This window comes from Psychrobacter sp. P2G3, from assembly GCF_001593285.1.
Classification (GTDB): domain Bacteria; phylum Pseudomonadota; class Gammaproteobacteria; order Pseudomonadales; family Moraxellaceae; genus Psychrobacter.
In genome coordinates, this window is record NZ_CP012529.1 from 2997086 (window position 1) to 3321751 (window position 324666).

Sequence of the window (324666 nt, forward strand, 5' to 3'; positions counted from 1 at the left end):
AAAAAATAGAAGTAGATCAAGATCGCGTTGAAACCTTCATTAAAGAAGCAGCAGAAAACTACGAAGATCCAGCAGAAGTAATTGAGTACTACACGACTGATAAGCAACAACGTGCAAACATTGAGTCTGTGGTTCTAGAAGACCAAGTGGTTGATTATCTAATCGAGCAAGGTAAAGTAACTGACAAAGAAGTTAGCTACCAAGACCTACTTGCTGCTCAGCAACAACAGCAACAAGCTATGTAATTTAGCGTTTTAGCGCTATTGGTTTAGAATGTATTATGAATGCCCTGACAACTTGTTAGGGCATTTTTATTCGTGGTTTATGGGCTAGCCCCTTGATAATTGTGCACAGACACCCTATCAATAGGGGACAATTCTTCATATAGTGGTTTAAGTAGTTATTGTGAACGTAGCTATTATGAAAGCACAGTTATTGAGCATTATTATTAAAGTTAACTGAAATTAGATACAGCCCAATAATTAAACCAGTTATCATAGTTCCAGTTGTTGTAATGAATCATAATTATTGTTGATTACAGCAAATTCATGTTGAGCAGAGTTTAATATTTTATAACACTTAAACACGATTATTATTCGATACGCTATTTAACGTACAGCTATTACACCGTATCATTGCAAAATCCTTAGCTCATTCTATATAACTATTTTATGCAATTATTTATTTATAGGACATTTTATGACAGATTATGAACGCATCACTGCTAACCCTCATTTCGATATGCTAATGAGTGCACACACTAATGTGCAAAGCGCTCAAAATACTCAAGGTGCTTTAGTACCGATGGTCGTTGAGCAATCGTCACGCGGTGAACGCTCTTTTGATATTTTCTCGCGTCTATTACGTGAGCGCGTTATCTTCTTGACGGGTCAAGTCGAAGACCATATGGCTAACCTTATCGTAGCGCAGCTATTATTCTTAGAAGCTGAAAACCCTGATAAAGACATTCATTTATATATCAATTCACCAGGCGGCTCAGTAAGTGCTGGTTTGGCTATCTTTGATACCATGAACTTTATCAAGCCTGAAGTATCTACCATTTGTATGGGCGGTGCTTATAGCATGGGTTCTTTCCTGTTGGCCGCTGGTCAAAAAGGCAAACGTTATGCGCTAGCTAATTCTCGCGTTATGATTCACCAGCCTTCAGGCGGTGCACAAGGTCAGGCAACAGATATCGAGATTAATGCTCGTGAGATTCTAAAAACTCGTGCGCGCTTAAACGAGATTTTGGCTGAGCGTACTGGTCAACCAGTAGAGAAAATCGAAAAAGACGTTGAGCGTGACTTTTGGTTAGATGCCAAAGAAGCAAAAGAATACGGTCTGGTTGATGAAGTATTAGAACGCCGCCCTGCTTCGTTGTAATAGAAGCATCTGCTTTGCAGCTATATAATATGAAGTTAACGATAATACCTTTTCCAAAAACTAAAGATAACGCGGAAGATGAGCGTAAGTACTACGCCTGTAGACTTCGCGAGTCTGACCAGTTTTAATGACTGAGTGTCTGCTTGTTTTTTGGGAATGGTATGAGTTTTAAATTTTAGGAGTGCCTGTATATGGCAGAAGATAACAACCCGCATTGCTCGTTTTGTGGTAAAGCCAAAAGCGAAGTTAAGCAGCTAATTGCCGCTGATGATGCCAATATCTGTAACGAATGCATTGAATTATGTACCGATTTAATCGCTGATAGTGCTACTGATGATGATTCTGATGGCGAGATTGATACCTCATGGGTCAATAAAAAACTGCCAACGCCTAAAGAGTTGCGTGCCAAGCTTGATGAGTACGTTATCGGTCAAGACGCTGCTAAAAAGGCGTTAGCTGTTGCCGTTTATAACCATTATAAGCGTCTAAAAGTCAGCCAAACCTTAGCTAATGACAGTAAAAAATCTAAGATTGGCGCTGACGATGCGATGGTTGAGTTGGCTAAGAGTAATATTTTGCTGATTGGTCCAACCGGTTCTGGTAAGACATTACTGGCGCAAACATTGGCGCGTCTATTAGATGTACCTTTTGCGATGGCGGATGCTACTACTTTGACCGAAGCAGGTTATGTCGGTGAAGACGTTGAAAACATCGTGCAAAAACTATTGCAAGCGTCTGACTATGATGTGAGTAAAGCTGAGCAAGGTATCATCTATATTGATGAGATTGATAAAATCAGTAAAAAAGGCGATAACCCGTCTATCACTCGTGATGTGTCAGGCGAAGGCGTACAACAAGCCTTGCTAAAGCTCATCGAAGGTACGGTAGCTGCTATCCCGCCACACGGTGGACGTAAGCATCCACAGCAAGAGCTAATTCAAGTAGATACCAGCAATATCCTCATCATCGTTGGTGGTGCATTTGCAGGTCTTGATCAAGTGATTCAGCAGCGTACTGAAAAAGGCGGTATTGGCTTTAATGCTGATGTGAGCTCAAAAGATGACAGCCGTCGCAGTTCAGACTTACTACAACAAGTTGAGCCAGAAGATTTAATCAAATTTGGTCTTATTCCAGAATTGATTGGTCGTCTACCTGTACTAGCTGCATTACAAGAGCTGGATGAAGAAGCCCTTAAACAGATTTTGACAGAGCCTAAGAATGCTCTAGTTAAGCAGTACAAATATCTGTTCGATATGGAAGGTGCTGATATTAGCTTTACCGATGAAGCGCTTGCTGCTATCGCCAAAAAAGCCATGGAGCGTAAAACGGGTGCGCGTGGTCTGCGCTCTATCGTTGAAAATGCCTTACTTGAAACCATGTATGAGCTACCATCAATGAAGAACGCAAAAACAGTAATGGTTGATGAGCAGGTTATCAACGAAGGTAAAACACCTAAAATTGCTTAATTTATTGTTCAATTAAGCCAGTTAATTATCATTAACTGGCTATCACTGTAGAAAAAGCGTCTAGCATATCGTGCTAAGACGCTTTTTTTATGTCTGTTTATTTGTCTTCACTGAATCCTCAAAATGTCCATTACACCGAAAATGACAGCTGCGTCTATTAATGATAAGTAGATAAAATTAAAATCATGCTAAGGTAGATGTTCTGTTTAAATTCTTATATTTAGCTTATGTATTCTAGCGTAAATTGCACGTTTGAATACCTACTATAGTCGATTCGCTTTAGAACCGATACAGTGCTGCTGGGATATATTTTGCGCAGCCTCTGTCAGCGTAGACACAGCAAGCAAGTAAAATTTATACCAGTAGCACGACAATATTGACGTATCGATTTTATTTCGAACTGACTACACCTATGATACAAAGGACTGTATATTATGCTTCGTAACCTGACCTCTATGGCGAGCTCATTACGCCAACACTTGCCTTTTTCATCCAATCAAGACCATGACATTGCTCCCTATTATCGCGATCATGTCGGGGCTATCACTGGTGCCGGCTCTGGCATGGGGCGCGAGATTGCCATTCATTTAGCGCAAATGGGCTGTCATGTCGCGCTATCCGATATCAATGCTGAGCAGTTGACACAAACCAAGGATTTACTCGTTGGTTACGATATAAAAGTGACCACCACAATACTCGATGTCTCAGACAATAAAGCGGTTGAAGCTTGGGCAGATGAGGTCATGAGCAATCATGGCAAAGTAAATTTTATCTTTAATAATGCAGGCGTGGCACTCTACTCTACCGTAGAGGGCAGTAGCATTAGCGAGCTTGAATGGGTAATGGATATCAACTTTTGGGGTGTGGTTTATGGCACTAAGGCGTTTTTGCCACTGATTAAAAACAGTGTGAAACAAAGCGAAATTGATTACAGTAATGGCAAAAAAAGCAAATCACGCCAGTTTAATGAGCATGGTCATATCGTAAATATCTCAAGCTTATTTGGTTTGACTGCTCAGCCTTCACAATCTGCTTATAACGCCAGCAAATTCGCTGTACGCGGCTTTACCGAAAGCCTGCGCCAAGAGTTAGATATCCAGCGCTGCGGCGTGTCAGCAACTTGTATCCATCCAGGTGGTATCAAAACCAATATCGCCAACAGTGCACGCGGTAATGACAGCATAAACGACATTGGCATGCGTACTGGCCCCAAAGCTATTAGAAGTTTTAATAAGTTTTTGAAATTTGATGCCAGCGAGGCCGCTTGGATTATCTTGCATGCTACCGCGACCAATCAGCCACGCTGTTTGATTGGTAATGATGCCAAGATGATAGATGCTGTACAGCGCGTATTTCCAGCGAGTTATAGTCAAATGTTAAACGATGTTAATAAGTTGTCTCGCAAGCTAAAACCGCGTCGCAATAAAAAACCAAGCATGGACAAATAATCTATTCTAGAAGTTATTACTCGTAAAAAAGCGCTTAAACACTAGCAATGTTTAAGCGCTTTTTTTATCAATAGAATAATAGAAAGGTTCTTATATTTAATAAAATTAAATTAACATTTATCTTAAATATAAAAACACTTTACGTTTTTATATACTTTACATATTTATATTTGATACAATAATGTTACTGGCAACTCACAGATTGATTACTTATTCAATCGTTTCCACGAAATTTAAGTTTATTATTGTCATCATGCAGATTAAGTTATCACGAAAATACGGATTTACATATTATTTTTTATAATAAGGATATTCCAATGAAAATAATTTTACGAACCAACTTAAGGGTCAAGCCTTCCCTTTCCATCCTCATGGCTGCTATCCTTACTATTGGTACTGCGAGCATGACAGCTTGTAGTGAAACTGATACCAAAGCTGTTGACCGTGTCGAAGAAGCTGAAGCCTTAGCACGAGTAAAATCACTTGAAGCACGTGCAGCAGAAATTAGAGAGGACATGATCGCAAAGCCAAGTGCCAAACTAACCATTAGCATGCCAGATGAGTCTACTATTCCAAATGATGAATTTGGCGCAGCGGTACGCCGTGGCCTACAAATTGCCAATCATACTTATAAAGAATTGCCAGATAACGTGGGCAACCAGCTTAACTGTACCAGCTGTCACTTGGGCAACGGTTCAGAAGCCTACGCTGCACCTTGGAACGGTATGCCAGGTATTTATCCTATTTATCGCACACGTGCTGGTCGTGTCAATACCATTCAAGAGAGGATCAATGGTTGTTTTGAGCGCTCAATGAATGGCAAGGCGCTTGATTTAGGTTCAGATGATATGAACGCAATGGTGTCTTATATGAGCTGGTTGTCGCAAGACTTACCTTACGGCGTCTCACCTGAAGGCCGTGGCTTTGTTAAGGTAGATAAAACCTTAGAGCCAAACAGTGATAATGGCAAAAAACTATTTGCTGAAAAATGTAGCGTTTGTCATGGAGAGAATGGAGAAGGTCAGTATAACGATGATGGCACCTATGTTTATCCAGCTGTTGCCGGAGACAAGTCCTTTAACGATGGCGCAGGTATGGCACGAACTTATACCGCTGCATCCTTTATCAAAGGTAAAATGCCATTTGGGCAAGGCAACTCGCTAAGTGATCAAGAAGCGGTCGATATTGCTGGCTACTTTACTCATTTACCACGCCCTGTAAAAGCTAATAAAGATAAAGATTGGCCAAACGGTGATGCCCCCAAGGATGTTCGTCGTTAAAAAGGCGCTTAAGATATAGCCAAAATTTCCCGTATAAAAAGCCCAGTTAATTTAGATAGCTGGGCTTTTCTATTTTAGAAATCATTAAAGATATTCAAACTTATAAAGCTTAAGGCAGCTTCATATCACCAGCAACTAACCAGCCCATACGGCGCATCACATAAGCGACTGTTCCAGCAATCACAGCTGGTAATATAAACATTAATAAAATAATCGCTGTCCATAACTCCGTTGTGCTCATAATACCTTGCGACGCTTCAATAACGCCAAACACGCCAACCAGTCCCGCAGTTCCCATACCAGCGCCTGTAGCCGTACAGGCTAGTCCAAAGCCTACCGTCGCGATAGGACCGACGATGGCGCTAGCGATAACTGCTGGTAATAGTATTAGCGGCTTTCTTAATACATTAGGAATTTGTAGCATACTCGTGCCGAGACCTTGAGATACTACACCACTCACACCGTTATCTTTGAAACTGGCAACGGCAAAGCCAATCATATGTGCTGCGCAGCCAACGACAGCTGCCCCACCAGCCAAACCACCAAGCCCAATGGCAATACAAATCGCCGCGCTTGAAGTTGGCAGTGTCAATAAAATACCAACCACCACTGCAATGACAATACCCATTAATAATGGTTGTAGCTCAGTGGCCGCTTGGATACCTTGTCCAATGGCATCGACAGCAGCGACGATAGGTGGATTGAGTAGCGCACAGACCAATAGAGCAACACCACATACTAATAACGGCACCAACAAAATATCGAGCTTAGTCTTACCCGCGACCCAAGTACCAGCACGATAAGCAAATACTGATGCCAAATACGCCCCTATCGGATTACCAGGTAAAGCCACAAAGGTTGCAGGTCCGCCCACTTGCGACGTGAAAAGCGTCCCTGCCATTAGTGCTTCAGAATGTGCCCCAAGCATGCCTGCTACCAAGCAACTGAGCATGACTAACGTTGGTGCTTTAAGGTAATAAGCAATACCCACTCCGATACCAGCGCCCATCAAAATCGAACCCAGCTTGCCGACAGCGACCAATGCGGGCAAGTCTAACCAGCCACCGATTTGTGAGATGATAAGACCAGCAATCAGGGTGACAAACAGACCTAGAGCCATACCTGTAAAGGCATCGATAAAATACTTTTGAAAAAATGTTTTAATCATGCCAGTAGATGCTGTTGCGGAGTTAGATACAGTCATAGCTATACTCTTCGTGGATGTTTGATAAGCAAGGTACAATAAAACAGCTGAGTAAAAATAAGAGATAAAAAAAACGTCATTACGACGCTTTTTTTATCATGAACAGATGACTAAAACTATTATAGATAGTTAAAACTAACGACGCTGCTCAACGATAATAGAGTCGATCCCATTATTTTGTAAGCGCTGCTGTGCAGTGGTCACTGCTTGACGGCTATTCATCGGGCGCGAAATGACTTGATAAATTGGCAGACCATTACCCGTCGTATTTTTCACAACTCTAGCGTCTACACCAGCCATCAGTACTTGCGCACGGCGGCGATCGGCTTCATCCGCATCACCGAAGCTATTGATTTGCAAAATATAAGTGGCAGCAGGTTTAGCTTGTTGGATGCTTGCAGTACCCGCACCTGTGTTATTTGCTCGGTTTGCCGTATTTCCAGCAGGCGCTGACCCATCATAGGTTGCATCTTCTTCGACAATAACAATATCATCGCCACTATTGTTAGTTGCCGCACTATTACCACGATTAGGCTCAATAACGGTGCTTTCAGAGATACCGAAGTTACCTGTATCATCATTGCGACTGGTAGAGTTATTTTCAGGCTGAGTGACAACCACATCTGGCTCAAAAGCACCCATATCACCTACTTGACCATCACCTGTCTCACCAATATCTTCATCAGGAATAGTGGCCATTTCTTGATTGGGCAAAATATCATAGAACTCATAATCGCTATTATCAGTATCGGTCTCAACACGTTGTTGTACCTGACGATCAGGGTCTGTCCCAGCAGTGCTATCAGCAGGACTAAAGTTAAATAATGGTGAGAGGTATAAAAATACCCCGATCATAAGGGTTAATATGGCCCCGACAAACATCCATAATAAGCCTGATACGCTACTTGATTTGCGCTTTTCAGTCGCACCTTTAGGTTTTTTGGCTAGCATGGATCTCTTTCTCCCTACTGAATCTATCTATCATAATCAAATTATTGCTATCAGTCGCCTGTATCTGTACTACATGCTAGACGGTGCAGACAACCCTAATAAACTAAGCCCGTTGGCCAATACTTGACGTACGGCTTTAGACAAACGTAGACGCGCTTGCATCAAATCAACTTCTTCCTGACTTGGCGTCTCACCTGAGGTCAAGCTTACAGGCAAAATACGATTGGTGTCATACCAACCATGAAATAACGCGGCTAAATCTTTTAGATAATTGGTCAATACATGCGGCTCGTAACCTGTCGCGGCTCGTAGTAATGTCGCCGGATAACCTGCTAGTAGTTTAATCAGCTCATCTTCATTAGGGGCAGTGAGCAAGTTTTGATGCTCAAGACCAATCGCATCGTTCACAACAAGACCGCTTTTTTGCAGCTTCTCTAACACGCGGCAAACACGCGCATGTGCGTACTGGATATAATAAACTTGATTATCTTTGCTTTGTGATTTGGCAAGCTCTAAATCAAAATCAACATGTACCTCTGGTTTGCGTGCCACATAATAGAAACGCGCCGCATCATTACCCACTTCGTGACGCAGCTCACGTAAGGTGACAAACTTGCCCGAACGTGACGACATTTGCACTTTTTCACTACCGCGCCATAATGCCACAAACTGTACCAATACCACATCAAGACGTTCAGCATCGATACCAAGCGCTAATAGTGCCGCTTTTACCCGTGGTACATAACCATGATGGTCTGCGCCCCAGACGTTAATGACTTTATCAAAACCGCGATCAAACTTGTTTTTATGATAAGCAATATCAGAAGCAAAATAGGTCGTCTGACCGTTAGCACGGCGTACAACACGATCTTTTTCGTCACCGAAATCAGTCGATTTGAACCAAATATTACCGTCTTTTTCGTATAGATAGCCTTTTTTATCTAACACTTGCAGGGCAGGTTCAATCTCGCTATCAATAGATCTTTCACTGAACCAGCATTCATAGCGTACGCCAAAGTCGTTTAAGTCGTCTTTGATATCGGCTAAAATACTACTTAATGCCGCATTTAAAAACAGCTCATAGCTATCGCCAAGCAAGGCTTTGCTGTTGAAAATAAGCCCATCGATGTGCGCTTCTTTATCGCCTGACAGCAATGTCTTTTCGCCATCAGCGTTTATCTCAAACTGAGCATCTTCTGGCACATCTTCAGCAATTTCTGCAAAGCTATGTACATAGCTATTACCATGTTGCATTTTTAATGTCTGGGCAATATCACTGACATAGTCACCTTGATAACCATTGACTGGGAATACTATTTGCTCACCATTGGTCTCTAGATAACGTAAATAAGTACTGGTCGCCAAGATATCCATTTGACGACCGGCATCGTTGACATAATACTCACGCGTAACGTCATAACCGATTGCTTCAAGCAGGTTTGCCACGCTCATACCGAATGCGGCACCGCGTCCGTGACCAACATGTAGGCTAGACGTTGGATTGGCAGAAACGAACTCAACTTGTACTTTTTGTCCTTCAAACTGATCGCTTAAACCAAAACGCTCCTGCAACTTAAAAATATCGTCCAATACGGCAAATTTAGCTTCGGCATTTAAGAATACATTAATGAACCCCGGGCCTGCGATTTCTACTTGGCGAATATTTTGGTTTTCAGGTAACGCGCTGACAATCTTTTCAGCAAGCTGACGTGGGTTGGTCTTAGCTGCTTTGGCGGCCGTGAGCGCGATATTACTAGCAAAATCACCATGACTAAGGTCTTTAGTACGAGTAATTTGGCTATTATTCTGCCAATCAGCTGGTAGCTCACCATCAGCTTGTAGGGTGCGAATAGCATCATTAAATAGGGATGCTAGCGTATCAATTTGGGCTTGTGACATAGGGATTTGAACTCAATTAAATAAACAACAAAAAAACAGTATGAAATGTAGTGAATGCGCGCAGTCGATAACTGCTTATTATAATATAGTTGATTCAATTTAAAAGAGGGTCAAGGCAACCGAGTGCAGATGTATAAGTAATACTTCAAGCGAGGTTAATGCTGTAACTCTTTTATAGTGGATTGACTATAGCGACTGACTTTGTAGGGGAGAAATTAGTATAAAAAGATAAGTAACCTGTAAATATAACAATCTTTACGCTTTATTGCACTATTTGAACCAAAATTAGCGCTAAAATCCTACTGTTATGATAGCTGGCACTAATAATTAATATAGATAACAGACTTGTCAGCCTTTTAATTTAATTTAGGCCAAATCAATACGGTATGAATAGGATGGTATTGCTAATTGGTGATGATAAACTTGCCATGCTAATTGTAGCGTTCCTGTTGCCTCACTAATAGCGACAGTTTATACCAACTCACTTCCGCGTTATAATGACGGTTTGTATTGTACTCCTCTATTTACTGCTCGTTTTTTTTATTTATCATTGCTTATTTTATAAGTGGTGACACGCTTTCTTTGTTAGGGCGATTGCTATAAAAAGAAGCTATAGAATAATAGATATAAATAGAGGACACGTTACTACTTTATAGGATTATGCCATGTTTGCTATTGCTGCTAGTACCGTTACCAGTTGGGGACTGTACGTATTGCTACCCATATTTATTGCGTTTCTATTCTTTATTGTTTGGGATATTTCTAAAAAATCCGAAGCCGGTCGTGCTGGTACTTTTTGGATATTTTTAGCTTTGGGAGCAGGTTTTGTGGGCTTCTTGCTCAAGCTGCTATTAGAAGTCGCCTTTAGAAAGTGGCTGATCTAAGCCTTTATCGTTGACGAATGCATAATACGCTCTAATACATAATAGGCAATCATACCGATAAGCACACCCCAAAATACCGAGCTCAACCCTAGAAACTGCATACCAGATGCAGTGGCTAAAAAAGTAATCAAGGCCGACTCTCTTTGACTGTCATTTTTCATCGCAATATGAATATTAGCTGAAATAGCGCTAATTAGTGCAAGTCCTGCCAGCGCTGCAATCAACTCTTTAGGTAGCAGGCTAAATACCGCCACAATACTACCAGCGAACAAGCCTCCTAAGATATAAAAGATACCGTTGGCGATACCAGCAATATAGCGCCTGTCTTTACATTCATGTGCATCTTTTCCGGTACATAGAGCGGCAGTAATAGCGCCCAACGCAATGGTAATGCCACCGACGCAAGCGACTGCGATAGAAGCAACGCTAAAAACACTTACAATAGGTTTCGCTGGCGTGTCATAGCCACTCAATCTTAGGATAGCCATACCGGGTAAAAACTGTCCGCTTAAGCTGACAAGAATAAGCGGAAGCGCAAGGTTAAATACCGAGCGCCACGTCCATTCTGGCGATATGAATTTAGGTATGGTTATTGTCAAGTTAATATCGACAGGATTCATTTTGCCAAATAAAACACTCAATATAACGCCGCATGACAACACCCAAATCATGGTATATCGTGGTGAGAAACGCTTGGCCAACAAATAGCATGCCAGCATACTAAAGACAATGACTGGCATCGTATCTGTTGCAACAAACAAATCCAAGCCGAACTGAAATAAAATGCCCGCCATCATACCGGCAGCAATGCCGTTTGGAATCCATTTTAAGATTTTGTCAAAGGATCCAGTGATACCGACTAAAAAGATAACAATGGCGGAGATAATGTAAGCAGCGACCGCTTCATTGATGCTCATCTCTGGAAATAAAGTAACCAATAACGCCGTACCGGGCGCTGACCAACCAGCCACAATAGGTGTTTTATATTTGATGGATAAATAAATACCAGGTATGGCAGCACCGATAGAGATACCCCAAATCCAAGAAGCCATCATCGCATCGGATACTTGCGCTGCTTGCGCCGCCTGAAAAAATATCACCAACGGCCCTGCATAAGCGATAAGCACGGCTAAAAAACCTGCTACCGATGCTGATAACGACCAGTCATTTTTCAAAGTTTTTATTAAACTTGCCATATTGCGTCCTTGCAACTCAGCAGTAATCAGTCAGGGCGGTTATAGAAAAAGATATTGTATTGAGTATTAACGATCTGTCAGCAGCGACTTCTAATCAAATTTATTTCTTGGCAATGATGGTCGCACGCATCGGTGCAGGATAGCCTTCAACGGTCTTTGTAGAATCATTGGGATCCAAAAAATCTGCTAACGAGTGATAAGTCATCCATTCAGTTTTGCGCTGCTCCTCAGTCGAGGTCACTGCCACATCTACGCAACGCACGTCAGTGAACCCTGCTTTTTCCAACCAGCCGATTAAGGCCGCAACTGACGGTAAAAAAAATACATTATTCATCTGTGCATAACGGTCATGCGGCACCAGTACGGTATTGGCATCGCCTTCAATGACTAAGGTCTCAAGCACCAACTCACCGCCTTTTACCAGTTGCCCTTTGAGCTGTTGCAAATGCTCAAACGGTGACTGACGATGATAAAGCACACCCATACTAAATACGGTATCAAATAGCTGACTGTGCTCAGGCAAAGCTTCAAGCGGTACAGGAATATAATGGGTACGGTAGCGGCCTGTCTCATGAGCATCTGCCGTACCAACAAAATGACGAATCGCCATAAACTGATGGTAAAACAAGCAAGACGGATCAATGATAATAACCGTATCCGCGCCTGCCCCTGCCATACGCCAACCATGATAACCAGAGCCGCCACCCACATCGAGTACACGCCGACCTTTTAATGTGCCCAAATGCGGTGCGACTCGCTGCCATTTCCAATCACTATGCCATTCGGTATCGATCTTAATACCTGACTCATCATCGCCAAACTTACCACCAATTTGAAACGGCCCTTTACGCCACGGCATTAGCTGCTTGAGCAGTGCTGTCGTTTGTTTGCGCTGAGACTCATTAAGACTTGCCTCAATCGTTAACGTATCGCTGTTGAGATCGACAGTATTAACGGTTAGTTCTGGCAAACGCGCCACCGACGCTTGGTAAGCAGGCGCATGCGCATAGTTGGCTTTGTCTTTTATATCACCTAGCCATTTCGGCAATTGCGCCAGCCACTCATAAGCGCTTGGCTGCTGCTGCGCTAATGCGAGCAAGGTTAAATACAGTTCACGTTCGGCGTGGAGAATAGTGTCGTTAAGCATAAAAGCGGATTACCATGTTGATCGAAGGATATTATAAAAGACTATATTGCCAAGAATAGTTTTTATTTAAACGCCACAATAGAGACAAAGTTTAAGAACTGAAACCACGTAAGATGACGCTCAAAACCAACCTGTGTTAAACGCGCATGATGCTCGTCTAAGGTATCGGTAATAAGGACGTTTTCTAGCGCATTACGCTTGCCGCTGATTTCCATTTCGGTATAGCCATTGGCGCGTTTAAAATCATAATAACGCTCAACCAACCACGCATCGTATTGTTCATCAAAAGCATGGGTCTTTTCAGTCAGCACCAATATGCCGCCCTCGCTCAAGGCGTTATAGATATTCTCTAATACCGCCACCCTATCAGCAGCTGGTAAAAACTGTAAGGTTAAGTTTAAGATGACCATATCACATGGTTCAAGCTTGACATCACGAATGTCAGCAGTGATGACTTCAATGTCGTGCTCAGGATAATTATCACTCAGTAAAGTAGTCGCTTCAGTCGTCATCGCTGGTGAGATATCAATCGCTTTAATCTGCAGATCTTGCGGCTCAAACTCGCCTGCCAACGTCATGCTTGCTGCACCAAGTGAGCAGCCCAAATCATAAATACGACTGACACGCTGACCGCTATCATCTTGTTGACGATATTTACAATGACGACGGGCAAATATGGGCAGCATCGCCAGCACTTGTCCATAACCAGGCACACTGCGGCGAATCATATCAGGGAAACAAGCCACCACTTGCTCATCGAAAGAAAAGCGCGCTGCCTTATCGAGTGGCGTGGTGAATAGGGTGTCGTGTTTGATAGCAGGCTTGGCTTGGCTCATGGTGCGACTCGTTTTTGATTTTTGGTTTCCATAATGGAACTTTGGTTGGGAAGTGTTCAGAAGATTCGATTGATACCATTAGCCCAGAGCAGACCAAGGTAGCAAAAGCCCATTATAACATTACTGTTTGTTACTTATCGCGTTTGGCTCGCCTGCTAAGCTGATTAGCAAGCGCTGAGGCTAAAAAATTATTGTAAGCAATAAGTTATCAAAGGTAATCTATCATTGAAAAATGAAAGTATTACAACCAAATAAAGACCTTAGCTCACCTTTATAACAACAGATATAATAATAGGAAAAATTATGCAAACCATTATATTAGGCGGTGGCTGTTTTTGGTGCACCGAATCAGTATTTTTATCAGTAAAAGGCGTACAATCTGTCGTGTCAGGCTACATGGGCGGCGATGCGGTATCTGCCAACTATGAAGCGGTCTGCGGTGGCGATACCGGACACGTTGAAGTTATCAAAGTTGAGTTTGATGAATCTATCGTACCGTTAGAAGTAATACTCGATGTGTTTTTTGCCACCCATGATCCCACTACAATGGATCGTCAAGGCAATGACGTTGGTAGCCAGTACCGCAGCGTGGTGTTCTATACCGACGAGGACCAAAAACCAACCGTTGACCGTACCATTAACAAACTGCGTGATATGGGCGTCAATGTGGTCACAGAAGTACATCCTGCTGTTGAATTCTATCAAGCAGAAGAAACGCATCAAGACTTCTTCAACAGAAACCCAGGACAGGCCTATTGCAACTTTGCAATACCGCCAAAACTTGCCAAATTACGTAAAGAATTTAGTAAATACATGGTGAGCTAAACGACATTTTGAATAAGAAGTTATTCATTCATAACAAATTTCTAGCAAGTATTTAATTAAGGCCAAACGCTTATTATATAAGTGTTTGGCTTTTTAATACCTTTAGCATTATCACTTAAAAGGTTATTATAAAAATAACTAATAATATAAACCTTAATGAATAAAGGCGAACGTATGAACCCTGAATTTTGGCAAACACGCTGGCAGGATAAACGAATCGGTTTTAATCAGTCTGAGGTTAACCCGTTATTAACAAAGCACTTTAACCATTTAAACTTGCCTGCTGGTAGCCGCATCTTTGTGCCTTTATGTGGTAAGTCGATTGATATGGTTTGGCTAGCAGCACAGGGCTATGATGTAATTGGCGTTGAATTGGTTGAGACAGCCGTACAAGAATTTTTTGCTGAGCAAAATATCTCCCCCACGGTACATCAGCATGCGGATAATCCAGCTGTTAAATATTATCAGGGTCAGCTTGCAGAACAAACCATCACGCTATGGGTCGCTGATATTTTTGCGTTGACAGCTGCGGATATCGGTGACGTTGATGCGGTATATGACAAAGCCGCATTAATTGCTCTGCCGGTCGATATGCGTGCGCAATATAGTGAGCAAATACGAGAGCTAAGTAGTAATACTTCACAGATTTTGCTAACGTTAAATTATGATCAAAGTAAAAAGGATGGACCGCCATTTTCAATTAGTAGCGCACAATTGCAGCAGTATTACGGTAGCCATTATCAAATCATTGAGCTTGAAAGCATCGTTACAAGTATAAATTCAGCGCCAGAACTGGCAGTAACAGAGCATATTTGGCTGTTGAATAATGAACAAGATTAATTAGCGCCATGACTAAGCAATAATCAAATAATGGTTAAGCAGTGATTCAATCATAACGGAGAAATCTAATGAAAATTCTAGTTAGTCTCGTAAGCTTAATCGCCTTTTTGCTGGTCGCATTACCAGGTCCGCTTTATAAATTTGGTATTCTTGACTTAGGTACTGCATTTACAGGGTTCAAATTTGGCGTGTTTGCTGGTATCGCGGCACTTGTACTACTAGGCATACAAGTATTATTTAAGCGTGACACAGTCAGGCTTAGTAGCGCATTGACAGCAGTGATACTCTCTGCGATTGCTATCATTATTCCGCTTAGCATGATGAATACTGCTCAAAGTGTACCGCCTATCCATGATATTTCGACAGATTTAATTAACCCACCTGAATTTGTGGCTATTGCCCCACTACGCGCTGACGCACCAAATCCTGCCGCATACGATGGCATTGAGACTGCAGAGCAACAACGTGATGCCTATCCTGAACTGCAAACACTAACCTATACGCAACCAAAGTCTGAACTAATGGAAGCTACCGAAAAAGCCGTTGATAATTTGGGCTGGGAGCTCGTAAATAATGATGCGAGCGTAGGTATCATTGAGGCCACAGATACTACAACATGGTTTGGTTTCAAAGACGACGTTGTCATACGTGTGACTGACAAAGGTAGCGAACGTCTGGTCGATATTCGCAGTAAATCACGGGTTGGCGGTAGCGATTTGGGCAAAAATGCTGAGCGCATTCGTACCTTTATTGAAGAGTTGAATGTAGTTTTGGGAAAGTAGTTGGTTTTAAATATGAATAGCATTTTATTGACTCCAAACTATGTTTGGGGTTGATGTTAAAAACTATAACTATGTTCTATCCAAAACCTTTTCCTAATCTGACACCTACATCAATCTATAGTAATTATTTATAGCCTTAGTACTTCGATACCTTTTCTTTATCGCTAATATTGGTTACTCTAAAGCACTATTGTCATACTATATTTTTGAGCACTTTACTTAGTCTGTCACACTTTACGTTTATAGGATATTTTCATGCGTTTGACTACACTGTCTACTTTATCTTTATTGGCTACTGCTATCGGCCTCAGTTTAGCCAGCACGGCTCAAGCTGCCCGACCAGAAGCACCAAATTTATCCAATGCTGAATTTCAGCAATGTCTAGATGGCTTAAAAAACTCGAGTAAATTCCGCGGTGTTAATAGCTCTACCTTTGATAATTATCGTCCTACTCAGCCTGACCCTAGCGTCATTCAGTCGTTAAACTATCAACCAGAGTTTCAAAAGGACGTCTGGGATTATCTATCAGTATTAGTAGATAAAGAGCGCGTAGAAGATGGTATCCGTGCCAAGCGCCAATGGGCAGATACTTTGCGCAGTATTGAATCACGTTATGGTGTGAAAGCAGAACACGTACTGGGCGTATGGGGTGTAGAGTCGAACTTTGGACAGACACTAGGTAAAAAGCCATTGTTCGAATCGTTGGCTACCTTGTCTTGTTTTGATCGTCGTCAGAGCTACTTTCAAGGTGAATATGCCAACGCGCTCAAAATCGTACAAAATGGTGATATCGCACCAAGTGATATGACTGGCTCGTGGGCAGGTGCTTTTGGGCAGACGCAGTTTATGCCAAGCACGTTTTTAGAGTTGGCCGTCGATTTTGATGGTGACGGTCGTCGCGACTTAGTCAATAACGTGCCCGATGCGCTAGCATCTACCGCGAACTTCTTAGATAAACGCGGCTACCGCACCGGTGAGCCTTGGGGCTACGAAGTCAAATTGCCTAACGGATTTTGGGCAGCATCCAATCGTAAAGATAAAAAATCGATGAGCCACTGGCGCAATCAAGGTTTAACGCTTGCTAATGGCAACTCGTTACCTTCTGATCTTAGCAGTGCTGGTTTGTTACTTCCTGCTGGTATTGAGGGTCCTGCATTTTTAGTCGGTAAAAACTTCGATACTTTTTATTCGTATAATGCTTCAGAAAACTACGCGCTTGCCATTGCCCATCTATCTGATTTGATTGCTAGCGAAAACAGCAGTAAAACTGACTTTATAACGGCATGGCCAACGGATGACCCAGGTATCAGCCGCCAGCAAGCTAAAGATATCCAACAAGCCTTATTAAATGCTGGTTATGATATTGGCGGTGTCGACGGCATCATTGGGGATAATACTCGTACCGCTATACAGCAGTATCAATCTAGCCGTGGTATTTTCCCAGCTGATGGACGTGCAGGGCAAAAGTTCCATCGCCAAATCATGCAAGGTCATGTTCAACCAGGAAGCTCTCGACCTTCTATGCCAGCACCCGCTGATCGTATGGGTCAGCTGATTCAACAGCAGACGACGATTACCCCAAGTAATCCTTCATATGCATCACCGAGCCAGCCTGCAACCTCAAGTAATGTCCGCTATCGTCGTGTAGTCGGTATTGATGGCGTAACGCGCTTAGTCAGAGTCGATGAAGGCTCATAATTGCAAATAGTAGATTAATATTATTTTCGTTTAATTATTCAGTTTAGTCACAAAAAAGCCACGCTAATGATAGCGTGGCTTTTTTATATTTTTTGGTTGCTAGGAGACTTGTGCAAAGATACCTACCTAATAATGTTGATACTTAAGCAACGTTTAAACGATAGGTGGTGGATTCGGTTTGCCGTTGTCGCCATCCCAGTTGTCGCGAGCTTTTTCATCTAAGTCAGCTGGCGTTTTTGGCTCCCACTTACCATTTTCTTTCCAAGTTGCATCGCCCCAATCATTATCTTCCTCTTTTCTATCCAAGTCCTTATAGGCTTGACTAGGATCAATGCCGCGACGTTTCATGTCTGCCACTTGCTCTTCTAATGTACGAAACTGATCGGCATCATGCATAGCTTTTTCTAGGCCATCAATTTCATGATTTAGCTCATCATGTTTAGAGTTAGTCATTACGCTCTCCTTTAATAGTTTAAAATATTTGGTTCAATATGCAAAATTCCACAAAATCATTTTTTATAGATATATTATAAAAACGCTTTTTTATAAGTTTGCTTTATTTATAAAGGTTATTCGCGTCGATCAATCTGTTTGCTAACAGATTAACCTTATCTACTACCCTATTATCGCCAGTGTATAATAGATTAACAACCGCTGACACGTATGCTTTGTATTACAAAACGTAGTCTGTCATTATCTATCATAGACAACAATAGCGCTTACTGATTTTGTCGGCTAAATACTATGAAAGGTAAACATCAATAATGCATTTATATGAATAATTTAACGTACAGAGTAGATTAGTAGATTTACTTACTGTTGGTTCTCTTCAAATAGCTTTTTGGCATAGAAAGTTAGCTTCCATAATTCTTGCGACGTTCTTGCACCTGAAGCTGTCAATTGAATCCAATTCGCAGCAATTAATAGGTTCTGTAATTTGTTTAAGTCATCTTGAGCAATTTGACAGCGCGAGACTGCATGAACATTGGGCATCTTTTTTTTGATATCTTTATCTGCCTTAACAGCGATTAAGCGATTTAGACAGCCTTGTAAACCGTGGCTGGAAAAAGCCCCAGGCATTCGTACCAGCGCATGTAACACTTGTTCCCAAGTCAGACTCGTTGTCATTCTAATATCGCTTAAGTTACCACCCTCATAAGCTTGAGCACTGTACTTCATATCGAATTTTTCTAATAGATTAATTGATTGCGTTACGTTATCCGTCACATCATCGCTTTCAGTTGGCGGGCTAATGAGATTGTCGGTAGGATTATAGGATTTACGAATTACGTCAGTAGGAGTACCCGTTTCTAGCGTAGAGCCTTGCTGAGTTAAATTACTCTGTATGAGAGGCTCTTTAATATCATCTGCTTTTACCCAGCTTGGTCTCAGATTCCATTTAGCAGCTACATTGTTATAAGCGGTCTTGAGAAGCTCATCGATATTAGTATTGTCATCATAATAATAGACATCTTCTACTTGTTGCTCGACCAGACGGGTAAAATCATGCAGTTGACGACCCGTGTCAATATCGTGACTTTGAGATTTAATAAAAATGAGCATGGGTTTGAGCTTCGCTTTAGCACTCAAATAGCTCAGATGCATTTGGCTGACCCCTAAATTCTGTGTCGTGCCATAGCTGTCACCTACAATAACGACCGTATGATCGCAAGAGTCAATACATTGCCGCCCATATAAAGAGGCTTGCGGCAGTCTAGGCGAAATATCATAAGTTAAAAACGCGCGCGATTGAAAAAACACTGCCAAACCGTCTAATATTAACGGCTGCTCATGGGCTACGCATATTATATGAACGTGATAGCGACGACTTTGCAATATAACCTCTACAACGACAATGATAGTAATGACAGTCAAAAGCGCCTAAACAACTTATTTTTACAAACTTTAACCTAGCACAATCTTAGCAAAATACAGGCAGTTTGTGAGTGCTTTATGTCAATTATTCTAATAGTGAATTATTCTGATAATGATAGTATGGTGAACTGCTATAAATTAATGTACGAAGACTCAGCCTAACAATCAAAGCATATACTGGATTTGTGTTTGCACCCCTAAAAGACGCGTTATCAGCCTATCCAGCTTATCATCATGTTTAGTTGCATAAAAAATCAGTGGCGGTCTTTCGTTATTATGAGTCGTTACTGAAACCTTGGCTTGAGCTAATAGGTTTTTTTCAGCAAGCAAAGACTGTACACGTGCGGCGATGGCCTGTCCTGAGTCTACCACTTGTATGGCTAATTGCTGCGCTTTAATCTCATTAATCAAAAACTCTTTAAAAAAAGGATAATGAGTACACCCTAACACTAGGTAATCGACCCCAACATGCGCAAAACATTGTACTTGTTGTCGTAAACGTTGCGCGACCTCAGATGTCTCTGGCATTCCAGACTCTACCCACGGCACCAGCTGCGGATCAAAGTATTTGGTTACTTGAGTACCATTGGGCATCGCAATATTAGTAATAACTTGATTGAGCAATGTTCCATCTAAAGTAGCTTTGGTAGCCAGTACTGCCACATGACCACTATTGCTAGCTATTACAGCAGGCTTGAGTGCTGGTACTAAACCAACAATAGGAAGGTTTGGATAATGGCGACGTGCCGCTTCTAGCCCATGAGCAGAAGCACTGTTACAAGCAATAACGATGAGTTTACAGCCTCTTTGGTATAGCCATTCTACTGCTACTAGTGTCAGTTTTTCAATATCTTGGCTATCACGATTGCCATACGGTACGTGCAGAGTATCAGCATAATAAATATAACGTTCAGCAGGCAGCTGCTGTGCTAAATGCAGATAAACAGAAAGACCACCTATCCCTGAGTCAAATAGACCAATCGGTGCCGAGCTAGTTTTACTGTTAGCTATATTCGCTGACCTGCCTTTGCTAACCAAAAGACTGTCATCAACAAAGGGTTTATTGATAAATGCTCTATCATTAGCAGAGAGTCCATACGTTATTGAAGGCGAGACGGAATCGGCAGTACTCATAGGATAGTACTGCCATTATGGTATATTTTATAATTGAGATATTGCCTAGTAGGCTGGATATATTGGTTCACAGTGTATTGCCATGCAATTTAGTAAAGGAGGACTATAAAACATACCTATTTTAAAACATGCTAGCGTTTAGCACACAGTTTTGTACATTAATTCATGCTACAAAAAGTGAAGAATTAGCTATCAGGCATTAATAGTTGATAAGACTTGCCACCACTTTCTAAAGTGAGTATCACTTCATCGTTCTGCTCTGTCAACTTACCAATTTCTGTTAAGTGATAAAACGTATTACGACCGATGAGGGCCGTTAAGTCGTTACGAACAAGCATATAAGGACGCACTTGCTCTTTTGCAATATCTTCTTGAGCTACGGTTGGCTTATAAGAGCGCAGTTCAATAGGGTGCTCGTTATCTAGACGTACCACATCACCAGTCGTGGTTGTAAACTCTAACCAGCTTACTCCATTCTCAGTGACAATGCCCACATCATTAATCAATAGCGGTACATCTTCAACTTGAATGCGCAGCTTTTGCACTGGAGTTTTTAAAAAATACTCACAAGTACCATTACTCTCTTCTTTCCACAGAATAGTCGCAAATAGACTCACCAATGACTGACGGGTCACCAAGCCACCTTCGTGCCACCATTCGCCATTGGCCTTAATGACCAAATCCATATCAGCAACCTGCTCTGGATGCCACTCATCAAGAGGTGGTATAGAACGTCCTTGACGCGTACCGGCTGAAGACTTTAAGTAGTTACTAAGGGAATCTAAATTGCTCAAATCTTGGGTGGTTCCACTATTATTTACGTTGTCAGCTATAGAACTACTTGCTAAATTGCCAGTTTCAACACCATCATTTATATTACTACTCATAGCGTTATTTCCTAATATTAGTCAGAGTTTGGCAACGACAGCATTACTATTAATTTTAGTTTCGGGTATGATAAAACGATTAGACTTTGTATGCTCATCGTATTAGTCTTACCTTAACACCGATATCTATAAATGCGTATCGTGTTTGTAGGACTTTTCTTTTATAATGAGTAACGATTTTTTATTAAAATGATGATAGGTATGTCGTTTTAATCATCCCTTACTATGTTGTTCATTAATATGATCTCAATGACGATATTGTCGATTAATGCCGCAAAGACAGTTTTTATCGGGCAGCCACATGTCTGAGAGGTAACCGTGTCGCAAGCCATATTATTTAATTGCGCCCCCAATGATACCCATAGACAAGCCACTATAGAGTTTAGGAGTAGGTATGCAAGAGCAAGATAAACAAACGCCAGTCGTTGATGCTGATATCGTCAATACTGACACGCCAGCAACTGTAGACACGACCGAACCAGATACATCGAATTCAGATATGACAAAACCAGAGTCCACAGAAGCGACTCAAGAAGTTGTTGAAAATACTCTCGCTGAAGAGATTCCAGCCGAAACTGTTGTAGCTGAAGAAGCGGTTGAAGAAGAAGCCGTCGAACACAACCCAGTTGACAAAGCACCTGCTGAAACAGCCCCTGAGCCTGCTCCAGTAGAGCCTGAAATTGAGCGCGAATCAATGGAATTTGACGTAATTGTCGTAGGTGGCGGACCTTCTGGTCTATCAGCGGCTATTCGTTTAAAGCAGTTGGCTATCGAAGCGGGCAACGACGAGTTTATGGTATGTGTCGTCGAAAAAGGCTCTGAGTTTGGGGCGCATATTTTATCTGGTGCTGTTATTGAGCCACGCGCCTTGGATGAGTTAATACCTGACTGGAAAGCCAAAGGCGCGCCTTTAAATGTGCCAGCGATTGAAGATCGTGTCTATATGCTTGGTTCTGCGACCAAAAGTACCAAACTTATGGATTCAATCATCCCAGCTAGTATGCACAATGAAGGCAACTATATCGTCTCGCTAGCTAATGTCGTACGCTGGCTCGCTGAGCAGGCCGAGGAGCTAGAAGTCATGATGTTCCCAGGCTTCCCTGCTTCTGACATCTTATATAATGATGATGGCTCAGTAAAAGGCATATTGACGGGCGATATGGGCGTTGCAGCTGATGGTGAAGCCAAGTCTAGTTTTGAGCCTGGCTATGAGTTACTGGCCAAATATACTATTTTTGCTGAAGGCTGCCGTGGTCACCTTGGTAAGCGCTTAATCAGCCGATTTGGTCTTGATAAAGATTCTGACCCACAGCACTATGGTATTGGTCTAAAAGAGCTATGGGAAGTGACGCCAGATAAGCATGAGCAAGGTGTGGTCATGCATGGCTCAGGTTGGCCATTAACTGATACTGGTTCTACTGGCGGCTGGTGGTTGTACTTTGATGAAAACAACCAAGTCAGCTTTGGTATGGTCATCGATCTGTCCTACTCCAACCCATATATGTCACCGTTTGATGAAATGCAGCGCCTCAAACTGCATCCGCTCATTCGCAACGTTTTAGAAGGTGGTAAGCGTATCTCTTATGGGGCACGCGCTTTAACCAAAGGTGGCCTTAACTCTTTACCGAAATTCACTTTCCCAGGTGGTGTACTTGTCGGTGATGATGCTGGCTTCTTGAATCCTGCGAAGATTAAAGGTACACATACCTCTATGAAGTCAGGCATGCTCGCTGCTGAAGCTATTTTCGAAGCATTAAAGGCCGACCGTCAGCATGATGATGTAGTCGCCTACAGCACTATGTATAGAGAGTCATGGCTGTATCAAGATAACTATGAAGCACGTAACTTTGCTCCTGCCATGCACCGTATGGGTCAATGGATGGGTGGGGCCTTTAACTTTATCGACCAAAATATTCTACGTGGCAAGATGCCATTGACTATTCATGATAACTTAAAGGATTACGATCAGCTAGAGCGTGCGGCCCATGCCTATCAGCCAGTTTATCCTAAGCCTGATGGTAAGCTGGTGTTTGATAAATTATCGTCAGTATTTATCTCTAACACTAACCATGCAGAGAACCAGCCAACGCATTTAAAGTTAACGGATCCTACTGTACCTGTTTCTATTAATCTACCTTTGTATGCTGAGCCAGCGCGTTTATACTGTCCAGCTGGTGTCTATGAAGTGGTAAAAGATGCTGAAGGCGCTAAGTTTGTCATCAATGCGCAAAACTGTGTACATTGCAAAACTTGCGATATCAAAGATCCTTCACAAAACATCACATGGGTAACGCCAGAAGGCGGCGGCGGTCCTAACTATCCAAACATGTAAACCATCATTGATATAGATATAGCTTAATAAAAAACCGCTCTTAATAATAAGGGCGGTTTTTTTAATGCTCATACATTCATTTGATAACTTAATGACAAAGGCTAATCGGTCCAAGCATCGCGATTAGCTTCGTCTTTTAACTTCACAAAGTCATCAGGATTGAATTTGATCTGATCACCCGTTTTGCCTTCTTTGACTTGACGCTCATAGTCGCGCAATATTCTTAGTGCCACAGGTGACAAAATTAGAATAGCTATTAAGTTGGTCAAGGCCATAAGACCCATTGATAAGTCAGCGAAGTTCCATATCGCTGGTAGGCTAGCAATTGCACCAACGAACACCATACCTAAGACCATGAAGCGGAATATCATAATCATCACTTTGGCATTTTTGGCGCCAGAGATGAATTCAAGATTTGACTCGCCGTAGCTATAATTGGCGATAATTGACGTAAATGAGAAAAAGAAAATAGCAATCGCGACGAATATAACACCCAAATCACCAACATACTGAGATAGTGCCAACTGAGTCAGCTGGATACCTTCTTGCTCAACATTAGGATCGACCACGCCAGATAGGATAATGATTGACGCAGTTGCAGTACAAATTATTAACGTGTCCATAAAGACACCCAACATTTGCATAAACCCTTGTACTGCTGGATGGTCAGGATGGCTTTTCGCAGTCGCCGCAGCGTTAGGTGCTGAACCCATACCTGCTTCGTTAGAGAACAAACCACGCTTGATACCGTTAATCATAGCCTGAGCAATACCATAACCAATCACCCCACCTGCTGCTTGCTCAAAACCAAATGCTGACTTCACAATCAAGGCAATCGCTGCTGGGAATTGGCTAAAGTTAGTAACGATAATAAATAGTGCTAATAAGATATACAAGATAGCCATTACTGGTACGATTTTACCCGCGATACGCGCAACCGAACGTAAGCCACCGAATACTACTGGTGCTACCAATACTACCAATACGATACCCGTCATCCACGTTGGAATACCGAAAGCTTCATTAGTTGCCTGTGCGATGGTGTTTGACTGCACACCATTAAAAGCTAAACCGAAGGCGACTAGCAAACATAACGAGAAAAATATCGCCAGCCAGCGCTTACCTAAGCCTTTCTCAATATAATAAGCGGGTCCACCGCGATAAACATTGTCATTATGTGGTACTTTATATGCTTGCGCTAGGGTTGACTCGATGAAGCTGGTCGACATCCCGACGATCGCAGTCATCCACATCCAAAACACAGCCCCTGGCCCACCAAGATAGATAGCAATCGCTACCCCTGCCAAGTTACCAGTACCAACACGCGCTGCAAGAGACGTCATTAAGGCCTCAAAGGAGCTGATACCACCATCTTTGCGTCCTTGGTTAGAGACACGTAACAACTTCCACATGTGTCCAAAGTGTCGAAACTGAATAAAGCGTGTGGCAATAGTAAAATAAAGACCAGCACCAATTAGTACGAACATTAACAGCCCATACCAAGGGTTATTAACAATCAACCAATCATTGTTACCCCAAATTATACTAACACCATAATTTACGATGCTATTAAACAGACCTGCTATCCCTTCACCCATTTTTTCACCTTCATTTCATATATTAGTGATGCTTTGAATCACATCGTAAACTTGTATTTTCTACCTACTGATTCTGTACTTATTATTTCCACACCAAAATCTATAGAGCAACTACATGAACAACCAGTAATACGAAGGTTATTTTCGATCACTTTTCAAAGCGTCTCATATCCTTACATACACAATAACTGCACATAGCACTTCTGTATTTGTATTTTAACTTACTATGATGGTTTTAGCTCTTTTACTCTGTTCAGCCAAAAGATGATGGATCTAAACTAGAATAAGATTTCTTAGCTATTCAATGAATTTCTTTAGATTGTCAGTGTTTAAAGGCCTACTATCAATCTGTATTATATTTTTCAATTTTTTATTTATAATATAAATGGCATATAATGAATATAATCATTAATATATTTATGGAATTTTAAGACTTTTAACCTAAAACGATAGATTGACAATCACTATCAGCGTTATTTTTGGTGTAGATTGAGTTAAATTTCTGTTAAATAAACATTTAGTTACAATAAGTAATTTAAATTTACTTATTGTTAATTACACAAATTTTGTATATATTCCTAATAAGTTTATGACTATCCAGTTTAGTACTAGGTCAACGTCTATGTTTGTTTGACTGGTATAGCCAATATAATACCCTTATTTATTTAAGATAATTCGTATATACATATCCACTTATTGTAATAAACATTAACTGCACATACAAAATTTAATTGGCTCAAATGATTAGATTTAATAATTAAACTTAACAATAAAAACAATATTTATCTTAGGGCAATAAACCCCTATAGAACTTAGTTTGAATTCTTATCTTTAGATATTTTAGACTTAGATTGAAAGATTTCTTACAAATAACGTCGTCAGGAAGACGAAATAAAGAAAACAGCGGAACGTTATACCACATATACCTTCCTCTATGAATACAACCAACTTATTTATAATGTTACTCAGTATCTACAATATTAAATTTAGTACCTTACAATCTATTTTCAGTGGTATCGAGCCAGTTGCTATTATTTCTTACAAGTCTTTAGTCTTATAAAAGATAGTGTAAAACTTGCTCATGTTGTTAGTAACTTTTGATTATTGATACTAGTTGATCATTCTGTTTTAGTTGTTTATGCCGTATGGCTTTATAATTACGATATAAACAATACTGCCTTAGATGGTATACGCTAAACCAAAGTGACTTGTTAGGCTCCAATCAATAATCTTGTATTTATGTCAGGCAAAAGGAGTTGTCCTATGGAGAACCACAACGATCCATCCGGTTATTGGCGCGCCAATATTCGTCTTATCTTAGGTAGCCTATTTATTTGGGCACTATGTTCTTATGGTTTTGCTATTCTTTTACGTCCTCTCTTAGCAGGTATCAAAATTGGTGGTACTGATTTAGGCTTTTGGTTCGCTCAACAGGGGTCTATTGGGGTATTTATCATCTTAATTTTCTTTTACGCTTGGCGTATGAATAAGTTAGATAAACAATATGGCGTAGACGAGGAATAGAGCATGAGTCAATTTACGATTAATATTATTTTTGTAGGTCTATCCTTCGCTTTATACTTCGGTATTGCTATCTGGGCGCGCGCAGGTTCAACTAGTGAATTTTATGTTGCTGGCGGTGGCGTACATCCGGTCGTTAACGGTATGGCAACAGCTGCTGACTGGATGAGTGCTGCGTCATTCATTTCAATGGCAGGTCTTATTGCTGCTAGTGGTTATGGCGCTTCTACCTATTTGATGGGTTGGACAGGTGGTTACGTTCTATTGGCCATGCTCTTAGCACCTTATCTACGTAAGTTCGGTAAATTTACCGTCCCTGACTTCATCGGTGACCGCTTTTATTCGAAGACTGCTGCCATGATTGCAGTCGTTTGCTTGATTGTCGCATCAACCACTTACGTTATTGGTCAGATGACTGGTGCTGGCGTTGCTTTCTCACGCTTCTTAGAAGTTGAAAACACAACTGGTCTGATCATTGCGGCAATCGTTGTATTCTTCTATGCCGTATTAGGTGGTATGAAAGGGATTACATACACGCAGGTTGCGCAATATGTGGTTCTAATGATTGCTTATACCATCCCTGCGGTGTTTATCTCACTTGAATTGACGGGTAACCCGATTCCAGGCCTTGGTTTGTTCTCAAACCATGTCGAATCAGGCATCCCTATTTTGACTAAGCTTAACCAAGTCGTTACCGACTTAGGATTTGCCTCTTATACGGCTGATGTTCCTAACAAATTGAATATGGTACTGTTTACTTTATCTCTAATGATAGGTACAGCAGGTCTACCACACGTTATCATTCGCTTTTTCACTGTACCTAAAGTGGCTGATGCACGTTGGACAGCAGGTTGGACACTAGTATTCATCTCGTTATTGTACTTTACTGCTCCAGCAGTAGGTGCTATGGCACGTCTAAATTTGATCGATACAGTTTATCCACAAGGTGTGGCTGAAGCGCCTTTAGAATATGATCAACGTCCAGATTGGATGAGAACGTGGGAAGATACGGGTCTCATTAAATACAACGATCTGAACAATGACGGTCGTATCCAGCTATATAGCGATAGTGGACTTGGTGCAGCTCAACTAGCATTGAACACTGCCGAAGCTGAGGGTGGCGATGTTGCAGCAGCAACTACAGCCGTTGCAGAAGCACAAGCAGCACATGATCTAGAAGTCGATGGTCGCTTTGCAAATGCAGGTTGGGCTGGTAACGAGCTTGATGTAAATGCTGATATCTTAGTACTCGCTAACCCAGAAATCGCGAATCTTCCACCATGGGTTATCGGTCTTATCGCTGCAGGTGGTCTAGCAGCAGCACTATCAACAGCAGCTGGACTACTACTTGCTATTTCATCAGCGATTAGTCATGACTTGATCAAACGTAACCTAAACCCAAATATCACTGATGCACAAGAGCTAAAATATGCTCGTATCACCATGGGTGTAGCGATCGTAGTAGCTACTTATCTGGGTATTAATCCACCAGGGTTTGCCGCACAGGTGGTGGCACTAGCCTTTGGTATTGCAGGCGCATCACTATTCCCTGTACTAATGATGGGTATTTTCTCTAAGCGTATTAACAATCTAGGCGCTATCGCTGGTATGTTGACAGGCTTAATTACTATCTTAGTGTATATCTTTGTCTTTAAAGGTTGGTTCTTCATTAGTGGTACTGCTAACTTCCCTGATACTGAAGAGTATTGGTTGTTTGGTATTTCACCATTATCATTTGGTGCGGTTGGCGCCTTACTTAACTTTATCGTAGCGTTCGCTGTATCTTACGCTACTGCGCCACCACCAGCCCATATCCAAGAGTTGGTTGAGAGCGTACGTTCTCCACGTGGCGCTGGCGGTGCTGTTGATCACTAATTGATTAATTAATAATCTTAGCTGCTAGACATATCGTTTATAGTTATATCTATCACTCACAGGCAGCAGCTGCTTGTGAGTGATTTTTTTATCTCATATTTATAATAAATAATTTTAGGTTTTTAATTTATTAAACGTGTTTAATTAAACGTGCCTATCGCATTAAGGAAGATTTTATGCTTTTTGAGTTTATCGCTACCATCGCTGCTGCATTTGGTATGGCTGGATTAGCACTAGTTATAACTCATCTCAGTAAACTGGCTGGCAAACGCGCACCAAAATGGCTGATTCCTTTATTTGCCGCTATTGGTATTTTTGGCTTTCAAATACATCAAGAGTATAACTGGTACGATCAACAAGTGAGTAAGCTACCTGCAGGTGTGAACGTTGTCAAAACAGCTGAAAGTACAGAATGGTTCCGTCCATGGTCTTATGCTAAACCACAGATATTACGCTTTATAGCAGCAGATACTGGTAATGCCAGCGTACAAGTAGATAATCCAAATGTATATTTGGTTAATTTATATCTGTTTGAAAGACGTAGAAGTGTGCAAAAGATTGCACAAGTCGTAGACTGCAACACTCCTGCACGTGCAGATTATGTGCTACCAGAGAAAGGTAGTAAGCTTACAATTGATGAGCATGTAAAAAAGACTACTGCATGGCGAGAATTGACGACAGATGATCCGTTATTTATTAGTTTGTGCTCAAATAAAGTCTAATAACGATCACTCATACTTGTATAAGCATGCTTTGAGTTCGCTCCTAGCAGTAAACCGGCGCATAAACCACCGAAGTGCGCCGCAAATGAGATACCAGATTGTGGCATTAAGCCTTGCTTGATAGTGAGCCAATAGCCTGTTCCCATGATAATGCATGCAAGCAAATATCCCCAACGCCGAGCAAATACTGCCCCTCCTATCATGTAACCAAGCATAGCGAAACAAAGCCCTGATGCGCCGATATGAATGGATAATGGTGAGCCAATGATCCAAGTCACTAACCCCGAAGCGACGATCAGCTTTAGAACCGTGCGATAGGCATTATTTTCAAATAGACCAAACAAAAACAAAATCTGTAATAACGTTAACGTATTGCCTAATAGATGGGCGAAATTTCCGTGCATTGTCCATGAGGCAAATACACCGATCATACTGCCTATATCTAATGCACGTGGCACGATACCGAAAATGTTCCACATACCAAATAGGGCAACTTTATTCAAAAAAAACATGCCCCATATCGGCACTAGTACAAACGCATATAAACCAACAACCTGCTTAAGCCGAACCATAACCAACGTTAATAATTGTCGCCAATTCATCTCTTATCTTTTCCTTTAGTCTTTATTGCTCTAGATTGAAACATTTTCATATTATTGGTCTACTAAAGAAGAAGGATGCTGCACAGGTGTAAAAGACAGCGATGAAGCATCTTTACTGGCCGTTAAATAGCTGTTAGCGTGTAATAACGACTCTGAATGATAAGGCACCAATGCTGTAGGCACAAAGCTACGCGCAGCATCGATATGCTGAATAGAATCATCAAAAAAGATATGGGGCGCAAAGGTTTTGAGTACTGCTGTCTTTTCAAGCCCTCCTAAAAAAAATGCCATATCGACATCTACTCCCCACTCACGTAGCGTCTTGATAGCTCGCAAGTCGGCAGGTGCATTACGTGCAGTGACTAGTGCAATCTTTATCGGACAATGATGTAGTCGTGCTGGTAGTCGTTCTTGTAAGCTTGAGAGCTTAATTAACAACTCAGCATATGGGCCTTTCTCAATAGGCAAATCATGCATTTGTGCTTCACGTTCATGAAAAGCACGTAACCCTTTTTGCTTATATAGTAACTCCCCTGAATCATCAAACAGCACTGCGTCACCATCAAAAGCAATACGCAGCTGTTCAGTGTCAAGCTCATAGGTATTTACAGGAGTCGCATCAAGTATTGCACAAGCACAGATATTAGCATCTGCAACTTGCTGGGCATCATCACGATTGGTTGTCAAAAACAAATCAACGTTGAAATCAGCAATATAGGGGGCGACTGGACTACCCGAAATAAAAGCTGAGCGCGATATATTTAATTTATATTCACGAATAGCGTTTAATACTTGAATACCAGTATCAGGGCTACTTTTAGAGACAATAACTACTTCAACTAGAGGTGCTTCAATGTCTAAATCTGTGTGTTGACGACTATATTGGTTTAGATTAAGCAATGCCTTAATGAGCGGATATCCTGCACCAATACTTAAATTGTCGTTCTCACGTGCTGCCATATAATCACGAAATTCTTTAACAGCAGTATTAGGTCGCTGCTGCAATAATTGTAATAAATGAGTTTCTGATTCTGATAGATCAAATAACGCGGTTGCAGAGATTGCAACTATCAGAGTATTACTAAAATCAACTGCCATGAGTGTCTCTACTTATAATGTTTTTATACATTCAAAACTCCAAGTATCCAGTTTACTACATCTTCTATGTTCTTATAATCATAAGAACTGATACGGCAATACAATGTAGTTAGTAAGTTTAAAGTAATAAATACGGTTAACTATCTGCTCTAACGTTTATTTTAATCTTATGCGGCATCAGCTGAGTAAATGACTTTATAGTGAATCCACAAAAAAGCCATATTGTTATTGCAACAATATGGCCGAAAAACACAATTTGATTCTAAAGGCTTATACTTACCTACTTATACTTATACTTATACTTATACTTATACTTATACTTATCTACTCAGTCTATCTGCGTCATTAATCTTTAATTCAACAACACCAAAGAGATAGCCGGGAAAGCGACCAGAATTACCAGTCGAATCACATCAGAGACAATGAATGGTGCCACCCCACGAAACATATCAGACAGCTTAATATGCGGCGCCATCGCCTTAATCACAAAGATATTCATTCCCATCGGTGGCGTAATGAGGCCAAGCTCCACCGTCAATACTGCAATGATACCGAACCAGACTGGATCATAGCCGAGCGCTAAAATAATCGGGAACACCACTGGAATGGTAATCACCAGCATTGCTAGGGCATCCATAAACAGCCCAAGTAAGAAGTACATAAATAAGATGCAGATGAGAACAATCATTGGACTAACTGCCAGTCCCCCAATCCACGTCGCTAACGAATAAGACAGGCGCGAGACTGAGACAAAGTAGCCGAGTGCTTCTGCCCCGAGCAGCATAAAGAACACCACTGCAGACAGTGCTAAGGTTTCAATCAATGACTGCTTGAGCCCCTGCATACGCATGCCTTTAGCTGCAGCATAGGCCCAAGAGACAAAGGCGCCGACTGCTGCCCCTTCGGTTGGGGTAAACAGACCAAAGAAAATACCGGCAATAATGACGATAAAGATAAAGCTAAAGGGGATCAAACCTGTCAGTGATAACAGTTTGGCTTTCCAAGAGGTTGGCTCTCCGCGACGGGCTAAATGCGGTTTCCAGCGCACCATAATCATGACAGTGATTGAGTACATCACCATGCCAAGCATGCCAGGCAGGAAGCCTGCGATAAACATGTCACCGACTGACTGCTGAGTTAAGATGGCATAGACCAGTAAGGCAATACTGGGCGGGATCATAATACCGAGGGTACCACCCGCCGCTAAGATGCCGCAGGCAAAGCCTGGCTGATAGCCGTACTTCTCCATTTGCGGCAGGGCCACTTTGGTCATGGTAGAGGCGGTAGCTAGGGATGATCCTGAGATGGAGGCAAAGATGCCGGAGGAGCCAATACCGGCAATCCCTAGGCTGCCTCTAACCCCGCCAAAGATGGTACGGGTGGCTTCAAAGAGTTTGCCTGCCATACCAGAATGGGTGGCAAAGACCCCCATTAAGATAAATAAAGGAATGGCACTAAAGTCATACTTTGCTAAGACGTCGACGGGGATGTCTTTGAGCATTTGCAAAGCGCCCCCTGTGGAGGTGACGGCGCCAAAGCCGACCAGGCCGACGCCTAACATGGCAAGGGCGACGGGGACACGAACCACCACCAATAAAATCATGACAAGTAAGCCGATGGCTCCGATAGTTTCTGGACTCATGCGCCTGTCTCCTCGGCGTCAAAGAACTCGCCCGTTTTAAAGATGTTGATGGATTCGATTAGTGAGCGTATGGCCAGCAGTAGACTTAAGAAGGCGCTGATGGCGTAGATGGGCATCATGGAGATGCGCAGGTCTTGGGTGACTTTGCCGTATTCTATGGCGTCAATGGCGCTTTCATACAGTCCCCAAGTGAAGACGATGCCGATAATAAAGAAGCCCATCATAAAGGTGCCCATCATGTAACCTTTCATGGCTTGGGACATTTTTTGGGTAAAGACGTCGACGATGATTTGTGAGCGTTCGACAAAGGCGGCAAAGGCGCCAAGGAGCGCAAACAACATGAAGTAGGAGACGATCTCGACGCTGCCTTTGACGGTAAAGCCAAACTCACCGCCCGTAAGCTTAAAGACATAGCGGGCAATGACGTCTAGCATGGTGGTTAAGACGATGATGACCAGACTGACGCCACCAATAAACTGGCACAGTCTGGAGATGAGGGTGCTGATTTTGATTAAAAATGCCATAAGGGGACTGCCTTTAATGGGTTAAACTTTGCAGGCGGCACTGGCGGCTTTGGCTTTTTCATAAACACCATCGGCATCCAAGCCTAAAGCATTGACATCAGCAAGATATTTCTGTGTTCCTTTTTCAAGCGGACCTTTCCAGTCAGGATCGTTAAGTGGATCAGGGATTTCGACAATTTCATCACCTTTATCTCTAGCCGCTTGTATTGCCATCTGATCATGCTTGTCAAATACTTCACCGACTTTATTGGCAAGTGCCATACCTGAGTTTTTATCAAGAACCTTTTTCAAATCATCTGGCAGACTTTCATATTTGTCCTTATTCATAGTGACCATAAGAGCTGAACTATAAAAAGGAATATTAGTATGATACTTCGTTATTTCATCAATTTTGAAAGCTGTGACTGCCTCCCAAGGGAAACTCAAACCATCAACAACACCACGTTGTAAAGAGGTATACATGTCATTAGCAGGTAACCCTACAGGTGAAGCGCCAGCACTTTCAATAATGTCACCAGCAACTGCAGAAGGACGACGGATACGCATACCCTTCATATCTGCTGGTGTACGAATCAACTTGTCTGTAGTATGCAGAGAGCCAGGTCCAGCACCATACATAAATAATAGATGCGAATCTTCATATTCACCAGCAAGCGTCCCATCATCATATAAGGTTTGTAACATACAGCCCATTTGAGTAGCTGAATTAGATAAACCAGGAAGCTCAGTAATCTGAGTTAGAGGGAAACGACCATTAGTATAGCCATGTGCTTGCGAACCAATGTCTATCGTACCTTTAGCAGCAGATTCATAAGTCACATCGGCTTTAGCAAGACCAGCTGATGGATACAACTCAACTTTTAGACGGCCATTAGAATCTGTTTCTATTTGTTTAGCCCAAGGCTCAAATACTTCTGTACTAATAGAAGATGTAGCTGGCCAAAAATGTGAAAAACGCAGAACAGTAGTTTCTTCAGAAGCAGCTGATGAAGTATCAGCATTATCAGACGTTTGATTAGAACAACCAATAAGACTCATGGCTGCCAATGCACCTATTGAAAAAAGAGGAGCTAACTTCATTATCAATTCCTTTTGATAATCACGTGAAAGGGAGTAAGACTTTATATTTAATAACCAATTAATTATAAAACTCTGTTTGTAACACTATTAAGAGTTTATTCGAAATCCATTACATAAACAATACTTTCCTATAACGTTACGAGATACTTGTTATAGCTTATAAATAAAAATACTCTTTAAAATTATCAGTTATAATGATATAAGTCAAATCATTTTAGCTGAATAATCGAAGTATCCCATAAAATTAAATAGACATAATCAGTTTATTTTTTTAAACTCGATATGTAATCATTGGATATAATGAGGTTTTTAAATAATAGAAGCTATTAATAAGCCAGACAAAGAAAACCCCCCGTCTAGATAACTAGTCGGGGGGTTTTCAGGAATAGAGAGCTGACGATGACCTACTCTCACATGGGCGGACCCACACTACCATTGGCGCAACGATGTTTCACTTCTGAGTTCGGGAAGGGATCAGGTGGGGCCATCGTGCTATTGTCGTCAGCAAAGGGGGTTAGATATGAGTCTGTTGTTGTTATTATGACTTCAATATTACTTGAGGCCTGTCAACATAAACCTAACTGAATCAAGGTTTAAGGTGATATCGAAATATTCTTACTTTATAAGCCACTACAGCTCATACAAGATAGATTAATTAGACTTGTATACAAACCACTTGGGTGTTGTATGGTCAAGCCAAACGAGCAATTAGTACAGGTTAGCTACACACATCGCTGTGCTTCCACACCCTGCCTATCAACGTCCTAGTCTTGAACGGCTCTTTAGGGAAATCTAATCTTGAGGTGGGCTTCCCGCTTAGATGCTTTCAGCGGTTATCCCATCCGAACGTAGCTACCGGGCAATGCCACTGGCGTGACAACCCGAACACCAGAGGTTCGTCCACTCTGGTCCTCTCGTACTAGGAGCAGATCCTCTCAAATTTCCAACGCCCACGGTAGATAGGGACCGAACTGTCTCACGACGTTCTAAACCCAGCTCGCGTACCTCTTTAAATGGCGAACAGCCATACCCTTAGGACCTGCTTCAGCCCTAGGATGAGATGAGCCGACATCGAGGTGCCAAACACCGCCGTCGATATGAACTCTTGGGCGGTATCAGCCTGTTATCCCCAGAGTACCTTTTATCCGTTGAGCGATGGCCCTTCCATACAGAACCACCGGATCACTAAGACCTACTTTCGTACCTGCTCGACTTGTGGGTCTCGCAGTTAAGCGCGCTTTTGCCTTTATACTCTACGACCGATTTCCGACCGGTCTGAGCGCACCTTCGTACTCCTCCGTTACTCTTTAGGAGGAGACCGCCCCAGTCAAACTACCCACCATACATTGTCCTCGGTATTGTTATACCTGAGTTAGAACCCCAACATGACCAGGGTGGTATTTCAAGATTGGCTCCACCGAGACTAGCGTCTCGGCTTCAAAGCCTCCCACCTATCCTGCACAAGTCAGGTCAAAGTTCAATGTAAAGCTGTAGTAAAGGTTCACGGGGTCTTTCCGTCTAGCCGCGGGTACACAGCATCTTCACTGCGATTTCGATTTCACTGAGTCTCTGCTGGAGACAGCGCTGCCATCATTATGCCATTCGTGCAGGTCGGAACTTACCCGACAAGGAATTTCGCTACCTTAGGACCGTTATAGTTACGGCCGCCGTTTACTGGGGCTTCGATCAAGAGCTTCGCTTACGCTAACCCCATCAATTAACCTTCCAGCACCGGGCAGGCATCACACCCTATACGTCCACTTTCGTGTTTGCAGAGTGCTGTGTTTTTAATAAACAGTTGCAGCAGCCTGGTATCTGCGACTGCCAACAGCTCAAGGAGCAAGTCCTATCACCATCAACAGCGTACCTTCTCCCGAAGTTACGGTACCATTTTGCCTAGTTCCTTCAGCAGAGTTCTCTCAAGCGCCTTGGTATTCTCTACCTGATCACCTGTGTCGGTTTAGGGTACGATTCGTTTATAACTATTGCTTAGAAGCTTTTCCTGGAAGCATGGTATTTGCCACTTCGCTGTACAAGTACAGCTTGCTATCAGATCTCGGTATGAAATAGCCCGGATTTACCTAAGCTATAAACCTACATCCTTTCACCTGGACAACCAACGCCAGGCTGACATAACCTTCTCCGTCCCTCCATCGCATTATAAACAAGTATCGGAATATTAACCGATTTCCCATCGACTACGCCTTTCGGCCTCGCCTTAGGGGTCGACTCACCCAGCCCCGATTAACGTTGGACTGGAACCCTTGATCTTCCGGCGTGCGAGCTTTTCACTCGCATTATCGTTACTCACGTCAGCATTCGCTCTTGTGATACCTCCAGCATACCTTACGATACACCTTCACAGGCTTACACAACGCTCCCCTACCACTTGAAAACAAATTCAAATCCGCAGCTTCGGCTCCTAGTTTGAGCCCCGTTACATCTTCCGCGCGGGCCGACTCGACTAGTGAGCTATTACGCTTTCTTTAAAGGATGGCTGCTTCTAAGCCAACCTCCTAGCTGTCTATGCCTTCCCACCTCGTTTCCCACTTAACTAGGAATTTGGGGCCTTAGCTGGCGGTCTGGGTTGTTTCCCTCTCCACAATGGACGTTAGCACCCACTGTGTGTCTCCCGGATATCACTCATCGGTATTCGGAGTTTGCATCGGTTTGGTAAGTCGGTATGACCCCCTAGCCGAAACAGTGCTCTACCCCCAATGGTGTTCGTCCGAGGCGCTACCTAAATAGCTTTCGGGGAGAACCAGCTATCACCGAGTTTGATTAGCCTTTCACCCCTATCCACAAGTCATCCCCTGGCTTTTCAACGACAGTGGGTTCGGTCCTCCGGTGCCTGTTACGGCACTTTCAACCTGCTCATGGATAGATCACTCGGTTTCGGGTCTATGCCCTGCAACTAAACGCCCTATTAAGACTCGGTTTCCCTACGGCTCCCCTAAACGGTTAACCTTGCTACAGAACATAAGTCGCTGACCCATTATACAAAAGGTACGCGGTCACCCTAATAAATTAAGGCTCCCACTGCTTGTACGCACACGGTTTCAGGTTCTATTTCACTCCCCTCACAGGGGTTCTTTTCGCCTTTCCCTCACGGTACTGGTTCACTATCGGTCAGTCAGGAGTATTTAGCCTTGGAGGATGGTCCCCCCATCTTCAAACAGGATTTCTCGTGTCCCGCTCTACTTAATATGTTAACGCTAATGTTTCGAATACAGGACTATCACCTACTACGGTCAGCTTTCCCACGCTGTTCTTCTACATTAGCACTAATCGGCTTCTCCCCGTTCGCTCGCCGCTACTTGGGGAATCTCATTTGATGTCTATTCCTAAGGGTACTGAGATGTTTCACTTCCCCTCGTTCGCTTCTTGTACAAGTACAAGATACCTACCTTATGGTAAGTGGGTTTCCCCATTCAGAAATCTCCGGATCACAGGATATTGCCGCCTCCCCGAAGCTTATCGCAGGCTGTCACGTCTTTCATCGCCTCTGACTGCCAAGGCATCCACCATGTGCGCTTCATTACTTGACCATACAACCCCAAGTAGTCTTTCTCTATAAATAGAGTTAGATTCCTAAGTGTTCTACAATCTAATTATGATAACGATATCACCTATGTTTATACGCTTGATTCAGTTCTCTTTACTTTTTTAATAATCAACCCCTGGGATAACAACTGATGTCGTTAAGAGGTCGATTATTAAGGTTAGGAACAACGCGTGAACACGTGTTCCTAACCCAGACTCATATCTATGTTTTTAAATAGTCTCTGTGCTCTCGTCGAGCCACAGATTCTGTATAAAACAGAAAGAAGTAATCAATACCTATTGGCTGAATCACTTGTTTCTATTTATACATCTACTTATTTATTTGCATACTAAAGAATAGTTTATTATATGGTGGAGCCAAACGGAGTCGAACCGTTGACCTCCTGCGTGCAAGGCAGGCGCTCTACCAACTGAGCTATGGCCCCTGAAATAATGGTAGGCCTGGGCAGACTTGAACTGCCGACCCCCGCGTTATCAACACGGTGCTCTAACCAGCTGAGCTACAGGCCTATAGAGCGCATATATATCACGCCTAGGCTTTAATAAACTAGCTTAAACTAAAGAACAACTTGTTGTGAATTCTTGCTGACCGAATGCCATCTATAAGGAGGTGATCCAGCCGCAGGTTCCCCTACGGCTACCTTGTTACGACTTCACCCCAGTCATCAACCACACCGTGGTGAACGCCTCCCCGAAGGTTAAGCTATCCACTTCTGGTGCAATCAACTCCCATGGTGTGACGGGCGGTGTGTACAAGGCCCGGGAACGTATTCACCGCGGCATTCTGATCCGCGATTACTAGCGATTCCTACTTCATGGAGTCGAGTTGCAGACTCCAATCTGGACTACGATAGGCTTTTTGAGATTCGCATCACATCGCTGTGTAGCTGCCCTCTGTACCTACCATTGTAGCACGTGTGTAGCCCTGGTCGTAAGGGCCATGATGACTTGACGTCGTCCCCGCCTTCCTCCAGTTTGTCACTGGCAGTATCCTTAGAGTTCCCGGCATAACCCGCTGGTAACTAAGGAAAAGGGTTGCGCTCGTTGCGGGACTTAACCCAACATCTCACGACACGAGCTGACGACAGCCATGCAGCACCTGTATTCTAATTCCCGAAGGCACTCCCGCATCTCTGCAGGATTCTAGATATGTCAAGACCAGGTAAGGTTCTTCGCGTTGCATCGAATTAAACCACATGCTCCACCGCTTGTGCGGGCCCCCGTCAATTCATTTGAGTTTTAACCTTGCGGCCGTACTCCCCAGGCGGTCTACTTATTGCGTTAGCTGCGTCACTAAGTCCTCAAGGGACCCAACGACTAGTAGACATCGTTTACGGCGTGGACTACCAGGGTATCTAATCCTGTTTGCTACCCACGCTTTCGAGCCTCAGTGTCAGTATGATGCCAGAAGGCTGCCTTCGCCATCGGTATTCCTCCAGATCTCTACGCATTTCACCGCTACACCTGGAATTCTACCTTCCTCTCACCTACTCTAGCCTAACAGTATCAGATGCAGTTCCCAGGTTAAGCCCGGGGATTTCACATCTGACTTATCAAGCCACCTACGCTCGCTTTACGCCCAGTAATTCCGATTAACGCTTGCACCCTCTGTATTACCGCGGCTGCTGGCACAGAGTTAGCCGGTGCTTATTCTGCAGCTAATGTCATCGTCCGTGGGTATTAACCACGGAGTCTTCTTCACTGCTTAAAGTGCTTTACAACCAAAAGGCCTTCTTCACACACGCGGCATGGCTGGATCAGGGTTGCCCCCATTGTCCAATATTCCCCACTGCTGCCTCCCGTAGGAGTCCGGACCGTGTCTCAGTTCCGGTGTGGCTGATCATCCTCTCAGACCAGCTACAGATCGTCGCCATGGTAGGCCTTTACCCCACCATCTAGCTAATCCGACTTAGGCTCATCTAATAGCGAGAGCAACAAGTTGCCCCCTTTCTCCCGTAGGTCGTATGCGGTATTAATTCGAGTTTCCCCGAGCTATCCCCCACTACTAGGTAGATTCCTAAGTATTACTCACCCGTCCGCCGCTCGTCATCTTCTAGCAAGCTAGAAATGTTACCGCTCGACTTGCATGTGTTAAGCCTGCCGCCAGCGTTCAATCTGAGCCATGATCAAACTCTTCAGTTTAATCTTGCTATGAAGTCCTTTAAAGAGACTTCTAAACTTGGCTCATTTAATCTGGCAAATCGCTAAAAATTATGTTCGTAATGAATTAACTTTGAGTTTTTCTGCTGTCTTAAATGATAATTTTTATAGTTAATAATCTTCCCGAAAAGAAAAGATAGTCAACTTTATTTTTTAGCATTCTGAATCAGCAAAAATCCACACAAGTTGTTCTTTAGTTATGCTTTTAAATAGTGTCAATCTACTGTCGTCCAGTAGTTGATATATAGGGTATTGCTTTCCACTTCATTGACTTAAACCATATGGGTTATGCCTTGAAGCGAGCTGACTATCATATCATAATGATTTGATCTGTCAAGCTTTTATTTTGTTTCGTTTCAATAAGTTAATTGGGTTATTGTTGTGTAATAATACACTGCAATCATTACCGTTTGTCTCATTGAGGGGCGTATTATAGACGCTTTTAACGAAGTGTCAAGCAGTAAATTATTTTATTTTAAACTGAATTAAAAGTAACTTACCTAGAAGCGTTCTTAATAAGTGGTGAACCACTTCTCAAACTACCTTCCCTTCCGACTGGGACGCATTATACGCGGTTTCAGCTGAGCGTCAAGGGGCTTTGTCTGCTATTTTAGAGATTATCTAGCCTTATTATTAATACTACTTGTTTATCAGTCAGTTAGCGTCAAAAATAGTTTTACCTTTATCATAACTGGCCTTTGTTTCTTAAAATCGCTCACCTCTTCTATATAAAAGCCTTCTATATATGACACTTTTTATAGCTTGCCAATCTTTTTAAAAAATTCTTTATAGGCAGCGACTTTTTTATCTAACGCTAAAGGATAGGCGCGCGAAGTTGAAGGCAACCTATATAAGGTAAGACTATTAATATCAGTTTTTTTATTATGGTCGTTTTGCCATTGGTAAGGATAATCCATACTTTGATTGGTCTTAGGATACTTCGACTTGGCAGGTGGCTTAGCTAATAAGTTAAGTAATACCTCTGTTGCCTTGCCTCCTGTCGTAAATAAGGTCTGCACCTTTGGTACTTGTAGCAAGATATTGTCTAAATCAACAGGCGTTACAACGGTTAAGTTCTTATCCGAGGCATTGCCCGTTTCACGAATAGCTTGTTTTACTGTCGGACAAGAAGCGATACCGCGCTCGAACATAAAGTCGCGAATACGCTCAGGATCAAAGCGTTTTTCATCGCCGACTCTAAAATAATTGGCATTATCAAAAAACACGCGCCCGTAAATACGCCACATATCATTATAAAAATTAGGATAATGAAAACTCATGGCCCATTTGTCAGCTGTCGGTGGAAAAGTTCCCATCATCATCACCGTGGCATTGGGTGGTAAAACAGGACCAAACGGATGGGTTTCTATTTTTGCTGCTGGTATCTCTAGCGTTACTGAGCTAGGAGCTGTTTCATTCTGGGTGCTTGATAGTTGTTTGGTCATAATATTCTTCATCAGAAAAGCGGTTTTTTTGGTATCATAGCAGGTCTAAACACTGCTTCACTTGTTATGGCGCTATGATAGTCAAATGTGGTCGACTTAAATAAAACTAACCTCGTTGTAAATGCATTTGGCCCGCTTTATTATTAGAGTATTAAGCTTACTATTTATGGGCTAAATATAGGGTTAATGTGCAGTAAGTGTTTGTATCTTTTATACTAATAGCAATCGCAGTTACTGCGCAAGCATCAGACCAAAAACCAAGAGAATACTTATGAGCGACTTAAAAATTACTGTAATTGAGCATCCGTTAGTCCGTCATAAACTCAGCCTCATGCGCGAAAAAGACTGTAGTACTTATAAGTTCCGTACGCTAACTAAAGAACTTGCACGTTTGATGGCTTATGAGGCAAGCCGCGATTTTGAAATTGAAACGTTCCCGATGGAAGGCTGGTGTGGTGAGATCACTGGTGAGCAAATTATCGGTAAGACGGCAACGATTGTACCTATTCTACGTGCTGGTATTGGCATGTTGGACGGGGTGCTCGATTTGATTCCTACTGCAAAAATCTCTGTCGTGGGTTTGCAGCGCGACGAAGAGACCTTGCAACCAGTACCATTTTTTGAAAAATTCGTCAGCCACATGGACAAACGTCCTGCTCTTATCATTGATCCAATGTTAGCAACGGGTGGTTCGATGGTAGCGACTATTGAGATGCTAAAGAAAAATGGCTGTACCAATATTAAAGCCTTAGTGTTAGTTGCTGCACCTGAGGGCGTACGCTTGGTGAATGAAGCGCATCCTGACGTGACCATTTATACCGCCGCACTAGACAGTCATTTAGATGAGCACGGTTACATCATTCCAGGTCTTGGCGATGCAGGTGATAAAATCTTTGGTAAGCAATTATCAAATAGGTAACTATCGATTGAACCGCAGTTAAGATAGCAACTATTAAGCCAAGACAGTTGGGCTAACAACATAAGCCAAAACAAATACTCGTCATAAAAATTATGCCACAAGCACACAGCATCAAAAGGATATGAAATGAACGTATTGATTACAGGAGCAAGCGCTGGTTTCGGTAAAGCACTGGCTGAACGTTTGGTTGCCAAAGGTCACCGTGTGATTGGCTGTGCCAGACGTATCGATAAACTTAATGCTTTGGCAGAAACTTTGGGCGATTTATTCTTACCCGTAGTGATGGACGTCAGTGATACTGCCTCTATTCCGCAAATTATCGCCGATTTGCCAGATGGCTTTAGTCAAATCGATGTCTTGGTTAACAATGCTGGGCTAGCACTGGGTACAGAGCCTGCCCAAAATGCCAGCCTTGATGACTGGATGCGTATGACAGATACCAATATCAAAGGTCTGATGGCGCTGACTCATGCCGTCTTGCCAGCGATGGTCGCTCGCGATAGTGGTTATATCATTAATGTTGGCTCGATTGCAGGCAGCTGGCCTTACTTTGGTGGTAACGTTTATGGCGCTACTAAAGCATTTGTAAAACAATTTAGCTTGAACTTGCGTGCGGATTTATTAGGTACGCAAGTGCGAGTGACCAATCTTGAACCGGGTAATGTTGCGGGTACTGAGTTTTCAAACGTCCGCTATCACGGTGATGAAGATAAAGCAGCTAAGGTTTATGATGGCTTTAAAACCATGACTGGAGAAGATATTGGCGATATTTTACTTTGGCTCATAGAATCTCCTGCTCACATTAACGTTAACCGCTTAGAAGTGATGCCAGTCGCGCAAACCTATAATGGATTAACGATTGCTAAGCAAGACAGCTAGACAGTAAGTTGAAAAGCCAGCCTATAATTTTTTGTAGATTTAAAATATCAACGCAACTCATAATAACGCAGCAATACGGCAGTGTCATTTGGCATCGCCGTATTAGTTAGCTTCTCACTACTTAAAACCTGCTCATTTACCAAACGTAAATCATGAAACTCTAATACCAATACTTCATTACGGGTGCGTTCGCTCGTGCGCTTATTATGACGTACTGGAAATCCAACGACTTGCTTGCCAACGACTTTTATCTGATTCACAATTAAGATTTGACTGTTTTCTCGTCCTGACTTTAGCGCATCCTGCTTAATTTTTTGAGCCCCTAAGACCGCAGTAGCAGGATTGACGGTGCTGGTAAATAATTTGTCGAAGCGTGCGCTTTTGGGCACATTTCCAGCGACAAATAATACTTGTCCTAATGGTAGATATTGAGCGTGACGCATTAGCTCGGCACGAAATAGCGCTGGCATATCCATATTAAAATTGTCTTCAGTCTGGCTATAAAAAGCTGCAAAACTACGCTGGATATAACGTCCGAATACGGAAGCATGAATCCAATCTTGATAAGTATCGTTTGCTAATAATTGCTTGGTAAAGTCTTTTGGGTCTAAAACAAGGCCACCTGTTAGTAGCGCCATCAATAAACTATGCGGATCCGTAAAGTTCTGCTGCATCCAGACCTGCGGATAAAGGCTACTATCAAGTTCTGATAATGTCGCTCTACTCATAAACCAATATCCCTTTTCATTATTAAGCCATCACTTTGACGACTCTTCACTGATAGACATTTTTTATGCTATGGTCAGCCTGACTGTTTTTACTATAACAGCCTATTATCAATAATATAAAGACGTTTTGTGCTAAGCATTTTGACATTAAAATAGTTTGATAACATTAAGATGAGATGAAGCCACTTCATGATAAAAAATCTGCTCACACTGCCGATGCAATACCAATTACAGACTATGAACGTCACTACTGCTAACAATATAACGCTCCCAGTCTCAGTCATCGGTAAAGGCAAACCTGTGCTCATGCTACATGCTTACGGCATGGATGCGCGTGAGTTTTTACCGTTTATCTTACCGCTCGCGGGCGAATATCAGTTCTATTTACCGCACTTTAGAGGTTTTGGAGAAGCGAAATCTATCAATTTGACGCAATTTGATTTTGTACGCCAGTATGCTGACGATATTAACGCAGTGATTGAGCAAGTTTGCCGTGAGCTAAGCATAGAGTCTCTACCTGTTGCCGCTATTTCAATGGGCGCTCAAGTGATGTGGGCATATTTTGAACGTTTTGGTATATCGCGGGTAAGTCACTATTTAAATATCGACCAAAGCCCTGCTATCCATAATCAGTCTGATTGGCAAGGTGGATTGTTCGGAGAGAAACAGCAAGAGGTGTTTGATATTTTTCATAACGTGGTCGATATGACGCTACCCTATGCCAAGATTGATAGCTTCACGCATCTGCCATTTGCTATCAAACGCCGAGTCACTGATGTCGAACGGCTATTCTCTTTACTATCAGTAAATCGCTCGCGCTCAAAAGCCATCATACAATTCTTGACTCATCAAAATGATCATCAGCTGGTGTTTTATAATCACAGTACATGGCAACACAAGATGCGCTGCTTGCAAGCTTACTTAGAGCTGCCCTACGACTTTCGGGCAGTCATAGAAAAAGTCACTATTCCAGTAGTGAACTTAATTGGTGGTCGCTCTAGATTATATGATCCCGAATGGCAGCAGAAAGTCACCTATATGCTACCTAATGCTATTGAAGTTGTTTTACCGAAGGCGGGTCATGCGGTACCAATGGACGAGCCGATTGGCTTTTATAAAGTGTTAAAGAGATTTTTGGAAGGTTAGGCACAACATTACGCTGTCACATAAAAACTCTATAATCGACACTATAACTTTACAACACGTCATAGTAATTGCTCCGATCTACTTTTATACTAAAAAGCTGACGTTTGCCTTCATTAACCAAAAACCAAATCAAAAAGGTGCGTCATTATAAAAACTTTATAATAATATCAAAAGGATCTGAGCATGCCATATGTGAAAGTTGCAACTCAAAACGAGCAACCTGTCGAACTATATTACGAAATCCAAGGTACTGGCAAACCTGTTGTGTTGATTCATGGTTGGCCATTAAGCGGACGGGCGTGGGAGTCACAACTCCCTGCACTGGTTGAGGCGGGTTATCAAGTGATTACGTATGACAGACGTGGTTTTGGGAAATCCTCCCAGCCATGGAACGGGTATGATTACGATACTTTGGCACAAGATCTAAAAGCCTTGATGGATGAGCTAGATTTAATAGATGCTACTATCGTCGGCTTCTCTATGGGCGGTGGCGAAGTGGCGCGTTATCTTGGGAAATATGGTTCAGAGCGTGTCAGTAAAGCAGTACTAGCCTCTGCTGTGCCGCCCTATTTATTTAAGGCGGATGATAATCCTGATGGTGGCTTAGAAGAGCAAGACATTCAGGAGTTTTTAGATGGTGTCAGCGGTGACCGTATTGCCTTCTTAAATGACTTTACTAAGAACTTTTTTACTCCAAAAGACGGCAAATTATTAGTTAGTAAACCATTACGTTTATATAACCGTGACATTGCTGCATTTGCCTCTGCCAAAGCTAGCTACGATTGTGTCAAAGCTTTTAGCTATACCGATTTCCGTGATGATTTAAAAGCATTTGACGTACCAACTTTGATCATTCATGGCGATGCGGATCAAATCGTACCGTTAGAAGTGAGTGGTCAGCGTTCTCACGATATGATTGCAAATATTCAACTTCATATCATTGAAGGTGGTCCGCACGGTATTAATGTGACTCATGCAAAAGAGTTTAATGAAGCCTTAATTGCCTTTTTAGACAGCTAACTACCCTTTCAATATGCATAAAAAAGCGACCTTAAATGGTCGCTTTCTTGTTTGGTTAATTAAATATAAGGATAATTTATAAGAAAGTTTAGAATTAATCAGCCAAAGCTTTAATCATCTCAAATCTAGGTATTTCTTTACCATCTACTATGACTGTCTCAGCAAACATCGCTAACGGTCGTACCCAGACACCATATTCGCCATACAAACAGCGATAAACGACTAACGCTTCTTCCGTTTCGGAATGCTGAGCGGTATGCAAAACTTGGTAAAGACTGCCTTTATAATGGCGGTAAATGCCTTGGGGAATAACAAAAACATCTTTTGGTAAAACACCATAGTTCTCAATGTTTTTAACTTTTTTAAGTCTAACTATTTCTGCAATAACATCTTCAATTTCAATAATAGCTCCAGTATAGGCATCAAAGTAGCTAGGATAGATAATATAACTTATCGCAAATAAGGCTTCTAAAGATAGCTTTTTCTTTCGTCTTACAGTTGGTTGTCTATCGTCAGTTAACCCCCAACCTGAATAGAAAGGAGCGCCAATTGTGGTTACTTTGATACCTCTTATCAAAGCTTCAAATCCTGACAAAGATGTCATAGTATAAACATGATCTATCGTCTCTAAAGCATCTGCAAGTGGTATATCCAACTCCAGTACTTGACATATATCTCTAACTAACAAGGGGCTGGATAAATAATCTCGGTGACCATTTAAAACGTCTGGATGTACTTTATATATAATCTGCGCATCTGGATTCTCAGCGGCGGCTATTTTTACTAGCTCGTTATTAGTCAGCTTTGATATACAGCCATGCTTTATCGAAGCATCGTCTTCTACCTGACCAATTACCAATATCCGCTTACCTTTTTTCTCTCCGTAAATACCTTGCACATCAACCTTTTTTGAATGATTATACTTACTAATTCTATGCGATTTAATGGTATCTATTAGATCTTTTGTTCTTAATAACAAGTCATCGTTACATTCATAAGAATTTAATAGATTCTCTAAATCTGTTGGTTTTCCCGCATCGAAATATGGACCAACGCTGTCTAAACAAAGAGATAAAGGAGGTTCTTTAGTTGCACCCAACCCAACCGAACGAATAAAACCATCTTCAACGAAGTACGTTTTTATATCGTTCTTTTGGATAAAATCAAATATAAAATCAGGTGCTTTATACCCCCAGATAAAGATTTGGCTTCTATCTATATTAACCATTATCTGCCAACGATATCGTCGATTAAACTGCTCTTTTGAAATAGATTTGTCGATAAATACTAAGTTATATTCTTTAAAATACTTCCTAATAAATTTTTTCCAAGTACTAAATCCTATAATATAGATAGTTGGTAGAGAGTTTGATTTTGAGTTTGAAACTAATTTAGAAAGCTCATCTGTTAACACCTCTTTATTGCGTTCAGATAGTGGTAAGCGCTTCATTAAAATATCATTAGTCGACTGGATAGGATATTTAATGAACTTTTTGATTTTTTTCATAGAAGAAAAGTCACTATTAGTTTGATAGACAGGAATTTACTTAAGATTCTTATTTATATTAACTACAAATTTTAGTGGTTGTTATTGTGTGTTGAACAGTCGACCAAAGCACTGATAAAGACTATTTTTAAATGTTTAATACGTCTTAAGCTTTTTCATCAATTCTGCTTTTACTTGTGGCCACTCAGACTTTACCAAACTATACATCGCTGTATCTGAAATAACGCCGTCACGGCAGACTCTATTGCCTCGAATGACCCCATCTTTTTTGGCGCCTAAGCGTTCAATCGCTTCTTGTGAGCGGCGATTGCCAATATCCGCGCGCCAGCCTACGGTTTGATATTCTAAGGTTTCAAATATATAGGTGAGCAGCATGAGCTTACAGGTCGTATTGACATGCGTGCGCCAATACGATTGAGCATACCAGGTATAGCCAATCTCTAAGCGTTTCGCAAAAGGCAAAATATCATGGAAGCTCGTTGAGCCAATCGCCTTACCGGTTGACTCATCAATGACGACAAAAGCTTTTCTATCGGGCATTGATTCTGCAGTATTGATGTAGTCGATGACTTTATCTGGCTCTGGTACAGAAGTCTCGTTTATTTTCCATAGTTCACCGTCTTGGCAAGCTTCGGCTAAGTCATTTGCATAACTTAATGTCAATGGCTTAAGGGTGATTCCGTTACTTGATAATGTAGGAAGGTCTAGCATATCTCTCTCCTCAAGCCATAATGAACTTATAAACTCTCTTTACCTAACTTGCCATCTTGATTAACCCACCGTCACTTTTGCATAAGCTTTTTTACCTGCTTGGATAACCGCTGTCTGCCCTGAGGTTAAGCTAAAGCTGGCGTCGACCACTTCGCCATCCACTTTTACTGCGCCACGTTTTACCATATCTTTAGCTGCTGAGTTGTTTTTGGCAAGTTCAGCTTGGTTCAGAATTTGGGTAATAAATAGTGCGTCTTGACCTTCTAAATCTAGCATTATCTCTGGTAAATCCACTGGTAATTCGCCATCAGCCAGTACGTTACCTGCAGATTTATGCGCATTGGCAGCAGCGTCCGCATCATGAAAACGCTCAATCAATTCTTCGGCTAAAATACGTTTGATTTCTTGTGGATTGCGACCATTTTCCATCTCTGCCATCAAGCTGTCGACTTCTTCCATCGGTTTAAAGCTTAAAAATTCAAAGTAGCGACGAATTAGGGTATCTGGCATGGATAGGATTTTTTGGTACATCGTGCCCGGTGCATCATAGATGCCGACATAGTTGTTCAGTGACTTAGACATTTTATTGACGCCGTCTAAGCCTTCTAAGATTGGCACCGTAATACAAACTTGCGGCTCTTGACCATAACGGCCTTGCAAAGTGCGACCCATCAAGATATTAAAGGTTTGATCGGTACCGCCAAGCTCGACGTCGGCTTTTAGCGCGATAGAGTCATAACCTTGCACCAATGGGTATAAAAACTCATGGATAGCAATTGGCGTTTGCGCCGCGTAGCGTTTAGAGAAATCATCGCGCTCAAGCATACGTGAAACGGTCAACTGGCTAGAAAGCTGAATCATATCACCCGCTGACATATCCTTGAACCATTCAGAGTTAAAGACAATCTTGGTTTTTTCTTTATCCAAAATCTTAAAGACTTGCTCAGCATAAGTTTGCGCATTGATTTGGATTTGCTCGTCGGTCAATGGTGGACGCGTAGAATTTTTACCAGAGGGATCGCCAATTTTGGCCGTATAATCACCAATTAAAAAATAAATCTCATGACCCAAATCTTGAAAGTGCTTAAGCTTATTAATCAATACCGTGTGACCTAAATGCAGATCAGGTGCGGTGGGATCAAAGCCTGCCTTAATACGTAGCGGACGGTTTAGTTTTAACTTAGCGACTAAATCTTCTTGCGATAGAATTTCTTGCGTACCGCGCTGAATAAGGGCAAGTTGTTCTTCTAAGGTGTATGAATGGTCTGTCATGATGATCTCTTTATTGTCTTTATTGAAAGATTAAATTGTTTGAACTATTTAGAATCTGATAGCCATCAAAAGATGTTAGAATTTGACAGATATACTAGCGTTTTTTAAGGGAAATTGCCATGACCAACCCCGCATCGATTGCTGATACTAATGATACTACTTATTCAAATATGAATTTTGATAATGGTTTAGACAATACTTTAGACAATGGTTTAGAAAGTATTGATGACTTAAATTATGCCACATTGACCGATGCGCTGGAGCAAACGGTGTTTGAAAGCTTCGATGATGGTTTATACATCGGTATGATGTCGGGCACTAGCTTAGATGGTATGGACGCTGTTCTTTGTCAATTTAATGACAATGTTAATAGTGATGATCTTAATAATGATGACGACACGCCGCAACCCATGCGTTTATTGGCGACTTGTAGCCAGAATTTTCCACCACGTCTCCGTGAAGTGTTATTGGCCTTATGTCAGCCTAATGGTGTCCAAGAATTAACGCCAACAGCTGATGAACCAAACAGCGAGTTAGACTGGTTCGGTTGGGCAAGCAAAGAGTACGGTGAGTTTGCAAGCGACGTGGTCAATACCTTGTTGCAGCAGTCAAATACAGATAGTGAGTCCGTGCTAGCGATTGGCTGTCATGGTCAAACCGTGCGCCATCGCCCGCAAATGGGCTTTACGTTGCAATTAGTCGATGCCAATATCATCGCTGAGCGTACTGGCATTAGCGTCGTGAGTGATTTTCGTCGCCGTGATATGGCGGTCGGTGGTCAAGGTGCGCCTTTGGTCCCTGCTTTTCATCAAGCATTATTTGCCACGCCTGACTGTACCCGCATTTTATTAAACTTGGGTGGTATTGCTAATATCACCGTCTTGCCAGCGCTTACTAGTGACCTTTCAAACAATCAACAAGCAGATAGCGTTGTTGGTTATGATACGGGCCCTGCTAACTTATTATTAGATGCGTGGACGGCATTGCATACCGATAATGATTATGATGCTGGCGGTGCATGGGCACAATCTGGACAAGTCGTTGAGCCGCTACTTAATCAGCTGATAGAGCATCCATTTTTTGCACGGTCTTACCCTAAGAGTACAGGTCGTGAAGATTTTAACTTAGCTTGGTTACAGGACGAACTACAAAAATTCGATCAGGCTTCTGCCCATATTCGTTATTCATCCGCTGATGTACAAGCAACCTTGACCGAGCTGACGGCCATTAGTGCTAGTGCGCAAATTAACATGTTTATACAAGCTCATGAAAATAGTTCGGTGTATGTCTGCGGTGGCGGTGCGCTGAATGATTATTTGATGACACGCTTACAAGCACATCTCCCCCATTGCATAGTAGAGACTACTGCAAGCCTAGGACTTAACCCCGCTTGGGTAGAGGCGGTTGCTTTTGCTTGGCTGGCAAGGCAGACACTCATAGGTGAAACAGGTAACTTGCCAGCCGTTACTGGCGCAAGTAAAGGCGTTGTTTTGGGACAAGTGTGTTTTGCTTAATCATTAACATTATTATTGAATTTGTATAGTATTTAAGCGTGCAATCAATAGCACTATAGTGGCATATTACTCTAGCGTCACTATTCTATGAACTATTAAGTTTACAGACGTGCACTTATGTGCTTTATAATGGCTGTCAAAATAGTAAGATAACGCTATAAATAATATAGAACTATTCCTCAATAGCCATACAATACAAGCAAGTCCATCCCTTTAGGACCGCAAGTACAGGATATATCTCATGAGCCAAAATAGCAGTTCATCGACACCGCAACATACCAATACTGCACCAAAACTGCGTCATAAACCACCTCATTATGAGCGTTCTGATGAGATGCGTGTCGTCGTCACGGGTATGGGTGCCGTTACCCCGCTAGGAGTGGATATCGAAAGCACATGGAAACGACTGCTCAACGGCGAAAGCGGCATTACCTCAATCTCACATTTCGATGCGACTGACTATCGCGCCCAAATCGCAGGCGTGATTAAAGACTTCGACACTAAGCAATATATGAGCCCCAAAGACGCACGCCGCTATGATGCATTTATGCACTATGGTGTAGCTGCTACTGCAATGGCACTTAAAGATGCAGGCTTCATTGAAGCAATCAGCGCAGAGGACACTCCGGTACAGAATGTCGACCAAGAGCGCTTCGGTGTCATCTTAGGATCAGGCATTGGTGGTATTCAAACTATTGAAGATAGCTGCGCCATGCTAAATGCAAGAGGTGCTAAAAAAGTATCACCATTTGTCGTTCCAGGCTCTATTGCCAATATGGCAGCTGGCCTAGTAGCTATCAAACACAAACTTAAAGGTCCCAATCTTGCGACTGCAACGGCATGTACTACAGGTACGCATGCTATCGGTTTGGCTGCACGCCTAATCGCTTATGGTGATGCTGATGTCATGATTGCAGGTGGTAGCGAGAGAGGCTCGAGCCCATTAGGTATGGCAGGCTTCGCGGCTATGCATGCGCTCTCTACCCGCAATGATGAGCCGACCAAAGCATCACGTCCATTCGATAAAGATCGTGATGGTTTTGTGATGGGTGACGGCGCAGGCGTATTGGTACTGGAAAGCCTTGCTCACGCCAAGGCACGCGGTGCAACCATACTAGCTGAAGTTGTCGGCTTTGGTATGAGTGACGATGCCAGCCATATCACGGCGCCACCTGAAGATGGTAATGGTGCTGCACGCGCTATGCAAAGTGCCCTTAATGACGCAGGTATTGATCCATCACGCGTTGGCTATGTCAACGCCCATGGTACTAGTACGCCTGCTGGAGATGTCGCTGAATCCATCGCGATTGAGACCGTATTTGCTTCAGTCAAAGACAGCATCTTGGTTAGCTCAACCAAATCTATGACTGGGCACTTATTAGGCGCAGCTGGTGGTGTTGAAGCTATCTTTACGATACTTGCTTTGCAGAATCAGCATGTACCGCCGACGATTAATCTAGACAATGTCGAGGACAACTGCAATTTAGACTATGTGGCCAATAAATCACGTAAAGTTGAAAATCTTGATTACGCTGTATCTAATAGCTTTGGTTTTGGCGGCACCAATGGTTCATTGATTTTTGCACGTTGGTCATAGTTATCATAGTTATTGAGCCTAAGTTGAATCATAATTAAGCTATAAAAGTGAATAATGCTATCAATGTAACGTTGGTAGCAGATTTGCTACGTTTGTCCCCTTGCAGCCCCTTATCATAGTTGCGTATGATAAGGGGTAATTTTTAGAAAATTTATGGAAGAGTCTATGTCAAGCTATTCGTTTTCGCATCAATTTTATCAGCGGTGGACCCGTGCGCCAGAGCAGATACGCGCTGCCATTGTCCAAGAATTAACGGATATTACTACTCTGCTGCAAACAGACACTCCTTTTGAAAGTTTTACCTTTAGTCTGCCTGATTTAGACGCGCACCTTGATGAGTTATATAGTGTGGATGAAGCAGAGCAAGCGGCTGCAAAAGAGCTTGCCGATAAGCAGGCGGAACAACGTGCCGCTGCTGAACAACAACGCTTAGCAGAAGAGAAAAAAGCCACAGAAGAAAAAGCACGTGCTGCAGCAAAAGTTGAGCGTGAAGAAGCTAAGCGCCAAGAAGAAAAGCTGCAGATAGATCGAGCGCAAAAAGAGCAAGCACAAAAGCAACAAGCGCAAAAAGAAGAGCGTGCAGCACAACTAGAAACCGATAAAAATAACCGTGCTAAAGTAGCGCAAGATACAAATGCAGCAGCTACTACCAATGATAATCCTGACACTGGTACTAATGTTAGCGTTACAGACAATGAGAAAAATAGCGCTGATGGTAGTATTCATCCTAACAACCATACAGAACATACTATTGTGAAGCCTAAAAAAGGTGCAGCAATTGATTTGTCATTTAAGGATCCAGAGTTAAGTGCTGCCCATGAGACCTTAATTCATGAGCTAGAGATGCACGTAGATGATTACCTCAGTGAGCAAATGATGCAAATGTCTGAGGACTTAAAATCATGGTTACGTGCCGAAGTTAGTCATCAACTAGCTGGTATTACAGAAAAAAACCAAGCTGTCGAAGATATTATTCAAAGAAACATTGCTAAGAAGAACTAGCTTTTGAAAGGGCTTAGCATTTATTGATTATTGTATTTATTACTGATTTTCTAAGTACCTTAAAAAGCTTTAACACAAAAAAATCCTCGTAAATAATTTACGGGGATTTTTCTATTTTAGGGCGGGATATGCATTCGTAGATACAAGCTTTTATTTTTAAATGGCTTGTGTACGCTCGGTCAACCATTCAAGTGCCGCGCCATCAACGCGATCTTTTAGCTCAGCAAAGACTTGGCTATGATAGTCGTTTAACCAATCTATCTCTACCTGATCCAACAATGAAGACTCAATCAAACGAGTATCAATTGGGCAGTAAGTGATGGTTTCAAAGTTTAAGAATTTACCAAACTCAGTTTCAGTCGGACTCGCAACTGACATATTTACCACCAAGTTTTCAATACGAATACCCCACTTACCTTCGCGGTATAGACCTGGTTCATTACTGGATATCATGCCTTCTTTCATCGCGCGCTCTTTTGGCGTACTGGCACTATAGGCGATGACTTGCGGGCCTTCATGGACGTTTAAGAAGTAACCAACGCCATGCCCTGTACCATGACCATAATCCATCTGTGCTTGCCATAATGGCGCACGACAAATCGCATCAATTAGTGGCGAGGCAATACCATCAGGGAAGCTTGCACGCGCTAAAGCAATATGGGCTTTGAGTACCGTGGTAAAGTCGCGTTTGTGCTCGCTGCTTACTTGGCCAATACCGACCACGCGAGTGATATCGGTGGTGCCGTTTTGATATTGAGCGCCTGAGTCAATCAGCAATAATCCACCTTCGCCCTCAACGACGTCAAGGTAGCTAAACTTTTCTGGTGTCGCACGGTAATGCGGCAACGCACCATTTTCATTAAATCCTGCAATGGTTGGAAAACTTGGCGATACATAATGTGGCTGCTGACTACGTACCTCAATCAGCATACTATCAACGTCCAGCTCACTTAAGCGTTCACCATCTGCTAAGCGCTTCTCAAATGTGGCAAAGAATTCACTTAATGCGGCTCCATCTTGACGCATGGCTTCACGTACATGATCGATATCTGAGTCAGATTTAACAGATTTTAGCAAAGTGCTCGGTGCCATTTGCTCGATAAAGCCTACATCGTCCGCCATTTTTGATAGCGTACCCACTGCGACTTTACTTGGATCTAACAATAGCAAGTCATCTGGCGTCAGCGCACTCAATGCATCTTGTACTGCATCATAATCAGCAAGCGTTATACCGCTATCTTTTAGGGCTTTTTCAATATCGCTACTGACTTTATTATTATCAACAAACAATGTCGCTTTGTCTGCACTAATCAGCATATGCGCTAAAAACACAGGATTATAATCGACGTCAGCGCCGCGTAAGTTGGTCAACCATGCAATGTCATCTAAGCTAGAAAGCAGGTGATACGTTGCGCTTGCATCGCCCATACTGGCACGCACGGCAGCAAGTTTTGAGGTAGCAGACTGGGCGAGAAACTGCTCATCGTGAGCATATAACTCTGCTGATGGTAGCGCTGGACGATCGCTCCATATGTCTGTCAATACATCACGCTCAGTGATTAAAGTAATGTCGTTGGCATCAAAAGCGTCTAGTAACTTATCTTGCTCAGCGATAGATAGCACATTACCATCGACTGCTACGCTATCACCTTCTTGCAAGTGCTCGGCGAGCCAATCGATATGATTTGGCTGGCCTGGAGCAAGCTTCTCTAAGCTGATACCTGTACCTTCTAGCTGATCAGCTGCGTGCACCCAATAGCGACTATCAGTCCATAGGCCGGCAAAATCAGCCGTAACGACGAGCGTACCGACTGAGCCTGTAAACCCTGACAACCACAAACGTGATTGCCAATATTCTGGTAAGTACTCAGATAAATGTGGATCAGCAGATGGCACAATAATCGCGGTAAGGTCTTGGGCAGCTAAGCTTTTACGTAAGCTATCGATACGATCATGAATGGTTTGTTTATTCATTAAATGCTTCCTTATTGGTTTTAGAGAAGTTTTATCGTGAGGCGGCTATGATTAGTCGTCTTATTCGAGCGGGTAAAGTTGCTTTAAAGTTTAATTAAATAATCAGTATTTGAATCAGCCACATTCAATATGTTTGAGAATTAAAATGTTGTAAAAAGTCAGATACCAAATATATGAGGCCAACTATTATTTCAGCAGAATAGTATTAAAGCAGAACATCATTAGATGTTTGGGCAGAAAGTAGGCTTTCAATAGCCTGAGGCAAATATCTCACCAAGTGAAACAATAAAACGTGCTACCAGTAATGGTAACACGTCTCATCATCTGTCATTGACTTGTGCGGTACACTTGCTCAACGACTTATTAAAAACCCTATTAATTAGCTGACTTTATCGGCACGCTCACTTTTTTGTAGCATGTTATTAATAGGCTTCGCTAATACCAATAATAAGGCAGCAGTAACAACCAATAAAATCGTCATCGTCGTAAATAGATCTGGTAAGCCTTCAATCTTATCAGCTGAAACGTTGCCACCGAAAAATGCGGCAACCAAATTACCCATGGCTAAAGAAGCAAAGAAAAGTCCCATCATCTGACCTTGCATGCCTTTTGGTGCAAGCTTAGTCATTGAAGACAGACCTACAGGACTAAGTGCCAGTTCGCCAAGCGTTAGTAACAGCAAACTACCTACCAACCATAAAGGTGATGCCAACCCGCTATCATTAGTCAAAATGCTTTTAGATGCCACAATCATTAAGCCAAAACCTGCGGCGGCAAGTAACATACCGAGAGCAAATTTCACCATACTACTAGGCTCAACGCCTCTATTACCAAGCTTAACCCATACAATACTAATAATTGGCGCTAAGAGAAGAATAAATAAAGGGTTGAGCGATTGAAACCAAATACTCGGTATCTCAAAACCTAAAACGTTGAGATCAGTATAGCGATCGGCAAACAAGTTAAAAGACGTCGGCTGCTGCTCAAAGCTTGACCAAAACAGCGTCGAGCCGATAATTAAAATAAAGCAAATTAACAGACGGAGCTTATCGGTTTTATCAAGCCTAGGTGAAATGAACATAATAGCAAAATAAAGTATCACCACACCTGCGATGATATAGGTCATATACTCAGCCACCATTTGAGGCTGAAACGGCATCATACCTGTAGAGACCAAAATGACGATTGTGGCTAGTAAAGCTAAGAATCCTGCGACCCAGCGACCGACGTTTTTATGGCGATCATTGGCATGTTCCCACTCAGCCGTGATACCTTTTGCTCGTGCATAGCGTGTTAAAGTTTTTTGGGCAGAAAAACGGTATATGAGCAATGATACTAGCATGCCCAGACCACCGACACCGAAACCAACATGCCACATGCCTTTTTCTTTGAACACCCCAACGATAAGCGCGGCTAATAATGCACCAATATTGATACCCATATAGAATAAAGTAAAGCCACTATCACGGCGTACATCACCCTTAGAATACAACGCACCGACCATCACTGAAATACAAGTTTTGAATAAGCCTGAGCCCAAAACAATACACATTAGACCGACGAAAAATAATGTCATACCAAACATAGCGGAAAGCGCAATACACAAGTGACCAAGGGCAATAATAATACTACCCCACCACAGGGCACGCTCTTGACCCAGCCAATTATCAGCTAGCCAGCCGCCTGGCACTGCTGCCAAGTATAAAGAGCCAGCAAAAATGCCGTAGATAGCAGAAGCGGTTACCTCATCAAAGCCAAAACCACCGCTGCCTACCGTTGCCACCATAAAAAGTACTAATAGCGGGCGAATACTATAATAAGAGAACCGTTCCCACATTTCAGTAAAGAACAATGGACGTAATGGCTGAGGGTGTCCCATAAATCCATTATCTAGTGCTTCTAGCTCAGCGGTATTAACCTCTGATTGTGTCTCCGTTCTCATAAATTTATTCCTTTAACACACTACTATAGAGATGACCAAGCCCTTCATTATTGAGACGGACGGTCGTAAATGCGCGTTATTGTTTCATTAGATTATCAGTATGTAAAGGGAAAGATTGTTTACTATTTGAACAAATGCCTACGAAAACTTGACAAAAAAAAGCACCAACCTATTAAAAATAATAGGTCGGTGCTTTTATACAAGCTTGATAATTAGAAGCTAATCGTGTTGCTTATACATACTATTAAGTAATGATATTCGCTTACTGTGCAGCTGCGGTGTCGTCAGCAGTACCAGCATCTAAATCACCATCAGCCTGTTCTGCTGTTAAATCAGTATCTTCGACTGCTGCTTGGCTAACTGTACCAGAAGCAGTTGCAGTACCAGCTTCAGCGCTAACCACTGCACCACTCGTATCTTCTGCAGGGGTCACTGTTGCATCAGCTGGCGTTTCAGTTGCTGTTGCAGCATCTGCTGAAGCAGCTGTCTCTGTCTCTGCGGTGTCAGCTGTTTCTGTATCTTCAGCAGCAATAGCTTCTGCTTCATCAGCCGCTGCCGAAGCCTCAGTAGTTTCAGCCGTGATGTGCTCTCCTGCTGGACGCAAGAATGCTGAAATACCAATAAGTAAGACAATACCTAAAAACAAGGCAATGCCACCTAGAGCATACATAAACTCTTTTTTTGGATTGTTGTTGACGATATCTTCTGACATACCTTATCCACCTTGCACAAAATATTTAAAATTTTAGCCTATTATATCGCAATTTATACCAATGTGTTCAAACCCTTAACTATTTAAAGGAATTATTATTTAGTACATGCCAATTAAGCTGTGATAATGACGCTCCTATTTACCAAGCTGAGCGCGAGTGGTTGAGCGCTTACCTAGATAGCTCAATAGTAATAACAGTGCCATGATAAACAAAATAGGATAATTACCAAGACTCATAAACGGGGTGTTACCAACCCGCGCCTGAATATCACCACGTAATACTGTGCGCTCAAACTGCGGCGCCCGCTCGACAATACGGCCTTTATGATCAATGATAGCGGTAACGCCAGTGTTAGTTGCGCGCATAAACCAGCGACCATTCTCAAGCGCGCGCATCTGTACCATTTGCAGATGTTGCAGTGGGCCTGCTGAAGTACCAAACCAAGCATCGTTTGAGATAGTTAATAAAAAGTCAGTACCGATTGCATTTTTACGAGTGGTATCAGGATAAGCAACTTCATAACAAACTGCTGCGCCTAAATTATGTCCACGTACACGTAACGGTGATTGCTGATCACTACCGCGACTATAGCTCATGATATCTTGGCTGCCAGCTAGATTGGGCAAGATATCTAGCAAGCCTTCAAAGGGAATATACTCACCAAATGGCACTAGACGCTGTTTTTTATACAAGCCTTCTGCCTCAGCACCCAAGGCAATAACACTATTATAGAATGGTGGATACTTATCGGTACTGGCATCAAATGCTGCTTCATCTTTATAAGGAATACCGGTCACCCATGTGGTATCAGTAGCATTAGCCATTTTTACCATTTCACTGATAAAGCCAACTGCCTCTGTCTGGAACATAGGGATTGAAGATTCAGGCCAGAGCACGATATCGCGCCCCCACTCAGTGCTGGTTAAGGTTGCATAAATCTTGAGAGTTTCCACTTGATACTCGGTCAACCATTTGAGGTCTTGTGGAATATTACCTTGAATTAATGATACGGATAAATCAGGCGTGCCTTTAGGCTTAGTCCACTGCGGATTGATTAGCCATAGTGCAGTGCTGATAACCAACAGTGCTACAGAGGCGATGGCATAACCTGCGCGGCGACGCAAAAGCTCCACTATACTGGCTGCTAATAATACTGCGACGAAAGAGACGGCAAATACGCCAGCGACGGGCGCGAGTGAAGACAACCAATACTGCTTAGTAAAGGCGTAGCCAACGAACAACCACGGAAAACCCGTGAACAGCCACGTTTTCATCCACTCTTGTAGTATCCAAAGAGCTGCAAAGGATAATGGCTGCTTACCAACCACCCGATTAAATATCAAGGCTAAAAAGCCATGAAATAACCCCATCCCTAGGCCCATCAGCGCAATCATAATTAACGCAAGCCATACAGGCGTCGCACCATAAACGTGAATAGAGGTATATAGCCAAAACGCACCAACACACCACAGCCCCGTACCATATGCTTGACCGATAATAAATGCGCGCTTGCCAGTCATATCCGGCAATAATAGTGCATACAAAATAGCAGGTGAAACCAGTGCTAGTGGCCAGATACCATAAGGCGCGAGTGCAAATATAAATATCGCACCTGCAAGCCAAGCAATCAAAATAGTTAACCCTAGCGATAGGCGTTTAGGCTTAGTAGGATTCAAACGCTTTTGTAAATCAACAGTAGACAGGCGCATAGCAATTATCCAGAATCTTATTATTCAAAACATTAAGTTTGAGGCTTCTTTTTTAACAGTAACCTTTTTTTGACAGATACTGTCTGACGGCCACTGGCAGTGCTGAAAATTAAATCCGCCCATGATACCAGCCTATACTAATTAATGGGTAAATTTGCGTAGCAAAAATAGTAAATGCCAAAAAGCAAAAAACACGACCATAGTCGTGTTCTTACCATAAAAGCTTAAACCTAATATATATGCGTACCTTACATACTTTAGATACTAAATCGGTAAATTAATAGTTGGCAGCCGAGTTCTGGACTGATAGCTGGAAAACTAGTGGCTACCTATTAACAGTCGCTGATCGGCAGTGATTTTGGTCAGCTCTAAATTTTGAATAAAGCGTCCTTCTGCGTCAATGACTTTAATTTCCCAATCATCTATCTGTACGCTCTCACCCTCTAAATCACCCACGTAGCCAAGCGTCTGCATTACAAGGCCACCCATGGTATCGACATCGGTATCATCAAAGTGACTACCTAACTCGTCATTACAGTCCTCAATCACTGTAGAGGCTTGCACGCGCCAAGTATTAGGCTTTTCTGGATGCACAACGATATTATTGATATCACTATCTTCATCAAAGTCATCATGCTCATCGACGATATCACCGACGATTTCTTCTAACAAATCTTCCATCGTGACCACCCCGCCGAAGTTACCAAACTCATCGACTACAATCGCCATGTGTACTTGGGTGCGCTGCAATGAGCGTAACAAGGTATCAGAACGCGCATTCTCATTAATATATAGCGGCTGACGTACCAAGTCTTTTAGACGTTTGCTGTCAATCTTGTCTTCTTGATCGCGCACCATATGCACTAAAATAGGAATCAAGTCTTTTGCGAGTAAGATACCAATAACCGCATCATCGTCTTGACTGTCAAATACAGGATAGCGTGAATGCGTGGTTTCAAGGATGATATCCATCACTTCAGCAAGGCTAGTACTTTCATGTAGACCTATCACCTGCGGGCGCGGCGTCATGATTTCACGTACTTGCGTGGCTGGCAAATCCAGTACACCTTCGAGCATGTCGACTGTATCTGGCTCTAAGAACTGGCGTGAATCTTGTACCAGACGAATCAATTCATCACGGGTTTCGGGGGCGGTCGATAGCCAGCGTTTTAAGCCGCGCATCGACCAACTACTCGGGCTTGGAACGTCGTCAGACATGGCGATGTGATTTAACCTCTTTAGTTAATGATAATTAATATGATAATAAAACGAGTAATGAAGATTAAAATAATAAATAAAGCTGGCTAACTTATCATTAGAGATAGATAGACCAGTCTAAATTAGCTTCACTTTATCGCAAGCCCACCAGACATTCAACGACAAATTTATCCAAATTGTATTGTCAGTGTGTTATAAACTTTGCTATCGTCAACAACTTCACTTATTTAGCTTACACTTATGTCGCTTCGTTCTGTTATTTCTCAGATTTTATCATCTCTTAAAGCTAACCCTAGCTTGTCGAACAATACGAGCGACAACGTACGCCAACCAAAAAATTGGCGGCATTATGTTGTACATTTTTTGATTGCACTGACGCTTATATTATCAGCACTCTGGCTATTAATGTTGCTTGGCTATCAGCTCGGTGCATACAGTCCGGTAACTTGGATAGCGACCATAGTGATTGTCGGTTTGCTAGCATCGGTATTGTCCGTAAAATATCGGCCAAAGCTAGCCAATAGGATTATAAATAAAACAACTAACAAAACCATTAATCAAAAAACAACCAGTAAATGGCTAACTGGAATATATATGGCGGTTTGGGTAGTCGGCCTTGGTTGGTTTTTCTCTATTGAACCCAAACAAAACCGTGACTGGATGCCCGAAGTCAGTCAAAGAGTCTCTTATGAGCGCGATGCCACCAACCCCGATTTGATTACGTTTACCAATGTGCGTAACTTTGATTGGCATACTGATGAGGATGCGACTGAGCACTGGGAGACGCGCACGATTGATATGTCTAAATTGTCCGGTATCGATGTGAGTAACTCTTACTGGATGGGACCGCTGATTGCGCATACTCTAGTAAGCTTTCGCTTCGAAGATGAGAGACCGCTTGCCTTCTCTTTTGAGATTCGTAAAGAAAACGGCGAGTCGTTTTCGGCACTGGCAGGATTTTTTAGACGTTATGAGCTCAGCCTCATTGCCGCTGAAGAGCGCGATATCATTTATACTCGCAGTAATGCGCGCGGTGAGCAAGTTTATTTGTTGCCTGTTAGCCATTTACAGCAGTCAGAAGTCAAATCATTGTTTGAGTCATACTTAACCGCTGCCGATGAGCTCAATGCAAAGCCCGCTTGGTATAACACCTTAACTAGCAACTGTACCAATATTATCTTTTATATGGCACGAATTGTCAGTGGTGAACGTCTGCCATGGGATTATCGGATTTGGGTATCTGGCTGGCTACCAAATTATCTTTACGACGTCGGAATGCTAGATGCTAATCCCGAGAACGGCGGTCAGCCATGGTCAATGGATATGTGGTATGAGCGTGCTCATATCAATCCAAAGGTAAGAGGTTTTGATAATCAGGCCAATTTAGATCTAGACGCTAGCGCTAATAGCAATGAGTTTTCTGCCCAAATTCGCCAAGGCATTCCTATCCCGCCGCTAGCTGATTCGCAGTTAGAGGCTGACGCAGAAGCGAAATCTGCTGCCCAAGCTTCTAGTGATTGAGGTTTTTAGTAACTAAGACTTTCGATAAATAAACCTTCAAGTTAACTAAGGCTTCACCCAATTAACGACTCGCGTCTCCATCTCTTCATCAGACATTCCACTCTCGGAGACGCAGCGCCCTGCCACCCCTATGTTAGCAGCGCGCATTTGCTGCTGCGTTACTACCGCATCTTGAGTTAATAGCAGATGCCAATCCGGTAATGCCTGACCTTTATATAAACGCTTATATGCACAATGGGCTGGCAGCCACATCATGTTCGGCAAATTCTCAATCGTTAATTGAATACAGTCTGGCACGTACTCTTGGCGTGCAGCATAATGCTTGCAATAGCCCGTCGCACAGTCCATTAGCTGGCAAGTCACATCCGTATACTCGACCAGTTCTTCGTCGTCATCATTGTCAATGTACTTAATTAAGCAGCAACTGCCGCAGCCATCACACAAGGCTTCCCACTCACTATGGTTTAATTCAGACAGCTTAAACTGGGTCCAAAACTGTGGACGTAGCGCCGCATCATTTGCCTCACCTGATTGTGTATCAGATGTTATATCAGATGCTTTCTCTGAAAATGAACTTGATTGATGTAACAAATTTAGCCTCATAGAATTACAGTAGCGTTTTATAGAGTCGCAGTATCATTTTGATAAACAGCGTTACAGTATTATAGCTGTTTTTGTTGGTCGCGGGCGTTAAGGTAGAACGAGTCAGACAATTGAAAACGTACAAATATAGTCGATCTACTAAAAAATACAGTGCTACTGGGTTAAATTTTGCGCAGCCTCTGTCTGCGTAGGCACAGCAAGCAAGGAAAAATTATCCGTGTAGCACACTATAATAATTGTACTTTTTTTATCTAAGATTAACTATACAACTAAATAAAACTCACAATATAAAAAAGGACAACAATATGTCAATTAAGACCTTTGAATTGATAAGTACCACTGAAAATGGCATTGAACTAATTAGCTATGTTGCGCTGCCAGAAGACGCCTCAGATGAAAATCCTGTCGCTGGCATTCTAGTCGCACCTGAATGGTGGGGCGTGGTCGATCATCCTAAAACAATCACTGAAAATCTGGCTAAAGCAGGTTATGCTGCCGTGGCAATGGATGTCTACGGCGAAGGTAAACTGACCTCTGATGCAGCTCAGGCTAATATGTGGATGGAGCAAGTGCTCGAAGATCAAGACATGCTGATGGCGCGTTGCCGCTTGATTCTTAACGACTTTAGCGACCAAATGGCAGTCAATGGCGATAATTTAGGCGCGATTGGCTATTGCTTCGGTGGTAAAGTTGTCCTCGATATGGCACGCGAAGGCATGCCATTAAAAGCAGTTGCAACCTTCCATGGCAACCCATCAGCAAAACAGCCAGCGGACGACAAATTCAAGGCTAAAGTATTGGTCGCCCACGGTCGCGATGATTCAATGGTATCAATGGACGCTATCGAAGGTCTGAAATCTGAGCTAGATGCTGCTGATGTTGATTATACTGTTGATGTATACGATAACGCCAAGCATGGCTTTACCAACCCGCATGCAGATGAGCGCGCAGCCAAGAATGATGTAGATCTTGGCTACAATGAAGCCGCTGCCAAGCAAAGCTGGGAAAATATGCTAGAGTTTATGAAAGCTAATTTAGGTTAATGCTTTAACAGTTTAAATTAACAAAGCCTTCTAGCTTAACAAGAACTTGAGTAAAAATTTAGCAGAGTATGCTGGTCATACTCTGCTTTTTTGTGCGAAAAATTATTATCGATAGTATAAAACTATATCTGACTTCGGCTTTTTTCAATTCAAAATTCCTATAGTAAGACGCTTGAGCAAATTAAAATAAAACGAGCAATCTACTTTAGGTGCATTCAACTTCTCATTGTGTAGTAAACTTAACCTCATCACAAAAGTAAAAACCTATTGTCTTACTTTTGGCACTCCATTTAAAGAAGGTTGTTATATCAATGAGTAATGCTAGTATCCAGTGGTTCCCTGGACATATGAATAAAGCCCGTAACGAGATTAAAGAAATTATGCCAGAGATGGATGTGGTCATCGAAGTCATTGATGCTCGCATTCCATACAGTAGTGAAAACCCTATGGTAGCAGCGCTACGTGGACAAAAACCTGTCATCAAAATCCTCAATAAAGCAGACCTTGCCGACTCCAATCAAACGCAAGCGTGGATTGAGTATTTAGAAAGTCAGGATCAAGTAAAAGCCATAGCCTGTGACGATAACAAGTCCAGCGAAGTGAAACGCATCGTACAGATATGTAAGCAGTTAATGCCTAACAAAGTAGGCACTGGTAGGCAAATTAAGGTGCTTATCATGGGCATACCAAACGTTGGTAAATCGACTTTGATTAACAGTCTAGCTGGACGTAGTATTGCCAAAACTGGCGATGAACCTGCCGTTACTAAGTCACAGCAGCTGATCAAAATCGATGATGACATCATGCTCTATGATACGCCTGGCATGCTATGGCCAAAAATTGAAAACCCAAATTCAGGCTATCGCTTGGCTGCCACGGGTGGCATTAAAGACACAGCTTTTGATTTTGCTGATGTGGCTGGGTACACCGCTGAATATTTAATTGGGGCATATCCTGAGCTGCTTAAAGAACGTTATAAAGTTGAAGATTTACCAAAGACTGATTGGGAGTTTTTCGAAGTTGCTGGACGTAACCGAGGATTGCTAAAAAGAGGCGGCATCGTTGATACTTACCGTATGTCTGAGATTTTAGTGAATGAGCTACGCAGTGGCACACTGGGACGCATTACGTTAGAGACGCCAAAAATGCGGGAAGCGGAGCTATTATTGGTAGAAGAGATACGCGCACAAGCGGAAGCCAAAAAAGAGGCTAAGTTAGAGGAAAAGCGTTTACGTAAAAAACGTGCGCGCAAGAATCGGAAGTAGAGCTGGTGTTCACTTAGAACTCATCAGTATTTTATAAAGAAATGAGCCAAACTTGGCTCATTTTAAAGTAATACTTACTTTTTATTATTGGAAATATTTCTTAAATGATATTTTCGAGCTATTTTTATCATAACCTATTCTCTTGCATCAACCCTTACCACACCCCATAAATCACCTTAATCATAAATTCTATATTCATTTTTTGATTTACAAGGAATACTCTTGCCTACTCATTTTTCTCAGTCATCTAATTCTCTCGACTCCTTCGCCCCACGCCTACTTGACTGGTTCGAAACGAACGGTCGCCACGATTTACCTTGGCAGCAGCACCAAACTGATACTCCCAATCCTTATGTCGTTTGGTTATCGGAAGTCATGCTACAACAGACGCAAGTAACGACTGTACTGCCCTACTTCGCGCGTTTTATGGACACCTTTCCGACAGTGCAAGATTTAGCGGAAGCAGAGTGGGATACAGTGGCGGAGCATTGGGCGGGTTTAGGCTATTATGCTCGCGCACGGAATTTGCATAAAGGCGCAAAGCAGTTGGTCGAGATAATTGATGAGACGGGCGACTTTCCGCAAACCTTAGCAGGTTGGGAAGCGATATCTGGTGTTGGGCCTTCTACCGCTGGCGCGATTATGGCGATGGGACTGCATCGTTATGGCGTCATCTGTGATGGTAACGTTAAACGAGTGCTGACGCGCTGGGCGGCGATTGACGGTGACATTACTAAGTCTGCCACCACTAAAGAGCTATGGGCATTGGCAGAGCGTTTAACCCCTAGAGAGAGTTCAGGGCTATTTGCGCAAGCCATGATGGATATGGGCGCAACCTTATGTACGCGTAGCAAGCCTGCTTGCCTATTGTGTCCACTACAGGATGATTGCTTGGCACATGCGCAAGGTCGCGAAACCGATTATCCAGTCAAAGCAAAAAAACAACCCAAACCAAGCAAGTTTAGCAATGCCCTACTTATTCAAAGTGTAGACGGTGGCATACTGTGGTTACAGCGCCCTGATAACGGCATTTGGGGTGGATTATGGAGTTTGCCGCTACAATTTGTAGAGAAAGTTGATGGCAAAGCTAGTGGCAAAATGACTGATAAAAAACAAGTTGCGAACGACGATAAGCTATTGGCTGTGCCAAGTGACGTACGTAGCAATGAGAAAATATATGAAGCGGAATTTACTACCGCTGAGCAAATTATCCATGAATGGCTAGCAAAGAACGAATTAGTAACAAAATCAATCAGTAACTCTTTATTGGATGACGCACCGATTAAGCATTCACTGACTCACTTTCATTGGTATTTGACACCGCGTCAGCTAGCAATCGATGCTACAAAAATAGTCGAGTTAAATGGCAAACTAAGCGCTGCAGAAATAGAATTTAAATGGCTAACTGCGCAGCAAGCTGAGGACAGCTTAGGTTTACCGCGCGCAATGGGAAAAATTATAGAAGGTTAGAATTTAGCGTAGAGCTAAGTTTAAGACTTTTTAAGACTTAGGCACTCGCAAGCGCATGAGCCCTTCTTGCTGTACGGTGGCGACCAGCTTGCCATCTTGCCAAAACTGACCATGATTGAGCCCCATAGCATTGGATGTCGTATCACTCCACATGTCATATAACAGCCAATCATTTATATCAAAACTGCGGTGGAAGTGCATTGAATGATCAATGCTAGCCGCTTGTAGACCGCTAGTCATAAAGCTGACGCCATGAGACATGAGCCCTGTTCCCACCAAATAAAAATCAGAGGAAAACGCCAAGAGCGCTTGCTGTATAGCAACTGGCTGCGTGCCCAATTCACGAATACGTAACCAGTTGGCTTGCTTAGGTTTCGTTGGCTCTGGATGTATAGGATCGCGTGGCTTGACAGGCTTAATCTCCACATGACGACGACGCATAAAACGAGCTTTAAGCGCATCTGGCACTTTGCCAACATAGCCTTCTTTTAAATCTTGCTCAGTCTGTAGATCTTCAGGTGGTGGATAAACGGGCATATTTTCTTGATACTCCAAACCGTCTTCCATCGGTGCAAATGAAGCAATCATCGAAAATATTACTTGTTCAACAGGTGGCTTACCACGTGCTTGCTTATATTGAATCGCTGTTACTTCACGTGCTGACAAGCTACGACCATCACGCAAACGTCTTACTTTGTAAATCACTGGCTGATTGATATCACCGCCACGCAAAAAATACCCATGTAACGAATGGCAAGGCTTATCCGTATCAAGTGTTTGGGCAGCAGCCATTATGGCTTGAGCCAGTACTTGCCCGCCAAATATACGTGCACCAACGTAATCATGGCTTTTGCCTTCAAATACATCAGGACTGACCTCGATAAGCGCTACCGTAGCGAGCAACTCATCAATCAATTGTGAATAATCAGACATGGCAGTAAGTTTCCTTATTTTTCAGCGACATTCATCGGCAAGCGAAGTTACTACGATACGGCTTAAAATAGCCTAAAACAGTACTTAGAAATGACATTTATCATTAAATTTTGATACGTAATAATAGTATGAGTAATAATGGTAAATAATAGAGCTTGCAGTAAATTACTATTTAATAATGCATTGGTCTTGCCATAATGAGCAATAATGTAACAGAGGAAACATCTTAACCAATATTGCAAGCTTTGACCAGTTGCTAAAAGCTTGCTACCTAGCATTAGCCTGACTGCCTAGGTTAGACTTTTATTACGCAAGTGTATCGAATTACCAGACATTATTCTAAATATAAATGATTAAATAAATGATTATGCAAAAAAGAGGCGCTATTGAGCACCTCTTTTCTTATACCATTTATAGTAGTTACGGCTTTACAGCAACTAATACACGGATAGAATCTGGCACCAACGATAAGTTCGCTAGCGCTTGTTCGCCTTGTGCTTGCAACTGCTCTAGGCGCTCAATTTCTTCGAGGCGCACATTAGGATTGATGGTTTGCAAATGCTTAAGGCGTTTAATCTCACGTGACCACTGCTGGCTAAAGCGTGCACTTGCTTGCTCTCCGATATCGGCTAGCTGCGCGCGTGCAATCTCTTCAGCCTCATAATAACGGCTCTCAATCACATCGCCACGCACCTTAACTACTTGACGCGCACGGGTTTTATCCAAGCGGTCGATATGCGGCATGATCATCTCGCTACTAATACGCTCGGATAAATCACTACCTTGCTCACTGATGAAGACGCGAATGTTCTGAGTCGGTAAGGTCGCTGGCAGGTTTAGCAGTTTTGGCGCAATCGCTTCAACTCTAAAATGCACCTCAAGCATAATCATACCTTGAGGAATAGCATTGCTCTTAAGCATTGCCACCGTCGTATTACCAAAGGTACTCGTACTAGCAAGCTCGTAAATCGCGCGCATCAGTGGATGCTCATGAGAAATAAACTCGATATCTTCACGTTGGAGCGCCAGTTCGCGCTCGAAGGTCAACGTCATACCTTCTTCTTCGTCACCCAGCGGCAAGCCTTCAATATACTCGCTAATCTCAGTACTATCGAGCGGTGCAAGTACCCAAGAACCATCACGCTGGACGCTGTAATCAACATTGGCTGATGCCAGAAAGCGCTCAATAAATTGCGGTAATACATTATGACCATCAAAGTCACGCATCGCATCAGCGATACGTCCCGCCACGCGTGGACGGCACGAGTTGTATTCGAGCAAACGATCACGCCCTGCTTGCAGCTGTGCTTCTAGAGCCAAACGCATTTGTAGCGCTTCTGCGATGAGAGCTTTTAAGGTATCGCGATTCTCAGCAGTATCTGCGCCTTCGAGCAACGGTTTGAGCATTTGAATATATTGCTCTTGCACGCTTTGAGCGGTCGGAGATATCTGATTGAACATATTTAGCGCGCTGTTATACCAATGATATAGACGCTCTTGAGCCGTCCCTTGTACATAAGGCACGTGTAAAGTTATTTGCTGCGTTTGCCCGATGCGATCTAGGCGACCGATACGCTGCTCTAAGGTATCTGGATTGGCAGGTAAATCCCATAGTATCAGCTGACTTGCAAACTGGAAGTTGCGTCCTTCAGAGCCAATTTCTGAACATAATAGTATCTGTGCGCCTTCACTATCAGCAAAGAATGCGGCCGCTTGGTCACGTTCAAGCAACGTCATCTGTTCGGTAAAGATGGCAGTCTTAATGCCAGCATGCAGACGTAGTACCGCCTCCAAGCTCTCAACTGTCGCGCCACTACGAGCAATCAACAATACTTTTTGGTGTTTCAACTCACCTTTTAAGATATCAATCAACCACGGTACACGTGGGTCATCTTCTAGCCAGCTGCCATCAGGTTGATTTTCTTCACCCCATAGCTGCTCACGTAGCTTACCTGTCGTCTGGTAGCTATCTTGCCATGCCTCAGGTAGCGGTAATGGATACGGCTGACTGCTACGACCATAAAACCCTTTGACACTCTCACGAGTATTACGGAATAACACACGCCCTGTACCATGACGATCTAACAGCTCATTCAGTGCATAAGTACGTAACTTTTCATCTTCATTAATCGTTGCGAGTTCATCTGCGCTTAAATCCAACAGACTTGTCAAGGCAGCGATTTGTCCATCATTTAACGGCTTATCTTCTATCAATACACCAGCCACAGCGGCAGTTTCCGCAAAGGCTTCTTGACCTGCAATGAATTCATCCAAATCATCAAAGCGATCAGAGTCAAGCAAACGCAAACGCGCAAAGTGACTTTGGACACCCAGTTGTTCAGGAGTAGCTGTTAGCAACATGACACCAGGCGTCTCTTCAGCGAAATCCGCGATTAAGTCATACTTTTCATTACCGCCTGCCGCTTCATCCCAATGTAGATGATGCGCTTCATCGACTACTAGCAAATCAAAACCTGCTTCCATCGCTTGGTCATACAAGTCAGGATGGTCAAGCAATAGATCCATACCAGCGATAATACATTGCTCAGTGGCAAATACATTTTGCTCAGGATCATGTTCTTTAATCGCAGCGGTACGGACTAAATCAAACAGCGCAAAGTTAAGATTAAAGCGTCGACGTAACTCGATCATCCATTGATACTGCAAACTATCAGGGACTAATATTAAAACGCGCTCAGCCTTACCAGTTAAAAGCTGCTGATGAATAATCAAACCTGCTTCGATGGTCTTACCAAGACCGACTTCATCGGCAAGCAATACACGCGGCGCGATACGTTTGCCAACTTCATGCGCAATATAAAGCTGATGCTCGATAATATCGACACGTGCACCCATCAAACCTTTAAGGGGATGACCCGCTAGTGCTGATTGCATACGTAGGATATCTTGGCGCAAATCGTACCAATCACCGCGTTCAATACGGCCCGCCAATAGACGCTCAAGTGGTTTTGCCAACGTGATATTTGCGGCAAGGCGGGTTTCCATAATGCCTTTGGCATGTTCATCGACACCGTATTTCAGGACACCCATTACCTCGTCAACAGCAGTCACGACATAGTTACGACCTTCTTGATCGCAAATATTATCACCGACTTTGAATACAACACGTGATAATGGCGCCGAGCTTTTTGCATAGACGCGGGTCTCTTCGCTTTGCGGAAATAAAATATGTACACAGCGGTCATCGACATCGATAACCACGCCCAAGCCAAGCTCGGACTCAGTATCAGATAAATGGCGTTGACCAACGGCGAATTCGGTACTGTGCAATGAAGCGGCAGAGATAGTCATAAGGCGATGTCTTTTGTACTCAGATGATAAGAAAATGGGCAGTAACAGCGACTACGCTAAACGTGAAGAAACACATTAGCATAGTAAAGTTGTCACTATATTAAGCAGGCATCATAGTTTAGAAGATGCATATGTATATTATCTGGTTAAGCTTTTATCTGGCCAAACCAGTAAGGCGCACCATTATATAACGTTACCGGCTAGATGCGTGCAATAAGTTGCTTTTTCAAGAGCATATTGATGAGGAATATAGATAATAGAGTGGTTCGCGTTTTATGAAACTTATAGTAATGACAATAGTGAGATACCTATATCTATAAATACGTCTAAAAATTATCAAAGCTAATATATTTAAGGCTATTATCTTACTTCCTATCGTATTTTTAATTTTTGCGCAAAGCATGCTACATTGAGCAGGTACTATCCTAAGTAGCAAATATTCTGCTAGACAGCAGAAGTTAATTATACTCTCTCACTAGAAAAATTATAACCGACTACCCCACTCCACACATTTTAATAAAAACAAGATAAGAAATCTTATAAATAAGGAACAATTATGCGAGCAGTTTTTTTAGATAAAGGAACATTTTCCGATGGCGTAAACTTGCCAGCACCAGCAGGCGTCACTGACTATATTACTTACGATGATACACCTGAAGATTCCGACCTCATTATTGAGCGTTGCCAAGATGCTGAGATTATCTTCACCAATAAAGTTCAGATTACTGCTGACGTGATTGCCAAGTTACCTAAACTTAAGCTCATTCAGCTGACTGCCACCGGTATGAACAACGTCGATCAAGAGGCTTGTGAAGAGCACAATGTTACTTTATATAATGTCGCAGGTTACGCGGTCAAGAGCGTTCCTGAACATACCTTTATGCTGATGCTCAATGCAATGCGTGCTGGCATTCATTATCATCAAAAAGTAGCAGATGGTACGTGGCGAGACAATGGTAATTTTTGTCTGCTTGATGTCCCGCTCGTCGATTTAGAAGATAAGATACTAGGTATCATTGGTGTAGGTACTATCGGTAAACGGGTAACCGAAATAGCGCGCGCTTTTGGCATGACCGTATTGTGGGCAGAACATCAAGGACGTACACTGCGCAATGATGACTATACGGCATTCGATGAGGTACTCGCTAATGCTGATGTCATTAGTCTACATTGCCCATTGAACGAGCATACCCAGCATTTAATCAACAAAGATACCTTGGCAAAAATGACCAAGCAGCCGCTACTCGTTAACGTCGCGCGCGGCGGTATCGTCGACAGTCAAGCACTCGCTGACGCTATACATAATGAACAAATCCTTGGCTATGGCAGTGATGTCTTTGAGCAAGAACCTATCACCACAGATGACCCGTTATTAAGTATTAGCGACCATCCGCGCGTTATATTTAGCCCGCATAACGCATGGGGTAGCAAAAGCGCGCAAGAGACTCTATGGCAAATGCTAAGCGAACAAGTCGCAGACTTTATCACTAATAATTAATAGAGTTTTAGCGTGTAAAACGTAGCCAATCATCTTCAACTTTACGATATTTGAGCATAATGCGGTCACTCAAATAGTTGTTCGTCACTTGCCATGGATAACGATCGCCTTGCTTGGGTAGCTCATCTTGTGCGCGGTGCACGTAACCTGCTGATAGCGCACCAAGTACCGTATCTGGTTGTATCTGTACCTGCTCTTGCTCCGTTATAGCCTGCGGAAAAACTACGCTATAACGGTGCTTTTTCATGTGCTTGAGTATCCTAACCACATACTGACAAGCCAGATCAATCTTTAATGTCCACGAAGCATTAGTATAACCAAACATTATCGCCATATTAGGCACACCCTCAAGCATCACCGCTTTATAAGTCATGCGCGCACCTACATCAATGGGCTGTCCATCGACATATAACGCTGCCCCGCCAAGCATTTGGAGTTTAAGCCCCGTTGCCGTCACGATCATATCTGCTTCTATATGATGGCCTGATTTTAGTGCAATCCCTGTCTTTGTAAAATGACTAATCTGATCGGTAATGACCGTTGCCCGCGTGCTATGCAATGCGGTAAATAAATCGCTATCGGGTACCGCACACAGGCGCTCATCCCACGGATTATAAGTAGGCATAAAGTGGGCGACATCGACACCACTGCCTTTAAGCTCTTTTTTGACGCCATGTTTTAATACTGCTTTCAAGACTTTAGGCGCATGGGTAGCCAATTGATACAGGCCTTGTTGCATCAGAACGTTACGCGTACGCAGTAAGGTATAAGCCTGAGGCTTTGATAAGGGTGAAAACTTACCCGATAGCCAATCAAGAGCGTAATCATCACCAGGCACACTTGCTACATACGTTGGCGAGCGCTGCAACATGGTTACATGGCGAGCGCACTGTTGACCATCAGGATCGACTAGTGCTGGCACTAAAGTCATCGCCGTCGCACCACTACCAATGACCACGATATTTTTATCGTTATAGTCCACATCATGCCAGTGCTGTGGATGCACGATATCACCTTGGAATTGCTCCTCACCTTCGAAATGCGGTCTATATCCTGCATCATAATCATAATAGCCAGTCGCACCGATGATAAAGTTTGCTGTGATCGTATACACCTCGCCACTGGCATTATTTTTGACCATCACTGTCCATTGCTTGGCGATACTTGACCAAGATATCTGCTGCACATCATGCTGATAACGAATCTGTTCTTCAACCCCAAACTCACGCGCCGTATCTGCTATATAGCTTTTGATATCGTCGCCCTTAGCTAGCATTTTGTGATCTAACCAAGGTCGAAAACTATAGCCAAAGGTCAAGGCATCAGAGTCTGAACGGATGCCAGGATAAGTAAACAAATCCCATGTACCACCTAAGTCTGCGCGCTTTTCCAGTATGATAAACGGCTCAGTAACTTTATTTTGGTTTTTGCGACGTTTACTCATTTTTTTGACTGTGGACTTACGATTAAATAGCTTGTGATGACTTTGCTGCAAACGACACGCCATACCAATCCCAGATATCCCCGCACCAATTATTAACACCTCATAATCTGCTAGTGTGTTCGATTGAGGTTTTGAGCGTGCTAGGCGACCTTTTGTCATATTTTTTATAGAATTAATACTGACCATAATCTTGTCCTACTCCAATATCTTCTTACCATCGACTCGCATCACTACAAACACTTAAGCCGTTTTAGCCATCTAGTTAGCGTTCTTACTTCGCTTGATTAAAACCTTAAATGTTCCACTGAGACCTTCAACTTAGCTTTTTATTTTCCGAGAGTGCTGCAAATTTAAAACGGTACTGAACTTTCCCAGTCCATCCAAGCACCAAGCACAGGATGTTTTAGGCGTAACTGCTGAGCATGTAAGTTCAAACGCGGCGCTATTTCTAACGCTAGGCCTTCTGCATAAATAGAATCACCGATAATGACATGGCCAGCATGTACCATATGGACGCGCAGTTGATGACTACGCCCTGTCACCGGTTTTAGCGCTACACGTGTTACCGCTTGACCGTTGCATTGTTCATGAGCGAGCACCTCGTATAGAGTCAAGGCGTTTTTGCTCCAGTCATGATCAACGATATGACGCGGTTTAGTGGTAGGCTCATAACGCACTGGCACCGATATTCTGCCAGTTGCACCAACGTCTTCCCATATGCCAAAAACGCGGGCTTGGTAGGTTTTTTGTGGCAATCTATCAATGAACTGCTTACTGATATTGGTTTGGGCAGCCGCATTTTTTGCGAATATAAGCAGCCCTGAGGTATCCATATCCAATCGATGAATAAGCTTCACATTGGGGTTAGCACGCTCAAGTCGAGCCAGCATACTTACCTTTAACGTTTTACCATCGACACTTAATAGCCCTGCAGGTTTATCTACTACCCAAATGTCATTATCTTCATAAACAGTAACTTGTTGCGCAAATGTTTGAAAAAACTCTAGCGGATACTGAGATTCTTGTAGATTCAGAGCGTTTATGGCGTCATCAGTAAAAGGCATAAAAAATGGCTGCTTATATAAGTTGGTTTAAATGGGTTAAAAAAACATAATTGAATTGTTAAATATGTCTTTATGAAGATAAAATTGTATGAGTAATCTGCTACAGATAATGTAGCATCTGTTAATTTGTGTTTCGATTTATTGTACTAATACTAGTTGTTAAGCATTTTAACTGCCCTCTATCTGTTAAGACTTGGCAAACATGCTAATATAATGGCACATTTTCACCTCCACTCAACCATTCTTAAATCATAAGTAGATGAGTAATCGGATAAACTTAGGTAATAAATAAGTACTTAAGCTTAATCTATCAAATTACTTTCATCTGCTATTGGTAAAAAAGATGATACAACAAGAGAGAATAATTATGTCAGACCTTATTGTTAACACTACCGATGCAAATTTTGATCAAGACGTATTGCAATCCGATGTGCCTGTGCTAGTAGACTTTTGGGCAACATGGTGCGGTCCTTGTAAGTCAATTGCCCCTATCCTAGAAGACTTGGCTAACGACTATCAAGGTAAAGTAAAAATTGTTAAAGTCGATGTCGATAATAACCCACAAGCAGCAAGTCGCTTTGGTATCCGCAATATCCCAACTTTATTTGTCTTTAAAGACGGTGAAAAAGTGGATTCAGTAATGGGTCTACAGCCAAAATCTGAGCTAGCTAAAGTACTTGATAAGCACTTATAAGTTGCCAATTGCTGATAGGCATCATGTAAATAAATAACCAAAACTGGCCATTATCTGTACAAGATGATGGCTTTTTTGTGTCTTTATCAGCAAAAAAGCGAATAATGCAAATTTTTTAACAAAAATAATTGACAAGTCTAACTTTAAAACCGTATAGTCTGCTGACAAGAGAAACATAATATTTTTCCTAAGCGTCTTGTCGCTGTTCTCCTCGTGTTTATCAACACAAAACACAGTTGTATTACTGAACAAAATTAACAAACATAATTATTGATATTGAGCTCTCATTGCAGGCTTCTATATCCTAGACTCTTATATAGCCCTCTTTGTATTCACATTTGTCATCCTGACACAATTTTGCGCAGCTGATGATAATCTGACACATAAAAATCAATGCTATATAAATCTCAACTCTGTGCACACATCCTATCGCTACACTATCGTTGTTTTAATCAATGTCGTGGGTTGTGCTGCTAATGGCAGTTCTCACCCGATAAATCGTTAATGACCTATCTATGAATTTAACTGAATTAAAGAAAAAATCAATCACTGAGCTTTTGGCTATCGCTAAAGAAATGGGTCTTGATAATATGGCACGTAGCCGTAAACAAGACATTATTTTTGCCATCCTAAAAACTCATGCTCGTAATGGTGAAGCTATTTACGGTGATGGTGTACTTGAAGTCCTACCGGATGGTTTTGGCTTTTTGCGCTCATCTGAAGGCTCTTATTTAGCAGGCCCTGATGATATTTATGTCAGCCCAAGCCAAATAAGACGTTTTAGCCTAAAGACAGGCGATAGTATCGCTGGCACCATTCGTCCACCGAAAGACTCTGAGCGTTATTTTGCGCTATTGAAAGTTGGCGAGATCAACTTTGATACCCCAGATCGTTCGCGCCATAAACTCATCTTTGAAAACTTGACTCCGCTATTTCCAACTGAGCAACTTAAGCTTGAGCTGGGTAACGGTACTACCGAGGACTTAACCGGACGTATCATCGATCTGATTGCTCCTATTGGTAAAGGTCAGCGTTCTATCATTGTTGCACCGCCAAAAGCTGGTAAGACGATGCTGCTACAGACCATCGCGCAATCGATTACCCGCAATAATCCAGAATGCTACCTAATCGTTCTACTTATTGATGAGCGTCCAGAAGAAGTGACGGAGATGGTGCGTACCGTACGCGGTGAAGTAGTCGCCTCGACATTCGATGAGCCGCCTCAACGTCATGTACAAGTTGCTGAAATGGTTATCGAAAAAGCCAAGCGTCTAGTCGAGCATAAGCAAGACGTTGTTATCCTACTGGATTCTATCACTCGTCTCGCTCGCGCTTATAACACGGTTATCCCTTCATCAGGTAAAGTATTGACTGGTGGTCTTGATGCCAACGCCCTTGAGCGTCCGAAACGCTTCTTTGGTGCTGCACGTAACGTTGAGGAAGGTGGCAGCCTAACTATTATTGCCAGTGCCCTTATTGATACTGGTAGTAAAATGGATAGTGTTATCTTTGAAGAATTTAAAGGTACTGGTAACCAAGAGATTACTCTGGAACGTGATTTAGCCGAAAAACGTGTCTTCCCAGCGATTAATATCAAAAAATCTGGCACACGCCGTGAAGAACGTCTGCTTGATGAAGATAAGCTGCGTAAAGTTTGGATATTACGTAAGCTATTACAACCGATGGATGGCGTTCAAGCGACCGAGTTTTTATTAGATCGTTTAAAAGAAGCTAAAACCAATGATGAGTTTTTTGAACAAATGAAACGTAAATCTCAAAACTAAATTCAGCTGAATATACTAATAAAATATCTGTTATTTGAATATTTTTGAGGATCATCGTTATTGTTAATTTTAATAAAAGAGACTGCGGATAAGCAGTCTCTTTTAGTTTCTTTAGAGCAAAACCAAAACCAGTTAGCTTATTAATTATATAAATACAAGAATACTAAGTGAAAGCACTACCAATGACACAGTGAGGCAACATAAATTACATGGTACTTGCAAAGTTTAGCGTTTCTACTACGACCGTCTAACGTTTAACAGTATAGTATTGACCGTAGTATAAATATGCTTTATAAAACATATTGTATTTATTTTAATTTTGATTATTTAACAGGTGATAATATGAAATTTGCTAAAACTATTGCAATGACAGCCCTTACTAGCTCTGCTCTTATTATGGGTGGCTGTGCAACTAATGGATATAATAGTGGTTTGAGTAACACAGCTAAAGGTGCTGCTGCTGGCGCTGCTGCTGGTGCTCTTATCAGAAGCGGTGGCGATAGCAAAGATATCGCTCGTGGTGCAATCGGCGGTGCGGCAGTTGGTGGCGCTGGTGCATACATTCTTAACAATAGTAGATAATAACTAAATAATTATCTGATATTACTTAGATAGTTTTTAGGTACGTTAAAAATTCAAAAAGCCTGCAATATTAATTGCAGGCTTTTTATTTGATTGTCTTTATCTATGACAATCAGATTGTTCTAGCAATGCTGATTATAGTGCCCCACTGAATGTATCACATGATTGTACGTTGCCACTTTCTAATCCACGTGTAAACCATTGTACGCGCTGTTGACTGGTGCCATGGGTAAAACTATCTGGCGTTACAGCACGGCCACTTGCTTGAGCAAGACGATCATCACCGATCTGGCTTGCAGCATTAATCGCTTCGTCTATATCACCTGGCTCTAAGAACTGCACTCGTTGTTGGTTGCGCTGTGCCCATACACCTGCAAAACAATCAGCTTGTAGCTCTTGTAGCACAGATAACTTATTAGCCTGTGCACGAGTCACCTGACGGCTCGCTTCATTGACCTGCTGGGTGATACCTAACAATGTCTGTACGTGATGTCCAACTTCATGAGAAATGACATAGGCTTGAGCAAAGTCGCCAGCTCTGCCTTTATTTTCGATATCACCTGAACCCTGCTGATCACCAGAAATGCCAAGATTTTGACGCATTTCCGCAAAAAATGAAGTGTCTAAATAGACGGTCTGGTCACCTGGGCAATAAAAAGGCCCTGTCGCAGCAGTAGCACTACCGCAGGCCGAACTAACTTGTCCATTAAATAAGATTAATGACGGCTCCTGATAAGTTTGTCCACCTTCATTAAACACTTGATGCCACACTGCCTCAGTATCGGCTAACACTACTTTAACAAACTGAGTATCACGGTCGTCACCTGTAGCTGGCTCAGTGGAGCTGTTATTTCCGCCACCTGCTACTACCTGACCAGTCTGCAATGCTGTCATTGGGTTTACCCCAAATACTAACCATAAAATACCAGCGATGATAATACCCCCGATACCACCACCAATCATTTTCCCACCGCCGCTACTCGTGCGTACGTTAGAACTGCCTCGTCTACCTTGCCATTTCATAATATATCCCCCTAAATTGATAGTGCGTATTTTTCAATCTCAATTATTAAACTTAGTAAGTTGAAGCAATACATTGATAGCAAACTTAATTTTTTTAATAACCAATATAGTTATGATTCTTATTAATGATTTAAATTCTAATTGAAAACGTTTCTCGTTATTGATAACTAGCCATTGTATTCTTTTAATATTTGTCTATATATTAAAAGAATCTTTTATCAACTTATAGATATATATCGTGCTAACTATTTATATTTTACTTTATCATTGTAGCCTTTTACGGTTCTCAAACCTTAGTTACAAAAGCCGTCTATTACTTATCTGTCGCTCTATGTTCCAATTGATTATACGGAAAACATCTCCGTAAGTTGTATTAAAACTTATATCAAAGCGATATCAATAAAGCCTATTCACTATTTTATTGTTACTTAATTGTACAAGCTCTTTTCATTTGAAAAGAAAACATATAGAATGCGTGAAAGCTGAGTAGCTGTAACTAGGATTAGTTGACTTTCGAAATAATTCGGATGCTCAACCCTTTGCCGTGGCTACTGCTCATTTCATTTTTCCGGAGAATACACTATGAATCTTAAATTACTTGCACTTGCTGGTATCATGACTGCTTCTATGGGCTTAACTGCTTGTGATAGCAATACAGAAAACGCTGCTGAAGATTTATCTGATGCACAAGAAGAAGTACAAGACGCTTCTGAAGAGCTAAACGAAGCTGATGCTGAAGGCGAAGTTGTTGCTGATGCTGAAGCTGCTGTTGTTGACGCTGAAGCTGACATCGCTGATGCACAAGCTGCAACTGCTACTGACGAAATGGACGCTGAAGTTCCTGTAGACGGTACTACTACTAGCGTAGACGTAGCTAGCGATACTGAAGCAGCTAATGCAGCTGACGAAGTTGTAGTTGTTGAAGAACCAGCTCAGTAATTTTCTTTGCTTATGCAATAGAAATATACTGTAGTTCAAAAAAAAGAGAGCCTATGCTCTCTTTTTTTATGCGTATTATTTATAAGTTTTAACAGTGGCTTGCTAGATTTAATAATCATTATTCAATCTAGCAAGCCACCAATCTTTCATTTTAAATTTATAAAAAATATTGGAACATCAAATCTAATGAATATTAGGATTTGTCTTATAAATAAAAAAGCAAGCATTACTGATCAAATAGACGTTCATCAACCTTCTGACGGAATTTTTGCCCAGTTTTAAACGTGACTACACGGCGCGCTGAAACAGCAACAGGCTCCCCTGTCTTAGGATTACGACCTGGACGACTATTTTTATCTTTAAGCTCGAAATTGCCAAAGCCTGAAAGCTTGACCTCTTTGCCATCAATCAAACTCTCTGACAGTTCATCAAAAAAATTCTCGACCAAGCAACGACCCTCTTGCCTTGTTAGGTTAAGATGACTCATCAAATGCTCAATCATGTCAGATTTGGTTAAGGTGCTCACAGTACGACTCCTATGCTATGTCGAGATATCGGGTATCATGGTTTAGCGGTATGACTGCTATATAAGAATAAGCGATTTATTGATTACGGCCATTAAATAACCGTACTTTTGAATCAAGTTTAGGCATTATAAAGTATTTTTACTCAATTTTTAACAAATCTTGAAATAAAACTCTTTATTAATAACCACTTAGCTAAATATAGTTAACTATCGCGTAGCTGGGCGCCATGCTGCGCAATCAATGTCTGAATCACTTTGTCAGTTGCAGTTTTTATCACTTCGTCAGATAAGGTTTGCGTGTTGTCCTGCCATATCAGTGCAAAAGCTAGCGAACGCTGACCAGTCGGTACATTATCGCCTTGATAGACATCAAATAACCATAAGTCAGTCAGTAGAGCACCTGCTGTATTGCGTATCGTTGACTCTAATGTCTGTAAGCTGATATCACTATTCACCAAGATTGCAATATCGCGGCGTACTTGTGGGAACTTACTTGGAGTGGTAATTGCGTTCTGTTCGCGAGCAAGCGTCAGCAACGGTGCCAGTGATAATTGAGCGACCCAAGTAGCAGGTAGATCTAATTGCTTAGCCGTATTAGGATGCAATTGTCCCAGCCAGCCGACATACTGATCATCGATATATAATTTTGCGCTTTGTCCAGGATGCAAAAAGCTCAAACTACTACGCTCATAGCGGATACGCGCACTATCAATCTGCGCAGGTATTAATTGCTCAATATCATACTTAAGATCATAAAAATCTAGCGCACGATTCTGATAAGCTTGCTCATTCAAAATATTGCCGACTGCTACCAAAGCAATACTTGGTGTCTGTACCAAATCACTAATACTGTGACCAACAAAGCTAAGGCCAGTCTCAAAGAAACGTACGCGTGGCTGCTGACGATTTAAGTTATATTGCACACAAGGCAATAAGCTTGATAGCAAAGTACGGCGCATCACCGCCAAGTCACTAGAGATAGGATTGGCCAGTGCCAACACTTCTCCTAGCGCTTCATCATCGAGCAAAGCTTCTATTTTTGCATCACTAAAGCTAAAGCTAATCGCTTCCATATAGCCGTTATCGACCAATGCCAGCTTCATCTCGTGAGTCAAGTCCGCCGTATCATCATAATCCATGCTGACTTGCAAGTGTGGCAAGACGCTTGGAATATTGTCATAGCCGTAAATACGCGCAATTTCTTCAATTAAGTCTTCTTTAATACTCATATCAAAGCGATAAGATGGCGGCGTACAAATAAGGCTATCCACTTGCTGCGCTACTTCGAACCCTAGCTGGGTCAAAATACGCACCATTACCGCTGGCTCAATCTCAATACCGATGACATCACGGACTTTAGCGATTGGCAAGGTGATTGGCGCACGCGATGGTAGATAATCGCTACTTTCCGCTTTTACTATTTGCCCAGCTTGACCACCAGTAATACTAGTCACTAAATCACAAGCACGTGCCAAAGCTAGCTCTGGTAACTCAAAGTCTACCCCGCGCTCAAAACGTTGTGAGGCATCAGTATGCAAGCCAAAACGGCGTGCGCGCGCAGCAATCGCCAATGGGCTAAAGAAGGCACTTTCTAAAACAATGTTAGTTGTACTATCGGTGACACTGCTACGCTGACCGCCCATAATACCGGCAAGTGCAAGTGCACCTTCATCATCAGCAATGACCAATTCATCACCCGTTAAGGTAATGGTTTGCTCACCCAGTAGGGTAATCGTCTCGGCAGGCTGTGCCAAACGTACAACAATATCCCCAACAATGGTATCGGCATCAAAAGCATGTAGCGGTTGACCTAATTCCATCAATACGTAATTGGTTACGTCAACCAAAAAGTTGTGTGAACGTAGTCCTGACTGGACTAGCGCATCTTGCATCCATTTTGGAGTGTTGATGCTACGATCAATATTACTGATTGACTGTAGTAAATAGCGTGGGCAAGCCTCAACTGCGCTCACTGTTACCGCAGGAGTTGCACCGTTCTCAGTAACTGCTACGTTGTTAGTAATCTCTGGCTGCTGCATCGGCAAATCGTTAATGACCGATATCTCGCGCGCAATACCACGTACACTAAAGCAATCACCACGGTTTGGGGTGATTGAGATATCTAGTATCTGGTTATCTAAGCCTAAGTATTCGCGGATATCTGTGCCAATTGGCGCATCAGCTGGCAGCTCAAGCAGACCATCAATATCGTCAACCAAATCAATTTCAGACGCACCGCAAAGCATACCGTTAGAGTCGACACCACGTAGGTTGCCATTTTTTATTTTAAAACCTTTTGCATCATCGCTTGGCAACACTGCACCAACGGTAGCAACTGGCGCTTTCATACCGACAGTCACATTGGGTGCACCGCAAACGATTTGTAACGGTTCAGCTGCACCAATATTCACCTGCGTGACACGTAATTTATCAGCATCTGGATGCTGCTCAACGCTTATTACTTCACCGATCACCACACCACTAAAGGCACGAGCAACTGTAAAGCGATCGTCAATCTCTAGCCCCGCCATGGTTAATTGTTCGGCCAATTGCTCACTGGTATTGTTGGGGTTTACCCATTGACGTAGCCACTGTTCGCTAATTTTCATAAATATCTCGGATCAGAATTTTATAATAAAGATTTTGAATTAAAGGTTGGACTATTAACCTGTCATATTAACAAGGAGCACTTTTTATATAAACAGAGAGCACTTTAGCCAAACTGCTTTAAGAAACGTACGTCATTTTGGAAAAATAAACGCAAGTCATCAATACCGTAATACAGCATCGCAAAGCGCTCAATACCCATACCAAAAGCAAAGCCAGTGTATTTTTCGGCATCAATACCGCAGTTGGTCAGCACTTGTGGATGTACCATACCGCAGCCCATAACCTCAAGCCATTTGCCATTGTCATCTAGGATATCTACTTCGGCAGAAGGCTCGGTGAATGGGAAAAATGAAGGGCGGAAACGGACGGTCAGCTCTTTGGCAAAGAACGCTTCTAAGAACTCACTAATCAAGCCTTTTAACTCTGCGAAGGTACTCGACTCGGTAACCATGAGCCCTTCTAACTGATGGAACATCGGCGAATGGGTTTGATCAGAGTCATTGCGATACACCCGACCTGGGCAGATAATACGAATCGGCGGTTCATTCTTTTCCATCGTGCGAATTTGCACTGGACTAGTATGTGTACGCAATAAATAATGTGCGTCAAAATAGAATGTATCGTGCATCGCACGAGCAGGATGATGCGACGGAATATTTAGTGCTTCAAAGTTATAGTAATCGCTCTCAACTTCAGGACCAGTGGCGACATTAAAACCTGCTTGCACAAAATATTGCTGCATACGCTGGGTAATCATCGTTACCGGATGCAAATGACCTTTCTGACCACCGCGCGCAGGCAAAGTAATATCAATATTTTCGGCTTCAAGCTTGGCATTTAATGCCGCCGTTTCTAACTGTTGCTGCTGGTCAGTCAGTGCTTGCTGAATGCGACTACGTACTTGATGCAACCAGCCACCATACGTTTTTTTGTCATCGCTACTGAGCTTACCCATCTGCTTTGACCAGCCAGTTAAAGGGCTTTTTTTACCAGTCAGTTGTATACGTAAGTCTTGTAGCGCACGCGCATCGGTTACTTGCAAGATTAAAGCTTCAGCGGAACTGGCAAATTCATTTAGTTGAGATTCGTTGAGCTCGTTGAGCTCCAAGGACAAAGTCGGTAGCGCCGACAAATCGGCAGTGGCAGCAGGGGTAGTCATAAGACGCATTATTCCTGATTTAAACGGACTATTAATTATAGTGATTGGTAATTGTAGGGGTTCGACCAAATATTGCAAACCATTTACCCAGTTGCTTTTATTTAAATACTTTCAAATAACAGAAAATAAAAGCTAGTTATATTAATGGCTTGAATATTTAGACGGTTAGAAATGAAGTTTTAAAAAACAGATAGTTAGCTCAAACATTATCAAAATAAACCGTAAAATAATTTAATATAAAAAAAGCCACCGACTAGCGGTAGCTTTTATTAATATTGTACTATTAATCAATATTATTCCTATCCTTTTACATACTCACTTAAATAAGTTGAATACCTAAAGGACGGTCAATATTTAGGCCAATTCCGCTTTAGCTTTTTCGACCAATGCTGTGAAAGTCGCTGCATCATGCATAGCGATGTCAGCAAGTACACGACGATCGATTGCGATGTTAGCTTTTTTCATACCATTGATAAAGCGGCTATAGCTCAAGCCGTTTAAGCGTGCACCAGCATTGATACGTGCAATCCAAAGACGACGGAAAGTACGTTTTTTGTTGCGACGGTCACGATAAGCATATTGACCAGCTTTGGTCACTGCTTGTACCGCTACGCGGTAAACACGTGAACGGGCACCGTAGTAGCCTTTTGCGCGCTTTAAGATTTTTTTGTGACGGCGATTTGCCTGTACACCACGTTTTACACGGGCCATAAATTACTCCAAGATTTCTTTAATCACTGTTAAACGAATCACGATGTCATTGAATGATAGACATCGCTATCAGATTGCAACGTCAAATATTTTAAACAAAATATAGATGACAATAGGCTATTAGATGTATGGGCACATACGACGAACTGCTGCTTCGTCAGACTTGTCCACCATCTTAAGACCGCGCAACTGGCGAATACGCTTAGCTGATTTCTTGGTCAAAATATGGCTTTTGAATGCTTGCTTACGCTTAAAGCCATTCGCTGTTTTTTTGAAGCGTTTAGCTGCACCGCTTCTGGTTTTCATCTTAACTTTCATGATGATGTGCCTCTTTTTCTGTGTTAGAACCTGGTCGTCAAATAGTTAATACTGATTAGTAGCGTTAAAAACAACCACTAAACCTCTATCTGCCTCGAGGTGGGAGGCGCTATTTTAGCAGAAGCACGAGGATTTTGCCAAGTAAAGTTTTAGATGAGACTATTTAGGCTTTTATAAAAATATATCTTGGATAGATTGACTAGCCCCTACCATTACTCACTTTATATGACAGCTTACTTGTTATTTTTTTAAAAATCGCTATTAAAAGCTATGATATTGATAATAGTAGATACTTTATATAAAAATAAAAACAGTCAGTGAAGTAATACTACCGCTTATTCCTAAATTGATTGAATGTCAGACTAAGCTATGTTTTATTGATAACAATGGCGTCTGAGACGTTCTGATAATTCATATAGGAGATGACGTTGACAGACCAAGAGTTAGAATTCAATGATGATGTTTTTGTCTTTGAGACAGTTATGCGTGTACGCAATACAGAGATTGATGTCGGCCAGCATTTGACGTTAGAATCTCTTATTACACTATTGGCTGAAGCACGGGCGCGTTTTTTATACTCTAAAGGTATAAAAGAGATCAATTCAGATTATCAAGGATTGATTATTAGTGATTTACAACTGAAGGTTGTTAGTCGCGTTCGCGCTCGTGAAGAGCTGTTATTTGAATTGGGCGTAGAGCAGATATCTGATAAGAGTGGCGATATGGCTATTAAAGTGACTCGTATGTATGATGGCTCACTAGTAGCAAAAGCGCGTAAACGCTTTATTCAATATGACTATCGATCGAATAAAGCTATATCATTTCATAATGATATCAAAGAGGCCTTGGAGCAGAAGCCATTTTAGCCATTATTGATCAATAGTGTTAGCTTCTTAGGCCTCATCTCTGCTACTTCTCTGCAACCTAACCTTTATAAGAAGACAGATTATGACCATACCTGCTTGGCTGACTACTGTAAGCTTTAACACCGATGGACTCATCCCTGCGATTGCACAAGATCATGAGACAGGACGCATTTTGATGATGGCATGGATGAATGCTGAGTCTCTACAACTAACCGCACAAACGCAAACAGCGGTCTATTTTTCACGCTCACGTAATCAGCTCTGGCATAAAGGCGAGACCTCAGGTCATACTCAACAGGTGCATGATATTCGTCTAGACTGTGATGCAGATGTGATAGTGCTAAGTGTTACTCAGATTGGCGGTATAGCCTGTCATACAGGGCGCGAATCTTGTTTCTATCAACGTTTAGATGTATCAGGCTCAGAGCCAGTCTGGCAAACAGTAGATCCAATACTAAAAGATCCGGCTGACATTTATAAATCCGATAAAAGTGATTTAGATTCTAGTTTACATAACAGTACGGACGAAAATAATGTAAATAGTTCTATTCGTCAAAAAGATCTTATCAACAGCAATAATCAAGCAAACAAAGATGTTAATACGACTATATTGCCACAGCTTGACCGTGTGTTGGCTGAGCGTAAACAGGCAGCAGCAGACAGCTCTTATGTGGCCAGTTTATATGCTCATGGTCTTAATAAAATTTTAGAAAAAGTAGGTGAAGAAGCTACCGAAAGTATCATTGCCGCCAAAGACTTTGCTAGCTGTAATGAGCTTACAGACAAGGCGCAGTACGATGCTGCACGTCATGAATTAATTTATGAGGTAGCGGATGTCTGGTTTCATACTTTAGTAGGATTAGCGTGGTTCGATATAGAGTCCGATGCGGTACTAAATGAGCTAGGACGACGTTTCGGGCTATCAGGTATTGATGAGAAAGCCGCAAGACAGCCGTAGATGAAATAAGCTTGTGTAATTATTGTTGTTTTCAACTTTTTGTCATCTGTGCGCGTTATAATGTAGCCTTAATGACTTAAATCTTACGTGTCCGAAACATTTTATCGTTCGGCTAGTAAGTTTCAAGTGATACCATATATATTGGTTTTATCAAGACATAAGGATACCGTTATGGGCAGTTTTTCCATTACCCATTGGCTGATTTTACTGGTTGTGGTGGTTGTCGTATTTGGCACCTCCAAACTCAGAAACGCTGGCAAAGATTTGGGCGGCGCAGTAAAAGGTTTTAAAGAAGCCGTTAAAGATGAAGAGACGGAACATGCGCGTAAGCGTCGCGTTCTTGATCATGATGCTAGTGTGTCTAAATCAGATACCGAATTGAATAATACTTCGGCAAATTCGCAGACCGGTACTAAGGTTGATGATATAGAAATCAGTCCTACTACCTCTAATGATAAGCATAAGGTATGATACGCGTCGTCTATAAATTACTTATAAACAGCGTCGTTGAATAGAATGTTGACGAATATATTTGACAGTTATGTTTGATATCGGATTTTCTGAATTACTCTTGTTTGGCGTCATTGCCTTAATTGTATTAGGTCCAGAAAAGCTGCCTCAGGCTGCACGGACTGCTGGGCAATGGTATGCCAAATTGCGTCGTACAGTCTCAACGCTGCAATCTGAAATAGAGGCTGAGCTTGACTTGGCTGAGACTCGCAAACAGATGCAAGACGAGCTTGCTAAAATCCGCCAAACTGAAGCAGATATGAAGCGCGAAATGGCAGAATTGCGCGGTAGTATGCAAGAGTTTGAATATTCGCAACATCAAAGTATGGATGCTATCAACAAACCAAAGAACTCTAATTCAAATCATTATCAGAGCCAAGACGCTCAGAAACAAAACACGATTGATAAGTTGGAGGCAGAAGCTTCTATAACATCAAGTACGCCAACAGAATTTGCTTATGATTATAATTATGAGCAGGATGAAGAGTTAAGAGACTTATCTAATATTTATGACGATGAAGATTTTGATGATTCAAATTTTGATGATCCCAAAAAATACGCCTCAGACCCTTTAGCTACTTCTAACAATATTCCGCATCGTTTTATCACTAGACCATGGGAAAATATGTGGTTCCGTCTTAGTGCTTATGATAAAGCGCACCGCCTACCTGCACCTCCATATCTGCCTAATTATAAAGCAGACACTCTATTGAATGATGGTTTTTCACATTCTAACTTTTCGCATCATGGCTTAGATGAAAAGATGGAGCCTATCGACGAAGAGCTGGAATCTATCCAAGCTGAACTCGAGCTATCAGAAAGCTATTCATCGGATAATACCTCTGATGATGATGTAGACCAAAATAAATTGACTATGCCCTCCTCGTTAATCAAACAGGAGACGCCTAAATGAGCTTATTTAAACGGCAAAAAAGTCGGCAAGAAAAAATAGCGGAGACTGAAGATAGCGCGCAGGAGCAAGCAGATGTCGCACCTGATAGCAGTTCTGATGACATGTTAAGTAAGCTAATCGATATGCCCATTACTGAGCACTTGATAGAGCTGCGTACCCATTTAATCAAAATCTGCGTAGCGATATTAATAATATTTTTAGCATTGGTAGGGTTCTCACGCGAGCTATATAACTTTTTATCAGATCCATTGGTCGCCCAGCTACCCGCTAATTCGACCATGATTGCGACAGATATTACCTCTAACTTTATGGCCCCGATACGTCTGACTGTATTTGTGGCCGCATTCGTAGCCATGCCCTATATTCTTTATCAAATTTGGTCATTTGTAGCGCCAGGTTTATATAAGAAAGAGAAAAAAATTGCCATACCTGTCCTGTCATCCTCTATCTTTTTATTTTATACCGGCGTAGCTTTTTCTTATTTTATCGTGCTCAAAGGGGTTTTGAAGTTCTTTATTATGTTCGCCCCGCAAAACGTACTGCCGATGACTGATATCGACAGTTATTTGAGTTTCGCTTTAAAGCTGTTCATGGTATTTGGATTGACGTTTGAGATTCCTGTTGTCACCTTACTATTGATATTGGTTGGCATCGTCTCCATTCAGGGTTTAGAAGATAAGCGACGCTATATTATCGTTGGCTGTTTTGCAGTGGCAGCGGTAGTAACACCACCTGATGGTGTGTCCATGCTGATGCTGGCGATTCCTATGTGGTTATTGTTTGAGTTGGGTTTATTATTAGCAAAAATATTAATTAAAGAAGATAAAAATGCAGCCTTATCATCTGACGATGACTAGTTTGCTAGTATTATTTTAACTATATCTATTGTAAATAACATGAAAATAATAAAAGATTATAAGTAGCAAGCTGCACAAATCTGATATTGTATTTAAGTCAGAATGAACTGACGATACATCAATTATCTACCCGCCTTTCATACATATCTCCATTCATTTGTTATCATAATTGAATTGCCAGCCAGCCATTGTTGATCCAGTGGCTTTTTTTACCCCAGTTGTTTTTAATCACTTTTTGTACTTTAGGTAGCTTTTTTATGTCCGCATCTATGCCAGCTTATATGAGCGATCCCACTGATGAACAGCTGAGCGCGCTTAATATGGCGATGGATCACAAGTCATTTAAAGTAGTCGCCTATGCAGGTGCCGGTAAAACAACGACGCTAAAACTTATTGGTGAGCGTCTGCGTGGACGTGGCTTGTATTTAGCATTCAATAAAACCATTGCCAACGATGCGCGGCAAAAGTTCCCACCGCATGTAGAGTGTCGTACCTTTCATTCGCTCGCTTATCGGCACGTTGCTCGTGATATTACGGCTAAGTTATCGTTACCACGCTTTTCACCTAAGCGCCTTGGTGATGATCTAGGCTTGCAACCCGTACAAGTACGCAGGCAAATGGATGGGATTAATAAATACATTACCCTCACGCCTGCCAGATTGGCGCGATTCGTTAGTGACGCAGTTAGCAATTTCTGTAGTACTCATGCCAGCTACCCTGCACCAAGACATATTTTGTTTCCAAGCTGGCTCGATGAATCCGACGCAGAGCAGCTGCGCGAAATGCTCTACCCTGCCGTTGAACAGCGCTGGTTGCAGTCTATTGATGCACGCCATCCGGCAGGTATCGGTCATGATATTTATCTAAAGTTATGGGCATTGTCTAAACCTAGCATTCCTGCGGACTTTATTCTATTTGATGAAGCGCAAGATGCCGACCCCTTAATGATGGGAATCTTGACTCAGCAGCCAAGGCAGGTCATCTATGTGGGTGATGCTCATCAGCAAATTTATGAGTGGCGCGGCGCCGTCAATGCGATGAAAAAGCTACCGTTGCCGCAAACTTTATTGACCCAATCCTTTCGCTTTGGTGAACCGATTGCAGAAGTTGCTAATACCCTGCTAAAAGCATTGCAAGAAGACGTCCCGCTTAAAGGAAATCCTCACAAGAAGTCCTCTACTGAAAAGGGTATGGTGCACAGTAAGAAAGACGCTATCCTTTGCCGCACCAATGCTGCTGCTATGGCGCAGCTACTAACTGGGCTTAAACTCGGTCACCGCGTGGCGCTACAAGCTGATACTGATCGCATGCTCAAGTTCTGCCAAGCAGCCGAAAACTTAAAAAATGGTAAATCGGCGTATGGCGTACCCGAACTGGCATACTTCTATAACTGGAGTGATGTGCAAGAGTATTCTGAAACCAATGAAGGTAGTGATCTAAAAACGCTGGTTAAACTGGTCGATGACCATGGGACCAATGTGCTCAGTCAAGCGGTGAATAGCCTGACCAGTATCGAAAATGCCGATTATGTCATCTCAACCGCTCACAAAGCGAAAGGGCTTGAATGGTCGCGCGTCCAGCTCGATGATGACTTTTATTATGATGTCACTACTAATGGCATAAAAATTAATCCTGAAGAATTGCGCTTATTGTATGTCGCTTGTACACGTGCTCAGGCCAATTTGGATATTCACAACATTCAAGACTTAATATCAGGATTACAAACGGGTAAAAAAGTGATTTATGGGACTTAATTGGCCTTACTAGATTTTAATATTTTTGCTCGACTTACTTCTAATAATGATTAATTGCCAATGAATAATGACAATAAACAGACTAATTTGTTAAATCAACACAACCATATGCAGCAACTGTTTGAACATCCGGTGCGCCTTCTGGCTCCAATGGAAGGCTTGAGCGATCCGCTAATGCGCCAAATTTTGACCCAAATTGCAGCAGACTTAGGCCGTCCTTATGATTGGTCAGTCAGCGAGTTTATTCGTGTTACCCAGCATGTCTTGCCAGCTCATGTGTTTTATAAATATGTGCCAGAACTTCATCATGATGCCAAGACCGAATCTGGCACACCTATTCACGTCCAGCTACTGGGTAGTGAAGCGCAGTTGATGGCCGAATGCGCAGCTTTTGCCTGTGAGCTTGGTGCGCCTGCTATCGATATCAATTTTGGTTGCCCTGCGAAGACTGTTAATAATCATCGAGGCGGCTCTGTGCTGTTGGATGAGCCAGAAGTCATGTATGAGATTATCAGTGCTGTGCGCAAAGCCGTGCCGGCTCATATTCCAGTATCTGCTAAAATTCGTTTGGGTTATACCAACACCAGTAAGATGGATGATATTAGGGGTGCTATCGCTGACAGCGGTGCAGATTGGTTAACTATTCATGCCCGTACCAAGACTCAAGGCTATAAGCCGCCTGCCTATTGGGATAAAATCGAAGCATTTAATAAGCTCAAGATTCCAGTGATTGCCAACGGTGAAATATGGACCGCTGAGCAAGCACAGTCTTGTATGCAGCAAGCGGGCACTTCACATCTCATGTTAGGGCGCGGCGCAGTCACACGTCCAGATTTGATTGCGCGTGTAGACGGATCTAAGAGTATCAATGATTTGGTAGACAGCTCTATGACAGATACTAAGACTTTGACTTGGCAGGCATTGATACCCCATCAAATTAAATTTTTAGAAGGGCAAGCCAAAAATGACATCGTATTAGTCGGTCGTTATAAGCAATGGCTTGGCATGCTCACTAAAGGGTACAGCGAAGCGCAAGTATTATGGGAAAGCATTAAAAGAGAAAAAAATAAAGCGACTATTATTACTGCCCTACAGACTAGTGCACAGCCATAAATAGCCACTTTTACTTTAAATAATTTTAAAGCTTCTTAAAACTGTAAAGTTGCTTAGATAGCTGCAAAACTAACAGCTACAAAACTAAGCACTAATCCGAATCGCCAAATAAAACAGCATCAAACAGCACACAATTGATAATACCCAAAGCACTGAACGAAACATCGATAAGTTGACAATGTAGGCCAACCCATAGCCAATACGAATCAGCACGTATAACCATGCCAGTGTATTGATAATCGATTGTGGGACAAAGAACAACATCGCAACTAATACCGCTGCCAAAAATACTGGCAAGGTTTCATAGCTATTTTGCTGGGCTGCATTAGCGCGTGCTGCTGCCCCTGTCGTACGTTGTAAAAAATCACGCGGATGTGCATTGTCAGCCAATCTAAAACCACCAATGGCTTTCGCTGTTAACGCCATGGCTAACGGTAGCAAACTTGCAACCACCATCGCCCAAATTGCGGCTGCAACGGTATCAGGAATTAATCCAAATAGTGCACTCATAATTATCTCTACCTTTACCCTGCAATGACTTCAAAATCATGAGTAACATTTACCCCGCCTTGTACCAACATGCGACTGGCTGAGCAGTATTTTTCTGCTGATAAATGAATAGCCTTTTCAACTTGTTTATCTTTGATGTCTTGCCCTGTCACTATGAAATGCATATGAATATCAGTATATACGGCTGGTACAGTCTCGGCGCGTTGTGCTGTCAACTCACAGCGCACGTCCGTCACTTCCTGACGCGACTTTTGCAAAATTGCTACAACGTCATAACTGGCACAACCACCAAGCCCCAACAATATCAACTCCATCGGGCTGGCACCTTTTTCTTTATCGGCATCAATCTGTACGTTATGCCCTGATGGTGACACGCCCATAAAGGCTTTATTTTCTTGCCACGTAACGCTCGCTTTTGACTCTGACATTGTTCATTGTCCTTTTATAAGTTTTGATTGAATCAATTAACTATTTTTATAGTGAGTAATATTAACAATACTTGGTTAGTGTAGCATAGGCCAAAACAAGGTTTTATAGACTATCTGTCACTCACATCAAACGCTTCTAGATAATAACTGATATGACAAAATAGCTAGGCTTCGTTGCTTCCCTATTTATCATTTTGATCTTTTCAGCTTGCTTCCAAAACAGCTTTTCTAAGTCGCTGATTTTAAACATTTAAATTCGTGAAACATTTTATAGCAAAATACTGTTACACATTTAGGCTGTTTCTTGGTTTAATGATGGTAATGAAGCTTATTTTATTAGTGTGAATATACCATTCACCCAATAATAATTATGATTGTCGTATTTTTATGCTATTCAGATAAGCTATTTTTAAACAATTTTAAGGGTTTGTTTATGATAGATGCAGACGGCTTTCGCGCCAATGTCGGCATCATCTTGGCAAATACACAGGGGCAAGTTCTGTGGGCGAAACGTATTGGTCACAACGCTTGGCAGTTCCCGCAAGGCGGTATCGACCGCGGGGAGACGCCGATGGATGCAATGTATCGGGAGCTCTGGGAAGAGGTCGGATTATATCCTCGTCACGTAGATTTATTGGCAGTTACGCAAGATTGGTTGCGTTACCGTTTGCCAAAACGCTACGTGCGCCATGGACAATATCCACTGTGTATTGGGCAAAAACAAAAATGGTTTTTGCTGCGCTTAGATGAGCCGAACGCGCAACATATTCGCTTTGATGCGGGTAAACCTGAATTTGATCACTGGCAATGGGTAAGCTATTGGTATCCACTTGGGCAGGTGATTCACTTTAAACGCGGGGTATATCGTCGTGCTTTGCAAGAGTTAGCACGCGAGTTACCCCTCAGACAAGAGCTAATTATTCCTGAACAAGATAACCATTTGTTGATGGAATAAATAAACAGCTTAATGCAAAACGCATTACGGATGCTTATATTAATATCTAGAAAATTTAGATACTAATATAAGCATTTTTTATTGCGTATTTGAATGATCATTAAATTCACAACTTATAATCTCAGCAGTAACTTTTGCATCTTTAATATCATTACGTAGCGTTAAAATACTTTGGGTGCGAGTGCCATAATTTGGTATTACTCCATCCTCAGGCCCTGTCAGATCTACAGGCTCAATATAGACAGATGATAGTCTTTGTTCAATCTCAACAGCAATACCAGTATCGGGTAGTTTGTCCGCTGGCGCTGGAATGTTGTCTGACAACACAGTGAAGGCAGCGTCTCGCCAGTACTCAAGCGAGTTATTTTCTGCAATTAGCGGCAGTACTTCTTGACGTAGCCGACCACGCAAACGGTCAGTCTTAAACCAGCTGTCTTCTGGCTGACCGTTAGAGAGGACATGCAATCCTGCATACAATGGGGTTGGTGCATGACCGCGATTATTGACAATGACAGCCTGCGTGGTATCACCAATAATAAGGTTAAAGCCCGCGTAGTCTTGCAAGCTGATTTGCCGTGCAAAATCCATTGGACTTATATTACTGGTCAAAAAATCAGTGACGAGTGCGCCACGTGAGCGTTCATCCAAACTCGCCTGCACACCATCGCGAAAGTTCAGTACGGCGGCCCAGCGTCCGTTTTGCTCATAAAAATCGGTATGCTGCTCTTGATGAATACCCAACCAAGTGCCACCACTTTGGCTATCGCGTCCAGCATAGATAGGTTTATCAGACCACTGATGCAGCTCTTCGGTTGGACGCTGCAAAAACTCATCGCGATTAGACAATAGTACTAGTGGCAATTCATCAAATAGCTGCCAAGCAATGGCGACGATGCACATAGAATTCCTTTATGTTTTAAGGTTTACAGTTGTCACGCGACTATCATTTAGCGCGATTGTTATTTTACATTTTTTTGATAACTAATTGGTGTTTAGCTTCTTATCGGCAGGGTAGCTAATTTGATAAGTAGACTGTACCACTTGTGATTGCTTACTCGGCAAATCAAACTCCCAAGCGACTATGCCTTTACTGTCATTCCAATCCTGCTTAGTAACAGGTGGAGTATGGGTTGCTATAACTTTAATACTGTCATCACGGCTGACAGGCTGAGCGCTTAAAACTTGCAAGCGCATGCCACGGTTGTGCTGATTGGTAAACTGATAAGCTTGTTTGGTCGTCAAAGTTTGCAAACGATTAAATACTCCTTTATCACCTTGTTTGTCTTCATCGGTCAACTGCTTCACTAGCATATTAGGATCAACCCCAAAACCAATGCCCTGTTCTTTTAGCGATTGATAGCTATAACGCGACTGTCCAACATAGTTATCATCGCGATATAACTGTAGTGAACCATCAACCCAAGCTGGAGTCAAAAACGGCGCTGATGCATACCAATAAGCCGTTTGCTCGACGCTTGGTGTACTGCGTAGCCAAAGCTTACTATTACCAGATTGCTCATCAATCACCGTCCGTACCCGTCTACCGTCACTTGGAATGCTGATGCGCTGCGGCAAACGATATTCGGTAATGCCGTTTTTATTTTGGCTATTAACAGTAAAGCTCGGCAGCGGTGCCGTATTTGTGGCAGACTCGCCGCCACTATAGCTATCTCTTGCAGAGACTACCACTGGAGTAGCCTCCATAGCAGCTGGCGTATATCTAACCAATTCATTTTGACGCTCTTCATATAAAGATAAGAGCGGTACTCTTGGCAGCTGACTAGTGGTGTTTTGATTGGGATTAATGGTACTCAAAGTAACAGGTACGTTGGTCCAATTCTCTCCCGTTTGTTGGGCGATGACGGCGGAGGCCGTGATACTAAGCTGCTTACTCTCAGTATTTAAGCGTGCTTGATAAGTTGGCTCCCAACCTGCGCCGCGTACTTGGTAATGCAACTTTACTGAGCTTGGCATGCGGCTGGCGGTACGCACACTTACTTGCGTCACACTATTACTTGTTGAGGTTAAGCTACCTGCCATCAGCTGATTAAGTATATCTTGCGCGCGAGCTTGGCGCTGCTGAATATTCAAAATTCTTTTATTAATGCTTGCCGCTTGCGTTTCTAAATCACGCGCATTGTTCGCCAATGTACCATCCGTACTTATTTGCGTGACTTTGGTCAGATTTTGCAAGTACGCTTTGGCTAAGCGTGCCGCTTCTAACTCAGCGTTGATATCGGCTAAGGTAGCCTGTTGCGCCTGCACTTTTGCATCACCTTGGTACTGACATTGTGCTGCTTGCTCACCGCTTAAAGCTTCAATACTGACTTCACCGACATTTACATTGCCAAGTACCTGCACGCTGACACTATCTTGATCAATAGACGGTGATAAACACGAAAATATCAGCGTCTGCTCACCCTTGCCACTGATTGGCAACGTACGAGTCACACTTGCTAAACCTTGATAAATGGTAACTTGTTCAACACTACTCATGACAGCTTGAGCAGGAGAGACACTTAAAGCTGCCAGGCTAACTAGACTTAGCGGTGTCATGAGCTGCTTTAATACCAACTTGCTCGTTTTTTTTGAATAATTTTTATCACTCGAAACTGGTGCTGTTAAAAAGTAAGCGCGCATAATAATTCCTTAAAAATAACATTAATCCATTAACATCGCTGGTTAGCGCAAGCCTACGTGATCTGACGCTATGTAAAAATGACTTATTTAATATACTTATTATTGTCATTAAATTATTGTTCTTAAAAAGTGCTCTTGTTCGATTGTTTTATGCAGTGTTTATTGTAAGCCTTATTCTAAACCCAGTTTTATATCTTAGCGGTTTTCTGTCTTTCTTTCTAGATGTTACCAGCGGCAGATAAGTTGTTACGATGAAACTAGGATGACGGTAATTTGGTATGCCTAAGTAGCTATTTTTGCTATTATGACCCTCATTCTATTATCAATAATTATGATGCCCTTATGAAGATTCATCCTCAGTATGATCCCGTGGCGCTGTCCTTGGGTCCAGTAGAAGTGCACTGGTATGGCCTAATGTATTTATTAGCATTTGCCGCGGCTTATGGTCTAGCTTGGTATCGCAGTACCAAACGTGACACTTGGTCAACCGATATGGTTTCTGACTTGGTATTTTACGGCGCGCTTGGTGTCATCTTAGGTGGCCGTGTCGGTTATGTATTGTTTTATCAATTTGGCGAGCTGTTGCAAAACCCAGCGTATCTTCTCAAAGTTTGGGAAGGTGGTATGTCATTCCACGGCGGCTTCATCGGCGTAATGCTCGGCATGTGGTTCTTTGCACGCAAATATAAAAAGAGCGCTTTTGAAGTATTCGACTTCGTGGTCCCTTGTGTCCCAACTGGCTTACTGTTTGGTCGCATCGGTAACTACATCAATGGTGAGCTATGGGGACGCGTCTCTGACGGCGGTTATAACTGGTTGACTTATTTCCCGCAAGCTGCCGCCTTTGATATGCAGCAACTACAGGACAATCCACAGTTACAAGAGCTGATGACTGAAGTTAATGGGCAATACTTATTACCGCGTCATCCGTCGCAGTTATACGAAGCTTTTGCAGAAGGACTGTTATTGTTTATATTCTTATGGTGGTATTCATCGAAGCCACGTCCGCGTATGGCCGCAACCGCTGTATTCTTGTTAGGCTATGGTATCAGTCGCTTTATCATTGAGTTCTTCCGTCAACCAGATGCAGATCAAGGGTTTGTGTTGTTAGGTTGGATGACTAAAGGACAAATATTAAGCGCACCAATGATTATCCTTGGCTTTATCCTACTGATTTATGCTTACAAGCGTGGCATCTATGATTGGGGTAAGCAAGCAGCTTATTAAGCACCATCTTGTATAAAGCAGCACTTTGCATCAAGCACTATGTTAAGAGCTATATTAAAAATACGTTTTGACAGCGTAGAAGAGCAATTTTATGAGCACTAGCAACTCCATTAGTAACAACAAACAGAGTAAAAACGAGCAAGCCTACTTGGATTTGCTGCGTCAGGTTATCAGTGAAGGTACTGAAAAAGGCGATCGTACTGGTACGGGTACGCTAAGCCACTTTGGCGCGCAGCTGCGTTTTGACTTAGCGTCAGGATTTCCATTATTGACCACCAAAAAAGTGCATTTCAAATCTATCGTCTATGAGCTATTATGGTTTTTAAGCGGTAGTACCCACGTCGATTACTTGCAAGAGAACGGTGTGCGTATTTGGAATGAATGGGCAACGGCAGAGCAAACGGCGCGCTTCAATCGTCCTGCTGGGGATTTAGGGCCAGTTTACGGTCATCAATGGCGTAACTATGGTGCTACTAAAAACGAAGATGGTCGCTATAATAACGACGGCTTCGATCAAATCACCCAAGTCGTTGAGCAAATAAAGACCAACCCCAATTCCAGACGCTTAATCGTCTCCGGTTGGAACCCAGGTGAAGCAGAGCAAGTCGCTTTGCCACCTTGCCACACGCTGTTCCAGTTCTTTGTCGCGGACAATAAGCTGTCATGCCAGCTTTATCAACGCTCAGCAGATCTATTCCTAGGTGTGCCGTTTAATATCGCTAGCTATGCGCTGTTGACTCATATGGTCGCGCAAGTTTGCGGACTAGAAGTTGGCGAATTTATCTGGACGGGTGGCGATTGTCATATTTATCAAAACCACCGTGAGCAAGTTGAACTGCAACTGACACGTGAGCTTTATACGCTGCCAACATTGACACTTAACCCTGATGTCGATGATATTTTCGCTTTCAAATATGAAGATATTAGCGTTAATGGTTATGAGTCCCATCCTGCTATTAAAGCAAAAGTAGCAGTATAAAAATCTGTTTTTTACTCCATTTTTCTGATGAGAATAATAAGGATATATTATGAGTTATGCCCATACTGAAGTTGCCCAAATCGTTGCTATCAGTAGCAATCGCTGTATCGGCAAAGATAATGAGCTACCGTGGCATATCTCAGCAGATTTGCAGCATTTTAAAAAGATGACGACTAAACCAAATGATGGCGATATTCAAGGTATTGTCATTATGGGTCGTAAGACTTTTGAGTCGATGAACAGCAAGCCATTGCCAAATCGTGTTAGCTTTATCATTACGACGCAGCTAGATTATGCCGAGAAAAAAGGCCTCAAAGGCCGTGATGACGCTTATGTCGTACATAATTTAGATGACGCATTAACGCAAGCAGCCAGTCTCGCACACGGTGCGCATCTTGATACGATTTGCGTGATTGGTGGCGAGCGCGTCTTTAGAGAAGCATTTATGTATACCGATCGTATTGAGCTGACTCATGTAGATACTGAAATTACTGATGGCGATGCCTTTTATCCTGAGCTGCCAAAAGACTTTGAAATGTCAGCAGAATCTGAGCAGATGCACGATGAGAAAAGTGGGTTAGATTTTAGATTTGCGACTTATAGAAAAAAAGAAGGCTAATGTCATTTGATGTGACGTTGATTATTTATTACTACAGAGGAGAAACCAAATATGCAAAATTAAAAAAGCTCAGCAAAATTAATTGCTGAGCTTAAAAAAACTTTTAGATTAGACAGCTATGGAGCTAGACTCCGTTGTTAGCATACTAATAAAGTTTATTTACCTTGCAGGGTTTATATATTTTATAGTAAATGCTGAGAATAGCAAATGCTAATAAATGTCTGTGCTTCATAGTTGTGAAATTATTATCATAATTATGGAGGTCATAATGACCATTCAATGCGGTTATCCTAAAGCTGTGCACGTACGTTGGTATCGGAGATATAGATTTAATCGATGGGAGCGCGTTTGTGAGCACTGCCGCAGTTATCCAAACCAACAGTTAAGTTTCGATTTTTAACGATTAGAAGCTTTTAATTGTTCATTATTAGTTTTGAAATGACAATAGTCTTAGGCTGTTGTCATTTTTCTATGGAAAACTCACTTATTCATGCAGCACTTTATAAACGGTTTTCGCTAATACCGGACCAATCCCTTGCACGCCTGCCAGCTCTTGTTGAGATGCGCCAAGCAACTGCTGCATACCGCCAAAATGATTCAGCAAGTCACGACGACGCTTTTCTCCCAACCCCGGTATAACTTCTAGCACCGACGATGAACGGCGCTTATCGCGCTTCTTACGGTGCGCAGTGATAGCAAAACGATGGGCCTCATCGCGAATATGCATCAATAAATGCAACGCCTTGCTATCCATTGGCAAATCAAGCGCCTCATGATCGATAAAGTGCAATACTTCAAGTCCGGCCTTACGACCCTCACCTTTTGCCACGCTGATGAGCAACGTATCATTAAGAATACCTAACTCTGTCAATACTTCTTTAGCGATTCCCAGCTGACCTTTACCACCATCAATAAGCAATAAGTCAGGTAATGGCTGTTTTTTATAGCGGCGTGTTAGCACTTGCTTCATCGCTGCGTAGTCATCCCCACCTTGGATATCATGGATGGCATACTGGCGGTAATCGCGTCGGCGTGAGCCACCTTGGTCAAAGACTACGCAGCTACCAATGGTCGCCTCACCCATGGTATGGGAAATATCAAAACACTCAATCCGATCAATGGTTCGGTCAGTAACATCGGCCAGCACGTCTTTGAGTGCGCCAAAGCGCGAATGTAATTCTAAATAATCACCCAGCTTAGTCTTAAGCGCATTGTTGGTATTCAGTTTGGCTAAGTCCATCCATTCTGAACGATGTTCACGTACACTGGTTTTAATGACGACTTTGCTACCAAAATGGCTGGCCAATGCTTCACTAACCGCAACCTGATCAGGTAGCTCATGACTCAATATAATCTCTACTGGTAAGTCATCGGTCACCTGAAAATAAAACGAGGTAATAAAGGCGGATAAATTATCAGCGAGCGGCTCGCTACTATCGACATCAGGGAAGTAATTTTTACCACCAAGTACGCGCCCACCGCGTACGGTCAACACGTTGACACAGGTCATACCTGCCTGACTAGCAATAGCAATCACATCGGCCTCACCCTGCACGGTATAAACCGCTTGCTTTGCCTGTACTTCGCGTAGCATAGACAGCTGGTCACGATAAAAAACTGCTTTTTCAAAGTCTAATTCCTCGGCTGCACCTTCCATTTTTTCAATCAAAGCGCTGTGAATGTCACTAGAGTCGCCTTTTAAAAAGCGAATGGTATTATTTACATCCTCTGCATATTCTTCTGGCGATACCAAGCCCACGCAAGGCGCACGGCAACGCTTAATTTGATACTCCAGACAAGGGCGCTTACGTTGCTTAAAAAACGTATTGGTACATTGGCGCATCTGAAACATCTTTTGCATCAAAACTAATGTCTCTTTTGCCGCGTGAGCAGAGGGGAAAGGCCCAAAGAAGCGACCCTTTTGGTGATTGCCTTTGCCGCGTCCATAAGCCAGTCTCGGATAAGGTTTATCCGCTGAAATGAACACATAGAGGTAAGATTTATCATCACGCAATAGTACGTTATAAGGCGGACGGTACTCTTTAATCAAGTTTTGCTCAAGCAGTAATGCCTCGGTCTCACTACGGGTAATAATGGTCTCAATGTTATGAATCCGCGCCACCAATGCCCGTGTCTTTGGGTGGTCAATCGTCTTAGCGAAGTAGCTGTTGACGCGGCTTTTAAGCGACTTGGCTTTACCCACATATAAAATATCACCATTTTTACCCAGCATTTTATAGACACCTGGCAAATTTGGCAGACGTTTAATTAGATGCTTAAGACGGGCTTTTTTATCATCGACGGGGCTTGTTTCTGAGACGTTAACCATAGAATTTATTGCTCTCAAGATACTGATATATAGCTGTTTATGGGGCGATAGCGAAAGTTTTGCAAGGTAACTATCAGTGTAACGTCAGACAGAAAAAAAGCCAGCACCTAGCCGACTTTTTCTAATGATTAAAATGTTGTTTGTGTAGCTTATATAGAATAAAACCCTATTAATGACGGAAGTTCGGTAGCAATGCTGGGATACCCGGCAACATACCTACAATAGCCATAACCCCAGTTAATATCACAAAAGTGACAACAGGGATAATCCAGCGGCTCATCTTCGACAGATTAGCACTACGCTCTTTAGACCCAATTAAGCCTAAGTTATCAAGTACAAGTGTAATCGACCACCCAAAAGCAGGATTCACCAGTGCCGATGCAAATACCACAATCGCTGCAGACTGCGTGGTTTTTCCTTCGCGTGTCATCTCCATGCCTGCCTCAAGTAGCGGAATAAAAACGCCGACAATTAGCGCCACACACATTACTGGCTCCCAAATGGCCAAATCCATCGGGTAGCCCCAGATACCTGTAATGAGACAGAACAACCCCGTTAATACAGCACCTGCTGGAATAGGACGCTTGGCAATCGCTGCTGGCACAATATATGTACCCCATGATGACGCAAAGTTTGCACCGCCCAATACTGAGCCTGCCACCTGACGAATGGAGGCACTGGTCATCGTATCATCGATATCCATCAGTACACGCTCAGTGCGTTTTGGATAGCTTATTTTTTGGAAGACTTGATGACCTAAGAAGTCTGGTGACCACATGGCTACTGCCAAAACCGCAAATGGTAGCACCACAACGAAGCTCTCAACCGTTGGCAGACCTAGCATCCAACCTGTATCTTCACCCCACCAATACATCGGATTCATATTTGGCAAGCCAGGTGCAGTTTCAAAGGCAAAGGGTGCACCCATAGCAAATGCCACGCCACCACCTAATAAGCAGCTAAGCGGCACAGCCAGCCAACGCTTTTGGAAATTCTCTAACACGGCATAAAGTATAATCGTCAATAGAATGACCACAAAGGCGATATGCGCCATGCCAATGCCTTCTGCCCAAGCAAACAGGTTTTTGACTTGTGAGATGGTGCCAATAAAGCCCAAATAAAGCAGCAACCCACCGCACACGCCTTTACTGGTCAAGTTTGCCAGCAAACTCCCCCCTTTACTGATTGCCAGCAATAAACCAAAGGCACCAATAAGTAGACCAAAGGCCATTGGATGACCACCAGCGGCAACAACAATAGGAATAAGTGGAATAAGCGGACCATGCGTACCAGCAAGGTTGGCAGTCGGTAGCAGGAAGCCTGAGAATAAGATGACAAAAAACGAGACAATTAACAGCTCATAACGGACGTTTTCTAGAACAAAAGCATCACTTAGACCAAGTGGTCCTGCAAAAGTTGCTGCAATAGCGCCGACCATAACGACTTTACCAATTGTCGCTGCCATTGCTGGAATAGTATCTTCATATTCAAAACGATAATCACGGAACGGTAAATTGGCACGCCAGCGCTTTGGCTGCATAATTTGTAGTTCATGATTTAGATAATCATCACGGCTATCAAAGCTTGAGTTCGGCTGATGCAAATCAGCATAGCTACCTTGCAATTCGTTATCGTAATGGGATGAATTTGACTGCTGCGGATTAGACCCTGAAGCGGGGATCTTGTTACTACTCATCACATCTCCTTATGCTGACTGAGGATTCGATTTTTTATAAATGACGACTTATTTGCCCGAAGTTGTACAAAAAATAAGCTGCCCAACACAAATTGGCAGCCATTGTATGCTATCAAGACAAAGATTGCGAGTTTCGGAGCTAAAACTGTCATACATTTATCAATATCTAACTCATAATTAAAACCATGCTGGGAGCATTCTTACGCTAATTAAAAGACTTTTACACATATTGAAAGTCAGTTAAACATTTAATAAAGTATTAATATTATTAAATGTTTAACACTCGTTACGCTTTAAGACTGGTGACGATTTTTATTTTTGATTATGATGGATATCTTTTCGTCAGCCAGTGCTCAATAGAATAGGAATAATAAGTATAGATGCGCCCACACTTGAAGATTGTTACAGATCTCACTAGATATTAATTCACCGTCTACTCTATTAGCATTCCGATTTATATATCAGGCTTGATTATCGAAAGACAGAAGGATAACAGTATGAGCTTCCTACCCAAGAATTTAGAGAACTTAAGACGCAAAACTAAAAAGAATATTATGCCCCTACTAACGCCGCATTTACTCAAGCTGCGTATTAATACTTATGCGCCTTATGTCGGTGCTGGTATTAAGGTCGAGCATGTCGATTTGGATCAAGGTTTGTGCGTAGTAAGTATGGGTCTTAACAGTCTGAATAAAAACATCGTTGGTACGCAATTCGGTGGTAGCTTGTATTCAATGGTCGACCCTTTTTATATGCTAATGCTTATGCATCAATTGGGCAGTACTTATGTGGTATGGGATAAAAGCTCATATATTGAGTTCATTGCACCCGGTAATAGTAAAGTTACTACCCGCATGAAAATTCCCAGTACAGAAATTGCCACTATTCAAGATTTAGCAAAAGATGGTGAACCAGTATTCCGCGAATATAAAACGGATATTGTTGATAGTCAGCAAAAAATTATTGCTACCGTTACTAAAACGATTTACATTCGTTTGCGTAAGCACAGCAAGTCTAAAGACCAAAGCAACCGTATAGATAACATTGACTTCTAAGTTTAAAACTTAAAGCTATACAAACAAAAACCCCAATCTGGCATCTGCACAGATTGGGGTTTTGTCTTTTTTGGTACGCCTACTTATTTATATGATAAACCTATGAATAAGGGCTTGTATCTACTTTTGCTTGGTTGCGTACCGTACTATAGACGGTTCATCAACTACAGCAAGCTTAAGCGCAATGCTTAAACTTAGATACCAGGTGCAGTCTCAACTGCACTAGGTACGCCTGCATCAGTTTTTTTCTGAGTTGGACGTGCAACCAGCTTTTCGCGGATACGTGCTGATTTACCAGAACGTTCACGTAAGTAGTATAGTTTCGCACGGCGAACAGCACCGCGGCGTTTCACTTCAATGCTATCGATGATTGGTGAATGCAATTGGAATGCACGCTCAACACCAACGCCGCTTGAAATTTTACGTACGGTAAACGCTGAGTTTAGACCACGGTTACGCTTAGCAATTACAACGCCTTCAAAAGCCTGTAAACGCTCACGTTCGCCTTCACGTACTTTTACTTGTACCACAACGGTATCGCCGGGTGCAAAGTTTGGGCGCTCAAGCAATTGAGCGTTTTCGATGACCTGAACCAATGGATGCTTGTTGCTCATGAGAGTTATCTCCTCACATTAGATAATAGAGGCTTAACGCATATCACCTGTTTGTAATAATTAATCGTGCCTATTATTAATAGTTTGTATTGATTTATATTAATAACAGACACAACATAAATGGGGTCTGAAAAACGGCCATTATCGTATGGCCTGTTTTATTATTGATCAAGATTCTCAGTATTAACTGTTTTTGAACTATTCTTTTTTGCTAGTGCTTTTAGCCATGCAGCTTGTTGCGCGCTTGGTGTAAACACTTGCCATAAGTCTGGTCGTCGCACTTTGGTACGTTCGACCTGTTGACTAAAGCGCCACTTAGCGATGTTAGCATGGTGGCCAGATAGCAATACCTCAGGTACTGCCATACCGGCAAACTCATGCGGCTTAGTATAGTGTGGACAATCAAGCAAACCATCGACAAACGAGTCTTGTTCAGCTGACTTGTCATCACCCATTGTATCGGGTAGACGACGTATTACACTATCCATTAATACCATCGCTGGCAGCTCGCCACCACTTAGCACATAGTCTCCAATCGACACTTCCATATCAACATACTGCGATAGTAGGCGCTCATCAATGCCTTCGTAACGACCACATAATAAAATCATGCCATCATACTCAGCCATACTGACCACACTACTCTCGCTCAGCGTTTGTCCTTGTGGCGACATATAAATCACCGGACAATGCGCTTTATCGATACGGCAGCCATGTTGACTAGCGCGCAATCGAGCATCTTCAATAGCTTGCGACAATGGCTCTGCCATCATCACCATACCAGGTCCACCGCCATAAGGACGTTCATCAATACGGCGGTAATTATCCGTGGTATAGTCGCGTGGATTAATGCATTCAATTGTGACCTGCTCCTGAGTCACTGCTCGTCCCGTAATACCAAAATCACGAATCGTAGCAAACATCTCAGGGAAAATACTAATCACAGCGAAATACATCTGACCTCTGCTTAAATAACGACTGTATGAATATATTGTTAATTCAATTCTATTAAGATTAAATCAATAATCGCTTGGCCATGCGACATAAACTGCTTTATCGGTCATATCGACCTTTATGACAGTTTGTGTATGCCATGGTATCAGGCGCTCTTCATTATCTAAGCTGTCTGATTTTGCCGCTACACGCATAATGTCATGAGCGCCGGTTTCAAACATCTCAGCAATATTACCAAGATACTCATCTTGCTCATTCAAAACTCTCAGCCCAACCAAATCCGACCAAAAAAACTCGTCTTCAGAAGCTTCAGGCAGTGAGTCTTTAGCGACCCAGATCGCAACACCGTTCATGGTTTCAGCAATATTACGGTCAGGAACTTGCTCGAACTGAGCCACAAGTCCTGTACCTTGCTGACGCCACTTGCTAACAGTCAACGGCTTCATACCAGTGGCAGTTTTAATCCACCACGGCTGCATGCCAAATATTGCCTCATGCTGATCAGTGTCACTAAACACCCATAGCCAGCCTTTAATACCGTAAGGCCTTTTAAGCTGGCCGATCTTCATAAGAGTGCTGACGTCTGGAACAGATGACATAACGGCTAACCTAACAATGAGTAAAACAGCGATTGTCGATATAAAAACAACCGAACTAAATAGTAAAAACAGTTAATGGCGTACACCAGTAAAAACCAGTTACGCTATGTATTCTAAAGTAGACTAAATAACGTAAAATACGCTATTAGTACTCAACAACCAAAACTTAAGCAGTTGCTTCAGTTTGAGCTGCAGACTTGTTGTAAGCTTTTACTAATGAAGCAACGCGATCTGAAGGTTGTGCACCTTTAGCGATCCACGCATTGTACGCTTCCATGTTTAGGCGTACTGCTTCTTCAGACTCTTTAGCGAGTGGGTTAAAAAAGCCGATGTTTTCAATATAGCGACCGTCACGCGCGCGGCGTTGATCAGCAACAACTACTTGATAAAATGGGCGTTTCTTGGCACCGCCCCGTGCTAAACGAATAACAACCATGTGAATTCTCTCTTTCGCAGGTATACCAAAAAGGGCATAATTATATCACAGTCTTGTTTTATTGAAAACATAAACTGTGTTTATTTAATCACTATTATTACAATAGCTTAAATACCATTTGCAATCCCATTATGTTAGGCATTATTCGTTGATAAAGTAGCCAATATCCAGCATTTAACGATAGTAATCCCATAGCACCTGAGTCATTATTGCACTATACTTTATTGCATTCTTGCAAGAGCTATAGATTCTTATGATCAATCCAACTCCTCGTTTGCGTCGAATTGCTTGGCTGCCCCATTCATACTCTAGTACTTGGCTGACGACTTTAATGGTCGCTTTCATAGTAATCATCAGTGTCGGTCTGTCAATTTGGTTTTTTTGGCGCAGTCTGTATCTGCCAGAGCTCAAAAACCACGCTCGCTACCTAACGAGTGAGCTGCGCTTAATGAATAGTGTCAGAGAAGATTGGCGAGATAACCCAAAAATGCAACAGTGGGTCTATAAGAATTCGCACGTAGTAGTGATTGATAATCCTAGTGATTTTCCGCAGGTTGAAGATAAAGCCTTTGTAGGAGTATTTACAGACGTTTTACAACGTGAAATTGGCGCACAATTAGGACGACCTGTCGAAGTTTATTTCAAATTTAAGCCCACACCTCAACTGTGGGTACAAGATAGCCGTAATCAAAGTTTTTGGATTCGTGAACCAGTCGTCTATTATTCGCAATACAGTCCAACATTGTTAGCCCTATTTTTATTAGGACTACCTATTTTGACCCTACTGACGATTATCTTATTAGCGCGTCAATTAAACCGTCCCCTTCGTCATTTACAACGTGCTGCAACCAATTATATCAGTCTTGGTCATGCGACTACCTTGCCCACGCGCGCAGGTCCTACCGAGATTCGACAAGTTAATATGGCATTTAATCGACTGTTTACCACACTTAATCAAGCGCAAAAAGAGCGGACTATCATGCTTGCTGGTATCTCACATGACCTGCGCACCCCGCTGACACGCATGCGCTTAACAGCCGAGATGCTGCCAGATGACTTTTTCCGTGAAGGGTTGATTTACGATATTGAAGATATGGATGCAATTTTGGAGCAGTTTATATCTTTTATGAAAGATGGCTCTGATGAGCCTGTGCACCTGACCAATCTAGACGCTATATTTAATGAGATTATGGTGCAGTTTGCGCCTATGAAGTTTGTTTACCAATCAGAACTTCAGAAAGCCGTACCGATACGGCCCCTGTCGATCAAACGCTTGGTTATTAACCTTGTGAACAATGCCAATCGTTATGGTAAACCGCCGATCTATCTATCAGCCACGGTCGTACCGACTTTTATAGAGGCAGTAGTTACAGAAGATACTGATATAGTCACGGAGAGCAAGGTTAATGAAGAAGCTCAAGAGCAATTGATGATATGTGTGCGCGACTGTGGTGATGGTGTCGCAGAAGATCAGTTAGAGCGTATTATGCAGCCATTTGAACGAGGTGAGACAGCACGTACTACTCAAGGTAGCGGGCTTGGTCTAGCTATTGTTAGTCGTATCGCACGCCTACATCATGGTACTGTAGAAGCCATCAATCATCCAGATGGTGGCCTACAAGTTTGTGTCCGCATCCCTCTTCTATCTAAAGTTGCTGGTGAAGAGACCGTCGCTAATAAGCTTCCTAAGCCAGACAATGCTGTTAATGGTGAGGACTACTGATGGTATTAGCTAAAGAAGACCATAGAAAAACTGTTTGAAGAGAGTATTATTCTTTAGTACCAATCAATGGTGGTATATGCTTAGCACTATTAGTAAATGTCATAGGGTGTGTCAGCTCAGCTTGCGCCGCTTGTAGACTTTCGGTAGCAGTTGGTTGTTGTACAAACAAGTAGTAACCAAGCATTAATGCATTCAATAGCACTAAACCACCAAATAAATAAGGCATCCTCAATCTCCTTTTAAACCTTGTATTCAAAATAATGATAAATATAGTATTACCGTAAATATGATTATTAGCTCATTACCGTATGACATATTGCTTCTATTAGTATCTCATGCGGTCAACTCAATCAACCATGCTAAATAGTACTTTTAATTAACAGCATTTTATTGTGTTGGCCATTTGCTAGTTAGCATAACTGCTAGGTCACTCATTATCAAAATCACGGTTGCTTTTTTCTTGAGTCAACTCATCAGCGGCTAGAACTTGTGTTAATGGCTTGATAGGCCATGTCATGACAAATCTTGCGCCACCCAGATCATCACTCTCATCTACTTTCATACTACCATTGAACCAAAACGCAATGCGCGACACGATAGACAGTCCTAGCCCATAACCACCTGATGCTCGGGTACGACTATCGTCTAAACGTGAAAATGGAATAAAGACCTTTTCGCGATCAGCTTCAGCAATGCCATGGCCATCATCTTCAACACTCACGAAAGCATTACCCTTTTTGACACCAGCACTGATAATTATAGTGGTTTCTGCATAGCGCAACGCATTACCAGCAAGGTTTTGAATAACACGGTGTAAATAACGTCGATCCGCTATCGCTGTCACTTTCGCACTAGGTGGCTGCCCAACGATTTCGATAGATTTACCTAAAGCGTTGGTTTCACGCACTACCTGTTCAATGAGTTCCTTAAGATTTACTGGCTCTAAATCTAACTTTGGCGAACCTTCCTCAAGCTTTGCATAAGTCAAAATCTCGTCAATTAGTCCGTTAAGTGCTTCGATATCTTCATCAATATAGTCACGCTGCATATGGCGTGAGTCTTCATCATCTGTATCAGCAAGCATATCTACAGCAAAGCGAATACGGGCAACGGGGGTACGTAATTCATGCGATACCGCGCGCGTCAACTCGCGCTGCGATTCAATCAAGCGTTTAATGTGTTCTGTCATGGCATTAAATGTCGCAGATAAACGCGCAATTTCATCTTGTCCAATGACCTGTACCTGAATATCAAGATTGCCTTGGCTGACTTCGTTAACCCCTACTTGAATCAGCTGCAACTTACGTTCAAGTGGGAAAATCAACGCATAAACACCTAGGCTAATCAAGAACATGCTGATCAGAACCATACTGATAATTAGATTTAATGGGAACCAGTTAAATAGAGGGACAGGACCCATTACAATAGCCATGTCATTGATTTCGGAAGGTACAATGATTCTAATGGCTGAGTTACCTCGGCTAGTGCTACTATCTTGAAATAATATAACCACTTCATCACGACGTAAACGCGCCATCTGATCATTATCTAAACCTAACGCATTGACACCTTTAAGCTCCAATGGAAAAGAAAATTTCTCTTCTAATTCTTTTAGACGTGTGCGCTTAGCCGACAATGTCGTATAGTAGGACAAGTCATCTAGTAAAAATACTGCCATGGCACGTACTTGTTGTTCTGTGACCTGCGATATTCTGACTGTTAATACGCTGTTGCCATCTGGCAGACGGTGATAGACATCGGCATAGGTAGGCTGATTAATATAGCGCACCACCGTGTCACCATTGTCAAAACGGCGCAGCTCGCTTGAGCTGAAGTCAATCTCATTTATAGGTACAATACGAAAAGTCGAACCAAACAGACTACTGGCATCTGATAACCAATACTCGCGTTGAGTCTCGCTTATTTGACGTCCTATGCCTTCACTGACCAAATAAAAAGCCCCTGTGGCCATATTTTCACGATATGACTGTACTCGTTCCTTATTGATAGTATCCATCAATAACTGGGCAAATAAGGCTACACAGAGGCAGACTATCAACAGTCCGGCATAAATTCGAACAAAAATACTGTGCTTTAGAGAAGAGACTAATGACATACGTGCCGTGACCAAACCGTTGAATAGTAACTGCTAATACCACTCTGTATTGTGAATGACATTAAGCACTGTTTAATAAGATAGAATCTTGAGTTATATATTTCACTGCTATATTTTAATGCGATAAACTACATGCGAAAACTGGCTAAAACCATATCTGTACAGTATATATTCAGCTAGCGTCCATAATTATCGCTTAATTAAACCACATAACGCTTCTCTTAAGTTTAAAAACTTAAAATTTAGCCACAAAAAAACCAGCAGAGCGCTGGTTTTTTATTAATCTGATCGCAACGACAAGTCATTGCCTAGATAAAAGTAAGCTTAGTTGCCTTCTTTAACGAACAGATAGCCTTTACTGCGTACCGTCTTAATACGTTTTGGATTTTCTGGATCATCACCAATTTTAGGACGAATACGTGAGATACGCACATCGATAGAGCGATCTTGACCATCATATTCGATACCACGCAGACGCTCAAAGATATCTTCGCGTGACAGAATGCGACCAGCATTAGACGCAAGTAACCATAATAGATCATATTCAGCACTGGTAAAGTCAACCAACTCATCACCTAGTGTCACAGAGCGACCACCATTATCGATGACCAATTCACCAAACTCAAGACGCTGTGGTACATCTTCTGATGGTGCATTTTCAGAGCGACGTAGCAAAGCACGGATACGTGCTAACAGCACACGTGGTTGAGCTGGCTTAGCAACGTAATCATCAGCACCCATCTCAAGACCTAACACCTGATCCATATCTTCTGTACGTGCCGTCAGCATCAGAATTGGGTTTTGATAATGTGGACGCACTTCACGACAAACGGTCAGACCATCACTACCAGGAAGCATGACATCAAGTACCACTAAATCTGGTTGTTCATTGACGATACGACGAATGGCGCGATTACCATCAGTTTCAATGGCTACTTCTAAACCATTCTTGACCAAATAATCTTGGGTCAACATAGCCAGACGCTCATCATCCTCAACAATCAAAATTCGGGGGGTGTTGTCTTCTTCAGTCATTGTCATTGTTGTATCCTCTAATGTATAAAAATTAATAGCAGGGAATTTAGTAGCACAATAAAATGGAACAATTGATGTTCTTATGGATGGTGCAAACGTGGTAGGACAGTATACTATCAAATAGTCAGCTTCCTATACTATAGCTTATTGTCGTTAACAAAACCTATAAAGAAGATATCCTAAAATTTTAGTCAACGTCCAGTAATTTTAAGTTTTTAATTACTACTATGATTAACTATAGCCCTAACTAGCTATAAATCAAATATTATAGAAAAATTGTTCAGTGACTATTAAAGCTCACTACTCATAATATAACTAAATATAACCATTACTGCTAGTGGCTTAGATGTAGCTAGTATATCGAACTTAATAAGTTCGTTAGTTACTTTGATAAAAGTAAACATTTAAGCTCTAAACAGTCTTTACGTTATTGCTGATTATAATCATTAGCACTTTTCTTGCAGCAAAAAAAACAGCCCTTAAAGGACTGTTTTTATAATACATTAATTAGCGTTAAAGTGAAGTATTTTCAAACAACCTTAAGCACGGTTTTTATATTTGCGGATAGTCTGTAACTGTGCAACTGACTCTGCTAATGAAGCTAATGCTGCATTGGTTTGGACAGTATCAGACTGGTTAACGAGCATCTGTTCAGCTTTCTTACGTGCTTCAACGATTTTACTTTCGTCAAGGTTATGTGCACGCATCGCTGTATCGGCTAACACCGTAACCATTTTTGGTTGTACTTCTAACACACCACCTGATACGTAAATGACTTCTTCTTCACCGTTAGGCGTTTGCACTCGCATCGGGCCAGGTTTTAGCAAAGTAATAAGTGGTGTGTGGCCTGGCAACACACCAATTTCGCCTTCGCTACCGCTAGCGATTAACATACTTATTTCGCCTGAATATAACTCTTCACGGGCACTTACGACGCGACATTGTAACGTTGCCATACCTAATTCCTTACGTTCAAAACACAATCAAAACTGCGATGCATTACTGACGAGTAGACATCATAATTATAATCTATCTACTCGTTAGCGACTACTGATACAAATTACGCTGCAGAAGATTTCATTTTTTCTGCTTTAGCAACTACTTCGTCGATGCCACCAGCCATATAGAATGCTTGTTCTGGTAGATCATCATACTCACCAGCAATAATTGCTTTAAAGCTAGCAATGGTATCGCGTAGTGGTACATATTTACCAGGAGCACCAGTAAAGACTTCGGCAACGTGGAATGGCTGTGATAAGAAGCGCTGAATCTTACGCGAACGATAAACGACTAGCTTATCTTCTTCTGATAACTCATCCATACCTAAGATGGCAATGATGTCTTTTAGCTCTCTATAGCGCTGCAAGATTTCCTGTACGCCACGAGCAACATTATAATGCTCTTCGCCAATTACTAATGGATCTAGCTGACGCGAGGTTGAATCCAATGGATCAACCGCAGGATAGATACCTTGTGAAGCGATATCACGGCTTAGTACAACAGTCGCATCCAAGTGAGCAAACGTCGTTGCTGGTGATGGATCCGTCAAATCATCCGCAGGAACATATACGGCTTGAACTGAAGTAATAGAACCTGACTGCGTTGAAGTAATACGCTCTTGTAGCATACCCATCTCTTCAGCGAGTGTTGGCTGATAACCAACTGCTGATGGCATACGACCTAACAATGCTGATACTTCAGTACCGGCTAGTGTATAGCGATAAATGTTATCAACGAATAATAGTACGTCACGACCTTTACCAGTTTCAGGATCTTTGGTATCACGGAAGTACTCAGCCATGGTCAAACCAGACAGTGCAACACGTAGACGGTTACCTGGTGGCTCATTCATCTGACCATATACCATCGCAACTTTAGATTTGCTAAAGTCTTCAGTATTTACAACGCCAGCTTCTTGCATTTCGTGATAGAAGTCATTCCCTTCACGCGTACGCTCACCAACGCCAGCAAATACTGACAGACCTTCATGTTTAAGGGCGATGTTATTGATCAATTCCATCATGTTGACGGTTTTACCAACACCAGCACCACCAAACAGACCAACTTTACCACCTTTCGCAAACGGGCAAAGTAGATCGATAACTTTAATACCAGTCTCTAACAGCTCAGTGCTGTTTGACTGATCCGCGTAGCTTGGTGCTTCACGGTGGATAGACCATTTTTCGTCAGCCTCTACAGGACCTTCTTCATCGATAGGACGACCAAGAACATCCATAATGCGACCAAGCGTACCGATACCAACAGGCACAGCAATAGGTGCACCAGTGTTGGTAACAGATAGGTTACGCTTTAGACCTTCGGTTGATCCCATGGCAATAGTACGTACAATGCCATCACCTAGCTGTTGCTGCACTTCTAGGGTGGTTTCGGTACCGTCTACTTGCAAGGCATCATAAATCTGAGGAACTTCGTTACGGTTGAACTCAACGTCAAGAACCGCGCCAATAATCTGTACAATACGACCGCTACTCATTGCGTTCTCCTTGAACTTCTATATATAGGTGTAGTCAATTATGAAACAGCAGCAGCACCGCCAACGATTTCCGAGATTTCTCGGGTAATCGCCGCTTGACGCAGCTTGTTATAAACCAACTGTAAATCGTTAATTAGGTCACCAGCATTATCTGTTGCCGCTTTCATAGCCACCATACGTGACGACTGTTCAGAGGCAATATTTTCCATTACCGCTTGGTACACAATCGATTCGATATAGCGCCCAAGTAAGTCATCAATCAAAGTTTTGATATCAGGCTCGTAGATATAATCCCAGCTAAGTTCCGTCTGCATACCGCTTTCTTCATCGCTAAATGAACCCTCTGGCAAAGGTACCAGTTGATTAACAGTTGGCTTTTGAGTCATGGCATTGACGAACTTGTTATATACGACATAGATACGGTCTATTTTACCGTTACTATAGTCATCAAGCATAGCTTGAACCGGTGAGTTTATTTGCTCAAAGGTCGGCTTATCGCCATAGTCAGTTACTGCAGAAGTTACTTTACCGCCAAAGCTCTTAAAAAAGCTAACACCTTTAGCACCAATAACGGCAAATTCAGCTTGAACTGACTGATCTTGATAGTTCTGAATACTTTTAGATAATGCTTTGAATAGGTTAATATTCAAACCACCCGCAAGTCCGCGATCGGATGTGATGACGATGTAGCCAACCTTATCTACTGGACGCGATACCATGTACGGATGTTTATAGTCTGATGAAGCATGCACCAAATGTGAAATAACCCGGCGCATACTATCAGCATACGGGCGACCCACTTCCATGCGCTCTTGAGCACGGCGCATTTTACTCGCCGCTACCATTTGCATGGCACGAGTAATTTTTTGGGTGCTTTTAATACTGGTGACTTTGGCACGTATCTCTTTTAAGCTTGCCATAATGATTCCAATATAAGAGGGTTAAAAAGCATTGGCGCATGCAACAATCAATTAATATAAAAAATTAAACTTGCAGAATAATGTTTTTCATTCTTGTAGCATTGCGCGATCTAATACCGTCAATGGTTAGAACAGTGGCGCAAATATCTATTCAGACAACGCGCCACTTTATCAAGCTATAAACTACAGCTATAACCAATTCGGCTTAACCCGTTAAATTAATAACTGTGATTTTGTTTAAAGGTCTCTAAAGCTGACTTTAAACGACCTGCGATGTCATCATTGTAGTTCGCAGTATCATCAATCTCACGCATCAATTCACTTTGCTCATCATGCATATAACGTAAGTAAGCTTCTTCAAAAGAACCAATTTTTTCAACTGGTACATCTGCTAAGAATCCTTCGTTTGAAGCATAGATAACAGCTGCTTGTTCAGCAACAGACATTGGCTGATACTGTTTTTGCTTCATAAGTTCAGTAACACGCTCACCATGATCAAGCTGTTCGCGAGTCGCATCATCAAGATCTGATGCAAACTGAGCAAAAGCGGCTAGTTCACGATACTGAGCTAGTGCAGTACGGATACCACCAGATAGCTTTTTGATAATCTTAGTCTGAGCAGCACCACCAACACGAGATACCGAAATACCAGCGTTTACTGCTGGACGAATACCTGAGTTAAATAAGCTAGATTCTAAGAAAATCTGACCATCAGTAATTGAAATTACGTTGGTTGGTACGAATGCAGATACGTCACCAGCTTGAGTTTCAATAATCGGTAATGCGGTTAACGAACCAGTTTTACCAACTACTTCACCGTTAGTGAATTTCTCTACATAAGCCGCGTTTACACGTGATGCACGCTCAAGTAGACGTGAATGTAAATAGAATACGTCCCCTGGATAAGCTTCACGACCTGGCGGACGACGTAACAATAGTGAAATCTGACGATAAGCGACGGCTTGTTTTGATAAATCATCAAATACAATTAGTGCGTCTTCACCGCGGTCACGGAAGTACTCGCCCATCGTACAACCTGAGTACGGTGCGATATACTGTAGTGCTGCTGGCTCTGAAGCTGAAGCAACTACTACCGTAGTGTATTCAAGTGCGCCAGTTTGCTCAAGCTTACGTACAACGTTAGCGATCGTAGAACGCTTCTGACCGATGGCCACGTATACACACTTAATACCAGATGATTTCTGTGCAATGATTGCATCGATAGCCATAGCGGTTTTACCCGTCTGACGATCACCAATGATAAGCTCACGCTGACCACGACCAATTGGGATCATGGTATCAACGGCTTTATAACCAGTCATTACTGGTTGATCTACTGATTGACGGTCGATAACGCCTGGAGCGATTTTTTCGACTTTGTCAGTCATCTTAGCATCGATAGGACCTTTACCATCAATAGGATTACCCAAGGCGTCAACAACACGGCCTAGCAGCTCAGGACCTACCGGTACTTCAAGAATACGACCAGTACAATAGGCTTTTTGACCTTCTTGCAGCTTTAGGTAATCACCAAGTACTACCGCGCCAACAGAATCACGCTCTAAGTTAAGAGCCATTCCGTAGATTTCGCCTTCAAACTCAATCATTTCGCCGTACATGGCATCTTCAAGACCATGAATCTGCACGATACCGTCAGATACTTTGACAATCGTGCCTTCATTCTTTGCAGTTGCACCCGCATCAAGGTCTTGAATACGCTGCTTAATCAGGTTACTGATTTCCGCTGGATTCAATTGTTGCATTGCCTTGTTTCCTTTAATTTATGATAACCCGCCCACTGACTTAAATGCTCTTATATCACGCAGTTTTTATTCAACTGCGCCGACGAATGGCATTAGGCAGTTAGCTGTGTTTTTAACTGTTGTAACTTGCCACGCATAGAATCATCGATGATTTTATCACCAATTTTGATCGTAGCGCCTGCCAAAAGACTAGGATCAACCGCTTCATGAATTACTACACTAGCATTTAGCGAGGCAGCAAGACGTGTTTCCAACAGCTCACGCTGTGCGTCGGTCAATGGATAGGCAGAAGTCACATATGCGTCAAGCTGCTTTAAGCTTAAAGCCTTGTGACGGCGATAATGCTCATAAACTTCAGGAAGCAGTGCCAGACGCTCTTGTTCTGATAACTGATTAACGAAGTTGCTAAGCGCTATTGATACTTTTGGATAGCTGGCGTTACTGTCATGGCGATGCCCTTGGGTCTCACCTAACAACTGCTTAAAAGCAGAATCACTAGCGCTAGCTACTTGTGTATCATAAAGATCGACCAAAGCAGCTGACTTATGCTCAGCAGAAACGGCTGGATTGTCTAGCAACGGTTGGAACGATTTGTCATTGACAATCGTACTGGCAATGAATAAGAAGTCTTCCCATTCATTGACCACTCCGTGTTCATTGGCATAGTCAAACGCGGCTTTAGCGTACGGTCGTGCTAAGGTTGATAAGTCAGCCATTATATCCTCACAATTACAGCTTCGCCGCCAGTTGGTCTAACATACTGGCATGTTTTTGCACATCGACTTTTTCTTGCAAAATCTTCTCTGCACCAAGTACAGCCAGTTCAGCAACTTGGGCACGCAATGATTCGCGCGCTTGATTGATTTCTTGGTCGATAGACGCTTGCGCTTGTTGACGAATGCGCTCGCCTTCCATTTGGGCTTGCGATTTAGCATCTTCGACGAGCTGATTGGCGCTTTTATTTGCTTGCTCGATCAAAGCCGCAGCTTTAGTCTTTGCAAGATCAAGCTCCTGCTGTACATCTTGCTCCGCGGTAGCCAAATCTGCTTTTGCTTTTTCTGCGGCATTCAAGCCTTCAGCAATTTTACGCTGACGCTCATTAATGGCACCGATAAGTGGTGGCCACACGAATTTCATGCAAAAAATCACAAATATTGCAAAAGCAATGGCTTGACCGATGAGGGTAGAATTGATATTCACGTGATCACCTCTTTGTTAATGAAAAATCAGTTTCATTGATCATGTTTGGCAGTCAAATTTTGACTATATTTGATAGAAAAACTCCGAATACCAAACATTTACAACTGAGCTTTCTGATTAACCTGCTAGAGGGTTTGCGAACAACAATAGCATAGCAATACCAACACCGATCATCGGAATAGCATCAAGTAGACCTGCTACGATGAACATACGAGTTTGCAATTGTGAGCCAAGCTCTGGCTGACGCGCAACACCTTCTAAGAACTTGCCGCCTAAAATAGCAAAACCAATACCTGTGCCAAGTGCGCCAAGACCGATAAGTAACGCTACTGCGATAACTGTGTAACCACCTAATACTGGATCCATTGATGTATCCTCATTTACCTATTGAATGTCTAATTAATGTTCAGTTGATGATGCAAGCGACATGTAAACTATCGTCAGCATCATAAATACGAACGCTTGAAGTGTAATAATCAAAATGTGGAAGATAGCCCACGGTACCGATAACGCCCATTGAATCCAAAACGGCATAAGAGCAATCAGTATGAAAATCAACTCCCCAGCATACATGTTACCAAATAGACGCAGACCTAGTGAAACAGGCTTTGCAATTAAGGTAACAGCTTCTAAGATAAAGTTGATGGGGATTAAAATAATTTGTAAGATAGGGTTTTTGGTACTAAACGGATGTAGTGTTAACTCACCGATAAAGCCGCCCAAACCTTTTTCTTTAATACTATAAAAGATAATCAACACAAAGACAGAGAACGACATGCCAAGCGTGATGTTAGGATCGGTTGTTGGAACAATCTTAAAGAACACATGATGTGGATCATGACCCATAGCGGCGCCAATCTGCCCAGCAAGACTTGGAATAAAGTCAATAGGCAATAAATCCATCAAGTTCATCAAGAAGATCCACACAAAAATGGTCAATGCCAAAGGTGCGATCAATTTTGAAGTACCACTGTACGAATCGCGGACGTTGTTATCAACAAACTCAACGATTAACTCAACCGCTGCCTGAGTTTTGCTTGGCACGCCTGAAGTAACTTTTTTGGCAACCATCCAAAAGATGGCACAAAATAAAATACCCAGACCAATTGACCATAGCATAGAATCAAGATGGATAGCCTTAAAGCCCATCAAACCCGCTTCTTCAGCAGTATAGGCGACTTTCCAACCTTCGCCCGGCAGATAGCCGTACGTCCAGTTCGTTAAGTGGTGAGAGATATATTCTGATGATGTTTGTTGCTCGGCTGCCATAATGTAAGCTTCTTATTAATCAACGATTTAATCAACTACCAAAGAATACGGTTGTTATCTGATAAGTATACTAATAACAATATTTGCTTAGATTTAACTGAATCCTTTAAATCGGCCAATAGCCCACTATAAATTCATCTTATCTGCAAATAAATTGCGTTCATATTCTCATGTAATCAACAACATCCAACCCATACTTCTCGTGCAAATACTGATTTTTGACCAACTTTAATAAAATTTAGTTATCAAAAAAGGGCTTGTGATGATTCATTACTAGCCCTTAGCATCTGCACTTAAACATAATTAAAGTTATAATATTAGTGTTTGCCGTTATCTTGTTCGCAAGATATGTGCTTAATACAGCACGTTTAAGCAAAATAATTAGCTGCCTATCTTAATGCAGCGTAGTATTCGTGTAAAGGCAATTATGTGTTTTTTGTCTACTGTGTAACTAAGGTAGCAGCTAGTAGCGTTTAACAATATAGGTTTGCGCCTATAATTAAATTGTAAAACATTATTTTCGCTTGATTATTATGCTTGGTAACTAAACATCTGCTTAAGCATCAGTTAACAGTTACCTCACGCAATTGATATTGCGACCTTTACCTTTACTCTTAATATGTTGAGCAACTATCTTTATAGTAATTTCACAGTATTCTAAAAACAAATTTATTATTAATTTTCGACTTAGTCGTAGAGAAGTTAGACGGCAGGATGACACTTTTCGTGCTATTAATAACGTTATGCTTGTATAGTTAGCATTGCTATCATATTAAACAAGTACAGGAGCTTGATAATTGTTTTGAGCAACTGTTTTTCTTGTCGTTAGCGTATGTGCCACAACATCCAACTGTGACTAATTTGCATTACCATAAAACCGATAAACAGCGCAGGCGCAGATAGGGGTTGTACGGTAATAAAAATTAGTGCGAAACCAAACACTGTCAGTAGCCATTTGGCTGCCTGACCTCGATATAGCTGGCTCACAATATTTCGGCGCGCGCGATATCCCGTGTGCCAAAAGATAAAAAAAGCAAATACAGCTTGAGTAGCAAAGCTTAATAGCGCACCAATGGCTGTACTCTTCGCTACGATAAGCTGACTTTGTAGCCAGCTAGTATCTAAAATCCAAGCGACAATGATTAGGATCAATAGTATCCATGTCTGACGCCTAAGGTAGATAGCGATTTTATCTCTTTGCGTGCGTTTGGCAGGTTTGGTCATTAGCTTACCTATAGCGTTGGAATAATAACCGCAGCATTTGGATCATAACAGCATATAGATGGCATGCCTAACTATGAACGGTTCACTATACAGCTGTAACCTTTTAACCAAAATAAAACGCCACTTATTATAAGGAGCAACTAATTATTTAGCAAGCTATATATAGCAAATATCAAGCCTTTAGCTGCTAATTTGCCAATTAATTAGCTATAAGTCCAGTAACCATTACTTAATATTCCAACTAAACCCTTTATAACCTTCAGAAATCTCCGAGTGCTATCAATTGCTAAGATATGCAATCTCGTATCTGCTGAGCCATATTAGTCCAGCCGCTGACGAAGTCTTTACTACCACTCATATCTTCAGCTTGTACGGTAGTATCCACTGGCTGAAGCTTGGCCAGCAAACCTTTAGCAGGACGGCTAGGACTAACCATACACATCCGTTTAGCAGGACGGTGCTCATTAAGCCAACGTAGCTGACTGGCTTTGGGCGCTAGATGATCATCCGTACTTAAGCTACCAATAAGCTCTAACTGCAAAGCTTTTTCAATATATTGATAAGCATCATGATAAGCCCAATAAGGATATGTTTTTTGACTATTTGACTTTGTCAAAGCTACTGCCCTATCGATATGTTGAGCAAATTTCTTTGCGTTGGCTTGATATAGATTTTTGTGTTGTGGATTCGCATGACTGTGAATGACGGCAAGCGCACGGGTAATTGCCTTAGCATTTTCTGGATCTAGCCAAATATGTGGATCCAACGTACCAGCGATAGGTTTGCCCTCGACATCACGCAACGGATGGCGATTAAAAGCATCAAAAGCAAATAAAGAGATGGCATTAGGAGCAGTATTCAAACTGGATGCTAGATTGTTTTCTAGGGGCTCGCCAAACCATACGACAAACTTACTATCTTGAATTGCCTTAATATCCCCAGGGCTAATGCTACCATGATGTCCAACCTCTCCTGCTTGTAATAATCTCTGCGCAGACGGCGCGCCCTCAGTCACTGCATTACTTAATAAAAATAATGGATAGTTGCTTACACTAACCGTTGCTGCTTGTGCAGTCATTATAAATGAGCTCAAGAACAATAAAGATACAGTTAACATCCGTTTGGGCTGACGTAATAATCGCCGTATTCCATCGAAAGATAAGCAACTGAGCTTATTGTGAGAATGCTTACTTCTTTTGACCATATTCACGAGATTTTGGTGATTAGGATGCATGTGACATTTGTCCTATGAGTATAATTTAGAAAATAGAACTTAGATGAATAGATTAGCAGTGTGGAGATTATAATCTTCTGCCGCTATTTTATTATGTTATACTATAACAATAAAAATGGCTAATATATTTGTCATTAATAACCTTTTGAATGTTTTAGCTTATACTGTCGGACGCTATATCATTGTTTTTTGGAGTCTATGCTATGTCTTCTACCTTATCCGCTTGTGAGCATTTGCATGATGTTCAGTATTTTACGCCGCGTGATGTCACTGAGCGTTTAGAAGCAGCTAAAGAACAATGCCGACTACGTGGCGTACGCTTTACTCCGCTTCGTCAGCAAATATATGCGCTGGTATTGCAAACTAATAAACCAGTAGGTGCTTATGATTTAATCACGAAGCTGCAGCAAATGCGTACTATAGCGACCGCGGCGGGTGATAAAGAGGAAGCGCAAAAAAACGTAGCCCCGCCAACCGTTTATCGAAGTTTAGAGTTTTTGTTAAGTGAAGGATTGATTCATCAACTGACTTCAATCAATGCCTATGTCCCTTGTTGTCATCCACGTGCGCAACATACCGCAGCATTTTTAATCTGTGAGCAGTGCCAGCGTGTGCAAGAATGTAGCAGCTTGCCGGTGCAAGAGATGATGAGCTTTGCGGAGCAAGACGCTGGGTTTATTATTACCCGTAGTGTCATTGAAATTAGCGGACGCTGCCAAGCTTGCCAATGAAGCCTTTATACAATTTTTAGATTTCCACTCCGTTTTTTAATTAATTTATCGGCTGTCACCCTATGAGCATTTTAGTGCAATCCTCTAATAAGAAACCCCTTCATATACGTACTGACACTCTATCTGCATCTAGTGCTGATAAAGGCGTACCATTACTTACCTTGAATGATATTAGCTATCATATTGGACAGCAACGATTGGTCCAAAATATTAATATCAATATTGCTGTCAATGAAACTGTTAGCCTGATCGGTCCAAATGGTGCAGGAAAGTCAACGTTGGTTAAACTTATTTTAGGGCTAATTACACCTACTGAAGGTAAGATTACCGATCATCAGCCGCTACAACTGGGTTACGTTCCGCAACGGTTTTCTGTACCTCCTATCTTGCCATTACGAGTACAAGACTTATTGGGACAAGCAGATAAAAAACGTTTAACGCCTGAGCAACGCCAGTTCATTTTCGATAACTTGTCTTTGAATCATTTATTATCACGGCAAATGCTCCATCTCTCTGGCGGTGAAACCCAACGCGTATTATTGGCACGAGCCTTATTAGATAAGCCTAATCTGTTGATTTTAGATGAACCAATGCAAGGGTTAGATCCCGACACTGAGATTTGGCTATATCAGTTTATTGATGAGTTACCAGATTTTTTACGTTGCGCGATGCTGGTAGTGTCTCATGATCTACATTGGGTTATGAAAGGCAGCCGACGGGTGATTTGTTTAAACAAGCATATTTGCTGCGAAGGCCAACCTAGCGAGCTTGCCATCACTGCTGAATTTCAAAAGTTGTTTGGTCATCATTATGAGCAGCCCTATGTGCATAAGCCGCATGCTTGTGAGCATCACGTAATGAATGATTTACAATAGACCAAACTAAACGTGCCAAAACTAAAAATAGTTTTTACGACTCCTTTCTTATGAAAAAAATTAACGGATATCAGTTATGACCGCCTGGTTAGCCATCATTGCCCCTGCTTGGATTGCCGGCAGTATTTTAGGTCTACTATCAGCACCGCTTGGCTGCTTGGTATTATGGCGACGCATGGCGTTTTTTGCCGACGCCTTGGCTCATGGGACACTATTGGGAGTTGCACTTGCCGTTTGGTGGCAGCTGCCAATGGGTATTGGTGTTGCCTTGGTCAGTGTCGTGGTAGTATTAGGACTGGTATTGATTGACGATGAACGTCTACCTACTGATGCGGTATTGGCAGTGGTAGCTGTATCGCTGTTGTGCTTAGGGCTATTAACCTTGACCCAGCTTACTGATCAACAAGCGAATGTATTAGGATTTTTGTTCGGTAATCTACTTGAGCTTGATTGGGCTGACTTACCACTAATCGCTGGCAGTGTGCTGGTAGGATTGGGTTTTTTAACATATATCTGGCCTGCTCAAATAAAACTAGCCACTCATGAAGCGCTTGCCCGAATTCAAGGAATTAATCCGACACGGCAGCGCCTATTTTTTATGGGTGTATTAGCAGGTTTCTGTGCGATTGCGTTGCAGGCAGTGGGTAGTTTATTGATAAGTGGTTTATTGGTGTTGCCCGCATTAACGGCACGTTTATGGTCGGCGGCGCCTAGACAGATGGTAATCTTTGCGCTGATCGTAGCACAAGTAGGCGTGACGCTAGGAGTTTGGGGTAGTATTTGGCTTGATATACAGACTGGACTTGCTATTGTATTAGTGTTGGCTATTTTGTTTTTTGGTGCACTGATCGTATCTAAAATTTGGACTCAGCCTCATTAAACATTTTACATATCAACTGCTAAGCTGGGTTAAATAATGAAATTGCTTGACAGGACCTGAAGAAAACCATCAACTTTATTTGGCATTTAAAGCTAGAGGTTTTATAACATTTGTGCTATAAATTCGCTTTAGCATCAGCTTCTACGGCAATTTTTCTTAATCTTTAATTGTCTTGATTTAATAAGGGAATGACCTTATGCCAAGCTATCCTGCTCGTAAAATCAGCAGCTCAGATGGTCAAATAAATGTATTACAGATTACAGATATGCACTTATCTACAGTAAAAGGTGTAATCGACAAAAATTTAACATCTAAATGTTGCTGCACACGTAGTTTCGAAGCTGTTTTAAAACAAGCGTTGAGTGAGGATATTCGCTGCGATTTAATTTTAGTGACAGGTGATTTGGTTAATGAAGTCAAACCTGATATTTACGATCATATATTTGAAGTATTACACGCTACCAATATTCCCTTTGCCTGTATCGCTGGCAATCATGATGTAACCGATGAGCTTGGGGGTGAGTTACCATATTTTCAGCGTCAATTAGTTCCTCAGCCTGCAGATGCGCGTTTGCTTAGCCGCCATATTATCAGTACTGATTATTGGCAAATCCTACTGCTAAATTCTGCGATTCCTGGCAAGGTTGCAGGTGAGGTTACTAATGCTGATATTGATTGGCTATGCGCGCAGCTAAGCGCTTGTGACAAGCCAGCACTTATTGCATTACATCACCATGTGATGCTTATGCATTCAGAATGGATAGATGCCCACATCGCGGACAATGTATCTGCTTGTTGGCAGCGGATGGCAGCATTTCCACATCTGCGCGTTATCATTAGTGGTCATACTCACCAAGATCAAGTGCGCTATCATAACGGTGTTACCGTCTATACTACCCCATCAACCTGCTATCAGTTTAAGCCTTACGAAGATGACTTTGCTTATGATAAAAGTGCACTACCTGGTTACCGTTGGTTGCAATTAGCCAACAATGGGCAGGTTGCAAGCTGGGTTAAAAGGTTGGATACTTGACGGCCAGTTTTATTGACCCAAATTGACTCAAATAGTATCGCTATGCAAAAGTTATCATTATCATAAGTATTCTAGTTACTTAAAGCGCTTGTTTATTACAGTAATGTTCAAGGCTTTTGTTAAATAACACTAGGCAATAATACTAGAATAGATGATACTGCGAGTATTAGCGGGACCTAATTAAGTTAAATGGAGCCAACCCAGATAGACATTACAAAATAAGATGGAAATAGGAGCGCCTAGCATCTCACGTTAGGCAGATTATAATGGCTAGGATAGCTAAGACGACCACCAGCCAAGTTTTCGCAATCGGCCATGTACTCATGAACATTATTATTTATACCTAGATGATAATGTTGATAATAGCAATGACAGGATGCGTACTCGTTCATAAATAAGGTTTTATACCCATTATTATGTTGAGACCACCGTACCATTAGATCAGCTGTGATACTTGCGTTACCATGTGGTAAAACGTTCTATAAAGGATAAGTGATAGCATCTGTTGACACCTATCTAAGTTTTATCTTTTAAAACGTCGTTTTATTGAATTAATTTGAAAAAGTAGGATACCCATATGAGCACCCTGACTAAGAACCCAAGTGATATTAAATTCACCCCTTATGTACCTGCTAAAGACGAAGAGTATATGTCTGATGCGCAGTTAGAGCACTTTAAAGCTATTTTATTGGACTGGAAGCATCAACTGATTGGCGAAGCTGATCGTACAAAGACTTATATTCAAGACGAGTCTAGTGCCATGCCAGATATCAATGATCGCGCGACTCAAGAAGAAGAGTTTGCACTAGCACTACGCACACGTGACCGTGAACGTAAATTGATTCGCAAAATTGACAAATCTATGGCAGAAATCGAGAACGATGATTATGGTTTTTGTGAGACTTGTGGTGTAGAGATTGGATTGCGTCGTCTAGAAGCACGTCCAACCGCGACTCAGTGTATCGACTGCAAAACTTTATCTGAGATGAAAGAGCGTCAAAACCAAGGTCATACCTAAACATTAAACTGACACTTTTATATTAGTACAGTAAATGCCACTAATTGATTATCTGATACTTACAATAATGAGCGACCAAATAATTGGTCGCTCATTGCATTTTGGTCGCTGAAGTTGTATTTATTAGCCGTTGGTTAACAAAATACATCAGTTTAATAAATATCTTTTTATCTTCATCTCTCTTACTCTACTCTCATTCCTTTATTTCAATAGCTGCCCATTTTGACATTTATTCATACTACTGAGATCCAAATGCTGATACCTTCTCAGCCACCATCACGCCCTATCGGACGCTTTGCACCATCGCCTACTGGTGAGCTGCATCTTGGCTCTTTGACTACGGCGCTGGCAAGTTATTGCCATATTAAATCTTTAAACGGTGATTGGCTTTTACGTATTGAAGATACCGATACTGAGCGCTGTGACCAGCAATTTAGTGAGCAAATACTAATAGATTTAGAAGCCTTAAGCTTGCATTGGGACGGTGATGTTGTCTACCAGTCTGAACGCATTGATATTTATAATGATTATCTATCTTCAACACTTTTGCCCCTAACTTATGGCTGTCAATGCTCACGCAAGAGTCTAGAGCAGTATTGGGAGCGCAAAGCTATTGTAGAAACTTCAAACTTGCAAAATGCAAACCAGAAACTGCTTAATAGACAACGCTATCCACGCTGCTGTGTAGATGCAAGCCTTAATAAAGATCAACATAAACTGCGCATACAGCTGCCAGACTATTCGATTGGTTTTAGAGATGGTATTCAAGGACTGCAATGGGATAATCCGCAGCAAACCTTAGGTGATATGGTCGTTCGTCGGCAAGATGGCATGATCAATTATATTTTGGCAGCAAGCCTTGATGATGGTTTGCAAGGCGTGACTCATATTATGCGTGGTCTAGATATTTTACCTATGACCACAGCGCAAATCAGTATCATGCAAGCCGCTCGCTTACCTGCTATTGAACAGTGGTATCACCTGCCACTAATATGTAACCCTAATGGCCAAAAGCTCTCTAAACAAAATCTTGCCCAACCGATTGATACCCGCGATCCGAGTAAGCTAATCACTCATGCTTTACAGCTGTTGCAACAGCCTCTAGTTGACATAGACACCCCAGCACGCATGTTAGAGCAAGCAGTTGCTCAATGGGACAATACGCTCTTACAAGGTAAAACCTCTCTAAATATCCCTAATTCTTATATTCCTAATCCTTAAAAAGCAAAAAGCGCCGCTTAATAGCGACGCTTTTATTACCTTAATTCTTATGGCTATCGCTAAACGGAACACGCTACCCTTACTTTTAAAATTAACGAGTTTTTGTTAGAAATAACGACATTGGCTTTTTTCTATCTCAGGGCTTTCTTTGTAGATTTTGAGTAGTAACGCGACCATCACCAAACTAATTAGCATTGATGAGCCACCATAACTAAAGAATGGCATCGTCAAACCTTTGGTCGGCATCGCACCCATATTCATAGCAGCATTAATAATCGTCTGCGCAATAAAGATAATCCCAATACCAAAAGCTGTATAACTCATACGCATTTGGCGACGTTTTAGAGCATTGTAGCTGATACGCATAGCACTACCGATGATAAGCGCTTCTAATAATAGAATCATAGTTACGCCAACAAAGCCGAGCTCTTCACCCGTAATAGCCAATAAAAAGTCTGTATGTGCTTCAGGTAGATGTGATAGCTTTTGCACGCTTTCACCATAGCCAACGCCTGTGAACTGCCCGCGACCAAAAGCAATCAAGCTACGTGCCAGCTGATAATCGGTATCTTGAATGTCGTCAAATGGGTCTAAAAACGATAAAACCCTTGTGAGTCGATACTGCACCATAGTAACTGCCAGCACACCAAGCACACCAACTACTGCTCCTAGTGCCACAAACTGCTTATAGGGCGCACCAGCGATATAAAATATCGCAAATACTGTCCCTACAATGACAACCAACGAACCAAAATCAGGCTGTAGCAATAGCAGGAAAGTCAGTAGGCCAATGACTAAGGAAATACGTAAAAATCCATCCCAGCCATTGCGTACCTCAAACGAGCGCCGTACTACAAAGTCAGCAACGAAGACAATCACTACCAGCTTTGCTAATTCTGCAACCTGAAAGTTGATAACGCCTAAATTTAACCAACGTTTTGAGCCGTTGATAGGCGCACCAAATAACGTTGCTATTAGCAGTGCACCAGTCACACCCAGCAAGATAAACTGCGTTTCGGTCTGATACAGCGTCCTTAATGGCACAAAGTAGTATGGTATCGCAGCAGCAATTAATCCAATACCCATGTATAGCAGCTGATGCTCAAAGAAATACAGCTCGGTCATCCCGCGACTCAGCGCGAAAGGAATAGAAGCCGAAGCCACCATGAGCAAGCTGAGCACCATCATACAACCGACGCTAGATAACAAAATAGCGCGCGCTGAGGGCAAAGATAAAACACCATCTGAACCAGAAGCCGATTCAGATTTTTGAGAAGAACGAGAAAGGAAAGAGAGTGCCATAATATTTAAATACGCTAACAAACAAAAAAAACACGACGTCTATTCGACGCCACCGTTTAAACTAAGTAAAAAATACGCCGAGTGACTGTTATAGCTAGTAGCTGTTATAACTTGTCGCTATACAGTCATTTATAATAGCAATTAATAAATGATAACTGGGTCTCATTAGAGAAAAATGACCCCATTAAACTAGAACTGGTTAACTGTGATTGACAGTAGCAGTAATTCATAAGCAAAACAATCATTTATCATCTAAATACTCGGATTAGACAGTCGTATCAGCAGCATCGGTATTTGTAACCAATTGTGCTACCAACTGGCTGAAATAATCACCGCGCGCCGCATAACCGCTAAACTGATCGAAGCTAGCACATGCTGGCGACAATAGTACTGCTTGTACTTGCGACAAACTACTCGCGGTGACTTGCTGAATACTTGCAAATGCACCTTCGAGGGTTTGACACTGATGTAGCACCACATCATCACTTAGCTTGGCAGCGCGCAGATGCTGTTCAATCTGCTGGCTATCCTCACCGATAAACAGAACTTGACTGACGTACTGGTTAATAAAAGGCGTCAACTCGCCAAATTGCTGACCTTTACCTTGGCCACCTAAGATTAATAGTAGCTTACCATCTTTGGGTGCATATACCGCGCCTAGCCCTTCAATAGCAGCGATGGTCGAGCCAATATTGGTTCCTTTGGAATCATTAAAATAATCAATTCCTGCAGCAGTTGCGACATATTGGCAGCGGTGATCAAGTCCTGTAAAGCGTTGTAAGGTAGCAAGCATGCTATCAATAGGTATTCCTGCAAGCTCACCGAGTGCTAGAGCTGCTTGAGCATTAAGCAAATTATGGCGACCTTTAATAATAAGTTTTTCTGCTGATAATAATCGCTCTGTACCGTGTGCCAGATGAATCTGTCCATCAGGATCAGTAATCAGGCCATACTGACCTTTATCAGGAGCATGAATACCAATGCTTAAACGTGGCAAATTATCTGCTACTAGTGGACGAGTCAACGCATCTTCACGGTTAATAACTACCGACTTGGCACCTTGAAAAATACGATGCTTGGCCTGATGATAACCAAGCATGTCGCCATGACGATCCAAATGATCAGGCGACATATTAAGGACTGTCGCTACTTGAGCACCCAAATTGGTCACGGTTTCTAATTGAAAGCTGGATAATTCAAGGACTGCCAAGGTCATGTCGCTATTAGATAAAAGATCTAATGCTGGCACGCCAATATTACCGCCGACACCAACATTGATACCTGCATCAGCGGCCATTTCACCAACCAAGGTGGTCACCGTACTTTTGGCATTAGAGCCAGTAATGGCGATGATTGGTACATCGCATGCTTCACAAAACAGCTGAATGTCGCTTACAACCGGAATATTAGCCTGTCGTGCTGCTGCGACAGCCTCAGTTTCAAGAGATATACCAGGGCTAATAATAATACGCGCCGCTTTCTGCAATAGCTCAGCATCAATAGCGCCAAACTGACGAATTTCAACAGCAGCAGGTAATTTATCTGCTAACACTGGTGCGGACTGTCCATCTGTTACTGCCACGCGGTAACCTTGTTCAGTCAGATAACGTGCTGCCGATAGCCCTGACTGTCCCAATCCGACTACCACTTGTAGGCCACCGCCTTTATGGATTAAGTTGTCTGTTGCAGCGAAGGTCGTCATATATTTTCCTTTTATGAGGCTATTTACTTGGCTATCAAAAACGATGGTTATTGATACTGCATCGGGCAAGTGCACGATATAAAATTTCTAATTACAATGATGGTGAGCATCATAACGGTATCGTTCATGTTTCGGTACTGCTTTTTTATCACTTTGTGGTATTATGCGGATGTTTTTATATTAAGTTGCTGAGGTCTTAACTGGTAATTTAATTTTGTATTCCGATTAAACAAGTTGTGACCTTTATTACGCTATTGTCACTTTGTCCTCAATAGCTACTCATACTGTCATTATGTTGTGGCAAACGCTTTTATTATAGCTGTTTTGCCATCTTACCTGACAATCTATCTGCTGTGATACATCATCATAGCCATTTGTGCATTATCTTAGGTTTTAATCATATTTTACTATTGGCAATACTGCAAACGACTCAGTGGCCATACTCTTTATTAAGCATTAATAACTTTTAAAATAGTGCAAGTGCAAGACCGCTTAGCAGCATTAGTCTGTTGGGCGACGCGGTAGCTTTCTTAGTGGCTGGTATTATCAATAGACCGTTATGGTTGACAGGTGGTATGACTACTAGGTAATGATTGCTTTTTTTGCCTCTAACTCTATGCAGTTTACTTATGACATCTTTTTTTGATAGCTTACGTGACGAATGGTTTTCTAATGTACGTGGCGATGTGTTATCCGGTATCGTCGTCGCATTGGCGCTGATTCCAGAAGCCATTGCTTTTTCTATTATCGCGGGCGTCGATCCAAAGGTTGGCTTATACGCCTCGTTTTGTATTGCGGTAGTGATTAGCTTCGTTGGTGGTCGTCCGGGAATGATTTCCGCTGCGACAGGAGCAATGGCTCTCGTCATGGTTGACCTCGTCGCTGATCATGGTTTGCAGTATTTACTTGCAGCAACGCTACTATGCGGTGGTATTCAAATCGTAATGGGTATCCTAAAGCTTGGTAACCTTATGCGCTTCGTCTCTCGCTCAGTGGTGATTGGCTTTGTCAATGCGCTTGCAATTTTGATATTTGCCGCCCAGATACCAGAGCTTAATCCGGCGACTGAACGTGTTGGCTTGACCGTTTATATTATGACGGCAGCAGGTTTGGCGATTATTTATCTGTTTCCGCTTATTCCCAAAATTGGGCGCATCATTCCTTCGCCACTCATCTGTATCGTTGGACTGACGGCAGTTGCCCTATATATGAATTTAGATATTCGTAACGTTGGCAGTATGGGCGACCTTCCCGACTCGCTTCCGGTATTTTTGCTACCTGATATTCCCCTTAATCTAGAGACTTTGTTTATTATTGCTCCTTACTCTATCGCCCTAGCTATCGTGGGTCTGCTTGAATCAATGATGACAGCGACGATTGTCGATGAGCTGACTGATACCCCAAGTAATAAAAACCGTGAGTGTCGTGGTCAAGGTATTGCCAACGTCGTTTCAGGTTTCTTTGGCGGTATGGCTGGTTGTGCGATGATTGGTCAGTCAATGATTAACGTAAAATCCGGTGGTCGTACGCGCTTATCGACGTTGATGGCTGGTGTTATCTTGTTAATTATGGTGGTTTTCCTAAGCGATTGGGTCAGTCAAATCCCAATGGCCGCTTTAGTCGCTGTTATGATTATGGTCTCAATCGGTACTTTTAACTGGCAATCTATTCGTGAATTCAAAACCCATCCAATGTCATTTAACATTGTGATGCTAGCGACTGTTTTGACCACTGTATTTACCCATAACTTAGCTTATGGTGTTGGGGTTGGCGTACTACTATCAGCCTTAGCCTTTGCTAATAAAATTGGTCAGTTCTTAACCATATTTAGTGATTATGATGATAGCAGCAATACCCGCTATTATTATGTCCAAGGACAAGTGTTCTTTGCCTCAACGACACAGTTCTTGCAAAGCTTCGATACCAAAGAAGCTTTGGACAATATTGAGATTGATGTGAGCCAAGCCCATTTTTGGGATATCAGTGCAGTCGATACTTTGGACAAGCTGGTCATGCGCTTGCAACGTGAAGGTATTGATGTCAAAGTAGTTGGTTTAAATAATGCCAGTCGTACCCTGATCGATCGTTTCTCTATTCACGATCGCCGCGATATCGGCCTATTGGATTAGACAGACAGGCACAAATTTCTAACTTTTTATCAGAGTCTACTTATCAGCAGCTATTTATTTTAGCTGCTGTGTCGCTCTGTTTCGCTTGACTGTCCTTTCTCCTTGAGATGATGTGATTGCCCTTATGAGTAACTTAAAACCAGATAGTGTTATTGCTTGTCTAGACTGTCCTGATCATGTACAAGCGGTGCTAGATGCTAGTATGTGGGCTTCTTCACGCCTGCAAGCGCCCGTAGGCTTGTTACATGCAGTGCCAAGCGTACAACAAAAGGCGGCCGTCAATTATTCAGGCTGCCTAAATATCGATGATGAAAATCATTTGCTTGATCAATTCACCAGCCACGAGCACTTGAGTAACTCAGAGCTTAAGGCCCAAGGTAAGCTCTTGCTGCATCAAGCAACGGCTTATTGTGATCAGAATTTACACAAGCGAAAAATATATACTTTGCATCGACATGAAACCCTAGGCGAGAGTATCGACTATGTTGATGAAAAGTCGCAATTGATAGTTATCGGTCATCACGTTACCTGTAAATCAACTTTAAGCCAGCTAATACGCTTAAGCCACTGCCCTATTTTGGTGACTCATGCACCATTTTTGCCCCCTACTACCGCGTTATTTGCTTTTGATAATCGTGCCACTTCACATAAAATGCTTAATTGGTTATGTAAAACACCCCTTGTTCGATCATTAACCATTCATATTGTGATGGTTGGTAAAGACACTTCCGAAAACTGCGATGCGCTGCGCGAAGCTTATGCGCGCCTCAAACAAGCAGGTATTAACTGTAAAAAATCCTTATTAGACAGTCGCGATGTTTGCTCCGCTTTGAACTACTATCAAAGTGAGCACAATATCGGCTTACTGATGTCTGGTGCCTTTGGGCAATCACGACTACGTGAGCTACTCAAAGGTAGCGAAACCAAGAAACTATTGGGCACTACCAAAACCCCTTATTTACTCTTTCCAAAAGCCTAAACCTCTTCATAGTTAACTCTATCATTCTTGAATCTCCATAAATATAGACGATATGTCCGCTGCTCTTAGCGCACGTATCGCCTTGCCTTGCGGCTTAATCTAGCGACTGATTAGCTGTCACTATAGTTGCGAAACTTACTCTACTTCTGTCTCTCTTAACTTATCAGTTGATTAATCTTAAATTGCTTAACTATCTATATCCTTATGATAGATATTTCTATGTTCATTCTATTTTAATATTTGCTCCTTGTTCTTTGTAATATTTTCGCAAATCATCACAGGATAGCCTCCCCGCAAAGCACCAAAGTTGGTTATAATAAAGTTCTCGTTGCACCTAACGTTACAGGCACTTCTGCTATATTCGTCCTAAATTTACTTTGTATTTATGCGGACTATTTCGTTTTTATTGCACCAAATACTATGACAATATAAAGCTTTTGCCTGTTATAGTGGCTATCGTTCTGGTATTGAATAAGTCTAAGCGTTCCTCCCCCTTGAGTGCGCTTGGCACAATTCTTGAACGACTTACCATAGGCATGGCGAAGGTATGATGCACTAAAAATTATGCAACGGCCTGCGACATCACTCATATAAGGAAATTTCTTATGAAGTTAATCACTGCGATTTTAAAACCATTCAAACTTGATGACGTGCGTGAAGCACTATCTGATATTGGCGTTAAAGGCGTCACAGTCACTGAAGTTAAAGGGTTTGGTCGCCAAAAAGGACATACTGAGTTATATCGCGGTGCAGAATACGTGGTGGACTTTTTACCAAAAGTAAAAGTTGAAGTAGCGGTTATCGATGAGATGGTTGAACCCGCTATCGAAGCTATTACTCGTATTGCCAGCACCGGTAAAATCGGCGATGGCAAGATATTTGTCACGGCACTTGAGCAGGTTATCCGTATTCGTACTGGTGAAACGGGGCCAGATGCTATTTAAAGCCTGTAGTTAAACAACGGATAAGCAGTCTTGCACATTATTGGTGCAAGTATATTTTTAATAAATATAGTCTTAAAGAGGATAACTGCACCGTAAAGTACATCTAGAAACAAGCCGATCTACCGCATTCACAATTCAAGGGGGAATTAAGATGCAAAGTCAGATTTTTGAGCTGCAATACGCACTCGACACGTTTTATTTTTTAGTGTGTGGGGCACTGGTCATGTGGATGGCCGCCGGTTTCACGATGTTAGAGGCCGGACTGGTTCGATCCAAAAATACCGTCGAAATCTTAACCAAAAATATCGCGCTATTTGCCACCGCTTGCACTATGTACATGATATGTGGCTATGCCATCATGTATGGTGGTGATTTATTTTTAAGTGGTATTGCAGGCGGTGAGACTTTAGTAGAAGATGCCTTAGCAGCCTCTGCCGAAAATGGCTTTTCTGGTGATTCTGTTTACTCTGCAGCATCCGACTTTTTCTTCCAAGTCGTTTTTGTAGCTACCTGTATGTCGATTGTCTCAGGTGCTGTTGCTGAGCGTATGAAACTTTGGGCTTTTTTGATGTTTACGGTAGTGATGACTGGTTTTATCTACCCATTAGAAGGCAGTTGGACGTGGGGCGGCAAAGATGTCCTTGGACTATTCAACTTAAATGACATGGGCTTTTCTGATTTTGCAGGCTCCGGTATTGTACATATGGCAGGAGCATCGGCAGCACTAGCTGGTGTATTGTTTTTAGGAGCACGTAAAGGTAAGTACGGATCTAATGGTGAGATACGGGCGATTCCTGGTGCTAACCTACCATTAGCAGCGCTGGGCACCCTTATATTGTGGATGGGCTGGTTTGGCTTTAATGGTGGCTCAGTACTCAAGCTAGGTGATATAGCCAGCGCTAACGCAGTGGCCATGGTGTTTTTAAATACCAATGCAGCAGCTGCGGGTGGTGCAATCGGTGCCTTGTTGTTAGCACGCCTTATTTTTGGTAAAGCTGATTTAACCATGCTCTTAAATGGTGCATTAGCAGGTTTGGTAGCGATTACTGCAGAACCCTCCACTCCATCTGCATTGCAAGCGACTCTTTTTGGTCTAATCGCAGGCGCCATTGTAGTGTTATCTATTCTGGCTTTAGATAAGATAAAAATTGATGATCCTGTTGGTGCTATCTCTGTTCATGGTGTCGTCGGCCTATTCGGTCTACTAATCGTCCCTATTACCAATCCTGCTGCTAGCTTAGTCGGACAAATTGCAGGCGCTGCGACTATTTTCGTTTGGGTATTTATTGCCAGCTCAGTAGTATGGGCAATTATCAAAGTGGTCATCGGTCTACGTATCTCTGAAGAAGATGAGTACGAAGGCGCTGATATTGCAGAATGTGGTATGGAAGCTTATCCTGAGTTTACTAAATAATACCGATATCATAAAAATATGATTAGCTATAAAAATAATAAAACCCGCATCACCAATTGGTCATGCGGGTTTTATTGTTTTGATTTAAAATATTAACTGAGCAGATATCTGTCATTATCAATTAGATAGATGAGAATAAATGCTTATTTCTTTTTCCACGTTTGACTGCGTGAAAATGGTCCTAAGTAACCTTTTAGATTAAGAGTATCACCGCTTAAATTCGCAGTCATACGATAAGTCTTGTTTTTCTCAGGATCAGTGATAGTACCACCACTGTACTTACCACCACCATCAGCTTTTAAATCAGAGATGATGGTCATACCAACGTGCTTTTTACCTTTTTCAGATACAGTGCTAATTAGCTTACCCGTCAATACGCCATTTGACTCTGTGATTTTGACTACACCTTTAGGCTTGCCGTCATCAAAAGTTTGCCAAGTAGTATTGGCTAATGGATCAGCGGCAAATGCCATAGTGGCCATACTGATACCAGCAACTGCTAAAATAGATTTTGTAAATAGTTTCATAGATCGACTCCATTCGTACGATGATTACTCAAAAACATTATGTTTTCGTGCTTATCCTATGCTATCAGTTGTTTGCTGTTAAATTCTATTAGTAACTTAAACTACTAATAATTTAAACTACGCAATCAACCTAAATAACATCTTCTGCACTCATTATAGACAAAATCCGAACTTTGCCTAGTAATTTTTTATAGATTATTGTTTCTATAAAATTAAAACTATATCAAATAGTTACAGAAAAGGATTGTCTATATTTTCATCTTGTCGGTCACTTTTTTCTTTTGACGTCAGCGTTTTTTTACTGTTTTCGGTAGAGTTTTCAAAAGCTTGTAATATCTTGGTCGTCAGTTCATGTAACTGCTTTGCTTGCTCATGACCTGAATCATTGAGATATAAATCAACATCACCATAGATGATAATTTTGTCTTCTTGATTTTCTATAGTCAGCTCACCAATCTGCATACTTTGGTGATTATTTGCAAATGGCTCAATCATTTTACTCTCCATATCTAAGTAACGCTTGGCAATATTTATTGATAAATAGCAGACATTGTTTAAGCTGGGACTGATCTAAGCTTGTAACTGTGCCACTAACCATTCAAGAATCGCCCATACAAACAACATCCAAGCAGGTTCTTCAATTGGCGCGTCATCTGATCTATCTATGTTTTCTCCAGCCTTCAATGGTAGCTCTAATGCTTGCGCTTTGGTTTTTAGGTCAGGTACTGGTAGGACATCGATACCAGTTTTGGCCGTTAACTCATCAATACTGATGACCTCTATACGCTCTGACTCGTCATTAGGGGCATAGTAAACACCTGCTTGATTGGTCGCTGGAACATAAACTGCCTTAAAAAAATGACTAGGTACTAGCACCCGCCCAGCAAGCTGTTTGGTTTTTTTATCGGTAAATGCGACACCTGTAACGGTATAAACCTCACCATATTGCTGAGTTAAATAGCGAGTAGCAGACTCTATATTACGCCAAATATAGCGATTATTACGCGGAGACTGCGGAGCAATATTGGCCAGACTAAAACTATCATATTGCTGGCTACGTGTTGCCATGTCAGCATTGGGGGCTAGATGCCCGCGATCATAGCCGGAGCCTGAATAATCGGACAATGAGGCACGCGCTGACTCAGGTACTCGGCTCTCTTCATGAAAGCTGTCTTCACGGTCGATTTCTTTGGCTTGCTGCAAGCGCTTACGAGTTAAGTGCTCTGCTGACCATAACGGTGTACGTGATACGCCAGAATACATCACAGCAAAACCGTCCATACATAAGGGTTGGGTCTTTGCACTTAGCTTATCATTGACAAATTCAGGATAGACACCGCCATAAAAAGATTGGCTACATTGAGTAAAGTCATCAGCATGAGCGGACGATATACTGACTATGATAGTAATTGCCGTCATTACTATGCTGTTTTTGAAACTATATATAGGTCTAACAAAACTTATCATTCAACTTTCAACCGTCTATGCTTACTGTTACGTATACGCTATCCTATCAGGGGTCTACAAATAAAGAAAGATGAGGCTCAAACCGTGACATTTTAAATCGTATCCGCTATACTAAGTCGTTCAAAAAACGGTGACGTGGGTGAGTGGCTGAAACCGCACGCCTGGAAAGTGTGTATACGTTCATAGCGTATCGAGAGTTCGAATCTCTCCGTCACCGCCAATCTTATTTTGCTTGATTAAAGCCTAGCTCTCTTTCCTATCTTGTCTTACCCTTCTTGTACTACCCTCTCTTATATCTACATATTTTTTATTAGCAAAGCTTATGGCTTTTATTTGGCTTGTTCCATTTTGCCAAATAATATTTTTAAAACCAATTATTGTATTGATATTGACACCATATAAAAAAAGAAGGACACGAATGCCCTTCTTTTTATACTGATTAGCTGTTGTTAGAAGATGCTACACTGAGAGCTACCACCGCCAGAAGAACTTGTCTTACTATGGCTGCCACCATTACTGTGCCCAGTGGCTCCTAACCCTAAAATTGCTGTGATCAACACTACTATTGCATAATTCATGATACCTCCTCTGGCCGGATACTGTGGATGATTAGTAATGATGGGACCGGTAGATGCACCATTACTAATATTTTTGTCTAAAGACACTTAAAAGCTGATATTAAAATGCCGTTGCCTAAAGATGCTCTCTAGCAAGGGGCATCAATAATATTAACTTGTGACTCATCACACTTTTCAGACCATAACAACCGCCACTACTTACAATCTATCTCTACCACTAAAAATATCTCAAGCGCAGAATCACTTGAGTTGACTAGGATAATGGTAGGTAGCAGTAGATGATTTGAGCGCTGAAAGTGAGAACATACAGAAATAATGTTTGGACTATATTACTCAAAGTGAATATATTAATCAATACAAAAATGAATAAAAGTTTGTTATTATTAATTTTTTTACTTTTGTTGATAGGTGATGTGGTGTAATAATAAACAATCTAGCCCTTAATGGTCATCAGTAGAGTAATAGTGGTGTAAAATCCCGAAATACTGTACGAATTGGCATTTATAGCACGCCAGATAATTTCTACATCCTGATGTTAAACAACTAATCCAATGTAGAACGTAACAATAAAATGGCTGCGTGATCTATTTATTATTGTTAAAGTAAATTATCGCTTATAAACAAGGAGCTCTTATGACTTTTTTGATAAAGAATAAATTTGATTTAGTGCAGATGGCAGATAACCAAACTTGCGCTTGCACCAAATGTAATTGTAGTAGTACTGCTTCTTGCAAGACATGTCATTGCTGTGAAAAATGTTGTCAATGCTAATAAATGCAAAGATTGGGTAATGTTCTGAATAACTGACAATGACAAATAGCATCCTGCCTCATAGGGTGCTATTTTTTATGGGTGTTAATAAAAACCTTTTATGCTCTATGATCTTTATTCATTTAAATACAGCTCCGCCATCCCATCAAGCTTGGATTTTACGGCTTTCCAATTCGGTATGACTTGCGTTAATAAGCGCCAAAAGCGCTCGCTATGATTGTGCTCAGCTATATGACACAGCTCATGCAATATCACATAATCAATGCATTCTTTTGGTGCTTTTACTAAATGCGGATTAAGTATTAAATTGCCTTTAGTAGAGCAACTGCCCCATTGTTTTTTCATTGCCATTAGTCTAAATGATGGCATGCTTGTGACCCATGATGCTTTGGACAATACTGCGTGTAAACGCTCAGCAAAAATAATTTCGGCTCTCTCTTGATACCATTTATCCAATAGCGCTTTTACTTTAACTGAACGTTCACTAGCAAACTGATTTGCTTGATTGCCGCTTTTTTGATTACTGCTTACTTGATTAACGGTAACGTTTAACTTACCACGTAATAACTTAACTCGAGCCGTTTGCTCTGCATCCGTTATTACTTTTAACACATAACGACGACCCAGATAAAACTGGGTCTCACCGCTGACATAACGCTTGGGCAATACATGATCTTTTTGCTTGGCAAAGTCTTGTAGGCTTTGCCATATCCAGCGCGCACGTTTTCATGTATCATCTCATCTGTAGCATCGCTAGGCGCGGTAGCGACCACACGCAAATCTGGATGTACCTTAATGACCACTTTTCGAGGTCTGCTTGGTTTAATCAGTTTGCTTGGTTTGAGGGGCTTGGTGTTTTCGCTAATAAGCGTGTCGCTTTTAGACTTGCCTGTCTTTTCTTTATAAGTTACTTCTTTACGCACTACTTCATAGTGAATTTTATCTTCACCATAATAAAATACGTTGTTATCAGTCATTGCCTACTACCCTCTTGCTGCTCGTGGACTACTTGTCTCTTTCGTGCCTTTTGCTTCTCTCGACAGCCCAAGCCGGGTAATTTTTAATACTTCTTCAATCAGCTGTTGCGCTTTATCAATACCTAAGTCAGCAAACAACATTGGCAATAAGCTTCTATTAATCGCATTTTCAATCTCACTGGCATTGATGGAATATTCCGCCACATTAGTTTTAACCACTTCATCAATCTCAAAGGCGTAAGCGACTAGCTTATCATTATCTAGCTCTTTATCCGCTAAGCTATCATTATCACCACCAGCGTCAAATAAAAGCTTAAACAAACCAAAATAAGCCTGAGCATGTCTATTTAATTTACCATTATCATCGATAAACGCATTCGGCACATCAGCGACTTTACGGTCTTTGACGGCTTGCTCAAAGTCAGCAAACATCATGTACTGCTTCACGGGTGCATCGAACATCGCTTTAGCATCAGCAATCGCCTGCTTCAGTAATTTAGAAAAATACGCTTGGGCATACGGATCATCAGCCAAATCCTGCTCAATCATCTTGGTCACACGGCCCGTAATTTTATCAGTCTGGTTACGTGCTTCATCATCGCTTAGATTTTCAGGCTTGAAATCTTTGCCCAACTTACCTAAGTTGTCGACCAAATAAACGCCTTTTGCCTCACGAACTTCCAAACCTGCAATGTGCTTATCGAGTAAGCTGCGAATATCCGCTTCATACTCATCATAATCGATGGTCTCATCAGCGTCTTCGCGCACTTGCTTACGTAGATTAGTAAAGGCTTTGAGATCGGCTTTATAACGATCACGCTTGTTATCGAATGAGGTATCTGCAAAGAAAGATGCTGATTGCAACGCAATTTTCATGGCATTAGAAAATGCGGTCAAGGCAGCATAAAAGTCGTCACGTTCTTTAAGCTTAGTATCGACTACTCTGCCGTCGACCTCCTGCATCTTTGGCGCGAGTACTTGGCGCAGTGCTTGACCGTCTTGCTTGTTTTTCACCGATGAGAATAGCGCCCACAGCTCACTATGTAGTCTTGGTAGCTGCTTGTACTCAGTATCCATCGCGTTATATAGACCTTTGAGGTCTTCGATATCAAACCCGCCTTGCGTACGTTCCGCTAAGTCTTGGTATTTCTCAATGGTGATATCCAGCTCTTTTAGGATACCGCGGTAATCAATCAGATAACCAAAGCGTTTTTTCTCATGCAAGCGATTCACCCGTGCAATCGCCTGAATCAGGTTATGCTGCTTTAAGGGTTTATCGATATACAGTACCGTGTTTTTGGCTCATCAAATCCCGTCAATAGCTTATCGACGACGATCATAATGTCAGGACCATCGTCCTGACTAAAAGCTTCTATGATGGCTTTGGTATAGGCTTTTTCATCACCGCCATACTCATTGGCGACATTATCTTGCCACCAGTTTTGAACAATGTCTTTTGATTCTCTATCAACGGTGTCATGCCCTTCACGAGTATCAGGTGGTGACATGGCAACCACGGAGGTCACTTTGCCAATCTTGTCTAATGCCATTTTATAGCGAATAGCTGAAGCTTTAGAATCACAAGCCAGTTGACCTTTTAGATGCTGCTGTTTAAAGTTTTGGAAGTGATCAGAGATGTCATGAGCGATCAGCTCAATGCGACCTTCAACCTGATAGATTTGACCTTTTTGGGAGAATTTACGCTTGAGATCATTCTTTTGATCCTCGCTAAGCTTTTGGGTAATACGGTCAAACCAAGCATCGATAGCTTGGTCATTGGTATTGAGCTCAGGAACGCGCTCTTCGTATAGCAGTGGCGTGACGGTTTTGTCTTTGACCGCTTGCTGCATGGTATAAGAGTGAATAATGCTACCGAATTTGTTCTCGGTCTTATCGTCTTTTAGCAATGGCGTACCAGTAAAGGCAATAAAGGCAGCGTTTGGTAGGGCTTGCGCCATACGGATATTGTTCTCACCGTTTTGGCTGCGGTGACCTTCATCGACCATGACAATGATGTTTGGGCTGTCGTTATAGCATTCATCATACTTAACGGCTGAGCCAAACTTATTAATAATAGAGGAAATAACGCGCTCATTACCGTGACCGATTTGCTGCGCGAGACGACGACCAGAAGTTGCCATGGCGTCACGACTATCGCGTTTACTGGTTATTACACCACCAGACTTAAAGGTATTGCTCAGCTGGGTTTCCAAATCGACACGATCCGTGACAACAATAATTCGACACTTCGCGAGCTGCTCTAACCAAATCAAAGCTTTAGAGAAAAACACCATCGTAAAAGATTTACCACTACCAGTGGTATGCCAAATCACTCCACCTTCACGACTGCCCTGCTCGTCAAAAGTACTGATACGTTCAATCAAGGCTTTGATACCAAAGACTTGCTGATAACGGGCAACGATTTTGCCTGCCTTTTTATCAAACAAGGTAAACAGGCGCATCATCTCCAGCAAACGCTCAGGCTGTAATAAGCTAATGATAAGGCGGTCTTGATCAGTAACGACTAGATCACCAGCATTAATTAATGACCGATATTCTTTTTTAGCTGTGACAGGACGATGATCAAATAGAAGGCTAAGCTGATCATCATTAAGCTTTTGGTTTTTTAGATGGGCAAACTCAGGCTCAGAGATCTCTTCTTCGACCCATTTTGCCCAAAACTTTTCAGGTGTACCGCAGGTGGCATACAGACCATCATGACCATTGACCGCTAGCAATAACTGGCTATAGGCGAATAGATTTGGAATAAATTTTGGCTTTTGATTACGAATGTGCTGAGAGACGGCTTGCGCGTTGGTTGACTGCCACTCTCTACTGGAGTCAGGGCGTTTGGCTTCAATCACTGCTAGCGGCAGACCATTCACAAAGCAGACGATATCAGGAATGACGTTGCCTGTACCCTCGGCGTTCTGTACGACAAACTCTTCGGTAACGTGAAAGCTGTTGTTATCTATATGATCCCAATCTATCAGGCCAATGGTTTGCGAGGTTTTTTTACCGTCGATAAACTCCGTCACGGTCACGCCATAAAGCATAGCGTTGTAGAGCTTTTCATTAGCGAGCTGCAAGCCTAAATTCATAGCAGGATTGAGCTCGTGCATGATTTTATCAATGGCACTATCTGATAAATGATATGACTTACCTTCAAACGTAAAAGTTTGCTTAGCTAAAAACGCACGCATGATAGGCAATAACACCACTTGGTTAGTAGCCTTATTTGAAGCCACTTTTGAGCGCATGGCACTGCATTCGCTGGGTGGAATAAATCGATAGCCCAGCGTGCTGAGCAAAGATAAGGCAGGAATCTTTGAACTGAATTCTTCTTGGAAGTTGATGCTGGGGTTGGTCATATCTGCCCACTTTAGACATAGCGTTTGTTTGGTAGCTTGTTTAGTTTTATCGATTGTAGCCCAAAACTGCATAAAAAAGGCAAAGAAAAACCGCCAAGGTTGCGCGTTACCCAAAGGGCACTAAGCGTGACGGTTATGTTGGGTATAGATTAGTGTTTGTAGGCTGGGTTTTTAACCCAGCATTGTAATTCTGCAAAGTCTTGATGCTGGGTTAAAAACCCAGCCTACGCACTTGAATCAAATTATATAGATAAAAACCTACCATTGAGAACGAACCTTAGTCTCAAACTCGTCAAGTAATTTGAGCTTTTTGATTAATAGTTCATACGCATTATCTTTATTAAAAGAGTCATAGGATGTTCTAAAGCATTTTATTGTGTCTGAACTCTCAAGCCAAGCTTTCGTACAATCATCTTGTTTTAAAAAGGCCTCAGCAATTTCATGTTCTTTTGATGTGGTAATGTCATAAGCATAGAGATCAACACAATATTTTTTGTCTTTGCGCCCATCTAGAAACATTACTACAACTGATTCGGTTTTCCATGACTCTAAGGTGAAACGCAGTACAGGGAAGCCATACCAATGATGTATTTTAGTATCAATCTTATTGTTTAAAAAAACAGACTCTACTTTCTTTACGAGTTCGTCTTTAAAGGCAGTAACAACCTCTATTTTTAAATCTTGAATATCTTTAATTTGACTTAAATTTCCTAAAACGTATTTTGCCGTATCTTCCTCTATATTAGAACCAGTCATAATGCCCTCTAAATGTAGTATAAATTCACGTAATAAAAGCATCCACTTGTTTAATGGTTGAGAAATAAAAGTACCTGCCAATTTTTGTTTAATAGCATTAATTAATACTGGATAGCTTAAGCCAAGCCAATCATCAGGTGATTGGCCATCTGGCGATAACACAACATAAAAAGACTGCTTTTCTTTGAAATCATTATTTGACTCTACGTGCTTTATATAGCTGTCAAAAGGATTGGCTTGATGATGATAGATTTTATTCTCAATCAACATGACCCACTCATTGCCCTCTAACAGCAAGTCGATTCTTTTTTTGCCTTTGGTAATGGCCTCACGTTCAGGCGGATTGATAACAGAGAAGTCATCAACATCCAAATTACCACAACTAGGATTGGCTGTAGAAAGCGCCTCAAATAGTGCCTCGATCATTAGAGAGCCTAAACCATGGTCACCTTCACTATCACAAAAAAAAGCTAGCACATCGGAAGTTGGGTTTTCATAGTAACCACGGCTACCAATACTGAATATTGTTGTCTCAGGCGTTTCTGGGATTGGCAAGGTTTTGATGTGTTCTATTAATTGCTTTAACTGAATAATATCCATTAATCAACCACCACCCTAACCTTACCCATCAACAACACCTGCATCAGCGCCTTTTTCTCTTGCTGCAAATCAGCCAATTGCTGCTCAAGCAACTCAATTTCTTTATCGGCGTTGGTTAATACGGTGGCGATTTTTTGTTGTTCTTCAAAACTTGGTAGGAGAATTTTTAATTTGCCAAGCTCACCTAAGTAAACTCCTGCTTGAGCAGTAGAGTTTGATTTCCTATGAAGTAAATGAGTGAAGTCACTACTACTAAATAATTGCATCAGAAACTGGTTACAGATACCTTTTGCAACTCTGATAATAGCTACACTTCTTTGAAGCGTAAATTTTTCAGCCAACTCCTCTGGTACTAGAGCTACACGTCCAAGTGTTCCAACAACCGTTAGTAGAATATCACCACTTTTAATCGTATATCTAGCGTGAATCTTATTATAATCTTCTTCGCTAATGTATGGCGCATCGTCAAAATCAACCGTGTTTTGCTTAGTGATATTTTTAGCTGAAAGCATTGGTACGCCACTTTCGTATCTCTTATGCGTTCCGTGAGTTCCATCTCTTATAAAGTTAGTTATTTCGCTGAGTTTATACTCTTCCCACTCACCCTCAAACCTTTTACCCGACTCATCAAGCAACCGCTTTTTACCCGTCAGCAATTGCTGCATCAACGCTTTTTTCTGCTGGATACTATTCTCAATCAAGCGCTCAGTCGTGCTAATCGCTTTATCCCAAGTCGATAGGATTTTGGCGATTTTTTGTTGTTCTGGAAGTGGTGGTACAGGTAGTTTGAATGATTTTATTTGCTCAAAGTTTAACCCTTGTCTATTACCACCTGCTTGGCATTGTTCAATTTGTTTCTGACCTTGAAAAGATAGTAAAAAACTTTTTAAATATTCTGAATTTAATTCTTCAGAACGTATAATACAAACATGCTGATTTACGTTTGCTTCATCAATATCTGAAACTGCTACTCGTCCAATAGAAGCACCTGTAATATTTAGCAATACATCATTTTTATAAACGAAACTTCCTTTCATTTTATTGTGTTGTAGCTCGTCAATATAAGCAACGTCAGATAAGTCTAACTTTCCCCAAAGAACATTTTGACTTCTAATAAGCGGAATTCCTGAAAGTTTATAGCTATTGCTGCCACCTCTAGGAGTAACACCACTTCCCACTTTTTCCGTTACGTTACCAAGACTTTCAATACTCCAACCATTAGGCACCATAACCCAACTCCTTTAAGAACCCTGCCATCTCATTCTCTAGACTTTCTAATTCAGCTTTTAACTCAAGACGCTCAGAGCGCACCGCATCCAAATCAATCTCCGCCTCTTCCTCAAAGGTATCGACATAACGTGGAATGTTCAAATTAAAGTCGTTTTCTTTAATTTCATCAAAGCTCGCTAGATAAGCGTATTTATCGACACTTTTCCGCACCTTATAAGTCTCAATGACTTTAGCAATATTATCCTCAGTGAGCTGATTTTGATTTTTACCGGATTTAAACTCATTACTTGCATCGATAAACAGTACCTTGTCATCGTTCTTGTTCTTTTTAAAGATAAGAATAGCTGCTGGAATACCCGTACCAAAGAACAGCTTTTCCGGTAAGCCAATCACCGTATCTAGCAGGTTTTCTTCGATAAGTTGCTGACGGATTTTGCCTTCACTGGATGCACGGAACAGCACGCCGTGTGGTACGACCACACCCATTCTGCCAGTGCTTGGTTTCAGCGTTTCAATCATATGACTGATAAAGGCATAATCGCCCTTGGTCTTGGGCGGTACGCCGCGATGGAAGCGACCATAGGGATCGCTGCTGGCATCTTCATGACCCCATTTATCCAGTGAAAACGGCGGATTGGCAGTCACCACATCGAACTGTAATAAATGCCTGCCGTCTTTATCGAGTAGCAGCGGATTACGGATGGTATCGCCCCACTCGATACGGTGGTTGTCCTCACCGTGTAGGAACATATTCATCTTGGCCAGTGCCCATGTCGAGCCAATGGCTTCTTGACCGTATAGCGCATACTTTTTAGAGCCAGAGTTTTTACGTACCATCGCCCCGCACTTGATGAGTAGCGAGCCTGAACCGCACTATCCGTAACATATTATAGTGGTGACATGACATTAGCCTCTTAAATACAGGCCATTTACGCCTAAATATTATGTCACCATGTTAGTTTTATTAATGGTGACATAAGCAATATAATGTCACCAACAGTTAAACGTAATAAGTATTTCAGGCCGGATCACATATCTCATCGCCTTCGACAGGCTCAAGGATAGTTGCCAGTAAATTCGACACTTCAGGTGGTGTATAGAACTCGCCCGCTTTTGCCCCAGCATTGGCAGCAAAATGTTTAATCAAATACTCGTAAGCATTACCAATTACATCGAGGCTACCGACACGCTCGGCACTTAGATTCAGGATGTCTTTACCAAAGTCTTCTAATAGGTGACGTAGTAGCTCGTTCTTGTGCTTTTCTGGACCTAATCTATCAGTGTTATAGCTTATATCTTGGAAGACGTTTTGTAGCTTAGTGCCGTTAGCTTCTTCAATCGCATGTAGCGCCTCATCGATTCGCTGACCGTTGCCTGGCTGATGGCGCTGCTCGTATAAATCCCAAAAGCTTGCGCCCTCAGGCAAGACAAAGCGCTGCTTGGACATCATGGCATGGATCAGCTCAGGGTTGTCGCCAAATTGCTCGACCAGCTTGACATATTCATCTCGATAAACGTCAGACAGATACTTGAGGAAAAGCATGGTTAAAATAAAGTCTTTATAGGTATCTGGACTGATTACACCGTGAAAAGTATCGCAGGCATTCCAGACGGCTTTGTTGATATCGTCTTGATTGATCTTGTTAATGGTTTTATTGGTAGTGTCTTTATTAATAGTGCTGGTGGACATTTATGATTCCTAGATACTTTGAAAAACTGCTGTTTGTTATAGTAAACAATTATAGTTCGATTGACTCGTTTTGCTTGGAAGTATAGCGCACATTACTGTCTCGGATAAGGTTCAAGACATTGCAATTTTCGGGTTATAGGGTTTTAAATAATGCGAAAATTGATAGCTTTGCCAATAAGTAATCGTAATCTTGACACATAACAACCTTGACACATAACAACCTTGACACATAACAACGAAATAAAAAACAGCGCCTATATTAGGCGCTATTTTTGTATGTCTAATCACTGATATTAAGCTCAAGCAAGTGAGAATATACCCCTTAATGACATATTGCTTCTTTATAAGAAAAGTGCTCAATCGCTTATTGCCATTCAGTATATATGGTTAATTGTATAGTTTGATAATACATAATTTTATAGACTATAAAAACCTTGACCCGAATTAAGACAGTATTTATTTTCCTTGACCTGAATATACCTACCCTCAAAAGACACTATACGGTAAAGTTAATACGTTACTAATGATCATGTCTACACTGCTATAGCTCAAGTATATTTATAACGAACTATGAGTCACCTAGATGAAGCTTTGTATACGCTCTTGGGGTCATCTCAAACCAGCTCTTAAAGGCACCAAAAAACTGACTATTAGAATGATAACCAAGTAAGAATGCTGTATCAGTGGCTGACAACCTCTGCTCTATTAAGTACTTATGCGCTAAATTTTTTCGAACATCTAATAGCAATTCTTTGAAAGAGGTATCTTCTTCTCTTAGACGTCTTTGCAAGCTACTAACACTCATATTGAGCACCTGAGCAACTTGCTCACGAGTCGGCTCATTTAGGCCCATGATTGTTATAAGTATATGTTGGCAACGTTGCGTATAACTGGTGTGAGAGAAGTTCTTATCAAGCATGTTGTGCAAAGGGTTAATAAAAAACGCACTTCCTGAAGAGTTTTTCATATGTTCTGATGAGTAATAAGTGTGATCAGTCCTACCTATTCGATAAGTCAGGCTATTAGCTTTTTTAGACATCTCTGCTGAAACACCTAGAAACTGTTTATATAGCTCAAACCCTTGGGAAGACTGCCGATGTGCCAAAGTGAGCTCTACAGGTTTTAATGCGTTAAATGTCGATATAATTTTATAAACGGCAAAAATAACACCATCAATCTGATGTTTGTTTACATGCTCGGGCACGCTTGGATTGAACTCAAGACGGATTAAGTCTTTTCTCTCAAATAGCTGAACCTCGATTGATTCAGTCATCACTTTGAAGTAACGCGAAATCAAACGGCAGAGAACAATAAGAGGAATATCAATATTGGCATTTATTAGAGGACTGATACATTGGCTTATTCCTTTATAAAAAGGAAGAGACTCGATCTCAATATAGTTGAAAACTTTTAGCCCTATATAATCATCTTGGAAGAAGTAGGTAGCCAAATTGAACTCGTTTGTAACGACAGCCAGTGGCATTCTATCGCCTTCAAAATCATCAAGATCACTAAATTGTGACATGATTTTGGGTATATCAGACGAGCGATTTAACTGTATCAGATACGTTGCTACCGCTTTTCTATAACAAAGCGCGGTCATTTTATGAACCGTATATTCATTGAGTTCCATAGATTTACTCTGTGTTGAGTTTGACTTAGTTTGAAACTGCCGTTCACCTTTTAGAGTGTCTTTAGCATCGCAATTAAGACACATCTAAGTGGTAATAGTTCATAAAAAAGTATATCAATAAAAAATATTAATGATTTTTATCAGCGCTTTAACTGTTCGACCCGTTAGATTAGATATCTAACTTTAGCAAAAAAAGCCTAGTATTAGCTAGGATAATCCAAGGAAGGAGTTAACTAATCATGGAATTTGATTATATTATAGTTGGTGGTGGGTCTGCAGGATCCGTATTGGCAAGTCGATTAAGTGAAGATCCTCAAATTACAGTCTGCCTTTTAGAGTCAGGAGGTGATGGTAAAGACCTAGTAGTACGTTTACCTGCGGCAGTTATTGCCCAGATGAGAGATAAGCCAATTAAGATAAACAACTGGTGCCTAAGTACTGTTCCTCAAAAAAACCTAAATAATCGTATTGGGTATCAACCTCGTGGCAAATGCTTAGGTGGCTCATCAGCTATTAATGCTATGGTTTATACTCGTGGCAGCGCCAAAGATTATGATCGTTGGGCCGATGAAGGGTGTAAAGATTGGGATTTCGAAGCGCTACTACCCTTCTTTAAAAAAGCAGAAAATAATGTTCGCGGTGGAGATCAGTTTCACGGAGATAGGGGTCCCTTACATGTCGCAGACCCTCTAAGTCCTCGACCTATCACCTCTGCATTTATAGATGCTTGTGTAGCCAACGGCTTAGATAGAAATGACGATTTCAATGGCAACAAACAAGACGGAGCCGGCCTGTACCAACTGACTCACTTTCACGGTGAAAAACAAGGACAGCGCTGCTCAGCCGCCGCCGCCTATCTACATCCTGTAGAGGACAGACCGAACCTAACGATTATTACAGGTGCGCTCGCCTCTCATGTTCTTATTGAAGACGGTGTCGCATCTGGCATGGTCTATGTCAAAGACAGCCAAGAAAACACCATTAAAGCCAACGCAGAAGTCATCTTGTGTGCTGGTGCTTTTGGCTCTCCGAAAATTTTGATGCTATCAGGTATTGGTCCTAAAAAAGAGCTAGAAAAGCACGGCATTGATGTTGTCTACGACTCTCCTAATGTTGGTGAGAACCTACAAGATCATCTTGATGTTGTGTTTGACTATGAAGTGAACACAAAAGACGTATTTGGCGTAGGCTTTACCGCTGGCCTGAACCTCATAAAGGGCGCTAATGACTGGAGAAGAGATGGTACTGGACTACTATCAACCAATTTCGCTGAAGGGGCTGCTTTTTTTAGTGCCACAAATGCCACACCCAAAGATTGGCCGGATACCCAGCTTCATTTTGTGATATCTAGAGTGATAGATCATGGTCGCCAAGTTAAGTGGGGTTATGCGATATCTGTTCATAGCTGTTATCTAAGGCCTGAAAGCCGTGGGACAGTAAAGCTAACCTCTGCTGACCCTAGTGCAGCTCCGCTAATCGATCCTAACTATTTAGATCATTCAAAAGATGTTGAGATGATGATGGCTGGTGCGCAGCGTACACGCGACATTATGCAAGAGCAACCTATGGCGAAATATATTACTAAAGATTATGCGGCGCCCTTCTTAAAGAAGGATGGCTTGTTAGGTTATATCCGTAATAAGTCAGATACGATTTACCATCCAATAGGTACCTGTAGAATGGGCTCGGACGCTCAATCAGTAGTAGACTTGGACCTCAAGGTTAGAGGTGTTATCGGACTTCGTGTAGTAGATGCGTCTGTTATGCCCACTCTTAATAGTGCGAACACTAATGCTCCAACTATCGCTATTGCAGAAAAAATCGCTCATGAAATAAAAGCTGAGCGCTTCAATCTCAATCAGGCTGTAAACAATACTGGGACGGCTTGTCTTCATAAGCTAAACGACCAAACATCGGAAATGGCGAAGGTTTAGCGAAATGTGTAAGGACTTATCTAAACGATAAGGTGCAGGACCTCTTAGACTGACAACAAGCTCGTCAACGATAATAATGGAACTTTTCATGGTAAGGAATACCTCTATGCAAAACTCAACTACAGTCAAATTCATATCAACCAATCCTGGCCGTCTGCTATTGCTAGTAAGTAGTATGCTGCTTGCTGCTTGCACGACTTCGACCGCTCAAGTCAGTCACAACAAGGCAGCTACTGCGACGACGATTGCCGCGAATGCAGCCTCAGTCAGTCAGCTAGATTTAGACGACCCACGAGACTTTGAAGAGGCAACCCGTGGTCTCATCGCAAGCCCTGAAGACTTGCAGATACCATCACTAGCAGATCCTACAAAATACGTATGGGACACCAAAGCATACAATTTTATTAAAGGCGAAGCACCCGACTCAGTGAACCCCAGTCTTTGGAGACAAGCTAAGCTTAATAATATCAAAGGACTGTTTGAATTTAGACCCGGCATCTATCAACTGCGTGGTTTTGACTTATCAAACATGACATTGATCAAAGGCGATACAGGCTGGATTGTCGTCGATCCTTTAACCTCCAAAGAGACGGCAAAATATGCTTATGACTTTGCGATGCAGCACCTCGCAGATCGCTATCCTGATATGTCTACAAATATCAGTGCGGTCATCCTTACTCATAGCCATGTTGATCATTTTGGCGGTACTTTAGGTGTTATCTCTAAAGAAGAGATAGAAAAAAACAACATCCCCGTAATTGCGCCACTTGGGTTTATGGAAGAAGCCACTAGCGAAAACATCTTGGCTGGTACAGCCATGCTGCGCCGCTCTTCATATATGTATGGAAAAGATTTGCCCCGTAACCAATACGGACATGTCGGTAGTGGCTTAGGTAAGGGCCCAGCCTTTGGTCAGTTCAGTATCGTCGAGCCAAATATTTTGATTAGAAAAACCCCTACTAACCTAGATGTTGATGGTGTGGACTTTCAGTTTCAATATACGCCTGAATCAGAAGCCCCTGCCGAGTTCACCTTTTATCTCCCCAAATACAAAGCCTTAGGTGGGGCGGAGTTGGTCTCTCGTAATATGCATAACCTCTATACGTTGCGAGGCGCAAAGGTAAGGGACGCTCTGCAATGGAGTAATTATATCGAAGAAGCTCGCAATAAGTTTGGTGATGCAGAGTACTATTTTGCTAGCCATCATTGGCCGATGTGGGGCAAAGAAAAAATTCAAACCTTCCTAAAGCAGCAACGGGATATGTATAAGTTCATTCATGATCAAAGCTTACGTCGCATCAATAAAGGTATGACACCCGGTGAGATCGCTGAAGACCTTAAACTACCGCCAAGCTTAGCATATGAGTTTTCCAACCGCGAGTATTACGGCACGGTCAAACACAATGCACGTGCGGTCTACCAAAACTATATCGGTTGGTATGACTCTAACCCTGCTCATCTAGATCCATTGCCAGACCCACAACGTGCCTCTGCCTACGTAAAACTCGCTGGAGGAAGTCAAAATGTTATGACGCAAGCTCAGTCTGCATTTGATGCTGGCAATTATAGATGGGCGGCAGAAATTCTTAACCATTTAGTGTTTGATGATTCCGCCAATATGTCTGCCAGAGAGCTATTAGCCAAAACGTATGAACAGCTAGGCTATCAAGCTGAATCTGGTCCATGGCGTGACAACTACTTAACTGGCGCACAAGAGCTGCGCAATGGGACACCTGACGTAGGCGTTGATATGTCTGTGATGCGAGATGTCTTCTTACAAACGCCAGTATCGAACTTCTTTGATGCGCTATCTGTTCGCTTAAAGTCTGAAGAGGCGAACGGCCTCAACACCAACCTGCAGATCAACTTCACTGATATAAACGAAAACTATCTGCTGTGGATTGAAAACTCGGTTTTACATTACCAGCTCCTTGATGGCTCAAACCCTCCACAAGAAGAGGTGAAAGCTACCTTAAACCTAACGCAGCCTTTATTTGTTGATTTGTTAATTGGGGAAGTAGGGTTTAAAGAGATGTTGTCATCGGCTGACTCAAAAATAGAGGGTAATCAAGCCAATCTGATTACTTTCTTCAGTTTGTTCGAAGCACCAGACCCATCTTTTGCGATAGTACTACCAGAGTAACATTTCAATTATATAAAAGCCTGTTGGATATGGCTGTATGTCATATCCTTAGGCTTGTTTCGTAAAAATATTTTAAAGACGAAGAAATGAATAGCAATCAGATTGAAGCCAGTTCTTCGATGAGCAGATTACCCATAAAAGGATTTTATTAGCTTTCTGTACTCAATTTCTTTATAGTTTTTGCAGAACTCTCTTGTAAAATTATCGCTTGATAACTTTAACATTAGGATTAGAATAAAATAAGAAGCAAATAGTTTTTTAGTGATAGTATATGTTTGAAATTACCTAAACACTTAGAAATATTTAGTTACAACTTATTTTCACATAAATTCCATTATCTGCCTTGCATCTAATACTTGAAAGGTGTTGGTCTAATAGTTGGTCTATATCGTTAAAATATAAATAAAATACATTTAACATCAATTACTTACAATAGAAGTTCGAATCCCTCCTTCACCGCCAATCTTACATATTCCCAGTTGTCCTACTCTATCCTAGATACTTTCAAAGTTCTTATGCATAAGGCTTACAGCCTCATTGTGTCACATCTTTTAAAAAAACTTCCTGCAAAAAAAACAACTATGCCATGCTTACTTTATCTATGCTTATAGTTTTTATACGCTCACTCATTCAAATACAGCTCCGCCATACTATCAAGTCTAGCTTTTACTTCTCCCAAATTCGGCATCACTTGCGTTAATAAGCACCAAAAGCGCTCACTGTCATTATGCTCGGCAATATGGCAGAGCTCATGCAGTATCACATAGTCGATGCATTGCTATTAGGTGCCTTCACTAAATGTGGATTGAGTATCAAATTACTTTTAATTGAGCAACTGCCCCATTATTTTTTCATTGCCATTGATTTAAATATAGAACTATTCGTTGTCAGAGATGTCATTGCTTAAAAATTCGATTATAGTAAACATTATATAAACCATCTAAATCAGCTGAGGGATTAAATAATGAAAACACTAGGATTGTGTATTGCAGCAGGGCTGGGGTTAAGCGCTTGTGCTGGTGGTATGAATGGTGGAACGACAGGTACTACTAACCAAAACAATATAGTGACTCAATACCCTGTTGAGGCTGCCATGCTTAACATCTATACCAAACAACGCAGTGATAAATTAGTTGCCGTTGTCGGTAATCAAAGCCTATCAGCAGACATTCAGGTCACGCCCAAAGGCAGCATGCGATTCAATAATAAATCCGTACAAGGTACAGAAATAAATACGATCAATAAGGTGAATAATCAAATCACTGAGCAATCGGTCGCTATTAATTACTTTACCCTGAACCCATTGGTTTTCTATGGCTTCACGGGTAGCACGGGTAAATACTCACTATCGAACCAAACGACCACCATCCCTAAAATGGCTATGGTGGGTGATTCTAGTAAGCTGATTACTGAAAATGTCTATGCTGATAGCAGCATGCGTAACAAGATAGGGACGTATAACCAAGACTGGTCTCTTGCACGAGATACTAATAACACAGCATGGTTCTGTATAGAAACATCAGGCAATCTACTACTCAGCTCTGATCCTTCAAGAACTTCAGGAACTTCAGGAACTTCATCAGAATGTTATAAAATCAATGCCAAAGGCGATCTCTTAGCGAGCAAGGTGACACTAAGTCAGCCGAGTATTAATGGCAGTACTAAGACCGTAACCTTTATCAGTCAGTAGTTATTATGTTTATCACATGACCTTTATTACATAGCAATGAACAAAAAAATAGCGCCTAATATGGGCGCTATTTTTATACGATTAAACATGACTATCAAGAACGGTGTTCATGAATATCTTTATGTTTACTTTTCGCGCTCTGTGCAGCCGCTATCCTATTAGACTTATGGCGTGAGACTGTCGCCTTGTTTTTTACGTGTTTATGTTTAGCGTCTACCTTTTTTACGATAACTTTTTGGTGCTGTACTTGAGCGGTATGATGTTTATTAAAATTGGGTGCCGCATTTGCTTGGTTAACCATCGCCAAGCAAGCAGAAGCCGCTAGAATTGAATTTATCATTATATTTTTCATTATTATTTCCGTCTGAATTCATATCAACTATGAATTGTGATTAAAGATGCTTTATCTAATATCAAGCTAAATAGCTATCATGAAAAGAGCATCATGATAAAGGATTGCTTTATCGACAACGAAAATGATAAACGATTTCAATGTTAAGTAGATTTATGAAAGCTCAAGAAAGGTTGCAATTGTTGCTAGCACTCTGACCTTATCTAAAGCCAACCACATAATAAAAAATTCGGTTTCAGTAGTCAGTACTTTCTCGAACTCGAACAGAGTAAACTTTAAACAAGTTTAGGCGGTACGGAATACGTGCCAACTACATGAGCCACCATATCGCTAGAGCCTTCTGAGTAAAGGGAGACTTCGCCTACTATCAGGGTGCGCCCTACTTTCATCAAGGTACAATCAGCAATAATACGTGCTTGTGCTGATGGTTTACGTAAGAAGTTAATGGTCAGGCTCGTGGTCACTGTTAATGGGACAATGCCTATTTTACCCAGTATCGCCACGTAGATAGCTACATCAGCGATGCTCATTAATACAGGGCCAGAGACTGTGCCACCAGGACGCAGCTCGTTTACACCAATATCGTGTGCTAAGGTCGCACCATTCTCATCTACTGCTTCGACAACGCACTTGGTTTGTGGAAACTCTAACGCCATAAAGGCGACAATTTTTTCTTTGGTTGCAGACATATATATCCCTTAAGTCTAATTATCCTTGTTGTGTACTTCCTGCTGTTCTTCTAATTTAGTATCGTCAAGTCGTTGATGCTTCTTCGAATAACGCCTTTCTAAACAATACCTTTTTGAATGATAGCTTCCTAAATGATATCAGTCCATGATTTTGAATGTTTAATTGAAATTATCATAGAATTTGACCATAACCATATTTAAATATCTTCTGTCGATAGCGTCGCCATTTTCACCCCGCCCCATGTAACAAGTACGACCCCGAGCGCAATCAGCGATGCACCCAAAAACAGTCCCTCTGGAGGAGTCTCACCCTGCAAAAAAATAGCGACAGGAACTCCAACGACTGCTCCTACTGCTCCCAACAAACTTAGTAAGACTGGACCGCCAGTTTTCTGTAGCAAGAAAAGCAATAAGAATTGGCCTGCGAAAATGAATGCTTGTACAGCGATCAACGCAAGCGGCCCAAATGCTTTTGGCGGAATAGCGAGTGAGAAGTTTGGTAATATGCTAACGATACCAAGTAACACTGCAGCTGCGATCAACATCCCTGGCGCCAGCGCACTGGGAGAGGCATTATCCGGCCAACGTAAGGTACGGTATAGATTGCCAATCGCTAGTAAAACAGGCCCGCACAGCGCCAGTAACACCCAAAATACGCTGGCATCTGGTGCAGAGAACTTGCGCGCCGCTAATACTCCCGCACCTGCCAGTGCGGCTGCTACACCAAAGGCGCGAAGTGCATTGAAGCGCTCCATTCGTAGTGCTAGGGCGCCAAGATAAGTGAGAAGCGGTGGCAAAGCGATAATCAGTGCAACGAATCCTGCACCGACTTGAGGAATAGCTGAGAAGAATATTAAATTGGAGCCTGCAACGCTTACCAGTGCCGCTACTAAATAGTATTCAAAGCTGCGTTTATTTAGAGGTGGCAGCTCATTTCGTAAGAGCGCGATAACTAACAGGATAATAGACGCCCCTGTAATCGACCAAAAAAGAAAAGCCAGCGGGGTTAAGTCTATTTCGTCTGCATATTTTGCCAGATTAGTAGACACTCCTATTAGCGCACCTCCAGCTAACAGGCAAACAAAAGGAATAAACCATCTGGTCTTGTCGTAAGACATTCCTTGCTCTCTGAACTCACTCATCGTTTATCCTAGCTTTGCTCACTTTTTTTACTATTTTGAAAGCGAGTTATTTAGAGGCTAACTTATTTATTATTTAGAAAATAACTTGTCTAGAAATTATCCTCAAAAATCCATTGTCATTTATTATTTTCGCTATTTTTAAGAGCTTCTTTCTTCTTTACATCATATTGATTTATTGATATTTTTGTCAAAAAATGTCTCACTAGGTAAGCTCTATACGATCAAATTCAACCATATTGGTAGCTATTATTACCTGACTATTATCCAATCAATATTTGAGTAAATCTTTAGTAAAAATTTTTTATAGAAGTAACATCTATCCTTTACTTAAAGGTATCAAGTATAGTGTTTATGTAATAGAATACCCACAACAGCAGTCATAAATTTTATCAAAAATAAGATTATTCACGAACTATAGTTTGCATAGATATGTTCTTATCGTGTATATTCTTTTATATGGATATTAACGATAAAAAAAGGGATATATGGAAATGCAAAAAAGAGTGCATGGTATATCACTCACTGATCATGAGGTATCACTGATACACACTTCATTGAGTAATTTTCAACGAGATCTAATTAATCGTTTTAGGTCTTTAAAAGAAGTGACTGAAGAGGGAGAGGAGGTTTGGATTGGTGATTATGATAGAATTCAACTGGATGTCATCGATTCAATACAGAAAAAACTATCACAATTTTAGGCCAGAGTCATACGTCGCTGTGCAACCACTTAATTTCTGTTATTGGCCCTGCTATTTTGTGTAAACTTATTAACCGTCAATCTCTGACTGGTTAATAAAGCCATGAGAGAAATTTAGAGTCCTACCTCATCTCGCGTCAACGGAACTATTTTGATAGGTACAGCAAACGACCATGCCATACCTGCTGTACATAAGAAATTGCCATTATCAAAAGATACGATGCGAGCCGTAAAATCGTTATTCACTTGATCAGACATAGCTTCCTCATCGCTATCATCGCCTACAGCACACCATATTTGCTTATCACCACGATTTAACATCGCACGCGTTAACTCACTACCAGTTAATTCTTGATACATCCTGATCCCTCCTGTTCATGGCCTACTGTTAGAATGCGAAAAACGTCTCATAGTTTGATATCTCGATAAACTCAATTCTTTGAGTCCATCTGAAATGTTTCTATACTGTCACTATCTAATCGTGATAATAAACCAGATTTAATGAATCAGAATTCTATAAGTTATTGTTTTTTTTAGCTATTACTTATTATATAGATGGCGCTTTTTTCATGTTGAACGGTTGCTCAAAAAATATGTGTAAGACGAAAAAACATCCCTTACTTATATTTCTACTTCGTTTTGGCTAATCTCAACCCTTTTGACAGGGACAGCACAAACCCATGAAATACCCCTATTACAAAAGAAGCAGCCATCATCGAAAGAAGTAATACGATGTATACAACTATAGTCCTCACTATTAATAGTGATATTAGCTTGCTCATCGCTATCATTACTTACAGCGCACCAGACTTGCTTGTCACCGCGACTCAACATTGCACGAGTCAAATCACTACCTACTAAATTATTACTCATAGTTATACCCTTATTAATGAACAATCATTGTTTATTATAAGCATACACTTTGAAATCTCGATTCATGTCTACAGAATGTTAGATTTTGTGACTTTCTTATTTTTAAACTTGCTCGTAATCACTGTATAAAATATTATTGAGAAGGAGCATAAAATAAGCTCTGAGAAATAATAACTTGGTCAATACTATATTTATAAATTAACTCTGTGCCATTTTATTTTCAGATTAATAAAAAACCTTACCACATCTTTATGGCAATCTTGTTAAGGATAATAAGATGAAAAAAATACTATTAAAATCGAATAGCTCACCTCGAACTGCACTATGGACAGCACTTATCGTTGCTCTTATAGGTGTTAGTGCTTGTAGTAATGAAATAGAAGAAGCTGACGTAGATTCAGGTGAAGTCGTCGCCGTAGATCAAGTCGAAAGCGTTGCTGAAGACAATAATGCTGAGGGGACAGCCGTAACACAAGACATGCCAGAGTCTTCAAATGATGCAGGTATTGATAAAGCAGCAACCGACTCTGCCGAAAACACAAACGCTGATAAAACAGCCGCAGATGGATTGCAGTAGAAGTTAAGTTAGTAATAAATGCTTAGTTAAAAGCCTTAGTTAAGTGCAATAAGATAAAGAGGCAAGCGAAAATTACGACCGCCTCTTGTCTTATTTTAATCTTATTTTCATGCAGAGGTTTTCAAAAGAAATCCCTGATAACATAGATTATAAATCGTATTATCTAGACTCTTTATGTCCTAGTCCTTGCTCTGGAGTTTGCTGCTCTTTTAGGCGGCGCTCTTCCCAATATAGGGCATTTTTGATACCTAATTTGGTAGGATCAAAAGTATAGCGCGTAACTCCTGCTTTGCGCTGGGTCTCATAGTCTTTGAGAGCCTTCAACGCTGGACGTGCCATAAAGAAGATAAGTAAAATTCCAACGATGTTTAACCATGCGATTAAACCAACCCCGATATCACCGATTGCCCAAATATAACCTGCTGAATTGAGGCCACCATAGGCAATCATCGCCATCGTCAATACTTTAACGAGGAACAATCCTATTCTATTGGCTCTAGGACTAATAGAGCGTGTCAGATAGGCCACGTTGACTTCGGCAATGTAGTAATTGGCTAAGATAGTGGTAAAGGCAAAAAAGAATACGGCAACCGCGATAAATGTATTACCAAAAGCACCGTAGACTGACTCCATCGCCATCTGTGTAAAAGCGGGAGAGTTGATTTCGGTACCTGCTATTACGTTCTGTATCAAGTACTGCCCTTCTGGCAACGTTCCTTGTATATTGTAGGTCCCCATCGTCAAAATCATAAAGGCCGTTGCAGAACAAACCAATAGCGTATCGATATAGACAGAAAATGACTGTACCAATCCTTGCTGAGCGGGATGATCCACTTCAGCGGCAGCGGCAGCATGAGGCGCTGTACCCTGACCTGCTTCACTAGAATAAACCCCACGTTTGACACCCCAACCGATCGCTGCTCCTAACCCCGCTTGGGCAGTAAAAGCGTCACTAACGATTAATCCAAATACTTGTGGAACCAGCTCAAAATTGATAAACATAATTATCAAAGCTAAAACAATATAGCCGATTGCCATAAAGGGCACTACAACTTCAGTAAAGGTCGCGATACGCTTGATACCACCAAAGATGATAATACCGAAAACGATTAAGATAAGAGCTATCGCACCTAGACGCATGCCACTCACATTTGCGCCTAGAATGTTTAGATTGGTGCCCTCTCCCATTACTTGTGTAACTGCATTAACCACACCATTGGTTTGAATACCGGGTAAAAATATACTTAAAGCAATAATAGCTGTAATCGCAAAAACGATACCGTACCAACGCTGACCGAGCGCTTTTTCAAAATAGTAGGCTGGCCCCCCGCGATACTCACCAGTGGTCGCGTCTTTTTCTTTATATATCTGCGCTAGAGTCGCTTCGATATAGGCAGTGGTAGCACCTAAGAATCCGACCACCCACATCCAGAACACCGCTCCCGGTCCGCCAAAACCAATAGCAGCAGCTACTCCAGCTATGTTGCCCATCCCTACGCGTCCAGCTAAAGATAGAGTCAATGCCTGAAAGGAGGAGATGCCATCGCGGCTGGCCTTGCCCTTGAATATGAGACGTATCATTTCGCCAAAAAGACGCACTTGTGCAAAGCGTGTCACTATGGAAAAAAACAGACCTGCTCCCAAGCACAAGTAGATTAGCGCAGAGCTCCAAATGACTCCGTTTATTGTATTGACTAAACCTTCCATGTGTCGATTCCTAATACTGTCTAATAGTGTTGGTTTGTAGCGTTAGCGTTAGTTTTAATATTGTCAATGTCATTAAAATAAAGAGTAACAACCTCTCTATCACTGCAAATGAACGATGATTTTTCTTTATTCAGCCACTCGGCTTATTGCGAATACTATTGATATCTATCCATAAGAATCATATGAAGATAGCAGCGGACAATTAAGAAGCTGCAATTTGGCATAATTTAGGGATAATTGCTAGACAGTTTTCTAATCGGTTTTGTTTGAATTAAATGATATTTAATTTGTTTTGAAGATGGCAGATTTAATAATGGTTAACTTTAATGAACGCCTTTCCCAGCTCTATTGCCTAATATGATAGAATTAAAAAATCCACTCTATTGACATGGATTTACTGGGGCGTGTCCTCATTTTGATAATGGTGATCAAAATGAGATAGATTTTTGTCAATCAAAGGAAATTCTAGAGAATATGAACATATTTTCTAGAAATTTCAAAGATTGACGGAAATATAGCCATTTTTAGCCCATTAGAGGTTTACTCGTTCAGATTGAGGACATGCCCTAGAATGCTTAATAATATACAATTAAGTGGCAATCGTTACCTTTCTTAATACCTCAAAAACACTTACCACTTATCTAACGTTTATGATGGGTATGTAGATATTGGACACTCTACTCTAGTAACCAAAGCCCAATACAACATTAAGATGTCGGAATAATAATCTTTTATATCTAAAACATTTTCGAAATAAAATTGATAAACGAAAAAAGGATAACATTATGAAAAAATTATTACTAAGTTCAGTAGTAGCTGTCTCTAGCCTATTTGCAATCACTGCCTGCGCCAACATTGGAGAAGCTAAAGATGCTACGTCAGCACCTGCTATGCAGCATCATAACCAAGGACAAATGCAGGCCCAGATGCAAAATATGATGTCAGAGCTCAATTTGACTGCTGATCAACGAGCTCAAATGCAAGCTATGAGACAGAATAACAGTGGTAATCATATGCAGAACCACAATGCTATGATGCAAATACTGACCCCAGAGCAGCGTCAAAAACTCACACAAATGCGCTCTCAACATATGCAGAAGGACGGGCAAATGATGAATCAAGACAGTCATATGATGAACAAAGATGGACATATGATGAATCAAGGCGGACATATGAATCAGTAAGGTTAGCGCCTTTTTACATGACCTATATAAGCCTAATAAAAAGCGTACCCATTAACTCTGGTGCGCTTTTTGTCTATTAAATAGATTAGGGGCTGTCCTAGATAACTAGTTCAGTTCCTTTTTAACCCATTGTTTTAGCTGACGTAATTGACGTTTCGGATCACTGTAGTTAAAACGCCACTCACATTCCTTTAAAAACAGATGGAAATGCTCTTTTGGGATGCCATTATATTTACGCATATGACGCTTTGCTTGACTCCAAAAGTTCTCTATTCCGTTAATATGATTACTGTCTTGTACAAACTCTTTTGAATGGTTAATGCGGTAATGGGTAAACTCACTGACATCAAGTGCGTTGTAACTTCTAAAGGAGTCTGTGTAAACGATACTATCAGGCTTTACTTTCTCTCTTATAATAGGGATTAAGGTATCAGCTCTGGCATTAGGGATGATACAAGCATAGACGCTACCATTGCGCTTAAGCAGTCCAAAAACAGGAACTTTGTTACCAGCACCGCGACCACGTTTGCCTTTGCGTCTGCCGCCAAAGTAGCTCTCATCAACTTCTATTTCGCCTTCTAGAAGGCCAGGTTCCTGACTATTTTCATAAATCAGTAGTCTTAGCCTGTGAAAGTAATAGCTGGCTGTTGTTTTATTAACACCCACTAAGCTTGCTGCTGTTCTTGCGGTAGAACCGGCAACAAATAGTTCGATAAGCTTAGTTTGTTTGTACCAACTTAATCTACTCTTTCTCATATGACTATCCTAGATTATTTTACTTATCTAGGACAGCCCCATAGATTAATATTGGGTAAAAAGCATTTCGATACAGAGTACGTTATAATCCATGAGCACTATTAATCAATAGTAATAAAAACCAATCAATATGAATAACAATAAAAAATAACGGACCGCGCTATGGTATTGGATATCTTGCTCACCATTCACTTTATATTATTGCTGCTTATATCCTTACGAGTGCTGGCGCGTCATGAATTAACTTCATCGGCACGGCTCGCTTGGTTAGTCGTGTTGTTTGTGCTGCCGTATATTGGCGTGGTCGTCTATTGGATGTTTGGCGAAATTCATTTGGGACGCGAATTTACACGTAAATATGAGCAAATTATCGACCAGCTACACAGTAGCAACCCTGAAGTGCTCGGCAATGACGCCTCGTTAATAGAGGCTGTCAAACCAGAGTATCGCGCTGCTTTCGCTTACTCAGCTAACGTGACTGGTTTTCATACTACATTGGGTAATCGTGCTGAGCTGATGGCAGATGCAGCGGCTACACGTAAGCGTATGATTGCAGATTTTGAGGCGGCAACTGATCATATTCATGTGCTGTACTATATTTGGCTAATTGATGGCATGGGTATTGATACTGCACAAGCATTGATACGTGCAGCTAAGCGCGGTGTCACTTGCCGCGCGATGGTCGATGGAATGGGCTCACGCAAGATGGTTGGCTCGAAGGTATGGCAAGAGATGAAAGACGCAGGCGTACAGCTTAGTGTTGCGCTACCGATTAACAATATAATAAGAGTACTCTTACTGAGCCGTATTGATCTGCGTAATCACCGCAAAATCACTGTTATTGACGGTAAAATTGGCTACTCTGGTAGTCGCAACTGCGCAGACCCTGAGTTTCGAGTAAAACCAAAATTTGCGCCATGGGTGGACATTATGCTGCGGGTTGAGGGGCCAGTAGTCGCACAAAATCAAATGCTCTTTGCTAGCGATTGGCTGACTGAAAATCCAGATACACCGCTTGATAGCTTTCCTTATTATACCGAGTCTCATACTGAATCTAATACGCAATGTCAGAAAAATTCAAAACACCAAGGCTTTGCTGCCCAAGTTTTCGCGGATGGCCCGACCCAACGGCATGGATCGAGCCCGCAGTTTTTGGGTGCTCTTATCAGCCAAGCCCAGAACACTTTAACTATCTCAACCCCTTACTTTGTACCAGATTATTCGCTGGTCAGTATCTTATGTGCCACTGCTTATCGCGGCGTAGAAGTCACGATGATTTTCCCAAAGAATAATGATTCGTTGGTAGTAGCAGCGACCAGTCGCAGCTACTATTGGCAATTGCTGCAAGCAGGGGTAAAAATCTATGAATATAGTCCAGGTTTGTTGCATGCCAAGACTTTGACCATTGATGGGGAAATCAGTTTGATTGGCTCGACCAACTTAGATTTGCGTAGCTTTGATTTGAACTATGAAAACAATATTGTGTTTAGCGATAAGGCTTTGACTGCTGACATTATCGAACGCCAATATCAGTATATCGCAGACTCCGATGAGGTAAAGCTCGAACAAGTAAAGGACTGGCCGCTACCTTATCGGATTTGGAATAATGTCGTTGCCACAATGGGACCTATACTATAGTCAATCCACTATAAAATAAATACAGTGCGACTGGGAGAGATTTTGCGCAGCCTTTGTCTACGTAGGCACAGCAAGCAAGAAAAATTTATACCAGTCGCAGGTTATAATATTTGTACTTCTTTTATTTAGGACTGACGATATAAAGTTATTAACTTTATTTTTAAGTGGTGAGTTTTTTTAAAACATATACTACAAATTTTGCTTCAGTCATAAATGGTGCGGTCTCAGCACTGGCTAGCAAAGCTTGACGATTCTCAGCACGAGCGCGATAAGCATAAGGCGTCATAGTCAAAAGGTCTGCTAATGCACCTGCCGATAGGCTTAGTGATGTACTAATATTATGCGTGTCTACAAGCTCAAAATAAGGCGCTAAAGTAGGTAAGAATTTATCAGAATCATGCTCACGGACGCTGTCAAATAATGCCTCACGTATACTAGCCAAATGCCCTATATCAGGCTTGGCAATCAACAAATAACCATCATCTTTTAAGACTGTTGCAAATGCTTCTGGCAATATGGGGCTAAATATACTGCTGATACCCGTCATACTATGAGCGCGTAATGGCAAGTGTGCGGCACTAGTCACTAGCGGATAAATGGCAGCCGTTTTAGTTTCTGTTTTTTCAATTCCTGTCTTTTCGACTTCCTTATCTTGTTGATACCAAAGATATTTTGCCGCCTTACTGACTTTAGCAAGGCTGGCGAGCGCAGGCTTACTAATATCAGCAGCAATTAAAGTATCCATACCAGTTTGCGCCATTGCCTGCGTGTAATAGCCTTCTCCGCAACCGATATCTAGCCAGCGTACTAGTTTTTTACTAGGCTCAGCTGCTGTTTTGCCTTGCCCCAACAACTGCGTCATTTGCTGACAGATTAATGCTTGCAGAGGCTCATAGTATCCTGCGTCCAAAAATCGCTGACGAGCATCAATAGATTGCTGACTGTCACCAGGTGCTTTGGATTTTTTTTGTTGGACAGGTAGCAGATTGACATAGCCTTGCCTTGCTACATCAAATGGATGCGAGGTTTGCTTGGGGTGCAGGCTGCCGTCACAGCGCCACGTATCTCTAGCAGGCTGTAATGGCGAATGACAAATAGGACAAGTAAATAAGGACACAGGCATCTCAAGTTCAGATATATTTGATGAGCATATTAGCAAAATTCAGCTACAACGGACGACATTAACTATTATTAAATGATAAAAAAGCCATCTCGATATATCGGAGATGGCTTTTTATTGAGCTAATTAAGATTTTCAACTAGCGTAACTTTAGGGTCATCAAACCTAATACCACTAAGACGATAGCAATAATCCAAAAACGGACGACCACTTGGGTCTCTTTCCAACCGATTTCTTCAAAGTGATGATGCAGCGGTGCCATACGAAACACCCGTTTCTTACGTAGTTTATATGAACCCACTTGAATCATAACTGACAGTGCTTCGGCAACGAATAGACCACCCATAATGGCAAAAGCAATCTCTTGTCGCGTCATTACTGCAATCGTACCTAGCATCGCGCCAAGTGCCAGTGCGCCTACGTCACCCATAAAAACTTGTGCTGGATGAGCGTTAAACCATAAAAATCCAAGACCAGCACCAATCATTGCGCCGCAGACGATAATAACTTCAGAGTTATAGGCGATATAAGGAACGTGCAAGTATGCCGAAAATCTAACGTCACCTGATACGTATGCCATCGCACCCAAACCTGCTGCCACTAGCACTATCGGTAAGATAGCCAAGCCGTCCAAGCCGTCAGTTAAATTGACCGCATTAGAAGCACCATTAATGACAAAATAGGTAAAGATAATAAAACCGATGCCAAATGGAATCGCAGAGAACGGAATCGTTAAGTTTTTGAAGATCGGAATCAATAAATCCTGCATCTCGCGCGTCGTTGCCATATCAGGCTGTAGCGTGGCAATATAATAGAGTGAAGCCCCTACGAACAACGCACCAATCGACAACCAAAAATACTTTTTGCGGGCAATAAGGCCTTGAGGGTTTTTATATTTAATTTTTAGCCAATCATCTGCCCAACCGACAGCACCAAAGATAATCATCACAATGAGCAGAATCCAAATATAAGGATTACTCAGTCGCGCCCACAGTAATGTCGCTACCCCGATAGAGGTCAGAATTAATACCCCGCCCATCGTTGGCGTACCCGTCTTAATCAAATGTGACTGCGGCCCATCGTCACGGACCGCTTGACCATACTTGAGTGAGCGCAGGTGACGGATGACCCGTCCACCAAAAAACAAGCTAAAACTAAGTGCGGTAATGACCGCAAGTAGCGCCCGCAGCGTCAACGAAGAAACCGCAAAAAACGGTGTATAAAACTGACCAAGCCATTCAAACAACCAAACTAACACCGCCTACTCCTCGACTAGCGCATCAATAAGTGTTTCCATTTCCATGGAACGAGAACCCTTGAACAATACAGTACAAGGTTGCGCTTGCTGCGCTTGCAAAAACTGCTGCAAGTACTGCAGTAGACTTTCTTTATCATCAAAAGCATGCGCATTAATCGCACTAACTTCTTCTGCACCAGCAACACTATACGCAGCATATTCGCCTACGCAGAGCAGCACATCGATACCTGTCGCACCGATAGTACGGCCAAGGCTTTGATGTTCACTGACAGCAGCATCGCCTAGCTCAGCAATATCACCCAATACCATAACTTGCGTACCAGTTTGCGCCGCCAATACTTTTGCTGCGGCACGTACGGAGTGTGGATTGGCATTATAAGTATCATCGATAAGCCTGTGCATACCGAGCAGCTGACTATTTAAACGACCCTTTGCTGGGCGAGCATTCTCTAGTCCGACCACAATATCACTGATGTCGATATTTAATGCATAAGCGCAAGCAGCGGCAGCTAAGGCATTATTAACATTATGCTCGCCTGCCAGTGGCAACTTAATATCATGAACACTATTGCCAATATGCAGCTTAAATTCACTGCGTTCAGGCTCTACGTCTAAATGGCTGGCGCTCACGTCAGTATTGCCAAAACCAATCACATGTGAGGTATGCTTTTCAGCAATACGGCGCAGTTGGTTGGTAAAGTCATCTTTATCAGGGACAATAGCAAATTGTGCATCACTTAAAGTATGATAAATTTCAGCTTTGGTCTGACATATACCTTCACGGCTGCCAAATTCACCTAAATGTGCCGTACCAATATTTAAGATACACGCCACATCAGGACGGACAATCTCAGTCGTATAAGCAATCTCGCCAATATGGTTGGCGCCCAGCTCTAGGATTGCGTAACGATGATGATCAGATAGCTCAAGAAGCATCATCGGCACACCCAAATCATTATTTAAGTTGCCACGAGTAATGAGTGTCGGTGCCAAACGGCCAAAGATACTACCTAGCATCTCTTTACAAGTAGTCTTACCACTAGAGCCAGTGATAGCAATAACCGTAAGGTTTTGATGCTGATTGCGTCTATATGCGGCAAGCTGCCCCAATGCCAAGCGCGCATCACTAACCACTAACTGCGGAATACTAGTAGAAATCGGGCGCGATACAATTGCTGCGACAGCACCTTGAGCGGCAGCGACATTGATATAATCGTGCCCGTCAAAGTTGTCGCCACTTAATGCTAAAAATATATCACCTGTTTTGATGGTACGTGTATCAGTGGTAATGCGATTGCTGGTGACTCCAATCTCTGTGCCTGATTGCCCTGCCTGCTCTATCTGTGCTACCTGCCAGTGACTGCCAAGTGCCGCGGTAGCTGCCAGCAAGTTATCTGCTTGCCAGACATAAAGTCCTTGCGACTGAATGGTGTTATTGTTGCCAGCTGTCATAGTGATTGCCTTGTATGGTGACGACTTTATTTCGTTATTTTTTATCTATCTGTTGTTTTTTCATGTGGCTATATTTAGCCGTATGAGGAATTAATTATCTAGATGCGTCCGGCTTGCTGTAATGCCTGCTGCAAGATAACACTGTCATCAAAATCATGACGGACACCGTTAATCTCCTGATAAGTCTCATGGCCTTTCCCAGCGATAACGACAATATCATCGTCATTGGCATGATGCACGGCATACTCAATTGCTTGTTGGCGGGCAGGTTCGATATGAGTACGCTGATATTGTTCTGGACTCATGCCGACCTGCATATCTTGCAAAATTATATTAGGACTTTCAGTGCGCGGGTTATCTGCAGTCAATATCACCTGATCAGCACCAGACAATCCTGCCTGTGCCATCAGTGGGCGCTTGCCAGCATCGCGGTCACCGCCGCAGCCAAACACCGCCCATAGCTGTCCACGGCAATGCGTTCTTAGGCTATCTAACACTTGTGTCAAAGCATCAGGCGTATGCGCATAATCCACAATAAAGCAGCCATCATTTGACGGTACTCGCTGCATACGTCCGATTGCGCCTTGTAGCTGTGGCACTAAGCTGGCAACACGCTCAAGACTGATACCTAATGCGACCGCTGCTGCAATCGCCGCTAGTAAATTGGCAACATTAAAACGCCCTAATAAAGGGCTAATAATGTTGATATCAGTAAATTGACTATCATCCAGCGCACTGCGTAGAGCGATTTTCACGCCTTGTAGGCTCGGCTCAATGTCAGTGGCGATAAAATTAGCTTCATTAGCACTGCCATCAGCTCGCAAGCTATATGTCCATACGATCAGACCACTAGCTTGTGCGGTGTCGATCATTACCTTCGCATACTCATCATCGATATTAATGATAGCGTGCGTCAAGGTTGGGAAGTGAGTTTTATCAAATAGCTTAGCTTTGGCAGCGACATACTCTGCCATATCTGCATGATAATCTAAATGATCGCGACTCAAATTAGTATAAATGGCGACTTTTACTGGTACGCCTTGCAAGCGCTGCTGGTCAAGTCCATGCGAGCTAGCCTCAAGCACCAGTAGATCAGCGTTTTGCTCACCCATTTGATATAAAAACTGCTGAACCACTAAGGCATCACCAGTGGTATGGCTGGCTTGTGTCAGTGCGCCAAGCTTACCATTACCTGCCGTTCCCATGACTGCGCTATTCATACCAGCCAGTTGTGCTAATTGCGCTACCAATTGACTAATAGTCGTCTTACCATTAGTACCTGTCACTGCGACGACGGTTGGCAATGCTTTTGGCTGCTGATATTGCAGGCGTGCGTGCACTAAGCCACCTAAAAAATCACGGATATTTGGTACGTACAGCATAGGGCATGGCAGTACATCGGCATTATCGAATACAGCTAGTGGGTCAATTTCCGATAAGATAAAAGCAGCGCACTGGGCAGCTTGCGACAGATAGTTGCGGATTTTTTGATCGTCTTGACCTTGTTGCGTCTGACTCTTTAACAAGATAAATACGTCATCACCAGCGACATGTCGACTATCTAGACGTAAATCTTGAAAAACTGTATTGGCAATCGCGTCTGGATTATCTGCATTTTGCACCATCTTTGATAATTGTCGCCCTAACTCGTCACTACTACTGCTATCTATAAGTTGTTGCAACGTAACAGCGTCGTGTGATGATGTGGTCATGGGCAAATCCTAGACGATTAAGAAAATTGAAAGATTAAGGCGTGTTGAACAGTGACAAATAGCGATTTCAAAACTGCAGGTATTGTTGATAATTTATAAAAACAATACCTAAATTTTGATATCAGTCATTTGATTCCTGTCATGTACAGTTACTCAGTCTGTAAAGGCTTATCTAAAGGCACATTATACAAGCGTAAAGCCTCTCTCATAACATTATGAAAAACTGGCGCTACTGTTAAACCTGCATAAATCTGACCACGTGGGTCTTCGATGAGCATCACGCCCACGAGTTTCGGATTGGATGCAGGCGCCATACCAGCAAAGACGTTGCGATATTGGTCAGTATAGTAACCGCCATCTGGGTTAATCCGGCGCGAAGTACCTGTTTTACCAGCTACGCGGTAGCCATCAATGGCCGCTGCTTTTGCTGTACCGCCCGGCTCCGTAACTGCCTCAAGCATCTTGACGATCGACATCGCCTGCTCATGCTCCATAATACGCTTACTTGGTAGCGGCTTGTCAGTCTTGGTTAACGTTAATGGATGCATAACCCCACCTGCTGCCAATGCAGCATAAGCTTGCGCTACCTGTGCTAGTGTTACTTGTAAACCATAACCATAACTGACAGTCGCGCGGCGAGCAGTTTCTTTCTCTTTTGGTGTAACCACCAAACCACTGCCTTCACCAGGGAAATCTAATGGGGTTTTTGACCCAAAGCCAAATTGCTTTTGCATATTGGTAATGGCATCAGGCGGTAGAGACAGTGCAATTTTAGTCGAGGCTACGTTACTAGATTTCTGTAGTAGTGTCGCCATATTAATCCTTCCTAGATTATTGTGGTCACGAATCGTATAGCCACGGACGCGAATAGAGCCTGGGTTGGTATCAATTAGAGAATTAGCAGTATATTTACCAGAGTCTAAAGCTGCAGCGACGGTAAAGGGCTTCATCACCGAACCTGGCTCAAAAATGTCAAGCAGCGCGCGGTTACGCTGGTTTTCGCCGGTCATCTCATTAAGATTATTAGAGTTAAACGATGGCCATGTCGATAACGCTAGTACCTCGCCTGTTTGAACATCAACGACCATACCCGTTGACCAACGTGCTTGCTGCAAGCGCCCTGCTTTTTCCAGCTCTTTATAGAGCAAATACTGCAAACGCGAATCAATAGTCAACGCCACATCTTGCCCTGCAACTTCCGGTTCAATCTGCTTAATTTCTCTTAGGCTGTTTTGCTTAGCATCTTTTAATACCAACACCTTGCCATCGTCACCTGCTAGGGTTTTTTCATATTGGCGCTCAATACCTGCACGACCTTCATAACCACCTTCAGCATCGCTAGAATTTTGTCCCATAAAGCCTAATAATTGCGAATTAGGTTGTGGCTGCGGATAATAGCGCTGAAAGAAATTCTTCTCATAAACCCCAGGAAAATCAAGCGAGCTAACACCTTGGGCAATCTCAGGTGTGACCTTATTAAGTAACGGCAAATAATGTGAGCCCGCTCCCGATGGTAAAGCAGCTTTTACCGCTTCTTCATCTGTGACGTCGATACTGTCGTCAATAGCGACCACTTTTTCTAACTCACTGACTGGAATATTAGCAGCGGCAGCTAAGCGAGTTAGATCCATATTGTCTAAGCGCTTTTGCATACGTGCTTGTAGCTGCGGACTTTCAGGATTGGCAATTTTGACGCGATTGAGCTCGTAATATTCGCGCGCATAATCATGCGGGCTAAACGATACTGTTGCAAGCGGTGCGCTGACTGCGAGGGGTAGCTTGTTACGATCGGTAATCATACCGCGATAGGATTTTTGGGTGCGCACACTAGTAATAAGCTCATTACCTTTATCTTGATAAAATTGCGCGTTAGCTACTTGCAGATAATAGGCGCGTGCTATGAGCAAACCTAATACAACCAGCGCAATTCCCCAGATAGTACGAAAACGGTTTTTATCATTCTCAAAACCACCACGCGATGAAGCGCCAGAAGCTTTACTGAAAATAATTTTTTTACGGTTTTTAACACTTGTATAAGCGCCTTGAGTTTCATTCTTTTTTAGGCGACCGAATAGTTTGCCAGCGCGATCATCCGCTTTTGCAGACTTATTATTTGTAGTTTTGCTATCTGATTTGGCAGCGCTAGCACGACGTAAGGGCTTGATAACCTTACCGCTAGCTGACTTTTTGCTGGTATTTTTCGCTGAGCTTTTTCCATTATCTGTTGATTTTTTATCACTCATTGTCCTGCCTCCACTACCGGAACATCAGGAGACAAATCCGTAGAAGCTCGTGGTCCGTTGGCGTACGAATCATCTTCATCTGAGTCAGTAGTCACCACTGGTACCAATGCGTTAGCAACCCCTGGCTGGATAATCAGCTTGTCTTTAAGCGTTGGTGAATACATACCTAGCTCAGCGACAGCTCGGCTGGCAATTTGCGGAGTCGCACTAAAGGTTTGCTGCTCGATTAATAGGCGTTGGTGTTCAACTTGTAGCTTACGCTCTTGTTTTTTCATATCTTGCAAGGTTCTATAATCCTGATGATATTGCTGAACGTCTTCGGCCGTTTTGATACCGCTCCACACGATAGCGCCTGCTAATAGCAATAATACGACCACATAAATACTGACGACATTAAATCGACGCGCGAATAGTTCGCCGACATCGGTAGTATTAGACATAGCGGCGCGGCGGTTTGCAGGTTTGTCAGATATTGCCATGACGATCTCAAAAAGTGAACTTAAAGTGTAAAAGCGCTAATTATTTTAGAATTACAAACAATTCATCAGCACCATCAATAAAATATAAAACCAAACACACTCATTAACTGGCTAAAAAACAACCAAATAAAAAGTTAACTGCTGAGCCTAGCAGATAATATTTACAGCTCTTTAACAGCAGCGTATTTATTAAGACATTTATTCATATTTGATATAAGGAACAGCGACTAGATGCCTGTCATATATACTTTACTGTTTTACCGCATATATATAATCGGTATCGGTACGAGTCGCCATCCGTAACCATGCACTGCGCGAGCGTGGATTATGACTTACTTCCTCTTTACTCGGACCGACACGTTTAGGTTTACTAAAATAGCGCGGACGATTGGGCGGCATCGGCAACTTTTCATCTTCCGGATACTGTCCTTTACTATGACGCTGCAAAAACTGCTTAATACGGCGATCTTCTAATGAGTGAAAACTGATGACTGCCAACTGTCCGCCTGATTTTAAAATCGGAATACTTTGTTCTAAAAAGTCATCAACATCGCCAAGCTCATTATTGATAAAAATACGCATGGCCTGAAAACTTTGCGTCGCAGGATGCTTACCGCGTTGCCAATTGGGATGAGCAACTTTAATGACTTCTGCTAGCTCAAGCGTCGACTTGTAGCTGTCCATCTGCTTGATAGCACGGGCGATACGGCGACTGTGGCGCTCTTCGCCAAATTCATAAAGCACGTTAGCTAAGGTTTCATCATCGACCTGTTCAAGCCATTCAGCCACTGACTGCCCGCGGCTAGTATCCATTCGCATATCGACAGCGCCATCACGCATAAAGCTAAAACCACGACTGCCATCATCAATCTGTGGTGATGAGATACCTAAATCTGCCATAAGACCGTCGACTTGAGTGATGCCCATTGCAGCCAGACTGTCCGTCAAGGTAGCAAAGCTATCATGGATCACATGCACGCGGCTATCTGCGCCTGCCAGCTCTTGGGCAACGCTAATAGCGGTTGGATCTTTATCAAAAACAATCAGCTGTGCATCATCAGCAAGCTGACTTAATAATAGCCGGCTATGCCCACCGCGCCCAAAGGTTGCGTCAACATAGATGCCACTCGCCTGTAAGCCAGCTTCACCTTTTGCTCTATTAGGTAGTGATTTGACACCCAATACCGCTGCGACCGCCTCTTGCAATAGCACTGCATCATGTACAAAATTCAATTCGTCAGACGTAATATCGCCTTGACTAGGCTGTTGATCAATAGTTTGATCCACTTGCTCAGTGGCATCTTGAGCAGAAATATTTTCCATAGAAGACGGGCTCACCACTGACTCGATATCAGCGGTAGAAGAAGGGTTGGCTTTAGAATCTGGCTTAGTTTTTGACTTAGGTTTTGATAGTGACACAAACGACTCAATAGATGACGACCAATAAGGCCAGTAATTAGATGAAAATAAACAAGTTATGACTTGCCTAGCGTTATTATCGCAAGGATATATCTGTAGTCAAGCACTAGAAGGCCTTTTCATTAAAAATATCACATCTCTCTGTTATACTAGCGCTATATTTTACGCTATTTTTCTAGTTTAACGTCTATTGTTTCATTCGTATTTTTCATGTAAATCTTTCATTTACATTTATCATTGCTATTTTTCACTGCCATTTTCATTAATAACTATATTCTGAGACCTCTATCATGCAAACGTCGACTCAAACCACTACTGCTCCTCGCGGAAAACGCCCTGTTCGTACCCGTATTGCCCCATCGCCTACTGGTTTTCCTCACGTAGGGACCGCTTATATCGCGCTATTTAACTTAGCCTTTGCTAAAGCTCATGGCGGCGAATTTATTTTACGTATCGAAGACACTGATCAAACCCGCTCAACTGAACAATCTGAACAAATGATTTTGGACGCACTGCGCTGGGTCGGTCTGGATTGGAGCGAGGGTCCAGACATCGGTGGCCCGCATGCCCCTTATCGTCAAAGTGAGCGTAGTGACATTTATAAAGAACATGCTGAGAAGCTATTAGATAGCAACCATGCGTTTCGCTGTTTTTGTACTAGCGAAGAGCTAGATGTCATGCGCGCTCAGCAAATGGCCAATGGCGAGACTCCACGCTATGATGGACGCTGTGCTCATTTGGCCCCTGAGAAAACCAGTGCATTGGTCAATGAGGGCAAACCGCATGTGATTCGTATGCGCGTACCGACCGAAGGCGTCTGCCACGTTGAAGATATGCTACGCGGTACTGTTGAGATTCCTTGGACGCAAGTAGACATGCAGGTATTACTAAAAACCGACGGCATGCCGACTTACCATCTTGCCAACGTCGTCGATGACCATTTGATGGACATCAGTCACGTTATGCGCGGTGAAGAGTGGCTAAACTCTGCGCCTAAGCATCAGCTGCTTTATGACTATTTTGGTTGGGAGATGCCGGTACTTTGCCACATGCCGCTACTGCGTAACCCAGATAAATCAAAACTGTCGAAACGTAAAAACCCAACTTCTATCACCTACTACCGTGATGCAGGTGTGCTACCTGAAGCGCTGCTTAACTATCTAGGTCGTATGGGCTACTCGATGCCTAATGACGCTGAGAAATTCACTTTAGATGAAATGATTGCTAGTTTTGATATTCAGCGCGTCTCACTTGGCGGCCCTATCTTCGATATCGAAAAGCTTAACTGGCTAAATGCAGAATGGCTACGTGCCTTAACGCCTGAACAGCTCAAAAATAAAATCCTCGACTGGGCAAGTAACAGCGATAAATTAACCGCTATCGCCGCCGCTATTCAGCCTCGTATTGAATTATTGTCTGATGCGGTTAATTGGAGTGGCTTTTATTTCCAAAACCTACCTGATATTAATGCTGAGAGCTTTACGCATAAATCATTGACGCCTGAGCAAATTGTAGAAATGCTACAACTGGCTCTTTGGCAGTTAGAGACCTTACCAACTTGGTCGGAAGAAAATATCTACGCCACGCTCAAAGGTCTTGCTGCCCATCTTGATATTAAGATGCGTGACTTTATGGCACCGTTCTTTATCGCTATCGCTGGCAGCACCTCATCGACGCCAGTCATGAACTCTATGGCGATTATTGGCGCTGACATGACACTGACACGCTTGCGTCATGCGGTTGATGTACTAGGCGGCTTGGGTAAAAAGAAACTGAAAAAGCTTGAGAAACAAGCGGCAGAGTTACCAGACTTTTTGGCTGCTGAATAGTTTTTCACTTGTTAGTTGATAATATTATTAATTAGTAATACAGCTAGTTAATTTACAAGAGGGGTCAGGCTAATACTGACCCCTCTTTACATTGATATCAGCATTACGTTAATAGCAACATTTGAATGCGAATACTGATTCTTTATTAAACATCCATACTACTGAACACCTAATTGGAACTGAATATGGCCGCCAAAACCGTCACGATAGAAAGCAAAGACTATGTCTTTAACACGTTAAAGGAAGCGCAAAAATACTATGATGCAATAGTAAAAGAACTGTACGATGCAAAACTTACCCTTACGACAGGGCAAGACTTTGAAGACCTAAAGTGGATATATACAACTTACTGTGATTATAATAAGTCAGCGCGATTAACCGAGTCTGAGATTATAGGCTTTAAAGGCATAACCACTGTCCGAGAAAAAGGCGGTCAATATATCCCAACTGAATGTTGCGCCATCGTTTTCTCTGATGGCAGTGAAGAAGAGTTTTTTACCGACAAAGCCCTAAAAGAGATAGCTATCAAGCAAAACCCACGTTAATTTGAACTCATAACGCTAATAAAACAGCTTTAAACGTATTTTTTAGCATATTTATGAACTATTTTTAAAATAGCTGTTGACAACACTGCCACTCTTACCTAAAATACGCACACTCTTAGCGAGGGGCTATAGCTCAGTTGGTAGAGCACTTGCATGGCATGCAAGGGGTCAACGGTTCGACTCCGTTTAGCTCCACCATACTATTTATAGCAAAGCTCAGTACTACTGAATTTTATAATAAATACTCGCTAGTAGGACGATATCAGCACCTAGGCAATGCTTGCTCTATTATTAATAGATAAGCTATCTGATATTGTGAAGTACCGTTGTAACCATTGGTTATAACACTCTATGCGTCCCCATCGTCTAGAGGCCTAGGACACCGCCCTTTCACGGCGGTAACGGGGGTTCGAATCCCCCTGGGGACGCCACTATTCGGCGTCACTTATCAGCACTTTTGCTTAGCACCTTTTAAGCATAAGATTAGACTAATAAGCGTACCACTAAAAATCCTAGTCATAATTTATTATGACTGGGATTTTTTTATGTCTGTCTTTTATCCAATAGCTTTAACTGCCTCTCTAAAAACCTCTCATTTTATATATTCGTTTTTCCGAAAGTAATAAATTTCAACTTTACAATCAATAGGTTAACCCTATTAACGACAAATCTACACAAAGTTTACATTTAGCTAATTTGGTCACACAGATTAACATCCTTATACACAATGTTAGTGTTTTTCTACCTAACTGTATTATGAATATAACTGCCTATTCACTATGATTGCCTTGTACCTATAGGAAGCATTAATAAGCTTCTATCTATATGAAACTTAATGACATTCAGTGCAAACTAGCGTCTAAATAACCTGTGATAAGGAATTGTTATGTTACCTACCTATACGCCCCAACGTCGCCCATCATGGCGCGGAGTGCTAGCAGGCCTCGTGATGGGACTGCTTGTCGTTATGGCAATGATTGCCATCGCTTTAGTTTTAAGCTCATTTATACCTTTTGACCTAAAAGGTACCAGTATCGCAGCTGGTATCTATGCCGCTATCACTGCATTAGTCAGTGCCTATGTAGCAGGGTTTTTTGCGATTAAATACTCAGCCCCTGAAGCCTTATTCGGCGACGGTACAGATGTCGATCCAAAAGACGCTACTCTAACGGGTATGCTTACTGCCGCTTTAATTGTATTACTAACCACCTTCTTCACTCTTAGCAGTGCCACTGGTATCCTAGCTTCAGCTGGTAATGCAGTCGGTAGTACGGTTAGTACAGTAGCGAAAACAGCAGGCGGTGTAGCAGCAGCTGGCACATCAGCTGCAAGTACGGCAGCGATTGCAGCCCCAGAAGGTACAGTCCAACAAGTTCAACAAAAAGCGCAAGAAGTTTATCAAACGGTATCTGGAAACATTAGTAAAGAAGATATCAGTGCTCTGGTCGCCAAGAATACTCAAAACTTAAACGATCAGCAAATCCAAGCAACAACTAATGTATTGGATGAGTTGGTAAACGAAACTAAAACTGAAGTTGCTGATATGGACTTCACGAGTATCGATACATGGCGTCATATTGATGAGTATGCTAAACAACGTATGGCATCTATCGAACAAACGCTACAAGGCCCTAAACTTATCAATCGCTTACAGCAAGAAGGTTTGACTGAAGCGCAGGCTACTGAAGTACGTTCAGAAGTAGTACAGTCATTCAACGAGTATAAAATGAAAACTGAGCAATACATCGCACAGGCGCAACAAACGGTAGATCAAAATTTACAACAAGCTGAAGACGTTGCGCGTAAAGCAGCATTGTACAGTGGTCTATTTTGGTTAATCAGTACTATTTTAACTTTCCTTGCAAGTATCGTTGGTGCCAAAAGTGCAGCATCGAATCATCGTTTAACTAAGCCTATCGTAACTTGGGGTGACAACGTTAAATAAGATGTTAAACAGAATAAGTGAGTTATGAGATATTTATTACTGACAAATATTATTAATATATCTTACTAATAGATGTGAGTTATAGGATATGAGTTATAAACAGGAAGCCCAGCCACAATATATTGTGACTGGGCTTTTTTCCTTACAAGCATAATTGCTTTAATCATTTTAACCACGTATCATATTTTTCGAAAAATATCCAAAAGCAGTTTGACTATTAATTTCGCTTAATTATTTTTAATAAATCTATAACCAACTTTCAAATAAGAATTTTTTTCAAAAGGTTTAGCCAAACAGCACTTATAATTGGCCAATTCTATTCAATGGGATCATTTATCCTTTATTATTTTAAGAGAAAAATTCTAACCAATTTAAATTGAAGCTAGATCCATAAAAAACTTACTTAAAAGGATTTAAGACGATGGCTATCGTTCGTAAACATGGTGAAGAACAGCCTTATTGGCCTGCCGGTCCCTTCAAAATACGCCTACCCTTTGTACATTACCGTTGGGAAATCCCTGAGATGATTCAGGGTTTGTTCATGTTCGTGGTCAGCCTTGGCATGATTCCCTTGTTAGAGCAATATCTGGGCATGCCATATGATGCGGCACTGGCGTTTTGTGTGGTCGCAGGGCTCATGTATCTATTGCCATCATTGCTTGGTGTGCCACTAGTTCCGGGCTGGATTACGCCTGCTATACCGGTCGTCCTTTTATATCTGCAAGCTTTTGAGCCTGGACCTCAAGCTGTACAAGCGATGTTTGTACTCCAGTTAGAGGTGTTTTTAATCTTCATTGTGTTAGGTCTTACCGGATTTGGTAATCGCCTAGTAAGCTTTATTCCCAACTCATTAAAAGCCGGTATCATCATTGGTGCAGGTATCGCCGCCTTGATGGGTGAGATCAAAGTAGGTGGACGAGTTGAAGCTACACCAGTCTCACTAATCATTGGCGCGATTATCTCCGCTTACGTGCTGTTTTCAGTTTCTTTTAAAGATAAGATTCATAGCAATCGCTATGCAAAAATGCTAGCTAACCTGGGTATGATCTCAGGTATGTTGGTTGCTATGGTCGTTGGTTGGGCTATCGGTGAATATCCTCTGCCCGATATTGAATGGGGCATTACCCAGCCGAACTTTGGCCTGATGACCGACTACCTTATATTTAACGTCGGTATGCCTGATATTAGTGTCTTCTTATTGGCCTTCCCTACCGCAATGATTGCTTATGTCATCGCCTTTGGTGATATCTTGGTGGGTAAAGCGCTGAGCGAGCGTGTGGACAGTATCCGCCCTGACGAAAAAATCGAGACCAATATTACTCGTATCCACGTGGTCACAGGTATCCGTAATGGTGTACATGCGCTATTTGCACCATGGCCAGGACTTGCTGGACCTATTTGGACAGCCGCTCATGCTACGCTTGCGGAGCGCTATGCTCTTGGTCGCAAAGCAATGGACTCTATCTATAGTGGCGGTGGTACGTTCTGGTGGACAGGACTGGTGGCGATATTTATGCTGCCATTGGTCACGCTGTTTAAGCCTGTATTACCCATCGCGTTATCATTGACGCTATTATTGACCGCTTATATTTGTATCATGGTCGGTATTGAACAGCTCAAAAACTCCGCTGAGCGCGGTGTTGCTGGTATCGTAGCGGTGACTTTGGCCATGCCTGCAGCGCAATCAACGATTTACGCGATTGTGATTGGTATAGTGCTCTATATTTTGATTGAAAGACCGAGTGCCAGACAGCGCAAAGAGATGAAAGTAGATTCTCTTTCAGCTAATAACGTTGACTCTGTTGATAAAGATTATTAATAAAATGCTTTGATTGAGCGGGTATCAGCGGAGCATTATTTTCCGCTAATACCCGCTTTTTTTATGATATTTAAAAGGCAGGTTGGCGATGTTTGGTATTGAGAACTATATGGGGTTTATCTTAGCAGCTATTTTACTGAACCTGACCCCAGGCACGGATAGCATGTACATTATCACGCGTAGTGTCTCACAAGGAAGACAAGCTGGTTTTTATTCTGTGTTGGGTATTACTTCTGGTATTTTAGTGCATACTTTGTTTGCAGCGCTAGGATTGTCATTATTATTGGCTCAATCTCCAATCGCATTTACGATAGTCAAATATGTTGGTGCAATCTACTTGTGTTATCTAGGCTTTAAAATGATAACCAGTAAACCTGAAGCTTCAGTAGCAAACGAATTAAACGAAGATAAAACACTCGCAAATTCCAAATCTCTAGATTATGGGCAAATATATAAACAAGGTGTATTAACCAATGTTTTTAATCCAAAAGTGGCCTTGTTCTTCTTAGCGTTCTTTCCCCATTTTGTCGACTCTAGTTACGCTCATGGCATGTTGTCCTTTTTAATTTTAGGACTTACTTTTGCTGTAACCGGTCTAATATGGTGCACGTGTTTGGCATTATTGGCGTCACAGTTTAGTAAAAGCTTGAGAGAAAACCCAACAACCGAATCCATTTTAAATAAAATAAGTGGTGTGGTATTTATTGGCTTAGGTATTAAGCTGTTGACTGAGAAGGGTTGAGTAAAAGAGTTTAAGTCATTAAATTGGGTGATGCTTTGCTAACTCACCCTACAGACCATGCGTCTTATTTTAAAAATAACAGTCCTAAAAAATCATCAAAAAAAAGCCCAATCGCAAAGATTGAGCTTTCTTTCATAAAAAGTCTAATCAACCATTACGCAGCGTCTTTGCTGTCAGTAGCGAGCTGGCGTAGGACATAGTGCAATACACCGCCATGACGCACGTATTCACGCTCTTTTGGCGTCTGCAGACCGACATTCACTTCAAACACTTCTTCTGAACCATCGGCACGAGTAGCAGTGACTTTGGCGGTTTTGCTCTCGCCATTGTCCAGCCCTGTAATACTAATGACTTCTGAACCATCAAGCTTGTAAGTATCAGCATTCTCGCCATCTTTAAAGGTCAATGGCAATACGCCCATGCCCACTAAGTTTGAACGGTGAATACGCTCGAACGAGGTCGTCAGTACTGCTTTTACACCAAGCAAAATCGTACCTTTAGCTGCCCAGTCACGGCTAGAGCCAGAACCATACTCTGCACCGCCAAGTACTACTAGCGGACGCTTATCTTCTTTATACTTCATGGCTGCATCATAGATAGCCATTTCTTTGCCGTCTTGTAGCGTAGCTTTGTCGTCTTTGAAGTAATAAGTATAACCACCCTCTTTACCATCCATCATTGAGTTTTTGATACGGATGTTGGCAAAGGTACCACGAGTCATGACCGCGTCATTACCACGGCGCGAGCCATAGCTGTTAAAGTCAGCTTCCATTACACCGCGCTCTTGCAAGTACTTACCTGCTGGTGAGTCGGCATCGATGTTACCGGCTGGTGAGATATGGTCAGTAGTGATTGAATCACCGAATAAACCTAGGATACGCGCACCTTCGATATCTAAGATACCTTCTGGCTCCATGGTCATATCATCAAAGAACGGTGGGTTCTTAATGTAAGTAGATTCTTCACTCCATGGATACAGCTGGCTATCTGCTGAGCTAATAGCATTCCATGCTGCACTACCGTCAAATACTTCACCGTAGTTTTTGCGGAACATTTCAGCATCGATATTATTGGCAATCAGCTCGTTGATCTCTTCCGAGGTCGGCCAGATATCTTTTAAGAAGACATCATTACCCTCTAGGTCTTGACCTAGTGGATGCGTGGTCAAGTCAATATCGACCGTACCTGCTAGTGCATAAGCAACAACCAATGGCGGTGAAGCCAAGTAGCTCGCTTTCACATGTGAGTGGATACGACCCTCAAAGTTACGGTTACCTGATAGTACGGCTGCGGCAACCAAATCACTTTCTTCGATAGCCTCTTCAATCGCATCTAACAGTGGACCTGAGTTACCGATACAAGTAGTACAACCATAACCGACCAGATAGAAACCTACTTTCTCAAGTTCATCCATTAGCTGAGACTTTTCAAGATAATCGGTAACAACTTTTGAGCCTGGTGCAAGAGAAGTTTTGACCCATGGTTTAGCGGTCAGCCCTTTAGCCGCTGCTTTTTTAGCGACTAAGCCTGCGCCAATCATAACGGCAGGGTTTGAAGTGTTGGTACAAGAGGTAATGGCCGCAATCACGACAGAACCATCACGTAACTTATACTCTTTATCTTCGATTCTGATAGTACAAGAGGTGCTACCATCCGCGCAGAACGGATTCGGTTTGGCTGCTAACTTTTTAGCCTGCTCTTGCTTACCGCCTTCTTCGTCAAAACGCACCTTGGCTTCGACATCGACTTTACGACCCTTAGTCATCTCTTTTAAGGTCTCGCCAAATTTTTCGTGCATATCAGATAGATTGATACGCTGCTGCGGTAAGTTAGGACCAGCTAGTGCAGGTTGGACAGTACTGAGATCTAACTGCAAGTTGCTTGAATAAGTCGCCGCTTTAGTATCGGCATCATGCCACATGCCTTGCGCCTTGGCGTATTTTTCAACCAATTCAATTTGTGCTTCGTCACGACCTGATAGACGTAAATAATCAATCGCCATTTGGTCAATTGGGAAAATACCACAAGTCGCACCATATTCTGGAGACATATTGGCAATAGTTGCTCGGTCAGCAAGTGGCATTTGGTGTAAGCCTTCACCGTAGAATTCAACGAACTTGCCAACTACTCCATGCTTACGCAACATCTCAACCACACGTAATACTAAGTCAGTTGCCGTAACGCCTTCAGTGAGTTTGCCCGTCAGCTCAAAACCAACGACTTGTGGAATCAGCATCGATGATGGTTGACCAAGCATCGCCGCTTCCGCTTCAATACCGCCAACACCCCAACCAAGTACACCAATACCATTAATCATGGTGGTGTGACTGTCAGTACCAAATACCGTATCAGGATAAGCCGTCAGTTCACCGTCGACATCAGCAGCCATCACGACACGCGCTAGATACTCTAAGTTAACCTGATGCACGATACCCGTTGCTGGTGGTACAACGACGAAGTTTTCAAAAGCATTACGTCCCCAATGCAAGAACTCATAACGCTCATTGTTACGCTTAAATTCAATTTTTTCGTTCAAATCAAGCGAGTCTTCGCGACCATACACATCGACTTGCACCGAGTGGTCAACGACCAGCTCACTAGGAATGAACGGATTGATTTGCTCAGCTTTACCGCCAAGCTTGACCACCGCATCACGCATCGCTGCTAAATCGACGACCGATGGTACACCAGTGAAATCCTGCAGCACCACACGCGCTGGCATAAAGGCGATTTCTTTTGAGGCCTCTGCTTCTGCATCCCAGTTGGCAACCGCTTCGATATGGTTTTTGCCGACAGACTGCCCGCCATCTTCGTTACGTAATAGGTTTTCTAGTACTACCTTCATACAAAATGGTAGCTTGCTAATATTTTCATAAGTTTTGGTCAGCTCTGGCAAGCTGTAGTAGGCGTGCTCCTTGCCATCGACCGAAATGGTGTCTTTTACATTAAAGATATCACTCATGGTAGCTTCCTTATCGTTGTTATAGATCCTGAGCATAAACTATTATAAATTTATGCTTATGACTGGTGGCTAGATAGTTTATTTATTGTTTTATCAAAAATTATAATTTTATGGAACAGTCTGAATGAGCTAAAGATATTAAGTATATCTTTAGGGTTAACAATATGTTCCTTTTACCATAACAAATATACGACGCTTTGTTAACCGCCTAGACGTTATCAAATCGTGGCACAATCGTAACCGCAACAGTAGCTTAGCGGTTTATTGGCAAGGTATGCCATCGCATGTCATTTTTTACGGCGGCGACCGCTGCGAAACACGTAGCTATCATCGTAAAAGCCAAGATTGGCATTCTCTGACCAAAAATGTGGTACGCCCAAAATAGGCAAGGGTGCAAGTTGACGTGGTGTAACCTTATCTTGTGATAATAAGTTATCCATATGTTCGGCAACTGCATTATCCAAATATTGCATACGCTCAGATAGTGCCAAGGCGAAGAAATCTTGCGCTACATTTATCACGATACTATGGGCACATAGAGGTTTGCGTGGTTGTATTAATTGCTCAAGTAAGGCATGGCCAAAAATATAGACCGCCGCCTGAGAGTGACTATTAATTTGTTTTGGATCATCCCATTTCGAACGCGTACTTACCAGACTGCCCAGCCAATCAAAATCAATGAGCGCCTTGCCAATACTAAGGTCAGACGTAACTAACACTGCGCCATTTTCATCAAACACAGTGATTGTATCGCGGACACGCCCTCGACTAGCGCCAATACCTTGCTGCTCAATCTCAAGCATATGATAATAGTTGAGCAAGGCTTTAGTCTTGGGAAAAGTTAGCCAAATACTGCCGTTAAATAAATCATGCAAGTTGTCACGCGTTGGAATACTGCCAGTCGTGGCAATAAAGCTTTCGTACGCTTCGCCTTCGGGTAACGCATCTTGTGAAACACATTTCAAGGTTTGCGCTTGGTTGTTATGCGCAGGCTTGGTCTGCGGCAAGTGCTGCTGTAAGTCGTTAGCCTGCTGTTGCAATGCTGTATTTAAAACCTTAGCGATAATATCAGGCGTATTTTCTAGTTTATCTGTCTGAGCAGCCTCACTACAGCCACTTAGCTGAGTGATGGTTTTACTTATATAGCCTAACTGGTTTAAGTGACATAGCCATGGTGCTTGCCAGTTAATTTCTGCAAAGCTGTCATCGAGCCTGCTGTCGCATACAGACGGATTATTGATGGACGCATCAAGAGTTGCATCAACAGGCGCATCAGAAGAAGAAGCGGAATAAGGTTTGACAGGTAAATCAGTGGCGGTCATGTTCACTATCTCTATTAGACGACTGGCATGTCTATGGTATCATGGAGCGCTTTTTTACTGCTAGACGAGCGGCTCGAAATGAACGTTTCGCGCGCTATTTATTGATGAGTTTTTATGGCAAATTTTAACACCCACTTAAATGTTGCATTCATGGTCAGTGGTACGCTTAGTTTGACGGTTTATAAAGCGGGACTGATTGATGACTCAGGGTTTTTGATGTGCGTGGCGCTTGGCACCATTGGTGGGCTGCTACCTGATTTGGATTCTGATAACTCGACACCGATTAAGCTTGGGTTCAATATCACCTCCTTTATCTTTGCCTTTGGACTGGTGATGCATTGGCGCAGTGAGCTGAGTTTGCTGGCATTGATAGCATTATGGCTAGCGGGCTATGGTTTTATGCGTTACGTGGTGTTCACTATTTTTACTAATATGACTGTGCATCGTGGTGTCATCCACTCCGTACCTTATATGGCTATATTGGGGCTTGGAATGACCTATGTCAGCTACGATATTTTAAACTTACCGTTAACGGTTAGCTGGTTTTACGGCTTGTTTTTATTCGGCGGTGCAATGGTACATTTGGCTTTGGATGAGTTATATAGCGTTAATTTATCAAATATGAAAATGAAGCGCTCATCGGGCACGGCGATGAAATTTTATCAGCATAAAGATAAATGGTGGTATCTGCTACTGTACGTCATCCTTGCGCTCTTGGTATATTTTGCACCACCGTTTGATGCATTTTGGCAGCAGCTACGTGACCCAGCACCTTGGGCACAGCTAAAAGTTGGCATCTTGCCAAAAATGTTGGAAAACTGGCTGAATTAAAATTCATAGAACCGCTAAAAATGTAAATAACAACTTGAGTAAATAATGTCAATTTCCGCACAGACCTGCCCTTGCCAAATTAATCCGTCATCAGATGACATCAGCGCGCCCCTACCTTATAAGGATTGCTGTCAGCCTTATCACGATGGCATATGTAATAAAGAAGCTAATGAAGAAAATGATAATGCAGACGGTATAAAAGCGGACACTGCTGAGCGATTAATGCGCACGCGTTATAGTGCCTTTGTATTGGTCAAGCCAGAATATATCGTCAAGACCACGCTACCCGTGCAGCAAAACTTGTTGGATATCAAAGCGATTGAGTCTTGGGCAAAAGAGACAGATTGGGCAGGATTGGAAATCGTAGCGCACACGCCAAAACTCAGTAAACGGCATGCACAAGTTGAATTTAAGGCTTACTTCCATACAACAGATAGTGCGGCTGATAGTGTAGAAGAAATGATACAAGCGCATCATGAACTGTCTGCCTTTGTAAAAGTAAAAGACAAAGCGAATAATGATGCACGCTGGTACTTTTTAGATCCTACGGTCGCAATGACTCTCAGCCAAAAGCAACCGTGTATTTGTGGGTCTGGGGAGAAGTTTAAACGGTGTTGTAGGACGTATATTTAATCAACATTAAATATTCGCCAACTCCTAAACACTCGCCCCAACCGACCGTGCAATCGCAATCCCTTCATCAATCGTCAAAAACTTACGCTGACTTGGGCTGTCTTTATAAATGACGTCACCATCTTGGAATATCAGACATTCATTGACCGCTAACTGTTGCCATTTTTCATTTTCAGTCAGTGGCACAGTCACTAGAATCGTCACTTTATCGGTGTCTGTGGTCACATCACCAAAATTAATCGCCAAATCATCATCTGCCAATTTTGCCTCACCAAACGGTGCTTTACGCGTAAGATAAAACAATAAGCTGCCGGCATAAGCCATTTGCCATCGACCGTTTGATATAAGGCAATTAAACAGACCGTTAGCAGATAAATAACGACATTGGGTGGTCAAAAAGTTAAACAGCGTTTGGTCATCAGGGCGGGTTTTAAAGCTGCTTTTAAGACGATTGACCAAATAACAAAATGCCATTTCAGAATCGGTTGAGCCGACTGGCTGGCAATGTGAAGCATTACCATTATCTTGCAGACGCTGACAGCGTTTAATAAACTCGCTATTCATCTGTCCGTTATGAGCAAATACCCACTGCTCACCCCAGACTTCACGGACGAATGGATGCGTATTCGCTAGGCAATTCTGTCCTTGGGTAGCTTTACGAATATGAGCGATGACGTTCATGGCTTTGATTGGATAATTATTAACCAAGTCTGCAACTGGCGATAAGTGGCTTGGGCGATTGTCATGGAACAAGCGCAGTCCGGTTGAAGCATTGGCCGCGCCATCACCATTAAAGTTGCCGTTATTAAAACAGTCACTACGCTCAAAGAATGCAATACCAAAGCCATCCTCATGACTGTCTGTCATGCCGCCGCGACGACGAAACCCTGCAAAGCTAAAACCGATATCGGTTGGAGTATTACAGTTCATTCCTAAAAGCTGACACATTTATAAGTTACCGCCGTTATCAGTTTGATTGTCTAAGCTATCTGGATTGTCTTGACTATTTTGAGTGCCTTGAGAGTCTTGATCAACCTGAGTATCTGATATGATACCAAGGTCTGTGTCGCTCATATTGTCTAGCAGCACTTCACCACTAGTATCTGTATCGATATTACTTAAGATATCCTGTGCTTGCGCCAAATCCTCATCTTGCACCCAAAGTACGATGCCAGAGTTCATACCCGGGATAGCGCTTAGCGGCTGCAAGGACACGGTAATGCCGTTATTACGTAGCAGGTTGGCGTGCAGCTCACCTTGCATATTGGTGTCGTAGCGCGCTAGTTTGTGCCAGTTGTCGACTTGATTGGTCATGAAATCACCTTTAAGGTTTTGGTACATGAATAATTGAACAAAAATGGCTTATGCTAATGCATCTAACTTGTATTCTTTGATTTCAAACTCGCTGTTAGACTTTAGATTTTCACGTGCTTGCTCAGCTTGCTTAATATTGCTAAAAATGCCAGCTATTTGATTGTCTTTACTGGCATTTAAACTAGTATTTAACAGCACAAAAACGATGTTTTGCGCTTTTTCTACATGCGACCAATGATAAGCGGCAAGACGTTTCATTAGGTCAGGATTTTTGACCATGATGTTATCGCCAGTTCGCCCTTCGGTGCGATTGTAGTGAATGACGTTGAGACGTAATAGCCAAAAAATAACAGCCGCTTTTGCCAGCATAACAGGTAAAGCACGTTTTTCATCGTTATTAAGCGGACGTTTTGACTCGTAGCCTTGTAAAAAAGAAGTCATCTTTTCACGGTCAAAGTGAACTCGCTCGCCTTGCTCTGCATCGCCCCAAGTAGTACAAAAGTCATTGATAGTAATAGCGATATCCATCACATAGTGCTCGACGCTGACTTCGGTAAAGTCTAACAACCCAGTCAGACGCTCTTCACCCTTCTGTAGATTCCATAGCGTATTATCCGCAAACATATCTAAATGACATAAGCCTTTTGGCAAGCTGGCAAGCGGTAATGTGCTATATGACTGCCAAATATCGCTCATTAGCTTGGCTTCGTCACCGGGCATAAACTGCATTTCACGATCGCGTACATCGCTCCATGGATATAAAGGTACGCCGTATTCTTGCGCAGGTTGCAGCGCTTGCAGGGTCTCATGCAGCATCGCCAAAGCGCCACCAATCTCATGACACATGGCTTGCGTGGTTTGCTGTGGATGCGCGCCAGCCAGACAAGGCACCAAGGTAATCGCTTTATTATCATACTGAATGACATAGCATTTTTCTTCGCTATCAACCAATGATAACGGCGCAGCGACCGGTAATTTACCATCTAATTGATTTAAAATGACCGCCATTTTTTCGATGTCTTCTGGTGGACGCTCTTCAAATAAAGTAAATACGTAAGAGTGCGCGCCATCTACATCATCAGTTGTCTGAATAAACCAGTTAGAGTTTTTGATACCTTGGGTAATCGGAATGGCACGCACGAAAGATACGCCAAAACTTTGGCAAAAGGCGGCAAACTGATCATTGGTTAACTGGGTATAGACGGACATGACATCTCACTTTTGGCAATTAAATAAAAAGTTAAATAGGACGAATTTGGACGGTAATGACAGTAATTGTACCGCGCACGAGCAAACTATAATCAAAAGCGTAATAATCTTGCGAAAACCTGCCTGATATGGCAGTGATTTTGCTAGACTAGCGCTTACAGAATGAATTGATTATAAGGTGAAAGACCCTATGTTAGCAAAGCGTATCATTCCTTGTTTGGACGTTGATAATGGACGCGTGGTCAAAGGCGTGCAGTTTGTCGATATTAAAGACGCAGGCGACCCAGTTGAAGTAGCGAAACGCTACAACGAACAAGGCGCTGATGAGATTACCTTTTTGGACATTACAGCTACTAACGATGGGCGCGATACTACTTATCATACCGTTGAGCGTATGGCAGAAACGGTATTTGTGCCATTAACCGTCGGTGGCGGCGTGCGTAAAATCGCTGATATTCGCAATTTGCTCAATGCTGGCGCGGATAAAGTCGCGATTAATTCGGCAGCAGTGTTTACGCCTGAATTCGTCGGTGAGGCATCGCAGAAATTCGGCAATCAATGTATCGTTGTTGCTATCGATGCCAAACGCGTCGCTGACATTGAAGTTGATGGCATCATCATGCCGCGTTGGGAAATCTTTACCCATGGTGGTCGTAAGCCAACCGGTATTGATGCGGTTGCTTGGGCGAGCAAGATGGCTGAGCTGGGTGCTGGCGAACTACTAGTCACGTCAATGGATGGTGATGGCACCAAAAAAGGCTATGATTTAGCTCTGATGCGACAGATTACTAGCCGAGTGAATGTACCCGTTATCGCCTCAGGCGGTGTCGGTAATTTACAACATTTAGCAGAAGGCGTATTACAAGGCGGCGTAGATGCGGTACTCGCCGCCAGTATTTTTCACTTTGGTGAGTATACGGTTCAAGAAGCCAAAGAGTACATGGCAGCACAAGGTATACAGATGCGCCTGTAATATTTGTAAAATATCAATGCATCTGCAAAAAATGTTATCATAGCGCTAACCACTTATTTTCGTTCATTTAACTACTAGTTCATTTAATAATTAACTAGATAGTCGAACATATAGTCGACCAAGCTATTTGAACCAATAATTATATTTAGCTACTAACTTACTCCTATATTTTAATTAAACTTTATTAAGCAAAGGATTTTTTATGTCGAATTTACAACAGCAACGCAATGACGTGACCCATATCGATGGCAACCTACACCAAAATGAAGATGCCCGTATTGGTATCGTCGTTGGTCGTTTTAATGGATTCGTCGTGGAGTCATTAGTTGATGGTGCAATTGATGCCCTACTCCGTCATGGCGTATTGGGTAGCAATATTACCGTTATCCGTGTACCTGGTGCATTTGAATTACCATTGGTTGCCCAGCGCGCTGCTGAGTCAGATCGCTTTGACGCTATCATTGCTTTAGGCGCGATTATTCGTGGCAGCACGCCGCATTTTGACTTTGTGGCTAGTGAATCTGCAAAAGGCTTAAGCAGTGTTGCTATTGATTATAATATTCCAGTTGCCAATGGCGTATTGACGACGGATAGCATTGAGCAAGCTATTGAACGCTCTGGCACGAAAGCTGGTAATAAAGGCTCTGAAGCGGCGATGGTTGTGCTAGAGATGATTGCGGTTCTATCACAGTTAGATATTGACGATGATAGTGATGACGCTTAAGCTTTATTAACTCAGACTTTATTAAAAAGTGACCGTTTTTAAAGATATGATTAAATGATTAGCGTTATTTAATCCCATTGTTTGATTGGTGCTGTTACTTAATGATAGCAGCACCTAAATAGTATTAGCCTGCTAAAAATTGGCTATTTTTTGAATTTTCGCCGTATTTCTATACTATTTTCAAAAAATAAAGTAGCAAATTTAATAATGCTCATTTATTTTTTGGATAGGTATCATCTCAAAAATTTAGGTACAGACCCCCTATGACTGACCAACTCAAGCGCGCTATTAGCGCTGCGAAAACCGCACAAACCGATGCTGAAAAGGCTGAAGCTACCAGTATAGCGAGCAGTAGTGCGGGTGATCAAAACTTCGATATGAGTGAGTCTTCTTATAAGACCAGTCACACCGCTGTCCGTAAGGCGCGGCGCTTTGCTATGCAAGGTCTATACGAATGGCTCGTTACAGATCGCCGCTTCGATATAGATGGTAAGCTTGGCTGGAAGGCCAATGCGCCGCATGATATCGCTGCTCGTACGCGCGCAACCAATGCTATGCATACGGTACATATTGGCTATTATCATGAAATGATGCGTGATATCCCAGAACAGATTGAAGCGCTAGATGCGCTTATTAGTCAGCATCTCGATCGTGAAATCGATAAGCTCGATACCGTTGAGCATGCCATCTTACTTATCGGTGCTTATGAGCTACAGAATCGCCTAGAGATTCCTTATAAAGTAGTGCTTGATGAAGCAATGAAGCTAAATAATCACTTTGGTGCGACTGATGCCCATAAATTAATTAACGCCGTACTAGATAAAATGGCAGTTGAGCTACGCGACGTTGAAGTGCAAGCAGATATCAAAGCCAATCTACGCACCTCACAAAAAACGGCTGCTAAACCTGCAGTAAAAACTGATACGAATACAGATAATAATGCCGATACACATGGTATTGAAGAAAAACCAACTGCTTCAAATAAGCCACGTATCAGTGCCAACAATGCCACTATCAAACGCACTAGCGTTAGTAAAGCCAGTGCAAACATTAGTGACTTTAAGGCGAGTAAAAAAGACGATGCTGAAAACACGGTTGAAAAAGAGAGCATTAAACCAGCTGTGACTGATAACGTGAATGACGCTGCTGCTAGTACCGAAAGTGTCGTCAATGAAAAACCTGTAGAAGAAGACGTAGTTGCTAATTATGACAGCAACGAAAGCAACGAAAGCAACGAAAGCAACGAAAGCAACGAAAGCAACGAAAGCAACGAAAGCAACGAAAGCAACGAAAGCAACGAAAGCAACGAAAGCAACGAAAGCAACGAAAGCAACGACAATACTGCAGCAGATATTGGTCTAAGCGACTCTAATATGGTTAGTGTTGATGCAAAAGATACTGTACTAGATAGCACTGAACTAGACGTTACTGATGCAAAAAGCCAAGATTAACCATGAATGAATTTGAGCTGATTGAGCGTATATTCTCACAAATGCAAGCGGCACAGTCATCGCCTTATAATGTTGAAAAGGGCATTGGCGATGATGCTGCAGTAATGGCATTACCCGCAGGAGCACGCTTAGTTAGCTGTATAGATACCTTAGTTCAAGGTCGACATTTTAGTGCCGATTGGGATCAAGTTAACGAGCTGGCATTTGCCATTGGTTATAAAGCAGTGGCAGTCAATGTCTCAGATATTGCTGCTATGGGCGCGACACCGCATAGCATTCTACTAGCATTGGCATTACCAGAACGATTAGCCAATCAGCAATGGCTTACTGAATTTGGCAAAGGCTTATTTCATGCTTGTCAATTATTCGGTGTCACCCTTATTGGTGGTGATACCACGCGCAGCGATAATTTAATACTTAGTGTCAGCGCGCAAGGACTACTAGCCGCAGACACGCCAGCAGTCTACCGCTCAGGCGCGCAAGTCGGCGATAAAGTCTATGTATCAGGGTCACTTGGCGATGCCGCCTATGCCTTAAAGTATCCTGACAACGCTCAAGGCGTGGAGCTGGCGCATCGTCTGCACATGCCGACCCCGCGTATTGCATTAGGTGCAGCATTAGCCAAAATTGGCGCCACCGCGATGATAGATATCTCTGATGGTTTTTATCAAGATCTTGGACATATTTGTCAGCAGAGCAGCGTTAGTATGCGGATTAATCTAGAGCAGCTACCTACTAGCAAACCGTTAGCAAGCGTTGATTTATCTGAGCGCTTATTATGTCAGCTGGCTGGTGGTGATGATTACGAATTGGCCTTTACCCTACCTGCTCATATTGAGCCCCCTGTTAATAATAGCGGCAACACTCCAGTCACCTGTATTGGCGAGGTTATAGCAATGGTAGACAAGATAGACGCTGGCACAGATGCATCGACCAATCTATCTCCAAAAAAGCCACATCCAGAAATTTTCTATCAAAATCAGCCAGTAACACCGACTCATCCCGCACCATTCTCTACATGGCCCAATCTTACTGGTTACCAACATTTTGCAGGTTAATCCATGACCGATCATGACCTATCTAAGCCTGATATCAGCAAAGCCAATGACTGCCCACCTCTACCAGCAAATGCTAGCATGCTTGATCGTGTGGTTTATTGGCTTGGTATTGGTTTAGGTAGTGGTCTACCCCGCCGTGCCCCTGGTACTTGGGGAACGGTTGGTGGATTAATCATCGCCATACCACTATTAAGCTTAGGGTTTGTCCCATTTTTGATTATTACCATTTTATCCTGCATTATAGGTATTTGGATATGCGGTCGTACCTCTGAGCTGATGCAAGGTCATGATGATCCGCATATTGTTTGGGATGAATGGGCAGGTATTTGGATTACCTTATTACCTTTCTCTTATATGGGTCTCACGGCAGCAAACTTTTGGCAGGATATATCGCAAAGTTTATCTATCATCGCCCTTATCGTCGCATTTGTGCTTTTCCGTTTTTTTGATATTATTAAGCCTCCACCGATTGGTTGGGCAGATAAGAAGGTCGCAGGCGGTCTTGGTATTATGCTTGATGACATCATCGCTGGTATTATGGCCGCTGTCGTATGGATATTTGTTATGCTCGGCATGTTAGCGTAGATAGTTGCTGTTTAGAATAATAATGTTACAGACTACCTCATCATACTAAACTCGACGATAACAAAGCTCCATAATATTCACTTAAATGAATATGTATTTTCCCGACATTTGCGTTATAATATCCTTATATTTTGTTACACCTACTATAGAGTAATTATGACAAATTCCCTTTCTGTAATTATCCTTGCTGCCGGAAAAGGCACGCGCATGCAGTCTGCAAAGCCAAAAGTCTTACAGACATTGGCAGGCAAACCTTTACTTGGTCATGTTCTAGATACTTGCGATGAATTAACCGTAGCCAAGACTATCGTCGTATATGGCTTTGGTGGCGATCAAGTACAAACTGCGATGGATGATAAGTATGCGCACCTACCAATTACGTGGGTCGCACAGACTGAACAGTTAGGAACTGGCCATGCCGTTAAGGTTGCTTTAGAGCAACTACCAAAAGACGGTCAAAGCCTTATTTTATATGGTGATGTACCATTAGTAAGCTGCCAGACCTTGGCGACATTACAAGCGGCCAATACTGCCGGTATGTCTATGCTGACATTAACCGTAGATAACCCATTTGGGCTTGGTCGTATCAAGCGTAATGCATCAGGAAACATCGAAGCTATTGTCGAGCAAAAAGATGCCAATACAGATGAACAAAGTATCCAAGAAATCAATAGTGGAATTTACTGCGTTGATAACGCATTGTTGCATAAATATTTGCCTGAACTGTCAAACGACAATGCACAACAAGAATATTATCTGACTGATATTGTCAAAATGGCAGTCGCTGATGGCGTTACGATTGCTGCCATTGAGCCTGAGCATACGTTTGAGATTGAAGGCGTCAATAACCGTCAACAGCTTGCCAGCTTAGAGCGCACATGGCAGAACAAGCTAGTAGCTGACTTGCAAGAAGCTGGTGTACAGTTTGCCGACCCTACTCGTGTCGACATCCGTGGTACATTGACAGCAGGTCAGGACGTATTCGTCGATGTTGGTGTGGTATTCGAGGGTAATTGTACATTAGGTGACAATGTCTATATCGAAGCCGGCTGTATCATCAAAAACGCGCAAATTGGTAATGCTTGCCATCTTAAACCTTATTGCGTCATTGATCGTGCTGAAGTCGGTGCTGGCGTTGACATTGGGCCTTTTGCAAACTTGCGTCCTGAAACAGTATTGTCCGATAACAGTAAAGTGGGTAATTTCGTAGAAATCAAAAAATCAACGATTGGTCATGGCAGTAAAATTAATCATCTCAGCTATGTTGGTGATGCAACCGTAGGCGCTGACGTTAATGTCGGTGCTGGTGTTATTACTTGTAATTACGATGGCGTCAATAAATCGCAAACCATCATTAAAGATAATGCTTTTATAGGCTCGAATGCTAGTTTAGTGGCACCAGTAACGATCGGTGATACTGCTACTATTGCTGCTGGTTCTGTGATTACCAATGATGTTGATAGTAATGCTCTAGGCTTAGGCCGTGCTCGTCAGGTTCAAAAGGCTGACTTCCAACGTCCGACTAAAAAGTCAAAATAGTTAAGCTACTGACAGCAATGTTTGGGCAAACTTAGGCAGCGCGGCAATTTTTGTGGTGCTGCTTACTAATTTTAGGGCGTATTGATAAACCAACATCTAAATCAATATTGTCACCCTTATTACTTATTAATTTAATTTACCTAATATCATCATACATCTAAATTAAGGAATAGCTATGTGCGGAATTGTAGGCGCAGTTGCTGAGCGTAATATCGCTAATATTTTACTTGAAGGTCTCAAACGTCTGGAATATAGAGGTTATGATTCCGCTGGTCTGACTGTCATTCGTAACGGTGAATTACATCGCGAACGTCAAGTCGGCAAAGTATTGGCATTGGTCAATGCGGTCGCTGATGATCCAGCAAATTTTGACGGTCATATCGGTATTGCACATACGCGCTGGGCGACTCATGGTGAGCCTGCTCAACGTAATGCTCACCCGCATGTCTCAGGTAAAATCGCGGTAGTCCACAACGGTATCGTCGAAAACTATGCTGAGCTAAAAGAAGACTTGATCGCCAAAGGCTATGTGTTTACTTCTCAAACAGATACTGAAGTAGTCGCCCATCTAGTTAATGATATCTATCAAGAGACGTCTGACTTACTAGAAGCCGTTCGCGCTGTTATTCCACTATTACATGGCGCATTCGCTCTTGGTATTGTTCATGTCGATAGCCCAGAAGAGCTGATCGCAGTACGCTTGGGCTCTCCTTTAGTGATTGGCGTAGGTATCGGTGAAAACTTTATTGCTTCAGATCAGTTGGCGCTATTACCAGTTACCAACCGCTTTATGTATCTAGAAGAAGGCGATATTGCCAACATTACTCGTGATAGTATTCGTGTTTATGCAGACGGCGTAGAAGTCAGTCGCAAAATTCATGAGATAGATGCCAAGCAGCATAATGCGGATAAAGGCGAATTTAAGCATTATATGCTTAAAGAAATCTATGAGCAGCCAGATGCGGTTGCCCGTACGGTTGAGATGGCGGTAGATAACGGTGAAACAACTAAGCTACGTGATGACTTTTTACAGCGTCATGAAACAAAGCTCGCTGGTATTCAACACATCCAAGTACTCGCTTGTGGTACCAGCTATCACGCGGGTATGGTTGCAAAATATTGGTTTGAGAATTTAACACGTCTGCCATGCTCGGTCGAAATTGCTAGTGAGTTCCGCTATCGTAATCCTGTAGTCGTTGATAACTCGCTAGTCGTCTGTATCTCACAATCTGGCGAAACCGCTGATACCTTATCGGCGCTACGCGAGATCCAAAAGCATAGTCCAACAGGTTTAGTGAGCTTAGCACTATGTAACGTGCCAACGTCATCGCTAGTACGTGAAACTGATATTTTCTTGCCGACGCTTGCAGGGCCTGAAATTGGTGTTGCTTCTACCAAAGCCTTCACTACCCAGCTCGTAGCACTAGTACTACTATTATTGAAGATTGGGGTCGTACAAAATCGTATCGATAATGAGCGTTTATCATCGCTGCTAGAAAACTTGCATAAGCTACCTGGTCAGCTTCATGCCAGCTTAAAGCTTGATGCGCCTATTAAAATAATGAGTGAAAGCTTTGAAGAGAAAAAGAGCTGTTTGTTCTTGGGTCGTGGTTTGCAGTTCCCAATTGCCTTGGAAGGGGCGCTTAAGCTGAAAGAAATCTCTTATATCCATGCAGAAGGTTACGCAGCAGGCGAGCTTAAGCACGGTCCATTGGCATTGGTAGATAAAGACATGCCAATCGTCGTACTTGCACCGAAAGACAGTATGTTTGATAAGCTCAAAGCCAACATGCAAGAGGTACATGCGCGCCACGGTGAGCTGTTTGTATTCGCCAGTGAAGCCAGCCAAATGGTTGCAGAAGATAGATTACACGTGGTCTATGTACCGGATGTCTGCGAGATACTAGCGCCGATCGTTTATAGTGTTCCTGTGCAGCTGTTGTCGTATCATGTAGCTGTTATGCGTGGCACCGACGTCGATCAGCCACGTAACTTGGCAAAATCGGTTACTGTTGAGTAGGTTTATCGTTCACTAAAAAGCATATTGTAGGCGAGTAATAAAGTATCATACTGAGTAATTACCTATCATACTGAATCCTCCGCCACCTTACATAAACTAGATGGCGGAGGATTTTTTTTGAATAAAAAAAATGGAAAACCTCAATAATTTGGGGATACTTCAATATAACCATTATATTAAGCTGGCAAGCACATTGAAAAAGATTAAAATACTAACGTCTAAATCCATTTACCATAACGTCTCTTATGGAAATAAGAAGCTGTCTTTGAGAGTGTATTTACGATCGTCAAACTTACTTACATATGGTTGATTCTAATCACTACTCATTGGTGTACCGCGTATTTTCTCTGAATCACAGTCCAAATTTATTATGGCACTACAGATGCGATAAAAAGGATATGTATAAAAGATAGTAGATATATAATGACAGTATTTAAAGTAATAGTATCTAAAGTATGGGCACTGAAAACATGGATATCGAAAGCGATACCGCTAACCAAATAGAAATTATCTATGAAGATGAGTTTCTGGTGGCGATTAATAAAGAAGCTGGTCTATTAGTGCATCGTAGTTGGCTGGATAAAGGCGAGACGCGCTTTGCCTTGCAACTCACCCGTGATGCGGTAGGTTGCCATGTATTTCCGGTGCATAGATTAGACAAGCCTACCTCAGGCGTGTTGTTGTTTGCCAAGAGCTCAGCTGTGGCGCGCAGTCTTACCGAGGCTTTTACTGAACACAAAGTTACCAAGCAATATCTAGCCGTGGTGCGCGGCTTTATGCCAGAGCAGGGCACCGTTGACTATGCGTTGAGCTTTAAGCCCGATGCCATCGCTGATAAGTTTGCCAACTTGGACAAACCCGCTCAAGAGGCGGTGACCCATTGGCGACGTTTGGCACAAGTTGAACTGCCATTTGCTGTGTCAAAAAAGCATGACACTAGCCGCTATAGTCTAATGCGCTTAACACCCGAGACCGGGCGCAAGCATCAGCTGCGTCGGCACATGAGACATTTATTCCATCACATAGTGGGTGATACCAGCCACGGCGACGGACGGCACAATCGATTTTTTCGTAGTCAATATGGTTGCACGCGCATGCTACTGCATGCCCAGAGTTTAGCGCTTAGTCATCCTGTTACTGGTGAGCCCTTGTTGCTAAAAGCAGAATTGGATGAGCAATGGATGAACATTTTAAAAGAATTTTCTTGGGTAGAGAGTGCTGAGGTTTAAGCAGTGTTAGGTTTAGGGTTGATCTTGGAGAGTTATATCAAAGCAGTCGAAATACTGGATTTACAGTGGTTAGCAAGTTTTAAAATAAGAAAGACTGCAAATACTGGCGCTATTGTTGAGGGTTTGAGTCCCTAGTGAGGACTTGAAAGCTTGGTTGTACGCTACGTAATTCAATGCATTGACCTACTGAAATAGCGATAGTGTACTTTGTGGTGTACATGCATCGAGATTTTTAAATATCAATTGAGAAGTTTGCGTGCCTTTGATAATAGTTATTTGGTCGCGCCGACATTTGCACTAAAGAATTAATATGTCGCTTTCAATGTATGGCGCTTCTGTCATAGAATGCATGAAATACAGCCAGCTTTTAGCTTGCTACAAACATTGTCCAATAGGTAAATTGATTACTCACTCAAAGAGTTAGCTAAAAAACATCATAGCTGTCTCTTTGAGTTTATTTTAAACAAGGAAATTAAGATGCAAGTAAAAATAGGTTTGTTATTAGCTGCTGTGTTGGCGTCAGGGTCAAGCTTTGCTGCTGATTCCTATAAGGTTTCTACTTCTGTATTTAAAGATGGTGAGTTAATTGCTTCACCTGTGATGCTTGTAAATGCTGAGGAGATGGCATCAATCGCTGTTGACACTGAGTTTCAGTATAACCTGATAGTAAAGCCATATAATGAGCATACTGCTAAAGTCATTACGGCTCTTAAAGTTGGTGACGAGCTTACTGAACAAGAAACGACCGTCGCTTATGATAAGGAAGCTACAGTTGATAATGGTAAAGACAAACTTACTCTACTAGTTCGTAAGATTGCTAGTTAAGGTATACCCCAAGGGAACCAGTCTGATATGCCTGTAGGTACATTTATAGACTACTCAAAGTAGACCGTTGTCATGGAACTACTTATATTAGACTAGGCACGATTTTCGGTACTAAGCAATACAATTCCGTTCGTGAACTTTGCATCTTGAATACATCGATATAAATACTCAAACCAGCCCCTTGTAAAGGAAGTAAAATCCCACGACGGTTAACAATACCGAAAAGCATTTCTTCAAAATTTCTGGCGATAGTATATGAGCAACTTTTGCACCTAGCTTAGCGGTGAAAAAACTCATAATGCTAATACCTAAAAAAGCATAAATATGCACGAAGCCAATAGTATTAGGGACATCGACTTGCTGTTGAATTCCAAAGAACATAAACCCTAACGCACCCGCAATGGCAATCGGCAGTCCACACGCAGCTGATGTACCGACTGCTTTTTGCATGACCACACCGTAGCGCGTGAGATAAGGCACCGTTAAGCTGCCGCCGCCGATACCGAAAATGGCCGAAGCGACGCCAATAACTCCGCCTGCCGCTAATTGCTTAGTTTTTGAAGGCAGTTCTATATTAGTATGGTTGGCATTACTGACATCATTAGCATGACTAGCGACCTGTTTTTTGCCACCAAAAAACATCTTATAAGCGACCCAAAGCAAAAACACACCCACAATGAGCTGAAGATATAGCCCAGATATTTGCCCTGCTATCCCCGCGCCCAAAAAGCAACCAATCGCTAAGCCTGGTGCCAAATTTTTAAAGACAGGCCACATGACTGCGCCCTTTTTATTATGTGCCATTAACGAGCTGATAGAAGTGACAATGATGGTCGCCAATGAAGTGCCTAAGGCCAAATGCATGATGTTGTCAGGACTGTAGCCCATTTGCGTAAAGACAATAAATAATAACGGTACGATGATCGTGCCACCGCCCACGCCAAACAGCCCCGCAGCAAATCCTGCTAGAGCACCTATTATTAAGAAAATGATTAATTCCACAGGATAGTTACTTCTCGGTTAAATGATAGTTTTATAGTCGATGCTAAATAACATGGATACGTTATCTTACAACGTGAAACTGGAATGAATTTTTTGTAGCCTCTGTCGGCGTAGGCACAGCAGGCTAGAAAAATTTGTACCAGTTTCACTGTATCTTCTTTAGATTGAGCTGACTATAGTTAGATGACAATTAGATAATCAATGTCAGAAAGTCAGCTTAAACAATTTCTACTTGACCTACTTGATGGTAAGCGCGGTTGAAATACACCAAGCTTTCACCAGCTCCGCTCTGTTGATCGCTGTATTGATAGCCTTGTTTGATGGCGACAACTCGGCACATAAAGATACTATGCGTACCAACTTCTTGAATGTCCTCAATCTCACAATCAAAGCTGACCAACGCATCTTCTAAAACAGGGGCACCTGTGGCTAACTCAGTCCAAGAACCATATTCAAATCGTTCTTCTGAGCATAATTTAGAAGCGAAGGCATTGGATATGGATTCATGCTGTGCGCCTAACACATTGACACTTAATGTTTTGTTTTCCAGAAAATGGGCATGTGACCGAGCTGCCTGATTCATACAAACTAGCAATGTTGGCGGGGTATCTGTGACACTACATACCGCAGAGGCGGTAAACCCATGCAGACCAGATTGGCCTTTTGTAGTGACAACATTGACCGCAGTCGTCAACAAAGACATGGCATTTCTAAAATCGATTGCTTCAATCATATCTTTAATCATTGCAGTAATCCTGAGAAACGTTAAAAAATTGTGCTTCAATTTTAGTTTCGCAAGGGAAATTCTTTAAATATAATTTCCTCAACGACTGAACTTCAATAAACATCATTCAATTTAAAAACTCAGTCTAGAAGAATTAAATTTTGCATAAGCTGAGTTAATAAAACCTAAGCCGTCAGTTCTTGACGCACGATTGCAGCGCCTGCACTTAACGCCTTTAGTTTGCCTTGTGCCACTTGGCGCGACAAAGGTGCCATGCCGCAGTTGGTCGAGGGATAGAGCTTATCCGCATCGACAAATTGCAAGGCTTTGCGTAGCGTATTAGCAACTTCTTCAGGTGTCTCAATGGTATTGGTTGCCACATCAATAGCACCAATCATCACTTTTTTACCGCGAATTAATTCAATCAAATCCATCGGCACATGTGAGTTTTGACACTCTAATGAGACAATATCGATATTAGACTGCTGCAGTTTTGGAAACGCTTGCTCATATTGACGCCATTCTGAACCCAGCGTCTTTTTCCAATCATTATTGGCTTTGATACCATAGCCGTAGCAAATATGCACCGCCGTTTCACATTTTAGCCCTTCTATTGCACGCTCTAACGTGGCAATACCCCAGTCATTGACGTCATCGAAGAACACGTTAAAGGCAGGTTCATCAAATTGGATAATATCTACACCAGCTGCCTCTAACTCTCTCGCTTCTTGATTGAGGATTTTAGCAAATTCCCAAGCCAGTTTTTCACGGCTCTTATAATGACCGTCATATAACGTATCAATCATCGTCATCGGGCCTGGCAGCGCCCATTTGATTGGCTGATCGGTTTGCTGACGTAAAAATTTAGCATCGTCCACAAATACTGGCTTTTGACGGCTCACCGCACCAACGACTGACGGCACACTCGCCTCATAGCGATCACGGATTTTAACGGTTTTACGATTCTCAAAATCTACGCCATCTAAATGTTCAATAAAGGTGGTCACAAAATGCTGGCGGGTCTGCTCGCCATCACTGACAATATCAATTCCTGCATGCCGCTGTTCTTGTAATGACACACGTAGCGCATCTTGTTTGGCCTCAAGCAGTTGCTCCCCTTCTAATGCCCAAGGTGACCAAATTTTCTCAGGTTCTGCTAACCAAGAAGGTTTCGGTAAGCTGCCCGCTGTTGACGTCGGTAATAATAGTTCCATGGTGATTACTCTTTTATATTTTAGTCTTTTAGTCTTTTATATTTCGGTTGATAAGGGTCTATTAAGCCGCGCGTTTTTTAACCGCTTCTTTTTGAACCGTATCGCTTGTCACAACATAGTTTGCCGCCCATTCATCAAGAATAGCTTTGTATGGCTTAATGAACTCATTTTCCGTAAATTTACCTTGCGTCACCGCCATCTGGCTGCGCTCTTCGCGGTCATAGATAATTTGAGTCAGCGAATAATCTTGGTACTTCAAACTAGGTTGATACATGTGACCCGCGGTAGAGTTGGCATTGTAGATTTCAGGGCGGTAAATCTTTTGGAAGGTCTCCATGGTACTGATAGCACTGATCAACTCAAGATCGGTGTAATCACTTAGCAAGTCACCGGCGAAGTAAAATGCTAAAGGCGCAACACTACCTGCAGGCATGAAATAGCGCACCGTTAAGCCCATTTTATGGAAATAGTCATCGGTTAAGGAGTACTCATCTTGCTTGTATTCAACCCCTAATACAGGATGCTGATTGCCAGTACGCTGATAGACTTTACTGCTTGACACACTCAGGCAAATAACAGGTTGTTTGTTAAAATTGGTTTGATAGGCTTCTGAGTTCAATAAGTGTTGAAACAGTTTGCCGTGCAAATCACCAAAATCGGCTGCTGGTGGCGATGTTGGGTTTTTCTCAAAATGTTCTGGCAATACGTTACTAAAGTCATAATCACGCACATAAGATGAGAAGCTGTTGCCAATCATACCGTCAATACGCTTGTTTTCTTTATGATCGATAATCGTTGTTTTCAGCGTCTCAATGACTGGAAATGTATGGCCATTGCCTTCGATATCTAAGTCTGCAGAGATGATATCAACTTCAACGGAATAACGGTCGGCAGTTGGGTTATCCCAATGCGCGAGATCATTAAAACGGTTATTTATCATAGTCAGCGTTTTGCGTAAGTTCTCTTGACGTCTCTCGCCACGCGCCAAATTCGCAAAGTTAGTCGTCAGACGTGTGCTGTCTGCAGGCTGATAGTTTTCATCAAAACGAATGCTCGAGATTGAATATGTAAACTGTTTACTCATGATAATCCGCTACCCTAATCTACTCTCATTATTTGAGATAAAGCCAAATTTCTGTATGAGATGAATCATACCTAAACCATTACATGAATAAAAACGATACTATTTAAACGTAAGATGAATTTAATTCATGTCGGTAGGTTTATGGTTTAAAAAAGGATTGGACAGAGGATACTTCACTTAGCATTCGAAAACGTATTTTATAGTTAACACTAAAGCTCAATAAGTTACAAATAATTAATAAAATAGAATTATTTTACATTTAAAACTAACATTATAGCAATATATTCGGAACCGAACATATTTCGGGAGATATATTAAAATTAATTTTCTGAAATTTATAAGAAACTTTATATCGAACTTAGTACATAAAATAATTTTAAATTAAATGGAGCAAAACAGTGTCTTTAATTCATTTCTCAAAAGTAAGCGCGCTTACTATTTTAGCAGTAACTATTGTCGCATGTAGCAGTGGTGGCAATCATACAAAAACATCTCCAATCACCCCACCATTATCAGAACAGGACGCTGCCGATAAAGCTGCTGCCGATAAAGCCGCTGCCGATAAAGCTGCTGCCGATAAAGCTGCTGACGATAAAGCTGCCGCTGATAAAGTTGAAAAAGAACGCTTACAAAAGATCGAAGCCAATCGTCTAGTCTTACTCGATAAAGCTAAAAAAGCGGGCTTAAGTGACAAGCAAGCAACTGCTTAGGCTGAAGCTAATAAACAAGCCAATGAAAAAACTGCGCAAGCGGCATTAAATACTTTAGTTGCCGATAAAGCTGCTGCAGACAAAGCTGCCGCTGATAAAGCTGCTGCTGATAAAGTTGAGAAAGAACGCTTACAAAAAATCGAAGCCAACCGTCTGGTCTTACTAGATCAAGCTAAAAAAGCGGGCTTAAATGATGAACAAGCAACCACTTATGCCGAAGCCAATAAAGAGGCAAATGCAACAACTGCGCAAACTGCTTTAGAAGCTATCATTGCTGAAAATAAAAGAGTTGCTTTAGATGAAGCTCTATATCAAGCCAAAGGTGAGTATCATAATAATTCTGCATATCCTATAGGTCAGGTTAGAGCGCAAAAAACATCTCATAGAGACTCTACGACAAATGGTGATAGAACTATTACAATCAAACACGAAGTGGTTTACAACCAACCTTATTCTGTTGTTTTAGGAAGTTATTCAAGTTGGACAAAGGGAATAGGCTCATACATTATGAGTTCTGGTATAGACTCGGATATTACTGTTAAGGGATTAAAAACTGAAATCGATGCGATTCCATCTTTAGGGGTAGCAAATTATTCTGGTAAAGCATTTAGTAGTGAGAAAAACCCTATATTTGCTTCGACTTCAGGTTTGTATGAGCAGGGGTTGTTATCATATGATGTAAACTTCAAGGATAGAACTGGTACTGGTTCTATTACTGGATTAGGTGATACCGTTGATTTACAACAAGGCACAATCTCAGGAACGGGGATTTCAGCAATAGCTAAACAAGGCTATAAAAACGGCAATTACTTGCTAGACTTCTATGGTAAAAAGGCTGAAGAAATCGCTGGTAAAGTTGTATTTGATGGTAAAGATACGATTGGCTTTGGTGGCACCCGTGGTGAAATTTCTAAAAAATAGAAAGCTCATCCTTAAATAACTCTATAAATTAAACCGTTTGAAGTATTTAGTCTATATTTCAAACGGTTTTTTCGTCATATTGGTAAAATATAATGAAAATAAAGCTCTATGCAGCCTGCTGTATCGCATTATCTACCACAGCCATAGCTCAAGAATCACCACCAACCCAAACCGTGTTCTTTGAAAAGACGCCACAAATACAACCAGAATTACTACTCAACCAGCCTAGTCTTAATACGCCAAGTGTTGCACCACTAGCAGAAGGTAGCAGTCTAGAAGAAAGCATCAATTTCGCCATTGTCAGTAAAGATTGGCAAAAACTAGAAAAACTATTGGCTAAATATCGTACGACTGTGAACTTCGATCCAATTTTATATGATTATGGACTAGGAGCACTATATCGACATCAGGGTCGCCAAAAAGAAGCAATTGCTTTATATCAACAAATCTTAAAACGTCAACCCAATCTACATTATCCAAGGTTTGACTTGGCAATGATGTTGTATGAAGACAAGCGTTATGCCGAAGCAAAAGTGCAACTTGAAACAGCTGAACCCTATCTTGCGCCAGCTTTACAAGTTTTGGTCAGCCAGCTTTTAGGCAATATCAAAAAATCTCAAGAGTGGCAGCCCACACTAAACTTCAGTTATGAATCCACTGATAACGTCAATCAGGCATCTGATTTAAAAGAGTTAGTGCTTGGTGAAGCCACGTTTATTCGTAGCGATGATTCATTACCGCAAGACGCACACGGCATACGTTATAACGTCGGTGCTACCCAAGAAAAAAACCTCAAAGGCAATCATTATATTTATAAAAGTGCAGACTTAGGAGGCGTAAATTATTGGGATAATAGTGACTATAGTGAATTAACACTGCAAGCAAATTTAGGATACCGTTATAAAGACATCAAGCAATCATGGGGTGTTATCACTATGATTGAGCAAAACTTGCTAGGCGGAAGTCGATATAATCAGAACTATGCGGCGACGTTAGAATACAACCGACAAGTATCAGATCAATGGCAAGTTTCTGGTAGTGTCTCACATTTACAAAAACGTTATGAAGACGATGACTTAGCCAATTACTACGATGGTCATGCCAATAGTACTGCGTGGATTTTACTTTACCAACCAAAGCCTAAATGGCTGGTTTATGCTGGTGCTGATTTTATGCGTGATGACTTAGCAGATCAGGCTGAATCATCAGATCGTCAAGGTATACGTGGAGGAATGGCTTTTTCTGGAGATAAAATTAGTTTAAGAAGCAGTGTTCGTTACGCTCAGCGAGATTTTAAAGAAGATAATTTCTTTTATGGCGAAAAACGTAAAGACGATGAATACCAATTTAGTACAACCTTAGGACATAAAAAACTTAGTTGGCAGGGTTTTACACCTAAGTTAAACTACGAATATCAGAAAATTGACAGTAACTTGCCACTTTATGAGCGTAGCAACAGTACATTTTTCGTTAAGGTAGATAAGTACTTTTAAAATTCACAGCTATATCTGAAACCCTATATCTTGAAACAAGGCTAGATTTGATAGGTAACGCTTAGGGTCTTTTGAGCATTCACAAAACTCAGAGATACTAGCGTGTCCTCATTTTAAAAATGGTGATAAAAATAAGATAAATTGCTGTCAAACAAGAAAAATAGCGCAGATAATATCAAGATATTGCCTAGCTATTTAATGCTGTTTGGCAAAATTTAGCCATTTTTGACCCATTTAGATGACCATTAACTGAATTGAGGACACGCCCTAGATTCTAAACCTATCAAACTACTGCTTCGCTGCTTCAATCTGGATATTGAGGGTTACATCCTTAGTGATGCCGAGTAAGACATATTTGCTAATACCCCACTTTGTCCGATCTATCGTAGTAGTGAAATCACCACCGCAGACTGGTTTTTTTAGCATTATATTAAAATAACAGTTAAACTTGGTAGCTGTCAAAGATACCGGATGCATCTCACCCTGTAAGGTCAAGTTACCATCAACTTGTGTGACTTGCGAGCCTGTTTTTTCATCGCCAAAGTGCCATTTGGTCGACTGAAAATAAGCCAATGGAAACTTCTCTACATCAAAGAAGTCAGGGCTTTTTAACGCCAAGTCGAAAGCTTTGTTGCCAGTATTTATCGAGTTTATAGGGATGACCAGCGAGACGTCACCTGTCTTTGCTTTTGGCTCATACTCTATCTGCCCGGTTATGTTATAAAAACCGCCAGTATTAGTAGACGTATTAAAGTGGTCAATGCCGAAGCGTACATTAGCATGAGTAGGATCAATGTGGTAAGTAGCAGCATAACTGCTAGTGATACCACCTGCCATCACAAGTAACGCCATTAAAGGTTTACGATAAGACGATGTTATTTTAGAAAATGAAAGCTGACTCATAATGACATTCCTTTGTTTATAGTCGTTAGTTAGTTTTATAAAGGGCGTATTTTCTTACTGTACTATTGTTTTACGCCCTACTTATTTTGATAAAACCTCGTAATACTATAACTTATCAGCAGCTGGACTGTCGTTATCTTTACCGTGCGGAATCAACCATTTAGCAAACCATCCTGACAAGTCATCCATCAAAGTATATACGACTGGAATCACGACCAAGCTTAATAGCGTCGAGGTTACTAGACCACCTAATACAGCAGCAGCCATCGGGCGTCTGAAAGTAGGATCGGCATCACCCCAGCCAAACACGAGTGGCAACATGCCAGCACCCATTGCAATAGTAGTCATAATAATAGGACGGGCGCGCTTGCGACAGGCATCTATAATTGCCTCAAAACGTGCTAGACCTCGATTTTGCGCGATAATGGCATAGTCCACTAATAAGATAGAGTTTTTGGTGGCGATACCCATTAGCATAATAAAACCAATCATCGAAGGCATTGATAGGCTACTACCCGTAATGACCAAGCCCACGAATGCACCGCCTATCGATAGTGGCAATGCCATCAAAATAGTAAAAGGCTGTAAAATCTTACCAAACAGTAGAATTAAGACGCCTAAGATACAGATAATACCTACGGACATGGCAATGACAAAACCGCTAAATAGCTCAGCCATGTTTTCCGCTTGACCCTGTGCGATCATCGTAATAGACGCTGGTAGTTGCTGCATGGTAGGGGTGTTTTTGACTGCTTCTACCAAGTCGCCAAGCTCGCCAGCACCAGGCTGCACCGTAATCGTAATTGAGCGTTCACGATCGAGGCGACTAATTCGCGCAGGCCCTGTACCAAAGTCAAGGTCAGCGACTTCGCCGACTCGTACGCCTTGACCAGCTGGGCGTGTGCTAGGCACATACAACCCTTCTAACTGATTGACGTTTTGTTTGGCCACATCAGGTAAGCGCACCACGATAGGAATCTGCCGCGTATCTAAATTCAGCTTGGACAGACGCTGTTCATAATCACCCACTGTCGCGATCCGTAAGGTAGTTGCGATATCTTGTGTGGTGACGCCTTTATCTGCCATCGCTAGCCGATCAGGGGTCACAGTCAGCTCTTGTTGCGGTAAGCTGCGATCGCTGGTGACAGCGCCTGCAATCGGTAGCGCGCGGATATCCGTCATGATTTGTTGTGCGGTCTGCTCTAGCACTTGCGGATTGGTACTGGTCAATGAGAAGCTATATCCCGTCTCGCCGCCACTCGATAGCCCTACTGTAAAACGAGCACTAGGCACTTCAGTTAATATGGCGCTAATCTGTTGCTCGATCTCTTTTTTAGAGATACGTTCGGCACGTGGGGCAAGGACGATATCTAGACTGGCAATGTTTTTTGCGCCGCCACTTCCACTACTAGAGTTTGGCCCCATCGCTTCTTGCGCCTGCCCAACTGAAGAGAAGACATGAGTTACCTCAGGCAAAGCTAGAATGCGTTCACGTGCCAATGCGGTTACCCGCTCGGTATCTTCGAGTTCGACATCCGGCGTCAGCTCAATGCCTACTCGCGTTTGATCAATGTCATTATCAGGAATAAACGAGGTCGGTAACAGCTGCACTAGGGCTAATGACCCTACAAATAATAATAAGGTGGCACCCATGGTTAACCAGCGATGATGAAGTGTCCACGATACTATCTTTAAATACCAAGTCATCAATGCGCTTTGCTTTTCGACCCGCTGTTTTTCTGGTCGCAAAATATAGGCTGCCATCATCGGCGTAATTAGACGTGCTACCAATAGCGAGGCAAAAATAGCCATCGCTGCTGTCCAGCCAAATTGGCGGAAGAACTGCCCAACCACACCGCCCATAAAGGCTGTAGGTAAAAATACTGCAATCAAGGTAAAGGTAGTGGCAATAACTGCAAGCCCAATTTCATCAGCGGCTTCCATTGCCGCTTCATAAGGCGTTTTACCCATCCGTAGATGGCGGATAATGTTTTCGACCTCAACGATAGCATCGTCGACCAACACGCCAATCACCAGCGATAACGCCAATAACGAAATAATATTGAGGCTAAAATCAAACAGATACATGCCCAAAAAGGTAGGAATGACCGATAATGGCAAAGCTACAGCGGCGACGATAGTAGCGCGAATATTGCGTAAAAATAAGAACACTACGACGACTGCTAAAATACCGCCCTCAATCAACATACGTAATGAAGACTTATAATCCTCTTCCACGGGAGTGGCACGGTCGTAGACTTTTTCGACCTCGATATTACTCATCTCAGCACTTAACTGTGCCAGTGCTTCATCCACTCTTTTGGTCACTTCAACTTCACTGGCACCGCGTGAACGAGTGATGTTAAATGCGACCACTGTTTCGCCATCTAGCTTGGCAACAGAGCTAGGGTCAGCCGCACCATCAGTCACTTCAGCCATACGTCCTAACGCTTGCGTGCCTCCAGTAGGGACAGCAATCTGTAAATCGTTAAGCTCGCGCGCGCGCTCTACTGCTCCCAATACCCGAATGGTTTGGGTAGTATTGCCAACTTCAGCTTCTCCGCCTGCGCTGTCTTGCTGAATACCAGCGATCTGCTGAGACAATTGAGGGATGGAGAGTTGCAAGCCACTAAGCACGATAGGGTCAGCGGCGACGGTAATCTCACGTTCAAGACCACCAATACGACTGATAGCGCTTACCCCTTGGATATCAGATAAGCGCTTAGTAATCGTGTCATCCACGAACCATGATAAGTCCTCAACACTCATATTATTCCCAGTCACTGAATACGTGACTACTGGAAATCCTGCTGTCGAGACCTTGGTAATAATAGGATCATTAGCAGCTGCCGGTAAGTCTCCACGTACCTCACCGACTGCTGAGCGTACATCATCCATAGCTTCTTGAATGTCTTTTTCTAACACAAACTCAGTAGCGATAGTAGCTGCACCAGTTTGTAAGGTAGTACGAATATGCTTAATACCTTCAATACTAGTCAGCCTATTTTCAATCTTTTTAGCGACATCATTTTCGAGCTGTGACGGTGCGGCTCCCGGCAAAGTAACCGTCACGACGACCGCTGGTAAATCAATATCAGGGAACTGCTGCACTTTCATCTGTTGAAAGCCAAACAAACCGCCGAGTGTTAGCAAGACAAATAGTAAAATCGCAACAAGTGGATTTTTAATCGAATAGGTAGATACATTCATGCTCATGATGTTGCCTGCACAGCTTTACTTTCCACAACGCGTACCAAATCACCATCATTTAAAAAGCTACCGCCTTGTTTGACCAAGCTAATATCGGTCGGCAAAGGCTCTGCAAGTACAACATTGTCCCCAATACGATCTCCTAGGGTCACACGCTGCTGTTGAATACGTCCAACCGTTTTGTCATTCTGGGTTTTGATATCAGTCACTAGCATCACATAATCATAGCCGTCATTGCTGACAATAGCGCTATTGGGCACCGTTTGCATGCTCTCGCTACCGAGCAGAAACTCACCAGTTTGGTACATACCCGCACGCGCTGCAGAGTTGGTTTCTAAACTCGCATAGATAGTAATTTGACGGTTATTGTCCGCTGTCGGCGCGATACGACTGACTTGCCCCATCACCGACTGGTCTCTTGGCAAGCTGACCTTAACAGGTGTACCTACGTTTACATCACCGATTAACTTAGGATCGATATCAGCACGCCACTCTAAAATACCACCTTTAATAATCGTAAATAGTGGCTCACCACCTGCAACCATACCGACCTCAGCCATCTTGTCACTGATTACCCCACTCACTGGCGCGACGACTTTAGCATTTTCAAGGGTTAAACGCTGATTGCTTAAGCGAGCTTTTGATGACTGCAAGGCAGCTTCTGCGCGTATTCTGGAAGTACGGTAACGGTCCGCTTCTTGTTTACTAATGGCATCTATATCAATTAGCGGTAGCACACGTGCCGCATCCGCGCTGGCATTAGCAAGCGTCGCTTCGGCTTCGGCCACATCTGCTTCTGCTTGCAAGACTTGTTGCTCCATAGCATCGGTATCAAATATCGCTAAAACTTGACCGGCTTTGACACGCGTACCTTCTTCGACCAATACACGCTCAATTGCCACGCCATTGACCTTGGCACTGACATTTGCAATATCTTTGGCACTAATTGTACCGTCGGCTGTTAGCGTGTTGCCGACACTATCTTGACTCGGCTGCACTGTTTCAACTGACAAGACGGCTTGGTCATTATCTGCATTGATAGGCGCTATATCACTTTGAGTCCCAGTGGTAACGGTTGACTCATCTGTAGTTGAGTCATTACCATCCCAATACTTGCCTAGCAGCACACCCATGACCAGCACTGCTACCAACACAGGCAATAGCCACACAGGCAGCTTTGACGAAGGTTTATGCTTGGGCATATCAGGATTACGATAAGGTGGCAGCTCAGGCTCAGGTGTAGGATTAGACACTTGCTTATCATTAGGGTCTTGCAGGTCACTCATAATCGGTCTCTATAAATAAGCGCATTGATAGAAAAGAAGCTAAACATTAATCTTTAATGGGGTGATATAGACAGTTTATATTATTGATAGCTTTTTGCATTGTAGTCTATCGTACTAGCAGGTCAACTGTAGTTTATCCCTACTCTGTTAAAAAATAATTATAAATAACAGTCGAAAGACAGAGCAAGCGTTCAGTAATAATGATATGAATTTGGAAAATTATGAATGAAGAGTAATGAGTTGATATGACTATCTATATGTGAATATTGGCTAGATATGACGATTAGATTTCGATCTTATTAACTTTTCTCTGTTATCATTTTTTCGATGATAATCGTATCGCTATCGAATATTACACACTACATACGACATACAGTTCTGTCTTGTGTTGTTAGGTTGGTTTGATACTATTAACTCATGACATCATTCACTCAATGACATCATAATAATGGTGGAATTAGTCCATTAACTTTAACTGTATATTGATGTTAAGACGCTGAATACCCAGCACTTTAAATCATAAATCAAGGAGTCCATCATGGCTAATAAAGAAAAAGTAAAAGCGATAAAGCAAGAAATCAAAGAAACCAAGGCAAATATCAAAGACCAGAATAAAAACCTTAAAGATCTTAAAAAGGATCTAAAAAAAGCAAAAAAAGAGAAACCCGAGAAAAAATCTAAGAGTGAGAAAAAATCTAAATAAGCTTTTTTTAGACGCTTGTTAGATATATAAACTGGTTAAACATAAAAAAGAGGATAGCAATTGCTGTCCTCTTTTTAACGTGTATAGAATAAAGCTTATCGCCATACTTCAGAGTATGAGGTATAGAAATATCAAGCACAATCTAGTCGATTCACTTAAAAAATGAATACCTCGCTACTCACCAAATCATCTTAGGCACTGGTTTAAGCATTGGTATAGCGGCTGGCCTCAGGCATCCAGCGGTGTATCAATTGGCTGACATCGGCTTTACGCGTGGGGTCTGCAATTAAATGCTTGGCCAAACGCTGAGCAATGGCAAATAACTGCTCATCACGAATCAAATCAGCCAGATAATAGCCTACATTACCCGTTTGCCGTTTACCGAGTAACTCACCTGGTCCGCGCAGCTCTAAGTCTTTTTGGGCAATGACAAAACCATCGGTGCTGTCTCGCAGCACGTTGAGACGTTCTGTACCTGTTTCCGACAATGGCTTCTGATATAGCAGCACACAGTAGCTTTTGGTTGAGCCGCGCCCAACGCGTCCACGCAATTGATGTAACTGCGACAGACCCAATCTTTCAGCGTTCTCGATGACCATTAATGATGCATTAGGTACATCAACCCCTACTTCGATGACCGTTGTGGCAATCAATAAATCAAGCTTGCCCGCTTTAAATTCTTGCATGATAGCTTGCTTATCAGCGGACCTCATTTTGCCATGTACCAGGCCGATTCGAATATCCAAACGCTCATGTAAGTCCTCATAAGTGGCTTCGGCAGCTTGCGCATCGAGTACGCTCGACTCTTCCACCAACGAACACACCCAATACGCCTGCCTGCCCGCCTCACAATTAATCGCAATGCGCTCTATCACTTCATCACGGCGATTGCGGTCAATTGTCACCGTAGTAATCGGCGTACGTCCCGGTGGCAACTCATCAATGATAGAAGTATCCATATCACCGTAGACACTCATCGCTAGCGTACGCGGAATCGGGGTTGCAGTCATGATTAGCTGATGCGGAGTACTATTTGCCACGCCTTTATTAGTCAAAGCCATCCGCTGCTCAACGCCAAAACGGTGCTGCTCATCAATAATGACTAAGCCTAATTTAGCGAATTGTACTTGTTCTTGAAATAACGCATGAGTGCCGACGACCACTTGCACAGTGTTCTCGCTCACCGCTTCCAACGCTTCGCGGCGCTGCTTTGCCGTTTGCTTCCCAGCCAGCCAGCCGACACCGATACCCAACGGTTCAAACCACTGTTTAAAGTTCAATAAATGCTGTTCTGCTAAAATCTCAGTCGGTGCCATAACGGCTACTTGCCAGCCACTATCAAGTGCGTAGCCCGCCGCTCCTGCTGCGACTAAAGTCTTACCTGCGCCTACATCACCCTGTACCAATCGTAGCATTGGAATAGAAGTCGCCATATCAGCCGTGATATCTCTCATTACACGTTGCTGCGCCCCTGTTAAAGCAAAGGGTAATGCCGCAAATAGCTTATCAGCCAATGGGCTTTGCGTGGCACATTTGGGCGCTTTATGCTGATGTAATTGCTGGCGGCGATACAATAGACTAAGTTGATGCGCAGTCAGTTCTTCAATAATCAGACGCTGACAGGCAGCATGCGTACGCGCGCTTAATTGAGTGAGTAGCTTATATTGCTGCCCAGCATCGGTATAAGTAGGCGGCGTATGCAGTAACACTAACGCTTCAAATATCGTCAGGTTATAGACATTATTATTAGCCGTTCTAGCAGCGACTGTATTGATATCTTGGTTTGTATCACTGTTTGTATTGTAGATATTTGCATTAGCTTTATTGACGCTATTACCGATAGTATTGTCAGGCACACTACGCGCCAATGTCGAAAATATATCTTCCGAATAATCTATCTCTTCTGCTGACAATTTTGTCGGCTCAAAAGGTGCTAATGGCAAGTCAGCCACAACGGCAAAATCTTCTGACGTAAACAACGTCATCGGCAGCCCTTGACTGCGAACGGTTTGTAATGCCAACTTAATTAAAGTGCGCAGCTTGTTCTGATGCAAGCCTTTGACGCTTGGATAGATTGGCTGTAGACCCGTATTAGTAATGTCTGCATTATCAGTAATAATCTGATATTCAGGATGGTGCATCTGCTTACCGTAACGGCTGACTTTAACCTCTCCAAACAACTGTAGCCGTGTACCCAGACTCATCGTTTGGGCAAGGCCAGGATAGACTTTAAAAAAACGCAGAGAGATTGTGCCAGTATCATCGTCTACAATCACTGTCATGCCACTACGTTTAGTATCAACGTGTACTACGCGCCCAGTGATTAACGCAGCTTGCCCATGACCCACATCCGCTATCGGTACCAGTCGACTACGATCTTCGTAATCGCGTGGCAGATGCAGCAGTAGATCAAAGATGCGCGTAATACTCAATTGCGTCAGCTGCTCAGCAACTTTTGGTCCAACTCCTGCCAGCGCCGTCACGGGCATATCTAATGCCGAAATTGGCTGCTTTGACAATACATTGTCTGATAGGTTGGCTGTGGAATGACTAGAGATTGGCATTAAAAACCCTAACGATATTATTTTTAAATTCTGTATGGTTGAATGTTTTATACTTAATTTTCTTCTTAAAGCTGAATCATTCAACTAAATTCAAACATGATAATAATCAACAAGCTATGAAAATAGTGAACCTAAATCATTATAACTGACAACACTATCGATTATGCTAAGCTATTTAGTAATGATGCGTCTATACACTTAACGGTCAATCAGCAACTCTTTTGCCTATGATCTTTTCCTTTGGAATGTTTTTTACAAGGTCTTTTTATGTCCGTTTATCCTATTCATAATCAAGATTCTCAAGCCTCCTATAAAAAATTAATCCGCCCAAGCCTACTGTCTATTTTAGGCTTAGTTATCAGCGCCTGTACTAATATTGTGCCATCCGCAACTAATGCACAAATTCAGCCAGTACCCATTGCACCAAAAGTTGCTTTGGTTTTAGGCGGCGGCGGTGCCAAAGGTTTCGCTCATGTCGGTGTCATTAAAGCATTAGAGGAGAGCGGTATCACACCAACACTGGTAGTTGGAACCAGCGTCGGTAGCTTGGTTGGTAGCCTATACGCTAGCGGCTACACACCGCAGCAGCTTGAGCAATTAGCATTGACCACACTTGATAGCGAGTTGACCGACTTTGTTTTATCCAACCAGGGATTTATAGAAGGTATTAAGCTCAGAAACTTTATCAATGCGAAAGTTGGTGGCCGCACGATAGAAGATTTCCCAATCAGCTTTGCGGCTATTGCTGCTGAAAAGGACACGCTACAAAAAATAGTCTTTACTACCGGAGATGCAGGGCTTGCCGTACAAGCGTCTTGTAGCGTACCTAATATTTTTATTGCGCCGCGTATCCCTGAAAAAGTCGGCAAAAAATATGTCGATGGTGGTGTGGTAAGCTTAGTTCCTGTCGATAGCGCCCGCGATTTAGGTGCTGATATTATCATCGCTGTCGATGTGACAGTGCCTACATCGAGTAAAAAGAATATGACTAGCAATTTACTACCTGCTATTACCTCATTAAGTAGCTTTTGGGGATTACTTGAAAACAATCTAACCTCTAATATAGCTTCTAATAATATATCCTCTAACACTACTTATTCAGGCACTAATCATCGCTCATCAATGCGCAATGAACGCGGGCGTGCTGATATCGTAATTACTCCTGATGTCGGTCATATTAGCTCATTAGATACCAGTCAACGTAGCGCACTTATTACTGCTGGCACGCAAGCCACTACCCCGCAGATAAATGCTATTAAAAAATTAATCAGAGAAAAATCTAATAGCAAATACGTGACTCTTTAACGATATACAAACTCAGCTCTAACATAGCCTAATTTTCGTTATAAAAAAAAGCACCGCAATCATCAATTGCAGTGCTTTTCTATTATTGAGCATACCAAATGTTTGCTTTATTTAACTTTTGCGCGATATTTAACCATCACTGTATCATTAAGACCAACGCCTTCGATATCCCAGCGTACCGCTTTATAGTACTGTAAAGGAATCTCTTGAAGTTGATTATCGACCCTGCCACGTAACGGCATGCGTGCAAAGGTCTCGCCATCAGCACTACCATACGGGAATTCAGGCGACACAACACGTAGCAACTCTACTTGCTCAGGGATAGTCAGAGTGACCGTCATTTTACGTACACGGTCAGCATTAGTATTGGTAAAAAACCCTTGATACTCTACAACATTGCCTGACTGCAAGCGTGTGTTGGCATCCACAGGTATCAAAGTCTCTTGTCCATTTGCATCAACGCCAATAAGAGAGGCAGTAATCTTGGTATTAACCGCTTGCACGTTTGATTTGCCGCTATTAGCGTTTGCAGCTGTCTGTACAGCAGCAGATCCGTCAAGTGCAGGCTCTGGAGTCGGCAACATAGCTGACGCTTGTGTTACTACCATCGCACCGATAAGCGTACCGGCGACGACTTGGAATAAGCGATGACCGCTCCAAGCAGTGAATGGACTAGCCAAATGGTTTATTTTTTTCATGATGTTCATTATTCCTAGTTAATGTATCGGTAAGACAATGCTGATCAAGGGTGTTAGTTTTGAGAATCTAAAACCTCTTTTGCAAAACATATATAACGCACTTGAAGTATAAGTAACGCGAACAATCGATAATGCAGTAGGACTTAGCATAGCAAAAAGCTTTTATGGGTATACTAACCCCGTGTTTAGGTTGTGTATATAGTCAACTAAATAAATTCAGATGGAGATCGTTAAAATAAAAAGATAGCTCATACTGATGTTTTTTGCTATGGTAAATCTTTAATATTCAATAAATCTTTTATATCTCTTATCCTTTACTATACCTACTATTATTGCTCCTATTATGACTACTAGCGCCATGCCCCAGATTAAACCTGAATACGTCCATTGGTTCCGTAACTCTGCGCCTTACATCAACACGCATCGCGGCAAAACTTTCGTGATTATGTTTGGTGGCGAGGCTGTTAATCATCCCAACTTTAGTACCCTTATCCATGACTTTGCTTTGTTGCATAGCTTAGGCATTAAGCTAGTATTAGTACATGGTGCACGCCCGCAGATTGAAAAAAACCTAAAAGAAGTCGGAATCACCTCACCTTTACACCGTGATATTCGTGTCACTCCACGTGCAGCGATGCCCTCCATCTTACAGGCTGTAGGCGCTATTCGTTTACAAATTGAAGCTCAATTGTCCATGGGGCTTGCCAACTCACCTATGTATGGCTCACGCATTGACGCAGTCTCTGGTAATTTTGTGACCGCGCGCCCTTATGGCATTCGTGATGGTGTTGATCATCAGATGACTGGCGAAGTACGATCTATCGATATTGAGGCGATTAAGAACAATCTAATACACGATCATATCGTAATCTTAGGCTCGATGGGCTACTCGGCAACTGGTGAAGTTTTTAACTTACTAAGTGAAGATGTGGCACTTAGTGCGGCAGTAGCGCTTGGTGCGGACAAGCTTATCTTTTTAGGTGAAGAAGCTGACATTAATGATAATGGACGCTTGTTACATGAGATGATTCCAAATGAAGTTGATCGTTTTCTGCGAGAGCGTGATTTAAACAACGAGATAAACTACTTCTTACACTGCGCCAGTAACGCTTGTCGCCAAGGCGTTCATCGTACGCATATTATCTCTTATGCCAAAGATGGCGCTTTATTAGAAGAGCTATTTACGCGTGATGGCTCTGGTACATTAATCAGCCATGACCCATACGAAGAAATTCGTCATGCTAATATTGATGATGTAGTCGGTCTTATCGAGCTACTCACACCGCTAGAAGAACAAGGTATCTTGGTCAGTCGCTCACGTGAGCGCTTAGAACAAGAGATTGATAACTATAGTGTGATTGAGCGTGATGGCATGATTTTGGGCTGTGCAGCGCTATACCCATTAGATACTGATGCGGCAGAAGTCGCTTGTGTGGCTGTTCATCCTGAATATCGTAATGGTAGCCGTGGTGCCGACCTGCTTGCGTTTTTGGAGCAGCAAGCACGCAGCCATGGCTTGCATAAGTTGTTTGTATTGACAACGCGTACCGCGCACTGGTTTGTAGAGCAAGGTTTTGCAGAAGTTGATGCTAGTGTCTTACCGGCAGCTAGACAAGAAAAATACCATAACGGTCGTAATTCTAAAGTTTTCCAAAAAACACTTTAGAAGCTATAAGTCATACTATGTTATAAAAAACATGCTCCATCAAAAAAGCCCTCATATTAGTATGAGGGCTTTTCTATTCTATGATATTAAATGCTTAATGCACATTACTTTACTTTGATACTATTTTACTTTTAATAGCTCAACTGTGAAGATTAATGTGCTGTTAGGTTCGATACCTGAATTACCAGCTTCACCATAAGCGATATCTGATGGGATATAGAACTCATATTTGCCACCCTCTTTCATCAACTGTAGACCTTCAGTCCAACCAGCAATTACTTGATTCAATGGAAATTCAATTGGCTCACCGCGCTCGTAAGAACTATCAAACACAGTACCATCAATAAGTTTGCCTTCATAGTTTACTTCGACTACGTCAGTTGCTTTTGGTGATTTGCCAGTACCCGCTGTCAGTACTTTATATTGTAGACCAGAAGCTGTCTTTTTCACGCCCTCTTTCTTTGCATTTTCTGCCAAGAATGCTGCGCCTTTAGTCTTATTCTCTTCGGCTTTGGTTTGCATGTCTGCTACAAACTTCTCTTCTTGTTCCTTTTGATAAGCCATTAGCACTGCTTCCATTTGTTCTTGGGTTAATGCTGACTCTTTGCCTTCATAACCATCGCGGAAGCCTAGCTCAAAGGTATCAAGGTCTAAATCTTGTACGGCTTCTTTGTTACCTTCTGCCATCATAAAGCCTAGGCTATAGCCTACTTTTTCCTTTGCTGGGCTTTGCTCAGTAATAGAAACACTTGGCGTAGCGCTTTCCTGGTTACCATTGTTAGTACTACAGCCTGTAACTAATAGCATTGCACCAGCCAGCGCGCTGACAGATAAAGTGGTAATTTTTTTCATATAGTACTCTCGAGTTGTCGAATCAGTTGTAAAAAAATATTGAGACGTTATTTGCTAGCTATCATAGCAAATCTTAGTTTTGTGAGCCATGTTTCCAATAAAATTATCGTAATAATGTACAGTCTTTGTTAATATTTGCCGTAAAAATAACAACTTATCACACAATTATAGCGTGAGGTTAAGCATTCTATCTTTAACTGCATCATTATATCAGCTAAGCTTAATCAGCTAAGATGGTAAGTAACTTAAAGTAATTCTACTTATCATGAATATTCGCATGGATAGTTTCGATAAAGCTTTCAATTAGTACATAACTTCAAATACAACAATACTATTTTTAAATAATCGTGTATCCGTCAAAACTAAAACTAATTATTGTTTTATGACTTGTTACAGGGTGATTAAAGGAGGACAGGATGAATCCAATGTTTGCATCTTTTAATGGTTATCTTGGTGGGCCTATCGGCTCCATCATTGGTGCTATTTTGATTTTCGTCATCGGTTGGCTCGTTGCACTTGGTATCGCAGCACTAGTACGTAATGTATTGGCTAAGGTCAATTTAAACCAGCGTATGAACTCTTCAACAGGCAAAACCTACGACCTAGAAGGCATTATATCTAAGGTCGTTTTTTGGTTTATCTTTATAATTGCTATTTCAGGCGCGCTTAGTCAGCTAAACTTAAACTCTATCTCAGCACCGTTTGCAAATATGGTTAACCAAGTACTCGCATTTATTCCTAATCTTATTGGCGCTATTGCTGTTGGTATCATTGGTTGGGTTATTGCTACTGTTGCCCGTACTGCTCTTAACACTGCTTTATCAAAAACCACAATGGACGAACGTTTGAGCGCACAAGCTGGCGTCAAACCTATGAGCAGCACGATTGCTGACATGGTTTATTGGTTTATTTTATTGGTTGTATTGACTATGGTGCTTGGTCAATTAGAGCTTGACGGTTTATTTGCCCCATTAACTAATATGGTAGATAAAATCTTCGGCTTCATCCCTAATATTCTTATTGCTATCGTAGTCTTTGTGGTGGGTTATATCATCGCCAAAGTCGTACGCGGCATTGTAACCAACCTTGTTTCTACCTTTAATGTACAAGCTCTTGCTACCAAAGCAGGTTTAAGCGAAGAAAACAGCTTACCTAATATCGCTGGCTCTTTAGCGTTCTTAGTAGTTATTATCCCAACGGTTATTGCTGCATTAAACGCGCTAAAAATCGAAGTGATTGCTCGTCCAGCTACTAATATGCTTAACAAAATCATGGAAGCACTGCCTAACATCTTTATGGCCGTAGCAATCCTTGTAGTGACTTATTATGTAGTACGCATGGTAGCGAACATTATTAAAGGTTTGATTGAAAACACTCAAATCAATCAACTACCAGCTAAAGTAGGTCTGCAAGAAACAATGGGTGACAAAAAGATTTCTGATCTAGTCGGTTATGCCATTATCTTCTTTGCTATGCTATTTGCCTCTATTGCAGCGGCTGATCTTCTTGGCTTCGAACCTATCTCAGCTATCATCACGATGTTTATCGCCTTCGGTGCAAATATCATCCTAGGTGCTATCATCCTATTCATCGGTTTTTGGCTTGCTAATATCATTGCCGGTGTCGTTGAACGCTCTGAGAAAGGCTCGCAGTTCCTAGCTAATATCGTACGTGTATTAATCATGGGCTTAGTACTAGCGATGGGCTTAAAAGCGATGGGTATCGCTGACTCTATTGTTAACCTAGCATTTGGCTTAACTTTAGGTGCGGTTGCAGTTGCTTTCGCTCTATCATTCGGACTTGGTGGTCAAGAAGCTGCTGCCCGTTTCCTACGTAAAATGCAGGACAAGATGGACAAAGAAAGTGATGAAGCAAAAGCGAAGTCTGCTCTTCATACTGGTTCAAGTACACAAGATAAAGTTGCTGCAGCAGTTCGTGAGAACACTCCTGCTGCTTCAGGTACAATGACTAGTGACTTACCTACGAGTACTGTTGATAACAACAATCTTAGTACTGGTCATGTAGATATCACTCATGTTGAGACAAGTGATAACGATATCGACACTGGTTCAAACTTAGCGCCAGGTAAAGACTTTACTGATATCGATAATAACAACGACTTAAAATAAGTCTTAGTTAACGATATATTCTGAACATAAAAAAGACAGCCTAGGCTGTCTTTTTTTATTGCTTAAAATAGGGCGTGTCCTCATTTTGATAATGGTGATAAAGATGAGATAGATTTTTGTCAATCAAAGGAAATTTTGCAGAGAATATGAACATATTGTCTAGAAGCTTTCAAAGAGTGACAGAAATATAGCCATTTTTAGGCCGTTAGAGGTTCACTCGTTCAGATTGAGGACACGCCCTAGGTATATATAAAAATATCATTGCAATATTGCGCCTATAACTTAGCCTTCCGTGCAGGTATAGTCAAACTTAACTGCATTCGCATTGACTCAACTTTACCTGCTGATGGATTATTTTTTGCTGACTCTTTATGCTGTTGATTCAAACGCTGTAATTGCTTGGTTAATTGTCGCTCTTTTTGGGTCATAGCATCGACAGGTTGAATCCATGCATCAATATCTATATAAGTATCATTGTCCTTTTGAACGAATTCTATGCCAAGTACAATAACATGGTGTAGCTTTGCTAATGGCAAGCGCGTTGCTACATCTTGTGCAATTTTCTGCAAATTTGGCTGAATGGCTATTCTACTCTGCTGCGTACTCACACCTTGTCCATAAAATATTATTACATAGTGTCGACCTAGACTTTCATAAGAATGCTGGTGAATAACGTAACCGGCTTCTCTTATACTGGGCGACTGCTCAAGATGCTTATATATTGTGCGTATTAGCTCATGGCGCGAGAATAAGGATTCATCTAGTAATTGCTGTAGCCATTGTATGGACTGCTGACTTGCACCCTGTACGTCATCCATTACAGAATTATCGGTAGCCAATTCAAGCATTTGTCTACTAAGCTGTGACCATAGTGTGGCTGCTTGTTGTTGATGCTGCCTATAAGTCTGCTGTGCATTAGTATCTTTATGCTTTTGCGCCAAGCTCATCGCTACCAAAGCTGAATTTGGCTCATTCTGTAAACCATTTTTAATAAGTGCATTGTCTACAGTGATGGCTTGTGAGAATAAGGCGGTGCTATTCATAAATTGCGACACAAGCGCCTGTTCAGATTCAAAGCCAGCTATACCGCCTATTAATGATTGTTTGAGATTGTCTAAATGGAAGCTCAAAAACCGCCACAAATCACTGGGAGTTTGGACAGCTGCAATAGTTGACTGCCAATCTTGCCAGCTAAACACTTGTAGCATTTGTGCGTCTTCACCAATATCTAATACCAAGTTTTCCATAAAGTAGCGCGTACCAAAGCTATGCGCCATAGATATCGCATTGGACAATACATTATCTTTTTCAATATTATTATCCGCATTTAGCAGCGAATCACTTACCAGCTGGATATCCAGTATTAGCACTTCACGAGTAACGGCATTGTTGTTTTCGTCAAGCTGTAAACAGCGCTTTTGCCGTATAATTGCAGATTTAATAATAGATAGGCGTGCAGCTTCGATTTCAGACGCATTACTTGCAATAGGTAAATACAACGTCACCTCTAATACACGCAGCTCGCCTATTGGCAAGTTGTAGAAGTGTTGTTCAAAGGAATGCTGTGTATTAGATGCGAGTGGCACAAAAAAGCCCATAGTAGATGTATTCGACTGTAAATAACAAGCCAGCTCATCTAAAGAAGATGGTCGTTTAAGTGATGAATTAATAGCATTTGACACAATACGTGACTCTTATTATTGAATAAATATAAATGAGCAAATGACTTTTAATGTAAAGCAAACATAGCTCGATAAATACATATATAAGTGACTTTAGGCACAGTAACACTCATATACAAGAAGACTATTATAGAGCGCTGCTTTGCTGTCGCTTTCAAAGCAATGAGTTGTTATGATGGCATAATAGCAGCATAACTAGCTGCTCGTTTTATAGATCATAAGCTGCTCTAGAACATATTAATTGATTTTACTTGTTTAGTTACTATCTTATAATAACAAGGATTGAAGACCATGAAACGTTTTAAAGAAAAAACGGTTATCGTTACAGGTGCAGGCTCTGGTATTGGCCGTGCTACTGCCATTCGCTTTGCTCAAGAAGGTGCCAGCGTCGTCTTAGTAGGACGCACTGCGGAAACTTTGGAGGAGACTGCAAAAGAGTTTCCACAAGATCGTACATGGATTCATACTGACAACTATTTAACTATCACTTGCGATATCAGTGTACAAAGCCAAGTGCAAGAAATGGTAAAACGAGCCATAGAAAAGTTTGAAAAGATTGATGTATTGGTAAATAACGCTGGTAAAGCGACGCAAGGCAAAATTACAGAGATGTCAGCTGAGGATTGGAAATCGGCAATTGATGTCAATTTGAATGGTACGTTCTATGTCTGTCAGGCTGCTATGCCGCATTTGATTAAGACTAAAGGTAATATTATCAATGTCTCATCACTATCAGGTATCGGCGGTGATTGGAACATGGCCGCCTATAATGCTGCTAAAGCTGGTGTTACAAATCTAACCCGTACACTAGCCTTAGATCATGGTCCTGATGGAGTACGTGTCAATGCGGTCAATCCAAGCGTTACTGAAACGAGTATGACTACTGCTATTCAGGACAACGATACCAAGACCGATCAGTTCTTAAATCGTTGCCCACTAGGGCGCCTTGCTACTCCTGAAGATATTGCAGCCGCTATTACCTTTTTAGCAAGCGATGATGCCTCCATGATTACTGGCGTTAATTTACCGGTCGATGGCGGTGTTAGCGCTTCCAATGGTCAGCCACATTTTTAAAATGAAGATAAACCAATCAAAACTGAATCTTATTCATTCAAAATAAAAAAGAAGCCCCTGATATTCTAGTATCAGGGGCTTTTTAGGTATGGATAACTAATAATGACCTGCTGTAACGAAAAACTTAATCAGATAAATTATTAATGTCTTGTAGCGGCTGCGATAAGCGCTCAGGATATCTTGGTACCACTCCCTGATATTGGCCATAAATTTTTGGTAAATCAGCTGTAATATCTCCAGTAGGATGCACTAAAGACATAAATCGTATTTCTTTAGTTTTATAATCCATGGCTACCGGCAAGATTGGCACATTAGCACCTAATGCTAAATAATAAAAACCTGTCTTCCAATCTTTGGTGTATTGACGTGTACCCTCAGGTGACAACCCTAAAAATAGCGGTTCTCCAGTTTTGAACTTATCAATACTCGCTTGCAAGACTGAACCTTTATTGCCACGATTAATTGGAACAACGCCCATCCAACGTAGTAGCTGAGCAAGGACTGGTATCTTAAATAAAGTGTGCTTACCCATAATACTAATCTGCAAGTCTAATGCAAACAAGCTAGGGATTGCATAGACACCATCAACGTTAGAAGTATGTGGAAGTGCCAAGACTACTGCCTGTGGAATATTCGGAATCTCCCCAACCGTTCGCCAACCAGATGCTTTTAACAGGGCTGAAGCTAATACTGGCGCTACTTTATTACCACGTCTTGGAACCAAGTTGCCCAAGTCTTTTTTGCTAAGTTTAGGAAGTTTAGACAATGCTTTAGAACCTATAGAATTAGAACGAGTAACAGAATTGGATGTCATAAAGGCACCACATAATAAGGTATATTAATATAATAGCATTAAGCTAACGCGACTAAACTGCCTTTTGCAAAATTTTAGCGCCACATAACTATGCACAAGTTGTAAGGCGCTATAACCACAAATCTAGTTTTTGATAATAGTAAATATCTATAACGGAATATTCGCTAGATTGCCTTTGTTCTCAAGCCATGATTTACGATCAGCAGCACGTTTCTTCGCTAATAGCATATCCATCACGCTATTAGTTAGTACCATGTCGTCCATATCTAATTGCACTAAGCGCCGAGTATCACGATTCATCGTTGTCTCGCGCAGCTGCTCTGCACTCATCTCACCTAGCCCTTTAAAACGCGTAATTTGCGCTTTTTTATTGCCAGGAACCTTGGCTAAAATGTGTGCAAGCTCAGGTTCATCCAATGCATAATGAACCTCTTTACCCACGTCCACTCGATATAAAGGCGGCATCGCTACAAATAAATGACCGGCATCAACCAAGGCCGGAAAATGCTTGACGAATAACGCGCAAATTAACGTTGCAATATGTAGGCCATCAGAGTCCGCATCCGCTAAAATACATACTTTGTCATAGCGTAGCTCGGATAAATCATCAGAGGCAGGGTCGACACCAATGGCAATAGCAATATCATGAATTTCTTGGCTTGATAGTACGGTATCTGACGACACTTCCCACGTATTTAAGATTTTACCGCGCAGTGGCAGTATTGCTTGATAATGACGATCTCTTGCTTGTTTAGCACTACCGCCCGCAGAATCACCTTCCACCAAGAATAGCTCTGCCCCATCACGCAAATCACCACGACAATCTGCCAATTTACCGGGCAATGCTGGACCTTGAGTAATTTTTTTACGGGCGACTTTTTTTGCCGATTTTAGGCGACGTCCAGCCTTATTAATAGCCAGCTCGGCAATTTGAGTACCCATATCTGCATGCTGATTTAACCATAGGCTAAACGCATCTTTCGCTAGCGTTTGTACTGCTCCAGCAGCTTCTCGGCTAGATAAACGCTCTTTGGTTTGACCCGAGAACTGTGGCTCAGAAAACTTAAGCGACAGGATATAATTAACCCCATCCCACACATCTTCTGCGGTCAGCTTTACACTACGTGGCAGTAAGTTATGAATGTCACAAAACTCACGTAACGCTTCTAAAATACCCGTGCGCAATCCATTAACGTGCGTACCGCCTTGCGCAGTCGGGATAAGATTGACATAACTCTCTTGAATCGGCGTACCGCCATCAGGCAACCAAGACAGCGCAAAGGTAATACCAGCACGTGCACCTTTTTTAGCCTCATGATGATAATAAAATGGTGCTTCAGGCAACGTTTCAAGACCGTCCAGTTGCTCATTTAAATATTCAACAACCCCATCAGCGAACTGCCAAATGACTTTCTCATTATTAATTTCATCAACAAACTCAATCGTCAGCCCAGCTGATAAGACTGCTTTGGCTTTTAGGTTATGCTTGAGCTGCTTAACGTTAAACTTAGGGGTATCAAAGAAGCTACCATCCGCCCAGAACTGTACTCTAGTACCACGTTTACGCTTGTTTGAGCTTACTGTTTCGGTTAGAGATGTTACTGGTGCGCCATTCTCGAACGCCATGTCAAACTGTGTACTGTCACGCCATACCGTTACTTCAACTCGCGTTGATAGCGCATTGACGACAGAGATACCCACGCCATGCAAGCCGCCTGAAACCTCATAATTCGAGGTCGAAAATTTACCACCTGCATGTAAACGGGTTAAAATCAGCTCAATCCCTGACTGACCAAATTCAGGATGAATATCGGTCGGCATACCGCGACCATCATCTTCGACTGATAATGATCCATCACTATGCAATTGAACTTTAATAATCTTGGCATAACCAGCCAATGCTTCATCAACCGAGTTATCAATGACCTCTTGCGCCAAATGATTGGGGCGGGTGGTATCGGTATACATACCTGGTCGACGACGTACTGGCTCAAGTCCTTCTAAAACTTCTAACGATTGCGCATTATACTCACTCACAAATGCATCCTTAACTATTCACGTGCGATTAATTCTATCGAACCATTATAACGAAAAATAGCGACATTAACGTTAATAGTCAGTCGCTCACGTCATATAATGTCGTCTGTTTAATTCTCTATGTCAATTTCCATTGGAACTTATAGCAACTGCCGTAGCATACCAATTACCATTGGCAATTGCTCACCGAAGTCACTAAATCTATGATCACCACCCGCTTGCAAAGCTACTGTCGCTCCTTGCTGTTGGTAAAAGGTTTTGGACAGATTAGGATCTAATAATTCATCACCTTCTTTAATTAAAACAGAAACTTTATCAGGATAATTAATTTTTAATAGCTGATTGTCTGCAAACCATTCTAAATCTGCTACCGTTATTGGCCAGCCACCTGTTGTGGTATAAAGAATCTGATTCTTCGATGCTTTGTCATCGTTATTACTATCCAATATAAATTCATTGGCAAATCGCTGCAGGGTAACATGGGGTTGAGTACTAGAGTTTAACAATAGCGCTGGGCAACCTGTATGGTTACTGACTAAGGTAGAAAAATAACCGCCTAATGAGCTACCGACCAATACCGTATTTGACGATTCAAATTGATCACCTTCAGCATTTTTGTTTTTTTTATTTAAACTTTCGATTGACGACAGTATTTGACTAAAAACTTGGTCAGGCGTTTTATTTAAATCAGGGCGCAATACATTAATATCAGGTTGGTACTGGCGACAATAATCCTCTAACAATCTGCCTTTAGTGGAGTTAGCATCACTGTCTAACCCATGAATATAAATAACGTTCACGTATAATCTCACTTATTAATTTTGTTATGATTACTATGTATGGATAATAAAGACTCAGCATAGCATTGAGTCACCAGAAACAGTAACAATAAAACGGCACGCTATTATTTAGTATTTGCGACATAATAGTGTTTTACGATGAGATTGCCGACGTTAAAGGAATAATGATAATAGCGATGGAGCAGCCATGAATCAGCAGTTTGAACTGTTCGAGATTGCCAATCCATGCATTGGTGTTTGCCAAAGCAATAGAAAAGGCTATTGCTTTGGCTGCTTGCGTAGTCGCCCTGAGCGTCAGTTATGGCATAACATGACGACGGAACAGCGTCGTGAGGTGCTACGGCTAATCGTTGGACGTAAGCAGCGTGTCGAGCAGATGAGGCAGCGTAAAGGCGAGTAGCTAGGATTCGACTTTGAAGAGATAGTGGAGACAGGTGGGTTGTTTTAAATTGTTCAGATAAATAGGATTTGCTGCACCAGTCACTAGGAATAAAAGCCAAACAAAGAAAACCCCCCAACGAATTAACGTTGGGGGGTTTTCAGGAATAGAGAGCTGACGATGACCTACTCTCACATGGGCGGACCCACACTACCATTGGCGCAACGATGTTTCACTTCTGAGTTCGGGAAGGGATCAGGTGGGGCCATCGTGCTATTGTCGTCAGCAAAGGGGGTTAGATATGAGTCTGTTGTTGTTCTTATGACTTCAATATTACTTGAGGCCTGTCAACATAAACCTAACTGAATCAAGGTTTAAGGTGATATCGAAATATTCTTACTTTATAAGCCACTACAGCTCATACAAGATAGATTAATTAGACTTGTATACAAACCACTTGGGTGTTGTATGGTCAAGCCAAACGAGCAATTAGTACAGGTTAGCTACACACATCGCTGTGCTTCCACACCCTGCCTATCAACGTCCTAGTCTTGAACGGCTCTTTAGGGAAATCTAATCTTGAGGTGGGCTTCCCGCTTAGATGCTTTCAGCGGTTATCCCATCCGAACGTAGCTACCGGGCAATGCCACTGGCGTGACAACCCGAACACCAGAGGTTCGTCCACTCTGGTCCTCTCGTACTAGGAGCAGATCCTCTCAAATTTCCAACGCCCACGGTAGATAGGGACCGAACTGTCTCACGACGTTCTAAACCCAGCTCGCGTACCTCTTTAAATGGCGAACAGCCATACCCTTAGGACCTGCTTCAGCCCTAGGATGAGATGAGCCGACATCGAGGTGCCAAACACCGCCGTCGATATGAACTCTTGGGCGGTATCAGCCTGTTATCCCCAGAGTACCTTTTATCCGTTGAGCGATGGCCCTTCCATACAGAACCACCGGATCACTAAGACCTACTTTCGTACCTGCTCGACTTGTGGGTCTCGCAGTTAAGCGCGCTTTTGCCTTTATACTCTACGACCGATTTCCGACCGGTCTGAGCGCACCTTCGTACTCCTCCGTTACTCTTTAGGAGGAGACCGCCCCAGTCAAACTACCCACCATACATTGTCCTCGGTATTGTTATACCTGAGTTAGAACCCCAACATGACCAGGGTGGTATTTCAAGATTGGCTCCACCGAGACTAGCGTCTCGGCTTCAAAGCCTCCCACCTATCCTGCACAAGTCAGGTCAAAGTTCAATGTAAAGCTGTAGTAAAGGTTCACGGGGTCTTTCCGTCTAGCCGCGGGTACACAGCATCTTCACTGCGATTTCGATTTCACTGAGTCTCTGCTGGAGACAGCGCTGCCATCATTATGCCATTCGTGCAGGTCGGAACTTACCCGACAAGGAATTTCGCTACCTTAGGACCGTTATAGTTACGGCCGCCGTTTACTGGGGCTTCGATCAAGAGCTTCGCTTACGCTAACCCCATCAATTAACCTTCCAGCACCGGGCAGGCATCACACCCTATACGTCCACTTTCGTGTTTGCAGAGTGCTGTGTTTTTAATAAACAGTTGCAGCAGCCTGGTATCTGCGACTGCCAACAGCTCAAGGAGCAAGTCCTATCACCATCAACAGCGTACCTTCTCCCGAAGTTACGGTACCATTTTGCCTAGTTCCTTCAGCAGAGTTCTCTCAAGCGCCTTGGTATTCTCTACCTGATCACCTGTGTCGGTTTAGGGTACGATTCGTTTATAACTATTGCTTAGAAGCTTTTCCTGGAAGCATGGTATTTGCCACTTCGCTGTACAAGTACAGCTTGCTATCAGATCTCGGTATGAAATAGCCCGGATTTACCTAAGCTATAAACCTACATCCTTTCACCTGGACAACCAACGCCAGGCTGACATAACCTTCTCCGTCCCTCCATCGCATTATAAACAAGTATCGGAATATTAACCGATTTCCCATCGACTACGCCTTTCGGCCTCGCCTTAGGGGTCGACTCACCCAGCCCCGATTAACGTTGGACTGGAACCCTTGATCTTCCGGCGTGCGAGCTTTTCACTCGCATTATCGTTACTCACGTCAGCATTCGCTCTTGTGATACCTCCAGCATACCTTACGATACACCTTCACAGGCTTACACAACGCTCCCCTACCACTTGAAAACAAATTCAAATCCGCAGCTTCGGCTCCTAGTTTGAGCCCCGTTACATCTTCCGCGCGGGCCGACTCGACTAGTGAGCTATTACGCTTTCTTTAAAGGATGGCTGCTTCTAAGCCAACCTCCTAGCTGTCTATGCCTTCCCACCTCGTTTCCCACTTAACTAGGAATTTGGGGCCTTAGCTGGCGGTCTGGGTTGTTTCCCTCTCCACAATGGACGTTAGCACCCACTGTGTGTCTCCCGGATATCACTCATCGGTATTCGGAGTTTGCATCGGTTTGGTAAGTCGGTATGACCCCCTAGCCGAAACAGTGCTCTACCCCCAATGGTGTTCGTCCGAGGCGCTACCTAAATAGCTTTCGGGGAGAACCAGCTATCACCGAGTTTGATTAGCCTTTCACCCCTATCCACAAGTCATCCCCTGGCTTTTCAACGACAGTGGGTTCGGTCCTCCGGTGCCTGTTACGGCACTTTCAACCTGCTCATGGATAGATCACTCGGTTTCGGGTCTATGCCCTGCAACTAAACGCCCTATTAAGACTCGGTTTCCCTACGGCTCCCCTAAACGGTTAACCTTGCTACAGAACATAAGTCGCTGACCCATTATACAAAAGGTACGCGGTCACCCTAATAAATTAAGGCTCCCACTGCTTGTACGCACACGGTTTCAGGTTCTATTTCACTCCCCTCACAGGGGTTCTTTTCGCCTTTCCCTCACGGTACTGGTTCACTATCGGTCAGTCAGGAGTATTTAGCCTTGGAGGATGGTCCCCCCATCTTCAAACAGGATTTCTCGTGTCCCGCTCTACTTAATATGTTAACGCTAATGTTTCGAATACAGGACTATCACCTACTACGGTCAGCTTTCCCACGCTGTTCTTCTACATTAGCACTAATCGGCTTCTCCCCGTTCGCTCGCCGCTACTTGGGGAATCTCATTTGATGTCTATTCCTAAGGGTACTGAGATGTTTCACTTCCCCTCGTTCGCTTCTTGTACAAGTACAAGATACCTACCTTATGGTAAGTGGGTTTCCCCATTCAGAAATCTCCGGATCACAGGATATTGCCGCCTCCCCGAAGCTTATCGCAGGCTGTCACGTCTTTCATCGCCTCTGACTGCCAAGGCATCCACCATGTGCGCTTCATTACTTGACCATACAACCCCAAGTAGTCTTTCTCTATAAATAGAGTTAGATTCCTAAGTGTTCTACAATCTAATTATGATAACGATATCACCTATGTTTATACGCTTGATTCAGTTCTCTTTACTTTTTTAATAATCAACCCCTGGGATAACAACTGATGTCGTTAAGAGGTCGATTATTAAGGTTAGGAACAACGCGTGAACACGTGTTCCTAACCCAGACTCATATCTATGTTTTTAAATAGTCTCTGTGCTCTCGTCGAGCCACAGATTCTGTATAAAACAGAAAGAAGTAATCAATACCTATTGGCTGAATCACTTGTTTCTATTTATACATCTACTTATTTATTTGCATACTAAAGAATAGTTTATTATATGGTGGAGCCAAACGGAGTCGAACCGTTGACCTCCTGCGTGCAAGGCAGGCGCTCTACCAACTGAGCTATGGCCCCTGAAATAATGGTAGGCCTGGGCAGACTTGAACTGCCGACCCCCGCGTTATCAACACGGTGCTCTAACCAGCTGAGCTACAGGCCTATAGAGCGCATATATATCACGCCTAGGCTTTAATAAACTAGCTTAAACTAAAGAACAACTTGTTGTGAATTCTTGCTGACCGAATGCCATCTATAAGGAGGTGATCCAGCCGCAGGTTCCCCTACGGCTACCTTGTTACGACTTCACCCCAGTCATCAACCACACCGTGGTGAACGCCTCCCCGAAGGTTAAGCTATCCACTTCTGGTGCAATCAACTCCCATGGTGTGACGGGCGGTGTGTACAAGGCCCGGGAACGTATTCACCGCGGCATTCTGATCCGCGATTACTAGCGATTCCTACTTCATGGAGTCGAGTTGCAGACTCCAATCTGGACTACGATAGGCTTTTTGAGATTCGCATCACATCGCTGTGTAGCTGCCCTCTGTACCTACCATTGTAGCACGTGTGTAGCCCTGGTCGTAAGGGCCATGATGACTTGACGTCGTCCCCGCCTTCCTCCAGTTTGTCACTGGCAGTATCCTTAGAGTTCCCGGCATAACCCGCTGGTAACTAAGGAAAAGGGTTGCGCTCGTTGCGGGACTTAACCCAACATCTCACGACACGAGCTGACGACAGCCATGCAGCACCTGTATTCTAATTCCCGAAGGCACTCCCGCATCTCTGCAGGATTCTAGATATGTCAAGACCAGGTAAGGTTCTTCGCGTTGCATCGAATTAAACCACATGCTCCACCGCTTGTGCGGGCCCCCGTCAATTCATTTGAGTTTTAACCTTGCGGCCGTACTCCCCAGGCGGTCTACTTATTGCGTTAGCTGCGTCACTAAGTCCTCAAGGGACCCAACGACTAGTAGACATCGTTTACGGCGTGGACTACCAGGGTATCTAATCCTGTTTGCTACCCACGCTTTCGAGCCTCAGTGTCAGTATGATGCCAGAAGGCTGCCTTCGCCATCGGTATTCCTCCAGATCTCTACGCATTTCACCGCTACACCTGGAATTCTACCTTCCTCTCACCTACTCTAGCCTAACAGTATCAGATGCAGTTCCCAGGTTAAGCCCGGGGATTTCACATCTGACTTATCAAGCCACCTACGCTCGCTTTACGCCCAGTAATTCCGATTAACGCTTGCACCCTCTGTATTACCGCGGCTGCTGGCACAGAGTTAGCCGGTGCTTATTCTGCAGCTAATGTCATCGTCCGTGGGTATTAACCACGGAGTCTTCTTCACTGCTTAAAGTGCTTTACAACCAAAAGGCCTTCTTCACACACGCGGCATGGCTGGATCAGGGTTGCCCCCATTGTCCAATATTCCCCACTGCTGCCTCCCGTAGGAGTCCGGACCGTGTCTCAGTTCCGGTGTGGCTGATCATCCTCTCAGACCAGCTACAGATCGTCGCCATGGTAGGCCTTTACCCCACCATCTAGCTAATCCGACTTAGGCTCATCTAATAGCGAGAGCAACAAGTTGCCCCCTTTCTCCCGTAGGTCGTATGCGGTATTAATTCGAGTTTCCCCGAGCTATCCCCCACTACTAGGTAGATTCCTAAGTATTACTCACCCGTCCGCCGCTCGTCATCTTCTAGCAAGCTAGAAATGTTACCGCTCGACTTGCATGTGTTAAGCCTGCCGCCAGCGTTCAATCTGAGCCATGATCAAACTCTTCAGTTTAATCTTGCTATGAAGTCCTTTAAAGAGACTTCTAAACTTGGCTCATTTAATCTGGCAAATCGCTAAAAATTATGTTCGTAATGAATTAACTTTGAGTTTTTCTGCTGTCTTAAATGATAATTTTTATAGTTAATAATCTTCCCGAAAAGAAAAGATAGTCAACTTTATTTTTTAGCATTCTGAATCAGCAAAAATCCACACAAGTTGTTCTTTAGTTATGCTTTTAAATAGTGTCAATCTACTGTCGTCCAGTAGTTGATATATAGGGTATTGCTTTCCACTTCATTGACTTAAACCATATGGGTTATGCCTTGAAGCGAGCTGACTATCATATCATAATGATTTGATCTGTCAAGCTTTTATTTTGTTTCGTTTCAATAAGTTAATTGGGTTATTGTTGTGTAATAATACACTGCAATCATTGCCGTTTGTCTCATTGAGGGGCGTATTATAGACCCTTTTAACGAGGTGTCAAGCAGTAAATTATTTTATTCTAAACTGAATTAAAAGTAATTTACCTAGAAGCGTTCTCAATAAGTGGTGAACCACTTCTCAAACTACCTTCCCTTCCGACTGGGACGCATTATACGCGGTTTCAGCTGAGCGTCAAGGGGCTTTGTAGAGTTTATTTTATATATATAATAACTCATTGAAATATATCGTTTTAAATAAGCTAAATAAATAGTAACTCTACTAACAACATAGAATAAGTATATTGTTTGATAAGGTCACAAGAGCGTCAAGCTGGATATATACAGAAGAATAATCGAAACTATACGCATAACAATTTATTATCTTGTAAATTTAGCATTCATATCCCTAACCAACAATCTCAATACAGTAAAAAATCAATTTGAGTAGACTTATAGACGTTAAATTATTAGATTATAAAAGAATTTATTATAGACAAAGAAAACCCCCCAACGAATTAACGTTGGGGGGTTTTCAGGAATAGAGAGCTGACGATGACCTACTCTCACATGGGCGGACCCACACTACCATTGGCGCAACGATGTTTCACTTCTGAGTTCGGGAAGGGATCAGGTGGGGCCATCGTGCTATTGTCGTCAGCAAAGGGGGTTAGATATGAGTCTGTTGTTGTTCTTATGACTTCAATATTACTTGAGGCCTGTCAACATAAACCTAACTGAATCAAGGTTTAAGGTGATATCGAAATATTCTTACTTTATAAGCCACTACAGCTCATACAAGATAGATTAATTAGACTTGTATACAAACCACTTGGGTGTTGTATGGTCAAGCCAAACGAGCAATTAGTACAGGTTAGCTACACACATCGCTGTGCTTCCACACCCTGCCTATCAACGTCCTAGTCTTGAACGGCTCTTTAGGGAAATCTAATCTTGAGGTGGGCTTCCCGCTTAGATGCTTTCAGCGGTTATCCCATCCGAACGTAGCTACCGGGCAATGCCACTGGCGTGACAACCCGAACACCAGAGGTTCGTCCACTCTGGTCCTCTCGTACTAGGAGCAGATCCTCTCAAATTTCCAACGCCCACGGTAGATAGGGACCGAACTGTCTCACGACGTTCTAAACCCAGCTCGCGTACCTCTTTAAATGGCGAACAGCCATACCCTTAGGACCTGCTTCAGCCCTAGGATGAGATGAGCCGACATCGAGGTGCCAAACACCGCCGTCGATATGAACTCTTGGGCGGTATCAGCCTGTTATCCCCAGAGTACCTTTTATCCGTTGAGCGATGGCCCTTCCATACAGAACCACCGGATCACTAAGACCTACTTTCGTACCTGCTCGACTTGTGGGTCTCGCAGTTAAGCGCGCTTTTGCCTTTATACTCTACGACCGATTTCCGACCGGTCTGAGCGCACCTTCGTACTCCTCCGTTACTCTTTAGGAGGAGACCGCCCCAGTCAAACTACCCACCATACATTGTCCTCGGTATTGTTATACCTGAGTTAGAACCCCAACATGACCAGGGTGGTATTTCAAGATTGGCTCCACCGAGACTAGCGTCTCGGCTTCAAAGCCTCCCACCTATCCTGCACAAGTCAGGTCAAAGTTCAATGTAAAGCTGTAGTAAAGGTTCACGGGGTCTTTCCGTCTAGCCGCGGGTACACAGCATCTTCACTGCGATTTCGATTTCACTGAGTCTCTGCTGGAGACAGCGCTGCCATCATTATGCCATTCGTGCAGGTCGGAACTTACCCGACAAGGAATTTCGCTACCTTAGGACCGTTATAGTTACGGCCGCCGTTTACTGGGGCTTCGATCAAGAGCTTCGCTTACGCTAACCCCATCAATTAACCTTCCAGCACCGGGCAGGCATCACACCCTATACGTCCACTTTCGTGTTTGCAGAGTGCTGTGTTTTTAATAAACAGTTGCAGCAGCCTGGTATCTGCGACTGCCAACAGCTCAAGGAGCAAGTCCTATCACCATCAACAGCGTACCTTCTCCCGAAGTTACGGTACCATTTTGCCTAGTTCCTTCAGCAGAGTTCTCTCAAGCGCCTTGGTATTCTCTACCTGATCACCTGTGTCGGTTTAGGGTACGATTCGTTTATAACTATTGCTTAGAAGCTTTTCCTGGAAGCATGGTATTTGCCACTTCGCTGTACAAGTACAGCTTGCTATCAGATCTCGGTATGAAATAGCCCGGATTTACCTAAGCTATAAACCTACATCCTTTCACCTGGACAACCAACGCCAGGCTGACATAACCTTCTCCGTCCCTCCATCGCATTATAAACAAGTATCGGAATATTAACCGATTTCCCATCGACTACGCCTTTCGGCCTCGCCTTAGGGGTCGACTCACCCAGCCCCGATTAACGTTGGACTGGAACCCTTGATCTTCCGGCGTGCGAGCTTTTCACTCGCATTATCGTTACTCACGTCAGCATTCGCTCTTGTGATACCTCCAGCATACCTTACGATACACCTTCACAGGCTTACACAACGCTCCCCTACCACTTGAAAACAAATTCAAATCCGCAGCTTCGGCTCCTAGTTTGAGCCCCGTTACATCTTCCGCGCGGGCCGACTCGACTAGTGAGCTATTACGCTTTCTTTAAAGGATGGCTGCTTCTAAGCCAACCTCCTAGCTGTCTATGCCTTCCCACCTCGTTTCCCACTTAACTAGGAATTTGGGGCCTTAGCTGGCGGTCTGGGTTGTTTCCCTCTCCACAATGGACGTTAGCACCCACTGTGTGTCTCCCGGATATCACTCATCGGTATTCGGAGTTTGCATCGGTTTGGTAAGTCGGTATGACCCCCTAGCCGAAACAGTGCTCTACCCCCAATGGTGTTCGTCCGAGGCGCTACCTAAATAGCTTTCGGGGAGAACCAGCTATCACCGAGTTTGATTAGCCTTTCACCCCTATCCACAAGTCATCCCCTGGCTTTTCAACGACAGTGGGTTCGGTCCTCCGGTGCCTGTTACGGCACTTTCAACCTGCTCATGGATAGATCACTCGGTTTCGGGTCTATGCCCTGCAACTAAACGCCCTATTAAGACTCGGTTTCCCTACGGCTCCCCTAAACGGTTAACCTTGCTACAGAACATAAGTCGCTGACCCATTATACAAAAGGTACGCGGTCACCCTAATAAATTAAGGCTCCCACTGCTTGTACGCACACGGTTTCAGGTTCTATTTCACTCCCCTCACAGGGGTTCTTTTCGCCTTTCCCTCACGGTACTGGTTCACTATCGGTCAGTCAGGAGTATTTAGCCTTGGAGGATGGTCCCCCCATCTTCAAACAGGATTTCTCGTGTCCCGCTCTACTTAATATGTTAACGCTAATGTTTCGAATACAGGACTATCACCTACTACGGTCAGCTTTCCCACGCTGTTCTTCTACATTAGCACTAATCGGCTTCTCCCCGTTCGCTCGCCGCTACTTGGGGAATCTCATTTGATGTCTATTCCTAAGGGTACTGAGATGTTTCACTTCCCCTCGTTCGCTTCTTGTACAAGTACAAGATACCTACCTTATGGTAAGTGGGTTTCCCCATTCAGAAATCTCCGGATCACAGGATATTGCCGCCTCCCCGAAGCTTATCGCAGGCTGTCACGTCTTTCATCGCCTCTGACTGCCAAGGCATCCACCATGTGCGCTTCATTACTTGACCATACAACCCCAAGTAGTCTTTCTCTATAAATAGAGTTAGATTCCTAAGTGTTCTACAATCTAATTATGATAACGATATCACCTATGTTTATACGCTTGATTCAGTTCTCTTTACTTTTTTAATAATCAACCCCTGGGATAACAACTGATGTCGTTAAGAGGTCGATTATTAAGGTTAGGAACAACGCGTGAACACGTGTTCCTAACCCAGACTCATATCTATGTTTTTAAATAGTCTCTGTGCTCTCGTCGAGCCACAGATTCTGTATAAAACAGAAAGAAGTAATCAATACCTATTGGCTGAATCACTTGTTTCTATTTATACATCTACTTATTTATTTGCATACTAAAGAATAGTTTATTATATGGTGGAGCCAAACGGAGTCGAACCGTTGACCTCCTGCGTGCAAGGCAGGCGCTCTACCAACTGAGCTATGGCCCCTGAAATAATGGTAGGCCTGGGCAGACTTGAACTGCCGACCCCCGCGTTATCAACACGGTGCTCTAACCAGCTGAGCTACAGGCCTATAGAGCGCATATATATCACGCCTAGGCTTTAATAAACTAGCTTAAACTAAAGAACAACTTGTTGTGAATTCTTGCTGACCGAATGCCATCTATAAGGAGGTGATCCAGCCGCAGGTTCCCCTACGGCTACCTTGTTACGACTTCACCCCAGTCATCAACCACACCGTGGTGAACGCCTCCCCGAAGGTTAAGCTATCCACTTCTGGTGCAATCAACTCCCATGGTGTGACGGGCGGTGTGTACAAGGCCCGGGAACGTATTCACCGCGGCATTCTGATCCGCGATTACTAGCGATTCCTACTTCATGGAGTCGAGTTGCAGACTCCAATCTGGACTACGATAGGCTTTTTGAGATTCGCATCACATCGCTGTGTAGCTGCCCTCTGTACCTACCATTGTAGCACGTGTGTAGCCCTGGTCGTAAGGGCCATGATGACTTGACGTCGTCCCCGCCTTCCTCCAGTTTGTCACTGGCAGTATCCTTAGAGTTCCCGGCATAACCCGCTGGTAACTAAGGAAAAGGGTTGCGCTCGTTGCGGGACTTAACCCAACATCTCACGACACGAGCTGACGACAGCCATGCAGCACCTGTATTCTAATTCCCGAAGGCACTCCCGCATCTCTGCAGGATTCTAGATATGTCAAGACCAGGTAAGGTTCTTCGCGTTGCATCGAATTAAACCACATGCTCCACCGCTTGTGCGGGCCCCCGTCAATTCATTTGAGTTTTAACCTTGCGGCCGTACTCCCCAGGCGGTCTACTTATTGCGTTAGCTGCGTCACTAAGTCCTCAAGGGACCCAACGACTAGTAGACATCGTTTACGGCGTGGACTACCAGGGTATCTAATCCTGTTTGCTACCCACGCTTTCGAGCCTCAGTGTCAGTATGATGCCAGAAGGCTGCCTTCGCCATCGGTATTCCTCCAGATCTCTACGCATTTCACCGCTACACCTGGAATTCTACCTTCCTCTCACCTACTCTAGCCTAACAGTATCAGATGCAGTTCCCAGGTTAAGCCCGGGGATTTCACATCTGACTTATCAAGCCACCTACGCTCGCTTTACGCCCAGTAATTCCGATTAACGCTTGCACCCTCTGTATTACCGCGGCTGCTGGCACAGAGTTAGCCGGTGCTTATTCTGCAGCTAATGTCATCGTCCGTGGGTATTAACCACGGAGTCTTCTTCACTGCTTAAAGTGCTTTACAACCAAAAGGCCTTCTTCACACACGCGGCATGGCTGGATCAGGGTTGCCCCCATTGTCCAATATTCCCCACTGCTGCCTCCCGTAGGAGTCCGGACCGTGTCTCAGTTCCGGTGTGGCTGATCATCCTCTCAGACCAGCTACAGATCGTCGCCATGGTAGGCCTTTACCCCACCATCTAGCTAATCCGACTTAGGCTCATCTAATAGCGAGAGCAACAAGTTGCCCCCTTTCTCCCGTAGGTCGTATGCGGTATTAATTCGAGTTTCCCCGAGCTATCCCCCACTACTAGGTAGATTCCTAAGTATTACTCACCCGTCCGCCGCTCGTCATCTTCTAGCAAGCTAGAAATGTTACCGCTCGACTTGCATGTGTTAAGCCTGCCGCCAGCGTTCAATCTGAGCCATGATCAAACTCTTCAGTTTAATCTTGCTATGAAGTCCTTTAAAGAGACTTCTAAACTTGGCTCATTTAATCTGGCAAATCGCTAAAAATTATGTTCGTAATGAATTAACTTTGAGTTTTTCTGCTGTCTTAAATGATAATTTTTATAGTTAATAATCTTCCCGAAAAGAAAAGATAGTCAACTTTATTTTTTAGCATTCTGAATCAGCAAAAATCCACACAAGTTGTTCTTTAGTTATGCTTTTAAATAGTGTCAATCTACTGTCGTCCAGTAGTTGATATATAGGGTATTGCTTTCCACTTCATTGACTTAAACCATATGGGTTATGCCTTGAAGCGAGCTGACTATCATATCATAATGATTTGATCTGTCAAGCTTTTATTTTAAGTTCTTCAGTAAGATAGTCGCTTCGTTAGTAGTAAACCTTCTTACTAATTTCGCTGCTATTCCCTTGCTGTGGGGCGTATTATAGACAGTTTGAGCTGGGTGTCAACCGCTTTCTCTAAGCTTTTTAGATTAATTCTAGGAAATATAAAATAACAGATATTTTTCAATAGGTTACAATGAAAGGTATTTTCTAATTCCTGTATAATATACTAAGAATCGCTATTTAGATCTAGGTAGACTACTAGATCATACGGTTTGGAGTACTTTTATAATTCCTATGACCTATTATCTTTAACTTTTTTGATATGCATCTTTCTTTAGCCTGTATCGACTTATCTATCGACACTATTGATATTATAGACAGTGACTATATATATAGATGCTGCTTATAATAGAAGTAGAACTATATATAGTGAGAAGTAAGAGACATAGGTAGTTTATAAATGCATAGGTTATTCGATTAGCCTTATCTTATAATATAGCCATTATCTGTTTGTCATGTGTTCAACAATATCTTTATTAGATATTATATTTCCTATAGTCTACGTGAATTACCTCTATAACCCTTGCCGCCTAGTGTTTATAGATGGTTTTTGTTATAGTAGTTGCCCTAATGGCATTACTTGTCTTGCACTGTCAGTTAACCGTATTTAAAGGGCATGTTGCTGCGTTTTTTTATGTATTAGCTGTATTAGTAGGTTGGATAAACAACCAAACAGCTGTATATGAGCTAAACGTGTTCGAATAATGCCTGTATCTCTTAACGTATCACGTTTAACGTATATAATTTATGTGGTCTCACGGTCATATGGTTGATAGTTGCAATCATCACTGCCAACGGACTCAAAAACAGGTGAATAGATTATGGTAGCGATTACTTTACCCGATGGAAGCGTCAAAAACTTCGAAAGCAATACTACAGTCATGGAAGTGGCACAAAGCATTGGGGCGGGTCTTGCTAAGGCCACGGTCGCTGGACGTGTAGATGGTCATCTAGTTGATGCTTACGATCCTATCGTCTTTGATGCTAAGGTTGAGATTATTACCCCAAAAGACGATGACGGTGTCGATATTATTCGTCATTCATGTGCTCACTTGTTAGGTCACGCTGTTAAACAGCTCTACCCTGACGTTAAAATGGTCATTGGCCCTGTCATAGATGATGGCTTTTATTACGATATATATAGTGAGATGCCGTTTACACCTGAGCATATGGAAAAAATTGAAAAACGCATGATGGAGCTTATTAAGCAAGATTATGATGTCATCAAGAAAATAACGCCACGTGCTGAAGTAATAAAGATATTCGAAGAACGTGGTGAGGATTATAAGCTCAAATTAATTAATGATATGCCAGGTGAAGAAGCTTTTGGCTTGTATCATCATCAAGAGTATGTGGATATGTGTCGTGGTCCTCACGTACCTAATACACGTTTCTTAAAAGTATTTAAACTGACTAAAATGTCAGGTGCCTATTGGCGTGGTGACGCTAAGAATGAACAGCTGCAACGTATTTACGGTACTGCTTGGGCAGACAAAAAACAGCTAAAAGCATATATCCAACGTATCGAAGAAGCAGAAAAACGTGATCATCGTAAGATTGGTAAAGCGCTAAATCTATTTCATATGCAAGAACAAGCCCCAGGTATGGTATTTTGGCATGCTAATGGATGGACGATTTATCAAGTACTTGAGCAATATATGCGTAAAGTACAATATGATAACGGCTATGAAGAAATCAAAACGCCGCAAATCGTTGATCGTAGTTTATGGGAGCGTTCTGGACATTGGGGCAACTATGCGACCAACATGTTCACTACATCGAGTGAAAACCGTGATTATGCGGTAAAACCGATGAACTGTCCGTGTCACGTACAAGTATTTAACCAAGGCTTAAAGTCTTATCGTGACCTGCCATTACGTATGGCTGAGTTTGGCTCATGTCACCGTAACGAACCATCAGGCTCACTACATGGTTTGATGCGCGTACGCGGCTTTACACAAGATGATGCGCATATCTTCTGTACCCAAGCACAAATTCAGCAAGAAGTGGCAGACTTTATTAAGCTAACCCTTGCTGTTTATGAAGATTTTGGTTTTGATAATATCATTATGAAGCTTTCAACTCGTCCTGAAAAACGGGTTGGTAGCGATGAGTCATGGGACTTCGCTGAAAAAGCCTTAGCTGATGCTCTTGATAGCTCAGGTCTTGACTGGGATTATCTACCGGGCGAAGGGGCATTTTATGGTCCTAAGATTGAATTTAGTCTTAAAGATAGTTTAGGTCGCGTATGGCAGTGCGGTACTATTCAGGTCGATCCTAATATGCCTGAACGTCTCGATGCTGAATTTGTTAATGAGCAAAATGAGCGCGAAGTACCTATTATGTTGCACCGTGCAATCTTAGGTTCGTTTGAGCGCTTTATTGGTATACTTATCGAAAACTACGCTGGATGGATGCCTGTTTGGCTTGCTCCGCAACAAGTAGTTGTTATGAATATTACCGATAAACAGGCAGAAAGTTGTAAAAATGTCGTTAATGAGCTAAAAAATGCAGGTTTACGTGCAGTTAGCGACTTGCGTAACGAAAAGATTGGATTTAAGATACGAGAGAAAACATTAGAACGTATTCCCTATATGCTAGTATTAGGGGATAAAGAAGTTGAATCAGGCAGCGTCAATGTCCGAACCCGCGAAGGTGAAAACCTAGGCGTGATGACTGTCCCTGAATTCATCAAATTAGTACAGACTGCCGTTGCCGAAAAAGGCCGTCAGAATCAAAAAACAGATCAGGAGTAATACCTATTAAACAGTCAAACCGTCTGAACACCAATGAAGATATCAGTGTTAAGGAAGTTCGTCTTGTCAGAGAAGACGGCGAACAAATGGGCGTGGTCGATATCGATACCGCTATGAAAGCGGCACGTGATGAAAATCTAGACTTAGTTGAATTAGTGCCGGATGCCAAGCCGCCAGTATGTAAGATCATGGATTATAAGCATTTCCTTTATGATCAGAAGCAAAAAGCGAAAGAGGCCAAGAAAAACCAAAAGCAAACTCAGCTTAAAGAGATGAAACTGCGTCCTAGTACTGAAGAAGCTGATTATCAGGTAAAACTGAAAAAAATCGTTAGCTTTTTGGAAGACCAAGACAAAGTTAAAGTTAGTATTCGCTTTCGTGGTCGCGAAATGGCGCATCAAGACATTGGTCGTAAGCAACTTGAACGTATCATTGAAGATACTGCCGATATCTCAAACGTCGAACAACATCCAAAAATGGAAGGTCGACAAATGGGTATGCTGCTTGGGCCTACTAAGAAAAGATAATTGGACAGCGAATATTTAAGCTTGCCATATTTACTTGTCTTTATTTTTGACCATCAATATGCTGCGGGATATTGATGGTTTTTTACTATTGTTTGTCATAAATTTATTATTCTAATTACCACATAGTTTTACAAAATCAGCCTTCACGACTCTTTGGTTACACGGTAATCTTAAAATCTATTCCGCATTTTCTATTAACAACAACTTAATAACTATAATTCAATTAATAGACTCTCAGCTACTATAATTGCTGTTTGAATTAGAATAATGGACAATAATCAAAATTATTTAGTAATCCAAAATATTTGATCTATTACTTATCTATAGGAAAACTTATGCAAGAACTAACACCTCCAGAAAATACGAATACGCCAAGTATCTCTCTGACTCCTCCAGCTCCTGTAAAAGAAATAGAAAAAAGTGAAGCAGATCAGATGGTTAAATTGGATGAGAGCCAAATTCCAGAGCTTGATGCCAAAGTCGATGCTTTCGTTGATCATGTCATTACCAACCCAGTGCATGGTCCTGACTTTCAGCAAAACTTGCAATCCATTCATAACTTAGGCACTAAGGAAATCCGTGAATCTGCACAAGTATCTAATCGGATGCTGGAACTTCCTGCCAAGAGTATCAACGATAGCTTGTTTGATAACTCACCGATTGCCAAATCTCTTACTGAATTACGCGGTATTGTAGAAGATTTGGATCCGAGTAAAAAAGAGCTGACCAGCTCACGCAAACTATTCGGTCTCATTCCATTTGGCAATAAAGTACAAGATTATTTCCGCCAATATGAATCGGCGCAATCACATATCAATGCAGTGGTGACCAGTCTATACAATGGTAAAGACGAGCTACTCAAAGACAATGCCATGATTGAGCAAGAAAAAGTCAATATGTGGGATTTGATGCAATCTATTCGTCAGTATATCTATGTTGGTAAAAAGATTGACGAACAGTTAGAGCAGAAGGTCTATGCTCTAGAAGCTACTGACCCTGAAAAAGCACGTATCATTAAAGAAGAAATGCTATTTTATGTACGCCAAAAAAATACTGATTTTTTGACTCAGCTGGCTGTTAACGTACAAGGCTATTTAGCGTTAGATACCATTCGCAAAAATAACTTAGAGCTTATTAAAGGGGTTGATCGCGCTACCACTACTACCATTTCGGCATTGCGTACTGCAGTAGTCGTTGCACAAGCTATGACAAATCAAAAGCTAGTCCTAGATCAAATTACAGCGTTAAATAAAACGACTAGTAGTCTGATTGAGTCTACCTCAGCTATGCTTAAACGCCAATCTGGTGAAATTCATGAACAAGCGACCAGTAGCACTATTGAGCTTGATAAACTACAAAATGCTTTCAATAATGTCTACGATACGATGGATATGATTAGTAATTATAAAATTGAAGCACTAGAAAATATGAAGCAAACCGTTAATACTTTGACAACTGAAGTGGATAAAGCGCAAAAATACTTGGACAAATCTAACCAAACCACTGTGCTTGAAGTTTCAAAAGAAATAGATAGTAAAAAGATTACAAACAAATCTGGTGCTACTGATATCGATATTTGATACAGCAGTTTGTCCAGTAAAAGCATGCTGTCAAATACACATAACATCATTGACGCAAGATATTAATCTGTTGTTCGTGTTAAGATAGCCATTATTAATAATTTTAAAAATAGATACGGTAATTTATGAGTTGGAATGATCCAAACGCCTCAAGCGAGGCACAAAAATACGATAATCCTATCCCTAGTCGTGAGCTGATATTACACACGATCGCTGAACACGGTGAAGCGACACATCAGCAGTTGGCAAAAGCTTTCGATATCAATGATCCTGATCAATTTGATGCGTTGGGTAATCGTCTAAAAGCAATGGCTCGTGATGGCCAAGTTAACCGCGAAGGGCGTCCTTATCGCTTTCGTACAGTCACGCAGCAAGATGTTGTCACTGGTACAGTATCTGCTCACCCAAAAGGTTTTGGCTTTGTCGTGTTGGCAGATATGCCAGATTTGTTCTTGCACGAAAAGCAAATGCGTTGGGTGTTCAACGGTGATACGGTCAATGCTATTGGTACGTCGACAGACAACCGTGGTCGTACTGAGGGCCGTATTGTTGATGTAACCGAACGTCATCAAAACCATTTTATCGGTACGCTTGCTCGTGATGAAGATGGCTACTGTGTTGAGCTTGGCAGTCCTAACAATCATCAGCCGATTACAGTCACCGAAGATAACATACAAGAGTTAGGTGCTAAGAAAGGCGATCCGGTTAAAGTTGATGTCATTGACTGGCCTAATCAGCATGAGTTTGCTACTGGTAAGATCACCGAAGTACTTAGCGATGATAATGATCGTGAGCTGATCATTGAGACGACCCTACTTAATTACGATATTCCGTCTGAATTTAGCGAAGCGGCACTTAAGCAAGCTAATGATTACCGAGAGCCTAGTAAAAAAGACTTAAAGGGTCGTACCGACTTACGTGATTTGCCGTTAGTAACTATCGATGGTGAAGATGCGCGTGACTTTGATGATGCCGTGTTCGCTGAAAAACGCTCTGGCGGTAACTATCGAGTACTGGTCGCTATTGCTGATGTTAGCCATTATGTGACGCCAAACTCTCCACTTGATCAAGATGCTTATGAACGTGGTACCTCAGTTTATTTCCCGCATCGCGTCATCCCAATGTTGCCTGAAGTACTGTCGAACGGTTTGTGTTCGCTTAACCCTTCAGTTGATCGCTTATGTATGGTTGCCGATATCAAAATATCGCGTGCTGGCAAGGTGACAGGTTACGAATTCTATCCTGGGGTCATGCATTCACAAGCACGTTTAACTTATAATCAAGTAAACGATTATTTTGCCAATCCAAAAGATGACAGCATTCCAAAATCATTGACAGATAATAAAGATGTCAAAAAATCTGTCGATACGCTACATCAGTTATATGACTTGCTCATTAAAAAGCGCGAAGAACGTCATGCGATGGAATTTGAAACTGTTGAGACTTATATTAAGTTTAATGAGAAAGGCGGTATCGCGGCTATCTTGCCACGTACTCGTGGCGATGCTCATAAGCTCATCGAAGAGTGCATGTTACTTGCCAATACCTGTGCGGCAAACTTTGCATTGAAAAACGAGCTACCTGTACTATATCGTAATCACGATAAGCCTGATGGCGAAAAATCAATGCGTGTTCATGAATACGCAAAAAACTTTGGTTTAAGCTTTCCAGAAGAAAGCCCAACGCAAGCGGATTATCAACGCATTATTGAAGCCACGAAAGATCGTCCTGATGCGGTTAGTATCCACAGCATGTTACTACGCTCGATGATGCAGGCCAACTACGCACCTGATAACATCGGTCACTTTGGTTTGGCATATGATGAATATAGCCATTTCACTTCACCGATTCGCCGCTATCCTGACTTGATGCTACATCGTGCCATTAAAGCGAAAGTAACTAATAGTCAGCATCCCGTCATGGACTTCTCTCTTGATGGTGCAGGTACGCAGACTTCAGATACCGAACGCCGTGCTGAAAAGGCTTCACGTTTTGTAGAATCTTGGCTTAAATGTCATTACATGAAAGATCATGTAGGCGAAGAATTTGATGGTGTCGTTACTACAGTGACTAGCTTTGGCCTATTTGTGACGTTGACTGATCTATATATCGATGGTCTAGTACATATCTCAAATGTCGGTGATGATTTCTTTGTCTATGATGAACAGCAGCAGCAGCTTATCGGCAAAGACAAAGGCACTTTGTTTGGACTTGGTGATTTGGTCAAAGTAAAAGTCGCTGGTGTCAATATGGATTTGCTCCAAATTGACTTTGATTTAAAAGCCAAGTTGCAATCTAGTGAGATGAATCAAACAAAGAAAGGCCAGCCTAAGAGAAGCTCAGCTAAGAAAAGCAGTAGCCGGAACAGTAAAGGTGCTAGCAAAAAGAGCTAAATTGATGTTTAAATCTTAAATCAAAAAAAAGGCTAAGGTTATCTTTAGCCTTTTTTTATGCTTCTAATTTATGTGCTTCTAGTGAACTACTGAGTATTGATCACCTGATCTAAGCGCTCTTGCTCGACTTGCTGTGCTTGATTTATTTGGCTAGTTGCATTATCCATGATAGCTTTGGGCTGCTTCCCCAAAGGCTGGCTTGCAATATTTGCTGAATTAGATAGCTTATCATTAGACATAGTTGTAGCTGTAGTATGGATAGGCGTGGCATTACTTAGTGCTACTGCTCTATTTTGCTCATGGCGATTACCATTGATGATATTGAAACCTAGTAAAATGACAATACCTATCAGTGCTAGGATAATTAAATGTTTCATCTGCATGACTTACTTCTCGTGATATTGCTAAGTTTGTCATCTTACAATGCATTTATTATGCCTAACTTTTATACCTTACGATAAAGATTATTCTTGCGGACTATTTTTGTCTAATAAATCCGTTTCATTAGAACTTTCCGCAATTTCTTGTTCAACTTTTTCCATCAGTTTTTCATCAGGACGAGCATCAAACACGTCATCAACATTATCTCCATTCAGGATTTGCTTAGCGCGCGCTTTAGCCTGTTTTTTATCTTTATCATCTGCTGAATTTTCACTACTCTGCTCATTCTCTGGTACAGAAGTCATGGGCGTCACAGTCAGCTCAGAACTGTCTATACCTTTACCATTTTGCATGTGCTCAAATGCTTTTTCTAATTTATTATTAAAACGTAGTCGATAAATAGGTTCAGGTAGGCTAAAGCCTTGGTTTTCTAGAGCATGCTTAGTTTCACGAATAGCAATACTACGTGCTTTAGCAAAGTCAGTCTCTGACTGATCCACCCAAACTTGAAACTCAAGAACGATATTAGAATCACCAACATGAGTGATGACAGCGATAGCTTTAGGTTTGTCTAAGACAAAACTTAATGTGCCTATCGCGTCTAGTCCAACTTTAATTGCCGCTAATGGATCATCGTTAGCATCGACACCTAGTTCGAAGGTAAAACGGCGCTCAGGATTTTTAGTATAGTTTAAAATAATTCCTTTAAAAACTTCGGCATTCGGAATACGTAACTGATTACCGTCTAACGTCATTAGAATAGTTGCCCGTGAGGTCAAGCGCACTACAATACCCTCATGCTCGTTGATTTTTACTTGATCACGAGCACGAAATGGTTGACGAATACTTAGCATGAGAGAGGCAATATAATTCTCAATAGAATCCTTTACTGCGAAACCAACAGCAATACCAATTACCCCTGCACCGCCAAGTAGCGTGCCTAAAATAGTCTCTGCACCTATCAAGCTCAACGCCAAAATTAGACCAAAAACAATAAAAATCACTTTAATCGTTTGGGATAACAGCTCGGCTACAAAGGGATTGGGAGTCAAACGCTGCCATATTCCTTGACGTTTGGACAACCAACTGCCAAACCAAGCCACAATGCCAAATATAACAATGCCTACCAATAATAACGGTAAAGCTTTGACTAAATTTGTACCTTGAGTTTTGAGGCCTTGATATACTGTTGAAACATTATCTTGTACATCGAGCGTACGATTAATCTTATCTTCAACCGTCACTACATCCGTTAAGCGATTGGTAAGGTTAATCGCTTGCTGGGCTTTTTTCTCGTTCGGGGTTTCCCCTGTTAAAGTGACAACACCTTGGGTAACACTGACATTGACTGTCTGTAAGCCATCAATCTCGGAGAAAATACCGCTAATACGCTGACGAATGTCATTGTCTTTTTGCGGGGTAGGTGTGGTTTCAATTTGAGCATTATTAGTGCTCTCACCACTGATAACTGGCGGTGCCTCTATCGGCGTTGGTGCAGTAGGTAACGCGCTACCACCATCTTCTATGCTCTCTAACACGTTACTTTCTGGTTTAGGCGCTGTAGCAGGTTCTTCTTCTGCGCTTATAGAAGTATTGCTATCTACATTTGATACTGCTGCAATGCTTTCCAACTCTTCACCAACGGCATGAGCAGGCAAGCCATAAAAAATAATAATTGATAATAATAGCTGACCTAGGACTTGCAAATATTTATGTATAGATAGATGGTCAAAAAAAGCTATCATAAGTATCCTTTATTAATGTATCAACTATAATTGCCTATATGATAAACATAGGCAACTATACTAATAGACTATCAACTGTCTAGATAACTTTGAGCCTCGCCAAGATCTAGTGTACCTTCATAAATGGCGCGCCCTGTAATGATACCTTCAATACAATCACCATAAGGCTTTAACAGTTTAATATCTTGCATATCAGTGACACCGCCTGAAGCGATCACTGGCAAACCACCCTCACGTGCCAAATTGACCGTTTGCTCAACATTGACGCCTTGCATCATGCCATCACGAGCTATATCGGTATAGACGATTGACGATACACCAACATCAGCAAAACGTTTGGCAAGCTCAGTTGCTTTAGTATCGGTGACATTTGCCCAGCCATGAGTGGCTACCATACCGTCTTTGGCATCAATACCAACGATAATGTGTCCTGCAAACTCGCGACAAGCCTCAGTAACGAAATCAGGATCTTCAACCGCTTTTGTACCGATAATAATATGAGTAAGGCCTGCAGTGATATATTGCTCAATAGTATGCAGATTGCGTACCCCGCCGCCTAATTGAATAGGTAGTTTGGGATAAGCTTTAGCAATATCATGAACCACGCGCTTATGTACGGGTACACCATCAAATGCGCCATTAAGGTCAACCAAATGCAGACGCCTTGCTCCCTCTTTAACCCAGCGACCTGCTACCGCTACGGGGTCATCAGAAAATACCGTATCATCCTCCATACGGCCTTGTTTTAAGCGTACACATTTGCCATCTTTGAGATCGATAGCTGGAATAATCACAGGCGCAGCACACATACAGCATTCCTTATAAAAATATTTTATTAAAAAAAGTAAAACAGAAACAACAATAATTGAAAAATGTTAAGAAAATAATATAAAGTATGCACTTAACTGAATATTTATATTCAACAGATTAGATACAACTTAAGTTTGTGTTTTTAGTTAGAATTCTAGTCGTCGTTTGGCTAAAATTAATTATTGATAACTATAAGTTTCAGCCTTTAAATTCGGCACTACAATTAGATAAATTCAATTACTAACTGGCAATTTTAGGTTAATTTAGCGTATAATCCTAGGTAAATTTGTATTTGTTTCTATATCTTAGCCACGCATGACGAGCATCTACAGATAGCTTGATAATGTTCGACTATAAAGGTATGACAAAGTACAGACAACAAATCGGTGAAATGTTGACCATAACCTTGTCTGTTATTCCGATAAACCAGTAACGAGTAGATTGGCATGGTTTGAAGTTGTATGCTAATCATTTAATTGGTTTGTTTTTGATCAGATTATCATATATTGAGTCTAACGGTCTTGTGACCATCCTAGAACTCATCTATATGATACTAGTATTACAATGTTTCAAATTTTAATAAAACGCATGGTAAGCCTATCTTTGAATTAAAGTGCTCACTCTAAGCGACTAGCTTTGGAGGTTTACTTTAATTTGATAGATTTATCATGCATCTTGGTAGCCGGTCGCCATATTGGTAATTCGAATAAGACGTTAACGTGTTGTTAAGGAGTCTAAGGTCAGCGTTAATACTCTTACTTGCAGTAATACTTAAGCTTTACGTTTAAGGCGTTCAATCACAGCTTTGCTTTAGGGCTGCTGATTGATAGCTTTTAATTAAGCTTTTGCTAATACTGCCGTCGTACCAAACAGGACGTCTGGTATCGTTTTAGACTATGGACTAAGTTTTCGCTTATGATTACCATCAAGAAAGGTTTGGATTTGCCCATCACAGGTGAGCCCTCCCGCGAGATATCAGAGCACAGACCAGCACATGTGGCACTCGTTGGTTACGATTACGTAGGTATGAAGCCTACGATGAATGTCACAGAAGGTGACATCGTAGCTAAGGGTCAACCCGTTTTTGAAGACAAAAAACGAGTGGGTGTTATTTATACTGCCCCTGCTGCTGGTAAAGTCATCGCCATTAAACGTGGCGAACGTCGTGTCTTTGAAAGTCTTGTAATTGAGGTTGACCCAAACGGTGAAGAAGTAGAGTTTCAGCGCTATGACTCCCAGCAACTTGCTGACTTAGACTCTGAAGCTGTTGAAACTCAATTGCTTGCTTCTGGTGAGTGGACTGCATTTCGTACGCGTCCTTATAGCCGCGCGCCTGATATTGGCGCTCGTCCGCATGCTATCTTCGTCACCGCTATGGATACCAATCCACTAGCGTTTGACCCGATGCTGCTGATTAATGAACAGACACAAGCGTTCAATGACGGCCTTGCTGTTTTATCAACGCTGAGTCCTAAGACTTTCGTTTGTCATCATTCTGAAGCCAATATAGCACCAGTGCCACATACGGCGACAAACAATGTTACTGAGTATCATAGCTTTGCGGGTAAACATCCAGCAGGTCTTGCTGGTACGCATATTCACTTTTTGCATCCAATTAGTCGCGGTGTGACCGTCTGGACGATTGGCTACCAAGATGTGATTGCTATTGGCAAACTCTTTACCACTGGTCGTTTATATACGCGCCGTCTGCTAAGCTTAGCTGGCCCTGCGGTCAAATCCCCGCATTTAGTGGCAACTGAGCGCGGTGCCGATATTACAGTATTGACGAAAGGTCAATTGGCTGCTGGCGAGAACCGTATTATTTCAGGCTCAGTTCTGTCTGGTCGCAGGTTGTTTACTAATGTGGCCTACCTTGGTCGTTTTCACAATCAGATCAGTGTGCTATCTGAGGGTCGTGAGCGCCCAGCGTTTCACTTCTTTAGTCCGGGTGCAAATCGCTTCTCTAAACTTCCTATTTATATTTCGCAATTTTTTGGTGGCAAGAAGTATAACTTTACCACGACGAGCAATGGCTCACCGCGAGCAATGGTACCTATCGGGGTTTATGAAGAGGTCATGCCGCAAGATTATCTGCCGACCCAGCTATTACGTGCTTTAATCGTTGAAGATATTATCACTGCGGTTGATTTAGGCGTACTTGAACTAGACGAAGAAGATTTAGCATTATGCACCTTCGTATCTCCTGGCAAATATGAATTCGGTGATATTTTGCGTGATAACTTAACGCGCATTGAGCTGGAGGGCTAACCACGATGAAATTTTTACACAATATGTTCGATCGTATGGAGCCGTCTTTCACCAAAGGTGGCAAACACGAAAAGTACTACGCTATCTTTGAGATGTTTGATACGTTTTTACGTCAACCAGGCTCAACGACTTATGCCTCATCACACGTACGTGACGGTATTGATCTGAAGCGCATTATGATTACCGTATGGCTATGTACCTTTCCAGCAATGTTTTGGGGTATGTACAACGTCGGTCATCAAGCGTTAACCGCCATCGCTCAATTGGGTTTGCAACCTGAGGGCTGGCGTACCATAATCACTGGCATGGCTGGCTATAATCCAGATAGTATCTGGGCAAGCTTAGTCTACGGGGCAATGCAATTTTTACCGATTTATATCGTCACCTTTGGTGTTGGTATTCTCTGTGAGATTATATTTGCCGTAGTGCGTGGGCATGAAGTAAACGAAGGTTTCTTTGTGACCTCTGTACTGTATGCACTGATTTTGCCGCCAGATATTCCATTATGGCAAGTTGCTTTAGGTATCATCTTCGGTGTAGTCGTTGCTAAAGAAGTTTTCGGCGGTACTGGTAAAAACTTCCTTAACCCTGCTCTATCAGGTCGTGCATTCTTATACTTTGCTTATCCAGCCTATATGTCTGGTGACTCAATATGGACAGCAGTCGATGGTTTCTCAGGCGCAACGCCACTTGGCCTTGCAGCACTTGGTGTGACTCCTCAGGACTTCGTTGATGTCTATGGCAATGCGATCACTTGGGGTGATGCGTTCTTAGGTAATATGCAAGGCAGCATCGGTGAAGTATCTACGCTTGCAATTTTGATGGGTGCGGCCGTTCTACTTTGGACACGCATCGCATCATGGCGCATTATGGCAGGCTGTGTGGTTGGTCTTATTGCCACCTCTCTTGTCTTTAATATGATTGGCTCTGAAGACAATCTAATGATGAACCTGCCATTTTATTGGCATCTAGTTATTGGTGGCTTTGCGTTTGGTGCTGTCTTTATGGCAACTGATCCCGTTTCAGCTGCACATACTAATAACGGCCGCTGGGCTTATGGTATTTTGATTGGCTTTATGACGGTACTGATTCGAGTAGTCAATCCAGCCTTCCCAGAAGGCATCATGCTGGCCATTCTATTTGCTAACTTATTTGCTCCATTGTTTGATTACTTTGTGACCCAAGCAAACATCAAACGCCAAACAGCTCGGAGGGTTCGTTATGTCCAAGCCCAAAAGTAATAATACAAAAACCATCAGTGTGGCATTGACGCTATGCTTGGTGTGTTCAGTATTGGTTTCAGCAGTTGCAGTTGGTCTCAAACCGGCGCAAGTTGAAAATGCACGCTTAGATCGTAATAAAAACATCCTAGTAGCAGCCGGTATGTATGATGCTGAATCTGACACCGCTGCAGACGTTGCTGAACGCTTTAAAGATTTTGAAGTCGAGATTGTTGATTTAAACAAAGGTAACTATCTCGATGATGACGCTTTGAAAGTAGCGGGTATTCCTGATCGCAATGCTTATGATGCTAGTCAAGCAACTAAGAATAAAGCTTTGAGTGAAGACTTAGGTAGCAACGATCCTGCTGGTATTGGCCGTAAGCCTAAATACGCAAAAGTCTATGTTAAAAATGATGACGCAGGTCAACCTGAAATGGTAGTCCTACCGATTCAAGGTTATGGATTATGGGGCACTATCTACGGTTTCTTAACACTTGAAAGCGATATGAATACCATTAAAGGTATTAGCTTTTATGAGCATAAAGAAACCCCAGGTCTAGGCGCTCGTATCGAAGAGCCAGAGTGGCGCGCAAAGTGGAGCGGTATCCATTCATATGATGAAAATGGTGATGTTGCTACTGGTGTGACCAAAGCTGGTAACCCAAAAGAAAACTGGGTAGATGGTATCAGCGGTGCAACGCTTACTGGTCGCGGTGTAAGCAACATGATTCAGTTTTGGTTAGGTGAGCAAGGCTATAAACCTTACCTAGATGCGCTGCGCGAAGAGAGCGGTCAAACAATTGATAAAGCTGATACACAAGCCAAATCAGATAACAAGGCAGCTCAACCTACAACCGAACTGGCAGCAGCGCTACCAGTAGCAAACGGCAAGGAGGCATAACATGGCTGACACAAAAAGTATTTTAACCTCGCCTATTTTTGATAATAACCCCATCGCCCTACAGATATTAGGTATCTGTTCGGCGTTGGCGGTAACGACGAGTATGTCCAACGCCTTAGTCATGTGTGTGGCATTGACATTGGTAACGGCTTTTTCAAGTTTCTTTATCTCAATTATTCGTAAGCAAATCCCATCAAGTATTCGTATTATTGTACAGATGACGATTATCGCCTCATTGGTTATCTTGGTCGATCAGGTGCTAAAAGCAGTTGCTTACGATGTCAGTAAAGGACTATCGGTATTCGTTGGTTTGATTATTACTAACTGTATCGTCATGGGCCGTGCAGAAGCATTTGCCATGAGTAATCCACCAGTACCAAGCTTTTTAGACGGTATTGGTAACGGTCTTGGCTACTCTGCGGTACTGCTATTCGTCGCTACTATCCGTGAGCTCTTAGGTTCAGGAACGTGGTTCGGTATCACTATCCTACAACCAGTAACTGACGGTGGTTGGTATTTACCAAACGGTCTATTACTACTACCGCCATCAGCGTTCTTTATTATTGGTTTATTCATTGCCATTGTCCGTATTTGGAAACCAGAACAGGTTGAAGAAGCAGAGTTTGTAATGAAGCCGCAGTCTAAAGGTATGGCACACGGAGGCGGTCACTAATGGGACATTATATTAGTTTATTTATAACCTCAGTTTTTATTGAGAATATGGCGCTTGCCTATTTCTTAGGCATGTGTACCTTTTTGGCAGTGTCCAAAAAAGTCTCCACAGCTATCGGTCTTGGGGTTGCTGTCATTGTAGTAATGGCCATTACTGTGCCATTGAACAATCTATTGTTCCAGTTCATCCTAAAAGATGGTGCGCTGGCATGGGCAGGCTTCCCTAATATTGATCTTAGCTTCCTAGGTCTACTAAGTTATATTGGTCTCATTGCAGCTACCGTACAGATATTAGAGATGTTCTTGGACAAGTTTGTGCCAAGTTTATACAACGCTCTTGGCGTGTTCTTACCGCTAATTACTGTAAACTGTGCCATTTTAGGTGGCGTACTGTTTATGGTAGAGCGCGACTATAACTTTAGTGAGTCTGTGGTATATGGCGTAGGTGCAGGTTTTGGTTGGGCAATTGCTATCACCGCATTAGCAGGTATTCGTGAAAAGCTTAAATATTCAGACATTCCAGCACCGCTGCGTGGTCTTGGTATTACCTTTATTACGGTTGGCCTTATGTCGCTCGGCTTTATGTCGTTCGGTGGTATGTCCATTTAAACCGCTAAGCTTAGTGCCGCTAATTAATTGATTGTTTAATTCATGAATTAGCGGATGCTCTAGCTTAAAACCCTATTTAGCTATTTGACCTATTTAATTCATTTATTCGGTAGGCGTTCGGGTAGAGTGATAAATTCATACTCCCGCACCCCTACCCCATAGATTAAGGATACATATCATGGATTATGCTACGGCGATTGGTGGCGTTGCTATGTTTACCTTGATCATCATGGGCCTCGTTGCCATTATTTTGGCGGCACGCTCAAGACTGGTCAGTTCAGGCGATGTTACTATTCATATCAATGATAATCCCGATAATGATGTTGTGACTCCAGCAGGCGGTAAACTACTACAAACTCTTGCCAGCGAAGGTATATTTTTATCTTCAGCATGTGGTGGCGGTGGTACGTGTGCTCAATGTCGCTGCCGTGTTATTGAAGGTGGTGGTTCTATTTTACCCACCGAAGAAGGCTATTTTACTCAAGGTGAAATCCGTAATCATATGCGCTTGGCTTGTCAGGTAGCTGTCAAGCAAGATATGAAAATCGAGATTGATCCTGAATTCTTTGATGTACAAAAATGGGAATGTGAGGTTATCTCGAACGATAACGTTGCAACCTTTATTAAAGAGTTGGTGCTGAAAATTCCAGATGGCGAAGAAGTTAACTTCCGTGCTGGTGGTTATGTACAGCTAGAAGCGCCACCGCATGAAGTACATTATAAAGACTTTGATGTTGATGAGGAATATAGAGAAGATTGGGAAAAATTTGGTATCTTCAAATATGTCTCAAAAGTTGATGAGCCGGTCATTCGTGCTTACTCAATGGCCAACTATCCTGAAGAAAAAGGCCTCATCAAGTTTAATATTCGTATCGCAAGTCCACCTCCACGTGGTCCTGACGGTATTCCACCAGGCAAAATGTCTTCTTGGACGTTTAGCTTAAAGCCTGGCGATAAAGTTACGGTATCAGGCCCTTACGGTGAGTTTTTTGCTAAAGATACAGAAGCTGAGATGATCTTCGTTGGTGGTGGTGCTGGTATGGCTCCAATGCGCTCGCATATCTTCGATCAGCTTAAACGCTTAAATTCTGATCGTAAGATCAGCTTTTGGTACGGTGCGCGCTCTATTCGTGAGATGTTCTATGTTGAAGATTACGATCAACTAGAAGAAGAGTTTGATAACTTTGAGTGGCATGTGGCCTTATCTGATCCACTTCCTGAAGACAATTGGAACGGCTATACTGGCTTTATTCATAATGTCTTGCTAGAAGAGTATCTAAAAGACCATCCAAACCCAGAAGACTGTGAATACTACATGTGTGGGCCACCAATGATGAATGCTGCCGTCATCGATATGCTACACAGCCTTGGTGTTGAAGATGAAAACATCATGCTTGATGACTTTGGCGGTTAAGCTTAATAGTTAAAATACTTGTTTATTTTGACTTATGCTTATTTTGACGGTCACTATGAAATGCATAAAAAAGAGCGTCAATAGTGGCGCTCTTTTTTTTAATCCATTTTTGCTGTTGGATAAATCCACCATGTTAACTAAAGATAAATCCTACATAAGCTTACCTACAACTAAGCCTCAGGATGAACGAAGGACAGCAGGTAATACTGTATTATTTGCTGCTGCAGCACTTAGCCTAGCTGGTTTAACAGCCTGTCAACAAACGCCTGATTATAATTATTTGATCGGTGAAACGATGGGCACAAGCTACCATATCAGTTACCAGTTGCCAGAAGATGTCGATGAAGCAGATATCCAAGCGGCTATCAACGAACGTTTGCAACAGATCAATGACAGTATGTCGACGTACCAAGCTGATTCTACTATCTCTAAATTCAATAAGTTAGGTAAAGACATGCCTATCATCATTGATGCCGATTTTAGTCGCGTGCTCGATGTCTCGCGACAAGTCTATACCGAATCCGGTGGAGCATTTGATCCTACCGTTATGCCTCTTATCAATACTTGGGGGTTTGGTAGCACCATGACCGTTGAACGCTTACAAAGCCCACCTAGTGCAGAGGCTATTGCACAAGCAAGTGCCTTGGTAGACTTTGATGGTGTCGTAAAACAAGATCAAACGATCTACAAAACTAAAGATGGTATTGGTTTGGATTTTTCGGCAGTAGCGAAGGGTTATGGCGTCGATGTCATCGCTGATGTACTCAGAGATCGTTATCAAATTCGTAATTATATGGTTGAGATTGGTGGGGAAATTGCGACTGCTGGCGTTAGCAATCAACAACAGCCTTGGCAAATCGCCATCGATGCCCCTATTGAGGGTAGTACTGTGAGCGAGCGCCAGACTATCACTGCTATTCGTCAACCTATAAAAACCAACAACCAGTTACATCTAGCGACTTCAGGCAACTACCGTAATTCAGTGATATTCGATGGCAAGCACTATAGCCATACGATTGACCCTACTACTGGAAAACCTATCGTTGGTGGTGCACCTTCGGTAACTGTTGCGGCAGACTCAGTCGCACTTGCGGATGCATGGGCAACTGCTCTCACTGCTATGCCTTATGAGAAGGCACTTAGTGTCGCTAAACAACAAAATTTAGCCGCACTATTTGTGATATTAGCTGATGGAGTACAACCGAACGATTCGGTAGATAGTCTCGATGATTGGCAAGTAGTACAGACGCCTGCGATGCAAGCATTACGTGCTGATAAACAGCCTTAATCTCTAATCATTATGCTTTAAAGAATACTCGAAGAGTAAACGGACAGTGCAAAAATTTGCTATACTATTAAGGTGTTATCTCTATAAATAAAGATAGCACCTCTATTTTTAAAAAACGAGGTTTCCTCTATGTTTAGTCAATTGCTTCCCATGCTTGCCATCACCTTTACCGTATTTATATTGTTCTTTGTATTTATGGGTATTGGCTATATGGTCAAGAAAAAGCCGCTTAGAGGATCTTGTGGCGGTGTTGCTAAATTGATGGGCGATGAAAACTGCTCATTCTGTGGTAATGATCCTAATAAATGTGACTCAATCATCGCTGAACAGCAAGAAAATGCGTTAAAAGCCGCTCAATTAGGTAAATCTGTATAAACGCCTGCGCTAGTTACCATACGCTGGTAGTATTTACCTAACATCTGTTCCTATAATAGCGTCTAGTCCTTTGAAATGGATTGGCGCTATTTTTAGTTGTGCTGTGCAATTATTTATAAATAGCTCTTTATAATCAGCTTTCAAAATAGTCAGCTTTTCAAAGTCACTACTCATATACTATGTTTGCCCTATTCAATAAGGTAGCAAGCTTGTATTTCTTGCGCTCTGCAAGTACTTTCTAGTTCTGATTTATTATATCAATCACCGTTTAGGTGCGTTTTCTATGGTGTTATTTGCAAGCGACGACTCTATCGACGCTGTTTAATGACGTGTCCTTTTTCTTACTCTAATAGTCGTGCTGCTATGTCTACTTCTCCAAACTCGCAGTCATTTAAGCTGCCCTCATCACGCTTCACTTTTTGGCTCGTGTTATGTGCCATGATTTTACTTGCCACCAATATGCGTGCGCCAATCGTTGCTCTTGGCTCTATTGCGCCAGTAGTACAAGATGCGCTCAATATTTCTGAGACTCAGATTGGTTGGCTAGGTGCAGTGCCCATGCTGACTTTTGCAGTGGGCGCGCTTATCGCACCATCAATTGGTAAGCGCTTTGGGCTTGAGAATACGCTGATTGTGATGATTGCGTTATTAACGACGGGTATGATTATTCGTACCGTTATGCCAACTTGGATTGGGTTTTTAAGTGGCACATTATTACTAACGTTGGCCATTGGTTTTGCCAATACCTTAGCTGCGCCCGTTATTAAACAGCGTACGCCGAATCATATTCCGCTGATTACTGGTTTGTTTAGTCTAACGATGACGGTGACGGCAGGCATAGTAGCAGGAGTCGTACTACCGCTATCTGAGCAGGTAGGCTGGCAGTGGGCGCTTGGTGGTTGGTCGATTTTAGGCATATTTGCCATTGTACTTTGGGTATTTTTACGTCTGCGTCTCGGCTCATCTAGTCATCAAGCGGTTGTCCCACCTGCATCAGGATCTTCAGAGATATCCATGTGGCGCACGCCTTTTGCTTGGCAAATTGCAGTCTTTATGGGTTTGCAGTCACTGCTGTTCTATACCGTTGCCAGTTTCTTGCCATCTATTTGGGTAAGCCAAGGACTATCAGCCGTTAAAGCCGGACAAATGGGTTCGGTGTTTCAATTTATGGCACCGATCGCTATTTTAAGCTTAACTTGGCTGGTAAACCGGGGGCGTCCTATTCAAGCGTTGGCGGTATTTGCTGCTGTGTTAAACGTCATTGGTATCATAGGGGTAAGCTACTTATCTACTGACCTTGCATGGTTATGGTCAGGCTTAATGGGCATTGGCTGCTCAGCGATTTTTACCTTAAGCATGATGTTGTTCTCGCTACGTACCTATACGACTAACCAATCTAGCGAGCTGTCTGGCATGGCTCAATTCGTTGGATATTTGATTGCGTTTTTTGGTCCATTAGGGACTGGTTGGCTACATGAAGCGACTGGCAGCTGGGATTTACCGCTTTTTATTATGCTAATCTTGATGATTATCAATGTTGTGATTGCTTGGATGGTAAGTCGTCCAGTGATGGTCGATGGTCGCCCTGCTTAGCTTAAAGCGTGTTTGATGTATTATTAACTATCAGCAGTCATTAATAATGCCGACTTGTGAATTATTAAAGCGCGTTTAATAATGATAAATTCAAAGGAATGAAGATGAGCAACTCTATCAAGCAAAACAAAGCTGACACTGAAAGCCAGTTCGATTTATTACCTGCTGTTGCTAATTATCTAAAGGTATTAAATGAACAGCTGCTCCCTGCTTTTATTAACACAGGCAGTATCCCTAACGCCATCAATGCCAGAGATGGCCTAGCAAATTTAACTCATACCTTTGTCACCGAAGCCGTGAATGTGGCGCTAATAGTCGATGACATCATTGAATGTGATGCGTCAACTAACGATGCTTATGATGTGCCTACTTATCATGTACCAGTGCGCCTTTTTTATCCTAGCTTGCCTGATGCTTCAATAGAGCAGACTGAGCAAACACCACCACCCGTGATGCTGTACTTTCATGGTGGCGGTGGTACAGCGGGTAGCGTCTCTGTTTATCATCAAATTCTATGCCGTTTAGCGAAGCATACTGGGCACATTATTGTTGCCCCAGAATACCGCCTTGCACCAGAAAATCCTTACCCTTGTGCTCAAAACGATGCTTGTACCGCTTTGCTTGGATTGAATAAACTACTCGCCCGCCATCACATTAGCACAAATGAGCTAGTAGTAGCAGGAGACAGTCATGGTGGGGCATTAGTCACCAATCTCCTACGCGACCCTAGAATAATAGAGTCAGGCATAATAAATGATATCAGCGCGCAAGTACTGATATATCCGAGCGTTGACTTTACTATGAGCTGTCCCTCTATTGAAAAATACGCCAATGGTTATCTGCTCAGTCAAGCACGTATCAGTTGGTATTTTGACCAGTATTTTCAACATAACTTTCAACACGATGAAGACAGACAGGCAAAGTCCGCTCTATTTGCCAGCTCAGATGAGCTCGCGCATCAGCCGCCTGCCCTTATCATTAATGCAGCGGTCGACCCGTTATATGATGAAGGCGTTGCTTATGCCGCCAAACTTAGCGAAGCTGGTGTTGACACGCAGCACATCACTTTTGACAAAGTCATTCATGCTTACCTAAATATGGAAAATCTTAATCCTGATATCTGTAAACAAACTTATCAGGCCATATCTGAGTTTTTGGGTAGCAAAAGTTCTGAATAACGCTAACCAATCTCAGACAGTCAACGGCTATCAAAGTTGTTAAGGTGTTTTTTGATCATAGTATCAGCTACTTGTGAATATTAAGCCTGACCTAATATAAAGCAAATAATGCCAATAAATATGTAACGGAATCACTATGTCATTGCCTTTAATAAAGCCTTATTTATTTAAATTTTTATCAAAGAAACTTAGCTTAGCGCTACTGACTAGCTTAGCGTTGATAGCGTGTAGTCCAGCCACTGATAAAGAGGCTGACGCTAACGACCCAGTAGTAGATGTACCTCAAGCAGAGGTTGCTAATGAAGTTCCACGTGAAACAGCAACTGAGCAAGATAATGTCGCGTCGATTGAGCAACCTCTTACTATTTTAGCACTTGGCGACTCTCTGACCGAAGGTCTAGGGGTAGACCCTGATGACAATTACCCTGCCCAATTAGAAGCAACGCTCAAAGATATGGGCTACGAGAATGTCAAAGTCATCAACTCAGGTCTCAGTGGGGAAACCAGCACTGGCTTGATCAACCGTTTGGACTGGGTTGCACAAACCAAGCCTGACATTACTATTTTGACCATCGGTGCGAACGATGCTATCCGTGGTATTGACGTCGCAACCGTTGAAGCCAATATCCGTACTGCTGTCAAACGCTTACAAGACAATGGCAGTGAAGTCATCTTGGGCGGCATGCAGATTTATGACAATCTTGGCTCTGATTATGTACAGTCGTTTGCCGCGATTTATCCTCGTGTCGCTAAAGATATGAACGTCACGCTTATTCCGTTCTTCTTAAATGGTGTGGGCGGTGACCCTGAGCTCAATCAAGCTGATGCCATTCATCCGACCAAGGATGGCTACACAGTTATCGTTAATGATAATATCCTGCCAATCTTAGCGCCTAAGCTTGAAGCAATGGTAGAGAATGAAAGCAACTGATTCGACTGACTGAGAAAATTTTAAAAAGCCAGTGCAAGTAACAGACACTACGTCAACTGAGACCCTGTAATGACCTTATCAAATCCGACTGCACCAACATCAGAAGCTATATCAAATTCTGCACAGCAAGCCCTACTAACCGCCTCGCATCTCAATAAAACCGTGCAAGTCGGGGAACAATCGCTGTCTATTATCAAGGACGTTAGTATTCATGTTGATGCTGGCGAGTTTGTAGTGATTATGGGTAAATCAGGCTCGGGTAAATCAACTTTGCTTGGTTTGCTGGCAGCGTTAGATTATCCCGATAGCGGCTCGGTTGAGCTGGCTGGACAGACATTAAGCAGTCTTGATGAAGATGCCCTTGCCGTCATTCGTCAACGTGATATGGGCTTTGTTTTTCAGTCATTTCACCTATTACCAACTTTGACGGTGGCGGAAAACATTGCCTTCCCGCTTGATATCGCTCGACGTCCGAATAAAGCACGCGTCAATGAATTGATTGAGGCCGTCGATTTGGGTCATAGACGTCATAGTCTGCCCAATCAATTATCAGGCGGTGAGCAACAACGCACGGCGGTGGCACGAGCACTGGTATCGCGTCCCAAAATCGTCTTCGCTGATGAGCCGACAGGTAATTTAGACGAGCAAAACGCTGACCAAGTGATGAAGCTATTATTAGATTTACGCCAGCAGACGGGTTCAGCACTCGTCGTCGTGACTCATGATCCTGCGCTTGCCGAAATCGCAGATCGAGTCATTACCATGCATGACGGTATGATAGATGGGTCGAAAGTTAATGGATAACATGGATAAAGAGTCAAATTATTCTGGTGGCATGATAAGTCAACTTTTTACTCGCGATCTAGGCGCACAAGCTTTAAGTCGTAGCTGGTGGCGGCGCTGGGTATATCCAGTGTTGTATTTATTGACGCTCACGCTATCGCTTGCCACCTACCTCACTCTTGATTCTATCCAGCAGTCTGTTGATAGCTACATCACAGACAATCAGCGCGCGCTAATCGGTGGTGATCTGATACTTGAGAGTAATCAAGAATGGCCAGCGGACATTTTAAAGCAAGTCCAAACCTTGCCTGACGACCAAATCGTCTACGATCATCAGTTCAGCTCTATGGTAGTTACCGACGAGCAAACCTTGCTGGTGCGCGTTAAAGGTATCACGCCAGCTTATCCGCTATACGGAACAGCAGAAACAGCTTCGGGCAAACCATTATGGGAACAGCTCAAGCCTGACACCGTGGTCGTCGCGCCAGAAGTCCTGCAAGGTATCAATGCGAGTATTGGCGATAGCATTACTATTGGCGAAGGGCAATTTACGATCAGCGATGTGCTGACCAAAGAGCCGGATCGTCCACTTAGTGCCTTTGACTTTGGCGGGCATGTCCTCATGCAAGCGGACGCCCTGGAAGCAACCAACTTACTCGGTCAACGTAGCCGCGTGCGTTATCGCATTGAGATGGCAGGAGACGTTGAGACCATAGAGCCACTACGTGAGCGGTTAGAGCAAACCTTGACCAGCTACCCTGATATTAGACTGTCTGATATCGATTCAGAGGACACGCAAATATCGCGTATCTCTGACAATGTATTGATGTTTTTGAAGTTACTGGTCATTGCGGTATTGCTATTATCAGCGGTGGCGATGTATGGGGTCATCACGGCTTTTGTAACCAAGCAGCAGTCTAACAATGCGATTCGCTTGGCCTTAGGTGAGCCTCTCAAATCTCTCAAACGTAGCTATTATCAGCTACTGATAGCAACCACTGTTATCGCCTGTATTGCAGCGAGTATACTGAGTTTCGGCTTACTGCAAATTGGTCAGCCGTATCTTATTGCCATCCTGCCAGCAGACGTTGGCCTAGCCATCAACCCTATCAGTATAATCAAAACCATCATCATTGCTTTAGTACTGACCTTACTGATTGCCCAGCGTGGCTTAAGCACTCTCAGCACCACTAAGCCTGCAACATTGCTCAATCAAGGTGCTAGCCAGCAATCACAAAACCTGCCTTGGTATCGACGCCTACCCCTATTATGGTACGGTCTGATGCTCGTAGGACTGTATGCGTTTTTTGCTTATGAAGTTGGCTCATTAACATTTGGCGCGCAGCTACTTGCTGGTTTAATTGCCTTTGTGGCGATATTTTGGCTATTGGCACGCGCTTGGCTATGGCTGCTGACCAAATTGGCGATGAATACTGATATCAGTTGGATGAAGCGCATTGCCATTCATAACCTTGCGCGTAAAGGCAACCAATCTGCACTGTTCTTTGTCACCCTATCGTTATCAGTCGCTGTCCTCACGCTCATCACCACGCTCAATCATAGTATCAATGCGCAGTTTATTAATGCGTATCCTGAAGATGCGCCGAATTTGTTTTTATTAGATGTCCAAAGCGATCAACATGAGGATATTAATGCCTTAATCGGTACGCCAGTGAGCTACTATCCGGTCATTCGCGCACGTGTCGTGACAGCAAACGACGTACCCGCGCAAGATATCGAACCTGCGGATGGCTTTGATGAGCCTACCCGCGTCTTTAACTTAAGCTACGCAGATACGGTGATGGACACGGAGTTCATTACTGATGCGGTAGAAGACAATAAGCTGTACTCGCCTATCGAAGCTGATGGTCAACAAGGCCAAACGCCACAGATTGCACCACTGTCTATTTTAGATACTGCTGCAGGCATGCTCAATGTCGGTATGGGCGATCAGGTTCGTTTTAATATTCAAGGTATCGAAATCGTTGGTCAGATTACCAGTATTCGCTCACGTTACGAGCGTGGCCCAAGCCCTTATTTTTATTTCTTGTTTGAGCCATCGGTGCTATCTGCTGCTCCGCAAATCCAATTTGCCACCGCGCATGTGGCAGAAGATGCTATCCCAGAGCTGCAAGGCAAACTGGTACGCGAATTTCCTGCTGTCACTACCATTGACGGTACGGCAATCGCCGAACAAGTCCAAGAGCTGGTGGTACAAATGAGCCGCTTGGTCTATGTCTTTACATTGCTGGCATTGCTGACGGGTGTGATGGTGTTGATAAGCTCACTCCTCTCTACCTCGCAAGATCGCATGCAAGAAAGCGCCTCGTTCAGGCTATTAGGGATGCAAAAGCGCGACTTATATATGCTCAATATCTTAGAGCTTGGGGTGCTTGGTATTAGTGCGGCGACATTTGCGGTGGTTATCGCCAGCGTTGGCGCATGGTTTGCGATTACCCAATGGTTCAATCTACGCTTTAGCGTGCCGTGGGTAAACTTAGGAATCGGCAGTGCAGCGTTAGTTGCCTTGTTATTTGGCATTGCTATTATCTATGTCAGATTGGTGATTGGACGTGGGATTATGGCAAGGGTTCGGGCGATGATTTAGAGGTTTTTACTTGATATTCCTAGTAGACACCATCTCTAAAAGGTTCTTACAGTCTTATGACCATAAAGAAGATTGTTTTAATTGATATAATTTTAACTAAGAGAAGATATGAATATTTTTAGGATGCACATTAAACCTGGTGGTAAAGCCTCAAGGAAAACAACTTTTGATTATTGTATCGACAACAACTTGCTAGGCGTAGGCTGGCAGGTTCGAGATGTGAACAATACTAAAAACTGGGAAGACTACTATGAAAAAGCCAAAGAGAAATATGGAAAGGTAAATCAATGTGCTTATATTCATAAACACGTCAAAGTTGATGACTTAGTGTGGACTAGAGATAAGAGCAAAGGCTATTTTCTTGCTAAAGTAGTGTCAGAATGGGAATATTTTAATAGCGAGGCTTCAATCAATGAAAATATTGATATTGTAAATATTTTTAGAGTCGAACTCTTAGCAGTTCCAATTGGAGCAGTGCCAGGAAAAGTAATCGCTAGTTTTAGAGCTTCTAGAGCTTGTCAGAAGATAGCTGGTAATTCTATTAAGATATATTCTAGAATGTTGTGGAATGAACTATCACAAAACCAGTATTACGATACGAGTAATGACAAATTTAATGATATTTTCTTAATGTTAGATGATGAAGAAACAGAAGATTTAGTATTTCTTTATTTACAGAGTATCGGTTGGTACGTTGTGCCTAGCTCGCGTAAAGGGGATACTATGAGCTTTGAGTACCTTGCTATAAACCCACAAACAGGTAGGCGAGCTCTGACTCAAGTTAAGACTGGACATTCTACTGTACCTCGTAGTAGTTATAACGATCGTGATTCGGATGAGCATATATTTCTATTTCAAACTAATGAAAAATACGTCGAAGAATCTTCGAGCTTATTGACGAATATATCTAGAAAAAATATTATCGATTTTCTTAGAGAATCAAGAGACTGGTTGCCTGAGAACTTCGTATTGAAGATGAAAGCATGTTCAATGTAAATAAATCAATTTCGATGGTGCAACTTAATCCCATTCGCTAATATAGCAACCGCATAATGTTGGCAAGGTAGCGGCTACCGTTGTCCATTCATTAACTGTTATAGCATGCAAGTGGTCTCTAGGTAATACTTGAAACAGCCAAAATACTTTATAGTGTTTTCGCTATTTCGAAGCGAGTCATGATTCGTTAATTTTGCGATGGCTCGTCGGGGTATATTACACTGATATAAGCATTATTTAATGTACTCATTGCCATGCCATAAAGCACCATGTCAGAGTCATTCATTTTCCGATTAACCATTTCTATAATTTCACTAGATTGCTCAAGATTTTCAGGGTTAATTGTATGGATGTAAAGCAATAGACTTCTAACGTCTTTTATAGGAAGGTTACCTATAAATCCTTCAATCTCCTGTTTATTTTTCTTGAAAAAATCGTCTGATAAATAAAGCTTTGATTCTGCATATTGAGTATATGAGCATTGATTAAAAAAACTGACAATATCATTCAGATCCATAGCGATATAGCTCCCGTGCACACTCAACATAGCTTGGAACTGATGTACAATCCTATCAACCTGCTTAAGCTCACAGCAAACCACACCATCTATGACGTTATCAATTTCCATAAATCTACGACTGGTTCTTATGCCAATCAACAATTCTGCACCTGACTGTTCTTTTAATGCACTAAGACCTTCTTCATTCCACTCATCGTCAAATAAAAAGAAAGCGCAGCAACAAGGTACGCTAAAGTCACCTTTAGGATTATACATTTTAAATTGTGTTTTTAGTTTCCAGTCGTTGATAATATCATCTGGTATAGAATATTTTGAGCCTGTCGATGTAGTAGCTTTAAGCTGAAAATTTTGGTCTGCAATACTGTTGCCATTATTTTTTGATGGTTTAGTTTTGAGGTTAACCTCATCAAGTGATTGCTGTACATTATTCACTGTAATTCCCTTTATCATCTAAAATAGTTCTATCTGAAGCACGCTGCCATAGCATTTTCATAAAGTTTACTGAACATAATAGCAGAGCTTATTCGGTGGGTTACGCCTTATCTGCATCCTCTATGAGAATTTGACAAGCTTAACGCGCCCTACCGCCCGCACTCAAAACTTATATTTCAACCACTATAATGAACTTTGCCGTAGCAAGGCTTTTTAGCCCTGATTGAAGCGGTAGCTTGGTGGACTGTGGCGCTTACAGCACATCGCACAGGAGTGGTCGCTCGGACGTTAGAACGCTACTGTGCCTAGGTGCTGTGCGCCGCAGACTGCCAACTACAAGCAAAAAGCAGGATTAGCTCCAAAACCTCCAAAATATCAAACGCCCAAAACCTCAAACCAAAACCCTCTTAATTCACATCTCAGTTATTTTAATCCCAACCACTTTAATCCTAGTTGTTTTCAATAAAATCATTAATTTGCCGAGTGATTATCTTCCATAGTTTGACTTGCGAGGCTCGGCTGCCTGCACCCATATGCGGGGTTAAAATGATGCGAGGATGACCTTCATTGGCAAGCTGGACAATCGGGTCATTTTCGCCGGCAGGTTCATTTTCAAATACGTCGGTAGCATAGCCGAGTATTTGCTCCTGTTTGACTGCGCTAGCTAAGGCCTCGCTATCGACAATCTTGCCACGTGCGACGTTGACCAGTAGCGGTTTTTTGCTCATTTTGCTTAGGGTATCTTGGTTAATGAGATGTTTGGTTTCCTCAGTGAGTGGACAGTGTATGGTGATGACATCGGAGTTACTAAGGACGGTTTCAAAGTCGGTGTAGTCGTCATTACGAGGCTTGCGACCTTGGCGCTCTGCCCATAGGACGTTCATGTCATAGGCTTTGGCAAGCTTGGTAATCCGCTTGCCAATGTCACCGATACCAATCATACCGATGGTTAAACCCTCGAGATCAATGGCTTCAGCATCGATGATATCGGCTCGCCCCTTCTCCTTCCATTCGCCACTTTTAACTTTGTTGTGATAATGGATACTGGCACGCATGGCGCTGAGTAATAGCATCATGGTGTGCTCGGCGACGGTAGCACTGGCAAAATCCGGTGCGTTGAGGAGCTTGACGTCGTTGTCTGCGCAGGCTTGTTTGTCAATATGGTTGGAGCCGACAGAGAGGAGCTGGATGAGTTTGAGATTGGGTAGCGCCTCAATCACTTCACGCTCGATACGTAGGGAGCCATTAATCATGATGTCGGCATCTTGACAGCGCTCAATGATGGTTTTATTGTCTTGTGGGGTTTCTTCAAAGGTGACGTAGTCCGTTATTTTTTCGGGGGTAGGTCGCGCAAGGTCGGTAGCAAATCTTTTTTCATCGAGTAATACGGCTTTCATGGGGTACTCCTTTTTTAATGGTGGCTCTTTTACTTAAAACTTACTATATAAGGGTTGCAGATGAGGATGTGTTAGCGTTTGTTAGACATCGGACAAGCTCTTGTATATTAAGGTCTGCATCAAGCAAGGTTGTTTACTCACCTTGTAGCCCTCATTTGCTATAATAGCGCCACTTTATCAATTAATAACCTCCTACACCTCACGGTAACCTTATGAAATTCTCAAAATTTGGTCAGAAATTTACCCAACCAACTGGCATCTCGCAATTGATGGATGATCTGGGCGATGCACTAAAAAGCGATAAGCCCGTCAATATGCTTGGTGGTGGTAACCCTGCCAAAATCGACGCGGTGAATGAAGTGTTTTTGCAGACCTATCAAGCACTTGGTCAAGATAGCCTCGATGCCGAACAAGACGCCAGCGTAGAAGAGAAGCACTCGGATAACACTGCGCTTAATAGCATGAGTAACTACTCAAACCCACAAGGTGACGCGGCTTTTATTGATGCGTTGGTCGACTTCTTTAACCGTCATTATGATTGGAACTTGAGCGCGGAAAATATCGCGCTGACCAATGGCTCACAGAATGCTTTCTTTTATTTGTTCAATCTATTTGGCGGGGCCTTCAGTGACAATAAGCTTGATGAGCACAGTCAAGATAAAGACAGCCAGTCAGTAGACAAATCTATCCTGCTACCACTTGCCCCTGAATATATTGGCTATAGTGACGTGCACGTAGATGGTCAGCACTTTATGTCGGTGTTGCCGCATATCGACGAAGTCACTCATGATGGCGAAGAAGGCTTCTTTAAATATCGGGTGGATTTTGAGGCGTTAGAGAACTTGCCCGCGCTTAAAGAGGGTCGTATCGGCGCGATTTGCTGTTCACGTCCGACCAACCCAACCGGTAACGTCTTGACTGATGAGGAAATGGATCATTTAGCTGAGATTGCCAAACGCTACGATGTGCCACTGATTATTGATAATGCTTACGGTATGCCGTTCCCTAATATCATTTATTCAGATGCGCATTTAAACTGGGATGACAATACCATTCTTTGCTTTAGCTTGTCTAAAATTGGCTTACCGGGCGTACGCACTGGCATCATCGTCGCGGCTCCTGAAGTGATCGCAGCGGTCAGCGCCATGAATGCGGTAGTCAATCTAGCCCCTACCCGCTTTGGTGCCGCCATTGCCAAACCATTGGTAGAAAATGACCGTATCAAGCAGCTATCGGATAACGACATCAAGCCGTTTTATCAGCAGCAAGCAAAACTGGCTGTGAGACTTTTGAAAGAAGCGTTGGGCGATTATCCATTGATGATTCATAAGCCTGAAGGTGCAATATTCTTCTGGCTGTGGTTTAAAGACTTGCCGATTACCACCCTTGAGCTATATGAGCGTCTCAAAGAAAAAGGTACGCTCGTCGTACCAAGTCAGTTCTTCTTCCCTGGCGTCGATGTCAGCGACTATAAGCACGCGCATGAATGTATTCGTATGAGTATCGCTGCGGACGAGCAGACGCTCACTGATGGTATTGCAGTGATTGGTGAAGTAGTGCGTGAGCTTTATGATGAGGCTGCAAATAAGAATTCTTAAAGCACTTTATCGTAGGAATGGTTAATTATAGAAATAAAAAATGGACTCATTAGTAGTCCGTTTTTTTGTGCCGTTTAGTCATGGATTGAGGTTTATTAGTTGGATGAAAAATGGTCGTCCACTTATTCAATGCATGAAGCACATAGGGCACCAAGCAAGTATTGATAAGGTCACGGATACTTGCCTTTATGTCTACGATTCCTAATGCAGAAAAACCTCTCGGTCTAATAATATGGAGGTTATCCAAATACTCTCCCAATAAAGCAACGCCAGTCACCACGATTAATGCCATGAATGACCTAACACCTTGCTTTTTAATGATGGGCAGCAGCACAAGCAGGCATAGCAAATAAACGCCGACGCCAACATAGATATGCAGAGCATCTTTGGCCAGTCCGGTTATCTCAATGATATCGATTTTAAAGGCAGTAAAGTCCACTGGGTTGTTCCAAATTTAAGATGCCCTAGACTAACCGATAATGCTGATGCTGAATAGCATTTTTAATAGTGAGGCTAGGTAGCAAAGAGAAAATTGGCAAAACTACGACATATAGTCGCAAGGTCACGATATTACCGCTAGCCCCGACTGTAGCGGTATCCTGCTAACGACGATGGCGTTGCGGACTAGGTCTGGGAGTGGTCGCTCGGTTTTAGATGGAACGCTACCAGACCTATAAGTCTGCACGCCAGCGTCTAGGCAGATACAAGCGTAAGGCGGGATTGGCTACACATCCCACTCAACGAAGTTCTTTAACAGTTGCAAGCCTGCGGTGTGGCTTTTTTCTGGATGGAACTGGGTGGCAAATAAGTTGTCTTGAATAACACTGGCACAAAACGGCTGACCATAGTCACAAACAGCAGCCACTTGCGTGCTATCGGCAGGCGCGCAGTAATAGCTGTGCACAAAGTAAAAGTGCGCGTTGTCGCCTATACCATTCCACAATGGATGGTCAAAATCCATACCGCTAATGGTATTCCAGCCCATGTGCGGTACTTTAATCGTGGCGCCCTGCTCATCCGTCCACGTCGGGTCAAAGGCTTTTACCGTACCATTCAAGATACCCAAACAATCCGTACCGCCATTCTCAGCGGTCTGCTCAAATAACGCCTGCATTCCAACACAGATGGCCATGACAGGCTTATTAAATATCGCCTGACGCACAACCTCATCAATGCCAGCATCGTGCATACCAATCATGCAATCGCGCATGGCACCGACACCAGGGAAAACGATTTTGTCGGCAGCAGCGACGACTTTTGGGTTATTGGTAATAGATACTTCTGCGCCTACCGCTGATAATGCTTTGCCAGCTGAGTGCAAATTACCCATGCCATAATCTAATAATGCTACTTTCATAAATCCTCACACACTAACCAATAACGATCAACCATGGCATAACTATTATATTCGGGTGATTCTTCACCCACTGTCACAACTTTGAGGTTATTGTCATAAATATCGGCAAAGTTAAATAGACACGGGGCAAGTCCTGTTCCTGCACAGCTTTCAATTTCAACATAGCCTTTGTCCCAAAATAGCGATCCATTACCATAGCTGATATCTGAGTTTTCAATATCGTTATGATGAATACTTTTTAACGGCTGCCACCCTGCCGCTAGCAGCAAATCGCGAGCATCATGATAACTCAGTTCGGTGATAGCTGGCACTTCGCTATGCTGAATTACTGGGCAATTAGCAAAACTGCTGTTTGTTATAAACATTGCGGTCATTGCGACCGTAGTCAGTATAGACCGATACATCTAGAACGCCTCTTTGGTCGACGGTAGCGTATTCAACGCACGCTCATCATATTCACACGCCATACGCAGCGCACGAGCAAAGGCTTTAAAAGTAGATTCGATTTGGTGATGGCTGTTTTTGCCTTTGAGATTATCCAAATGTACCGTCATCCAAGAGTGATTGACGAAGCCGTAGAAGAACTCACTAAATAAATCGACATCGAACTTACCCACGTGTGAACGGGTAAAAGGAATGTCCATATGCAAACCCGGACGACCTGACAGATCAACGACTGCGCGCGTTAAAGCTTCATCAAGTGGCGCATAAAAATGCCCATAACGACGGATGCCTTTCTTATCGCCTAAAGCTTTATTAAAGGCTTGACCAAGCGTGATACCGGTATCTTCCACGCTATGGTGATCATCGATAAAGGTATCGCCCGTACATTTGATGTCTAAGTCAAACAAACCGTGACGCTTGATTTGATCAATCATGTGATCCAAGAATGGCACACCAGTGTCTACAGTGCCTTGACCCGTACCATCAAGATTAACGGTACAGGTAACTTGCGTCTCTGCAGTAATACGCTCGACGGTGGCGATACGTTCAGGGCGACCATGTAGGTTAAGATTTGAAGATGGATTTTGCTCAGATGTCGTTGTTGAATTGGCGGTCATGGCTACTCTCTATTAATGAAAAGCGGTCAATAAAATAGGACGAAAAAGCGCCCAATAAATTGTCATTCGTATCTAAATCAGATATTAACGGAAAAATCCAAAAGAGGGGGTAGTGTCTAGGTAAAATGCCCAGTTATTCGGTTGCTTACATAGGTTTCTTACCTAAGTTGATTACATAACTTTTATGCATTAGCTTCATGTATAAGAAACACTGCCTAGCCTCATCATAGCAAACCCTAACCACTACTGCCACGACCAAGCAGTAAACCACGCACAAAATCATGTCATTCTGCTAAAATAGTGAATTCAGTTTTATCAATCATTACCCGTACTGATTCTACAACGCCATGATATATCAATTTACTAGGAACCAACTATGCCTTTAGAAGCGATTGCCATCAATAGCTTGGATGCCCCACTCATTAAGAAACCTGCACGTGAGAATGAGTTATCTGAGCGCCTGCATGTCTTGTATGATAGCGATGATGCGCAGCCTGATGGTGCAGAAGTATTAAACATCATCGAGCAAGGTTTTAAGCGTGGTCAGTATCTTTACGTCGGTATGTTTAATGATAAGCCTATCGCCGCCGTTGCCTGCTTTGATGATGGGCAAACTGATGCCAAGCGCTTGCAGTATCTTACCGTGCATGCAGAAAATCGCAAACGCGCCATCGATGCTAAGTTCATTAAATTGGTTTATGATGCCGAAGTGAAAAAAGGTGTACGTGAATTTGTCCCTGTTGATGCGGATATTCACCGTATCATGAGCGAGTATGAGCTACTGCGCGTTAAGGATTAATCCTAAGGTTAAAACCTTGGATTGAGCTTATATTTGACTATTTATGCCTTTTTATCGCCTATTATGCAAAAACCACTTGACAGTAACGCCTATATTTAGTTTAATAGCGCCTCAACGAAGACGGCTCGATAGCTCAGTCGGTAGAGCAACGGATTGAAAATCCGTGTGTCGGCAGTTCGAACCTGCCTCGAGCCACCATTCGTTTAAGAATTCTAAAAAGCCCCGAACAGTAATGTTCGGGGCTTTTTTTATGCTTAATTTTTATGGCCTTTTGTATAGTAAGTTAGATAGTCAGTCCATAATAAGACACTACTCTTGATACAGCCGACCGCGTAATAGCAAATGACAACGCTCACGCGAGTCTAAATCATAAATTGTTGCGCGGTAATCAATACCGTGACGCCCTTCAAAAAATATCACTCGATCGCCCACTGCTAAAAAACAAGAAGTACGGGCATCATAGATGAAACCATCAATCACGAATGCCAAATCACTATCTATCTTGCGCACCGTATAGGTCTCACCTTGCGGAATCAAACGCTCAAACCACGCGCTATGAGCCGCATTAGTGCTTAGCACACTTGTGAGTAGCAGCGCTGATATCATGAGCACGCTTGTTAATGACATCGTAAAAGTCGAGCCAGCTAAGCTTATTTTATTTATGGTGTTTTCATTCACTGTCATGACATCTACCTACTCAGACCTGCTCAATAATTGATTCTACTAATGACTCTTCTCATGCTAAACGCTTACTGTCACGGTTGCATAACATTTTTGTGCTGTTTTTTAGACAGCTGCGCTCAGTATACTCGATAGTATTGATAATGATAAATTTGACAGCTGAATTCTAGAAAGATTGCTACTAGATGATTACTAATAGGGACAAGCTATGAGAGAGTTTGATTATGATTTAGATTATAAAAACTTAGACTTACGTGCGCAGCCTGAGCTGTACCGCGTCGGTCGTGGTGAACAAGGCGTATTATTGGTAGAACCTTATAAGTCCGAAATCCTGCCGCACTGGCGCTTTGCCACGCCTGATATTGCGACAGAAAGCAGCGAGACTATTTATCAGATGTTTTTAGATTATCTGGCTGCCGATGACTTCGTCGGTGCGGATATGGCGCGCAAGTTTATTCAAATGGGTTATACCCGCGCGCGTCGTTACGCTAATCATAAAGGCGGCAAGAAATATAAAGGACCAGTACCTGATGATAAAAAAGGCCAAAGCGGTGCCCATGGTCGTGAAGAATTACCACGGCAAGTAGAAGATCCGATTAAAGCAGAATCTGCCCGTATTTTTAAACAAAAATGGGATATGTGCCGTGAAAATGAAACCTATCTAAAGATGAAAAAGGAGCATCGTGAGCGCTATAAAGAAGTTGAATAGCATATATTGAAAGTCAGATATTAAAAACATTAGTAACAGTTAGTTTTAACGGTTTGCTGTGCTATGGTAATACAGAACGAAAACCTAAACTTTAAATCTAATAACTTAAAAAACGAATGCAATAATTCTAGGTAGCGAGGAATAATGGATAAGCAGCTTTTAATTTTTGACTTCGATGGCACCTTAATTGATAGTGTGCCAGATTTGGCTGATGCTACTAACACTATGTTAACCACGCTAGGTAAAGAAACCTACTCTCTCGACACCATACGTAACTGGGTCGGCAATGGCTCAAGAATGCTGGTCGAGCGCGCGTTGGTGGGTAAGATAGTGGTTTTAGAAGGTGAATTAACGGTCGAGGAAGCCGATCATGCTGAGCAAGTGTTTTTTGAGGCTTATAACAATATTAGTGGTAGCAAAACCGTCGCCTACCCAGATGTAGATAGCGGACTAAAAAAACTCAAAGCAGCGGGCTATATGTTGGCATTAGTGACCAATAAACCCATTCGTTTCGTCCCTAAAATCTTGCAATCCTTTGGATGGCAAGATTTGTTTGTAGAAGTCTTAGGTGGTGATAGTCTGCCCGTTAAAAAACCAGACCCCGCGCCGCTACTCCATGTCTGTGGGGCGTTAAATGTTACTCCAGACCAAGCGGTCATGATTGGTGATTCAAGAAACGATATCTTAGCCGGACAAAATGCCAATATGGACACCCTTGGACTGTCTTATGGTTATAACTATGGGCAAGACATTCGTGAACTGAATCCTACCGAAGCATTTGATGACTTTGCTGCCTTGGTTAAATACCTTTTAAAGGGTTAATATTTTAAAAGATTGATCTTTTAATAGAACTAGAATAATGAATTGATAAGCAAATAACCCTTTACCCTACGCACTTGCATTCTGCGACGAGACCTTTGATATGACCGTACCTAGCGATATTGCCATCGCCCAAAATGTTACCTTACAGCCCATCAACGACATTGCGCAAAAACTTGGTTTATCAGCCACTCATATCGAACCTTACGGACATTTTAAGGCAAAAATAAATCCAGCCGATGTGTTTGCCATGCCAGCTAAGGCAAAGCAGAGCAAATTAATATTGGTCACTGCGATTAACCCAACGCCCGCTGGCGAAGGCAAAACCACGGTCACTATCGGTTTGGCTGATGCTTTGAACCGTATCCACAAGCAACAAGAAAGCGGTGAGAAAACGGCGGTTGCCATACGTGAGCCCTCCATCGGCCCGGTATTTGGGATTAAAGGCGGTGCAGCTGGCGGCGGTTACGCGCAAGTACTGCCCATGGAAGATATCAACCTGCATTTTACTGGTGACTTTCATGCGATTGGAGCAGCAAATAATCTGCTGGCAGCGCTGTTAGACAACCATATCTATCAAGGTAACGAGCTAAATATCGATCCCAAACAAGTATTCTGGCGTCGTGCAGTCGATATGAATGATCGTCAACTGCGTAATATCATCAGTGGCATTGGTAAAACCACGGATGGCGTGATGCGTGAGGATGGTTTTGATATTACTGTCGCCTCTGAAGTGATGGCTATTTTTTGCTTAGCGACAGACTTGAACGACTTAAAACAACGCCTAGGCAACATCTTAATAGCTTATAACAAAGACAAACAGCCAATCTACGCCAAAGACCTCAATGCTCATGGTGCAATGGCAGTACTCCTAAAAGAAGCCATTAAACCGAACCTTGTACAGACGATTGAGGGCACGCCTGCCATCGTCCACGGTGGCCCATTTGCCAATATCGCCCATGGCTGCAACTCCGTTATTGCGACCCGCGTTGCCATGCATTTGGCAGACTATACGCTCACCGAAGCGGGCTTTGGTGCCGACCTTGGGGCGCAGAAATTTTGTGATATCAAATGTCGCTTGTCAGGATTGACGCCAGATGCGGCCGTCATTGTCGCCACCATTCGAGCGTTAAAATACAATGGTGGCGTGGCTAAAGACAATCTAACCACTGAAAATCTATCAGCGCTTGAGCAAGGCATGCCCAATCTCATGAAGCATATCGAAAATATGCAAGAAGTCTATGGACTGCCCGTAGTCGTCGCCATTAACCAGTTTGTCAGTGATACCGACGCTGAGATTGAGTTGGTACGGCAAGCTTGCCTAGAAAAAGGCGTGGAAGTTGCCCTAACGCAAGTATGGGAGAAAGGCGGCGCTGGCGGTGAAGAATTAGCAAATACTTTACTAAGTTTGCTCAATGACAACAGTAATAAACCCAGCCAATTTCGTTTAGCTTATGACAGTGACAACAGTATTGCGGATAAAATTCGCACGATTGCGCAGCGAATCTATGGGGCCGATGATATTGATATCAGCAGCGCAGCTCAGTCCAAAATACGCCGCCTAGAAGAACTAAATCTCGATAAGATGCCAGTTTGTATCGCCAAAACCCAGTATTCGCTTAGTGATAATGCCAAATTACTGGGGCGGCCTACTGGTTTTGATATCCATGTACGCGATATCAGCATCTCGTCTGGCGCAGGGTTTATCGTGGTGATTTGTGGCCCTATTATGAAAATGCCTGGATTGCCTAAACGCCCTTCAGCGGAGCATATTGATTTAGATGATGCTGGTAATATCACTGGGCTGTTTTGATTTAACAATAAACTACTTACTACGATAACTCAGCGCTTCAGACACATGGGCGCTAGTAATGTCGATACTATCGGCAAGATCGGCAATAGTGCGTGCGACTCGCAACACGCGATGATAACCACGGGCAGATAGATTCAAGCGTTGCTGAGCTAGCTGTAGTAATTGCTGTTCGCCCTCGCCTAACTGAATATATTTATCAATCTCGCTAGGGCTCAGCTCGTTATTTACTTTCTGTTGTCGCTTTAATTGATTTTTATACGCGGCAGCGACTCGAGTGCGTACCTGCTCAGATGTTTCGCCAGCCTGAGCATCTTGCAGGTCTGCAATCGGTAACGCTGGCACGGTAATATGCAAATCAATACGATCAAGTAGCGGGCCTGATAGTTTATCTTGATAGCGCTTAATCTGTTCAGGTCGACAACGACAACGGCCTGATGTATCGCCATCATAGCCACAAGGGCAAGGATTCATCGCCGCCACCAACTGAAAGTTTGCTGGAAAGGTCATCTGCGAGTTGGCGCGGCTAATGGTGATTTGCTTCGCTTCTAACGGCTGGCGTAATACTTCCAGCACCGTACGATCAAATTCTGGTAATTCATCGAGAAATAAAACGCCCTTATTCGCAAGCGTAATCTCACCAGGTTTAGGACGTGAGCCTCCTCCGACCAACGCCACCGCTGATATGGTGTGATGCACTTGTCTAAATGGCCGTGTGCCATAATCGTAGTCACTGTCTGCAACTGAATAGGTACTAGCAACTTCTAACGCGTCCTCGTCACTTAAATCAGGCAGGATAGTCGGTAGCCGCGATGCCATTAAAGTCTTACCGGAACCGGGTGGCCCTGTAAATAACAGCGAGTGCCCACCAGCGGCGGCAATCTCTAATGCTCGCCTAGCATGATGCTGACCTTTGACATCCGCCAAATCTACTTTATATCCCGTATGCTGCTGTGCCGGACTGGGCTGAACGACCTCTAAACGCTCATAATTAGCATTTGGATTGGTCAGTGATTGCAGATGATCGCAAACGGCTTTTAAACTATCCGCCGCCAATATCTCTACCCCTTCAACACGGCTAGCCTCAGCTCCATTATCTATCGGTACGATTAACTGCGCTGCTTGTGGTTCTTGCAGATGCTCATTCAGTTGTGAATTATTACTTTTTGACGCCTTCGATACTTTTAACGTTTTTAAGGCTAACGCTTCTGCTTTTATGGCTCGAGCGACAGCCAAGCTACCTGTCACTTGCCGCAGATTTCCATTTAACGCAAGCTCACCGATAAACTCAAACCCTGACAATACTTCTGGATCCAATTGATCGCTGGCTGCCAAAATACCGATGGCAATCGGCAAATCTAGCCTCGCACCATCTTTTGGTAAGTCTGCTGGCGCTAAATTAATCGTCAGGCGGCGATTGGGAAATTGAAAACCTGAATTAAGAATCGCCGAGCGCACTCTATCTTTGCTCTCGCGTACGGCGGCTTCTGGTAGACCCACAATCGTTAACGCTGGCAGGCCTTGCGACAAATGAACTTCAATGATGACCTTTGGGGCATGCAAACCGACGACTGAACGGGTATAGACTTGGGCAAACGACATCAGCGTTTCCTAGTAGAGGGAATATTGATAATAGAGCATTATTTATCAACGCGCAAATGTCGTGTTTTATTGTTTATAAACGTATCAAGTTGCAATGGTCTGAAATTACGAGTTTGGAATTAAGATAATTCATTAGCTAGTCTATGAAATGCGCGATAGCAGTCTAAGTTTTTGTTGTTCAACACTTTAAAAAAGAAGCTCGCTTCTAGATATAAGCCAAACGATAGAAAATTTATACCTTAATAGCTTCATTAATTTGCTAGCAAAGACAATTAAAGTTGGTATATGATAAACGAGTGCTCTTATGCTTAATCTTATTTAACAAAGACTTACGGCTTACACTTCATTGATAACTTCTTATGACTGTTGGTACTGGTATAAGGACATTCTAAAACCTCAACCTCAACCTCAACCTCAACCTCAACCTCAACCTCAACCTCAACCTGAAATATCGAAGACCAGCAAGAGCATTATTGGCAATAAAAGGAATTTATTGATCATGTAAAGCTTAATGGTTAGCTTTTGCCGCAGCTTTACATAACACCAATTAACCATGGATGGGTAAGCTTATGATCATCAAAGTGCTTAATCAGCGTGTATGCACACTCACGCTATTGACGGTAGCAGTATCATTGGGATTGTCCGGTTGTTTCGGAGATGACGATGATAACTCTTACACTCCTTCTGTGACGTATTCAGCAGATATCCAGCGTACTGAATTCGGCATACCACATATCACTGCTAAGAATTATAAAGGTCTAGGCTACGGTGTAGGCTATGCTTTTGCTGAAGATAATATCTGCTCGTTGGCGCGTGAAATTGTGATTGCCAATGGTCAGAGCATGCTTTATTTAGAAGATGACGGTAACGTCGCTAGTGACATCTTTTATACGTGGTATAACTCCCAAACCCGACGTGCTGAATTCTTAGCGGCTCAAGACCCAGAAGTAATCGACGCTGTCAAAGGCTATGCTGCTGGCTATAGTCGCTATTTACGCGATAAAGGCGTGGCTAATCTTGACCCTGATTGTGCCGGAGCTAAATGGGTACGTGAAATCAGTGTCGATGATTTGCTAGCTCTTTATGGTAAAGCCAACTTGCGCGGTGGATTATCCAACTTTGTCGGTCCAATCGTTGCAGCAACGCCACCAGCACAGAACAGCATAATGAGTAGCTCTAGAATGCGTTCTATTGGCCCAGAACCCGAAGTTGAATTTGATATGACCACCATCAATGTACTAGATGGCGGCAGTAATGCTTATGCGTTAGGCAAAGATGTTACCGATACCAAAAGCGGTATACTATATGGCAATCCACACGAGCCGTGGAATGGAGTCCAGCGCTTTTATCAATTCCATCTTACCTTACCCGGTGAGCTTGACGTCATGGGTGCTGCCCAACAAGGTCAACCGTTCCCCAATATCGGCTTTAACAAAGATGTCGCTTGGAGTCATACTGTTTCTACCGCCAAACGCTTTACGCTTTATCAGTTGAGCCTAGTGAACGGCGACCCCATGAAGTACAACTATAAAAATAGTGACGGTAGTGTCGAACAACGTGACATCGAGAAGGTCGATGTGACTATCCAATTGCCTAATAATGAAACGTTGGTGCAGCCCATCTATCTTTCGCATTTTGGTCCTATGCTAGCGGTTGATAAGGTTAACGGTGGCTTGCCAGCTTGGGGTGCTAATAATTTGGCATTTACGATTCGTGATGCAGCATCGGAGAACCCACGATCACTTAATCAATGGCTGGGCATGAACAAAGCCACCAGTGTTGAAGATTTAAAAGATAGTATGCAAGATATCGTCGGCTTAGGGTTTGTTAATACCATTGCCACTGACAGAAATGGCAAAGCACTTTACGCTGATATCTCGACAGTACCTCACGTTACGGCACAAAAATTAAATACCTGTATTACCAATCAACCATATCTACAAGCGTTGGTTAGCTTCGACTTGCCAGCACTAAACGGCAGCACGGCTGACTGTGAATGGGGTAATGATGCAGACTCACCACAAGCGGGCATCTTTGGACGCTCAAACTTGCCATTCTTAATTCGTAATGACTATGTCGCCAACTCAAATGACAGTTATTGGTTGAGCAATCCTGAAGAGCCACTAACTGGTTTTTCACCACTGCTGCGTCGACGCTTGCAGCCATTTGTAGGGCCTAATCCTGTAAACGGTGTGCCGCTACTGATGCGTACTCGCATGGCATTTGAGCAGATACTAGATCGACTCGAAAATTCGGACGGTCTTGGTGGTACTAAATTTACTCTAGACAACCTTCAAGATGTCGTTTATGGCAATCGCAGTTATGTTGCCGAGTTGGTACTTGACGATGTATTAGCGGATTGTAATGCCAATCCAATCATGCCGTTAACCAGTGGTGCAACCATTGATGCCACTCAAGCTTGTAACGTGCTAACCAACTGGGATCGTCGTGACAATCTTGATAGCAAAGGCGCTCACGTATTTAGAGAGTTTTGGCGTAATGTCAACTTCACTGAAACAACTGATGCTGCGTTTAATGTTAAATTTGATGTGAATGATCCGCTCAATACGCCTCGCGATTTAATTATTGATAGTGATACGCGTAAAGCTTTAGGTGATTCAATCGCGTTTTTTAATGGCAAAAACATAGCCCTTGATGCCAAGTTAGCGGATCTACAATATGTAATCGATGCAGGCATGAACAACGCAAAAATCCCTATGCATGGTGGGCTAGGACGTGAAGGAATATTCAACGTTGCACAAGGTCAAGGTTTAAATGAGGATGGTACCTATAAACCAATTAGCAACGGTCCAACTTATATGCAGACAGTGACCTTTGATGATAAAGGGCCTGTTGTAGAAGCGTTGCTGGCCTACTCGCAATCGGCGGATACCACAAGACCGTATCACCGTGACCAAACGCGTCGCTACTCGAATAAAGAGTGGATTCGCCTACCTTTTAGCGCTAGTGAAATCTCCAATCAAGCAGTTGGTAATAAGATTAAATTAAGAGAATAGCTCTAGGCTAAATTGACGTAAATATTATAAACACATACATAAGACCTCAGATAAACTCTGGGGTTCTTTGCTTATCATCGAAAAAGTATATCTAATAACTGATTAACAACGACCGTAGTTTTCTAAAAACTAAATAGACTATTAGCCCTTATTCTATGCTACGAGGTTAAATCAGAGTGGCAGAAGACGAATTGACAATCAGTGAGCGCCAACACTTACAGTCTTTTTTGGAAAGTAATTCTGTGGACAATTAATTCGATAGCTATCGAGTCAATTATGGGGGTACAAAACCAATCAACCACCACAATATTAGTAAGGATTTGCTATAATAGTGGCTATATATTTAGCCACTAATGCCTTATCAAAAACTTTGATAAACCATGTTTTAGCCTTTAAAGTATGGCTATTTTTATTTTAGATGGATTTGGTATAAGGAATGCCCTATGAGTGAAGTGAACAGTAACACCCAGCAGCCTTACAACCATGCTAATGAGCAGCCTACTACGGTACGCCCTGTCATGCAGCCTGACAACCCTTATGCCAGTACGCGCGGCAGCATCATGACTAAACAGCTACCCGCATTCGATGAAGCTATGATCAATAAATACAACCGCTCAGGGCCGCGCTATACTTCCTACCCGACCGCCTTAGAGTTTTCACCGATGCCTGAGGGCCTTGAGACAAAAATTCTGCAGAATCGTGAAGCTCGTGCTCCGTTATCCTTATATTTTCACATTCCATTCTGTCGTCATCTTTGCTACTACTGTGCCTGTAATAAAATTATCACCAAAAAAAATAGCGACTCAGGCGATTATCTTCAATATCTCATCAAAGAGATTAAGCACAAACGTCGCTTATTATCTGCGCCAGAAGATAGTAGCAAGCCACTCGTTAAACAGCTACATTTAGGTGGTGGTACGCCAACGTTTTTGCGTGATGAAGAGATGGTACAGCTGTGGGAGTTTTTGCAGACGCAGTTTGATTTTTTACCTGAAGATGAAGGCGACTACTCTATTGAGATTGATCCACGTGAGCTAAGTGGTGAGACCTTAAAAGTATTACGCAACCTCGGTTTTAACCGAGTCAGCTTGGGCGTGCAGGATTTAGACGAGACCGTACAAATCGCGGTCAATCGCGTGCATTCAGCAGAGTTGATTGAAAACGTGCTAAATGCAGCGCGCGAATTGGGCTTTCACTCTATTAATATTGACCTGATTTATGGTCTGCCGCATCAAACGCCTGCAACCTTGGAAAAAACGGTACGCCGTATCATCGAGATGTCGCCAGATCGTCTGTCGGTATTTAACTATGCGCATCTGCCAGAGCGCTTTAAAGCCCAACGTCAAATTAAAGATGATGATTTGCCAGATCCAGCTGCTAAGCTCGCCATGCTTGGCAACACCATCAATACGCTGACCGAAGCTGGCTATCAATATATCGGTATTGACCATTTTGCTAAGCCTGATGACGAGCTGGCTGTCGCACAGCGCGAAGGCAAATTACACCGTAACTTCCAAGGTTATACCATCATGGGCGACTGTGATTTGCTAGGTTTTGGCGTCTCATCCATCAGTCAAATTGCCAATGCCAACACCCGCTATATCCTACAAAACGATACGGATCTACAAGCTTATCAAGCCAATATTGATGCGGCGCAAAACAACCCTGCTATCATGCCGGCGGTAAAAGTTATTAAAACCTCTATTAAAGATCGCTTGCGCGAATATGTGATTATGAATTTATTATGTCATGACTATATCGACTTTAAAGATGTGAATCAAAAGTTCGGTATCGATGCGATTACTTATTTTATTGATGAGATTTCGCAGCTTGGCGCAATGCAAGAAGATAGGCTCATTGATATGGATGCTGCTGGTATTCGTGTCTTACCGAAAGGTCGCCTTCTAGGACGCAACGTCGCTATGGTGTTTGATGAATATCTTGATAAGAAGCATAAAAATCGCTTTTCTAAAGTTATTTGATTTTATTATCTTCTAAATTAAAAAGTAGCCATAAAAAAGACCTCAGTTGAGGTCTTTTTCGTGTACGTTTATAGTCGTCTATCGTCTGTTAAACTTTCAATTTATCACCAACCATACCCTTAACCGTACTTAGGATATCAGCGGGTAATACTACCATTTTCGAATTATTAGATTCAGCCAACTGACGAATCGACTTGATATACTGCTCACCAAGCAAGTAGACAATCGGCATCTCCTCATCTCCCATGGCAGCAGTAATAAGACGAATCGACTCTTCAGACCCTTTAGCCAGTACGACTTGCGCTTCCGCATCACGACGTGAAGCCTCTAGGCGACCATCCGCTTCCAAGATAGCAGCCTGCTTTTGACCATCGGCACGCGTCACTGTCGCACGACGTAGACGCTCTGCCGCCGCTTGCTCTTCCATAGATGCTTGCATGGTTTGTGAAGGGTTAATATCTTGAATCTCTACCGTTTTTAGCGTGATGCCCCAGTCAGCGATATCTTCTGAAATTGCATGCTTGAGCAATGCTTTGATCTCATCACGACTAGATAATGCGCTGTCCAAATCCATCTCACCGATGATTGAACGCAATGAGGTTTGTACTAGATTGCGAATACCATATTCATAATCTTCGATACCATAAACTGCTTTATCAGGACGTACGATATTAATATAAGCAACCGCGTTAGCAATAATTACCACGTTGTCGCGGGTAATCACTTCTTGTGACGGAATATCTAATACAATATCTTTTGTCGTTACTTTATAGGACACCGTATCAATAAAAGGAATAATCAGCGTTAAACCAGGCTCTAGCGTTTGATTATATTTGCCTAAACGCTGCACGATCCATTTATAGCCTTGCGGTACGATACGCACTCCCTTAAAGACGGTCAGGGCAATTAAAGCAACTAATACCAGCATAACGATACTAATACTATTCATGCTACTCACGATGCTATTCATAATGCTCTCCTTGAACCATTGCCATAAATGGTGCAGCAATGTCTTATTTATTTAATCTCTACCATTCCGATGTATCTTACGCTCTTGCAAGTCATTGCTATGCTGAAAAGAAAACAATATCTCATGCTACTAAATAAACGTTGCCAATAAAATACTGAGACCGCTTACTTATCTGTAAACTTTTTTTTAAGACGATCTCTATCAAGACCAGGTTTATTAAGATTTAACCTATTAACCTGAGCTTTACTTGCGACAGGACGACTGCCAACAACAGGGGCAATATTAGGCTGATTAACGATAGGTGCTTCTATACGCTTAGTTGGCGCGACGATCAACTCATTACCACTGATATCAGTGACAATAACTCGATCACCTACTTCGACCGTTTCATCATGTGTCCGGCATGGCCATTCATCTGCACCCACAATGGGTACATTGAAACGTACCATTCCAAGTTTACCCGCTTGCGGCTTAACGACAATCATACCAGTTTCACCGATAATCACACTGCCACCCAATCCAGCTTTTGTACGGTCTATCGATAATGGCTTAATATATTTAACCCAAGCAAACATGAACAATACCGACAAAGCTAGCCAAATAATAACTTGTAATATTAAGGGGACAGGTAATAACCATGACAGAGCAGCAACGATAATAGCAGCAGCGCCAAACCAAAGGCTTGCAAAGGTAGGGATAAATATCTCAGCAATCATTAATAAAAAGCCCAATACCAGCCAGTGCCAAGGTTCAATCATCCAAATAGTCTCAATCATCAGCGTACCCTCCTTTGCAGTTCTAGCTTTTAATGTAGCACATTTTGTCGCTTAATAATGTCTTAAAAATCAATACAGTATTGTCATTCATGGGAATGATGTAGCTTGGTTTATGAAGATATAGTTTTCAAATAAATTTAAACAAAAAAAACGACCACATTAAGTGATCGTTTTTTCTGTTTTACTAAGCTTCGATGTCTATTTTTCTAAACTTGTCTATTAATAAGCTTAGAATTTTAGATTTGCACCTAAAGTCAGTAAAGTAATATCTTCAGCAACATAAGCATATTCAGTTTCAATGCTCATGTTAGGGTTAAAGTTATAACCTAAACCAATACCACCAGCAAGACCACTATCACTATCGCTTTCACTAATAGAATTTCCGAAATTGTCACTTAAAGAAGCATCAATTTCAGCTTTAGCAAACCCTAGTTTACCTTTGGCATATAGACCAGTATTAGGGAATTGATAACGGTAAGTACCGTAAGCACCATAAGTTTTAAGGTCATATTCAGCTTTAACGATACTAGTACCTGTGTCAATATCAGTGTCACTAGAGCCTACATACTCAACTTCAGCACCAAAGTTAGAATCGAAATTATAACCAGCATAAACACCATAAGCAGTAGGATCGTCTAAATCATCAGTATCTACCAAAAATTTACCAACTTTAACACCAACATACGGCTGCCCTGCATAGTTGACTGCCGCTTGTGCACTAACACTCATCAAAGAACCAGCTACTAAAGCCAGTAATGTTTTTTGTAAAGCTTTCATCATATTTCCCCAAAATAATTTTTAATCAATATTCTTATAAAGATTACTATTTACTATAAAACCATCTTATCCAAAAATGGTGGCGGTATATTAACAGGGTTAATTACTAAAGCAAACAACTGTTTTATCTTAATGGTATTAAGCAAAAAAAAACGACCACATTAAGTGATCGTTTTTTTGTTTTACTAAATCTTGAAGCTTATACTTTTTGGTTTATTCGCTAACAAGCTTAGAATTTCAATTGAGCGCCGACTGTCATAAGGTCTGCATCATTACCTAGCATGTCGTATTCAGCTTCGACACTAAAGTCTGAGTTAACTGAGTAACCAAGACCTACACCACCAGCAATACTGGTATCACTATCAGAGAAATTACGTGTCAAAGTACCTTTGCCTTCTACTTCAGTTTTAGCGACACCTAATTTACCTTTGGCATATAAGCCGGTATTTGGGAAAGCATAACGATAAGTACCATATGCGCCATAAGTTTTGGCATCAACTTCACCGTTATAGTAATCAGCATCATCTGAACCTACATATTCAGCTTCAATACCGAAGTTAGGGTCAAAGTTATAACCGCCATAAACACCGTATGCTGTTGGATCATCTGTACCAGAACGATCTAAGTCGAACTGACCAACTTTCACACCAACGTATGGTTGACCAGTGTAGCCATTACCATAAGATACAGCGGCTTGTGCGCTCACGCTTAATAAAGAACCAGCTGCTAACGCAAGTAGAGTTTTTTGTAGAGTTTTCATTGTTATCTCCTTGAAACGAAATTTGACAAACAAGTTAGTTATTAGTGTTGGCTGTTATAGCCATATCGCCTTGTTTGCTAACGATGAGTACATAGTAACAAACTATTTCAAAGACTCTGTCAGTGTTTAATAGTATGAGGGTTAAGATTTGCAAGTGTTTATCATCACTCTGGTTACAAACACCAAGATATGAAATTTTTTGTTACAAGTAGCTATTTTGTGCAATACTTCCCACTTATTAGTTAGATAATTAATGCCAAAAATTAGAAGTAAGGTAAAGGAATATATAAATATGGCAAGTTTTATAGTGGCGCAATTGCAAGAATCATTGACACACTTGAAATCCCAGCAGCAATATCGTCGTTTACCAAGCCTAGAACATCAGGGACGTTACGTAATTAACCAAGGCAACACTTTACTTAATATTGCCAGTAACGACTATCTAGGCCTAGGCTGCGACATTGAGTTGCAAACTGAGTTCCTAAATAAAGTAGAAAAGTTGCCATTGGCACAGCTACCTAAGATGAGTGCCACTTCCTCACGGTTGCTCACAGGGAATGATACACAGTTGCAAGCACTAGAATCTGAGTTGCAGAATTGGTATCAGGCAGCCGTCCGTAAACAAAATGCAGATAAGTTAAAATCGGTGTTGGTATTGAACAGCGGCTATCATGCTAATATTGGTATCTTGCCAGCACTAACGGCGCTACCAATCAAGACCCTTATTTTGGCAGACAAACTGGTACATGCCAGTATCATCGATGGACTACGTTTGAGCCAAAGCAAGATGGTCACTTATCGTCGCTACCGTCATAATGATTATGAGCATTTATCTAAATTTATTGCGCAAGCAGATCCAACTGTTGAGCGCATTATTATTGTCACTGAAAGTATTTTTAGTATGGATGGCGACCGTGCTGATTTGCTTCAGTTAGTGCAATTAAAAGCCAAAGATTCTCGCATTGAGCTTTATGTCGATGAAGCACATGCAGTCGGTATTTTAGGCGCTACAGGTTTGGGACTAGCAGAAGAAACACAAACACTGACCGACATCGATTACTTGGTCGGTACCTTTGGTAAAGCGTTTGCTTCAGTTGGTGCTTATATAATGTGTGATGATGTCGTCAAGCAATGGCTGATTAACACCATGCGCCCGCTGATTTTTAGTACTGCGCTCCCTCCTATCAATCATGCATGGACACGCTTTATCTTGGCAAAGATGCCAAAACTAAATGATCAACGCACACATCTAGCACAGTTATCTATGAAACTTAGTCAAGCCATCAATCACCTACATCCTGTGTCGTCAACTACCCAAAATATAAGCTATGATTCACCTATTGTTCCCTATATATTGGGCGATAATGGGCGTGCTCTGGCCAAAGCGCAACAACTGCAAGCGGCGGGATTTTACGCATTGCCTATCAGACCGCCTACCGTTCCTGCTAACACAGCTCGTATTCGTTTAGTCATGAATGCCAAACTGACGAATGAAGACTGCGATCGGTTGATACAACCATTATGATTCTATTATGCAGTAGAAGGCTAACTATATAGAGTCGCTCAAAGATAATTTGAATACTAGGAAGGCGAGTACAAGTACTGCCAATAGTAGACTGAGAGCGCTTAACACCGTATCCGATTTAGATAGGATTGACTATATCAAGCGACAATTGACTTACTTGGATGTGATAAACAATATGGAAATGCTCGCCACACCTTATAACTTCAGCGCCAGAAAACAGACCATCGCTCGTCATTTTTCTAATGCCAGCGACTATGATCAACATGCCAATATTCAGCAGCAAGTCTGTCAGTATTTATTGGCCAGTATTGCTCATAACAGACAAGATAGTGTGTTAGAAATTGGTGCAGGCACCGGTCAAATGACACGCCTACTAGCGGCATGTATTCAAAGTCAGCATTGGCTTATCAATGAGTTGTGCGCGGAACAAGCTACTACATTGCAATCAATTTTACCAACCGCCAAAATAGCGATTGGTGATGCTGAGACGATGGATTTCGAGAGACTACATAGCTTGATCATTAGTGCCAATGCGATACAGTGGTTTGATAACCCTTTAAGTTTTGTAGTGCAATCAGCATTGTGCTTACAAGCTAAAGGTCAATTGTTATTTAATACCTTTACTTCAAATAACTTTCTCCAAGTTAAAGCATTAACTGGTCAAGGACTACACTATCCAGATATTGATGAATGGCGATTTGCACTGGCTGATGCCGGCTTTGAGAAAATTCAGCTATCGACTCAGCGCTTTGATTTACCGTTTGCTAATCCCTACGCTGTATTGAAACATATGAAACTGACAGGAGTGTCGACCAATCTAACGCAGACCCAATCTACTAACTCCCAACCTTTTATATGGACAAAAGCACGTTTAAAACAATTTGAGCTGGATTATTGGCAGCATTTTTCAGCACAAGATGAAGATGGTCAGGCTTATGTTAATTTGACTTATGAGGTACTGACAGTGAATGCTTTTAAACCATAAAAACACAACGTATCGTGTAGTAATGATAATAACCATAAAAAAAACGCACCCCTAAGGATGCGTTTTTTTAATTTAATTACTTATGATTATATAAGTTCTTATTTTTTGTCTTCGTTTACTTCAGTAAACTCAGCATCGACCACGTCATCATCAGCTTGGCTACTATCAGCTGATTCAGCTCCTTGTTGGAACTGACTTGGATCCATACCTTCAGCGCCAGCACCGGCTTCAGCATAAATCTTCTGACTGACTGGCAAGAAAGCATTGTCTAACGCTTCAAGCTTCGCTTTGATGTCATCATGATCATCTTCTTTAGCAGCTGTTTCAAGCTCAGAGATAGCGGTTTCTACTGTTGATTTTTCTTCATCAGTCACTTTGTCTTCAGCTTCTTTCAATGCTTTTTGAACCGCATGGATACGACCATCAGCTTCGTTACGAACTTGCGCTAAGTTAGCGAATTTCTCATCTTCTTCAGCGTTGGCTTCAGCGTCACGCACCATTTGTTCAACTTCTTCATCCGTCAAGCCAGAGTCTGCTTTGATCTGGATGCTTTGTGCTTTACCAGTACCTTTGTCAGTTGCTGAGATATTCATGATACCGTCAGCGTTGATGTCAAAAGTTACTTCGATCTGTGGTAGACCTCGTGGCGCTGGTGGAATATCAGTCAAATCAAAACGTCCAAGCTGTTTGTTTTGATTGGCGATTTTACGCTCACCTTGATACACCTGAATCGTTACTGCTGGCTGGTTGTCTTCTGCCGTTGAGAATACCTGTGATTTCTTGGTAGGAATCATGGTGTTTTTCTCAATAACAGGCGTCATTACACCGCCCATCGTTTCGATACCTAGTGTCAATGGCGTAACATCAAGCAATAGTACGTCAGTTTTGTCACCAGACAATACCGCACCTTGAATCGCTGCACCAGCGGCTACTGCTTCGTCAGGGTTCACGTCTTTACGTGGCTCTTGACCGAAAAATTCTTGTACTTTTTTCTGTACTAGTGGCATACGAGTCTGACCACCGACTAAGATAACATCGTCGATATCGCTGAGTTTAATACCAGCATCTTCAAGAGAAATCTTACAAGGACCCATCGTGCGCTGAACTAGCTCTTCAGTTAGGCTCTCTAGTTTTGAGCGACTGATAGTGACGACTAAATGCTTAGGACCACTGCTATCAGCAGTAATATATGGCAAGTTCACTTCAGTGCTTTGCGCGCTTGATAACTCAATTTTAGCTTTCTCTGCCGCTTCTTTTAGACGCTGCATCGCAAGAGAGTCACCTTTAAGGTTCACGTCTTGCTCTTTTTTGAATTCAGCAACTAAATATTCAATCAAAGCTGAGTCAAAGTCTTCACCACCAAGGAATGTATCACCATTGGTTGCTAGTACTTCAAACTGCTGCTCGCCATCAACGTCAGCGATTTCGATGATTGATACGTCAAACGTACCGCCACCTAAGTCATAAACAGCAACCGTGCTATCGCCTTGCTTTTTGTCCATACCATAAGCAAGTGCAGCCGCTGTTGGCTCGTTGATAATACGCTTTACATCAAGACCAGCGATTTTACCCGCATCTTTAGTTGCTTGGCGCTGTGAATCGTTAAAGTAAGCTGGTACGGTAATAACCGCTTCAGTCACACTTTCACCAAGATAGTCTTCGGCGGTCTTTTTCATTTTTTTCAAGATTTCAGCAGAAACTTGTGGTGGTGCTAATTTCTTACCGTTAACTTCGACCCAAGCATCGCCATTATCAGCTTTAGCGATTTTGTATGGCACCATGCCGATGTCTTTTTGCACCACTTTGTCATCAAAACGACGACCGATCAGACGTTTGATTGCAAACAAAGTGTTGTTTGGGTTGGTGACTGCTTGACGCTTGGCTGACTGACCAACAAGCGTTTCGTCATCTTTATAAGCGACGATAGATGGTGTAGTACGTGTACCTTCAGCGTTTTCGATGATTTTAACTTTATCACCTTCCATTACGGCTACACACGAGTTAGTTGTACCTAAATCAATACCAATTACTTTACCCATAATTAATTACTCCAAATTTATTCTAGATTACTGTTTATAAGATTGCTGCTTATCTAAGCTACTTTGTATATTGGTTGCTAGGCGCATTTACTGTTCATACTATTGAGCTGTACTGAATAAATGCGACTAGACTTGGTATATCAGACCTTAAGTGGTCACTTGTTGCTTTATATCGGTTTACGTTTATGGTTTTTCAAGTCAATGACAGTACATTAACTCGGTTTTGTGTGAAGTTTTGTGAATATCCCTACTTTTGCTAAGGCTTACCTTCATTCCCACTTCGATTACTGACCGACACGTACCATAGCGGGACGCAATAGGCGACCATTTAAGTTATAGCCTTTTTGCAACACAGTGCCAACGATATCCGCTTCTGCTTCTGGGTCAATACCTACTGCTTCATGGAAATCAGCATTAAACTTCTCGCCTTGTGGATCAACCACTTCTACGCCATGCTTATTGAGTACGGTTAGCAGCGCTTTATGAGTCAATTTAACACCTTCAGCGACTGGATCTTCAGGATCAGCCATCTCGACAGCACGCTCTAGGTTATCGACGACCTCTAACAATTCTTTAGCAAATTTTTGCAAAGCGAATTTTTTGCTTTTATCCGCTTCTTGCTCCATACGCTTTTGCGCATTGTAAGCTTCAGCATTGGCTCGAGCGGTACCTTCTTTAGCTTGTTTGACCTCACCTTCAAGCTCAGCGATACGCGTGTGAAAAGCATCGATATCGATATCGTTTTCGATAGTATTGTCTTCGCCAGAGTTATTTCCTGGATTAAACTCTTTCATAGTTTCCTCTAAAATGCTTTCATCACGGTCGATATTGCTCTGTGCCGCTTTTGGGTCATTTGCGTCAAACTCGTGGTTGGGTGCTTGTTCAGTCATGATAGCTCCTTATGATTTTATTAATGAGTCTTAAACTTAATGTAAAATAAAACCGCTAAGCGCGGATTTGTTATAAATGGATTTGTTGGAAATAACCGCTTGGTATAATTATGTTCTGATAGCTGCTTGATAAAGGCCATAGGGGCAAATTTCAAGCCTAAACAAGATGAATTTTTAGCTTTTGATGAAATAATGAGCTTTAATAGACAACGATGGACTTAAAAGATACTAAAAGCTGAGAGTAAGTGGCTCAACAACATGATAATTTTATTATCTGTCATAGGCTGCTAACCTTTATATATTTTCGAACTCATTCTCTCACTTGGTTGAATTTACTAAGGAATATTATGCCAGTCCTACCAATTCCATCCATAAATGTACTGGTAAGTAAAATTGCTAATACAATAAAAGCGCTACGCAGTCGAGCAAGCAGTGATACATCAGAGCGTAGTACATCAAAAGACAGTTCAGCAAAAGATAGTAAACTGCTAATTAATCATCTAAACAATAGCCTTTCTAGTGATATTCACCACTCAAAAGCGCGCTATCAAAAGCATGCATTTCACTATGTGCTAAAAGGTCTCGGCTATCTGCCTACGCCCCTACTTGAAAGGCTTAATACCTCCTTGCATGGTCCAAATACTAAGCAATACCCACATGCTGATGCCCACTTGCGTTTGATTATAGCGCTGAATAATAAGCTTAAGCGCCCGCTACGTATCGATAAACTGACTACGTTACGACATAAATTTGCAGCTGACGCAGTCGCTATGCAAGCGCCAAACGTCTGGCAACAGCTGGATAATGATTTAAAGCTGCCGATTAAAGATAATGCAGAAGTCAACGCGAAAAAAAATGCAGAAAATAGAGCGATGGTACGTTGGCAAGATGAATCAATAGTTAACGCTGACGGCGATGATATGACAGTGCGCTGCTATCAGCAGCATGAGCAAAATACTGATGAAACGAACATTGATAAAACAGTCATGTTGTTCTTTCATGGCGGCGGGTTTTGTATTGGCGACCTTGATACTCATCATGAGTTTTGTCACGTAGTCTGCAGACAAACAGGCTGGTCGGTGGTCAGTGTCGACTATCGATTGGCGCCAGAGTACGCTGCCCCAACCGCTCTTAGAGACTGCCTAGCTGCTTATGCTTGGTTAGCTGAGCACTGCCATACTTTGGGTGCATTGCCATCACGCATTGTATTATCGGGTGACAGTGCCGGTGGTTGCTTAGCAATCTTGGTCGCTCAGCAAGTCACTGCGCCAGACGCTACGCAATGGTTAAATTTAGGGTTAGATGAAGAAGACATGATTAATAAGTTGCAAGACTTGCCTCGTCCACTAGCCCAACTGCCTCTCTATCCTGTCACCGATATTAATGCGAATTATCCTAGCTGGGCGCTATACGGTAAAGGGTTATTGCTCGATTACAATGATGTGGAAGTGTTTGACACAGCCTACATGCAACATAGTACTTTGCCAGGCTCACACCCGCTTACATCGCCTATGCACGGCAATAACACGCGCATGTGTCCAAGCTATATTGTGGCGGCTGAATTAGATATCTTACGTGATGAGGCTTTGATTTATGCTGACCAATTACAAGATAGTCGTATCGCGACTAAGACCTACACTGTGCTAGGCGCGCCGCATGGCTTTATTCATTTAATGAGTATTCATAAAGGTATTGGTCATGAGACGGCTGGTATTATTGACAAGTTTGCCAGCTTTGTCCGCCAACTACTTACCGTTAAGAGTGACTAACCAAATCTCTGATCGTGATCCTAAGCGGAACGGTATGCCCCAAAAGCCATAGCCAGATGACACCACAAAGTGTCCACGACCAATTGCTTCATAACCGTAACCTAGACGGTTAATAGCACTGACGATAAAATTAGCGGGAAATACCTGGCCATTATGAGTATGTCCTGACACTTGTAAATCAATGGGTAACTGGCTATGTTCAACGATATCACTAGGACGATGGTCTAGTAATATGATGGGCTCATCTACATCTACTTGTGCCAGTAATTCTGTCGTCGCTACGCGCTCACGTTTGTGATTATCAAAACGGCCAACCAACCAAATCGGTTGATCTTGATGCGTCAGGCAGACTACATCATCGTTCAATAAATGCACGCCAGCACTACGCAGTGAGTGACTAATTGGCTGTTCATGCCCGTATAAATCATGATTGCCTAACGTCGCATAAACCCCATAAGGCAGGCTAGCACATAGTTCAGTTAAGTTTGCCTGCATATCGTAGGCTGTAAATGCTTCGGTATTATCATCCATAATATCGCCCGGCATCAACAGTATATCCGCTTCAGACTGGACGACAAGGCGACGTAGCCTATCTATCGCATCGCGACCAAATAGCCGACCAATATGTAAATCACTAGCTACCGCAATACGTAATTGCCTTACCATCGGTTTATTAATACTAATAGTTTTTTTACGCACAACAGGTACGTAGGCGCTATATAAAGCATAAATGAACAGACCAATAAAAATAACCAGAGCAAGTACTCGCAACCCCGTTGCCACTACCGAAGGATTAAGAACACGGTAGTCAGTAAAGGTTACTATTAGCCAATAACCTCCGTATAACAAGCTGATTAGCAACGCGGTTAGTACCATGAAATGCATGAACAACATCCAACTACTCACCCAGCGATAGCTATTGGCAAACACTCTTTTGACACTCAGTAGCAGCAAACTATTGGTAATGATAAATATAGTTACCATTACTGCGGTTTGTAAGGTAGTCGTTGTCCAAGGCTGTAACCACCATTGTAAGCTTAGCGCAGCTCCTAAACTAAAAAGCTGCAACAGTACAAAAATGGTGATAAAAAATGCGTAGCGCATGAGTAATTCCAGAGTGATTTTGGTATTTAAAGAAATTTAGACAAGACAAAAAAGTTTAAGCGGAAGTTTGGTAACGTATAAAAAGCCTCTACTATGCTTATATAGTAGAGGCTTTTAGCATGGGCATTAGGTCATTTATTTAAACAGTTTATGAAGCAGATTGTAACCTAATCATCCATATCTCAGAGCGCGTTCCTAGCCTAAATGGTACAGGACCAAAACCATAGCCTGAAGATACTAGAAACTGCGTATTTTCTATATTTTTTGTACCGTGTACCAGTGGTTGAAACCACTGTTTTAGCATCGTCAATGGAAATATCTGTCCGCCATGCGTATGTCCCGATAAGTGCAAATCTACGGGTAAATCGCTGATCTCTTCTAGCGCTGTAGGACGATGCTCTAAAAATATAGTCGGCTTATCGGTATCAACCTTCGACAGTAATTCTGATGCTGATAAGCGTGTAGAATCTACATCGTCTGAACGCCCGACTAACCACACTGACTCGTTAAGCAATACACTCTCATTATCCAGTACTGTGATACCTGCATCTGTTACCGCTTCAGCGATTGCTTCTTCGTACCCTAAGTAATCATGATTCCCTAATACAGCATACACGCCAAACGGCGCACGCAGTTTTGATAGACGCTCATGCATATTGGTTTTGTCATAATAGATAGTAGTATCATTCATAATATCACCTGCCAGCACCACCATGTCAGCATCCTGAGCATCGATGAGATTGACCAACCTATCTATCTGTCGATTGCCAAACCATCTACCTAAGTGCGTATCGGATACTAAGGCAATATCTATTGGCTCATTCAATGGCTTGGTTGTCGTAACAGTTAACTGATGTACCACTGGCGAGTAAGCATTAAATACCGCTAAACTTACGATGCCAATATATATCATTATGCCGATGCTACGTATGAGCTTAGGTCGGCACTGACCTTTCAATAACTTATAATATATCAGAGCAATAGCGGCGGTAATCAGCGCAGCATAGATCATAAAGCCTTGCAAAATACCCACGACTAAATAGACATGAAAACGCTCACGCCAAAACTCACTAAGCCCATAAATGAGCGCCACATTATTAATAATAAAAACGGATGATATAATTGCTTTTTTTGTAATCGAACGTTTTGGCTTGATGAGCCACCATAAGATGACGCTAGTCGTTAACGCCAATATTTGGGTAACGACAATAAAGAAAAACCACATAATAATATCTGATTGCATAAAGATGGCGTCATCTTATAACAAATTTATGCGAATCTGCATTGCTGAAACTTTTTTCATAGATATTCCACTTTCTGCCTACTAATATTAGAGCATGTCATCAATTAGCACATTTATAAAATTAGTAGTCTTAAAATCTAAATGATGACATGCCCCAGTTTTATCAAAAACCTTGTTCGAGCCTTTATTCTTATCATCCTTACCTTACAAAATCTAATGACTTATTAGGATATATATCTACTGTATAGGTTTCACGTGAAACAGTATTACCTTCTATAATTTTTGCTATCTTCACTACTTCTGATCTTCTAACGCCTGCTTAAACGTTGGTTGCTTAAACTCATATCCTGCGTCCTGTAATGCTTGTGGCAATACCCTTTGCCCATCAATCAGTAGCGTCGACATCTCACCGAACATCAGCTTAAGCAAAAACTCTGGCAAAGTGAAAAACGTTGGACGATTTAGCCATGATCCAAGTGCTTTGGTAAAAGTATGATTGGTTACTGGGTTAGGCGCAGTGAGGTTATAGACCAGCGCTGGCGTATCATTTGTGGTTTTTAGCGAGTTATCCTGCGTGGTCTGACCGTTCGTATAATCAGTACAATGCTTTTCAATGATAAATATCGCAGCCCCTACCCAGTCTTCACGACTGACCCAGCTCATAATTTGATTGCCATCACCCAATTGTCCACCGACGCCCATCTTAAACGGTGTTAAAAGCTTACCCAGCATACCGCCATCAGGATGAATCACCACACCAGTGCGCACAATAGCTACAGGTACGCCATGTTCAGTGGCCTTGAGCGCTAACTGCTCCCAATCATCACATAATTTATGAGCAAAATCCGTCTCAAAACTACTACTTTCAGTCAATGGCTTATCACCTTGCACTCCATACCAGCCAATCGCTGAACCGCTAACTAGCAGTTTAGGCTTGGCGCTACTGCGTGCAATAAATGCTAATATTGACTCGGTAGGCTTAACGCGGCTCGCCATTAGCTGCTCTTTACGGGTATCGCTCCAACGCGAGTCTGCAATCCCAGCACCTGCTAGATTTAGAACGACATCGAAGCTTTTATCAGTCTTTGCAAGCTCATCATAAGTCACCATAGCGATATCGTCAGGGTGTGCTTGGCTGCTATCACGAGTCAACCAAGTAATATGCAGCTCTTTATTCTGTGCGCGGTAACGTGTCATCAGCTCACGACTAAATGCACTACCTAAGAATCCTGAGCCACCACTGATTAGAATATTCATGCCCTACTCCCTATATCTTTTGCTTAGCATTCAGTTGAAATTAATCCTTTGTAACTATCCTCTTCTTTTTTGGAAGTTATATCAAAACCACTTTTACATACTTTTGGTAAAGCAATGCAGCTAGCGATAGCAGAGTTAATAGCGCCGAACAGACCTACGATAAACATAAAAGCTAATAGCACTGCAATTTCCACCCATGAATGTATCCCTAAATAGATGACGATTGCGCCCATATAAAATGCAGATGTCACAAATCCAATTAAAAAGGACGTACGTATACTTTCATGATCACCGCGCCATATCTTTTTGCTGGCAATAACAATACCTGTCAATAATGCTGGAATAAAACCAAGTAATCCAACATAGAGCATTGGTTGATAACTAATCTGGACAAAATCTGCTTCTCTAAATATCAATAAAACGCACAACTGCACAATCAGCCCACCAATAACACTACCAAGCCCTGCAAATAAGATAATGACTTGTAAATAAGGATAAGCATCAACCCTGCCATTCATTTTCATTATATTTATCCTATAAAAGTTAATCGTTAACTTAGTATAAATAGGGTGTTGGTAGCGCTAATGAATTTGCCATGGATAATTGATGGATAAGTATCTCAGTTTTTCTAGTCTATCCATTACGCAAAACGCTTACGAATAGGACACTCACCATCATCGTTGCTGTGGTGATAGCTATCTTTTAGGGGCTGTCCTAGATAAGTAAAATAATCTAGGATAGTCATATGAGAAAGAGTAGATTAAGTTGGTACAAACAAACTAAGCTTATCGAACTATTTGTTGCCGGTTCTACCGCAAGAACAGCAGCAAGCTTAGTGGGTGTTAATAAAACAACAGCCAGCTATTACTTTCACAGGCTAAGACTACTGATTTATGAAAATAGTCAGGAACCTGGCCTTCTAGAAGGCGAAATAGAAGTTGATGAGAGCTACTTTGGCGGCAGACGCAAAGGCAAACGTGGTCGCGGTGCTGGTAACAAAGTTCCTGTTTTTGGACTGCTTAAGCGCAATGGTAGCGTCTATGCTTGTATCATCCCTAATGCCAGAGCTGATACCTTAATCCCTATTATAAGAGAGAAAGTAAAGCCTGATAGTATCGTTTACACAGACTCCTTTAGAAGTTACAACGCACTTGATGTCAGTGAGTTTACCCATTACCGCATTAACCATTCAAAAGAGTTTGTACAAGACAGTAATCATATTAACGGAATAGAGAACTTTTGGAGTCAAGCAAAGCGTCATATGCGTAAATATAATGGCATCCCAAAAGAGCATTTCCATCTGTTTTTAAAGGAATGTGAGTGGCGTTTTAACTACAGTGATCCGAAACGTCAATTACGTCAGCTAAAACAATGGGTTAAAAAGGAACTGAACTAGTTATCTAGGACAGCCCCATCTTTTATTTTGTTCCATCGATTGTTTATAAAGTCCGTAACAGCAGATATATCAGGCAATACATGCTGATCGGTCAGGTGCGGCGCTGCTGCATCCAAACGCTTGGCTAACTCCGGTAAATGATTGGATGGCACAGCAGGAAATAGATGATGCTCTACGTGATAGAGCAAGTTAAAAGTCAATATGTTGACCAATGGGTTACGCTCAGTGCGGGCTAGCGTTTCATCACAATCTTGATGCACACCCCACACAGCAATGATTCCGACACTAGCATTTGCCAACATCATGGTCAGTAAGTGATACATCAACACTTGCGCTAACATGGCAACAGCTGGGATAGTAAACGCGGTCAACACAAGTGCAACTAAGATGACTAAAGCAATTAAGCTAAACTCTAACCAAGCCAATTTTTGATTGCGGCGACTGCTTAGACGCAGTCCTTGACGATAGATATCGAACCGATAGGTTATGCCGCCTATCATCGCTTGCCACCATGACACTTTTGCCAGACTGCCCTCAATATCACTATCGCCTAGAGGGTCACGATGATGCGCCATATGAGTAGCTCGAATGCTATGCAAGCTGGTCATCAATAGCACACTAAGCAACAGCAATATGGCGGTAGTCGTACGTTTACCCGTACCTAAGCTATGATGATAGCCATCATGAGCTTGGCGAAAGGCCGCAGCAAAAAATAGATACGACGCGACGCACGCTAGTACATACCAAGATTGACTGGCAAACCACCATGACAGCAGTAAAAACGGATAAGGCAAGATAAGGTTATAAGCAATTTGGCCGCGAGTCAGCTGGTGCAAGTCTTTCCACTCTACTGAGCTAACAGCATCTTTGATCGCTTGCTCTTTATTACCATGTGTTTTATTTGCTTTCATGTCACACATCCATTTGTCATTACTGCTACTAAAGGGAGTCTATATAAGCGCTACGTTATTACATTAATTTCTGTTAAAACAGAAATATGTACTCAAAATTTTTTATTTTTACATAGTTAGATTATCCTAGAACCTTTTTAATACTCGCACCTAGTTTCAAAAATTTTTTAAGGGCGCTAGTCGGTAGTCTAAGCATCTCAGATGACCAAGTGGTAACTGTATCAACGAATTCTTGGGTATCACGAATACGTGCTTTTACTTCGCTATTTTCATGTTCAAACTCAGGGCTATTCATCAGTTCTTGTAAAAACTGTACTGTTGGATCCAGCTCACGCTTTTGGCGTTCAACTACAATGATACGTGCGAGCTCCCAAACATCAGTATTGGTCGTAAAATGATCTCGCCTGTCACCTAATATCGAAACCTTTTGTACCAATCCCCAATTTTGCAATTCTTTAATACTGTTTGAAACATTAGAGCGAGCAACCCCTAGAGTTTCGGTGATTTCTTCAGCATCTAACGGCTTACCAATGATATATAACAATGCATGAATTTGTGACATGGTGCGATTGACACCCCACTGCGAGCCCATTTCGCCCCAATGTAAAATAAATTTTTCGGTCACAGGATTTAGTTTCATGATTGATATCTACTCACTATTTTCTAGAATTTATAACTGCCTTCTTGACTCATAGTGCGCCATTCTTTTATTTCTGTCAATAGTGAAATTAAGTAATCATACTGACTGTTTGAATGATTGCTACCCCCTAACGAACGATGAGACCTGTGGTTGCATCACAAATTTGGCTTGGTAAGGTATAACCTAGGGTCTCAGCTTTTAAGTAGCTGATTTGCTCGCCGAAATAAGCATAGGCATCAGTAAAGCTCATAGCAGGGGGCTGCCCTGATGGATTACAGCTTGTGGAAACTAATAGCCCAAACGGATTATGAGCACTTACCATCTGTTGGCATAACTGACGGATAATAGGGTGAGCGATAACTCTAACAGCGACAGTTTGGTGCTGGCCAGTTATCCAAGGAGGTATACTTGTAGCAAGTGTGCTCGGAATAGGCAATAACCAAGTATGCGCTTGCTGCTCTTGAGTATAATCAGTATTGTTATCTGTCTGCCAGCTGTTGATTACTTGCTCACGTTGATCATCTTCTAAAGCTTCTAATAAAGGTATTAAACGCTCTGCACTATCGGTAATGACAATCATACCTTTAGCTTGTGGACGCTGTTTGATATTCAAAATGCGCTGAACTGCCGCTTCATCATAAGCATCACAGCCAATACCCCAAACGCTTTCCGTTGGATAAGCAAGTAGCTGCCCTTCTTTAAGCCACTTAGCAGCTTGGACGACAGAGTCGGTAATGAATGGTGCGGATTGTTTCATGACTTGAATACTTCAGGATAATAGAAGATTAAGCACTCATAATAACATATGATAAAGAAAGACTAGGATAGCGGAGTTTGAAATTGTCGAAATTGTTCTTAGCTTAAATACTCAATAACTGGAGTACAAAGAAACTTTGAGATAAAAAAACATGACTTTAGACGCGTAAATAACGCCCACCCAGTACGTTGATGATACCTAGCAATTCAAGTTCCATCAACTGCCCAATGAGCTGCGGCGGTGCAAACCCGGTGGTGACTAAGAGCGCATCTAAATCTTGTCCATGCCAATCAAGCTGAGCATAAACGACCTTTAAATGTTCAGGTACGACTATCGCGCTGCGAGGGGATTTGATATTAGATGACGCTGGTTGGTCAGCAGTTGCGATAGGACTTCCGCTAGTATTTATAGAATTGGAAGACTGAGTACTCTGCAATTGATTACTGTTAAATTTGAACGTATCTGTTGAGCGATGGGGCTTATTACCGTAAGCCAGCTGACCGTTAACATCTTCTAATACTTGCTTAGGATGATAAATCAAAGTCGCGCCTTCACGTATCAAATGATGACAGCCTTCAGCATTACTATTATCAATATGACTGGGAACAGCAAAAACTTGCTTGCCTTGCTCAGAGGTTAGACGCGCAGTAATTAGCGAACCGCTTTGAACAGTAGCCTCTGTTACAATCGTCGCCAAGCTCAGTCCAGCAACTAAACGGTTACGACGCGGAAAAGTATGTTTGTGCGGCTGCGTGTGTGGTAATAGCTCACTGATAATACAGCCACCTTGCTCGATAATCTGAGCAAATAATTGATCATGATGATTGGGATAGTAAACATCAATACCCGTACCCATGACACCAACGGTACGACCTTGATATTCACGATCGGTTTGAGCTAACGCACCTAAATGCGCCCGCTTATCGACGCCCATTGCAAGGCCGCTTGTGACGACGTAACCTGCCTGCGCTAAGTACTGTGCTATATCAAAAGTGATTTTTTGCGCATGGGCGGTGGGTTTTCGGCTACCCACGATAGCGATTTGTGCTTGCTGCAAGCGCGCGCTATTACCACGATAAAATAGCAATGGTGGCGGATCATAAATCTGTAGGAGCTGAACAGGATAATCGGGTTGATCGGCAAATAGCAGGCTATAACGTTTCTCTATCAGCGCTTGCTGAATTTTATCGATACTGGCGAGCGTTTGCTCTGGCTGTTCATGACGTTTGAGGTGAGTGTGGTGAATACCTAACTGTCGCCATGCTTCTACCGTAGCCTGCCAAGCAAGCTGTGCATCATCAAAAGAGGTAATAAGCTTATGATAAGCAGACAATGATGCATTTACCTCATACCACAATGCCAATATAGCGCGCTGTTCAACTGATAAAGGAGGTAAATGTACCGTCATGACTGTTTTACTCGTAGATAATTGCTATAGAAGCTTTATAGATAAGGCGGTGGTAACAGTTGATCGCCAACATTCAGTGGTAGCTCTGAGCTTAAAACATAAGCGTAACTGATATCATCAAAAGTGTTGAATACCATCACCATACCAGACAGCTCGCTTGGCAAGCGTACAGGCGTGTCGTTATCTTTAGTATCACGTACTAAAAGCCCTTTTTGGTAGACAGACAGCACATCACCAGGTTTGGTGCCTTGCGTGCTACCTAAATTGATAGCTACCACACTACCCTTTGCCGCTGAGCTGATTGAATCCATAACCCGAACAATCAAACCACCACGATTTACAGTTGCAGGCTCAGGATAGAACACTGGTGGAATAGAATTATCCAGCTCTACAAACACACGATCGCCTTCACGTACTTCTTTGCCATAAGAGTCGGTAAGTTGCAAACTACTTACGCTGTTCTCTTCAACGCTAGTTACCAAGCCAGTTGCTACTTGGGTGACTTCAAGACCAATAACTTTTTGGGTTCTGGGGTCGACATACAGCTCACCTTCACGATATACGCCATAACGTTGTCCAACGATAAGCGGAATTCCTTTGGTATAAATCTTATCGCCACTAGCAGTAATCAGGTTGCGCTTTTTGGACGCCAAGACATAAGGGGTAGTGTTGAAATCTTTTGGATTCACAATAATCGTTTTATCTAACCAGTGCTGGATCGCTGCCCGTGGAATCGGTGGAATACTATTGGCTACTGAAGTAACCGCAACCGTGCTAACGACTACATTGCCTGTTATTTGCTTTTCGATACCAGCACAACCTTCGCCTGTATCGACCCCAATTAACGTCTTACCTTGAATGACGCATAAAATGAGTACGTCATTAGGATAAATAAGGTTAGGGTTTTTAATTTGCTTATTGGTGGCCCAAATCTCTTTCCAGCGCCATGGGCTGTCTAAATAACGCCCTGAGATATCCCATAAAGTATCGCCTTTTTTGACAATATAGCGGTTGGGCGCATCTGCTTTAATGGTTGGGGCTGGGTTATTAGCTTGAGCAGTATTCATCAACATTACACTACTGAAAGCTGTGATAAGCAGCGCTTTTGCTATAGAGTTTAGGCTCATTTTCATGGTTGTATCCACAAGTTTTAAGGTACCGCGTAAATAGGGTTTTTGTTGTTTTATTACTTATCCCTGCAAGATTGAATCCAACAAGTTACCTAGTTGGTGGATTAATCGCCAAGACAGTTATAATTACAATTATATACACATTAGCATATAATTAGACATCTGTTTACATAAAGTTAACCTGCAGAATATTTTATTGATTCTTGAATAGATAAGAGGTATGTATGAGACCTATATCACTCATAATACCAATCAATGATTCATTTGAAAAAATCTGTTTTACCGATGCCGAAAGAGAATACGTGACTTTTTTTCCTACTATTTTCAACCAGTAATACTGGTTGTTGAGTGGTGCTATTCATGGTTTATTCATTATTATTAAGCAAGCATTAAAAAGCCCCGCTACCTAGATTATTTAGGTAATGAGGCTTTTGGTTAACTATTCAAAGTTTCACGTGAAACGGATTGTTTAGGCTAGAGTTGGTTGTACATGCTGACGAATCTGCTCAGCGACCAACTCTGCTTTATTGTCTAAGATAACAACATGCTGCTCTAAATCTTCCAAACCTTCAGTGTGGACTGGACGTGCGATATCTATTGGGCCAATAGCTTCAACGATAGTCTCTGCAAATTTGACTGGCAACGCAGTCTCTGCGCAAATAATAACTTCGCCCTCTTGCTGAAGCTCTTTGGCGACTTTGATACCATCAGCCGTATGTGGGTCGACCAATTCGCCATATTGTTCATATAAAGATTTGATTGTTTGTAAACGGTCGGCGTGGGTAGACTTGCCCGCAGCAAAGCCATAACGGCTATTAACGGCATCCAGTACATCTGACAAATCAAAACCTTGACCTGATTTTACACCCTCAAACAATTCATGAACACGCGCACTGTCTTTTTCTAGTAATAGATAAACAAAGCGCTCAAAGTTAGAAGCTTTGGAGATATCCATTGAAGGGCTAGAGGTCACGTAGGTTTTGTCAGTCGCACGTGGCTGGTAAGCACCTTGATTAAAGAAGTCATTGAGCACATCGTTCTCATTGGTCGCGACGATTAAACGCCCTATGGGTAACCCCATCTCACGAGCAATGTGACCTGCGCAAACATTACCAAAGTTACCTGAAGGAATACTAAAGCTGATTTGTTCATCATTGCTATTTGTCACTGCAAAGTAAGCTTTAAAGTAGTAAACAATCTGCGCCAAGATACGACCCCAGTTAATTGAGTTGACCGTGCCTAAATTATAAGCGGCTTTAAACTCTGCATCTTGTTGTAAGGCTTTGACGATGTCTTGGCAATCATCAAACATACCGTCGATAGCGATATTATGAATATTGTCATCCGTTAAGCTATACATTTGCGCGCGCTGGAATTCGCTCATTTTGCCATGTGGTGACAGCATAAAGACTTCGATGTTTTCTTTACCGCGCAGTGCATATTCTGCCGCACTACCCGTATCTCCGCTGGTCGCACCGATGATGGTAATGCGTGCCTCTTTTTGCTTAAGTACATACTCAAAAGCATTGCCCAAAAACTGCATCGCCACATCTTTGAACGCTAGCGTTGGACCGTTGGACAATCCTAAAATATAGAGATTATCTTCAAGCTTACGTACTGGCGTAATCTCTGCACTACCAAATACCTCAGTCGTATAAGTACGCTCTACAATATCTTTTAGATCAGCATAAGGAATATCGGTAGCAAAGCGTTGCATGATAGCTAGCGCTAACGCTGGATAGCTGAGCGTACGCCATTCATCAAGCGTCGCATTATCGATATTTGGATAGTGTTCAGGCAACATCAAGCCACCATCTGGTGCAAGCCCCATTAAGAGCACGTCACTAAAATCCATCGGCGCTGTCTGACCACGGGTACTGATATATTTCATGGTTTATTCCCTACTTAAAACGTCTAAAGTTAGTCTTTAGTACCTGAATTAGTACCTGAGTCTCAACATCGTATAAACTATCGTAGACTAGTATTTTTAGCTTAGCATTTTGCTTTCGCAAAGGTTTATGCTTGGCTAGTAAGCACCAGCCTATATTAATGAATTTAGAAGGCCGAGAGTGAGGTTCTGTAATATTGTATTTTATTCAGCAGTCTTTTGCAGCAATGCATAATAAAAACCATCACCGCTAGCGCTATCAATCGGTAGACACTGACGACCGATCGCTTGGGCGATGCCCCAGTTGCAATCCTCGGTAAGTTCAATGGCTACCGCATTGTTATAGTGAGTGAGGAACTCTTGCATTTGTTCGACGTTTTCTTGCTTTAAGATAGAGCAAGTCACATATAATAGATAGCCACCGACTTTAAGTTGTGGCCACAGATTATGCAAGATATCCGCTTGTAACAGTGCGGTTTGCTCGACGTCTTCTTCAGTACGCAAGATACTGATATCAGGATGACGACGAATCACCCCAGTAGCCGTACAAGGCGAGTCTAGTAATATAGCGTCAAATACAAGTTTGTTCTTCTTTTTCTTACCAACCCCTTGCCATATGGTCGCATCAGTACAGACAATATTGAGCGCGATGTTTTTTTCAGCTTGCTTTAAGTCTTGCTGTGTTAAATTTAGGCGCTGTAAGTTTTCATAAATACGCTCGATACGCGGTGCTTCATTATCAATAGCCGTTACCTTGATGTTACTAATCACAGGTGACGTTTCAGCATCTTCTTGTTTCACGTGAAACAACGACGACTCATCTGAGCTCAATAGTTCTAACCAATGAGCCAGTTTACCACCGGGTGCAGCGCAAGCATCTAAAATGTGTAGCTGGTTATTATCAGCGTCTGAATCAATGTCTGTATTAGACTTATCAGCACTAACTTTATTCATTAAAGCGGTATGAATGAGTGGCGCAGCAAGTTGAGCATGCATATCTTGTACGCTGGCAGCACCTTCAGCGAAATGAGGCAAAGCGCTCACTGCAGTGCTTTGATGTAACCTAAGACCTTTGGTTGATAATGTTGTAGGCGTGGCTGTATCTGACGAACTCGTTAAGTTAAAACCACTGGTTAGCTCAACCAAATCCGCTTCTATCTCTGCCCCATCCAATGCTTGCTGATAATCCTCTACTGAGCTAACCCCTGAGTTTACCCGTAAAAACATCGGCGCAGCTTGGCGTAAACCTTGGGTCAGCTCATCATACTGCTCGCTCCAGTCTTGCTTAAGCTGATAGGCGAGCCAATTCGGTAGACTATGCTTTTTGTCGCACTTCTTACGGAACTTGCTTGGGTTCTTAGCTACTTTACGTAAGATGGCATTGATAAGACCTGTCGCATGCGCAAAATCGATTTCTTTCGCCGCTTCGACCGTTTCATGAATGGCGGCATGGTCAGCGACTTCTAAGTATAGCAACTGTACTAAGCCCACTTGAATGGTGGTGCGCACCTCAATCTCATCGATAGGATTATCTGCCAAGCTATCGAGCAATCGTGCAAGTGCATGCCATTGACGTAGAGTGGTTAGCAATAGGGCGTGTGCAAAGCCTTTATCGCCGTCATGCAAACTGTTTAACAATGGGTCAAGAACGCTTGAGAGCGACTGACCATTTTGAATAGCCAGTAAGGTGCGAATTACTCGTACGCGTACGCTGCCATTCATAATGAGATTGCTTGAACGTTTGAGCTTATTATTTCTTGGCGCAGTGCTGGTTTGTCTCATTAAATTTGATTTCCTTGACGCATGATCGATAGCGTCTTGTGCAAGTGGGGTTGCTTATAATTAAAGTACATTAAGCTTAATTGAATTATTTCGAATCAGTCGTAAACTGGTCACCATCATCAAGCTGATTGCCATGACAGACTTGCTCAGCGGTAACGGGTTTGCTACCAGCAAACTGTAATTTGGTTATGGCGAGCGTGCTAGCAGGTTGTTCTTTATCGTCGGTTTGCTGATTGTTACCACAGGCTATTAAAATGGCTTTACGTCCAACACTAATAACTTTGCCTGCTGGCTCTGTCGTTTGCTGCGACGGATTAACTGCTAAGCTTTCTAATATCTTTACACGTGCACCATCTAAAAAAGTATAAGCACCTGGCCACGGTGTTAAACCACGAATTTGACGCTCAATAACGCTAGCAGATTGCGTCCAATCAATTTCGCCCTCAGTTTTTACCAGCTTTTCAGCGTAATTGGCTTGATTGTCATCTTGGGCAATTGCTTTTGCTTGGTAGCTTGGCAAATCTTGTAGGACAGTGCTTATAGCAGTTGCCCCTAAGTCGGCTAATTTATCATGTAAGCTTGCCGCCGTATCATTATCAGCGATAGTACAGCTTACTTTATGGAGCATATCGCCGGTATCCAGCCCCTTATCCATCTGCATGATGGTAATGCCGGTCTCAGAATCTCCTGCTAATAACGCGCGATGGATAGGTGCAGCACCGCGCCAACGTGGCAGTAGTGAGGCATGAATATTTAGACAGCCATAGGTAGGTGTGGTCAACACACCAATGGGCAAAATAAGACCATATGCTGCAACGATCATCACGTCAGGCTGATAGCTTGATAACGTTTGCCTTGCGGCCATACCTTCTGCGCTGGATTTTTTGAAGGTAGCAGGCTGTTCAACAGGAATGTCATGAGTGAGCGCTACCTGCTTGACCGCAGACGCAGCCAGCTTTTGGCCACGTCCCGCTTTCCGATCAGGCTGCGTATATACCGCGACTACATCTATATTAAGCTGCTCTTGCTGAGCAATTAATGACTCAAGACTAGAAGCGGCAAATTCCGGCGTGCCTGCAAACACTATGCGCAAGCGACTGGGTCGTACAATACTGTCAGAAGCAGAGTTAATTGTGGTCATAACACCCATATTACATATTAGATTAGTAGTCGTGACATTATAGGTGAGTTTACAGTGTAGTGCTATGATTGTGGTTCAAGACCATAGCAGTCTATTTTGGGTTATATTTGCAATCTATATTACTGATGTATTCTATATCGACATAAGTTTATCAAAACTAACTATTAACCCATACTTATCACATTATGTTTAAATATTTGACTAGATAAACCTCTTTTTTCTGACCTAAAAGTTCGCTAAGCTGCTAAATTAGTACGATTGCCATAACCGCGCTGGTAGTAAATTTGTTACTATAAGTAATCTATATTACTGCTTATCACAATAATCTAAAAAAATTTAACAATAAAATTCAAGAATTATAGGTGAAAACTAGCGGTTAAAACGTACCATCCAATTATTAGAGTAGATTATTTTAGCTTACCATCGCACTACCTTGTCGCGCAGGTATAGGATAATATCCCCATGCAACAGTTTCAGTCATTAAAACGTCTGCTTTTCTTTTACATCTTGACGCTGCTGATAATGCTGGTCTTATACTATGCCATGATGTTTTCGGCACTCAAAACCCAAAGCCAAGAACATAGCCAAGTTGTTTTTACGGCGCTGAAACATGAAACGACTGATCATGCCGTACCGACAGAGGCTGATATCGAAAAAATACTTACCAAACCTTTTTTTCAGGATATCAGTTATCAGCTAATTCTCATGATGCCTTCTGGGCAGACATACGTCTATCGTCACACTCAGCCTTTTGAACAACAATTTTCTAATATCACTTTTCCTACACTTACGACTACATCTAAGACTGCCACCAGCTCATATCAGATAAATAATGTTACGCTGACAGGTAAGATTAAGGTTGAAAGTGGTCATCAGATATATGTAGTATTGCGCCACCAACCTCTTGATATAAATTGGATATCTTACCGATTTTGGTTGCCTTTGATGACAGCAATTATGTTGTTTAGTCTAGCACTACTTTATATGCTCAAACGCCGGACTAATTGGGACCAGTTAGTACAGTATACAGAAAGCCTGACGATGTCATCTAAGGAAGCCTATTTACCGCCACCGTTTGTAAAGGAAAAAACCACCCCCGAATTCTTGCGCTTAGGTCATTCTCTAAGCCGGGTCAGCTATCAGCTACACGATCATCATCGACGCATCAAAACGCTTAGCCAGCGTTTGGAACATTTGGTTAATCAAGCACCTTTACCGATGCTTATGGTCATGCGCCAAGGTCACATAAGTTTTTTTAATCAACGCTTTGAACAAGTTTTTACTACCGCTTTCCAGCGTGACTCTAATTATAGCTTAACGGATTTTTTGACTGGCAGTGATAAAGCGACCCAACAACTATTACAGAAACTATCTACTCTACGCGTTACTCGTAATCTGTTAGTTTATGGCTTAGAAGATAAACAAGCTTATCAGTTACATATCACTCCATGGTTTGGGGCACACGGACAAGTTCATGGCTTTACCGTATTACTCAATAACGTCGATAAGCTCGTTAAACAAGTAGATGACCTACAGCTTCAAAACCAGCAAGCGCAATTACAAATAAAAGAATTTGCTAAACTTAGATCTATTATTGGTCATGAATTACGTACCCCGCTAAACGCAATTATTGGTACGTTAGAGTTGATAGAGGCGAATCGCTTAACGCCAGGTCAGCAAGAAGTGCTATCCATGTTGAGTCAGTCTAGTCAGTCAATGCTAGCGATGCTGAACGATATGCTCGACATGGCAAAAATAAAAGCAGGTAAGGCTGATATCGTCAATGAGCCTAATGATATTTTTAAACTTGGGCAACATATTAGTGATTTGATGGTCGGTAGCGCGCGCAGGCAAGGCATTAATTTATTGTACTTCTTTGCCCCTGACTGTCCGCGCTATGTCAGCACTGATGGCAACCGCCTACGCCAAATTCTGCTTAACTTACTAGATAATGCGATCAAATTCACCCCAGCAGGTTATGTGGCGTTAATTGTTGAACCCATTACTTATGAGCAGATGTGTTTTATCACTAGTCTTAACAGTAAGCGCACCTTAACCAGTGCTGCACGTAACCAAAACTTAGCATCTGATAACCGCCTACCTAATACGGTCGTTAATACTGGGGATAACCATCAATGGATGCGTTTTAGCGTCAAAGACACAGGTATTGGCATTGCAGATTCTGAGCAGCACAGACTTTTTTCATACTTCAATCAAGCAAATAAGCAAATTAGCCAAAAATTTGGTGGTACAGGACTCGGTCTTGCTATCTCCAATAGCTTCGCACAGTTATTAGGTGGCTTTATTCAACTAGATAGTGAGCTTGGCATAGGCAGTAACTTCTCTCTGTACTTACCTTGTCATACGCCAACTTATCAGCCGATATATCATTTCCACAGCAGCCTAACCCATATTCGCCTCATTGCTGTTGTTGAACAAGAGATTTGCGCAACATTTCTACAGCAGGTGTGCTCACATCTATCGTTGCCTGTCAGTATCTATACCAATTTAGACAGTGCTGCTGCCCAACAGTTATATGAGCAGCTAGAAAAGGAAGCACAAATACTAAAACCAGTATTGCTACTAGATTATGAATATTATGAGACTCACAGCCTTTTACCAGCTCATCTTTCAGTGGCTACTGAAAGCTCAAAAACAGGTAGCCCAGCGAAACCCAATGATAATGAAAAAAGCAATATTATTAACAAATTACTGAATAATACTTCCTTACCAAAACTCTTATTAAGCATGAAGCCCGAACGCAGTATTACTTCTTCGTTATTGGACAAATTTGACGGATTTTTGAATAAACCTTTAGATATTGCATTGTTACTATCTGAGCTAATACGTTTAGCACAGCCAGTAACCATTACTCAGAAAAATAAAGATACTATTGACGATATTGAGAGTAAAAAAGAGTTCACTGTAGAGGTTGATACTAAGGAAGCATCTACAGCTCCTTTGGTTTTAGTTGTCGATGATAACTCGACCAATCAAAAGATTACTTGTAAGCTATTGGACAAACTAGGCTATTCTTGTTTGGTTGCAGATAATGGCCGACAAGCCTTAGAGCAACTTGATGTTCAGAGACAACAAATTGCCCTAATTCTTATGGATTGCCGTATGCCAGTTATGGATGGCTTGCAAGCTACCCAAATCATACGATCACAAGGAGATAGTATTCCTATCGTCGCATTAACTGCCAATAATACAGAAGATGATCGTGAGGCCTGTCGCTTGGCAGGAATGGATGATTTTTTGGCCAAACCTATCAACAAAGATAAATTGCAGACGGTTTTGCAAAGCCTAATGACAACCGAATAAGCTATCTATCACTTATTATCGACTATCACTTCATTCTGCTTTCGTTACTTTCAATAGCTCTGATAACTGTCTTAGGGCGAGTCCTCAATCTGAATGAACGAACTCTTAATGAGGACACACCCTAGTATTTAACAAAATATTTGTTATTTCATGAAGCCATTATCTGCTAAAAAAGCTTCTGTAATCTGGCTTTGCGGACTTGGCGCATTCATGCCACTAGTTTGCGACTTGTTTATTAAACGTTCTAAGTAGCGCGCAACGATATCCACTTCGATATTAACTTTGCTGCCAACCAGCCAGTGCTTAGCGATATTGGTCACTTGCGCGGTATGAGGAATGATATTTAAAGAGACAATGTTGTCACGTACAAGGTTGGTCGTCAGGCTAATACCATCAACCGTGATAGAGCCTTTAGTCGCCGTATAGTGAGCAAATTCTTGTGGTATCTCAATTTCGATATAGATAGAGCGCGCATCTTGTTGTAGCTTACTGACTACCCCTACTCCGTCAACGTGACCGGCAACGATATGTCCCCCAAAACGAGTCGTTGGGAGCATCGCCTTTTCTAAGTTGACAATATGACCTGCTTTTAGCTCTTCAAGTGCTGTACGAGCAATCGTTTCACGTGAGACATCAACAGAATAATGATTACTGCCAAACTCTACGACGGTCAAACAAATACCGTTTGAAGCAATAGAATCACCTAACTTTACATCACCAAAATCTAAATCATCAGACTCTATCGTCAAACGTATGTCACCGCCCGTAGGCTGCATGGATTTAACCTTTCCAACACTTTCTATAATTCCGGTAAACATATAGACCTCATCTCATTATTATATTGCCGTTATCGACAACGTATTTTGATTTATTGATAGCATTTGTCTGAGCTAGATTTTTAGTGAAACACGATCTCATTTTAAGCTTGCTAGGGGATAAGTTGTGGATAAGTAACCATAAATCAACCTAGGGCACATTAAAAACCTTTGTTTCCGTCAAGTTATCCACAGAAAACCAAACTTTGACCAAAATTAGGAATTTGTTGAACTATAAACCCAAGTCATTGATTAATATGTACTTTTATTTATTTTTCAATAAAAATTTCGATCTATTAGTTTCATGTGAAACAAAGTTATACACAGTTTCATGTGAAACCCGATGTAAAACCAGCTACTTATCCACACTTAGTACATGTTTAGCACAGATTGTGGATAAGCTGTTTATAAATAACAAGTTATAGAGGGTGCAAGGTCAGTTTAAGATCAGGAGTTAGTTGTTCATGTCTATGAATATCAAACCGTAGCTGCTGAGCTAAAGTTAAGGGATTGAAATCGACCATCGGTCGTGCTTGCGCTCCTAATAAACAAGGTGCTTGATAGACAATTAACTCATCTACCAATTGTTGGCTTAAAAAGCTACCAGCGACGCTAGCGCCCGCTTCTACCAATACGTCATAGCATTGATGCTCACTGACTAAATTTTTAAGTAATGCCGTTAAGTTATCTTCGCGCCAATAAAGCGTATCTGCTTGGCGGCATAACTGATAATTAGCTTGTGGATTGTGTTCTAAACGCTGACGCCTATCTAACACAACGATCATAGGGGCGGGTACTTGCTTCAGTGAAACGCCTAACTGAGTAGAGCGCACGTTAAGCTGTGGATTATCAGCAATAACGGTCTCACTGCCCGTTATAATCGCGCCACTTTGAGCGCGTAGTTTTTGTACATCTTCACGAGCAGCTGCTGAGGTAATCCATTTCGACTCCCCAGACGCCATCGCTGTACGACCGTCAAGGCTAGTGGCGATTTTGAGACGTACATAAGGCATTTGGGTACGCATCGCCTTTAAAAACCCACGGTTCAATGCCTCTGCTTGCTCTGTTAGTACACCAACCGTGACTGCAATGCCGGCCTGCTCTAAAAGTCTCACACCGCGTCCAGCAACTTGTGGATTAGGATCAAGACCGGCAATCACGACACGTTTTACACCAGCCTTAATAAGACCCAAAGCGCATGGTGGCGTACGCCCTGTATGACTACAAGGCTCTAAAGTCACATAAGCGGTTGCTCCTATTGCCTGCGCACCAGCATCTTTGAGCGCAAATACTTCCGCATGGGGCTCACCAGCTTTGGGATGGAATCCTTGACCAACTATCGTCTCTGCTTGAACGATGACACAGCCTACGGCTGGATTAGGCCTAGTGGTATATAAACCTTGCTTAGCTTGCTCAATAGCGAGCATCATAAAGTAGCGGTCTTGCGCATCTTGAGCGTGATTTGGAATCGACATAGAGGTAGACTTAATTTATAAGAGAAAATTGAAGCAAGTTATAGTAAATTCGCTATAAAAACGATACAGCGAGACTGGTATAAATTTTTTGCAGCCTCTGTCAGCGTAGACACAGCAAGCAAGAAAAATTTATACCAGTTGTGCATCACATTACAACGTATTGATTTTATTTGGTATCGACTATAGCTTATTTTTCATTAGGACGGATATTGGCAATCTCTTGATGAAAAGCATCAATATCTTGAAAGTCACGATAGACACTGGCAAAGCGTACATAAGCGACATCGTCTAAGGCTTTGAGCTCACTCATGATAATTTCGCCCAAGACTTTACTGCTAATCTCCCGCTCTCCCATCTGTCTGACACGCTTCTCAATACGACTAATCATCGCCTCTTGCTCGTCAATCGTGATAGGGCGCTTTTGTAAAGGTAACAAAATAGAGCGACGCAGTTTCTCATTATCATAGGGCTCAATCTTGCCACTTGATTTGATAATTCTTGGCATCACGACTTCTACCATCTCAAAGGTCGTAAACCGCTCTTGACAGCTACTACAGGAACGGCGACGGCGCACTTGCGCACCTTCCGCAGCAAGACGCGAGTCGATAACTTTGGTCTCTGACGCGTTACAATACGGGCAGTGCATAGCGTTTTCCTTATTTTAATATTAAGAGCAAGAGCCTTTATTCATCACACCAAAACGTTAAAAATTTAACATTTTATATAGAGTAGTCAAAAATAAATACATCCATTTGCTAATCACTTACCAATACAAAAACTGCCAAATATTTTACCCAATAGGTCATCAGCACTAAATTCACCAGTGATCTCACTCAAACTATGCTGAGCTTGACGTAAGCTTTCAGCAACGAGCTCACCTGCCTGAAAGACTGTTAGCTGTTCGTGCGCCTCTGTTAAATAATCAGCCGTCCGCCTAAGCGCATCTAAGTGCCGTGTACGGGCAATGAGGCTGTTTTCTGGTGGATGAAAGCCTACCTTAGCACACAGTGCTTCGACCAACGTATCGATACCAGTACCTGTTTCACATGAAACATTGACTTGTTCGTAGCCACGATTTTTCATTTCAATTTGCGAGGTAGAAGTTATTTTTTCATCGCTACTATAGTTTAGTAAGTCGCTTTTATTAGCAATAATCAATAAACGCTTCGCCTCTGGCAGCTCACCAAATAGTTGTTCTGCAAGCTCTAGCGGTGTACTTTCTTCCTCAAGATCGCGAGTAACGTCGTAGACCATCAGCAGCATATCAGCCTGTGTAATGGCGGTACGCGCACGCTCAATCCCTATACGCTCTACGGTGTCTTCGGTGTCACGTAGACCTGCCGTATCGGTGAGATGCAGTGTTAGACCATTAAGCACGACGGTCTCTTGTAGCGTATCACGAGTCGTACCTGCTACATCAGTGACAATAGCGCGCTCTTGTCCCGCTAGACGATTGAGGAGGCTTGATTTGCCTGCGTTTGGTCTGCCCGCTAAGACCACATGAATACCGTCACGTAATAACTGACCTTGTTTTGCCGTCGCCAACACTTGCTGTATCTTGTCTTGTGTTTGCTCAAGTTTATTTTGTATGACGCCGTCAGATAAGAAGTCTACGTCCTCTTCATCAGGGAAATCAATGGCAGCTTCAACGTGCAAACGCAGATGAATAAGTTGCTCTAATAGCTGATTAATCTTTTGTGAAAACTCACCACTGAGTGAACGAATGGCACTACTAGCAGCAGCGGCACTGGTCGCGTCAATAGCATCTGCGATAGCTTCTGCTTGCACCAAATCCAATTTATCATTATCAAAAGCACGATAAGAGAACTCGCCTGCACTGGCTTGTTTTGCGCCTAGCTCAAATACTCGCGCTAGCAACTGGTTTTGCAAAATCATGCCACCATGCCCTTGTAACTCAATCACATCTTCACCTGTGAATGAATGCGGACATTTAAAGTACAGCACTAACCCTTCATCAATGACCGTGCCATCAGCCTGATAAAAACGGCAAAAACTGGCCATACGTGGCGTAAAAGCAGACTTACCAGTTAGCACACAGGCAATATCATAAGCACGCGCACCTGACAGACGTATAACGCCCACACCACCACGTCCAAGCGGTGTGGCGATGGCGGCAATCGTGGCCAATCCAGATGAGTTAGACTTTCTAGATGAATCAGGTACGGCTAATGCCAACTCTAAGGAATCCACAATTACTCTCATTAACTAAAAACTCCATTATAGACGGCTGAAGACAGACTGACAAAGCAAACTTTAAATAGCAATATTCTGATGTTGTTTTACTCTTTTTTATTCAGTGTCAATTGAATGCGATATAAGGTTGTCACGTATAAAAAAACCACCGCTTGCGCGATGGTCCTTATTATTTACATGTATTAATTAGCTATCAATCAAGAACTTTAACAGTACGTTGTTTTTGCTCTTCTTCTACTTTTTTGTTCACAATGTATTGATGCGTCATACTAAATAAGTTGTTCACCGTCCAGTACAACACTAGACCTGCTGGGAAGAACAGCATGAAAGCGGTAAAGATAATCGGTAAAAACTTCATGACTTTCGCTTGCATTGGATCAGCTGGCTGCGGGTTTAGCTGCTGCTGTACAAACATTGAAGCACCCATCAGTAGTGGCAATATAAACCACGGATCCATCGCTGATAAATCCTGAATCCACAAGATCCATGGCGCATGACGCAGCTCAACACTTTCGACCAATACCCAATATAACGCTAAGAAAATCGGCATCTGCATCAATATTGGCAAACAACCTGCCATTGGATTGACTTTTTCTTCTTTATAAATGCCCATCATTTCTTGCGACATTTTCATTCTATCGTCGCCATGCTCTTCTTTAAGCGCCGCCAATCTCGGTGCAATAGCTCGCATCTTTGCCATCGAATAGTAGCTCTTATTAGAGAACCACATTAAGGCAAATTTAACCAAGATAGTCAGAACAATAATTGACCAACCCCAGTTACCAATGATTTTGTGGATACCATCAAGTATGGCGAATAAGATTTTTGATATTGGCCATAATAGTCCATAATCAACGGTCTTGTTCAGACCTACAGCTACGTCTTTAAGCTCAGACTGTACTTTTGGTCCTGCATATAATGTTGCATTTAACGTTACTTGCTTGTTAGGCGCAACATTGACAGGCTGACTATTAAAGCCAATAAAATAATCACTACCAGTTTCACGACTAAAGAATTTACCTGTAAAGTTTTCAGGGGTCCATGCAGATACAAAATAATGCTGTACTATTCCAACCCAACCTTTGTCACTGGTAGTAGTCAACTCACCATCGCTAAACTTGCCAAACTTCAGCTTATTATAGGGATCGTCAGGTGTACCCCAAGCGCCGCCCAAATAGGTCGCCATGCTCAGCGCACCTTTGTCAGACATACCAGGATCTTTACTATCGTCGCGTTTTAACTGTGCAAACATTTGACCTTGCCAAGCATTCGCAGAAGCGTTTTGGATCTGATAACTAATATCAATAGGATATTTATCTTGGGTGAAGGTAAAAGTCTTGGTAATTGTCACGCCATCTTTTTTATAAGTTAGCGGTACTGACAACGTTTTTTGCCCTTCCTTCATCGCATAATTGCTAGCAGTATGGCTGTAATTAGCACGGCCTTCTGCTGTATCAATACCATCTTGACCAATTAGACCAGATTGAGCGACGTAAACACGATTGCTGTTATTCTCTAACAATACGAAAGGCTCATCGCTATCGAGCGTAGCGTCATACTGCTTAAGAGCAGCATAGACGATGTCGCCGCCTTCTGGATTGATTTTGATGTCATAGCGATCAGTCGTTACCGTGATTAGACCTGAATTTTTAGCAGGTGTCGTAGTCACAGCACCAGTATCGACAGGTGATGTCTGCACTGGAATATCACCTGCTGCACCGGTAGTAGATGGAATGTCAGCACCTACTGACGTTGCAGCTTCTGGCGCAGTGTCTACAGCTGGTGCATCGGCATAATCATCTCGCCATGCCAAAATCAGCAGATAAGCGGTGATTAGCATCGCAATGATGATCATCACCCGAAATATCTTTTGCATAAACCTTTCCTAGATTAAAAAATTAGGGAATGAAAAATTAGGGCATGTGTCCTGACTTTACAGCACAGCTATATTCATAACTGACAACTGTATTGGTAGTCATTTACATAAAATGTGCATCATTTTACTAAAATTTCGTCTCGAATGATACCAAGAGTGTGGATAACTTGTGGGTAACTAAATAGAAGTGATGAAATAATATGCCAACAGCAAACATAATAAGGAGTCTATTGTGGCGCACCTTAAGAGATTGACTTCATCAAGTAGTTTAAACGTGAAACATAACTCTGGCTATCTTTGTACACCCCAAACCCTTGTGCCCTGACATTAACTAGTGTAGTAGAGGGTAGATATTGATAACTATAAGACGCTAAAGGTAAGGGTACAAAATCAATACCATGCCCACCACCTAAAGGATGACAGCTTCCAATACGTTTTAACAGCAGCCAGCTCCCTGCCCGAACCCCATGCCATGCCAAAGCCTGTTTGCCATAGTTCGAACACGTTGGATAATAACGACAACGGGCAGGTAATATTGGACTTATTACCTTTTGATAAAAAATAATTAAGATATATAAAAACTTATAAATAAAATTTTTTTTATCTTTAAAAAAATAATTCATTTTATTTTTTTTCTATTTTTTTAAAGATATTATTTATTTGATTTTTTAATTCTTTATTATCTATACCTTTTATAGATTTTTTAACAATAAATACAATATCTTTATTTTCTAATATAAAAGACTTTGTTCGAAACTGCTCACGTATTTGACGTTTAATTAAATTCCTAGCAACAGCAGTAGGTACTTTGCGTTTAGTAATAGCCATGCCCACACGTGGTTGCTTATGAGTATTAGTGCGTACGAAAGCCATTAAATGACTCTGATGGAGCTTACGCTCAGGTGCATCAAATACCTCACGAAAGGCAGCAGGCGTCAGTAGACGTTGCTCTTTAGTGAAGCGGGCGGTAGGTGTAGCTGAGTTAGTATTGGGCATAGTACAACCTAAAATAGAAGCTAATGACAACATCAGATGTAATAGTAAAATGTAGAAACAAAAAAAGCGCCGATGTGGGCGCTTTTAATATATGGCTACGTGTCAGTTGTGATGATTGACTATCGCAATCTATAATTAATAAATACACAACAAGCACTATTAGCCATGCTTATCGCAATCTACTGATTATACAGTAAGGCGATGACGTCCTTTAGCGCGGCGACGAGCTAAGACCTGACGGCCTTTTTTAGTTGCCATACGAGCACGGAAACCGTGAGTACGTTTACGCTTGATCACGCTTGGTTGGAATGTACGTTTCATAACTCACCTATCAAAATAATGGACTAAATTCGTAATAACGGAGGATTATACCATTCCATTATATTTTGGTCAATAAACTAATTTACTGTGTTATTAACCCATCATTTTTATTCAAGTGATGACCAGTTTTTACTCACTTATTATTTGTTAAATTGAATGGTTAAATATCTATTTGATAGGTATCTTGTGCAAAAGTTATCCACAGAATTAGTCGAACTCTATAATAACTAATTAATTAATATATATAAGTATTGTTGTTATTGGGGACCATATTATCTGTGGTTAAGTCGAATTTATTGTTTGTTATCAAAATACTAAGCTATGGGTAAACCTGTGGATAACCTGTGGGTGAAATATGGATAACTTGGCTTATTGACTTATCCACAAAACTGTCCACAGTCTTATCCACAAAAAACAGGATGTTATCCACAGGCTATCTGTGTTAAATTAGCCCCCAGCTTGATGTGCGGTTTTGGCTTGTTCAACGCTATTACTTTTATGCAGTACGCATAAGTTATAGCGACTAAAGAGTTACAAGCAAAAGCGTTGATGCACACTTATTTATTTTAGGTT

The 324666-nt window shown here is 42.3% G+C and carries 258 protein-coding genes, 10 tRNA genes, 9 rRNA genes and 3 pseudogenes (1 of these 280 running past the window's edge); 118 read left to right on the plus strand and 162 right to left on the minus strand.

Annotated features, from left to right (window positions below):
- The 5 genes from tig to AK823_RS12265 form a co-directional block, all read left to right on the plus strand.
- Positions 1-245, plus strand: partial view of a trigger factor gene (gene tig / locus AK823_RS12245; protein WP_068038105.1) — the 3' end only. It extends 1099 nt beyond the left edge of the window; 245 of the gene's 1344 nt are visible here — the last part of the coding sequence; the start codon falls outside the window, past its left edge; its stop codon occupies positions 243-245.
- A gap of 502 nt (positions 246-747) precedes the next feature.
- Complete coding sequence (clpP, locus tag AK823_RS12250; protein ID WP_203226545.1) at positions 748-1383, plus strand: ATP-dependent Clp endopeptidase proteolytic subunit ClpP; 636 nt, start codon at positions 748-750, stop codon at positions 1381-1383.
- Positions 1384-1574: 191 nt separating this feature from the next.
- Positions 1575-2849, plus strand: a complete 1275-nt coding sequence (clpX, locus tag AK823_RS12255) for an ATP-dependent protease ATP-binding subunit ClpX (RefSeq protein WP_068329565.1) — start codon at positions 1575-1577, stop codon at positions 2847-2849.
- Positions 2850-3283: 434 nt separating this feature from the next.
- Positions 3284-4297 (plus strand): SDR family NAD(P)-dependent oxidoreductase, encoded by a 1014-nt coding sequence (locus tag AK823_RS12260; protein WP_082785724.1) that lies wholly within the window; start codon positions 3284-3286, stop codon positions 4295-4297.
- A gap of 317 nt (positions 4298-4614) precedes the next feature.
- Positions 4615-5577 carry a c-type cytochrome gene (locus tag AK823_RS12265; RefSeq protein ID WP_068329567.1) on the plus strand — a complete coding sequence of 321 codons (963 nt, stop codon included), beginning with the start codon at positions 4615-4617 and terminating at the stop codon, positions 5575-5577.
- A 109-nt stretch (positions 5578-5686) separates the two neighbouring features.
- Here AK823_RS12265 and AK823_RS12270 read toward each other — a convergent pair whose 3' ends face one another.
- The 3 genes from AK823_RS12270 to argS form a co-directional block, all read right to left on the minus strand.
- Positions 5687-6781, minus strand: coding sequence for a PTS sugar transporter subunit IIC (locus tag AK823_RS12270; RefSeq protein WP_068329569.1), 1095 nt, complete (start codon positions 6779-6781; stop codon positions 5687-5689).
- 135 nt (positions 6782-6916) lie between these two features.
- The gene (locus AK823_RS12275) at positions 6917-7732 is read right to left on the minus strand and encodes an SPOR domain-containing protein (protein WP_068329571.1); all 816 of its coding nucleotides are present in this window, start codon (positions 7730-7732) and stop codon (positions 6917-6919) included.
- A 69-nt stretch (positions 7733-7801) separates the two neighbouring features.
- Positions 7802-9631 (minus strand): arginine--tRNA ligase, encoded by a 1830-nt coding sequence (argS, locus tag AK823_RS12280; protein ID WP_068329573.1) that lies wholly within the window; start codon positions 9629-9631, stop codon positions 7802-7804.
- Between the two features lie 665 nt (positions 9632-10296).
- On the opposite strand from argS, the gene AK823_RS12285 reads away from it, so the two are divergent.
- Entirely contained in the window at positions 10297-10515 is a 219-nt protein-coding gene (locus AK823_RS12285; RefSeq protein ID WP_068329574.1) for a DUF2788 domain-containing protein, read from the plus strand.
- Here AK823_RS12285 and benE read toward each other — a convergent pair.
- From benE to cmoA, 3 genes are all read right to left on the minus strand, one after another.
- Positions 10512-11711 carry a benzoate/H(+) symporter BenE gene (gene benE, locus AK823_RS12290; protein WP_068329576.1) on the minus strand — a complete coding sequence of 400 codons (1200 nt, stop codon included), beginning with the start codon at positions 11709-11711 and terminating at the stop codon, positions 10512-10514. The two genes, AK823_RS12285 and benE, sit on opposite strands and share 4 nt — an antisense overlap.
- Before the next feature lie 100 nt (positions 11712-11811).
- Positions 11812-12858, minus strand: a complete 1047-nt coding sequence (cmoB, locus tag AK823_RS12295; RefSeq protein ID WP_068329579.1) for a tRNA 5-methoxyuridine(34)/uridine 5-oxyacetic acid(34) synthase CmoB — start codon at positions 12856-12858, stop codon at positions 11812-11814.
- Between the two features lie 62 nt (positions 12859-12920).
- The gene (gene cmoA / locus AK823_RS12300; protein WP_068329580.1) at positions 12921-13694 is read right to left on the minus strand and encodes a carboxy-S-adenosyl-L-methionine synthase CmoA; all 774 of its coding nucleotides are present in this window, start codon (positions 13692-13694) and stop codon (positions 12921-12923) included.
- Positions 13695-13997: 303 nt separating this feature from the next.
- On the opposite strand from cmoA, the gene msrA reads away from it, so the two are divergent.
- The 4 genes from msrA (at position 13998) to AK823_RS12320 (ending at position 17839) form a co-directional block, all read left to right on the plus strand.
- Positions 13998-14519, plus strand: a complete 522-nt coding sequence (gene msrA / locus AK823_RS12305; protein WP_068329582.1) for a peptide-methionine (S)-S-oxide reductase MsrA — start codon at positions 13998-14000, stop codon at positions 14517-14519.
- A 174-nt stretch (positions 14520-14693) separates the two neighbouring features.
- The gene (gene tmpT / locus AK823_RS12310) at positions 14694-15359 is read left to right on the plus strand and encodes a thiopurine S-methyltransferase (RefSeq protein ID WP_068330334.1); all 666 of its coding nucleotides are present in this window, start codon (positions 14694-14696) and stop codon (positions 15357-15359) included.
- A gap of 68 nt (positions 15360-15427) precedes the next feature.
- The gene (locus tag AK823_RS12315; RefSeq protein ID WP_068329583.1) at positions 15428-16141 is read left to right on the plus strand and encodes a DUF1499 domain-containing protein; all 714 of its coding nucleotides are present in this window, start codon (positions 15428-15430) and stop codon (positions 16139-16141) included.
- A gap of 255 nt (positions 16142-16396) precedes the next feature.
- A complete protein-coding gene (locus AK823_RS12320; RefSeq protein WP_068329585.1) occupies positions 16397-17839 on the plus strand; it encodes a lytic murein transglycosylase in 1443 nt (480 codons plus the stop codon).
- 153 nt (positions 17840-17992) lie between these two features.
- Here the strand turns inward: AK823_RS12320 and AK823_RS12325 are convergent, their stop codons facing one another.
- The 4 genes from AK823_RS12325 to AK823_RS12340 form a co-directional block, all read right to left on the minus strand.
- The gene (locus tag AK823_RS12325) at positions 17993-18292 is read right to left on the minus strand and encodes a hypothetical protein (RefSeq protein ID WP_068038150.1); all 300 of its coding nucleotides are present in this window, start codon (positions 18290-18292) and stop codon (positions 17993-17995) included.
- A 360-nt stretch (positions 18293-18652) separates the two neighbouring features.
- Positions 18653-19714: a DUF4062 domain-containing protein gene (locus AK823_RS12330; protein ID WP_228138868.1), complete on the minus strand. Its 1062-nt coding sequence runs from the start codon at positions 19712-19714 to the stop codon at positions 18653-18655.
- A 165-nt stretch (positions 19715-19879) separates the two neighbouring features.
- The gene (gene murI, locus AK823_RS12335; RefSeq protein WP_082785725.1) at positions 19880-20848 is read right to left on the minus strand and encodes a glutamate racemase; all 969 of its coding nucleotides are present in this window, start codon (positions 20846-20848) and stop codon (positions 19880-19882) included.
- Between the two features lie 185 nt (positions 20849-21033).
- Positions 21034-21735, minus strand: a complete 702-nt coding sequence (locus AK823_RS12340; RefSeq protein WP_068329588.1) for a DUF1285 domain-containing protein — start codon at positions 21733-21735, stop codon at positions 21034-21036.
- Between the two features lie 694 nt (positions 21736-22429).
- Between AK823_RS12340 and AK823_RS12345 the strand changes: the two genes are divergently transcribed.
- Complete coding sequence (locus tag AK823_RS12345) at positions 22430-24067, plus strand: electron transfer flavoprotein-ubiquinone oxidoreductase (RefSeq protein ID WP_068039508.1); 1638 nt, start codon at positions 22430-22432, stop codon at positions 24065-24067.
- A gap of 101 nt (positions 24068-24168) precedes the next feature.
- Here AK823_RS12345 and AK823_RS12350 read toward each other — a convergent pair whose 3' ends face one another.
- Positions 24169-25665, minus strand: a complete 1497-nt coding sequence (locus AK823_RS12350) for an alanine/glycine:cation symporter family protein (protein WP_068038156.1) — start codon at positions 25663-25665, stop codon at positions 24169-24171.
- A gap of 1263 nt (positions 25666-26928) precedes the next feature.
- Between AK823_RS12350 and AK823_RS12355 the strand changes: the two genes are divergently transcribed.
- The 3 genes from AK823_RS12355 (at position 26929) to AK823_RS12365 (ending at position 29783) form a co-directional block, all read left to right on the plus strand.
- Positions 26929-27189 carry a DUF4212 domain-containing protein gene (locus AK823_RS12355; protein WP_068038159.1) on the plus strand — a complete coding sequence of 87 codons (261 nt, stop codon included), beginning with the start codon at positions 26929-26931 and terminating at the stop codon, positions 27187-27189.
- A 3-nt stretch (positions 27190-27192) separates the two neighbouring features.
- Positions 27193-29061: a sodium:solute symporter family protein gene (locus tag AK823_RS12360; RefSeq protein ID WP_068038161.1), complete on the plus strand. Its 1869-nt coding sequence runs from the start codon at positions 27193-27195 to the stop codon at positions 29059-29061.
- Positions 29062-29237: 176 nt separating this feature from the next.
- Positions 29238-29783, plus strand: a complete 546-nt coding sequence (locus tag AK823_RS12365; protein WP_068329591.1) for a hypothetical protein — start codon at positions 29238-29240, stop codon at positions 29781-29783.
- Here the strand turns inward: AK823_RS12365 and AK823_RS12370 are convergent.
- The 11 genes from AK823_RS12370 to AK823_RS12420 all read right to left on the minus strand — a co-directional run bounded on the left by AK823_RS12370 (position 29780) and on the right by AK823_RS12420 (position 41775).
- The gene (locus AK823_RS12370) at positions 29780-30385 is read right to left on the minus strand and encodes a rhomboid family intramembrane serine protease (protein WP_068329594.1); all 606 of its coding nucleotides are present in this window, start codon (positions 30383-30385) and stop codon (positions 29780-29782) included. The two genes, AK823_RS12365 and AK823_RS12370, sit on opposite strands and share 4 nt — an antisense overlap.
- 51 nt (positions 30386-30436) lie before the next feature.
- Positions 30437-31483 (minus strand): 5'-nucleotidase, encoded by a 1047-nt coding sequence (locus AK823_RS12375; protein WP_068329596.1) that lies wholly within the window; start codon positions 31481-31483, stop codon positions 30437-30439.
- A gap of 352 nt (positions 31484-31835) precedes the next feature.
- The gene (locus AK823_RS12380) at positions 31836-33125 is read right to left on the minus strand and encodes a TRAP transporter large permease (protein ID WP_068038172.1); all 1290 of its coding nucleotides are present in this window, start codon (positions 33123-33125) and stop codon (positions 31836-31838) included.
- Positions 33122-33649, minus strand: a complete 528-nt coding sequence (locus AK823_RS12385; RefSeq protein ID WP_068038174.1) for a TRAP transporter small permease subunit — start codon at positions 33647-33649, stop codon at positions 33122-33124. The genes AK823_RS12380 and AK823_RS12385 overlap by 4 nt, the downstream gene beginning before the upstream one ends.
- A gap of 21 nt (positions 33650-33670) precedes the next feature.
- On the minus strand, positions 33671-34729 hold the full coding sequence (locus AK823_RS12390; protein WP_068038177.1) for a TRAP transporter substrate-binding protein: 1059 nt from the start codon (positions 34727-34729) through the stop codon (positions 33671-33673).
- 391 nt (positions 34730-35120) lie between these two features.
- Positions 35121-35235: ribosomal RNA gene (gene rrf / locus AK823_RS12395) — 5S ribosomal RNA — on the minus strand.
- Positions 35236-35416: 181 nt separating this feature from the next.
- Positions 35417-38277, minus strand: a 23S ribosomal RNA gene (locus AK823_RS12400).
- Positions 38278-38642: 365 nt separating this feature from the next.
- Positions 38643-38718: transfer RNA gene (locus AK823_RS12405), tRNA-Ala, on the minus strand.
- A gap of 8 nt (positions 38719-38726) precedes the next feature.
- Positions 38727-38803 (minus strand) — tRNA-Ile (locus AK823_RS12410).
- Between the two features lie 93 nt (positions 38804-38896).
- Positions 38897-40435 (minus strand): 16S ribosomal RNA (locus AK823_RS12415).
- The 16S, 23S and 5S rRNA genes sit together here with 2 tRNA genes alongside, the layout of an rRNA operon.
- Positions 40436-41208: 773 nt before the next feature.
- Positions 41209-41775: a DNA glycosylase gene (locus AK823_RS12420; protein ID WP_343286424.1), complete on the minus strand. Its 567-nt coding sequence runs from the start codon at positions 41773-41775 to the stop codon at positions 41209-41211.
- A 394-nt stretch (positions 41776-42169) separates the two neighbouring features.
- Here AK823_RS12420 and upp point away from each other — a divergent pair, with 394 nt between their 5' ends.
- A complete protein-coding gene (gene upp, locus AK823_RS12425; protein ID WP_068038182.1) occupies positions 42170-42817 on the plus strand; it encodes a uracil phosphoribosyltransferase in 648 nt (215 codons plus the stop codon).
- Between the two features lie 126 nt (positions 42818-42943).
- A complete protein-coding gene (locus tag AK823_RS12430; protein WP_068329599.1) occupies positions 42944-43696 on the plus strand; it encodes an SDR family NAD(P)-dependent oxidoreductase in 753 nt (250 codons plus the stop codon).
- A 47-nt stretch (positions 43697-43743) separates the two neighbouring features.
- Here the strand turns inward: AK823_RS12430 and AK823_RS12435 are convergent, their stop codons facing one another.
- Positions 43744-44424 carry a hypothetical protein gene (locus AK823_RS12435; protein WP_068329601.1) on the minus strand — a complete coding sequence of 227 codons (681 nt, stop codon included), beginning with the start codon at positions 44422-44424 and terminating at the stop codon, positions 43744-43746.
- A 189-nt stretch (positions 44425-44613) separates the two neighbouring features.
- Here AK823_RS12435 and AK823_RS12440 point away from each other — a divergent pair, with 189 nt between their 5' ends.
- Both AK823_RS12440 and AK823_RS12445 read left to right on the plus strand, forming a co-directional pair.
- Entirely contained in the window at positions 44614-45570 is a 957-nt protein-coding gene (locus AK823_RS12440) for an alpha/beta hydrolase (RefSeq protein ID WP_068329604.1), read from the plus strand.
- Between the two features lie 183 nt (positions 45571-45753).
- Positions 45754-46590 carry an alpha/beta hydrolase gene (locus AK823_RS12445; protein ID WP_068329607.1) on the plus strand — a complete coding sequence of 279 codons (837 nt, stop codon included), beginning with the start codon at positions 45754-45756 and terminating at the stop codon, positions 46588-46590.
- Between the two features lie 94 nt (positions 46591-46684).
- Here the strand turns inward: AK823_RS12445 and AK823_RS14290 are convergent, their stop codons facing one another.
- The 4 genes and pseudogenes from AK823_RS14290 to tyrS all read right to left on the minus strand — a co-directional run bounded on the left by AK823_RS14290 (position 46685) and on the right by tyrS (position 50080).
- Positions 46685-46900, minus strand: a complete 216-nt coding sequence (locus tag AK823_RS14290) for a DUF1653 domain-containing protein (protein WP_228138952.1) — start codon at positions 46898-46900, stop codon at positions 46685-46687.
- A 153-nt stretch (positions 46901-47053) separates the two neighbouring features.
- Positions 47054-48097, minus strand: a pseudogene (locus AK823_RS14295) (beta-3-deoxy-D-manno-oct-2-ulosonic acid transferase); the annotation flags it as partial.
- A 135-nt stretch (positions 48098-48232) separates the two neighbouring features.
- Positions 48233-48808, minus strand: coding sequence for a GNAT family protein (locus tag AK823_RS12455; RefSeq protein WP_068329609.1), 576 nt, complete (start codon positions 48806-48808; stop codon positions 48233-48235).
- Between the two features lie 60 nt (positions 48809-48868).
- Positions 48869-50080 carry a tyrosine--tRNA ligase gene (tyrS, locus tag AK823_RS12460; RefSeq protein ID WP_068329612.1) on the minus strand — a complete coding sequence of 404 codons (1212 nt, stop codon included), beginning with the start codon at positions 50078-50080 and terminating at the stop codon, positions 48869-48871.
- A gap of 119 nt (positions 50081-50199) precedes the next feature.
- Between tyrS and AK823_RS12465 the strand changes: the two genes are divergently transcribed.
- From AK823_RS12465 to AK823_RS12475, 3 genes are all read left to right on the plus strand, one after another.
- Positions 50200-51594 carry an anhydro-N-acetylmuramic acid kinase gene (locus AK823_RS12465; protein ID WP_068329614.1) on the plus strand — a complete coding sequence of 465 codons (1395 nt, stop codon included), beginning with the start codon at positions 50200-50202 and terminating at the stop codon, positions 51592-51594.
- A gap of 241 nt (positions 51595-51835) precedes the next feature.
- Positions 51836-53191 carry a beta-ketoacyl-ACP synthase II gene (gene fabF / locus AK823_RS12470; protein WP_082785727.1) on the plus strand — a complete coding sequence of 452 codons (1356 nt, stop codon included), beginning with the start codon at positions 51836-51838 and terminating at the stop codon, positions 53189-53191.
- A 165-nt stretch (positions 53192-53356) separates the two neighbouring features.
- The gene (locus tag AK823_RS12475; RefSeq protein WP_068329617.1) at positions 53357-54193 is read left to right on the plus strand and encodes a hypothetical protein; all 837 of its coding nucleotides are present in this window, start codon (positions 53357-53359) and stop codon (positions 54191-54193) included.
- Between the two features lie 156 nt (positions 54194-54349).
- Here AK823_RS12475 and AK823_RS12480 read toward each other — a convergent pair whose 3' ends face one another.
- The 5 genes from AK823_RS12480 to AK823_RS12500 form a co-directional block, all read right to left on the minus strand.
- Positions 54350-56167: an aminopeptidase P family protein gene (locus tag AK823_RS12480; protein ID WP_068329619.1), complete on the minus strand. Its 1818-nt coding sequence runs from the start codon at positions 56165-56167 to the stop codon at positions 54350-54352.
- A gap of 379 nt (positions 56168-56546) precedes the next feature.
- Positions 56547-58109: a peptide MFS transporter gene (locus tag AK823_RS12485; protein ID WP_068329622.1), complete on the minus strand. Its 1563-nt coding sequence runs from the start codon at positions 58107-58109 to the stop codon at positions 56547-56549.
- Between the two features lie 262 nt (positions 58110-58371).
- Complete coding sequence (locus AK823_RS12490; protein ID WP_068329625.1) at positions 58372-58821, minus strand: hypothetical protein; 450 nt, start codon at positions 58819-58821, stop codon at positions 58372-58374.
- A gap of 135 nt (positions 58822-58956) precedes the next feature.
- Positions 58957-60531 (minus strand): apolipoprotein N-acyltransferase, encoded by a 1575-nt coding sequence (gene lnt, locus AK823_RS12495; RefSeq protein WP_068329627.1) that lies wholly within the window; start codon positions 60529-60531, stop codon positions 58957-58959.
- 318 nt (positions 60532-60849) lie between these two features.
- The gene (locus AK823_RS12500; protein ID WP_068038225.1) at positions 60850-61749 is read right to left on the minus strand and encodes a CBS domain-containing protein; all 900 of its coding nucleotides are present in this window, start codon (positions 61747-61749) and stop codon (positions 60850-60852) included.
- Between the two features lie 240 nt (positions 61750-61989).
- Here AK823_RS12500 and AK823_RS12505 point away from each other — a divergent pair, with 240 nt between their 5' ends.
- On the plus strand, positions 61990-63270 hold the full coding sequence (locus AK823_RS12505; RefSeq protein WP_068329629.1) for a DUF4105 domain-containing protein: 1281 nt from the start codon (positions 61990-61992) through the stop codon (positions 63268-63270).
- 45 nt (positions 63271-63315) lie between these two features.
- Here AK823_RS12505 and AK823_RS12510 read toward each other — a convergent pair whose 3' ends face one another.
- Entirely contained in the window at positions 63316-63861 is a 546-nt protein-coding gene (locus AK823_RS12510) for a YcgN family cysteine cluster protein (protein ID WP_227514078.1), read from the minus strand.
- 317 nt (positions 63862-64178) lie between these two features.
- On the opposite strand from AK823_RS12510, the gene AK823_RS12515 reads away from it, so the two are divergent.
- The 3 genes from AK823_RS12515 to mutY all read left to right on the plus strand — a co-directional run bounded on the left by AK823_RS12515 (position 64179) and on the right by mutY (position 67651).
- On the plus strand, positions 64179-64916 hold the full coding sequence (locus tag AK823_RS12515; protein WP_068038234.1) for a dienelactone hydrolase family protein: 738 nt from the start codon (positions 64179-64181) through the stop codon (positions 64914-64916).
- 311 nt (positions 64917-65227) lie between these two features.
- Positions 65228-66181 carry a ribosome biogenesis GTPase YlqF gene (ylqF, locus tag AK823_RS12520; protein ID WP_068329631.1) on the plus strand — a complete coding sequence of 318 codons (954 nt, stop codon included), beginning with the start codon at positions 65228-65230 and terminating at the stop codon, positions 66179-66181.
- A gap of 222 nt (positions 66182-66403) precedes the next feature.
- Positions 66404-67651, plus strand: coding sequence for an A/G-specific adenine glycosylase (mutY, locus tag AK823_RS12525; protein WP_068329633.1), 1248 nt, complete (start codon positions 66404-66406; stop codon positions 67649-67651).
- A gap of 30 nt (positions 67652-67681) precedes the next feature.
- Here the strand turns inward: mutY and AK823_RS12530 are convergent, their stop codons facing one another.
- Both AK823_RS12530 and rapA read right to left on the minus strand, forming a co-directional pair.
- Positions 67682-68584: an acyl-CoA thioesterase II gene (locus AK823_RS12530; protein ID WP_068038243.1), complete on the minus strand. Its 903-nt coding sequence runs from the start codon at positions 68582-68584 to the stop codon at positions 67682-67684.
- Between the two features lie 420 nt (positions 68585-69004).
- On the minus strand, positions 69005-71896 hold the full coding sequence (rapA, locus tag AK823_RS12535; RefSeq protein ID WP_068329635.1) for an RNA polymerase-associated protein RapA: 2892 nt from the start codon (positions 71894-71896) through the stop codon (positions 69005-69007).
- A gap of 556 nt (positions 71897-72452) precedes the next feature.
- Between rapA and AK823_RS12540 the strand changes: the two genes are divergently transcribed.
- Positions 72453-73394 carry a D-2-hydroxyacid dehydrogenase gene (locus AK823_RS12540; RefSeq protein ID WP_068329637.1) on the plus strand — a complete coding sequence of 314 codons (942 nt, stop codon included), beginning with the start codon at positions 72453-72455 and terminating at the stop codon, positions 73392-73394.
- A gap of 7 nt (positions 73395-73401) precedes the next feature.
- Here the strand turns inward: AK823_RS12540 and AK823_RS12545 are convergent, their stop codons facing one another.
- Both AK823_RS12545 and AK823_RS12550 read right to left on the minus strand, forming a co-directional pair.
- Positions 73402-75024, minus strand: a complete 1623-nt coding sequence (locus tag AK823_RS12545) for an NAD(P)/FAD-dependent oxidoreductase (RefSeq protein ID WP_068329639.1) — start codon at positions 75022-75024, stop codon at positions 73402-73404.
- 164 nt (positions 75025-75188) lie between these two features.
- Positions 75189-75902, minus strand: a complete 714-nt coding sequence (locus AK823_RS12550; RefSeq protein ID WP_068329641.1) for an RluA family pseudouridine synthase — start codon at positions 75900-75902, stop codon at positions 75189-75191.
- Between the two features lie 367 nt (positions 75903-76269).
- On the opposite strand from AK823_RS12550, the gene trxA reads away from it, so the two are divergent.
- From trxA to AK823_RS12565, 3 genes are all read left to right on the plus strand, one after another.
- Entirely contained in the window at positions 76270-76596 is a 327-nt protein-coding gene (trxA, locus tag AK823_RS12555) for a thioredoxin (protein WP_068038261.1), read from the plus strand.
- Between the two features lie 515 nt (positions 76597-77111).
- Positions 77112-78380, plus strand: coding sequence for a transcription termination factor Rho (rho, locus tag AK823_RS12560; protein WP_068038263.1), 1269 nt, complete (start codon positions 77112-77114; stop codon positions 78378-78380).
- Positions 78381-78722: 342 nt separating this feature from the next.
- On the plus strand, positions 78723-78962 hold the full coding sequence (locus AK823_RS12565) for a hypothetical protein (RefSeq protein WP_068038266.1): 240 nt from the start codon (positions 78723-78725) through the stop codon (positions 78960-78962).
- 135 nt (positions 78963-79097) lie between these two features.
- On the opposite strand, the gene AK823_RS12570 is transcribed toward AK823_RS12565, so the two are convergent.
- Positions 79098-79985, minus strand: a complete 888-nt coding sequence (locus AK823_RS12570) for a neutral zinc metallopeptidase (protein ID WP_068038269.1) — start codon at positions 79983-79985, stop codon at positions 79098-79100.
- A gap of 582 nt (positions 79986-80567) precedes the next feature.
- On the opposite strand from AK823_RS12570, the gene AK823_RS12575 reads away from it, so the two are divergent.
- Positions 80568-80924: a hypothetical protein gene (locus AK823_RS12575; RefSeq protein WP_068329642.1), complete on the plus strand. Its 357-nt coding sequence runs from the start codon at positions 80568-80570 to the stop codon at positions 80922-80924.
- Between the two features lie 226 nt (positions 80925-81150).
- Here AK823_RS12575 and AK823_RS12580 read toward each other — a convergent pair whose 3' ends face one another.
- From AK823_RS12580 to rpmI, 5 genes are all read right to left on the minus strand, one after another.
- Positions 81151-81450, minus strand: a complete 300-nt coding sequence (locus AK823_RS12580) for an integration host factor subunit alpha (protein ID WP_068038276.1) — start codon at positions 81448-81450, stop codon at positions 81151-81153.
- Positions 81451-81653: 203 nt separating this feature from the next.
- Entirely contained in the window at positions 81654-84059 is a 2406-nt protein-coding gene (gene pheT / locus AK823_RS12585; RefSeq protein ID WP_068329644.1) for a phenylalanine--tRNA ligase subunit beta, read from the minus strand.
- Positions 84060-84163: 104 nt separating this feature from the next.
- On the minus strand, positions 84164-85219 hold the full coding sequence (gene pheS, locus AK823_RS12590) for a phenylalanine--tRNA ligase subunit alpha (protein WP_068330343.1): 1056 nt from the start codon (positions 85217-85219) through the stop codon (positions 84164-84166).
- Between the two features lie 354 nt (positions 85220-85573).
- On the minus strand, positions 85574-85930 hold the full coding sequence (gene rplT / locus AK823_RS12595; protein ID WP_011281252.1) for a 50S ribosomal protein L20: 357 nt from the start codon (positions 85928-85930) through the stop codon (positions 85574-85576).
- A gap of 120 nt (positions 85931-86050) precedes the next feature.
- A complete protein-coding gene (gene rpmI / locus AK823_RS12600) occupies positions 86051-86248 on the minus strand; it encodes a 50S ribosomal protein L35 (protein WP_011281253.1) in 198 nt (65 codons plus the stop codon).
- 428 nt (positions 86249-86676) lie between these two features.
- Here rpmI and AK823_RS12605 point away from each other — a divergent pair, with 428 nt between their 5' ends.
- The 7 genes and pseudogenes from AK823_RS12605 to AK823_RS12635 all read left to right on the plus strand — a co-directional run bounded on the left by AK823_RS12605 (position 86677) and on the right by AK823_RS12635 (position 93219).
- Positions 86677-87114, plus strand: coding sequence for a thioesterase family protein (locus AK823_RS12605; protein WP_068039514.1), 438 nt, complete (start codon positions 86677-86679; stop codon positions 87112-87114).
- 82 nt (positions 87115-87196) lie between these two features.
- Positions 87197-88072 (plus strand): bifunctional phosphoribosyl-AMP cyclohydrolase/phosphoribosyl-ATP diphosphatase HisIE, encoded by an 876-nt coding sequence (gene hisIE, locus AK823_RS12610; protein WP_068329646.1) that lies wholly within the window; start codon positions 87197-87199, stop codon positions 88070-88072.
- Positions 88073-88243: 171 nt separating this feature from the next.
- The gene (gene tatA / locus AK823_RS12615; RefSeq protein ID WP_068038291.1) at positions 88244-88543 is read left to right on the plus strand and encodes a Sec-independent protein translocase subunit TatA; all 300 of its coding nucleotides are present in this window, start codon (positions 88244-88246) and stop codon (positions 88541-88543) included.
- Between the two features lie 70 nt (positions 88544-88613).
- Positions 88614-88883 (plus strand): annotated as a pseudogene (gene tatB, locus AK823_RS14360) (Sec-independent protein translocase protein TatB); the annotation flags it as partial.
- Positions 88884-89491: 608 nt separating this feature from the next.
- Positions 89492-90352, plus strand: a complete 861-nt coding sequence (gene tatC / locus AK823_RS12625; protein WP_068038295.1) for a twin-arginine translocase subunit TatC — start codon at positions 89492-89494, stop codon at positions 90350-90352.
- A gap of 257 nt (positions 90353-90609) precedes the next feature.
- On the plus strand, positions 90610-92106 hold the full coding sequence (locus AK823_RS12630; RefSeq protein ID WP_068329649.1) for a UvrD-helicase domain-containing protein: 1497 nt from the start codon (positions 90610-90612) through the stop codon (positions 92104-92106).
- A gap of 108 nt (positions 92107-92214) precedes the next feature.
- Positions 92215-93219, plus strand: coding sequence for a tRNA-dihydrouridine synthase family protein (locus AK823_RS12635; RefSeq protein ID WP_068330345.1), 1005 nt, complete (start codon positions 92215-92217; stop codon positions 93217-93219).
- A gap of 84 nt (positions 93220-93303) precedes the next feature.
- Here the strand turns inward: AK823_RS12635 and AK823_RS12640 are convergent, their stop codons facing one another.
- Positions 93304-93729, minus strand: coding sequence for an MAPEG family protein (locus AK823_RS12640; protein ID WP_068038304.1), 426 nt, complete (start codon positions 93727-93729; stop codon positions 93304-93306).
- A 14-nt stretch (positions 93730-93743) separates the two neighbouring features.
- Complete coding sequence (locus AK823_RS12645) at positions 93744-94157, minus strand: OsmC family protein (protein WP_068038307.1); 414 nt, start codon at positions 94155-94157, stop codon at positions 93744-93746.
- 433 nt (positions 94158-94590) lie between these two features.
- Here AK823_RS12645 and AK823_RS12650 point away from each other — a divergent pair, with 433 nt between their 5' ends.
- Entirely contained in the window at positions 94591-95112 is a 522-nt protein-coding gene (locus AK823_RS12650) for an RNA pyrophosphohydrolase (protein ID WP_068038310.1), read from the plus strand.
- A 78-nt stretch (positions 95113-95190) separates the two neighbouring features.
- Here the strand turns inward: AK823_RS12650 and AK823_RS12655 are convergent, their stop codons facing one another.
- Together AK823_RS12655 and AK823_RS12660 are read right to left on the minus strand one after the other, a co-directional pair.
- Complete coding sequence (locus AK823_RS12655) at positions 95191-96012, minus strand: NRDE family protein (RefSeq protein ID WP_068329651.1); 822 nt, start codon at positions 96010-96012, stop codon at positions 95191-95193.
- An 81-nt stretch (positions 96013-96093) separates the two neighbouring features.
- Positions 96094-97752, minus strand: a complete 1659-nt coding sequence (locus AK823_RS12660; RefSeq protein ID WP_068329653.1) for a DUF4139 domain-containing protein — start codon at positions 97750-97752, stop codon at positions 96094-96096.
- A gap of 342 nt (positions 97753-98094) precedes the next feature.
- Here AK823_RS12660 and lgt point away from each other — a divergent pair, with 342 nt between their 5' ends.
- The 3 genes from lgt (at position 98095) to AK823_RS12675 (ending at position 100577) form a co-directional block, all read left to right on the plus strand.
- Complete coding sequence (gene lgt / locus AK823_RS12665) at positions 98095-98979, plus strand: prolipoprotein diacylglyceryl transferase (protein ID WP_068038320.1); 885 nt, start codon at positions 98095-98097, stop codon at positions 98977-98979.
- A gap of 91 nt (positions 98980-99070) precedes the next feature.
- Positions 99071-99958, plus strand: coding sequence for a thymidylate synthase (locus tag AK823_RS12670; protein WP_068329658.1), 888 nt, complete (start codon positions 99071-99073; stop codon positions 99956-99958).
- Positions 99959-100007: 49 nt separating this feature from the next.
- Entirely contained in the window at positions 100008-100577 is a 570-nt protein-coding gene (locus AK823_RS12675) for a dihydrofolate reductase (RefSeq protein WP_068329660.1), read from the plus strand.
- Between the two features lie 484 nt (positions 100578-101061).
- On the opposite strand, the gene uvrC is transcribed toward AK823_RS12675, so the two are convergent.
- Together uvrC and AK823_RS12685 are read right to left on the minus strand one after the other, a co-directional pair.
- A complete protein-coding gene (uvrC, locus tag AK823_RS12680) occupies positions 101062-102906 on the minus strand; it encodes an excinuclease ABC subunit UvrC (protein WP_068329663.1) in 1845 nt (614 codons plus the stop codon).
- A gap of 169 nt (positions 102907-103075) precedes the next feature.
- Entirely contained in the window at positions 103076-104602 is a 1527-nt protein-coding gene (locus AK823_RS12685) for a DUF3360 family protein (protein ID WP_068329666.1), read from the minus strand.
- Positions 104603-105099: 497 nt separating this feature from the next.
- Here AK823_RS12685 and AK823_RS12690 point away from each other — a divergent pair, with 497 nt between their 5' ends.
- Positions 105100-105657 (plus strand): DUF4442 domain-containing protein, encoded by a 558-nt coding sequence (locus AK823_RS12690; RefSeq protein ID WP_082785731.1) that lies wholly within the window; start codon positions 105100-105102, stop codon positions 105655-105657.
- 194 nt (positions 105658-105851) lie between these two features.
- Here the strand turns inward: AK823_RS12690 and rplS are convergent, their stop codons facing one another.
- The 4 genes from rplS to rpsP all read right to left on the minus strand — a co-directional run bounded on the left by rplS (position 105852) and on the right by rpsP (position 108260).
- Positions 105852-106271, minus strand: a complete 420-nt coding sequence (rplS, locus tag AK823_RS12695; protein ID WP_068038340.1) for a 50S ribosomal protein L19 — start codon at positions 106269-106271, stop codon at positions 105852-105854.
- Positions 106272-106432: 161 nt separating this feature from the next.
- Positions 106433-107227, minus strand: a complete 795-nt coding sequence (gene trmD, locus AK823_RS12700; protein WP_068038343.1) for a tRNA (guanosine(37)-N1)-methyltransferase TrmD — start codon at positions 107225-107227, stop codon at positions 106433-106435.
- A 63-nt stretch (positions 107228-107290) separates the two neighbouring features.
- Positions 107291-107824, minus strand: a complete 534-nt coding sequence (gene rimM / locus AK823_RS12705; RefSeq protein ID WP_068329669.1) for a ribosome maturation factor RimM — start codon at positions 107822-107824, stop codon at positions 107291-107293.
- 166 nt (positions 107825-107990) lie between these two features.
- Positions 107991-108260: a 30S ribosomal protein S16 gene (gene rpsP, locus AK823_RS12710; RefSeq protein WP_068038349.1), complete on the minus strand. Its 270-nt coding sequence runs from the start codon at positions 108258-108260 to the stop codon at positions 107991-107993.
- A gap of 253 nt (positions 108261-108513) precedes the next feature.
- Here rpsP and AK823_RS12715 point away from each other — a divergent pair, with 253 nt between their 5' ends.
- Complete coding sequence (locus AK823_RS12715; RefSeq protein ID WP_068329671.1) at positions 108514-109983, plus strand: ATP-binding protein; 1470 nt, start codon at positions 108514-108516, stop codon at positions 109981-109983.
- Between the two features lie 46 nt (positions 109984-110029).
- Here the strand turns inward: AK823_RS12715 and AK823_RS12720 are convergent, their stop codons facing one another.
- The 13 genes from AK823_RS12720 to AK823_RS12780 form a co-directional block, all read right to left on the minus strand.
- Positions 110030-110209: a hypothetical protein gene (locus AK823_RS12720; protein WP_068038356.1), complete on the minus strand. Its 180-nt coding sequence runs from the start codon at positions 110207-110209 to the stop codon at positions 110030-110032.
- Positions 110210-110410: 201 nt separating this feature from the next.
- Complete coding sequence (locus AK823_RS12725; protein WP_068329674.1) at positions 110411-112099, minus strand: ATP-binding protein; 1689 nt, start codon at positions 112097-112099, stop codon at positions 110411-110413.
- A 324-nt stretch (positions 112100-112423) separates the two neighbouring features.
- Complete coding sequence (locus tag AK823_RS12730) at positions 112424-113134, minus strand: response regulator (protein WP_068039516.1); 711 nt, start codon at positions 113132-113134, stop codon at positions 112424-112426.
- Between the two features lie 539 nt (positions 113135-113673).
- A complete protein-coding gene (locus AK823_RS12735; protein WP_068038362.1) occupies positions 113674-114090 on the minus strand; it encodes a F0F1 ATP synthase subunit epsilon in 417 nt (138 codons plus the stop codon).
- A gap of 104 nt (positions 114091-114194) precedes the next feature.
- Positions 114195-115628 carry a F0F1 ATP synthase subunit beta gene (gene atpD, locus AK823_RS12740; protein WP_068038365.1) on the minus strand — a complete coding sequence of 478 codons (1434 nt, stop codon included), beginning with the start codon at positions 115626-115628 and terminating at the stop codon, positions 114195-114197.
- A 38-nt stretch (positions 115629-115666) separates the two neighbouring features.
- The gene (gene atpG, locus AK823_RS12745; RefSeq protein WP_068038369.1) at positions 115667-116548 is read right to left on the minus strand and encodes a F0F1 ATP synthase subunit gamma; all 882 of its coding nucleotides are present in this window, start codon (positions 116546-116548) and stop codon (positions 115667-115669) included.
- Positions 116549-116766: 218 nt separating this feature from the next.
- A complete protein-coding gene (gene atpA, locus AK823_RS12750; RefSeq protein ID WP_068038372.1) occupies positions 116767-118311 on the minus strand; it encodes a F0F1 ATP synthase subunit alpha in 1545 nt (514 codons plus the stop codon).
- A 92-nt stretch (positions 118312-118403) separates the two neighbouring features.
- Entirely contained in the window at positions 118404-119027 is a 624-nt protein-coding gene (locus AK823_RS12755) for a F0F1 ATP synthase subunit delta (RefSeq protein ID WP_068038375.1), read from the minus strand.
- A gap of 13 nt (positions 119028-119040) precedes the next feature.
- Positions 119041-119511, minus strand: coding sequence for a F0F1 ATP synthase subunit B (locus tag AK823_RS12760; RefSeq protein ID WP_068038378.1), 471 nt, complete (start codon positions 119509-119511; stop codon positions 119041-119043).
- A gap of 117 nt (positions 119512-119628) precedes the next feature.
- Positions 119629-119877 carry a F0F1 ATP synthase subunit C gene (gene atpE, locus AK823_RS12765; RefSeq protein ID WP_010197960.1) on the minus strand — a complete coding sequence of 83 codons (249 nt, stop codon included), beginning with the start codon at positions 119875-119877 and terminating at the stop codon, positions 119629-119631.
- Between the two features lie 33 nt (positions 119878-119910).
- Complete coding sequence (gene atpB / locus AK823_RS12770) at positions 119911-120780, minus strand: F0F1 ATP synthase subunit A (RefSeq protein ID WP_068038382.1); 870 nt, start codon at positions 120778-120780, stop codon at positions 119911-119913.
- Between the two features lie 825 nt (positions 120781-121605).
- Positions 121606-122004 carry an ATP synthase subunit I gene (locus AK823_RS12775; protein ID WP_068329677.1) on the minus strand — a complete coding sequence of 133 codons (399 nt, stop codon included), beginning with the start codon at positions 122002-122004 and terminating at the stop codon, positions 121606-121608.
- A gap of 286 nt (positions 122005-122290) precedes the next feature.
- Complete coding sequence (locus AK823_RS12780) at positions 122291-123082, minus strand: zinc ABC transporter substrate-binding protein (protein ID WP_227514079.1); 792 nt, start codon at positions 123080-123082, stop codon at positions 122291-122293.
- A 359-nt stretch (positions 123083-123441) separates the two neighbouring features.
- Between AK823_RS12780 and AK823_RS12785 the strand changes: the two genes are divergently transcribed.
- The 6 genes from AK823_RS12785 to gluQRS all read left to right on the plus strand — a co-directional run bounded on the left by AK823_RS12785 (position 123442) and on the right by gluQRS (position 128996).
- Positions 123442-123969, plus strand: coding sequence for a transcriptional repressor (locus tag AK823_RS12785; protein WP_068329680.1), 528 nt, complete (start codon positions 123442-123444; stop codon positions 123967-123969).
- A gap of 62 nt (positions 123970-124031) precedes the next feature.
- A complete protein-coding gene (locus AK823_RS12790) occupies positions 124032-124844 on the plus strand; it encodes a metal ABC transporter ATP-binding protein (protein ID WP_082785732.1) in 813 nt (270 codons plus the stop codon).
- Positions 124845-124920: 76 nt separating this feature from the next.
- The gene (locus AK823_RS12795) at positions 124921-125724 is read left to right on the plus strand and encodes a metal ABC transporter permease (protein ID WP_068329683.1); all 804 of its coding nucleotides are present in this window, start codon (positions 124921-124923) and stop codon (positions 125722-125724) included.
- 196 nt (positions 125725-125920) lie between these two features.
- Positions 125921-126757 carry a metallophosphoesterase gene (locus AK823_RS12800; RefSeq protein WP_068038394.1) on the plus strand — a complete coding sequence of 279 codons (837 nt, stop codon included), beginning with the start codon at positions 125921-125923 and terminating at the stop codon, positions 126755-126757.
- A gap of 577 nt (positions 126758-127334) precedes the next feature.
- Positions 127335-127775 carry an RNA polymerase-binding protein DksA gene (gene dksA, locus AK823_RS12805; RefSeq protein WP_068038396.1) on the plus strand — a complete coding sequence of 147 codons (441 nt, stop codon included), beginning with the start codon at positions 127335-127337 and terminating at the stop codon, positions 127773-127775.
- A gap of 252 nt (positions 127776-128027) precedes the next feature.
- On the plus strand, positions 128028-128996 hold the full coding sequence (gene gluQRS, locus AK823_RS12810; protein WP_068329686.1) for a tRNA glutamyl-Q(34) synthetase GluQRS: 969 nt from the start codon (positions 128028-128030) through the stop codon (positions 128994-128996).
- A 105-nt stretch (positions 128997-129101) separates the two neighbouring features.
- Here the strand turns inward: gluQRS and ftsW are convergent, their stop codons facing one another.
- Both ftsW and murD read right to left on the minus strand, forming a co-directional pair.
- Complete coding sequence (gene ftsW, locus AK823_RS12815) at positions 129102-130298, minus strand: putative lipid II flippase FtsW (RefSeq protein WP_203226561.1); 1197 nt, start codon at positions 130296-130298, stop codon at positions 129102-129104.
- A gap of 265 nt (positions 130299-130563) precedes the next feature.
- Positions 130564-132000, minus strand: a complete 1437-nt coding sequence (murD, locus tag AK823_RS12820) for a UDP-N-acetylmuramoyl-L-alanine--D-glutamate ligase (RefSeq protein WP_068038405.1) — start codon at positions 131998-132000, stop codon at positions 130564-130566.
- 629 nt (positions 132001-132629) lie between these two features.
- Between murD and AK823_RS12825 the strand changes: the two genes are divergently transcribed.
- The 4 genes from AK823_RS12825 (at position 132630) to AK823_RS12840 (ending at position 137466) form a co-directional block, all read left to right on the plus strand.
- On the plus strand, positions 132630-134129 hold the full coding sequence (locus AK823_RS12825; protein ID WP_068038408.1) for a SulP family inorganic anion transporter: 1500 nt from the start codon (positions 132630-132632) through the stop codon (positions 134127-134129).
- 124 nt (positions 134130-134253) lie between these two features.
- Positions 134254-135108, plus strand: a complete 855-nt coding sequence (locus tag AK823_RS12830) for a universal stress protein (protein WP_068038410.1) — start codon at positions 134254-134256, stop codon at positions 135106-135108.
- Between the two features lie 605 nt (positions 135109-135713).
- On the plus strand, positions 135714-136052 hold the full coding sequence (locus tag AK823_RS12835) for a P-II family nitrogen regulator (protein WP_010197981.1): 339 nt from the start codon (positions 135714-135716) through the stop codon (positions 136050-136052).
- Between the two features lie 151 nt (positions 136053-136203).
- On the plus strand, positions 136204-137466 hold the full coding sequence (locus AK823_RS12840) for an ammonium transporter (RefSeq protein ID WP_068329692.1): 1263 nt from the start codon (positions 136204-136206) through the stop codon (positions 137464-137466).
- A 143-nt stretch (positions 137467-137609) separates the two neighbouring features.
- Here AK823_RS12840 and AK823_RS12845 read toward each other — a convergent pair whose 3' ends face one another.
- From AK823_RS12845 to AK823_RS12855, 3 genes are all read right to left on the minus strand, one after another.
- Complete coding sequence (locus AK823_RS12845) at positions 137610-137993, minus strand: DUF2147 domain-containing protein (RefSeq protein ID WP_068038415.1); 384 nt, start codon at positions 137991-137993, stop codon at positions 137610-137612.
- A 231-nt stretch (positions 137994-138224) separates the two neighbouring features.
- Positions 138225-138488, minus strand: coding sequence for a hypothetical protein (locus AK823_RS12850; protein WP_068329696.1), 264 nt, complete (start codon positions 138486-138488; stop codon positions 138225-138227).
- Between the two features lie 75 nt (positions 138489-138563).
- Positions 138564-139412, minus strand: a complete 849-nt coding sequence (locus AK823_RS12855) for a DNA/RNA non-specific endonuclease (protein WP_228138870.1) — start codon at positions 139410-139412, stop codon at positions 138564-138566.
- Between the two features lie 177 nt (positions 139413-139589).
- Between AK823_RS12855 and AK823_RS12860 the strand changes: the two genes are divergently transcribed.
- Positions 139590-139680: transfer RNA gene (locus AK823_RS12860), tRNA-Ser, on the plus strand.
- 229 nt (positions 139681-139909) lie between these two features.
- Here the strand turns inward: AK823_RS12860 and AK823_RS14325 are convergent.
- The 10 genes from AK823_RS14325 to AK823_RS12895 all read right to left on the minus strand — a co-directional run bounded on the left by AK823_RS14325 (position 139910) and on the right by AK823_RS12895 (position 151066).
- Positions 139910-140038 (minus strand): hypothetical protein, encoded by a 129-nt coding sequence (locus tag AK823_RS14325; protein ID WP_265732897.1) that lies wholly within the window; start codon positions 140036-140038, stop codon positions 139910-139912.
- 885 nt (positions 140039-140923) lie between these two features.
- Positions 140924-141475, minus strand: a complete 552-nt coding sequence (locus AK823_RS12865; protein WP_265732898.1) for a SprT family zinc-dependent metalloprotease — start codon at positions 141473-141475, stop codon at positions 140924-140926.
- Positions 141415-141786 (minus strand): hypothetical protein, encoded by a 372-nt coding sequence (locus AK823_RS14170; RefSeq protein ID WP_203226562.1) that lies wholly within the window; start codon positions 141784-141786, stop codon positions 141415-141417. The genes AK823_RS12865 and AK823_RS14170 overlap by 61 nt, the downstream gene beginning before the upstream one ends.
- Before the next feature lie 6 nt (positions 141787-141792).
- On the minus strand, positions 141793-143019 hold the full coding sequence (locus AK823_RS14365; protein WP_343286413.1) for a hypothetical protein: 1227 nt from the start codon (positions 143017-143019) through the stop codon (positions 141793-141795).
- A gap of 32 nt (positions 143020-143051) precedes the next feature.
- On the minus strand, positions 143052-145157 hold the full coding sequence (locus AK823_RS14370; RefSeq protein ID WP_343286414.1) for an HsdR family type I site-specific deoxyribonuclease: 2106 nt from the start codon (positions 145155-145157) through the stop codon (positions 143052-143054).
- A 258-nt stretch (positions 145158-145415) separates the two neighbouring features.
- The gene (locus tag AK823_RS12875) at positions 145416-146513 is read right to left on the minus strand and encodes a PD-(D/E)XK nuclease family protein (RefSeq protein ID WP_068329702.1); all 1098 of its coding nucleotides are present in this window, start codon (positions 146511-146513) and stop codon (positions 145416-145418) included.
- The gene (locus tag AK823_RS12880) at positions 146513-147742 is read right to left on the minus strand and encodes a restriction endonuclease subunit S (RefSeq protein WP_068329705.1); all 1230 of its coding nucleotides are present in this window, start codon (positions 147740-147742) and stop codon (positions 146513-146515) included. Before AK823_RS12880 ends, AK823_RS12875 begins: the two co-directional genes overlap by 1 nt.
- Positions 147732-148580, minus strand: coding sequence for an N-6 DNA methylase (locus AK823_RS12885; protein WP_203226563.1), 849 nt, complete (start codon positions 148578-148580; stop codon positions 147732-147734). The genes AK823_RS12880 and AK823_RS12885 overlap by 11 nt, the downstream gene beginning before the upstream one ends.
- A 181-nt stretch (positions 148581-148761) precedes the next feature.
- Positions 148762-149433 (minus strand): type I restriction-modification system subunit M N-terminal domain-containing protein, encoded by a 672-nt coding sequence (locus AK823_RS12890; RefSeq protein WP_203226564.1) that lies wholly within the window; start codon positions 149431-149433, stop codon positions 148762-148764.
- A gap of 568 nt (positions 149434-150001) precedes the next feature.
- Positions 150002-151066, minus strand: a complete 1065-nt coding sequence (locus AK823_RS12895) for a helix-turn-helix transcriptional regulator (protein ID WP_158510477.1) — start codon at positions 151064-151066, stop codon at positions 150002-150004.
- Positions 151067-151305: 239 nt separating this feature from the next.
- Here AK823_RS12895 and AK823_RS12900 point away from each other — a divergent pair, with 239 nt between their 5' ends.
- Positions 151306-153000, plus strand: coding sequence for a GMC family oxidoreductase N-terminal domain-containing protein (locus AK823_RS12900; RefSeq protein WP_082785733.1), 1695 nt, complete (start codon positions 151306-151308; stop codon positions 152998-153000).
- 106 nt (positions 153001-153106) lie between these two features.
- Entirely contained in the window at positions 153107-155143 is a 2037-nt protein-coding gene (locus AK823_RS12905) for an alkyl sulfatase dimerization domain-containing protein (protein WP_068329711.1), read from the plus strand.
- Between the two features lie 622 nt (positions 155144-155765).
- On the opposite strand, the gene AK823_RS14300 is transcribed toward AK823_RS12905, so the two are convergent.
- A complete protein-coding gene (locus tag AK823_RS14300; protein WP_228138871.1) occupies positions 155766-155906 on the minus strand; it encodes a YgjP-like metallopeptidase domain-containing protein in 141 nt (46 codons plus the stop codon).
- A 201-nt stretch (positions 155907-156107) separates the two neighbouring features.
- Between AK823_RS14300 and AK823_RS12915 the strand changes: the two genes are divergently transcribed.
- Positions 156108-156833 (plus strand): hypothetical protein, encoded by a 726-nt coding sequence (locus tag AK823_RS12915; RefSeq protein WP_068329716.1) that lies wholly within the window; start codon positions 156108-156110, stop codon positions 156831-156833.
- 94 nt (positions 156834-156927) lie between these two features.
- Here the strand turns inward: AK823_RS12915 and AK823_RS12920 are convergent, their stop codons facing one another.
- The 5 genes from AK823_RS12920 to AK823_RS12945 form a co-directional block, all read right to left on the minus strand.
- Positions 156928-157185, minus strand: a complete 258-nt coding sequence (locus AK823_RS12920) for a hypothetical protein (RefSeq protein WP_068329718.1) — start codon at positions 157183-157185, stop codon at positions 156928-156930.
- A gap of 275 nt (positions 157186-157460) precedes the next feature.
- Complete coding sequence (locus tag AK823_RS12925) at positions 157461-157874, minus strand: PaaI family thioesterase (protein ID WP_068329721.1); 414 nt, start codon at positions 157872-157874, stop codon at positions 157461-157463.
- Positions 157875-158071: 197 nt separating this feature from the next.
- Positions 158072-159016: a DMT family transporter gene (locus AK823_RS12930; RefSeq protein ID WP_068329724.1), complete on the minus strand. Its 945-nt coding sequence runs from the start codon at positions 159014-159016 to the stop codon at positions 158072-158074.
- Between the two features lie 814 nt (positions 159017-159830).
- Positions 159831-160076 (minus strand): hypothetical protein, encoded by a 246-nt coding sequence (locus AK823_RS12940; RefSeq protein WP_068329727.1) that lies wholly within the window; start codon positions 160074-160076, stop codon positions 159831-159833.
- Positions 160077-160337: 261 nt separating this feature from the next.
- Positions 160338-160589, minus strand: coding sequence for a hypothetical protein (locus AK823_RS12945; protein ID WP_068329730.1), 252 nt, complete (start codon positions 160587-160589; stop codon positions 160338-160340).
- A 277-nt stretch (positions 160590-160866) separates the two neighbouring features.
- Between AK823_RS12945 and AK823_RS12950 the strand changes: the two genes are divergently transcribed.
- Positions 160867-161166: a hypothetical protein gene (locus AK823_RS12950; protein ID WP_068329733.1), complete on the plus strand. Its 300-nt coding sequence runs from the start codon at positions 160867-160869 to the stop codon at positions 161164-161166.
- A 159-nt stretch (positions 161167-161325) separates the two neighbouring features.
- Here AK823_RS12950 and AK823_RS12955 read toward each other — a convergent pair whose 3' ends face one another.
- The gene (locus AK823_RS12955) at positions 161326-162873 is read right to left on the minus strand and encodes an alanine/glycine:cation symporter family protein (protein ID WP_068329735.1); all 1548 of its coding nucleotides are present in this window, start codon (positions 162871-162873) and stop codon (positions 161326-161328) included.
- A 785-nt stretch (positions 162874-163658) separates the two neighbouring features.
- Here AK823_RS12955 and AK823_RS12960 point away from each other — a divergent pair.
- Complete coding sequence (locus AK823_RS12960; protein ID WP_068329737.1) at positions 163659-164057, plus strand: hypothetical protein; 399 nt, start codon at positions 163659-163661, stop codon at positions 164055-164057.
- Between the two features lie 105 nt (positions 164058-164162).
- Here the strand turns inward: AK823_RS12960 and AK823_RS12965 are convergent, their stop codons facing one another.
- Entirely contained in the window at positions 164163-164813 is a 651-nt protein-coding gene (locus tag AK823_RS12965) for an IS1595 family transposase (RefSeq protein ID WP_068325289.1), read from the minus strand.
- 162 nt (positions 164814-164975) lie between these two features.
- On the opposite strand from AK823_RS12965, the gene cls reads away from it, so the two are divergent.
- On the plus strand, positions 164976-166451 hold the full coding sequence (gene cls, locus AK823_RS12970) for a cardiolipin synthase (protein ID WP_068329739.1): 1476 nt from the start codon (positions 164976-164978) through the stop codon (positions 166449-166451).
- 160 nt (positions 166452-166611) lie between these two features.
- On the opposite strand, the gene AK823_RS12975 is transcribed toward cls, so the two are convergent.
- From AK823_RS12975 to rsmH, 7 genes are all read right to left on the minus strand, one after another.
- Positions 166612-167574 (minus strand): putative RNA methyltransferase, encoded by a 963-nt coding sequence (locus tag AK823_RS12975; RefSeq protein WP_068329742.1) that lies wholly within the window; start codon positions 167572-167574, stop codon positions 166612-166614.
- Positions 167575-167710: 136 nt separating this feature from the next.
- Positions 167711-168829, minus strand: coding sequence for a phospho-N-acetylmuramoyl-pentapeptide-transferase (mraY, locus tag AK823_RS12980; RefSeq protein WP_068038464.1), 1119 nt, complete (start codon positions 168827-168829; stop codon positions 167711-167713).
- Between the two features lie 3 nt (positions 168830-168832).
- Positions 168833-170281, minus strand: a complete 1449-nt coding sequence (gene murF, locus AK823_RS12985) for a UDP-N-acetylmuramoyl-tripeptide--D-alanyl-D-alanine ligase (RefSeq protein WP_068329745.1) — start codon at positions 170279-170281, stop codon at positions 168833-168835.
- A 98-nt stretch (positions 170282-170379) separates the two neighbouring features.
- Complete coding sequence (locus tag AK823_RS12990) at positions 170380-171999, minus strand: UDP-N-acetylmuramoyl-L-alanyl-D-glutamate--2,6-diaminopimelate ligase (protein WP_149031864.1); 1620 nt, start codon at positions 171997-171999, stop codon at positions 170380-170382.
- Between the two features lie 143 nt (positions 172000-172142).
- Positions 172143-174236, minus strand: a complete 2094-nt coding sequence (locus AK823_RS12995) for a penicillin-binding protein 2 (RefSeq protein ID WP_068329750.1) — start codon at positions 174234-174236, stop codon at positions 172143-172145.
- On the minus strand, positions 174233-174715 hold the full coding sequence (locus AK823_RS13000) for a cell division protein FtsL (RefSeq protein ID WP_068329752.1): 483 nt from the start codon (positions 174713-174715) through the stop codon (positions 174233-174235). Before AK823_RS13000 ends, AK823_RS12995 begins: the two co-directional genes overlap by 4 nt.
- Positions 174716-174964: 249 nt before the next feature.
- Entirely contained in the window at positions 174965-176134 is a 1170-nt protein-coding gene (rsmH, locus tag AK823_RS13005; RefSeq protein ID WP_228138872.1) for a 16S rRNA (cytosine(1402)-N(4))-methyltransferase RsmH, read from the minus strand.
- A 290-nt stretch (positions 176135-176424) separates the two neighbouring features.
- On the opposite strand from rsmH, the gene gltX reads away from it, so the two are divergent.
- The 7 genes from gltX (at position 176425) to AK823_RS13040 (ending at position 183014) form a co-directional block, all read left to right on the plus strand.
- A complete protein-coding gene (gltX, locus tag AK823_RS13010; protein ID WP_068329755.1) occupies positions 176425-177963 on the plus strand; it encodes a glutamate--tRNA ligase in 1539 nt (512 codons plus the stop codon).
- 185 nt (positions 177964-178148) lie between these two features.
- The gene (locus AK823_RS13015; protein WP_068329758.1) at positions 178149-178508 is read left to right on the plus strand and encodes a hypothetical protein; all 360 of its coding nucleotides are present in this window, start codon (positions 178149-178151) and stop codon (positions 178506-178508) included.
- Positions 178509-178630: 122 nt separating this feature from the next.
- Positions 178631-178706, plus strand: a tRNA-Ala gene (locus AK823_RS13020).
- Positions 178707-178863: 157 nt separating this feature from the next.
- A tRNA-Glu gene (locus AK823_RS13025) sits at positions 178864-178939 on the plus strand.
- Positions 178940-179394: 455 nt separating this feature from the next.
- Positions 179395-180453, plus strand: a complete 1059-nt coding sequence (locus tag AK823_RS13030) for a hypothetical protein (RefSeq protein ID WP_068329761.1) — start codon at positions 179395-179397, stop codon at positions 180451-180453.
- Positions 180454-180874: 421 nt separating this feature from the next.
- A complete protein-coding gene (locus AK823_RS13035; protein WP_068329764.1) occupies positions 180875-182272 on the plus strand; it encodes a solute carrier family 23 protein in 1398 nt (465 codons plus the stop codon).
- A gap of 88 nt (positions 182273-182360) precedes the next feature.
- Entirely contained in the window at positions 182361-183014 is a 654-nt protein-coding gene (locus AK823_RS13040; protein ID WP_068329767.1) for a LysE family translocator, read from the plus strand.
- Positions 183015-183168: 154 nt separating this feature from the next.
- Here AK823_RS13040 and acnA read toward each other — a convergent pair whose 3' ends face one another.
- Together acnA and AK823_RS13050 are read right to left on the minus strand one after the other, a co-directional pair.
- On the minus strand, positions 183169-185976 hold the full coding sequence (acnA, locus tag AK823_RS13045) for an aconitate hydratase AcnA (RefSeq protein WP_068329771.1): 2808 nt from the start codon (positions 185974-185976) through the stop codon (positions 183169-183171).
- A gap of 287 nt (positions 185977-186263) precedes the next feature.
- On the minus strand, positions 186264-187298 hold the full coding sequence (locus AK823_RS13050; RefSeq protein WP_068329774.1) for a DUF3025 domain-containing protein: 1035 nt from the start codon (positions 187296-187298) through the stop codon (positions 186264-186266).
- A gap of 114 nt (positions 187299-187412) precedes the next feature.
- Between AK823_RS13050 and AK823_RS13055 the strand changes: the two genes are divergently transcribed.
- The gene (locus AK823_RS13055) at positions 187413-188129 is read left to right on the plus strand and encodes a metal-dependent hydrolase (protein WP_068329778.1); all 717 of its coding nucleotides are present in this window, start codon (positions 187413-187415) and stop codon (positions 188127-188129) included.
- A 45-nt stretch (positions 188130-188174) separates the two neighbouring features.
- Positions 188175-188762 (plus strand): YchJ family protein, encoded by a 588-nt coding sequence (locus tag AK823_RS13060; protein ID WP_068329779.1) that lies wholly within the window; start codon positions 188175-188177, stop codon positions 188760-188762.
- A 24-nt stretch (positions 188763-188786) separates the two neighbouring features.
- Here AK823_RS13060 and AK823_RS13065 read toward each other — a convergent pair whose 3' ends face one another.
- The 3 genes from AK823_RS13065 to AK823_RS13075 are packed head-to-tail and all read right to left on the minus strand — an operon-like array spanning position 188787 to position 191285.
- Complete coding sequence (locus AK823_RS13065; RefSeq protein WP_068329782.1) at positions 188787-189710, minus strand: class II glutamine amidotransferase; 924 nt, start codon at positions 189708-189710, stop codon at positions 188787-188789.
- Positions 189711-190076: a hypothetical protein gene (locus tag AK823_RS14305; protein WP_228138873.1), complete on the minus strand. Its 366-nt coding sequence runs from the start codon at positions 190074-190076 to the stop codon at positions 189711-189713.
- 48 nt (positions 190077-190124) lie between these two features.
- The gene (locus tag AK823_RS13075) at positions 190125-191285 is read right to left on the minus strand and encodes a homoserine kinase (protein WP_068329785.1); all 1161 of its coding nucleotides are present in this window, start codon (positions 191283-191285) and stop codon (positions 190125-190127) included.
- A 190-nt stretch (positions 191286-191475) separates the two neighbouring features.
- On the opposite strand from AK823_RS13075, the gene hisF reads away from it, so the two are divergent.
- From hisF to AK823_RS13120, 9 genes are all read left to right on the plus strand, one after another.
- Positions 191476-192258, plus strand: coding sequence for an imidazole glycerol phosphate synthase subunit HisF (gene hisF, locus AK823_RS13080; RefSeq protein WP_068329788.1), 783 nt, complete (start codon positions 191476-191478; stop codon positions 192256-192258).
- Positions 192259-192460: 202 nt separating this feature from the next.
- Entirely contained in the window at positions 192461-192982 is a 522-nt protein-coding gene (ribE, locus tag AK823_RS13085; protein ID WP_010200525.1) for a 6,7-dimethyl-8-ribityllumazine synthase, read from the plus strand.
- 263 nt (positions 192983-193245) lie between these two features.
- Positions 193246-194433: a transcription antitermination factor NusB gene (nusB, locus tag AK823_RS13090; RefSeq protein WP_068329791.1), complete on the plus strand. Its 1188-nt coding sequence runs from the start codon at positions 193246-193248 to the stop codon at positions 194431-194433.
- A 2-nt stretch (positions 194434-194435) separates the two neighbouring features.
- A complete protein-coding gene (thiL, locus tag AK823_RS13095; protein WP_068329794.1) occupies positions 194436-195491 on the plus strand; it encodes a thiamine-phosphate kinase in 1056 nt (351 codons plus the stop codon).
- Between the two features lie 3 nt (positions 195492-195494).
- Positions 195495-196076, plus strand: coding sequence for a phosphatidylglycerophosphatase A (locus tag AK823_RS13100; protein WP_068329797.1), 582 nt, complete (start codon positions 195495-195497; stop codon positions 196074-196076).
- A 156-nt stretch (positions 196077-196232) separates the two neighbouring features.
- Entirely contained in the window at positions 196233-197615 is a 1383-nt protein-coding gene (glmU, locus tag AK823_RS13105) for a bifunctional UDP-N-acetylglucosamine diphosphorylase/glucosamine-1-phosphate N-acetyltransferase GlmU (protein WP_068329799.1), read from the plus strand.
- Between the two features lie 175 nt (positions 197616-197790).
- Entirely contained in the window at positions 197791-199635 is a 1845-nt protein-coding gene (gene glmS, locus AK823_RS13110) for a glutamine--fructose-6-phosphate transaminase (isomerizing) (protein ID WP_068329802.1), read from the plus strand.
- 455 nt (positions 199636-200090) lie between these two features.
- Positions 200091-200864 carry a tRNA pseudouridine(65) synthase TruC gene (gene truC / locus AK823_RS13115; RefSeq protein ID WP_068329804.1) on the plus strand — a complete coding sequence of 258 codons (774 nt, stop codon included), beginning with the start codon at positions 200091-200093 and terminating at the stop codon, positions 200862-200864.
- Between the two features lie 477 nt (positions 200865-201341).
- The gene (locus AK823_RS13120) at positions 201342-201689 is read left to right on the plus strand and encodes a hypothetical protein (protein ID WP_068038567.1); all 348 of its coding nucleotides are present in this window, start codon (positions 201342-201344) and stop codon (positions 201687-201689) included.
- Between the two features lie 168 nt (positions 201690-201857).
- Here AK823_RS13120 and AK823_RS13125 read toward each other — a convergent pair whose 3' ends face one another.
- The 4 genes from AK823_RS13125 to AK823_RS13140 all read right to left on the minus strand — a co-directional run bounded on the left by AK823_RS13125 (position 201858) and on the right by AK823_RS13140 (position 205713).
- A complete protein-coding gene (locus AK823_RS13125; RefSeq protein WP_068329807.1) occupies positions 201858-202691 on the minus strand; it encodes a sulfite exporter TauE/SafE family protein in 834 nt (277 codons plus the stop codon).
- Between the two features lie 217 nt (positions 202692-202908).
- On the minus strand, positions 202909-203424 hold the full coding sequence (locus AK823_RS13130; protein WP_203226617.1) for a flavin reductase: 516 nt from the start codon (positions 203422-203424) through the stop codon (positions 202909-202911).
- A 176-nt stretch (positions 203425-203600) separates the two neighbouring features.
- Positions 203601-204629, minus strand: a complete 1029-nt coding sequence (locus tag AK823_RS13135; RefSeq protein ID WP_068329813.1) for a methionine synthase — start codon at positions 204627-204629, stop codon at positions 203601-203603.
- A 61-nt stretch (positions 204630-204690) separates the two neighbouring features.
- Positions 204691-205713, minus strand: coding sequence for a DUF1852 domain-containing protein (locus tag AK823_RS13140; protein ID WP_068329816.1), 1023 nt, complete (start codon positions 205711-205713; stop codon positions 204691-204693).
- Positions 205714-206111: 398 nt separating this feature from the next.
- On the opposite strand from AK823_RS13140, the gene AK823_RS14175 reads away from it, so the two are divergent.
- From AK823_RS14175 to AK823_RS13155, 3 genes are all read left to right on the plus strand, one after another.
- Positions 206112-206423 carry a hypothetical protein gene (locus AK823_RS14175; RefSeq protein WP_068329819.1) on the plus strand — a complete coding sequence of 104 codons (312 nt, stop codon included), beginning with the start codon at positions 206112-206114 and terminating at the stop codon, positions 206421-206423.
- A gap of 507 nt (positions 206424-206930) precedes the next feature.
- The gene (locus AK823_RS14135; RefSeq protein ID WP_068329822.1) at positions 206931-207344 is read left to right on the plus strand and encodes a Slam-dependent surface lipoprotein; all 414 of its coding nucleotides are present in this window, start codon (positions 206931-206933) and stop codon (positions 207342-207344) included.
- A 92-nt stretch (positions 207345-207436) separates the two neighbouring features.
- Complete coding sequence (locus tag AK823_RS13155; protein WP_068329825.1) at positions 207437-208837, plus strand: surface lipoprotein assembly modifier; 1401 nt, start codon at positions 207437-207439, stop codon at positions 208835-208837.
- 288 nt (positions 208838-209125) lie between these two features.
- Here AK823_RS13155 and AK823_RS13160 read toward each other — a convergent pair whose 3' ends face one another.
- The 3 genes from AK823_RS13160 to AK823_RS13170 form a co-directional block, all read right to left on the minus strand.
- Complete coding sequence (locus AK823_RS13160; RefSeq protein WP_068329828.1) at positions 209126-209740, minus strand: YceI family protein; 615 nt, start codon at positions 209738-209740, stop codon at positions 209126-209128.
- Positions 209741-209845: 105 nt separating this feature from the next.
- Positions 209846-212956: an efflux RND transporter permease subunit gene (locus tag AK823_RS13165; RefSeq protein WP_068329830.1), complete on the minus strand. Its 3111-nt coding sequence runs from the start codon at positions 212954-212956 to the stop codon at positions 209846-209848.
- Positions 212953-214236, minus strand: coding sequence for an efflux RND transporter periplasmic adaptor subunit (locus AK823_RS13170; RefSeq protein ID WP_068329833.1), 1284 nt, complete (start codon positions 214234-214236; stop codon positions 212953-212955). The genes AK823_RS13165 and AK823_RS13170 overlap by 4 nt, the downstream gene beginning before the upstream one ends.
- A gap of 538 nt (positions 214237-214774) precedes the next feature.
- Between AK823_RS13170 and AK823_RS14180 the strand changes: the two genes are divergently transcribed.
- Positions 214775-214939 (plus strand): hypothetical protein, encoded by a 165-nt coding sequence (locus AK823_RS14180; protein WP_203226480.1) that lies wholly within the window; start codon positions 214775-214777, stop codon positions 214937-214939.
- A 203-nt stretch (positions 214940-215142) separates the two neighbouring features.
- Here the strand turns inward: AK823_RS14180 and recG are convergent, their stop codons facing one another.
- On the minus strand, positions 215143-217503 hold the full coding sequence (gene recG, locus AK823_RS13175) for an ATP-dependent DNA helicase RecG (RefSeq protein WP_068329834.1): 2361 nt from the start codon (positions 217501-217503) through the stop codon (positions 215143-215145).
- A gap of 267 nt (positions 217504-217770) precedes the next feature.
- Between recG and AK823_RS13180 the strand changes: the two genes are divergently transcribed.
- Entirely contained in the window at positions 217771-218808 is a 1038-nt protein-coding gene (locus tag AK823_RS13180) for a patatin-like phospholipase family protein (protein WP_068329835.1), read from the plus strand.
- A gap of 107 nt (positions 218809-218915) precedes the next feature.
- Here the strand turns inward: AK823_RS13180 and AK823_RS13185 are convergent, their stop codons facing one another.
- Complete coding sequence (locus tag AK823_RS13185; RefSeq protein ID WP_068329838.1) at positions 218916-219506, minus strand: hypothetical protein; 591 nt, start codon at positions 219504-219506, stop codon at positions 218916-218918.
- Between the two features lie 343 nt (positions 219507-219849).
- Between AK823_RS13185 and argA the strand changes: the two genes are divergently transcribed.
- Positions 219850-221172, plus strand: coding sequence for an amino-acid N-acetyltransferase (gene argA / locus AK823_RS13190; protein WP_068038605.1), 1323 nt, complete (start codon positions 219850-219852; stop codon positions 221170-221172).
- Between the two features lie 120 nt (positions 221173-221292).
- On the opposite strand, the gene AK823_RS13195 is transcribed toward argA, so the two are convergent.
- On the minus strand, positions 221293-222024 hold the full coding sequence (locus AK823_RS13195) for an FKBP-type peptidyl-prolyl cis-trans isomerase (RefSeq protein ID WP_068038609.1): 732 nt from the start codon (positions 222022-222024) through the stop codon (positions 221293-221295).
- Between the two features lie 416 nt (positions 222025-222440).
- Between AK823_RS13195 and AK823_RS13200 the strand changes: the two genes are divergently transcribed.
- Complete coding sequence (locus AK823_RS13200) at positions 222441-224153, plus strand: mechanosensitive ion channel (protein ID WP_068329840.1); 1713 nt, start codon at positions 222441-222443, stop codon at positions 224151-224153.
- A 275-nt stretch (positions 224154-224428) separates the two neighbouring features.
- Here AK823_RS13200 and AK823_RS13205 read toward each other — a convergent pair whose 3' ends face one another.
- Complete coding sequence (locus tag AK823_RS13205; RefSeq protein ID WP_068329842.1) at positions 224429-225835, minus strand: hypothetical protein; 1407 nt, start codon at positions 225833-225835, stop codon at positions 224429-224431.
- A 291-nt stretch (positions 225836-226126) separates the two neighbouring features.
- Here AK823_RS13205 and AK823_RS13210 point away from each other — a divergent pair, with 291 nt between their 5' ends.
- Complete coding sequence (locus AK823_RS13210; RefSeq protein ID WP_068038618.1) at positions 226127-226909, plus strand: SDR family oxidoreductase; 783 nt, start codon at positions 226127-226129, stop codon at positions 226907-226909.
- Between the two features lie 124 nt (positions 226910-227033).
- Here the strand turns inward: AK823_RS13210 and AK823_RS13215 are convergent, their stop codons facing one another.
- From AK823_RS13215 to AK823_RS13225, 3 genes are all read right to left on the minus strand, one after another.
- A complete protein-coding gene (locus AK823_RS13215; protein WP_068329844.1) occupies positions 227034-227723 on the minus strand; it encodes a lysophospholipid acyltransferase family protein in 690 nt (229 codons plus the stop codon).
- 147 nt (positions 227724-227870) lie between these two features.
- Entirely contained in the window at positions 227871-229760 is a 1890-nt protein-coding gene (parE, locus tag AK823_RS13220) for a DNA topoisomerase IV subunit B (RefSeq protein WP_068329849.1), read from the minus strand.
- Between the two features lie 140 nt (positions 229761-229900).
- Positions 229901-230560 (minus strand): YqiA/YcfP family alpha/beta fold hydrolase, encoded by a 660-nt coding sequence (locus tag AK823_RS13225; RefSeq protein ID WP_068329850.1) that lies wholly within the window; start codon positions 230558-230560, stop codon positions 229901-229903.
- Positions 230561-230747: 187 nt separating this feature from the next.
- On the opposite strand from AK823_RS13225, the gene AK823_RS13230 reads away from it, so the two are divergent.
- The gene (locus tag AK823_RS13230; RefSeq protein WP_068329852.1) at positions 230748-230960 is read left to right on the plus strand and encodes a DUF1289 domain-containing protein; all 213 of its coding nucleotides are present in this window, start codon (positions 230748-230750) and stop codon (positions 230958-230960) included.
- A gap of 151 nt (positions 230961-231111) precedes the next feature.
- Here AK823_RS13230 and rrf (AK823_RS13235) read toward each other — a convergent pair.
- The 10 genes from rrf (AK823_RS13235) to AK823_RS13280 form a co-directional block, all read right to left on the minus strand.
- A 5S ribosomal RNA gene (gene rrf / locus AK823_RS13235) occupies positions 231112-231226 on the minus strand.
- A gap of 181 nt (positions 231227-231407) precedes the next feature.
- Positions 231408-234268 (minus strand): 23S ribosomal RNA (locus AK823_RS13240).
- A 365-nt stretch (positions 234269-234633) separates the two neighbouring features.
- Positions 234634-234709 (minus strand) — tRNA-Ala (locus tag AK823_RS13245).
- Positions 234710-234717: 8 nt separating this feature from the next.
- A tRNA-Ile gene (locus AK823_RS13250) sits at positions 234718-234794 on the minus strand.
- 93 nt (positions 234795-234887) lie between these two features.
- Positions 234888-236426 (minus strand): 16S ribosomal RNA (locus AK823_RS13255).
- 957 nt (positions 236427-237383) lie between these two features.
- Positions 237384-237498 (minus strand): 5S ribosomal RNA (rrf, locus tag AK823_RS13260).
- 181 nt (positions 237499-237679) lie between these two features.
- Positions 237680-240540: ribosomal RNA gene (locus AK823_RS13265) — 23S ribosomal RNA — on the minus strand.
- Between the two features lie 365 nt (positions 240541-240905).
- Positions 240906-240981, minus strand: a tRNA-Ala gene (locus AK823_RS13270).
- A gap of 8 nt (positions 240982-240989) precedes the next feature.
- Positions 240990-241066: transfer RNA gene (locus tag AK823_RS13275), tRNA-Ile, on the minus strand.
- A gap of 93 nt (positions 241067-241159) precedes the next feature.
- Positions 241160-242698 (minus strand): 16S ribosomal RNA (locus AK823_RS13280).
- Positions 242699-243930: 1232 nt separating this feature from the next.
- On the opposite strand from AK823_RS13280, the gene thrS reads away from it, so the two are divergent.
- The 4 genes from thrS (at position 243931) to rnr (ending at position 250365) form a co-directional block, all read left to right on the plus strand.
- Positions 243931-245865 carry a threonine--tRNA ligase gene (gene thrS, locus AK823_RS13285; protein WP_068329853.1) on the plus strand — a complete coding sequence of 645 codons (1935 nt, stop codon included), beginning with the start codon at positions 243931-243933 and terminating at the stop codon, positions 245863-245865.
- A gap of 23 nt (positions 245866-245888) precedes the next feature.
- On the plus strand, positions 245889-246392 hold the full coding sequence (infC, locus tag AK823_RS13290) for a translation initiation factor IF-3 (protein WP_068038635.1): 504 nt from the start codon (positions 245889-245891) through the stop codon (positions 246390-246392).
- Between the two features lie 335 nt (positions 246393-246727).
- Positions 246728-247972, plus strand: coding sequence for a toxic anion resistance protein (locus AK823_RS13295; protein ID WP_068038638.1), 1245 nt, complete (start codon positions 246728-246730; stop codon positions 247970-247972).
- Positions 247973-248097: 125 nt separating this feature from the next.
- On the plus strand, positions 248098-250365 hold the full coding sequence (rnr, locus tag AK823_RS13300) for a ribonuclease R (protein WP_068038641.1): 2268 nt from the start codon (positions 248098-248100) through the stop codon (positions 250363-250365).
- A gap of 86 nt (positions 250366-250451) precedes the next feature.
- Here rnr and AK823_RS13305 read toward each other — a convergent pair whose 3' ends face one another.
- The 3 genes from AK823_RS13305 to hisA form a co-directional block, all read right to left on the minus strand.
- Complete coding sequence (locus tag AK823_RS13305; RefSeq protein ID WP_228138874.1) at positions 250452-250742, minus strand: hypothetical protein; 291 nt, start codon at positions 250740-250742, stop codon at positions 250452-250454.
- 87 nt (positions 250743-250829) lie between these two features.
- A complete protein-coding gene (locus AK823_RS13310) occupies positions 250830-252491 on the minus strand; it encodes a mechanosensitive ion channel family protein (RefSeq protein WP_068329855.1) in 1662 nt (553 codons plus the stop codon).
- 71 nt (positions 252492-252562) lie between these two features.
- Positions 252563-253300: a 1-(5-phosphoribosyl)-5-[(5-phosphoribosylamino)methylideneamino]imidazole-4-carboxamide isomerase gene (hisA, locus tag AK823_RS13315; protein WP_068038650.1), complete on the minus strand. Its 738-nt coding sequence runs from the start codon at positions 253298-253300 to the stop codon at positions 252563-252565.
- A 916-nt stretch (positions 253301-254216) separates the two neighbouring features.
- Here hisA and AK823_RS13320 point away from each other — a divergent pair.
- The 14 genes from AK823_RS13320 to AK823_RS13385 all read left to right on the plus strand — a co-directional run bounded on the left by AK823_RS13320 (position 254217) and on the right by AK823_RS13385 (position 270140).
- Complete coding sequence (locus AK823_RS13320; protein ID WP_068329857.1) at positions 254217-255569, plus strand: Na(+)-translocating NADH-quinone reductase subunit A; 1353 nt, start codon at positions 254217-254219, stop codon at positions 255567-255569.
- A 5-nt stretch (positions 255570-255574) separates the two neighbouring features.
- Complete coding sequence (locus AK823_RS13325; RefSeq protein WP_068038656.1) at positions 255575-256810, plus strand: NADH:ubiquinone reductase (Na(+)-transporting) subunit B; 1236 nt, start codon at positions 255575-255577, stop codon at positions 256808-256810.
- Complete coding sequence (locus AK823_RS13330; protein ID WP_068329860.1) at positions 256791-257693, plus strand: Na(+)-translocating NADH-quinone reductase subunit C; 903 nt, start codon at positions 256791-256793, stop codon at positions 257691-257693. Before AK823_RS13325 ends, AK823_RS13330 begins: the two co-directional genes overlap by 20 nt.
- 1 nt (position 257694) lies before the next feature.
- Complete coding sequence (locus AK823_RS13335) at positions 257695-258366, plus strand: NADH:ubiquinone reductase (Na(+)-transporting) subunit D (protein WP_068038663.1); 672 nt, start codon at positions 257695-257697, stop codon at positions 258364-258366.
- A complete protein-coding gene (nqrE, locus tag AK823_RS13340; RefSeq protein WP_068038666.1) occupies positions 258366-258974 on the plus strand; it encodes an NADH:ubiquinone reductase (Na(+)-transporting) subunit E in 609 nt (202 codons plus the stop codon). The genes AK823_RS13335 and nqrE overlap by 1 nt, the downstream gene beginning before the upstream one ends.
- A gap of 178 nt (positions 258975-259152) precedes the next feature.
- Entirely contained in the window at positions 259153-260388 is a 1236-nt protein-coding gene (gene nqrF / locus AK823_RS13345; RefSeq protein WP_068038669.1) for an NADH:ubiquinone reductase (Na(+)-transporting) subunit F, read from the plus strand.
- Between the two features lie 130 nt (positions 260389-260518).
- Entirely contained in the window at positions 260519-261676 is a 1158-nt protein-coding gene (locus AK823_RS13350) for an FAD:protein FMN transferase (RefSeq protein WP_082785735.1), read from the plus strand.
- 129 nt (positions 261677-261805) lie between these two features.
- Positions 261806-262051, plus strand: a complete 246-nt coding sequence (gene nqrM / locus AK823_RS13355; RefSeq protein ID WP_068038672.1) for a (Na+)-NQR maturation NqrM — start codon at positions 261806-261808, stop codon at positions 262049-262051.
- 324 nt (positions 262052-262375) lie between these two features.
- Positions 262376-263644: an MFS transporter gene (locus tag AK823_RS13360; protein ID WP_068329862.1), complete on the plus strand. Its 1269-nt coding sequence runs from the start codon at positions 262376-262378 to the stop codon at positions 263642-263644.
- 104 nt (positions 263645-263748) lie between these two features.
- Positions 263749-264822, plus strand: a complete 1074-nt coding sequence (locus AK823_RS13365; RefSeq protein WP_068329865.1) for an alpha/beta hydrolase — start codon at positions 263749-263751, stop codon at positions 264820-264822.
- Between the two features lie 136 nt (positions 264823-264958).
- Entirely contained in the window at positions 264959-265753 is a 795-nt protein-coding gene (locus tag AK823_RS13370) for an arylesterase (protein WP_068329868.1), read from the plus strand.
- A gap of 69 nt (positions 265754-265822) precedes the next feature.
- Positions 265823-266557, plus strand: a complete 735-nt coding sequence (locus tag AK823_RS13375; RefSeq protein ID WP_068329871.1) for an ABC transporter ATP-binding protein — start codon at positions 265823-265825, stop codon at positions 266555-266557.
- Positions 266535-269144 (plus strand): FtsX-like permease family protein, encoded by a 2610-nt coding sequence (locus AK823_RS13380; RefSeq protein WP_228138876.1) that lies wholly within the window; start codon positions 266535-266537, stop codon positions 269142-269144. Before AK823_RS13375 ends, AK823_RS13380 begins: the two co-directional genes overlap by 23 nt.
- A 108-nt stretch (positions 269145-269252) precedes the next feature.
- Positions 269253-270140 (plus strand): hypothetical protein, encoded by an 888-nt coding sequence (locus AK823_RS13385; protein WP_068329876.1) that lies wholly within the window; start codon positions 269253-269255, stop codon positions 270138-270140.
- Between the two features lie 187 nt (positions 270141-270327).
- On the opposite strand, the gene AK823_RS13390 is transcribed toward AK823_RS13385, so the two are convergent.
- Both AK823_RS13390 and AK823_RS13395 read right to left on the minus strand, forming a co-directional pair.
- Positions 270328-271092 carry a hypothetical protein gene (locus tag AK823_RS13390; protein ID WP_149031866.1) on the minus strand — a complete coding sequence of 255 codons (765 nt, stop codon included), beginning with the start codon at positions 271090-271092 and terminating at the stop codon, positions 270328-270330.
- A 449-nt stretch (positions 271093-271541) separates the two neighbouring features.
- A complete protein-coding gene (locus tag AK823_RS13395) occupies positions 271542-272489 on the minus strand; it encodes an NAD(P)-dependent oxidoreductase (protein ID WP_068329882.1) in 948 nt (315 codons plus the stop codon).
- Positions 272490-272701: 212 nt separating this feature from the next.
- Between AK823_RS13395 and AK823_RS13400 the strand changes: the two genes are divergently transcribed.
- Complete coding sequence (locus AK823_RS13400; RefSeq protein ID WP_068329885.1) at positions 272702-274087, plus strand: valine--pyruvate transaminase; 1386 nt, start codon at positions 272702-272704, stop codon at positions 274085-274087.
- A 49-nt stretch (positions 274088-274136) separates the two neighbouring features.
- Here the strand turns inward: AK823_RS13400 and AK823_RS13405 are convergent, their stop codons facing one another.
- The 4 genes from AK823_RS13405 to hisB all read right to left on the minus strand — a co-directional run bounded on the left by AK823_RS13405 (position 274137) and on the right by hisB (position 276505).
- Positions 274137-274526, minus strand: a complete 390-nt coding sequence (locus AK823_RS13405) for a hypothetical protein (RefSeq protein ID WP_068329887.1) — start codon at positions 274524-274526, stop codon at positions 274137-274139.
- A 285-nt stretch (positions 274527-274811) separates the two neighbouring features.
- Positions 274812-275444, minus strand: coding sequence for an imidazole glycerol phosphate synthase subunit HisH (gene hisH / locus AK823_RS13410; RefSeq protein WP_068329890.1), 633 nt, complete (start codon positions 275442-275444; stop codon positions 274812-274814).
- Positions 275441-275848 carry a hypothetical protein gene (locus tag AK823_RS13415; RefSeq protein ID WP_068329893.1) on the minus strand — a complete coding sequence of 136 codons (408 nt, stop codon included), beginning with the start codon at positions 275846-275848 and terminating at the stop codon, positions 275441-275443. Before AK823_RS13415 ends, hisH begins: the two co-directional genes overlap by 4 nt.
- Positions 275849-276505, minus strand: coding sequence for an imidazoleglycerol-phosphate dehydratase HisB (gene hisB / locus AK823_RS13420; RefSeq protein WP_068329895.1), 657 nt, complete (start codon positions 276503-276505; stop codon positions 275849-275851). It lies immediately after the preceding gene.
- Between the two features lie 376 nt (positions 276506-276881).
- On the opposite strand from hisB, the gene AK823_RS13425 reads away from it, so the two are divergent.
- Positions 276882-277304 carry an acetyl-CoA sensor PanZ family protein gene (locus tag AK823_RS13425; RefSeq protein ID WP_068329898.1) on the plus strand — a complete coding sequence of 141 codons (423 nt, stop codon included), beginning with the start codon at positions 276882-276884 and terminating at the stop codon, positions 277302-277304.
- 122 nt (positions 277305-277426) lie between these two features.
- Positions 277427-277502, plus strand: a tRNA-Phe gene (locus AK823_RS13430).
- Positions 277503-277613: 111 nt separating this feature from the next.
- Here the strand turns inward: AK823_RS13430 and AK823_RS13435 are convergent.
- On the minus strand, positions 277614-277988 hold the full coding sequence (locus tag AK823_RS13435) for a hypothetical protein (RefSeq protein ID WP_068329901.1): 375 nt from the start codon (positions 277986-277988) through the stop codon (positions 277614-277616).
- A 205-nt stretch (positions 277989-278193) separates the two neighbouring features.
- Here AK823_RS13435 and AK823_RS13440 point away from each other — a divergent pair, with 205 nt between their 5' ends.
- The 3 genes from AK823_RS13440 (at position 278194) to AK823_RS13450 (ending at position 281326) form a co-directional block, all read left to right on the plus strand.
- Positions 278194-278694: a DUF4385 domain-containing protein gene (locus AK823_RS13440; protein WP_068329905.1), complete on the plus strand. Its 501-nt coding sequence runs from the start codon at positions 278194-278196 to the stop codon at positions 278692-278694.
- A gap of 144 nt (positions 278695-278838) precedes the next feature.
- A complete protein-coding gene (locus AK823_RS13445) occupies positions 278839-279516 on the plus strand; it encodes a phosphoglycolate phosphatase (protein WP_068329908.1) in 678 nt (225 codons plus the stop codon).
- Positions 279517-279616: 100 nt separating this feature from the next.
- Positions 279617-281326, plus strand: coding sequence for a formate--tetrahydrofolate ligase (locus AK823_RS13450; RefSeq protein ID WP_068329910.1), 1710 nt, complete (start codon positions 279617-279619; stop codon positions 281324-281326).
- 12 nt (positions 281327-281338) lie between these two features.
- Here AK823_RS13450 and AK823_RS13455 read toward each other — a convergent pair whose 3' ends face one another.
- Positions 281339-282925, minus strand: a complete 1587-nt coding sequence (locus AK823_RS13455; RefSeq protein WP_068329913.1) for a YifB family Mg chelatase-like AAA ATPase — start codon at positions 282923-282925, stop codon at positions 281339-281341.
- Positions 282926-283494: 569 nt separating this feature from the next.
- Between AK823_RS13455 and AK823_RS13460 the strand changes: the two genes are divergently transcribed.
- On the plus strand, positions 283495-285942 hold the full coding sequence (locus AK823_RS13460; protein ID WP_068329917.1) for a penicillin acylase family protein: 2448 nt from the start codon (positions 283495-283497) through the stop codon (positions 285940-285942).
- A gap of 443 nt (positions 285943-286385) precedes the next feature.
- On the plus strand, positions 286386-287924 hold the full coding sequence (gene hemN, locus AK823_RS13465) for an oxygen-independent coproporphyrinogen III oxidase (protein WP_068329919.1): 1539 nt from the start codon (positions 286386-286388) through the stop codon (positions 287922-287924).
- A gap of 88 nt (positions 287925-288012) precedes the next feature.
- Here the strand turns inward: hemN and AK823_RS13470 are convergent, their stop codons facing one another.
- From AK823_RS13470 to AK823_RS13485, 4 genes and pseudogenes are all read right to left on the minus strand, one after another.
- Complete coding sequence (locus tag AK823_RS13470; protein WP_068039533.1) at positions 288013-288873, minus strand: SPFH domain-containing protein; 861 nt, start codon at positions 288871-288873, stop codon at positions 288013-288015.
- Positions 288874-289214: 341 nt separating this feature from the next.
- A pseudogene (locus tag AK823_RS13475) lies at positions 289215-289670 on the minus strand (NfeD family protein); the annotation flags it as partial.
- A 228-nt stretch (positions 289671-289898) separates the two neighbouring features.
- Entirely contained in the window at positions 289899-290447 is a 549-nt protein-coding gene (locus tag AK823_RS13480) for a porin family protein (protein WP_068038736.1), read from the minus strand.
- 229 nt (positions 290448-290676) lie between these two features.
- Positions 290677-291207, minus strand: coding sequence for a porin family protein (locus tag AK823_RS13485; RefSeq protein ID WP_068038740.1), 531 nt, complete (start codon positions 291205-291207; stop codon positions 290677-290679).
- A gap of 292 nt (positions 291208-291499) precedes the next feature.
- On the opposite strand from AK823_RS13485, the gene AK823_RS13490 reads away from it, so the two are divergent.
- Together AK823_RS13490 and AK823_RS13495 are read left to right on the plus strand one after the other, a co-directional pair.
- Positions 291500-292732, plus strand: coding sequence for an 8-amino-7-oxononanoate synthase (locus AK823_RS13490; protein ID WP_068329922.1), 1233 nt, complete (start codon positions 291500-291502; stop codon positions 292730-292732).
- Positions 292733-292907: 175 nt separating this feature from the next.
- Positions 292908-293717 (plus strand): methyltransferase domain-containing protein, encoded by an 810-nt coding sequence (locus AK823_RS13495; protein ID WP_068329925.1) that lies wholly within the window; start codon positions 292908-292910, stop codon positions 293715-293717.
- A gap of 98 nt (positions 293718-293815) precedes the next feature.
- Here AK823_RS13495 and dnaK read toward each other — a convergent pair whose 3' ends face one another.
- Positions 293816-295756, minus strand: a complete 1941-nt coding sequence (dnaK, locus tag AK823_RS13500) for a molecular chaperone DnaK (RefSeq protein ID WP_068329927.1) — start codon at positions 295754-295756, stop codon at positions 293816-293818.
- A 284-nt stretch (positions 295757-296040) separates the two neighbouring features.
- Positions 296041-296646: a nucleotide exchange factor GrpE gene (gene grpE / locus AK823_RS13505; RefSeq protein ID WP_068038751.1), complete on the minus strand. Its 606-nt coding sequence runs from the start codon at positions 296644-296646 to the stop codon at positions 296041-296043.
- 347 nt (positions 296647-296993) lie between these two features.
- Here grpE and AK823_RS13510 point away from each other — a divergent pair, with 347 nt between their 5' ends.
- Complete coding sequence (locus AK823_RS13510; protein WP_068329930.1) at positions 296994-298415, plus strand: alpha/beta hydrolase; 1422 nt, start codon at positions 296994-296996, stop codon at positions 298413-298415.
- Here the strand turns inward: AK823_RS13510 and AK823_RS13515 are convergent.
- The 4 genes from AK823_RS13515 to AK823_RS13530 all read right to left on the minus strand — a co-directional run bounded on the left by AK823_RS13515 (position 298392) and on the right by AK823_RS13530 (position 302543).
- On the minus strand, positions 298392-299519 hold the full coding sequence (locus AK823_RS13515; protein WP_068329932.1) for a metallophosphoesterase: 1128 nt from the start codon (positions 299517-299519) through the stop codon (positions 298392-298394). The two genes, AK823_RS13510 and AK823_RS13515, sit on opposite strands and share 24 nt — an antisense overlap.
- 148 nt (positions 299520-299667) lie before the next feature.
- Positions 299668-300762, minus strand: a complete 1095-nt coding sequence (locus AK823_RS13520) for a metallophosphoesterase (protein WP_228138877.1) — start codon at positions 300760-300762, stop codon at positions 299668-299670.
- A 294-nt stretch (positions 300763-301056) separates the two neighbouring features.
- Complete coding sequence (locus tag AK823_RS13525) at positions 301057-302019, minus strand: TIGR01777 family oxidoreductase (protein WP_068329935.1); 963 nt, start codon at positions 302017-302019, stop codon at positions 301057-301059.
- 23 nt (positions 302020-302042) lie between these two features.
- On the minus strand, positions 302043-302543 hold the full coding sequence (locus tag AK823_RS13530) for a hypothetical protein (RefSeq protein ID WP_068329937.1): 501 nt from the start codon (positions 302541-302543) through the stop codon (positions 302043-302045).
- A 221-nt stretch (positions 302544-302764) separates the two neighbouring features.
- Here AK823_RS13530 and AK823_RS13535 point away from each other — a divergent pair, with 221 nt between their 5' ends.
- Complete coding sequence (locus tag AK823_RS13535; RefSeq protein ID WP_068325289.1) at positions 302765-303415, plus strand: IS1595 family transposase; 651 nt, start codon at positions 302765-302767, stop codon at positions 303413-303415.
- Here AK823_RS13535 and AK823_RS13540 read toward each other — a convergent pair.
- From AK823_RS13540 to fmt, 8 genes are all read right to left on the minus strand, one after another.
- Complete coding sequence (locus tag AK823_RS13540) at positions 303412-304326, minus strand: fatty acid desaturase (protein WP_068329939.1); 915 nt, start codon at positions 304324-304326, stop codon at positions 303412-303414. The two genes, AK823_RS13535 and AK823_RS13540, sit on opposite strands and share 4 nt — an antisense overlap.
- 121 nt (positions 304327-304447) lie before the next feature.
- On the minus strand, positions 304448-304966 hold the full coding sequence (locus AK823_RS13545; RefSeq protein ID WP_068329942.1) for a MarR family transcriptional regulator: 519 nt from the start codon (positions 304964-304966) through the stop codon (positions 304448-304450).
- Between the two features lie 127 nt (positions 304967-305093).
- On the minus strand, positions 305094-305723 hold the full coding sequence (locus AK823_RS13550; RefSeq protein WP_068329944.1) for a Sua5/YciO/YrdC/YwlC family protein: 630 nt from the start codon (positions 305721-305723) through the stop codon (positions 305094-305096).
- Between the two features lie 157 nt (positions 305724-305880).
- On the minus strand, positions 305881-307131 hold the full coding sequence (gene dprA, locus AK823_RS13555; protein ID WP_068329947.1) for a DNA-processing protein DprA: 1251 nt from the start codon (positions 307129-307131) through the stop codon (positions 305881-305883).
- Positions 307132-307166: 35 nt separating this feature from the next.
- Positions 307167-308264 carry a LysM peptidoglycan-binding domain-containing protein gene (locus AK823_RS13560; RefSeq protein ID WP_068329950.1) on the minus strand — a complete coding sequence of 366 codons (1098 nt, stop codon included), beginning with the start codon at positions 308262-308264 and terminating at the stop codon, positions 307167-307169.
- Positions 308265-308730: 466 nt separating this feature from the next.
- The gene (gene thrC, locus AK823_RS13565; RefSeq protein WP_068329953.1) at positions 308731-310152 is read right to left on the minus strand and encodes a threonine synthase; all 1422 of its coding nucleotides are present in this window, start codon (positions 310150-310152) and stop codon (positions 308731-308733) included.
- Positions 310153-310353: 201 nt separating this feature from the next.
- Positions 310354-311931, minus strand: coding sequence for a transcription antitermination factor NusB (locus tag AK823_RS13570; protein WP_068329957.1), 1578 nt, complete (start codon positions 311929-311931; stop codon positions 310354-310356).
- 85 nt (positions 311932-312016) lie between these two features.
- Positions 312017-313072, minus strand: a complete 1056-nt coding sequence (fmt, locus tag AK823_RS13575) for a methionyl-tRNA formyltransferase (protein WP_068330358.1) — start codon at positions 313070-313072, stop codon at positions 312017-312019.
- Positions 313073-313534: 462 nt separating this feature from the next.
- On the opposite strand from fmt, the gene AK823_RS13580 reads away from it, so the two are divergent.
- On the plus strand, positions 313535-316396 hold the full coding sequence (locus AK823_RS13580) for a response regulator (protein ID WP_068329960.1): 2862 nt from the start codon (positions 313535-313537) through the stop codon (positions 316394-316396).
- 143 nt (positions 316397-316539) lie between these two features.
- Here the strand turns inward: AK823_RS13580 and AK823_RS13585 are convergent, their stop codons facing one another.
- The 8 genes from AK823_RS13585 to rpmH form a co-directional block, all read right to left on the minus strand.
- Positions 316540-317214, minus strand: a complete 675-nt coding sequence (locus tag AK823_RS13585) for a riboflavin synthase (protein ID WP_068329963.1) — start codon at positions 317212-317214, stop codon at positions 316540-316542.
- A 416-nt stretch (positions 317215-317630) separates the two neighbouring features.
- Complete coding sequence (gene ribD, locus AK823_RS13590; RefSeq protein ID WP_068329966.1) at positions 317631-318686, minus strand: bifunctional diaminohydroxyphosphoribosylaminopyrimidine deaminase/5-amino-6-(5-phosphoribosylamino)uracil reductase RibD; 1056 nt, start codon at positions 318684-318686, stop codon at positions 317631-317633.
- A gap of 187 nt (positions 318687-318873) precedes the next feature.
- Positions 318874-319332, minus strand: coding sequence for a transcriptional regulator NrdR (gene nrdR / locus AK823_RS13595; RefSeq protein ID WP_068329968.1), 459 nt, complete (start codon positions 319330-319332; stop codon positions 318874-318876).
- Between the two features lie 113 nt (positions 319333-319445).
- Positions 319446-320909, minus strand: coding sequence for a tRNA uridine-5-carboxymethylaminomethyl(34) synthesis GTPase MnmE (gene mnmE / locus AK823_RS13600; protein ID WP_068329972.1), 1464 nt, complete (start codon positions 320907-320909; stop codon positions 319446-319448).
- 184 nt (positions 320910-321093) lie between these two features.
- The gene (gene yidC, locus AK823_RS13605; RefSeq protein WP_068329975.1) at positions 321094-322776 is read right to left on the minus strand and encodes a membrane protein insertase YidC; all 1683 of its coding nucleotides are present in this window, start codon (positions 322774-322776) and stop codon (positions 321094-321096) included.
- 242 nt (positions 322777-323018) lie between these two features.
- A complete protein-coding gene (gene yidD / locus AK823_RS13610; protein WP_068329978.1) occupies positions 323019-323399 on the minus strand; it encodes a membrane protein insertion efficiency factor YidD in 381 nt (126 codons plus the stop codon).
- Between the two features lies 1 nt (position 323400).
- The gene (rnpA, locus tag AK823_RS13615) at positions 323401-323772 is read right to left on the minus strand and encodes a ribonuclease P protein component (protein ID WP_068329981.1); all 372 of its coding nucleotides are present in this window, start codon (positions 323770-323772) and stop codon (positions 323401-323403) included.
- Positions 323773-323958: 186 nt separating this feature from the next.
- A complete protein-coding gene (gene rpmH, locus AK823_RS13620) occupies positions 323959-324093 on the minus strand; it encodes a 50S ribosomal protein L34 (protein ID WP_007394757.1) in 135 nt (44 codons plus the stop codon).
- Between the last annotated feature and the right edge of the window lie 573 nt (positions 324094-324666).

What these genes read in the sequence shown, in the direction of transcription:
- clpP (WP_203226545.1), top strand. Translation starts at nt 748, where the DNA reads ATGAGTGCACACACTAATGTGCAAAGCGCTCAAAATACTCAAGGTGCT.
- clpX (WP_068329565.1), top strand. Translation starts at nt 1,575, where the DNA reads ATGGCAGAAGATAACAACCCGCATTGCTCGTTTTGTGGTAAAGCCAAA.
- AK823_RS12260 (WP_082785724.1), top strand. Translation starts at nt 3,284, where the DNA reads ATGCTTCGTAACCTGACCTCTATGGCGAGCTCATTACGCCAACACTTG.
- AK823_RS12265 (WP_068329567.1), top strand. Translation starts at nt 4,615, where the DNA reads ATGAAAATAATTTTACGAACCAACTTAAGGGTCAAGCCTTCCCTTTCC.
- AK823_RS12270 (WP_068329569.1), bottom strand. Translation starts at nt 6,781, where the DNA reads ATGACTGTATCTAACTCCGCAACAGCATCTACTGGCATGATTAAAACA.
- AK823_RS12275 (WP_068329571.1), bottom strand. Translation starts at nt 7,732, where the DNA reads ATGCTAGCCAAAAAACCTAAAGGTGCGACTGAAAAGCGCAAATCAAGT.
- argS (WP_068329573.1), bottom strand. Translation starts at nt 9,631, where the DNA reads ATGTCACAAGCCCAAATTGATACGCTAGCATCCCTATTTAATGATGCT.
- AK823_RS12285 (WP_068329574.1), top strand. Translation starts at nt 10,297, where the DNA reads ATGTTTGCTATTGCTGCTAGTACCGTTACCAGTTGGGGACTGTACGTA.
- benE (WP_068329576.1), bottom strand. Translation starts at nt 11,711, where the DNA reads ATGGCAAGTTTAATAAAAACTTTGAAAAATGACTGGTCGTTATCAGCA.
- cmoB (WP_068329579.1), bottom strand. Translation starts at nt 12,858, where the DNA reads ATGCTTAACGACACTATTCTCCACGCCGAACGTGAACTGTATTTAACC.
- cmoA (WP_068329580.1), bottom strand. Translation starts at nt 13,694, where the DNA reads ATGAGCCAAGCCAAGCCTGCTATCAAACACGACACCCTATTCACCACG.
- msrA (WP_068329582.1), top strand. Translation starts at nt 13,998, where the DNA reads ATGCAAACCATTATATTAGGCGGTGGCTGTTTTTGGTGCACCGAATCA.
- tmpT (WP_068330334.1), top strand. Translation starts at nt 14,694, where the DNA reads ATGAACCCTGAATTTTGGCAAACACGCTGGCAGGATAAACGAATCGGT.
- AK823_RS12315 (WP_068329583.1), top strand. Translation starts at nt 15,428, where the DNA reads ATGAAAATTCTAGTTAGTCTCGTAAGCTTAATCGCCTTTTTGCTGGTC.
- AK823_RS12320 (WP_068329585.1), top strand. Translation starts at nt 16,397, where the DNA reads ATGCGTTTGACTACACTGTCTACTTTATCTTTATTGGCTACTGCTATC.
- AK823_RS12325 (WP_068038150.1), bottom strand. Translation starts at nt 18,292, where the DNA reads ATGACTAACTCTAAACATGATGAGCTAAATCATGAAATTGATGGCCTA.
- murI (WP_082785725.1), bottom strand. Translation starts at nt 20,848, where the DNA reads ATGAGTACTGCCGATTCCGTCTCGCCTTCAATAACGTATGGACTCTCT.
- AK823_RS12340 (WP_068329588.1), bottom strand. Translation starts at nt 21,735, where the DNA reads ATGAGTAGTAATATAAATGATGGTGTTGAAACTGGCAATTTAGCAAGT.
- AK823_RS12345 (WP_068039508.1), top strand. Translation starts at nt 22,430, where the DNA reads ATGGAATTTGACGTAATTGTCGTAGGTGGCGGACCTTCTGGTCTATCA.
- AK823_RS12350 (WP_068038156.1), bottom strand. Translation starts at nt 25,665, where the DNA reads ATGGGTGAAGGGATAGCAGGTCTGTTTAATAGCATCGTAAATTATGGT.
- AK823_RS12355 (WP_068038159.1), top strand. Translation starts at nt 26,929, where the DNA reads ATGGAGAACCACAACGATCCATCCGGTTATTGGCGCGCCAATATTCGT.
- AK823_RS12360 (WP_068038161.1), top strand. Translation starts at nt 27,193, where the DNA reads ATGAGTCAATTTACGATTAATATTATTTTTGTAGGTCTATCCTTCGCT.
- AK823_RS12365 (WP_068329591.1), top strand. Translation starts at nt 29,238, where the DNA reads ATGCTTTTTGAGTTTATCGCTACCATCGCTGCTGCATTTGGTATGGCT.
- AK823_RS12370 (WP_068329594.1), bottom strand. Translation starts at nt 30,385, where the DNA reads ATGAATTGGCGACAATTATTAACGTTGGTTATGGTTCGGCTTAAGCAG.
- AK823_RS12375 (WP_068329596.1), bottom strand. Translation starts at nt 31,483, where the DNA reads ATGGCAGTTGATTTTAGTAATACTCTGATAGTTGCAATCTCTGCAACC.
- AK823_RS12380 (WP_068038172.1), bottom strand. Translation starts at nt 33,125, where the DNA reads ATGAGTCCAGAAACTATCGGAGCCATCGGCTTACTTGTCATGATTTTA.
- AK823_RS12385 (WP_068038174.1), bottom strand. Translation starts at nt 33,649, where the DNA reads ATGGCATTTTTAATCAAAATCAGCACCCTCATCTCCAGACTGTGCCAG.
- AK823_RS12390 (WP_068038177.1), bottom strand. Translation starts at nt 34,729, where the DNA reads ATGAAGTTAGCTCCTCTTTTTTCAATAGGTGCATTGGCAGCCATGAGT.
- AK823_RS12420 (WP_343286424.1), bottom strand. Translation starts at nt 41,775, where the DNA reads ATGATGATGGGAACTTTTCCACCGACAGCTGACAAATGGGCCATGAGT.
- upp (WP_068038182.1), top strand. Translation starts at nt 42,170, where the DNA reads ATGAGCGACTTAAAAATTACTGTAATTGAGCATCCGTTAGTCCGTCAT.
- AK823_RS12430 (WP_068329599.1), top strand. Translation starts at nt 42,944, where the DNA reads ATGAACGTATTGATTACAGGAGCAAGCGCTGGTTTCGGTAAAGCACTG.
- AK823_RS12435 (WP_068329601.1), bottom strand. Translation starts at nt 44,424, where the DNA reads ATGAGTAGAGCGACATTATCAGAACTTGATAGTAGCCTTTATCCGCAG.
- AK823_RS12440 (WP_068329604.1), top strand. Translation starts at nt 44,614, where the DNA reads ATGATAAAAAATCTGCTCACACTGCCGATGCAATACCAATTACAGACT.
- AK823_RS12445 (WP_068329607.1), top strand. Translation starts at nt 45,754, where the DNA reads ATGCCATATGTGAAAGTTGCAACTCAAAACGAGCAACCTGTCGAACTA.
- AK823_RS12455 (WP_068329609.1), bottom strand. Translation starts at nt 48,808, where the DNA reads ATGCTAGACCTTCCTACATTATCAAGTAACGGAATCACCCTTAAGCCA.
- tyrS (WP_068329612.1), bottom strand. Translation starts at nt 50,080, where the DNA reads ATGACAGACCATTCATACACCTTAGAAGAACAACTTGCCCTTATTCAG.
- AK823_RS12465 (WP_068329614.1), top strand. Translation starts at nt 50,200, where the DNA reads ATGACCAACCCCGCATCGATTGCTGATACTAATGATACTACTTATTCA.
- fabF (WP_082785727.1), top strand. Translation starts at nt 51,836, where the DNA reads ATGAGCCAAAATAGCAGTTCATCGACACCGCAACATACCAATACTGCA.
- AK823_RS12475 (WP_068329617.1), top strand. Translation starts at nt 53,357, where the DNA reads ATGTCAAGCTATTCGTTTTCGCATCAATTTTATCAGCGGTGGACCCGT.
- AK823_RS12480 (WP_068329619.1), bottom strand. Translation starts at nt 56,167, where the DNA reads ATGAATAAACAAACCATTCATGATCGTATCGATAGCTTACGTAAAAGC.
- AK823_RS12485 (WP_068329622.1), bottom strand. Translation starts at nt 58,109, where the DNA reads ATGAGAACGGAGACACAATCAGAGGTTAATACCGCTGAGCTAGAAGCA.
- AK823_RS12490 (WP_068329625.1), bottom strand. Translation starts at nt 58,821, where the DNA reads ATGTCAGAAGATATCGTCAACAACAATCCAAAAAAAGAGTTTATGTAT.
- lnt (WP_068329627.1), bottom strand. Translation starts at nt 60,531, where the DNA reads ATGCGCCTGTCTACTGTTGATTTACAAAAGCGTTTGAATCCTACTAAG.
- AK823_RS12500 (WP_068038225.1), bottom strand. Translation starts at nt 61,749, where the DNA reads ATGTCTGACGACGTTCCAAGCCCGAGTAGTTGGTCGATGCGCGGCTTA.
- AK823_RS12505 (WP_068329629.1), top strand. Translation starts at nt 61,990, where the DNA reads ATGTCGCTTCGTTCTGTTATTTCTCAGATTTTATCATCTCTTAAAGCT.
- AK823_RS12515 (WP_068038234.1), top strand. Translation starts at nt 64,179, where the DNA reads ATGTCAATTAAGACCTTTGAATTGATAAGTACCACTGAAAATGGCATT.
- ylqF (WP_068329631.1), top strand. Translation starts at nt 65,228, where the DNA reads ATGAGTAATGCTAGTATCCAGTGGTTCCCTGGACATATGAATAAAGCC.
- AK823_RS12530 (WP_068038243.1), bottom strand. Translation starts at nt 68,584, where the DNA reads ATGTCTGATTATTCACAATTGATTGATGAGTTGCTCGCTACGGTAGCG.
- rapA (WP_068329635.1), bottom strand. Translation starts at nt 71,896, where the DNA reads ATGACTATCTCTGCCGCTTCATTGCACAGTACCGAATTCGCCGTTGGT.
- AK823_RS12540 (WP_068329637.1), top strand. Translation starts at nt 72,453, where the DNA reads ATGCGAGCAGTTTTTTTAGATAAAGGAACATTTTCCGATGGCGTAAAC.
- AK823_RS12545 (WP_068329639.1), bottom strand. Translation starts at nt 75,024, where the DNA reads ATGGTCAGTATTAATTCTATAAAAAATATGACAAAAGGTCGCCTAGCA.
- AK823_RS12550 (WP_068329641.1), bottom strand. Translation starts at nt 75,902, where the DNA reads ATGCCTTTTACTGATGACGCCATAAACGCTCTGAATCTACAAGAATCT.
- trxA (WP_068038261.1), top strand. Translation starts at nt 76,270, where the DNA reads ATGTCAGACCTTATTGTTAACACTACCGATGCAAATTTTGATCAAGAC.
- rho (WP_068038263.1), top strand. Translation starts at nt 77,112, where the DNA reads ATGAATTTAACTGAATTAAAGAAAAAATCAATCACTGAGCTTTTGGCT.
- AK823_RS12565 (WP_068038266.1), top strand. Translation starts at nt 78,723, where the DNA reads ATGAAATTTGCTAAAACTATTGCAATGACAGCCCTTACTAGCTCTGCT.
- AK823_RS12570 (WP_068038269.1), bottom strand. Translation starts at nt 79,985, where the DNA reads ATGAAATGGCAAGGTAGACGAGGCAGTTCTAACGTACGCACGAGTAGC.
- AK823_RS12575 (WP_068329642.1), top strand. Translation starts at nt 80,568, where the DNA reads ATGAATCTTAAATTACTTGCACTTGCTGGTATCATGACTGCTTCTATG.
- pheT (WP_068329644.1), bottom strand. Translation starts at nt 84,059, where the DNA reads ATGAAAATTAGCGAACAGTGGCTACGTCAATGGGTAAACCCCAACAAT.
- pheS (WP_068330343.1), bottom strand. Translation starts at nt 85,219, where the DNA reads ATGACTACCCCTGCTGCCACTGCCGATTTGTCGGCGCTACCGACTTTG.
- rplT (WP_011281252.1), bottom strand. Translation starts at nt 85,930, where the DNA reads ATGGCCCGTGTAAAACGTGGTGTACAGGCAAATCGCCGTCACAAAAAA.
- rpmI (WP_011281253.1), bottom strand. Translation starts at nt 86,248, where the DNA reads ATGAAAGTTAAGATGAAAACCAGAAGCGGTGCAGCTAAACGCTTCAAA.
- hisIE (WP_068329646.1), top strand. Translation starts at nt 87,197, where the DNA reads ATGACCATACCTGCTTGGCTGACTACTGTAAGCTTTAACACCGATGGA.
- tatA (WP_068038291.1), top strand. Translation starts at nt 88,244, where the DNA reads ATGGGCAGTTTTTCCATTACCCATTGGCTGATTTTACTGGTTGTGGTG.
- tatC (WP_068038295.1), top strand. Translation starts at nt 89,492, where the DNA reads ATGAGCTTATTTAAACGGCAAAAAAGTCGGCAAGAAAAAATAGCGGAG.
- AK823_RS12630 (WP_068329649.1), top strand. Translation starts at nt 90,610, where the DNA reads ATGTCCGCATCTATGCCAGCTTATATGAGCGATCCCACTGATGAACAG.
- AK823_RS12635 (WP_068330345.1), top strand. Translation starts at nt 92,215, where the DNA reads ATGCAGCAACTGTTTGAACATCCGGTGCGCCTTCTGGCTCCAATGGAA.
- AK823_RS12640 (WP_068038304.1), bottom strand. Translation starts at nt 93,729, where the DNA reads ATGAGTGCACTATTTGGATTAATTCCTGATACCGTTGCAGCCGCAATT.
- AK823_RS12645 (WP_068038307.1), bottom strand. Translation starts at nt 94,157, where the DNA reads ATGTCAGAGTCAAAAGCGAGCGTTACGTGGCAAGAAAATAAAGCCTTT.
- AK823_RS12650 (WP_068038310.1), top strand. Translation starts at nt 94,591, where the DNA reads ATGATAGATGCAGACGGCTTTCGCGCCAATGTCGGCATCATCTTGGCA.
- AK823_RS12655 (WP_068329651.1), bottom strand. Translation starts at nt 96,012, where the DNA reads ATGTGCATCGTCGCCATTGCTTGGCAGCTATTTGATGAATTGCCACTA.
- AK823_RS12660 (WP_068329653.1), bottom strand. Translation starts at nt 97,752, where the DNA reads ATGCGCGCTTACTTTTTAACAGCACCAGTTTCGAGTGATAAAAATTAT.
- lgt (WP_068038320.1), top strand. Translation starts at nt 98,095, where the DNA reads ATGAAGATTCATCCTCAGTATGATCCCGTGGCGCTGTCCTTGGGTCCA.
- AK823_RS12670 (WP_068329658.1), top strand. Translation starts at nt 99,071, where the DNA reads ATGAGCACTAGCAACTCCATTAGTAACAACAAACAGAGTAAAAACGAG.
- AK823_RS12675 (WP_068329660.1), top strand. Translation starts at nt 100,008, where the DNA reads ATGAGTTATGCCCATACTGAAGTTGCCCAAATCGTTGCTATCAGTAGC.
- uvrC (WP_068329663.1), bottom strand. Translation starts at nt 102,906, where the DNA reads ATGGTTAACGTCTCAGAAACAAGCCCCGTCGATGATAAAAAAGCCCGT.
- AK823_RS12685 (WP_068329666.1), bottom strand. Translation starts at nt 104,602, where the DNA reads ATGAGTAGTAACAAGATCCCCGCTTCAGGGTCTAATCCGCAGCAGTCA.
- AK823_RS12690 (WP_082785731.1), top strand. Translation starts at nt 105,100, where the DNA reads ATGAGCTTCCTACCCAAGAATTTAGAGAACTTAAGACGCAAAACTAAA.
- rplS (WP_068038340.1), bottom strand. Translation starts at nt 106,271, where the DNA reads ATGAGCAACAAGCATCCATTGGTTCAGGTCATCGAAAACGCTCAATTG.
- trmD (WP_068038343.1), bottom strand. Translation starts at nt 107,227, where the DNA reads ATGTATTTCGCTGTGATTAGTATTTTCCCTGAGATGTTTGCTACGATT.
- rimM (WP_068329669.1), bottom strand. Translation starts at nt 107,824, where the DNA reads ATGTCATCTGTTCCAGACGTCAGCACTCTTATGAAGATCGGCCAGCTT.
- rpsP (WP_068038349.1), bottom strand. Translation starts at nt 108,260, where the DNA reads ATGGTTGTTATTCGTTTAGCACGGGGCGGTGCCAAGAAACGCCCATTT.
- AK823_RS12715 (WP_068329671.1), top strand. Translation starts at nt 108,514, where the DNA reads ATGATCAATCCAACTCCTCGTTTGCGTCGAATTGCTTGGCTGCCCCAT.
- AK823_RS12720 (WP_068038356.1), bottom strand. Translation starts at nt 110,209, where the DNA reads ATGCCTTATTTATTTGGTGGTTTAGTGCTATTGAATGCATTAATGCTT.
- AK823_RS12725 (WP_068329674.1), bottom strand. Translation starts at nt 112,099, where the DNA reads ATGTCATTAGTCTCTTCTCTAAAGCACAGTATTTTTGTTCGAATTTAT.
- AK823_RS12730 (WP_068039516.1), bottom strand. Translation starts at nt 113,134, where the DNA reads ATGACTGAAGAAGACAACACCCCCCGAATTTTGATTGTTGAGGATGAT.
- AK823_RS12735 (WP_068038362.1), bottom strand. Translation starts at nt 114,090, where the DNA reads ATGGCAACGTTACAATGTCGCGTCGTAAGTGCCCGTGAAGAGTTATAT.
- atpD (WP_068038365.1), bottom strand. Translation starts at nt 115,628, where the DNA reads ATGAGTAGCGGTCGTATTGTACAGATTATTGGCGCGGTTCTTGACGTT.
- atpG (WP_068038369.1), bottom strand. Translation starts at nt 116,548, where the DNA reads ATGGCAAGCTTAAAAGAGATACGTGCCAAAGTCACCAGTATTAAAAGC.
- atpA (WP_068038372.1), bottom strand. Translation starts at nt 118,311, where the DNA reads ATGCAACAATTGAATCCAGCGGAAATCAGTAACCTGATTAAGCAGCGT.
- AK823_RS12755 (WP_068038375.1), bottom strand. Translation starts at nt 119,027, where the DNA reads ATGGCTGACTTATCAACCTTAGCACGACCGTACGCTAAAGCCGCGTTT.
- atpE (WP_010197960.1), bottom strand. Translation starts at nt 119,877, where the DNA reads ATGGATCCAGTATTAGGTGGTTACACAGTTATCGCAGTAGCGTTACTT.
- atpB (WP_068038382.1), bottom strand. Translation starts at nt 120,780, where the DNA reads ATGGCAGCCGAGCAACAAACATCATCAGAATATATCTCTCACCACTTA.
- AK823_RS12775 (WP_068329677.1), bottom strand. Translation starts at nt 122,004, where the DNA reads ATGACCAAACCTGCCAAACGCACGCAAAGAGATAAAATCGCTATCTAC.
- AK823_RS12780 (WP_227514079.1), bottom strand. Translation starts at nt 123,082, where the DNA reads ATGACTGCACAAGCAGCAACGGTTAGTGTAAGCAACTATCCATTATTT.
- AK823_RS12785 (WP_068329680.1), top strand. Translation starts at nt 123,442, where the DNA reads ATGTCTTCTACCTTATCCGCTTGTGAGCATTTGCATGATGTTCAGTAT.
- AK823_RS12790 (WP_082785732.1), top strand. Translation starts at nt 124,032, where the DNA reads ATGAGCATTTTAGTGCAATCCTCTAATAAGAAACCCCTTCATATACGT.
- AK823_RS12795 (WP_068329683.1), top strand. Translation starts at nt 124,921, where the DNA reads ATGACCGCCTGGTTAGCCATCATTGCCCCTGCTTGGATTGCCGGCAGT.
- AK823_RS12800 (WP_068038394.1), top strand. Translation starts at nt 125,921, where the DNA reads ATGCCAAGCTATCCTGCTCGTAAAATCAGCAGCTCAGATGGTCAAATA.
- dksA (WP_068038396.1), top strand. Translation starts at nt 127,335, where the DNA reads ATGAGCACCCTGACTAAGAACCCAAGTGATATTAAATTCACCCCTTAT.
- gluQRS (WP_068329686.1), top strand. Translation starts at nt 128,028, where the DNA reads ATGCTGATACCTTCTCAGCCACCATCACGCCCTATCGGACGCTTTGCA.
- ftsW (WP_203226561.1), bottom strand. Translation starts at nt 130,298, where the DNA reads ATGGCACTCTCTTTCCTTTCTCGTTCTTCTCAAAAATCTGAATCGGCT.
- murD (WP_068038405.1), bottom strand. Translation starts at nt 132,000, where the DNA reads ATGACGACCTTCGCTGCAACAGACAACTTAATCCATAAAGGCGGTGGC.
- AK823_RS12825 (WP_068038408.1), top strand. Translation starts at nt 132,630, where the DNA reads ATGACATCTTTTTTTGATAGCTTACGTGACGAATGGTTTTCTAATGTA.
- AK823_RS12830 (WP_068038410.1), top strand. Translation starts at nt 134,254, where the DNA reads ATGAGTAACTTAAAACCAGATAGTGTTATTGCTTGTCTAGACTGTCCT.
- AK823_RS12835 (WP_010197981.1), top strand. Translation starts at nt 135,714, where the DNA reads ATGAAGTTAATCACTGCGATTTTAAAACCATTCAAACTTGATGACGTG.
- AK823_RS12840 (WP_068329692.1), top strand. Translation starts at nt 136,204, where the DNA reads ATGCAAAGTCAGATTTTTGAGCTGCAATACGCACTCGACACGTTTTAT.
- AK823_RS12845 (WP_068038415.1), bottom strand. Translation starts at nt 137,993, where the DNA reads ATGAAACTATTTACAAAATCTATTTTAGCAGTTGCTGGTATCAGTATG.
- AK823_RS12850 (WP_068329696.1), bottom strand. Translation starts at nt 138,488, where the DNA reads ATGATTGAGCCATTTGCAAATAATCACCAAAGTATGCAGATTGGTGAG.
- AK823_RS12855 (WP_228138870.1), bottom strand. Translation starts at nt 139,412, where the DNA reads ATGACGGCAATTACTATCATAGTCAGTATATCGTCCGCTCATGCTGAT.
- AK823_RS14325 (WP_265732897.1), bottom strand. Translation starts at nt 140,038, where the DNA reads ATGAATTATGCAATAGTAGTGTTGATCACAGCAATTTTAGGGTTAGGA.
- AK823_RS14170 (WP_203226562.1), bottom strand. Translation starts at nt 141,786, where the DNA reads ATGACTGATAACAACGTATTTTATTATGGTGAAGATAAAATTCACTAT.
- AK823_RS14370 (WP_343286414.1), bottom strand. Translation starts at nt 145,157, where the DNA reads ATGACCAACCCCAGCATCAACTTCCAAGAAGAATTCAGTTCAAAGATT.
- AK823_RS12875 (WP_068329702.1), bottom strand. Translation starts at nt 146,513, where the DNA reads ATGGATATTATTCAGTTAAAGCAATTAATAGAACACATCAAAACCTTG.
- AK823_RS12880 (WP_068329705.1), bottom strand. Translation starts at nt 147,742, where the DNA reads ATGGTGCCTAATGGTTGGAGTATTGAAAGTCTTGGTAACGTAACGGAA.
- AK823_RS12885 (WP_203226563.1), bottom strand. Translation starts at nt 148,580, where the DNA reads ATGGTACGTAAAAACTCTGGCTCTAAAAAGTATGCGCTATACGGTCAA.
- AK823_RS12890 (WP_203226564.1), bottom strand. Translation starts at nt 149,433, where the DNA reads ATGTCCACCAGCACTATTAATAAAGACACTACCAATAAAACCATTAAC.
- AK823_RS12895 (WP_158510477.1), bottom strand. Translation starts at nt 151,066, where the DNA reads ATGGAACTCAATGAATATACGGTTCATAAAATGACCGCGCTTTGTTAT.
- AK823_RS12900 (WP_082785733.1), top strand. Translation starts at nt 151,306, where the DNA reads ATGGAATTTGATTATATTATAGTTGGTGGTGGGTCTGCAGGATCCGTA.
- AK823_RS12905 (WP_068329711.1), top strand. Translation starts at nt 153,107, where the DNA reads ATGCAAAACTCAACTACAGTCAAATTCATATCAACCAATCCTGGCCGT.
- AK823_RS12915 (WP_068329716.1), top strand. Translation starts at nt 156,108, where the DNA reads ATGAAAACACTAGGATTGTGTATTGCAGCAGGGCTGGGGTTAAGCGCT.
- AK823_RS12920 (WP_068329718.1), bottom strand. Translation starts at nt 157,185, where the DNA reads ATGAAAAATATAATGATAAATTCAATTCTAGCGGCTTCTGCTTGCTTG.
- AK823_RS12925 (WP_068329721.1), bottom strand. Translation starts at nt 157,874, where the DNA reads ATGTCTGCAACCAAAGAAAAAATTGTCGCCTTTATGGCGTTAGAGTTT.
- AK823_RS12930 (WP_068329724.1), bottom strand. Translation starts at nt 159,016, where the DNA reads ATGAGTGAGTTCAGAGAGCAAGGAATGTCTTACGACAAGACCAGATGG.
- AK823_RS12940 (WP_068329727.1), bottom strand. Translation starts at nt 160,076, where the DNA reads ATGTATCAAGAATTAACTGGTAGTGAGTTAACGCGTGCGATGTTAAAT.
- AK823_RS12945 (WP_068329730.1), bottom strand. Translation starts at nt 160,589, where the DNA reads ATGAGTAATAATTTAGTAGGTAGTGATTTGACTCGTGCAATGTTGAGT.
- AK823_RS12950 (WP_068329733.1), top strand. Translation starts at nt 160,867, where the DNA reads ATGAAAAAAATACTATTAAAATCGAATAGCTCACCTCGAACTGCACTA.
- AK823_RS12955 (WP_068329735.1), bottom strand. Translation starts at nt 162,873, where the DNA reads ATGGAAGGTTTAGTCAATACAATAAACGGAGTCATTTGGAGCTCTGCG.
- AK823_RS12960 (WP_068329737.1), top strand. Translation starts at nt 163,659, where the DNA reads ATGAAAAAATTATTACTAAGTTCAGTAGTAGCTGTCTCTAGCCTATTT.
- AK823_RS12965 (WP_068325289.1), bottom strand. Translation starts at nt 164,813, where the DNA reads ATGAGAAAGAGTAGATTAAGTTGGTACAAACAAACTAAGCTTATCGAA.
- cls (WP_068329739.1), top strand. Translation starts at nt 164,976, where the DNA reads ATGGTATTGGATATCTTGCTCACCATTCACTTTATATTATTGCTGCTT.
- AK823_RS12975 (WP_068329742.1), bottom strand. Translation starts at nt 167,574, where the DNA reads ATGCCTGTGTCCTTATTTACTTGTCCTATTTGTCATTCGCCATTACAG.
- murF (WP_068329745.1), bottom strand. Translation starts at nt 170,281, where the DNA reads ATGACAGCTGGCAACAATAACACCATTCAGTCGCAAGGACTTTATGTC.
- AK823_RS12995 (WP_068329750.1), bottom strand. Translation starts at nt 174,236, where the DNA reads ATGAGTGATAAAAAATCAACAGATAATGGAAAAAGCTCAGCGAAAAAT.
- AK823_RS13000 (WP_068329752.1), bottom strand. Translation starts at nt 174,715, where the DNA reads ATGGCAATATCTGACAAACCTGCAAACCGCCGCGCCGCTATGTCTAAT.
- gltX (WP_068329755.1), top strand. Translation starts at nt 176,425, where the DNA reads ATGCAAACGTCGACTCAAACCACTACTGCTCCTCGCGGAAAACGCCCT.
- AK823_RS13015 (WP_068329758.1), top strand. Translation starts at nt 178,149, where the DNA reads ATGGCCGCCAAAACCGTCACGATAGAAAGCAAAGACTATGTCTTTAAC.
- AK823_RS13030 (WP_068329761.1), top strand. Translation starts at nt 179,395, where the DNA reads ATGTTACCTACCTATACGCCCCAACGTCGCCCATCATGGCGCGGAGTG.
- AK823_RS13035 (WP_068329764.1), top strand. Translation starts at nt 180,875, where the DNA reads ATGGCTATCGTTCGTAAACATGGTGAAGAACAGCCTTATTGGCCTGCC.
- AK823_RS13040 (WP_068329767.1), top strand. Translation starts at nt 182,361, where the DNA reads ATGTTTGGTATTGAGAACTATATGGGGTTTATCTTAGCAGCTATTTTA.
- acnA (WP_068329771.1), bottom strand. Translation starts at nt 185,976, where the DNA reads ATGAGTGATATCTTTAATGTAAAAGACACCATTTCGGTCGATGGCAAG.
- AK823_RS13050 (WP_068329774.1), bottom strand. Translation starts at nt 187,298, where the DNA reads ATGACCGCCACTGATTTACCTGTCAAACCTTATTCCGCTTCTTCTTCT.
- AK823_RS13055 (WP_068329778.1), top strand. Translation starts at nt 187,413, where the DNA reads ATGGCAAATTTTAACACCCACTTAAATGTTGCATTCATGGTCAGTGGT.
- AK823_RS13060 (WP_068329779.1), top strand. Translation starts at nt 188,175, where the DNA reads ATGTCAATTTCCGCACAGACCTGCCCTTGCCAAATTAATCCGTCATCA.
- AK823_RS13065 (WP_068329782.1), bottom strand. Translation starts at nt 189,710, where the DNA reads ATGTGTCAGCTTTTAGGAATGAACTGTAATACTCCAACCGATATCGGT.
- AK823_RS14305 (WP_228138873.1), bottom strand. Translation starts at nt 190,076, where the DNA reads ATGACCAATCAAGTCGACAACTGGCACAAACTAGCGCGCTACGACACC.
- AK823_RS13075 (WP_068329785.1), bottom strand. Translation starts at nt 191,285, where the DNA reads ATGTCCGTCTATACCCAGTTAACCAATGATCAGTTTGCCGCCTTTTGC.
- hisF (WP_068329788.1), top strand. Translation starts at nt 191,476, where the DNA reads ATGTTAGCAAAGCGTATCATTCCTTGTTTGGACGTTGATAATGGACGC.
- ribE (WP_010200525.1), top strand. Translation starts at nt 192,461, where the DNA reads ATGTCGAATTTACAACAGCAACGCAATGACGTGACCCATATCGATGGC.
- nusB (WP_068329791.1), top strand. Translation starts at nt 193,246, where the DNA reads ATGACTGACCAACTCAAGCGCGCTATTAGCGCTGCGAAAACCGCACAA.
- thiL (WP_068329794.1), top strand. Translation starts at nt 194,436, where the DNA reads ATGAATGAATTTGAGCTGATTGAGCGTATATTCTCACAAATGCAAGCG.
- AK823_RS13100 (WP_068329797.1), top strand. Translation starts at nt 195,495, where the DNA reads ATGACCGATCATGACCTATCTAAGCCTGATATCAGCAAAGCCAATGAC.
- glmU (WP_068329799.1), top strand. Translation starts at nt 196,233, where the DNA reads ATGACAAATTCCCTTTCTGTAATTATCCTTGCTGCCGGAAAAGGCACG.
- glmS (WP_068329802.1), top strand. Translation starts at nt 197,791, where the DNA reads ATGTGCGGAATTGTAGGCGCAGTTGCTGAGCGTAATATCGCTAATATT.
- truC (WP_068329804.1), top strand. Translation starts at nt 200,091, where the DNA reads ATGGGCACTGAAAACATGGATATCGAAAGCGATACCGCTAACCAAATA.
- AK823_RS13120 (WP_068038567.1), top strand. Translation starts at nt 201,342, where the DNA reads ATGCAAGTAAAAATAGGTTTGTTATTAGCTGCTGTGTTGGCGTCAGGG.
- AK823_RS13130 (WP_203226617.1), bottom strand. Translation starts at nt 203,424, where the DNA reads ATGATTGAAGCAATCGATTTTAGAAATGCCATGTCTTTGTTGACGACT.
- AK823_RS13135 (WP_068329813.1), bottom strand. Translation starts at nt 204,629, where the DNA reads ATGGAACTATTATTACCGACGTCAACAGCGGGCAGCTTACCGAAACCT.
- AK823_RS13140 (WP_068329816.1), bottom strand. Translation starts at nt 205,713, where the DNA reads ATGAGTAAACAGTTTACATATTCAATCTCGAGCATTCGTTTTGATGAA.
- AK823_RS14135 (WP_068329822.1), top strand. Translation starts at nt 206,931, where the DNA reads ATGAGTTCTGGTATAGACTCGGATATTACTGTTAAGGGATTAAAAACT.
- AK823_RS13155 (WP_068329825.1), top strand. Translation starts at nt 207,437, where the DNA reads ATGAAAATAAAGCTCTATGCAGCCTGCTGTATCGCATTATCTACCACA.
- AK823_RS13160 (WP_068329828.1), bottom strand. Translation starts at nt 209,740, where the DNA reads ATGAGTCAGCTTTCATTTTCTAAAATAACATCGTCTTATCGTAAACCT.
- AK823_RS13165 (WP_068329830.1), bottom strand. Translation starts at nt 212,956, where the DNA reads ATGAGCATGAATGTATCTACCTATTCGATTAAAAATCCACTTGTTGCG.
- AK823_RS13170 (WP_068329833.1), bottom strand. Translation starts at nt 214,236, where the DNA reads ATGAGTGACCTGCAAGACCCTAATGATAAGCAAGTGTCTAATCCTACA.
- AK823_RS14180 (WP_203226480.1), top strand. Translation starts at nt 214,775, where the DNA reads ATGGCTAATAAAGAAAAAGTAAAAGCGATAAAGCAAGAAATCAAAGAA.
- recG (WP_068329834.1), bottom strand. Translation starts at nt 217,503, where the DNA reads ATGCCAATCTCTAGTCATTCCACAGCCAACCTATCAGACAATGTATTG.
- AK823_RS13180 (WP_068329835.1), top strand. Translation starts at nt 217,771, where the DNA reads ATGTCCGTTTATCCTATTCATAATCAAGATTCTCAAGCCTCCTATAAA.
- AK823_RS13185 (WP_068329838.1), bottom strand. Translation starts at nt 219,506, where the DNA reads ATGAAAAAAATAAACCATTTGGCTAGTCCATTCACTGCTTGGAGCGGT.
- argA (WP_068038605.1), top strand. Translation starts at nt 219,850, where the DNA reads ATGACTACTAGCGCCATGCCCCAGATTAAACCTGAATACGTCCATTGG.
- AK823_RS13195 (WP_068038609.1), bottom strand. Translation starts at nt 222,024, where the DNA reads ATGAAAAAAATTACCACTTTATCTGTCAGCGCGCTGGCTGGTGCAATG.
- AK823_RS13200 (WP_068329840.1), top strand. Translation starts at nt 222,441, where the DNA reads ATGAATCCAATGTTTGCATCTTTTAATGGTTATCTTGGTGGGCCTATC.
- AK823_RS13210 (WP_068038618.1), top strand. Translation starts at nt 226,127, where the DNA reads ATGAAACGTTTTAAAGAAAAAACGGTTATCGTTACAGGTGCAGGCTCT.
- AK823_RS13215 (WP_068329844.1), bottom strand. Translation starts at nt 227,723, where the DNA reads ATGACATCCAATTCTGTTACTCGTTCTAATTCTATAGGTTCTAAAGCA.
- AK823_RS13230 (WP_068329852.1), top strand. Translation starts at nt 230,748, where the DNA reads ATGAATCAGCAGTTTGAACTGTTCGAGATTGCCAATCCATGCATTGGT.
- thrS (WP_068329853.1), top strand. Translation starts at nt 243,931, where the DNA reads ATGGTAGCGATTACTTTACCCGATGGAAGCGTCAAAAACTTCGAAAGC.
- AK823_RS13295 (WP_068038638.1), top strand. Translation starts at nt 246,728, where the DNA reads ATGCAAGAACTAACACCTCCAGAAAATACGAATACGCCAAGTATCTCT.
- rnr (WP_068038641.1), top strand. Translation starts at nt 248,098, where the DNA reads ATGAGTTGGAATGATCCAAACGCCTCAAGCGAGGCACAAAAATACGAT.
- AK823_RS13305 (WP_228138874.1), bottom strand. Translation starts at nt 250,742, where the DNA reads ATGAAACATTTAATTATCCTAGCACTGATAGGTATTGTCATTTTACTA.
- AK823_RS13310 (WP_068329855.1), bottom strand. Translation starts at nt 252,491, where the DNA reads ATGATAGCTTTTTTTGACCATCTATCTATACATAAATATTTGCAAGTC.
- hisA (WP_068038650.1), bottom strand. Translation starts at nt 253,300, where the DNA reads ATGTGTGCTGCGCCTGTGATTATTCCAGCTATCGATCTCAAAGATGGC.
- AK823_RS13320 (WP_068329857.1), top strand. Translation starts at nt 254,217, where the DNA reads ATGATTACCATCAAGAAAGGTTTGGATTTGCCCATCACAGGTGAGCCC.
- AK823_RS13325 (WP_068038656.1), top strand. Translation starts at nt 255,575, where the DNA reads ATGAAATTTTTACACAATATGTTCGATCGTATGGAGCCGTCTTTCACC.
- AK823_RS13330 (WP_068329860.1), top strand. Translation starts at nt 256,791, where the DNA reads ATGTCCAAGCCCAAAAGTAATAATACAAAAACCATCAGTGTGGCATTG.
- AK823_RS13335 (WP_068038663.1), top strand. Translation starts at nt 257,695, where the DNA reads ATGGCTGACACAAAAAGTATTTTAACCTCGCCTATTTTTGATAATAAC.
- nqrE (WP_068038666.1), top strand. Translation starts at nt 258,366, where the DNA reads ATGGGACATTATATTAGTTTATTTATAACCTCAGTTTTTATTGAGAAT.
- nqrF (WP_068038669.1), top strand. Translation starts at nt 259,153, where the DNA reads ATGGATTATGCTACGGCGATTGGTGGCGTTGCTATGTTTACCTTGATC.
- AK823_RS13350 (WP_082785735.1), top strand. Translation starts at nt 260,519, where the DNA reads ATGTTAACTAAAGATAAATCCTACATAAGCTTACCTACAACTAAGCCT.
- nqrM (WP_068038672.1), top strand. Translation starts at nt 261,806, where the DNA reads ATGTTTAGTCAATTGCTTCCCATGCTTGCCATCACCTTTACCGTATTT.
- AK823_RS13360 (WP_068329862.1), top strand. Translation starts at nt 262,376, where the DNA reads ATGACGTGTCCTTTTTCTTACTCTAATAGTCGTGCTGCTATGTCTACT.
- AK823_RS13365 (WP_068329865.1), top strand. Translation starts at nt 263,749, where the DNA reads ATGAGCAACTCTATCAAGCAAAACAAAGCTGACACTGAAAGCCAGTTC.
- AK823_RS13370 (WP_068329868.1), top strand. Translation starts at nt 264,959, where the DNA reads ATGTCATTGCCTTTAATAAAGCCTTATTTATTTAAATTTTTATCAAAG.
- AK823_RS13375 (WP_068329871.1), top strand. Translation starts at nt 265,823, where the DNA reads ATGACCTTATCAAATCCGACTGCACCAACATCAGAAGCTATATCAAAT.
- AK823_RS13380 (WP_228138876.1), top strand. Translation starts at nt 266,535, where the DNA reads ATGGGTCGAAAGTTAATGGATAACATGGATAAAGAGTCAAATTATTCT.
- AK823_RS13385 (WP_068329876.1), top strand. Translation starts at nt 269,253, where the DNA reads ATGAATATTTTTAGGATGCACATTAAACCTGGTGGTAAAGCCTCAAGG.
- AK823_RS13395 (WP_068329882.1), bottom strand. Translation starts at nt 272,489, where the DNA reads ATGAAAGCCGTATTACTCGATGAAAAAAGATTTGCTACCGACCTTGCG.
- AK823_RS13400 (WP_068329885.1), top strand. Translation starts at nt 272,702, where the DNA reads ATGAAATTCTCAAAATTTGGTCAGAAATTTACCCAACCAACTGGCATC.
- hisH (WP_068329890.1), bottom strand. Translation starts at nt 275,444, where the DNA reads ATGAAAGTAGCATTATTAGATTATGGCATGGGTAATTTGCACTCAGCT.
- AK823_RS13415 (WP_068329893.1), bottom strand. Translation starts at nt 275,848, where the DNA reads ATGTATCGGTCTATACTGACTACGGTCGCAATGACCGCAATGTTTATA.
- hisB (WP_068329895.1), bottom strand. Translation starts at nt 276,505, where the DNA reads ATGACCGCCAATTCAACAACGACATCTGAGCAAAATCCATCTTCAAAT.
- AK823_RS13425 (WP_068329898.1), top strand. Translation starts at nt 276,882, where the DNA reads ATGCCTTTAGAAGCGATTGCCATCAATAGCTTGGATGCCCCACTCATT.
- AK823_RS13435 (WP_068329901.1), bottom strand. Translation starts at nt 277,988, where the DNA reads ATGACAGTGAATGAAAACACCATAAATAAAATAAGCTTAGCTGGCTCG.
- AK823_RS13440 (WP_068329905.1), top strand. Translation starts at nt 278,194, where the DNA reads ATGAGAGAGTTTGATTATGATTTAGATTATAAAAACTTAGACTTACGT.
- AK823_RS13445 (WP_068329908.1), top strand. Translation starts at nt 278,839, where the DNA reads ATGGATAAGCAGCTTTTAATTTTTGACTTCGATGGCACCTTAATTGAT.
- AK823_RS13450 (WP_068329910.1), top strand. Translation starts at nt 279,617, where the DNA reads ATGACCGTACCTAGCGATATTGCCATCGCCCAAAATGTTACCTTACAG.
- AK823_RS13455 (WP_068329913.1), bottom strand. Translation starts at nt 282,925, where the DNA reads ATGTCGTTTGCCCAAGTCTATACCCGTTCAGTCGTCGGTTTGCATGCC.
- AK823_RS13460 (WP_068329917.1), top strand. Translation starts at nt 283,495, where the DNA reads ATGATCATCAAAGTGCTTAATCAGCGTGTATGCACACTCACGCTATTG.
- hemN (WP_068329919.1), top strand. Translation starts at nt 286,386, where the DNA reads ATGAGTGAAGTGAACAGTAACACCCAGCAGCCTTACAACCATGCTAAT.
- AK823_RS13470 (WP_068039533.1), bottom strand. Translation starts at nt 288,873, where the DNA reads ATGAATAGTATTAGTATCGTTATGCTGGTATTAGTTGCTTTAATTGCC.
- AK823_RS13480 (WP_068038736.1), bottom strand. Translation starts at nt 290,447, where the DNA reads ATGAAAGCTTTACAAAAAACATTACTGGCTTTAGTAGCTGGTTCTTTG.
- AK823_RS13485 (WP_068038740.1), bottom strand. Translation starts at nt 291,207, where the DNA reads ATGAAAACTCTACAAAAAACTCTACTTGCGTTAGCAGCTGGTTCTTTA.
- AK823_RS13490 (WP_068329922.1), top strand. Translation starts at nt 291,500, where the DNA reads ATGGCAAGTTTTATAGTGGCGCAATTGCAAGAATCATTGACACACTTG.
- AK823_RS13495 (WP_068329925.1), top strand. Translation starts at nt 292,908, where the DNA reads ATGGAAATGCTCGCCACACCTTATAACTTCAGCGCCAGAAAACAGACC.
- dnaK (WP_068329927.1), bottom strand. Translation starts at nt 295,756, where the DNA reads ATGGGTAAAGTAATTGGTATTGATTTAGGTACAACTAACTCGTGTGTA.
- grpE (WP_068038751.1), bottom strand. Translation starts at nt 296,646, where the DNA reads ATGACTGAACAAGCACCCAACCACGAGTTTGACGCAAATGACCCAAAA.
- AK823_RS13510 (WP_068329930.1), top strand. Translation starts at nt 296,994, where the DNA reads ATGCCAGTCCTACCAATTCCATCCATAAATGTACTGGTAAGTAAAATT.
- AK823_RS13515 (WP_068329932.1), bottom strand. Translation starts at nt 299,519, where the DNA reads ATGCGCTACGCATTTTTTATCACCATTTTTGTACTGTTGCAGCTTTTT.
- AK823_RS13520 (WP_228138877.1), bottom strand. Translation starts at nt 300,762, where the DNA reads ATGCAATCAGATATTATTATGTGGTTTTTCTTTATTGTCGTTACCCAA.
- AK823_RS13525 (WP_068329935.1), bottom strand. Translation starts at nt 302,019, where the DNA reads ATGAATATTCTAATCAGTGGTGGCTCAGGATTCTTAGGTAGTGCATTT.
- AK823_RS13530 (WP_068329937.1), bottom strand. Translation starts at nt 302,543, where the DNA reads ATGAAAATGAATGGCAGGGTTGATGCTTATCCTTATTTACAAGTCATT.
- AK823_RS13535 (WP_068325289.1), top strand. Translation starts at nt 302,765, where the DNA reads ATGAGAAAGAGTAGATTAAGTTGGTACAAACAAACTAAGCTTATCGAA.
- AK823_RS13540 (WP_068329939.1), bottom strand. Translation starts at nt 304,326, where the DNA reads ATGAAAGCAAATAAAACACATGGTAATAAAGAGCAAGCGATCAAAGAT.
- AK823_RS13545 (WP_068329942.1), bottom strand. Translation starts at nt 304,966, where the DNA reads ATGAAACTAAATCCTGTGACCGAAAAATTTATTTTACATTGGGGCGAA.
- AK823_RS13550 (WP_068329944.1), bottom strand. Translation starts at nt 305,723, where the DNA reads ATGAAACAATCCGCACCATTCATTACCGACTCTGTCGTCCAAGCTGCT.
- dprA (WP_068329947.1), bottom strand. Translation starts at nt 307,131, where the DNA reads ATGACGGTACATTTACCTCCTTTATCAGTTGAACAGCGCGCTATATTG.
- AK823_RS13560 (WP_068329950.1), bottom strand. Translation starts at nt 308,264, where the DNA reads ATGAAAATGAGCCTAAACTCTATAGCAAAAGCGCTGCTTATCACAGCT.
- thrC (WP_068329953.1), bottom strand. Translation starts at nt 310,152, where the DNA reads ATGAAATATATCAGTACCCGTGGTCAGACAGCGCCGATGGATTTTAGT.
- AK823_RS13570 (WP_068329957.1), bottom strand. Translation starts at nt 311,931, where the DNA reads ATGAGACAAACCAGCACTGCGCCAAGAAATAATAAGCTCAAACGTTCA.
- fmt (WP_068330358.1), bottom strand. Translation starts at nt 313,072, where the DNA reads ATGACCACAATTAACTCTGCTTCTGACAGTATTGTACGACCCAGTCGC.
- AK823_RS13580 (WP_068329960.1), top strand. Translation starts at nt 313,535, where the DNA reads ATGCAACAGTTTCAGTCATTAAAACGTCTGCTTTTCTTTTACATCTTG.
- AK823_RS13585 (WP_068329963.1), bottom strand. Translation starts at nt 317,214, where the DNA reads ATGTTTACCGGAATTATAGAAAGTGTTGGAAAGGTTAAATCCATGCAG.
- ribD (WP_068329966.1), bottom strand. Translation starts at nt 318,686, where the DNA reads ATGTCGATTCCAAATCACGCTCAAGATGCGCAAGACCGCTACTTTATG.
- nrdR (WP_068329968.1), bottom strand. Translation starts at nt 319,332, where the DNA reads ATGCACTGCCCGTATTGTAACGCGTCAGAGACCAAAGTTATCGACTCG.
- mnmE (WP_068329972.1), bottom strand. Translation starts at nt 320,909, where the DNA reads ATGAGAGTAATTGTGGATTCCTTAGAGTTGGCATTAGCCGTACCTGAT.
- yidC (WP_068329975.1), bottom strand. Translation starts at nt 322,776, where the DNA reads ATGCAAAAGATATTTCGGGTGATGATCATCATTGCGATGCTAATCACC.
- yidD (WP_068329978.1), bottom strand. Translation starts at nt 323,399, where the DNA reads ATGAATTATTTTTTTAAAGATAAAAAAAATTTTATTTATAAGTTTTTA.
- rnpA (WP_068329981.1), bottom strand. Translation starts at nt 323,772, where the DNA reads ATGCCCAATACTAACTCAGCTACACCTACCGCCCGCTTCACTAAAGAG.
- rpmH (WP_007394757.1), bottom strand. Translation starts at nt 324,093, where the DNA reads ATGAAACGTACATTCCAACCAAGCGTGATCAAGCGTAAACGTACTCAC.